General features: G+C 68.4%; 331 protein-coding genes, 4 tRNA genes, 1 rRNA gene and 3 pseudogenes. 151 read left to right on the top strand and 188 right to left on the bottom strand.

All coding sequences use genetic code 11. The features are described 5' to 3' along the window. From LOZ83_RS32940 to LOZ83_RS32920, 5 genes are all read right to left on the bottom strand, one after another. On the bottom strand, positions 1-202 hold a 202-nt coding region (locus tag LOZ83_RS32940), incomplete at its 3' end, for an alcohol dehydrogenase catalytic domain-containing protein (RefSeq protein WP_236795659.1). Beyond that, a complete protein-coding gene (locus tag LOZ83_RS32935; RefSeq protein WP_236795658.1) occupies positions 199-627 on the bottom strand; it encodes a RidA family protein in 429 nt (142 codons plus the stop codon). The genes LOZ83_RS32940 and LOZ83_RS32935, both read right to left, overlap by 4 nt. Then, on the bottom strand, positions 627-1,031 hold the full coding sequence (locus tag LOZ83_RS32930; RefSeq protein ID WP_236795657.1) for a hypothetical protein: 405 nt from the start codon (positions 1,029-1,031) through the stop codon (positions 627-629). The genes LOZ83_RS32935 and LOZ83_RS32930 overlap by 1 nt, the downstream gene beginning before the upstream one ends. A 51-nt stretch (positions 1,032-1,082) precedes the next feature. Beyond that, positions 1,083-2,261 (bottom strand): FAD-dependent monooxygenase, encoded by a 1,179-nt coding sequence (locus LOZ83_RS32925; RefSeq protein WP_236795656.1) that lies wholly within the window; start codon positions 2,259-2,261, stop codon positions 1,083-1,085. A 27-nt stretch (positions 2,262-2,288) separates the two neighbouring features. Beyond that, entirely contained in the window at positions 2,289-3,188 is a 900-nt protein-coding gene (locus LOZ83_RS32920; protein WP_236795655.1) for an alpha/beta fold hydrolase, read from the bottom strand. Positions 3,189-3,406: 218 nt separating this feature from the next. Here LOZ83_RS32920 and LOZ83_RS32915 point away from each other — a divergent pair, with 218 nt between their 5' ends. Then, on the top strand, positions 3,407-4,063 hold the full coding sequence (locus LOZ83_RS32915) for a TetR/AcrR family transcriptional regulator (RefSeq protein ID WP_236795654.1): 657 nt from the start codon (positions 3,407-3,409) through the stop codon (positions 4,061-4,063). Between the two features lie 80 nt (positions 4,064-4,143). Here the strand turns inward: LOZ83_RS32915 and LOZ83_RS32910 are convergent, their stop codons facing one another. Further along, entirely contained in the window at positions 4,144-4,311 is a 168-nt protein-coding gene (locus LOZ83_RS32910; RefSeq protein ID WP_236795673.1) for a hypothetical protein, read from the bottom strand. 562 nt (positions 4,312-4,873) lie between these two features. Here LOZ83_RS32910 and LOZ83_RS32905 point away from each other — a divergent pair. Genes LOZ83_RS32905 through LOZ83_RS32890 form a run of 4 tightly spaced genes read left to right on the top strand, consistent with a single transcriptional unit; the run spans position 4,874 to position 9,561 of the window. Further along, positions 4,874-5,710 carry a mycofactocin-coupled SDR family oxidoreductase gene (locus tag LOZ83_RS32905; protein WP_236795653.1) on the top strand — a complete coding sequence of 279 codons (837 nt, stop codon included), beginning with the start codon at positions 4,874-4,876 and terminating at the stop codon, positions 5,708-5,710. A 55-nt stretch (positions 5,711-5,765) separates the two neighbouring features. Beyond that, entirely contained in the window at positions 5,766-6,935 is a 1,170-nt protein-coding gene (locus LOZ83_RS32900; protein ID WP_236795652.1) for a substrate-binding domain-containing protein, read from the top strand. Positions 6,936-6,937: 2 nt separating this feature from the next. Continuing rightward, the gene (locus LOZ83_RS32895; RefSeq protein ID WP_236795672.1) at positions 6,938-8,485 is read left to right on the top strand and encodes a sugar ABC transporter ATP-binding protein; all 1,548 of its coding nucleotides are present in this window, start codon (positions 6,938-6,940) and stop codon (positions 8,483-8,485) included. Further along, complete coding sequence (locus LOZ83_RS32890; RefSeq protein WP_236795651.1) at positions 8,482-9,561, top strand: ABC transporter permease; 1,080 nt, start codon at positions 8,482-8,484, stop codon at positions 9,559-9,561. The genes LOZ83_RS32895 and LOZ83_RS32890 overlap by 4 nt, the downstream gene beginning before the upstream one ends. A 626-nt stretch (positions 9,562-10,187) precedes the next feature. Here LOZ83_RS32890 and LOZ83_RS32885 read toward each other — a convergent pair. The 11 genes from LOZ83_RS32885 to LOZ83_RS32835 all read right to left on the bottom strand — a co-directional run bounded on the left by LOZ83_RS32885 (position 10,188) and on the right by LOZ83_RS32835 (position 19,593). Next, complete coding sequence (locus LOZ83_RS32885) at positions 10,188-10,877, bottom strand: GntR family transcriptional regulator (RefSeq protein WP_236795650.1); 690 nt, start codon at positions 10,875-10,877, stop codon at positions 10,188-10,190. Further along, the gene (locus LOZ83_RS32880; protein ID WP_236795649.1) at positions 10,870-11,622 is read right to left on the bottom strand and encodes an aspartate/glutamate racemase family protein; all 753 of its coding nucleotides are present in this window, start codon (positions 11,620-11,622) and stop codon (positions 10,870-10,872) included. Before LOZ83_RS32880 ends, LOZ83_RS32885 begins: the two co-directional genes overlap by 8 nt. Before the next feature lie 11 nt (positions 11,623-11,633). Continuing rightward, a complete protein-coding gene (locus LOZ83_RS32875; protein WP_236795648.1) occupies positions 11,634-12,566 on the bottom strand; it encodes an ABC transporter substrate-binding protein in 933 nt (310 codons plus the stop codon). Between the two features lie 15 nt (positions 12,567-12,581). Beyond that, positions 12,582-13,739 carry an ABC transporter ATP-binding protein gene (locus LOZ83_RS32870; protein ID WP_236795647.1) on the bottom strand — a complete coding sequence of 386 codons (1,158 nt, stop codon included), beginning with the start codon at positions 13,737-13,739 and terminating at the stop codon, positions 12,582-12,584. A 5-nt stretch (positions 13,740-13,744) separates the two neighbouring features. Continuing rightward, positions 13,745-14,659 (bottom strand): carbohydrate ABC transporter permease, encoded by a 915-nt coding sequence (locus tag LOZ83_RS32865; RefSeq protein WP_236795646.1) that lies wholly within the window; start codon positions 14,657-14,659, stop codon positions 13,745-13,747. Further along, positions 14,649-15,566: a carbohydrate ABC transporter permease gene (locus LOZ83_RS32860; protein ID WP_236795645.1), complete on the bottom strand. Its 918-nt coding sequence runs from the start codon at positions 15,564-15,566 to the stop codon at positions 14,649-14,651. Before LOZ83_RS32860 ends, LOZ83_RS32865 begins: the two co-directional genes overlap by 11 nt. A 1-nt stretch (position 15,567) precedes the next feature. Further along, positions 15,568-16,830: an ABC transporter substrate-binding protein gene (locus LOZ83_RS32855; protein ID WP_236795644.1), complete on the bottom strand. Its 1,263-nt coding sequence runs from the start codon at positions 16,828-16,830 to the stop codon at positions 15,568-15,570. Between the two features lie 14 nt (positions 16,831-16,844). Then, positions 16,845-17,819 (bottom strand): polysaccharide deacetylase family protein, encoded by a 975-nt coding sequence (locus tag LOZ83_RS32850; protein ID WP_236795643.1) that lies wholly within the window; start codon positions 17,817-17,819, stop codon positions 16,845-16,847. A gap of 609 nt (positions 17,820-18,428) precedes the next feature. Then, positions 18,429-18,647, bottom strand: a complete 219-nt coding sequence (locus tag LOZ83_RS32845; RefSeq protein ID WP_236795642.1) for a hypothetical protein — start codon at positions 18,645-18,647, stop codon at positions 18,429-18,431. 86 nt (positions 18,648-18,733) lie between these two features. Then, positions 18,734-19,051: a hypothetical protein gene (locus tag LOZ83_RS32840; protein WP_236795641.1), complete on the bottom strand. Its 318-nt coding sequence runs from the start codon at positions 19,049-19,051 to the stop codon at positions 18,734-18,736. 14 nt (positions 19,052-19,065) lie between these two features. Further along, positions 19,066-19,593: a DUF6069 family protein gene (locus LOZ83_RS32835; RefSeq protein ID WP_236795640.1), complete on the bottom strand. Its 528-nt coding sequence runs from the start codon at positions 19,591-19,593 to the stop codon at positions 19,066-19,068. Positions 19,594-19,670: 77 nt separating this feature from the next. Between LOZ83_RS32835 and LOZ83_RS32830 the strand changes: the two genes are divergently transcribed. The 3 genes from LOZ83_RS32830 to LOZ83_RS32820 all read left to right on the top strand — a co-directional run bounded on the left by LOZ83_RS32830 (position 19,671) and on the right by LOZ83_RS32820 (position 21,798). Then, positions 19,671-20,372 (top strand): TetR/AcrR family transcriptional regulator, encoded by a 702-nt coding sequence (locus LOZ83_RS32830; protein WP_255826153.1) that lies wholly within the window; start codon positions 19,671-19,673, stop codon positions 20,370-20,372. A gap of 295 nt (positions 20,373-20,667) precedes the next feature. Further along, the gene (locus tag LOZ83_RS32825) at positions 20,668-21,189 is read left to right on the top strand and encodes a hypothetical protein (RefSeq protein ID WP_236795638.1); all 522 of its coding nucleotides are present in this window, start codon (positions 20,668-20,670) and stop codon (positions 21,187-21,189) included. Between the two features lie 216 nt (positions 21,190-21,405). After that, a complete protein-coding gene (locus LOZ83_RS32820) occupies positions 21,406-21,798 on the top strand; it encodes an integrase (protein WP_236795637.1) in 393 nt (130 codons plus the stop codon). Positions 21,799-21,961: 163 nt separating this feature from the next. On the opposite strand, the gene LOZ83_RS32815 is transcribed toward LOZ83_RS32820, so the two are convergent. The 4 genes from LOZ83_RS32815 to LOZ83_RS32800 form a co-directional block, all read right to left on the bottom strand. Beyond that, positions 21,962-22,036 (bottom strand) — tRNA-Val (locus tag LOZ83_RS32815). Position 22,037: 1 nt separating this feature from the next. Further along, positions 22,038-22,108: transfer RNA gene (locus tag LOZ83_RS32810), tRNA-Cys, on the bottom strand. Between the two features lie 28 nt (positions 22,109-22,136). Continuing rightward, positions 22,137-22,209 (bottom strand) — tRNA-Gly (locus LOZ83_RS32805). A gap of 109 nt (positions 22,210-22,318) precedes the next feature. Beyond that, positions 22,319-22,744, bottom strand: a complete 426-nt coding sequence (locus tag LOZ83_RS32800) for an SsgA family sporulation/cell division regulator (protein ID WP_027945617.1) — start codon at positions 22,742-22,744, stop codon at positions 22,319-22,321. Between the two features lie 393 nt (positions 22,745-23,137). On the opposite strand from LOZ83_RS32800, the gene LOZ83_RS32795 reads away from it, so the two are divergent. Beyond that, positions 23,138-23,209 (top strand) — tRNA-Val (locus tag LOZ83_RS32795). Between the two features lie 117 nt (positions 23,210-23,326). On the opposite strand, the gene LOZ83_RS32790 is transcribed toward LOZ83_RS32795, so the two are convergent. Then, a complete protein-coding gene (locus tag LOZ83_RS32790) occupies positions 23,327-23,572 on the bottom strand; it encodes a hypothetical protein (RefSeq protein WP_236795636.1) in 246 nt (81 codons plus the stop codon). Between the two features lie 181 nt (positions 23,573-23,753). Continuing rightward, complete coding sequence (locus LOZ83_RS32785) at positions 23,754-24,647, bottom strand: LysR family transcriptional regulator (RefSeq protein ID WP_236795635.1); 894 nt, start codon at positions 24,645-24,647, stop codon at positions 23,754-23,756. A gap of 237 nt (positions 24,648-24,884) precedes the next feature. Here LOZ83_RS32785 and LOZ83_RS32780 point away from each other — a divergent pair, with 237 nt between their 5' ends. Genes LOZ83_RS32780 through LOZ83_RS32765 form a run of 4 tightly spaced genes read left to right on the top strand, consistent with a single transcriptional unit; the run spans position 24,885 to position 27,915 of the window. Beyond that, positions 24,885-25,505, top strand: coding sequence for an NADPH-dependent F420 reductase (locus LOZ83_RS32780; protein ID WP_236795634.1), 621 nt, complete (start codon positions 24,885-24,887; stop codon positions 25,503-25,505). A gap of 51 nt (positions 25,506-25,556) precedes the next feature. Further along, positions 25,557-26,492 carry an SDR family oxidoreductase gene (locus LOZ83_RS32775; protein WP_236795633.1) on the top strand — a complete coding sequence of 312 codons (936 nt, stop codon included), beginning with the start codon at positions 25,557-25,559 and terminating at the stop codon, positions 26,490-26,492. 44 nt (positions 26,493-26,536) lie between these two features. After that, entirely contained in the window at positions 26,537-27,271 is a 735-nt protein-coding gene (locus LOZ83_RS32770) for an SDR family NAD(P)-dependent oxidoreductase (RefSeq protein WP_236795632.1), read from the top strand. 20 nt (positions 27,272-27,291) lie between these two features. Continuing rightward, complete coding sequence (locus LOZ83_RS32765; protein ID WP_236795631.1) at positions 27,292-27,915, top strand: NADPH-dependent F420 reductase; 624 nt, start codon at positions 27,292-27,294, stop codon at positions 27,913-27,915. A 588-nt stretch (positions 27,916-28,503) separates the two neighbouring features. On the opposite strand, the gene LOZ83_RS32760 is transcribed toward LOZ83_RS32765, so the two are convergent. The 3 genes and pseudogenes from LOZ83_RS32760 to LOZ83_RS32750 all read right to left on the bottom strand — a co-directional run bounded on the left by LOZ83_RS32760 (position 28,504) and on the right by LOZ83_RS32750 (position 31,256). Further along, entirely contained in the window at positions 28,504-29,805 is a 1,302-nt protein-coding gene (locus LOZ83_RS32760) for an amidohydrolase family protein (RefSeq protein ID WP_236795630.1), read from the bottom strand. Positions 29,806-29,814: 9 nt separating this feature from the next. Beyond that, positions 29,815-30,642, bottom strand: a pseudogene (locus LOZ83_RS32755) (2Fe-2S iron-sulfur cluster-binding protein). After that, the gene (locus tag LOZ83_RS32750; protein WP_236795629.1) at positions 30,639-31,256 is read right to left on the bottom strand and encodes a helix-turn-helix domain-containing protein; all 618 of its coding nucleotides are present in this window, start codon (positions 31,254-31,256) and stop codon (positions 30,639-30,641) included. Before LOZ83_RS32750 ends, LOZ83_RS32755 begins: the two are co-directional and overlap by 4 nt. Positions 31,257-31,396: 140 nt before the next feature. On the opposite strand from LOZ83_RS32750, the gene LOZ83_RS32745 reads away from it, so the two are divergent. The 7 genes from LOZ83_RS32745 (at position 31,397) to LOZ83_RS32715 (ending at position 38,248) form a co-directional block, all read left to right on the top strand. Further along, the gene (locus tag LOZ83_RS32745; protein WP_236795628.1) at positions 31,397-32,677 is read left to right on the top strand and encodes an amidohydrolase family protein; all 1,281 of its coding nucleotides are present in this window, start codon (positions 31,397-31,399) and stop codon (positions 32,675-32,677) included. Positions 32,678-32,688: 11 nt separating this feature from the next. After that, positions 32,689-33,444, top strand: coding sequence for an ABC transporter ATP-binding protein (locus LOZ83_RS32740; protein WP_236795627.1), 756 nt, complete (start codon positions 32,689-32,691; stop codon positions 33,442-33,444). Then, entirely contained in the window at positions 33,444-34,313 is an 870-nt protein-coding gene (locus LOZ83_RS32735; RefSeq protein WP_236795626.1) for an ABC transporter permease, read from the top strand. Before LOZ83_RS32740 ends, LOZ83_RS32735 begins: the two co-directional genes overlap by 1 nt. 25 nt (positions 34,314-34,338) lie before the next feature. Then, positions 34,339-35,526, top strand: a complete 1,188-nt coding sequence (locus tag LOZ83_RS32730; protein WP_236795625.1) for an ABC transporter substrate-binding protein — start codon at positions 34,339-34,341, stop codon at positions 35,524-35,526. Between the two features lie 156 nt (positions 35,527-35,682). Beyond that, complete coding sequence (locus LOZ83_RS32725; RefSeq protein WP_236795624.1) at positions 35,683-37,017, top strand: FAD-binding oxidoreductase; 1,335 nt, start codon at positions 35,683-35,685, stop codon at positions 37,015-37,017. Positions 37,018-37,027: 10 nt separating this feature from the next. Next, a complete protein-coding gene (locus tag LOZ83_RS32720) occupies positions 37,028-37,825 on the top strand; it encodes a creatininase family protein (RefSeq protein ID WP_236795623.1) in 798 nt (265 codons plus the stop codon). A 261-nt stretch (positions 37,826-38,086) separates the two neighbouring features. Then, positions 38,087-38,248 (top strand): hypothetical protein, encoded by a 162-nt coding sequence (locus LOZ83_RS32715; protein ID WP_236795622.1) that lies wholly within the window; start codon positions 38,087-38,089, stop codon positions 38,246-38,248. An 881-nt stretch (positions 38,249-39,129) separates the two neighbouring features. On the opposite strand, the gene LOZ83_RS32710 is transcribed toward LOZ83_RS32715, so the two are convergent. After that, on the bottom strand, positions 39,130-39,813 hold the full coding sequence (locus tag LOZ83_RS32710; protein WP_236795621.1) for an alpha/beta fold hydrolase: 684 nt from the start codon (positions 39,811-39,813) through the stop codon (positions 39,130-39,132). Between the two features lie 41 nt (positions 39,814-39,854). Here LOZ83_RS32710 and LOZ83_RS32705 point away from each other — a divergent pair, with 41 nt between their 5' ends. From LOZ83_RS32705 to LOZ83_RS32685, 5 genes are all read left to right on the top strand, one after another. Continuing rightward, on the top strand, positions 39,855-40,115 hold the full coding sequence (locus LOZ83_RS32705; protein ID WP_236795620.1) for a hypothetical protein: 261 nt from the start codon (positions 39,855-39,857) through the stop codon (positions 40,113-40,115). Positions 40,116-40,936: 821 nt separating this feature from the next. Beyond that, positions 40,937-41,221 carry a zinc-binding dehydrogenase gene (locus LOZ83_RS32700; RefSeq protein ID WP_308190356.1) on the top strand — a complete coding sequence of 95 codons (285 nt, stop codon included), beginning with the start codon at positions 40,937-40,939 and terminating at the stop codon, positions 41,219-41,221. 272 nt (positions 41,222-41,493) lie between these two features. Further along, positions 41,494-42,237, top strand: coding sequence for a GntR family transcriptional regulator (locus tag LOZ83_RS32695; protein ID WP_236795618.1), 744 nt, complete (start codon positions 41,494-41,496; stop codon positions 42,235-42,237). A gap of 78 nt (positions 42,238-42,315) precedes the next feature. Further along, positions 42,316-43,299 carry an ADP-ribosylglycohydrolase family protein gene (locus tag LOZ83_RS32690; RefSeq protein WP_236795617.1) on the top strand — a complete coding sequence of 328 codons (984 nt, stop codon included), beginning with the start codon at positions 42,316-42,318 and terminating at the stop codon, positions 43,297-43,299. 68 nt (positions 43,300-43,367) lie between these two features. Continuing rightward, a complete protein-coding gene (locus LOZ83_RS32685) occupies positions 43,368-44,276 on the top strand; it encodes a carbohydrate kinase family protein (protein WP_236795616.1) in 909 nt (302 codons plus the stop codon). Here the strand turns inward: LOZ83_RS32685 and LOZ83_RS32680 are convergent. The 9 genes and pseudogenes from LOZ83_RS32680 to LOZ83_RS32635 all read right to left on the bottom strand — a co-directional run bounded on the left by LOZ83_RS32680 (position 44,220) and on the right by LOZ83_RS32635 (position 55,194). Continuing rightward, positions 44,220-45,191, bottom strand: coding sequence for a LacI family DNA-binding transcriptional regulator (locus tag LOZ83_RS32680; protein WP_308190354.1), 972 nt, complete (start codon positions 45,189-45,191; stop codon positions 44,220-44,222). The genes LOZ83_RS32685 and LOZ83_RS32680 overlap by 57 nt on opposite strands. Before the next feature lie 535 nt (positions 45,192-45,726). After that, on the bottom strand, positions 45,727-46,137 hold the full coding sequence (locus LOZ83_RS32670) for a VOC family protein (protein WP_236795614.1): 411 nt from the start codon (positions 46,135-46,137) through the stop codon (positions 45,727-45,729). Positions 46,138-46,155: 18 nt separating this feature from the next. Then, positions 46,156-47,467, bottom strand: a pseudogene (locus tag LOZ83_RS32665) (ISL3 family transposase). Between the two features lie 147 nt (positions 47,468-47,614). Then, positions 47,615-48,655: a phosphotriesterase gene (locus tag LOZ83_RS32660; protein ID WP_236795613.1), complete on the bottom strand. Its 1,041-nt coding sequence runs from the start codon at positions 48,653-48,655 to the stop codon at positions 47,615-47,617. Positions 48,656-48,691: 36 nt separating this feature from the next. Continuing rightward, positions 48,692-49,567 carry a ribokinase gene (locus LOZ83_RS32655; protein ID WP_236795612.1) on the bottom strand — a complete coding sequence of 292 codons (876 nt, stop codon included), beginning with the start codon at positions 49,565-49,567 and terminating at the stop codon, positions 48,692-48,694. Next, positions 49,564-50,517, bottom strand: coding sequence for an ABC transporter permease (locus LOZ83_RS32650; RefSeq protein WP_236795611.1), 954 nt, complete (start codon positions 50,515-50,517; stop codon positions 49,564-49,566). The genes LOZ83_RS32655 and LOZ83_RS32650 overlap by 4 nt, the downstream gene beginning before the upstream one ends. Continuing rightward, a complete protein-coding gene (locus LOZ83_RS32645; protein WP_236795610.1) occupies positions 50,514-53,303 on the bottom strand; it encodes an ATP-binding cassette domain-containing protein in 2,790 nt (929 codons plus the stop codon). The genes LOZ83_RS32650 and LOZ83_RS32645 overlap by 4 nt, the downstream gene beginning before the upstream one ends. A gap of 58 nt (positions 53,304-53,361) precedes the next feature. Then, complete coding sequence (locus tag LOZ83_RS32640; protein WP_236795609.1) at positions 53,362-54,390, bottom strand: BMP family protein; 1,029 nt, start codon at positions 54,388-54,390, stop codon at positions 53,362-53,364. A gap of 57 nt (positions 54,391-54,447) precedes the next feature. Next, complete coding sequence (locus LOZ83_RS32635) at positions 54,448-55,194, bottom strand: glutamine amidotransferase (RefSeq protein ID WP_236795608.1); 747 nt, start codon at positions 55,192-55,194, stop codon at positions 54,448-54,450. A 358-nt stretch (positions 55,195-55,552) separates the two neighbouring features. Here LOZ83_RS32635 and LOZ83_RS32630 point away from each other — a divergent pair, with 358 nt between their 5' ends. Next, positions 55,553-55,996, top strand: coding sequence for a nucleoside deaminase (locus LOZ83_RS32630; RefSeq protein ID WP_236795607.1), 444 nt, complete (start codon positions 55,553-55,555; stop codon positions 55,994-55,996). Between the two features lie 51 nt (positions 55,997-56,047). Continuing rightward, the gene (locus LOZ83_RS32625; RefSeq protein WP_236795606.1) at positions 56,048-56,776 is read left to right on the top strand and encodes a polysaccharide pyruvyl transferase family protein; all 729 of its coding nucleotides are present in this window, start codon (positions 56,048-56,050) and stop codon (positions 56,774-56,776) included. Here the strand turns inward: LOZ83_RS32625 and LOZ83_RS32620 are convergent. Continuing rightward, positions 56,758-57,099 (bottom strand): hypothetical protein, encoded by a 342-nt coding sequence (locus tag LOZ83_RS32620; protein ID WP_236795605.1) that lies wholly within the window; start codon positions 57,097-57,099, stop codon positions 56,758-56,760. The two genes, LOZ83_RS32625 and LOZ83_RS32620, sit on opposite strands and share 19 nt — an antisense overlap. A gap of 491 nt (positions 57,100-57,590) precedes the next feature. Here LOZ83_RS32620 and LOZ83_RS40920 point away from each other — a divergent pair. Further along, positions 57,591-57,890: pseudogene (locus tag LOZ83_RS40920) on the top strand (aldehyde dehydrogenase family protein); the annotation flags it as partial. A gap of 19 nt (positions 57,891-57,909) precedes the next feature. Beyond that, positions 57,910-58,092 (top strand): aldehyde dehydrogenase family protein, encoded by a 183-nt coding sequence (locus LOZ83_RS40310; RefSeq protein WP_308190358.1) that lies wholly within the window; start codon positions 57,910-57,912, stop codon positions 58,090-58,092. A gap of 51 nt (positions 58,093-58,143) precedes the next feature. Here the strand turns inward: LOZ83_RS40310 and LOZ83_RS32610 are convergent, their stop codons facing one another. Next, a complete protein-coding gene (locus tag LOZ83_RS32610) occupies positions 58,144-59,043 on the bottom strand; it encodes a LysR family transcriptional regulator (RefSeq protein ID WP_236795604.1) in 900 nt (299 codons plus the stop codon). Between the two features lie 161 nt (positions 59,044-59,204). Between LOZ83_RS32610 and LOZ83_RS32605 the strand changes: the two genes are divergently transcribed. From LOZ83_RS32605 to LOZ83_RS32590, 4 genes are all read left to right on the top strand, one after another. Next, on the top strand, positions 59,205-60,083 hold the full coding sequence (locus tag LOZ83_RS32605) for an NAD-dependent epimerase/dehydratase family protein (protein ID WP_236795603.1): 879 nt from the start codon (positions 59,205-59,207) through the stop codon (positions 60,081-60,083). An 81-nt stretch (positions 60,084-60,164) separates the two neighbouring features. Then, the gene (locus LOZ83_RS32600; RefSeq protein WP_236795602.1) at positions 60,165-61,205 is read left to right on the top strand and encodes a DMT family transporter; all 1,041 of its coding nucleotides are present in this window, start codon (positions 60,165-60,167) and stop codon (positions 61,203-61,205) included. Between the two features lie 76 nt (positions 61,206-61,281). Further along, a complete protein-coding gene (locus LOZ83_RS32595; protein ID WP_236795601.1) occupies positions 61,282-62,652 on the top strand; it encodes an amidohydrolase family protein in 1,371 nt (456 codons plus the stop codon). A 285-nt stretch (positions 62,653-62,937) separates the two neighbouring features. Beyond that, positions 62,938-64,209 (top strand): sodium:proton antiporter, encoded by a 1,272-nt coding sequence (locus LOZ83_RS32590; RefSeq protein WP_236795600.1) that lies wholly within the window; start codon positions 62,938-62,940, stop codon positions 64,207-64,209. A gap of 134 nt (positions 64,210-64,343) precedes the next feature. Here the strand turns inward: LOZ83_RS32590 and LOZ83_RS32585 are convergent, their stop codons facing one another. Genes LOZ83_RS32585 through LOZ83_RS32575 form a run of 3 tightly spaced genes read right to left on the bottom strand, consistent with a single transcriptional unit; the run spans position 64,344 to position 67,396 of the window. Continuing rightward, the gene (locus tag LOZ83_RS32585; protein WP_236795599.1) at positions 64,344-65,837 is read right to left on the bottom strand and encodes an NAD-dependent succinate-semialdehyde dehydrogenase; all 1,494 of its coding nucleotides are present in this window, start codon (positions 65,835-65,837) and stop codon (positions 64,344-64,346) included. Next, positions 65,834-66,538, bottom strand: a complete 705-nt coding sequence (locus LOZ83_RS32580; RefSeq protein ID WP_236795598.1) for a type 1 glutamine amidotransferase domain-containing protein — start codon at positions 66,536-66,538, stop codon at positions 65,834-65,836. Before LOZ83_RS32580 ends, LOZ83_RS32585 begins: the two co-directional genes overlap by 4 nt. A gap of 33 nt (positions 66,539-66,571) precedes the next feature. Next, a complete protein-coding gene (locus LOZ83_RS32575; RefSeq protein WP_236795597.1) occupies positions 66,572-67,396 on the bottom strand; it encodes an SDR family oxidoreductase in 825 nt (274 codons plus the stop codon). Between the two features lie 147 nt (positions 67,397-67,543). Here LOZ83_RS32575 and LOZ83_RS32570 point away from each other — a divergent pair, with 147 nt between their 5' ends. Beyond that, entirely contained in the window at positions 67,544-68,416 is an 873-nt protein-coding gene (locus tag LOZ83_RS32570; RefSeq protein WP_236795596.1) for a helix-turn-helix transcriptional regulator, read from the top strand. Between the two features lie 130 nt (positions 68,417-68,546). Next, positions 68,547-69,527 (top strand): AraC family transcriptional regulator, encoded by a 981-nt coding sequence (locus tag LOZ83_RS32565; RefSeq protein ID WP_236795595.1) that lies wholly within the window; start codon positions 68,547-68,549, stop codon positions 69,525-69,527. A gap of 9 nt (positions 69,528-69,536) precedes the next feature. On the opposite strand, the gene purB is transcribed toward LOZ83_RS32565, so the two are convergent. From purB to LOZ83_RS40155, 19 genes are all read right to left on the bottom strand, one after another. Further along, positions 69,537-70,922 (bottom strand): adenylosuccinate lyase, encoded by a 1,386-nt coding sequence (purB, locus tag LOZ83_RS32560; RefSeq protein ID WP_236795594.1) that lies wholly within the window; start codon positions 70,920-70,922, stop codon positions 69,537-69,539. Further along, entirely contained in the window at positions 70,919-71,809 is an 891-nt protein-coding gene (locus tag LOZ83_RS32555; protein WP_236795593.1) for a GntR family transcriptional regulator, read from the bottom strand. Before LOZ83_RS32555 ends, purB begins: the two co-directional genes overlap by 4 nt. Before the next feature lies 1 nt (position 71,810). Beyond that, the gene (locus tag LOZ83_RS32550) at positions 71,811-72,101 is read right to left on the bottom strand and encodes a putative quinol monooxygenase (RefSeq protein ID WP_236795592.1); all 291 of its coding nucleotides are present in this window, start codon (positions 72,099-72,101) and stop codon (positions 71,811-71,813) included. A gap of 7 nt (positions 72,102-72,108) precedes the next feature. Continuing rightward, a complete protein-coding gene (locus LOZ83_RS32545; RefSeq protein ID WP_236795591.1) occupies positions 72,109-72,435 on the bottom strand; it encodes a metal-sulfur cluster assembly factor in 327 nt (108 codons plus the stop codon). Positions 72,436-72,439: 4 nt separating this feature from the next. Beyond that, positions 72,440-72,805: an uL22 family ribosomal protein gene (locus LOZ83_RS32540; protein WP_236795590.1), complete on the bottom strand. Its 366-nt coding sequence runs from the start codon at positions 72,803-72,805 to the stop codon at positions 72,440-72,442. After that, positions 72,802-74,037, bottom strand: a complete 1,236-nt coding sequence (locus tag LOZ83_RS32535) for an NAD(P)/FAD-dependent oxidoreductase (protein WP_236795589.1) — start codon at positions 74,035-74,037, stop codon at positions 72,802-72,804. Before LOZ83_RS32535 ends, LOZ83_RS32540 begins: the two co-directional genes overlap by 4 nt. Next, positions 74,037-74,363: a Rieske (2Fe-2S) protein gene (locus tag LOZ83_RS32530; RefSeq protein ID WP_236795588.1), complete on the bottom strand. Its 327-nt coding sequence runs from the start codon at positions 74,361-74,363 to the stop codon at positions 74,037-74,039. The genes LOZ83_RS32535 and LOZ83_RS32530 overlap by 1 nt, the downstream gene beginning before the upstream one ends. A gap of 14 nt (positions 74,364-74,377) precedes the next feature. Further along, a complete protein-coding gene (locus LOZ83_RS32525) occupies positions 74,378-75,439 on the bottom strand; it encodes a toluene hydroxylase (protein WP_236795587.1) in 1,062 nt (353 codons plus the stop codon). An 11-nt stretch (positions 75,440-75,450) separates the two neighbouring features. Then, a complete protein-coding gene (locus LOZ83_RS32520; RefSeq protein WP_236795586.1) occupies positions 75,451-75,756 on the bottom strand; it encodes an MmoB/DmpM family protein in 306 nt (101 codons plus the stop codon). A 15-nt stretch (positions 75,757-75,771) separates the two neighbouring features. Continuing rightward, entirely contained in the window at positions 75,772-76,050 is a 279-nt protein-coding gene (locus LOZ83_RS32515; RefSeq protein ID WP_236795585.1) for a toluene-4-monooxygenase system B family protein, read from the bottom strand. A gap of 1 nt (position 76,051) precedes the next feature. Next, the gene (locus LOZ83_RS32510; RefSeq protein WP_236795584.1) at positions 76,052-77,575 is read right to left on the bottom strand and encodes a toluene monooxygenase; all 1,524 of its coding nucleotides are present in this window, start codon (positions 77,573-77,575) and stop codon (positions 76,052-76,054) included. Between the two features lie 15 nt (positions 77,576-77,590). Continuing rightward, positions 77,591-78,064 (bottom strand): nuclear transport factor 2 family protein, encoded by a 474-nt coding sequence (locus tag LOZ83_RS32505; RefSeq protein ID WP_236795583.1) that lies wholly within the window; start codon positions 78,062-78,064, stop codon positions 77,591-77,593. A gap of 11 nt (positions 78,065-78,075) precedes the next feature. Then, the gene (locus LOZ83_RS32500) at positions 78,076-78,510 is read right to left on the bottom strand and encodes an ester cyclase (RefSeq protein ID WP_236795582.1); all 435 of its coding nucleotides are present in this window, start codon (positions 78,508-78,510) and stop codon (positions 78,076-78,078) included. Positions 78,511-78,537: 27 nt separating this feature from the next. After that, positions 78,538-79,584 (bottom strand): type 1 glutamine amidotransferase domain-containing protein, encoded by a 1,047-nt coding sequence (locus LOZ83_RS32495; RefSeq protein ID WP_236795581.1) that lies wholly within the window; start codon positions 79,582-79,584, stop codon positions 78,538-78,540. A 463-nt stretch (positions 79,585-80,047) separates the two neighbouring features. Then, positions 80,048-80,587, bottom strand: a complete 540-nt coding sequence (locus LOZ83_RS32490; RefSeq protein ID WP_236795580.1) for a MarR family winged helix-turn-helix transcriptional regulator — start codon at positions 80,585-80,587, stop codon at positions 80,048-80,050. A gap of 40 nt (positions 80,588-80,627) precedes the next feature. Beyond that, a complete protein-coding gene (locus LOZ83_RS40605) occupies positions 80,628-81,098 on the bottom strand; it encodes a hypothetical protein (RefSeq protein WP_308190353.1) in 471 nt (156 codons plus the stop codon). A 27-nt stretch (positions 81,099-81,125) separates the two neighbouring features. Continuing rightward, the gene (locus LOZ83_RS40600; protein WP_308190352.1) at positions 81,126-81,782 is read right to left on the bottom strand and encodes an MFS transporter; all 657 of its coding nucleotides are present in this window, start codon (positions 81,780-81,782) and stop codon (positions 81,126-81,128) included. Beyond that, on the bottom strand, positions 81,782-82,567 hold the full coding sequence (locus LOZ83_RS40160; RefSeq protein ID WP_308190357.1) for an FAD-dependent monooxygenase: 786 nt from the start codon (positions 82,565-82,567) through the stop codon (positions 81,782-81,784). Before LOZ83_RS40160 ends, LOZ83_RS40600 begins: the two co-directional genes overlap by 1 nt. Continuing rightward, positions 82,554-83,318 (bottom strand): FAD-dependent monooxygenase, encoded by a 765-nt coding sequence (locus LOZ83_RS40155; RefSeq protein WP_255826125.1) that lies wholly within the window; start codon positions 83,316-83,318, stop codon positions 82,554-82,556. Before LOZ83_RS40155 ends, LOZ83_RS40160 begins: the two co-directional genes overlap by 14 nt. 280 nt (positions 83,319-83,598) lie before the next feature. Here LOZ83_RS40155 and LOZ83_RS32475 point away from each other — a divergent pair, with 280 nt between their 5' ends. From LOZ83_RS32475 to LOZ83_RS32455, 5 genes are all read left to right on the top strand, one after another. Then, the gene (locus LOZ83_RS32475) at positions 83,599-84,294 is read left to right on the top strand and encodes an RNA polymerase sigma factor (RefSeq protein WP_236795579.1); all 696 of its coding nucleotides are present in this window, start codon (positions 83,599-83,601) and stop codon (positions 84,292-84,294) included. Positions 84,295-84,500: 206 nt separating this feature from the next. Continuing rightward, positions 84,501-85,061 (top strand): hypothetical protein, encoded by a 561-nt coding sequence (locus LOZ83_RS32470; protein ID WP_236795578.1) that lies wholly within the window; start codon positions 84,501-84,503, stop codon positions 85,059-85,061. Positions 85,062-85,301: 240 nt separating this feature from the next. Continuing rightward, positions 85,302-85,868, top strand: coding sequence for a TetR/AcrR family transcriptional regulator (locus tag LOZ83_RS32465; RefSeq protein WP_236795577.1), 567 nt, complete (start codon positions 85,302-85,304; stop codon positions 85,866-85,868). Positions 85,869-85,978: 110 nt separating this feature from the next. Beyond that, positions 85,979-86,992 (top strand): MsnO8 family LLM class oxidoreductase, encoded by a 1,014-nt coding sequence (locus tag LOZ83_RS32460; RefSeq protein ID WP_236795576.1) that lies wholly within the window; start codon positions 85,979-85,981, stop codon positions 86,990-86,992. A gap of 13 nt (positions 86,993-87,005) precedes the next feature. Further along, positions 87,006-88,262, top strand: coding sequence for an enoyl-CoA hydratase/isomerase family protein (locus LOZ83_RS32455; protein WP_236795575.1), 1,257 nt, complete (start codon positions 87,006-87,008; stop codon positions 88,260-88,262). Positions 88,263-88,301: 39 nt separating this feature from the next. Here the strand turns inward: LOZ83_RS32455 and LOZ83_RS32450 are convergent, their stop codons facing one another. Then, a complete protein-coding gene (locus LOZ83_RS32450; RefSeq protein WP_236795574.1) occupies positions 88,302-89,531 on the bottom strand; it encodes an FAD-dependent monooxygenase in 1,230 nt (409 codons plus the stop codon). A gap of 690 nt (positions 89,532-90,221) precedes the next feature. Between LOZ83_RS32450 and LOZ83_RS32445 the strand changes: the two genes are divergently transcribed. Both LOZ83_RS32445 and ectB read left to right on the top strand, forming a co-directional pair. Next, a complete protein-coding gene (locus LOZ83_RS32445; RefSeq protein ID WP_236795573.1) occupies positions 90,222-94,286 on the top strand; it encodes a Pls/PosA family non-ribosomal peptide synthetase in 4,065 nt (1,354 codons plus the stop codon). Beyond that, positions 94,267-95,529, top strand: a complete 1,263-nt coding sequence (ectB, locus tag LOZ83_RS32440; RefSeq protein ID WP_236795572.1) for a diaminobutyrate--2-oxoglutarate transaminase — start codon at positions 94,267-94,269, stop codon at positions 95,527-95,529. Before LOZ83_RS32445 ends, ectB begins: the two co-directional genes overlap by 20 nt. A 28-nt stretch (positions 95,530-95,557) precedes the next feature. On the opposite strand, the gene LOZ83_RS32435 is transcribed toward ectB, so the two are convergent. Further along, positions 95,558-96,718, bottom strand: a complete 1,161-nt coding sequence (locus LOZ83_RS32435) for a CaiB/BaiF CoA-transferase family protein (protein ID WP_236795571.1) — start codon at positions 96,716-96,718, stop codon at positions 95,558-95,560. A 135-nt stretch (positions 96,719-96,853) separates the two neighbouring features. On the opposite strand from LOZ83_RS32435, the gene LOZ83_RS32430 reads away from it, so the two are divergent. Beyond that, positions 96,854-98,536: a CdaR family transcriptional regulator gene (locus LOZ83_RS32430; protein WP_236795570.1), complete on the top strand. Its 1,683-nt coding sequence runs from the start codon at positions 96,854-96,856 to the stop codon at positions 98,534-98,536. Positions 98,537-98,725: 189 nt separating this feature from the next. Continuing rightward, positions 98,726-100,195 carry an amidohydrolase gene (locus tag LOZ83_RS32425; protein ID WP_236795569.1) on the top strand — a complete coding sequence of 490 codons (1,470 nt, stop codon included), beginning with the start codon at positions 98,726-98,728 and terminating at the stop codon, positions 100,193-100,195. Here LOZ83_RS32425 and LOZ83_RS32420 read toward each other — a convergent pair. The 7 genes from LOZ83_RS32420 to LOZ83_RS32390 are packed head-to-tail and all read right to left on the bottom strand — an operon-like array spanning position 100,176 to position 109,525. Next, the gene (locus tag LOZ83_RS32420; protein WP_236795568.1) at positions 100,176-101,663 is read right to left on the bottom strand and encodes a carboxylesterase/lipase family protein; all 1,488 of its coding nucleotides are present in this window, start codon (positions 101,661-101,663) and stop codon (positions 100,176-100,178) included. The genes LOZ83_RS32425 and LOZ83_RS32420 overlap by 20 nt on opposite strands. Then, the gene (locus LOZ83_RS32415) at positions 101,660-102,451 is read right to left on the bottom strand and encodes an ABC transporter ATP-binding protein (RefSeq protein WP_236795567.1); all 792 of its coding nucleotides are present in this window, start codon (positions 102,449-102,451) and stop codon (positions 101,660-101,662) included. The genes LOZ83_RS32420 and LOZ83_RS32415 overlap by 4 nt, the downstream gene beginning before the upstream one ends. Beyond that, the gene (locus LOZ83_RS32410) at positions 102,448-104,187 is read right to left on the bottom strand and encodes a dipeptide/oligopeptide/nickel ABC transporter permease/ATP-binding protein (protein ID WP_236795566.1); all 1,740 of its coding nucleotides are present in this window, start codon (positions 104,185-104,187) and stop codon (positions 102,448-102,450) included. Before LOZ83_RS32410 ends, LOZ83_RS32415 begins: the two co-directional genes overlap by 4 nt. A 3-nt stretch (positions 104,188-104,190) precedes the next feature. Beyond that, the gene (locus LOZ83_RS32405; RefSeq protein WP_236795565.1) at positions 104,191-105,228 is read right to left on the bottom strand and encodes an ABC transporter permease; all 1,038 of its coding nucleotides are present in this window, start codon (positions 105,226-105,228) and stop codon (positions 104,191-104,193) included. A gap of 3 nt (positions 105,229-105,231) precedes the next feature. Further along, positions 105,232-106,809, bottom strand: a complete 1,578-nt coding sequence (locus LOZ83_RS32400) for an ABC transporter substrate-binding protein (RefSeq protein ID WP_236795564.1) — start codon at positions 106,807-106,809, stop codon at positions 105,232-105,234. Further along, entirely contained in the window at positions 106,806-108,407 is a 1,602-nt protein-coding gene (locus LOZ83_RS32395) for a hydantoinase/oxoprolinase family protein (RefSeq protein WP_236795563.1), read from the bottom strand. The genes LOZ83_RS32400 and LOZ83_RS32395 overlap by 4 nt, the downstream gene beginning before the upstream one ends. Further along, positions 108,404-109,525, bottom strand: a complete 1,122-nt coding sequence (locus LOZ83_RS32390; protein WP_236795562.1) for a DUF917 domain-containing protein — start codon at positions 109,523-109,525, stop codon at positions 108,404-108,406. The genes LOZ83_RS32395 and LOZ83_RS32390 overlap by 4 nt, the downstream gene beginning before the upstream one ends. A gap of 67 nt (positions 109,526-109,592) precedes the next feature. Here LOZ83_RS32390 and LOZ83_RS32385 point away from each other — a divergent pair, with 67 nt between their 5' ends. Beyond that, positions 109,593-111,074 (top strand): CdaR family transcriptional regulator, encoded by a 1,482-nt coding sequence (locus LOZ83_RS32385; RefSeq protein WP_236795561.1) that lies wholly within the window; start codon positions 109,593-109,595, stop codon positions 111,072-111,074. On the opposite strand, the gene LOZ83_RS32380 is transcribed toward LOZ83_RS32385, so the two are convergent. Then, positions 111,064-112,485: a helix-turn-helix domain-containing protein gene (locus LOZ83_RS32380; RefSeq protein WP_236795560.1), complete on the bottom strand. Its 1,422-nt coding sequence runs from the start codon at positions 112,483-112,485 to the stop codon at positions 111,064-111,066. The two genes, LOZ83_RS32385 and LOZ83_RS32380, sit on opposite strands and share 11 nt — an antisense overlap. Positions 112,486-112,717: 232 nt before the next feature. Between LOZ83_RS32380 and LOZ83_RS32375 the strand changes: the two genes are divergently transcribed. Genes LOZ83_RS32375 through solA form a run of 4 tightly spaced genes read left to right on the top strand, consistent with a single transcriptional unit; the run spans position 112,718 to position 116,522 of the window. Next, positions 112,718-113,647 (top strand): ABC transporter substrate-binding protein, encoded by a 930-nt coding sequence (locus LOZ83_RS32375; protein WP_236795559.1) that lies wholly within the window; start codon positions 112,718-112,720, stop codon positions 113,645-113,647. After that, positions 113,634-114,596 carry an amino acid ABC transporter permease gene (locus LOZ83_RS32370; protein WP_236795558.1) on the top strand — a complete coding sequence of 321 codons (963 nt, stop codon included), beginning with the start codon at positions 113,634-113,636 and terminating at the stop codon, positions 114,594-114,596. Before LOZ83_RS32375 ends, LOZ83_RS32370 begins: the two co-directional genes overlap by 14 nt. An 11-nt stretch (positions 114,597-114,607) precedes the next feature. Further along, positions 114,608-115,363 (top strand): amino acid ABC transporter ATP-binding protein, encoded by a 756-nt coding sequence (locus LOZ83_RS32365; protein WP_236795671.1) that lies wholly within the window; start codon positions 114,608-114,610, stop codon positions 115,361-115,363. 31 nt (positions 115,364-115,394) lie between these two features. Continuing rightward, positions 115,395-116,522 (top strand): N-methyl-L-tryptophan oxidase, encoded by a 1,128-nt coding sequence (gene solA / locus LOZ83_RS32360; protein WP_236795557.1) that lies wholly within the window; start codon positions 115,395-115,397, stop codon positions 116,520-116,522. 6 nt (positions 116,523-116,528) lie between these two features. Here the strand turns inward: solA and LOZ83_RS32355 are convergent, their stop codons facing one another. Continuing rightward, positions 116,529-116,837, bottom strand: coding sequence for a hypothetical protein (locus LOZ83_RS32355; protein WP_236795556.1), 309 nt, complete (start codon positions 116,835-116,837; stop codon positions 116,529-116,531). Between the two features lie 58 nt (positions 116,838-116,895). Between LOZ83_RS32355 and glnT the strand changes: the two genes are divergently transcribed. Genes glnT through LOZ83_RS32330 form a run of 5 tightly spaced genes read left to right on the top strand, consistent with a single transcriptional unit; the run spans position 116,896 to position 121,770 of the window. Beyond that, positions 116,896-118,215, top strand: a complete 1,320-nt coding sequence (gene glnT, locus LOZ83_RS32350; protein ID WP_236795555.1) for a type III glutamate--ammonia ligase — start codon at positions 116,896-116,898, stop codon at positions 118,213-118,215. Between the two features lie 15 nt (positions 118,216-118,230). After that, positions 118,231-119,088 carry a glutamine amidotransferase gene (locus LOZ83_RS32345; RefSeq protein ID WP_236795554.1) on the top strand — a complete coding sequence of 286 codons (858 nt, stop codon included), beginning with the start codon at positions 118,231-118,233 and terminating at the stop codon, positions 119,086-119,088. Next, positions 119,076-119,768, top strand: coding sequence for a glutamate synthase (locus tag LOZ83_RS32340; protein ID WP_236795553.1), 693 nt, complete (start codon positions 119,076-119,078; stop codon positions 119,766-119,768). The genes LOZ83_RS32345 and LOZ83_RS32340 overlap by 13 nt, the downstream gene beginning before the upstream one ends. An 8-nt stretch (positions 119,769-119,776) precedes the next feature. Further along, positions 119,777-121,090 (top strand): FMN-binding glutamate synthase family protein, encoded by a 1,314-nt coding sequence (locus LOZ83_RS32335; RefSeq protein ID WP_236795552.1) that lies wholly within the window; start codon positions 119,777-119,779, stop codon positions 121,088-121,090. Between the two features lie 14 nt (positions 121,091-121,104). After that, positions 121,105-121,770: an XRE family transcriptional regulator gene (locus LOZ83_RS32330; protein ID WP_236795551.1), complete on the top strand. Its 666-nt coding sequence runs from the start codon at positions 121,105-121,107 to the stop codon at positions 121,768-121,770. A 264-nt stretch (positions 121,771-122,034) separates the two neighbouring features. Here the strand turns inward: LOZ83_RS32330 and LOZ83_RS32325 are convergent, their stop codons facing one another. Both LOZ83_RS32325 and LOZ83_RS32320 read right to left on the bottom strand, forming a co-directional pair. Then, positions 122,035-123,216 carry an allantoate amidohydrolase gene (locus LOZ83_RS32325; protein ID WP_236795550.1) on the bottom strand — a complete coding sequence of 394 codons (1,182 nt, stop codon included), beginning with the start codon at positions 123,214-123,216 and terminating at the stop codon, positions 122,035-122,037. Beyond that, positions 123,216-124,388: an FAD-binding oxidoreductase gene (locus LOZ83_RS32320; protein WP_236795549.1), complete on the bottom strand. Its 1,173-nt coding sequence runs from the start codon at positions 124,386-124,388 to the stop codon at positions 123,216-123,218. Before LOZ83_RS32320 ends, LOZ83_RS32325 begins: the two co-directional genes overlap by 1 nt. A gap of 95 nt (positions 124,389-124,483) precedes the next feature. Between LOZ83_RS32320 and LOZ83_RS32315 the strand changes: the two genes are divergently transcribed. Beyond that, complete coding sequence (locus LOZ83_RS32315; RefSeq protein ID WP_236795548.1) at positions 124,484-125,674, top strand: CdaR family transcriptional regulator; 1,191 nt, start codon at positions 124,484-124,486, stop codon at positions 125,672-125,674. Between the two features lie 280 nt (positions 125,675-125,954). On the opposite strand, the gene LOZ83_RS32310 is transcribed toward LOZ83_RS32315, so the two are convergent. Further along, positions 125,955-126,884, bottom strand: a complete 930-nt coding sequence (locus LOZ83_RS32310) for an NADP-dependent oxidoreductase (protein WP_236795547.1) — start codon at positions 126,882-126,884, stop codon at positions 125,955-125,957. A gap of 77 nt (positions 126,885-126,961) precedes the next feature. On the opposite strand from LOZ83_RS32310, the gene LOZ83_RS32305 reads away from it, so the two are divergent. The 4 genes from LOZ83_RS32305 to LOZ83_RS32290 all read left to right on the top strand — a co-directional run bounded on the left by LOZ83_RS32305 (position 126,962) and on the right by LOZ83_RS32290 (position 131,333). Next, complete coding sequence (locus LOZ83_RS32305; protein WP_236795546.1) at positions 126,962-127,348, top strand: helix-turn-helix domain-containing protein; 387 nt, start codon at positions 126,962-126,964, stop codon at positions 127,346-127,348. Positions 127,349-127,441: 93 nt separating this feature from the next. Continuing rightward, positions 127,442-129,301, top strand: coding sequence for a prolyl oligopeptidase family serine peptidase (locus tag LOZ83_RS32300; protein WP_236795545.1), 1,860 nt, complete (start codon positions 127,442-127,444; stop codon positions 129,299-129,301). A 50-nt stretch (positions 129,302-129,351) separates the two neighbouring features. Continuing rightward, entirely contained in the window at positions 129,352-130,221 is an 870-nt protein-coding gene (locus LOZ83_RS32295) for an alpha/beta fold hydrolase (protein ID WP_236795544.1), read from the top strand. Then, positions 130,218-131,333 carry a M20 family metallopeptidase gene (locus tag LOZ83_RS32290; protein WP_236795543.1) on the top strand — a complete coding sequence of 372 codons (1,116 nt, stop codon included), beginning with the start codon at positions 130,218-130,220 and terminating at the stop codon, positions 131,331-131,333. The genes LOZ83_RS32295 and LOZ83_RS32290 overlap by 4 nt, the downstream gene beginning before the upstream one ends. Here the strand turns inward: LOZ83_RS32290 and LOZ83_RS32285 are convergent. After that, the gene (locus tag LOZ83_RS32285) at positions 131,318-132,037 is read right to left on the bottom strand and encodes a TetR/AcrR family transcriptional regulator (protein WP_236795542.1); all 720 of its coding nucleotides are present in this window, start codon (positions 132,035-132,037) and stop codon (positions 131,318-131,320) included. The genes LOZ83_RS32290 and LOZ83_RS32285 overlap by 16 nt on opposite strands. A 223-nt stretch (positions 132,038-132,260) precedes the next feature. Between LOZ83_RS32285 and LOZ83_RS32280 the strand changes: the two genes are divergently transcribed. The 6 genes from LOZ83_RS32280 to LOZ83_RS32255 are packed head-to-tail and all read left to right on the top strand — an operon-like array spanning position 132,261 to position 138,903. Continuing rightward, positions 132,261-133,916 carry a peptide ABC transporter substrate-binding protein gene (locus tag LOZ83_RS32280; RefSeq protein ID WP_236795541.1) on the top strand — a complete coding sequence of 552 codons (1,656 nt, stop codon included), beginning with the start codon at positions 132,261-132,263 and terminating at the stop codon, positions 133,914-133,916. Positions 133,917-133,961: 45 nt separating this feature from the next. Beyond that, positions 133,962-134,930: an ABC transporter permease gene (locus LOZ83_RS32275; RefSeq protein WP_236795540.1), complete on the top strand. Its 969-nt coding sequence runs from the start codon at positions 133,962-133,964 to the stop codon at positions 134,928-134,930. Then, a complete protein-coding gene (locus tag LOZ83_RS32270) occupies positions 134,927-135,802 on the top strand; it encodes an ABC transporter permease (RefSeq protein WP_236795539.1) in 876 nt (291 codons plus the stop codon). Before LOZ83_RS32275 ends, LOZ83_RS32270 begins: the two co-directional genes overlap by 4 nt. Then, positions 135,799-136,812 carry an ABC transporter ATP-binding protein gene (locus LOZ83_RS32265; protein ID WP_236795538.1) on the top strand — a complete coding sequence of 338 codons (1,014 nt, stop codon included), beginning with the start codon at positions 135,799-135,801 and terminating at the stop codon, positions 136,810-136,812. Before LOZ83_RS32270 ends, LOZ83_RS32265 begins: the two co-directional genes overlap by 4 nt. Further along, entirely contained in the window at positions 136,809-137,792 is a 984-nt protein-coding gene (locus tag LOZ83_RS32260) for an ABC transporter ATP-binding protein (RefSeq protein ID WP_236795537.1), read from the top strand. The genes LOZ83_RS32265 and LOZ83_RS32260 overlap by 4 nt, the downstream gene beginning before the upstream one ends. Before the next feature lie 16 nt (positions 137,793-137,808). Beyond that, on the top strand, positions 137,809-138,903 hold the full coding sequence (locus tag LOZ83_RS32255) for a tartrate dehydrogenase (RefSeq protein ID WP_236795536.1): 1,095 nt from the start codon (positions 137,809-137,811) through the stop codon (positions 138,901-138,903). Between the two features lie 290 nt (positions 138,904-139,193). Here the strand turns inward: LOZ83_RS32255 and LOZ83_RS32250 are convergent, their stop codons facing one another. Then, positions 139,194-140,603 (bottom strand): FAD-binding oxidoreductase, encoded by a 1,410-nt coding sequence (locus LOZ83_RS32250; protein ID WP_236795535.1) that lies wholly within the window; start codon positions 140,601-140,603, stop codon positions 139,194-139,196. Positions 140,604-140,680: 77 nt separating this feature from the next. Continuing rightward, complete coding sequence (locus LOZ83_RS32245; protein WP_236795534.1) at positions 140,681-141,157, bottom strand: Lrp/AsnC family transcriptional regulator; 477 nt, start codon at positions 141,155-141,157, stop codon at positions 140,681-140,683. A 140-nt stretch (positions 141,158-141,297) separates the two neighbouring features. Between LOZ83_RS32245 and LOZ83_RS32240 the strand changes: the two genes are divergently transcribed. Further along, complete coding sequence (locus LOZ83_RS32240; RefSeq protein WP_236795533.1) at positions 141,298-142,725, top strand: gamma-aminobutyraldehyde dehydrogenase; 1,428 nt, start codon at positions 141,298-141,300, stop codon at positions 142,723-142,725. Positions 142,726-142,772: 47 nt separating this feature from the next. Here the strand turns inward: LOZ83_RS32240 and LOZ83_RS32235 are convergent, their stop codons facing one another. The 5 genes from LOZ83_RS32235 to LOZ83_RS32215 all read right to left on the bottom strand — a co-directional run bounded on the left by LOZ83_RS32235 (position 142,773) and on the right by LOZ83_RS32215 (position 149,496). After that, the gene (locus tag LOZ83_RS32235) at positions 142,773-144,113 is read right to left on the bottom strand and encodes an aspartate aminotransferase family protein (RefSeq protein ID WP_236795532.1); all 1,341 of its coding nucleotides are present in this window, start codon (positions 144,111-144,113) and stop codon (positions 142,773-142,775) included. A gap of 483 nt (positions 144,114-144,596) precedes the next feature. Next, a complete protein-coding gene (locus LOZ83_RS32230) occupies positions 144,597-145,487 on the bottom strand; it encodes an alpha/beta fold hydrolase (protein WP_236795531.1) in 891 nt (296 codons plus the stop codon). Further along, positions 145,487-146,620 carry a zinc-binding dehydrogenase gene (locus tag LOZ83_RS32225; protein WP_236795530.1) on the bottom strand — a complete coding sequence of 378 codons (1,134 nt, stop codon included), beginning with the start codon at positions 146,618-146,620 and terminating at the stop codon, positions 145,487-145,489. Before LOZ83_RS32225 ends, LOZ83_RS32230 begins: the two co-directional genes overlap by 1 nt. Further along, on the bottom strand, positions 146,610-148,445 hold the full coding sequence (locus tag LOZ83_RS32220) for an NAD(P)/FAD-dependent oxidoreductase (protein WP_236795529.1): 1,836 nt from the start codon (positions 148,443-148,445) through the stop codon (positions 146,610-146,612). The genes LOZ83_RS32225 and LOZ83_RS32220 overlap by 11 nt, the downstream gene beginning before the upstream one ends. A gap of 13 nt (positions 148,446-148,458) precedes the next feature. Then, positions 148,459-149,496 carry an aldehyde reductase gene (locus LOZ83_RS32215; protein ID WP_236795528.1) on the bottom strand — a complete coding sequence of 346 codons (1,038 nt, stop codon included), beginning with the start codon at positions 149,494-149,496 and terminating at the stop codon, positions 148,459-148,461. A gap of 102 nt (positions 149,497-149,598) precedes the next feature. Here LOZ83_RS32215 and LOZ83_RS32210 point away from each other — a divergent pair, with 102 nt between their 5' ends. Beyond that, complete coding sequence (locus tag LOZ83_RS32210; protein ID WP_236795527.1) at positions 149,599-150,462, top strand: helix-turn-helix domain-containing protein; 864 nt, start codon at positions 149,599-149,601, stop codon at positions 150,460-150,462. A gap of 27 nt (positions 150,463-150,489) precedes the next feature. Here LOZ83_RS32210 and LOZ83_RS32205 read toward each other — a convergent pair whose 3' ends face one another. Genes LOZ83_RS32205 through LOZ83_RS32185 form a run of 5 tightly spaced genes read right to left on the bottom strand, consistent with a single transcriptional unit; the run spans position 150,490 to position 155,610 of the window. Continuing rightward, positions 150,490-150,894, bottom strand: a complete 405-nt coding sequence (locus LOZ83_RS32205) for a Zn-ribbon domain-containing OB-fold protein (protein ID WP_236795526.1) — start codon at positions 150,892-150,894, stop codon at positions 150,490-150,492. Positions 150,895-150,917: 23 nt separating this feature from the next. Then, positions 150,918-152,093 (bottom strand): thiolase family protein, encoded by a 1,176-nt coding sequence (locus LOZ83_RS32200; protein WP_236795525.1) that lies wholly within the window; start codon positions 152,091-152,093, stop codon positions 150,918-150,920. Then, on the bottom strand, positions 152,090-154,210 hold the full coding sequence (locus LOZ83_RS32195) for an acetate--CoA ligase family protein (protein ID WP_236795524.1): 2,121 nt from the start codon (positions 154,208-154,210) through the stop codon (positions 152,090-152,092). The genes LOZ83_RS32200 and LOZ83_RS32195 overlap by 4 nt, the downstream gene beginning before the upstream one ends. Positions 154,211-154,260: 50 nt before the next feature. Beyond that, the gene (locus LOZ83_RS32190; protein WP_236795523.1) at positions 154,261-155,067 is read right to left on the bottom strand and encodes an enoyl-CoA hydratase-related protein; all 807 of its coding nucleotides are present in this window, start codon (positions 155,065-155,067) and stop codon (positions 154,261-154,263) included. Between the two features lie 42 nt (positions 155,068-155,109). Next, entirely contained in the window at positions 155,110-155,610 is a 501-nt protein-coding gene (locus tag LOZ83_RS32185) for a VOC family protein (RefSeq protein ID WP_236795522.1), read from the bottom strand. Positions 155,611-156,267: 657 nt separating this feature from the next. Between LOZ83_RS32185 and LOZ83_RS32180 the strand changes: the two genes are divergently transcribed. Further along, the gene (locus LOZ83_RS32180) at positions 156,268-157,011 is read left to right on the top strand and encodes an IclR family transcriptional regulator (protein WP_236795521.1); all 744 of its coding nucleotides are present in this window, start codon (positions 156,268-156,270) and stop codon (positions 157,009-157,011) included. A 51-nt stretch (positions 157,012-157,062) separates the two neighbouring features. On the opposite strand, the gene LOZ83_RS32175 is transcribed toward LOZ83_RS32180, so the two are convergent. From LOZ83_RS32175 to LOZ83_RS32110, 14 genes are all read right to left on the bottom strand, one after another. Beyond that, positions 157,063-157,977, bottom strand: a complete 915-nt coding sequence (locus tag LOZ83_RS32175) for an NAD(P)-dependent oxidoreductase (protein WP_236795520.1) — start codon at positions 157,975-157,977, stop codon at positions 157,063-157,065. Continuing rightward, positions 157,970-158,551, bottom strand: a complete 582-nt coding sequence (locus tag LOZ83_RS32170) for a VOC family protein (RefSeq protein WP_236795519.1) — start codon at positions 158,549-158,551, stop codon at positions 157,970-157,972. Before LOZ83_RS32170 ends, LOZ83_RS32175 begins: the two co-directional genes overlap by 8 nt. 6 nt (positions 158,552-158,557) lie before the next feature. Continuing rightward, a complete protein-coding gene (locus tag LOZ83_RS32165) occupies positions 158,558-160,039 on the bottom strand; it encodes an aldehyde dehydrogenase (RefSeq protein ID WP_236795518.1) in 1,482 nt (493 codons plus the stop codon). Beyond that, complete coding sequence (locus LOZ83_RS32160; protein WP_236795517.1) at positions 160,036-161,550, bottom strand: NAD(P)/FAD-dependent oxidoreductase; 1,515 nt, start codon at positions 161,548-161,550, stop codon at positions 160,036-160,038. Before LOZ83_RS32160 ends, LOZ83_RS32165 begins: the two co-directional genes overlap by 4 nt. After that, positions 161,511-162,698 carry an NAD(P)/FAD-dependent oxidoreductase gene (locus tag LOZ83_RS32155; protein WP_236795516.1) on the bottom strand — a complete coding sequence of 396 codons (1,188 nt, stop codon included), beginning with the start codon at positions 162,696-162,698 and terminating at the stop codon, positions 161,511-161,513. The genes LOZ83_RS32160 and LOZ83_RS32155 overlap by 40 nt, the downstream gene beginning before the upstream one ends. A 35-nt stretch (positions 162,699-162,733) precedes the next feature. Then, positions 162,734-163,864 carry a hypothetical protein gene (locus LOZ83_RS32150; RefSeq protein WP_236795515.1) on the bottom strand — a complete coding sequence of 377 codons (1,131 nt, stop codon included), beginning with the start codon at positions 163,862-163,864 and terminating at the stop codon, positions 162,734-162,736. Positions 163,865-163,987: 123 nt separating this feature from the next. Continuing rightward, positions 163,988-164,425, bottom strand: coding sequence for a hypothetical protein (locus LOZ83_RS32145; RefSeq protein ID WP_236795514.1), 438 nt, complete (start codon positions 164,423-164,425; stop codon positions 163,988-163,990). Then, on the bottom strand, positions 164,415-164,972 hold the full coding sequence (locus tag LOZ83_RS32140) for a MaoC family dehydratase N-terminal domain-containing protein (RefSeq protein ID WP_236795513.1): 558 nt from the start codon (positions 164,970-164,972) through the stop codon (positions 164,415-164,417). The genes LOZ83_RS32145 and LOZ83_RS32140 overlap by 11 nt, the downstream gene beginning before the upstream one ends. Positions 164,973-165,067: 95 nt before the next feature. Then, entirely contained in the window at positions 165,068-166,201 is a 1,134-nt protein-coding gene (locus tag LOZ83_RS32135; RefSeq protein ID WP_236795512.1) for a serine hydrolase domain-containing protein, read from the bottom strand. After that, positions 166,198-167,229, bottom strand: coding sequence for an ABC transporter ATP-binding protein (locus LOZ83_RS32130; protein ID WP_236795511.1), 1,032 nt, complete (start codon positions 167,227-167,229; stop codon positions 166,198-166,200). The genes LOZ83_RS32135 and LOZ83_RS32130 overlap by 4 nt, the downstream gene beginning before the upstream one ends. Then, positions 167,226-168,350 (bottom strand): ABC transporter ATP-binding protein, encoded by a 1,125-nt coding sequence (locus LOZ83_RS32125; protein ID WP_236795670.1) that lies wholly within the window; start codon positions 168,348-168,350, stop codon positions 167,226-167,228. The genes LOZ83_RS32130 and LOZ83_RS32125 overlap by 4 nt, the downstream gene beginning before the upstream one ends. 45 nt (positions 168,351-168,395) lie before the next feature. Further along, positions 168,396-169,964, bottom strand: a complete 1,569-nt coding sequence (locus tag LOZ83_RS32120; RefSeq protein ID WP_236795510.1) for an ABC transporter substrate-binding protein — start codon at positions 169,962-169,964, stop codon at positions 168,396-168,398. 37 nt (positions 169,965-170,001) lie between these two features. After that, complete coding sequence (locus LOZ83_RS32115; RefSeq protein WP_236795509.1) at positions 170,002-170,784, bottom strand: ABC transporter permease; 783 nt, start codon at positions 170,782-170,784, stop codon at positions 170,002-170,004. A gap of 134 nt (positions 170,785-170,918) precedes the next feature. Beyond that, positions 170,919-171,860: an ABC transporter permease gene (locus LOZ83_RS32110; RefSeq protein WP_236795508.1), complete on the bottom strand. Its 942-nt coding sequence runs from the start codon at positions 171,858-171,860 to the stop codon at positions 170,919-170,921. 252 nt (positions 171,861-172,112) lie between these two features. Between LOZ83_RS32110 and LOZ83_RS32105 the strand changes: the two genes are divergently transcribed. Next, positions 172,113-172,817, top strand: coding sequence for an HpcH/HpaI aldolase/citrate lyase family protein (locus LOZ83_RS32105; RefSeq protein WP_236795507.1), 705 nt, complete (start codon positions 172,113-172,115; stop codon positions 172,815-172,817). Here LOZ83_RS32105 and LOZ83_RS32100 read toward each other — a convergent pair. From LOZ83_RS32100 to LOZ83_RS32065, 8 genes are all read right to left on the bottom strand, one after another. After that, the gene (locus LOZ83_RS32100; protein ID WP_236795506.1) at positions 172,814-174,178 is read right to left on the bottom strand and encodes an acetyl/propionyl/methylcrotonyl-CoA carboxylase subunit alpha; all 1,365 of its coding nucleotides are present in this window, start codon (positions 174,176-174,178) and stop codon (positions 172,814-172,816) included. The two genes, LOZ83_RS32105 and LOZ83_RS32100, sit on opposite strands and share 4 nt — an antisense overlap. Beyond that, positions 174,168-174,671: a biotin/lipoyl-containing protein gene (locus LOZ83_RS32095; protein ID WP_236795505.1), complete on the bottom strand. Its 504-nt coding sequence runs from the start codon at positions 174,669-174,671 to the stop codon at positions 174,168-174,170. The genes LOZ83_RS32100 and LOZ83_RS32095 overlap by 11 nt, the downstream gene beginning before the upstream one ends. Positions 174,672-174,686: 15 nt before the next feature. Then, positions 174,687-176,186, bottom strand: coding sequence for a hypothetical protein (locus LOZ83_RS32090; RefSeq protein WP_236795504.1), 1,500 nt, complete (start codon positions 176,184-176,186; stop codon positions 174,687-174,689). Positions 176,187-176,318: 132 nt separating this feature from the next. After that, entirely contained in the window at positions 176,319-178,013 is a 1,695-nt protein-coding gene (locus LOZ83_RS32085; protein ID WP_236795503.1) for a thiamine pyrophosphate-requiring protein, read from the bottom strand. Next, positions 178,010-178,924, bottom strand: coding sequence for an SDR family oxidoreductase (locus tag LOZ83_RS32080; RefSeq protein WP_236795502.1), 915 nt, complete (start codon positions 178,922-178,924; stop codon positions 178,010-178,012). Before LOZ83_RS32080 ends, LOZ83_RS32085 begins: the two co-directional genes overlap by 4 nt. A 25-nt stretch (positions 178,925-178,949) precedes the next feature. After that, a complete protein-coding gene (locus tag LOZ83_RS32075) occupies positions 178,950-179,402 on the bottom strand; it encodes a MaoC family dehydratase (protein WP_236795501.1) in 453 nt (150 codons plus the stop codon). A 23-nt stretch (positions 179,403-179,425) separates the two neighbouring features. Then, the gene (locus LOZ83_RS40595) at positions 179,426-180,796 is read right to left on the bottom strand and encodes a 3-oxoacid CoA-transferase (RefSeq protein WP_236795500.1); all 1,371 of its coding nucleotides are present in this window, start codon (positions 180,794-180,796) and stop codon (positions 179,426-179,428) included. Between the two features lie 14 nt (positions 180,797-180,810). Continuing rightward, a complete protein-coding gene (locus LOZ83_RS32065; RefSeq protein WP_236795669.1) occupies positions 180,811-181,680 on the bottom strand; it encodes an amidohydrolase family protein in 870 nt (289 codons plus the stop codon). Between the two features lie 128 nt (positions 181,681-181,808). Between LOZ83_RS32065 and LOZ83_RS32060 the strand changes: the two genes are divergently transcribed. From LOZ83_RS32060 to LOZ83_RS32040, 5 genes are all read left to right on the top strand, one after another. Next, the gene (locus LOZ83_RS32060) at positions 181,809-182,435 is read left to right on the top strand and encodes a TetR/AcrR family transcriptional regulator (RefSeq protein ID WP_236795499.1); all 627 of its coding nucleotides are present in this window, start codon (positions 181,809-181,811) and stop codon (positions 182,433-182,435) included. A 78-nt stretch (positions 182,436-182,513) separates the two neighbouring features. Next, positions 182,514-183,302, top strand: coding sequence for an SDR family NAD(P)-dependent oxidoreductase (locus tag LOZ83_RS32055; RefSeq protein ID WP_236795498.1), 789 nt, complete (start codon positions 182,514-182,516; stop codon positions 183,300-183,302). Positions 183,303-183,377: 75 nt separating this feature from the next. Continuing rightward, positions 183,378-183,698 carry an EthD family reductase gene (locus LOZ83_RS32050; RefSeq protein WP_236795497.1) on the top strand — a complete coding sequence of 107 codons (321 nt, stop codon included), beginning with the start codon at positions 183,378-183,380 and terminating at the stop codon, positions 183,696-183,698. Positions 183,699-183,932: 234 nt separating this feature from the next. Further along, positions 183,933-184,553 carry a TetR/AcrR family transcriptional regulator gene (locus LOZ83_RS32045; protein WP_236795496.1) on the top strand — a complete coding sequence of 207 codons (621 nt, stop codon included), beginning with the start codon at positions 183,933-183,935 and terminating at the stop codon, positions 184,551-184,553. Positions 184,554-184,591: 38 nt separating this feature from the next. After that, on the top strand, positions 184,592-185,944 hold the full coding sequence (locus tag LOZ83_RS32040) for an MFS transporter (protein ID WP_236795495.1): 1,353 nt from the start codon (positions 184,592-184,594) through the stop codon (positions 185,942-185,944). Here the strand turns inward: LOZ83_RS32040 and LOZ83_RS32035 are convergent. Next, a complete protein-coding gene (locus tag LOZ83_RS32035) occupies positions 185,935-186,498 on the bottom strand; it encodes an XRE family transcriptional regulator (protein ID WP_236795494.1) in 564 nt (187 codons plus the stop codon). The genes LOZ83_RS32040 and LOZ83_RS32035 overlap by 10 nt on opposite strands. 245 nt (positions 186,499-186,743) lie before the next feature. Between LOZ83_RS32035 and LOZ83_RS32030 the strand changes: the two genes are divergently transcribed. From LOZ83_RS32030 to LOZ83_RS32000, 7 genes are all read left to right on the top strand, one after another. Continuing rightward, positions 186,744-188,015 carry an FAD-binding oxidoreductase gene (locus tag LOZ83_RS32030; protein ID WP_236795493.1) on the top strand — a complete coding sequence of 424 codons (1,272 nt, stop codon included), beginning with the start codon at positions 186,744-186,746 and terminating at the stop codon, positions 188,013-188,015. Further along, positions 188,012-189,004: a dipeptidase gene (locus LOZ83_RS32025; RefSeq protein ID WP_236795492.1), complete on the top strand. Its 993-nt coding sequence runs from the start codon at positions 188,012-188,014 to the stop codon at positions 189,002-189,004. The genes LOZ83_RS32030 and LOZ83_RS32025 overlap by 4 nt, the downstream gene beginning before the upstream one ends. Before the next feature lie 49 nt (positions 189,005-189,053). After that, positions 189,054-190,466 (top strand): serine hydrolase, encoded by a 1,413-nt coding sequence (locus LOZ83_RS32020; RefSeq protein WP_236795491.1) that lies wholly within the window; start codon positions 189,054-189,056, stop codon positions 190,464-190,466. Between the two features lie 80 nt (positions 190,467-190,546). Beyond that, positions 190,547-191,950 carry an MFS transporter gene (locus tag LOZ83_RS32015; protein WP_236795490.1) on the top strand — a complete coding sequence of 468 codons (1,404 nt, stop codon included), beginning with the start codon at positions 190,547-190,549 and terminating at the stop codon, positions 191,948-191,950. Positions 191,951-192,014: 64 nt separating this feature from the next. Continuing rightward, the gene (locus LOZ83_RS32010) at positions 192,015-193,460 is read left to right on the top strand and encodes an amidohydrolase family protein (RefSeq protein WP_236795489.1); all 1,446 of its coding nucleotides are present in this window, start codon (positions 192,015-192,017) and stop codon (positions 193,458-193,460) included. A gap of 24 nt (positions 193,461-193,484) precedes the next feature. Continuing rightward, the gene (locus LOZ83_RS32005; protein ID WP_236795488.1) at positions 193,485-194,735 is read left to right on the top strand and encodes an FAD-binding oxidoreductase; all 1,251 of its coding nucleotides are present in this window, start codon (positions 193,485-193,487) and stop codon (positions 194,733-194,735) included. Between the two features lie 31 nt (positions 194,736-194,766). Beyond that, the gene (locus tag LOZ83_RS32000; RefSeq protein ID WP_236795487.1) at positions 194,767-195,132 is read left to right on the top strand and encodes a RidA family protein; all 366 of its coding nucleotides are present in this window, start codon (positions 194,767-194,769) and stop codon (positions 195,130-195,132) included. A 19-nt stretch (positions 195,133-195,151) separates the two neighbouring features. Here the strand turns inward: LOZ83_RS32000 and LOZ83_RS31995 are convergent, their stop codons facing one another. The 9 genes from LOZ83_RS31995 to LOZ83_RS31955 all read right to left on the bottom strand — a co-directional run bounded on the left by LOZ83_RS31995 (position 195,152) and on the right by LOZ83_RS31955 (position 205,984). Then, positions 195,152-196,267 (bottom strand): zinc-binding dehydrogenase, encoded by a 1,116-nt coding sequence (locus tag LOZ83_RS31995; protein WP_236795486.1) that lies wholly within the window; start codon positions 196,265-196,267, stop codon positions 195,152-195,154. Further along, positions 196,264-197,544 carry an amidohydrolase family protein gene (locus LOZ83_RS31990; RefSeq protein ID WP_236795485.1) on the bottom strand — a complete coding sequence of 427 codons (1,281 nt, stop codon included), beginning with the start codon at positions 197,542-197,544 and terminating at the stop codon, positions 196,264-196,266. The genes LOZ83_RS31995 and LOZ83_RS31990 overlap by 4 nt, the downstream gene beginning before the upstream one ends. A 24-nt stretch (positions 197,545-197,568) precedes the next feature. Next, complete coding sequence (locus LOZ83_RS31985) at positions 197,569-198,426, bottom strand: NAD(P)-dependent oxidoreductase (RefSeq protein ID WP_236795484.1); 858 nt, start codon at positions 198,424-198,426, stop codon at positions 197,569-197,571. Between the two features lie 2 nt (positions 198,427-198,428). Beyond that, on the bottom strand, positions 198,429-199,634 hold the full coding sequence (locus LOZ83_RS31980) for an amidohydrolase family protein (protein WP_236795483.1): 1,206 nt from the start codon (positions 199,632-199,634) through the stop codon (positions 198,429-198,431). 52 nt (positions 199,635-199,686) lie between these two features. Continuing rightward, the gene (locus tag LOZ83_RS31975; protein ID WP_236795482.1) at positions 199,687-200,436 is read right to left on the bottom strand and encodes an SDR family NAD(P)-dependent oxidoreductase; all 750 of its coding nucleotides are present in this window, start codon (positions 200,434-200,436) and stop codon (positions 199,687-199,689) included. 207 nt (positions 200,437-200,643) lie between these two features. Further along, a complete protein-coding gene (locus LOZ83_RS31970; RefSeq protein ID WP_236795668.1) occupies positions 200,644-202,230 on the bottom strand; it encodes a FadR/GntR family transcriptional regulator in 1,587 nt (528 codons plus the stop codon). 77 nt (positions 202,231-202,307) lie between these two features. Next, positions 202,308-203,357 carry a phosphotransferase family protein gene (locus LOZ83_RS31965; protein ID WP_236795481.1) on the bottom strand — a complete coding sequence of 350 codons (1,050 nt, stop codon included), beginning with the start codon at positions 203,355-203,357 and terminating at the stop codon, positions 202,308-202,310. Beyond that, positions 203,354-204,655: an acyl-CoA dehydrogenase family protein gene (locus LOZ83_RS31960; RefSeq protein ID WP_236795480.1), complete on the bottom strand. Its 1,302-nt coding sequence runs from the start codon at positions 204,653-204,655 to the stop codon at positions 203,354-203,356. Before LOZ83_RS31960 ends, LOZ83_RS31965 begins: the two co-directional genes overlap by 4 nt. Positions 204,656-204,697: 42 nt before the next feature. Continuing rightward, positions 204,698-205,984 (bottom strand): CaiB/BaiF CoA-transferase family protein, encoded by a 1,287-nt coding sequence (locus LOZ83_RS31955; protein ID WP_236795479.1) that lies wholly within the window; start codon positions 205,982-205,984, stop codon positions 204,698-204,700. A gap of 201 nt (positions 205,985-206,185) precedes the next feature. Between LOZ83_RS31955 and LOZ83_RS31950 the strand changes: the two genes are divergently transcribed. The 7 genes from LOZ83_RS31950 to LOZ83_RS31920 are packed head-to-tail and all read left to right on the top strand — an operon-like array spanning position 206,186 to position 212,150. Further along, positions 206,186-207,040: an SDR family NAD(P)-dependent oxidoreductase gene (locus LOZ83_RS31950; protein ID WP_236795478.1), complete on the top strand. Its 855-nt coding sequence runs from the start codon at positions 206,186-206,188 to the stop codon at positions 207,038-207,040. 41 nt (positions 207,041-207,081) lie between these two features. Continuing rightward, a complete protein-coding gene (locus tag LOZ83_RS31945) occupies positions 207,082-207,528 on the top strand; it encodes a Zn-ribbon domain-containing OB-fold protein (protein WP_236795477.1) in 447 nt (148 codons plus the stop codon). Then, on the top strand, positions 207,525-208,682 hold the full coding sequence (locus LOZ83_RS31940; protein ID WP_236795476.1) for a hypothetical protein: 1,158 nt from the start codon (positions 207,525-207,527) through the stop codon (positions 208,680-208,682). The genes LOZ83_RS31945 and LOZ83_RS31940 overlap by 4 nt, the downstream gene beginning before the upstream one ends. Positions 208,683-208,730: 48 nt before the next feature. After that, the gene (locus tag LOZ83_RS31935; protein WP_255826082.1) at positions 208,731-209,942 is read left to right on the top strand and encodes an ABC transporter substrate-binding protein; all 1,212 of its coding nucleotides are present in this window, start codon (positions 208,731-208,733) and stop codon (positions 209,940-209,942) included. Between the two features lie 33 nt (positions 209,943-209,975). Further along, positions 209,976-210,755: an SDR family NAD(P)-dependent oxidoreductase gene (locus LOZ83_RS31930; protein ID WP_236795474.1), complete on the top strand. Its 780-nt coding sequence runs from the start codon at positions 209,976-209,978 to the stop codon at positions 210,753-210,755. Between the two features lie 18 nt (positions 210,756-210,773). After that, positions 210,774-211,364: a cysteine hydrolase family protein gene (locus LOZ83_RS31925; RefSeq protein WP_236795473.1), complete on the top strand. Its 591-nt coding sequence runs from the start codon at positions 210,774-210,776 to the stop codon at positions 211,362-211,364. 18 nt (positions 211,365-211,382) lie between these two features. Continuing rightward, entirely contained in the window at positions 211,383-212,150 is a 768-nt protein-coding gene (locus tag LOZ83_RS31920; protein WP_236795472.1) for an SDR family NAD(P)-dependent oxidoreductase, read from the top strand. A 121-nt stretch (positions 212,151-212,271) separates the two neighbouring features. Here the strand turns inward: LOZ83_RS31920 and LOZ83_RS31915 are convergent, their stop codons facing one another. From LOZ83_RS31915 to LOZ83_RS31905, 3 genes are read right to left on the bottom strand one after another with little or no spacing between them, the layout of a single operon-like run. Beyond that, complete coding sequence (locus LOZ83_RS31915) at positions 212,272-212,466, bottom strand: MaoC/PaaZ C-terminal domain-containing protein (protein WP_236795471.1); 195 nt, start codon at positions 212,464-212,466, stop codon at positions 212,272-212,274. A 13-nt stretch (positions 212,467-212,479) separates the two neighbouring features. Beyond that, on the bottom strand, positions 212,480-213,376 hold the full coding sequence (locus tag LOZ83_RS31910; protein ID WP_255826216.1) for an SDR family oxidoreductase: 897 nt from the start codon (positions 213,374-213,376) through the stop codon (positions 212,480-212,482). A gap of 25 nt (positions 213,377-213,401) precedes the next feature. Continuing rightward, a complete protein-coding gene (locus LOZ83_RS31905; protein WP_236795469.1) occupies positions 213,402-214,646 on the bottom strand; it encodes an amidohydrolase family protein in 1,245 nt (414 codons plus the stop codon). A 178-nt stretch (positions 214,647-214,824) separates the two neighbouring features. Between LOZ83_RS31905 and LOZ83_RS31900 the strand changes: the two genes are divergently transcribed. The 5 genes from LOZ83_RS31900 to LOZ83_RS31880 are packed head-to-tail and all read left to right on the top strand — an operon-like array spanning position 214,825 to position 220,107. Then, entirely contained in the window at positions 214,825-216,057 is a 1,233-nt protein-coding gene (locus tag LOZ83_RS31900; RefSeq protein ID WP_236795468.1) for an amidohydrolase family protein, read from the top strand. 11 nt (positions 216,058-216,068) lie between these two features. Then, positions 216,069-216,557 carry a nuclear transport factor 2 family protein gene (locus LOZ83_RS31895; protein WP_236795467.1) on the top strand — a complete coding sequence of 163 codons (489 nt, stop codon included), beginning with the start codon at positions 216,069-216,071 and terminating at the stop codon, positions 216,555-216,557. A 21-nt stretch (positions 216,558-216,578) separates the two neighbouring features. Beyond that, positions 216,579-218,576, top strand: a complete 1,998-nt coding sequence (locus tag LOZ83_RS31890; protein ID WP_236795466.1) for an ABC transporter permease — start codon at positions 216,579-216,581, stop codon at positions 218,574-218,576. Beyond that, on the top strand, positions 218,573-219,379 hold the full coding sequence (locus LOZ83_RS31885) for an ABC transporter ATP-binding protein (protein WP_236795465.1): 807 nt from the start codon (positions 218,573-218,575) through the stop codon (positions 219,377-219,379). Before LOZ83_RS31890 ends, LOZ83_RS31885 begins: the two co-directional genes overlap by 4 nt. Then, a complete protein-coding gene (locus LOZ83_RS31880) occupies positions 219,376-220,107 on the top strand; it encodes an ABC transporter ATP-binding protein (protein ID WP_236795464.1) in 732 nt (243 codons plus the stop codon). Before LOZ83_RS31885 ends, LOZ83_RS31880 begins: the two co-directional genes overlap by 4 nt. A 3-nt stretch (positions 220,108-220,110) precedes the next feature. Here the strand turns inward: LOZ83_RS31880 and LOZ83_RS31875 are convergent, their stop codons facing one another. The 3 genes from LOZ83_RS31875 to LOZ83_RS31865 all read right to left on the bottom strand — a co-directional run bounded on the left by LOZ83_RS31875 (position 220,111) and on the right by LOZ83_RS31865 (position 223,313). Further along, complete coding sequence (locus tag LOZ83_RS31875) at positions 220,111-221,394, bottom strand: cytochrome P450 (RefSeq protein ID WP_236795463.1); 1,284 nt, start codon at positions 221,392-221,394, stop codon at positions 220,111-220,113. 2 nt (positions 221,395-221,396) lie between these two features. Beyond that, positions 221,397-222,344, bottom strand: coding sequence for an LLM class F420-dependent oxidoreductase (locus LOZ83_RS31870; RefSeq protein WP_236795462.1), 948 nt, complete (start codon positions 222,342-222,344; stop codon positions 221,397-221,399). Positions 222,345-222,440: 96 nt separating this feature from the next. After that, entirely contained in the window at positions 222,441-223,313 is an 873-nt protein-coding gene (locus LOZ83_RS31865) for an IclR family transcriptional regulator (RefSeq protein WP_236795461.1), read from the bottom strand. A gap of 460 nt (positions 223,314-223,773) precedes the next feature. On the opposite strand from LOZ83_RS31865, the gene LOZ83_RS31860 reads away from it, so the two are divergent. The 4 genes from LOZ83_RS31860 to LOZ83_RS31845 are packed head-to-tail and all read left to right on the top strand — an operon-like array spanning position 223,774 to position 228,880. After that, positions 223,774-224,961, top strand: a complete 1,188-nt coding sequence (locus tag LOZ83_RS31860) for an ABC transporter substrate-binding protein (protein ID WP_255826073.1) — start codon at positions 223,774-223,776, stop codon at positions 224,959-224,961. A 45-nt stretch (positions 224,962-225,006) separates the two neighbouring features. Next, a complete protein-coding gene (locus LOZ83_RS31855; RefSeq protein ID WP_236795459.1) occupies positions 225,007-227,718 on the top strand; it encodes a branched-chain amino acid ABC transporter permease/ATP-binding protein in 2,712 nt (903 codons plus the stop codon). After that, complete coding sequence (locus tag LOZ83_RS31850) at positions 227,715-228,458, top strand: ABC transporter ATP-binding protein (protein ID WP_236795458.1); 744 nt, start codon at positions 227,715-227,717, stop codon at positions 228,456-228,458. Before LOZ83_RS31855 ends, LOZ83_RS31850 begins: the two co-directional genes overlap by 4 nt. Further along, positions 228,455-228,880, top strand: coding sequence for a nuclear transport factor 2 family protein (locus tag LOZ83_RS31845; RefSeq protein WP_236795457.1), 426 nt, complete (start codon positions 228,455-228,457; stop codon positions 228,878-228,880). Before LOZ83_RS31850 ends, LOZ83_RS31845 begins: the two co-directional genes overlap by 4 nt. A gap of 40 nt (positions 228,881-228,920) precedes the next feature. On the opposite strand, the gene LOZ83_RS31840 is transcribed toward LOZ83_RS31845, so the two are convergent. From LOZ83_RS31840 to LOZ83_RS31800, 9 genes are all read right to left on the bottom strand, one after another. Further along, a complete protein-coding gene (locus LOZ83_RS31840) occupies positions 228,921-231,272 on the bottom strand; it encodes a fibrinogen-like YCDxxxxGGGW domain-containing protein (RefSeq protein WP_236795456.1) in 2,352 nt (783 codons plus the stop codon). A 41-nt stretch (positions 231,273-231,313) separates the two neighbouring features. Beyond that, positions 231,314-231,919: a LuxR C-terminal-related transcriptional regulator gene (locus LOZ83_RS31835; protein ID WP_236795455.1), complete on the bottom strand. Its 606-nt coding sequence runs from the start codon at positions 231,917-231,919 to the stop codon at positions 231,314-231,316. Positions 231,920-232,099: 180 nt separating this feature from the next. After that, entirely contained in the window at positions 232,100-233,680 is a 1,581-nt protein-coding gene (locus LOZ83_RS31830) for a LuxR C-terminal-related transcriptional regulator (RefSeq protein WP_236795454.1), read from the bottom strand. 106 nt (positions 233,681-233,786) lie between these two features. Beyond that, entirely contained in the window at positions 233,787-235,238 is a 1,452-nt protein-coding gene (locus tag LOZ83_RS31825) for a lipopolysaccharide biosynthesis protein (RefSeq protein WP_236795453.1), read from the bottom strand. Continuing rightward, the gene (locus LOZ83_RS31820; RefSeq protein WP_236795452.1) at positions 235,235-236,461 is read right to left on the bottom strand and encodes a hypothetical protein; all 1,227 of its coding nucleotides are present in this window, start codon (positions 236,459-236,461) and stop codon (positions 235,235-235,237) included. Before LOZ83_RS31820 ends, LOZ83_RS31825 begins: the two co-directional genes overlap by 4 nt. Positions 236,462-236,479: 18 nt before the next feature. After that, positions 236,480-237,412, bottom strand: a complete 933-nt coding sequence (locus LOZ83_RS31815) for a glycosyltransferase family 2 protein (RefSeq protein ID WP_236795451.1) — start codon at positions 237,410-237,412, stop codon at positions 236,480-236,482. 44 nt (positions 237,413-237,456) lie between these two features. After that, positions 237,457-238,053, bottom strand: a complete 597-nt coding sequence (locus tag LOZ83_RS31810) for a hypothetical protein (RefSeq protein ID WP_236795450.1) — start codon at positions 238,051-238,053, stop codon at positions 237,457-237,459. A 33-nt stretch (positions 238,054-238,086) separates the two neighbouring features. Beyond that, entirely contained in the window at positions 238,087-238,947 is an 861-nt protein-coding gene (locus LOZ83_RS31805; protein ID WP_236795449.1) for a family 16 glycosylhydrolase, read from the bottom strand. Positions 238,948-239,212: 265 nt separating this feature from the next. Next, positions 239,213-239,743 carry an RNA polymerase sigma factor gene (locus LOZ83_RS31800; protein ID WP_236795448.1) on the bottom strand — a complete coding sequence of 177 codons (531 nt, stop codon included), beginning with the start codon at positions 239,741-239,743 and terminating at the stop codon, positions 239,213-239,215. An 807-nt stretch (positions 239,744-240,550) separates the two neighbouring features. Between LOZ83_RS31800 and LOZ83_RS31795 the strand changes: the two genes are divergently transcribed. Further along, positions 240,551-243,163: a LuxR C-terminal-related transcriptional regulator gene (locus LOZ83_RS31795; protein ID WP_236795447.1), complete on the top strand. Its 2,613-nt coding sequence runs from the start codon at positions 240,551-240,553 to the stop codon at positions 243,161-243,163. 171 nt (positions 243,164-243,334) lie between these two features. Here LOZ83_RS31795 and LOZ83_RS31790 read toward each other — a convergent pair whose 3' ends face one another. Genes LOZ83_RS31790 through LOZ83_RS31755 form a run of 8 tightly spaced genes read right to left on the bottom strand, consistent with a single transcriptional unit; the run spans position 243,335 to position 255,161 of the window. Further along, positions 243,335-244,714 carry a diaminobutyrate--2-oxoglutarate transaminase family protein gene (locus LOZ83_RS31790; RefSeq protein ID WP_236795446.1) on the bottom strand — a complete coding sequence of 460 codons (1,380 nt, stop codon included), beginning with the start codon at positions 244,712-244,714 and terminating at the stop codon, positions 243,335-243,337. Then, on the bottom strand, positions 244,711-248,742 hold the full coding sequence (locus tag LOZ83_RS31785) for a Pls/PosA family non-ribosomal peptide synthetase (protein ID WP_236795445.1): 4,032 nt from the start codon (positions 248,740-248,742) through the stop codon (positions 244,711-244,713). The genes LOZ83_RS31790 and LOZ83_RS31785 overlap by 4 nt, the downstream gene beginning before the upstream one ends. After that, positions 248,739-249,983, bottom strand: a complete 1,245-nt coding sequence (locus LOZ83_RS31780; RefSeq protein ID WP_236795444.1) for an aspartate kinase — start codon at positions 249,981-249,983, stop codon at positions 248,739-248,741. Before LOZ83_RS31780 ends, LOZ83_RS31785 begins: the two co-directional genes overlap by 4 nt. Then, positions 249,980-250,510 (bottom strand): glycosyltransferase, encoded by a 531-nt coding sequence (locus tag LOZ83_RS31775; RefSeq protein ID WP_236795443.1) that lies wholly within the window; start codon positions 250,508-250,510, stop codon positions 249,980-249,982. Before LOZ83_RS31775 ends, LOZ83_RS31780 begins: the two co-directional genes overlap by 4 nt. After that, a complete protein-coding gene (pssD, locus tag LOZ83_RS31770; RefSeq protein ID WP_236795442.1) occupies positions 250,510-252,435 on the bottom strand; it encodes a PssD/Cps14F family polysaccharide biosynthesis glycosyltransferase in 1,926 nt (641 codons plus the stop codon). The genes LOZ83_RS31775 and pssD overlap by 1 nt, the downstream gene beginning before the upstream one ends. Continuing rightward, positions 252,432-252,905 (bottom strand): adenylyltransferase/cytidyltransferase family protein, encoded by a 474-nt coding sequence (locus tag LOZ83_RS31765; RefSeq protein WP_236795441.1) that lies wholly within the window; start codon positions 252,903-252,905, stop codon positions 252,432-252,434. Before LOZ83_RS31765 ends, pssD begins: the two co-directional genes overlap by 4 nt. Before the next feature lie 13 nt (positions 252,906-252,918). After that, positions 252,919-253,641, bottom strand: coding sequence for a CDP-alcohol phosphatidyltransferase family protein (locus LOZ83_RS31760; protein ID WP_236795440.1), 723 nt, complete (start codon positions 253,639-253,641; stop codon positions 252,919-252,921). Between the two features lie 2 nt (positions 253,642-253,643). Continuing rightward, entirely contained in the window at positions 253,644-255,161 is a 1,518-nt protein-coding gene (locus LOZ83_RS31755; RefSeq protein WP_236795439.1) for a sugar transferase, read from the bottom strand. Positions 255,162-255,426: 265 nt separating this feature from the next. Here LOZ83_RS31755 and LOZ83_RS31750 point away from each other — a divergent pair, with 265 nt between their 5' ends. The 6 genes from LOZ83_RS31750 (at position 255,427) to LOZ83_RS31725 (ending at position 264,258) form a co-directional block, all read left to right on the top strand. Continuing rightward, entirely contained in the window at positions 255,427-255,777 is a 351-nt protein-coding gene (locus LOZ83_RS31750; RefSeq protein WP_236795438.1) for a hypothetical protein, read from the top strand. Beyond that, the gene (locus LOZ83_RS31745; RefSeq protein ID WP_236795437.1) at positions 255,764-258,070 is read left to right on the top strand and encodes a fibrinogen-like YCDxxxxGGGW domain-containing protein; all 2,307 of its coding nucleotides are present in this window, start codon (positions 255,764-255,766) and stop codon (positions 258,068-258,070) included. The genes LOZ83_RS31750 and LOZ83_RS31745 overlap by 14 nt, the downstream gene beginning before the upstream one ends. Before the next feature lie 96 nt (positions 258,071-258,166). Then, complete coding sequence (locus LOZ83_RS31740; RefSeq protein ID WP_236795436.1) at positions 258,167-258,883, top strand: glycosyltransferase; 717 nt, start codon at positions 258,167-258,169, stop codon at positions 258,881-258,883. Further along, on the top strand, positions 258,880-260,304 hold the full coding sequence (locus LOZ83_RS31735) for a glycosyltransferase family 4 protein (protein ID WP_236795435.1): 1,425 nt from the start codon (positions 258,880-258,882) through the stop codon (positions 260,302-260,304). The genes LOZ83_RS31740 and LOZ83_RS31735 overlap by 4 nt, the downstream gene beginning before the upstream one ends. Continuing rightward, positions 260,304-262,781: a glycosyltransferase gene (locus LOZ83_RS31730; RefSeq protein ID WP_236795434.1), complete on the top strand. Its 2,478-nt coding sequence runs from the start codon at positions 260,304-260,306 to the stop codon at positions 262,779-262,781. Before LOZ83_RS31735 ends, LOZ83_RS31730 begins: the two co-directional genes overlap by 1 nt. Before the next feature lies 1 nt (position 262,782). Beyond that, complete coding sequence (locus LOZ83_RS31725) at positions 262,783-264,258, top strand: glycosyltransferase family 39 protein (RefSeq protein WP_236795433.1); 1,476 nt, start codon at positions 262,783-262,785, stop codon at positions 264,256-264,258. Positions 264,259-264,317: 59 nt separating this feature from the next. On the opposite strand, the gene LOZ83_RS31720 is transcribed toward LOZ83_RS31725, so the two are convergent. From LOZ83_RS31720 to LOZ83_RS31710, 3 genes are read right to left on the bottom strand one after another with little or no spacing between them, the layout of a single operon-like run. After that, complete coding sequence (locus LOZ83_RS31720) at positions 264,318-264,908, bottom strand: hypothetical protein (protein WP_236795432.1); 591 nt, start codon at positions 264,906-264,908, stop codon at positions 264,318-264,320. Positions 264,909-264,941: 33 nt separating this feature from the next. Further along, positions 264,942-267,266: a fibrinogen-like YCDxxxxGGGW domain-containing protein gene (locus LOZ83_RS31715; RefSeq protein ID WP_236795431.1), complete on the bottom strand. Its 2,325-nt coding sequence runs from the start codon at positions 267,264-267,266 to the stop codon at positions 264,942-264,944. A gap of 2 nt (positions 267,267-267,268) precedes the next feature. Next, on the bottom strand, positions 267,269-267,505 hold the full coding sequence (locus tag LOZ83_RS31710; RefSeq protein WP_236795430.1) for a hypothetical protein: 237 nt from the start codon (positions 267,503-267,505) through the stop codon (positions 267,269-267,271). 224 nt (positions 267,506-267,729) lie between these two features. Here LOZ83_RS31710 and LOZ83_RS31705 point away from each other — a divergent pair, with 224 nt between their 5' ends. The 6 genes from LOZ83_RS31705 to LOZ83_RS31680 all read left to right on the top strand — a co-directional run bounded on the left by LOZ83_RS31705 (position 267,730) and on the right by LOZ83_RS31680 (position 273,755). Continuing rightward, positions 267,730-269,376 carry an FAD-binding protein gene (locus tag LOZ83_RS31705; protein WP_236795429.1) on the top strand — a complete coding sequence of 549 codons (1,647 nt, stop codon included), beginning with the start codon at positions 267,730-267,732 and terminating at the stop codon, positions 269,374-269,376. Positions 269,377-269,495: 119 nt separating this feature from the next. Next, entirely contained in the window at positions 269,496-270,275 is a 780-nt protein-coding gene (locus tag LOZ83_RS31700) for a sigma 54 modulation/S30EA ribosomal C-terminal domain-containing protein (protein ID WP_236795428.1), read from the top strand. 46 nt (positions 270,276-270,321) lie between these two features. Further along, complete coding sequence (locus LOZ83_RS31695; RefSeq protein WP_236795427.1) at positions 270,322-271,167, top strand: SMP-30/gluconolactonase/LRE family protein; 846 nt, start codon at positions 270,322-270,324, stop codon at positions 271,165-271,167. 38 nt (positions 271,168-271,205) lie between these two features. Then, on the top strand, positions 271,206-272,423 hold the full coding sequence (locus LOZ83_RS31690) for a PLP-dependent aminotransferase family protein (protein ID WP_236795426.1): 1,218 nt from the start codon (positions 271,206-271,208) through the stop codon (positions 272,421-272,423). Positions 272,424-272,541: 118 nt separating this feature from the next. Then, a complete protein-coding gene (locus LOZ83_RS31685) occupies positions 272,542-273,252 on the top strand; it encodes an SDR family oxidoreductase (protein WP_308190349.1) in 711 nt (236 codons plus the stop codon). Then, complete coding sequence (locus LOZ83_RS31680; protein ID WP_236795424.1) at positions 273,249-273,755, top strand: helix-turn-helix domain-containing protein; 507 nt, start codon at positions 273,249-273,251, stop codon at positions 273,753-273,755. Before LOZ83_RS31685 ends, LOZ83_RS31680 begins: the two co-directional genes overlap by 4 nt. Positions 273,756-273,780: 25 nt before the next feature. On the opposite strand, the gene LOZ83_RS31675 is transcribed toward LOZ83_RS31680, so the two are convergent. Beyond that, positions 273,781-274,095 (bottom strand): hypothetical protein, encoded by a 315-nt coding sequence (locus tag LOZ83_RS31675; protein ID WP_236795423.1) that lies wholly within the window; start codon positions 274,093-274,095, stop codon positions 273,781-273,783. Between the two features lie 364 nt (positions 274,096-274,459). Between LOZ83_RS31675 and LOZ83_RS31670 the strand changes: the two genes are divergently transcribed. Beyond that, entirely contained in the window at positions 274,460-274,840 is a 381-nt protein-coding gene (locus LOZ83_RS31670; protein WP_236795422.1) for a DUF1508 domain-containing protein, read from the top strand. Positions 274,841-274,950: 110 nt separating this feature from the next. On the opposite strand, the gene LOZ83_RS31665 is transcribed toward LOZ83_RS31670, so the two are convergent. Next, entirely contained in the window at positions 274,951-276,195 is a 1,245-nt protein-coding gene (locus LOZ83_RS31665) for a lytic transglycosylase domain-containing protein (protein WP_236795421.1), read from the bottom strand. Between the two features lie 102 nt (positions 276,196-276,297). Next, on the bottom strand, positions 276,298-277,323 hold the full coding sequence (locus tag LOZ83_RS31660) for an NAD-dependent epimerase/dehydratase family protein (RefSeq protein ID WP_236795420.1): 1,026 nt from the start codon (positions 277,321-277,323) through the stop codon (positions 276,298-276,300). 104 nt (positions 277,324-277,427) lie between these two features. On the opposite strand from LOZ83_RS31660, the gene LOZ83_RS31655 reads away from it, so the two are divergent. Continuing rightward, positions 277,428-278,015: a TetR/AcrR family transcriptional regulator gene (locus tag LOZ83_RS31655; RefSeq protein WP_236795419.1), complete on the top strand. Its 588-nt coding sequence runs from the start codon at positions 277,428-277,430 to the stop codon at positions 278,013-278,015. Positions 278,016-278,038: 23 nt separating this feature from the next. Here LOZ83_RS31655 and LOZ83_RS31650 read toward each other — a convergent pair whose 3' ends face one another. Together LOZ83_RS31650 and LOZ83_RS31645 are read right to left on the bottom strand one after the other, a co-directional pair. Next, on the bottom strand, positions 278,039-278,665 hold the full coding sequence (locus LOZ83_RS31650; protein ID WP_236795418.1) for a dihydrofolate reductase family protein: 627 nt from the start codon (positions 278,663-278,665) through the stop codon (positions 278,039-278,041). Positions 278,666-278,701: 36 nt separating this feature from the next. Further along, the gene (locus LOZ83_RS31645) at positions 278,702-279,520 is read right to left on the bottom strand and encodes a fumarylacetoacetate hydrolase family protein (protein ID WP_236795417.1); all 819 of its coding nucleotides are present in this window, start codon (positions 279,518-279,520) and stop codon (positions 278,702-278,704) included. 126 nt (positions 279,521-279,646) lie between these two features. Here LOZ83_RS31645 and LOZ83_RS31640 point away from each other — a divergent pair, with 126 nt between their 5' ends. Genes LOZ83_RS31640 through LOZ83_RS31600 form a run of 9 tightly spaced genes read left to right on the top strand, consistent with a single transcriptional unit; the run spans position 279,647 to position 288,083 of the window. Next, positions 279,647-280,117 (top strand): MarR family winged helix-turn-helix transcriptional regulator, encoded by a 471-nt coding sequence (locus LOZ83_RS31640; RefSeq protein WP_236795416.1) that lies wholly within the window; start codon positions 279,647-279,649, stop codon positions 280,115-280,117. 39 nt (positions 280,118-280,156) lie between these two features. Continuing rightward, positions 280,157-281,557, top strand: a complete 1,401-nt coding sequence (locus tag LOZ83_RS31635) for an MFS transporter (protein ID WP_236795415.1) — start codon at positions 280,157-280,159, stop codon at positions 281,555-281,557. After that, positions 281,550-282,674, top strand: coding sequence for a Xaa-Pro peptidase family protein (locus tag LOZ83_RS31630; protein ID WP_236795414.1), 1,125 nt, complete (start codon positions 281,550-281,552; stop codon positions 282,672-282,674). Before LOZ83_RS31635 ends, LOZ83_RS31630 begins: the two co-directional genes overlap by 8 nt. Continuing rightward, entirely contained in the window at positions 282,674-283,582 is a 909-nt protein-coding gene (locus LOZ83_RS31625) for an aminopeptidase P family N-terminal domain-containing protein (RefSeq protein ID WP_236795413.1), read from the top strand. The genes LOZ83_RS31630 and LOZ83_RS31625 overlap by 1 nt, the downstream gene beginning before the upstream one ends. Then, positions 283,579-284,658, top strand: a complete 1,080-nt coding sequence (locus LOZ83_RS31620) for an ornithine cyclodeaminase family protein (protein ID WP_236795412.1) — start codon at positions 283,579-283,581, stop codon at positions 284,656-284,658. Before LOZ83_RS31625 ends, LOZ83_RS31620 begins: the two co-directional genes overlap by 4 nt. After that, positions 284,655-285,149, top strand: coding sequence for a 3-isopropylmalate dehydratase (locus LOZ83_RS31615; protein ID WP_236795411.1), 495 nt, complete (start codon positions 284,655-284,657; stop codon positions 285,147-285,149). Before LOZ83_RS31620 ends, LOZ83_RS31615 begins: the two co-directional genes overlap by 4 nt. Beyond that, positions 285,146-286,405 (top strand): aconitase/3-isopropylmalate dehydratase large subunit family protein, encoded by a 1,260-nt coding sequence (locus tag LOZ83_RS31610; protein ID WP_236795410.1) that lies wholly within the window; start codon positions 285,146-285,148, stop codon positions 286,403-286,405. Before LOZ83_RS31615 ends, LOZ83_RS31610 begins: the two co-directional genes overlap by 4 nt. Then, positions 286,402-287,589 carry an aconitase family protein gene (locus LOZ83_RS31605; RefSeq protein ID WP_236795409.1) on the top strand — a complete coding sequence of 396 codons (1,188 nt, stop codon included), beginning with the start codon at positions 286,402-286,404 and terminating at the stop codon, positions 287,587-287,589. The genes LOZ83_RS31610 and LOZ83_RS31605 overlap by 4 nt, the downstream gene beginning before the upstream one ends. Further along, the gene (locus LOZ83_RS31600; protein WP_236795408.1) at positions 287,586-288,083 is read left to right on the top strand and encodes a 3-isopropylmalate dehydratase; all 498 of its coding nucleotides are present in this window, start codon (positions 287,586-287,588) and stop codon (positions 288,081-288,083) included. The genes LOZ83_RS31605 and LOZ83_RS31600 overlap by 4 nt, the downstream gene beginning before the upstream one ends. Positions 288,084-288,110: 27 nt before the next feature. On the opposite strand, the gene sigJ is transcribed toward LOZ83_RS31600, so the two are convergent. Next, the gene (gene sigJ / locus LOZ83_RS31595; protein WP_236795407.1) at positions 288,111-289,025 is read right to left on the bottom strand and encodes an RNA polymerase sigma factor SigJ; all 915 of its coding nucleotides are present in this window, start codon (positions 289,023-289,025) and stop codon (positions 288,111-288,113) included. 95 nt (positions 289,026-289,120) lie between these two features. Here sigJ and LOZ83_RS31590 point away from each other — a divergent pair, with 95 nt between their 5' ends. Continuing rightward, positions 289,121-289,477, top strand: a complete 357-nt coding sequence (locus LOZ83_RS31590; protein ID WP_236795406.1) for a DoxX family protein — start codon at positions 289,121-289,123, stop codon at positions 289,475-289,477. Between the two features lie 18 nt (positions 289,478-289,495). After that, positions 289,496-289,939 carry a nuclear transport factor 2 family protein gene (locus LOZ83_RS31585; protein WP_236795405.1) on the top strand — a complete coding sequence of 148 codons (444 nt, stop codon included), beginning with the start codon at positions 289,496-289,498 and terminating at the stop codon, positions 289,937-289,939. Here the strand turns inward: LOZ83_RS31585 and LOZ83_RS31580 are convergent. The 4 genes from LOZ83_RS31580 to LOZ83_RS31565 form a co-directional block, all read right to left on the bottom strand. Further along, positions 289,933-290,463, bottom strand: a complete 531-nt coding sequence (locus LOZ83_RS31580; protein WP_236795404.1) for a GNAT family N-acetyltransferase — start codon at positions 290,461-290,463, stop codon at positions 289,933-289,935. The genes LOZ83_RS31585 and LOZ83_RS31580 overlap by 7 nt on opposite strands. Before the next feature lie 9 nt (positions 290,464-290,472). Next, positions 290,473-292,938, bottom strand: a complete 2,466-nt coding sequence (locus tag LOZ83_RS31575) for a LamG-like jellyroll fold domain-containing protein (RefSeq protein WP_236795403.1) — start codon at positions 292,936-292,938, stop codon at positions 290,473-290,475. 96 nt (positions 292,939-293,034) lie between these two features. Continuing rightward, the gene (locus LOZ83_RS31570) at positions 293,035-293,415 is read right to left on the bottom strand and encodes a hypothetical protein (RefSeq protein ID WP_236795402.1); all 381 of its coding nucleotides are present in this window, start codon (positions 293,413-293,415) and stop codon (positions 293,035-293,037) included. A 76-nt stretch (positions 293,416-293,491) separates the two neighbouring features. Next, on the bottom strand, positions 293,492-294,367 hold the full coding sequence (locus tag LOZ83_RS31565; RefSeq protein ID WP_236795667.1) for a LysR family transcriptional regulator ArgP: 876 nt from the start codon (positions 294,365-294,367) through the stop codon (positions 293,492-293,494). Positions 294,368-294,427: 60 nt separating this feature from the next. On the opposite strand from LOZ83_RS31565, the gene LOZ83_RS31560 reads away from it, so the two are divergent. After that, the gene (locus tag LOZ83_RS31560) at positions 294,428-295,036 is read left to right on the top strand and encodes a LysE/ArgO family amino acid transporter (RefSeq protein WP_236795401.1); all 609 of its coding nucleotides are present in this window, start codon (positions 294,428-294,430) and stop codon (positions 295,034-295,036) included. A 4-nt stretch (positions 295,037-295,040) separates the two neighbouring features. Here the strand turns inward: LOZ83_RS31560 and LOZ83_RS31555 are convergent, their stop codons facing one another. Beyond that, positions 295,041-295,685: a TetR/AcrR family transcriptional regulator gene (locus tag LOZ83_RS31555; RefSeq protein WP_236795400.1), complete on the bottom strand. Its 645-nt coding sequence runs from the start codon at positions 295,683-295,685 to the stop codon at positions 295,041-295,043. Positions 295,686-295,776: 91 nt separating this feature from the next. On the opposite strand from LOZ83_RS31555, the gene LOZ83_RS31550 reads away from it, so the two are divergent. The 3 genes from LOZ83_RS31550 (at position 295,777) to LOZ83_RS31540 (ending at position 299,529) form a co-directional block, all read left to right on the top strand. Next, complete coding sequence (locus LOZ83_RS31550; RefSeq protein ID WP_236795399.1) at positions 295,777-296,262, top strand: (2Fe-2S)-binding protein; 486 nt, start codon at positions 295,777-295,779, stop codon at positions 296,260-296,262. Between the two features lie 100 nt (positions 296,263-296,362). Further along, a complete protein-coding gene (locus tag LOZ83_RS31545) occupies positions 296,363-297,352 on the top strand; it encodes a xanthine dehydrogenase family protein subunit M (RefSeq protein WP_236795666.1) in 990 nt (329 codons plus the stop codon). After that, complete coding sequence (locus LOZ83_RS31540; RefSeq protein WP_236795398.1) at positions 297,349-299,529, top strand: xanthine dehydrogenase family protein molybdopterin-binding subunit; 2,181 nt, start codon at positions 297,349-297,351, stop codon at positions 299,527-299,529. The genes LOZ83_RS31545 and LOZ83_RS31540 overlap by 4 nt, the downstream gene beginning before the upstream one ends. Here the strand turns inward: LOZ83_RS31540 and LOZ83_RS31535 are convergent. Further along, positions 299,507-300,655 carry an MFS transporter gene (locus tag LOZ83_RS31535; RefSeq protein WP_236795397.1) on the bottom strand — a complete coding sequence of 383 codons (1,149 nt, stop codon included), beginning with the start codon at positions 300,653-300,655 and terminating at the stop codon, positions 299,507-299,509. The two genes, LOZ83_RS31540 and LOZ83_RS31535, sit on opposite strands and share 23 nt — an antisense overlap. Before the next feature lie 55 nt (positions 300,656-300,710). On the opposite strand from LOZ83_RS31535, the gene LOZ83_RS31530 reads away from it, so the two are divergent. The 9 genes from LOZ83_RS31530 to LOZ83_RS31490 all read left to right on the top strand — a co-directional run bounded on the left by LOZ83_RS31530 (position 300,711) and on the right by LOZ83_RS31490 (position 308,998). Beyond that, positions 300,711-301,232: a transcriptional regulator gene (locus LOZ83_RS31530; protein WP_236795396.1), complete on the top strand. Its 522-nt coding sequence runs from the start codon at positions 300,711-300,713 to the stop codon at positions 301,230-301,232. Between the two features lie 16 nt (positions 301,233-301,248). Further along, complete coding sequence (locus tag LOZ83_RS31525; RefSeq protein ID WP_236795395.1) at positions 301,249-302,211, top strand: pirin family protein; 963 nt, start codon at positions 301,249-301,251, stop codon at positions 302,209-302,211. Then, a complete protein-coding gene (locus tag LOZ83_RS31520; protein WP_236795394.1) occupies positions 302,208-302,531 on the top strand; it encodes a GNAT family N-acetyltransferase in 324 nt (107 codons plus the stop codon). Before LOZ83_RS31525 ends, LOZ83_RS31520 begins: the two co-directional genes overlap by 4 nt. Positions 302,532-302,595: 64 nt before the next feature. Then, positions 302,596-303,231 carry a M15 family metallopeptidase gene (locus tag LOZ83_RS31515; protein ID WP_236795393.1) on the top strand — a complete coding sequence of 212 codons (636 nt, stop codon included), beginning with the start codon at positions 302,596-302,598 and terminating at the stop codon, positions 303,229-303,231. A 200-nt stretch (positions 303,232-303,431) separates the two neighbouring features. Continuing rightward, positions 303,432-304,004 (top strand): hypothetical protein, encoded by a 573-nt coding sequence (locus LOZ83_RS31510; protein ID WP_236795392.1) that lies wholly within the window; start codon positions 303,432-303,434, stop codon positions 304,002-304,004. Positions 304,005-304,217: 213 nt separating this feature from the next. Beyond that, positions 304,218-305,054, top strand: a complete 837-nt coding sequence (locus LOZ83_RS31505; protein WP_236795391.1) for an acyl-CoA thioesterase II — start codon at positions 304,218-304,220, stop codon at positions 305,052-305,054. Then, entirely contained in the window at positions 305,051-306,151 is a 1,101-nt protein-coding gene (locus LOZ83_RS31500; RefSeq protein ID WP_236795390.1) for a CaiB/BaiF CoA-transferase family protein, read from the top strand. Before LOZ83_RS31505 ends, LOZ83_RS31500 begins: the two co-directional genes overlap by 4 nt. A gap of 76 nt (positions 306,152-306,227) precedes the next feature. Beyond that, a complete protein-coding gene (locus LOZ83_RS31495) occupies positions 306,228-307,193 on the top strand; it encodes a pirin family protein (protein ID WP_236795389.1) in 966 nt (321 codons plus the stop codon). A gap of 65 nt (positions 307,194-307,258) precedes the next feature. Beyond that, a complete protein-coding gene (locus LOZ83_RS31490; protein WP_236795388.1) occupies positions 307,259-308,998 on the top strand; it encodes a pyruvate dehydrogenase in 1,740 nt (579 codons plus the stop codon). Here the strand turns inward: LOZ83_RS31490 and LOZ83_RS31485 are convergent. Then, positions 308,975-309,541 carry a TetR/AcrR family transcriptional regulator gene (locus LOZ83_RS31485; RefSeq protein WP_236795387.1) on the bottom strand — a complete coding sequence of 189 codons (567 nt, stop codon included), beginning with the start codon at positions 309,539-309,541 and terminating at the stop codon, positions 308,975-308,977. The genes LOZ83_RS31490 and LOZ83_RS31485 overlap by 24 nt on opposite strands. Before the next feature lie 112 nt (positions 309,542-309,653). Between LOZ83_RS31485 and LOZ83_RS31480 the strand changes: the two genes are divergently transcribed. The 4 genes from LOZ83_RS31480 (at position 309,654) to LOZ83_RS31465 (ending at position 312,665) form a co-directional block, all read left to right on the top strand. Further along, a complete protein-coding gene (locus LOZ83_RS31480) occupies positions 309,654-310,625 on the top strand; it encodes an ATP-binding cassette domain-containing protein (protein ID WP_236795665.1) in 972 nt (323 codons plus the stop codon). After that, entirely contained in the window at positions 310,622-311,464 is an 843-nt protein-coding gene (locus tag LOZ83_RS31475) for an ABC transporter permease (protein ID WP_374202741.1), read from the top strand. The genes LOZ83_RS31480 and LOZ83_RS31475 overlap by 4 nt, the downstream gene beginning before the upstream one ends. A 119-nt stretch (positions 311,465-311,583) precedes the next feature. Beyond that, the gene (locus tag LOZ83_RS31470; RefSeq protein ID WP_236795386.1) at positions 311,584-312,252 is read left to right on the top strand and encodes a DUF433 domain-containing protein; all 669 of its coding nucleotides are present in this window, start codon (positions 311,584-311,586) and stop codon (positions 312,250-312,252) included. Positions 312,253-312,296: 44 nt separating this feature from the next. After that, entirely contained in the window at positions 312,297-312,665 is a 369-nt protein-coding gene (locus tag LOZ83_RS31465) for a hypothetical protein (protein WP_255826186.1), read from the top strand. Positions 312,666-312,694: 29 nt separating this feature from the next. Here LOZ83_RS31465 and LOZ83_RS31460 read toward each other — a convergent pair whose 3' ends face one another. From LOZ83_RS31460 to LOZ83_RS31445, 4 genes are all read right to left on the bottom strand, one after another. Then, positions 312,695-313,438: a ferredoxin reductase gene (locus tag LOZ83_RS31460; RefSeq protein ID WP_236795384.1), complete on the bottom strand. Its 744-nt coding sequence runs from the start codon at positions 313,436-313,438 to the stop codon at positions 312,695-312,697. Then, complete coding sequence (locus tag LOZ83_RS31455) at positions 313,408-314,004, bottom strand: sulfite oxidase-like oxidoreductase (RefSeq protein WP_236795383.1); 597 nt, start codon at positions 314,002-314,004, stop codon at positions 313,408-313,410. The genes LOZ83_RS31460 and LOZ83_RS31455 overlap by 31 nt, the downstream gene beginning before the upstream one ends. Before the next feature lie 10 nt (positions 314,005-314,014). Next, positions 314,015-315,454, bottom strand: a complete 1,440-nt coding sequence (locus tag LOZ83_RS31450; protein WP_236795382.1) for an aldehyde dehydrogenase (NADP(+)) — start codon at positions 315,452-315,454, stop codon at positions 314,015-314,017. Positions 315,455-315,774: 320 nt separating this feature from the next. Then, complete coding sequence (locus LOZ83_RS31445; protein ID WP_236795381.1) at positions 315,775-317,082, bottom strand: hypothetical protein; 1,308 nt, start codon at positions 317,080-317,082, stop codon at positions 315,775-315,777. Positions 317,083-317,171: 89 nt separating this feature from the next. Between LOZ83_RS31445 and LOZ83_RS31440 the strand changes: the two genes are divergently transcribed. The 6 genes from LOZ83_RS31440 to LOZ83_RS31415 all read left to right on the top strand — a co-directional run bounded on the left by LOZ83_RS31440 (position 317,172) and on the right by LOZ83_RS31415 (position 323,992). Then, positions 317,172-317,957 (top strand): IclR family transcriptional regulator, encoded by a 786-nt coding sequence (locus tag LOZ83_RS31440; protein ID WP_236795380.1) that lies wholly within the window; start codon positions 317,172-317,174, stop codon positions 317,955-317,957. An 11-nt stretch (positions 317,958-317,968) separates the two neighbouring features. Beyond that, the gene (locus tag LOZ83_RS31435; RefSeq protein ID WP_236795379.1) at positions 317,969-318,751 is read left to right on the top strand and encodes an NAD(P)-dependent oxidoreductase; all 783 of its coding nucleotides are present in this window, start codon (positions 317,969-317,971) and stop codon (positions 318,749-318,751) included. Positions 318,752-318,985: 234 nt separating this feature from the next. Continuing rightward, on the top strand, positions 318,986-319,465 hold the full coding sequence (locus LOZ83_RS31430) for a formate dehydrogenase subunit gamma (RefSeq protein WP_236795378.1): 480 nt from the start codon (positions 318,986-318,988) through the stop codon (positions 319,463-319,465). Next, positions 319,462-320,955 (top strand): NADH-quinone oxidoreductase subunit NuoF, encoded by a 1,494-nt coding sequence (locus LOZ83_RS31425; RefSeq protein ID WP_236795377.1) that lies wholly within the window; start codon positions 319,462-319,464, stop codon positions 320,953-320,955. Before LOZ83_RS31430 ends, LOZ83_RS31425 begins: the two co-directional genes overlap by 4 nt. Then, the gene (gene fdhF / locus LOZ83_RS31420; protein ID WP_236795376.1) at positions 320,952-323,762 is read left to right on the top strand and encodes a formate dehydrogenase subunit alpha; all 2,811 of its coding nucleotides are present in this window, start codon (positions 320,952-320,954) and stop codon (positions 323,760-323,762) included. The genes LOZ83_RS31425 and fdhF overlap by 4 nt, the downstream gene beginning before the upstream one ends. Continuing rightward, entirely contained in the window at positions 323,762-323,992 is a 231-nt protein-coding gene (locus LOZ83_RS31415; RefSeq protein WP_236795375.1) for a formate dehydrogenase subunit delta, read from the top strand. The genes fdhF and LOZ83_RS31415 overlap by 1 nt, the downstream gene beginning before the upstream one ends. A 40-nt stretch (positions 323,993-324,032) precedes the next feature. Here LOZ83_RS31415 and LOZ83_RS31410 read toward each other — a convergent pair whose 3' ends face one another. The 6 genes from LOZ83_RS31410 to cmk form a co-directional block, all read right to left on the bottom strand. Next, a complete protein-coding gene (locus tag LOZ83_RS31410) occupies positions 324,033-325,298 on the bottom strand; it encodes a M1 family metallopeptidase (RefSeq protein WP_236795374.1) in 1,266 nt (421 codons plus the stop codon). After that, positions 325,295-329,188 (bottom strand): Pls/PosA family non-ribosomal peptide synthetase, encoded by a 3,894-nt coding sequence (locus tag LOZ83_RS31405; RefSeq protein WP_236795663.1) that lies wholly within the window; start codon positions 329,186-329,188, stop codon positions 325,295-325,297. Before LOZ83_RS31405 ends, LOZ83_RS31410 begins: the two co-directional genes overlap by 4 nt. 92 nt (positions 329,189-329,280) lie before the next feature. Beyond that, positions 329,281-329,667: a hypothetical protein gene (locus LOZ83_RS31400; protein WP_236795373.1), complete on the bottom strand. Its 387-nt coding sequence runs from the start codon at positions 329,665-329,667 to the stop codon at positions 329,281-329,283. Between the two features lie 17 nt (positions 329,668-329,684). Then, positions 329,685-331,112 (bottom strand): ribosome biogenesis GTPase Der, encoded by a 1,428-nt coding sequence (gene der / locus LOZ83_RS31395; protein WP_236795372.1) that lies wholly within the window; start codon positions 331,110-331,112, stop codon positions 329,685-329,687. Further along, positions 331,109-331,768: a 1-acyl-sn-glycerol-3-phosphate acyltransferase gene (locus LOZ83_RS31390; protein ID WP_236795371.1), complete on the bottom strand. Its 660-nt coding sequence runs from the start codon at positions 331,766-331,768 to the stop codon at positions 331,109-331,111. The genes der and LOZ83_RS31390 overlap by 4 nt, the downstream gene beginning before the upstream one ends. Then, on the bottom strand, positions 331,765-332,466 hold the full coding sequence (gene cmk / locus LOZ83_RS31385) for a (d)CMP kinase (RefSeq protein ID WP_236795662.1): 702 nt from the start codon (positions 332,464-332,466) through the stop codon (positions 331,765-331,767). The genes LOZ83_RS31390 and cmk overlap by 4 nt, the downstream gene beginning before the upstream one ends. 124 nt (positions 332,467-332,590) lie before the next feature. On the opposite strand from cmk, the gene LOZ83_RS31380 reads away from it, so the two are divergent. Then, positions 332,591-333,073: a cation:proton antiporter regulatory subunit gene (locus tag LOZ83_RS31380; protein WP_236795370.1), complete on the top strand. Its 483-nt coding sequence runs from the start codon at positions 332,591-332,593 to the stop codon at positions 333,071-333,073. Then, positions 333,074-334,264 carry a cation:proton antiporter gene (locus LOZ83_RS31375; RefSeq protein WP_236795369.1) on the top strand — a complete coding sequence of 397 codons (1,191 nt, stop codon included), beginning with the start codon at positions 333,074-333,076 and terminating at the stop codon, positions 334,262-334,264. Positions 334,265-334,280: 16 nt separating this feature from the next. Here the strand turns inward: LOZ83_RS31375 and recQ are convergent, their stop codons facing one another. From recQ to LOZ83_RS31330, 9 genes are all read right to left on the bottom strand, one after another. Further along, positions 334,281-336,083 (bottom strand): DNA helicase RecQ, encoded by a 1,803-nt coding sequence (gene recQ, locus LOZ83_RS31370; protein WP_236795368.1) that lies wholly within the window; start codon positions 336,081-336,083, stop codon positions 334,281-334,283. Positions 336,084-336,108: 25 nt separating this feature from the next. Beyond that, positions 336,109-336,852 carry a pseudouridine synthase gene (locus LOZ83_RS31365; RefSeq protein ID WP_236795367.1) on the bottom strand — a complete coding sequence of 248 codons (744 nt, stop codon included), beginning with the start codon at positions 336,850-336,852 and terminating at the stop codon, positions 336,109-336,111. Then, positions 336,842-337,618, bottom strand: coding sequence for an SMC-Scp complex subunit ScpB (gene scpB, locus LOZ83_RS31360; RefSeq protein WP_374202740.1), 777 nt, complete (start codon positions 337,616-337,618; stop codon positions 336,842-336,844). Before scpB ends, LOZ83_RS31365 begins: the two co-directional genes overlap by 11 nt. Continuing rightward, positions 337,615-338,475 carry a ScpA family protein gene (locus LOZ83_RS31355; protein WP_236795366.1) on the bottom strand — a complete coding sequence of 287 codons (861 nt, stop codon included), beginning with the start codon at positions 338,473-338,475 and terminating at the stop codon, positions 337,615-337,617. The genes scpB and LOZ83_RS31355 overlap by 4 nt, the downstream gene beginning before the upstream one ends. Then, positions 338,472-338,858, bottom strand: a complete 387-nt coding sequence (locus LOZ83_RS31350; protein WP_236795365.1) for a cobyrinic acid a,c-diamide synthase — start codon at positions 338,856-338,858, stop codon at positions 338,472-338,474. Before LOZ83_RS31350 ends, LOZ83_RS31355 begins: the two co-directional genes overlap by 4 nt. After that, a complete protein-coding gene (locus LOZ83_RS31345; RefSeq protein WP_236795364.1) occupies positions 338,855-339,817 on the bottom strand; it encodes a ParA family protein in 963 nt (320 codons plus the stop codon). Before LOZ83_RS31345 ends, LOZ83_RS31350 begins: the two co-directional genes overlap by 4 nt. A gap of 88 nt (positions 339,818-339,905) precedes the next feature. Beyond that, a complete protein-coding gene (gene xerD / locus LOZ83_RS31340) occupies positions 339,906-340,808 on the bottom strand; it encodes a site-specific tyrosine recombinase XerD (RefSeq protein WP_236795660.1) in 903 nt (300 codons plus the stop codon). Between the two features lie 252 nt (positions 340,809-341,060). Further along, on the bottom strand, positions 341,061-341,693 hold the full coding sequence (locus tag LOZ83_RS31335) for an NUDIX hydrolase (protein ID WP_304512171.1): 633 nt from the start codon (positions 341,691-341,693) through the stop codon (positions 341,061-341,063). Further along, positions 341,690-343,387: a CTP synthase gene (locus LOZ83_RS31330; RefSeq protein WP_236795362.1), complete on the bottom strand. Its 1,698-nt coding sequence runs from the start codon at positions 343,385-343,387 to the stop codon at positions 341,690-341,692. The genes LOZ83_RS31335 and LOZ83_RS31330 overlap by 4 nt, the downstream gene beginning before the upstream one ends. A gap of 97 nt (positions 343,388-343,484) precedes the next feature. Here LOZ83_RS31330 and aroA point away from each other — a divergent pair, with 97 nt between their 5' ends. Next, positions 343,485-344,765: a 3-phosphoshikimate 1-carboxyvinyltransferase gene (aroA, locus tag LOZ83_RS31325; RefSeq protein ID WP_236795361.1), complete on the top strand. Its 1,281-nt coding sequence runs from the start codon at positions 343,485-343,487 to the stop codon at positions 344,763-344,765. A gap of 23 nt (positions 344,766-344,788) precedes the next feature. Continuing rightward, a complete protein-coding gene (locus LOZ83_RS31320; protein ID WP_236795360.1) occupies positions 344,789-345,631 on the top strand; it encodes a TIGR03621 family F420-dependent LLM class oxidoreductase in 843 nt (280 codons plus the stop codon). A 123-nt stretch (positions 345,632-345,754) separates the two neighbouring features. Here the strand turns inward: LOZ83_RS31320 and LOZ83_RS31315 are convergent, their stop codons facing one another. The 10 genes from LOZ83_RS31315 to LOZ83_RS40305 form a co-directional block, all read right to left on the bottom strand. Continuing rightward, positions 345,755-348,835 carry a UvrD-helicase domain-containing protein gene (locus tag LOZ83_RS31315; protein ID WP_236795359.1) on the bottom strand — a complete coding sequence of 1,027 codons (3,081 nt, stop codon included), beginning with the start codon at positions 348,833-348,835 and terminating at the stop codon, positions 345,755-345,757. Positions 348,836-348,850: 15 nt separating this feature from the next. After that, entirely contained in the window at positions 348,851-349,171 is a 321-nt protein-coding gene (locus tag LOZ83_RS31310) for a hypothetical protein (protein WP_236795358.1), read from the bottom strand. A 72-nt stretch (positions 349,172-349,243) separates the two neighbouring features. Beyond that, positions 349,244-350,191: a copper transporter gene (locus LOZ83_RS31305; protein WP_236795357.1), complete on the bottom strand. Its 948-nt coding sequence runs from the start codon at positions 350,189-350,191 to the stop codon at positions 349,244-349,246. Further along, a complete protein-coding gene (gene steA, locus LOZ83_RS31300; RefSeq protein ID WP_236795356.1) occupies positions 350,188-351,372 on the bottom strand; it encodes a putative cytokinetic ring protein SteA in 1,185 nt (394 codons plus the stop codon). The genes LOZ83_RS31305 and steA overlap by 4 nt, the downstream gene beginning before the upstream one ends. A gap of 98 nt (positions 351,373-351,470) precedes the next feature. Beyond that, positions 351,471-353,246: a DNA repair protein RecN gene (recN, locus tag LOZ83_RS31295; protein WP_236795355.1), complete on the bottom strand. Its 1,776-nt coding sequence runs from the start codon at positions 353,244-353,246 to the stop codon at positions 351,471-351,473. A 61-nt stretch (positions 353,247-353,307) separates the two neighbouring features. Next, positions 353,308-354,204 carry an NAD kinase gene (locus LOZ83_RS31290; RefSeq protein ID WP_236795354.1) on the bottom strand — a complete coding sequence of 299 codons (897 nt, stop codon included), beginning with the start codon at positions 354,202-354,204 and terminating at the stop codon, positions 353,308-353,310. Beyond that, positions 354,201-355,004 (bottom strand): TlyA family RNA methyltransferase, encoded by an 804-nt coding sequence (locus tag LOZ83_RS31285; RefSeq protein ID WP_236795353.1) that lies wholly within the window; start codon positions 355,002-355,004, stop codon positions 354,201-354,203. Before LOZ83_RS31285 ends, LOZ83_RS31290 begins: the two co-directional genes overlap by 4 nt. A 3-nt stretch (positions 355,005-355,007) precedes the next feature. Beyond that, positions 355,008-355,196 (bottom strand): hypothetical protein, encoded by a 189-nt coding sequence (locus LOZ83_RS31280; protein ID WP_236795352.1) that lies wholly within the window; start codon positions 355,194-355,196, stop codon positions 355,008-355,010. Positions 355,197-355,209: 13 nt separating this feature from the next. Then, positions 355,210-356,220 (bottom strand): HAD-IIA family hydrolase, encoded by a 1,011-nt coding sequence (locus LOZ83_RS31275; RefSeq protein ID WP_236795351.1) that lies wholly within the window; start codon positions 356,218-356,220, stop codon positions 355,210-355,212. Then, a complete protein-coding gene (locus LOZ83_RS40305) occupies positions 356,210-357,169 on the bottom strand; it encodes a hypothetical protein (RefSeq protein ID WP_304512170.1) in 960 nt (319 codons plus the stop codon). The genes LOZ83_RS31275 and LOZ83_RS40305 overlap by 11 nt, the downstream gene beginning before the upstream one ends. On the opposite strand from LOZ83_RS40305, the gene LOZ83_RS40300 reads away from it, so the two are divergent. Then, a complete protein-coding gene (locus LOZ83_RS40300) occupies positions 357,104-358,594 on the top strand; it encodes a hypothetical protein (RefSeq protein ID WP_304512169.1) in 1,491 nt (496 codons plus the stop codon). The two genes, LOZ83_RS40305 and LOZ83_RS40300, sit on opposite strands and share 66 nt — an antisense overlap. Before the next feature lie 41 nt (positions 358,595-358,635). On the opposite strand, the gene rrf is transcribed toward LOZ83_RS40300, so the two are convergent. Then, positions 358,636-358,752, bottom strand: a 5S ribosomal RNA gene (gene rrf / locus LOZ83_RS31265). Positions 358,753-358,761 lie beyond the last annotated feature (9 nt).

Genomic DNA, 358,761 nt, shown 5'->3' with positions numbered 1-358,761 from the left:
CGGCGTTCTCGTGCCCCAAGGTGTAGGGCAGCCGCGGGTTCATCGCCGCGGCCCACTGCCCCTCGATGATGTGCAGGTCGGTGCGGCAGACACCGGCACCGCCGACGCGCACGATCACATCCAGCGGCCCGGACAGGCGAGGCTCCGGCACCTCCTCGACGACCGGCGGTTTCCCGTAGTCGTGCAGGCGCAAGGCCTTCATGCATCCTCCTTTGTGGACCGGGTCGCGGCGGGCAGGTATGCGGTGGTGTCGATCTCGACCAGGAGCTCCGGGCGGACCAGCCGCTGGACGATCAGCAGGGTGTTCGGCGGGCACAGCTCGTCATAAGCTCGCGCGAAATACTTCTCCCGCGCACGGTAAAAACCAGGAATGTCGTCGGCCGAGACCAGATAGGTGACGAATCGCGTGACGTCCTGCGGGGAAGCACCTTGCGACTCCAGCACTGTTCGCACGTTCTCGAAGGCACGTATCGTCTGCGACTCCACATCCGCGCCGGCGACGGAATTGTCGGCGAGGAACCCGCACTGGCCGGCGACGAAGATCAGATCACCGGCGCGCGATACGTGGGAGTAGGCCCCCAGCGGGGGTGACACGCCCGCGGGATTCTCATAATGCGGTGTGGCCATCAACTCTGCCTTTCCAGGAGGGATGCGCTGTGGGCTGGCGCGAGGGTGCCGCCGGCGAGGACGCAATCCATCGCGCGGCGCAGCGTGGCGGCGTCACCGTCGGCATGCCTGGCGCGCCAGGCCACGTGGCCGTCGGGACGTACCAGGGCCGCGCCGGTCCGGCCCATCGACACCGGCCCGAGCAGGTGCGGCAGTCGTTTGACCTGCAAGGGCACCGTCGCTGTTTCGACCACAGCCCGTCCCGCTTCCTCCCACAAGTCCGCGTCAGGTCCGCACACCAGCACGAACGCGGTGTCGAACCAGTCGATGGTCGTGTGTTCCTGCGCCACGTCCAGCCAGAAATACGGGAAGCGGGCACCGGGACGGTCCGTCGGCCAATAGCGCTCGGAGTCGTGCGGCGGCACCGGGGACCCGTCATCGACGATCGCACCCTCGGTGTAGATGTAACCGAGCGTCTAGCCTTCGGTGTGCAGCTGTTTGTCCTGTTCGGCCAGCAATTTCCGCCACGCCTCCGGGTGCTCCTCGCGCTGCCGGAATGCCACGTCCATCTTGTCGATGCGCTGCTGGTTGCGGACGGCGAAGTCGGTGTTGGACCGGGCCACCGGCCGCCGCTCGGACTCGTAGGTGTCGAGCAGTTCCTCGGTGCCGTGTCCGGAAAGGACCATCGCGAGCTTCCACGCGAGGTTGTGCACGTCCTGCACCCCGGAATTGAGCCCGTTGCCGCCGGCCGTGGGGAAACGGTGTGCCGCGTCCCCGGCGAGGAACACCCGTCCCTGCCGGAAGTGCCGCGCCACCTGAGCGCTCATCGTCCAGTTCAGTACGTTGATCCGCTCGACCTCGAGGTCGGGCATTTCCCACTGTTCCCGGACGAGCTGGACCAGATGTTCCTCGGAGAACGGAACCTCCCCGTCGGCGAGCTTCTGGACCGCCAGCCACCGGTTCCCGTCCGGGCCGGTGGCCAGGACGTTGACGTCGGGCCGTTCCAGATCGGTGGGCCGCACCAGGAATCCGATGGCGCTGCGGACATGGGGCAGATGACTGAGATCGGCTCGGTAGTAGTGGTTCGCCATCAGCGAGAGCACCTCCGGGCCTTCCATCTCGACCCCGAGCGTCGTCCGCACCTGGCTGTTCGCGCCGTCGCACCCGATGAGGTACTGGGCCCGCACCTCGAACTCCTCGCCGGTGTCACGACTACGCAGTCGCGCGGTCACGCCCGCGGCGTCCTGGGCGAACGTGAGCAGCTCGGTCGAACGGCGCACCTGAGCACCTGGACGGGTCGACAACGCGTGGTCGAGCGCCTCTTCCACCGCGTCCTGGGGCACGATCGACCGTGGTGCCGGAGTGTTGGTACTCGGTGCCGGCTGCGTGTAGGCGACCAGGGGGCCGTTCAGACTCTCGCACCAGCACGCGACGTCGGAAGTCGCGGGGAGCCCGGCCCGGCGCACCCGGTCCTCGATGCCCCATACCCGGAACTGTTCCATCGTCCGGTCGTGACAACCGCGCGCTTTCGGATGATTGGTCGTGGCCGGCCGCCGCTCGGCGAGCAGGCTCGGTATCCCCAGCCGATCGAGGAGCAGGGCCAGGCTCATTCCGGCGGGACCACCGCCCACGACAAGAACCGGAACATCGATCATCGGTGCACCTTCCTCACTGTCCGCCGCTCAGCGGGCGTCGAACTTCTGGTCGGCATCGGCGAAGAAGGGCAGCAATTCGCCTGCGAGCCGATCGGGTACCTCCATCGCGACGAAATGGCCGGATTCGGGAATCATCACGGATCGTACGTCGCGCGCGACCTGCTTCATGGTCTTGACCGTGAGGTCACCGTGCCCACGATTTCCCAGCGTCCCCACGGCGAGAATCGGCGTCTCGAGTGGACGCTCGGCGAGTGCGCGCATCTCGTCCGCTTCGCGGAGCATCGACGCGTAGAGCCCAGTGGTGCCACGGAAGCCGTCGGGGCGAGAATAGGTGCGAATGAATTCGTCGATATCCGGCTCGCCGATCGCGCCCTTGATTTCGGTGAAGCCCTCGTACGCGTACTGGGTGAGGAACTCGCGCTCGTGCCCGGGCAGCACCATGTCGGCGATTCCCGGAGCGGCGAAGAAACCGAAATGCCACGCCCCGCCCTTGGTGACGTCCATGAACTTCTCGAGGCCGAATCCGGTTATGCCCGTTTCTATCGGCGCGTAGCTGCGTACGTATTCGCGTCCCTTGGCGGCGAGCCGGTCTGTCACCGGCCCGCTGAGGTCCTGGCCTGTCAGATGCACGGGACCGAGGCCCAGCGCGTCGATGAGGCAGCGAAGATCCTCGGCAGAGGTGGCGCTGTCGTAGTGCCCCTCGTCGTTCGACGACTCGCCGAAGCCGCGCAGATCCACGGCGAACACCCGGTGGCGCGCGGCCAACAACGGGATGAGCTTGTGAAAGGCCCACCAGGTCTCGGGAAAGCCATGCACGAGCAGGACGGGTGAGCCGGACTCGCCCGCGCGCACGTAATGCAGGCGGGCACCGTTCAGCGTCGAGTACTCGTGCGTGACTTCGGGGATCGTCGCGGGCCGGGCGGCCATACCGACGGCTCCTGAGCTCATGCACACTCCCTTGGATTCATGGCAGGCACGACAGCACGTGGATCCGCAGCATGCGCTCGCGCAACCCCGTCGACCAGCGAAGTATTTTGTAGTGATCGTTAAATATCGATCACTACAAAATCATGCGCACATCGCGGCTGTCAAGGGTTTACTATCGATTGATACAGATGGTTCTACATGACAGGGGGTCTCAACCGATGGCGACGGGACGACCGCGCGGGTTCGACACGGATGTCGCTCTGGAACGTGCGCTACACGTGTTCTGGCGCAAGGGCTACGAGGGGGCGTCGCTCGCCGACCTCACCAAGGAGATGGGCATCAACGCCCCCAGCATGTACGCCGCATTCGGTGACAAACAGACCCTGTTCTACAAGGTCCTGGAGCGGTACGCCAGCGAACCCGGGGTCGAAGCGAGCCGGTACCTCGACCTCCCGACCGCGCGCGCGGCCGTCGAGAACCTCCTGCGCAGCACCGTCGAACGCGCGACGGATCCGGCCACCCCACCCGGCTGCCTGCTGGTCCACGGAGCACTGGTGACCGGCCGGACCGGCCAGGCCGTGCGGGACGAGCTCGCGGCGCGCCGGAATGGCGACTACGTGTCGGTGCGACAGCGGCTGGAAAGAGCGGTCGAGGAGGGTGATCTGCCCGCCGGCACCGATCCGGCGGTACTGGCGCGGTACGTCATCACCGTCAGCGACGGCATCGCGGTGGCGGCCGTCGACGGCGCGACCCCCGACGAGCTGAATCAGGTGGTCGACGTGGCGCTGCAGGGCTGGCCCACGAAAGGCCGATCAGGTGTTACCCGCAACTCCCGGAAGGGAAAGACGACCCAGCGAACAGCGAAGCGGGCCTAGGACCTGCTCGTGGCGCCGCGCCGCCTAGGAGTGGAATCTCGCTGTCTCGGAAAGCATCGCGCGGGTGAGCTTGATCCGGTTCACGGCGGCGGTGTCGCCGGCGTAGCCGAAGGAGATCCCGAAGAGCACCTTCCCGTCGCGGATACCCAGCGACTCGCGGATCGCATCGCCGAAAAACCCAGCAGCCCCTGAGGGCAACTGGCGACGCCGTAGGCGGTCATCGCCAGCAGCAGCGTCTGTCCGTACATGCCGATATCCGCGGCCATCCGCTGGTCCGCATTGGACGGTGCGAAGACCAGCGCGCTCGTCGGCGTAGGCGGCCACCAACGCATCGCTCAGCCGGTCGCGCGCCACCGACCACTTCGACCTGCCAGGGCGACTCGGCGTAGTCGGGCAGGAGTTTCGCCATAGGACGCTTCCCCACTCTACGTATACGCCCACGTTTACACAGGAGCGTAGCAGCTCGAGGGTCCCGGGTGTACACCAGCGCCCGCCGTTCTGGTCGTTGAGCGCCATGGCTCGTCCTTCGGCGAAAGTGCGAAGGATTACCCGGCCCGAGTTAACGCCACGGAAACAAGGACAGATATCGATCAATCGCGAGGTCTTGACAGGGCGTGAGTCCGGATGCTTCTGTAGTGCTCACCGTTTAACGATCACTACAGAATCCAGTCGGCGTCGACGACACGCCCGACTGATTCCGTAACCCGCGGGCGTCACTTTCCTTTCCCAAGCACGCGATGTGAATTTCCGCGGCCGATGACGGCAACCGTTGACGCGGTCCGGTGGAATGACGACGAATCGGGAGTAACCATGGCAGAACTGAAGGGCAAGGTCGCCTTCATTACGGGTGCGGCACGCGGTCAAGGGCGATCGCATGCCGTGACCTTGGCCAAAGCCGGAGCGGACATCGTCGCCGTCGACATCAACAAGGACATCGACGAGACCGTACCTTACCAGCTTGGCCGGCAAGGCGATCTCGCCGAGACCGAGCGGTTGGTGCGTGAGACCGGGCAACGGATTCTCGGCCGCACCGCGGACGTGCGCTCGCCGGCCGAACTGGACAAGGTCGTCGCCGAGGCCCTCTCCGAGTTCGGCCATATCGACGTCGTCTGCGCCAATGCCGGAATCCTGACGACGATGCGCAAGACCTGGGAACTGTCGGAAGCCGAATGGCAGGACGTCATCGACGTCAATCTCACGGGTGTCTTCAATACCGTGAAGGCGGTCGTTCCCTCGATGGTCAGCGCGAAGCGCGGCGGTTCCATCGTGCTGACGAGTTCACTCGGCGGTTTGAAGGGCTACGCCAACATGGCGGGCTATGTAGCGGCCAAACACGGCGTCAACGGACTGATGCGCACCCTGGCGAACGAACTGGGACCGGAGAACATCCGGGTCAATTCCGTGTGTCCCGGCCTGGTCAACACCGACATGCTCATGAACCAGGCCATCTACGACGTCTTCCGGCCGGACATCGCGAACCCCACCAGGAACAACGCCACCGAGGCATTCCGCGCAATGCAAGTTTTGCCCGTCGACCATGTCGAACCCCGGGACGTCAGCGAAATCGTGGCCTGGCTGGGTTCGGACGCGAGCCGGTTCGTCACCGGCGTCGCCGTGCCGGTCGACGGCGGGCAACTCGGCCGTTGAACTGACCACGGAATTGTGCCTGCCTATTGTTTGAAACCGAACGGAAGAAGAAACCATGGTCCGTTTCACCAGACACTCCCTCGGGTTCGCATCGTGGGTGGCGGCGGCCGGAATGGTCGCGGCCGTGCTGACGTCGTGCAGCATGCGGGCCCCCGCAACGAGTTCGGCGGCCAACGCGGCCGCGATCAACAACGCCTCGCCCGCAGTGGCCAAACTCTACGCCGGGGACTACGGCCCGCCGCCGGCCACCGGGCCGAAGGCACAGCGGGGCAAGAACGTCTGGTTCGTCTCCTGTGGCCAGGCTTTCGACGCGTGTTCGGGCGCCGCGACGGCATTTCAGGAGGCCGGCAGGATACTCGGCTGGAATGTCACGGTCGTGGACAGCAAGGCGAGTCCGCAGACCGCCAACGGACTGATCAACCAGGCCGTGGCCGCGGGTGCCGACGGAATCGCCGTCATCGCATTCGACTGCCCGACGATCCGCTCGGGACTACTCGCCGCCAAAGCCGCGAACATTCCGACGGTCAACTTCGGTGGCCTCGACTGCGACTATCCGGGATTCGGCGGCGGATCGGGACTGTTCACCAAGACCGAGAACGACCTCGGGGGCGCGTCCTGGGAAAACTACGCGGCGGCCTACCAGCGGGCCCGGGTCACCACACTCCTCGGCTACGCTCCGCCCAATCCGACGATCCTGAACCTCGCCGAGAAAAGTAGCGCGAACCACGACATCAACACGAAAGCGTTCCTCGCCGCACTCAACGAGCAGTGCCCGAAGTGCACCGTCATTCCGGTCGAGTGGACGTTCGCGCAGGTTCCGGCGACCGCGACCCAGATCTGGAAGGCCGCGATCCAATCCCATCCCGAGGCAAGCGTGCTGTCGAACGATACCGACTCCGTCGCGCCACTGGGACTCAATACGGCCATTCAACAATCGGGTCGCCGGGACCTCGTCGTCATCGGAGCGGAGGGTTTCCCGGCGAATCTCAGCATGATCCGCAGCGGGGTCCAGACGGCCGCACTCGCCATCCAGCCCGGCTACACGTGGCAGATGTACGGTCTCGCCGACACCCTCAACCGCCTGTTCGCGAACGCGACCGACTTCCCCGACGAAGGCGGTGGGTGGGTGCTGGTCGACAAGACCCACAACCTGCCGGACGAAGGCGCGCCACTGGCCGTCCCGGACTTCGCGGGCAAGTTCAAGACGCTGTGGGCGGGTCAGTAGCGATGAGCGTGAGTGCAGAGGCCGGCGCCGGCCGCGGTCCCGCCGCGCTTTCCATCGAACATCTGACGAAAACGTTCACCGGAACGCATGCGCTTTCCGATGTCAGTGTCGACGTCGCCCCCGGAACGGTCCATGCGCTGCTGGGTGGTAACGGCTCCGGCAAATCCACGCTGATCAAGGTGCTGGCCGGCGTGCACCGCGCCGATCCGGGGGGAATCATCCGGGTCGCTCAACGTTCTGTCCCCGCCGACCAGATAACGCCGGCATTCGCCCGCGACGCCGGGTTACGTTTTGTGCATCAGGACCCGGGTGTTTTCCCGGAAATGACCGTCGCCGAGAACATCGGCCTGGTCAACGGGTTCGGTGGAACACCGGGAACGATCAGCTGGACGACCTTGCGGCGCCGGACCGCGTTGTTACTGGAAAGGTTCGGCATCGCCGCGACACCTGATCAGGAGCTCGGCTCTCTGCGGCCCGCGGATCAGACCATGGTGGCGATTGCCCGCGCGCTGGAGGACGCCGAGGACCTGAACATCCTCGTACTGGATGAGCCGACCGCGACGCTGCCGAAGGGTGAGGTCGACGTTCTCCTCGAGTCGATCAAGGCGTGCAGCAGGTCGGGCCAGACGATCGTGTTCGTCAGTCACCGGATCGACGAGGTGCTGTCCATTTCGGACGACATCACCGTGCTGCGGGACGGGCACAAGGTCGTCACCCGGGCGAACGAGGGCCTCGTCGAGTCCGATGTGGTCCGGTACATCGTCGGACGCCCGGTGTCCGAAGTACTTCCTCATCCTCCCGAACGCGATCACCAACAGGTCTTCCTGAGCGTCCGCGGCCTGCGAGGAGGTCCGCTCGCCGACGTCACGTTCACCGCGAGTCGCGGTGAGGTGGTCGGCATCGCTGGCTTGCTGGGCTCCGGGCGGACCGAGTTGTTGCGCATGCTGGCCGGCGCAATGCCCGCCGACGGCGGTGAGGTCCGGCTCGACGGCGAGACGATCCGGCCGAGGAGCGTCGGTGACGGGATCAAACACGGTATCGCCTACGTTCCCGAAGACCGCGCCCTCGATGCCGCCCTCAGTGACCTCTCGGTCGAAGACAATCTGTCCATTGCGGACTTGAATCGGTACCGCGCAGGATTGCTCTATCGCCATCGGCGCGAGCACGAGGAAGCCCGCGCGGATATCCGGAAGTTCGGCATCAAGACCCGCGATATCTTCACCCCGCTTTCGCAGCTCTCCGGCGGAAACCAGCAGAAAGTCATTCTCGCCAGGTGGCTTCGCCTCGATCCACGTCTGCTACTGCTCGACGAGCCGACCCAGGGCGTCGACGTGGGCGCCCGGGCCGATGTCTACGCGCTCATCGACGACGCAGTCGAGAAAGGACTCACCGTGGTCCTCGTCAGCTCCGATTTCACCGAACTGTCGCGAGTGACCGACCGCGTGCTCGTCCTCAGCGATGGGCGGATCGGAGCGGAACTGGCCGGCGCTGACGCGACCGAAGAAATGATCACCGAGCTCGTCTATTCATCGTCGAGGAGCACACAATGACTCAAACGCGTGACCCGTCTGGCACCGTGCGAAACGACGGGCTCCCCCAAGATTCCGCATCGCCTGAGGAGCACGACGCCGCGAAGGCCGAGCCCCGGCGCCGACGTCCGGCCGCGCTCGTGTACGGCGAACGGTTCGGCCTGGTCGGGCTGCTGGTGGTGGTCGCGGCCGTGTTCAGCCTCCTGCGGCCCGCTACCTTCTTCACATTGTCCAATCTGCAGACGATCGTGACAACGCAGTCGGTCAGCATCGTGGCCGCGCTCGCGCTCATGCTCCCGCTCATCGCCGGCCGTTTCGACGTTTCGATCGGCTCGAATATCAGCATCTGCTCCGTGGCCGGCGCCGCAGCGATGTCGGAATACTCAAGCTCTCTCGTCGTCGCCGTGCTCGTAGCTTTGGCGGTCGGCGCGCTGGTCGGCACCTTCAACGGCGTCGTCGTGAGCTATTTCGGTGTCAGCTCCCTGATCGGAACACTGGGAACGTCGACGGTATTGGTAGGCGTCATTCAGGCGTACACCCACGGCACCCCGATCAGCAACAACCTGCCGTCCAGCCTGACGAATCTCGGGAACATGCTTGTCGCCGGTGTACCGGCCATGTTCGTGCTCGCGCTGATCATCTCGGTACTTGCCTGGTACCTGCTCACCCAGACACCATACGGAAAACGGCTGACCGCGGTCGGTTCCAATTTGCGCGCCGCGGAACTGACCGGCATCCCCACCCGGCGCACGGTCGCCCTCAGCTTCGTCGGCGCCGGCGTCCTGTCCGGCGCCGCGGGAGTCATGCAGATCGGTGTGCAGGGATCCGCCGACCCGCAAATCGGTGGAATCAACTTCATCCTGCCGGCCGTCGCCGCGGTATTCCTGGGATCCACTACGTGGCGCCCCGGGCGCTTCAACGTAGCCGGCACCATACTCGCCCTGTTGTTCGTGGCCACCGCCGTCAGCGGCCTCGCCCTGGTCGGCGCCGCCCCCTGGATCACCGACGTATTCCAAGGAGGAGCCATCATCGTCGCCATCGCACTCAGCGCCCAGTTCCGCAAGCGGCGCACCGGCGTCATCGAAATGGGAGCCTAGAAGTTCGGCAGGACTCTCGTGATCGCCCGCCAGCAGATGACCCCCGAACGCACTGGCACCGGCCGACACCCCCTGAAATTTGAATCTGCGTCCCCTTGCACCCCAGAATGCCGCGATCAGCGCCGACCGTGGTGGAGACTGCTCGATAGGCGACATCCATATGCACAAAAGATCACCGCGCGGCACCCGTCCAGTGCACGTCCTTTTGCAGCAGCTTGCAGTCGAGTTTTCCTGCTAGTCAACAAGTGTATTGACGTCAACCACCAACGCGCCGCCGGCGAATGCGCCCGCGGTCGATACGACCGTTGATCGTCGAAGCCTTGCTCAAGCTGCAATGCTTTCAAGACAACGACGCCACAGATCCACGCCCATCTTCGAAAGTCCTTCCGCCGCACCCCGCCACGGACAGTTACGCGGAACGCTCACTGCCCTCTGTATTTGGCGATCACCGTCATCGAGAACTCAGCCGTGATCAAGCGGCGCCCGGACGGGGTGTTCGCGATGACCGCCAAGCCCTACGTCGTGCTGCCCGCGCCAGTCCGCGCCCGCCTCCGGCGACCGAGTGCTGCAGGTCTGCGACCCGGCCACGGCCTTCGACCACAACGAGATCCTGGAATTGCTCCGGGTCAAGGCCGCTCGACGACGGCGTCGAAACTGGACAGTGACGGTTCCCGGCCCCGTTCGATGTGGGTGTACGCGACCGCTCGCGCGACCTCCTCGTTGCCGGACGCGATCGCGTCGAACAGTTCGTGGTGCTCCGCGCACGCCTGCTGCGCGTCGCGCTGCGAGGTCAGGTAGAACAGCCAGCTCATCCGGTGCGAAACGGTCTGCATCAACGACATCATCAGGCCATTGCCGGTCAGATCCACCACCCGCGTGTGGAACAGCGTGCTCGACTCGGCGATGCGCAGGTCGTCACCGGTCGGCACCACCTCATCCGAACTGTGCAGCACCTGGGCGAGCTTGGCCATCGACGCACCCCGGGCCACCTTCCTCGTGGCGTAGCGAGCGGCTTCCACCTCCAGCGCGAGCCGCGCGTCGAACAGGTTGTGCACGTCATCGACGGTCCAGGTCGACACCACCGCGCTCCGGTGCGGGAACATCTCGACGAAACCATCCGTGGTCAGCTGTGGCAGCACCTCCCGCACGGGGACGCGGGACACCTTGAGCGCGGCCGCGAGCCGCTGCTCGTTGAGCCGCATTCCCTGGGGGTACTCGCCGGTGATGATCCAGCGACGCATCGTGCGGTAGATGTTCGCCGACAGCGAGCCGCCGTTCGGTTCGCTGTCCTCGGTGTTCTCGGCAGGGCTAGCCATCGGCAACTCCCGCGATCTTGCCGACCGCCCGGCGCGGCCAGCCGGCCCAGGTCTTGGTTCCGCTCGGCGCCCGGAACGGACCTTGCTTACTGGTAGTTTTACCAAGCCCCACAAGACCTTCCGCGACGGCCACCGCACACGTCACACCGTCGAGCACGGGCACCCCGAGCACCTCCTCCAGCCGCCGGTCGAGGCCAGCGAAACCGGCACAGCCGAGCACGATCGAGTCGGCGCCCGAGTCCAGCAGGGTCCGGCCCGCCTCGACGAGTGCGTCGATGGCCAGCCCGCTGTCCTGGTGGATCGCGACGACCGGGATCCGAGTCGCGACCACCCCGGCGCATCGCGACCACAAACCCGCCGAGCGCAGGCTTTCCTCGATGCCGGCTACCGCTGACACCGCGGTGGTGGCCACCCCGAACCGGTAGGAGAGCAGGCTCGCGAACTGCGCGGACGCCTCGGTGATATCGACCACCGGCACGTCGAGAACCTGTCGCATGCCTTCCCGGCCGTGCTCGCCGTAACCGGCCATCACCACGGCGTCGAACGTTCCGTCGTGGGCCAGCACTGCGTCGAGCACCGCCGCCGCGGTCACGAAACTCTCGTAGAAACCCTCCGCCGACTCAGGACCCCAGCTCGGCTGAATCGCGACGACCTCGGTTCCCGGCCGGGCGGCCGCCTGGGCGTTCGCCCGGATCACGCCGGTTATCTCGGCCGAGGTGTTGCAGTTGACGACGAGCACCCGCATCCCCACCCCCCTCATCGACCGGCGCTGGCCGGCTGTTCCGACGCCAGGAACGCGGTGGGCGCGCAGTCGATGAGATCGTCATAGTGGATGGGCGCGGTGGTCAGCGCAGCGGTCGCGATGCCGCGCTGCCACCGGTCGTAGGCCGCCCGGTCGATCAGCGGTGTCGTCCACATGCCGAGCGCGCGGAACTCGTTGGTCAGCGACACGGCCAGCTCCGTCCCGATGGCGGGGAAGGTCTCGCCGAGGAAACCCGCGTACTCCGCCGCGTCATGCTCCACAACCCACTGCATACCGCGGTTCAGCGCGCGGACGAACCTGGTCTGGATCTCAACCCGCTCCGGCGTGCTCTCGCCTTCGCTGTAGTACACGCTCCACGGCACATCACCGCCGTCGCGGACGAACGGCGAGACCACACGCAGCCCGGTGCGGGCGGCCAGCGCGGCGGCCGAACCGTAGTCCACCACCAGGTAGTCGCCCATGCCACCGGCGAAGAGCGAGCCGAGCATGAGCCCGTCGAGATCCTGCACGAAGCGAACGGCCGAGACGTCGACCCCGCGCTCGGCGAGCAGCATCTTCATGAAGACGCCGACGCTGGCGCCATTGCTGCCCTTCATCAGCATGATCGAACCGGGCAGCCGGTCCCACGAGAACTCGGCCACGGGCTCACGGCCGAGCAGCGCGAGCGGCGCACGAGCGGCGACCTGGGCGAACGGCGTGTAGCGCGTGGCCCGGCCGAGATACATCGAGGGCACCCAGATCCCGCCGAGCGCGGCCTGCGAAGTGCCCGCGGCCAGTTCGTCCAGCACCAAATCCCACGGCTTGGGCACGACCGCCGAGACGTCGAGGCCCTCCTCCGCGAAGAACCCGCGGTCCCGGGCGAGGTATTCGGGAAGATAGTTCAGGCTGTGTCCGGTCGCGGCGATCCGGTAGGGCAGCAAGGACATGCGGTTTTCTCCAGTTCAGACAAGTGCCGGGTCGAGGCGCCGGGTGGTCTCCCGGTCGAACCACACGACGTCGGCGGCGGCGAAGGACAGCGAGCAGGACTCGCCGACGGTCACCGGTTGATCGGCGGGAACTTTGGCGTAGTGGGGGGTTTCGGGCGCCAGCGTGCGCGGCCGGTCCTCGGCGGTGTCGAGGTGGAAACCCACGAGCGTTTCGCTGCCCAGCCGCTCGACCGCCACGACGGTGGCCGACAGCGGCCCGGACGCGTCGTCGTGGAAACGCAGTTTCTCCGGTCGGATGCCGAGCAAGAGGTCATCACCGTCGGGCAGCGCGAGGCCAGGCACGTGGGTGGCGAGATCGGCGCGGCGCACCCCGGACGCCTCGTCCCCGATGGGCAGCAGGTTCATCGGCGGCGCCCCCACGAAACGGGCCACGAACGTGTTCGCCGGGGACCGGTAGATCTCGTCCGGGGTGCCGATCTGCTGGATCGCGCCGTGGTCCATGACGATGATCCGGGTGGCCATCGTCATCGCCTCCACCTGGTCATGGGTGACGTAGACGAACGTCCTGCCCACCTCCCGGTGCAGGCCCGTGATCTGGGCCCGCATCTGGGTCCGCAGTTTTGCGTCCAAATTGGATAGTGGCTCGTCGAGCAGGTAGATCGCCGGGTCACGCACGAGCGCCCTGGCGAGTGCGACGCGCTGGCGCTGCCCGCCGGAGAGCTGTACGGGCCTGCGATCGAGCAGCTGGTCCAGCTCCAGCGCGGTGGCGATCCGGGCGGTCCGCTCGCTGATTTCCGGACTGCGCATCAGGGTCCGGCGCGCGATCGAGTTCACCACCGGAACGTGATACCAGCGCTTGAAAGCGGCCATGACGAGCGGGAACGCGATGTTCGCGCGGACGGTCATGTGCGGGTAGAGGGCATAGGACTGGAACACGAACGCGAGGCGCCGTTCGGCCACCTCCCACTCGTTGACCACCTCGCCGTCGAACCTCATGGTGCCCGAGGTGATGTCGGTGAGCCCGGCGATCATCCGCAGCAGAGTGGATTTCCCGCAGCCCGACGGCCCGAGCAGCACGACGAACTCGCCGTCCTCGATCTGTGCGTCGAACGAGGTGATGACCTGGGTGTCCCGGAACGACTTGGAGACGTTCTCGAAGGTGATCGATGGCATCTCGGCTAGCCTTTCACCGCGCCGACCGTGAGGCCGGCGACGATTTTGCGTTGGACCAACAGGAAAAAGACGATCGCGGGGATCGTGAAGACCAGTGCCGAACCCATGATCGCCGACATCGGGGTCTCGTTCTGGCCGATGAACGACGCCAGCCCGACGCTCGCCGGCCAGTGTCCCTGATCGGAGAGGAACGTGTTCGCGTACAGGTATTCGTTCCAGCCTGCGAAGAAGGACAGCACCGCGGCGGCGGCGATACTGGGCGCGATGATCGGCAGAATGATCATGGTCAGCGCGCTGATCCGGGGGCAGCCGTCCAGCTGCGCGGACTCCTCGATCTCGTGCGGTATCCGGTCCATCGCCGTCTTGAGGATGAACGTGGCCACCGGCAAGGAGAAACCGGCGTCGGCCAGTACCAGGCCCCACAGGTTGTTGAGCAGGCCGAGCGAGATGAACAGCGCGTAGAGCGGCACCAGGATCAGTGCCTCCGGCAGCACCTGCGTGATGAACAGCAGGAACCCGATCGGTCCCTTGCCGCGGAACCGGAACCGGCTCAGCGCGTACCCGGCCAGCGAGCCGAGTACCAGGCTCAACACCGTCGTGCCCATCGCGATGAACGCCGAGTTGCCCAGCCACCGCCACAGCGGCACTCGGCCCAGCTGGTGGAACAGCGAGCCCAGATCCTCGAAATGCGGCCACCAGGACTGGGTACCGGCATACAGCTCGGCGTTGGTGGCAAGCGCGGTGTTGAGCATCCAGTACACCGGGAAACCCGCGAGGCCCATCATGACCAGCACCACGACGTAACGCGATGCCAGCTTCAGCCGGGACCGGCCGCGCCGTGACCCGCGGGCAGCCGCTGGTGCTCCGGTCGACGGCGCCGCGACGTCTTCGGACACGATCACCTCGGTGCTAGACGCCATGCGTCGACCTCCGTTCGACCACGAAGTACACGACGGTCACGGCCAGTGAGATCACCAGTCCGACGACGCCGTAGGTGGCGGCGCCACCCAGGTCGTAGTTCTCGAACGCCTGGAGCTCGAGGCTGACCACCAGGGTGCTGGTCCGGTTGAGCGGGCCACCGCCGGTGAGCAGGTAGATGATCTCGAACAGCCGCATGGACCAGACGACCAGCAGCAACGCGACCAGCCGGATCGCCGGGAGGATGTGCGGCAGTGTCACCGCGCGAAACCGGCTCAACGCGTCCGCACCGTCCACATGGGACGCTTCGCGCACCTCCGGTGGCACGGACTGCAACGCGGCCAGGACGACGAGCATGACGAACGGCGTGTACTGCCAGACGGTCGCCGCGATCACCGAGGGCAGCGCCAGCTCCTGGTTACTGAGCCAGTCGTGCGTGCCGAGTCCCAGCGCACCGGTGATCCGGTTGAGCACCCCGGTCTGGGAGTTGAAGATCCACGACCAGGCCAGTGCCGTCGCCACCCCCGGTACGGCCCAGCCGAACGCGAGGACGCCACGGACCAGCGCCCGGCCGCGGAAGGGCCGGTCGACCGCGAGGGCGGCCAGCGTGCCGAGCACCAGGCAGCCCGCCACCACCCCGAGTACATAAAGGACGGTGGTGAGCAGCGAGGTCCACAACAGATCGCTGCCGAAGATCCTGGCGTAGTTGTCCGTCCCGACGAAGTGGCCCCCGTTCGGGCGGCTCAGCTTCGTGTTGGTGAAGCTGAGCCACACCTCGCGGGCCGCGGGGTAGAACACGACCACCGTCATGTAGACCAACGGCACCGCGACGAACAGGTAGGGCGCCGAGAACCGCGCGATCCGTCGTCGGCGTGTGGACGCCGCGCCGGTGGCTAGCGCGTGCGACATGTCAGCGCGCCACCTGCTCGGCCAGGCTCTGTGCGGAGGTCAACGCGGTCGCCGGGTCCGCGTTCTTCAGCAGCACCTGCTCCACGGCCTGCATGACCGGGCGCATGATCGCCGCGGTCTTCACCTCGAAACCCGGGACGAGCAGGCTTCCCTCCTTCGGCGCGACCGTGGCGAACGTGGTGCCCCACGGGCTCTGCGCGGTGAAGTCCGCGGTGAGCGGGACGTCGGTGGCCAGCGTGTCCGGCCCCGACGCGGCCCGCAGGCCGGCCTGACCCGCCGAGCTGATCAGCCACTTCACGAAGGCCTTCGCCGCGTCCTGGTTCGCCGAGTTCGCGTTGACGCCAACCAGGATCTGCTGGGCCGCGGCCGGATTCGGGAACGGCAACGGCGCGGCACCGACGTCGGCCGAGGCCACCGACCCGCCCAGCGCCATGTTCAGCGTGCCGCCACTGTTGTCGAGGATGAAGCCGACGTTGCCTTCCTTGAACCGCGTCCGCATAGTGGGCATGTCGTCGCCGATCGGGATGATCTTCGCGTCGTAGACCTTCTTGTACGCGGTGAGGGCGGCCACGTTGGGCGCGGAGGCGATGGTGAGCTTGCCGTTCGCCGCGAAACTTCCGCCGTAGCCGTAGTTCCAGTTCTGGTAGTCCATGTACCAGCCACTGAAGTCCGACATCAGGTGGCGGGTGGCGAAACCGATCGCGCCGGTACTGGCCGTGACCTGCCTGGCCGCGGCGATCAGCGCGTCCACTGTGGTCGGCGGGGCGCCGACGCCGGCGCGCTCGAGCAGTTTCTTGTTGTATACCAACGCATAACCGGCACGCTGCCACGCAACGCCGTACCGGGTGTTGCCGACCATGCCGGCGTTGTTGGTGACGTTCAGTCCCGGCGTGCCGGACAGTTCACCCAGGTCGACCAGCGCATCCGATGCCGCAGCCGTGACGAAGAGGCCGTCCTGCATCAGGATCACGTCCGGGCCCTTACCGGCACCGAGCTCCGTGGTGATCTTGTTGGCGAAGTCCGCGGAGGGAATGGCCTCCTGTGCCAAAGTCACCTTCGGGTTGACCGTCTGATAGGCGACCACCGCGTTCCAGAGATTCTTGCCCCGCAACGCATCGAGCCACTGCGAGTTGCCGATCGTCAACGTGACCGGCCCGTCCGAGGCGGTCGACCCGCCGGAGGAGCCGCACGCGGCGAGCGGGCCCGCCAGTGCCGCAACGCCTGTTGTCGCGAGCGCGCTGCGGAGAAATGTTCTGCGCTTCATCGGTCGGCAGCCTTTCAGTCGGGGAGGGTCGGTGCCGGTGGGGAAACGGGGGGCCAGTTCCAGGCGTCGGGCGGGGCGAAGAGACCGGCGAAGTGGCGGGCGATGTCGTTGCGCTTGGCGATCCACACATCGGGGAAACCGCTGACGTAGTCGAGGAACCGGTAGAGCGCGGCGATCCGTCCCGGCCGCATGATCCGCGCGTGCAGCCCGACCGACATCAGCCGCGCCGTGTCGTCGGTCTCGGTGCGCAGCACGTCGAACGAGCCCTTGAGATAGTCGAAGAAGTCGGCGGGGCCGATGTAGCCCGGGCCGGAATGCCCGCCCCAGAACCGCGCGTCGTTGGTATCGACGGCGTACGGGACCACCAGCATCGGGCGACCCAAAACCGGTGTGTAGTAAGGAATATCGTCGTTGGTCGTGGCCGAGTCGTAGAGCAGGCCCTCCTCGGCCATCAGCCGGCGGGTGCGCACGGTGATCGGCGGCCGGGGGAACGCGCCGAGAATCTGCTGACCGGTCAGCCCCCACACCTGATCGACGCAGGCCCGCAGGTCCGCGCGCTCCTCGTCCTCGGTCCAGTCCGGATGCGAGATCGACCGGGTGCCGTGCGCGACGAAATCGCAGTCCTCCTCGGCGAGCTGGGCCAGCAGCGGCGGGTTGAGCGGAAGGGCCGTGGACGAGACGAACATGCTGAACGGCGCGTTGTACTGGCGGAATGCCCTGAGCAGGCGCCAAATCCCGGCGCGTGTCCCGTACTCGTATTCGCCTTCCTGCATCAGGTCGCGCTCGGACGGCGGGAGGGCGCTCCGCACCCAGGTCCGGGAATCCCGCTCGGTGTCGCCGTGCAGCGGGTTGCGTTCGGTGCCCTCCTCGTAGTTGATCGCGAGGTTGATCGCGACGCGCGCACCACCCGGCCAGCGGAAGGAGGGCGGCCGGCCGCCGTAGCCCGCGAACTCACGCGGCCGGAGGTCGGCAGCGGACGTGTCGCGCATCAGTTCTCCTCCATCTCGGTATACTTAACCTGGCTAAAATCGCCTTCTGAGGACCCCGATCGGCGCAATCCAGCAAAACTTGTAAGACAATCTTGAGCGGCGCGCATTTCTTTGACAGATCTGGACTGTTGCGCGCAGGTGAAACACGAGGCTCGAAATCAGGCGGAAGATGCCAAACGCGAGTCGAACGGGTTACGTCTCTATGTCACCGCACGCTGGTACGGCCGACAGGGCGGCGGTGACGGTCTCACACCCGCACTCGATCAACGAGCGCCTCACGCCGCACTGCCCGACCACCACGGGTCCACGCCGCGCGTCGGACCGGGGCGGATCCGGTCACTCGGAGTCCAGAGCGGTCAGCTCGGCGTCCACGGCCTCCGGCAGGATCCTGCGCAGCTGGAGCTGGGCCTGCCGCGGGCAACGGCCGGTGTGCGGGTCACCAGCAGCGCCCCGACCACGACCGGCATCAAGGACATGACCCGCGTCTTCGATCGAGTCCCCATGCCGTCGAGTGTGTGGAGGCGCCGCCCCCAGGTCACTGTGGCTACCCCTGCGAAGGGCAACTGCGGCCAGCCCTACCGCGGCTCGGCCAACTGAAGCCAAGCACCTTCAGGCTTCTTGGCGCTCGACAGATGGGTCTTCGACTACGTCCACGAGGTCGAAATAGTCGTTCTGGAACGTGGCGAGCCCGCTCCGGTATTTCTCGTTGCTCGCGAAGCTGGACCACATGCCAAAATTGATCATGCGCTCGCGGTCGTGGCTGCGATGAAAGTTTATGGTGCGCAGGCCTGGAGTCGCCAACGACGCGTCGGCCCGGCCATCGATCACCGTGAACAGGCCGAAGTGCGCCGGCGGTGTTTAGTTCGGTCGCCAGTCAAGGGTGCGTACCTGAATTCCCTGCGCCGCGATGGTACTCAGCACTCGCGGCGCAGGACGGGCGGCGACCTCGGTGCCGCGTCGAAGCGGCTGTAGACGGTGAGGCGATTGTGATCGCGGCTGGCGAGCACGATTGCGCCGTGGAAGCCTGCATCCTTGCTCCAGCCGCGTACGTGGTCGACAACGCTCGGTAGGACGCGGAACTGCTCAGGAGTCCGACGCGGGTCGGTGCTCGGCGGCTGTGGCGCGGCGAGTGTGGGTTCGATTCCTGCGGGCTCGCCCAGCTCGAGTCGTTCGATCATCGCGACGACCTTCGAGTCGGCGGTGGTGCCCAGCGTCAGTGTTGGGGTGGTCATCATCTTTCCTCCCGCTATCGATGAATGGGGTGATCAAAGGTTTGTGAGGCCGCTTCAGTCGGGTATTCCTCGGCCGCCACGTGCTGGCGCAGGAGACGAGAAGCGATCAGGTAGCCGGGCACGGCGTGCGCCACCACCACTACGTGCATCACCATCAGCACCACGACTCCGGCCGCACTCGTTCCGGGGATGAAGTGCAGCGCGAGCAGTAGCAGATCGGGCACCAGCGAGAGTGCGGTGACAATGGGAACCAAAGCTGTCAACACTGCTCGCGGTCGCGCGGCTCGCTGCTGCACGATGCGCCACCCCAGCCATCCGCCCACGACGCCGACCGCGGTGAACCCGCCGTAGACCGGCAGTGTGAGCGGCGCGAAGCCGGAACTCGCGCCCGGGTATCCGGCGATCAAGGCCACAACCGTGTTGGCGGCTACCGCCAACACGATGACGACACCCAAAACGGCGGCGACGATCGTGATCGTGCTGCCACGAGTGCCGTATCCGCGCGGCAGGTCGTTGCTCAGATGCTTCGTAGACGACGACATGACGTCACTCCTCTGACGATAGGGATATTTCGAGACCTACTGGTCTCGTATTTAACGGTACCACACGGTCCCGTAAGATGGGCTCCGTGAGACCTGACATCCCAGACGCCCCTGCGCCGGCCGGCCGGCCGCGCGATCCGGCTCTCGAGCAAGCCATCCTGGACGCCACCGTGGACATCATCGTGCGACGTGGACTGTCGGGTGCGACTGTGGAGGAGGTCGCGCGGCAGGCGGGAACGGGGAAGGCGGCGGTGTACCGGCGCTGGCCGAGCAAGACGGCGCTGGTCGTCGCGGCCGTCCGTGCCCTCCAAGCCGACGTCAGTGTTCCCGACACCGGGTCCCTGCGTGAGGACCTCCTCGCGTGTGCGCGGCACTACACGGCGGGGAACGAGCGGGCCGCGATGCTGCTGGCGAACCTGCTCAGCGAAGCATCACGGGACACCGAACTGCGCGAGGCCGCATCCGAGGCGATCGGCCAGCCACCGGCGGTGGCACTGCGCTCGGTGGTTGAGCGCTGGATCGAGCGCGGCGAGGTCGACCCGTCGGCGCCCGTCGATGTCCTCGTCGGCATCATTCCGTCTTTCGCGTTCCGACAGGTCGTCACTCGCGGTCGAACGCTGGATCAGACAACCGCGGTAGTGCTCGTTGACCACGTGCTTCTGCCCGCACTGCGCTACTCGCCCGGCCGACTGCCTGATTCGGCGGATGGCGGCGGCGCGGCAAGGCGAGCTCGCCGCCGGGAAACCAGCATGCCGCCAAGACCGCCAGCCGGTAGCTGATCAGCGCCCCAGCCGCCCGAGTGAGTACCGGGCCGCACCATGAACGATCTCCAGTGCGATCAGTCGGCACGAGTCGGCAACCGCATGAACAAGGAAAACCGGGATATTTTGTCGGGATGTTGCTGCGAATTCGCCCCGTCTGAGGTGATCTCCTCACGGTCTGGCTGCCCTTGTGGCTCTGCCCGGCACCTGGGCTTCGGCCCCTACCCGCCAGCAGCGACCGCTACGAAAACCAGCTCCTACCCATCGGATCCCCAGCGGCACCCCCGAAGAAGCCACCTCGACAACCCAGCCTGTGCGTGCCGAAAAGTACATCCGTGCCGGTCAACAGGCGTCGACGCGTCACCGATCGCCGTGCGGCATGATCCGCTTCGCCTATCTCGCCGTCGCCCACGCCTTCGCCGCACTGCGACTGTTGCCCATGACCGACCGTGAAAAAGATGTCGAAATCCTCACCCTGCGCCACCAACTCACCGTGCTGCAACGACAACTCGGCGGCCGGCGCCCACGACTACGGCCCGAGGACAGGGCGTTCCTCGCGGCACTGCTCGTGCCGCTGTCCCGCGCAACACTGCGCCGGTTCCGACTCCTGGTCAGCCCCGACACGGTCCTGCGCTGGCACCGCAACCTGGTCACACGCCGCCACGCCCGCCCGAGCATGAACCGCGGGTCCGGGCGTCCGCGTACCGTCGCCTCGATCCGCCGCCTCGTCCTACGCCGGACGGCCGAAAACCCGTCCTGGGGCTACCGACGCATCCGCAGCGAAGTCGCCCTTCTTCTCGGCATCAAGATCGCCCCCTCAACACCGAAGGCATAGACCCTGCCCCACACCGGACGACGAGCACGTGGGCGAACTTCCTGCGCTCCCAGACCGACGCGATCCTGGCGATGGACTTCATCGAGCCCATCACCCTGACCAGGGCGCGGCCATACATCCTCGCCGCGATCCACCACAACGACAACCGGGTGCGCATCCTCGGCACTACCGCACACCCAACCCACGCCTGGGCAACAGGCCACCCGCAACCCGCACATGGACCTCGAGGACTCCCAAAGCGTCGCACAGGTCAGGTTCCTCATCCGCGACCGCGACGCGAAGTACTCCGCATTGATCGACGACATCCTGCGCGGTGCGGGGATCAGCACGGTTCTCACCCGGTGTCCGGATCCCGCACATGAACGCGATCACCGAACGCTGGGTGAAGACGCTGCACGCCGAACTGCTGGATCGCGCACTGACCTGGAACGAACACACCTCCGGCAGGCGCTTCGCGAGTACCAGCGGCGCTACAACCCACACCGGACCCATCGATCGCTCGCCGCGGCCGCACCGCTGCGAACCCTGCCCCTCGAGTCTGACCGGATCGACCGCCTCGCCGTACACCGTCTTGGCGGAATCATCCACAAGTATCGACACGCAGCTTGACCTGCCTGGACGTAGTTTTCGGCACGCACAACCTGGGACCGGGGCTGAGTACTAAGCGAAACCGCACAGTGTTCACCACCCCGTGCTCCCAATCTGCTCCCCAGACACGACAATGGCCTGCCAGCGAAGATCGCCGACAGGCCATGTGACCAGGGAAAACAGATGGTGCGCGATACTGGGATCGAACCAGTGACCTCTACCGTGTCAAGGTAGCGCTCTCCCGCTGAGCTAATCGCGCGAGGTGGAGACGGGATTCGAACCCGTGTACACGGCTTTGCAGGCCGTTGCCTCGCCTCTCGGCCACTCCACCGCGACAGGCCCGAGAAGGCCTCTCTCCGAGCGGACGACGGGATTCGAACCCGCGACCCTCACCTTGGCAAGGTGATGCGCTACCAGCTGCGCTACGTCCGCGTTACTCGCGACGCCAACACCCACCATGCTGTCGTCGTGATGGGAAAACCATACTGGACCCGGAATCCGCCGATCACAGGGGGGTGCCCGATCCGGTCGCAGCGAGTCATCAACCGAGATCGTTGGGGATGAGGTGGGTCAGCGCGTCGTCCACGTCGACCCACAGGTGCTCGTTGCCCGGCAGGACGACGTCGTAGGTGCGGTCGAGGAAGTCGGCCAGCTCCTGGGCCGAGGCCTCGAACATGGCGTGCCCGGACGGCGAGTTCAGCTCGATCAGCACCGACTCGGGGTCCTCGACGGACGGCCGGATCCGCACGTCCCCGTCGCCGGCCTCGGCCAGCAGGCCGTCGGCGAGCAGGTCGCGGGCGTAGACCCATTCCACCCAGCCCGCGCGGCCGGTGCGGAACGCGGCGACTACGGCGTACGGGTCACGAGTGTCGTAGCGCAGCTCGACCTTGACCGGGACCGCCGGGGTACGCGGCGCCAGCAGGTCGAACACCGCCGTCGAGCGGAGCGTCACGTGATCGTTGCGCATGGCCTTACCTTTCGTCTCCCTCCACGGCCCACCCGGCCGGGTTCACGGGTGGGACGTCTCAACATCCCGATCCGCTCACTGTTTGACGCACGATCACCCAGTTGAGTTCATCGGGTCCGCCGAGTTCGTTCCTCACCTTTCGCCCGGGCAGCGGCCTCGGTGGCCGGCCTCGTGATCGTCCACCTCGTACATACTGCTCGGTTTAGTCGTCGAGCGACAGCACGGTGTCCCCGATGTCGCAGGTGACATGGCTCGCCCCGGCCGGAAAACGATGGTCGCTACCACCCGGTTGTTCGCAGTGTGCCTGCTCGTACGCGGACGGTGCGCGACCAAGACCACCCGTTTGCCACAGCACGAACGGCATCCGCTAGAGTTCTCACTCGTACCGCACGGGGGCGATTAGCTCAGCGGGAGAGCGCTTCGTTCACACCGAAGAGGTCACTGGTTCGATCCCAGTATCGCCCACTCCCTGTTTTTCCACGTCAGATGGCCTGCCGATGATCTTCATCGGCAGGCCATCGGTGGTTTCGGGGAGCAGTTTGGGAGCACGGTCTGCTGACCACCTGCCCCCATCCGAAGGGATCATGCCGCTTCTGGCTCCACGGCGGGGCTTTCGGTCCAGGTCCAGCCGCCATCCTGCTCCCACCGCTGCTGCAGGGCCTGCAGCGTGTCCTCGATCATCTGGTCGGTGACGTGCGAATAGAGGTCGTCGACGTCCTTGCGCTTGCGTCCGAGCCGCAGCAGCCGCATGATCCCGAGTACCCGGTCCTCGACCAGCCACGTCTCGTGCGTGTGACGTAGGTCATGGAAGTGCAGCTCTGATGTCATAATCTCATCAGCGATGTCGTGCGGATGCCGTATACGACATGAGGATGAGATTTGTTCCCCGCCCATGTTGATGTTCGGCCGTTTGTGTGGTGTCGGCGAGGCGTGACGCGTGCGCCCGTGCTGACGGTGGATTGTGGCTGCCTGGATATACCTCGACGGGCTCATCCGACAGGCCGCGTGGTCACTCCACGACAGCCGCACCCACATCGTAGTTTCCGCATTCTGCCGTGATCTCGGCCGTCGCTTGCGCCGCGGTGAAGAAGTCGTCGGCCAGCGGCGAGGTGCGTGATGCCGCCACCGCGAGGCATACCTGGTCGGGCGGGAGTTCCGGGATGGGTACGTAGCTGATGTCCGGACGCGAGTAGAACACGGTCGCCGAACGCCCCACGAACGAGATGCCCCGGCCGGCCGCGACGTGCTCGAGCGTCTCCTCGACCCCGCGCACCCGGAGTCCGGAGTCGGGGTGCGGGCGCCTCGTGGGCTGCGTGCTCGGGTCGGCATGCCAGACCAGCGGCTCACCGGCCAGGTCGGCCTCGGTGACCTCCTCCTTGCCGGCCAACCGGTGACCGGCGGGCAGCACCACCATGAGCGGCTCGGTGTACAGCGGAGTCACGCGCAGGCCGGTCTCGTCGATAGGCAGCCGCACATAGCCGACGTCGACGCGGCCGTCGAGCAGCATCGGGGCCTGGTCGTCCCATTCCATCCGCTGCACATCCACGACCACGTCCGGATGCCGGGCCTCGAACGCCCGCGTCGCCGGGATGACCGGGATGCCGGCCCGGAATCCGACCACCAGCCGCCGGCTGCCACGGGCGGCCACGGACACCCGGCGGCGGACCGCGTGCGCGGAGGCCAGCAGCGGACCGGCGTCGGCCAGCAGTTGTCGGCCCGCGTCGGTCAGCGCCACGCCGTGGCGATCCCTGGTGAACAGCGAGGCGCCGAGATCCTGCTCCAGCGCGCGGATCTGGCGGCTGAGCGCCGGCTGCGCGATGTGCAGCTCATCGGCGGCGCGGCCGAAGTGCAACCGGTCGGCCACGGCGACGAAATAGCGCAGTTTGCGCAGGTCCAGATCCACGGCACCTCCCGGTCCGGTGATGCCTCCAGGGTATCACCACGGCTGAAAGAGGTCTTGGACAGCCATTCGGGCCAATGGCAGCCTGAATAGGTAACTGACGGGGCCAAAGCGAATTCGGTATAAGAATTCGGCATCGGATTTGATAGCGAGGCCCAGGCCCGGAATGAGCACATCAGGAATTGAGCGCCGTCCATCGCGTTATTCGACGGCGTCCAGCTCCAGAAAGCAGGCACACCAATGAGCAGCATCAGCATTATCGGCCTGGGGAACATGGCCGGCGCCCTGGCCGGCCGGGCGCTCGCCGGCGGCAACGCAGTCGAGATCATCGGCCGCGACCGGGTCAAGGCCAAGGAATTGGCCGCCGCGCTCGGGGGTGCCACTGTCGGGACATTCGGCACCGCCCCGGCCGGCCACATCGTGATCCTCGCCGTGCCGTACGCCAGCGTCTTGCCGGTCGTCGCCCACTACGGGGACGCGCTGGCCGGCAAGGTCATCATCGACATCTGCAACCCCATCGCCCCCGATCTCAAGGGCTTTGCCACCCCCGACGGCAGTTCCGCCGCGCACGAGGTCGCCAAGGCTGTCCCGGCGAGCGCGCACGTCGTTAAGGCGTTCAACACCGTCTTCGGCCACATCCTGGCCCCGGGCCGCCAGCTGGACGTCCTCTTCGCCGGCGATGACACGCGGGCCAAGACGAGCGTGTCGGCGTTCATCGAGAGCCTCGGGCTGCGCCCGCTGGATGCCGGCGGCCTGGAGGTGGCGCGCTGGCTGGAAGCAGCGGGCCTGCTGATGATCAGCCTGGCCAACCACGGCGTGGGGAACTTCAACTTCACCCTCGGCGTCAGCATTCTCAGCTGAGCGCACCGCACCACCACTTCTCGCGTCACATCATTCACAAGGAGCAGTAGCGTGCGCGTTTTCGTCACTGGCGGGACCGGCCATGCCGGTTCGTACATCATCCCCGAGCTCATCGCCGCCGGGCACGAGGTCACCGGCCTGGCCCGGTCGGACACGGCCGCGGCGGCGGTGTCCGCGCTCGGCGCGAAGGTGCGTCGCGGCGACCTCGAGGATCTCGACGGGCTCAAGGAGGCGGCCGCGGATTCCGACGGCGTCATCCACGTCGCGCACAGGCAAGACCTGCTTGCATCCGGGGGGATCGACGCCGTGGCCGCCGCGGAGCTCCCGATCATGCTCGCGTATGGCGAGGCACTCGCGGGAACCGGAAAGCCGCTGGTCGCGGCGGGGAGCATCGGCTCGCCCGGGAACCTGGGCCGGTCGGCCATCGAGGAGGACCCCGCCCTTCCCAGCGGCGATGAAGACAAGGGCACCCTGCGGGTTCGGAACGTCGTGGAAACCGCCGTGGTCGGCCTCGCCGAGCGGGGAGTGCGGTCTTCGGTCGTGCGGATTGCCAACATCGCGCACAGCACGACCGATCGTGCCGGCTTCCTCGTGCAGCTGATCGCGCTCGCGAAGGAGAAGGGTTTCGTCGGCTACCCCGGAGACGGCGCGAACCTGTGGAACGCCGTGCACATCCGCGATGCCGCCTCCTTGTTCCGCCTGGCGCTGGAGAAGGGGCCGGCTGGCAAATGCTGGCATGCGATTGGGGACGGCGGCATCCCGTTCCGCGAGATCGCCGAGGCCATTGGCAGCCGTCTGGGCCTGCCCGCCATGAGCGTTCCCGCGGACGTACTGATGGTGCCGGGATACTTCGGGTTCCTCGCGAACATAGTCACCCAGAACTACCCGGCATCGAACCTCATCACCCGCCGGACCCTCGGCTGGGAACCCGCTCAGCCCAGCCTGCTCGCCGATTTGGACAACGGCCATTACTTCTCCGCCAGCTGACGGCACGGACTGTTTCGGACACCCATCAATTCAACGGAGTGATCGTGGGAAAGCTCGATGGCAAGGTAGCGGTGATCACCGGTGGATCCACCGGCATGGCACTGGCCGGCGCCAGACTGTTCGTCGAGGAAGGAGCGCACGTCTTCATCCAGGCCCGGCGACAGGAAGCGCTGGATGACGCCGTCAAGCTGATCGGCCGCAACGTGACCGCCGTGCAGGGTGACGCGGCCGACCTGGACGATCTGGACCGCTTGTACGACACGGTCAAGCGGGAAAAGGGCTCGATCGACGTGCTGTGGGCCAGCGCCGGGATGGGCGAACCCGCCGTCCTCGGCGAGATCACCGAGGAACAGTTCCACCGCGCCTTCTGGCTCAACGCGCGCGGCACCCTGTTCACCGTGCAGAAGGCACTGCCGCTGATCAACGACAACGGCTCGATCTTCATGACCGGATCCAACGCCTCCCTCGGCGCCTTCCCCGGCTGGAGCCTCTACGCGGGAAGCAAAGCCGTCCAGCAGGCCTGGGCCCGCGTCTGGCTCAACGAACTGCGCGACCGCAAGATCCGGGTCAACGTCCTGACCCCCGGCCAGGTCGCCACCGCCAAACAGGAAGAACTGTTGGACGAGGCAACCAAAGCCGCATTCGAGTCCCTCATCCCCCGCGGACAGATGGGCCGCCCCGAAGAAATCGCCACCGTCGCCCTGTTCCTCGCCTCCGACGACTCCAGCTACGTCAACGGCCTGGAACTGGTCACCGACGGCGGCACCACCGCCATCTGAACAGGAAGAGAGCACACCTCATGAGCAGCATCACCCTCATCGGTACGGGGAACATGGCCCGCACCCTCGGCACGCTCGCGGTGGCGGGCGGCAACACCGTCGAGGTCATGGGACGAGATCAGGCCAAGGCCGATGGCTTGGCCAAGGCTCTGGGCGGCGGCGCGACGGCGGGAAAGTGGGGCGCCGTCCCGGCCGGGGACATCGTCATCACGGCCCTGTTGTACGACGGTGTCGTTCCGGTCGTCGCCGAGTACGGAGACACCCTCACGGGCAAGGTCATCGTCGACATCAGCAACCCCTTCAACGCCACGTTCGACGGACTGGCCCACAGCGAGGAGACCTCGATCGCGCAGGAAGTCGCCAAGGTGGCCCCGGCCAGCGCCAGCGTGGTGAAGGCCTTCAACACCATCTTCCGTCAGGTCCTGGAGAAGGGCCGGCCCAACGTCTTCATCGCCGGCGACAATGCGCAGGCCAAGGCGAGCGTGGCGGCATTCATCGAGAGCCTCGGGCTACGCCCGCTGGACGTCGGCAGCCTGAAAATGGCCCACTGGCTGGAAGGAATGGGCCTGGTCACGATGGGCCTCGCCGGCAACGGGGTCGGCCACTGGGACTTCGCCCTCGGCGTCAACGAATTCACCGGCTGAGCCCCCCGGGCCGAGCGGTCGGCGAACAGGGCGCCGCACACCCTGACAATGGTTGATGGAACACCGACTCACTGATGTCAGATATCAATGTCGGCGAAAGATCCCGCCCGAGGAGACTCGCGATGAAGCTCGGTGTCGACTTGAGGGACACCCTGTGGGTCGGCGATCGCCTGGTCACGCCGTGATCACTCGGCCAGGTCAGCGTCCAGGTCGGCGTCGGTGTGCTTGCGTTTCGCAGTCACCTGGTGAGTCACTCCTCGTGGTCGCCGTGCGCGGGAACGGGTCGGCCGGCATCGCGTCTCGGTCCTCGATGAACGCGGTCAGTTACCCGCCTGTCTGCGGGCGGCGGCCATGAGCGTGAGCCGGCGATGTCGTTCGGCCAGCCTTGCGGATGCGTTCCGACGTTTCGGCACAGATACGGGGGAGCTTCGCCAACGACGAAGTCCTCCCCTTCTTGCACGACGGGCGCGAGGCTGCGCGCCGGGCACCAGGAACTCCGCTTGATCGTCGTCCGGGTCCGTTCCGTCTTGCGAGCCGTACGGCGGACAGCCCTCCGCAGCCTTCTCCGGGTCAATCGTGGCCGGACGGTCAGACCGTAGGCGGGGTGCGGGTGAGTCGTTCACGCAGGCGGGCCACGAGTTCCGCCTCGTCGGCCGTGACCAGCCGGTAATCCCGGACAACGACGCGACCTCCGACGACCACGTGTTTCGGCCGCCGCCCTGGCGAAGCCCACAGGAGTCCCGCGACGGGATCGTGCACGCCGGCATCCCCGGCGCCGGAAACGTCCCACACGCACAGGTCACCTGCCGAACCGGCGCCCAGATGCCCGAGATCGGACCGTCCCAGCCCCGAGGCGGAGCCGGCCGTGGCCATCCCGAGCACGACGCGCGCGGGAAGCTGCGGCCCCGCGAGACCCGAGATCTGCAGGGCGAGGCGCGCATCAGCGAGCAGATGCCCGGCATCGTTGCTTCCCCCGCCGCTCGTGCCCAGGCCGACCACGACGCCCGCCTCGAGCAGCGCGGCGACCGGCGCCACACCCCACCCCATCGGAACGTCGCACCCCGGAGCGTGCGTCGCGGTCACACCCGCCCGTGCGAGGAGGCCGATCTCTTCGGGCGTGACGTCACACAGGTGTGCCACCGTGACGTCCGGTCCCAGCCAGCCCCATTCGTCGAGGAGCTGGAGCGGCCTGCGCCCGTAGCGCTCGACGGCGATCGCGGTGTCGACTTGTTCGTTGGCCTGAGTCCGGCGGCGCAAGCCATAGCGGGCCGCGACCACACCGAGGGTCACGAACGTCTCCCGCGAATCGGAGTGGACCCCGGCCGGGCCGACAGCGAGCTGCAGCATCCCATCAGGCGAGAGCCCACCGCTGCCGGCGGCCCCGGGGACGAGCGCGGTCACGATGGCCTCGGCGGACTCGCCCGCCCACTCCGGATCGTCCCGGGCCGAGCCACGCACGAAGACCAGCCGCGCACCGAGCGACCGAACGGCCTCGGCCGTCGCGCCGGCGAGGGCCACCGTGTCCGCGATCGGGACGCCGTGCGGCCAGTTCAGATGGTGGTCCGCGATGGTCGTGACGCCGCACAGGAGACTTTCGGCGGCACCCACCGAGGCGGCTACGGCGTAGGCGTCCGGGTCGTGGCCCACTCGCCCGTAGGCGGCCGCCATCGCGGGCAGCCACTCGGCCATCGGTACTCCGCGCGTTCCGGGCAGCGTGCGGAACGCGCACTGCAGGAGGTGATGGTGGGCATTGACGAGCCCCGGCGTCACCACGCATCCCGAGGCATCGAGCACCGTCCCGTGCGGGGAACCGTCGTCGAGCATGAGGTCGCCACTGTCCTCCGTGGACGCATCGACGAGGATGCGCTCCGAGCCCCGAATCGTCAGCATGGGTCCCTTTCACAGTTCGAGGACGAGCCTGCCGCCGCGCGAGCGCGAGACGCAGATCATCATGGATGGTGTGCTGCTCGTCGTCGCTCAGGATCGAGTCGCGGTGGTCGGCGGCGCCCTCGAGGATCGTGGTCTCGCACGTGCCACACGTGCCCTCACGGCAGGAGGAGACCACGAGAATCCCGGCGTCCTCGGCAACGTCCAAAATGGACCGCCCCGGCGGCACCGAAAGCGTCCGGCCCGAAAGCGCGAGCTCCACCTCGAACTCGGCATCGGCCGTCGCCGTGACCACCTTCGGCGCGAACCGCTCGACCCGCAAGGAACCCCGCGGCCACGCCCACATCGCGACCGCTTCCATGAGCCCCGCGGGACCGCAGCAGTACACGGCGGTTCCCACCGAGGGAACACCCAGGAGCCGGCCAGGGTCGAGCCGGGAGCCCTCGCCACTGACCCGCAGCTCGACGTTCCCGTGATGCCGATACCGCCCGCGATGAAGAGCGCGGGCACCTCCGGCCGCAACTCGAAATGATGGATCGGCCCGCGGGCACGCAGAAGAGCCCCGGTGTCAAGGACATTGTGGACGTAGGCCGATCCCCCGCGGCCCGCCTCGTCGTACCGCACGGCAACCTGCCAGACACCTTCGCCCAACGCCCCGCACAGCGAGTACTGGCGCTCATCGCCGGTCGGCAGGACGAGGTCGATGTGTGCTCCGGGCCGCCACGCGGGCAGGTCACCGCCGTGGGCGGCCGCGAGGTCCAGGACGACGACGCCGTCCGCGGCCAGGGTCTTCGACCGAACGACGACGTCGTGCGCGGCGTGGCGGGACGGGTCGGTCATGGACGCTCCGGGGTTTTCTGGTCCGGCCTCTGTTTCACCACGACGAGGTGGTAGCGCGATCCGTCGGGCGAGCACCAGCGGTGCGCCGTGCCGCCCTGGTAGTAGACGGAGTCTCCCGCGCCGAGCCGGACCGTCCCGTCGCTCTCGAGGTCCAGCAGCAGCGCGCCGCTCACGACGTAGACGAACTCGTCCTCGGAGTGGCGAAAGTAGTCCCCGAGGTCGGTGTTGGTCCCGGCCCATTCGATCGGATCGAACGCCCGCCGGCCCCGCGTGAGCAGCCTGACCTCGCCGTTGGGGAACTCGTTGCGTGCGCCCTCGCCCGCACGCAGAACGTCAGGTCGCTCGTCCTCGGCATCCCGTGAACCCGGGTCACCGGCGGCGATGAGCTCGACCTGGGTCGTGCCGAGGGCCGCCGCGATGCGGTCGAGCGAAACCATGCTCGGGCGAGCGTGTCCTCGCTCCACCTGACTCAGGAACGGGTGCGAAAGTCCCGTGCGGCCGGCCAGCTGGACGAGCGTGAGGCCCCGGGACCGGCGCATCTGGCGGATGCGGTTGCCGACCCGCTCGGCCTGCTCGTCGACGACCCGTGACGGCGCGGGGTCGGCCTCCTTCACAGGCACCTCCCCGCCGGGCAGCAAGGGCAACACAAAGAACACGCGGCGTTACACGTGGGAAATCTCGGCTCCGTACCGTCCACGATGTTGATGGAATCAACATTATCGCTGTTCCGCAACACCCCGACACCGGAGCAACCATGGCGAACTCACTACCCCGCCCGGTCGCCGCGGTCCGCAACGCGAAGCTGCCCGACGGGCGCGTCGTGGACCTCTCGATCGCCTCGGGCGTGGTCAGCGAGGTCACCGCCGCGGGCGCGGTCAGCACCCCCGAGCCGGCGCTCGATCTGAGTGGCCGGCTGCTGCTTCCCGCGCCGGCCGAGCCCCATGCCCATCTCGACAAGGCCCGGAGTTTCGACGCCGTCAACCCGCCGCTCGGTGACCTCGGCTCCGCGATCGACGCGTGGCACGCCCACGCACCGACGATGGGCATCGAGTCGATCGTCGAGCGCGCCCGCGCGCAGGCCCTCGCAATGCTCGCCGCGGGCATCACCGCGATCCGTTCGCACGTCGACGTTCTCGGCGACGGCCGGGTGAGCGCCGGGGACGCGACGCGCGGAGCCCGCGCCCTCGCTCAGGTCCGCGAGGAACTCGCGGGCCTCATGGACATCCAGTTGGTGGCCCTCGCGGGGCCGCACTGCCCCGACCACCTGGTGGAAGCGGTCCTGGACGCCGGCGCCGACCTGGTCGGCGGCGCTCCGCATCTCGCACCCGATCCCGCGGCGGACCTCGCGCGACTGCTCGCGCTCGCGGAGCGGCGCGGGATCGGCGTCGACCTCCACACCGACGAGAACCTCTTCGGCCCCGTCACCCTCGACGCCTACGCCCGCATGGTGCGCGACTGGCCGAGCGACCGCCCGCGCACCGCGGGGCACTGCGTGCGGCTCGGCACGCTCGACGCCGCGCGCCGGGACGCGATCATCGCGGACGTCAAAACCGCGGACCTCGGCATCGTCACCCTGCCCATCACGAACCTCTATCTCCAGGGCCGCGACCACCCCGTCGCGACGCCGCGCGGTCTCGCGCCGTTGCGCGAGCTGCTCGACGCGGGCGTCCGCCTCGGTGCCGGGGCGGACAACGTCCGGGATCCGTTCAACCCCGTGGGCCGCGGCGACGCGCTCGAAACCGCCGCGCTTCTCGTTACGGCGGGCCATCTCTCGCCGGAGGAGGCCTACGGACTCGTGAGCGCCGGGGCGCGATCCGTCATGGGGCTACCGCCCGCGGCGACCGAGGCCGGCGCCCAAGCCGACTTCCTCGCCGTCCGGGCCGAGAACCTCGTCGAGGCGATCGCCACCGCGCCCGCCGACCGCGTCGTCATCCACCGCGGCCGCGTCGTCGCGATCACCGAGACACGCCGCGAGCTCCCGGCGATGTCCGTTGTCCGGCCGCACGATCCGCCCGCACTCGTCCCTGCTTCCTGAAGGGAGTTGCCATGTCCATCACGACCGCCGTTCGCTCGACCCTGCTGGACTTCCGCGACGTCGAACTCGTCTTCCCCGACGGCACGGTGGCTCTGAGCGGCGTCGACCTCACCGTGGACCGCGGCGAGTTCGTCTCGATCGTGGGACCGAGCGGATGCGGCAAATCCACGCTTCTGCGCATCGCGTCGGGCCTCGAATCGGCTTCGGGCGGAACGGCCGGCGTGAGCGCGAACCGCATCGGCTACGTCTTCCAGGACGCCACGCTGCTGCCCTGGCGGTCGGTCCAGGGCAATGTCGAGCTCCTCGCGGAACTCCACCGAAAGTCCAAAGTGGACCGTTCGGCGAAGGCGGCCGCCGCGATCGACCTCGTCGGCCTCACCGGCTTCGAAAAGCATCTCCCGAAACAACTCTCGGGCGGCATGAAGATGCGTGTCTCACTCGCGCGCTCGCTCACGCTCGACCCCGAGCTGTTCCTGTTCGACGAGCCGTTCGGGGCGCTGGACGAGATCACCCGCGAACGCCTCAACGACGAGCTCCTGCGACTGTTCGTCGAACAGCGCTTCGCGGGGCTGTTCATCACGCACTCGGTCTCCGAGGCCGTCTACCTCTCGACCAGGGTCGTCGTCATGTCCGGCCGGCCGGGCACCGTCGTCCAGCGTTTCGACGTGCCGTTCCCGATGCCCCGGGACCCGGACATCCGCTTCACGCCCGAGTTCGCCGAGCTTGTCGGCGACGTTTCGCACGCGCTCAGGGAGGGGCACCGCTGATGCCCACGCTCCAGGAGACCGCGACCCGCCGTGCCACCGCCGCGCGCGCCGCCCACAAGCCCCGGCGTGTGCGGAAACGGGCGTCGTGGTGGCAGCCCGTCGTCGTGTTCGGCATCTTCGTCGGGCTGTGGTACGCGGTAGCCGCCTATTACGACCAGAAGGTCCAACTGCCCTATCTCGTGCCCTATCCACATCTCGTGCTGATGTCGATCATCCACGACACGCGCCCCGACGGCGAACCGACCGGTTTCAACGCGGAGCTGTGGGCATCGCTCGGCCGCACGACGCTGGTTTCGCTCGTCGGTCTCGCCGTGGCGATCGTCCTCGGCGTCCTGTGGGCCACCGTCATGGCACAGGCGAAGGGCCTCGAGAAAGCGCTTTATCCCTACGCTGTCGTACTCCAGTGCGTGCCGATCCTCGCGCTCGTGCCGCTCATCGGGGCGCTCTTCGGCTACGCCTTCCTCTCCCGCGTGATCGTCACCGTCATGATCGCGTTGTTTCCGATGGTTTCGAACACGCTCTTCGGCCTGCACTCCGCGGACCGCGCGCAACGCGAGCTCTTCGAACTCCAAGGCGCCGGCCGGCTGACCCGGCTCCTCAAACTGCATCTGCCCGCCGCGCTCCCCTCGATCTTCGTCGGACTCCGCACGTCGGCGGGCCTGTCCGTGATCGGCGCGATCGTGGGCGACCAGTTCTTCCAGCGGGGCAATCCCGGCCTCGGCGTCCTCATCCAGGTCACGGCGTCCCGCCTGATGGGGCCCGAGCTGTACGCGACGATCATCATCGCCTCGCTCTACGGCATCGCCGTCTTCCTCGTCTTCGGGCTCATCGGCCGGCTCGCGGTCGGCCGATGGTTCGACTTCACCTGACCACACCCCCCGGAAACGGAGCACCATGCGCACTCGACCCCGCACCGCCGTCGCCGTCGCGGCCGCCGCCACTCTCGCCGTCGCCCTCACGGCCTGTGGCGGACCCACCGACGCCGGCGGACAGGCCCCGACGGCACCCACGGCGACCGGACCCGCCATCGACCTCTCCGGTGTGTGCCCCTCGACCGTCGTGGTCCAGACCGACTGGAATCCCGAGGCCGATCACGGGCACATCTACCAGATGCTCGGCCCCGGCCCCTCGATCGATGCCAGCCAGAAGTCCGTCACCGGCGACCTCTACGCGAACGGCAAGCCGACCGGCGTCAAGCTCGAAATCCGCGCGGGCGGGCCCGCGATCGGCTACTCGACCGTCTCGGCGCAGATGGCCCAGGACAAAACGATCACCCTCGGCTATGTCTCCACCGACGAGGCGATCGAATTCTCCGGAAACATGCCGACCACGGCCGTGTTCGCGGAAAACGACAAGTCGCCGATGATGATCATGTGGGACCCGAAGACCTACCCGGACGTCGCCACGATCAAGGACCTCGGCGTCCGGTTGCAGGCGAACGGCGGTGTGGTCCGGTACTTCAACGGCGCCGCCTACATGGCCTATCTGACCGACGCGGGCTACCTGCCCAGCGGCGTCCTCGACGGGAGCTACGACGGCAGCCCGGCGAAATTCGTGACGGCCAAGGGAAAGGACGCGCAGCAGGGCTTCGCGACCGCTGAGCCGTACGTGTACCAGAACGAGGTCACCGCGTGGGGCAAGCCGGTCAAGTTCCAGCTCGTCGCGGACACCGGCTGGTCGCCGTACCCCGAGACGATGTCCGTCCGCACCGGCGATCTGACCACGCTCTCGCCGTGCCTCAAGAAGCTCGTGCCCGTCATGCAGCAGGCCGACGTCGACTTCATCAAGAACCCGACTGCGACCAACGACCTCATCGACAAGCTCGTGACGGCCTACAACAACGGCTGGACGTATGACGCCGCGGTGGGCAAGACCGCCGTCGCGCAGATGAAGGACCTGAAAATCGCCACCGACGCGGGCCACGGCCATGTCGGCGCGATGGACGACCAGCGCGTCTCCGACCTCATCAAGATCGCGGCGCCGATCTTCGGCAAGTCGGGCGGTCACGTCAAGAGCGGTCTGGTCGCCGGCGACCTCGTCACGAACCAGTTCCTCGACCCGACTATCAGCCTTGGATGGTGAGCGGAGATGGAATCAAGCCGAGCACTTCCCGGCCGCACCTCAGGGGAACGTGACGCAAGCCAGCCACAAGTACGTGATCAAGCAGCACCGTCCGTCGACAACGTGACCAACCCAGTAAATTCCGGAGAGGCGGTCGGGCTTCGGCTGGTGAGCGCCATGACGCCCCCCAGGTCCATCGAGGCTTTGCGTGCCGAACTCGTCGAACTGCTCGGCGAGCGCGGCGCGAGCACCGACCTCAAGGCCCGCGAGCGCGCCTCGGTCGACGAGGCCACGATGAGCCCCATCCTGTCCGATCAGCTGCCGCTCGGGCTCGCCGACCTGGTGGCCTACCCGGCGGACGCGGAGCAGATCGCGATGGTGGTGGCTGCCGCGACCCGCCGCCGCGTCCCCATCACGGCACGCGGCAAGGGCACGGGCAACTACGGGCAGGGCATCCCGTTGCGCGGCGGCCTGATCCTGGACACGACGCGCGCCCGCGCTGTCGTCGAGGTGGGCGACGGCGTCATCACCGCCGAAGCCGGGGCGCCCATGGTGCTTCTCGAACAGGCGGCCGTCGCGAGCGGCCAGCAGCTCTGGATGTATCCGTCGACAGCACAGTCCACCGTGGGAGGCTTCCTCTCCGGGGGTTCGGGCGGCACGGGGTCGATCGCGCACGGCTCGAACTGGGAAGGCTTCGTCGTCGCGCTCGATGTCGCACTTCCCGGCACCGAGCCGGCCCTTGTCCATGTCGAGGGCGACGACGCGCGGACCTTCGTGCACACCTACGGCACCGCGGGGGTGATCGCCCGCGCCACGGTCCGGCTCGAACCGGCCCAGGACTGGCGCGCCGTCTACGCGAGCTTCCCTGCCTTCGAAGGGGCTCTCGCCGCGGTGCGGACACTCCGCACGCTCGAGCCGCCGCCACGGCTCGTGAGCGCGGACCGGGCCGCCGTGGCGGAACGGCTCCCCGCGGACCCCGCGATCCTCGCCGGGCACGCCAGCCTGCGCGCGATCATCGATGCGGTGGCACTCGACGAGGCGTCATCGCTCGTCGCCGCCGCCGGCGGCTCGATCGAAGACGTGCGCGAAGGGACTCAACGGATATTGAAGGTCTCGATGCTCTCCTACAACCACCCCATCTGGTGGCTCAAGAAGAACAGCCCCGGCAAGGACTACTTCCACGTCGAGGTCGGCGGCGAGGCGCTGATCGACCGCATCCACGAGGTCGAGGCCGTGTATCCCGGCGGCATGCTGCACATCGAGGCCGCGCACCGGTTCCCCATCGGGATGCTCGTCGCGGAATACACGGGCGCGGCGGATGTCTACGCGGGGTACGCGAAACTCATCGAACTCGGCGTGCGGGTCCACAGCCCGCATCAGTTCTACGTCGACCACGAAGTCGAAGAACTCCTCGCGCTCAAGGAACGCACCGACCCGGAGGGGCTGCTCAACCCCGGCCACCTGGGCGTGCCCGAGCTCGACGTGACGCTGCCCGCGCAGTCCAAGATCTGACAGGGGCCGGATGAACCGCACCATCGCCGAACTCGCGGGCCCGTCTCTCGCGCACCGGATCGGCAGGCAGTCGATCGTCGTCCTCCCCACGGGTGCGCTCGAGCACCACGGGCCGCACCTGCCGCTCGGCACCGATGCCCTGCTCGCCGAAGCAGTGGCGAGCGCCGCCATCGAACGTGCCGCCGCCGGGGGCATCGACGTCTGGCAGCTCCCCACGCTCACCTACACGAAATCGGACGAGCACAGCTGGGCGCCCGGCACGGTCTGGCTCGACGCCGAGACCCTGTTCCGGACGGTCGTCCACATCGGACGGTCGGTCGAGCTCATGGGGGCCGGCACACTCGTGTTCGTCAACGGGCATGGCGGCAACGTCGCGCTGCTCCAGGTGGCGCTGCGGGAAATCCGCAGACGATCCGGGCTGAAGACCTTCCTCATGCCCTCGCTCGTCCGCGCGGACCCGCCCGCGGGCGAAGGGCTCGACGAGAACGGGCTCGGCATCCACGGCGGAGCCGCGGAAACTTCGCTCGTACTGCACCTCCGGCCCGAACTCGTCGACCTCTCGCGTGCCGAGCGCTGGGTGCCCGAGCACCTCGCGAGCTTCCAGCACATCGGATTCAACGGGCGCCCCGTGAGCTTCGGATGGCTCTCGGACGACTTCGGCACACCCGGCGTCATCGGAGATCCCACCCAGGCGACGCCGGCCTACGGTGAAGTGCTCTGGGAAGCCTCAGTGCGCCAAGCAGTCGAGTCCCTTCGCGAGATCGCCCGCTTCGAGCACAGCCCGACCGCCGGTTCGGGTGGGTCGTGATCCCCGGCCGACGAACACCGAGCCGACGTCCGCGTGCTCGCGGGCCCGCACGGAACGCCGGAGTACCTCACCGGCGAGGGTACGATGACGTACTCGCGACCGGCGAGGCTTTCCTCGAGGTCGTTGAGCACGGTGTGGACGGGCCCAGCACAGCGTCACGGTTCGTGATCCGGCACGAATGCGCTTTCCCATTGAGCCCTCGGGTGGATGAAGTTGCGGAAGTTTCGGACCGGATCCATGAAGTTCTTAGCGTCCAACTGGATGAGGCACGATCCGGGGCAGACGACGGGCGGGGTCGCCCGGTGCACCGAAGACCGGCGCATCGGCGTCTCCCGTGATCTCGCCCAAAACCGGCCGCCCGCCGACGTAGCCGACGGTCAACTGCTCGGTGAGTACCTCGACGAGCCATGGGATCCGTGGTGAGCCGTCGTACTCCGGCGGGTCGGTCCATGCGGCACTACGCGGCAATTCGGCCAGCTCCCTTCCACGCCGCTCGGTCGGGCCATCGATGTCACGAACCAGCCTGGCAACGCGCTCGATCGTCCTGTGGTCCAAGGGAAACGCTCGACGATCTTCTCGCCAGGAACAAATGGCGGTGACTTCCCTGTCGGAGTTCGCCACGAAAACCGAGGCCCAGGCCGCTGTCGAGCACCATCCGCCTGGAACACCTGCACCACTGCCCAGTTCGTCGCCGACCAACTCACAGCCGGGCGAGGACTGATCACCCTCCGCCGCCGTATCGCAACGCTGTCTGTCCAGAGCATTGACCGGCGCGTTCCGGCACCGCCGCCTCACACACAACGCCGCCCGCTACACCGCGATCGCACGTCCGGCCCGCGTCGAACGCGTCTGCTGGACAGCCAGCAGGCCACCGCGTTCCTTCGCCACTGCACCGCCACCGCCGACCGCTGACGCCGCTGCACGACTCATCCTCGGCACCGGCATGCGCAAAGGCGAAGCGCTCGCCCCGCACTGGTCCGATGCCCACCTCGACGACCGCGTCCTGTTCGCCCGCTGCACCCTGTCCGACATCAACAACATCAGCTCACCGACGCGGCCAGCCCCGCATCCACGTCCACGACCTCCGAGAGCTACGGACACCTCCCGCGCCACGTCGCGCACGACGCCGTCGACACCGCCCTCACCAACGGCGAACACCAGCTCGACAGCCGCACCAATCACCAAGACGGCATCGACGACGAGCGCACAGACCTACGGCTTGAGAACAATCCGCCGGATGGAGGCATTAGCAACCCGGGGCCGCAACGACAACACCGCATCCTCGCCCCTGGCGGCAAGCCCGTCTACGCGGGCGGCCACCACACGACCCAACCTCGCAGGTCAACCAGCGAGCACTTAACGCGTCGACAACGGCCAAAGACCGGAGCAAGCGCTCGCCACTGGGCCAGCTCGTCGAGGAACGTGCGGGCCTGCTCGCGCCGCGTGCGGATCACCCCGGGGGTGAACGCCTCGCGGCGCAGGTCGTCGCGAACGTCGTCCGGGACTCCGCGAAGGTGGTCGCGGAAGAAGAACCCGAGCAGGCGCAACCCGACCAGTATCGCTCCCGCGCCGACCGCGAGGCGTTCCGCACGCCGGAACGACCGTCCGAACAGGACATCCGCCGCCTCGTCGGCCGGGTCGACCAGGACCAGACCGGCGACCCGCTCCGGGTCCACGGCGACCGCGAGGCGTGCGATCGGGCCACCGGCGCTGTGTCCGGCCAGGATGAACGGGCCGGGTGCGACGTGGTCGAGGACACTGCCCAGCTCATCGGTCATCCGGCGCAGGGTGCGGCCGCTGGGGTCGGGCGCGCTGCGGCTCAGGCCGGAGCGGTCGTAGACGATCGTCCGGGCGTCGCCGGCCACCAAGGACTGCACCGCGGCCCACGACGACCGGCTCGCGGCGGCACCGGCTTCGAACACCACCGCCGGGCCGTCCGTGGGGCCCGGCACCATCGCGTGCAGCCGTCGTCCGTCCCGCGTCGGCACCCATTCCGTGGTGCCGCCTCCTGGCTCGATTGGAGTTGAGGATGAAATACGATTTCGCTGCCGACGTGGACGATCGCCGCGATGAGCGGCCGGAGCATCCCGATGCGGCGAGCAGTATCCCGATGAGGTCGACGGTGATGGTTCCGGCGAAGGTGACCACCACGGTGCGCCGAGCGCGTCGCGCGACGGTGATGGTGCGGGCGAGGTGGTTGAGATCAGAGCTGATCAGGATGATGTCCGCGCTTTCGCGGGCGATGCCGGCGGCGCGCTCGGTACCGGACCAAGTGGGCTCGAACTCCTGACGCCCTCATTGCCAGCGATGTGGTGCAGACCTATCTAGCCGCGGAAACGAGAAACCGCAGGAAAAACGCGGCCGTTCAGCGCAGTTGGCTGCCGTTCGATGCTGTCCAACGCATACCCGTGCTCCAGGTTTGCCCCGGGACAGACAGCGCACCGGCAGTGTCTCGTTAGGACCGTCCGCAGCCTCGACCACGCCGAGCCCGAGCCGTGTTCCGGAACGGCGGGTCAACGTGGCGATCCAGCGTACTCGCCCTGCGGGCTCGGCCACTCCCACCGGACAACTCCAGCAGGCCGGAATCGACGCCACCGCGATCACCGAAGTCGCCCGCGGCATCACCGACACCTGACCGCCAGTTGTTCAGCGCGTGGGCCGGCGGAACCAGCGGCGTGGTTTGCGGGAGCGCTCGAGATGGCCACCGGCGTGCAACCAGGATTCGAAGCGGTCCATGTCGGCGCGAAGCGCTGTGACCGAGCAGGGCCAGGCTGCCGGCCTCGGACATCTCGCCGCTCTACCAGCCACGCACCACCCAGACCGGCCAGCCCCCGGCCGGTGATGAGCGCACCGTAGGTCCCGCTCGCCGGTATCAAGGGCGCCATCTGAGCCTCGTCGAGCGCGTCGTCGAGGGTCACCAGGACCCGGCGTTCCGCCAGCAGGCTCCGGTAAAGCCCCACTCGCTCGTCCGGCACCGCGCGGTGGCGGGTACGCCCAGCGCACGCGCGGTCACCGCGGGCCATCTACTGCCCGGGCGGGCGAACACCTGTTGCAACGAGCCGGGATCAGCCTCGGCCACCTGACCAGTTACCGCCTGAGCACCGCACTGCTGTGGTCCGGACAACGCCTGCGCGCACCGGCGAGGCACGAGCAGCCGGCAGCCCCGGGCCCAGGGACGCGACAGGCAATGCGATCCGGCTGCGCCGCCGAGTCGCACAAGTGCGGCACCTCATCGCCGAAAACGACTCCGCCGTACTCCAGGAAGGCGCCGCGCTGGGGACCCACGGCGGGTACACCCCATACCTCGCCGCGACCTACCCGTTGGACAAGATCGCGGAAGCCCATCAGCAGTCCGAACACAGCCGCACCCAGGGAAAGATCGTCGTCACCGTGTGACGATCAGGTCAGAACTGCCCTCACCCGTCGAATCCCCGAAGTGGGTCCGGTCAATGGATGTCCAAGTTGCCCGGACCTACTGTGGGGACCGGAGATCCAGAACCTGCCCATTTCCCGACCGGCCTCGCCCTATTACGGAAGACGGTCGTCCCACTGCCGCGCTGTACGTGACCTACGGTCCGAGCTTCTTACCCACCGCCCATCTACCTCCGCAGGCACTTGACTCAAAGAACATAAGATTATAATCTTTCCTCGTGGCTACCGTAGATCGAATGTCGGCGCTTCAAGGAAGGTCCACCGACTCCTTGCAGGACATGGTCCGTTGGCACCTTCTGGACGGAATCGAATCCGGCGAGTACGCCGTCAACAAGAAGCTGCCAACCGAGAGAGAACTGGCGACCAGCCTCGGCGTGAGTCTCGCCCCGGTGCGTGGCGCTCTGGACCAGCTCGCCCAGTCGGGAATTGTCGAGCGCAAGCAAGGACGCGGGACGCTGGTCCGGCCGCGAAGCGAGCAGCGTCCGCTCGCGGCGTGGGGTGGCATCACCAACGGTCTGCGTGAGCACGGGGTGCTGTTCGAAACGGACGTGCTGATCCAAACGCACGCCGTCCCACCCGCGGACGTGGCGCGTGAGCTTCAATCATCCCCAGGCGACGCCGCGTTCCATCTGCTCCGCCGGTTCATCGTCGACGGCCGGCCCGTGGCTAGCCTCGACTCGTGGACACGGGGGATTCCCGTCGACGCATTCGCCGATCCGGAGCAGTTCGCCCACGGCGAGTCGTTGTACGAAGAACTTCGGAAGCTACGTATCAATCCGGTGCCTTCGACGGTGTCGGTCCAGGTCGCCTTCTGCTCGGAACGTGACACGGCGATCATGGAGGTTTCCTTTGGCGCGGCGATGCTTCAGGTCACATCGCTGGCCACGGACGGCGATCGTGGCCCGGTCGAATGGTCGCAAGCCCAGTACGCGCCGGACTTGTTCTCCTTGAACATGTCGCGGGACGTTCCCCACCCTTGAGCCGAAACAACGCCCCGGAAAGGCCGCCCTATGACGAGTTCAGGCACACAAACCCTTCGCGACCGGATCCATGGCGGAATGTATGGAGTGGTCGTTGGAGACGCCCTCGGATCACTCACCGAAACGCTCAGCCAGAAGGAGATTTTCGAACTGTACGGTTGGCTGGACGATTTCGTCGATTTCCGGTTCAAGCCTTATGGGCAGACTCGGCGGACTGGCGCGTGGACCGACGATTCGTCACTGATCGTCTATATGTCTCGCGCGATTATCGCGAACCGTGGGGCGACCGTGGCCGGATTCGTGCAAGCGTTCCTGGACTGGTCGGACGACCCCAGCGTCGTCCAGTATTCCGGGCCGACGACCCGGCGGGCGTTGAGCCGGCTGAGGGCGGGCGAGGATCCGGGAACCGTCGGGCGGGGAAGCGTCGAATCGTTCACCGGTACCAGCAACGGTGGAGCGATGAAGGCGGCGCCCGCCGGGTGGCTGAACCCGGGTGATGTCGATGCCGCTGCCCGCACCGCCGCGATGATCTGTCTCCCCAGTCACAATACGAACGTCGCTATTGCCGGCGCGGCTGCGATCGCCGCGGGTTGTGCGGTCGCGTCCGCCGGCTGCACCGTCGACGAGATCGTCGCCGCCGCGATCGAAGGCGCGACAATCGGCGAAGGACTCGGTCTCGAGCAGGGTCGCGAAGTCGCCGGACCTTCAGTCGCACGCCGCATTGCGTCCGCGACGGAGGTTGCCACGAACGCGTCCACGTTCAAGGACGCGGTTCGGGACATCGGCGAGGTCGTGGGATCCGGCCTGGCAACCGCTGAGTCGGTTCCGGCAGCGATCGCGCTGGTCGTTGCGGCGCGCGGCGACGTGAACCTCACCGCGGTCGGCGCGGCGAACGTAGGCGACGACACCGACACGGTCGGCACCATGGCCGCCGCTATCAGCGGAACCTTCAGCGGGCGGGCCGCCGCGAACGAGGAATGGTACCGCCTCGTGTCCACCGTCAACGACATCGACCTCGCGACCCTCTCCGCAGAGTTCGCCGCGGTGGTCGAGGGCCGGTAAACCCGGTCAACCTGAGGAAATGGAAGGAAAAGTGCGTGCCGTCTTCTCTCAGGACCACCGCACTCGTCGTGCTGGACCGGTCGAGTACGGACATCTACCTCGAGGTGAACCACCTGCCCGCCGGCGGGGACAAAGCCTTGCTCCCCCACACTTCCATCCACCCCGGCGGTGTGAACGGCAACTTCGCCGCCAACCTGGCCTCCTTCGGAACTTCGGTCACCGCCGTTGGGTCGGCGACTTCGGACCCGCTCGCCCAGCACGACCTCGACGACCTCTCGAGCCGAGGCGTCGAACTGCGTTTGGACGGGACTACAGCCGGTCCGGGGAACACTTGTTACGTTCTGGTGCCCTCGGATGGCGATCGCGCGATCCTGATCGACGTGGCACCCGACCGTGCCCGCATCATCGCCGGCCTGCGCAACGCGCTGGATTCGCTCGGTTCACCATCGTTCGATCTCGGGTATGTGGGTGTGTGGGGAGAACACCTGCTCGACAACATGTCGTCGATTCGCGAGCGCGTCTCAACGCTCGCCACAACATTGGAGATCTCGACGCTCCGCAACGGGATCGAGGATGTCCCGTTCGATTGGTTCGACATCGTGTTCTGTGCCGACGAGACCTTCGATCCATTTGCGGAGGCGCTCGAGTCCGCTGCTATTGTGCACAACTTCGAACTTGTCGTGACCCGGGGCGCGGCCGGTAGTCAACTCCGCGCTCGCAGCGGCTGGACCACAGCCCCGGCGGCCGCGTCACCCTTGCCGGTGGTGGACACCACCGGCGCAGGCGACTGCTTTGCCGCAGCCTATTGTGGCGCGATCCTCCGAGGGGAGGCCGGGCTGGGGGCCTTGACGACAGCGAACCTCGCCGCCCGGCAAACGGTCGCCCATCTGGGTGCGCGACCAAGCCTCCTCAGTCAGCAACTACGGCAGATGGACGCTGGTCGTGCTCGATCGCACGATCAACTCGACGTCCAGTAACTGGTGGGTGAAAGACGTCCCCTTCTGCCCCAGCACCCGGTCGAGCAGTGCAGTTGCTGCTCTCCGGCCGAGGTCAACGGGCGACTGCCGAATGGTCGTCAGTGGTGGACTGACGCGCCGCGCGAAATCGACATCGTCGAATCCGACGATGGATACGTCAGCCGGCACAACCTTGCCTGAGCGTTGCAGCTCTGCGGTGAGCCCGAATGCCATCAGATCGTTCGCGGCAAAAACGCCGGTCACCTCAGGCAGCGAAGTAATCAACTCAGCACCGAAAGCAATGCCCGCGGCCTCGGTGTAATCGCCTGTCCGGACGACGGCATCCGGGTAGACGTCCGTGAATCCGGAGGCCCTCAACTCGCTCGAGCGCAGCCCGGTTGGACCGGTGATCACGGCAACACGGCGATGGCCGAGTTCCCTGAAGTGAAGTGCCGCAAGCCTCCCGCCCTCCCAGTGATCACTGGTCACGACGGGACAGTCGATGCCCACGATCTCCTCGTCGACGGCGACGACGGGGAACTGAGCGGCGACCGTGGCGAGCATGTCGTCCCACGGCGCCATACCCGCGTTATAGACGAGGCCGTCAATGGTTCCGTTGCGGAGCATGTTGAAGTATCGCTTTTCCCGCCGAGGATCCGAGCGCGACGTGAAGAGGGAAACTCCGTATTCCCGGCCGTGAGCCAGGTCCTCCACGCCGGTCGCGATAGCCCCGAAGAACGGATTGGAAACGTCTGGGACGACAAGGCCGATCATGAACGACCGGCCTGACTGAAGTGTCCGCGCGGCGAAGTAGGGCACATACCCGAGCTCGGGAACCAGCGCACGGATACGTGCCGCAGTCTCCTCCGCGACCGGCCGCTTACCCGAAAGGGCATGAGACACCGTCGTGATGCTCACGCCTGCTCGTTTGGCCACGTCACGAATGGAAACCGGCTTGGCGGAAGCAGGGCGTTCCGAGGGGGGATCTACGTCGTCGACGGGAACTCCTTCGCATTCGTGCTACAGGCTGGTCGCCACTTTATCACGCAAAACGTTTTGCGGCTCATCCCAATCGAGGGTGTAGGTGGGGTCTGAAGCCGCCGGTCTAGCACGTCGTCGTGGGCCGCGCGCCAGCCCCGCAGCCGGGCCGCCGGCACCCCCGGGGAGGCTGAGCAGCTGGTGGTGGATCCGACGTACGTCGGCCGCGATCCGCTCGATCGGAGGGCCGGCTGGTCACCCCACCCTTCGCGGCCCTCGCGGCGAGTCGCCTCCGTCCGGGGGGGCGTGTGGCGGCTGGCCACCGACTGGGCCGACTACGCCGAGCAGATGGTGCGGGTGCTCGATGCCGAGCCGGGCCTTCGAGGGTGGCGTGGTCGATCGCTGGGCCGAGCGGCCGGTGACGAGGTTCGAGCGCAAGGGGACTGCCGCCGGCCGCGGCATCGCCGACCGGGCGCAGCGCGGATCGGGTAGGTCAGCCGCCCCCGGCGATGTTGACCAGCCACGAGGTCCCGAACCGGTCGACGCACATCCCGAACTCGTCGCCCCACGGCTGGGTGGCCAGCTCGACCGTCACGGTCCCTCCGTCCGACAGCGCCTGCCAGTAGCCGCGCAGTTCCTCGGTGTCGTCCCCGCCGAGGCTGACCGCGAGGTTGTTCCCAGGCCGCACCGTCTCGCCCGGCAGCATGTCGGCGGCCATCAGCGTGAGGCCAGACGCTGTTTCCAGCTGGCCGTGCATGACCTGGTTGCCCATGCCGTGGTCGTCGGTGCCGAAGTCGCCGAAGTGGTTGATCGTGAGATCGCCGCCGAACACGTCCTGGTAGAACGCCAGGGCGGCCGAGGCATCACCCGCGAAGCTGAGGTAGGGGTTCAGTCGAGTGGTCATGGACCGACGATAGAGGGCTCATCCCACTCGAGGGTGTAGTTGCGGCCTGAACCCGCCGGACTCGAGGAGTGATCTGGCGATGTAGTTCGTCAGGTTGCGGAACCCGAGGGCGGAGCCGCGGAGGTGCTCGAGCCGGCCGCTGATCGCCTCGGTCGGGCCGTTGGAGGTGCTGGGCCGGTCGAAGTAGGCCAGTACGTCGGCTCCTCGCTTCTTCAATGTGCGGCCCAGGGTGATGATCTCGGTGAGGGCCTTCGGCACGCCAGCGCTGACAGACCCGATGAGCTTGACCATCAACTCTCGTCCCTTCGCCCGGTCGGGCTCGCGGTAGGCGGCGATCATCCGCTGATAGATGCCCCAGGTGGCTTCGACCTCGACATGGTGGTCGTCGGCGAACAGCGCGGAGAGGCGGTCCTTCTGCTCGTCGGTGAGCAGGTCGGCGCCGGTGTGCAGCGTCCGACGCGACTTGTAGAGCGGGTCGTCCTTGCGTCCCCGGTGGCCGTGGATGGCCTGCTGAACCCGACGCCGGCACTGGTCCAGCGCGTCGCCGGCCAAGCGCACCACATGGAATGGATCCATCACCGCGACCGCCTCGGGAAGTTCCTCAGCCGCTGCGGTCTTGAAGCCGGTGAAGCCATCCATCGCGACCACCTCGACCGCGTCGCGCCAGGCCTCGGGGCGGTCGGCGAGCCAGGTCTTGAGCGCCTGCTTGGACCGTCCCTCGACCATGTCCAACAGGCGTGCGGGTCCGGTGCCGTCGCGGATCCCGGTGAGGTCGATGATCACCGTGACGTACTTGTCCCCGCGTCGGGTGTGCCTCCACACGTGTTCATCCACGCCGATCGTGGTGACGCCGTCGAAGCGGTGCTCGTCATCGATCAGGACTCGCTTGCCCTCGGCCAGGACGGCGTCGTTGGCAGTGTCCCAGGCCACGCCGAGCCCTTCGGCAATCCGGGCCACGGTCAGGTGCTGGACCACGAGACCCTCCAGAGCCCACCGCAGGCCACGACGCGACAGCTTGGCCCGAGGCTCGGCCGCCGTGCTGGTGTCTTGGCGCCATACGTGCCCGCCAGCCGGTGCACCGGTAGCGCGGCACGACCACCTCCAACGTGGTCGGCCGCCAGCCCAACGGCTCGTGCGCCAGCCGTCTGATCACGGTGTCCCGCGGCACGCCTTCGCAGCCGCAGCGACGGCACCACTGGTCCGGCTCGACCACCCGACACGCCAGCACAGCACGCTCGGGTTCGAGGCGCTGCCCAACGGCTTCGAGGCCGAGCTCGTCGAGTCGGCAGAACGTGGTCAGGTCAGGGCAAGCGAAGGTAGCGTCAGGCACGTCGAGGTCTTCCAGATCGGCAGTGTCAGAACTCCCATCCCCGGAAGACCTCGACCCCTATCCGGTCACCGACGCGCCCCTGAGCCAACGAACAGCCGCTACACCCTCATCTGGGAAGAGCCCGTTTTGCAAGCAGACGAGCGAGGTTCACAGCCACGCCCCGGCGAATACCGCGGCCGGATTGTCGGTGAGGATCCCGCGACAGGTATCAGCGGAAATACCTCGTTCGAGAAGTCGCGGAATGAACGCCTTGAGGACGTAGCCGTAGCCGTTGCCCCCATTGCGCGTCCACATGGTCTTCAGGCTGACGTCCTGAGAGAGCAGCAACTGTCCTGCGTAGCCGTCATCGATGAGCCCTGTCACGGCATCCACTGTGTCCTGCACCGACGGGGACTGGCCCTCCCCCGGGTAGTTGGCGTCCATGCCGATCATGTCGAACTCGAGCCATGCGCCCCTGCTCGCCAGGTCGCGCTGGTACACAAGGTCTTTGCCGGAGGGATCCATGTGACAGAGCACGACGGATCGGGGTGAAACGCCCATCCCGAGCACGACGTCCAGGACCTCATGACCGCGTCGCTGCCATCCGGGAAGATGGATCAGCAGCGGAACTCTAACTTCTCGTTGCGCGATAGCCGCCGCGGTCAGGGTCGTGCGTTGTGCGGTCGTGAATTCGGTACCCACCGCGATTTCGCCGATGATGCCGGGACGGACGGTGGAACCGTCCGGCAAAGTCACGCCGTCGTGGTGCTCCGCGACAAGACTCGCCGCCAGCGGCTCCGGGTCGTTGTCGCCCGTCGGTGTTGCTTGGGCGTTGCCGAGTGACCAGCCGCTGCCCATGATGATGTTGAGGCCGGTGCGCTGTGCGAGTCGCACGAGTGCCGCGGGGTTGCGGCTGGGTCCATTGGTGTTGTCGACGAGTGTGCGGCCGCCCGCCGCCGCATAGATCTCCATCTCGGCGGCTATGTCGTCCTCATTGGACAGATCGAGGTTGTCCATGCACGCGTAGGGGTCTTCACGCACGAGCCACGCGGTGGCGGCGCTCACCTTCGCCGAGGTCAGCTCGGGCGAGAAGGAACGTGCGCCCACATAGCCCCCGGCGGCCGGTGGGCGCATGGCGTGCTCGTGCATCAGCGTGATGCCGAGTTCGCCGACGTCGACCGGCCCCAGGACGGTATTGACCGCGTTCAAACTCCGTAACCTTTCTTGGGATTGTTTCAGTGGTCTTCAGGAACGACGAGTATTGGCCCCGTGATGCTCCACGGATTTTGCCCCCGCGATGACGGCTTCACCAGCCGCCTCTTCGAGCGAGGTACCACGGGAAAGTGCGGCAACCAGAGCGCCGACGAACGCATCGCCGGCCCCTGTCGTGTCGAGCGGTGTCACCGTCGGTGCCGGTTGGCGCGCGACCACGCCTTTTCGTGCCGCCACTGCCCCGGCGCTGCCGAGTGTCACAACGACCGACTTCGCCAGCGCACCTATCGATCTTGACAGGTGGATTTCGAGGTTGGCGAGGTCGATGCCCACAGCCGCGGCTTCGAGTTCGTTGAGAATGAGCGGATCGCTTTGCTGAAGTATCGACGGTGGCACATCGATGACCGGCGCGAGGTTCAGGACGAAACGGCAGTGTTTCTGTTCTGCCAGTTCGGCAGCCCGGACTACGGTGAGCGGGTCCAGTTCGCCCTGTGTCAGAAGCAGCCCCGCGGGCTCGATCAAGTCTTCCAGGAGGTCGAGGTCGTCCGGGCGGAGCGCGGTATTGGCGCCCGGAGAGACGACGATCTGGTTCTGGCCGCGGTTGTCGACGCTGATAAAGGCCCGTCCTGTCGGCAATGCCTCGCTGGTCAGAATGCCGTCGACAGTGATCCCCTCCTCGCGGAGCCTTGCGATTGCCTCGTTCCCCGCCGCGTCCGCACCTACGCGAGCGATCATCGTGACGTTCCCGCCGGCTCGCGCGGCCGCGACGGCTTGGTTGGCGCCCTTGCCGCCGAGGTTCTGCAGAACCTGTGAGGCGAGGACCGTCTCGCCCGCCCGGGGCAGCTGATTTACGGTGCTGCTGACGTCGATGTTGATGCTGCCGACAACGGTTATGGCTGTTTCCGTCATAGTGCTCCGCTCTCCGCCTGTCGAAGGCCCTTCTGGGTTCGTGCCCTCATCGCGGAGCGCACCCGGATCGCCGCGATGACCAGAGCGACAATGGTGATGACATACGGTGTCAGCAGTGCCAACGAGGAATTCACACCCGCGAGGGCCAGGCGGTCGGCCAGCGCATCGGTGGCTCCGAAGACGAGGCAGGCGATCAGGGTCGGCACGGGTCGTCCCATCGCGAAGATGATCGCCGCGACGGCGATCCAGCCGCGGCCGGACGTCATGCCCGCGGTGAACGAACCGACCGACGCCATCGCCAGCTGGGCCCCCGCGAGCCCGCAGAGGGCACCCGAGCCGAGGATGGCGACGAACTTGACCCGGAAGACGCGGATACCGGCCGCGACCGCTGCCGGCTGGTCCTCGCCGACCGCCCGCAGGTGCACTCCATAACGGGTGCGATACAGGATGAACCAATAGACGGGCACGACGAGCAGCGCCACCCAGACCAGCACGGTCTGGCCGGTCAGGAGTGGTCCGACGACAGGGATGTCGCCGAACGCGCCGAGGCCGATCGTCGGCAGGATCGACTTCACATTGCCGGGCGTCACACCCGCGTTGCCATACAGCACGGTGAGCAGGAGGACCGTGATGCCGACGGCGAGCAGATTGATTCCAATGCCGACGACGATGTGGTCCGCTTTGAACACCAGCGACGCCACCGCGTAGATCAGTGCCAGGACAAGGGCCCCACCGAGTGCCGCGAGCACGCCCACGAATGGGTTGGTGACGGCGCCGACGGCGATCCCGGCGAACGCCCCGACCAGCATCATGCCTTCCAGGCCGATGTTGAGGATGTTGCCGACCTGCGTGAAGCCGCCTCCTATCGCGGCGAGCAGGATGGGGGCGGTCTTGGTGAGGATCACCCCGAGGGTGCCGGCGGTCAGTACCTGGGCGAGGATGTCGTTCATTCTGCCCCTGCCTTACTGAACTGGGCCGGTTCGGGAACGGCAGCCACAACGGTCTTCTTCCGCTTTCGACGATTGATGACGAAGGTGGCCGTAATGGCGATCACGATGAGTCCCTGCAGGACGCTGATCATGGGATACGGCACGCCCACGGCCTGGATTCCGGTGCCTCCCGCCATCATGGTGGCGTAGAAGAGCGCGGCGACCAGTGAGGCCCACGGGTTCAGTCGTGCCAGCAGCGCCACGGTGATCGCGAGGAATCCGAAGCCCGGCGAGAACTGCTGCAGGAACCGGCCGCCGTCCGCGCCGATCACGAACAAGGCTCCGGCAAAACCGGCTACGGCACCGCTCAGGGACATCACCTGGACGGTCATGCCCTTGGCCGAGGTTCCGATGTACTCGGCGAAGCGGTTGAGCTCACCCAGCTCTTTGACCCGTAGGCCCCATTTCGTCCGGTAGAGGATGAATCCCAATGCGATCGCGATCGCCACCGCGATGACAAGGTCGGGGCCAAGCCCATATGCCGGGTTGAACATCGGCAGCACCGCGGACTGGTCAATCGTGGGCGAGCCGGCCACGGCGGAGCGGACATCCCGGAAGGGGCCGGTGACCAGGAAGTTCGTGATCAGCAGCGCCACCTGTGACATCAGCAGCGTCAGCACGACCATGTCCACGCGCAGGTAGGCGGTCAGGGCGCCCGGGATGAGTCCCCACAATCCACCGGCGATGGCTCCGAACAGAAGCACGACCGGGATGTGGATCGCCGGGGGCAGCCCGTGGAACGTGAACCCGGCGTAGGCGCCGAAGAACGCGCCCATGTAGAGCTGTCCCTCACCACCGATGTTGAAGAACCCCGCCCGGAAGGAGATGATCGTGCCCGCTGCCATGATCGTCAGCGGGATGAACATGGCGATGATGCTGCCGATGCCGAACGGCGTCCGCCATGCGGAGGCGAACAGTTCCACGTAGGCGGTGACCGGGTTCGCGCCGATCACCAGGATGATCACCGCGCCGATCACGAGTGCGACGAGAACCGCGACCACAGGCTGCACCGCGCTACCGAATGTCTTGGATGCGAAGTCCGCAAAGGTCGCCCGCCATCCTCGCCCGTCCGGCTCCGCGATCTCCGCATTGCGCCGCGGAATCCGCACCGATGTGGTGTTCAGCTCCTCGACGCGATGGATGTCGCCGGAGTCGCCGGCCGAGCGCGTGCCGCTGGCCTCGAGTGCGGCGGCGACACGCTCGTGCTCAGCCTCTGCTTCGGCAAGGGCCTCTACGGTCGGCGTCACACCGGACATCGCGAGTCCGACCGCGATCTCGGTCATGTTCGCCTGCGTGAACTCGGCGACGATCTTGCCCCGATAGATCACGAGGAGCCGGTCGGAAAGGCTCATCACTTCGTTCAGGTCCGCGGAGAAGAGGAGGACGCCCGCGCCTTGATCGCGGATGTCCACGAGCGAGTTGTGGACGAACTCCATCGCGCCCACATCGACACCTCGGGTGGGCTGGGACACCATCAGCAGGTTCGGGTCGGTTTCGAACTCGCGCGCGATGATGACCTTCTGCATGTTTCCGCCGGACAGCGAGGAGATGACCGTCTCGGATGTGGCGCCGCGTACGTCGAACTTCGCGATGAGATCTTGGGCGTAACGACGGATGGCCGCGAGGGAGAGCCAGCCCCGTTTGGCGATCGGCGGGACCAGATGGCCTGCGGCGATATTCTCCGCGATGCTGAGTGAGGGCGCGGCGCCTACTTCATACCGGTCCTCCGGAATGTAGGCGAGTCCGCGTTCACGCCGATCAGCGACAGACGCTCTGGTCACGACCTCTCCGGCAAGAGTCACCGTGCCGCGCGGCGGCAGATACATGCCCGCGATCGCGGCCGCAAGCTCGGACTGACCATTTCCTTCGACGCCCGCGATGCCGACGATTTCACCGCGACGCACCGAGAGGCTCAAATCGTTGACGGCGATTGCTCCGCGCTGATCGACAGCGGAGAGTCCCTCCACCCGGAGCACTTCCTCCGCGGGATGGGAGGGCGTGTGCTTGATCCGGAGGAGCACATCGCGCCCGACCATCATGGCGGCGATGCCGGTCTGGGTCAGCCCCTCCGCCGGACGGCTGTCGACGACCTTGCCGTCGCGGACGACGGTGATCTCGTCGGCGATCGCCAGGACCTCGCCGAGCTTGTGCGAGATGAAGACGACTGAACAGCCCTGCGTGGCCAGTCTCCGGACCACGACGAAGAGTTCGTCGGTTTCCGATGGCGTGAGCACCGCTGTCGGCTCATCCAGAATCAGCAGGCGCGTATCGTGCGAAAGCGCTTTGACGATCTCGACTCTTTGCCGTTCGCCCACCGACAGGTCCTGGACCTTGTCACGCGGATCGACGTGGAGACCCAGATCGGTGGAGAGCGCTTCGACGCGCTTCTCCATCTCGCGGCGATTGAGCGCGCCGAACCGGGTAATCGTCTCGTTGCCAAGGAAGATGTTGGACGCGACGGTCAGGGATGGCACCAGTTTGAAATGCTGGTGGACCATGCCGATTCCCAGGGAGTCGGCCTTCTTCGGGTCGGCGACAACCACAGGGGCACCATCGAGCAGGATTTCGCCGGAGTCGGGCTGAAGGTTTCCGGAGATCATATTCATCAACGTGGACTTGCCGGCGCCGTTCTCACCGACGATCGCGTGGACGGTCCCCTGCTTGATTGTCAGGGAGATGTCGTCGTTGGCGACTTTGGATCCGAACATCTTCGTGATATTCCGGAGCTCGAGGATGGGGCGATCCATTACTTCTTCCTTAGAACTGGCCGGGACGGTGGCGCGGGCCCGCACCACCGTGCACCGATCAACCCAGAGCGGTCGGGACCTGGATTTTGCCGCTGACGACCTGCTGCTTGTAGTCGTCGATCTTGGCGATCACCGAGTCCGGAACGATTTTTCCGTTGTTGTCGAACGTGAGGCCGACGCCGTCATTGGCGAGCCCGAACTCGGTGGTCTTCCCGAAGGCGAGCGTGCCCTTTTCGTTTGCCTGAGCTGCCTGCTCGATCGACTGGCCGACCTGCTTCAGCACCGACGCGAGCACGTGGCCCGGCTGCAGCGCGTTCTGGTTGCTGTCGACCCCGATCGCGTACTTGTTCGCGTCCTTGGCCGCCTGGAGCACTCCGACCCCGGCGCCGCTGGCGACGTTGTAGACGACGTCGGCGTTCTGGCCGTACATCCCCTTGGCCTGGTCGTAGGCCTTGGCGGAGTCGGTCCAGGATCCGACAAAACTGGTGAGAACCTTGACACTCGGATCGACCGCGTTCGCGCCGGCCTTGAAACCGACCACGAAGTCCTCGATCACGGGGATGTCCATGGCTCCGACCAGACCGATCGTCTTGCTTCCGGACGACAACGGGAAGTCCGTCTTGTCGCTCGTGGCAAGGGCGGCGAGAACGCCCGCGAGGTAGGCGCCCTCATTCTGCTTGTACGTAATGGAGGCGACGTTCGGAGCGTTGACCTCGCCGTCGTAGAAGATGTAGTGCTGGTTGGGGAACTTCCGCGCCTCCGTGGTGAGGGGGTCAACCGCGACCGAGCTGCCGATCACGACGAGTCCCCACTGGCCGGTCGACACCGAATCCAGGTTCGCCTTCCACTGCGCGAGGTTGTTCGTGTCCGCTTGCAGGGTGGTTGTCTTGTAGCCACTGGACTCCAGCGCCTTGATACCGCTCTGCGCGCTGTCGAAGAAGCTCTGATCCCCGAGAGCGCCGGGGACGACGTTCGCGATCGTCTTGTTCGGAGCGCTGGTGCCACTGCTCGTACCGCCGCCGCAGGCGCTCATGCCAAGGGCAAGGACGGCTGCCGCCGCGATGAGGCTAACTCGTTTGATCTTCATGACTTTCCTTTGCTGGTTGGCATCGTGCGGTGTTGCGGTTCTGGCGTTGCCACTCCGTCAGCTCGTCAGCTCGCCGGAGAGCCATCGGATCGTGCGATCGAAAAGCGGCTCGTAGCCAGCCCACTCGAGGAAGTCCGGCGTCGCCCAATGCGGCGCGAGATCGGATGTGAACGCGGCGGTTCGTCCTTGGCCGGAGGTGCCGACCACGAGAAGGGGATACTCGCCCGCCACGGCCAAAGTCTCAGCGGACTCACGAGCCTCCACCTCATTGAGTCCCAGAAGCGGCGGCCATTTCTCGTCCAGAGCCGAGACGATCGGGTGCGCGGCAGCGACCGTCGGTACGAGCCCGGCCGGGACCTCGACACGATCGTCGCGAGTGCGCACAGTGACCGGGAGAGCACTGGCCAGCGAGGTCTCGCCCCAGCGAGCACGGCCGTCGATACCGGCGAAGGTCATGTACCCGCCGACCATCAGCAGGCCACCACCACCGTCCACGAATTCCGAAAGGATCGAGATCCGGTCCGGCTCGGGAATGGACCGAACGAATGTCGCGCGCGACAACAGGAAGCTGTTCGCCCCGACGTCCGAGATGACGACGACATCAGCAATTCCGTTGAGAGCCTCGACAGACCTCGGAAAGTCCGACTCGATGCGGTGCGCCGGCATGTGGCTGACGTCGTGGCCCGACCGCCGCAAAGCTGCGAGAAACTCCTGCCCACCCTCTTCGTATTCCGAGGTCGTGAAGGAGTCAAAGCCCTTCTGGTGCACCGAGTGAATGAACCACGATTCACCGATGAGGAGCACTCGAGCCACTGGTCTTCCTTTCTCAGGTGTTGTGTGGGAAGACCGTAAGAGAACAAAACGTTTTGCATAAGGGTGACAGCGAACTTGTGACTGACACCCAGGTAAACGAGACCGATCGTTCGCTCTAACCCAAGGAGGTGAGGTGAAACAGATTCAGGTCACGTTGGGTCAGACCCGCTTGTACTGAAACATGGCAGTAATCGCGCTGACACGAAGCGGACACTGCCAGGAAGGTAGGTTCAGCGAAAGATCATAATCTTCTTGTTCCCAACCTTTCACGCACGCCGGCAGATAAGGAAGCTCAGATGCGGCAACGGGTTCGGCTCGTTTTCCGCACCTCCGTGGCGGAGGTGCCCGCTTGACTCCCTTCACCAGCGATCTCGACCTGCTCGAGCAGACCGTCGCCGTCGCGAAAGCCGCATTCGACCGCGGCGATGGCGCGTTCGGCGCTGCCGTCGTGCTCGATGGGAACGTCGTGAGCCTCGAGGCCGTTGCCATCGACAGCACGCTCGACCCGACGGCGCACGGGGAGGTCTGCGCAATCAGGGCGGCATGCCGGAATCTCGGAACCACCGACCTCACCGGAGGGGTTCTCTACACGTCGTGCGAGCCCTGCGTCATGTGCGCCTCCGCCGCCGTCTGGGCCGGTATACGGTCCGTCATATATGCGGCCCCAATCGAAGCGGTCACCCGCTACCCGGTCAGAGACCTCTTTCCGAGCGGAACCATCGATTGGTCACTTCTCCCGCTGAAGCGCACCTTCATGCCCCTCGATGACGCCATCGAGCTTCTCTCGCGTTGAATCGGCGTCCAGGCCAGGCCGGCCCTGAGGCCCAACTCCCCCGAGCCACGCTTGGCGGCCGGGATCGAGTTGCTCGCGCACCTCGACGTCGTCCACGTGCTCGGCGGTGGATACCTCGCCGGGCTGTGGCCGGCCGCGCCGGGCGCCGCACCGATCCTGCGCGCATTGGCGAGCCGGTTCGGCGTCGTCGACGTCCGCGACGAGAAATCCGCGGACCTCCTGTTCGGCGACGGCAGTCCCACCCAGGTCACCATGACCTGCGACGACGTCTTCCTCGGCATCGACGAGGTACCAATCGACCCGCGGCCAGCGCCGAAGTACGTGGTGTGCCTGCAATCCGACGCCAGCGAGTGCGGCAACCAGGAACTCGCGGCGCTCGCACTCTCCTGTCTGCGTTCCTGGGGAGCGCGCGGCGAGGAAATCGGGATCGTCGAAGGCATTCCCGGACTCGACCGCGTGATCTTCGCACTGTTCGAGCACGAGATACCCGGTGCGCGCTTCTACCCGTTCAGCGGGGTCTGGGCGGACGGCCTGCCCATCGCCACCGACCAGACCTGGATCTCCACGCGGTTTCATCCGCATCTCGTCGCCGCCGCCCACGGCGCCGGCGGACTCGCGATCAGCGTCCACGCCGACTACTACCACAGCAAACACGAATCATTGCTGAAACTCGGCTCCCCCTGGACATTCGCCGGCACGACGCCGTCCCTGGACGACCAAACCCGATCCGTGGCAACGCTTCTCCGCGGAACCTGGCGCACTCAGCCGACCGGCCGGTGACCGGCCAGTTCGGTGAACGCGGCGTCGTGCCCCAGCGAATAGGCCTGCCGCACGAACCCATCACCACGCCGGCGCGGTTGCGGGCCTCCAACTCGATCTGCGGGCGACTGGCAGCGACATACGTCGACACCGTACGCCCGGTACGGGCGCTTGCGCGCCTGAGCCAGATCCGCCCACAGCACCGCGGACCCCAGCGCCTGAAGACGCACCCCGTGCCGCTCAGTCAGCACCCGGACCGGAGCCCTTCCACCCCGGGCATCCCGCCGGATCAGCCCGAACGACTCCACTCCGGACACCGTCCCGGCTCCCACGCGGACAGCCACTCACCAGACTGTCCACACAGGACGCTCGACTCGATCATCGAATCGCGACCCACGAGCAGGAATCCGCGCAGCCGGCAACCGGGCCGCCCGGACCGGCATGGGTACAGACCAGTGCGTCTCCGACGTCCAAGGTGCTCGTCACTCTGCCGTCCCCAATCTTGCGAATGTAGCGATCACTATACCCGGAACGACAACACTAGGCCCCCACGGCACGATTTTCCCGAGGTAGTCGAGGTATTCCAGACCGGGTCGCATCCTCTTCTCGAGGAGGACGTCCGCCAGGTTTGGAATACTTTCGTCGACGGACAGGCGCGCGTCGGGGCCGCCGATGCCGGTACGGACCCAGGCGGGTGCTATGACGACGAAGTCCTGTCTAGTGCCGGACGGCCAATGGCGAAGCTGCAAATGAAGATGTTCAGTGCTCGTTTTGCTGCCGCGGCAGACCTCACGCAGGGCGGTCGTGTTGTTGGTGATGCTGCCTTGCCGAGAACATCACTCCGTTCCGTCTTCCAGGACTGCAAGAGGCCTGTCAAATTCTCGACATCCTGGTCCAGGACAAGCTCTACGACGACTTCGCGGCTACGTTCATCGACGCCACGAAGGCCTACCAGCCGGGCGATCCCGCCGACTTGGCAAGCGGGACGGGCGCGCTCGCCTCGGAAGCCCACGCGGACACCGTCGAACACGCGATCCAGCGCAGCGCGGAAGACGGCACTGTGCTTGCCAGGGGCGACAGGCTGACCATCGGTGACTCGCGCGCGTTCCTCACACCCACGGTGGTCGCGGACGTGCTCGCGGACCACTTCCTAGATCTTCGGTCCGGTTGCGGTTCTTTCGCGCTTCCGCACCGAGGAGGAGGCCGTCTCCATGGCCAACGCGACGCAGTGCGTACTGGCCGCGTCCGTCTGGACCTCAGATCTCGCGGGCTCACCACGCCGTTCGGCGGCTTCCGGCAGTCCGGTTTCGGCCGGACCTTTCCCGCCACGCCATTGACAACTATGTGGCTCTGAAGACCACGTGGATTCAGCACGGCTGAGGGCGGAGTCAGAACACCCGGTCGCGTCGGATGTGGTGCGGGATCAGGTCGAGGAAGGCGTGCAGCGCCCGTGTGGGCGGCCGGCTCGCCGACGCGACCACGCTGAGCGTCCAGGAGAGCTGGACGTCGCGCAGCGCTACGACCTTCACCGTGTCGCCGACCGGTTCGGCGAACTCCGGGGGCAGGAGAGCGACACCGAGGCCATGAGCAACGTAGTCCGCGATTGTGGTGATGTCGGAGACCTCGATCAGGACACGGCGGGAAAGTTCCGCGCTCGCGAAGGCTTCGTCCGCGACCTGCCGGTGCCCGAAACCCGCCGGCATGTCGACGAAGACCTCCTCCGCGATGTCCCGCAGCCCCACGGCCGTCCGGTCGGCCAGCGGGTGATCGGCCGGAACCAGCAACGCGATCTCGAACTTCTTGATGGGCCGTATCCTCAGGTGCTCATCCCGGATTTCGGTTCCCACAAAGGCCACGTCCACGTGGCTCTCCTTGATCCTCTCGATCAGGCCGGCGGTCCCCCGTTGGGACGTCTCCGTGCGTAGCCGCACCTCGGGGTGACACCGATGGAAGTCGCCCGCCAGCGCGGGAATGTCGATCGCGGTCAGTCCATTGAGGATGCCCACGGTGAGACGGCCGCGCAGTCCCGTGGACAACGGCTCCACCGCGGCACGGGCCCGATCGAGCGCCTCAATGGCGGTGCGCGCCTCGGCCAGGAATACCGAACCGGCTTCGGTAAGCCTCACCGACCGGGTGGAACGAACGAGCAGCTCCACTCTCAGATCGTTCTCCAGCGCCTTGATACCTGCCGAGAGCGTCGACTGTGTGACGTGCAGCCGCTGGGCCGCCCGCGTGAAGTTCAGCTCCTCGGCGACAGTGACGAAGTACTCCAGTCTCCGCTGGTCCACCGCATCCCCTAGTGATCGAAAGCTTCGATTGCACATTCGGAAACATTCGTTGGACACGATAGCTGCGCCGGGTGAATGTTTGGTCGTGCGGGCCAGCGCCGGGATCTCCCTCCGGCAGACGGGCCCGGTTCACCGACCCAGCTCACGGAAGAGGAAGACCTATGCACGTACTGCTCACAGGTGGCACCGGCTACGTCGGAGGCTCGGTGCTCGACCGGCTCGTCTCCACGGGGCATCAGGTCACCGCCGTGGTCCGCTCCGCGGAGAAGGCCGACGTGGTCCTGGCCAAGGGTGCCAAGCCGGCGATCGCCGACCTGTCGGACGGTGCGGCCCTGCAGGAGCTCGCGGCCGCGACCGACGGCGTGATCCACGTCGCGTCGCCCGGCGACGAGACGAGCGCGACCGTCGACGAGACCGCGGTCACCAGCTTCCTCCGCGCGCTGCGGAACACGGACCGGCCGTTCGTGCACACCACCGGCGTCTGGGTGCACGGCAGCAGCTCGGCGATCACCGAGTCGACCGCCACGAACTCCCCTGACCTGACAGCCTGGCGGGTGCCGATCGCGAAGGTCGTGCGCGAGACGACGGGTGTCCGTACGTCGGTGGTCGCGCCGGCTCTGGTCTACGGCCACGGCGGCGGCCTGGTGAACGTCGTCGCAGCCGGTCCGCGGACCGGAGGCGGCGCCCCCGCCCTCACCATGGTCGGCCCTGGCGACCAGCACTGGACCACCGTGCACGTGGACGACCTGGCCGAGCTGTACGTGCTCGCGCTGGAGAAGGCCCCGGCCGGCTCGTACTTCCTCGGTGCCAGCGGTGTGAACCCGACCGTGCGGGAGATCAGCGAGGCGGTGAGCCGTTCCATCGGCCTGTCCGGGAGGGTCGAGCCCGAGCCCGTCGCCCAGACGCTCGACCGGCTCGGCCTGCTCGGCGAGGCACTCCTGCTCGACCAGCAGGCGTCCGGTGAAACCGCGCGGCGCGTGCTCGGCTGGTCTCCGCGGCGGCCGTCGATCCTCGACGACATCGCAAGCACGAAGTTCTGAGCAAAGAGGCGTTCCCGACACACCCCCGGTGGCTGGGACAGGCTCTCTGCCCCAGCCACCTCCTCTTTTGGAGGAACCACCATGAGCACTCCCACCGGACCGCCGAGGTCAGGCCGGCGTCATGCCGAACCCGATCCGCAACCGTCCGGGCAGTCCCGTCCTTCCACCTCACGTGGCGCTTTCCTGGCCGTGGTGGCGGCCATCGCCGCCGGCATTGTGGTGCCCGTACAAGCCAGGGTGAACGGGGAGCTCAGCCATCGCCTCGACGATGGCATCGCCGCGGCGGCGATCAGCTTCTCCGGCGGTCTGCTGCTGGTGACCATCATCGCGGTCTTCTCGCCCAAGCTGCGCCGCGCGCTGCGCACGCTCGGCAGTGCCGCCCGCGACGGCCGGCTCCCCCGCCGGTATCTGCTGGCCGGCGTGCTCGGCGGCACGTTCGCGCTGGCACAGTCGACCGCCGCGCTGGTCACCGGCATCGCCGTGTTCACCGTGGCCGCCATCGCGGGCCAGACCCTCGGTGGGCTGATCGTCGACGCACGGGGCATCGGGGGCGTCCGGAGGCAACGTCCGGGTGCGGCTCGGCTCGCGGGAGCGGCCGTCATCCTGGTGGCCGCTGTCGTGTCCGCCCTGCCCCGCTTCGCCGGCACCCCCGCGCCGGCCACCATCATCTTGCCGGCCCTCGCCGCCATCGCCGCGGGTTTCCTGCTCGGCGTGCAGCAGTCCCTGAACGGGGCGTCGACCGCGGCATCGGGCTCGCCGCTGGCCGCGACCTGGCTCAACTTCTGCGTCGGAGCGGTCTTCCTCATCGCCGCCTGGGGAGTGAAGACCCTCGTCCGCGGAACGCCGGGACACTTGCTGCCCACCAGCTGGTGGGTCTACCTCGGCGGCCTGTGCGGCGTGGTCTTCATCGGCGCCTCGGCGCTCCTGGTACGCCGAATCGGTGTCCTGCTGCTGAGCATGGCCTCGATCGCGGGGCAGCTGGCCAGTTCGATCGCGCTGGACTTCCTGTTTCCCACCGGCGGCCGGTCCCCCTCGACCCTCACCATCGTCGGCGCGTTGCTCACGTTCGCCGCCGTCTGGATCGCCGCCCGGCGCCCGCGTGGCACCAGCGGGCGAGGGTGATCCTGCCCAGCCGTTCCCTTCCCACCTCACCGAACAAAGCAACACAGTGCCGCTCACGGCGTGAAAGGAACCACAGATGTCCCGCAACCATCAGCAGAAAAAAGAGCGCATCCTGGTCAGGGGCGCGTACTTGATGACCCAGGACATCGAGCTCGGCAACTTCGTGGGTGACGTCCTCATCGCCGGCGGCAGGATCGTGGCGGTCGGCCAGGACCTGACCGACGACCGGGCCCGGATCGTCGACGGCACGGGGAACGCCGTACTGCCCGGCTTCATCGACACCCACCGGCACAACTGGCAGGGAGCGCTGCGCAACCTGGGTCCCGCCTGGACGTACCAGGAGTACCGCAGCCGGGTTCAGATCGGCCTCGGCCAGTACTTCGACCCGCAGGACGTGCACATCGGGAACTTGGCGGCGGACCTGATGTCGCTGGACTCCGGCGTGACGACGGTTCGCGACGAGTCCCACATCAGTAACAGCCCGGAGCACTCGGACGCGGCGATCGCGGCTCACTGGGAATCGGGCATCCGAGCCGTCTTCGACCATGGCTGGCCGTCGACAGAGGCCGAACAATGGCAGTTCGGTAGCGCACGTACGCACCCCGATGACATCCGTCGCATCCGGAACGAGGTGTTGGCCGACGACTCGGCGCGCGTCACGCTGAACGCGATGCTGCGGGGACCGGAGCTGTCCACCCCTGAGGTGTCCGAGCAGGACATCCGCCTTGCCCGGGAGCTGGGCCTGCGGATCAGCATGCACGTCGGGCTCGGTGATTGGGGCGCTGAACAGCAGGCCATCCGGCAACTGGACAAGACCGGGCTCCTGGCCTCGGACATGACGTTCATCCACTGCTGCACGTCGACCGACGAGGAACTGAAGATGCTGGCCGCACACGGAGCCACCGCTTCCGTGGCCGGCGCCCTGGAGGTCTTCATGCCGGGACTGGGTCAGCCCGCGACCAACCGGCTGCTCGCCGCCGGTGTCCGGCCGAGCCTCAGCGTCGACACCGAGACCATCGTGAGCGGTGACATGTTCGGCGTCATGCGGACAACGCTCGCCTACCAGCAACTGATCCTCGCCGGTGCCGCCGGGTCCATGGACCGCGTCCCCGACCTGCCGACCTTCGACGCCGCCGACCTGATCTCCTTCGCAACCATCGAGGGCGCGCGAGCCGCGGGGATCGACGACCGCACCGGCAGCCTGACCCCGGGCAAGGAGGCCGACCTGATCATGATCCGTCTCGACCACCACAACCTCCTGCCCGCCACCGACGTGGCGGCCACGATCGTCGCGGGCGGTCACGCCGGGAACGTCGACCTGGTCGTGGTGGCCGGCGACGTGCTCAAGGAGAACGGCGTGCTGAACGGAGGTGACACCGTCTTCGAGGAAGCCGCGGCCTCCCGGGACCGGATGTTCCACGCCGCTGGGCTGCCGCTTCCCGCTTGAACCCGCCAGGTGGGCCGGCCACGCGTGCGACGCGAGAGCCGGCCCGCCGACCGATGATGCCTGCGACGGTGCCCGCCTGGACCAGCAGTACTACCCATGTAAACCGATCGATAATGGCGTTCTGGACCACCAAGATCAACGCACATTCACTGCCCGCGTACTGCCGTCCGCACATACTCCCGCGTTGCCTGCCAGATCCGACGACCGCACGGCGCGACACGGCCGGATGAGCGGGAAACAATGACCATGTGAGATCCCTCGCACGAGTTCGCCGGAGGACGCCACATGATCGTCGCGCTCATCACCATCGCAGTGATCCTCGTCCTGTACGGCGTGGTCTCCAAACCGCTCGGCGCGCGAGGCATCACGTCGGCCATGGTCTTCACCGCGGCCGGGCTCGCCGCCGGGACGGCCGCGCTCGACCTCGTGAACATCCACCTCGAAAGCATCGCCGCCCAGCGGTTCTGCGAACTCACCCTGGTGTTCCTGCTGTTCAGCGACGCGACCCGCATCGACCTCGCGGGCCTGCGCCGGCATCTGGGCTGGCCCAGCCGGCTCCTGCTCATCGGACTGCCGCTGACCATCCTCGCCGGCCTCGGTGCCGGCCTGCTCATCCTTCCCGGCATCACGCTCGCCGGCGCCTTCGTGCTCGCCACAATGGTCTGCCCGACCGACGCCGCACTCGGGCAGCGTGTCGTCACCGACGAAGCGGTGCCCTCACGGGTCCGCCAGGCACTCGACGTCGAAAGCGGACTCAACGACGGCCTCGCCGTGCCCTTCTTCCTGGTCGCCGTCGACATCTCGCTGGCCCAGCTGTCGACCGGCGTCACCGCGGCCGTCGTACGCACCATGGCCGAACAAATCGGCTGGGGCCTCGCCGCCGGCATCGCCTCCGGCACACTGACCGGCCTGTTGTTCCGCGCGGCGGACCGTCGCGAATGGCTGGGCGGACAATGGCGGCAAATCCTGCCCATGCTCGCCGCACTGCTCGCCTACCTGACCGCCCTGCAACTCGACGGCAGCGGCTTCATCGCGGCGTTCACCGCGGGAATGACCTTCGGCTATTTCTCCCGGCGCCACGACCTGACGGTAACCAGACTCAACGAAGACGTCGGAGGACTCCTCGCCGGCGCGACCTGGGTCGGTTTCGGAGCACTCGCCGTCGGCATGCTGCTACCCCACGTAACCTGGCAGATCTTCCTCTACGCGGTACTCAGCCTGACCCTGCTCCGCATGATCCCCGTCGCGATCGCCCTCCTCGGGACCCGGACACAACTTCCCACCATCGCCTTCATCGGATGGTTCGGTCCACGCGGCCTGGCCTCGATCGTCTTCGCACTGATCGCCGTCGACGAAGGCATCCCCAACGGGCAGACGCTGTTCACCACCGTGATGCTGACCATCCTCCTCAGCGTCTTCCTCCACGGCCTGTCCTCGGTACCGCTCGTGGCCACCTACAGCCGCTGGTACAGCCAGCACACGACGAAACAACCCACCGCCTCCGAAGCGAAACCGACAACCATGTCCCGCCTGCGGCATCACCCGACACCGGACTAGATCAATCCGGCGCCTGCGCGGGGCAGCGCCAGCAGGCCGGGCCGGTCAACGCCGGCCTCCGAGCCTTGGCGCCGGGCACCATCGCCGCCGCAGCCGCCTGCTCCGGCGACCGGGGGCCGCTCCCCGTCGCGCCTCTATTGCCGCTGCGCGGAACCCGTGTGGATGGCGATGTATTTCTGTTCCAGATATTCGTCGATTCCGGTGTTGCCGCCTTCGCGGCCGATGCCGGACTGTTTCATGCCGCCGAACGGCGCACTGGGGTCCGACACGTAGCCGCGGTTGAGGCCCACCATGCCTGTTTCGAGTTGCTCGCTCATCCGGAGCGCCTGGCTCAGATCCCGCGTGTAGAGGTAGCCGACGAGGCCGAACTCGGTGTCGTTGGCGTCGTGCAGTGCCTCGGCTTCGGTGGTGAAGGTCCGGATGGCCGCGACCGGGCCGAAGATCTCCTCCCGGGTGATGCGGGTTCCGGCGGGGACGCCGGTGAGCACGGTCGGCGGGTAGAAATACCCCGCCCCGGCAGGGAGGAGTCCGCCGGCACGAACCTGTGCTCCCGCACCGACCGTTTCGTCGACCAGGCCTGCCACCCGTCGCCGCTGGCGCTCGTCGATCAGTGGCCCGAGATCGGTGGCCGGGTCCGTGCCGGGCCCGACGGTGATCGTGCGCATCCGGGCGACGAGCTTTTCGCTGAACTCCTCGGCGACAGCGGCATGGACGTGGAACCGGTTGGCGGCGATGCACGCCTCGCCGACATTGCGGAGCTTCGCCGTCATCGCACCCTCGACCGCGGCGTCGATGTCGGCGTCGCGGCAGACGATGAACGGGGCGTTCCCGCCCAGTTCCATCGAGGTCCGCAGCACGGTGCCGGCCGCCTGGGACAGCAGGAGCCGCCCGACGGGGGTGGACCCGGTGAACGACAGCTTGCGCAGCCTGCCGTCCTCGAGCAGGCGCTCGGTGATCGCCGCGGCCTGCGTGGTGGGGACGACATTGAGCACGCCGTCGGGGAGCCCGGCCTCGGTGAGGACCGCGGCCAGCGCGGCCGTCGTCAGCGGTGTCTGCGGCGCGGGTTTGACGATCATGGTGCAGCCCGCCGCCACGGCAGGCCCGATCTTGCGAGCGGGCATGGCCAGTGGCGCGTTCCACGGCGTGATCAGCAGGCAGGGCCCGACCGGTTGCCGCGTGACCAGCACCCGGGCGGTGCCGTCCTCGCTGACCTTCCAGCTCCCGTCGATCCGGACGGCCTCCTCGCCGAACCAGCGCAGGTAGTTCGCGCCGTAGTCGACCTCGGCCCGGGACTCGGTCAGCGACTTGCCCATTTCCAGGGTGATCAGCAGCGCGAACTCGTCCTTGCGCTCGATCAGCAGATCGTAGGCACGGCGCAGGATTTCGCCCCGGCGACGTGGCGGCACCGCCGCCCAATCCGCCTGTGCGGCAGCGGCGGCGTCGAGCGCGGCCAGCGCGTCGTCGGGAGTCCCGTCGGACACCTCGCACAGTGCCTGGCCGGTGGCCGGGTTCTCCACCGCGAATCGTCCGTCGCCGGTTGCCGCGCACCATCGCCCGTCGACGAGCAGCCCCTTTTCCACGCGGCTGACGACATCGGTTTCGGCCAGGGATGCGACCACGGGATTCATGCCTGCCCGGAAGCGAGCGCGGTGACCATGGCCTCGGCCATCGGCGCGCTCGAGGCCGGGTTCTGGCCGGTGAACAGGTTCCCGTCCCGCACGTTGTGCGGCTGGTACGCCGGTCCCCCGAAGTGCTTGGCGCCCTGCTCGCGCAGCCGGCTGGCCAGCAGCCACGGAGCGCCCTCCGCGGTGCCGAACAGCTGCTCCTCCTCGTCGGTGAAGGCCGTCAATTCGCGGCCGGTGAACAGCCAGTTGCCTGCCTGGTCCACAGCGGACAGAAGCGCGGCCGGGCCGTGGCAGACGGCTCCGATGAGCTTCCCCGCCGCGTCGGCTTCGGCCAGCAGGCGGCCGAGGGCGCGGTCCTGGTAGAGGTCGACCACGGGGCCGTGGCCACCGGGCAGGACCACCGCGACGTAGTCGTCGACGTCGATCTCGTCGAGCTTGAGCAGCGGCCCGAACTCCCGCAGGGCCTGCTCGGCGTGTGCCACGTATCGAGCGCAGTCCGGTCCGGCGACCTCGGGGTCGGCGCTGTGCGTGTCGAGCGGCTGCAGTACACCGCCAGGCGAGGCGAAGTCCACTGTGTACCCGGCCCGCACGAACTTCTCGTGCGGCGCGGCGAGTTCCTCGGCCCAGTACCCGGTCGGGTACTCGGAGCCGTCGTTGCGCTCCCAGACACTGGCGGCGGACATGACGATCAGGATCTTGCTCACGTGCGGTTCCTTCCTGTGGTGTGCCGGGGAATTTCAGGCGCCGGCGTGGTCGGTGGCGGCGGCGGTCTGTGTGGTGGCGTCGAGGTTGGCGCGTAGTGCGTCGACCTTGGCAGTGGCGTAGGCGTGAGCGTCCGAGCCGAGGAGCAGGCGCAGTGGGCCTTCGCCGGTGACGACGTGGCGGATGATGGCGTCGGCGCCTTTGACCGGGTCACCGAGCTGGCTGCCCTGCAGTTTCAGGTGGTTCTCGGTCATCTCACGCAACGCCGGGTAAGCGTCGGTGGCGGCGGCCGGCAGGGCGAGAGAGTCGGTACTGAGGAAGTCGGTGCGGAAGTAGCCGGGCTCGACGATGGTGACCTTCACACCGAGGTCGGCGACCTCACCCGCCAGCGCCTCGCTCAGCCCCTCCACCGCGAACTTGCCCGCACAGTAAAGCCCCCAACCGGGCACGGCGGTCAGCCCGAGGACCGAGGACACGTTCACGACATGGCCGCTCTTCTGTTCGCGCAGGACCGGCAGGGTGGCACGCACCACGTTCCACACCCCCACGACCTGGACGTCAAGCATGTCCCGGACGTCACCCGCGCTGGTCTCCTCCACCGCGCCCAGGAACCCGTAACCGGCGTTGTTGACCACCACATCGAGACCCCCGAACCGCTCGGTGGTCTCGCGCACTGCCTGACGCACCTCGTCCTCATCGCGCAGGTCCACGGTCAGCGGCAGCAGCCGGGACGTGTCGACACCGTCACCGAGGGCCGACAGCAGACGCTCCGTCGACCGGGTCGTCGCGGCGACCTGATCACCGCGGCGGAGCAGCTGTGCGACCAGTTCCAGCCCAAGGCCGCGAGAGGTACCGGTCACGAACCAAGTCGCAGGTCGATCGATCGGGAAAGTCATGGTCTCAGCGTGGCCGACCCGAAACCCTTGTGGGGGCTCATCTCGCGCCCTGCGCGACCTAGGACGCACAGGTCCACCCAGGACCGGAAAAGGGCGGGGATAATCGATGGCGTGCCGAATACCAATCGCGAACTCGCCGATTTCCTGCGGCGGGCCCGCGGCCAGATCGACCCCACACGAGCAGGCCTGCCACCCGACGGACGCGTACGCCGCGTCCCCGGCCTGCGCCGCGAAGAAGTCGCACGACTGGCCGGAGTGTCCACCGACTACTACGCCCGCCTCGAACAAGGCCGCCGCATCACCCCCTCAGCCGCCGTCGTCGCCGCGATCGGCCGGGCACTCGGACTCGACGCCGCAGGACGCGCCCACCTCGAAGACCTCATCGGGCTGACCTCGGCCGGGCCTGCCCGCCGCGATGTGCAGCGCGTGCGCCCCGGGCTCTACCAGCTCCTCGACGCCCTCGACGGCGAGCCCGCACTCGTGCTCGGGCGCCGCACCGACATCCTCGCCGCCAACCGGATGGCCAGAGCCCTGTTCACCGACTTCGACCGCCTCCCACCTGCGCAGCGCAACTACGCCCGCTGGATGTTCCTCGACGAAGCGGCCCGCACCCTGTTCGTGGACTGGCCCGACCAAGCCCGCGCCGCGGTCGAAAGCCTCCGCTTCGAGGTCGGCCGCGACCCGGACGACGTCGCCACGGCCGCCCTCGTCACCGAACTACGCGAACACAGCCGTGAGTTCGACCAGTGGTGGGAACAACACCGCGTACACCAACGCACCCACGGCTCCAAACGACTACGCCACCCACTCATCGGCGACCTCACCGTCGACTACGAAACCCTCACCCCACCCGGCGACCCCGACACGACGCTGTACATCTACACCACCGAACCCGACTCACCCTCACGGCGAGCACTCGACCTCCTCGCCAGCTGGACAGCCACCAGCCCGGCTGAACAGCAGGCCGACCACCCCCGCCAGTAGTCCGGTGGTTTGGGCATAAAACCGCGCCGATCCCGCAATCGCGCACCACTTCCGCGCGTTGACAGCGCCCTGGTGGCCCACGACACTGACATTTGGCCGGACAAATGTGCTGACTCAATGAGGAGTGGCGGTGTCTTCGCTTGAACTTGCTCCCGAGGAGCGTCTCGCCGCGGGCGACCTGATCGCCGAGATGCTGGCGAAGACCCCGGATGTGGGGCCCAACGAGTCAGGATGGCCGGGGCTGACGGCGTACCGGTTCGTGCAGCCGCAACAGGCTCAGTGGGCGGAGGTCCAGTCCCTCGCGCTGTGCTGTGTGATCCAGGGCCGCAAGCGGTTCGTGGTCGAGGGCGAGGAGTATTTCTGCGACCCCTTCAACTACCTGCTCTTCACCCGGGGCATGCGGTTCGAGGCCGAGATCCTCGAGGCGAGCATCGAGCGTCCCTATCTCTCGTTCGTCCTCCAGATAGACCCGGCCGTCGTGCGGTCGGTCTCGTCGGACATGGCGGACCGGCACACCACGACCTTCACCCGCCCGCCCATCCACATCGCGCCGCCGCCGGCCCATCTGTCCGGCGTCAACCAGAACCTCGTCGGCGCGGTGCTGCGCTTCCTGCGCTCACTCGCGGCGGGCGCGGACCAGCGGGTGCTCGCGCCGCTGTACCTGCGCGAGATCACCTACCGGCTCATGCAGGCCGAGCAGGTGTCGCGACTGCTCCATGCCGCCGCGACCGACCGCGAGAGCAATCCGGTCTCCGACGTCATCCGCTATGCCCGGGAGCACCTGGCCCAGCCGCTCACGGTCGCGGACCTCGCCCACCACGCGCGGATGAGCCCGTCGGCGCTGACCACCGTGTTCGCGGACGCGACCGGGATGGGGCCGTACCAGTTCGTGAAACGCATGCGGCTCGACCGGGCGAGCGCCCTGCTCATCGAGGAGGACCTGAACGTCAGCGAAGTGGCCCGCGAAGTCGGTTACACGAGCCTTTCGCACTTCATCAACGAGTTCAAACGCTATTTCGGGACGACGCCGCGCGGCTATGCCGAGGCCCAGCGCCAGGTCGTGGCGATGCGCGTCGACGAGGCCACGCGGCCGATCGCCGTGCGCGGCTGATCCGCCGCGTCAGCCCGCCGCCTCCTGGGCCTGGCGGGCCTTGGACCGGGCGAGCACCTGGTCGACCAGCGCCGGGCAGGAGCCCAGATAGGACTCCGGCACGAGCAGCGCGCCGAGCTGCTCGGTGTCGGTCAGTGACCGCACGGCGGGGTCGTCGAGCAACGTGTCGCGCAGCGTCCGCCCGGATTCCCAGGCGGTCATCGACGCCCGGTAGACGACTTCGTGTGCCTCGGTCTTGCCGAGGCTGCCCGCCAGGTGCATCATCGCGGCCTCGGACAGCATGAGGTCACCGAGCAGGTGCAGGTTCCGCCGGATCGCCCCGGGATGCACGGTGAGCCCGGCCAGCAGGCTCGTCACCCGCTCCAGCAGGCCCGAGGTGAGGACGAACGTCTGCGGGAGGGCCGACCACTCCACGCCCCACATGGTCATGTCGCGTTCGTGCTCCTGCAGCATCGCCGCCAGCATGTCGGCGGGCGCCTGCCGGGACAGGATCGCGTTGGAGACGACGAACTCGGCGAACATCGGGTTGCGCTTGTGGGGCATCGTGCTGCTGCCCACTTTGCCGTCCGTGAACGGTTCGGCCAGCTCGGCGACCTCGGTGCGCTGCAGGACGCGGATCTCGTTGGCGATCTTCCCGCAGGTGGCCGAGATCATCGCGAGCACGCAGGTCAGCTCGGTCAGCGTGTCGCGCGCGGTGTGCCAGGCGATGTCGGGCGCGCCGAGCCCGAGCCGGTTCATCATCAGGCGCACCAGCTCGGGGCCGCGTGGACCGAACGAGGCCAGTGAGCCGACCGCCCCGCCGAGCTGCCCGACGAGGACCCGGGGGCGCAGTTCCCGGATCCGTTCGAGATGCCGTTCGGTCTCGGCGAGCAGCACGGCGAACTTGAAGCCCAGTGTGATGGGCAGTGCGTGCTGGGCGTGGGTGCGCCCGACCATCGGCAGGTCGCGGTGCCGTTCGGCGAGACCGGCGAGCACGTCGGCAAGGCCGCGGAGCTCGCGCTCGGCCAGTGCCAGCCCGCTGCGGGCCTGCAGCACCAGGCCGGTGTCGGTGATGTCCTGTGTGGTCGCGCCGTAGTGGACCCACGCCCCGGCCTCCCCACATCGCCGCGCGAGCATCCGGACGACCGGAACCAGCGGGTGTGCGGTGCTCTCGATCTCCACGGCGACGGCGTCGAGATCGACGTCTTCGGCGCGCGCATTGGCGGCGATGACACGGGCCGCGCCGGCGGGTACCAGGCCGCATTCCGCCTGGGCCTCGGCGAGGGCGACCTCGGCGTCCAGCCACGACTGGATCATCGCGCGGTCGCTGAAGATCTCCTTCATCGACGCCGACGCGAAGAGTGTGCCGAGCACCCGCGAGTCGGTCAGATGGGCGGGTGCGCTTTCCTGCGTCACGTCGTTTCTCTCCGTTCGGGTGATCCGGCGACCGGGGTCCGGTACAGACGCACGCGGTAGCTGTAGTGCTCGGGCAGGTAGTGGTTGACGGCGAGTTCGACGGCACGTCCGGTGGCGTCGAAGTAGGTGCGGTCGATGCGGAGCATGGGCGTCGCCGGGGGAACGCCGAAATGGCCCGCGATCTCGGCGGGCAGCGGCGCCACGGTGATGACCTGTTCCGCCTCGGTGACGGGCTGTTCGGCGACGCGGTCGAGCAGCCCGACGACGGTGGCCCGGCGGATGACTCCGGGCTCGGTCAGTTCGGGCGTGCCGGACATCAGCTCCCCGAGGTCGGCCGGGAGGAAGACACGCGTCGAGCAGAACGCCGTGCCTTCGTGGATGCGCCGGAACGCGGCGGTCGTGACCTGGTCCGTGTCGAGGCCGAGGCGGCGCGCGGCGGCCGCGTCGACGGCCTCGTGCAGGGGCACGAGAAGCTCGAACTCGGTGTCGATGGCGAAACCCATGAGTTCCTCGATCGAGCCGAACTGCCGTAGATACCGGCCCGCGCGCGCACTGGCGAACGTGCCCCGGCCGGGGACCCGGTAGACCAGGCCCTCGCTCACGAGATCCTGGTACGCGCGGCGGACCGTCTGCCTGCTCAGCCCGCGTTCCCGGCTCAGCTCCTCTTCGGTCGGGAGCTTGACGCCGCCCGCGAACCGGTCGGCGAGGATGGCCTCCCGCAGCTCGTCCGCGAGCGACCGGTAGGCGACCGGCGACCTCGGGTGCCCCGCTGGGGTCCGGCTGGACGGCACGGCTACCGCTCCCCGCCGGAGCTGGCTGTCTTCGACATGCTGACGAGCATGTCGCACGGGATCGAGCTGCGTCGACGCGGCTGCCGGAGTCACCATGTCAGTACTCCAGCGGCTCGTAGAACGCGACCTGGCGGTCCGCGAGCAGGGGATGGATGCGGGCGCGGGCGACGGCCTCGTAGTGGGGCGACGACAGGTGCGCGTCGAGTTCCTCCTGTGCCTGGTAGATCTCGTGGAGCACGAACTCACCGGGCTCGTCCCGGTTGCGGTAGACCGTGAAGCCGGCGCACCCGGGTTCCGCACGCACGATGGGCGCGTACTCCCGCAGCCGCTGGGCGACTTCCTCTTCGGTTCCCGGCCGCGCGAGGTAGCGGCCGACGACGGCGATCATCGGCGGCTCACATCGAGAACCCGATGGCGCGCAGCTGGTCGCGGCCGTCGTCGCTGATCCGGGCCGGGGTCCAGGCCGGCGAGAAGACCCACTCGACGCGCACCGCGGCGACGATGCCGCCTGCCACGAGCGCCGTGTGGATCTGGTCCTCCATGATCCCGGTCAGCGGGCAGGCGGGCGAGGTGAGGGTCATCCGCAACGTCGCGCTCCCCTGCTCGTCCACCTCGATCCCATAAAGGAATCCGAGGTCGACGACGTTCACGCCGAGGTCGGGGTCGAGCACGTCACGAAGTGCCTCGCGGACGCGCTCCTCGACGGTGGTGGTGACGGTCATGGCTTCAGTCCTTCCTCACATCGGGCGGGACAGCACTCAGCTCGACGCGGATGGCCGTCGTGGCCGTGGTGATCCAGTCGGCGTTCCCGTGCGCGAGCCTGCGGACCCGGGTGACGGGATCGCCCGCCCCGACCTCGGACGCTGTGATCGTCAGCGACTCGCCGCCCAGTCCGAGCACGCGCCCGGCTTCGGCGAGGGCGTACCGGAGCACCCGCGCCACCGGCGGGCAGGTGGTGCCCGCCGAGAACTGCAGTGCGAACAGGGCGTCCGCCGCGGTTATGTCCCGCACCCTGGCGAGTGCGCGCGTGGCCTCCGCCTGGCTGATCCGCGCCGTCCGGGTGCCGGCGGAGACGGTCGGCGTGGTGATCATCGGTGACTCCTGTCGACGGCGAGGCGCTTGAGGTTCACCGACTCGTCGGCCAGCTGCTCCGGCGTCACGAGCGCCGCCGACCGAATCAGCCTCTTGCCGGCGAGGATGTCGGCGCCGCGGTCGAGGGCGAACACACCGCGCACCCGTCCCCCGGACAGCGAGAAGACCGAGAAGCGGCGGTCGGCGGGCGAACCGCGCACGACGGTCCGGTCGCAGTCGTCGCCGCGTCCGATCGCCTGCAGGCTGTGCTCGTACTGGTCGGACCAGAACCAGTGCGGATCTTCGTAGAGTTCTTGTGCGCCAAGCATGTTGCGGGCGGCGACCGCGGCCTGCCTGATGGCGTTGTCGTGGTGCTCGACCCGGATTCGCCTGCCGTAGCGGGGATGCTCGTGTGAGGCGACGTCGCCGGCGGCGTACACCTCGGGAGCGGATGTGCGGCAGTACCCGTCGACCACGATCCCGCCGTTGACGTCGTCGAGGGCGACCTCCCCGCGGGCCACGAGACCGGTGGACGGCACGAGGCCGATGGCGACGACCAGCGTCGCGCCTTCGAGCCGGCCGCGGTCGGTGGTCACGAGGACACCGTCATCGCCGGCGTGGACCGACTGCACGGTCTCTCCCATGCGCAGCTTCACACCGTGGTCGCGATGGATGCCCGCAACGATCCGGCCCACCTCGTCGCCGACCACGCGCTGCAGGGGGTGATCGGCCATCTCCAGCATCGTGACGTCGACGCCCAGCTTGCGCGCCGAAGCGGCGACCTCGCAGCCGATGAACCCGCCGCCCAGCACGATCACCGGCTCACCGGTGGCCAGCCGCTTCGCCAGCGCGCCGGCGTCGGCCAGGTCCCGCAGATAGCGGACCCGGTCGTGGTCCACGCCGGGAAGACGCCGTGCGGTGCCCCCGGTGGCGATCAGCGCGCTGTCGTAGCCGATCCGCTCGCCACCGGTCAGCACCAGCGCGTGCGCCGCGGTGTCGACCGCGGCCACCCTGGTGCCCAGCCGCAGGTCCACCCCGAGGTCGGTGTACCAGTCCCGTGGATGCAGCTGGAGTTCGCCCGCGCCGGTCGCCCCCGTCAGGAAATCCTTCGACAGGGGCGGCCGCTCGTACGGCGGCACGTCCTCCGCGCTGACGATCGTCACAGAGCCGTCGAAGCCGGCGGCCCGCAGCGCCCCGGCGGCCGAGGCCGCCGCCGGACCGCCACCGACGATCACACATCTGGACATCGTCATCACGTCACCGCGACCCAGATCGTGCCGCCCTCGACCTTGGCCCGGTACGAGACGAGCGCACAGTCGGCGGGGTTGATCCCGCCGCCCGAGCGTGCGTCGAACTCCCACAGGTGCCGGGAGCAGGTGAGCGTGCCGTCCTCGAACTCCCCCTCGTCCAGTGCCCATTCCTGGTGGGGACAACGGTTGAGGTACGCGCGGACTTCGCCGTCGACGTTCAGCAGAAGGACGCTGGTGCCGCCGACGACGACGGGCGTCATGTCGCCTTCCCACAGTTCGGCCTCGGCGAGCGCGGGCCGCCAGGCCGTGGTGGCGGGGGCATCGTTCACGGGAGCCACCGCTTTCACCCGGCCGACACAGCGGTGCCGAGACCGAGGTCGCCGAGGAAGGAGACCCGCGCCTCCCTGGCCTCCGCGGCCACACTCGCCGCCTCGCGTCCGTGCTCGGGCAGGGTCTCCAGCAGCGTGCTCAGACCGTCGGCCGCGGCGTCGGCACGCGGGGACCACTTGCGCACCCACTTTCCCAGGACCTCGGCGTTCTCCGGCCGCTGCGCCAGCGCGTACCGGGCCAGCGCCCCGGACCAGCGGGCCCGGCGTTCGGCGTCCTTACGCAGGTACGCGGTCAGCAACCAGGTCAGCTCGTCGCCGTTGTCACGGGCCAGCTCGCCGAACTGGCGCAGCAGCACGTCGTCCAGGGTCGGCAACAGCACGAGATTGAGCGCCGTGAACGCCTCGCCCCAGTCGTACGCGATCAGCGCCAGTTCGATCGCCTTGCGGGCGGGCTGCCAGGCCGCCGACTCCTCCCACACGCGCCGCTCTCCGGTCGCGAACCCCTGATCGGGATCGGTGAGCTGCAGTTCCCGCGTGCGGTAGGAAATCTGGGTGACCCGGCGCAGGAGGTCCGCGGCCGAAAGGGCCGCCGCATTGGTGATGTACGACGACGGCGCGATGTAGCCCAGGTAGGCCTCGACCTGCTGGGAACCGTGCAGCAGATACCTCACCGGGGTGTAGGCCTGCGACAAGGTGCGCCGCCACCGCGGCGACAGCGCGGCGTCCGCACCGGCGGCGGCGTACTGCTCGAGCAGGCCGTTGACCCGGGTCTCCTGCTCGTCCTGCAGCATCACGTAGCTGCGGTAGGTGTGGGAGTCGGGATCGCGGAACCCGTGCCAGTCCTCGGCTTGCAGCGGCGACCGGTCCCGGTAGGTGCTGATCCACAGGTTGCCGGGCGAGGACGGGTTGCCCTCCAGCGGCGACTTGCGGCCCTCGCGCAGCGTCCAGTTGGTGCCGTGCGTGACGATTTCGTATTCGCTGGGCCGTTTCCTGATGTCGCCGAAGGCGCTCCAGGTCCGCAACCGGGGCTTCCGCGGGGCGGACGGCGCCGCGTCGTTCGCATGCGTGTCGGTCATGTCGTTCTCCTTCAGCCGACCGGTTCCTGTGCCGCGGGACGGGCGCCCAGCGACCATTCGACGGAGTCGCTCGTGGTGTGGATGCGGCCGGAGAACGACGACATGATCGCCTCCAGCGAGCGGATTTCGAAGGTCTCCCCGAGATGGCGTTTGAGGGACCCGGCGGTCACCCGCAGGTGCCCGGAGGCGTGGATGCGGACGTACGAGCCGCGGTCGATGACCGCGATCTCGCGGCCCGGGTTGTCATCCTCGATGGCCGCGGCGATCAGGTCCACTTCGTCGCACATCCGCAGGATCGGTCCGACAGGGTTGTCCATGGCAAGGTCTCCAGCTCAGTCCTGGTATTCGACCCGCACGTGGTCGAGCGGGGCGATGCCCGCTTCGGCGACGGTCAGGTGCATGGGCACGATCCGGTCGTTGTGATAGACGACCTTCGGCTTGTCCTGCTTGCGAACCCGCCGTCCTTCGCTGTGCGAGGCGACGGTCTCCGCGAGCTCCGCGATGGTGTTGCCGGACATGATCGGCAGCAGCAGTTCGGTGTAGTCGTCCGCGAAGATGGCGTTGAGGGGCACCAGTTGCCGGGCCTCGGCCGTTTCTGTCGTGTCGGTCATCTCAGCGCGCCCCCACCAGCAGCCCGGAGCCGGTCGCCCGGGGGTCGGCGAACGACTTGGCCCACGCGTAGCCGTGCGCGTCGTCGCCCATGACCTCCGGGGTCAGGCCCATCCAGCCGAGCACGCCGGGCAGGTCCATCGGCTGGATCTCACCCGCCAGGAACCGGTCGACCACGGTGGCGTGGTTGACCGCGTCACGGTCCTCCCACCAGATCTGCCGGCAGCCCTTGGTGCAGAAGTAGTAGGTCGTCCCGTTGTGCTTGAGCGGGTAGTTGCGGGTCTTCCACTTGCCGTCACGGCCGTAGACCGGGTTGATGTTGGGCAGGTGGCACATGCTGCACAACCACGGCAGCGTCTCGGGCAAGGTGGCCTCGATGTTGCCCGCGTTGATGTTCTCCGCGATGACGGTCCACTTGTCGAGGTAGAACTTGTCCCAGTCGGGGTACTTCTCGCGCAGCCACTCGCGCGACTCGGCGTCCACGCCCCCGGCGGGCTTCCACCAGATCGTCGGCCGGTAGTTCCAGAAACCCAGGTGCAGCGAGTGGTGCCAGGTGTCGAGCCCCTGCATGAACTCGTCCCAGTACCACGGCCTGCGCAGCCCGTAGTCCTGCAGCGTCCGGACGAACTGGTCGATGATCCACTCCTCCATGAACTCCCGGTAGGACTGCCGCCGGTGCTCGACCGGGGTGTAGTAGTCCATGACCGGCCCGGTCAGCGCGGCGAAGGCGCGGGCGGAGAACCAGAAGTACTTGTCGATCGTCCACTGTGCACGGACCGGGTCGTGCTCGACGAGCAGTTCCAGGGTCGGCCCGCCCTGCTGGGCGTGCCGGGCTTCGTCGGTCTGGATCGAGCTGATCATGTTGGCGAAGTTGATGTCGCCCGCCTCCAGCGCGTCCGAGGAGAGCGCGACGAACTGCAGATTGGTGAAGCCGGTCTCGAAGGTCATCGGCAGCTGGATCGCCAGGTCGACGACGTCGGGCCCGATGACCATGCCGTCGAACAGGGTGCGCAGTGAGATCGAGGCCCAGTCGTTGGTGTGGAAGGCTTTCTGCGACCAGTCGTACTGCGGGTCCTTCGCGACGAACTCGTGCCCGAAGAACAGGGTGATCTGCGCGTGCCGCATCTCGTCGAGCGCGCCGAACACGGCCATGTTGCGCCAGGCCGGGCTCAGCCCGAAGCGCGCCATCTTCAGCTCGCCCAGCAGGCCGGCGTACTCCACCAGTGACACCCCGCCGAAGTGCATCTTCGTCGCGGATTTCCAGCCCTCGTCAAGGGTTTCGAAGGTCCTCGACCGCTGCAGCGCGGCCTTCACGGCGTAGGCGGAGCTCTCCTTCTCGCGCTGGGTGGCGACGTAGTCGGGGTAGGAGACCTTGTAGCTCTCTTCCCATTTCGACCAGGCCTCGCGCGGGATCTTCCCGGTGCCCGACTGCCAGTCGGGGTACACGGCGTCGTCGTCGACGTAGCCGAACGTCCAGTCGACGTCGCGGACGATGCCCTGCCATTCTTCGCGCTTCAGCAGCGTCACTGTGGTGTCCTTTCCCTAGTCGACTTCGAGGTGGCCGAGCTGGCGCGAAACACCGGCACAGTCCCAGTACGCGGTGATGGAATCGAGCAGGCCGGCGTCGTCGGTGTGCATGACGAACAGGTGTGGTTCGGAGAAGCGCTGCCCCTGATTGGCGATCGTGCCCCACGGCGCGGCCTGGGTGCCCGCCAGCACGACCTGGGCGGCGATGTTGCCCGCGTCGTCGGCCGTGATCCGCTGGACCGTGTTGGTCAGGTCGGGGAACGCCGCGATGAAGCCCGACCACAGCGCCTTGCCGATCGTCGCGACCTTCCCGGCGCCGCGCATGACCCGCTGCCGCCCCCACATCTCGAACGGGATGTACTCGAACACGGCGGTGTCGGAGCACAGCCCGACCATCGTCTCGACGTCCCGGTCGCGGTAGGCGTCGAAGAACGCGGCCGCCGCGGTGACCGCATGGCGGGAGCCGATTTCGTTGCTGGTCAAGGTCATCGTGTCCTCCATCAGACGATCGCGACCTGGTCGAGCCGCTTCACGGCGAGGCGGCGATAGAGCTGGTTCTGGCACCAGTAGCCAGTGATGGCGCCGATGCGCCCGGCCTGCCCTTCGAGCAGCCAGACCTGGTCGACGTCGCAGTGCTTCTCCTGGTTGATCACGCCGAGGTATTCGGCGCTCTGGGTACCCTCCATCGAGACCTCGGTGACGGTGACCCCGTCGTCGGTGGTGAACGACTTCACCACGGTGAAGCGGATGTCCGGGAAGGCGGCGATGGTCTGCTCGAAGAATTTCCTGGCGTCCGGTTTGGACCCGAGGATCCCGGCGGGCGTGATGGTGACCTTGGCGTCCTCGCCGACGAGTGCGAACGCCGAGTCGACGTCGCGGTCGTTGATATGCGACCAGAATGCTTCGCCGGCCGGACCGGTCTCGGATGCTGTCACGGGTGGCTTTCCTTCCTGTGCCGGGTTTCAGAGCAGATTCAGCGACTTCAGGACGGCGTCGGCCACGGCCTCGGACGAGTTCGGGTTCTGGCCCGTGATGAGGTTGCGGTCCACCACGACGTGCGAGGTCCACGGTGCGCGCGCGTCGTCGAAGACCGCGCCCGCGTTGCGCAACGCCGACTCGATCTGCCACTGCACCTGACCGGTGGGGCGTTCGGCGCCGTCCGCGACGGGGCGCGCCGAAGGCTCGGTCTGGTACTCCTCCTCGTTCGTGATCGCCGTGACACGGTACCCGTCGAAGAGCCAGGTACCGTCCACTTTGGCCCCTGCCGACAACAGCATCGCCGGGCCGTGGCAGAGCGAGGCGATGGGCGCCGACGCCTCGTGCAGGATCGCGAGCAGCCGCCGCACATCGGGGTTGTCGGCCAGATCGACCATCGGGCCGTGCCCGCCCGGTGCGAAAACCGCGTCGTACGAGGCCATCTGCTCGTCGGACATCTCGCCGAGGTTCAGCGGATGCCGGAATCCCGGGATTTCGGCGAGTGTCCGGGCAACACGGGCGGACTCCGCTTCGCTTTCCGCGATCACCTCGCCGATGCGCTGCCCGATCTCGGCCCTCGTCAGCGGGCAGGCCGGCCCGGTCAGCGTGTCGGCGAACTGCCGGTCCCGCTCCCACGAATCCTTGGCCGCCTTGCTGATCAGCTCGCGAGCCTCGACCGGGGAGAGCCCTTTGCCGCGCAGTGCCTGGAAGATCCGGCGCGCGCCGATCAGGCCGAGCTCGGTGATGTGGCGCAGGGTGAGCCGGATGTCGTCGATGTCGTGGGCGAAGGTGCGGGTGATCGTGCCCAGGAAATCCTCGTCCTCGTCCGGGTAGTGGAAAATCGGTTCCAGCCCGTAGGGATCGATGTTCGGCGGGTTGCCGTCCGGCGTGACGACGTCGAAGTCCAGCCCGGCCTCGACGAAGCGCTCATAGGGCGTCAGTGCCTCCTCGGCGAAGGTCCCGGTCTCGTACGTGGTGCCGTCGTCGAGCGGGAGCACTCGCGCACTCGACACCAGGAACATCAGTCGTGGCATCGCCACTCCTCCAAAGTCCGGCGGATTCGGGTGGACCAATTCACGAATTCGACAGTAGAAGTGGCCGGTCCGGGGTACTAGCCCGGTTTCACCGGAAAAGTTGCCCATTCGCCGTCGCGACACGGGCAGCGGATAGTCGTTGGCAGTCAACGGATATCGATCCCGGCGGCACCTACCGTCCTCGGTATGGAAGACGCAGTGAACGACGAAGCGGCGGTCTCCGCCGAGCGCATGCGTGAAGTACCGGGCCATTTCGCGTCCGGGGTCGTCGTGATCACGGCCGTCAACGCAGCCGGCCCGGCCGGCTTCACGTGCCAGTCGTTCGCGTCGCAAACATGTGCGCCGAACAGTTCTGAACTGCACTCAACGACTCTGAACGAACCCGCGCCGACCTGCGGAAGTTGCGTTTCCGCAGGTCGGCGCAGTATCGCGTCCTTGGTTAACACCGAAGAGGGACGTGATCTCAGGCGTCACCGCGTGCGGCGGCTGGGGCTCCGGTGTCTTCGGCGGACAGCAGGACCTTGCGGAGCTCGTCGTTGAGGCGGCGTTGCGCGGCCGGGCCGAGTGCCGACAGTAGTGCGTATTCGGCGTCGGTCTTGAACGCGAACACCTCCAGGGCGCGCTTCTCCCCCGCCGGGGTCAGGGTGACCAGGACGGAGCGGCGGTCGCCGGGGTCGAAATCGCGGGTGACCCAACCGTTGCGTTCCAGCCGGGTGACCCGGTTGGTGACCGCGCCGGAGCTGAGTTGCAGTTCGGTCATCAACTGGCCGGCCGAAAGCCGGTGTTCCGGCTCCGTCCTTTTCAGACATGCCAGCATTTCCAGCTCCCACAGCTCGATGCCGTGCGGCGCGAGTTCGCGCTTGATCTCGGTTTCCAGCCGGTGGGCCAGCCGGCGCACCCGGTACGCGAGGGCCTTGGCCTGCATCACTTCGGGGTCGTGCCGGTCGGCGACGACTTCGGTCAGTCTGTCCACATAGTCCTGTCGTCCACTGCTGCGCGCCATGGCCCGATCCTAACCGAGAGAACATCGAGCATCTTGACGTTCACGCATCGACCCGCCGCCGCTCCAGGCGGCCGGACAGGACAGCGAGGCCGAGCCCGGCCGCGGCGAGGACGGCTCCGGCCAGACTTGGCGCGGTGTAACCGAACCCGGCGCCGATCAGCGCACCGCCGAGTGCGGCGCCGCCGGCGTTGGCGAGGTTGAGACCGGACTGCACGGACGCGGCGACCATCGCGGGCGCCTCCCGGGCGGCGCGCATGGTGCGTAACTGCACGGGTGGGATGACCAGTCCCGAGGCGATTCCGATCGCGCACAGCGCGATCAGCGCGCCGGCTTCGTCGCGCACCACCAAAGCGAAAACGGCGAGCGTCACGGCGAGGAAGCCCAGCGCCCCGTAGATCGCCGGCAGCAGCGCGCGATCGGCCCACCGTCCACCGAGGAGATTGCCCACGGCCATGCCCAGCCCGAACAAGGCCAGCGCCACGGTCAGGCCGGCGGTGCCGATCCCCGCCAAAGTGGACAGTGTCGGGGTGATGTAGCTCTAAGTGGCGAACACCCCGGCGAACCCCAGCGTGCCGACCGCGAGCGCCAGCCGGACCTGGGGGCGGGCGAACGCGCGCAGTTCCGCGCGAAGCCCGATCGGGGTGTGCCCGTGGTCGGCCGGGACCAGCGCCGCTATCCCCAGCACCGCGAGAATCCCGACCGCCGCGATCACCACGAAGGTCAGCCGCCACGACACGGCGTTGCCCAGCGCCGTGACCGCCGGGACACCGGCGATGTTCGCGACGGTCAACCCGGTGAACACGATCGAGATCGCCTGCGCGCTCCGCCGCTCGTCGACGAGCCTGGCCGCGACCACCGAAGCGATCCCGAAGAACGCGCCGTGCGGCAAGGCGGTGAGGATCCGCGCGAGCATCAGCATGCCGTAGTCCGGGGCGAAGGCCGCCGCGAGGTTGCCGGCCGTGAACACCACCATCATGGCGAGCAGCAGCCGTTTGCGGGTGAACCGGCCGGAGACCGCGGTGATCAGCGGTGCGCCGATCACCACGCCGATCGCGTAACCGGTGATCAGGTATCCGGCCTGGGAAATGGTGATGTGCAAGGAATCGGCGACCGCCGGCAGCACGCCCATCATCGCGAACTCGGTCGCGCCGATGCCGAACGCGCCGATGGCCAGTGCGAACAGAGCGACCGGCATCACGACCCCCGGACGAGCTCGGCCGCGGGCTGGGTCCACGCCCGCACGGCGTCGTCGAAAGCCGAGCCGGTCTCGGTCGCGTAGGCGACGTGACCGTCCGGGCGGATCAACGCGGCGCGAACTCCGTGCCACGCGGCGCCACGGCTGGGATGCCGCTTCTCGACCGGGCGTGCCGCCGCCACCTGGACTCGCGGGCCCGCCAAGCTTGCCGACGCGGACGTGGGCGCGTCGCCGCCGGTGAACTCCACGAGCAGGAACTTGTCCTGTCGCAGTGTGCGCAGCAATGACCCCGTGGTGAGCTCGAGTTCCGGCGCTCGCGAACCCACCAGCGGGTGCATGCCATCCGGACTCTCATAGCCAACCCCCACACCCGACACCCAGCCCGACAGCTCCGCCGCCACCTCGCCGCCGCGGGCGATGAAGTCGCTGAACATCCCGCGTAGTGCGGCACCCGCCGGGCCGAAGGTGTTGAACAGCGCGTCCTGCGCGAGAGTGTTGGCGACCAGTTGCTCCGCAACCGGCCGGCGCTCGGTGTCATAACCGAACTCTCCGGCGACCACCGGCGCGGGCGCCCAGCCGGCCACCTCGGCGGCCAGTTTCCAGGCCAGGTTGGTCGCGTCCTGCAGACCGACGTTGAGTCCCTGTCCGCCGGCCGGAAGGTGGATGTGCGCGGCATCGCCGGCGAGGAAGATCCGGCCCTCCCGGTACCGCTCGGCGTGCCGGCTGCTGTTGCTGGTCCGCGACAGCCACGCGGGACTGTGCACACCGAAATCACGTCCGCAGATCCGGGTGAGCGCGCCCCGCAGATCCTCGACCGCAAAGGGGCTGCCGCTGCCTGCGCCGCACCTCCCCGGGCGTCAGGCCGGTGTCGCTCGCCTCGGCTCCGAAGACCCGGATCCCGTTCTCCCCCAACGGCATCACACCCGTATAGCCCGCGTCGCTCCAGAAGTACCGCAGGCCATCCACCGGTTCGGCCGCGGGCACGTCGGCGACGAAACTGACCATGGTGGGATCACTGCCGGGGAACGGGATTCCGGCAGCGGTGCGGACAAGGCTGCGCGCTCCGTCCGCGCCGACCAGGTACCGGGCGGTGTGGAGCCCGGCGCCCGCCCGGACCGTGACTTCATCCTCGGTCTGCCCGATTTCCGTGATCTCGACGCCGTAGTGCACGGGAACGCCGCGCTCACGCAGGTACTCCGCGAGCACCTCGCGGGTCTTCCACTGCGGGACCATCAGCCCGAACGGGAACGGGGTGTCCAGTTCTCCGTAGGCGAGTTTGGCCTCCAGCGCCGCGAAATGCGCGGACGGGACCCGCATCCCTTGTGCCACAAGGATATCACTGAGCCGCCGACCGTCACCGGTTTCGAGGAGGGTCAGTACCTCGAGGCTGCGAGGGTGCAGGTGGATGCCCTTGGAATACCGGTCGAACTCCCGGTTGCGCTCGAACACCTCGACCCCGGTCCCGGCCGCGTCCAGCAGCCCGGCCGTGAGCAAACCGACCGGGCCACCGCCGACCACGATGACGTCCGCAGTCATCCCGTGCTCCTTCCACCACCGGCAGTTACCTTAACGTGAAGATAATGAACGTGGTGAAAGATTGGCAAGGGTGACGATCACCACGCGGACGCCGCCGAGCCGAGAACACGGGCGGCAGCCATTTTGTCCACAGTGGACATGACGAGGTCGTCATTGTGGGAAATTGACAGGGTCCATGGCTTTCATGGCCGGAACCTTCGGTCACGCCGGGGTTACGCAACGGTGCTGGTGTGGCTCATGATGTCGCGGTCAAAGGCGGCCTGGTTTCGAGGTAGTGAGGGTGCTGGTGTCGGTCCACCGTGACGGTGACGGGCAGGTCGTGTCGGACGGTGTCGTGGCGCGAAGGTTGTCCGCGGTGCCGGACATGCCGGATTCAGCGGCGGTGTTGCGTGCGGCACGGGCCGGTGACGAGGACGCGTTTCGCGTGCTGTATCGCCATGTTCAGCCCGGCCTGCTGCGTTATCTGCGGGTGCTGGTCGGTGAGGACGCCGAGGATGTCGCGTCCGAGGCGTGGCTGCAGATCGCCCGCGACCTGGGCGGGTTCCGCGGTGAGCTGGACGGGTTTCGTGGCTGGGCTGCCACGATCGCCCGGCACCGGGCGCTGGATCTGGTGCGGCAGCGACGAAGACGTCCGGTCACCACCGGCGATGACGAACACTTGGCGGCGGTACCGGCGGGCAAGGACACCGCGGGGTCGGCGATGGAGGCGATCGGCACCGACGCGGCGCTGGCGCTGATCGCGAAACTTCCCCGCGACCAGGCCGAAGCGGTACTGCTGCGGGTGGTCATGGGACTGGACGCCGCACGGGCGGCCAAGGTGCTGGGTAAGCGCCCGGGCGCGGTGCGCACCGCTGCCTATCGCGGGCTGCGCACACTCGCCGAGTATCTCGAACACCCCGAGGATCCGGCGGAAAGCCGCAGCTCAGGTCGTGGTGTGACGCAACTGAGGACATCGGCGCTGAAGCAGGTGAGATGAGCACGTACCAATTTCGACGCTTGCCCCGGCGGGCCGCTGAGCAACTGCTCGGCGGTCGACGTGTCGCGGGTGACCGTGGGCTTGCGGACCTGCTCAACGCGGCGGCTGCCCCGGCCCGTGGCGGTGAGCTGGCGGGCGAAAACGCCGCGGTCATGGCGTTTCGGACCGCTCGTCTCTCCCCCGCCCCCCAGCTACGGAGACGCGCAATGATCAAGATCGCGCTGGCGAAAATACTCACGACCAAGATCGCCGCGGTGGCCGCCGCGGCCACGGTCGTGACCGCCGGAGGTGTCGCCGCGGTGGCCGCGACCGGCAACCTGCCCACACCCGGGGGCGGACATTCCAGCGTCAGTGGGAATTCCAGTGCCGCGCCAACCACATCCGCTGCCGCGGCCTCGACCACATCGGACGAGAACGCGGCGGGCCACCCGACCGGCAGCGCGAACGCCGACGATCACAGCGCGTCCCCCACGCCGTCGTTGACGGGCCTGTGCCAGGCCTACACGGCGGGTGCCGGTTCGGAACACGGAAAAGCCTTGGAGAGCCCGGCTTTCACCTTCCTGATCACCACGGCCGGCGGTAAGGACAAGGTCGACGGCTACTGCGCCGCGCTGCTGGCCGAGCGCCACGAACCGCCGGGCCAGACCCGCGCCGCGACGCCGTCGATGCCCTCCGAAGCCAACAACCACAGCACTGGCGCGCGAAAGACCGACGTCCCCGGCACCCAGCACGCGGCCGAACCACCCGTCACTCACCCCAGCCACTAGTCCCCTCAAGACCAGCGGCGGTTTCGTCCCCCAGGAAACCGCCGCTCGAAAAGCGGGTGGCGGTCACCCATGCAGCAGGAGGCCGCCACCCGCGTTTTTTGTGCTGTCGAACAGAAATACCCGGGTGTCGGCGACTGACCTCCGAAAAAGTGAAGGTGCCGCAGGTAGCAAGAACGCGACCGTCCTCCGGCGCACCGTCTGATACGGTGGACCTCACCGTTTAGGTGTCGGAGGTTACCCGTGCCCACGTCCCAGCGGGCCGACGCCCGCCGCAACTACGAGCGGATTCTCGCCGTTGCGAAGGCCGAGGTTGCCAGCCAGGGCGGTGACGCGTCGCTGGAGAAGATCGCCCGGGTGGCGGGGGTGGGCTCGGCGACCGTCCGCAGGCACTTCCCCACGCGTTACGCGCTTCTCGAAGCCGTGTCGAGCGCACGAGTGGACGATCTGTGCGCGTACTCGCGCACACTTCAGGACTCGCCGAACGCACCACGGGAAGTCGTGCTCGCGTGGCTCCGCGAACTCGTCGATTACTGCGTATCGACCAGAGGACTCGTGGCGGCGCTCTCTTACGGTGAGCCGGACGGTTCGCTGACCGACAACTCCTGTTTCAGCTCACTGCAGACCGCCGTGACGCCACTCTTGCACCGAGCCCAAGAGGCCGGCGAGATCGCGTCGGACATCACACCCGGCGACCTGCTCATGATCATCTTGGGACTCGTGCTGGCCACGGCCGGCCATTCGGATCGGATGTCGAAAGTGCACCGGCTCCTGCGGATCTCCATCGAGGGGATCAGCCCGGCGACCTGAGGTTCCGGTCGCCGGGCCAGCCGCGGATTGCAAAACGGCGGGGCCCGCCATATGCTTAAGTGGTGGGGCCCGCCGTTTAGGTCCTCCGGTCGATGGCACGAGAGGCACGCATGAGGTATTCACTGCTCGAACTGGCGCCGATCGCGCCGCAAGACGATCGGACCATGGCGCTGGAGCGCGCACTCGCCGCGGCGGTGGACGCGGAGCGCACCGGCTACCACCGGGTTTGGTTCGGCGAGCACCCCAGCGCCCTCAGCTACGCCTCGCACGACCCGGCGATCATGATCTCGGCCGCCATCGCGCGGACGTCCCGTATCCGGCTCGGGTCCGGGGCGGTTCTCCTCAATCACTACAGTCCGTTCAGCGTCGCCGAGCGCTTCCTGATGCTCGGGGCCATGGCTCCGGGCCGGATCGATCTGGGCCTCGGCCGCTCGACCAGTGGCCCGGTGGTCGACCTCGCACTGCGCCAGGACCGCCGGTCGGCACCGTCGAACGACTTCGACGAGCAGGTGCGGGAAATCGTCGGCTATTTCCACCATGCGTTCGACCCGGCGCATCCGTTCGCCTCGATCGACCTGACGCGGGGAATCACCAACGTGCCCGGGATGTGGCTGATGGGCTCATCCGGTGGCAGCGCCGGACTGGCAGGTCAATTCGGTATCGGCTACACGTTCGGCGCGCACATCAACCCGGCGATCATGAGGCCCGCGCTCCAGCGCTACCGCGAGAGCTTCCGGCCGACACCGTTCGGAACAGGAGAACCTCAGATCGTTCTCGGACTGAACATCGTCGCGGCGGATGACGAGGAGACAGCGCACGAGCTGACCTGGCCCGCGCGGGCCCTGCGTTCCCTCGGTAAGGACCGGCCGATCCCCACGGTGGCCCAGGCCCGAACCGAGCTCAGCGCTTCGGCGAAACGGCAGTCGAGCACGATCGAGAACGGTGTCATTCCAGCGCAGATCTCGGGGACGCCGAAGTCCCTGACACAGCAACTGGAACCACTGGTCCGGGAAACCGGCGTCGCCGAGATCGTGCTGCACGACATGGTGACGGACCCGGAGCTTCGGCAGCGTTCCCGGGAACTCATCGCCGAAACCCTCGCAGGCATCTCCGCCAACTCATAAGAAAGGAATACCCATGGTCGACCGTTCCGGTTCGGTTCGCTGGGAACGCGCGGAAGGCGGACTCGTCGTCGTCACCTTCGATTCCGAAGGTGCCCGCTCCAACCTGGTGACGTCCGCACACGTGCAGGGCGTCCACGCCGTACTGCGGTATCTCCGCGACAACATCGACGATGTGTCCGGCGTTCTTCTGACCTCGAGCAAGAACTCGTTCTTCGCCGGCCCGGACTACCTGCCCACGGACGCCCCAAACGATTCCGGGCCCGCATGGGATCTCGCGGCCGAGTTCCGCCAGCAACTGCGTGACCTGGAGACGATCGGACGCCCCGTCGCGGCCGCGCTGGTCGGCTCGGCGCTCGGCGGCGGCTTCGAGATCTCCCTGGCCGCGCACTACCGGGTGGGACTCGATGACCCGGCGGTGCGCTGGCAGCTCGCGGAACGAACCATGGGCATCCTTCCCGGCGGCGGTGGCACGGTGCGATCCGCGCGACTGGTCGGCATGGCGACCGCGATCCGGGAAACCGTCGGCGAAGGAGCGGCCTACACCCCACGGTGGGCACTCCACCGCGGACTGGTCGACGAGCTCGCATCGACCCGCGAGGACGTCGAAGCGCAGGCCAAGAAATGGCTTCGCCGCGTCGGCCCGGCCGGTGGTGGACAGCCTTGGGAACGCGAGGGTTATCAGGTTCCCGGTGGCGTCCCCGGCGACAAGGACTTCGACGCCGAGCTGGCCCACGTGCGTGCGGAACTCGATGCCATCACCGGCGACATCACCATTGCGGCGCGGCAGGAAATCCTCGGTGTCGTGCTGGACGCACTCTCCGAGCCGGTCGACACGGCATTCGAGAAGGAGACCGCGGCGTTCGCCCGGCTCGCGCCATCGGCTACGACCGCTCCGCTCATCTTCGGGGCGTTCAAACGTATGCGCGATCGCGTCGAACGCGGGCAGAACTCGCTCGACCTTCACACGGCACGGTCGTGGCGCACGTTCACCCTTCGCACAAGGCATCCGCTGCTGCCCACCTTCGCCCCGGACGCCCCCGAGCGCATCGTCGAGGTCCCGATCGAGGACGGCGCGAGCGAGGAGACCATCGCTTCCCGGACGGCGGCGGCCTACGAGTTCGGCGTGCCGGTGCTCGTACGCGCGCAGAGCCTGCCCGTGTTGCATTCGGCGCTCGAAGGGCAGATCGACGCGTCCGACTACGTCGATCAACTCGAAGCCACTCTCGCTCACGTTCTGTTCGGCGTACCGCTCACACTTGGGCAGCAGTAAGGAATCCACTGCGGGGAGGCTCGGCACGTCAGGTGACGCCTACGGTTTGGCCGAGGAGGGTATCGGCGTTCCGGCCGGGGCCCCGAAGTCCGGCACGTCCGCGTAGCCGGGCAGTTCGATGCCATTGAGCGCGCACCCGACCAGTTCGGTGAACCATTCGCCGGCGAAATCGGGGCTCGGCTCGGCGTCCGGCCCGGGGACGTCGCGGCTGCGGGCGTTCAACCGGCCGATCTCCTGGTTGGCCTCGACGAACGAACGCATCCGCGCCTCGTAGGCGGCGAACCCGGCCTGCGGGTCCCACCCGGCGGCGGCCAGCTCGCCGGCCAGCAGATAGGCACCGACCAGGGCCAGCCCGGTGCCCTGCCCGGACAGCGGCGACGAGCTGAACGCCGCATCCCCCAGCAGCCCCACCCGGCCACTCGACCAGCGGTCCATCACCACCTGAGCGACCTGGTCGAGATAGAAGTCCGGGGTGTCGTCCAGATGCGCGAGGATGCGCGGAGTCAACCAGCCCAGGCCGGCCATCCGCTCGCGCAGCAGGCGCTTCTGGGCCTCGACGTCGCGGTAGTCGACGTCGAAGTCGGCCGCACGGAAGGAGAACATGGCCATCCCCCGGGTGGCGTCCTGGATCGGCCGCAGGAGGGCGGAGCGCCCGGACCCGGACTCCTGATATTCGATCAGCCAGCGGTCCAGCCCGAACTCGTTGGGCACACTGTAGAAAGCCAGCACGTGCCCGAGATGGCGGACGAACCGCTCACGTGGCCCGAAGACCATCGCGCGCAGCGCCGAGTGCAGCCCATCCGCCCCGACCACCAGGTCGAAGCGCCGCCGGCCACCGCCCGCGAAGACCACGTCGACCCCATCCGCGTCCTGAGTGAGCTCGGCGATCCGGTCACCGAAAACGTACTCGACACCGTCGCGGGTCTCGTCGTGGAGCACCTGGGACAGGTCCCCGCGCAGGATCTCGATCTCCGAGATGTACCCGTCACCGCCGTCGTCATCCGCGCGGTAGGTCTCCAGCACGTTGCCGTCCACATCCACGGTGTGCGCGCCGATGGTCTCGGTGCAGGCCGCCCGCACCGCCGCGTCCAGCCCCATCCGCCGGATGACCTCCCTGGCCACCCCGCGCGCATCCACCGCCTGCCCACCGGGACGCAGCTCCGGGGCCCGCTCCACCACGGTCACCTCGGCCCCCCGCCGACGCAACCAGTGCGCCAACGCGGGCCCCGCGATGCTCGCCCCCGCCACCAACACCCTGGTACCGCTCACCGTGCCTCGTACCCCGCCGGATCACTGTCCGGATCGATTGCTTCCGCCCCACCGCTGTCGGTGTGTCCAGGGGTACAGACGCCGGATCCACCCAGAACTCATCGGTGCGGTCAAGATCGTGTCCACCCCGGCTCCGCACCCATCAGTCCACATCGGACAATCTGGGTGATGCGGTGAACGCATTCATACCGCAAACGGCCGATGGCGGTCACTGAACCGAATAGCGTGCGCATGCCGAACTTGATTAGAGATATGGCTGGTCGTCGCGCTGAAATTCCTTCGCCGTATCGACGCCGCCGGCGGAAAACATCGCGTCTTCGCGTGCACCGGCAGGCGTACTCAGCCGAATCGACCTAGGCTGAGTCGGGCATGTAGGTCTGTCCGACGAGGGCGCGGCCCTGCGCATTCTCCGCGCCCGTCCTGTCTTTGCCGGCGGGGCGACAGTCGGTCGGCGATGGCCATCGTGGGGTAACTGCGAACGTGACGAGCGACGCCGTTCGATATTTTCACAATATTCGGGTATCAGGGGCAAAAAAGATCGCGTAGTGACGTTGATGCGGATCCCCTTTTGTCAGCGAGGGAATCATGACAACGGATCTTGAGGAGAGAACCAGCGGAGCACACGGCGATGTACCGCGTGCTCGATTGTGGTCGCTGCCGGCCGGGACGGCGGCAACCGCGGACAGCGAAATGACGATCAGGTGGCACCCGGGTGAGCGCTTGGAGAACCTGTTCGAGGACCGGTGCCGCGAGCTGTTGCGGGCGGGGCAGGGCCATGCGCTGGCGGTGGACGGCGAGGACGTCACGATCACCTACGCCGGGTTGGATGAGCGAGCGAATCGGCTGGCGCATTCGCTCGTGCGGCGCGGTGTCGGCCCGGGCGATCGGATCGGGCTCCTGTTCGACCGGCCGGAACACGCCTACGTCGGGGTGCTCGGGGTGCTCAAGGCGGGCGCGGCCTACGTACCGTTGGACCTGGCCTTCCCGCCGGACCGGCTGGCGTACATCGCCTCGGACTCCGGCATGCGCCTGGTGCTGTGCAGCGGCGACGCCGGCAGCGCCATCGAGGCCATGCGCGAATGCACCGTGCCGGTGTCCCTGGACGAACTCGACTCCGAACCGGCCGCCGAATCCACGCCACGGCCGGCGATCACCGGCACCGGGCAGGACGACATCTGCTACGTGATCTACACGTCCGGCTCGACCGGGCGCCCCAAGGGCGTGCCCGTGCGGCACAGCGCGATCTGCAACTTCGTCCGGGTCGCCGCCGACACCTACGGGCTCACCGGGACGGACCGGATGTACCAGGGCATGACGGTGGCCTTCGATTTCTCCGTGGAGGAGATCTGGCTGTCGTGGATGGTCGGCGCCACCCTCGTGCCCAAACCGGCCGGCGTGAATCTCGTCGGGGACGACCTGCGCACGTTCCTCGAAGACCAGCGGGTCAGCGCACTGTGCTGTGTCCCGACGGTGCTGACGACCCTCGGCCAGAACGTCGCGGGCCTGCGATTTCTCCTGGTGTCCGGGGAAACGTGTCCCCCGGATCTCGTCGAGCGCTGGTACCGGCCGGGCCGCCGGTTTCTCAACGTCTACGGCCCGACCGAGGCAACGGTCACCGCGAGCTGGACCACGCTCCATCCACAGCGGCCGGTCACCATCGGGGTGCCGCTGCCCACCTATTCCATGGTGGTCCTCGATCCCGAATCGGACCGCGTGCTCCCGGCGGGCGAGCTCGGCGAACTCGGCATCTCGGGGATCGGGCTGGCCGAGGGCTACCTCAACCGCCCCGAGCTGACCGAACGCACGTTCATCACCGACTTCGTCGGGATGCCCGCCAACCCGTCGGACCGGATCTACCGGACCGGTGATCTGGCGCGGATGACCTCGGCCGGCGACTTCGAACACCACGGCCGGATCGACACGCAGGTCAAGGTGCGCGGTTACCGGATCGAGCTGACCGAGATCGAGTCGGTGATGCGCGAAGTACCCGGGATCGCGCAAACCGTGGTGAGCAGTTACCGCCCCCAACCGGAGCTGGTCGAGCTGGTCGCTTACTTCAGCCTGCGGCCGGAAGCCGATCGGGATGTCGACTACGCCGACCTGATCGACCTCCGCCTCCGGCAACGCCTGCCGGACTACATGGTGCCCGCGTACCTCCAGCAGGTGGCCGAGGTACCGATGTTGCCCAGCGGCAAAGCCGACCGCAAGCACCTGCCGGCGCCCGAAAGCACTCGCCGGCTGGCCACGCGCGGCGAGCACGTGCCACCGAGCGGCCCGGCCGAAACGGTGTTGGCGGAGTCGCTGGCCGACCTGCTGGACGTCGATCGGGTATCGGTGACCAGCGACTTCTTCACCGACCTCGGCTTGGATTCCCTGCTGCTGGCACGATTCGTCAGCGCGGTGCGGCAACGCGCGGACCTGCCGGCGATGTCCATGCGCGAGCTGTACCGGCACCGCTGCGTCCGGGACATGGTCGCGGCATTGCGGCAGGCGACGCCGGCTTCGAGCACGAGCGCCGAAGCAGCCAGACATGCGGCGCTTCCGCCGGCTAAGGGCAGGCCCAGATACGCACTGTGCGGTGCGTTGCAACTGATGGCGTTCCTGGCTTACTTGACGCTGACCGCGCTGCTGGTGAACTACGGCTTCGGCTGGGCCATCAGCGCCGGCAGTCCGGTGCTGGTGTACGCGCGGCTCACGGCGTTCGGCGCGGGGACCCTGCTGGCGTCCGGGCTGCTGCCGATCGCGGTGAAGTGGCTGCTGATCGGCCGCTGGCGTCCCGCCCGCATCCGCATCTGGAGCGTGGGCTACGTCCGGTTCTGGATCGTCAAGACCCTGGTGATCGGCAACCCGTTCGCGCGATTGTGTGTCGGCAGCCCGCTGTACAACTGGTATCTGCGGGCGCTGGGCGCGAGGGTCGGCCCGCGGGCCCTGATCCTGACCCAGCACATTCCGGTGTGCACCGACCTGGTGTCCATCGGCGCCGACGCGGTCATCCGCAAGGACACCTACCTCAACGGGTACCGGGCCGACGACGGTGTGCTCGAGATCGGCACGGTGGAAGTGGGTGAGAACGCCTTCGTCGGCGAACAGTCCGTTCTCGACGTCGACACCGCGCTGGGCGACGGCGCGCAATTGGGGCACGCCTCGGCACTGCACCCGGGCCAACTGGTGCCCGGCGGCCGGTGCTGGCACGGCTGCCCGGCCCGGGCGGCGGAAGGGGGCTGCGAGTACCACGCAACCGCGTCCCGCCGTTGCGGCTGGGTGCGGCGAACCTGGTATTCGATCGGACGCCTGCTGCTCGCGAGCGTTGTGGTGGGGCCGCTGGAGGTGGCTGTCGTCGCGCTGCTGTTCGCCCGCGCGACCCCGCTGGTGCACTGGGTGAGCGGAGCCCAGCAGCCGGCCGAATGGGCGTTCTACCGGGACGCGATGCTGATCGCGGGCGGGCTGGTGGTCGGCGCGATCCTGGTCGGCGGTCTCGCCGCGGGCGCCGCGGGGCGGCTGCTCGGCTGGGTCGTCCGGCCGGATCGCGCCTACCCCCTGTACGGCCTCCACTACTCCTTGCACCGGACCCTGAACCGGGTGACCAACATCAGGTTGCTCACCCTGCTGTTCGGCGACAGCTCCGCGATCGTGCACTACCTCCGCGCACTGGGGTACCGGCTGGCGCCAGTGGTCCAGACCGGCTCCAACTTCGGCACGGAGATCCGGCACGAGATGCCGACGCTGTCCGCGGTCGGCACCGCGACGATGGTCTCCGACGGCCTGTCCTTGCTCAACGCGGAATTCACCAGCGACGCGTTCCGGGTGCGGATGACCAGCATCGGCAAGAAGAACTTCGTCGGCAACAACATCGCCTACCCGGCGGGCGGCCGTACCGGCGACGACTGTCTCCTGGGGACCAAGGTGATGGTCCCGGTCACCGGCGAGGTACGCACGGGCGTGGGCCTGCTCGGCTCGCCCAGTTTCGAGATTCCCCGCTCGGTGCGCCGGGACCACAGCTTCGACCACCTGGCCACGGGCCCGGAACGAGCGCGCCGGCTGGGCGCGAAGAACCGGCACAACGCCACCACCGCCGGGTTGTTCCTGCTCGTGCGGTGGGTCTATCTCACGGGCCTGGTGATCGTGGCCCTGCTGCCCTTCGGCCGCACGGAAACCACGGGGGTGGTGGCCGGGACGGTCGGTACCGTACTGCTGGACCTGGCCTTCACCGTGGGCTACTTCGCGCTCATCGAGCGCGCCGCGCTCGGTTTCCGCCGGCTGTCGCCGAAATTCTGCTCGATCTACCAGATCCCGTTCTGGCGCCACGAGCGTTTCTGGAAGGTACCGTCCATCGTCTTTCTCCGGATCTTCGACGGCACACCGGTCAAGTCCCTGGCCTGGCGCCTGTTCGGCGTCCGCTGCGGCCGGCGCGTATTCGATGACGGGTGCGGGGTCGTGGAACGGAGCCTGACCAGTATCGGTGACCACTGCACGCTGAACATGGCGAGCGCGCTACAGGGGCACTCGCTGGAAGATGGGGTTTTCAAGTCGGACTACGTGGACATCCGGGCCGGTGCGACCGTCGGAGTCGCCGCCTTCGTCCACTATGGAGTCGTCTTGGGGGAAGGCGCGGGGCTTTCCGCCAACTCCTTCCTCATGAAAGCACAGCGACCGCTGCCGCGGTCCCGGTGGAGCGGCAATCCGGCCGCGGAAATCACCGGTCCAAAGAATCAACTGACACAAGGTGAAATGGCACATGAATACCGCCACAACTGACATCTTCGAGACCCTGGAATCCGATGTGTGCACCTACTGCCGCGCCTGGCCGACAGTGTTCGACCAGGCCGAGGGCAGCTGGCTCTTCGACGAGGACGGCCGCGCCTACCTCGATTTCTTCGCCGGCGCCGGTGCGCTCAACTACGGGCACAACGACCCCGCGCTGAAGGAAGCTCTGCTGGACTACCTCGGCACCGCTCGTGTCATCCACTCGCTCGACATGCGCACGACGGCCAAACGGGAATTCCTCATGGCATTCGACGAGTTCGTGCTGAGACCGAGGCAACTGTCCTATCACGTGCAGTTTCCCGGGCCGACCGGCACCAATGCCGTGGAAGCCGCGCTCAAGCTCGCCCGCAAGGTCAACGGGCGTGCTCAGGTATTGAGCTTCACCAACGGTTTCCATGGGATGACGCTCGGCTCATTGTCGGTCACCGGCAACCAGTTCCACCGGAACGCGGCGGGGATCCCGCTGACCAACGCCACTCCGCTGCCCTACGACGACCCCAGCACGTCCGCGGCCACGGACTTCAGCTGGCTGAGGCGCCTGCTCGACGATCCGGGCAGCGGGATGGATCGGCCGGCGGCGATCATCGTGGAAACCGTCCAGGGCGAGGGCGGGATCAACGTCGCGCGGCCGGAGTGGCTCCGCGGCCTTGCTGACCTGTGCCAGCAGCACGACGTGCTGCTGATCGTGGACGATGTGCAGATGGGCTGCGGCCGGACCGGCCCGTTCTTCAGTTTCGAACTCGCCGGCATCGTGCCCGACATCGTGTGCCTGTCCAAATCGTTGAGCGGCTTCGGCCTGCCAATGGCCATGAACCTGATCCGGCCGGACATCGACATCTGGTCACCCGGTGAACACAACGGCACCTTCCGGGGCCACAATCCGGCGTTCGTCACCGCGACCGCCGCGCTCCGGCGCTACTGGGCCGACGACAGCCTCAGCAAGGCGACCGAGGCCAAGGGCAGCCAGATCGCGACCGCGTTGGCCGAACTCGCGCAAACCGTGCCGGGTGCGCCGACGGTGCCCCGAGGCCGCGGAATGGCCCGCGGCCTGGCGTTCAGCAGCGGTGACCTCGCCCAGCGCGTGGCCACGGCCGCCTTCGAGCACGGCCTGCTGGTGGAAACCGCCGGCTCGCGGGGCCAGGTCGTCAAGATCATGCCTCCGCTGACCATCACGGACGACGAACTGGAGAAGGGCCTGAGCCTGCTCGGCGACGCGGTCCGCGCTGCCGCGTGACGCATACCCGGACCGGCGGCCTGGGCGGTCAGTCTTGGGGCCAGCCACCGAGGGGCGGTGCGGGAGCGTCGTCGCCGAGTGGGGTGCGGCTGAAGTCCAGTGGCAGTCGCACGTTCCGGTAATGGCCGGACGTCGGATGCTCCAGCGTCTCCACGGTGCGCCGCTCCCGGAGGTAGTCATCGTCCACAAGGGAGTCCAGGGTCCGCACGGGGGCGCAGGCGATCTTGGCGCCCTGGCACGACGACACGACCTCCGCGACGGTCCGGGCGGCGACGAACCCCGCGATGACCGCCTGGACCTCGTCCGATCGGTCGCTGCGCTGCCCCACGGTGGCGAACCGCGGATCGTCGAGCAGATCCTCCCGCCCGGCGAGCACGACAAAGCGGCGCCAGTCCCCGTCGGTGTACGGCATGACGCACACCCAGCCGTCACTGGCCGGATGCGGGCGTCTGCCCGGCGCCAGCGATCGCGCCCACCCGACGTCGCCGCGCGGCGGGTCGAAGGCGTGGCCACCGAGGTGCTCGACGAGGTTGAACGCGGCCATGTTGTCGACCATCGGCACGTCCACCCACTGCCCGGCGCCGTCGCGTAGGCGGCTGTACAAGGCCGAGACCGTCGCGAGCGCCATCAGCAGGCCGCACGTCTTGTCGGCGGTGATGGACGGCGAGTACGCCGGTTCGCCCGAGCGCAGGCGATAGCTGTCGGCCATGCCGGACAGCGCTTGGACCGTGTCGTCGTAACCGGAGACGTCGCGCCGGTCGGAATGCGAGCTGTACGCCTGGCCCGTGCAGAGGACGACGTCCGGCCGCACCGCGGCGAGCGAGTCGTAGTCGAGGCCAAGACGTGCCCGGGCGCTCGGCAGGATGTTGGTCACCACCGCGTCGGCCCCGGCCACCAGGTCCGTGAGACGGCGCCGACCGTCGTCGGCCGCCAGGTCGAGCACGACGGAGGTTTTGTTGCGCAGCAACCGAAGCGAGAGCGCCGAGAGGCCGTCGGCCGCCTTCGGCCCGATCCGGCGCCCAACGTCCCCGGCCGGTGGCTCGACCTTGATCACCTCGGCGCCGAGGTCGGCGAGCAGCGACGTCGCGTACGGCCCCATCACCACCGAGGTGCAGTCGATCACGACGATGCCCGCCAGCGGACCGCCGCGCTGGGTCACGCGAGCGCTCTCAGGACCACGAGTGTCCACTTCTGACTGTCCTCCTCCGGGCCGGGGCGCGGTCGCATCGTCTCCGGTCCGACACCGGTTTCGCCCTGGTGAGGTCCACGCACTCGACGGCGTCGAGTTGTGCTCAGCCACAAACGCGCCCTATAACCTGGGGCGATGGACGTAGGCGAGGTCGTTGCGCGGTCGGTGACACTACTCGCCGCGACGTCCTCGGGGGCCGCCGGGACGCTGCGCGATCTGCTGGAGAATCTGGGACCGCACGCGCTCCGGCTCGTCACCGGCACGGAGCCACAGCTGCAAAGGCCTGCCGGCGAACCCGTGGTCTACGGCCCGGACGAACCGATCCACGACGTCGCCGGCGCTGTCGTCCTGCTGACCGGTGGCCGGTCCGATCCCGCCGAGATCGCCGGCCGGATCCGGCAGTCCGCCGCCGCGCGGGCGAGCGCCGTCGTGGTGAAGGCGTGGGGCAAGGACCTCGGCCTGGCCGCCGCGGCTGCCCGTGAGTCGGGCATCGCACTGCTGTGCACGCCCGACGAAATGGCCTGGCGGCACCTCGACGCGTTCGTGACCGCGGCCAGTGCCGCGCGAGTCGCCATCGCCGAGGACGCCGGCAGCACCGGTGATCTCTTCGGCCTCGCCAACGCGATCGCGGCCTCGCTGGGCGGGCCGGTCACGATCGAGGAGATCGACGGCCGGATCCTGGCCTACTCCAACCTGCCGGATCAGGAGATCGACGAGATCCGGCGGCTGGCGATCCTCGGCCGCCGGACCCCGGAACGCCCCAGCAACGCCGCCGAGTACCAGGCCGTGATCACGTCCCAGGGTCCGGTGCTGTTCGAAAGCGCCCATCCCGAGTACGCCGACCGGCTGGCCGTCGCCGTACGGGCGGGCCACCAGGTGCTCGGCGTGATCTTCGTGCTCGTCGACCGGCCGAAGCTCGTCGACGACGCGGATCGCGCCCTGGTCGACGCCGCCCGCAGCGTCGCGCTGCATCTGTTGCGGGCAAAGGATTCCATCAGTCCCGAGCGGGAGCGGCGCAGCGAGGCGCTGCGTGGCCTGCTGGCCTCCTCGCTCGACCCGGCGAGTGCCGCGGCCGCCCTGTCCGTGCCCGCGGGTGTCTCGTTCGTCCTGGCGATGGTGCGCCCCGCCGGTGCCTCGCGACTGCGGGCCACCGACGCCGCCCGCGTCGCCGACCTGATCACGTTGCACGGCGAGTACTGGCATCCGGAATCGGCGACGGTCCTGGAGGCAGGCGACGTCGTGCTGCTGCTTCCGGTGCTCGACCCGCCGGCCGATCAGCGTGGCGAGGGGCGCCTGGCCGCCCGGCTGCGCAGGCTGGGCACCGACCTGGTGACCGCGGCCCGGAGATCGGCCAAGGTTGACCTGGTCATCGGTTTCGGCGCCGTCGTCGACGATCTCGCGACCGTGCCGGATTCCCGGCGGCTCACCGCACGGGTCGTGGACACGCTGCTGGATCCACGGGCTGACGTGCCGTCCGACGGTGTCGCCACGCTGCACGACGTACGCAGCCAGGTCGTCCTTGCCTGCTTGCGGTCAGGAGCGCCGATCGACGACGACGTACTGCGGCTGCCGGCCGTGCGCGCCGTCCTCGAGCACGACGCGGGCCAGGGCACCGACTACGCCCGGACGTTGCTGGCGTACCTGGGCTCCGCGGGCAGCATCACCGCGACCGCCGAAGCCCTCAACATCCACGACAACACCGCGCGCTATCGCGTCCGCAGGCTGACGGAGATGTTCGGGGTCGCGCTGGACGCGGGCGACGAGACGCTCGTGACGTGGCTCCAGCTACGCAACGCCCTGCGCGGACCGCGGGGCTGAAACCCTTGTGGGGATCGACAAGTCGCGGGCCCGGGCTCGTGACCTGACGACAATGGCGGCGACCCCGGCGGCTTTCTACCGTTCAGGCATGCTCGCACAGCCGGAGTTCGCCTGGCCGGGAACGGTGCCGGACTACGCCCGCCGGGCGGGTACACCCGCCCGCGTCGACGTGAACGGAGGAATCGCCCGATGAGTTCGATCCTGCTCAGCAACGTCCGCCTCGGGCTCGGTGGGCCGCGCTCCGACGTGCTCGTGACCGGGGACCGGGTCGCGGCGATCGGCGCCGCCGGCAGCAACACGCCCGAGGGCGGCACCGACGTGATCAGGTTCGACGACGCCACGCTCGTCCCCGGCTTCGTCGACAGTCATGTGCACGTCGAGCAGTGGGTGCGCAACCTGCGCAGCATCGACCTCGGCGCGGCGAAGAGCCCGCGGGAAGCCGCAATGCTGGTGCGGGACGGCAAGCGCGGGGCGCACCTCACGTGGGGTCAGGGCATTGTCCCGGCGCTGTGGGAACAGGCGCCGCACAAGCACTTCCTCGACGAGCTGGTCGGAGACGTGCCGGTGGCCGTCAGCAGCATCGATCTGCACACGACGTGGCTCAGCAGTGCGGCACTGGACCTGGTCGGCATGCGCGATCACCCCACGGGTGTGTTGCGGGAGACCGAGTCCATCGAGACCAAGGCGCGGCTCGCCGCGATGATGCCTGTCGAGGAGCTCGACGCCTGGATCGAGGAATCCGTCGCCACGCTCCCCTCCCTCGGGGTCACCGGGCTGACCGACCTCGCCTACGCCGACAACGTCGAGGCGTGGCAACGCCGGTCCCGAGGCGGTGCCGTGCCGATCCGGGTGCGGGCCGGCATCTGGACGGCGTGGCTGGACGCGGCCATCGCGGCGGGCCACCGCAGCGGCCGGATCGTCCCCGGGACCCACGGGCGGGTCCAGGTCGGTCCGTACAAGATCGTCAGCGACGGGTCCCTCAACACCCGGACCGCGTGGTGTGTCGATCCGTATCCGCACCCCGCCGAAGCCGGTGACGCGTGCGGCCTCTCGCTGGTCCCGCCCGGCCAGCTGGTCGAGCTGATGGGCAAGGCGTGGGCGGCGGGGCTGGAGCCCGCGGTGCACGCCATTGGCGACCGGGCGAACCACGAGGTGCTCGACGCGTTCGCGCGGGTCGGGTGTGCCGGCCGGATCGAGCACGCGCAGCTGGTGAGTGAGCGGGACATGCCGCGGTTCGCGGAACTCGGCGTGATCGCGTCGGTCCAGCCGCAGCACGCCGTGACCGACCGGGACGTGGCCGACCGGCACTGGTCCGGCCGGACCGACCGGGCCTACGCGTACCGGTCGCTGCATGCCGCCGCTGCCCGGCTGGAGCTGGGTTCCGACGCGCCGGTCAGCCCGCTGGACCCGAGGGTGGCCATCGCCGACGCGGTCTTCCGCACCGGCGACGACCGGCCCGCGTGGCATCCCGAACAGATCATTCCGCTGGAGGTGGCCTTCGCGGCGGCCGGCGCCGGCCGCCGCACGGTCGCCGTCGGCGAACCCGCCGACCTCGTGGTGATCGGCGGAGACCCGCGCGAGTACGACCGCGACGCACTGCGGACCATGCCGGTCCTCACCACGATCGTCAGCGGCACCCTCACCCATCGCGCGGTGTGAGAGCCGCCGCCGTGGCGAGACGATCAGGCGCCGCCGGGTCGTCGGCGCGCACGGGCGGGTCGTCCCAGAGGACCGTCTCGTGCCGCTCCAGTGTGTAAGCCGGCCAGGGACCGTCCGGCAGGACCGGCGTGCCCGTGCGCGCGAAGGACGCCCACGCGGCTCCCATGTGGACGGACAAGGACCGGCCCGACGGGACGCCACGGAACGCGCCGACAGCGTCGAGGTTGCCGAAGACCAGGGTCGTCTCCGTGCCGTGCCCGGCGCCGACATCCGGCCGGTCCGGATTGCTCCACCGGACCTCGTAAAGGAAAACCGGCGCCGCACCGGCCCGGATCCGGCTCTCCGCGAGCGCGATCGCCGGCATCCGGAACCACGCGTCGGTGATCGCGCGCTCGCCGGCGAGCCGTGCGGCGGGCGTTCCCGATCCGGCTCCACCCAGGTAATGGCGCGCCAATGCCTCGCTGCCGAGAGCCGTTGCGAGTTCCTCGAGGGTCGAGGGGATCCCGTAGTCGCGGCCGAGCACCCGCATCTCGTCGGCGTCGGTGCCCAGCAGCAGCGGAATGCCGGCCGACGCACCGGCGGCGATCGCCTCCGGCACCGGCACCGGCAGCGATGCCTCGTCCAGGACCGGCTGCCACACCTCGCCCGGTGGCAACGCCAGCACGGCAAGCCGGTCGGCGGGCAGCTCCAGGAGCGCGCCGGCACCACCGGCCTGCGCCACGATCGCGTCGGTCACGGCACGCGCACGCTCACGGGAGATGCCACCGGGGATGGTCGGTGCCCGGAACACCCCGCTCTGGCACACCCCACGGTGGAAGAGCCCCGCCGCCGACGGCATGGCCAGCAACGCGTGGACCTTCTGCCCGCCACCGGATTCGCCGAACACGGTGACGTTGCCCGGATCACCGCCGAACGCGGCGATGTTGTCCCGCACCCACTCCAGGGCGAGCACGATGTCGTGCAGCCCGACATTGGCGTCCCCGCCCAACAGCTCGCGGGTGTCGAGGTAACCGAGCGGGCCCAGCCGGTGCGACGGCGCCACGATCACAACGTCCTCGCGCGCGCTCAGCACCCGGCCGTTTTCCCGTTCCCTGGTGGGCTGTCCGAAGTAGAAGCCGCCGCCGTGCAGCCACACCAGCACCGGCCTGAGCGCGTCGTCCGGTGCGGGGGTCCAGAGGTTCAGGTAGAGACCGTCCTCGGTCCACGACGTCACGTAGGGATCGCCGAAGACGGAAGCGGCGTATGCCTCGTTCTCCGCCGTCATCCCACCCCACGGTTGCGGCGCCATCTTCGGCCACGTGCCGGCTCGCAGCGGCTCGCGCCACGGCTCGGGCGGCACCGCGCGCCGGAACCGGCGCTCGCCGCCCACCGGGCCCGCGAAGGGAATCGCCCGGAACTCGACGACGTCCGCGCCGGCCAGGCCGAGGACCGGCCCTGTTTTCGTGGCCACGAGCCCGGGTGTCCTCATGCGACACTCCCCCAATCCGGCCGCTCCCCCAGCACGGGTACGGCATCGAGCAAGGCCTTCGTATAGGGATCCTGTGGATCCGAGAGCGTCCGTTCGGTGTCCCCGGTTTCGACGACGCGCCCGTGGCGCAGCACGGTGACGGTGTGGCAGACGTACCGGACCACCGCCAGGTTGTGCGAGATCAGCAGCATCGTCAGGTTCAGCTCGCTTTGCAGCTCGCGCAACAGGTTGAGGACGACGCCCTGCACCGAGACGTCCAGCGCCGAGGTGATCTCGTCCGCGATGATCACGTCCGGTTCCGCCGCGAGCGCACGGGCGATGGTGATCCGCTGCCGCTGACCGCCCGAGAATCCGGCGGGCGGTTCGCGGTAGCGGTCCGGTTCGATGTCCACCAGTTCGAGCAGCTCCCGCACGCGCTGACGCCGTTCGACGCGGCTTCGACGCCGTCCACTCGCCCGCATCGCCTCGGCGATCGAGGTTCCGATCGACATCCTCGGGTCGAGAGCCGAGTGCGGGTCCTGGAAGATGAGCTGGATCCGGCGCCGTGCCCGTCGTCCCGCGGTGCCACGGGTGACTTCCGTGCCGTCGAGCCGGATGGCGCCGCTCGTGGCACGCACCAGGCCGACCGTCGCCGCCGCCAGCGTCGATTTCCCCGACCCGGATTCGCCGACGAGGCCGTGCACGGTGCCGGGGCGCACGACCAGGCTCACGTCGTCGACGGCTTGATGGGCCGACCCACCGCGCCCGTACCGCACGCTCAGGCCGTCGTACTCCAAGGTGTGGCTCATGCGTGGATCTCCTCGGCGTCTTCCGATCCGTCGAAGTCGGCGATCACCGGTAGCGGGCGGGTGCGATCGGTCGTCATGTGCGGAACGCACGCGATGAGCGCCCGGGTGTAGGGGTGCCGCGCGCGGTCGAGCTGACGCGCGTCCAGTTCCTCGACGATCAGGCCGTCCTTCATCACCAGCACGCGATCGCAGAAGCCGCTCACGAGCGCGATGTCGTGGGAGATGAACAGGATCGCGCTGCCGGTCCGCTCGCGCGCCTGGTGCAGCACCCGCAGCACGTTCTGCTGGACCGTGACGTCCAGCGCCGTCGTCGGCTCGTCCGCGATCAGCAGGGCGGGCGTGCCCATCAGCCCCATGCCGATCATCACCCGCTGCCGCATCCCGCCGGACAGCTGGTGCGGATACTGTCGCGCACGTCTTGCGGGCAAAGGAATCCCGACCAGCGACAGCGCCCATTGGGCTCGCCGCCTGGCGTCGCGTCGGCCGAGGTCGCCGTGCACCTCGCTGACCTCGGTGAGTTGACGCCCGATCGTCAGCACCGGGTTCAGCGAGGTGAGGGGGTCCTGGAACACGACGCTCAGACCGAGGCCCAGCTTCCGGCGTGCCGCCGCGTCCGGCTCGCCGGACATGTCGATGTCCTGGAATCGCAGGGTGGTCGCCCGCACGTGCGCCGCGGGGCCGAGGAGTCCGGCGATCGCCATCGCCGTCACCGACTTGCCCGAACCCGACGCGCCGACGATGCCGACGGTCTCACCGGGCCGGATCGTGAAGGACACGCCGGCCACGCGTTCCACCAGCCCGCCGCTGCCGTCGGGGAAGCTCACTCGCAGGTCCTCGACCTCGACGACGGGTTCGTCCGCCGAGGCCGGAATCCTGGCGGCACGCAGCCGCGGCGCGGCCTTGCCGGCGATTCTCGGCGTGCGCCCGGCAGCCTCACTTGCCAGTGCTCCCAACGTGTTCAGGATCAGCGCGGTCACCAGGACGGCGACCCCCGGTCCGAGCGCGGCGACCGGGTTGACGTAGATCTTGCCGACGCCCTCGGCGAGCAGCCGGCCCCAGTCGTAGTCGGGTGCCTGCACGCCGAGCCCGAGGAAGGACAGGCCGGTGAAGGACAGCAGGGTCACCGACGCGACGGCGGCCGCGTTGACCACCAGCACCGGCCGGATGTTCGGCAGGACGTGCCGCCCGAGTATCCCCAGTGGACCCACGCCGACAATCCTTGCGGCGCGGACGAAATCGCGTCCCGCGACCGACGAGGACATGGTGTACGTCAGCCGCGCGACCGTGGGGATGCCGGCGAACCCGACGGCGAGCAGCGCGCCTTTGGCGCTGGCACCCCAGATCACCGTGAAGAACAGGGTGAGCAGCAGCCACGGGAACGACATCAGGATCTCCAGCAGCGCTGTCAATCCACGACGCAACACCCGCGGCACCACCGTGGCGACCATGCCGAGCACGACGCCGCCGCACACGGCGATCGCCGTCGAGCCGAGCGTCAGGAGCAGGGACAGGCGGGTCGCGACGAGGACCCGGGCGAGGAGATCGCGGCCCAGCTGGTCGGTGCCGAGCGGATGGCTCCCGGACGGCCGCTGCAGCCGCTCCGCCACATTCGCGGCCGAGGCCGCGTCGGCCCACAAGTGCGGTGCGAACACCATCATGAACACCAGCAGCAAAACGCCCGCCAGTCCGCTGACGGCGCGGGGCGATCGCAAGGCGTGCCAAGGCTTGTACCGCATCGGTCAGCCCTCCAGGAGCGACGAGTGCGGGTCCAGGGCGGTGAGGATCAGGTCGATGACCAGGTTCAGCCCGAGCACCAGGCTCGCGTACAACAGGACGACGCCCTGGATCATCGGATAGTCCTTCGCGGTGATGGACGTGACGATCGTGGTGCCGAGACCGGGGATGGCGAAGACCGTTTCGATGATGACGGTTCCGGCGACCAGTCCGGTGAGCACCAGGCCGCCCGCTGTCAGCGCCCCGGTGATGATGTTCGGCAGTGCGTGCCGGAGGTAGCGCAGGTGAGCCGGTAGCCGTTTGCCGCGGGCGGTGGTCATGAACGGCGTCTCCAGCACCGACAGCATCTCCACGTGCACGATCCGCGCGAGATAGGACATCGGCCCGATGGCCAGCGCCACCACGGGGAGCACGAGTTGCGCGAACGTGCCCCACCCGGCGACGGGCAAGGCGTGCAGCGTGATGCCGAACAACGCGATGAGTCCGACGCCAAGCAGCATGTCGGGCATCGCGATGAACGCCCCGAGCAGCCACTGCACGGTGTTGCCGAGCCAGCGGCGCCGGCGCCGGTACACCGCGACGGCCGTCAGCATCCCGATGGGGACGCAGAGCAGGGCCGCCACGGCGAACGCGACGCCGGCCAGCGTGAGCGTCACCGGCAGCCGGTCGCCCAGCGTCGTGCCGACCGACCGCTGCGTCTGCAGCGAGAGGCCGAGGTGACCGTGGAAGAGCCCGGTCACGTAGTCCGCGAACTGTTGCAGCTCGGGCTTGTCCAGGCCCAGTTCGGCCCGCGCGTGCGCGACCAGCGTCGGTGTCGCGCTCGGGCCCAGCGCGGCCCGGACCGGATCGCCGGGGACAATGTGGACGATCAGAAAGGTCGCGACGACCACCAGGGCCAGCGACACCAGTACGCGGATGACGCGGCGGCGCAGGAAGGTCAGCCGGGGTGACAGGCCCGGGAGGTGACGACCCCGTCGGCGCGTGGCGTCGCCCTCCGGCGGCGAAGCGGACGGTTCGATGCTCGCGGTCGACGGGATCGTCATGGCTCAGCCCAGCATCCGGATCTCGGTCGGTGAGTAGAACAGGGTGTCGGTCAACTTGGCGCCCTTGAAGTACGTCGCCAGCTCGCTGTCGGTGATCGGGTAGACGTCGGTGCGATTCACCAGCGCCGCCTCCGCCTGCTGCCACAACCCGCACGTGGTGTCCGGCGACGCGCTCTGCGCCTGCTTGATCAGCGCGTCGTATTCGGGGTTGTCGACGAACATGAAGTTGTTGCCGCTCTTGTCCGGGGTGGCGCCGTTGAAGAACGTCGCGGCGACGGCGGGGCTGCCCGGGTCGATCTGGACGAACCCCAGATCCCAGTCGAACGTCTGGTACAGCTGCGCGGACCAGGCGCTGGCGTCGTTGGCGGACAGCGTGGTCGTCACGCCCAGCTTGTTCCACGACTGCTGGACCAGCTCCGCGGCGGGTGCGTGCGACGGTGTCGCCGCGTCGTAGATGAACTTCACCGTGAGCGGCTTGCCGTTCTTGGCGCGCTTGCCGTCGGCGCCGAGCGTCCAGCCCGCCTGGTCGAGCAATTGGCCTGCCTCGGCCAGGTTCTGGTCGGGCAGTGTCCACTTCGGACCGCCCGCGACACACAGGAGCGGGTTCTTCACGACGAGGGAGACCGACGGCTCGGCCGCCCCGTTGGCGACGACGGATGCCACGTCCTGCCGCTTGAGCGCCAGCATGAGTGCCTTGCGCACCAAGGGATCGGCGGTGACGCGGTCGGTGCGCTCGTTGAACAGGACCTCACCGATCGGGTTCCGCTCGGTGACGGTGGCCAGGTTCGCCGCGCTGAGCCGCTGCTGGTCGTCGCCCTTGACGGTGGCCGCGTTGATGTCCCCGGACAGCAACAGGTTCGCGGCCGTCGACTCGTTGGGGATCACCTTGACGGTCACGGTGTCGGGCAGTCCCACGGTGTCACTGGTGACGTCGCCGGGACCCCACTTGTAGTCCTTGCGCTTGGTGTAGGTGTACGCCGAGCCGGACTGCGCCGAGGTCAAGGCGTAGAGCCCGGTGCCGCTGGTCTGCGTCTTGAGCGTGTCCGGGTGGTCCAGGCCGGCCTGGCAGACCATCGCGATGGTCCCCGTGTTGGCGAGCAGGAACGGATCGTTCTCGTTGCTGGTGATCGTCAGCGTGTCGCCCGTCGCCGACGCGTGCAGCCGCTCGTCGACCTGGCTGCCGTAGTAGAAGGTCGCATGCGATTTCTGGGCGTTGTAGTTGATGTTGTTCGCGGCCGTCTCCGCGGTGAAGGGAGTTCCGTCCGAGCACGTGATGCCGCTGTGCAGCTGGTAGGTGATCTGGGTGCCGGTCGCTGTCCAGCTGGTGGCCAGCCAAGGCTTGAAGTCACCGTTCTTGGTGACGTGGACGAGATCCTCGTAGGCGTAGGACACCATTGCCCGCGCCTCGAGGGAGATCCCGCTGAGCGGGCTCAGGGTGCCGGGGTCACCCTGGAGTGCCGCCGTGTAGTTACCGCCCGAGACGTAGGAATCGTCGCCGCCGGCCGGCGTCGACGACCCGCATGCCGCGAGTGTCGATGCCGCCGTGAGCGCGGCGAAGAGGGGAAGCACTCTCGACTTCATACGCGTTCCTTGATCGGTGGGAGATGTCCGGCAGGGGTCTGGCCGATCCGGGCCAGTGGGCCGGCCGCCTTGACCGAGACCCGGACCGTGGGTGGGGTGGAGTACGACACTGGGGTCTCCAGCACGTCGACAACTTCCGTCCGCGCCGGGTCGGCGCCCGCTTGGATGGCACGTTCGATGGCCGCGCGGCTCGCTTCCGCGATCGCGTCCGTCCGCTCGCCGGCCGCACACAGCTCGTCGGCGCGGCCGCCCGCCAGCGCGATGGCGGCGCCGACCGCGTTCGCGACGTCACCGCGGTCCGGGCGGACGACCTCGCTGGCCCCCAGCACCCGGTCCGGCACGAGAAAGCCGCCACCGCCGACGACGACCAGCGGCAGGCCCGTCCGGCCGAGCGACATCCGTTCCACCGCCGACTCGATGCGGTCGTGTGCCACGGCGAGCGCGGCGCGCAGGCCGGACCGCGTCGCCGGCGACAGCGCGGGGAGGGAACGCCCGTCGACGACCACTCGCGCGAGCGACGCGGCGTCGGTCAGGGTCGGCGTGGCGCCGCCGAACAGGAGCGCCTGCTCGGCGATCCGGTAGCCGACGGAATCGTTGCGCGGCAAGCCGGTTCCGGCGTCGACGATCGTGCCGCCGCCGACGCCGAGGCTCAGGATGTCGGGCATCCGGAAGTTCGTGCGCACGCCGCCCACCTCGCGCGGCATCGTCGACTCGCGGGGAAACCGTTCCGTGACGACGCCGAGGTCGCTGGTCGTCCCGCCGACGTCGATGACGATGGCGTTGTCCGCGCCCGACAGGTACGCCGCGCCCCGGATCGAGTTCGCGGGCCCCGATCCGATCGTCAGCACGGGATACTGCGCGGCGTACTCGACGGCCATCAGGGTGCCGTCGTTCTGGGCGAAATACGTGGCCGCGTCCAGCCCCTGTTCGGCGACGGCGGTCATCAGGGCGGCCGTGACATCGCGCGCGACGCCATACAGCGCGGCATTGAGAACGGTGGCGTTCTCCCGTTCCATCAGGCCGAGGGTGCCGATCTCGCTGCTGACGGCGATCGGCACGGCGACGCCGTGATCGCGGATCAGCTGGGCGACCTCCAGCTCCTGCTCCGGATAGGACGGGCTGAAGATGCCCGTCACCGCGACCGCGTCGAAGGCGCCCGCCGGCCCGTCCAGGAAACGCCGGATGCCGTCGGTGTCCAGCGGCGCGATGGGATAGCCGTCCACGAGGTGGCCGCCGCCGACGAGGGCGCTGCCGGCGAGCACCGTGTCCCGCAGGTCCGCCGGCCAGCCGGACAGCGGTTGCTCCGCCGTCGCGGCCGGCGCGCCGAGCCGGACGACGGCGACGCGACCCAGGTTGCGCCGCCGCACGATGGCGTTGGTGGCGTGCGTGGTGCCGAGCATGATCCGGCCGACCAGCCCGCGCCGCTCCCCCAGTTCGCCGAGGATCTTGCCCAGGCTCGCCCGGATGCCGCCGGTGACGTCGGGGGTGGTCGGGCTCTTCGTCCAGGCGAGCACCTCACCCGCGCCGGACATCGCGACGGCGTCGGTGTTGGTGCCGCCGACGTCGATCCCGACGGCGACCTCACTCGTGGCGCTCACTGGCCGGCTCCTTCGAGATCGCCGGCGAGGGGGACGTAGTCGAGGTCGTAACCGAAGGCCCTCGGCCCGGCCAGTTCGAGACCTCTTGGCGTGCGCCACAAGGGATCGCAGGGCCAGGCGAGAACGCTCACGCGCTGTCCGAAGCGCAGCAGTTCGGTCGAGATCGCCTCGCCGGTCTCGGAGTCGACGACGGTGATGAGGTCCGGGACGATCGCGACGACGAGGCCGTCTTCGAGGACGACGAGGTTCTCGTTCTGGATCTCCACGCGGACGAGCCGGCCCCGGTCGCCGCCGACGCCTTCGATCGTCACCGATCCGCGCGTGAAGCCGCCGGTGGTGTTCCGCTCGACGTCGGTGATCTTGCCGCCGATGACCAGGCGCGCACCGAGTTCCGCGGCCAGCGCGGCAACGGGCTCAGTCGCGGCGAGCAGCGTCCGGCCGACCTCGATGGCGCGGCTCACGGAGCCCTCGATGACGGCGCCGGGCGCGTTCGCCGCGGTGATGACGTAGCCGCCGGCCATCGAAATACCGCCGCTGGCAACGGTGAGCGCCCTCGCGTGGCGCTCCAGCCACGCCCGGTTGATGGTGCGCAGCACCGACACGTTGCCGACGACGTCCGCCATGACCGTGAACTCGCTGTGCAGCCCGGCGACGTTCATCGAGATCATCGTCGCCTCGGGGAACGCGCGGCCCATCCCGTCGGCGTCCAGCACGTCCAGGCCGAGTTCCGCCGCCCACCCGACCGGCGCCACCCCGTTGTTGCCGCCGATCTCGGCCGCCATCACGGCGGTCGCCGGCCGACCGATGGCGCGCTCGATCTCGCGGGCGAGGATCCGCGGCTGGTCCTTCGAGGACGGCATCTCGATGCCCACCGACGGGGCGCCGATCACCGTCAGCACGATGGCGATGTCGTCCGCACCCAGTTCGTCGACCGAGATCAGCCGGACGGGCCCGTAGCGGTCGATCGCAGTCTCCACGGCCAGCCGCGCGCCATGGACGGCACCACCACCGCCGGTGCCGAACACGGCGGCGCCCGCGGCGAGGGCCGGGACGTCGGCGCGGGTGATCTCGCGGCGGGCCGGGCTCTGGTCGGGAACGGGGGGATCCGGTTCAGGCATGAAGCGAGGCTAAGAGGATCCCGTGACCTACGCTATGTGTGGTCAACTCAGAGATCTGGAGTCAACTGTGTTGCCAACACAAGGCTTCCTCGCGGACCTGCTCCGGCAGGGCGAACGGTTGGGGCTGCGGCACGTGGTCGGCCCTGCCGAGGTCGCCGATGTCTCGGGCGTGGCGATCCTGCCGATCGGCGAACTCGCCGCGGCCTCGGCGGGCCAGCTCGTGATCATCAGCGGCACCGGGTCACCAGCGGCCTATCAGGTCGACATCGCGATCCGGCGGGCCATCTCCGCCGGTTGTGCCGCCTTGGTGTTCGTCGGCGAGTTCCCGCTCGCCGCGACGTCCCGGTCGCTGGCGGTGCGTGGTGGCCTGCCGATCCTGATGAGCACGGCGACGCCGTCCGAACTGGCCGTGTTCACCGACCGCGCCCTGCGCGGCGGCGCCGAGGAGGCGATCGCCCGGGCCGAGCAGGCGATCGTCCGCGCCAGGGACTGTGCGATCGAGGTCCCGGCCCGCCCGGCGCGCGCCGTGCTGGACGAGGCGAGCGCGGCCCTCGGGGTGCCACTGCGGCTCGTCGAGGACACCACCGTCGCGTGGCACGAGCCCGACGCGGTCTGCATCGGGGAGGTGGCCGTGGGCCGGCTCGTCGCGGAGCGCGGTGACCCGTCGGTGGCCATCGCGCTCCCGACGCTGGCGGCCGTCCTGTCGCGGAGCATGCAGCACGAGATGCACACCCGCTTCGGCCCGGTCCGCTCGCGTGCCGACCTGGTCGTGGAACTGGTGCTCGCGGAGTCGTCGCGGGTGGAATCCCTGGGCGCGGAAGCCGCGCGCGCCGGTCTGCCGGTGGCGCTGTCACACACGGTCGCCTGGGTCAGCCCGACGCACCGGAACCTGACGGACCGACGGCTGCCCGCGACCGCACTGTCCGCGATCGAGCTGTACGGGCTGCAACTGGTGGACCAGCGCGACGAGGTGTGGCACGTCGCGATGATCCACGACAACCTGCTGATGGCGGCGTCGGAAGAAGCCGGCGCAGCCGACCACCAGCGCCGGGTGCGGGAGGTCATGGAGGCGGTGCGCGGGCACGCCAGGTCGCGGTTCGGCGACGAGTGGGCGTTCACCGTCGGGATGGGCACCCCCCGCCAGGGCGTGCTGGGTTTTCGCCAGTCGGCCGCCGAAGCGCGGATCGCGACCGAGGCGGCCATCGCGGCAGGACGCATCGGCGGCATCGAGGTCACCGACGTCACCGGCCTTCGCCGCGTGCTGCTGGACTTCTACGCGTCCACGCTCAGCCGCTCGCTGCTCGACGACATCCTGGCGCCACTCGACCGGACGGGCGGCGACCGCGCGGCCATGGCCATCGAGACGCTGCTGGCGTACCTGCGCAACCGCAACTCCCTGACGCGCGCGGCCGCGGAACTCAACCTCCACCCCAACGCGGTGAACTACCGGGTGCGGCGGGCCGAGCAGATCCTCGGCCTCGATCTGTCCGATCCGGACGTCCGGTTCGCCGTCGAACTGGCGTGCCGGGTGCGGCTGATCACCTCGTAGCGTCCGGCGCCCCGATCAACCGCGACACGCGGGCGCCCAGCCGCCGCGTGACGTCCTCGAGTTCCCGTGCTCTCGGCTTGATGTAGTCGCTCGAACTGACCAGGCAGGCCGCGGCGGCGACCGAGTTGCTCGAATCGCGCACTGGCGCGGAAATCGAGATGATCCCGAGTTCGTCGATCGACTTCATCGACAGCACGCCGTCACGCCCGGCGCGCGCGAACCGCCGCATGAACACCTCGACCTGTGCGGGCGGATGTCTGGTGGGCAGGACGCGTCTGAGCTCACCGGCCTCGAAGTCCGACACGAGGGTCGGACCGCCGTCCGAGCCGATGATGGGGGCGAGCCGCCCGAGCCACGGCGTCATGCCCAGCCCCTCGCCGACACTCTGGAGCTCTTCGACGAGAGTGAGGCTGCGCATGCCGTTCATCACGGTGATGAACGCGCACACGCCGGTTTCGTTCGCGGCCTCGGCCACGAGCGGCTGTCCCTTTTCGAGGATCATCGGTACCGTCGCGGCCCGATGCCAGCCGTGCACCGCCCAGCTCACCTCGAACTCCAGGCCATCCGGGCTCTGCCGGACGACTCCCGCCCGGCCACACGAGTCGAGCAGGCGGCGAGTCCGGTCCGGCCGCAGCCCGGTCGCGCTCGCGATCCCGGCCAGTGAGTCGCGCCCGGCCGACAGATGCCACATGATCCGCAGCGCCGCGTCGAGACCCGGCGGACTGCCCTCCGGCCCGGCCGTCTGTCCACTTGCGACATTCGGCCGATCCGGTTCGTCAGCCACGTTCCGTTCGAGCAGGCGCCGCGCCTCGTCGAGCAGGCGGCGCGCCTGCGGCACCCCCTTGGCGGCGCGGCTGACCGGCAGCCGCGCCGCCAGCACCGCGACGCATTGGCCGGTCGAGCTCACGACCGGAACCGCGATCTCCACACACATGCCGACGGTCGACTCCACGTGCCGCGCCTCCGGTCCACCGTCGTCCGGCCGGGCCGCGCGCACGATCGCGCGACGAGCATCGTCGACCAGCTCGCCCACCTTGGCCTGCGCCCGCAGTGTCCACACCGACTCCACCGAGGCGACCACCCGCATGCCGTGCGCCGACGGCGCGGCAAGGCAAGCGGTCTCCCCCGTCAGTGCCGCGACGAGGGTCAGCGCATACCGGACCGACCGGGCGAACGGCGCGGCCGCACGGCCGGAAAGCTGGATGGCACGGCGGCCGAGGCGATAGGTCCCGTACGCCTTCCCGCGTTCCAGCAGTTCGAGTTCTTCGAGCTCACCGCAGAGCCGGGAGGTGCTGCTCAGCGCCGTGCCCAACCGCTCCGCGATCTCCCCGACCGGCATCGCCACGGTGGGATCGGGGCGATTGCCGACCACCTGCACCGCGTTCAGCCCCGACACCACGTGTGTCGTCATCACCGGGTCCTCGACCATCCGTGCGGCTTGCGTTCCGTGCACCGTAGCAGAACCGTCAATCCTGGCCGCCCGAGTTTGCGCGTGGTGCGCGGTGCCGCGTCACGGCACTAGCGCGTTGTTATAGTGACCGAACTTATTTCGAACCCGCCGGATATTCGTGTTCCACGAGAGCGGAAACGGCGTATTGGTCCTCCCCCATTGTTCTCCACTGTCCGCAAGGAGTCCGACCAAAGTGTTCACCAAACGCCGTACCGGAAGACTGACGACAGCCGCGGCGATAGCGGCCGGTATCGCCACGATCGCGAGTTTCCTTGCCGGTTGCACCACGCATGCCACCGAGACGACCAATTCCGTGGGCACGGATTTCATCCAGGGGAAATACGACAGCAACATCGCGCAACTGGTTCCGCCGGACATCGCCGGAAAGAAGCAGATCGACGTGGCGAGCGGCCCCGGATATCCGCCGTTCCTCCTGCTCGCCGGCGACGGAAAGACCCTGGCCGGCGCCGAACCGGAGCTTCTCCGGGCCATCACGGACGTGCTGGGCCTGAAGCCGAACTTCGTCGACGTCAAGTTCGACGCGATGATTCCCGGCCTGCAGACCAAACGGTACGACGTGGTCGCCGCGGCATTGAGCATCACGCCCGCCCGGATGAAACAGGTCGACTTCGTCAGCGAATACTCCGGGGGCACCTCGCTGATCGTGAGTTCGGGCAACCCTCTGGGCCTGTCCCTGGACTCGATGTGCGGACACAAGATCGCCGTCATGAAGGGCAGCATCTACGCCGAGAACTACCTGCCGGTGTTCGACCAGAACTGCCAGAAGGCGGGAAAACCGGCCATCGACATCTCGGTGTTCCCGGCGCAGGCCGACGCCACGCTCGCGGTCAGCAGCGGCCGCGCGGACGCCAGCATGTCGGACTACGGCCCGCTGTCCTACATCGCCGATCAGTCGGGCGGCCGGCTCGAAGTGCTCAACGCGAACTACCAGCCGACCACGTGGGGCTACGCGCTTCCGCAGGGCTCCGCGCTGGCGCCCGCCATCGCGGGCGCGATGAACAAGCTGATCTCCGACGGCACCTACGGCAAGATCCTGGCCAAGTGGAAAGTGAGCCAGGGCGCGATCGCGAAGTCCGAGGTCTACACCGATGACAAACACTGAAACCCACGCGAGCACCGAACGGTCCGCCCATTCCGGCGACGCCACGCTCAAGGTCGCGACCGCCCGCCATTACGGCCAATGGATCGTGACCACCGTCCTCATTGTCATCGCGGCGGTCATCGTCAATTCACTACTCACGAACCCTCGCTACCAATGGGACGTCGTATTCCGTTATTTCCGCGACGTGCAGGTGGTGAACGGTCTTGTCACGACGATCGTCCTGACGGTCATCGCGATGGCCGTCGGTATCGTCATCGGCGTTCTCGTCGCGGTCTGCCGGGGTTCCAAGAACCGATCCGTCGTCGCCGCGGCACTGGCCTACGCCGGATTCTTCCGTGGCACGCCACTGCTGGTGCAGTTGATCTTCTGGTTCAACCTGGCCGCGCTCTACCCGGTGCTGTCGATCGGCATTCCGTTCGGCCCGACCCTGGTGTCGGGTGCGGCCAACACGCTGCTGACGCCGTACGTCGCGGCGATCCTCGGCCTCGGGTTGAACGAGGGCGCCTACATGTCCGAGATCGTCCGGGCCGGACTCCAGTCGGTGGACCCCGGCCAAACCCAGGCGGCGCAGGCACTCGGCATGCGCAAGAGCCAGGTCTTCCGGCGCATCGTGCTCCCGCAGGCGATGCGAGTGATCATCCCGCCGACGGGCAACCAGGCGATCTCGATGCTGAAAACGACGTCGCTGGTCAGCGTCATCGCCATCCCGGAAATCCTGTTCCGGGTGCAGGAGATCTACTCGCGGACCTACGAGGTGATCCCGCTGCTCATCACCGTCAGCCTCTGGTACCTCGTCGTGACCGCCGTATTGAGCACGGGCCAGTTCTACCTCGAACGGCATTTCAAACGCGGCGATTCCCGTATCCAGGGACGGTCGCTGCTGGCAACGCTTCGGGCCGGAGTCATTCCGCGCAGGGCAAAGGTCACGACCGAAGGAGGCCGCGAGTGACCGCCACGCCGATGGTCGAGGCCAACCGCGTGCACAAGTACTACGGCAGCAACCTGGTCGTCAGGGGAATCGACCTGACCGTGGCCGAGGGCGAGGTGCTGTGCCTCGTCGGCCCGTCGGGGTCCGGCAAGAGCACGTTCCTGCGCTGCATCAACCATCTGGAGAAGGTCGACGCGGGCACCATCTCGGTCGCGGGCGAACTCGTCGGCTACCGCGAGCACAACGGGCGGCTGCGGGAACTGCGCGACTCGGAGATCGCCAAGCGGCGCAGCGAGATCGGCATGGTTTTCCAGCACTTCAACCTCTTCCCGCACATGACGGTGCTGGAGAACCTGATCGAGGCGCCGGTCCGGGTCCGGCGGGAGAAGCCCACGGAAGCCATCGAACGCGGGCAGGCCCTGCTCACCCGCGTCGGCCTCGCCGACAAGGCCGACGCGTACCCGCGTTCGCTGTCCGGCGGGCAACAGCAGCGGGTCGCGATCGCACGTGCGCTGAACATGCGCCCGAAACTGATGCTGTTCGACGAGCCCACCTCCGCGCTCGACCCGGAACTGGTCGGCGAGGTGCTCGACGTGATGCGAGGCCTTGCCGCCGACGGGATGAGCATGATCGTGGTCACCCACGAGATCGGGTTCGCCCGCGAGGTCGCCAACACCGTGGCGTTCATGGACGACGGGGTGATCGTCGAGAGCGGGCCGCCCGCCCAGGTGCTCGGCGACCCACGACACGAGCGGACCCGCTCGTTCCTGGCGAAGGTCCTTTCGTGACAACACCTCGAATCGGGAAGAAGGAAGCAGAGTGAACGACCCGCTGGAGACCTTCGACGTGGCCGTCGTCGGCCTCGGTGCCCTCGGCAGCGCCACCGCGTACCACCTGGCCAAGCGGGGTGTGCGCACCGTCGCGTTCGAACAGTTCGATCTCGGGCACGTGCGGGGCGCCTCACACGACACGTCGCGCATCATCCGGACGTCCTATGGAGCGACCAGATATGTACGGCTCGCCAAGGCCGCGTACCGGGACTGGGCGGAGTTCGAGGAGGTCTCCGGCGAACGGCTGGTCACCGTGACCGGCGGGGTGATCTTCGTGCCGGCCGACGGGCCCTATTCGGCCGCCAGCTTCGCCGACAGCCTGGCCGAGGTCGGCATCCCGTACGAACTCCTCGACCCCTCCGAGGTCGGGGCGCGGTGGCCGCAGTTCGACATCCCCGAGACGGTCGAGACCGTCTACACGCCCGACACCGGGATCGTGAACGCGTCTAGAACGGTGGCGGCGCTCCAGATGCAGGCGAGGGCCCACGGCGCCGAACTCCGGGCGCGCACACCCGTTGTGGCGCTGAAACCGGACGGGTCAGGGACCGTGCTCCAGACGGCGGCCGGCGAGGTGCGGGCGTCGAAGGTCATCCTGGCGACGGATGCCTGGACGAACAAACTCCTCGCCCCGCTGGGTGCCGAGATCCCGCTCGAAACCATGCAGGAGCAGGTCACCTACTTCAAGCCCGCCGACGCCGCCACGTTCGACCCCGACCGGTTCCCGGTGTGGATCTGGGAGGACACCCACTGCTTCTACGGCTTCCCGACCTACGGCGAGCCCACCATCAAGGCCGCCCGCGATGTGTCGAACAACCTGATGGCGCCCGAGGACCGGACCTTCGAGCCGTCCACCGAACTGATCGACCAGCTGTCGGCGTTCATGGGCGCCAGAATCCCCGGCAGCGGGCACGTGCTGCGCACCGTCACGTGCCAGTACGCGATCACACCCAACCGGGAGTTCGTCCTGAGCCCGCTCGATCAGTACCCGGACATCGTCGTCGCCCTCGGCGCGGGGCACGCCTTCAAGTTCACCCCCGCCGTCGGCCGCATCCTCGCCGAACTGGTGGTGGACGGCGAAACCAGCGACGACATCTCGGCGTTCACCATCCCCGGCTAGTACCGGCTAGTGCACACGGCGATGTGGAAGGGGTCCGCGGACAACCAAAGCCCCACCGATGCGCACCATCAAATGGCCCTGCGGGACGGCAGTGGCCAGGTCGACGCCAGCCCCAAGGGCGATCCTCCCGGCGTCGCCGGGCAGCCGGTCGCCGTCGGGCACCATCGGCAGATGCGTGGCGAGCAGTTCGCCGCCGGCGCTTACCTCAACGAACCCGACGGTGCGCGGGTCGACACCGGCGCGCCGCGCGGAATCCTCGCCGGCGTTCACACAGCCGTAACCCATGAATTCTCTTGGTGGGATACACAGTTTCATGCAAGGATAAGAGCCGAGCTGGTCAACGCAGCGGTGGCGTGTCCGAACTGGAGTCCCCATGACGCTCGACGTGTCCCCACAGCCCGCCGAAACCCCACTCGATGACGATCTCGCCGGCCGCGCGCGGGCGGACGGGGTCCGGTTCCTGCTCGCCCTGTTCGTCGACCTCGCCGGCAAACCGTGCGCCAAGCTGGTGCCGGTCGAGGCGGCCGGGGCGTTGCAGCACGAGGGCGTGGGTTTCGCCGGGTTCGCGGTCGGCGCGATCGGGCAGCAGCCGTCGGATCCGGATCTGATCGCCATCCCGGACCTGGCCAGTTACACGGTGCTGCCGCAGGTGCGGGAGGGCCTCGCGCTGGTGCACTGCGACCCGCATGTCGACGGCCGGCCCTGGCGGTTCGCCCCGCGCGTGATCCTCAAGTCGCTGCTGGCACGCGCCGGGGAACTGAAACTGTTCGCGGGCGCCGAAGTCGAGTACTTCCTCGTCAAGCGGACCGCCGAGGGTGAGCTGATCCCGGCCGACGGGCGGGACGACCACGCGCGCCCGTGCTACGACGCCCGGGGCCTCACCCGGATGTACGACCACCTCACCGGCGTCTCGTCCGCGATGAACGAACTCGGCTGGGGCAACTACGCCAACGACCACGAGGACGCGAACGGCCAGTTCGAGCAGAACTTCGCCTACGCCGACGCGTTGACCACCGCGGACCGCGTGATCACCGCCCGCTATCTGATCTCGACGCTGGCGGAGCGCCGGGGCATGACGGCCACGTTCATGCCCAAGCCGTTCGCGGACCAGACCGGTTCCGGCATGCATCTGCACCTGTCGTTGTGGCGCGACGATGCCCCGCTGTTCCCCGGGGACGGCGAGCACGGGCTTTCCGGCCTGGCGCACCGTTTCCTGGCCGGGATTCTCGACCACGCGCCCGGGATGCAGGCGGTGCTCGCGCCCACGGTGAACTCCTACAAGCGCACCGGGGCGACCTCGACGCGGTCCGGTGCGACCTGGTCGCCGCGCCGCGCGACCTACGGCGGCAACGATCGCACGCACTACGTCCGCATCCCCGACGGCAACCGGATCGAGCTGCGTGGCGGCGACGGCTCGGCGAACCCGTACCTCGCCCTCGCCGTCGCACTCTCCGCCGGCCTGGACGGGATCGAACGCGGTCTAGACCACGATGCGCCCGAACGTCCCGAACTGCCGCCGACGCTGCTGCACGCGATCGAAGCGTTCCAGGCGGATCCGGTGATCGGCGGCGCGCTGGACGCGGCGGGACCGGGCGTGGGCGAGTACTTCGCCGCGCTCAAGCGCGAGGAGTTCTTCGACTGGCACAGCACGGTCGGCTCCTGGGAACACGACCGCTACCTGACCGCGTTCTAGAAGGGAGGGACGTCCGTGTGCGGGATTGTCGGGCTCCATCTACGGGACCCCGAGCTGTACCCCCGGCTGGGGAGTCTGCTCGAATCGATGCTGTGCCAGATGGCCGGCCGCGGGCCTGACTCGGCCGGCGTCGCGGTGTACGGGGACCACCGCAGGTGTCCTGAGGGCTATGCGGCGGTTTCCGCGCTCACCGAGGGCTCCGTGGAGATTCCCGGCGCGCTGGTGACCGAAGCCGGGGACACCACGGTGATCGCCGCACCGATGGGCGTCGACGACCTCGTGGCCGCGGTCCGCGCCACCGGCGCTCGCGTGGTCGGCTTCGGCACGGACCTGACCGTCTACAAGGGAACAGGGCATCCCCGCGAGCTGGCGGCCACCTACGATCTGGCGAACGCCCAGGGGTGGCAAGGACTCGCGCACACCAGGATGGCCACCGAATCGGCGGTGACCCCCGAAGGCTGTCACCCGTTCTCGGTAGGGCCGGACCAATGTCTTGTCCACAATGGATCCTTCGCCAACCACGCGACGATCCGCCGCGAACTGCGCGCCGAGGGCGTGGAGTTCGACTCGGAGAACGACTCGGAGGTCGGCGCCCGGTTCGTCGCCCAGCGTCTCGCGCAGGGCGAGGACCTGGCGAAGGCGTTGCGGGCGCTGTGCGAGCGGTTCGACGGGTTCTACACGCTGCTGGTGACCACCGGCGAAGGGTTCGCCGTCGTCTGTGACGCGATCGCGTGCAAGCCCGCGATCATCGCCGAGACGCCCCGTTGGGTCGCGATGGCCTCGGAGTTCCGTGCCCTCGCGGACCTGCCGGGCATCGAGTCGGCCGACATCTACGAGCCCGAACCGGAAAGGGTTTACGCATGGCAACGGTGACCCCTGTTTCGTCCAAAGTGGACCTTTCGACATCCTCGGTGCGGGCACTCAACGCCGAGTTGCACGAGCCCGCCGCGGAGGCGTACGAGGTCCTGCACCCGCAGGGCGCGCACGCCATCGCCGCCGGGGTGCACCACCCCGTCACGGTCGACATCCGCGGCCACGCCGGGTACTACTGCGCGGGCATGAACGACGGCGGCACGATCACGGTGCACGGCAGCGCCGGCACCGGTGTCGCGGAGAACATGATGTCGGGCACGGTCCGGGTCCACGGCGACGCGTCGCAGTCGGCGGGCGCGACCGGGCACGGCGGGCTGCTCGTCGTCTCCGGTTCCGCGTCGATGCGGTGCGGGATCTCGATGAAGGGCATCGACATCGTGGTCGGCGGGGACATCGGGCCGATGAGCGCGTTCATGGCGCAGGCCGGCCGGCTCGTCGTCTGCGGCGACGCCGGGGACGCGCTCGGCGACTCGATCTACGAGGCGCGGATCTACGTCCGCGGCAAGGTGAACTCGCTCGGCGCGGATTGTGTCGAAAAACCGATGCGCGCGGAACATCTCAGCGAACTCGCCGGACTGCTCGGCGCCGCGGGCCTCGACCACGACCCCGCGGACTTCCGGCGGTACGGCTCGGCGCGCAAGCTCTACCACTTCGCCGCGCACAACTCCGACTCCTACTGAGGTGCTTGATGACCAATCCCGCTCTGCGTGAGTCGGCGACGTTCGACCGCGCGACGATCGCCGGAATCCAGCGTGCCGCCGAGACCGGCGTGTACGACATCCGCGGCTGGGGCGCCAAACGCCCGCTGCCGCATTTCGACGACCTGCTGTTCCTCGGTGCCTCGATGTCCCGCTACCCGTTGGAGGGCTACCGGGAACGCTGCGACACCGACGTCGTGCTCGGCGACCGGCACGCGAAGTTCCCGCTGCACCTGGACATCCCGATCACGATCGCCGGGATGAGCTTCGGCGCGCTTTCGGCGCAGGCAAAGGAAGCCCTGGGCCGTGGCGCGTCCGAAGTGGGCACTTCCACGACGACCGGCGACGGCGGTATGACGCCCGAGGAACGGGGTCAGTCCAAACATCTGGTGTACCAGTACCTTCCTTCGCGCTACGGCATGAACCCCACCGACCTGCGCAAAGCCGACGCGATCGAGGTCGTACTCGGGCAGGGCGCGAAACCGGGCGGCGGCGGAATGCTGCTGGGACAGAAGATCTCCGAACGGGTGGCCGGGATGCGCACCCTGCCCGCCGGGATCGACCAGCGATCGGCGTGCCGGCACCCGGACTGGACCGGGCCGGACGATCTCACCATCAAGATCGTCGAGCTGCGCGAGATCACCGACTGGGAGAAACCGGTCTACGTCAAGGTGGGCGCGACCCGGACGTACTACGACGTGAAGCTGGCGGTCGCCGCGGGCGCGGATGTCGTGGTGGTGGACGGGATGCAGGGCGGTACCGCCGCGACGCAGGACGTGTTCATCGAGCACGTCGGCATTCCCACGCTCGCCGCCATCCCGCAGGCGGTGCAGGCACTGCAGGAACTGGGGGTGCACCGGAAGGTCCAGCTGATCGTCTCCGGCGGCATCCGCACCGGCGCCGACGTGGCCAAGGCGATGGCGCTGGGCGCGGATGCCGTCGCGATCGGTACCGCGGCGCTCATCGCGCTGGGCGACAACCACCCGCGCTACGCCGATGAGTACGAGAAGATCGGCTCCGCGGCAGGCTTCTACGACGACTTCCAGGACGGCCGCGACCCCGCCGGCATCACCACCCAGGATCCGGAACTCGCCGCGCGGCTGGACCCGGTCGAGGGCGGCCGCCGGATCGCGAACTACCTGCGCGTGCTCACCCTGGAGGCCCAGACGCTCGCCCGCGCATGCGGCAAGGCCCACCTGCGCAACCTCGAACCCGAGGACCTCGTCGCGCTCACCATCGAGGCCGCCGCGATGGCTCGGGTGCCGCTCGCCGGAACCGACTGGATCCCCGGAAACGGCCGGTGAGAGAGTGACCAATCATGACGGCGCCGCGACCCAGCACTGACCCGACCCCAGAACACGGCCCCGCGGCGCGGGAAGTCGAACGTCCCGCACCGCGCCAGGGCCGGCTGGAGCGGGCCATCGCCGGTCAGGTCCGCGGCCTGCGGCAGGCGCACGGCCTCACCCTCGCGGACCTGAGCGAGCGGTCCGGGATCTCGGTCCCGATGCTGTCCAAGATCGAGAACGCGTCGATCTCCTGCAGCCTCACCACGCTCGACCGGCTGGCCGACACGTTCGACATCCCCGTCACGTCACTGTTCCGCGGCGCGGACGCCCAGCGCGAAGCGGTGTACACGGAGGCGGGATCGGGCGCGCGGATCGTTCAGCGCGGCACCCGGGTCGGGCACGACTACACGTTGCTCGGCGCGTTGCGGGGCGCGCACAAACGGATGGAAGCGCACCTCGTCACGCTCACGGAAGCGAGCGAGGAGTTCCCGCTCTTCCAGCATCCGGGCACCGAACTGCTGTACATGCTCGAAGGGGAGATGGTCTACGCCCACGGCGACGCGAGCTACACCATGCGCCCCGGGGACGCGCTGCAACTCGACGGCGAAGGAGTCCACGGCCCGCGCGAGCTGATCGTCTTGCCGATCCGGTTCCTGTCGGTGGTCGCCTACGGCGAGGTGGGTGGCGGGGCTTCGTGATCGGCGGAGCTCGCCACTCGGTGAGCGGGGTGTCGAACGAGAATGTCCACTGTGGACGAAGTTCGCCGCGCATGGCCGCGGTGACGCGGCAGGCGGCCCGGCTGCGCCCGCGTACCGGATCAGGTCACGATCGCGGAGCACCTATTCGCGGTCGCCGACGGCGAGATACTCGACGCCGGGTCCACAAGCGGGTCGCGCCGGCACCGTTGCGCCACGCGACCGGGCGCAGTCGGCGAACCGCCGCACCACGATCGTCATGCGGTATCACCGCGCCGCGAGCGACCGCAGCACGGTGGCCAGCGCCGCGACCCCGGCTTCACAGTCGTCCGGCTCGGCGTGTTCGGCGGGCGAATGTGACACGCCGGTCGGATTGCGGACGAACAACATCGCCGACGAGACACCGTTGGCGGCCAGCACACCGGCATCGTGACCGGCGCCGGTGCCGATGATCGGGGCGCCACCGAGGAGGCCCGAGAGTTCCCCGGCGAGCACCGGGTCGAACTCCGTGCTGGGGGTGAACGACTCCACGACGGCGCCGGTCCCGATGGCTTCCTCCAGCAGCGGCACCAGCCGGCGAACGGCATCCTCGTCCGGTCCACGGCCGTCGACCCAGCCGGTCGCCTCCGACGGGATCGCGTTGACACCATTGGGAAGTACCCGCATCTTGCCGACGGTCGCCACACACCCCAATTCGCGCGCGACCTCGCGCGCCTGCAGGATCAGCGCGGCCAGCTTCAGCGCGGGATCGTTCCGGTCCTCGAACCTGGTCGTGCCCGCGTGGTTGGCTTCCCCCGGGAAGTCGAACCGCCACCTGCCGTGCGGCCAGATGGACGACGCGACCGCGACCGGCGCGGCGGTGTCGGCCAGGTAGCGTCCCTGCTCCACATGCAACTCGACGAACGTCCCGATCCGGGCGAGCGTTTCGGGATCAGGGCCGATCGCACCCGGGTCGCGGCCGGCCCGGCTCAGCGCCTCAGCCATGCTCACACCGTCGGCGTCGGTGAGCGCGAGCGCACGCTCGCGTGACAGGGCTCCGGTCAGGACCCGCGATCCCCCGCAGGCGACGCCGAACCGCGCGCCCTCCTCGTCGACGAAGTTCGCGACGCCAATAGGGCGGGCCGGGGTGAAGCCTTCACGCCGCAGTTCCTCGACAGCGAGCAGGGCCGAGACCACGCCCAATGGGCCGTCGAAGTTGCCGCCGTCCGGCACGGAGTCGAGGTGCGAACCGGTGACGACACCCGGCCCGCGCGCGTCCGGGTCGCCCCACCAGGCCCACTGGTTGCCGACGCGGTCCTCGGTGACGGTGAGCCCCCGCGCTTCGGCCTGGCCGCGGAACCACTCGCGCAGGTCGGAATCCTCGCGGGTCCAGGCGAACCGCCGGTACCCGCCGGTCGCCGGCGACCGGCCGATGCCGGCGATCTCCTCCAGCAGTTTCTGGGCCGTCATCAGCGCATCTCCCCCGCACCGGCGTACGGGTGGAGGCTGGTGAGCGGTTTACCCTCGGCGAACCGCTCGAAACGGAAGTCGGCGGCGGGGATGTCCGGGTCGGTGCTGTCGCCGTCGACGATCAGGTCGGCCATCAGGGTGCCCACCGCCGGGCTGATCTTGAAGCCGTGCCCGGCGAAACCGGCGGCGAGGAAGAGGCCGTCGAAGCCCACGGGCGCGATCACCGGGTTCCAGTCCGGCGTGTTGTCGTAACAGCCGGCATAGGTGTGCGAGACGGACGGGTTCGGGAACTTCTCGAAGCGGTGCAGCACCTTCGCCGCCGCGCGTTCCAGACCCGCCTCGCTGACCTGGTTGGAATAGTTGTCCGGATCGGCGTACTTCGGCTTGCTGTGGTCACTGTTGCCGACCAGCAGCTCGCCTCCGGAACCCTCGGTGCGCACGTACTGCAGGCTGACCAGGTCCGATAACACAGGCACGTCCCGGACCGGCTCACCGGCGTCCACGACCACCAGTTCCGCGCGCAGCGACTTCAGCGGGAGATCGATGTCCACTATGGACATCAGCCTGTCGGCCCACAAACCCGTCGCCACCACGACCACATCGGCGTCGATGCTCGACCCGTCCGCGAGTTCGACACCGGTCACGGTGTCGCCCGAGGTGCGGATGCGGGCGACCGGGGCGTTCTGCCGGATCCGCGCGCCACCGTCTCGCGCCACGGCGCCGAAATGCAGCGCCAATTGCGAGGCGTCGGCATACCCGCCGCGTGCCTCGTAGGAGAACGCGGCGAAGTCGTCGAGGCGCATGTGCGGCCAGAGTCTGGCCACCGCCTCGTGATCGATCAGCTCGGCCTCGATGCCAAGGTTCTGGTGGCTCTCGGTGTTGGCCCGCAACGGCTCCACGTTCTCCGGGCCGACGCCGACGAGGTAGCCGACCTGCCGGAACCCCATCACGTCACCGAGTTCCTCGAACAGAGGCAGGCTGCGCCACGCCATCGCCGCGATCGACGGGACACCGTAGTGGCAGCGCACGATGCCGCTCGACTTGCCGGTTCCCCCACTGGCCAGCACATCCCGCTCGAGCACGAGCACGTCGCTGATCCCGCGGAGGGTGAGCGCACGGGCGATCGAGAGCCCGATCAACCCACCACCGACGACCACAACACGCTTACCCATCACTGCAGGCTAGCCAGCGCGAGCCCTGTCATGCTTCCTACACTGATCGGAAATATAGCTAGAGTATTCCTACAGTTGACGAAGCGGGAGAACCGATGCCCGGGCTGCAGGCCATCGCGGAGACCCTGGCGGCGCAGGTGCGGCGCTCGGTCGCGATCGACAATCTCGACGGCAGGCTGCTCGCCCACACAGCGCACGAGGAGCCGGTCGACCAGTTCCGCATCGACTCGGTCATGCTCCGCCGGCCGAAGGCCAAGCGGACCGTCACCGGCTATGCCCAGCAGTTCGGCATCGCCGACGCGACCGGACCGGTCCGGATCCCGGCGAACGACGAGCTCGGCTCGCTCGCCCGGGTCTGCGTGCCGATCCGCTGCCACCAGACGCTGCTCGGCTATCTCTGGCTCTTCGACCAACCGGCACCGCTGACCGATGCCCAGCTCGAACACGCCGCCAGGGCCGCCACGACCGCGGGCGAGATCCTCTTTCGCGAGCAACTGCTGGACGACCTGCGCCGTGGCACCGAACGTGAACTGCTCCGCGACATCGTCAATCCCGCCGACGAGGTACGCCGCCACGCCGCGTCCAGGCTCGTCGCCGAACACGACATCGAGCCGGCGGCCCGGGTCCTGGCAATGGTGGTGGCGATCGACGAGGCGGCTGACGCCGTCGGGATCGAGCTCGCTCTGCAGCACGCGGGCCGGCGCCTGAGCCCCACGCGGTCACTCGGCATGGCCACGAGCGCGACCGGCGGGCTGCTGCTCATTGCTGACCCGGCGCTGCCGAGCCGAGAGAGCCTGCGGGCCGAAGCCGAGCGGATCCACGCGGAGCTCGCGACGGGGTCTCTCGACAGCTCGGTCCGCATCGGCGTGGGGACGGCTCGCGACAGCCTGCTCGAAAGCATCGACAGCTACCGCAGCGCCCAGGAGGCCGCGCGGGTTGCCCGCCTGCTCCCGTCGCCCGGGCCGGTGACCTTCGCCGACGAGCTCGGTGTCTACGGATTGCTGGCCCGGCTGCCGCTGGACTCGCTGGAACCGGATCCACTGCCGCCGGGCCTGCGACAACTCATCGAACGCGACCGGTCAGGCGCACTCGTCCCGACACTGGAGGCGTACCTGGACTCAGGCTGCGACCCGGCCCAGACCGCGAGCCGCCTCCTGATCCACCGGACGACCCTCTACTACCGGCTTTCCCGCATCACGGACCTGACCGGCCTGAACCTGCGCGACGGCAACGACAGGCTGACACTCCACCTCGGACTCAAACTCCGCCACCTGATGAACCGGTAGCTAGCCGCCATCGACGGCTGGTGCGAAGCCGGCCTCAGCGACCTGAGCGCGATCTTCTACCCGTCCGGAACCACCGGTCCGGCCAAGGGAATGCCACTGTTCCCCAGCAACGCCCAGATCCTCCAGGCGCCGCCCGCGATCACGCGTCGTCGTCCCGCTCACCGCATAGTCGTCCGCCGGTCCGCCGAGGCCAACGCCCAGAGTGCCCACTGCAGAATGTCGGCACCGCTCGCACGGGGCGGCGCGGCCGGCAGACCTACGCTGATTTTCACGACGGGCGTCAGACGGTGAGGACGAGCTTGCCCTGGAGGTGACCGCCGTCGAGTAGCCGGTGTGCGTCGGCGACGCGCTCGAACGGGAACGTCTCCTGGACGTGCACCCGAAGTTTGCCTTGTTCGACGAGTTCGACGAGGCCTCGCAGGGCAACCGGATCCGGGTCGACCGCGATGCCGCTGAAACGCAGGCCGGCCGCCTCGAACTTCGCGGCCAGAGCCGAATCCTCCTCCGCGACCGCCGTCACCAGGTGTCCCCCAGGGCGAAGCACCCCCAGCGACCGCTCGACGCTGTCACCGCCGAGCGTGTCGAGCACGACGTCGACGTCACGGACCACCTCAGCGAAATCGACCCTCGTGTAGTCGATCACCTCGTCGGTGCCCAACCCCTCGACGAAGTCCCGTTTACTCCCGCTGGCCGTCGCGATCACCTGCGCGCCAAGCGCTTTCGCGATCTGGATCGCGACGTGCCCGACCCCACCACCACCGCCATGGACCAGCACCCGGTCACCCGCGCTCACACCGGCGATGTCGGCCAGCCCCTGCCACGCCGTCAGTCCGACAACCGGCAACGCCGCCGCCTCGAGGTGTGAGAGCGACGCCGGCTTACGCGCCAGATGCAAGGCCGGAGCAGACACGACCTCGGCATACCCGTTGGCCGTCCGGGGGAACAACGGCATCCCGAACACCTCGTCACCCGGCCGCCACCGCCAGCTCTGCGGCGCCTCGTCCACCACACCGCTGATATCCCAGCCGAGAATGAACGGCGGCTTACCGAGCAACGGGAACTCACCGGCACGCAGCCGCGCCTCCAACGGGTTCAGCCCGATCGCCTTCACACGCACGAGGACCTCGGTCGGCAGCGGCCGGGGCACGGGCGCGTCCACGACGGTGAGCACCTCGGGACCGCCGTACCGGTACTGGGTGATGACTCGCATGACTCTCCTGGTTCTCGGGTGGGGCAACAGAACCCAGGCTAGATTTCCGATAGGAACCAACAGGTACCTTTGGCGCCATGAGCCATTACGGCCCCAGCGATCTCTTCCTCGCCGACTGCCCAGCGCGCCTGGCGGTCGAGTTGATCGCCGACAAATGGACCGTGGTCGTCCTCGCCGGGCTCAGCAAAGGCCCCGTGCGCCACGGCGAGCTGATCGAACTGATCGGCGGCATCTCCCGCAAAATGCTCACCCAAACACTCCGGCGACTCGAAGCACACGGACTCGTCACCCGCCACGCCTACGCCGAGGTGCCACCCCGCGTCGAATACGAACTCACCCCACTCGGCGCCACCCTCACCGACCCGATCCACACCCTGACCGAATGGGCCAGGGCGAACGGCGACGCCGTCCTCGACGCCCTCGACGCGTCGCCGGCAACCGCTGAGGCCAACGACCCGAGATAATCAGCAACGCTGACAACAAACCTGTCTACATGTCTTGCGTCCGTCTCGGGCGGTGGCGTTTACTGGGTGCTCCCACGACTGAAGGAGCGCGAGTTGGCTGCCATCGGGACGTCCGCGGACCGGTTCCCCTCGGGGATGCTGCTCACCGTCCGGCCGGCCGCCGGCGCGCGCGGCTTGTGCCTCGTGGCCGAGGACCTCGATGCCGGGGCGGCGGGGCGGGTCTGGGACCCGGGCGCGGGGACGTTCGGGCCGCGGCTGCCCTTCGGGGTCGGGTTCGGGTCGCTGCTCACCCCGGACGGCGCGTGGGTGATCGACCTCGACGACAATGGCGGGTCCGAGGTGGGCGCACTGGTGGCCCGGTCGATGGATGGGTCGCGGACCCGGGTGCTCACCCCCGGCCGGGACGCGATCGTCATGCGCGGACTGGAGACCACCCGCGACGGCAGCCATGTGCTCGCAACGGTTGTCGACGACGACGGCCACCACGTCCTGTGGATCCCGTTCGACGCCCCCGAGCAGGTGCGGACGCTGCACAGCTCGCCGGAGGAGGTCTGGTTCGCGCACGTCTCCGCCGACGCCACTCTCGTGTGTGCCGACACCACCGACCACAAACCCGGCGTGCGCCGTCCCGCGGTGACCGTCTTCGACGTCGCCACGGGTGCGGTCGTCGCCGTGGCGAACGATCTTCCCGACGGTCCGATCCGTGCGGTGCGCTTCTCCGCGGTCGCCGGCGACCAGCGCGTCCTGCTCTCGACCGAACGCACGGGATTCGCCCGGCCCGCGATCTGGGACCCGGTCTCCGGCGAACGACGCGACTACGACCTCCCCGAGTTCACCGGCGAGACGCTCGTGCTCGACTGGCACGCGGCCACCGGGACGATCCTGCTCGTCGACGCCAGCGAAGGCATCCAGCGACTGCTCGTATTGGACGAGCACTCGGGGGCGGTCCGTGTCCTCCGCGACGAGCCGGGAAGCTACGCCGAGCCGGACGTGGCCGATGTCTTCGCCTATTACTCCCAGTCCTTCCTAGGGCCGGACGGGCGCGCGGTGATCGTGACCTCCAACTGGACCACTCCCCTGCACCTCCGGCGCGAGACCGAGGTGGTGCTCCCGCCGATCGACGTGCCGCCCGGGCAGGACCTGGAGTCGGTCCTGGTCGAGAGTGCCGACGGCACCCGCGTCCAGCTCTGGTGGGCGGCACCACCCGGCCCCGTCCGCGGCACCATCCTCGACGTCCACGGTGGCCCGAACCTGGTCTCGCTCAACCAATATCGGCCCGCCCTGCAGGCCTGGCTGGACCACGGCTTCGCCGTCGCGACGCTGAACTACCGCGGCTCGGTCATGTTCGGGCGCGCGATCCGGGAGGGTTTCTGGGGCGGCGCGGGCGATCGCGAGATCGAGGACATCGACGCCGCCATCCGCTGGCTCCGCGGGCGTGGTCTGGCCGAGCCGGCGACGACGTACATCACCGGCCCGTCGTACGGCGGGCACCTCAGCCTGTTGTCGATCGGCCGGTTGCCCAGTCACTTCGCCGGTGCCTTCGCGGTCGTGGCCATGGCGGACTGGCAGGCCGCCTGGGCCGAGATGAACCCGGCGCTGCGCAAGACCTGGACCAGCTTCCTGTCCATGGACACGACGGGTGAGGTCGACCCGCGACGGATCGACGAGGCCCTCATCCGGTTCTCGGCGATCAACCACGTGGCCGCGGTGACCGCGTCAGCCTGGCTCTTCCAAGGGAGTCGCGACACCCGGACCCCGCCGACGCAGGCCCGCACCTATGCCGACGCCCTCCGCGCCGCGGGCGGCGACGTCATCGTCGAGTGGTTCGACGCCGGGCACGAACCCACCGGGATCGACAGCGTGCGCGAGGAGTTCGAACGCGAGCTCGAACTGGCCACGGCGCACGCCGATGGACGCCGGTGGGCAACGCTCGCGGACCAGCGCGATACGTGACACCTCCATAGTCAATGCAATAGACTACAGAAATGACGAGGGGGAACTCCATGCTTGACGGACTGGAGGCGCGGCGCGTCGAGCGCGACGGCGTCGGACTCGCGGTGTGGTCGGGCGGAAGCGGGCCGACCGTGCTGCTGCTGCACGGCTATCCGGAGAACTCCGCCATGTGGCGCGACGTCGTGCCGGCGTTGCTGACGGATCACCGGGTGATCCTGATGGACCTGCGCGGCTACGGCCGGTCGGACGCACCGGCCGATGCCACCTACAGCAAGCGGGAGATGGCGGCCGACGCGGCGGCGGTGCTGCGTGCGCTCGACGCCGGGCCCGCGCACGTCGTGGGACACGACCGAGGTGCGCGCGTCGTGCACCGCCTCTGCCTGGATCAACCCGATCTGGTCGCGAGTGCCGCGGTCCTCGACATCGTGCCGACGCTGCACATGTACGAGTCGGTCGACCGGTTGATGGCGGAGACGTACTTCCACTGGTTCTTCCTGACCCGCGGCAACGGACTGCCCGAGTCACTGCTCCGGGCCGACCCGAAAACGTGGATCCGCAGCCGGTTCACCGGCAGGCACGGCCCGGAGTTCACGTTCCCCCCTGAGGTCGTCGAGGAGTACGCCGAGGCGTTCGCGCGTCCCGGAGTGATCGAGGCGACCTGTGCGGACTACCGCGCCGCCGCCACTATCGACCTCGAGCACGATCGCGCCGACCGGGACGCGGGCAGACGGATCCGCGGCCGACTGCTTGTGGGATGGGGAAAGCGCGGGTATGTCGGCCGCGCGTTCGACGTACCCGAGGTCTGGCGGGAGTATGCCGCCGACGTCCAGCCCGCGGCGATCGACGCCGACCACTATGTGGCCGAGGAGAACCCGGAGCAGACCGTGGCCGCACTCCGGACCTTCTGGGCCGCGTCATGACGCGGGCCGAACGCGCGCTCCGCCGCCTCGGGCAACTGGTCTCGACCGAGACGCCGTCGGGCGATGCCCCGCGCCTCGACCAGGCGTACACGCTGATCGATGCCTGGGGGACCGAAGCCCTCGGCCGCCGGCCCGAGCGGGTGGTCGTCGATGGCGTACCGCACCTGTTGTGGCGGGCCGCCGGTGCGGAGCGGGTGCTGCTTCTGTGCCACGCGGACACCGTGTTCCCGGCCGGGACGATCGACCGCCGCCCCTTCCGCGTCGAAGGAGGGCGCGCCTACGGTCCCGGCGTCTTCGACATGAAGGCCGGCATAGTCGTCGCCTTCGAAGCGATCGAGGCGGCCGGATCCGCCGCGGACCAGGTCACCCTCCTCGTCACCGGTGACGAGGAGACGGGCTCGGCGACCTCGCGCTCACTGATCGAGCGCGTCGCCGCAGGTGTGGAGACGGTCCTCGTGCTCGAGCCGAGCATGGACGGCGCGTTGAAGGTCGGCCGCAAGGGCGGCAGCTTCTATCGGGTCCACTTCCACGGTCTTGCCGCGCACGCGGGCCTGGAGCCCGAAAGCGGACGCAATGCGCTCGTGGAGATGGCACATTGGGCCACCGAAATCGTCGACGTCGCCGATCCGTCCCAGGGGACGACGGTGACTCCGACGCTGGCCGAGGCCGGTACCGCGATGAACGTCGTGCCCGACTCGGGTGTGCTCTGCGTCGACGTCCGTGCCCTCACGATGGCCGAATTGGATCGGGTCGACCTGGCTCTGCGCGACCTGGCCAAGCGGCGCGCGGACGTGTCCGGCGGGGTGACGGTGACCATCTCGGGTGGCCTCAATCGGCCGCCCCTGGAGGCGGCGGGGTCGTTGCGGCTGGTCGAACTCTGCCGCGCCGAGGCACGTCGAGCCGGCCTTCCCGAGCCGGGTACGGCGACCGTGGGTGGCGCGTCGGACGGCAACTTCACGGCGGCCCTGGGCATCCCCACTTTGGACGGCCTCGGGCCCACCGGTGGTGGCGCGCACGCGGAGCACGAATGGGTCGAAGTGAGCGCGATCGGCGAACAGGCTCGCGTGGTCGCCGGGATGCTGCGAACCCTCTGTGCTCAGTCGTCCGACTGATCGGACTGCTTCGCCTCCGCACGCGCCGCGATGGCATCGAGCAGCATCTCGACCGCATGGGTGAACAGTCGCGGATCGCCCAGGGGAAGCAGCTTGTCCGCCAGCCGGGCGATGTTGGGGTATTCCTCGGCGGGAAGCCGCCGGTACTCGACGGTCCACGCGAGTTCGTCCATCATGCGGGTCTGCTCCGGCAGCACCTGCAGAGATGCCTCCAATGCGGACGCGGCGCGCACGAAGTTCCCGAAGACCCGGGTGGTCACAACGGCCTCGTCGTCGTCGAGGCCGGCACGCCGCAGCGCGTCCAGGGCGAACTCGACGTTGTGGAACTCGGTCGGCCGCCGCGTGGTACGCGCCGCCATCTGCATCGCCAATCCGGCATAGCGCAGGTAGTGCTCGTGGATCAGCCGCGCGATCAGCCGCAGATCCTCGCGCCAGTCCCCGGTCGAGACGAGGTCGCCGCCGTAGGACTTGGCCCGCAGGCCGTCGATCAGCTCCAGGACCAGGTCGTCCTTGTCGCGGAAGTGCCGGTAGATCGAGGTGGAGTGCGCGTTGAGTTCCTTGCCGAGCGCGCCGAAGGTCAATCCCTCGAGGCCGTCCCGCTCGGCGATCTTCTCGGCCGCGGCGATGATCACGGCGCGGCTGAGACTGTCCCTGGGGCGGCGCTTCTTGGCTGCGGCGGATTTCGGGCTACCTGCGGATGCCATTCGTGTTTCCTCCTCGAGACGATCACAGACTACGCCATAGATTAAGTCAGCAACATTGACTATTGGTATTGCTATGACGTTGATTGGGTCCTAGCATCCCGATATCGCTTCGAGGCGGAACACCCCGTGGCCGCCCACGCACCCCCAGGAGATCCGTATGCTGCGTCGCCCACGCGCCTCGGTCCGTCCAGCGTCCATCGCCGGCGCGATCAGGAGGCGCGCCGTGTTCCCCGCGGTCGCGACCCTGCTCGTGGCCTCGGCGTGCTCCAGCAACTCCAGTGCGCTGTCCGGGCAGAACGACGCTCCCGTCGCCGCTCGCGACGGCGGCTCGATCGTGATCGGCGCGGAGCAGGAGCCCGACTGCGCCGACTGGCTCGGCACCTGCGCGGGGTCCATCTGGGGCAGCTACACCATGCAGGTCGGGACCATCCCCGCCGCGTTCGACACCCGCAAGGTGGACGGCAAGTGGGTGCCGCAGGCGAGTGATCTGCTCACCGGTGACCCGGCGGTGCAGACGGTCGACGGCAAGCAGACCATCACCTACCGGATCAATCCGAAGGCGGTGTGGTCGGACGGCACGCCGATCTCGTCCGCGGACTTCGCCTACACCGCGCTCCAGGTGCGCGACGGCAAGGACATCTTCGAGAAGTCCGGCTACAGCGACATCGCGAACGTCGCCACACCCGACCCGAAGACGGCCGTCGTGACGATGCAGACGCCGTACGCGTCGTGGCGCGATCTGTTCAGCGGCGACTACGGGGTGCTCCCGGCCCACATCCTCGACGGGAAGGACCGCGATGCCCTGATGAAGGACGGCTACACGTGGAGTGGCGGCCCCTGGATCATCCAGAACTGGCAGCGGGGAACGTCGGTCACGCTCGTGCCGAACGACAAGTACTGGGGGCCGAAGCCGCACCTGGACAAGGTCACCTTCCAGTTCATCACCGACACCGCGGCCGCCTTCCAGGCGCTCAAGAGCGGCCAGGTCGACGCCCTCTATCCGAGCCCCCAGCTCGACGCCCTCAGCCAGATCAAGGCGGGTGTCGCGAACACCAAGTCGCAAGTGGACCCGGTGACCGGGAACCTCGAAGCGATCTGGCTGAACAACACGAAGTTCCCCTTCGATTCCCAGACCGTGCGGCAGGCGCTCGCGTACTCGATCGACCGGGACGCGATCGTCAAGCGGCTCTTCGGGACGATCGGCGTCGACAAGGCGGCACAGTCGTTCTTCACGCCGATCGTCGGCGGCTTCGGTGAATCGGCCTTCGGCAAGTACACGCTCGACCTCGGCAAGGTGACCGCGCTGATGACCGGCGACGGCTGGGCGAAGGACTCGGCCGGCTTCTGGGCCAAGGGCGGCAAGCGTGCCTCGTTCGCCGTCGAGACGCTCGCGGGCAACAAGCGTCGTGACCTGACTCTCCAGATCCTCCAGTCGCAGTTCACCCAGGCCGGCTTCGAGATGACGATCCACGACACGACCTCGGCGACGCTGTTCGGCACGACCGCGCCGAACGGCGACTTCCAGGCCGGGCTCTACACGCTGATCGACACCTTCCCCGAGCCGCTGAACCTCGCTTCCACCTTCGCTTCGGCCGCGATCCCGTCGCAGGCGAACGGCTACTCGGGGACCAACTTCGGCCGCGTGAACATCCCCGGGCTCGACGCGGTACTGGACCAGATCGACGCCGACGTCGACCCCGCGCCGCGGATCGCCGCCTCCAAGCAGGCGGACCAGATGCTGGCCGACGCCGTCCCGGCGATCCCGCTCGACGACGTCCCCAATGTGCTGCTCTGGAGCGCCCGGCTCGGCGGCCCGATCAGCATCAACCCGTCCGAGGGCCCGTTCTGGAACCTGAGCGAATGGGGACTCGCGCAGTAGTCCGGCGGCGGCACCACAGATCGAGCCAATCCGAGGAGATGAGTCGTGCTCACGTACGCCGTGCGCCGCGTGCTGCTGTCGGTACCGATCGTCCTGATCGCATCCTTCGTGCTGTTCGTGGCGACCCGGGCGACCTTCGATCCGCTCGGCAAACTGCGCCAGTCGCGCGACCCGTCGGTCCTGCACCGCGAGACGATCCGGCTCGGCCTGGACAAGTCCGTGCCGGAGCAGTACTTCCTCTGGCTCAAGGGTTTCGTCACCGGTGACTGGGGTGTGAGCACCCGCACCGGTGGCGACGTCCGGAAGATGATCCTGCAGGCCTTGTGGCCGACCCTGCAGCTGATCTTCTGGGGAATCGTGTTCGCGGTCATCATCGCGGGTTTCATCGCCATCTACTCGGCGGTGAAGCAGTACTCGCTCGCCGACCACACCCTGACCGCATTGTCGTACGTCGGCATCGCGCTGCCGGCCTTCTGGTTCGGGCTGGTCCTGATCCAGCTCCTCGCGGTCCTGCCGCGGCAACAGTTCGGGCTGACCGATCCACTCCTGTACTTCGTGGGCTTGCACTCGCCGGGCCAGTCGGGGTTCAACCTGGACTACCTGCGGCATCTCGTGCTGCCGGTGCTGACCCTGACCATCACGCTGGTGGCGATGTGGAGCAGGTTCGGACGTGCCTCGATGCTCGACGCGCTCGGGAGTGAGTACGTGCGCACGGCCCGCGCCAAGGGCGTGCCGCGACGCCGGATCCTGCTCCGCCACGCGGCACGCAACTCGCTCGCGCCCTTCGTCACCGTGGTCGCCCTCGACGCGGCACTGCTCTTCGGCGGCCTCGTCGTGACCGAACAGATCTACTCCATCCCGGGCATGGGCCGGCTCTTCCTCGACTCGCTCCTCACCGGTGACGTGTTCGTGCTGCTGCCGTGGCTGCTCGTCGTCGCGGCCGCGGTGGTCGTGTGCAACCTGATCGCGGACATCGGTTACGCGATCCTGGACCCGAGGGTGCGGCTGCGATGAGTACGGGTACGGCCTCGGCCGGACAGATCTCCGGAACCCGCGCGATGCTGCGGCGATTCCGCCACCACCGGCTCGCACTGGCCGGGACCGTGGTGCTGGTACTGCTCGTCGTCGCCTGCTTCGGCGCCACCTGGATCGCGCCGGCGAAGCAGGGCGTGCAGGACCTGGCACTCGGTCCGACGGCACCGTCGTGGGCACACCTGCTGGGCACCGACGAACTCGGCCGCGACTACCTGAGCGAGCTGCTCTACGCGGGCCGGATGTCGCTCGCCATCGGCTTCTTCGTCGCGGTCGTCGCCACCGTCGTCGGCACCGCGGTCGGTGCCGTCGCCGGGTACGTGGGCGGCGTGGTGGGAGAGGTGATCATGCGCCTGACCGACCTCTTCCTCATCGTGCCGGCGATCGCGATCCTGGCCCTGGCGCTCAACGGACTCGGCTCCTCGCCGGTCACGATCGTGCTGGTGCTCTCGGGGATCAGCTGGACCTACATCGCCCGCGTCGTCCGGTCACAGGTGCTCAGCCTGCGCGAGAAGGAGTTCATCGACGCGGCCAAGGTGACCGGCACGTCGACGGCGCGCATCCTGGTCCGGCACATGCTGCCCAATCTGGCCGGCATCATCACGGTGAACATCTCGCTGGCGGCGGCCTCCGCGATCATCGTCGAGTCGACCCTGAGCTTCCTCGGGTTCGGCGTCCAGCCGCCGCGGACCAGCTGGGGCAACATGCTCAGCCAGGCATCGGGCCTGGTCGGTACGCCGCAGGTCTACCTCCTGTACTTCCCGGGCCTGTTCATCCTCGTCACCGTGCTGTGCGTCAACTTCATCGGTGACGGCCTTCGCGACGCCCTCGACCCACAAGGACGGCAACTGTGACGCACGACGACGGCCCGGCCGAGCCACTCCTCGTGGTCGACGACCTGCGGGTCGTGTTCGACACCGATCGCGGCCCGGCCGTCACGGTCGACGGATTGAGCTTCGAGGTCCGCCAGGGCGAGACGCTGGGCATCGTCGGGGAATCCGGCTCGGGCAAGAGCATGACCTCGCTGGCCATCCTCGGACTCCTCCCGCCGACCGCGCGGGTCAGTGGCTCGATCCGGTTCCGTGGCCGCGAGCTCCTTCCCTTGTCCGACCGCGAGATGCGGGAGCTGCGTGGCAACGAGATCTCGCTCGTCTTCCAGGACGCCCTCGCCGCGCTCAACCCGGTCATGACCGTCGGCGACCAGCTCGCCGAGGCGGTCAGCGTGCACCACCCCAAGACCTCCCGTGATGAGCTGCACCGCCGCTCGATCGAGTTGCTCGAACTCGTCGGCATCCCGTCGGCGGAGACCCGGATCCGGCAGTACCCCCACGAGTTCTCGGGTGGCATGCGGCAGCGCGTCGACATCGCGATGGCGGTCGCCAACGACCCGGCGCTGCTCATCGCCGACGAGCCGACCACGGCACTGGACGTGACCGTGCAGGCACAGATCCTCGACGTGCTGCGCACCGTCCAGGACCGCACCGGGACGACGGTCATGCTGGTCACCCACGACCTCGGTGTCGTGGCCGGGACCGCCGACCGTGTGCTCGTCATGTACGCCGGCAACAAGGTCGAGGAGGGCCCGGTCGAGCAGACCTTCTACGAGACCGCCCACCCCTATACGCGTGGCCTGCTGGCCTCGCTGCCGCGCATGGACCGGCGCGACCGCGGCGAACGGCTCTTCCAGATCGCCGGCCAGCCTCCCGCCGCGACCGCGTTGCCGAGCGGCTGCCGCTTCGCCCCACGCTGCCCGTCCTTCGCCGCCGACCCCTGTGCCCAATCCGTCCCGTCCCCGCAGACCGTGGGAACCGACCACGTGGCGGCGTGCCACCGCGTCGCCAATCTGCGGGAGGAAAGCGCATGACCGCGACCGGCACCAGGAGCGACGCACTCGTCATCGATCGTCTGGTCACCGAATATCCGATCCGGGGCGGACTCTTCTCCCGCCGCATTGGGACGGTCCAGGCGGTCTCGGGCGTGTCGTTGCGCATTCCGGCAGGTCAGACGTTCGGGCTCGTCGGCGAGACCGGCTGCGGCAAGTCCACGCTCGGTCGCACTGTCGTGCGTCTCGTCGACGCACAGAGTGGATCGGTACGCCTCGGTGACGCCGAAATCTCGTCGCTGGGCAAGAGCGCCTTCCGGTCGGTACGCCGCCGCATCCAGCTGGTCTTCCAGGATCCCTATGCGTCGCTCAATCCGCGGCTGTCCGTGGGGGCGATCCTGGCCGAACCGCTCATCGTCCACGGGTTGCACACCGGCCGGCGACAGGAGCGAGTGCGGGAACTGCTCGAACTGGTCGGCCTCGACCCCGCGCACGCCTCCCGGTTCCCCCTCGAGTTCTCCGGCGGTCAGCGCCAGCGCATCGGCATCGCGCGCGCCCTGGCGGTCGAGCCCGAGGTGCTCGTCCTCGACGAACCGGTCAGCGCGCTCGACGTCAGCGTGCAGGCAGGGATCCTCAACCTGCTCGACGATCTCCAGCGCGAATTCGGCCTGACCTACCTGTTCATCGCGCACGACCTGTCCGTCGTGCGGCACCTCAGTCACGAGGTCGGCGTCATGTATCTCGGCACCATCGTCGAGCAGGGGCCGGTCGACGAGGTGTACGAGAACCCGCTGCATCCGTACACGCGGGCGCTCCTGTCGGCGGTGCCGATCGCCGACCCGCGCATCGAGCGCGGCCGGGAGCGCATCGTGCTCCGCGGCGACGTCCCGAGTCCGGCGAATCCGCCGTCGGGATGCCGCTTCCGCACGCGGTGCTGGAAGGCGACGGACCTGTGTGCCGCCGAGACGCCCCAGCCGCGCCTCCTGGACAACCGCCTGGTGGCGTGCCACCACACCGACTGAAGGGAACAGACACGACATGGCGACCAGCCACCGCATCGCGGTCATCGCCGGCGACGGCATCGGGCAGGAGGTCGTGCCCGAGGGACTGCGTGTCCTCGACGAGGTGAGCCGCGCGTACGACTTCGCGCTGGAGTTCGAGGAGTTCGACTTCGCCAATGCCGGCTACTACTCGCGCACCGGCACGATGCTGCCCGGCGACTGGTTCGACCGGCTCAAGGGTTTCGACGCGATCTTCTTCGGCGCCGTCGGGTGGCCCGACGTGGTCCCGGACCACGTGTCGCTCTGGGGCTCGCTGCTCCAGTTCCGGCGCCGCTTCGACCAGTACGTGAATCTCCGGCCGTGCCGGCTGATGCCAGGTGTGCCCAGTCCCCTGGTGGGGCGCGAGCCCGGTGACGTCGACTTCCTCGTCGTCCGTGAGAACACCGAAGGCGAGTATTCGAGCATCGGCGGCCGGATCTTCGAGGGCACCGACCGCGAGACGGTCGTCCAGGAGACGGTGATGACCCGGACGGGTATCGACCGGGTGCTCGAATACGCTTTCGAGATCGCGCGGAGCCGAGACGCCAAGCACCTCACCTCGGCGACGAAGAGCAACGGCATCTCGATCACGATGCCGTACTGGGACGAGCGATTCGCCGCGGTCGGTGAGCGTTACCCCGACATCGGCCGGGACCAGTTCCACATCGACATCCTGACCGCGAACTTCGTGCTCAAGCCGGACCACTTCGACGTCGTCGTCGCCAGCAACCTGTTCGGCGACATCCTCTCGGACCTCGGGCCCGCGTGCACCGGGACGATCGGCATCGCGCCGAGCGCCAACATCAATCCGCCGCGAGAGTTCCCCAGCCTCTTCGAGCCGGTGCACGGGTCGGCTCCCGACATCGCGGGCAAGGGCATCGCCAACCCGGTCGGGCAGATCTGGTCGGCCGCCCTGATGCTGGACCACCTCGGCCACCCCGAAGCGTCCGCGGCGATCGTCGATGCCATCGAGCGCGTGCTCGGCGCCGGTCCCGAGACCGCGCCACTCACGCCGGACATGGGCGGAAAGGCCACCACGGCCGAACTCGGTGCCGCGATCACGGCAGCGGTTTCCGCCGCTCGTCCCCAGTAGCCGTTCCTGACCTGCGCGCCCACGGACGCGGGCCCCCGCCGTCCGCGGCGATCGTTGGCTCGATCGTTTCGAGCGGACGGCCCAGGCTGCCGGGCCCGCGGACGGCCGGGGCGTTCGTCCCGACGGCACGGGAGGCCTCGGACATGCCGAGCGATTCGCGCGTCGGAAGCGCCAGCGGCACCTCCGACGCGGGCCATGACCCCGCGGCCACAGTCGCGAGAGGAGGCCGCACATCGTGCATGCCCCCACAACGCGGGGAAACTCGTCCGTGGGCGCGGGTTCCCTTCCGGCTAGCTGCCGAAGCCGAGGCCGAGCGCGTCCATGCCGCGCAGCCAGAGGTTCCGGTTCCCGTCGCTGTCCGCGCGGGCCAGCGACCACCGGGTCAGCTCGACGCCGAGCCAGCGGATCGGTTCGGGCGGGAACGGCAGCGGCTTGGTGCGCACCATTTTCAGCTCGGTCCGTTCGGTGCGCGCGCCCTCCAGGCGGTCGAGCATCACCTGTGCGGCGAAGCGGGTGGCGGCGACGCCGAGACCGGTGAATCCGAGTGCGTAGGCGACCCGGCCGCGGGCGGCGGTGCCGTAGAACGCGGAGAAGCGGCTGCAGGTGTCGATCACGCCGCCCCAAGTATGGGTGAAGCGGATTCCTTCCAGCTGCGGGAAAGTGCGGAAGAAGTTCGCCGCGAGGGTACCGAACGTGGCGGGCCGCTGGTCCAGTTCGGCGGAGAGTTTCGCGCCGTAGTGGTAGATCGCGTCGTAGCCGCCCCAGAGGATCCGGTTGTCCGCGGTCAGCCGGTAGTAGTGGAACAGGTTGCCCGCGTCGGACAGCCCGCAGCGGCTCCCCCAGCCGATCGACGCCAACTGTTCCGGAGTCAGCGGTTCGGTGACCATCACGTAGTCGTAGACCGGGATCACATAGGGACGCACACGCCGCACCAGGGAAGGAAACGCGTTGGTCGCCAATGCCACCCGGCGGGCCGCGATGCGACCGTAACCGGTCTTCACCACGATGTCCGGGCCCTGCGGGATCAAGTCCGTGGCCGTGGTGCGTTCGAAGACACGAACCCCCACGCGCAGGCACGCCTCGCGCAATCCCCACGCCAGCTTGGCCGGGTTCACCAGCGCCGTGCCGTGTTCGTCGCGCAGGCCGGCCAGGTAGGTCCTCGAATTCACCTCGGCCCGCAGCTGATCGGCATCGAGGAACTCCCGCTCCGCACCGAACCGGGTGGCCAGTCGCGCGGCCTCCCGCAGTTCGCGTACCTGGTGCTCGCGGGTGGCGACGTTGATCGAGCCGGTGCGCTCCCAATCGCAGTCGATCCCGTACCGCCGCAGGGTTTCCTCGATCTCGTCGAGGTTGCGCCGGCCGAGCCGTTCCAGCTGGTCGTATTCGCCGGGCCAGCGGGCGATCCCGTTGGCGAGGCCGTGGGTCAGGCTCGCTTCGCAGAATCCGCCGTTGCGCCCCGAAGCGGCCCAGCCGACCTCTTGCGCCTCGATCAGCACGACGTCGAGCGCGGGATCGCGTTCCTTGGCCAGCAACGCCGTCCACAGCCCGCAGTAGCCGCCGCCGATCACCAGCAGATCACAGTGCTGCCCGCCGGCGAGGGCGGGCAGAGGCGCCGGTTTCGCCGGGTCGTCGAGCCAGAAGGAGCCAGGCCGCGCGTCGACCAGTGAGCGCACCGGATCGGTGGCGATAGCGAGGGTCACACCACCAATATAGTCGAAGATCTAGCCGCGTCTACGGTTTCCGTAGGTCTGATTTCGGGTTGGCCACTGTTTCAGTGTCAGGACGCGGGGGTACGCCAGCGGTAGGTCTGCTTGCGCAGCTGCAGGTACACGAACGTCTCCGTGCTCACCACGCCCGGGACCGTCCTGATCCGGCCGGACAGCAGCTCCGCCAGCTCCTCGTCGTCGGAACAGACCAGCTCACAGAGGATGTCGTAGGAACCGGCGCAGACGACCAGGTAGACCGCCTCCGGCATGGCTTCGAGCGCGTCGAGCACCGGGTCGAGCGGGCCGGAGACCCTGATCCCGACCATCACCTGGCGGTGCGCCCCCACCCGCAACGGGTCGGTGACCGCGACGACCTGCATCACGCCGGCCTCGACCATCCGGTGTACCCGTTGCCGCACACCGGCTTCGGACAGCCCGACCACCTTCGCGATCGCCCCGTACGAGCGTCGCCCGTCCTCCTGCAACTGCTCGATGATCTGCTGCGAGATCTCGTCCAGCTGCATGTCGGCCCCTCGCTTCTTGCCCATCCGCGCATCATCCCAGCAGCTCACCCGACACTTCGACCAACCCTGACACTACTCGATCAATAGATGTCTCTTGTATTTTTGACTGAAACAGTGATTCGATGTAGCTATTCCCCCGGTTTCAGCAATCAGAGAGGATCTCGATGCCCAGGTTCGGCAACTTCGTGGACGGCAAACAGGTCCCAGCCGCGGACGGGCGTGAGCTCGATGTCGTCGACCCGGTCACGGGCCGCGGCTACGCGGTATCGGCGCTCTCGGGCAGTGCGGACGTCGACGCGGCAGTGAACGCCGCGTCGCGCGCGTTCGAGTCGTGGCGGTGGACCACGCCCGCCGAGCGCCAGCTGGCCCTGCTGAAGATCGCCGACGCGATCGACGCGCGGGCAGGTGAGTTCCTGGACACCGAGGTGGCCGACACCGGGAAGCCCCGCGCCCTCACCGCGACGGAGGAGATCCCGTTGTGCGCGGACCAGTTCCGGTTCTTCGCCGGGGCCGCGCGGATCCTCGAAGGCAAGTCCGCCGGCGAATACCTGGCCGGCCACACCTCGTTCGTCCGCCGCGAGCCGGTCGGGGTGTGCGCTCAGGTGACGCCGTGGAACTACCCGCTGATGATGGCGGTGTGGAAGGTGGCGCCCGCGCTCGCGGCGGGCAACACGGTGGTGCTCAAGCCGTCGGACACCACGCCCGCCAGCACGGCACTCCTGGCCGAGGTGGCCGGCGAGTTCCTGCCGCCGGGCGTGTTCAACGTGCTGTGCGGTGACCGGGAAACGGGTCGCGCGCTGGTGGCACACGACCGGCCGGACATGGTGTCGATCACCGGTTCGGTGCGCGCCGGGATGGAGGTGGCCGGCAGTGCCGCCGCCGGGCTCAAGCGCACGCACCTCGAACTCGGCGGCAAGGCACCGGTCGTGGTGTTCGCCGACGCCGACCTTTCCGCCGCGGCGGAAGGCATCGCGAACGCGGCGTTCTTCAACGCCGGCCAGGACTGCACCGCGGCGAGCCGGGTCCTGGTGGCGGAGGAGATCCACGACGAGTTCGTCGCCGCGCTGACCGAGCAGGCCCGCGCCACCCGCACCGGGCTGCCCGACGATCCCGGCGTCGCCTACGGCCCGCTCAACAACGCCGCCCAGCTCGACCGCGTCGCCGGCATGATCGAGCGCCTCCCCGGGCACACGACTGTCCACACGGGAGGGAGTCGCGTCGGGCAGGACGGCTACTTCTACGCCCCCACCGTGGTTTCCGGGCTGCGACAGGCCGACGAGGCCAGCCAGCACGAGATCTTCGGCCCCGTCATCACCGTGCAGTCCTTCACCGGCGAGGACGATGCCGTCCGCTACTCGAACGACGTCCAGTACGGACTCGCCTCGTCGGTGTGGACCCGCGACCACGCCCGCGCGATGCGGATGTCCGCCAAGCTCGACTTCGGTTGCGTCTGGATCAACACCCACATCCCGTTCGTCGCCGAAATGCCGCACGGCGGCTTCAAGCAGTCGGGCCACGGCAAGGATCTCTCGCTCTACGGCTTCGAGGACTACACCCGCGTCAAGCACGTCATGACTTTCACCGGACACTGAAACCAGCGACGAGGGTGGCCCGGGAACGGTTCCGGGCCACCCTTTCGTCACAACAGCTTCGCAGCCCCCTCCAGCGCGCCCCGCAGGATCTGCTCCATCTCGTCGAACTCGGCCTGGCCGCAGATCAGGGGCGGGGCCAGCTGCACCACCGGCTCGGCCCGGTCGTCGGCGCGGCAGTACAGTCCGCCGTCGAACAGGGCCGAGGAGACGTGCCCCTTGAGGACCCGTTCGGACTCCTCGGCGGTGAAGGTTTCCTTGGTGGCCTTGTCCTTGACCAGCTCGATGCCGTAGAAGAAGCCGCCACCGCGGACGTCGCCCACGATCGGCAGGTCGCGCAGCTTGTCCAAAGTGGACCGGAGGTTCTCCTGGTTCGCCAGTACGTGCTCGTAAAGGCCCTCGCGCTCGATGAGGTCGAGGTTGGCGAGCGCGACCGCGCAGGAGACGGGATGCCCGCCGTAGGTGGAGCCGTGGCTGAACATCGCGCCGTCGCGGCGGAACGGTTCCATCAGGCGCTCGTCGATCAGCACCGCGCCCAGCGGGGCGTACCCGGAGGTCAGCCCCTTGGCGGTGGTGATCATGTCCGGCCGGTAGCCGTAGCGCTGCGCGCCGAAAGCGTGCCCGAGCCGGCCGAACGCGCAGATCACTTCGTCGGACACGAGCAGGACGTCGTGCCGGTCGCAGATCTCGCGCACCCGCTCGAAGTACCCGGGCGGCGGCGGGAAGCAGCCGCCGGTGTTCTGCATCGGCTCCAGGAACACCGCCGCGACCGTGTCCGCGCCCTCGAACTCGATCGCCTCCTCGATCCGGCCGGCGGCCCAGCGGCCGAACGCCTCGTAGTCGTCGGCGTGCTCGGGGGCGCGGTAGAAGTTGGTGTTGGGCACCCGGATCGTGCTGGGCACCAGTGGTTCGAAGTCGGCCTTGATACCGGCCAGCCCGGTGATCGAGAGCGCGCCCTGGGACGTGCCGTGGTAGGCCAGCGCACGGCTGATCACCTTGTGCTTACCGGGTTTCCCGATGCGCTTGAAGTACTGCTTGGCCAGCTTCCACGCGGTCTCGACCGACTCGCCGCCGCTGACGGTGAAGAACACGCGGTTCAGCTCCCCCGGCGCTTCGGCGGCCAGGCGGTCAGCCAGCTCGATGGCGCGCGGATGGGCGTGCGACCACAGGGGGAAATACGCGAGTTCGCGCGACTGCCGGGCGGCGGCCTCGGCGAGCTCCTCCCGGCCGTGGCCGACCTGCCCGGCGAACAGACCCGCCAGCCCGTCGAGGTAACGGCGGCCGTTCGCGTCCCAGACATAGGCACCCTCGCCCCGCACGATGACGGGCACTTGCGCGTCGTCCGCGGCCGAATGACGGGTGAAGTGCAACCACAGGTGATCCAAGTTCATACTACTTTTATCGCACAGATACGGAGATCAAATCAAGGATCGAGTCGTGTACGGCACAATGGAATACTGATCTAGCAGACCTGCGCCGAGTTCGCGTTGGCCCCGGCGACCGTGTGGAAGGCCGGCGCGGCCCCGATCGACCTCGACGCGCGGCTGGTGCGGGCGGTTCGCGAGCGGCGCGGACCCTCCGCTGTCCCCCTCGCCGCCAGCACTCCGATCGTGGGGCTCGAACCATCGTGCACCGCTGTGCTCCGCCACGACGTGGTCGAACTGCTTCGCGACGGCGTACGCGCCGACGCCGCGGCCACCCGTGCCCTCGCCGAACTTTCTCGCGGAGACCACCGGCTGGATCCCGGCCTCCGCTGTCCGGCGTACGCGCCGTCGCCCAAGCACGTTGCCACCAGCATGCCGTGTGGAATCGCCTATGCCGCGAACGTCCGCTCGGCCGGCGATGGCCACACTCGAGCCGCAGCCGCCGCTATCTCACTGTCCTGCTCGACGGACTTCGCTGAGCGCCGAGTTCGCGTTGGCCGCCATCGCGGCGGTGATCTCCGCCCACAACTGGGGCGGTAGCTCGTGTCCCATGCCCGGGAACGTGAGCAGCCGGGCATCCGGCACGGCGGCGGCCGTGGCTTTGCCCCCGCTGAGAGTGATCAGCGGATCGTCCTCGCCGTGCACGACGAGGAACGGGATCCGCACACTGCCGAGGCCCTGCGTGCGGTCCGGTGAAGTGAGCACAGCCGCCAGCTGGCGGCTGAATCCCTCCGGACAGTAGGAGCGGTCGTACGCCGCGGCGGCCCGTTCGCGCAGCACGTCGTCGCTTACCGGGTAGCCCGGGGAGCCGATCGCGCGGCTGATCGCGACGGAGCGGGCGATCGCTTCCTCCCGGTCGGAACCGGGCGGAAGCAGCAGCGCGGCAGCGGCCTCGGCGGTCGGGGCGCCGACACCCGGGTCGCCGGTGGTGGACATGATGGAGCACGCGGACGCGACGAGCCGCGGGTAGCGGATCGCCAGCGCCTGCGTGATCATGCCGCCCATCGACATGCCGGCCACATGAGCTCGCTCGATCCCCAGCCGGGCCAGCAGCCCGGCCGCGTCGTCGGCCAGGTCGTCGATGGCATAGGCGACGGAGGAGACGTCACCGCTGAACACGGCGCTCAGGTCCGGCCGGCCTTCGAGCTTGGCCGACCGGCCGCTGTCGCGGTTGTCGAGGCGGATCACGAAGAAGCCGTGCCGGCGCAGGAGATCCACGAAACCGGGGTCCCAGACGGTGAGCTGGAGGCCGAGGCCCGGCACGAGCAGGAACGGCGGATCGGCGGGATCGCCGTCGGTCACGTATTCGATGTCGAGCCCGTTGACGCGCGCTTGGGGCATCAGGCTTCCTCCTTCTGGGGCGTGATGACGTGCTTCTCGCCAGTCGCCCGCCTCATGTAGGCACTGATCGCGTCCGCGGTGAGCGCGCCGGCCAGAGACAACTCGCCGGAGTAGCTGCTGGCGAACGTCGTCGTCAGCTCCGCCGCCACGCGGCCGCGCATCTTCGTCAGGTCTTCGGCGCCGACACTGGCCAGGAACGGCAGGAGCAACCAGCCGCCGATACTCCAGGCGAAACCGAAGTTCCTGGTGAGCACCATCGGGCTCGGGTCGAGACCGCCGTAGACGTACACCTGTTTGTGGACGCTCGATCCGTACGCCGAGAACGCGCCGGCCGTGGTGGCCACCACCTCCATGGCGGTGAGCACCTGGCTCGCCAGCTCCCCGCCGCCGGTAGCGTCGAAGGCCAGCGTCGCCGAGGTCGCCGTGATCGCGGCGACGAGGTCGTCCAGGAACGTGTCCGCCGACGAGTCACAGACGAACTCGGCCCCGATCGAGCGCAGCAGTTCGGCCTGTTCGGGCCGGCGGACGATCGAGACGAGCGGCACGTCGTCCTCGAGACAGAGCTTCACCAGCATCTGCCCGAGGTTGGAGGCGGCCGCGGTGTGGACGAGCCCGGCGTGGCCTTCCCGCCGCAGGGTGACCACCATGCCGAGGGCGGTGAGCGGGTTGACGAAGGCCGAAGCTCCTTGCCGCGCCGTCACCCCGTCGGGGAGCACCAGGCAGCCCGACACGTCGGCGACCCGGTACTGCGCGTAGGTGGCGCCCGCGAGCGCCACGGTCCGGCCCAGCAACGATTCCGCCCCCGCTCCGGTGGCGACCACGGTCCCGGCGCCCTCGCTGCCCATCGGCAGAGACACGCCGACACGGGCGGCGAGCCGCTGTCGCGTCGCTTCGGCCAGCGTCGTGGTGACGACGGGCCGGTCGGCGGTGCCGGTGAACGTCGCTCCGGTGATGTCCGTACCGGCCAGCAGCATGAGGTCCGACGGGTTGAGCGGCGCCGCCTCTATCCGCACGAGGACCTGGTTCTCGCCCAATGCGGGAACTGGCACCTCGGCCAGCGAGAGTTCGAGCGTGCCGGCCGCCGTGACGAGGCTGCGCAGTTCGAGCGCCTTCTCAGGAACATCAGGCCGCATCGGTGCTGTTCCCCTCCGGCTCGGAGCGGAACTCGAGCCCCTCGAACGTCCCCGAGTCCCGCCATTCCTCGATGTAGCGGAAATACCCCGCCGCGCCGGCCGGGTAGCGAGACTGGTTGCGCCGCTCCCGCAAACCGGTCGGGTGGCCTTCGTTGTTGTAGTAGCCGGGCGTGCAGTCCGGGTCGTAGATCACCGACGTGGCCGGATCGAGCAGGAGGCCGACCCACGCGGCCTGCGCGGCTGCCGTCGTCTCGACCCGCACCGCACCGGTGGCGCGCGCGTGGGCGATCACCGCGGCGGCGGTCGTGCCGGCCTCGACCAGGTTGTGGGTGACGTTGGAGATCAGGTTGGCGGCCTGGCCGGTCTGGATGACGAAAAGGTTCGGGAAGCCGTGCACGTGGATGCCGTGCAGGGTCACCATGCCCTCGGACCACGCCTCGGACAGGGCGACGCCGTCGCGGCCGACCGGGTCGAACCCCGACCGGCGCTCGTAGGGCGTGCCGAATTCGAAGCCCGAGGCCAGGATCAGGCAATCGAGCGGGTAGTGCTGCCCGCCCACCCAGGCCCCGGTGGCGTCGATCCGTTCCACGCCGCGGCCGTCGGTGTCGACCAGCTCTACGTTCGGGCGGTTGAACGCGTCGAGGTACTCGTCGTGAAAGCACGGCCGCTTGCACAGCTGCCGGTACCACGGTTTGAGCGCCTCGGCCGTGCCCGGGTCCCCGACCACGGCGTCGACCCGGGCGCGGATCTCGTCCATCTTGTCGTCGTCGGCGGCCTCGTACGCTTTGCGGAACACCTCCGGCGTCAGCTCGCCGGTGCCGGCGGCGAGCTGGTCGCGGATCCGGATGGCGATGTCGGTCCACCCGTCCATGACCAGATCCCGCTCGGCGAACCCGCCGCCCTGCAGCGTGGCGAAGTTCAGCAGCCACTCGCGCTGCCAGCCCGGGGCCAGCTCGCCGAACCAGGCGGGGTCGATCGGGCGGTTGCCCCGGACGTCGACCGAGGACGGCGTGCGCTGGAACACCCGGAGCGAGCCGGCGTCGCGGGCCAGCCGCGGGACGCACTGCACGGCGGTCGCCCCGGTGCCGATGATCCCCACTCGCTTGTCGGCCAGCCCGGTCATGGGCGCGCCGGCCGGGTTTCCGCCGGTGTAGTCGTAGTCCCACCGGCTGGTGTGGAAGATCTGGCCCGCGAAGGTCTCGATGCCCGGGATGCCCGGCAGCTTGGGCCGGTTCAGCGGGCCGGTGCCCAGGGTGACGAAGCGGGCCCGGAGCTCGTCGCCGCGGTCGGTGCGGACCAGCCACCGGCCGCGCTCCTCGTCCCAGCTCAGCTCGCGCACCACGGTCGAGCACAGGGCGCCGTCGTTCAGGCCGAACTTGTCGGCGATGCGGCGGGCGTGGGCGAGGATCTCCGGCCCCTCGACGTACTTGGCTGAGGGGATGTGCCCGGTTTCCTCCAGCAGCGGCAGGTACACCATGGCCGCGGTGTCACACATCGCGCCGGGATAGCGGTTCCAGTACCACACGCCGCCCAGGCCACCGCCGGACTCGACGATGCGGATGTCGGTGACCCCGGCCTGGACCAGGCGGGCGCCGGTGACCAGGCCGGCGAACCCGCCGCCGATGATCACGACCTCGACGTCGTCCACCACCGGTTCCCGGTCGACCGGGGGCGTGTGGGGGTCGGCGGTGAAGTGGCCGAAGCGGCCCACCGGTTCGAGGTACTGGTCGTTGCCGTCGGAGCGCACTCGCTTGTCCCGCTCGGCCCGGTATCTGGCCCGCAGATCGGGCCGGTGGACCTGATCGGCTGGCATTTCGTTTGTCACAAGGGCATCCATCTCACTTGGTCTTCACGAGGCCCTTGGCGACAAGGCTTTGCGCCGCGGCGACGATGGCCTCTTCGGGCCCGCGCGGCTGCCAGCCCAGCACCTTGCGGGCCTTGTCGTTGGACGTCTTGCGCGCGTAGCCGAGATCGGCCGCGATGCCTCGCATCTGCGCGGAGACCTTGGCGCCGGTCCGCACGACGAGGTCGGGGATGCTCCGGGTCGGGACGTTGGGGGCGGCCGCGCCGAGGCTCGACCTGATGAGGGCGCCGATCTCCTTCATCGGGACCGCCGGGCCGTTGGAGATCAGGAAGCGCTGTCCGGCGGCCTCCTGCGTCGTCATGGCCAGGATGTGCGCCGCCGCGACGTCACGCACGTCGACGATCGGGAAGAACAGGTTCGGGAAGCCGGGCATGTCGCCCTCGAGGATGCGCTGGATGATGTGGTTGGAGCCGGAGACGTCCTTGCCCATGATCGGCCCCATGACGGCGACCGGGAGCATCGTGACGAGCTCCGTCGAGCCGCCCTCGTCCCGGGCGAAGTCCCAGGCGGCGCGCTCGGCGAGGGTCTTGCTCACGCCATAGGCGTCGACGCCGGGGCCGTCGATGACGGTCCAGTCGGCCTCGGTGAAGACGTGGTCGTCGTGCGGGTGGCCCCACCCGACCGCGTGGAACGCGGAGGTCAGGACCACTCGGGTGACGCCGGCGTCGCGGGCGGCCCGCAGCACGCGCAGGGTGCCCTCGCGGGCCGGCACGATGAGCTCGTCGGGGTCGTCGACGTGTCCGGGTTGGACGGGAGAGGCGACGTGCAGGACGAAGTCCACGTCGGCGACCGCGTCGGCCCATCCGGCGTCGTCGGTGAGGTCGGCGGCGACGAAGCTCAACGCGTCGCCGTTGACCATGCCCGCCTCGGTGAGTACGGACCGCACGGCGGCCTCCCGGTGCAGCGACCGGACGGTGGCGCGGACGAGGTAACCCTGTTCGAGCAGTTGGAGAATGCAGTGGCCGGCGATGAATCCGGAGCCGCCGGTCACGAGGACGCGTTGCTGTGTCATGACAACCATGTTGCGCACGCGTGCGGGCCACAGCCAGAGTCCCCGTCTTCCTGGGGACGGCAGGACCAGGCACGATGCGGGCGCGCGATCTAGCGTGGAGGGGTGAGCGACGACAAGAATCTGCTGGGCCACTTCTTGCGTGCCCGTCGCGCGCTGGTCGCGCCGGAGCGCGTGGGGATCCCCGTCCAGGGCGTGCGGCGGGTGCCCGGCCTGCGCCGGGAAGAGGTCGCGATGCTCGCCGGCATCAGCGCCGACTACTACCTCCGCCTCGAACAGGGACGCGACCGCAAGCCCTCCACCCAGGTGCTCGAGTCGATCGCCCAGGCCCTGCAGCTGGATGAGGAGACGACCGCGTACCTGCTCGGCCTGGCCACCGACCGGCCACACCGCCGGCGCCGGGCGCCGCGCGAAACCGTGCCGTCCGGCATCGCCAAGCTCGTCGCGACCCTGCCGATCCCGGCGTTCGTCGAGGGCCGCTACCTCGACATCCTCGCCGCCAATCCGCTCGCCGCCGCGATCTCACCCCGGCTCGTCGTGGGCGCCAACCGGCTGCGGGACGTCTTCCTCGACCCGGGTGAGCAAGCCCTGATCCCGGACTGGGAACTGGCCACCAAGGGCTTGATCGCCGGCTTCCGCCAGTCCGTCGGCTCCGACATCGATGACCCGCGCTTCATCGAGCTCGTCGGGGAACTCTCGCTGGCCAGCCCGCGTTTCCGCCGCCTGTGGGCGCGCCACGACGTCGGTCCCATGCAGGCCGGGCTGATGCGCTTCGACCACCCGCAGGTGGGAATGCTGGTCGTGAACCGCGAAAAGCTCCTCGTCACCGGGACCGAGGGGATGATGCTCGTGATGTACCACGCGGATGCCGGCAGCGAGGACGCGGAGAAACTCGCCCTGCTGGCCTCCGCGGCCCTCCCCCCGGCGGCGGATGCCGACACCCGAGCCGTCCGGACACCCAAGGCGTGATCCAGGTAGGGGGATGCCCGCCCCGCGTCAGCCGGCGGTGGGCCGCTCCGTTGGCGAGCGCACGAAGATGGGGACCGGCTCACCCGATCCGATCCGGTCGAATTCGACTGCGACTCTCATCCCGTGGGACAATTCGTCCGAACCGAGTCCGGAGACGCGGCCGATAATCCACGGTCCCTCGTCAAGTTCCACGATGGCGACCACGGCCGTGAAATCCTTGGACAGAGCGGTGGCCGTCCACGTTTCGATGGTGCCCGTGCCCACCGCCTCGGTCACCGACAGCTCACCTGAACAACAGACGGTGCACGTATATTTTTCGAAATTGCACACGTGTCCACAGGCGTCACAACGCTTCACCAGCAGGATATCGCGAGCCGCGGCATCAAAGAATGGTGCCGACTGGATATCTCGGGTCAGCCCCTCGAAAGCCATTCGTTCGACCTCCTCACAATCGGTCACAAGGTTGCATGGGGACTCACGACCAGGGTGCTGTGATATTCCATCCAGCCGCCGTTGCCACTCACGATGATCGCGGAATTGTCGCCGACCTGACGTTCCCCGCCCTGGCCGCGCGCTTGGATGACGGCTTCGGAGATCGGTGTCATCCCCCACATGTAGTAGCCCGACAACTGGCCGCCGCCGGTGTTCACGGGGATGGTGCCGCCCGGGCCGATATTGCCATCCGCGACGAAAGCGCCGCCCTGCCCCTTCTCGCAGAACCCATAGTCTTCCAGGGTCAAGAGGGTCGTGATCGTGAAGCAGTCGTAGATCTCCGCGGCGGTGATGTCGCCGATGCCAATGCCGGCCATGTCGAGGGCCGCTCGGCCGGATGCTTTGGCGCCGGAGACGAGACCGAATTCGCTCGTCTTGTCTCCCACCCAACCCGGGTGCGATTGGCCCCATCCGTGGATGTAGACGGGCGGCTGGCGAGAATCCCGCGCGACCTCCTCCGACGTCACGATGATGGCGATCGCGCCGTTGTTCACCAAGCAGCAGTCCAGGACGCGCAACGGGTCGGCGATCATTCTGGACGCGTGGTGGTCGGCTATCGTCATCGGGTCCGTCTTGATGGCCCGCGGGTTGCGACTCGCCCATTCCCTTGTCTGAACCGCGACCGACGCCAATTGCTCGGAAGTCGTCCCGAAGTGGTTCATGTGCCGGCGTGCCGCGAGAGCATAGACGGATGGCGCGCCACGCAGTCCGGCCACGAAAGGGAGTGCCCGGAATCCGGTGCCCGCGCCGATGGACCGCGAGTAGCGCTCCCCTGAGCGCTCCTCCCGGACCAGTGGGGTGTCCGCGAACACGCACGCCACGGCGTTGGCCGCTCCCGATTTGATGGCGAGAGCGGCATATTGGACCATCGCACAGGCGGATGTCCCGAACTGCTGCATGGAGGAAAGGAGGCGAAGATCGTGCCGGCCGAGCGCGTCCGAGAGCCTGATCGTCAGGTCATTACTCACCCCTGGATTGACCAGGAGTCCGTCGATTTCCGAGACGGCGATACCCGAATCGGCACAGGCCAGGCGCACGGCTTCGAGGCCGAACTCCGTCGTGGACTTGTCGTAGATCCGGCCCATCTCGGTGATGCCCAGACCAGCGATTGCCCCGACGGGTGTATTGCTCCTGCTCACTTGCGCCACTCCACGACGCAATCCAATACCTCGACCCGCTCGCCGTCCACCAGAAGTGGGTTGACTTCGAGCGCTTCGAGGTCGGGGCCCAGGCCCAGTGCCACTTCGGTCAACCTGACGATCTGTTCGGTCAAGGCATCCATGTCGACAGGTTTCGTGCCTCGCGCCCCGCGCAGGAGCGACTCCCCTCGAAGGCTGCCCAGCAGCCGTTCGACTTTTTGACGTGTGACGGGCAGGGAGGCGAGGGCCGTATCGTCGAAGGCTTCGACCCAAATTCCGCCGAGGCCGACCGCGAGTAGCGGCCCCCATTGAGCATCCCTGACGACTCCCACCAGCAATTCGATCCTGTTCTTACGCATCGGTGAAACGAGGACCCCGTCCACCCGCGCGCCACTGACCAGGCTCGCCGCTCGCATGATGCTCCTGAACGCGGCACGCACATCCTCCGCACCGCGAACGTCCAACGCGACCGCGCCGACGTCACTCTTGTGCAGGATCTGGGGTGACACCGCCTTCAACACCACCGAATCGCCCATCCGGGCGGCTGCCGCGACCGCGGCGTCTTCGTCCCACACCAATTCAGCCGGAATGACGCTGACCCCCGCGGACGCGAGAACTACGCGTGACTCTTCCTCGGACCATTGTCCGCCGCGCCGAATCCCGGCGGGCAGGTCGATCGGCGCGACTACGGCGTCCTGGCCCTTCACGTCCACCGACGTCGAACTCCACGGGGCGAGATGCCCGAAGCTCCTCATCGCCTGATCAATTCCGGACATGGTCATCGAAAGACCATTGCGGGAAATCGCCTCGCGCGCATACGTGGTCAACGGCTGCTGCGCGAAGCTCACGTTCACCACGGGCACGGAAGATGCCCGCGTGCCCGCCGCGATCGCCGCCAATCGTGGTTCTTGTTCACGCGCTCTGGGAGAGTCCGACGACGGCACGTCGTGCAAGACCAGGACCGCACCGACGTTGTCGTCGTTGCCGACGGCTTCGATGGCCGTGGTGAACAGGCCCGGATCGGCGTGCGCCGCACCGGTCACATCGAGCGGGTTCTGGGTCGTTCCGTAGGAGGGCATCACAGCGGTGATGGCCGCTGCCGTCTCGGCGGAGAACTCCGGGATGAAGAGAGACTCGTCGTGTGCGCGGTCCGCGACGATGTCGCACGCGCCCCCGGAAAACGACACCACTCCGATTCCCGGTCGCTTCAGCCGACCGATGTTCGCCGCGACGCCGGCCGTGATCAGCATGTCCTCGACCGAGTCGACCTGGATCACGTTCAATTCCCGCAATACCGCACTTGTCGCCTTGCTGTCACCGACCAGCGCGCCCGTGTGCGCCTGGGCCGTGCGGGCGGCGAGCTCACTGCGACCGACTTTCAGAACCACAACCGGTTTGTCCGCCTCGGCCGCGCGCCGCGCCGCGCGCGCGAATCCCTGTGGGTCCCGAATCGACTCCAGGAACATCGCGATGCTCTTCGTGTTCGGATCATCCACCAGGTAGTCGAGGACGTGGCTGGCATTGATCACCGTCTCGTTGCCGAGTGTGAACATGTACGAGAGGTCCACGCCGGCGGCCTTGGCAAAAGCCGCCATGGCGCTGCAACTGCCGCCGCTCTGCGAAACGAGTGCGACCGTGCCACCCGAAATCGGCTCCGACGCCATCGCGCACACGGGAGCTCGATCGGCGAAGTTCACGAACCCCAGCATGTTCGGGCCCAGCAGGCTGATATCCAACCTCGAACACGCTTCGAAAAGCTCCTGCTCGGCGATACGACCTTCTTCGCCCGCCTCGCCGTACCCTGATGTCAGGAGCACCACGTTCCTGATGCCGGCAGCGGCGGCATCCTCCAGCGCGGCAACGCAGCTCTGCTGGGGCAGGATCATCATCGCGACATCGACCGGCGCCCCGATGTCGGAACAGGTCTTGAACGACTCCTTGCCATGGACGACCGCGCCTCTGCGGTTGACGAGGAAAGTCTTGTCCGCCAACCCGAACGACACGAGGTTGCGAAAGGCTCCCTTGGAGAACGCCGATTTGTCTGAAGCGCCGACGATCGCGACCGATCGCGGCGAGAACATTTCACGAAGCCTCTCGGGAGAAACGTCCGCTGGCATCAAGATCTTCCTTCTCGGTCAAAGGGTCGAGGGTCCATGGATTCGAGCAGCTACTCGCCGCTCCAGTTCGGCTTCCTTCCTTCGGCGAACGCGGCCGGCCCTTCTTTGTAGTCGCGGCTTCGCGTGAGGGCCAGTGCCTCGTCCTCGGTTCTGCACCAGGCCGCCTGCTCAGCGGCGATGTCGCCGTCCGCCATGCCCCTGGCGATCCGCTTGGTCGCCTGGACCGCCAGAGGCGCGTTCGCCGAAATTTCGTGCGCCATTTCGAGTGCGGCTGGCACGACCTGGTCGGCGGACACCACGCGGTTGATCAGCCCGGCGTCCATCGCTTCTGCGGCTGTGATGTCGCGTCCCGTCAAGAGGTACTCCATCGCTCGCTTCACCGGCATCTGTTGCACGGCCCGGAATGCGCCGCCGCCTCGCGCGAGCACCCCGCGCTTCACCTCAGGAAAGCCGAAAGTCGCGGTGTCCGACGCGACGACCAGGTCGCACGCCAGGACGATCTCGAACCCGCCGCCGAGAGCGTATCCGTTGACCGCGGCGATCACCGGCTTCGAGATCGCGTGTTTCGTGAAGCAGGCGAATCCCCAGGACGCATACGGTTGGCCGGCCGGGGTCAGCGCCTGCCCACGAGAAAGGGCTTTGAGATCGGCTCCCGCGCAGAAGGCATCCGGGCCGGCCCCGGTAATGACGACTGCCCGAACGTCCCGGTCACCGTCTGCGGATTGAAGGGCATCACCGATCGCTCGGGCTGTCTCCGCATTGATCGAATTCCGCGCGGCCGGCCGGTCGATCGTCATCAGGAGGACGTGCCGCGACCGCTCGGTAACCAGGCCACCCGCATGGTCATGATGGTTCATCCGCGATTCCACCTCTCAGCCTGGCCGCACTCGGTCCGATCTTCAGCTCGCCACGAGGCGTGCCTTCTTCTTGTTCCAGGACTCCAGCTCCCCGTGAGCCGCGGCCGCGGCACTTTCGAGGTATCCCGGCTCCTCGGTGCGGATGGTGAGTTCCAGCCGCAAACCGTTCGGGTCGAAGAAGTAGATCGACTTGATGAAGCCATGGTCGACGAGCTCGGTCGTCTCGACGCCGGCCTTTCGGAGGCGATCCTGCAAGACGACGAGTTGATCCAGGTCGTCGACTTCGAGCGCCAGGTGTTGCACCCACCTCGGGGTGTTCTCCGAAGGCAGCGGCGCTTCGTTCGTTCCCAGGTCGAAGAAGGCGACATAAGAGCCATCGCCCATCTGGAAGAAGATGTGCGCGTAAGGCTTCTCTTCGCCCGTGCTCGGAACGATGTCCGACTGCATGCAGTTCACGAGGGCGAGCCCGAGAATCCCTTCATAGAATTTCCGGGTCTCTTCCGCGTCCCGGCATGGATAAGCAAAGTGGTAGAGCTTCCGCACTTTCGCTGATCGTTCCATCCTCCGTCATTTCCTTTCCCCATCGCCCGGTACCGCCGCCTGCCGGCGACGGTCAATGCGTGTGTGCCCGGGTCCGGCTCCCGTCGGCGCCTCGGACCCAGGCCGGCCAGCCTGCCCGGTCAGCCCTTGACCTCGCGACACTCAAGCGTGCTGGAGAATGTTCGATTATCGGACGCGATGTCCGCAATATTACCATGCGCATCTCAGACGCTGTCAACGCAATCGTGGGCTCGCGAGGCGTCGACGCTGCCCCGGGATCGACGTCCCTACGCCGATCTGGCGGGCGTCGCGTCCTGTCACAGAGCCCCGCACAGGCGAACAACCTCGGCGCGGGCAACGCTTTCTGGAGCCACTGCGTCCTCGACGCCGTGACGGCTTGGATCCGGTGTTCGTCAGACCTGCCCCAGGCCCCCACCAACCTGTGTGGCGCCCCCGCGCACTACCATTCCGGAGGTACTCTTGCACAGTGCGGCCATGGCTGATCGTAAGGACTGAATTCGCTCGAGTTGGCCGGGGCACTGGTACAGATCGTCCATGAGAGCGGCGCGTGTGAGCACGCACCTGCTTGTCATACACAACTGTTAGGAAGGTCACCGGCATGCAGCAACCCCATGGTTCGAAGCGGGGGAACGAGCCGTCATGACAGCGGTTGCGAAAACAGCGCAAAATGCCATCCTCATCCTGAAACAGCTCGCCGAGTCCGGGCCGGCAACCGCGGCGAGGTTGTCAGAATTGCTCGAACTGAATCGAACCGTCATCCATCGGCTCTTGGTGACCCTGGAAAAGCACGGACTCGTGCAATGCACGGGCAGTACCTACCGGCTGGGGTTCGGCCTTCTCCCGTTGGCCGACTCCGTCGAGATCAACGTGCGATCGGCCGCACAGCCCGAACTTCAGCGCCTGGCCGACGAACTCCACGAGAGCACAGTGCTCATGCTCGCGGACGGGATAGACGGGGTACACGTCGATCAGAACTTCTCGATGCAGGAAATCGGTCCCCAGGTGAGGTTTCCCGCCGGTTATCGCAGTCCGCTCACCGCCGCTGGACACGGCCGCGCCATCCTGGCCTTTTCCGACGACTGGGTGGTGTCGAAGAGCCTCGGGCAACTTCCGAAGACCGAGCGTGCCCGCATCAGCTCCCTGCTCGACGAGGCCAGGGAGCAAGGCTATGCCGAATCGACGGACGAACTGCGCGCCGGATTCTCCGGTCTCGCTGTTCCGATACGTGACCCCAACGGACTGGCCATCGCCAGTATCGGAATCGTCAGCCCCTCGGCCCGGTATCCGGATTCGTCAACAACCATCCGCGAAGTCAAGGAATCCGCGCGCCGGATCGAGCGCCGTCTCTTCGACGACGAGACCTTCGGGGTTGACCGCCCCTAGGTCAGACGACTGCTTCTCGGTAGACGGCGGTGAGCCCGTGGTGGTGGGTGATCACACTGGGGCATCACCGCCGTTCTGGGAGGCCCACGACTTGTAGGCATACGTATGATCGACATCGCCGCCGTATTCGGCGATGGCCGATGCCATCCGGTCGTAGACGAGGCCGGCAATAGGCGCCTCGACGCTCGCCGACTCGGCGAGGTCCCGTGCGATCTTCACGTCCTTTGTGAACAGTCCCAGCGAGAAGGTCTTCCGGAAGGAACCGTCGATGATCTTGGGCACTGAACGCGACGCTGCGTCATTCTGCCCGGTCGAGACGCTGAGAATGTCGAGCATCGTCTCGAGCTCCAACCCGAGCTTCTGACCGAGGATCAGTCCCTCACACGTCGCGGCGAAACAGGCCGCAGAGACCGCGTTGTTGATGGACTTCATGGCGTGGCCCCGTCCGAGCGCGCCAAGGACAACGATCTTGCTGCTCATGACGGCTAGAAGGACCTGCGCGCGGCGAACGGCGTCCTGGTCGTCGCCGCCAAGCATGAACACCAAGTCGCCTTCGATGGCTCCGCGGTGCCCGCCAGAGACGCCGCAGTCCACCAAGGCGACTCCATGCTTCTGCTCGATCTCCCCCAGCTCTTTGGTCAGCCACGGCGGTGACGAGGTCGTGTCAATGTGCAGGGTGCCCGGGCTGAGGGCCGCCAATAGACCCTCGCCCTCACTCGGTGCCAGCACGTCACGGACGACGTCTCCCGTGGGGAGCATGGTCCAAATGACCGAGGCGCGGGCCAGGTCGGCGAGTTCCGGCGGCTCAGTCCCTCTTTCCGCCGCGAACGCCTTGGTACGCTCCAGGTTCGCGTCGAAGCCGAGCACCTCGTAACCCGACTTCGCCAAATGCGAAGCCATGTTCCAGCCCATGTTGCCGAGACCGATGAACCCGATCACCCGGTCACCCGGCGTTTGATCACTCACGCGAAATTCCTTCCGTTCCGCCTGGGGAAGAGCCCTGCTTCTTGGTCCACGCGACATAGCCACTCTCCACCCGGCCGGACGCGCCGAACCGCCGCACAGATTCGCGTAGTGAGTCGATCAATTGATCAGGGTCGCCGTCCAGATCGATGTATTCGATAAACGGCTGGCGAGCTTCGAGTCCGGTCTGCCAGTAGACTTCACAGCGATTTCCCTCGGGATCGAAAAAATAGATGCCGAGCGCGTTCCCGTGCGAGACGACCATGTCGAGTTCGACGCCGGCGTGCTGGAACCGCCTGAAGAAGCGAACGAGGTCCTCGAACGTGTCACAACGCCAGGAAAGCTGCTGGATCAGTCGCGCGCCGGCGTCGACATCCCGGCCACGGGCGAGCAACAACTCATGATGCTCGACCTTCGGGCGCGCCGAGAGGAAATAGTTCCCCAGTTCGTCGTCGCGGTCGGTGACAGTCAGCCCGAGCACCTCCGTGTAGAAGGCAAGTTGCCGCTCCACATCGTGGCATCTGATGCCGACATGCCCCAGCTCGCTGACCCGGGGCGGCGCGCCACTCGTTTCCATGATGTCTCAGACCTCACCGAGCGAAATCATCACTGATTTCAGTTCGGTGTACTCCTGAACGCCTTGCAGCCCCGACTCACGACCCCATCCTGATTCCTTGTAGCCACCGAACGGGAGCGCCGGATCCAGCCCGCCACCGTTTATTCTCACGGTCCCGGCCTTCAAGCGACGGGCGATTCGATGCGCCTTGCCGAGGTCTCGAGTCCACACCGACGCACCCAGGCCATAGTTCGTCGCATTCGCCTCGGCCACGATGTCATCGAGGTCGTCACCGGTCACCGACATCGCACACAGGACGGGGCCGAAGATTTCCTCTCGCGCGACCCGCATTTCGGTGCGCGTTCCGGACAGCACCGTTGGCTCGATGAAGTAACCGTCACGCTCCAGGACCTTGCCACCCACCCGGATGTCGGCGCCTTCGGAAAGGCCGATATCGACGTAGCCGGCGACGCGGTCCAACTGGACCTGTGAGATGAGCGGACCCATCTGCGTCTCTTCGGAGAACGCCTGACCAACCCGAAGTTGTGCCGCGTACTCCGCGACGCCTTCCACAACGCGGTCGAACACCGCGCTCTCGGCGAAGAGGCGCGACCCCGCGTTGCACGCTTGGCCGGTGTTCGCGAATATTCCCTGTGCCACGAGGGGTGTCGCCCGATCGAGATCGGCGTCGCTCAGGACGATGACCGGCGATTTTCCGCCCAGCTCGAGCGAGACGCGCTTGAAGCTGTCGGCTGCCTGCCGGACGATGTGCCGGCCGACCTCCGTCGATCCCGTGAACGCCACCTTGTCGATGCCGGGGTGTCTGACCATCGCGTCGCCCAGCTCCGGCCCGGTACCCGTCAGCACGTTCAAAGCGCCCGCGGGCAGGCCGGCCTCGAGTGAGAGTTCAGCGAGCCGCAATGCCGTGAGCGGCGTCTCCTCCGCCGGCTTCAGCACGACCGAGCAACCGGCAGCCAGAGCCGGAGCGACCTTGGCCGAGGCGATCATCAGCGGCGCGTTCCACGGGACTATGGCAGCCACGACGCCAACCGGCTCGTGGACGGTGTAGGCGTGCCACTCTCCGGGTCTGGAGACGCCGATCGTTTCGCCGTTCAGCTTGGTGGCCCAACCGGCACAGTAATGGAATGAGCTTGCCGCATTCAGGACGTCGAAGAATCGCGAATCACGAAGGGGCTTGCCGGTGTCCAGCGATTCCAGGGCCGCGAGCTCATCAGCATGCTCGACCATGAGATCACCGAGGCGCCAGATCACCTTTTGGCGGTCGGCGGGGGTAAGCCGGGACCACTCTCCGCCATCGACCGCTTGACGCGCCGCCCGAACTGCCGAGTCCAACTCGCTGCTGCCGGCGGCGGGAACCTTCGACAGATGCAGTCCGGTCGAAGGATCGTGGGTTTCCAAGGTCTTGCCCTCGGGCCCGTCAACCCATCGGCCACCTAGGTACAGACGATGTTCGCGCCCGGCAAACGTCCGGGCCTCTTCGAGCATCATGACGTCGCTCCTCGGTCGAGGCGGCTGGACAGTCGCCACAGAAGTTTGGACAGTGCCCAGTAGTGCCACGTCGTCAGCGGCCACTGCGTCACCACCCGCCCAGAACGCGATCTGAAATAGTTGTTCGTGGTGTCGAAGACTTTTCCGGAGAGCTTCTTCTGGAGCCATACGTTGTACCGCTCGTAATACGAGCGGCGCGTCTCCACCGCCGCGGCGTGATGCCGGAGCACCAGTTTGATGCTGCGTGCGGCGAACTTCGCCTGCTGTTCGAGGAGGTAGACCACGACGGCACCATTGGTGTTCGGTCCGTACATCGTGAAGAAGTTCGGGAAGCCCGGCACCGTGATCCCCAGGAACGCCATCGGCTCGTCCCCCCATTCTTCTTGCAGGGAACGCCCTCCACGGCCGAACACCGGCAACTGTGACAGGATCTGCGCGGGGCGGAAGCCGGTCGCCAGCACCAGTACGTCAATATCCCGCTTGGTGCCGTTCGCATCGTAGACGCCGGATTCGTCCACGCTCGCGACAGCCGACGGCACGAGCTCGACATTGTCGCGGGTGAGCGCCTTGTAGAAGTTGCTGTCCATCACGGGCCGCTTGCCCCAGTACGGGTAGGTAGGGGTGACCAGCTTCTGCAAGTCCGGTCTGCCGGGGAAAGCTTCCTCGATATAATTCATGCATCGGGCAACGGCCGCCTCGTTGGCGGGCGAATTCGGCACGTAGATGTCGCCGCCCTTCGCGTCCCGTGCCACTTTCAAGAACGCCTTCCACCGCCGCAGCCGATAAGGCCACGGCTTGCTCAATTTCGCCCGTTGATCGTCACCGAACACCTCGATCGTCTTCGGCAGTATCCAGCCGGGCTCTCGCTGGAACACATACAGCTTGCCCGCGACGGCGGCGACCCTGGAGACCACCTGCGCGCCGGTCGATCCGGTTCCGACCACGGCGACCTTCTTGCCGTCGAGCCGGCATTCGGTGTCCCAGCGTGAGGTGTGGAAAACGTCGCCCTGGAAATCGTTCAGGCCTGGCCAGTCCGGGTATCGGGGGACGTTCAGAAGTCCGACCGCGCTGACCACGAAGTCGAATTCCTCCTCACCCGCGGAGGTCTTCACCAGCCACACCGAATGCTCGTCACTCCAGCGGATCGCGTCCACCTTCGTCCCGAACCTGAAGTGGCTTCTGATGTGCCAGGAATCAATGGTCTCTTCCAGGTACCCCTGTACCTCGGGCTGCGCGGCGTGACTTCGAGACCATTCGTGTCGCTGGAACGAAAAGGAGTAGACATGAGACTGGGTGTCCACCTCGGCGCCCGGATATCGACTGTCCCACCACACTCCGCCCGGACCGTCCGATTTCTCGAAGACGACGAAGTCGGTCAGACCGTGGCGCTTGAACGTGACCGCGGCGGCGATGCCGGCGAACCCCGCCCCCACGATGGCGATGCGCGCTTTGGTTCCGTTGTCGTTCCTTCTCATCGCACAGCCGCAAGCATGCTGGACTGCAGCAGCCACTTATGCCTTTTCGCCGGGTCGGAGGCCAAGGACTGCAATGCCAGGGCGTTCGCACGTCGCACGTCGTCGTCCTTTTCCGTCATCTCGCGTGTATTGCGATCCGTGATCGCGCGAACGGTGTCGAGCGCGACCTGGCGCCGATGGGCGGCGACCTGGGTCAGTGCTTCGTCATCGCCGTCGCTGATGGCCGCAACGACAGCCGGCGCGATCTGCATCGCGTCATGGATGCCGCTGTTCATGCCCAGGCCACCAACGGGGCTGTTGATGTGCCCGGCGTCGCCCGCGAGCAGTACCCGCCCCACCCGGAATCGAGCCGCGACGCGTTGATGGACCGAGTAGTACTGGACGCTGGAGACGGGCACTTCAGCGGGTCCTTCGTCGCCGATCAGCGTCTTCAATCGCTGCTGGATCGCCGCCCTGTCGGCCAACATGTCATCGGAGACGTCGTCCGACACGCTGAACATGACGCGCCAGACGTCCGGGATCCTCAGGAGCATGACCGGCTCGACCGGGTCCCAGATGTAGTTGACCAGGGCGAGGTCGGGGAACCGCTTTTCAAAGGGGTAGCTCGAACTCAGGATCAGAAACCGGACGGGGTAGGTGTGTCCCTCCAGTTCGAGCCCGAGTGATCGCCGCACCGCGCTCTTGGCCCCGTCCGCGCCGATCACGTACTGGGCCACCCTGGTCACTTCAGTGCCGTCAGCCGCGACCGATGCCACCTGGACTCCGTCGGAGATCTCGGCGACGGACGACACGCGCTCACTCCACTGAATCGTGAAGAGGGGGTGGTCGCTGAGATTACGCAGGAGGATCTGCGAGTACTTGTACTGCTCGAATTGCAGGCGGAACGGATATTTCGTGTCACTGCCGAGTTCCCTGAGGTCGAATTCGGCAATCAGTCCGCGCGAACGGTCGCGGACCTGGTACTTGTCCGCGATCAGGCCCCGTTCGAGCATTTCACCGACGATCCCGAATTCTTCGAGCATCTCGAGCGTGGGCGGGTGAAATGTCGAGGCACGCCAGTCGGTGCTCAACGCGGCGCCGGCTTCGATCATGGTGACGGAGACTCCGCGCGCGACCAGGGCCGTCGCAAGGGTCAACCCGACCGGTCCGGCACCGACCACGATCACGTCATTCGCGCGCTGCACAACGACCTCGCTCTCCTACCTGGGGGACGGGCGCCTCAGTCATGGTCACGCGTCCAATCGACGATCGTGTCGACGGCGGTCTTCACGTGATCGGGCTGGCCGATGAAGTAGTGATTCGCTCCCGCCAGCGCGACGATCGCCCGGTCACTGTGGTGGACCGCGTCGTAGAGCTGGCGCGCATGACTCGGGAAGGCCGCTTGATCGGCTGTGCCATAGACGACGAGGACCGGCGCCTTGACATGCGGAAGATGCGTCGGACCGTGGCCCTGGCTGTCCGCAAGGCTCCACTGGCTGAGCCACGATCGCGCGCTGGCGTACCGGCCGAGACTCGACGGCGCGAAATTCGCGGTCCACGCGTCGCCCCACAGCGTTCCCGTCTCACGATCGGAGGGGTCCAGAGTCAGGTCCAGGAATCGCGGGTCCGCACAGGTTCCATGGACCACGAAGGCGAAATCTTGGACCGGATTTTCCGACGCCTCCAGCGATTCGAGCCTATCGGTGATCTGTGCCCGGATACGGGCGCTCCGCGCGACTTGGGCGGCCCGGTACTCCGCGACGAACTGTGCCGAGTAAGGCGGGCCGTTCGAGGAGTCGAACATGTCGAGCGAAGCGTCTCGCTTGAACGGATCCGCTTCGTCGGTGATGGCCGGGTCGAGCCACTCGGTGTAAACCTGCGCCCGGCCCGGGTGCGCCATCAGCAGGACGAGTTCGTCTGCCGGCGGGAGATCGGCGGCGGTCAAATCCGGCCCACCGCCACCGGGAGCCCCCGTGATCGTGGGGTTCTCCGCTTGACTCTGATAGAGCGACGCCAGTCCCCCACCACCTGAGTTCCCGATCAGCACCACCTTCTCGAAGCCTCTGCGCTTGAGCTCCCGAATCGCCGCCGCGACATCGAGAACGCAGTTTTCGAAGAGCAGACTGGTGTCGTTGCCGAGGTAGCGGGTAGTGAGTCCGACGGCGGCGTAGCCACGCTCCGCGAATGGCTCCAGGGCGTAGTGTCCCAGGAAATTGGATGTCGGGTGCACAATGAGGAATACGGTCGTGCTCTTGCCTTGGCCGGGATGGACCGCCCGTGCCCAGATCTTCCCACTCAGGCGGGCGACCCCGGAGTAGATCTGAATTTCACGACCGTAGTCGACGGGTATGGCGAGAATTTCGTCCCTCATATAGCGGCGCACTCCCGGTAGTCAGGTCACCTTTCGGCGTTCGATAATCGAACGCACTGTTCGACTATATTTACGGTACCTCGAACCGCTGGTGAAGGCAACAGAGGTCGGGGCACCGCGGCTCTAGGCAGGCAGCGTTGCCACGATCGCGCCGCGTGCGGTCACGACGTCGGCCGCGGTCGACTCCATCGTGAACTCCACGAAATGCTCGGCATCGCGCCGCCACTTGCGCGCCACCTGGCCCGTCACCCGCGCGGTCGTGCCGGCCAGTGCGAAGCTCGTCATTCGCAACGGACCGATCTTCTTGATGACACCGGCCAACCCGATGAATTCACGGACGGCACGCTCCCACATTCCCTGGACGAAAACGTTGTTCGCATACACATCGGGCGCGCCGTGCGCACGCGCGACCTCGGGATTGTGGTGCATCGGAGCGAAGTCCAGATTGGCGCCCGCGTGGACCACCAGCCGGTGGATCGTCAGCGGAAAGTCCAGCGAAGGAATCTGCTGGCCCACTTCGATCTCGGCCCAGTGGCGCTGTTGTGACCAGTCAGCCGGCATCCTTCGAGTCCTTCCCGTGCCGTGCGCGCGCGACATATGAATAGGACGTGGACGTCTGCGTGGCCACCACTGCGTCGTGCTGATTCAGCACTGTGACTTCAACGGTGTAGAAGGCACCACGCCCGACGCTCGTCTCCTTCGGAAGGACGCTGAGAAGCCGGCGTCCCTCCAGGCGCAGGCGGTCGCCGACCACGAACGGCCGGTGGAACTCACACTCGACGTCGGTCGCGAACCCGGCGTTCGTATCGGGTCCAGGACGTTTCAACCGGGCCGACCGCAGCGGCGGGTAGTCGTTGCGGCCGTCGCTGACGTAGACAGGCGGGTCCCCGGGGAGCCAGCTGATCGCTTGGGTGGTCCACGTCGCCAAGCCGCTGTACGGAGCGATCACACCCGGATAGCCATGAGCCCTGGCGACGGCATCGTCGTAGTGCAATGGACAGTCGAACTCGAGGGGCTCGAGATAGCGCCGGATCGCCGAGAGTTCGATCTCATCGGCTCCGACAACTTCCGCGCCCTCGTCCAAATCGGTGCCGATCGCGTCGATCAACGGCTGCCACGCCGCCTGCCAGTCGTCGCGATCGGCCCACGTGTAGTCAGCCATCCCGTCCCTTCTCCCAACAAATCCGCCACGCGGACGGGCGATCAGCGGTCCAAGGTCGCCGCCTCGGCGATCGCCCTGATGAGTTGATCGTTTTCCGGGGCTTCGCCGCCCGTGGCCGCAAATCTCTGACGCGTATAGGCGTAGGCCAATGACAGATCCGGATCGGCAAACGCCTCGCACCCGCCGGCCCCACTGTGTCCGAAGGCGCGATCGGAGAGAGAGTCGTACTTGTTACCGGTGGCCTCGAATCCCACGGCGAATCGATCCACCCTGCCGGTGACCACATCGACTCCCGGCGTCTGAAGGCGCGCGAAAGCAGTGGTGATCTCATCGGCGATTACAGGATCGGCCCCGTCCGTGCCGGTGCCGGCCACCGCGTACATTCTTGCCAGCCCCCGGGCGCTCGCCACGCCGCCGACCGACGCTGGTCCGGCCTCTTGGAGTGATCGGTCGTTGCCGAGTTCCACCAGATCGGTCGGTACGGGGTGATGCTGGTTGAAGGCGATTCGACGGAGCTTTGCGTCGACGCCGCCCGGAACGGTGGTCGGCGCATCGACGCGTGGCGGTGGAAGTACGGGGAGAACGCGATCAGCCGGTGGCTCCCCGAGATACACGTCGAGGCCGTGCTTCTGCCGCCACGAACGGTCGAAGATCTGCTGTACGGAGTCTCCCGTGACCGAGCGCACGAGCCCGTTGGTCAGCGCACCAGCGGTGAACGCGTGATATCCGTAGGCCCGTCCCGGTTCCCAATACGGTTCCTGTGCGGCGAGCAGGTGAGTGATCGACGTATCATCGGCAAGTTCGCACATGCTGAAGCCGGCCGCAGTGCCGATCAAACCGGCTCGGTGTGACACCAGTTCACGTACGGAGACCTTCTCTTTGCCCGCCGCGGCGAATTCCGGCCAGAATTCGCACACCGGCGCGTCGAGATCGACGTGACCGCCCTGGAACAGGTCGGCCAGAACAAGATAGGCGGCGCCTTTGGTCGCCGAATAGATGGGGAGCATGAAGTCGGCCGCGTCGTCGCCACCGTTCCACAGGTCGACGACCCGCTCGCCTCGAACGTAAGCCACCAGTTGGACGACCGAGTCTCCTTGACCGGCGCAGGCCGACCTGAAAGCGGTGCGTACCGCTTCGTAACCAGGAGCTACCGTCCCGTGGATCACCTCACTCATGCCCCGCGATCATCTCGCCAGGGCGCGGCTCCGTGCTGTGGGAAGTGGCACGCGACGAGATGCCCGTCGGCGATGTGCCGGAGTTCTGGTTTCTCGTTGGCGCATCGATCCTGCGCAAAAGGGCATCTCGTGCGGAAGTGGCATCCCGACGGCGGATCAACCGGTGAGGGTAGTTCTCCGGTCAGCCGCCTCTTCGCCGGCGATTCCGTGTCGTCGACCGTGGGGATCGATCCGAGAAGGCCTTGCGAATACGGATGGGCCGGTGCTTCGTACAGTGCTTCGGAAGTGGTCAGTTCGACGATGCGGCCCAGGTACATGACGGCGATCCGATCGCTGATGTTCTTCACGACGGACAAGTCGTGCGAGATGAACAGCAGCGTGAGCCCGAGCGCGGCCTTGAGATCTTCCAAGAGGTTCAGTACTTGGGCCTGGACCGACATGTCGAGCGCGGAGACGGGCTCATCGCAGATGATCACCGACGGCGACAGCGCGAGTGCCCGGGCAATGGAGACGCGCTGACACTGTCCACCCGACAACTGCTGGGGTCGCCGTTCACCGAATACGTCCGACGGCATCCCGACCAGGTCGAGCAACTCGTCGACGCGGCCGGCACGCTCTTCGGGCGTTTTCCAGTTCCAAATGGAAAGCGGCTCCGCGACGATATCCCTGACCTTGCGCCTCGGATTCATCGACGACACCGGATCCTGAAAGATCATCTGAAGCCGCGGCCGGATCTGCCGCAATTCGCGCCGCGACATGCCGACCAGATCATTTCCGTCAAAGGCTATCGAGCCGGAGGCGATCTTGGTCATCCGCACGAGTGCCCGGGCGAGCGTCGACTTGCCGCATCCGGACTCACCGACGACGCCCAAGGTCTCCCCGCGCCGCAAGTCGAAGCTGACGTCCTTGACAGCTCGTACCGTCTTTCCACGCCCTACGTCGTAGCGCACGTCAAGATCGTGGACCGACAGGACCGCCAGCTCGTCCGCGGCCGAGCGTTGATCGTCGGTGATCTCTGTGACAGTCATCGCAACTCCAACCCGGCGGCGGTGGTCCCACGCTCGACATTGATCTTCAGCGCTTCATGACCTCCAGGTGTGCCAACGGGATAGAAGCATCGGACGCCGTGTCCCGACTCCCCGTTCTCCGTCAAGGTCAGCCGGGGCCGCTCGACGAGGCATCGCTCCTGCGCTCGGCGACAGCGTGGCGCGAAACCACATCCGGCAGATTCGCCGAGGATGGCAGGCGGCCGGCCGGGGAGGGTTTCCAGTCGTGTGTGCGGCGGATTCGCCAGCCTCGGGCTGGCGCGAAGCAGTGCCTCGGTGTAGGGGCTGCTGGGCTGGGCGAGAACTTCTTTCGTCGGGCCGCGTTCCACGACCTGCCCGCCGTACATGACCATCAGTTCATCGGTGTAGTTGGCCGCCAATCCCAGGTCGTGCGTGATCAGCACCATGCCCATCTTGCGGCCCAGTTGCTCTTCGCGCAGAAGGTCCATGATCTGTGCTTGGATCGAGACATCCAACGCGGTCGTGGGCTCGTCCGCGATCAGTACGGCCGGGTCGCAGGAAAGCGCCAAGGCGATCATGACGCGCTGTCGCATCCCACCGGAGAGCTGGTGCGGATATTGCCTGCTCCTCAGCTCCGGACTCGGAATACCGACCTCTGTCAGCAGCCGGTGCGTCTTCGCGATCGCCTCCGACCGGCTCAGCGGCGTGTGCTCGCGAATCTGCTCGACGATCTGGTCGCCAACACGCATCACCGGGTTCAACGCCGTCAACGCGTCCTGAAAGACCATCGCGACCTCGCTACCCCAATGCTTACGCATTTTTCGGGTACCAAGCCCGGAAATGTCATTGCCGCACAGAAGCACCTGCCCACCGGTCGCGACCCCGCGCGCCGGCAGCAGGCGCATCACCGACTTCGCGAGCACGCTCTTGCCCGAGCCTGACTCGCCGACGATCCCCATCGTCTTACCCACACCGAGAGCGAAGGAAATGTCGTCCACCGCGTGGTTCGATCCTGCCGGTGTATGGAACCACACGTCCATGTTGTCGACGACCAGGGCGTCCTGCCCCTTCTCCGCCACTTGCGGCGCGTCCGGGTGCACGGTCTCCCCCTCTCTGCCGGTCGGCCGAGACATCATCTTCATGGCATCCACGAACTTTCTGATCAGGACGGCGGGAAACGGTTGACGCTACTTGTCGAGCCAGACTCCGGACATATCGATGTCGCCACCGCCATACGTCTGGAAACCCTGGACATACTTCTGAGCCACGTTCTGCAGCAGGACACGCGAAATCAAGACGAATGGCATGTCCTTCCACAACTCTTCCTCGAGAGTGTGGTACGCGGCCTTGCGCTTCGTGAGGTCGTCAGTGGTCTGCCCGGTCTCCAATGCCTGGTCCACCTTCGGGTTGCAGTACCCGATCGTATTGCGGCCGGCTCCGCAGCGCAGCTGCTGATAGAGGTTGTCGGCCGGGTCGACTCCGTAGTAGATCGTGTAGAGCATGCTGAAGGTTCCAGCACTGATCAAAGCTTCGATGTGCGGCAGATCCACGAGATCAAGAACAACCTTCACATTGTTCAACCGCTGGATTTGCTGAGCGATCGCCTGGGCATACGGCTGCGTCGAGCCCGACGCCGGCAACTCGATCGTCACCGGGCCGCCGTGCTCGGCCACATAGGAGTCGATGAGTTGCTGTGCTTGGCCCAGATTGTTCAGCGGCTCTTTCAGATCCGGGTTGTAGAAAGGGCTGTCCTTCGGGAAGAGGGTGTCAGCCATCTGATCATGCCCCTCCGCGACCTGCTCATTGATCTCATCCAGGTTGATCGAGAGCGCGATCGCCTGCCGGACCCGGACGTCGTTGGTGGGAGCCTTCTTCAGATTGAAGTAGAACACCTGGCCGCCGAGGAAGCTGGGGTTCAAGCGCTGGTAGCCGGCCTGCTTCAACTCGTCGGTCACCTTGGGCAGGCCGGGCGAATAGCCGACGATGTCGGCCTGGCCGGAACGGAAAGTATTGTAGCCCTGGGTGGGCTGGGGAATGATGTTGATGATCAACTTGTCCAGGTAGGGACGGGGCGCATTCCAATACGTGGTGTTACGAACGTAGGTGTATCGCGTGTTCGGCTGGTAGTCGGACAGTTTGAAGGGCCCGGCCGCGATCGGGATCGGCCGCTTTCCGGCGTTCCACTGATCAATGGTCTGCGGTGCGGCGATCATCCCGGATTGAGCCATCAGGGCACGCGGGAAGTAGGCGTTGGGCTTCGGCAGGTGCACTTCGACTGTCGTAGCGTCGAGCACGTTGGTCGTGGCGCCGCGCAGATCGACGGTCCGGGTCGCGGTGGGCTTGGAGTAGCGATCGAAATTCAGTTTCAATGCCTGGGCGTCGAACTTTTCGCCATCCGAGAACGCCAGGCCGGAGCGCAACTTGACGCTCCACGTGCTGTTGTCGGTGCTGGTGACCGATTCGGCCAGCCGAGGGATGATCTTCCCGCTGGGGTCGACGTACACGAGTGCGTCATAGAGGGGCGTGGCGACGCGGGCGAAGTTGTCGGCCGTGAGCGGCGCGGTCGACGGGTCCAGATTGTTCGGGTCGGTCCCGAAGATCTCGGTCAATGTCCCGCCGGACTTGGGCGTTCCCGAACCGCCACCCCGGCTGTCACTCGAAGATCCACCGGAACAGGAACTCACCACCAAAGAAAGCGCGGCGACGAGGACACCCAGCCGCAGAGAGGCACGCTTCATTGCAATACTCCATTCCACGTTCAGAGCACCGTGCAAGAATGTCCGGCACCTGGTACTAGATCTTCGATTCCGAGATATCGAAGTGACCGCGTATCCATTCGCCGATGTTGTTCAGCATGTAGACCGTGATGAAGAGCACCAACGCCGGTATCACGACCAGCTGAGGATTGTCGTACAGTTCGAACTGCCCGTCGGCGATCATGACACCCCAACTGGGTGTCGGCGGCCTGATCCCGACGCCCAGAAAGCTGAGAGCGGCTTCCGCGACGATCAACGTCGCCATGACGATGACCGAATATCCCAGCACCGGGGGAAGAACGTTGGGCGCCAGTTCGCGGTAGAGGACCCGGCCCGGCCGGGCACCGAGGACCTGAGCGGTCTCGACGAACTCACGGCTCGCGAAGCGAATGGTGTTCGCCCGGCTCACCCGCGCGACCAAGGGGATCGCGATCAGCGTGAGTCCGATGATCAGGGTCTTTTCGCCCGGCCCGATCGCCGCGGCGAGAGCCAGCAGCATGATGAGCCCGGGAAACGCCAGCAAGGTGTCGGTCAGGAATCCCATGACGACGTCGAAGGGTCCGCGGAAATACCCGGCCACCAGCCCCAAGATTCCGCCGACGACGCAGCCGAGGACGGTGGACACGGTGGCGACGAGCAGGGACGCCCTGGCTCCATAGACAAGTCTCGCGAGCACGCTGCGTCCGTACGTGTCAGTCCCGAGCCAAAAGTCGGCCGAATGTCCGTGAAATGGCATCAGGCGAGCCGCGCCCACCCGCACGCCCGGGTCGGCCAATGGCAGCAGATTGGCGAAGATCGCCAGGAGCAGCACCAGTCCCACCCAGACCAAGGCGATGACCAAGGACCACTTGACGCGCGGCCGCGCGGTCCGCGCCGCGCCGGCCCGGCTTCCCGACACGGCCGGACTGGGCGCTGACCCGACAGCGCCGCCCAAGCCGTTCCTCATGGCCGCCATCAGTGCTCGACTCGCGGGTCGAGGAAGCGATAGGCCATGTCGATGACGAAATTGATGACGAGATAGGCACTTGCGATGACCACGACAATTCCCTGGAGGACGATCAGATCTTTACCCTGGATGGAACTCACCAGCGCCGATCCGACGCCAGGAATCGCGAATATGACCTCCACGACGACGGTTCCGCCGATCAGGTAGGCCAGCCGCAGGCCGCCGATGGTGAGCAGCGAGTACGACGATGCCCGGAGCGCGTGTTTGAACAGGATCCGCGGTGTACTTATCCCTTTCGCACGCGCCAGGGCGATGTAGTCCGATTGGAGTGTCGTGATCACGTCGGCTCGAAGCACCCGGAGGAACACGGCGGCGGCAGGCAGCGCCAGCACTGCCACCGGTAGTACCGCGAAACGGAGGTTCTGCACCGGATCTTCACTGAAGGGCACCCATCCGGTCACCGGGAACAGGTTCAGCTTCACCGCGAAGATGAGGACCAGGAACAGCGCCATCGCAATTTCGGGAATGGCGATGAGTCCGGAGGTCAGGCTTTGCACGATACGGTCGAAGATGCCGCCGGCACGGTAGGCGCTCGCGAGGGCCAGCGGCACCGCGATCAGCAGCGCGACGAAAATGGCCAGTATCGCGAGTTCCAGCGTGACGGGCAACCGCTCGCCCAGCAACTTGGACACGGGCTGCCCGTTGTTGATCGACTCACCGAGATTGCCTTCGAAGACACCGCGTAACCACATCCAATAGCGAACCGGCAGCGCGTGATTGAGGCCGTACTTGGTGTTGAAGTCCGCTATCGCTTCTGGCGACGCGTCGGAACCGAGGACGGCCAGGGCCGCGCTGCCGGGGACGAGGCTCAGCAACATGCTCCCGCAGAAGGTGACCAGGAAGAGCACGACGCCGTATCGCAAAAGGCGCTCGGCCGCAAAGGACAACACGTAGTTTGCACCTCCAGGCAAGCGGGCGCTAGGCCTTGTTCGATTACCGCACATGGTGTTCCATCTACGGGAGTGACTCAGACCATAGCCCGGCACCGCGACGAACGTCAACGAAATCCTTCGTGGTCTGGAGCCCGGACCATCGCTATCGACAGCTCAGGCGCCACCGGGCGCACGACACGAGTCGAGAAAGGCCGAAGCATGCACCCGAAGTGGCTCGAGGATCGGCCCAGGATTGGGACCATGCAATTGATGTCCAGCCCTGACGTGACCGAGGTCCTCGCGCAGTCCGGACTGGACTTCGTCGTCCTCGACATGCAACATGGCTTACTGGATCCGGCCACAACGGCGCACTGTATTCGCGTCCTGCTGGACAGTCCTGTCGCCGCGTTCGTACGCGTTCCCGATCAGACACCGAGCCTGCTCGGCAGGCTGCTGGATTGGGGTGCCGACGGAATCGTCGTTCCCATGGTGGACGACGCCGCGCAGACACGTGCCGCCGTTGCCGCCTGCCGGTACGCACCCGGAGGCACCCGCAGCTGGGGGCCTGTTCGCGCCACTATTCGGCGGGCCGTGCGGGAACCCGCGGCAGCAGACGCTCACTCACTCTGCATCCCGATGATCGAGACAGTCAGTGCTTACGAGAACATCACCGAGATCGTGGCCGTTGATGGCGTCGACATCGTCATGATCGGGCCGAGTGACCTTGCGCTCGGTATGGGCCTCCACCCGACGCTCGGCAGCAGTGATGACCGGCACCGGCAAGCGATTCAGTCAATCATCGACACCGCGGCGGACAACCGGGTTCACACGTGGGTACAGACACCGTCGCCGCAGGAGGCGGCACGAATGATCGACGCCGGGGCGTCGATGGTGAGTGTGCGAACCGACATTTCACTGCTGGCCACCAACGTTGGCGACCTCCTTTCAACGATTCGGGCGGGCCTCCCCACCTAGAAACCCGCGGCGTAGGCGGGAAGGAGTTCCTCGTCGACAAGTTGCGTTGTCATTCTCGCCTCGTCGAACTCGGCGCTCGACACGGCATACCGTTGAAACGAGACGTTGGACGAGACACCCTCGATCACGAAATGGTCCAGTGCATGCTGCATCCTGCGTAATGCCTCCGCGCGGGTCGAGCCATACACGATCAGCTTCGCCAGCAGCGAATCGTAATGGATCGGCACGTCGTACCCGGAGAAACAGTGGGTATCCACGCGGACAAAGGGCCCCTGCGGCGGGTCGAAGCGTGTGATCCGCCCCGCGTTCGGCCGGAACCCGGCTTCGGCGGCCTCGGCATTGACACGACACTCGATGGCGTGGCCGCGCAGCGTCACATCATCTTGGCTGAACCACAGCTTCTCGCCCGCTGCGATCCGCAACTGCGCCTCGACCAGATCGATGCCGCTCACAACCTCGGTCACCCCGTGCTCAACCTGGATCCGCGTGTTCATCTCCAGGAAAGACGACACGCCCCCCTCAGGATCGACGAGGAACTCGACTGTTCCCGCACCTCGGTAGCCGATCGCGCCGGCAAGCGCCACTGCCGCGTCACGGACTTCCGCGCGTAACGCCTCGGGCAGGCCGGGGGCCGGCGCTTCCTCCACCAGCTTCTGGTGGCGTCGCTGCAAAGAACAGTCCCGCTCCCCTACGTGCACGACGGTACCGAAATGATCTCCCAGTACTTGAACTTCGACGTGGCGGGCGTTCGGGAGGTAACGTTCCAGATAGAGTGTGGAATCGCCGAACGCCGCCATGGCCTCGGCAGAAGCTGCCTCGAAGGCTGTTGGTAGCGCGGCGGGATCCGCCACGATCTTCATGCCACGCCCTCCCCCGCCGGCCGCGGCTTTCATCATCACGGGATAACCGACGTCGGCCGCCAATTCGGCGGCATGCGTGGCATCGACGACGCGTTCGGAGCCCGCCAACATCGGAACTCCTGCTTGCCTCGCGCTGCGGCGTGCTTCCAGCTTGTTGCCCATCAGGCGCATCTGAGCAGCCGTAGGGCCGACGAAAAGTATTCCGGCATCGGCACAGGCTTCTGCCAGAGCCGGAGACTCGGAAAGGAACCCGTAGCCCGGGTGGAGAGCGTCCACCTTCATTCCGGTGGCCGCGGTGACCAACGCGGCCACACTCAGGTAGCTGTCGGACGAACGCGCTGGGCCGATGCACACCGTCTCGTCCGCGATACGGGCCGGCAGACTGCCCAGGTCCGCCTCCGACACCGCGAGGACCGTGGAAATGCCCAGGCCTTGGCAGGCCCGGATGACCCGCAGGGCGATTTCGCCGCGGTTCGCCACCAATAGCCGTTCAATCGTCATGGCGACGTACGCGGAAGAGCGGCTGGCCATATTGGACGAGCTGATTGTCCTCGGCCAGGATCGCGGTCACGGTGCCCTCGACGCCCGCCGAAACGGCGTTGAACATTTTCATGACTTCGAGCAGGGCGACTGTGGTGTCCTCCTGCACGACGCTGCCCACAGAAACGTAAGGCGGCGACCCAGGTTCAGGCTGCGCGTAGAACATGCCCACCATCGGCGACCGAATCTCGACGGTGCCTTCTTCCGCGTTGTCCGGTGGCGCACTCGGCGCGGCCTCACTGGATACCTGCGGTGATGCGGACGCTGGCACCGCGGCGACCGGGTCTGCTTTGGGGCGCGGCACATAGCCGGCCGGATCGCCCTTGCCGAGCACGACCTTCATCCCTCGCAAGTCGAGTTCGAGGAAGTCGAAGGTCGAGCGTTCAAGGCTTTCGATCACCTGCACAAGGTTGCTCAGTTCATCCTCACCAAGCGAACTCAGGTCCTCTGCCATTCCGTCGCCGCCTTTCTATCGATGCGTACGTCCCACGAAAAGGGATTCGCCTCCGCGCTCTATGGCCAGATAGCGAATCGATTTTCGTTTGCCGAGTTCATCCAGCAGCCTGATGAGGGGAACGTCGCCCGACGTGTACCGCCTCGGCGGGCCGGCCGCACGCATCGCCTCGACCTCCCCGCTACCGGACATGAGTGCTCGCAGCACGACTTCCTCGTCACGCATGTCCGCGTCCCCATACCGGGCTTTCGCCTCGCGGAGCGTGAGCTCGTCATCATTTTCCGGCCCCGGCTCGCTCGCGAGTTCCTTCGCGCGGGGCAGGGCCAGGATGTGGTCTTTGACGTCCTGGTCCATCCACGGGTAGCCGGAGTCGGTGCCGAAGGCACCTTGGGCGAAGCGGATCAGCTCATCGATGACCAGCTTGTACCGCTCGCCAGTCGCGACGTTTGTGGCCGCCTGTGTGACGATGTGCTGGGAGAACGGTGTGATCATGATCGGGTACCCGAGTTCGGCACGGATCCGGACACTTTCCTCTTTGACCTCCTCGATCCGATCCGCCATGCCGATGGAGTCGAGTTGGTAGCGCAGATTGGCGATGACACCACCGGGGATCTGGTGGGTGAACTGCGCTTCGTCGTAACGAACGGGCTCACCGAACGGAAGTCCCTCTTGCCTGGTGAACGAGGCGAGCCGGCGCGATACGGATGAGACCAATTCCTCGTCCACGACCGGATTGAAGCCCAATGCCCGCGCGTTGCGAGCGGTGTCCAGCACGGAGGGTTGGGCCGACCCGTCGGAGGCCGGCGGCACTCCGGTGTGCAGGTAGCGGATGCCCAGTTTCATCGCCTCGGCGTAGACCGACGGCGCGAGACCCGTGGTGCAGTGTGAATGCAGCTCGACGGGGATGTCTCCGGCCAGATTCAGCAGGAGCGGAGCGAGTTCCCTGATCCGGTCAACCGTCAGCAGACCGCCCTGATCTTTCAGGTAGAGCGCATCGGGAGCGAAGGCAACGGCTTGGCGCGCCTTCTCCGCGAACACATCATCAGTGTGCCGTGGCGAAATCGTGTACGACAGAGCCAGGGCTATCTGGAAGCCATGCGCGCGCATGAAAGGGATGTCCTCGGGCAGTGACCGCTCCAGCTGGTCAACTGTGTTGCAGACGATCTGCACTCGGTAGGGGGAGACAAGGTCCGCGAGCATCTCGATGGCGAGCCGTTGCACGACTCGGGGAGCACTCGTACCCAAGCCACCGATACCGATCGCGCCCATGGAGGTCTTCAGGGTGTCCGGCATCCGCTCGCCGAGCATGCGCAGGGTCTTCCAAGGATCTTCTTTCAGATCACGAACAATCTTTTTGAAGAAGATTCCGTTGGATATCACCTCGACCGCGAAGAAGCCCGCACGATCCATATCGGCCGCGATCGGCTCCATCATGCCGTAACGCATTCCCATGGCCCACAGGCTCTGCGATCCATCGCGGAAGGTGGTGTCTATGAAGCGGATGTCATCAGCCATGAGGTTCATCCTTTACACAGACGTTCGATTATCGCACGACCTGTTCAGATAAGCACCAAAACCGTATCACCACGTTCAGGGCGTCGCAAGGACCCGGCCCGGCTCACGAAATTCCCCGCACAACGGTGGTTGTCATGCGCACAAGACGTTCACCAAGGCGTGGCGCCGTTCGACGGAAACGACCCGGACCGCCTCCCTGAGCGCGTCGGCCAGCTGGGACCGTTCGGACACCCGCACGCCCCAGCCGCCTGAGGCACGTGCGTACGCTTCGAAGTCGGGCAATGGCGCCAGCTCGGCGAACGGATTCCCGGAGTCTTCGGTTGCGCTCAGCCCGGCGGGATAGACGGAGAGCGTCGCGGACCGCACCCCCTCCCAGCGCCCATTGGAGCAAACGATCGTCAGCACCGGCAGGTCATAACGCCGCATCACCTGATGGCAGGCTGCCGGGTTGGCGAAGAGATACGCGCCGTCCCCCACGGCGGCGATCACCACGTCGTCGGGGCGTGCCATCTGCAGGCCGAGAGCGGCCGGCAGACCCCACCCCAGTCCGCCCACAGGCGGCGTGCCGAAGTACCCGCCGACCTCGCTCGGCAGCAGATCTGGCCGTGCCCAGTACTCGTTGACCAGGACCGACCCGGCCGGCCGGACCTCGCGCAGTGCGAGATTGAGGAAGGTCTTGTCGATGGGGCCGTCGGTGGCTTGGCTAGCGAGTCCGGGGAGCAGGGTGCGGCGCTGCTCGGCGACCGCGGACAGCCGGTCGCGCCGCGCCGGATCGATCTGCGGGGCGCGTGCTGCCAGCGCGTCGCGCAGGGCCGTCAGCAAGGGCAGATTGGCGGCGGTGATGGAAAAATCGCTGCGGTGGGAGCGCATCGGTATCGCTCCGAAGAGAGGGGCGGGACCGGTCTGGACCACGACGGTGTGGTCAGCCGGACACGTCTTGCCTGGTACCCAGGGAACGTCGACGTCGGTGACGCAGAGAACGTCTGCGTGCTTCAGTGCGGTGTCCACCGCGTATCCCAGGTGGAGGGGAAGATCCGCCGCGGCATTGACGTAGCGCGGGTGATCTTCGATGACACCGATGGCGTACCGGTCGCTGATCTCGTTCAGCACCGCCACCGTCGCGGGGTCGGCTCCGGTCCAGGACGTGACGATCACCGGGAACACGGCACCAGCCAATAGGTCGGCGAGCCGCTCGATCGCTTCGGGGTCGGGATGGGTGGGCGAAGGACTCGACGTCGTGGTGGGTCCCGAGGTGCTCACGATCGGCTGTGCCAGCACTTCGCGCGGGAGAGTGAGATAGACCGGCCCCTGGGGTTCGGCGGTCGCGAGTTCCCACGCGCGGTCAAGGACGGCATGCAGCTGCTCGCTTCCGCGCAGTTCGTAGTCCCATTTCACCGCCTCGCGCAGCATGCCTGCTTGGTCGTACATTTCCTGCGCCCAATGGATCACCGAATCGCGGGCGCCCGTGGGGCCGGCTTCGAAGACCGGGCTGCGGCCCGCCACCAGCAAGATCGGTATCCGGGCGTGGCCGGCATTGAGTGCTCCACAGACGGCGTTGGCCGTGCCCACATTGGTGTGGAGCATGACGACCTGGGGCCCGCCATCGCCGAGGTACGCACCGTGGGCCATCCCGACCGCGAGGTTTTCGTGTGCGCAGACCACGACCTCGGGGATGGTCGCGCCTTCCTCCCGCAACCGCAAATAGCCCTCGACGATGGGTGCGAAATCGGTGCCCGCGTTGACGAACATCCGTCGCACCCCCCGTGCGGCAAGCGCCTGCAAGTAGGCCTCGGCTGTTGTCCGGGTCGTGGCGCTTACCTCCGTCATCGAGCCGCGCCCCCACCTGGGACCGGAACCTGGTATGCCTCCGAGACGAGCTTGTGCATAACCGGGCCGAGTTCGGCTGGGTCCCAACGCGCGCCCTTGTCCGCGGTCGGACCATGACGCCAGCCCTCCGCGACTCCCACGGAGCCACCGCCGACTTCGAAGACCTGGCCGGTGACATCGGCGGACTCCGCACTGGCGAGCCAAGCGACCAACGGAGCGACGTTGTCAGGACTGCGTGGATCCCAGCCGTCTGTGGTCGAGGTAGTGGCGTTGCTCTGCAAAGTGGCGGTCATGCGGGTGTCGGCGACCGGCGAGATGGCATTGGCTGTCACGCCGTAGCGGGCGAGCTCGCGTGCCGCGCCGATGGTCATGCAGGCGATACCGGCTTTGGCGGCCGAATAGTTCGCCTGTCCGGCGCTGCCGTAAAGGCCCGCCGGCGAGCACGTGTTGATGATTCGCGCGTCGTTCCGCAGGCCCTCCTTCTGCCGTTTGCGCCAGTAGATGGAAGCCCACCTGGTCATCGAAAACGTTCCCTTGAGATGGACTCGAATGACCGCGTCGAAGTCGTCCTCGTCCATGTTGAACATCATCTTGTCGCGGATGATCCCCGCGTTGTTCACGATCACGTCGATGCCGCCGAACGTCCTGATCGCTGTGTCGATGACGCGTTGCGACCCGTTCCAATCGCCGACGTCCGCTCGGCAGGCGACGGCGACACCGCCCAGCTCGGTGATCTCGTCGACCACTGCGTCGGCCACCGACGCCGATCCGCCGGAGCCGTCAAGCGCGACACCGAGATCGGCGACCACGACCCGCGCTCCCTGCCGGGCGAGTTCAAGGGCTTCGGCCCGGCCGATGCCACTGCCGGCCCCGGTCACGATCGTCGTCTGCCCGTCCAAGAGTCCTGTCACTTCTTGTCCTTTCCGCCGCCGGCCATCAAAAGGTGTGCCGGCCGATCAATTCGGCGACGCAGGCCGGTTTCGCGCCGCCTTCGATCTCCACGGTGATCTGATTGATCACCTGCACGGTGTTCTCACCGATCGGCTTCACTTCCAGGTTTTTCACGTGCGCCCGGATTCGCGATCCGACGGGCACCGGGGCCGGGAAGCGGACTCGATTCAGCCCATAGTTCACCGACATTTTCACGCCTTCGTAGCGTGGCCCGACGCCCCGGGCGAGCCGCAGTACCAGAGCCAGGGTCAGAAAGCCATGGGCGATGGTGCCGCCGTACGGGCCATCCCCGGCTCGTACGGGATCCACATGGATCCATTGGTGGTCGTCGGTCGCGTCAGCGAACTGGTTCACACGCTCCTGGTTGACCTCGAACCAGTCGCCGGCGCCGAATTCCTCACCCTGCTTCGCCAAGAGTGCTACTTGGCCTTCTCTCATCGCATTCCCTTCACAGTCGATGGCTAAGTCCGCGGGGTGTGAGCCTCCATATCGGTCAGGGCCCACACCTCCTCGGCCGTGAAACCCGGTGCCACTGATTCGATGGTGAGCGCACCGTCGCGGCGCCGGAACACCGCCAGATCCGTGACCACGACGTCGACACACGCTTTGCCGGTCAGTGGGTAAGTGCAGCGCTGTACCAGTTTCGGACGGCCCTGGCTGTCGCAGTGCTCCATCAGGACCATCACGCTGCCGCCGGCTTGCGTCGAGGCCACCAGATCCATCGCGCCACCGATGCCCCCGCCGGTCATCTCCGGCGTTGCCCAATTGGCCACGCTTCCCTCGGCGTCGGCCTGATAGGCGCCCATGACGACGACATCGACCCGCCCGCTGCGAACCATTTCGAAGGCGGTCACACTGTCGAAATACGAGATTCCCGGTCGTGGCGTGACCGAGACCCCGGTCGCGTTGAACACGTCGGGATACGTTTCCTCGTCATCGACGATGTCGCCGTAGCCGAGGATGCCATTCTCGCCGTGCAGCACGATGTCCCGGTCCTTGATGAACGAGGACACGTAACTCGGGATTCCCAGGCCCAGGTTCACGTAACTCGGTTCGGGCAGCAGCCGGGCCGCCTGCTCGGCGATCTGCACCCGGGTCCAGCCCGGCTTGCCATGATATTCGCGCGCCACATCGGCCGGACGCCGCTTCAGGCCGTATTTGGGCAGCGTGTTCGGCACCGTGGTCCGCACCACTCGTGCCACGAAGATTCCCGGCAGGTCGATGCGCTCCGGCGGCAACTCGCCGTCTTCGACGATCTCGTCAACCTCGACGATCGCCACCCGTGCCGCCTTGGCGAAACTCGGCCCGAAGTGCTGGTTCGCCGCCCGGAATTCGATGTTCCCCGATCGATCCGCGCGATGTGCCGCGATGAACGCGTAGTCCACCCTGAGCGCCGTTTCGAGCACATAAGGCCGGCCGTCGAAATACCGGATGTCCTTGCCATCGGCGATCGGCGTGTTCAGCCCCGTCGGGGTGTAGATCGCGCCCAGGCCGGCGCCGGCGGCACGCAAGCGCTCCACCAACGTCCCCTGCGCCACGAGTTCGTAGGTCATGACTCCGTCGGCGAGCAGCTCGTCGGTCGCGCTGAGCCGGCCCGCTCGCGAGGTAAAGGACATGATCAGGTGGCGAACCCGGCGTTCGTCGATCAGGGGCCCGGCACCCGGCGGGATGGTGTTGCCCACCAGGCACAGGTCGCGACTGCCCCGTTTGTGCAGTGCCTCCAGCAGGCTCATCGGCGATCCCGCGCTCTGCCCGAACCCGGACACCGCGATCGACGCGCCGTCGGCCAAGTCGGAGATCGCCGCTTCCGGCGACTCGTACACCTTGTCCACGTCGGAGTCCCCTTTCACTTCTCGGAGAGCCCGAGCAGGCGCGCGGCGTTGTCTTTGAGGATCAGCGGGCGCACCTCGGGCTTGATGTCGATCTTCTCGAAATCCGCGAGCCACCGATCCGGTGTGATCACCGGAAAGTCCGAACCGAAAAGCACCTTGTCCTTGATCAGCGTGTTGGCGTAATGGATCAGGTTGGCCGGAAAGTATTTGGGTGACCAGCCGGACAGATCGATGTAGACGTTGGGTTTGTGCACCGCCACCGACAATGCCTCGTCCTGCCAAGGAAAAGAGGGGTGTGCCAGCACGATCGGCAGATCGGGGAAATCCACGGCGACGTCATCGAGGAACATCGGGTTCGAGTATTTGAGCCGGACGCCGCCACCGCCGGGCACACCCGCCCCCACGCCGGTTTGCCCGCTGTGGAACAGAGCCGGCACGCCGGCCTGCTCGAGCACCTCGTACAAGGGGTAGTACGCACGATCATTGGGATAGAAGGCCTGACTGTTCGGATGGAACTTGAACCCCTTGACGTGGTAGTGCTCGACCAAACGCCGGGCCTCGGTGACCGCGACCCGACCCGCGCGGGGGTCGACGCTGGCGAACGGAATCACGATGTCCGAGTTCTCGCCGGCCTGCTCGGCGATCTCGTCATTGGTGACCGCCGGCAGCCGGCCGGTCTCGGTCCTCGCGTCGACAGTGAAGGCGACACAAGCGATCCTGCGTTCGCGGTAGTACCGGGCCATTTCCGGCACCGTGGCCGGACGGGCGTCCGTCCCGAAGTATCGCGCCATTGCCGAGGTCTCGGACGTCGGCCCGCTCGGGGTACCCACCGATGCCCAGACATGGGTGTGCACGTCGATCGCGATGATGTCGTCGAGGTCGATCACGGGGACGTCCTTCCGTTCGATCGGGCCGGCACGCCGTCGGGTCGGCCAGCACAGTATTACAGACGAAACGTGACCGTAATAGAGTTTCGGCTGGTCGACTTTTGATCGTGCTCTACACTTGTCCGGTGTCCGCGCTTCACGAGTCGTCGCAGCGTCCTCGACGCGGCCGGCCCCGCGATCCCAGCGTCGACGCGCGTGTCACGCAGGCTGTGGTCGAGCTCTATGCGCGTGTCGGATGGGCCGGCCTCACTTTTGACGACGTGGCCAATCACGCGAAGGTCGGCAAAGCGGCCCTCTACCTTCGCTGGTCGAGCAAGGAAGATTTACTCCTGGACTGCATGGCGGATCTCAACGCTCAGCGCTCCTCCCCCAGCCACGGCGAACTGCGCGCCGACCTGACCTCCATCGTGCATGCGCTCTTCGACTTCTTCACCAGCACGGGCGGGCTTGCCTATCTGCGGCTCTACGTCGAATGTCGTTATGTGCCGGGACTGGAAGAGCGTTGGCGCAAGCAGCAGGCGACGCCGATGTTCCTGGAGACCCGGGCACTCGTTCACGAGGCGGCCGCCCGGGGCGAACTTCCTGAGGACACGTCCCCGACCATCCTCCTCGACGCGCTGATCGGCGCGATCATCAACCATGTGCTCTCCACACCGCCGGAACTGTTCAAGCAGATGCAGGACAGCAGTGCGGGTTACATCGACGCGCTGATCGACTTCGCGCTCGCTGGTGCGGGCGCCGCGGCCGGGTGAAGCCTTCCAGGCCGGTCTCAGCCGGGTGGGCGTAGCGCTCCCTCCCGCGCCGGTCGGAGCGCTCATACCGTCGACCTCATGACCAGTCATCCGCACAGCGCGGCCAGTGGCCCCCTCGCCGGCACAGTCGCCCTCATCACCGGAGCCAGTAGCGGAATCGGCGAGGGCACCGCGCTCGCGCTGGCCGCGCTCGGCGCACGGGTGACCGTCGTGGCCCGGCGGGCCGACCGTCTCGACGCACTCGTCGAAAAGATCGAAAGCACCGGTGGCCACGCGCTGGCCGTGGGCGCCGACATCACGGACGAAGGGCAGGCCCACGCCGTTGTCGCCCGCGCCGTCGAGACGTACGGCCGCCTCGACACCGTGGTCGCCAATGCGGGCGTCATGATCCTCGGGCCGATCACGGGTGCCGACACGACCGACTGGCGCCGGATGATCGAACTCAACACACTCGGGCTCATGTACACCGCCCACGCGGCCGCCCCGCACCTGCTGGAGGCGGCGGCCGGCGGCCCCCGCGAAGTCACCGACCTCGTCCTGGTCAGCAGCACCGCGGGCCGGGTGGTCCGAGGTGGCGGCGGTGTCTACAACGCCAGCAAGTACGCGGTGACCGCCTTCGGGGAAGCCTTCCGCAGGGAAGTCACACAACGCCACCTGCGCGTTTCGCTCGTCGAGCCCGGTGCGGTGGCGACCGAGCTGCCGCTGCAGAACCGCCCCGAGGTCCAGGAGCGGATGTACGAGCGTTACTCCACAATGGAGCGTCTGCGACCCGCGGATGTGGCGGACACCATCGCCTTCATCGTCACCAGGCCGCGCCACGTCGCCGTGAACGAGGTCCTGATCCGGCCGACGGACCAGCAGGACTGACCGGCGCGTTCGTTCGGCCAACGTGGGTGCACTGCACCCATGCTCCGGGAGCCGGCCCGCATTACTGTCGTCAACGTGGACAATGAGAACAAGGAAACCGTCTTCGTCATCTACAGGTCGAATGGAAAAGAATTCCGGTTCGATCATGACTACTTCGTCGCCGAGCATCTCCCCTTGGTACGAAAAGCCTGGGAACAGTACGGTCTGGTGTCCAGCACCGCCGTCTACCCGAAGGGTGAGGGAGACATTGTGGTGGTAGCGGTGAACGAATTCCGCGACGAACAGGCCGCCATCGCGGCATTCGGTTCGCCGGAGAGCGAGGCTGTGATGAGTGACATTGTTCGCTACACCGACCTCATCCCGGTCCGGTTTCGCGGTGTCTCCTTCAGCTATTGACGTCGTCATATCCGGCGTGGCGAGCAAGATCCCGCCCGTGCCGGAAATGCCCGCGTCCCCGGACGCACATCCACTGTGTCGGCGACACACCGGAGGACGCCACGCGCCGCCCAATTCCGGCGGTGTGGCCTCATGGCGCCGCGTCGCAGGTGTTGGAACTGCGGAGCGGCCATAAAGCCGACTGATTCATTCGGCGAGCTTGCCGCCAATTTTTAGATCGAGTAGTCTTTAAATATGGACTCAACCAATGACGCCGCGCGACGCGGGCGGGGACGGCCCCGCAAGTTCGAGCGGGAACCAGCTCTGGAGATCGCCGTGCGCGTGTTCTGGCAGCGGGGTTATGAGGCGACCGGCGTCGCGGAATTGCGTGCGGCGATGGGCGCCATGCCGTCGGCGAGCTTCTACCAATTGTTCGGCAGCAAGGCTGAATTGTTCGCCGAAGCGATCGCGCACTATCGCGCGACGTACGGGCGCGTCCTCGACCCGCTGACCGATGCGTCGCTGGATCCGAGGGAAGCCGTCAGGCAGACCCTGAGCCGGTCCATCGCGATGCAGACCGATAAGGAGCACCCGCTGGGCTGCATGATGGTGCTGGCCGCCCCGACCTCGGAAACGGACGACCCGGTCTACCAAATGGTGGCGGAGCGCCGCAATGTCACCCGCTCCCGCGTCCTGGAAAGGGTCCGGCAGGCGATCGCCGAAGGTGTGCTGCCGCCGGGGACGGACGCGGAGGCCATAGCCGGCCTCATCTACGGGTACCTCATGGGCATCTCCACTCAGGCACGCGATGGCGTGTCCGCCGAAAAGATGCAGCGTTCCGCCGACGCGCTTCTGGCCCCTTGGGGGCAGCAGTGACTTCGACTTTGACAGCACGTACCTCGGCCCGTACGTGGGTGGGCGTAGTCACGCTGCTGGCCGGCACATTGTTGCCGCCATTGGATTTCTTCATCGTCAATCTCGCCATCCCTTCGATTCAGGACGACCTCGGCGGCGGCGACAGTCTGGGCCAGCAGATCGTGGCCAGTTACGCCGCCACCTACGCCGTGGCACTCACACTCGGTGGCCGTCTCGGCGATCTGTACGGGCGACGGCGAGCTTTTCTCGTCGGCCTCATCGGGTTCGCGCTTGCCTCGCTGCTGTGCGGTTCGGCCGGCGAGCCGTGGCTGCTTGTCGCCGGGCGCATCCTGCAAGGTCTCACCGCCGCATTGATGGCGCCGCAGTCCCTGGCGCTCATCCGCGCCAGCCTCGATGGCCGGGAGCAGACGATCGCCCTGGGCTTCCACGGTGCGACCGTCGGACTCGCCGCCGTCATCGGCCAGTCCCTGGGCGGACTCCTCGTCACCGCCAATGTCTGGGGCCTGGGCTGGCGGGCGATCTTCCTCATCAACCTGCCCGTCGCCGCCCTTGCCTTGCTGGGCAGCCTGTTCCTGCGCGACCCGCACACCCGGGGCGCGGAGAAACTCGACTGGGTCGGCGCCGTCCTGCTCTTCACCGGTCTGGCCGGGATCGTCATCCCGCTGGTCGAGGGGCGCGCCCTGGACTGGCCCACGTGGTGCTTCGTTCTGCTCGTCGTCGCCGCCGGCCTGCTGTACCGGTTCTGGCGCTACGAGTCCACCCTCGGCGGACATCGCGTCATGCCCCTGATACCACCCAAAGCACTCACCGCGCCTGGCGTGCGGATCGCACTGGTGTCGGTCGCCCTGTTCTACTCGATCGCCGCGTTCTTCCTGATCTTCTCCGAACACGAGCAGGCCGCCGGCCGCACCCCGCTCCAGGCGAGCCTGGACATCCTGCCGCTGGGCATCGGTTTCCTGATCGGACCGCTGACCGTGCCGCACCTGATGCGGGTCATGCCGCGCCGGATCGCCGCCCTGGGCCTGTGCCTGGAAACCATCGACTTCCTCGCGTTCGCCGTGCTCGTCGCCACGCTCGGCCGGACACCGTGGGCCGCCGCACCGCTGGCGCTCATCGGCTTCGGTCAGGGGCTCGCCCTGCCTTCGCTGATCCGCATCACGGTCACCCACATCCCGCGCGCGTTCGCCGGCCTGGCCAGCGGTCTGGTCAACGCGACCCTGCAGATCAGCGCCGCCCTCTCGGTCGCGATCATCGGGGGCATCTACTACTCGGCCGCCGGCGCGTACGGGTCGACGGCTGCGATCACCGCGGTGTCGATCCTCATCGCCGTGCTGCTGTTCGCCTCTTCGCTGCTGTCGCTCCGGGCTGAACGCGTCCCGTCCTACCAGTAGGGCGAATTCATGAATGCGATCATCTCCGCGCGCTGTTCACCATCGTTGCGGAGCGCATGCGGTTTGCTGGCGTCGTATTCCACGAATTGCCGCGCTTCGATGACATACTCTCGGTCGCTGTAGAGCAAAACAAGCTCACCGGAGATCACCCATCCGAAATCGCGGCCCTTGTGTGCCAGAACGTCGCGGAACGACGCGCCCGGCTCGAGCGTGACAAGCACGGCCTGCGCACCGGAGTAGTCGCTTTGCAGGAGCCGATACGTGACGCCCTCGCCGCGATCGATCAGCTGCAAGCGCTCGGGTTCGACAATGGTCGGACCAGCACCGGTCTCGTCCTCGACGAGCAGTTCGCTGGCGCTGATCTTGTAGAAATCCGCCAACCGGGAGAATCGCGAAAGCGAAATGTCCGCCTGCCCGCGTTCGAGCATGCTCAGAAAGGACATGGACAGGTCGACTTCGCCGGCTACCTGCTCGATGGTCAGTTTACGAAGGTGGCGGAGCCGGCGAAGTCGTTCCCCGAGGCGTCGTTGCCGTTCCTCGTTGGGAGGGGTCACGGCGGGTTCCTCTTCGGTCCTCCGCACCATGAGACTTGAACACTCCGACTCGACGATTGGGGAGTCAGAAGAAGACGCGTGCTTGCGTCTGCTCTGACCCACGGCCTTGGTCATCGTAGCAGCGAGCCTGTTCCGCGACGGCCGGCGCAGCTGAGCACCTGAACCCGCGGAGGGGGCTTGACAGCCGAGACATTTTCAACAGAATGAAGAAATCTCAACGAGAACTATGGAGTGTCAGGGACGCCATGCCAGTCAGTGAGCGAGTAGTCATCGTGGGTGGCGGCGCCATCGGGCTCGCGGCCGGGTATTTCCTGCGGCGCGAGGGCGCCGACGTCGTCATCCTGGAACGTGGCCAGGTCGGCGACGCGGCCTCGCGCGGCAACGCCGGCTGGATCACGCCAGCGCTGTCCGCCCCGATTCCGGCTCCGGGCGTCCGGAGCTACAGCCTGCGGAACATCGTCAGACCGAGCTCGCCGTTGTTCATCCCGCCCCGGTTCGATCCGGCGCTGACGCTGTGGTTGTGGCGCTTCTGGAGGTACTGCAACCGCCGCGATCACCAAGCGGGGCTGGCGGCGATGGCGGAGCTCAACCTGAGGACGATGCCGCTCTTCGACGAACTACTCAAGGACGAGGTCAAGTTCTCGATGTGGAAGAGCGGCCTGTTGTTCGCCTTCCTGACCGAGAGCGGCGCGGAGCACGAGCTCGCGGCACTGCGGGAGCTGACCAAGTTCGGCTATGACGTGCCCGAAGTCCCCCTCGACTCGTCCGCTATACGGCAACTCGAGCCGGCTCTCTCGCCACGGGTGTCGGCCGGTTTCCTGCTCGCGGCCGAACGACACGTGGACCCGCAGACGCTCACCCGGGGGCTCGCGGACCGGTTGCGCGACAACAACGCGGTCATCCACGAACATCGTGAAGTCACCGGTTTCGAGACCAGGGGCAACCGGGTCGTGGCCGCGCTCTCGCACGGAGAACGCATCGAGACCGACCAAGTCCTGCTGGCCGCGGGAGCATGGACGAACCCGCTGGCCCGCAAGCTCGGCCTGAACGTGCCGGTACAGGGGGCCAAGGGATACAGCTTCACCTTGCGCCCGGAGACCCCGCCGAAGCACGCCTTGTACTTCGGCGAGTCGAAGATCGGAGTCAGCTCCTATCAGGACAGCACCCGCGTCGCCGGGACGATGGAACTGAGCGGTCTCAACGAACGGATCCACCGGCGCAAGGTCAGCTCGATCGCCAAGCAGGCCCAGGCCTACCTGGGTGATTGGGCCTCCGGGCCGATGGAGGACGTCTGGAGCGGGATGCGTCCCCTCACCTACGACGGCCTTCCGGTCATCGGCAAATCGGCCCACTACGACAACGTCTATGTCTCCACCGGGCACGCCATGCTCGGGATAACCCTCGCTCCGGCGACGGGGGAAGCGCTCGCCGAGTTCATGATCACGGGCAGGTCCCCCGGTGTCCTGCGGCCGTTCTCACCCCAGCGATTCCCGAAGAGCCGGAGGCAAAGCGGATGATCACCGAGAACACTCCCGGCTTCGATGCGGCGCTGGTCTGGGACCAGCACGGTTGCCTTCCCCTGCACCGGAATTCCACGATCGACGACCTGCACGAGTACGTCCGGGCCGGGTTCGATTTCGTCTCCGTGAACGTCGGAATGGACGGTCCGTGGCAGGACACGCTCGAGACATTGATGAACTTCCGCGGGCAGATTCTCGACAACCCCTCCTGGACAACGCTCGCCGGAACCGCCCAGGAAGTGTCGAAGGCCAAGGAAGCGGGAAAACTGGCCGTGGCCTTCGATCTGGAAGGCACCGAGGGGCTGGACGGCAAGGTCGGCCTGGTCGAGACCTACTACCAGCTCGGTGTCCGCACCATGCTGATCGCCTACAACGTGCCGAACCGGGCCGGCGGTGGCTGTCACGGCGATCCGGAGGACGGCCTGACCGCCTTCGGCCGCGATGTGGTGCGTGAAATGAACCGCGTCGGGATGGTCGTCGACGCCACCCACTGCGCTCGCCGGACCACCTTCGATCTGTTCGAGCACTCGACGTCGCCGGTGATCTTCTCCCACTCGGTCCCGTCGGGCGTCCACCGGCATCCTCGCAACATCGACGACGACCAGCTGCGGGAATGCGCCCGGACCGGCGGTGTCATCGGCATCAACGGCGTCGGGATCTTCCTCGGGGACAACGTCACGGCGACCGAGGATCTCTTCCGGGCGGTCGACTACGCGGTGGGCGTCGCGGGAATCGACCACGTCGGGATCGGCCTGGACTACGTGTTCGACCAGGCCGAGGCCAACGGTTTCATCAAAGACGACCCGGACTCCTTCCCGGCCGACGGCAACTACCTGCCGAGCGACGGGGCACCGATCGGGTTCGTTCATCCACGCCAGCTGCGTGAGCTTTCGGAGGTCCTGACCCGGCACGGGTACAGCGATTCCGACGTGCGCGCGATCCTCGGGGAGAACTTCCGCCGCGTCGCCGCGGCCGTATGGCGCTAACCGGACGTGCTTTCCCTTCCCACTCACTGCCCGTCATAAGGAAAATCCCATGGCTGATCTGGATTCATTGCGCAAGGACATCGCCGAACTCCTCGACGCCCAATCCGCGGCGACCGGTGTCGCCGGGGCGGTGATCGGCGTCGCGGTGGGCGGCGACCAGTTCTCGCTCGCGCACGGCAGTGCGAACCTCAATACGGGCCAGGAATTCACCACCGACACCGGATGGCTGCTCGGCTCGGTCACCAAGGTGCTCACGACAACCGCCCTGCTGCGGCTGGTGGACAACGGCACCGTGGATCTGGACGCACCGGCCCGCCGGTACATTCCCGAGTTCATTCTCGCCGACTCCGATGCCGCCGACGCGATCACCGTGCGGATGCTGGTCAACCACACCAACGGCATCGACTCCGACGACCTGATGCCCTCCGGCGTACGAGGCCGCGACGCCACCAAGTCCTACGTCGCCCAGCTGCGTGACTTCGGCTGCCTGTTCGAGCCGGGCACGGGCATTCATTACTCCAACCCCGGCTTCGTCCTCGCCGCACGGATCATCGAGGAGCAAACCGGGCTTCCCTACGAGACGGCAATCCAGACCGAGCTCTTCGACCCGTGCGGCATGAACGACGCCACCGCGGTGCAAACCCAGGCGTTCTTGCGCCGCACCGCCATCGGCGCGCTCCCGGCCGACGAACCAGGCGCACTGCGGGCCACGTCGATGTTCAGCCTGCCCGAATCCGCCGCCGGGGCCGGCGCGACACCGATCGTGACGGTCGACGACATGATCGCTTTCGGCCGCATGCACCTGGCCGGTGGCCTCGCCCCTACTGGCGAGCGGGTGCTGTCGCAGGAGCTCGCGGCGGCGATGCTAACCCCGACCTTCGACCTCGGGCTCCCCTCGGCGCCGCCTATCGGCCTCGGCTGGTGGCTGGATCCCATCGCCGGGACGACGGCTGCCTGGCACGGCGGCGGTTCCCCGGGAGGCACGTCGAGCTTCTGCATCGTCCCCGAACACGACGCCGTCATCGTCAGTTTCGTCAGCGGCTCCAACGCATTGCTCAATGACACGCTGCACACCACCGTCGTCGAGCACCTCACCGGGCAGCAGGCCGCCGCGTCATTCAGCGGAGCCCCTGCACAGATCGACCCCGCAATGGGCGGCGAGTACGCCGCCTTCCACATCAACAAGAACATCAGTGTCCGCGACGGCAAGCTGCTCGTGCACACGACTGCCCCGTTCTACGACGAGGAACTGGAACGCATCCTGGGCGCCTACGGAGCGCCCAGCTCGTCCAGCGCCACCTATGTGCCGGCGGCCCCCGGCCTCTTCGTGCCCGAAGAGGCCGACCCGCGAACCGCGGCCGGCTTCTACGGCCGGATCACCCAACTCGCCGACCTCCCTCCGGTGCCCGGACGACCGCACGGCATCCACACCGGGCTCCGCTTCCTCCCCAAGATCAGCTGATCGACACCCGCAAGTTCCGTTCCGCAGCCGTATCTGGTCCCCACCCCCCACCAGTTCGCTCTCTCCTCAGGAGGCTGTCAATGTCGACGTCCCCACTCACCGTCGGAACGCAAGTCAGAACCGGATCTCTCGCCACGGTCATCCTCGGCGGCCTGGTACTCGTCCTGAACCTGCTCGAATCGATGCTCGTTCCGGCGCTGCCGCTGATCCAGCAAGGCGTGGGCGCGTCCACCGCTTCGATCACCTGGGTCTTCACCGGGCTGCTGCTGTCCGGCGCGGTCTGCACTCCGCTGATCGGACGACTGGCCGATATCCACAACAAGAAAACGGTCTTCCTCGTCGTGTGGGGGGTGGTCCTGGCCGGAGTGCTCCTCAGCGCCATCGCCAATTCGATCGTCGTGCTCGCGATCGGTCAGGTCCTCCAAGGTGCCGGGCTCGGTTTCGCCCCGCTGGCGATCGGCATCCTGCGAGACACCCAGTCCGCCGAGAAAGCGCGGACCGGCAATGGGCTGATCATCGGCATGTCCGGGCTGGGCTCGGTCGCCGGCGTGCTGGTGTCCGGCCCGCTGTTGACCGTCCTGTCGTACCACTGGCTCTACTGGCTCCCGCTGGCCGCGCTGGTACTCCTCGGCCTCGTGGCCGCGGCGGTGCTTCCCTCCACTCCGGCCGGCGGCGACGGCAAGGTCGACTGGGCGGGCGCGGTTCTGCTCAGCGCCGGGTTGTTCGCGGTGCTCATCAGTCTCACCGAGGCTCCCTCGTGGGGATGGTCGTCGGCGAAGTTCCTCGTGCTCGCCGCTGTGGGGGTGGCGCTGCTGGTCGCGTTCACAGTGGTCGAACGGAGGCTCGAGCGACCACTGGTCGACCTTCGGGTCGGCGGGAAAGCCGTGATCGTCACCTGCGTGGTCGCGTTCACCGCCGGCTGGGCGACGTACGCGGTCTTCCTTTCTCTCCCGACGATCGTGGCCGCGCCACCGCTCGCCGGTTACGGGCTCGGCGGGACGCCGACCACGGCGGGCTTGCTCCTGCTCCCCCTGGGACTGATCGGCGCCGCCTCGGCGACCCTGACCGGACGGCTGGAACGGCTACTCGGCGCCAAGACGGTGATGGTGCTGTCCTGCGTGCCGATCGTGGCCTCCTCGGCAGTCCTGTTCCTCGCTCGTCACGACGGCACCATGCTGGCGCTTTCCTCGGGACTGGCCGGACTGGGCATCGGCATCGGGCTCACCCAGGCGATGAACATCGTGTCGTCGTCGGTGCCCGCGGAGCGGGTGGCCAGTGCGAGCGGCTTCATCCTGGTCGTGCGCTCCGTGGGCGGGACATTGGGCGCGCAGGTGTCGGGCAGCATCCTCGCGAGCGACCTCATCACGGGGACGCCCTTGCCCACCTGGTCCGCCTTCGGCACGATCTTCGTCATATCGATCGTGGTCGGCGTCGGGGCACTCGCCGCGAGCCTCGCACTTCCCCGGCGCATCGCCAGCGTATGACGCTATTGACCATTCGACTTGCTGCGTCCGGGAAACCGGAGGCAGCCCACCAGGAAGGAAGACAATGTCACTGCTGTTGACCGGCGCGACCGTCATCGACGGTGTTTCCGACAAGGGCGTCGAAGGTCAAGCGATCCTGACCGAGAACGGCCGCATTGTGGCCATCGGCCGGCCCGGCGACCTGCCGATTCCGGCGGACGCCGAAACCATCGACTACAGCGGGAAGTTCATCATTCCCGGGCTACTGAACGCCAATGTGCATCTCCTGGTCAGCGCCCTCTTCGAGACGCTCGTAAAGTATGAAGGGCGCTACGAAGAGCTGATCACCGAGTCCGCACAGGTCGCTCTGAAGAGCGGCATGACCACCGTCTTCGACACCTGGGGGCCACGACGTGCGCTCATGGCGGTCCGCGACCGGATCGATCAGGGCCTCGTCCCGGGCAGTCGTATTCGCTGCGCGGGCAACATCATCGGATTCGAGGGCCCGTTCTCCGATGATTTCGACAAGCGGATCCCGGGAGTGGGAAGCACCAATTTCGTCGACCGGGTGAATGCGACCTGGGTGGAGAACACCGGCCGGCATCTGATGTGGTTGACACCCGAGGAGGTCGGCAAAGAGGTTCGCACGTACATCGAGCGCGGAATCGACTTCGTCAAGTACGCCTCGAACGAACATGGCGGGACCTCAGCCGGCGCCTTCATCGAATTCTCGGAGCGCACGCAGCGCGCCATCGTCGAGGAAGCCCATCGTGCCGGGGTGACCGCACAGGCCCACACGGGATCGGTCGAGGGCTTGCGAATAGCGATCGAGGCGGGCTGTGACCTCGTCCAGCATTGCAACATGACGGGACCGACCGAGATCCCCCGCGAGACCCTCGAACTCTTCGCGCGGGGCAACTGCGGCGCCGTCGTCTTTCCGTTGACCGACAACGGCCTGAAGGTCCTGAAGGAGTCCATTTCGGACTTCGAGTGGACGATGTGGAAGGCCTCGGACGCCAACGCCCGCAACCTCATCAACTCCGGGGCGACCATTCTGCTCGCCAATGACGGAGGCATCTTGGCTCCGGAAGTCATGAACGAGCCGATGCTCAAGGGTAGTTGGATGGGATTGCCCGAGGACGAAGGCCTGGGCCGAATGGCGACAGGTCACTTCGTCTGGCTCCGGGCCATGGAAGAGAAGGGCATGTCACCGATGGCCCTGCTGCACGCGGCGACCCGCAACATCGCGAAGGCGTACAAAGTCGACGACGATCTCGGCACACTCGAAGCAGGCAAGATCGCCGACATGGTGGTGCTCGACAAGGATCCGTTGCAGAGCGCCAAGAACTACCAGAGCATCCACGCCGTCATCAAGGATGGCGCCCTGGTGGATCTCGACGCGCTCCCGGAGCAGCCGCTCTTGACCGCGGACCTACCTGCTCCGCTCGAAGAAGAGGCCCGCCACAAGAAGTTCCTCCATCACGGTGAGCGCCTGCCGGGTTGTCCCTCTTGCCTGAGCGGAACGCACTAACACACCCAATTCAGGAGTCGATGTATGACTGGACAGTCTTCACCCCGGCGTGTTGTGGTCGTGGGCGCCGGAATGGTCGGGCTCTCGTGTGCGTGGTTCCTGCAGGAGCACGGCGCGGACGTCACCGTTCTCGAACGGTCGGCGGTGGGGGCCGGCGCGTCGTGGGGCAACGCCGGCTACCTCACGCCCGCCATGGTGGGGCCGCTCCCGGAGCCGGCGCTGTTGCGAGAAGGCGTCCAGAGCCTGCTCACCCGGGGATCGCCGGTCGCACTGAGCGGGCGGCTGTCCGCCACGACGCTGGCGTTCCTGGCCGGCTTCGCCCGGAACTCGACCGCGCCGCGCTGGCGGCGGGGAATGGCCGCGCTGGGCCGGTTGGCGGTGGACAGCCTCGGCGCTTTCGACGAGCTGGCCAAGGGCGGCGTGCCGGCGGAGGTCCACGAGCGGAACATCCGGATCGGGTTCACCGCCGGTCAGGACACCGCGGGTCTCGAGCACGAGTTCGCCGCCGCCCGCGCCACCGGGCAAGAGGTGTCCCATTGGACCTCCGCCGGGCACGAGCCGCCGTTCTCCGACCGGATCACCCAGATCCTGCATCTGGAGGGCCAGCGGTTCGTGGCGCCGGGCCCGTTCCTCGACGCGCTCGCCGGCTCGGTGCGCGAACGGGGCGGTGAGATCGTCGAGGGCGCCGCTGTGCGGTCGGTCGGGTTCGGGCCCGGTGACCTTCAGGTGGACACCTGGACCCGGCCACCGCACCGGGCCGACGCCGTCGTCCTGGCGACGGGTGCGTGGCTACCGGAATTGGCGCGGCGCCTCGGCGTCCGGGTGCCGGTCCAGGCCGGGCGGGGTTATTCGTGCAGTATCCGGCTGGCCGAACCGCTCACGGGCCCGGTCTATCTGCCCGGCGCCCGGGTCGCGCTCACCCCGTACGGCGAGCGGGTCCGCGTCGCGGGCACGATGGAGATCGCCGACCGGGACGCGCCGTTCGACCGCCATCGTCTCGAGGCGATCCTGCGCTCGATCCACCCGCTGATCGACGGCGCCGACTGGGACGACGTGCGCGAGCCGTGGGTGGGGCCCCGGCCGCTGACGCCCGACGGGCTGCCGTTGATCGGCGCGACGAACGTTGCGGGCGTGCACGTCGCGGGTGGCCACGGCATGTGGGGCGTCACGCTGGGACCCGTCACCGGGAAGCTCCTGGCCGGCCAGATCATGAGCGGGACAGCCGCGCCCGAGCTGACCCCGTTCGATCCGCTGCGTCGCGGGTGGACTCGATGAGCCCCTTCCTCCAACCAATCGGGAGATTTTGATGAGCCAGGACGCAGTCACCCCACCGCCCGCGCCGTCGTTCCGGCGGCAGGGAAATCTGCTGCTGTTGTCCGGCCAGGTCGGCGTCGACGAGAGCTGGCGGCCCGTCACCGGGACGTTCCACGACGAGGCCCGCGCGGCCTTCGCCAATGTCCGGCGGGTGCTGGCCGAGGCCGGCGCGCAGCCGCACCAGATCCTCAAGGTCACCGCCTACCTGGCCGACCTCGGGGACTTCTCCGCCTACAACGTGGTCTGGACCGAGGAGTTCCCCGAGCTGCGCCCCGCCCGCACGACGATCGGTGCGCAGCTGGTCCCGCCCTTCCGCGTCGAACTCGACGTCGTCGCATGGCTCGACGACAGCCGCTGAACCTTCGGCAACGACCGGGTCAGCGGGGATAGCTGATCGCCGGCTTGATCTCGGCCCACGCCTTCATCGACGACATCGCCTCGTTGATGTCCTCGAGCGGCCGGGTCGACGTGATGAGCGCGTCCCAGTCGAACCGGTCGCGGTGCCGCCGCATCAAGGACAGGGCCCGGCCGTAGTGCGCGATGGCGGCGCTCCGGACGCCGATGATCGTCGGCTGTTTGGCGATCATCGTCATCGGGCGGAACGGCACCGTGGCCCCGTGGGTGGGTCCCACGACCAGGAAGCGCCCGCCCACCCGCAGCAGGCCCAGTCCTTCGTTGAACGCCTCCGGTACCCCGGCCGCCTCGATGACGACGTCACCACCCCGGCCACCGGTCGCTTCGAGGACCAGCGCCTGCCGTTCGGCGGGATCCGGGACGGCGCCGATGTCGATCGTGACGTCCGCCCCCCATTCCCGGGCGAGGTCGAGACGCTGGCTCGGGCCACCGATGACGATCACCCGGAACGCCCCGGACAACGACGCCAGGACGGTCGCGAACAGCCCGAGCGGCCCGGCCCCCTGAATCACGACCGTCTGCCGGAAGTCGATCCCGCCGAGCCGGTCGAACGCGTGCACGATGGTGCGCAACGCGCAGGCGGCCGCCGCGGCCGCCGCGTCACCGACCTCGTCCGGCACCTTGACCCGGCCCGCGTTCGGGAACACGTAGCAGTATTCGGCAAAACCTCCGGTGAGATAAGGAAAGGCACTGCACGGCGTCGCCATGTAAAGGGTGGGACGCCCGCACAGCATCGGCTGTCCCTCGATCACACATTGATCGCACTGCCCGCAGAAGCCGTGCGCCCAGATGATGCGATCGCCCACCGCGAGGTCCTCGCCGACGCTGTCCCGCGAGACTCCCTCCCCCAGCCGGACGACCCGGCCGGTCATCTCGTGGCCAAGGATGATCGGCCCGGCCACCGCCCCGCCGAAGCCGCCCTCCCACCTGTGGACGTCCGTCGCGCAGATGGTGGAGGCCAGCGTCTCGACCAGCACTGCCCCTGGTTCCACCTGGGGAATCGGCACATCGATGATGTCCAGGGGCTTGCCGGCCTCGACGAGGACCGCGGCGCGTGCGGTAGTGGGAAGCGCCGTCATCCCACACCGACCAGCGGACGGTGCACGTCACCACGCGGGTACAGGTTCTCGGTGGGCGGGGTCAGAATGTCGGACGGCATCAGGCCGATCCGCTCCCCCTCCGCTTCGAGGGCCGCGCGATCCATGCCGAACAGCTTGATGATGTTGTCGCCCATCATCTTCCGTGCCTCGTCCTCGGTCACGCCCGCGGCACCGAGCGTCGCCCGCAGGTATGCCCGCGTGCCGGGCGCGTTGATCGAACCTTCGTGGTGCGGGTAGTCGGCCCCCAGCATCATGCGGTCGACGCCGATCTGGTGCCGGGCCTGGGCCTCGGCGGTCGAGAACAGCGACGAGCCGAGGGAGACCTGCCGCGCGAAGTATTCCGACGCCAGCCGCGGGACGACCTGGCGGATGTCGCGGCGGAGGAAGGCCCCGCTGAGCGAGTAGTCCAGCCGCTCGATGGTGGCCGCGGCCCAATACGAGCCCATCTCGGTGAATACGAGCTGGAGATTGGGGTGCTTTTCCAGCGTGCCGCTCATGATGAACTGGTCGAGCACCTGCCGGGCGATGAAGAACCACTGCTGATTGGACAACGCGGCGCCGAACCGCGGGTCGGTTCCGGGCGCCAGCCGGGGACGGCGCTTCGTGATGCCGCTGGTGCCGGTGTGCACCTCCAGCGGCATTCCCAGTTCTTCGAGGAGCTTCCAGATCGGGGTGTTGCGCTCGTGATAGACGGGGTAGTCGTCGTCCATGAACGGCAGCAACACACCGCGCAGGCCCGATTCCTTCGCCGCCCGGATTTCCGCCAGTGCTGTTTCGACGTCGTCGAAGTCCACGAGCGCGAGCCCGGCGAAGCGATGTGGCGCCTCCGAGCAGTAGTCGACGAGCCAGCGGTTGTACGCCCGGCGCGCCTCCCGCTCCTGATCCTCCGTCGGCGTGACGTTGATGGCCGACATCGAACTGTGCGCCGGGGACAGCAATTGGAACGCCAGCCCGAAGTCCGGGAACAGCACCTCACCGGCGATACCCTCGCGGTCGAGCTCGACCAGCCGGCGGTCCATTTCGAAGACCCCGTCCACCCGGCCCGTTTTCACCAGCTGGTCCGTGAAGGAGTCGACTTCCTCCGGGTCCAGCCGTGCCTCGAGCGCGGGACGGTCGAAATTCTTCGAGCCGTATTGCTTGTAGACCGTCAGGAAATCGTCGAAGTCCTGATGAAGGCGAGCGGGAAGGTACTCACGCCATTTCGGCATGCGCGCGACCGCGTGCCCATCCGATGAGACATAAGTGATGCTCTTCATTTCTTCCCCTTTCCTGGGAGAGATTCACTTGCGGCGCATGAGGTCCAGTGCTGCCCTCAGCAGCGGCGCCGGGGTGTTGCCGGCTTCCGCGAGGGTCACGGCGTGGCCCAGATCCTTGGACCCGGTCCCGGCGGAGCCATTTCCGTACACGATCTTGCCGAGGCCGTCCCGGCGCCGCTCCCACGGCGTTCCGAACCCTTCGGCGTCGGTACCGGCCAGCGCACGACTCCCACCCGTTCCGCCTTCGACGATCGCGGCGCGGACGTCTTCCTCTTTCAAACCGGCCGCCTCCGCCAAAGCGAGTGCTTCGAGGGCGACCAAGCTGTTCACGATCGACATGGCGTTGTTCGTGATCTTGGTCAGCTGACCGGCACCGATGTCCCCGACGTGCCGGATGCTCCGGCAGTAGCTTTCGAAGACCGGCCGGATGTATTCGAGATCTTCCGGCCTGCCGCCGACGAATGTCGTGAGGACGGCGTTCTGAGCCGCCGCGCTCCCCCCGGTGACCGGTGCGTCCAGCGTGGCGATTCCCGACTCCGCAAGAATGGACTGGACCTCTTGCACGGTCGCTGGGAGGACGGTGCTCTGGACGGCGACGATCGAGGGCGCCGGATGGGCGCCGGCCAGTTCGCGCGCGACCGAAAGCAGTTGCGCGTCGGTCGAAACCACCAGGAGCACCGCGTCCGCCGCCTCGGCGGCGGCCTTGGCCGAAGGCGCGCTGTGGACGCCGCGCCTTCGGAACTCCGCCACCACCTCTGGCCGGGTGTCGTAGACGATCACGTCCTGGCCGGCGCGGAGCATCGTGCCGGCGATCGCCCCGCCCATGTCGCCCACACCCACGACCGCGACGCGGCGCGGCACCTCCCGGCTGGTGTCACTCATGGTCAAACACTGGCGCCACTGAGCACGCCCTGCTTTTCCAGTGCCCTGCTGTACAGGCGCGCCGGGTTCTTCCACAGGACCTGTTCCTTGACCTGGTCGGGATGGCCGCCCAATGCCTGGTCGATGACGTCGGCGATGTCGCTGTAGTACAGCCCCGTCGGGTGCGGGAAGTCGGTCTCCCACAACAGGTTCCCGATACCGATCTTCTCGATGTGGAAGTCCTCCAGGTGCTCGAACCAGAAGTTCACGAACACCTGCCGGCGGAACAGGTCGCTCGGCAGCAGGTCGCCGAACTCCGGCAGCACCCGGCGAATGTTGTCCCGCACGAACCGGCTGTCGAGCGCGTCCAGCACGAACGGCACCCAGCCGATGCCGCTCTCCGAAATGACGAAGCGGAGCTTCGGGAAACGGGCCAGGATGCCCGAGCTGATCAGGTCGACCGTCTGGCGCGCGTTGTCGAGGTAGCTCGCGGTACCGAGGCGCATCGACACACGCAGATGGTGCTCGTTGACGGCCGGGCCCGCCTGGCCCCCGGACAGGGTGCCGTTCGCGACGTGGAAGCTCACGGACAGATCCGCCTCTTCACACGCCCGCCACATCGGGTCCCAATGGCGGGAGATCAGGTGGGGCTGGTCATGCTGCTGCGGCGCCCCGGTCATCACCACGCCGCCGAACCCGGAGTCGGCCAGGCGCTCGATCTCGGCGACCGCGGCGGGCACGTCCCAATACGGGAGCGCCATCATCGGGATGAACCGGCCCGGAGCCGAGCCCACCCACTCCTCGATCTGGTAATCGTTGTACGCCCGCACGTGGGCCAGTGAGATTTCGGGATTCGGGTGGTCGAGAAACGGCTCGAGGGCGAAACCGGCCGAATTGGGGTACAGCACCGAAAGCTTGATGCCCCAGTCGTCCATGATCGCGACCCGCTCCCGGGGAAGGTGCGCCGACGGGTGCGCTTCGGCGAGCGTGGGCGGCGCCCATCGTTCGTCGACGACCTGTTCCCGTTCGCCGTCCCCGGAAACCTTGTACGAGACGTTCTCCCAGGCACGCTTGAACGGTCGCTCGCCGATGCACCACATTTCGTGCTGGGTCTTGTCGCTCCAGCGCACCTGCATGGTCTGGTCACGCCATTTCGCCGGCAGCCGTTTCGTCCAGACGTCGGCGGCCTCGATCACGTGGGTGTCGGTGTCGATGATCGGAATGCTCATGTTTCCGTGCTCCTCGATGCGTTTGGGTCCTGGGAATTCCTGGCTTCGTCCGTCACATCTCCAGCCCGCCGTTCACCCGGATCGTTTGCCCGGTGATGAAACCGGCCTGATCCGAGGACAGGAACATGCAGGCGTTCGCCACTTCCTCCGGATCACCGAGACGAGGAATGGCCAGCTGCGCGAACCGGTCGGCCGGCGAGGCCGACAGCGCATTCTTTCGTTGCACGTCCATGGGCCCCGGCACGACCAGATTGGCCGTGATCCCGTCGGCGCCGAACTCGACGGCGATCTCCTTGATCAACGCATCCAGCGCGGCCTTCGACACCGAGATGTGGCCGTGCTTCTTGAGCGCGGCGCGGCCGGGCCGGACACCGCCCAGACCGATGATCCGGCCGAACCGCCGCTCGGCCATCGAGGGCAGGACCGCCTGCGCGAGATAGAACGCCGCGGAGCAATTGGTCTCGATCACGGCGTGCCAGGTTTCGTGGGAGACATCCAGGAGCTTCGCGTGCGGGCGCAGCCCGACGGCATGCACGAGGAAATCCACGTGGCCGAACCGTTCTTCCGCGGTCGCGGCGAGTTTCCGGCAATGTTCAGGATCCGCGACATCGCCCACGACACTGATGGCGTCCACACCGAACTTCGTCGCCTCGAGTGCCACCGCGCGGCCTTCTTCGACGTTGCCGCGGACCGCCACGACGACGTGCGCACCGCGCTCGGCGTACTGGAGTGCGATCGCACGTCCGATGTTGCGCCCGGCGCCGGTGACCAAGGCGACTCTTCCGGCAAACTCCTCGATCACGCTGGTGATCTCCCCGTGCGGTAGCTGATCGCTGATGATGAACCGGGGCGGCGGAGCCGGACTTGGTGACGGCGCCGTCACCTACGCACTCGAAAAAAGTAGGTGACTAGGTACGTTACTTAGTTCCGCAGGCCATGTCAACGGAGTCAGGGCACACTGAGCAGCGCGTGGCAATCCTGTCGCCACGCGAACCGTTTTTCGAACTCTTTAACCCAGCAGATCGATGATGAGGCGCGCACCCAGCTCTGACTCTTCGAGGAACGGCTGGCTGACGTCGCGGTAGCGATTCCACACGTCGGACGCCGCGTCGGCGTCGCGCTCGCGCATTGCGCGGATCAGCTCCGCGATGCGTGCCTGGGCCTTGCGGTTCGTCTTGGACACCCACGGCAGGGCGGTGGCGTCCGCCGCGACGCCGGGGCCGACGGCGACGCCGACCCAGTGCATGATTTCCGCGATGATCGTGAGGGCCGGGTTCTTGCTGGCCGAGAAAAGCGTGAGCTCGATGCCACGAAACGTGTCCACGAAGCGGGGAGTGTCATCGACGCTCGCGGCAAGCTCTTGTGCGAGATCGTGAAGCTGCGCAAGCGTTCGTTTCCCGGCGCGGACGGCGACCAGTCGCACGATCCCCGGTTGCACCAGGCGCATTCCACGGTGAAAGTCCTTCAGTGTGGTCTGGCGGGACTCGAGGACGATACCGACGAGCTGCGCGGCGATCTGCGTCGAGGGCTCCCGGATCCGGGCGCCGCTGCGATCGCCCGCTCGCAGGTCGACGAGAAACTCCATCTCCAGGATGCGCAATGCCTCCCGCAAAGTGGGGCGGGAGATCTGGAATTCGGCCGCGAGGTCCGCGAGCGGCGGAAGCCGGTCGCCGTCGCGCAGCTTTCCTTCGGCGATCCGCGACCTGATCTCCGTGGACACCACGATGGAGCGCCGGGGATGCGTCCCGGTCGTGGTGTCCGCGGCCCGGGCCCGCCACAACGGCGTCATGTCGATCGGCTGCCGGCTGGTGGTGCGGCTCACGAGCATGCGGCTCGTGGTGAGCAGATAGTCGCGCCAGGCCCGCCCGGCGAGCGGCGCGTCCTTTCTCCGCAGCGCGTCCAGGAATGCTTCGTGGCCGGCGACGACGCGCCGCGCGATGCGTTCACGTTCGCCGGAATCCACCCGGCCGATCGCCGCGTACACCTGGCCCGCATAGAGGTCCTGGAAGACGCCCGCGATGACACCGAGCGTGCGGTTGCCGGACATTTCGATCATCGCCTGATCGAACGCCGCCACCGCGGTCACGAACGACAGGGCATCGCCTTCGGCACGCTGCGCGGCCTCGTGCAGGCCGACGAGGCGGTTCAGGTCGTCGGCCGCGTAGTGGAGCGGGACCAGTTCGGCGACCGGTGGTTCGACGACCGAGCGGGCTTCCCCGATGTGGTTCAGCGTGACGTTGCGAAGCTGCAGGAGCAGCCCGACGTACCGCGCGACCGCGTCCAGCCCGGGCCGGCGAACGACCGCGCCGCCCCCGCGGCCGCGCCGGACCTCCAGCAGGGACTGGGATTCCAGGATCCGCAGCGCTTCGCGCAGGGTGTCCCGCGACACGTGGTACTGGCTGGTGAGGTCCGCCTCGGGCGGGAGCTGTTCGCCGACCTCGAGTTCACCACGCAGGATCTGGCGCCGAAGATCATCGGCGAGCAGATGTGAGACCTTGTGGGTGTTGCGACGCGACAGTCCGCTCTGCACGGGGGCAGGACGCCCGGGGTCGCGCGCGAGATCGCCTCGATCTCGTACCTGGCTCCGGAAATCCATTTCGCGCACACCATGAGGTTAACCCCTGGCGCTTCAGCCGTCGCGCCTGACACGTTCCGCCGATTGCCGAGTCGCCCTCAATGCCGGTAGTCGCTCGACTCGGCGAGCTCGGCCGCGCTCCGCATGGCCTCGGTGATCACCGGACCGAACGAGAGCAGCCGCGGGTCGTCCCCGGCGCGCTGATAGCCCTGTTCGAGGATGATCGCCATCTTCCATTTGGCCAGCACGCGGTAGTAATCGATGTCGTCGACCTGCCGCCCGGAAATCTCCACATACCGTTCGAGCAGCTGCGTGCGAGAAGGCATGCCGGTGAGGTCGACATAACCACCGACACTGCCGTCGCCACCGCTCGTGTCCTCGGGCCACGTCTGGACCACCCACGCGAGATCGAGCTTCGGATCGCCGATGGTGCCCATTTCCCAGTCGACGATCGCCGCCAGCCTGGCCGGCGCGCCGTGCGCGAACATGACATTCGCGAACTGGTAGTCCCCGTGCATGAGCCCGGGGATGTAATCGATCGGTTTGTGCGCCCGCAGCCAGGCCGACGCTTCGTCGAAACCCGGCAGTTCCCGGCGCTTGATCCGTTCCAGAAAGGCGGTCCAGCGGTCGACCTGACGGGTGTGAAAGCCGTCCGGCCGGCCCAGGTCGGCCAGGCCGTTCGCCCGCCAGTCGAACCGCGACATCCAGGCGGCGCCCTCGATCAGCTCGTAGGAAAGGTTCTTCCGGGCCACGACATCCGCGTCGAACGGGGCCGGCCAGGTCCTGCGGGTCTGCGCGGGCGACCAGCCGTCGACGAGCCCCATGAGATAGAAGGGCCGGCCCAGCACCGCCGGGTCCGGACAGAGCGCGATCGCCTTGGTATGCGGCACGTCGCTGCCGTCGAGCGCCTCGATGATGCGCCATTCCCGCACGATCCCGGCATCGCGATCGGCCGGCGCATTGGGTGGCGGAATCCGCATCGCGCCGCACCACTCGCCCCGGCGCAGCTCATAGATCTCGTTCTGGCTGCCGCCCGAGATGCGCCCGCATTCCAGCGGCGCACCGGCACCGAGTTGTCGCGTGTCGAGCCACGTTTCCAGCGTGCCGAGGTCGAGTAATGTCGGCTCGGTCGCGTCAGTGGTAGTCACAGGTTCCCGACCTCCAGCTCGACGAATTCGGCGTATTTCTCGCGGGCCGCCTCGATCTTGGCCGGGATCCACTGGCTCGGCCACATGCCCTCGACCGGCTGGTACTCACGCAGCACCTGGGTGGCGACGGTGACCTTGTGCACCTCGGTCGGCCCATCGGCCAGCCCCATCATCGCGGCACCGTGGATCATGCCGAAGAGCGGCATCTCGTTGGTGGTGCCCAGCGCGCCGTGCACCTGCATCGCCCGCCAGGCGATGTCGTGCAGCACCGTCGGCATGACCGCCTTGACCGCGGCGATGTCCTTGCGCACCCGCTGGTAGTCGTTGTATTTGTCGATCTCCCACGCCGTGTTCAGCACGAACAGCCGGAACTGCTTGAGCTGCGCGTACGAATCGGCGATGAAACCCTGCACGAACTGCTTGTCCCCCAGCCGGCTGCCCTTCGTGGTGCGGCTCAATGCCCGCTCGCACATCATGTCGATGGCCATCTGTGCCCGCCCGATGGTGCGCATCGCGTGATGGATACGGCCGCCGCCGAGCCGGGTCTGCGCCACCGCGAACGCCTGCCCCTCGCCACCGAGCAGCGCATCGGCGCCGATACGGACGTCGTCGTAGTGAATCAGCGCGTGATAGCCCTCGTTGATCGGCTCACCCCACAACCCGACGTTGCGTTCGATCTTCAGACCGGGCGTGTCGGTCGGCACCAGGAACATCGACATCCCGCGGTGCGCGGCGACGTCCGGGTTCGTGACCGCCATGACGATCACGAACGCGGCTGTCTTCGCGTTGGAGGAGAAGAACTTCCAGCCGTTGATCACCCACTCGTCGCCGTCCTTGACCGCCCGTGTCTTGAACTGGGTCGGATCGGCGCCGCCGTGTGGCTCGGTCATCGAGAAGCACGAGAACACCTCGCCGTCGAGCAGCGGCCGCAGATAGCGGTCCTTTTGCCCCGGCGTGCCGTAGTGCGCGATGATCTCGGCGTTACCGGTGTCCGGCGCCTGCGTCCCGAACACCACCGAAGCCCACCGCGAACGGCCCAGGATCTCGTTCAGCAGCGCCAGTTTCAACTGCCCGAAGCCCTGCCCGCCGAGTTCCGGGCCCAGGTGGGTGGCCCACAAGCCCTGTGCCCGCACCTGGTCCTTGAGCGGGTCGACGATCTTGCGCTGCTGAGGCGTCAGCGGGTCGTACTCCCCGTGCGGCCACAGATAGTCGAGCGGCTCGATTTCCTCTCGCACGAACTCGTCCGCCCAGGCGAGCTTCTGCTGATACTCGGGGTCGGTCTCGAAATCCCAGGCCACGGGCTTCCCCTTCTCGCGGTCACTGCACCGCGCCGTTGATCTTCAGCTCGATGATTTCGTCCAGTTACCAATCCGACCGAAAGTAGGCGGACACGGTCCGCAGCCGACCTGCTCGTCGACACCCGTTTCCGCCGTGGCTGCCGTCGGATTGGTAACGAACGGCAGAGTCTTGCCGAGCTCGCCCAGAATCTCGTCGGTGTGCTCCCCGGACTCCGGGGCGCGGGTCATGACCGGCCGCTGCGCGTCGAACTGAGCGGGGCTGGGCACGAGCCGGTGGGTCCTACCGTTGTAGTCGACGTCGGCGACGTAACCGTTGGCGATGACCTGCGGGTCGTCGAGCAGTTCGGTCGCGGTCTGCACCACGGCCCAGACCCCGCTCAGGCCGTTGAGTTTCTCGCGCCAGTAGGACAACGGGTGTGCGGCGAACTCGGTGTCCAGTTCGGACATACAGGCCCGCAGGTTCGCCACGCGCGCCTGGTCGGCCGAGAAACGCTCGTCGGCCGCCAGGTCGGGACGGCCGATCCGTTCGCAGAACTCGGCCCAGTATCGATCGGCCTGCAGCATGGCCAGCCAGATCCAGCGGTCGTCCGACGTGCGGAAGCAGTTCGCCAGCGGGTTGCGCAGCTCCTCGCGGGTCGAGGGCCGCAGCCCGCCCGGGATCAGGGCCGCCGCGCAGACATCGGGGCTCATCACCCAGGCCGCGGTGGCCAGCAGCGAGATATCGATGACGGACGGCTGGCCGTGGCGTTCCCGCCCGAACAGCGCGGCGGCCACGGCGCCGGCCATCCCGAGACCACTGATGCCGTCTCCGAACGAGGGGCGGGGCGGGATCGGTGAGCCCGCCGCGGCCGGGGTCAGGTGGTGGACGACGGACCCACGCGCCCAGAACACCGCCGAGTCGAAGCCGCCACGCTCCCGTTCGGGACCACGGTTGCCGGCACCGTGAGCGCGGGCGTAGATGATGTCCGGGTTCACCGCCCGGACGTCTTCGACGTCGAGCGCGAGCTTGTCCCGCACGCTGGGCAGGAAGCTGGTGATGAAGACATCCGACTCCGCGATGAGCCGGTCCAGCACGGCGCGGCCCTCGGGCTGGGAGATGTCCAGGCCGATACTGCGCTTGCCGTGGTTGGCCTGTTCGAACATGAAGTTGATGTCGTACGACCCGGCCATGGCGCCGCCCGTCGTGAGGCCTCGGAGTGGGTCGCCATGCAGCGGGTGCTCGATCTTGACCACCTCGGCGCCCCACTCGGCGAGCAGGGCGGCCGCCGAAGGCGCGAACCACCACTGAGCGACCTCGACGATCTTCACGCCACGCAGGACATCATGCACGTCGCCGACACCTCCACGACTGTCCCGTTACGGCGCAGCCAACAGGTACACACGCTACTGACATTCGCCGACCTGGTCAACTACTTTATCCACCCCTCACATTGACTCGAAGAAAGAGTTGACTAGGTCGCAGGTAGTCGTTATAAACGGAGACGGCACCGTCACGACATCCAGCTGCATCTCAACGAAGAGAGGGAGCGAATGGACCTGCGCGGCAAAGTAGCGCTGATCACGGGCGCCAGCAGAGGGGTCGGTGCGGCGACCGCGGTCGCCCTCGCGGACGCGGGGTGCGCCGTCGCGTGTGCCGCCCGGTCGACCCAGGCGAACCCGCAGCGAACGGCGGGCACGCTGGAGGAGACCGTCGGCCGGATCCGCGAACGGGGCGGTGACGCGATCGCCGTTCCCACCAACCTCGCCGTGGAGGACGAGGTCGTGGCGATGGTGCGCGCGACGGCCGAGCACTTCGGCCGGATCGACGTCCTGGTCAACAATGCCGCCGTCACCTTTGTCGGGGATCTCGGCATCCCGCTGCACCGCCACGATCTCACGATGGCGATCAACGCGCGGGCGCCCTTCGTCGCCATTCGCGAAGTCGTGCCGCACATGGAAAAGAGCGGGGGCGCGATTGTGAACGTGTCCTCGGCGGCCGCGCTTTACCCCTATCCCGACAACATGTCGTACGGCATGTCCAAGGTGGCGCTCGAACGTTTGAGCGTCGACGCGGCTCGCCAGCTCTACCGGAAGAACATCGCCGTCAACTGCTTCCGGATCGATCTTCCGGTCGCCTCCGAGGGTTTCGTCGCGAACACCAACGTCGACGACCTCTCGACGTGGGAGCCCTGCGAGGTCCCGGCCGAAGGTATCCGCTGGATGCTCGAACAGCCCATGCCCTACAGCGGGCGGCGGGAAAGCATGTACGCCTTACGCGAGCGCGAAGGAATCATGCGCACGCGCGCGAAGCGCCCGTCCGAACTGACGCCACCGCAAGAGCTGATCAACGAGTTGGCCCCGGACCGCGCGAGCACCTACAAGGAGCCTTACGCGCCGACGTCCTGAACATCGGATCGTGGACTGTTGAGCCAAAGGAGCACAACGTCGTGACAGGCTTGCCACTTCCTGACACCTCCGATCCGCGGCCGGTTCCACTACCGGACGAGGTTTCGCGATTCTACTGGGAAGGAGCGACGGCGGAGCGCCTGCTCGTGCAACGGTGCCGCTCCTGCCGGCAGTTCCAGTACCCTCCCGACGTCTGCTGTGTTCATTGCCAGGGCGACGATTTCGACCTCACCGCGGTCAGCGGACGCGGCCACCTTTATTCGTTCACGCTGGTGGACCGTCCGCTGCACGAAGGCTTCATCGATGCGGTGCCGTATGTGGTCGCGCTGGTCGAACTCGTCGAGCAGCCCGGATTGCTGCTGCTGACGAATATCGTGGAAACGCAACCGAATTCGGAGCTCCGGTGCGGCATGCCGGTGGAGGTTGTCTTCGAAAAGCGGGGCGACATCAGGGTGCCGCAATTTCGCCGGACGGAGGCGGACTCGTGACATCGCTGACCCGTGACGTCGCGATCGTGGGCGTCGGCTTCTCCCCCTTCGCCCGGGCCGGCGAACCGAACCCTAGAGCGCTGACGCTCACCGCTGTTCGTGACGCACTGGCCGACGCCGGACTGCGGGGCAAGGACATCGAGGGCATCTTCGAATACAAGTTCGGTCCCGAATCGCCCGGCGCGCAGGACGTCGCGCGGATGATCGGCAGCCCCGATCTCGCGGCGTTCGCGGACATCATGCCGACCAATCCGTCCGGCCTGGGTGGCGCGCTCGCGGCGGTCATGGCGGTGGCCTCGGGCACCTGCGAGACGGCGCTGACCTTCCGGTGCCTGACCCGTGCGTCCGGGAGCACCGGCGGCGTCGCCGGCGGGCCTCGCGAGGTCGGCGGCCGAGGGCAATACCTCACGCCGTACGGCGCGCTCGGCGGCATCCTGGTCGAAATGGCGCTGAAGAAACAGCGGTGGATGGCGGAATACGGACGCCCGGAATCGGACTTCGGGCACATCGCCGTCAACGCCCGCCGCTGGGCGGCCCTCAACCCGCGCGCCTGCCTGCGGGAACCGATCACCATGGACGACTATCTCGGCTCGCGCGCGATAGCCGCGCCGTTGCGGCTGCTGGACTGCGACTATCCGGTCAACGGCGCCGTCGCCACGATCGTGACGACGGCCGAACGCGCCCGTGACCTCCGCCAGCAGCCCGTCCTCATCGACGCGATGACCTACGGGACCGGCCCCGCACCGGACTGGACGTTCCATCCCGACTATCTCTACGGTGGCACGCTCGGCTGCGCGAACCGGCTGTGGCAGCGCGCCTCGGTCACCCTGGACGATGTCGACCTCGCCCAGTTGTACGACGGATTCACGTCGGTGACCATCTCCTGGATCGAAGCCCTCGGTGCCTGCGGCCGCGGCGAGTTCGCCGACTGGGTGGGCGATGGGTCCCGCCTCGGCCCAGGGGGTGACTTCCCCATGAACACGGGCGGCGGGCAGCTGGCCGAAGGCCGCCTGCACGGCATCAGCCTGCTGAACGAAGCCGTCCAACAGCTACGCGGCACCTGTGCGGAACGCCAGGTACCGGACGCACAAGTGGCCCTCGTGGCGAGTGGTCTCTACCAGCAGTGCGCGACGATGCTGCTCACCGCGGCCTAGCGGGGCGCGCTTCCCCATTCAGGACACGCAACCACAGGAGGTTCTGCCATGCGTCACCTGATTCGTGCTTGCGTCGCGTCAGCGGCGGCCATCGCACTCGCGGCAACGGCCGCTTGTGGTGCCAGTGCGGGAACCGGGGCGACCGAAAACAGCGCTACGATCAAGGTGGGCGTGGTCGCCGACATCACCGGCCCGGGCTCGGCCGCGTTCAAGTCGGCCGATACCGGCGTCCGGGCGTATTTCAACCGGATCAACGCGGCCGGTGGGGTGAACGGCAAGAAACTTGAAGTGGTGGTGGCCGACACCACGTCGACACCGTCGGGCGCGCTCGCGGCCACGCAACAGCTGTGGCAGAACGACCACGTTTTCGCCATCTTCCCGAGCTCGGCCGTGTTCGATGGTGTCGTCTCGTACACCAAGAAGAACAACATCCCGGTGATCGCCGCGCTCGTGGTGGGCACGGTCTGGTCCGATCGGCAGTACACCAACGTCTTTCTCGCCAACGGAGTGTCCAATCCGGACTATGTGAACCTCGCCGAGGGCGTGTACATGAAGTCGCAGGGCGCCACCAACTGCGGAGCGATCAGCTTCAACTCGACGAACGGCACCAGTGCGGCGACCAACTTCGCCGCATCCTGCCGCGACGCGGGTCTGAACGTCGGCTACCTGAACACGCAGCTTCCCCCGGGTTCCACCGATGTCGGCCCCGTGGCGCTGGCCATGAAGAACGCGCACGTCGACGCCGCCGAGCTGGTCATCAGTCCGGAAAGCGCTTTCGCCCTGATCGCGGCGTTGCGCCAGCAGGGCGTGAACATGAAGTCGGTGATGCTGACCACCGGCTACGGCGGTGACCTGCTGGCCTCGCCGGCATCGGTGCAGGCGGCGCAGGGACTCGACTTCCGCACCACCGGCGCGCCGGCCGAAGCCGATTCGGCCGCCGTGAAGCAGCGTACTGCCGATATGGCCACCGTCGGGGTGACCGGGCCGCCCAGGTTCGCCGAAGGGAACGGGTACCTGATGGCCTCGGCACTGGTCGCCGGGCTCAAGGCCGCCGGCCCGAATCCCACCCAGGATTCCTTCATGAAGGCGATGAGTGGCATCAAGGACTTCGACGCGGATGGCTTGCTCGCGCCGATGAAGGTCAATTTCCGCGACTACACCCCGGCGACGTCGTGCGTCTGGGTGTCGCGCCTGGCCGGCAACGCGTTCCATCCAATGCCGGGTACGCCGACCTGCGCGGCGACGAAGAAGGCGAAGTGAAATTCCCGGTGTCCACAAAGGAGGTAATGAGAAATGCCGAGCGGTAGCAAGGGAACCGGCGACAAGGTCGTGATCGTCACGGGTGCTGCGTCGGGAATCGGCGCGGCGACGGTCCGCCGGCTCGCCGACCATGGTTACTCCGTGGTCGCCGCCGATCTCGCACCCGAAGTGAAGGAAATGGCGACGGCCGACGGCCGGATTTCGGCGGTGGTCGCCGATCTCACCGACGAATCGGCCAACCAGGAGATGGTGGCCAAGGCCAACGAGCAGCATGGCCGGATCGACGCGATCGTGCTGAATGCCGGAGTCACCACGTACGGCAGTATCGAGGGCACGCCCATCGCGGAATTCGACCGGGTGATGGCGGTGAACGTGCGCGCCACGGTACTCGGCATGCAAGCCGCGTTGCCTTCACTTCGCCGCTCGGGCGGCGTCATCTCGGTGACCTGCTCGATCCAGGGCCTGCACGGAGATCCGACGCTGTGGATCTATTCCGCGTCGAAGGGCGCGGTGGTCAACCTCGTCCGATCGGTCGCGCTGGAACTCGGCCCGGCGGGCATCCGGGTCAACGGCGTGTGCCCTGGCCCCATCGCGCAAACCGGCATGACGGCCGGTACCGAGGCGCACCACCCGGAAATCTTCGCGAGGGTCGCCAGCCACATCCCATTGCAACGGTGGGGAACGGCCGATGAAGTCGCCGCCGCGCATCTGTTCCTGCTGTCGTCCGCTTCGTCGTTCATGACCGGCTCCATGCTGACACTCGACGGCGGGCTCACCGCGGGCACGGGTGTGTACAAACCAGGCGACGTGTAGGAGAACGGAGTTTTCACCATGGTAGAAGCTAACCTGGCCATCGACAGCGCGCGTTCGATCGTCTTGGCCATGGATTTCCAGCCGATGGTTCTCAGGGGCGTGGGCAATGCCGACGAGCTGGTCGCCACCGTGGCGGGCGCGGTCGCCTCCGCCCGGAAGGCGGGCCTGCGCATCGGCTATGTGCGCGTCGCGTTCGACGACGCCGACTATGGCCAGATTTCCCAGCGCAACAAGGCGTTCGCCGCCTTGGCCGCCAACGTCGGGTACATGCATGCGAACTCACCGGACACCGCGATCCACCCCGACCTCGCCCCGCAGGACGACGACATCGTCGTCCGGAAGACTCGCTTCGGCGCATTGTCCACAACGGACCTTGTGCGTCAGCTCGAGGACGCACAAATCGACACGATCATTCTCGCGGGTGTCTCGACCAGCGGCGTGGTGCTGTCGACGGTACGCGACGCCGCGGACCGCGACCTGCGCGTCGTCGTGCTGAGCGATGGGTGTGCGGACCCGGACGACGAGGCGCATCGGGTACTGGTGACAAAGGTCTTCCCGGTGCAAGCGGACGTCATCACGGTGGCGGAACTGCAGGACGCGATCGGCTGAACGCGGAGGTAACCACCAGTGTCGACCGAAACGGAAGCCGGCCGGAAGGTAGCGGTGGTCACGGGTGCCGCGTCCGGGATCGGCGCGGCAACGGCCCGGCTGCTGGCGAAGAATGGCTACGCGGTCGTTGCCACCGACATCTCGCCGGCGGTCCACGAGCTGGAGCGGATGACGACGCTGGTGCTCGACCTCACCGATGAATCCGCCAACGCCCGGCTGGTAGCGGAGGCGGAGCAGACCTACGGTCGTCTCGACGCGGTGGTCCTCAACGCCGGCACGGCGGCTTTCAGCGGGATCGAGGAAACCTCCATCGCGGAGTACGACCGGATAATGGCGATCAATGTGCGTGCGCTCGTCCTCGGCATGCAGGCGGCGGTCCCCTTGCTCCGGCGGACACGCGGGGCGATTTCGGTGACCTGCTCGATCGACGGGCTTCTGGGCAAACCGAAACTCTGGGCGTACGCGGCGTCCAAGGCCGCCGCGGTGAACCTCGTGCGGTCGGTGGCCCTGGAACTGGCATCGGATGGCGTCCGGGTGAACGGTGTGTGCCCGGGACCGATCGCACAGACGGGAATGACGGCACATATCGAGCGGGACGCCCCTGACCGCTTCGCGGCGATGGGCGGTCAGGTCCCGCTCCAGCGGTGGGGCACCGCGGACGAAGTCGCGGCGGCCCACCTCTTCGCGGTTTCACCGAGGTCCGCATTTATGACCGGCGCGATGATCACGGTCGACGGTGGCGTCACGGCTGGAACCGGGGTTTGTTCGCCGAACGACGCACAGTAGGGGCCGGGCCGCGCCCTCGGCCGCAACCGTGACCTTGAGGCGGGCGCGGACTCCGACCGGGCGCGCGTTCGGCATGGTCGAGCGACCCGGTAGCGCGAATACGGTGCGAGCAACGAAACCGTCAGATATTCGTGCGCGACCGGCGCACACCGAACGGCCCGGTCGCCGCCCGGACCGGGTCGATGTGAATCGACTGACGGTCCTGGGTGATGTCGGCGAAGGCGTCGACGCGTGCTTGGTCGACGAGGATCCAGCGGCTCGATCCAGTTCCGGCCGCGTCCAGCAAGGCGCAGGCGGACGGGCAAACCGATGTCACGGAGCCTCCGGCATCACTTGTCTCCGGCCGCGACATGGCCCCAGATGTCGGCGTTCGGTGCGGCATCACCGACCAGCTTCGGCAGGAGGGTGTCGATCTCGTCCACGGTCCAGACCGAGTCCCGCGCCGCTTCCGGGCCCAGCCGCCAGCCTTCCAGGACGCCGATCCGGCCACCGCCCACGAGGAACACCCGGCCGGTGATCGCGCTGCTGCGGGTACTCGCGAGCCACGCCACGACGGGTGCTACGTGCTCTGGCCGGAGGTCCAGCTCTGATCCACCGCCCACGCCCTGGGTGAGCCGGGTTTGCGCGACGGGCGATATCGCGTTCGCGGTCACCCCGTAGGACGCCAGCTCCATGGCGGCGATGACCGTGAACGCCGCGATACCCGCTTTGGCCGCACCATAGTTCGACTGCCCGAAGTTGCCGAAAAGGCCCGACGCCGAACTCGTGTTGATCAGGCGGGCGTCCACGGGTTTACCGGTTTCCTTGGCCCGCGCCCGCCAATGCCGCACGGCGAAATGCGCCGGGGAAACGGTGCCGCGCAAATGCACCCGGATCACCGAGTCCCACTCCCCCTCGGTCATCGACGCGATGGTCCGATCCCGGACTATGCCCGCGTTGTTGACCAGGACGTCGAGCCGCCCGAACGCCTCCACCGCCTGGTCCACCAACGCCTTGGCGTTGTCCCAATCGGACACGTCGGTGGTGTTGGCGACCGCGGTCCCGCCGGCCGCAATGATCTCCGCCGCGACCTGCTCGGCCGGGCCGCCGTCCTCACCCGAGCCGTCCTTGGCACCGCCGAGATCGTTGACGACGACGCGTGCGCCCTGCCGCCCGAGTTCCAGCGCGTGTGCACGTCCGATACCGCGTCCGGCGCCGGTGACGATCGCGACGCGACCCTCGCACATCCCGGTCACTGATCAGCTCCTGTCCTCATCGGAAGGTGGGACACCACGAGTCTTCCGGCACCCGCGGCAACGATGTCGGCGCGGTGTTGATCTCCGCGATGGTCGGGCCGATCCGGTCCGCCACCTCGTGCAGCAGCTCGCCGTCCAAGCCGTAGAGGTCGATAGCGGTGTCGCCCAGCATGGCGCGCACTTCGTTTTCCGGGAGCCCGGTCATGACGAGCTGGTGCGACTCGAGCGAATAAGGGAAGGTTCCCTCGGCGTGCGGGTAATCCTGACCCCACATGATGCGGTCGAAGCCGATGGCTTCGCGCATCTCGATTTCACGGCGCTCCAGCAGACTCGCGCCGAGCCAGCAGTTCCGCCTGAAGTACTCCGACGGTGTCATCGTCAGTTCCGCCAGCGACTCCCTGACAAAGCCCGTCATTCCACCGGCCTCGCGGCTGGCGAAGATCTGGTCCAGCATCGCCAAATGCGCCGGCACCCAGCCGATACTCGTTTCGGTGAGCACGAACTTCAGGTCCGGGTGGCGCTCGAAGACCCCGGAAAAGATCAGCTGGGTGAGGGATCGCGCGTTGAAAAAGGTCATCTCCGCGACCCCCATCGCGGCGATACCCGGGATTTCCGCGCGAAGATCCGGGTCACAGGCCGGCGGAATACCGTGGCGATGGATCGGTACTCCCAGTTCTTCGCACACCGCCCAGAGTGGCTCGTACTCGGGCCGGTAGAGCGGGATGGTCGTGTTTTCCGCACCATCGGCCGGAATGATGATGCCGCCGCGCAGCCCGTCCTCGTTCGTCCGGCGAATTTCCGCGACCGTGTCGTCGATGTCGTAGAGCATCACCTGCGCCACCCCCGCGCGGCGGCCCGGTGACGCGGCACAGAAATCGACGAGCCAGCGATTGTGCGCCCGCAACCCCGCCCAGCGGCGCTCGTATTCTTCCCGCGTCTTCGGCGGCGCACCGGTCAGGACCGTGGTGGGCAGGAACGGCGGCGCGGTGTTGGGGAAAACCACCTCGGCGGCGATTCCGTCCGCATCCATGTCCTTGACGCGTCGCTCGGTGTCCCAGTTTCGCGGGCTGTGCCAGGACGTCACGGCAATTTTGAGCCGCTCCTCGGTTTCGACCGGGTCGAGGAACTCCCAGGGGTTGTGGTAGTTCTTCGCCCATTCCTCGAACTCGTCATGCCACTTCTGTTCGAGGTAGGGCTTGTAGGCCCGCAGATCGGCCCCGGCGTGACTGTCGGAGGAAACTACGACGCATCGTTGAGTCATTGCCCGTCTCCGTTCCTGGAGCGAAGGTCACCACTCAGGTTATCCCCCGCCGGCGCGGCGAGGCAAGCATCAAAATAGTTGACTAGGTCGACTGCCGCCGGGTACCGTCGGAAGTCTCTGACACCGGATGTGGCCTGCTCCGTGGGAGGGAATCGTTGTGGATACAGCTGACTTGGTCATGGTTAGTGTCGACGATCATGTCATTGAGCCGGCGGCCTTGTTCGACGGGCGGCTTCCGGCGAAATATCAGGACAAGGCCCCTCGTTTGCTACGGCGCGAGAACGGCACGATGGCGTGGCGCTACGAGGGTGTCGACCTGCCGAGCCTGGCGATCAACGCGGTCGCCGGGCGTCCGCCGGACGAGTACGGCTTCGAGCCCGCGTGCATCGAAGAAATCCGGCCCGGCTGTTACGACATTCATGCCCGGGTCAAGGACATGAACGCGAACGGGTTGCTCGGTTCGATGTGTTTCCCGTCGTTCCCGCGTTTCTGCGGGCAGTTGTTCCTGGAACAGGGGAATGATCGCGAGCAGGCGGCGGCGATGGTGCGCGCCTACAACGACTGGCACGTCGAGGACTGGGCCGGGGCGTACCCGGGACGGTTCATCCCGCTGGCACTGCCGATGTTGTGGGACCCGGAAGCCTCCGCCGCGGAGGTTCACCGGATGGCGCGCAAGGGCTGCCACGCGGTGACGTTCACGTCCAACCCGCACGCGCTGGGGTTGCCGAGTCTCTACACCGACCACTGGGACCCGTTCTTCCAGGCGTGTGCCGAAGAAAACACCGTCGTGTGCATGCATCTCGGGTCGTCGTCGCAGGTCCCGAAGACCTCACCCGACGCGCCGATCGAATGCATCTACTCGTTGTCGCCGATCAACCTGATCGAGGCCGCGGCCGACGTCGTGTGGAGCCCGTTGTTCCGCAAGTTCCCCACCCTGAAAGTGGCGCTGTCGGAAGGCGGGGCCGGCTGGGTTCCCTATTTCACCGAGCGGATCGACTACATCTACCGGCACACCAAGCACTGGTCCGGCATGGATCTCGGCGCGGGACGCACCCCCTCACAGGTGTTCAACGAACACGTGCTGCTGTGCTTCATCGACGACGCCGTCGGGGTGGAGAACCGGAACCGTCTCAATCTCGACAACCTCATGTGGGAATGCGACTACCCACATTCGGACACCACCTGGCCGCAATCGCCGGAAGCCGCCATGGACTATCTCACCGGCCTGCCGGACCACGACATCAACCGGATCACGCATCTCAACGCCATGCGGCACTTCTCCTATGACCCCTTCACCCACATCACGCCGGAAGCCGCGACCGTCGGAGCACTGCGCGCCCAGGCCAAGAACTGGGACACCAGCATCCGCGCGACCCGCCACCTGCGCCCCGCTGCGGCGTCATCGGTATAGGGGGCGTCCGGATGGGCGAGGTGGAAACCCAGGTGCGGCGGTTGATCGACGAGTCGGACATCCGGGCGCTCATGTACCGCTATGCGCGTGGCATCACGACCAAGGACAGGCAACTCGTGCTGGACTGCTTCACCGACGATCTCGAACTCGACTACGGGTTCCGCCAGATCCACGGTAAGGACGAATTCCGGGAGTTTCAAAGCGGGTCCTCGGCGGCGCCGACGTCGGCCGTGCTCCAACTGGAGCGGTCCCTGGCGAGCACCCAGGCGATCTCCAATATCGAAATCGAGATCACCGGCGACGAGGCAGCGGTCCGGATCACCGGGTTGAGTATTCACGTGGGCCCGCGGGGAGACGAGACCGTCGCACAGGTCCGGAGCCTGCACTACACGGACAAGTGTGTCCGCCTCGCCGAAGGCTGGCGCATCGCGCGGCGCCAATACACTCCACAGTGGACATTCGTGGTACCGGGAATTCTCCCCGCGCAATCCGGGAAATGACCGCATCTTCGAGGAGCCGACGTGCTGGGCTACATCTTCGCGGGTATCGCGCTGGGATCGATCTACGCCATCGCCGCCTCCGGCATCGTGATCACCTACATCTCATCGGGAGTCCTGAACTTCGCGTTCGGGTCGATGGCGTACTTCCTGGCCCGCCTCTTCTACTTCCTCAATACCGAAAGCGGCTGGTCGACGGTGCCCGCGGTGATCGTGACCGTCCTCGGGGCCGCGCCCGCGCTCGGGGCCGCGCTCTACCTCGCCCTGTTCCGGCACCTGCGGCTGGCATCGCCGCTGATCCGGATCGTGTCGACCATCGGCGTCTCGGTCGCCCTGCCACAGGTCGCGCTCCTGCTCTTCGGCAACGAGACGATCAACTCCGCGCCGGGGCTGTCGCCTCAGCCGGTGCCCGGCTATCACATTCTCGGCGCGACGGCGAGCCTCGACCAGATCATCGCGTTCGGCTGCGTCGTGCTCGTCGTCGTGGCCAGCACGATCGTGCTGCGCCTGACAGACGTCGGACTGCGGGTCCGGGCAATGGTCGACACGGAGGCGCTCACGTCGCTGTCCGGCATCAACCCGGCCGTCATCTCGATCGGGGTCTGGATGGTGACCACCGCGCTCGCCGGCCTGGCCGGCATCCTCGCCGCTCCCTCGAACGGGCTGACCCCGGAAGGCATGACGGCCCTGATGGCCGCGGCATTCGCGGCGGTCGTCGCCGCGCGCCTGCGTAACCTGCCCGCCGCGGTCGGGATCGCGATGGGCATGGGCATCCTGACCGACTTCATCCAGCAGTACCTGCCCCCCAACAGCTCACTGACCGGCGCGATTCTCGTCAGCATCCCGATCCTCGTGATGGGCGCGTTCCTCGTCGTGTACATCGGGTTTTCCGGCCAGACCAACGAGGCGGCGTCGACCGGAGGCGCACTCGACCGCGCGATCCGCCCGCTGGGCAGCGACGAAAGCTCGACCGCGTCGGCCGACAAGACGGTCGTGAACAGCCGGTCCTCCGGGTGGTCGCCGTCCATGCTCGGCCCGGTGGTCGTGATCGCGCTCATCGCGTTGATGCCGCTGCTGTTGCAGGCCTACTGGCTCACCTTGCTGACGTCCGGATTGGCCATCGCCCTGGTGTTCCTGTCCTACACGATGGTGATCGGCGAAGGCGGCATGATCTGGTTGTGCCAGGCCGCTTTCGCCGGGATCGGTGCCGTCACGACGGCGCAGCTGGCCACGAACGCCGAGCTGAACCCGATCGTGGCCGCGTTCGCCGGCGCGCTCATCGCCACGCCGATCGGCCTGATCATCGGGCTGCTGACCATCCGGCTCGGCAACCTGTTCGTCGCGCTCGTCACGCTGACCTTCGGTTTGCTGGCCGACAGTCTGATCTTCACCCGGGACCAGTTCTTCCAGCAGGGCATCGGCGTGCCGGCCTACCGTCCCGATTTCCTCACCGGCGACCTGCCGTTCTCCTACTTCGTGCTGGCGATCTTCGTCGTACTGGCGTTGATCGTGGTCAATGTCCGCCGCAGCACCACCGGGCTCGCGCTCGCGGCCGTGCGCTACAGCGAGCCGGGCGCGCGGACGCTCGGCCTCAGCGTGCTGGGCCCGAAACTGCTCATCTCCGGGGTCAGCACCTTCATCGCCGCGCTCGGCGGCGGGTTTCTCGCGCTGGCGGCCGAAGTCGCGGTGCCGACCGCCTATTCGACCTTCACCGGGATCGTCTGGATGGCGGTTCTCGTCACGATCGGTGTCCGGTCGATCGCCGCCGCCATCCTGGCCGGTATCGCGTACACGTTGCTGCCCGGCGTGTTCCACACCTACCTGCCGCTGAGCCTCGGCACGGTCCCGACCCTGCTGTTCGGGCTCGGCGCGATCCTCCTCGCCGTGCACCCGGAGGGCGCGGTCGCGCGGAACGGCCGGCGCCTGCAGGGATTGTTCGGGAAGATCGGCAATCGGCGCACTCCTGCCGCCGACCCGGCCACCACGCCCACCGAATTGCCGGAAGCGAGCACTACGCGATGAGCGCATCGACAGACGTCCAGCCCCGTCTGGAATGCCACGACGTGACGGTCCGGTTCGGCGGCGTGGTCGCGCTCGACTCGGTGTCACTGGCCGTGCCGCCGGCGACCATCGTCGGTCTGGTCGGACCGAACGGCGCGGGGAAAAGCACGCTGTTCTCGGTGCTTTCCGGCCTGCGCCGGCCCGACGCCGGACGCGTCGAGTTCGAGGGCAAGGACATCACCTCGTACTCGGCGCAGGGCCGCGCCCGGCTCGGTCTGGCGCGCACCTTCCAGCACCCCGAGATGTTCCCCGGGCTCACCGTCCGCGAGCACGTGATGCTCGCCCACCGGATCAGCACGAAACGATCGCGCGTCTGGACGGATCTGGTCACCGGCCGTGGTTTCCGCCGCACCGACCCCGAGGAGGTGGAGCGCGTGGACGGCCTGCTCGCGGCGCTGAGCCTCTCCCCCATCGGCGATCGCCCCGTTGCCGGGCTTTCGCTGGGAATGACCCGGCTCGTCGAACTCGCGCGGGCGCTGGCGACGAACCCGGCCGTGCTGCTGCTCGATGAGCCGTCCTCCGGCCTGGACGCGCTGGAAACCGAACAGGTCACGAGAGTCTTCGAGCTGGCGGTCGAACGCCGTGGGGTGTCGCTGCTGCTCGTCGAGCACGACGTCTCCATTGTGCTCAACCTGTGCTCCCGGATCCATGTGCTGGATTTCGGCGTCAAGATCGCCGCCGGGACCCCGGACGAGGTCCGGTCCGACGCGGCCGTGCGCGCCGCCTACCTCGGCGACGATCAGGCAGTCGGAAAGGGAGCATGATGTCTGGCGAACCGTTGCTGTCCATCCGCGATCTGTGCGTCCGGTACGGGCCCGCGCTCGCCCTCGACGGCATCTCCCTCGATGTCGCCGAAGGAGATGCGGTCGCCGTGCTCGGCCCGAACGGCGCGGGCAAGAGCACGCTCGCGCGCGCCGCGAGCCGGCTCGTCCCGGCCACGAACGGCACGATCCACTTCGACGGCGAGGACATCACGCGCCTGCCGGCGCACCAGGTTCGCCGCAAAGGGCTGATCTACCTTCCCGAAGGCCGCGGGATCTTCCCCGGGCTGACCGTGACCGAAAACCTGCGCATCGCGTCGAGCATGCTGCCGCGCAACCGGCGCAAGGCGGCGATCGAGCAGGGATTGGAGATCTTCCCCAGTCTCGCCGCGCGCCGCGGTATGAAGGCCGGCATGCTCTCGGGCGGCGAGCAGCAGATGCTCTCGTTGTCGCGAGGCCTGGTCCTGTCACCGCGCCTGATCATCGCGGACGAGATGTCGCTCGGGCTCGCGCCGAAGCTCGTCGACCTGGTCTTCGAATCGCTGCGGCGGTTCAAGACCGCGGGCGTGACGATCGTCCTCATCGAGCAGTTCATTCACCGCGCGCTCGGTTTCGCCGACGAGGCGATCATCCTGTCCCGGGGCCGCTCGAGCTGGCAGGGCCCGACGAAGAACGCGGAAGACGAGATCCTGACCCACTATCTCGGTGAGGAAACCGCGCCCGCTCGGTGAAACTCAGCGTGCGCCGACGAGTTCGCGGGCAACCGGAAGGGACTCGAGCCCCCGCACATAGGAGGGCCGCCACCGCACCTCGTCGACGGCGAGCCGCAGGTCGTCGAGGCGGGTGCAGATCGCCGACAGCATCGATGCCGCTTCGGCCTTGGCCAGCACGGCGCCGAGGCAGTAGTGGATGCCCGCGGTGAACGTGATGTGCGGATTGGGGGTCCGGGTGATGTCGAAGCGTTCCGGGTCGTCGAACACCCGCGGGTCCCGGTTCGCGGCGATCAGCAACGGCATGACCTGCTGCCCCGTCTCGATGCGCTTGCCACCGATCTCGATCGGCGTGCGGGCGACGCGTGACTGGCCCCGGGACGGCGTCTCGTGGCGCAGGATCTCCTCGATCGCACCCGGCATCAGCGACGGCTCGGCCTTGAGCAGAGCCCACTGATCGGGGTTGCGCAACAACGCGAGCATGCCGTTCGCGACGAGGTTGGCCGTGGTCTCGTGGCCTGCTCCGATCAAGATGATCACGGTGCCGATCAGCTCGTCCATGCTGAGCCGGTCGCCTTCCTCCTCGATCTGCGTCAGGCTGGTGATGAGGTCCGCACGGGGCGCGCGACGGCGTTCCGCGATGGCCGCACGGAAGTACTCGACCTGCCGGACCAGTTGCCGCTGGGTCAGCAGCCTCAGGTCCTCCGGCGTGGACCGCTCGTGCTCGGCCCCGCGCACGGTCATGATTCTGGAATCGCCCATGTGGCCGGTGATCGCGTCGACGTCCTCGAGCGGCACGCCCAGCAACTCGCAGATCACCTGTTGTGGCAGCGGATAGGCGAGCTCGCGCAGCAGGTCGAACTCGCTCTTCGCTTCGACCTTGCCGACGAGCTGGTCGACGATCGCGTCGATACGTGGTCGCCACGACTCTATGGCGCGGGCGGAGAACGAACGGCTCACCAGTTTGCGCAGGCGGGTGTGATGGGGTGGATCGCGGTTGATCACCGCGGCAAGGAAGATGTCGACGGCCGCGACCGTGTCCGCCGCGTCGATGTCGCGGCGGCCGAGGTGCCGGAACTGAGCCTCGGCGCTGGGCTCCCGCAGCACGCCGGAATGCTTGAGCAGCTCCACCGCCTCCGGGTATCCGGTGATCACCCAGCTGTCGTACCGCTCGCACCAGTGCACCGGCTCGATCTCGCGCAGCTCGCGGTACATCGGAAAGGGGTCCTGATAGCGGGACGGGTCGGCGAAGTAGCCGGCGAGGTCGTCTGACAGCGCCCGCAGCCGTGCGGATCCTCCGGCGTTCATCGTCAGCCTCCTACGAGCTGGGTGGCAGGGATCGTGCCGGTCACCGGCGCCACCTCGTCGAGCAGTGGGAGCAGGATGTCGGCGCCGGCGGTGGGCAGGTCGATGAGCACCCGGGTGACGCCCAGCCGCCAGTAGTCGCTGACGATCTCGCGCAACCGGTCGATCGGCTCGGGACGCTGCATCACCATGATGTGCAGCGTGGACGGGTCACGGCCGGCCTCGCTCACGACCTCGCGCAACCGCTTCAGGTCCATTTCCAGGGTCTCGTGCGGCGTCGGCGACATGGGGATCCAGCCGTCGCCCCAGTCGGCCACTCGCCGGAACGTGGCCGGCGTGGCGCGGCCACCGACCAGGACGGGCGGATGCGGGTGCTGGAGCGGCTTCGGCCAGGACCAGCTGGGCGACAACGACACGTGCTCGCCGCTGAAGCTGGCGACCTCGTCGACCCACAGCCGTTTCATGACCTGGATCTTTTCGGTCACCACAGCGTATTTGTCCGCGACCGGGTACCCGTGGTCCTCGAACTCCTCGGCGTTCCAGCCGAACCCGACGCCCATCACGAACCGCCCGCCGGACTGCACGTCCAGGGTCGCGATCGCCTTCGCCAGTGCGATCGGGTCGTGCTCGCCGGGCAGGCCGATGCAGTTGCCGACGACCAGGTTCGTGCGCGCGGCCACCCAGGTGAGCGCCACCAGTGGATCCCACAAGCGCAGATAGCGCCCAGGGATGTCGCCACCACCGGGATACGGCGTGGCCCGCGACACCGGGATGTGCGTGTGCTCCGGCAGAAAGAGCGAATCCAGGCCACGGGCCTCGATCGCCACCGCGAGTTCGCACAGGTCCATGGACTGGTCGGTCGCGCCGATGTGGATCCCCACGCCCGGGGTTCGCACCGCGGGACGCGCGGGTGTGCTGGAACGCTCCGACATCGACACCGGTTCGGTCGCCATATCGCGCCCATCAGCTTAATGTATTGATCTTTCTAACCATATGATCGTGACGCAGGACGCACGGACCGTCAAGAATTGGCACTATGCGAAGGAAGGTCAGCGCCAGTCGATCGAGGACGCCGCGTTCTTGACGCACCGCGCGAGTTCGGTGATCCGCGTCCCCGACAGCCGCGGCAGATTGACGAGGCCGAGCACGAACATCGGCGCACCGGAGCCGTCGAAGATCGGCGCGTCGATGGACTGCACCGAATAGTGCTCGTCCGGCTCGGGTTCCGTGAGGATCGAGTCGCTGCCCCGCAGCCGGCCGGCCGCGAGCTGCTCCACGATCCGTGAGCGCTCGGCGGGTACCGCGGCATTGGTCAACTGGAAGACCAGCGTCCGCAACAGATCAACGGGGAAGTGGTCCAGGGCCACGGCGTAGCCCGCTTCTCGCACGGCGGTGAGCCGCTCGTAATAGGCGGCGCGTTCCGCGGCGTCGAGAGACGCTTGGTCCAGCCATCGTTCGACGTGCCGCTCACGCATCCACGCGAGCATCGCCGCGCCCCCTGGGGGCCGGCAGGCGAAGCGTTCGCCGACGCGCATGATGGGACTGATCGCCCGGGAGTGCCAGGCCTGGTCGATGATGCGGAAGTGGCCGTCTTCCTTGCTGTAGAGCCAGACGCTGAGATCGAGTTCCTCGCCGAGACGGATCATCGCCTCGCGGGCGAGCGCACGCTGGGGATCCTGTTTCGCCGCGGCGGCACCGGCCGAGATGAGCGCGGGTCCCAGATGGAACGTCTTGCGGGTGGGGTGCCGGACGAGGAAACCCGCGTCGATGAGCGCTTCGAGCATCGGATAGCAGGTGGCCATGCTGACACCGAGCCGCCGGGCCAGCTCCGAGAGCAGGACCCCGTGACCCGAATCGTCGACCGACAGGAAATTGATCAGACCGACGATCCGCTCGGTCTGCGGTGACCTGCGCGCAACCACACCTGCCCCATCCTTCGCATAAAGCAAGCTTTTCCGACGATACTCCACAACATCGCGGCGGCAAAGGAACCGTTGCGTTGATCTTGGACGAGGTGTCCCGGGCACCCGGCCGGCGACGGCGGGCGCGCCCGCTCATCGAAGACACGGGGCACCCTTTTCCCCGACGGCACCGACCTGGTCGTCGGCGGATCGTTATTTCGCGGGCGACCTGAGCGAGTTACAGTATCCCCGATGGGACGTCGCACAGCGGCCCTTACTTGATCATGACAGGACACGCCTGCCCACGGGAATTCGGCGGCCATTTCGATCTTTGAGCTTCGCGCATCGCAAAGATTGACATACAAGTGGCGAAGTACCTACCGTTTGGGCACGCTAAAGCGCACACCGTGCCGGTGTCTTGCGTTTCACTTTGCGGCGACAGTGTGGTCGCATGCGATCGGAGTGAAGAGTGCGAATTCGGATGGCGTCGACGGCGGCGGTTCTCGCCGCCACACTTACCTTGGCCGCATGCGGTAGCAGCGGCAACAGCGATAGCAACAGCGCGGCACAAGCCAACTCCGCGAACGGTTCGGCAATCACCATCGGGATCATCGCCCGGTTGACCGGTGTCGGCTCCGACTCCTACGCGGGCACCAAGCCCGCGGCGACCGCGTGGGAGAAGTGGGTCAATGCCAACGGTGGCCTCAACGGGCACCAGGTCAAGGTCGTGATCGAAGACTCCGGTGGAGATGCCGGAAAGGGTCTCTCCCAGACCCGGGACCTCGTCGAGAACCAGGGCGCCGTCGCGATCATGCCGGTCGACTCCAGCACGGACACCGCGCTCGGCTCCTACACCACGGGCAAGGGTGTGCCGGTCATCTCGCCGTTCAACAGCTACCCCTTGTGGTACAAGACGATCGGCTGGTTCCCGCTGGGTATCCAGTCGGTTCCGGACGGGAACAACGCCGCGCTGCACGTCATCAAGGACTCCGGCGCCACCTCGGTGGCGGCCGCGGTCTGCGCGGAGTCCGCGGCGTGTGGCTCGGTCGACGGAACCATGCGCGACAACGCACCGTCGATCGGCCTGCGCTACGACGGAGCGGTGAAACTGGACGCGGCGGCGCCGAACTACACCGCACAATGCCTGTCGTTGAAGAGCAAGGGCACCGACGTCGTTTTCTACGGCGCTTCCGGTCAGGTCAGCGTGAAATTCGCGAGCAACTGCGCACAACAGGGCTTCACGCCGAAAGCGTTCTTCCCTTACCACGCTTTCAACCCGGCGGCCACCAAGATCCCGAATCTCGACGCGCTCGCGACCGAGCCCACCGTGCCCTGGTATGCCGATGTGCCGGCCACCAAGACGTTCCGCGACGCGATGTCCAAGTACGGTGACATGTCGAAGAACGACGAGACGTCGATGTTCGTGTGGTCGACGCTGGAGGCGATCCGGGTCGCCGCCGGCAAGGCCGGCGGTGACGGACTGACCCGCGACAGCCTCAAGGCCGGGCTCTACCAGTTCAAGAACGAGAATCTGGGCGGCCTGATCGCACCGGTCACCTTCGTCAAGGATCAACTGCCCGCACCGGTGAAATGCTACTTCGCCGCGGGGTACAAGGACGGGAAATACTTCCTTCCCGAGGGAGCCGACCCCAAGTGCCTCCCCAGTTGATTTCCCTCTGATCGTGCCCTTACCGGACTATTTAGGGACGAACTCATGAACGCCTTGTTGCCGTTCATCGTCAGCGGTATCGCCGCGGGGTCGATCTACGGTCTCGCGGGAAGTGGCCTGGTCCTGTCCTATCGCACGTCGGGCATCTTCAATTTCGGGTACGGCGCGCTCGCGACGACAGCCGTGTACCTGTTCTATTGGATGCACGTCGACATGGGGTGGGACTGGAAGCTGGCGTTCGCGCTCAGCGTGTTCGTGGCCGGGCCGATAATGGGTCTGCTCATGGAGTTGCTGGCGCGCCGCCTCGCCCCGCAGCGAACCGCGATGAAGGTCGTCGGCACGATCGGGATGATCCTGATCGTGCAGGGGCTCGGAACGGTCAAGTACGGCCCGGACGCGAAACCGATCCCGCAGTACCTGCCCAAGGGCGAGGAGACCTTCCAGCTCTTCGGGGTCAATGTCACGTACGGGAACCTGATCGTCGTCATCATCGCCTGCGTCTGCGTCCTCGCGTTGTACCTGCTGTTGCGGTTCACGCGGTCCGGACTGCGGATGCGCGCGGTGGTCGACGACGCGGACCTGCTCGCCTCGAAGGGCGCCGATCCGGCCGGGGTGCGCCGGCTCGCGTGGATCATCAGTTCGACGTTCGCCGCGCTGTCCGGCGTCCTCGTCGCACCCATGATCGGGCTGGATCCCATCGCCCTGACGTTCCTGGTGGTGCAGGCGTTCGGGGCGGCCGCGATCGGCGCGTTCCGGTCGATGCCACTGACGTTCGCCGGCGGCATCGTCATCGGGATCGTCGCGGACATCTCCACGAAGTACGTGCTCGACGTCAGCTGGTTGTGGGGACTGCCGGCAAGCCTGCCGTTCATCGTGTTGTTCATCGTGCTGCTGGTGCTACCCCGCCGGAAACTGGTCCGAGCGTCGCTGATCGAGGCCCGCCGGGCACTGGAATGGCGAGCACCGGTCCCCATCCGCATCGTGACCGGCGTTATCGTGCTGGCCCTGCTCCTGATCGTGCCGTTCGTCGTCGGCTCGAAACTGCCCTTCTTCGCGCAGGGTCTGACCCAGGCCATCCTGCTGCTGTCCCTCGGTCTGCTGGTGCGCGTCTCGGGCCAGGTGTCGTTGTGCCACACCGTGTTCGCCGCGGTGGGCGCCGTCGCGTTCGCCCAGCTGGCCGGGCAGTACAACATGAACTGGTTCCTGGCGCTGATCCTCTCGGCGCTGATAGCCGTGCCGGTCGGCGCCATCGTCGCGATACCCGCGATCCGGCTGTCCGGGCTGTTCCTCGCATTGGCGACGTTCGGCTTCGCCATCATGGTCGAGCGGTTGTTGTATCCGCTGGACTTCATGTTCACCACCTACGGCACGGGCCGGGTCGTGCCGAGACCGTCGTTCGCCCAGGACGACAAGACGTTCTACTACGTCGTCCTCGCCGGTGTGATCGTCACGGCCGCGATCATGATCCTGCTGTACCGCGGCCGGCTGGGGCGCATGCTGCGCGGAATGGGCGACTCACCGGTCGCCGTCGCTTCCACGGGCTTGAGCACCAACGTCACGCGGGTGCTGGTGTTCTGCATCTCGGCGTTCTTCGCGGGGATCGCGGGCATCCTCTACGGGGGCTCGATCAACATCATCACCGGTAACGAGGCCTATTACTCGTCGTTCAACTCCCTGGTGCTGATCGCGGTGCTGACCATCGCGCCGTTCTCCGCGATCCCCTGGTACGCGTTGTTCGCGGGTGTCACGATCGTGATTCCCGGCTATATCACCGCGGAAGAGACGCCGTACTGGTTGAACGTCGTCTTCGGCTTCTTCGCCGTGCTGGTCGCCTCCCACGGCGGACCCCGCAGCATGCCGCTCGGGATCCAGCGGCGGTTCGATCGGCTCGGGGAGGCTTGGCGGCGGCGGAAACCGGTCAAGGCCCCGCAACCGGCTCCACAGAGCTGGTCGGTCGCCACGACCGGCAACGGCAAGCGTGGCCTGGAGGTGCGCGATCTGACCGTACGTTTCGGCGGCCTGGTCGCCGTGCGCGAGCTGACGCTGAAGGCGCCTACCGGGGCGATCACCGGGCTGATCGGGCCGAACGGGGCGGGTAAGACCACCACGTTCAACGCGGTGTCCGGCATGGTCCGGCCGGCGTCCGGCGTCGTGGCATTGGACACGGCGGACGTGTCCCGGCTCCGCGTGGCCGCGCGGGCCCGGCGAGGTCTGGGCCGCACATTCCAGGTACCGCAACTGTGCGAGTCGCTCACCGTGGCCGAAAACGTCGCACTGGGACGGGAAACGGGACTGGCCGGCCGGCGGGTGCACACCCAGCTGTGGACCCCCCGGACCGACCGGAGGATCACGACGGCGGCGACGATGTCGGCCCTGGAACTGTGCGGTGTGGCGGACCTGGCCCGCCGCCAGGCCGGCGGCCTGTCGACCGGGCAACGCCGGCTGGTGGAATTGGCGCGGTGCCTGGCCGGCCCGTTCCGGCTGCTGTTGCTCGACGAGCCGTCCGCGGGACTGGATCGTGCGGAGACCGAGGAGTTCGGTGCGGTGCTGCGCGATGTGGTGCGCGAGCGCGGGGTCGGGATCCTGCTCGTCGAGCACGACATGTCACTGGTCATGTCGGTCTGCTCCTACCTCTATGTCCTCGATTTCGGCGCGCTGATCTACCAGGGCACGCCGGCGGAGGTCGCGACCAGCGACGAAGTACGCAACGCCTATCTGGGTTCGGAGGCACTGGTGGCCGGGGAGCAGGCGAGATGAGCGTGCAGACGAAACCGCAGACCGAACCACCCGCACTGGCGTTGACCGACGTGCGTTCGGGCTACGAACAGGCGACCGTGCTGCGTGGCGTGTCGCTGCGGGTGCCACCGTCCTCAGTGGTCGCGCTACTCGGGGCGAACGGCGCCGGCAAGACCACCCTGCTGAAGACGATCGCCGGGTTCATCGAGGCGAGCGACGGCAAGATCGCGATGGAGGGTGTACCGCTCACCGGGCTCAAGCCGCATGTCCGGCGACGCCGTGGACTGTGCTACATCCCGGAGGGTCGCGGCATCTTCCGGTCGCTGTCGGTCCGCGAGAACCTCGCACTGCAAGCGCCGAGCGGCAACGAACGCCGGGCGGTCGAACTGGCCGTCGAGGCGTTCCCGGCGCTCGCGTCCCGGATGTCCCAACTGGCCGGGACGCTCAGCGGCGGCGAACAGCAGATGCTCGCGATGGCGCAAGCCTATGTCGTGCAGCCGCGGGTGCTGCTGGTCGACGAAGCCTCCCTGGGGCTGGCACCCAAGATCGTGGATGCCATCTTCGAGTTCCTCGTGTCGGTCAACCAGCGGGGAACGGCGGTCCTGCTCGTCGACCAGTTCGTCAGCCGTGCGCTGCAGCTGGCTTCCTACGCGTACGTGCTGCGCCAGGGCGAGATCGTGCACGCCGGCCCAGCCGCCGAGATCGACGAAAGCGACATCGTCGAGCAATACCTGGGCGATGGCACGGGGCAACAGGGATGACCGAGCTCGACAGGCAGCAGATCCGTGACGCGTGCATGGCCTACTGGGCAGGTTTCGACCGCGGCGACCCGGAGGTGTACCTGCGGGCGTTCACCCCGGACGCGACCATGTCGCTCTTCGACGGGAAGACGATCCTCGACGTGGCGAAGTTCGTGGCCGAGGGCGGGCTCGGCAAGACCGGTTTCGAACACAAATCGCACACGCCGGGGAGCCAGGTGATCACCGTGGACGGCGACACGGCGTGCGCCGACACGCTCGTGACGGCGGTGCTGGTCACGGCCGACGGCCCCGTCATGGTCCGTGGGCTCCGCTACCTCGACGATCTCGTGCGCGTCGAGGACGGCTGGCGCATCAGCCACCGTCGCCATTCGGTGCTGTGGCAGTACAACGCCGAGCGCGTCGCCACCCGGACGACGTACTGACAGCGGGGGCGGCGCATCGGCACGCGCCGCCCCCGGCCGGTCAATGCGCCGTGGCCACCGAGGTGGACGCGGAGCGGTTGCCGGTCATGTCGATCGCACGCACCCAATACCGGCCGGAGCCCTCGGGCTGGTGGTCGGTCCAGGTTTTGCCGTCGATGGTCGCGATCACCCGGTCGTCGCGCAGGACTTCGTAGTAGATGTGGCCCGTGCTGTCGGTGGCACCGCCCCAGTTCAGGACGACACCATCATCGGCGCGCTTCGCCGTGAGCCAGCCCGGCTTGGTCGGCGGTGTGGTGTCCCGGCCGCAGGTCTTGCCGAAGCCACCGAGCCACTGGTAACCACTCCCCTGCCACGAACCCCGGTTGAAGTCCCCGCCGAACCACAGGCACCCGTTGGGGTCACCGCGCAACGCCCAGGCACCCATGTGGTTCCGGCCGCTCAGCCCGGCGATGTAGAACTGCGGCAGGTACTCCCCGGTCTGTGCGTCCCAGGCGCCGACGAAGTTGATCTTGTTGACGTTCGCCGCGTCCGGCGCCGGGGCAGGCGCCCCGAACGCGTCGCCCGGGCCTTCGGGACTGAACCGGGTCGTGCCGTTGTACACGTACTTGAGGCAGTGACAGCCGGCGTAAACGACCCCGTTGATCTCGGTGATCGCCTGGAAATCGCCGCCGTGCTTGGCGATGTTGCTGTTCAGCAACGTCAGGTCGGTCCGGTCGTACTGGGCGAGGATGTGCTGTGAACCGCCGACCCACAGCTTGTCGCCGGTCTCCAGGACCGCCTGCTGGTACGGGTAGGTCGGGTCGTTCGACACGAAGGGCTTGAGCCCGGTGACCAATGGCGCGTTCTTCGCGGTGGACACGGCCGCCTGGTCGGTCACCGCGGTGCCGTTGACGGCCGTGAACCGGCCGGCGTAGTAGACCCGGTCGCCGTGGTCACTGGCGTCCATGTCGTAGACGGGTCCGTTGAAGTGCGGTTTCCACGCCGGATCCGGGGCGCCGGTCTTCAGGTTGACCCGGCCGGCGCCGCTGAGCACGAGCGGCGTGGTGACCGAACCACCGGAGAGCCGGTTGAACTGTCCCGCGATGTAGAGCCAGTCACCCTGCCGGTCCATGGCCCGCACATTGGAGACACCCGTGCCGTAGCTGACATGTGCGGTCCAGCCCGGATCGACCGCGCCGGTGCCGGGGTCGAGTTCGGCCAGTGACTGGGTGTTCGGCTGCCCGTTGACGCTGGTGAACTGGCCGCCGACGAGCAGCTTCCCGTCCGGGCTCTTCGACAGTGAGTACACCATCCCGTTGAGCTTCGGCCGGAAGTCCGGGCGCCATTCCCCGCTGTTGAGATCGAACGCGGCCAGATAGGACTGTTCGACCTTCTCCCCCGGAGCCGGATTCTGTCCTTTTTGGACGTACTGGAACTTGCCGCCGACATAGGCGGTGTTCCCGATGAAGGCGAAGTCCTCCACCTCCATGTTGCGTTCGTCATTGGGGTTGTTCGCCGCGATGGGCCCCGCCAGCCCGGTGACACCCCACGGCAGCGGCGTGGACTTGGCCTGCATCAACGGCCGGACGCTGGACGCCGCTGCGCCGGAGTCGGCGATTGGCGGGAACGCCGCGCTCGTGAGCTTGGGCCGGATGAACACCTGACTGAACGGGATCGCGTGCTGCTCGGTGCTGTACTGCCACCAGTAGTTCGCCGGGGCCTGCGAGCCGCCGGTCACGGCCTGGCCGTAGGAGAAGCCCATCTGGCGGTTGTGGCTGGGCCAGGGCCAGGTGAAGATCCGGTAGCCGCCGTTGTCGCCGTTGGCGGTCCAGTCATGGCTGTACCCGCCCGGATACGTCTTCCCGTCGGTATGGGTGACGCTGGCCAGGCGGAGCCCACCGTCGAACGCCCAGCTCCATTCCGGACCACTCGCCACGTGCAGCCGGATCTCCTGCCAGCCGGTGCCGGCGGGGTTCGCGGCGCGGCGCAGGCGGATCCCGTCCGGCAGCGCGTCCGTGCGCCCGCCGTCGAGCAGCCCGTCGATCGTCTCACCGGGCAGTGTGGCGGGCTTGAACGCGGCCGGACCGGTGGGATTCTCGCGCACCTGCTTGGCCGTGCCCTGGCCGTTGTGATACCAGTTCCAGCCTTCCCGGCCACGCCCGACGAGCACCCAGCCGCCGCCGTCCGTGGTCTGGTCGCAGTAGAACTGTTGCGGTGCCACGAGTTTCGGTGTCTGCAGCCAGTAGACACCGTCCTTACCGGACGGATTGTTCTGCTTGACCTCCCAGCAGGACGCCGCCGCCCTGCCCGACGTCGAACCGTCCCGGACCGGGGTGGCCGCCTGCGCCGGTGGTGCCAGGACAAGTCCCAGGCTCGTCAGGGCAACCGCCAGGAGTGCCGCTGTGCGTCTCATCGGAACACATCTCCTCATTGCTCGTCGTCTCGGATGTCGTTTCACCGGCCGGGCCCGTGCGGGAGGAGCCCGTACTCGTAGGCCTTCGCGACTGCGTGTGCCCGGTCGCGGACCCGCAGTTTCATGAACAACCGCTGGGCGCGTTTCTTGACGGTGTTGGGCGAGATGCGCAGGAGTTCCGCGATCGCCTCGGTCCGGAATCCTTCGGACACCAGCGAAAGCACCTCCAGCTCCGCGGCCGTGACCAGCGTCCGCGCGGTGCGGCCCGGCGCTTCCACACCGGCGGGGACCGCCTGCCCGCGGGACAGGTGAATCGCCCTCCGCAGGTTCTCCGGGGAAATCGCGTCCCGTTCGCCGAGGACGACGGTCGAGAAGGGGGAAACGAAATCACGCAGGGAGGCGAGCACGCGCCCGTCCGGATCCATGCCGTGCCGCACGATCAGGACATCCACCGCCGTGCGTGAGACCAGGAGGTGACACGACTTCGGGTCCTGCTCCTGCCCCAGCCAGTGCAGCCAGCGGTCCCCCCGCACCACGGCCTCCGCGCCGCGGGCGAGCAGATCGGGCGGACCGAAATGGGCGACCCGCAGGATCGTCGGCGCGTCAACCGCCGGCTCCTCACATGCCGGCACGGCGATCGTACTCATGAATACCGGAACTCCTCAGCTGCGAACGGCATCGTGCATTTCAGCCACAGCCGGATTTCCCCGGCTGGAAAGGGAAAGGCCGCCGGGCCTGAAGGATGCTCGCGGCGCCTATCGAGGTCAGGCTATCCCGGGCCCGTCCGGAAATGGCTTCGCAGCAATGATTTACAGCCTGTTCGAGTGTCAGAGCAGACCGAGTTCGTAGGCGCGCAGCACCGCTTCCTGCCGGGTCGACACGCCGAGTTTCCGGTACAGGCTCTGCACTTGGGTCCGCACGGTGCTGGCGGACACGACGAGTTCACGCGCGATGTCCGCGACGGTTCCGTCGCCGTCGAGCTTGCCGAGCACGGCCTGCTCGCGATTGGTCAGCTCGACGAGTTCGACGCGTTCGGGGAACACCGGGCGCACGCCGGCCAGCCTTTCCGCCGCCATGTCGGTCAGCGGGACGTCGGTCAGGCGGAAGATCTCGTCGCGATGTTCCTCGCTCAGCAGGGCGAGCGACAGCACCTCGTCCGAAGAACGCTCGCGCATCGCTTCCCGTGCGCGCGCAACGGCTTCCACCCGCAGACCGAGGCGCGCGGCGGCGACTGCCCCGATGAGCAGCAACTGCAGCCGGTCGCGCGGCGCGGCCGAGTCGCCGTCGGCGGCCAGCGTCCGTGCGGCCGCGTATTTTCCGCTCAACAGCCGCAACCGGGCCGCCGGCACCGCGAGCCAGCGCACCCGCTGTCCCGTTTCGCCGAGATACCGGAGCGCACGGTTCGCCCGGCCGGTCGCGATTAGCAGGTCCAGCCGGGCCCGTCGCAGCACCCAGCGCGCGGTTCCCTGCGCGGTGAGCAGGCGCGCGTGGTCGAACCGGACCGTGTCCAGGTGCGCGAGCGACGCGGCGGGATCACCCCACAACAGCCCGTGCGCGGAGGCGAGCGGGTTGATGAACGGCCAGATCTCGACCGGCGCGGTACCGTCGCCCGTGATCTCCAGGATCTCCTCGAGCGTCATGGAGTCGTAGCGGTCGAGCGCTTCCCAGCCCTCCGCGACGGCCCCGGCCATCCCGACCAGATGGGAGATCCAGCCCGCCGGCAACGGGATCGACCGCAGTTCGCCGAGCCACTCGCGAGCGGTCGCGCCGTTTCCGGTGTGCGCGGAGATCATGGCCAGGTTGGCCGCCGCCGCGGCTCGCAGCGTCGCCGCGGCGGGCACCTGCAGCAGGCTCGCCTGCTGATGTGCCTGGCGATACTCGCCGGCGGCCCGCTCGAAATCGCCGGTCAGCGAGTGCGTGATCCCCTGCTGCAACGGCAGCCAGCCGCCGCGCGGACCCGATCGCAGCCGGGCCAGGCGTGCCTCCAGCCGCTCGCCGAACGCCACCGATTCGGCGAACTGCCCGCGGTAGCGCAGGGACACCAGGGCCGCGGAACCGCTGACGACGAGCGTGGTCGCCGAATCCTCCCGCGCCACGTCCATTGTGGACGCGACCCGGGTGGCCGAGTCCAGGTACTGCTCGACGAACGGCCGGAGCTCGACATCGTCCGAGGAGAACGCGGCGTAGTACGCCACGGCCACGAACATCATCAGCCGTGGCCGGGCGAGCAGCTCGCGCTCCGGTACCGATCGGAGCACGACCAGGACCTCCTTGACGGCGGGAGTGTCCAGTACCGGCCAGAACTGATCGCACCACGCTTCGAGCGCCGTCCAGTCGCGGTCCTCACCGATCCGCCGGACCTCCTCGCGCAGACCAGCGCCCGAGCCTGGCGTCCCGGCCTGAACCACCGCGGTCTCCCTCCGTCACGACTGCAATGCACTCTGCAATTCGAGGGTTGGACCGGCTCCCGCCCAGGGACATGACGACACTCCGCGACTTTCTCCCCCGTCCGGGTTATCTCCCCCGGCGGGAACGTTTCCAGCGGGGATACACCATCAGCAACAACAACGCGGCGTCCACCAGCACCGTTGCGCAAAAGGCGGAAATCGATACACCCGAACGGCCCAACACCACGACCGCGGTGGGCAGGACGCTCACGACCGCGATGAGCATGGCGGGCAGCACCCGGCCGAGAGGAACCGCGATCCGCAGCCCGTATCGCACCTCGGCGAGCGCGAGACCGGCGTCCAGTAAGACCGACCCGGCCCACGCCATCGCCGCGCCGGTGATGCCCAGGCCCGGGGTCAGCACCGCGTTCAGGGCGAGGTTGAGCGCGAGCGCCGCCGCCTTGTTCCCCAGCTGCCAGCCGGTCCGGCCGCTCATCAGCAGCACCGTCTGGTTGTTGCCGGCGGCCATCACGGCGAGCATCGCGACCGACAGGATGGACAGCGCGACCGCGCCCTGGGTGAACTCGCGGCCGAAGATGCCGAGCACGATCGGCGAGGACACGGCGAGACCGAGATACAGCGGCCACGACAGCAACACTGTCCACTGTGTACTGACGCCGCACAGCTCGGCCGTGCCGGCGCGGTCGCCGGTCGCGAGCAGCCGGCTGATCCTCGGGGCGATCGCGACCCGCAGCGCGCCTTCGGCCATCGTGCCGGTGGTGACGAACCGGCTCGCCGTGGCGTAGATCCCGGCCTGCGCCGGCGAGGTGAGCGCGGCGACGATCAGGACGTCGGCCCAGGTCAGCGTGACCTCGAGGGCGGCGGAGGCGCCGCGCGGCAGGCTGTAACCCCAGAACTCGCGGACCAGTTCCCGCGCGCGCGTACCGCCGGTGCGCGGCAGGCGCCGGAGTTTCCGGATCAGCAGCGGTATCGCGAGGAGCAGGCCGGCGACGATGGGCAGGTTCCACATCGTGACCGCGCCGGCGAGACCGAGCCCGGCTGCCGCCGCGAACCACACCAGCGGCACCCGCAGCCCGGGCAGCACGATGTTCTGCACCACCGTGTACGAGCCGATCCCGCGCAGGCCCCGCAGTGCCGCCGCGAGCGCGAACACCGGTCCGGCCGCCACGAGGAACACCGCACCGATCCGCAGCAGATGCGGGTTGACGGCCGGGCCGAGGTGCGGGGCGGCGACGAAGAGCACCGCGCCCAGGCTCATTCCCGCCAGCACGACGGGCCCGATCGCGATCAGGATGGTCCTGCGGATGTCGGCCTCGCGAGAGCGGGCGAGCAGCCGCGACATGGACCAGACCAATCCGGTGTCGGCACCGAGCTTGCCGATCGTGGCGGCGACGGTGAGGATCGCGACGACGACGAAGAACGAGCCGGCGGCCGCCGCGCCGAGACCACGCCCGACGATGACGTTCAGCACCAGCCCGGAAATCGCGGCGGTGCCGGCACCTGCCAGCGCGACGAGCCCGTCGCGCGCGACCGCCGTCGCCGGAGCCGTGATCGTCACCGCGGCCGCACCCGGGCCAGCACGATGGCCGCGACCGTCAGCACCACCTGCAACTGCGGGCCGTCGTAGCCGTAGTACCAGATCGAGACCGCGCCGACGACGAGACAGGTGTGCAGCCACAGGTCGCTCAGGTGCCGCCAGCGCCGGCTCACCCACGCGACCCAGACGAACCAGCTCGCGAAGAACACCAGCCCAGGAAAGCCGTAGCAGAACAACACGTTCCAGATCTGGCCTTGGGTGCCGACCGAGATGTCCAGCACGGCCGACGGACGCGGCGCACCGTGCCCGAACACCGGCGAGGTCACCGCGCCCCGGAACGCTTCCTGGTACAGGGCGGACCTGTTCTCGTTGGTCTCGCTGTAGGTCACACGTTCGGTGAGGCGAGCGGCGGTACCGGAGGCGAGCACGAACGCCACGGCGACCCCGGCGACCGCGACGAGACGGGCGAGGGTGCGCCAGCGTGCCCGCATCGCCAGGCGGAGAGCCGCGTAGCCGAGCCCCACTCCCAGGCCGATGAACATGCCGCGGTTGAGCGTCGCGACGGCGGGCGGGACCGCCGCCGCGAGCAGGACGAGCGCGATCGCGCGGGCCCGGCCCCGGTGGGTGGCGGCGTAGGCCAGCACGCACGGGACGAGCAGCGCCACCGAACAGCCCCAGCCGTTGGTGTAGGTGAAGGGAGCGCTCGGGCGCCGGAACGGGGCCGGCGCGCCCCAAGGCTGGTGCACCTCCGCGAAGGCGGGCCGGACAAGCGCGTCCACATAGGAGTTCGACGTCAGCGTCGACGGCATCAGGGCGGACAACGGGGTGTTCAGCTTGCCGTCGGGGAAAAGGAGGCCGAGCCAGCCGCCGCAGACGGCCACCGCGAAGAACGCACACAGCGCGGCGAGCACGTGGTCCATTTCGGACCTGGGCAGGTTGTAGACATAAAGGAAGATCACCGCCGCGGCGAGATAGCCGCTGAGCCGGAACACGAAGCCGACGAGCCGCAACCCACTGTCGAGTTCGATGGCCGACAACACCACCCAGGCCACGAACAGCAGCCACAGCGCGAAACCCGCCGGCATCCGGACGTCGCCCCGGACCGCCAGCAGCACGCACATCGGGACCGCGCACAGGGCGAACGCCAGGTAGCCGAATCCAGTGGCCCAGAACAGCGGATAGCCGGCGAGCGGGAGGCATACCGGCCAGAGCGGGAGCACCGGCGCCCGTAGGTCGATGTCCATTGTGGACTGCATACGCGGTCAGATTCCCCTGCCGAACCGGTGTCCGAGCGCCAGCACGCGCTCCGGCGTGGCCAGCCCGGTCAGCAGCAACAGCGACGCCCAGGCCTGACGGCCACCGGGGTTGTGCCGCAACGCCTTGGCCAGCCAGGCCAGCGCGTCCTGGCGCTTTCCCAGTGCCGCCGCGGAAAACGCTATCTGCCCTTCGATCCGCCCCTTGCCCAAGGGATCCCGGTCGAACTCCGGGACGGCGTCGAGCAGCCAGGTGAGCGCGTCGTGGATCTTCTGCCATTTGGTGCTGAAGTACGACTCCGCGTGCCAGTGCACGCGGACGAGTGGCGCCGGCACGGCATGCACCGGGCCGACCCGCGCAGCGCGCAGCAACCATTCGTAGTCCTCGGCGTAGCTCGCCGGGATCTCCTCGTCGACCAGGCCGATGCCGTCCTCGAGCACGGTGCGCCGGGTGAGGAAGGTCGACGGGTGGATCTCGGGATGGCGGTGCCGGATGAAGTCGGCGAAATCGAGCGGCGCGCCGGGGGCCGGGCGCGGGATGTCGCGATCACCGTAGCTGATCAGGACACCGGAGGACACGACACTCGCCGTGGCATTCTCGGTGAGCAGCCTGACCTGGGCCGAGATCTTGTGCGGAAACCACTCGTCGTCATCGTCGCAGTTGCCCAGGAGCTCACCGCTCGCCGCGAGATAGCCGGTGTTCCGCGCACCCGCGAGCCCCGGCGTCCGGGTGTTCCGCACGGCCCGCACCCAGCGGTTCGGCGTGCGCACCGGCCATTCGATGTGCTGGATCCGGGTCTGGTCGAACACCACGAGACACTCGACGCTGCCCTGATAGTCCTGACGCAGCACCGAATCCACGGCCCGCTGCAGTAGGTGCGGACGATCGCGGGTCGGGATGATGACGCTGACCGAGGGCCGGTCCGTGGTGACGCTCGACATTCGATTCCAATCATCGGCGGGGTGGGGTGGGAACCGGGAAGGGATCACGCCGTGCCGCGGAAGACGGCGGTGGGACCGTCCGGAATGGACTGGTCGATGACCTGCACGTCCAGGTCGCTCAGCGCATCCGCGGTGAGCAGGAAGTGCTGCGACCACTCGACACTCTGGTGCGGTGGCACCGTGATCATGCCCGAGGCCGGACCGGTGGGCGTGGTCTCGCCGAGATCACTGGTCAGGGTCAGCGCGTACGGGCCGCCCCGCAGCTCGGTGTCCCCGGTGTTGGTCAGCCGTAGGTCGACCGACACCTCGCGGGTGAAGCCGACCTGATCGTGCGGTTCGAGCGGCAGCTCGCCCCGGATCGCGGTGACGGACATCGTCAGGCCGTTCGGCCAGGCGAACTCCTCCCCCACGTTCAGCTGGGGCACGACGTCACCCGCACCGGGCCCGTCCGGATCGACCGGCGGCACGTCAGGCGCCGGCGGGGTGTCGTCCGGCGGTTGCGGCGGCAGGACCGAGATGCCGAGCACCGGCGTGGTGATCTCGACGATCGGTGCCGCGCCGGCACTGCCCGCGCCGGCCGCGATCGCCCCGGACACGAGCACCGTGCCGATCAGCAATCGGGATGTCCAGCGTTGAACCATTGATCTGTTCCTTTCTTCCCGTCGTCCGCGCCGTTACTGGTAGACGCGCACGAAGTCGATGTCGTAGCCGGCGGGAAACGCGGTGGCCGGGCCGGGATCGCCGGGCCACTTCCCGCCGACGGCCAGGTTGATCCGCAGCTGGTAGGGCTGGTTCAGGATCTTCCCGAGCCAGGGCACGGCCTTCGCGGACCTTTCGTAGGTCAGCGTTCCGTCGATGTACCACCGGATCTCGTCCGGTTCCCAGACGAACGCGTACGTGTGCATCCCGTCGGACGGGATTCCGCGTGGGGTCACGGCCGCGGTCGTCTGTTTCGGATACGTCGGCACGTAATCGAAGTGGACCGTCTGGTGCACCTTGTTCCACTCGCCCTCGTCCGGCCCGCTGCCGATCCCCTCGAACACGTCCAGTTCCCCCGGGCCGCCTCCCGCCGCGCGGAGCCAGAACGCCGGCCACAAACCCTTGGACACACCCGGCGCGGTGGGCAGCCGGGCGCGCATCACGAACGCACCGTGGGTGAAGTTCGCCAGTCCCTTCGTGGTCAGGTACGCGGAGGTGTACTCCCGGCCACCGGGAAACCTGCTGTCGTCCTGTCCACATCGGACTGGCACCGGCTCCTTCCTGGCCACGAGATGCAGCTGCCCGCCACTCACGTTCAGGTTCTGCGGGCGGTCCATCAGGCAGGCCAGTTCGTCATTCCCGTCGCCGAGCGTCGAACGATCCACGACTGTCCACTTTGCTCTGTCCAATGCGCTCTCCGAGAACTCGTCGGACCAGACCAGCCTTCGCCCGCCGAATTCCTCGTCCGAGCCGGGCAGCACCAACGCGACGACGATGCCCGCGACGCCCACCACCACGACCATGACGAGGAGCGACAACCTGAAGAGCCGGGGCATGCTTCTCCTGTCCTGTGGTGGCGGTGAGGAACGCGAGCCGGGCCCGTCGGGGCTTCGGGGCCCGGCTCGCGCTCCCCCCACCGGGAGAGTGCGCACTCGGGAAATGCGCCCTCATGAACACCGCTTCGCGCGGCGGGTTCGGAAGTGATCGCGGCCCGGGAGATACCCGCCGGTCACGGAAATCATTGGGCCGCCGGGGATCCGGAGTCAAGCCGGCCGACCATGATCAACTGATGGTGGCTGATTTCCCGTTCGCTGTAATAGCTCAGTTCCGCCCGCTAGCGACGAGATCCGGCGTGACGGCGAGCAGCCTCCGGTACTCCTGCTGGAACCGCTCACGCGCCCGGAACGCCACCACCGCCGCGGTGCCGGTGGCCACGCTCAACTGGTTCCCCACTTCCTCGTTGCTCCAGCCCGCCACGTACTTCAGCCACAGTGCCGTGCGGTACCGCTGGGAGAGCGTCAAGAACGCGCGCTCCACACAGTCCAGCCTGTCCTCGCGCTCCAGCACCGCGCCGATCCCTTCCAGCACGCTCTCGCCGTCCGGGAGGTCGGGAACCAGCTGAACCCGCCCGTCGCGCCGGTGGTTCTGGTAGTACGTGTTGTGCGTCATGCGCTGGATCTGGGTCCGCACATCCTTGCCGGCGGACCACTCCCGCGCTCGCACCTTCTCCAGGATGCGCACGAAAACCTCGGACACGAGGTCCTCGGCCGCTTCCGGATCCCGCGCCAGCCCGGCCGCCAGCCCGCGCACCTGCGGGTAGTACTGCCGGTAGAAGTCGGCAAACGCCACCATTCTCCCACTCTCAACCTCGACCCGGAGCTCGCTTCGCGCGAGCGTCGTAGTTCTTCGCTTCACCAGGGATTTCGCCTCGTCGTCTTCGGCAGCAGAGCACGCGGCGGGGGCCGATACGGCCGCACGCCATTTTCGGGGCGAGCGACACGCGCTTCCGCGAGTTCCGTTCATCGGGAATGGCGGCGACACAGACCGGCCACCCGTGCTCGGTAAGTACCGAATGACGCGCAGCATAACGACGAACGCCCATTCCGCGTGGCGTGATCGACCGGCCCTCGATCGGAGCAGGCGATGCCACTATTGAGTGAGACCAACGCGGCTCGACCCCTGAGAAAGGTCACCCATTACGTGTCACCAAACGGGCATATATCACCCAAACAGGAAGCAGCTCAAACTGTGAGTAGCATCCGGACGTGAAGATGCTTCAGGCCCACGAGGTGGGGGATCCTGGCCCGGCAGCACGAGAAAGCGCTTTCAATTAATGACGACACACGCGCCGAATCGCGCGAGATTTCACCTTCGACCAGCGGTTCGTCACGCTCCGCGTCATGCGCGAAAAATGGTGCCCGCGGCGACACACCGAATAATGGCGGACCATCGCGCGGACCAGTACCGGCCTGCGGACCATTCGGTGGGCCATTGTGCGGCGCGGACCATCCGCCGGACCAAGACGATGATGAAACCGCATGTTCCGCACGGCTCGACGGCGCGGTGGATCGATACGGTGACCCCTCGCCGAGGCGGCCGGTGCAGCCATCGGCCCGCGATCGCGGACGACCGTCGCTTTCCCCTCAGCTAAGGGCAAACATGTTCACTGGCCAGACCAAGAGCAGACCACACGCCGACGACCAAGCCTGGTTGCGGCTGTTGCGATTCGATGTCGGCCCGCGAACGAACACCGTACGGCGACTGACCCTGCTACGCAGGCTCGACTCGTCGCGCCCGCTCGTGGTGATCAACGCCCCGCCGGGGTTCGGCAAGACGACGTTGCTGCGGCAATGGGCGCACCGGCTCCGCGACGCGGGCCGGATCGTGTTGTGGGCGCGGGGATCCGCCGACGAGACCGCGGTCCGGTCGTTCCTCGAAGCGTTGCGGCGGAAGGGAGTGCCGGCGTGGTCCGCACTGGAGGCCGAGATCCCGGCCGCGCGCGAGGGGCATTCCGTGCACGCGCGGCCGGACCTGATCACCCTGGCGATCGACGACGCCGAGCAGCTCTCGTCCGAAGTGGTCGGTGAGCTCGTCGAAGCCGTGCGAACGTACCCGGAACTGCACGTCGCCCTCTCGACCTGGCGGGCGGACGCGCTGGTCGAACCGATCGCCCGGTGGCCCGCGGCCGCGCATTACATCGGCGCCACCGAGCTGCGCATCTCCCCGGCCGAGATCCCCGCCTACACAACGGCTTGGGGGCACGAGGTCAACCGGGAGACCGCGCTCGCGCTCGGCAAGACCGCCAACGGCTGGCTGGGCCTGCTGCGCAAATGCCTCGACGCGGAAGGCAGCCAGGCGGCGGTCGCCTGCTATCTGCGCACGGCCATCCTGCCGCAGGCCCGCCGGCACCTGGGCGAAACCGTGCTCACCGCGCTGGCCCTGCCGGACGTGCTGACCTGGCGGAGCTGCCGGCTGATCCTGGCTGCGCTGCGCTCACCCGGCGACCCGGGCCGGGCGTTGCGGGTGCTGGAGGACGCCGGGCTCGCGACCAAGGCGAAGCCGGGGTCGGAGTTCCACTGGACTGTGTTCGAACCGGCCCGCGCGCTGCTGTCCGACCACGGCAAGGAACGGTATCCGGAGCTGCGGCGAACCGTGTATCAGGAGCTGGCCCGCGACGCCGTCACCGGTGGAGACCCCGACGAGCTGCCGCAGGCCATGCGCTACGCGCGCCTCGGCGAGGACTGGGCCACGCTGAACCGGGTGTGGCTGCGCCGCGGCACGAGCCTCGCCGACGAGCTGCCCGCCGAGGTCGAGTACTGCTATTCCGCTGTTCCGGAGAACGTCAAGGCACGCTACCCCGCGCTGTCGCTCGCCGAAGTCGTCGCGCGCCGCTGGGACGCCGCCCCGGCCGGCCCGAAGCACGCGGGTTTCCTGCGGGCCTACGCCCAGGCCGGGCAGGCCGAGCTCGGCCGCAACCACGACCGGATGTCCCCTGCCGAGGTCATGTCGCTGCAAGCGGCCGCGGCGATCGGGCGGCGCCTCGACGGGGAGTTCACCGAAAGCCTCGACATGTTGCGAGGTCTGCTGCGCCGGATCTCGGACCAGGCCGACGCCATCGGCACGCCGCACCCGCACCACCTCGTCTCTCTCCGGCTCCAGTGCTCGCTGTCCGCGGACATGGCCGGCCGGATCGACGAGGCGCTCGCACTCGCCCGGCAGGCCTACGATCTCGTCGAGACCAACCAGGGCCACCGGCTCAAGGTCGACGCGGCCACCCGGCTCGCGCTGCTCAACGCCTATCTCGGCAACGCGCAGGACAGCGACATCTGGCTCACGGCCGTCCGGAACATCCAGGCGAGCTCGGGGCAGCCCGCCCAGCTGGCCTCCGGTGCCGCCAAGATCACGGCGGCGCTGCGCGCGACGGACCGGCTGGAGCTCGACCTGACCGCGGAGATCATGCGCGAGGCCCGCCCGCTGTGGGAGTCGACCGAACTGTGGCCGATGGTCGTGTTCACCCGCATCCGGCTGGCGATGTTGCGTAAGCGGCCGGAAACCGGTTTGGAACTGCTGAACCGGGCCGAACACGAGCATCCCGAGCTGCTCGGCCACCCGGGCCTGCCCCGGCAGCTGATGGCGCAGTGCCGGATCGATCTCCTGCTCGCGCTGGGCCAGTTGAACCGGGCGATGGCGTGTCTGGAGGACAACGACCTCGATCTCACCGACACGCGGCTGCGGATCCTGCGGGCCCGGCTCTACTACCTCGCGGACGAGCCCGAGACAGCGCACGAGGTGGCGGCGACGGCACGCTGGGATCCGGGCCTGACCGTGCGGGACCACGCGGAACTGTTGCTGGTGCAGGCGGCGAGCGCGCTGGCCACGGGTGCCGATGACAAGGCGGCGCAGGACTTCCTCACCGCCGCGCGGCTGATCAACCGGAACAGGCTGGAACGGCTGCTGGCGACGCTGCCGGGCGACGTGCTCACGCACCTGTCGGAGGAAACGGGGAATCCGGTGCGCGAGGAGACGATCCGCGCGGTCACCCGCGGCGGCGACGTCTACCGGGTCACCGGGAATCTCGTGGTGCTGAGCAACCGCGAGCGCGAGGTGCTCGCCGCGATCGCCCGCCACGCCACGCTCGCCGAAACGGCCAGGCAGCTGTCGGTGTCGGTGAACACGATCAAGAAACAGACGGTCACGATCTACGCGAAGCTGGGGGTGCACAACCGCGCGGAAGCGCTTTCCCGCGCCCGGGAAACCGGCCTGCTCACCTGACCGGGCGAGTCCGACACCCACGACAGCGAGATCTACATCCACGACCGAGAGTTCGACACTCAAGGTTTCCGGCACGGACGGTACCGGCCAATTACGTAGAACTCGCCGTCTGGAACGTAGGACTCGCCGTCTTGGGCGTCGAACTCGCCGTCTTGAAGGTACGACTCGCGGTCAAGTGCCGGGGAGGGCTTGGTCGATGGCCAGGCGCAGCAGGGTGAGGGCCGCGTCGACCTCGGCGGCGGTGACGTTGAGCGGTGGCAGGAGGCGGACCACGCGATCGTCGCGACCACCGAGCTCGACGATCAGCCCGGCGCGCAACGCGTTGTGCTGCACGTCCTGCGCCAGCTCGCCGACCGTCCGGCCGTCGTCCGGTTCGGCGAGCTCGACACCCCACATCAGGCCGACCCCCCGCACCTCCGAGATCCCGCGGCGCGAAGCCAGATCCGCCAAGCCGGCCGAGATCTGCGCGCCGCGAGCGCGTACGTTGCCCAGCACGTCGTCGCGCCGGATGATCTCCACGGCGCGGGCACCCGTGGCGAACGCGAGCTGGTTGCCGCGGAAGGTGCCCGTGTGCGCACCGGGCCGCCAGCGGTCCAGCTCCGGCGCGTACAGCACGATCGCGACCGGCAGCCCTATCCCGGAAAGCGCTTTCGACGCCACGATCACATCGGGCTCGATGTCGTACTGCTCGAACGCGTACCACGTGCCGGTGCGGCCGCATCCGGTCTGCACCTCGTCGACGATCAACGGGACGTTCAGCTCGCGGGTGAGTTCGCGCACGCGCCGCACGAACTCCCGGCGCGCGGGCACCACTCCCCCTTCGCCCTGCACCATCTCCATGATCACGGCCGCGGGCAGCGGAATCCCGCCGTTGGGGTCCCGCAGCGTGCGTTCGAGGAACGTGACGCAGTTCGTCTCGCACGAGTCCGGCCGCAGGCCTAGCGGGCACGAACCACACGAGGAGAACGGGAAGAAGCTGACGCCGGGCATCCCGTCCGCGATCGGCCGTTTCTGCGCCACGTTCCCGGTGAGCGCCATCGCGGCGTGGCTGCTGCCGTGGAACCCGCCCTGGAACGAGACGATCCCGCCGCGCCCGGTCGCGGTCTTGCACAGTTTGATCGCGGCGTCGACCGCGTTGGCCCCCGCCGGCCCGCAGAACTGGATCTTCATCCGGTCCCGCATCCGGTCCGGCAGCATCGACAGCTGCGCGGTGGTGAACGCGTCCTTCGCCGGGCTCGCCAGATCGAGCCCGTGGGTGAACAGCCCCAGCTGCCTCGCCGCCGCGGCCACCAGCTCGGGATGGTTGTGCCCGAGCGAGAGAACCCCCGCGCCGGAAAGGAAATCGAGAAACACGTTGCCGTCGAGATCGCGGAGATAGCTGCCGAACGCCTCGGCGACGGCGATCGGGAAATGCCTCGGGTAGACCCGGGCGTTGGACTCGCGCCGTTGCTGCCGGGTCAGCAGCTCCGCCGACCGCGGACCCGGCAACGAGGTCAGCACTCGCGGCCAGGGGCCGAGCGCGGCGTGGGCGGGGGTGGTCGTCTCGGTCATGGCGTCCTCTTCTGTGCGGGGGTCGGATGGTCGGACGGGCGGCGCTGCCGGGGAGGTTCGCCGGACGGGATTTCCGCGGCCGGGTTGCCCGCCCACCGGGTGAACGGCGCGACCTGCTCGCCTTTCATCAGGAACGCGTCGGCCTCGAGCGCCGAGCCGTCGCCCATCGTCACTCCATAATGGACAAAGGACTTGACGCCGAGCACGGCGCCGGACCCGATGGTCGTGTAGTCGGACTTGAAACTGCCGTCCTCGAGCGAGTGGCACTGGATGGTACAGCCGAAGTTCAGTACGGCGTCGTCGCCGATGGTGACCGGGGTGCGTTCGGGCATGTCGCAGCCGTCGTCGAACACGCGCCGTCCGATCCGGACGCCCAGCAGCCGCCAGAACAGCACCTTGAACGGCGTCCCGTTCAGCCGCGCCGGGCTGCTGAGCTTCCACAACCGTTCGTGCCACCAGAAGTACGGGTCGTAGATCGAGACGAACTGCGGCGTCAGGCGTTTCCGGCCGAGCGCCAGCCGTTCGATCGCGATCGGGTACAGCAGGGTGAACAGCGTCAGCGTGACCGCGGAGCAGAACAGGCCCCACATGCCGGGCAGGCCGAGCAGCGCGTACTCCGCGAGCAGCACGCTGACACCGACCTGCAGGGTGCGCACCAGCAGGAACAACAGCAGGCTGACCGTGTTGTACCGGTTCTTGCGCCGCAAGCGCCGGCGCCGTTCGGCCCTGCGCGCGAGGTAGCCGAACTCGGCGTCCCGGGCGACCGAGCGGGGGATCTCGAAACAGGGCGAGCCGAGCAAGCCGACGTTTTCCCGGACCGGCCCGTCGATCGGCACCATGACCTTCGTGCCCAGCAACACGTTGTCCCCGACCCTGGCGCCAGCGGGGTAGGCGATGTCGTTGCCGAGGAAGTTCCACGCGCCGATCTCGACGGGCGACATCCGGAACGAGGTCGCGGAGTAGTCCATGTTCACCACCGAAAGGCTGTCGGAGACCATCGTCCCTCTGCCCACTGTGGACAGTAGTGGCGCGTCCTGCCGGAGTTCCGTGCCGAAGTTGGAGCCGGTCTGCACGACACCGGGCATCCGGTAGCCGATCTTGCGCAGGTAACCGACCACTGTGGACGCGTCGCCGAACAGTCGCATGAAGAACGGGGAGTTCGTCATCGCCGTGATGATCATCGTGATGAGATGATGGAATCCGTACAGCGGATAGATCTTCCCCGGCACGACGAACCGGTGCAGGATTCGCGGGACGATCACCATGGCCATCAGCTGAGCCAGGGCTCCAGCGAGGAAGACTCCCATCGACAGCACTGCCGCGAGCAGCTGGAACGAGCCCGATCCACGCACGATTTCGAGTGCCCGCACGAAGATCGTGGTATCCGCGAACGCCGCGAGTAACGCGACCACCACCGCGAGAGCCAGCAGCGGCGCGCCCACGAGCACGAGCGAGAAAAGCGTGCGGCGAGCACGTCCGGTGGGCAACGGCTCGACCCGCCGGTAGTTCACCTCGGCCGGCCGGGCGGGAGTGCCGTGCCAGCTCGCACCGTCCGGAATGGACTGACCGGCGGTCAGCGACGAGGAGTGCCCGAGCTGGGCGCCCGCACCGATGACGGTTTCGATGTCCAGCACGGTCATCTCGCCGACGAAGGCTTTTTCGCCGATCGAAACGGTACCGAGCCGGAGCTTGCCCGGCTCAGCGCGGTATCCCGGAAAGGTCACGTCCCGGCGGACCAGCGCACCGTCTCCAATGGACACGAGATCCGTCACGATCGGCATGATCCGCGACAGCACGGTCGCGCCGCGACCGATCCGCGCGCCCAGCAGCCGCAGGTACCACACGTACACGGGAGTACCGGCGAGCAGCACGACCGGGTTCATCGTGATCGCCGTCTTGACCAGCCAGAACCGGTAATATCGCAGGCCCCACAACGGGAACTCTCCTGGCTTCCACCGGCCGACGAGCATCCATTTCAGCAGGATCGGCACCATCACGATGGTCACCACGGCCGCGGAGCCGGCCGCGGCGGCCCGTGCGAGCAGCGCATTTGTCGTACCCGCCGCGGAGATCCACAGATAGACGTGGAACGTCGCGAACGCGCCGAGCCAGGAATACCCGAGAAAGGTCAGAAGTTGCAGCACGCCGCAGCACACGTACCTGCCACCGCGCGTGCGAGCAATGGTGCCCGCGGGCGCCAGCGACGGTTCCGCTGGGCGCAGCACGGCGGCGAGTTGCCGGATCGTGGGTCTGCCATAGATCTCACGCATGGAGGGCGCGACGACGGCACCGTCCTTGCGCAGGGCGGCCGCGAAACGGGCCAGCAGCAAGGAGTTCGCGCCGAGGTCAGCGAAGAAGTGCGCCTCCGCCGACACCCGCGCCAAGCCCAGCGTGCGAGCCAGCGCCCGCGCGAGCGTCTCTTCCACGTCGTTTTCGGGCGCGGCATAGGCATCGTCCGCAGGGGCACGGCGATGGCTCGGCACGGGCAGTGCGCGACGGTCCACTTTGTCCTGTGGCGTCAACGGGATCCGCGGCAGCCGTTCCAGGTAGGCCGGCACCATATAGGCGGGCAGCCGGTCGCGCAGGACGGCCAGCAGGTCGTCCGCACGGACGGCCGGAACCCCCGAGCGGGCGGTGTAATAGCCGACCAGCTCGACGTTGCCCGGCGTCGGCTCCCAGGTGTCGACGACGGCGGCGCCGACTCCCGGCAGTTCCATCAGCACCGACTCGATCTCGGTCAGCTCGATCCGGTAGCCGCGGATCTTGACCTGCAGATCGACCCGGCCGTGGTATTCGATCTCGCCTTCGGCGCCGATCCGGCCGAGGTCACCGGTCCGGTAGATCCGCCCGGACGGGTTCGCGGGCAGGTCCAGGAAATCCGGTACGAAGGCCTTTGCGGTCAGGTCTTCGCGACCGAGATACCCGGCGGCCAGGCCGGGACCCGCGAGCCCGATCTCGCCGATGGTGCCCGGCGGCAGGGCTCGTCCTGGATCGTCCGGATCGAGGATGACGGCGGAGTAGGTGGGCAACGGAACGCCGATGGTGACGGGTTTTCCGGGCGCCAGCGTGGTCCAGGTCGCGGTGACGGTGGCCTCGGTCGGGCCGTAGACGTTGAGGAACCGGCGTCCGGGGCGGTGCCAGCGGGCCACCAGATCCTGCGGGCACGCCTCGCCCGAGACCAGCAGGAAGTCCAGCGCGGGCAGGTCCTCCTCGACGGTCGCCAGCAGGGTCGGCACACAGCACAGCCCGGTGATCCGTCGTTCGGTGAGGAAACGGTGCAGCTCGTGCCCCAGCAGGTTCGCGCCCGGCGGTTTGGGCACCACCGTCGCGCCGGACAGCCACGGCACCCAGATCTCCTCCACGGAGAAGTCGAAGGCCAGTGTCATGCCCTGGTACACGCGGGCGCCGGGCTCGATCCCGTAGGTTTCGGCGGCCACCCGGACGAAGTTGCAGATCGACGCGTGTTCGATGGCGACGCCCTTGGGGCGGCCGGTCGACCCCGAGGTGTAGATGATGTACGCGAGATCGGTCTCCCGGCGTTCGTGACCGGTGAGACGGCTGTCGTCCTGCTCCTCGATACGCGCGCTTTCGTTGTCCAGCCGCAGAATCCGCACGGGCAGGTGGTCCAGACCGGTGACCGAGGAAAGCGATAGCACCGTGCGCGCGTCCGCGTCGCCGAGGATGTAGGCCAGCCGGTCCGGCGGGAACGCGGGATCCAGCGGCACGTAGACGGCGTTGATCTTGAGCACAGCGAGCATCGCGGTATAGGACTCGACCGGCCGGTCGAACACCAGGCCGATCCGGTCACCGGCCTGTAACCCTTGTGCCAGCAGGAAACGGGCGAGCCGGTTCGCGCGCCGGTCGAGTTGGTCGAAGGTCAGCGCTTCGCCGTCGGCCTCGACCGCCGGGTGATCGGGGAGGCGGTCGGCCTGCTCCTCCCAGACGTCCGCGAGCCGCTCACCGGGCCGGGTCCGCAGGGTACTTGCAGTAGTCAGGGCGAGTGCGCCGCGTTCGCCGACGGCGGTCACCGGTTCCCCCTCACCGCGGCGGCCACCGGTGCGGACGGCACGCGCGGGGCGAGGCCCTGCGTCACCGCGCGGGCGAGCACGAGTTCCTCATGCAGCAAGCGCGCCACGTCGGCGACGACCTTCGTCTCCACGTGCACCGTCACCCGCCACGGCCGTGTCGTGACGAGCTCGATCTTGACCCCCGCGGCGCCCAGGGTGGTGAGGATCCGGCTGAGCATCCGCGAAGTGTCGGTGACGGCGGCACCAACGACGGACACGCTGCCCATCTCGTTGCGAACGGTCACCTTCTCGCCGAGCACAGAAACGACCGCGCCCGGCGTGACGTCCTGGGCGGTGGTGAAGCGGATCTCGTTGCCCACCGGCGCCATGCCCACGACCGTCAGGCCGTGCTGCGCGAGGGTCGCCGCGGGGTTTCCCGCCTCGCTCAGGGCATAGAGCGGCTCACGGTCGCGGTGCGCGACGGCGATCACCGCGTCGCCGGCACCGCCGTGCTTTTCCGGGCTGCGCCGGACCCAGGTCCCGTCCTCGTCGGTGAAACTCGACCGGACATGGATGTCGACCCCTTGGGACAGCGCCAGTTCCACCGATCGCGACTGCAGCACGCGCGCTCCCGCGTCGGCCATTTCGAGCATCTGCTCGTGCCGGAGCGTGCCGATCCGGCGGCTGCCGCGCACGACGTGAGGATCGGCGGTGAACACCGCGGGTACATCGGTGAAGATCTCGCATTCCGGCGCCCCGAGCGCGGCGGCGAGTGCCACCGCCGAGAGGTCCGAACCACCACGGCCGAGGGTGGTCGTGTCACCGTTCGCGGCCGTGCCCTGGAAACCCGCGACCAGGACGACCTTCCCCGCCGCGAGTTCGGTGATGATCCTTTGTGGACGGATGGCGCCCAGGCGCGCGTCGCCGTACCGCCGGTCGGTGTGCATCCCGGCCTGGCTCCCGGTCAGCGACACGGCGGGCACGCCGAGCTCCGTCACCGCCATGGCCACCAGCGCACAGGAAACCGGCTCGCCCACCGACAGCAAGGTGTCCAGCTCACGCGGCTGGGAAATGCTCGACACACCGCGTGCCAGGGAAAGCAGCTCGTCGGTCCATTTCCCCATGGCCGAGAGGACCACGACCATCCGGCGGCCGCCGCGGTACGCGTCGGCGATCCGCTTCGCGACCGCGCGCAGTTGCCCCTGGTCGGCCAGCGAAGCCCCGCCGAACTTCCACACGGTTGGTGTCTGGTTGCTACTCATCGTTCCCCTCTTCTGATGACGCGCCGGCGCGGCCGCAGCCGAGCGATGTTCTCCCCCACGGTTCTGGCCGTTTCGGCCGTCGAAGACACGCGCAGCTCGCACGCGAACGCGGCCGGGTCGGCCACCGCGCGCGAAAGGTGCCCGGACAGCTCGTCCTCGGTCCTGGCCGGCGCGACGAGCCCCTGATGGTGCAGGTAGTCGACGAAAGCCAGCTGGTGGCCGTCGACGTGCTCGCCCATCGCCGGATCGCGGGCGACGACGATCGGCAGCCGTGAACTGCTCCAGGCATCCAGCATCAGCCCGGGGCCGCCGTGCACCACGACGGCCGCGGCGTCCGCCATGTACTCGCGCAGCCGGCTCGGCGGGAGCATGGCATGGCCGGTGGCAACCGCGGGCGCCCGCGAATGTCCATATTGGACGACAACGGTGATGTCCCGATGCCGCGCCGCCCAGTCGTCCAGCCAGCCGACGAGCCGGTCGAACGGATGATGGTCGGTGCCGACCGACGCGAAGACGAGCGGTGCCATCAGAACACCGTGCCCACGACCACGCTGCCCGGATACAACCGCTCCTGCTCGGGCCACTGCACCATGAACAGGTCCGTGAACGGCCGGCACAACCGCCCGGTCAGCGTTTTCGAGCTGATGCGGTCATACACCTCCAGATAAGCGGTCCTCGCCCCGAAAAGCCGCGCCAGCACCATGAACGGCCACGCGACCCCGGCTCCCGTGCTGACCACCACGTCGGGCTTCTGCTCGCGCAGCACTCGCACCGCGAGCAGGAAATTGCGGATCAGGTTGGGGATGTTCCTGGTCGTCGGGTGGTATGCCCAGGACGCCGAACGACCCTGCAGCAGCTCGCGGGCCTGCGGGCAGTCGAACGTGACCCAGTGCGTGTCATACCGCGACCACCAGTCGTGGAGCATGTGGAGCTGGGCCAGATGCCCGCCGCTGGAGCAGACCATCAGCAACCGTGAGGGGCTCCCGATTCTGCTTTCCACGGTGGACAGTTCACGGGCCATCCAGCGTGAGCCGGCCGAGGGAACACCGAACACAGTTGTCACCTTCTCTTTGAGCGGACGGGAAGCACGCACCGCGACGACACCCATGACCTCGGCCCCGGTGGCCCGCAGATCGGCCAGTTGCTCACGCAGGTCACCGGAAGTCGTCCGGCCGAGCCAGACACAGACGACGACCCCGGACGCCGCGCCGGTCAGTGACATCGCCGCACCACGGCGGCCGAGGTGGACCGCGTCGGCGACGACCAGGTCTGCACCGGCGTCTTCGACGGTGCCCTGGATCTCGTGCGGATCCTCGGCCACGCCGAAGCCGAGGACACGCACCCCTTCCGGACCGGTGACGTCGGCTTCGATGGCGGCCACGGTCTCGGCGACCACCGGGGACGGGCAGGCGAGCACCGCCGGGGCGTAGTACCGCGACAGCGCCGCGGCGGTACGGGCGCTGACCTCACTGAATCCCGTATTTCCCCGGCCGATGACCACGACCGGGCCCACCGGTCGCGGCCGGAACCGTGCGGCGACGACTCCGGCGAGCCGGTCGAAACCGGCCGTGTCCGCCGCGGCCCCGCCGCCGACCTCGACGAGCACGGGTGCGCCGGTCACGGCGCGGACTTGGTCCACTGTGTACAGACGGTGATCGAATCGGTTGCGTACCAACGCCCCTAGGAGACCGGCGAGCAGACCGGCGAAGGCCCCGGCGAGTACCAGCAACACGAACGACGGTCCGGCCGGTGCGGCCGGCACCCCGGCGGGTCCGATCAGGTTCCCGGCCACGACCGGGGTCGCGAGCACCTGGCTGCGCTGCCGGCGCAGATCGGTCAGGGTGCCCGAAAGCACCTCCGCCTCGGCCGCGGCGGCGACCGCGTCGGCGCGGGACACCTTCGGGTCCACGGTGGTGCCGGTCACCACGCGCTGCCGGTCGGCGAGCTGACCGATCTGCGCGTCGAGCTGCGCCAGCGCCGTGTCGACCTGCCGTCGCGCGATCCCGGTCCGGATGTCGAGGTACGCCCCGGCCACGGCGTTCGCCGCCGCGGCCGCGCCGCGTGCGGACGAATCCGTCACGGTGACCGACAGCGCCTGCGAGTTGGCCGGCACGGTGGTGGTCAGCCGCCGCGCCAGTTCGGCCCCCACCGAGGGGTGACCGAGCCGGGCGGCCGCCTCGGTCACCACCTCCGTCGACCGGGCGACCTCGGCCTCGGTGGCGCCGTTCACGGTGCGCGGGGTTCCGGTCGACAGTGGATTGTCCGTAATGGACGACAAGGTGACGACCGCGGTCGCGGAATACGTTGGCGTCCGGTAGGTACTGGCCGCCGCGGCCACGCCGGCACCGAGCAGCACGGCGAGCGCGATCGTGAACCAGCGCAGCCGGAGCACCGTGCCGACCTCGCGGGCCGTCACGCTGGCCACGGGGGTTTCGGGGTTCTCGAGCATCATTCCGACGGGCTCACCGTGGTTTTGGTGCCGTTGCTCAGGGCATTCTTCGACAAGGTCCGGCTCTCCAGCACGCCCCGCAGCATCGTGCTCGAGGTATGTGCCGTGTAGGGCAGGAAAACGACCTCGACCCCGACCTTGCCCATATCGGCCACGAGCCGGTCACCCTTGGTGGTACCCCGCCAGTCGTCGCCCTTGAACAGCAGGTCGAACTTGACCTCGCGCCAGGTCGCCACCTTGCTGGTGACGTTCTCGGGCCAGACCTCGTCGACGAAGACCATGTTCCGCACGATCTCGATCCGTTCCCCGAGTGGGATCACCGGGACGCGGCCCTTGGCCTGCATCGCCATCTCGTCGGAGAGCACCCCTGCCACCAGGTGGTCGCAATGGGACGCGGCGCGGCGGAGCAGGTTGAGATGGCCGATGTGGAACATGTCGAATACGCCTGGGGCGTAACCGATCCGTCGGGGCATGAGTTGTCTCCGGTCAGTTGTTCTTATGGTGTCGGGCGAGGGCCAGCCGGAACCGCGCCAGCAGGCGCGCGGCGAACAGGAGGTTGAGCACACAGAGTCCGCTGTAGACAGTGACGAACGGTCCGCGCGTGCCGAGCAAGGCGAAACTCGCCGCCAGCGCGCCGAAATCCACCGGCAGCAGCGCGAACGAACGGAGCATCGAGGGCGGGGACGGCGACAGCGGCCGGTCGAGCAGCTTCTCGCCGAGCATCGAGCCGAACGCCACCGCGACCGATACCGTGGTGTACAGCAACGGAACCACGAGCACGAACGCGGGCGGGCGCGGATCGAGCCGCCACATTCCGATGAGGACCGCCGAATGCAGGGCACAGGTCCGGATCGCGTCGACGACGTGGTCGAGCCACTCGCCTTCGGGCGAGCCACCGCCGCGCAGCCGCGCGAGTTGCCCGTCCGCCGAGTCGCACACGTATCCCGCGAGCAACAGGGTGGCCACGGCGAACCCGACGGCGCAGTGCCACGGTGCGCTCGCGAGCACGGCGATCGCGCCGGAGGACAGCGCGGCGCCGGCGGCGGTCAGCTGGTTCGGGGTGCGGCCACGGCAGTACGCGGCGGCGGCCAGCCGGCCGCCCAGCCGGCGATTGACCAGCAGCAGGTACGCCGGCACCTGTGCCTTCGGTTTCTGGGCGCGGTCCAGGAGCGCGACCGCGTCCTGGTAACGGGTGATCTTCTCGGGCACGGTCAGTACGCCCCCGTACGCCGCAGGACCGCACCGGCCGTCTGCCACAGGATCCGGAAGTCGAGACCGAGCGACCAGCTCTCGACATACCGCAGGTCCAGCTGGACGGATTCCTGCCACGACAGGTCACTACGGCCGCTGACCTGCCAGAGCCCGGTGATCCCCGGTTTGACGACGAACCGGTGTGCCGCGTCCCCGGCGTAGGTCGCGACCTCTTCCGGCAGCGGGGGCCGCGGCCCGACGAGCGACATCTTCCCGGTCAGCACGTTGAACAGCTGCGGCAACTCGTCGAGCGAAAGCCGGCGCAGCACCCCGCCGACGCGGGTGACGCGTGGGTCGCGCCGGAGTTTGAAGAGCGGACCGCTCCCGTCGTTCTTCGCGGCGAAGGACGCCTTCAGCTCGTCCGCGTTGGGCACCATCGAGCGAAACTTGGCCATCGAGAACAGTTCCCCGTGCCGCCCCACCCTCGTCTGCCGGTAGAAGACCGGCCCACCGTCGGTACGGACCGCGGCCGCCACCGCGAGCATGAGCGGCGCGGCGAGTAGGAGGAGAGCAGCCGCGCCCGCCCGGTCGAGCACCGACTTGACCTTCTGCGCGGTCCGCCCCGTGGACGGCAACCCCAGGCGCAGCAAGGGAAGCGCGTCGACCGGGGCGACGCGCAAGGCGGGCCCGCAGGTGTGGGTCAGCCCTGGGTCGACGAGCAGTTCGGTCCCGATGGCGCGCAAATCACGCCATACCGCTTCGAGCGTCTCCGGCCGCCAGTCCGTGTCCCGGCTGACCGCGACCGCGTGGTAGTGCCCCTTCGCCGCTACCAAGGCAGCCGACTCGACCGTGCCGAGTACCGGAACTCCGTCCACAGAGGACCCGGGCGGGTGCGTCCCGGAAGGCAGGCAGGCGCCCGCCACCACCCAGCCGGCGTACCCGTGCCGCCGGGTGCGCTCCACCAGCTTCCGCATGGATTCGACGCTGCCGACCGCGAGCACGGGACGCAGGCAGCGGCCCCGGATTCGCTTGCGGTGCAAGGACCTTTGGAGTGGGCGCCGCGCGAGCAGGCTCACCAGGAGATCGAGGGGCACGAACACGAAGACCCACGGCCGGACCTCCAGGGCCGAGGCGGCGAGACCGCCGAGCCCGAGGAGCACCGCCGTCATCCCGGACGCGTGAACCAGGCGGCCGAACCCGGTGCCGCCCCGCCGGAGCGTGCTCGTTTCCCAGGCGCCACAAAGAACGAGGCTGGCGACCGCGACCACCGCCGCGACGATGCCCACCACGGGATAGCCCGGCTCCGCTCGCACCGTCAGGTGGACGACCCCGGCCGAGAGAGCGGCGGACGCGATGTCCGTGCTCGCCACCATCGCCCGGTACTTGGTCTCCCAGCGCGAAGGCGGCACCCGTGGCCGGTCCGGCGTCGCCAGGCCCGGGCCGAACTGCCCGGGGAACAGCATGGCTCCCAGGTGCCGCCGAACCTGGTCGAGCGGGGACTCGGCGACCGCCGCCCGCTGACCGAGCTCCTGGCTCATCGGTGCTCCTTATCCACTGTGGACGAACAACGCCACGGGACGTTACGCCCGCACCGAATCCGGAACGAAACGGAAAACGCGTTTACAGCTCGGACGTGTGGAAGAAAAAGCCCCTACCGGAAAAGGGAAAACGCCGCACGATCAGGCTGACATCGGCCTTGCGGCTTGACTCCGGTTCTACCACGGCCCGATGCTCTGCACGAGCCGGGCAAGATCATCGATCTTCCAGCGTTATTTTTCCGTTCCCCGGCGGAAAGAACTCCCAATGATCACCGAAACCGAGAACAGGCTGTACGCGTTGCAAGTAACCCGGAGGTTCCGATGCTCGTCCCGTGACGTGTTCGAACGTCTCGCGAACGATCTGGCGGCGCACTGGGGAAAGGCCGGCAAGAGCGGGTCCACGGCCTCGGACGTGGCACGGCAGACGGTCACGTTCTACCAGCGGCTGGCCGCCCCCGGCCGGCAGCAGGCGGTCGGCCGGATGCTGGACGCCGTGGACACGACCTTGCGCGGACTGGCACACCGCGAAGGAATCTACGAATGGGGCACCTCCAGAGTCACGATCGGCTCCTTCGAAATGCACCCGGATCGCGAGGAAAACGATGACACGGCATAGGCCGCTGACGGCCGCTCTCGTGGTACTGGCGGCGGCGCTCGTGGTCGCACCCGGCACGGCTTCCGCCGCACCGGCCCGCACCGGCGCGACGACCGACCGGGCCGCCGCCTCCTGCTGGGAGATCAAGCAGGAGTATCCGTCCAGCCCGAGCGGGATCTATTGGTTGCAGACACCGAAACTCGTGGCTCCGCAACAGTTCTACTGCGACCAGAGCACGGACGGCGGCGGCTGGGTGCTCGTCGGCCGCGGCCGCGACGACTGGCAGTGGACCCACAACGGCCAGGGCACCCCGCAAGCGCTGCGTGAGGTTGTCGACGGACCGGGCGCGTTCACTCCCGCGGCGCTGCCGGCGGAGACGATCAACGGCCTGCTCGACGGCGGCCGCCCCGACGCGCTCCCCGACGGCGTCCGTGTCCGCCGCGCCGCGAACACGGACGGCAACAACCGGCAGGAGCTGCGACTGCGGCTCGACGGCGCCGCCGACTGGAGCTGGGCGTTCGGCGGCGGGATCAAGATGACCGGGATGTCCGCCAACGGGACCGATTACCCGGCCGGGCACACCCGTGACTACTGGGGTACCCCGAACGACGACGGCTATACCCGTTTGGCCACCTACGAAACACCGCGGCACAACTGGCGGATGGGCTTCGGCTACGGGCTGAACGTGCACGGCGGTAGCGCCGCGAACAGTTACCTGTGGGAAGCCGGCACCGAGGGTCAGGCCCTCGGGTTCGCGCAGGTTTTCGTCCGGCCGAAGGTGACGAGCCCGTCCTACCCCGCCATCCCGCGCGAGGGCACCAAGGCCACGACCGTGCGCCCGCTGATGAAGACCACCACGGAACCCATGCCTTGGGGTGTAACAGGTCTCCTCGGTGTCGACGCCACCAAGGACAAGAGCGAGCTGAACATGGAGGTCGAGGACATCGCCTTCATCGGTAACACCGCGTATGTCGGCGGCAAGTTCTTGAATGTCCAAAAGGGACCGAGCGGGCCAAAGCAGCCGCAGTCCTATCTGGCGGCCTTCGACGTCAAGACCGGCGAGTGGCGTTCCGGCTTCCGGCCGACGCTGGACGGCACCGTCTGGTCCCTGGCCGCGAGCCCGGACGGGAAACTGCTGGTGGGCGGGCAGTTCAAGCACGTCAACGGCAAGGCGGGCACCCAGTCGCTGGCCGAGCTCGACCCGGGCTCGGGCGCCGTCGTCGCCGACTGGAACACCCAGGCGAGCTATGGGACCAACGTGTCCAACGTGCGCACGATGGACGTCCAGGACGGCTGGCTCTACGTCGGTGGCAGCTTCAACCAGATCAGCGGCGGCAAGTCCGGTCCGGTCACGGTGGGGAACGCGGCGCGGATCCGGCTCGCCGACGACACCCCGGACGGGCAGTGGAAACCGCATTTCGACGGCCCGGTCTACGAACTCGATGCCAGTGCCCGCGGCGACCGGGTCTATTATGCGGGCCGGTTCAACAACGCCGACTTCACCGCGTCGCCGATGCAGGCGACCGTGTCCACGGCCGCGGGCGCCCCGCTGGCGCCCGGGATGAAGCGCTGGGTGCCGTCCACCGAACAGCCGCAATACCAGCAGACCGTCATGGAGAACGGCGATCACGTCTGGCTCGGCGGTTCCGAGCACATCCTCGGCATGTACAACCGGTCCGACTTCAGCTATGTCACCAGTGACGTCACCCGGCCCGGCGGCGACTTCCAGGCGCTGGCCGAAATCGACGGGGTCGTCTACGGCGGCTGCCACTGTGACAAGTGGGACTACAGCGGCACCACCGGCCCCTGGGGCGACTATCCGATCCTGAACCGGACGGATGTCGACAACGTCAACCTCATCGCCGCCTACGACGCGAAGACCGGCGAGTTCCTGCCGCAGTTCTTCCTCGCGGGCCTGCGCGGGCGGAACACGATGGGCCCGTGGGCGCTGCGCAAGGATCCGAACGGCTGCCTGTGGTTCGGCGGCGATTTCGTCCGCGGTACCCACCAGGGCAACGGTTACCAGTGGCTCGGCGGTTTCGGCAAGGTCTGCGGCCGGGACACCACGGCCCCGGTGCGGCCGCACGACCTCCAGGTCGAACGGGCGAACGGCACGGTGACCGCGACCTGGACAGCGGGTTCGGACGCGTCCGGCCCGGTGCGGTACGAGGTGCTGCGCGACGACCGCGTGATCGCCACGACCAGCGCGCTGAGCTGGACCAGTACCGACAGCCGGCCCGCCGTGTACTGGGTCCGCGCGATCGACGACACCGGTAACCGCTCCGACTCGACCGCGGGCTGGTCGGTCGGCTAGTCCCCGCCACGCAACGCGAGCCGGGCCCGGTCGGCGGGTCCGGCTCGCGCCTTTGCCCATCCCACACCGAACACGCCTTCAACCCCGAGGAGCACGATGTCTCCGGCATTCGAACTCGAGATCGTCGTCCCGGCCTTCAACGAGGCCGCGCGGCTGTCCGGGACCCTGCACCACCTGGTGTCCTTTTTGGAACGGCAACCCTGGTCGTCCCGGCTCATCGTGGTGGACAACGGCAGCGCCGACGAGACGGCCACGATCGCGCGGGCCGTCGAGTCCCCGTCCGTGCTGATCACCGTCATCGGCTGTGCCCGGCCGGGCAAGGGCGCGGCCGTCCGCCGCGGCATGCTCGCCGGGACGGCACCCTACGTCGGCTTCGTCGACGCCGACTTGTCCACCCCGATCAGCACGCTCACCGAAACGCTGCGGCATCTCGACGCCGGGGCCGCCGCCGTGATCGCCTCCCGGCACGCGCCCGGCGCCCGGTTCGCCCAGCCGCAGCCGTTCGGCCGCCGGCTCGGTGGTTCTGCCTTCCGGGCACTGACCCGCCCGCTGGTGGCCGGCGTGCACGACACCCAGTGCGGGTTCAAGTTCTTCCGGCGCGCGCAGCTGCAAAAGGCGTTGCACCGCTGTCACCTGGACGGGTTCGCATTCGATGTCGAGCTACTACGGCACATCCGTGCCGGAGGCGGGCAGATCGTCGAGATTCCCGTTACGTGGCAGGATGATCGCCGGTCGACGTTCCAGCCGCTGCGCGATGGCACGGCGACCTTCGCCGCGCTGTTCACCCTGTACCGCCGGGCGGTCGCGCTGTGACGGCAAACCTGGACGCGCTGCGCGGAAAGCGCTTACTGGTCCTGAACTGGCGGGACATCCGGCACAGCCAGGCCGGCGGCGCCGAGTCCTACATGCACGAGATCGCCAGGCGCTGGACCGCGGCCGGTGTGCGCGTCACGTGGTTCACCGCACGCGAACCCGGCGCGCCCGCCCGCGAAATCATCGACGGAATCGAGACACACCGCGCGGGCGGTCCGCTCTGCGTGTACGCACACACGGCCGTCCGGCTGCTGGCGACGGGTGCGCGGTTCGACGCCGTGCTCGACTGCCAGAACGGGATCCCGTTCTTCGCCCCGCTGTTCCTGCCCCGGCGCTCCCCTGTCGTCCAGGTGATCCACCACGTGCATCACGACCAGTTCACGACCCGGTTCTCCCCAGCCGTCGCGGCGTTCGGCCGGTTCCTCGAAGGCACGGTCGCGCAAAAGGCCTACGCCAGGCAGACCCTCAGCGCGGTTTCCCCGTCGACCCGGCAGGAAATCCGGAGCCGGCTGAAGATCCGGACACCGATCTTCGTGGTACCCAACGGTGCCAAGCCACCGGCGGTCACCGGCGGGAGGCGCGGCGCGGACCCGAGGCTCGTGGTCGTGAGCAGGCTGGTGCCGCACAAGCGGATCGATCTGCTGCTGAACCAGCTCGCCTCTGTCGTGACCGAGATTCCCCGGCTGCGCGTGGACATCGTCGGCGACGGTCCCGAACTGCTGCGCCTGCAACGGCAGGCCGTGGTGCTCGGGTTGTCCGGCACGGTCGTCTTCCACGGATACCAGCCCGACCACGTGCGGGACGAGCTGCTCGCCCGCGCCTGGCTCACCGCGTCCGTCTCGGCCGCCGAGGGCTGGGGCTGTGCGGTCATCGAAGCCGCGGGGCTCGGCGTCCCGTGCCTGGGGCTACGAGTGCCCGGGATCCGGGATTCCGTACTGGAGGGGAAGACTGGCTGGCTGGTGGAGTCCGAAAGGGACTTCGGCGCTGCGCTCGTCACGGCCGTCCAGCAGTTGTCGGACAAGAGCGAGTCCGACCGGATTGCCGGGCACTGCCGCGAGTGGGCCGCGTGCTTCACCTGGGAGCGCAGTGCGGAGCTGCTGGCCGGGGTGGTGCGAACCGAGATCGCCACGGTGCGGCGACGGCAGCAGCGCCGACGGGCCCGTTCGGATATCGCGGCCGTCGTTTCCTTCCCCAGCACCGAAAATCCCGTGCGACAGGAAAGCTTGCGCTGTACCGATCAGATAACCCACCACAATGGACAGACGTCACTGCTGCTCGTCGGCTGTGACGAGATGGGCGCGCAGGGCGTGCTCGCCCGCCTCGGCATCCGAGACGCGCGGATCCGGCTGGCGACCCGGCACGATCTGCTGGCCGGCCCGGCCGTGCGAACCCTTGCCGCACCAGCAAAGGTCCAGACTTGATGGGAACGGTGGACATCGGCCGGAACCACGTCCTCGTCACGATGTCGTCCGCAGTCGTGGGTGTGCTGAGCTACCTGTGCGGCCTGCTGCTGGCGCACTGGCTGCCGCCCGGCGAGTACAGCGATTTCAGTGCTGCGCAGGCATTGCTGACCGTGGTCGGGATCGTCGCGAGCTCCCTGGTCCCACTGCCGCTGGCACGGACGGTGGGCAGCAACGCCGCCGGGTCACGGGAGCGGCGTGACGGCGTGGCGTTCGCGCTCGTCGTCGCACTGGTCACCGGTGCGGTCGCCGGGTTCGCGACAGCCTTGCTGACACTGAACTTCGCACCCCCGGTCACCGCACTGACGGCGGGGCTCGCCGGGTTCGCGCTGGTGCTGGTCACCCCGGTGTGGGGCTGGCTGCAGGGCGAGCTGCGGTTCCGCCGCTTTGCCGCCCTGTCGGTGACGGAAACGTTGCTGCGCCTGGTGTTCAGCGTGGCCGTCGCCGGTCTGTTGTGGGGGGCCGCGGGCGGGGTGGCCGGGTACGTCGCCGGTGCGGTCGCGGTGCTGGGTATCGGGTTCTGGTGGATGCGGCGTGACGTGGCCTGGCGTCCCGGGGCGGCGCGGGATACCGCGCGCTGGGCGGAAACCACCGGCATCGCGCTCGTGCAGCTCGTGACCTGCGCGCTGACCACCGCGGACATCCTGCTGGTCGCGACGATGACCGGAGATCCTGTGGCCGCGGCGGGCTACCAGGCCGTCGCGACGCTGGCGAAGGCGCCGGTCTACGTCGCGACAGGCGCCGTCCTGCTGAGCTTCCCGCTCGTGCGGGCGAGCCGGGACGAGACCGTCGTCGACACCCTGCTGCGTTCGTATCTCCGCCTCGCGGGCGCGGCCGCCGCCCTGCTGGTCACCGTGCCGGCACCGCTGGCACTGGTGGTGCTGCCGCCGCGCTACCGGGATTCACTGTCGCTGCTGCCCTGGCTGACGCTGGCCGGATTGGGGTACGGGGCCATCATGGTCGCCGCGATCCTGTTGCTCGCCCGCCAGGCGTATCGCCGGCTGCTCGCCGGGCTCGCGGTGGCGTGCGTCCTGGTGCTCACCGGTCTCGCGTTGGGCGCCCGGCACGGAACGTCCGGGCTCGCGGTGGGGGCGGCGGCCGCCGCGGTGCTCGCGGCCGTGGTCCTGCTGTGGGTCTCCGGGCCGGTCCTGCCGCGCTTCGCGTACCGGATCATGACGAGGATCGCGCTGGTCTGGGGCGCGTTCGCGGGCGTGCTGTACCTGCTTCGTCCAGTCCCGGCTGTCTGGGCGGTCGTCGTCGCGGTCGTGGGTCTTTCCGTGCTGCGTCCCAAGACGCCCGCGCACCCGGTCACGACGAGCGATCGGCTGGAGATTCTGCACCTCGGGTTCGAGGACCCGCTGGCGCCCGGCGCGGGCGGCGGCTCGCGTCGCACGCACGAGATCAACCGGCGGCTTGCCGCCAACGGGCATCGCATCACGGTGCTGACCACCCGCTTTCCCGGCTGCCGCGACCAGGTCCGGGACGGGGTCTCGTATGTCCACATCGGACTCGGCAGGGGCCGCACGCGGCTGGGCCGGGTGCTCGGCTACCTGTGCCGGCTGCCGGCCGAGACCCGCGGGCGGCCCGCCCATCTGGTCGTCGAGGATTTCTTCGCGCCGATCTCGAGCTTCGCCGCTCCACTGTGGACGGGACGGCCGACGATCGGGATGGTGCAGTGGCTCAACGCGCGTGAGAAGGCGCGCCAGTACCACGTGCCGGTCCAGTTCCTGGAACGGTTCGGGACCCGCAGGCATCGGCACCTCATCGCGGTGTCGGAAGACCTCGCGGTGCGGCTGAAGAAGCTCAACCCGAGAGCGACCGTCGAGGTCATCGGGAACGGTGTCGAACCGGCTGTCCACACCGGCGAATCGGCTCGCGGGCCGGACGTCGTGTTCGTCGGACGGCTGGAAAAAGCCCAGAAGGGCCTGGATTTGCTGCTGCAAGCCTGGGCCAAGGCGGTGGTCGAGCAGCCGGGAAACCTCGTCCTCGCCGGCGCCGGACCGGACGAGTCGTACCTGCGAGCATCGGCGGAACGGCTCGGCATCGCCGACCGGGTCCGGTTCGCCGGCTGGGTCGACGGCCTGCGCAAGCAAGAACTCCTGGCCCGGGCGCGGCTGGTCGTCGTTCCGTCCCGCTTCGAGACCTTCGGGATCGTTGCCGTGGAAGCACTCGCGTCCGGCACCCCGGTCGTGGCCTTCGACATTCCCTGTCTCCGCGAGGTCGTGCCCGCGGAATGCGGCCGGCTGGTCGCGGCCTTCGACATCGACGAGTACGCGGCCGCGGTCGTTTCGATGTACCACGACACCGCATGCCAGGCCAGGACACGCACCGCCGGACCACGGTTCGCCGCCCGCTACGACTGGGATGCCTTGGCAGCGCGGCAAGAACAGGTGTACCGCGAACTCGTTCCCCCACCGCTCACCGCAAGGAAACCCTGACTTGTCCTCTTTACACAAGCCGATCCTGACCTATCCGCTGGCTGTCGTGGTCGTGCTCACCGCCTTCGCATGCCGTGCTTTGGCGCTGCCACACGGTTTCGAGCTGTGGGTCGACGAAATGGTCTACACCGAACTCGGCGACACCATCAGCCAGGGCCACCTCCCCGCGCTCGAAGGAATCCCGTTCTTCCTGCATCCGCCCGGCGGGTTCATCCTCGAAGGCGCCGTCATCAAGGCCTTCGGCATCCACGGCGACCTGATGGCACAGGCGCTGCAGCTCCGCTGGCTCAACGTCGTGCTCGGCGCGCTGACTGCCGGCACCGGGTTCCTGCTGGTGCGCGCGGTCGCGGGGCTCGGCCTTTCGCTCTGCTGCGCCGCCCTGCTCGCCTTCGACCCGTTCGTGCTGCGCACCAACGGCCGGGTCTTCCTGGAGACCCCGGCGGTGCTGGCTTCGCTGGCCGGCCTGCTCGTGCTCGTGACCGCGTTGGCACGCAAGGAAAGACTGAGCACACGACGAGCCGTGTTCGCGGGGATGCTGATCGGATACGGCGTGTTCAGCAAGGACGCCCTGGTCATGTTCGCGGCCGTGCCCGTCGTGGCCGCGATGTTCTGGCGGCACACGATGCACCGCCGCGACGGGCTCACGGTGCTGGTATCAGCCACGGCGCCCTACCTGGCCTACCTCGCCGTCGTCGGCGCGGACGGGCTGTTCAACCTGTGGAGCGCGGACAAGATCAGCGGTACGAGGCGGCTGATCGGGCTGGACCAGACGACCGGGTTCAACGCTCCGGGCGCGCCGGACCTATGGAGCAGGCTGGTCGATCAGGTCGCCCATTTCGGCACCAGCTACCTGCTCCTGCTGGTGTGCCCGGTCGCCGGGCTCGTCGCCGCGCTGAGCGCCGACCGTGCTCGGCGGCTGATCGGCCTTTCCGCGCTGTCAATGGGTTTGTTCGGGGTCTTCGCGATCTTGTTCGGCACCCTGGAGGAGCAGTACGGCTACGGAGTCGTGGTCGCCGGAATCGCCGCACTCGGTGCGGCCGGGGCGGAACTGCGGCGCCCGGCCGCGCTGGCGGCCATCGCCCTCGTGGTGGTGACGGTCGTGCTGGGCAACCGGGTCATCGCCGAACCCGACGACGGGCTGGTGCGGGTGCGCGACTGGGTCACCGCCAACCTGCCCGCAACGGCGCGGGTCGGCGTCACGAACAACACGGCGCAATGGGCCTTCCGGGACGACCCGCGCTTCGGCGTGTGGCCGTCGGCCGGCACCATGCTCACCCACGACGCGAACTACATCCTCACCCAGAGTCTGCCGACCAGTCAGGGCTACGGCTACGCGAAGTACAGCATGATCGAATGGCTGGAACGCAACGCCCAGCCGCGGTTCACGTTCACCGGCCCGACCAACGGGCAGACGGTGCTCTGGTACGTCCCGCCCGCGAACCTGCGGCGCGGCGCGGATGCGGGTGCCGGCTCTTAGCCGAAACGGGAAAGCGGTGGGCCCGCAGCAGGCCCACCGCTTTCCCCCTCAGCCGAGGCTCACCCGACGGCTCGGACGACCAGTGCGTTCGGCGTGTCGGGATCGGTTACGGAGCTGTCGGTGATGGTGACATCAACGTCCGCGTTGCCATCCCCGCCCAGCTGGAACGTCTTCGACAGCTCGATACCCTGCCCGGCCTGGATTTCCATCGGACCGGTCGTCGCGTCGCCGACCGGCGCCGCGTCGCCCAGATCGCTGCTCACCGCGAACTGGTACGGGCCGGAACTGATCGTCTCCTCGGTGCTGTTGACGATCTTGACGGTGACCGTGATCGTGTGCGTGTACTTCGGGTCGGCGGGTTTGACGCCGATGGAGTGCACGTCGGTGACCGTCATCGTCAGCCCGTTGTCCCAGTCGTAGTCGTCACCGACCTTCAGCTGGGTCGCGCCGTTGTCGGGCAGCGGCCCGTCCGGATCGATCGCGGGCTGGTCCGGCGACGGCGGTTCGACCGGACCGTCATCCCGGGCAACCCCCTGCGCCGCAACGGGATCCGCGACCGCACCGGTCGCGGCCCAGGCCGCCGACCCGACCAGCACCACGCCGGCAAGCGTGACGCCTATCAGGATCTTGGTCGTTCTCTTGTCCGACACGATGTTCTCCTTGTCTATTGTGGACGTTCGTGATCAGCCGGCGACGGTCGCCGGGGTGGACGCCGAGCGGTTACCGGTCGCGTCGACAGCGCGGACCCAGTACTTGGCAGCGCCGGCCGGGGCGGTGAAATTGCTGCCGCCGACCGTCGCGATCACCCGGTCGTCACGCACGACCTCGTACACCGGGCTGCCGCTGTTGTCGGTGGCCTTGTTCCAGTGCAGGTGCACACCGTCGGCCTCCTGCCGGGCGGACAGGCCCAACGGCGCCGAGGGCGCGATCGTGTCGCGGCCGCACACCTTGCCGAACCCGCCGAGCCACTGGTACCCGGTGCCCACCCACGGACCGCGGATGAAGTCGCCGCCGAACCACAGGCAGCCGTTCTTGTCCCCGCGCAGCGCCCACGGGCCCATGTTGTTCCGGCCCCACAAGCCCGGAATGTAGAACTGCGGCAACTCCTGCCCGGTCTCCGCGTCCCACGCGCCGACGAAATCGATCTTGTTGACGTCGCTCGCGCTCGCCGGGGCCTTGCCGAGGATCGTCGGCCGCGCCCCGTCGCCGAAGCGGTACTGGAACTTCAGGCAGTGGCAGGCACCGTAAGCGACCCCGTTGATCACCGTCGACGCCTGGAAGTCACCACCATGCCTGGTGACGGTGGAGTTCCGGTAACCGAAGTCGCCGCGGTCGTAGAGGCCGAACAGGTGCTGGGTGCCGCCGAGCCACACCTTGTCCCCGGCTTCGGTGACGGTCTGCTGGTACAGGATCTTCTTCTCGTTGCCCACCATCGGTTTCACGCCGGCCAGCGGTGCGCCCGGCGCAGTGGAAACGGCCGCTTCCGGGGCCGTGGCCGTGCCATTGACGTGGCTGAACCGGCCGACGAAATAGACGCGGTCCCCGTGCTCGCTGGCGTCGAGCTCGTACACGGGCCCGTCGATATGCGGTTTCCACGCCGGGTCCGGCGTACCGTCCGCGAGGCTGACCCGTGCGCCGTTCTTCAGCGTGATCGGCGTCGTGGTCTTCCCGCCGGTGATGCGGTTGAAGTTGCCGCCGAGGTAGAGCCAGCCGTCCTGCTGGTCCATCGAGCGCACGTTCGAGATGTCCGTGCCGTTGGTGACATGGGTGGTCCAGCTGGTGTCGACCTCGCCGGTGTTCGCGTCGAGTTTGGCCAGCGATCGGGTGTCCGGCTTGCCGTTGACGTTCGTGAAATGACCGCCGACGAGCAGTTTCCCGTCCGGCCCGGCGGACAGCGAGTAGACCATTCCATCGAGCACGGGACGGAACGCAGGCCGCCATTCGCCGGTGTTCACATCGAACGCGGCGAGATAGGACTGCTCGACCTTCTCACCGGGCCCCGGATTGGGTCCTTTTTGGACGTACTGGAACTTGCCGCCGACATACACGGTGTCGCCGATGAACGCGAAGTCCTCGACCTCCATGTTCCGCTCGTCATACTTGCCGCCGACGAAACCGCCCTTGATCCCCGTGACACCCCACGGTGTCGGCTCGGTGACGTTCTTCATCAACGGCCGCACCGTGGACGCGGCACTGCCCGAGTCCGGCACGGCGGGGAAGGACGGGCTGGTGATCTTCGGCCGGATGAACACCTGCGCGAACGGGATCGCGTGCCCCTCGTTCTTCCACTGCCACAGGTAGCTGTTCGGGTTGTTGCGGCCCACCACGGTCTTGCCGTACGAGAACCCCATCTTCCGGTTGTGGCCCACCCAGTCGTTGGTGAAGATCCGCAGCCCGCCGTTGTTTCGCGGGGCATTCCAGTTCTGGGTGTTCTGGGCCGCGTAGGCTTTTCCGTTGACCGTGACCCGGTTGAGCCGGATACCGCCGTCGAACGCCCAGGTCCAGTCGGCCGCACTGGCCAGCCGGTAGCGGATCTCCTGCCAGCGGGTGCCCTGGATGTTCGCCGCCCGCCGCACCCGGACACCGTCCGGGAGCTGACCCGGGCGGCTGCCGTCGAGCAGGCCGTTGATGGTCTCGGCGGGCAGCGTGGCGGGCGCGAACGCGGCCGGCCCGGACGGGTTCTCCCGCAGGTTCTTCGCCGAGCCCTGGCCGTTGTGGTAAAAGTTCCAGCCCTCCCGTCCCCGCCCGACGAGTACCCAGCCGCCGCCGTCCGTGGTCATGTCGCAGTAGAACTGCTGCGGGGCAACGAGACGCGGCGTCTGCAACCAGTAGACACCGTCCTTACTGGACGGAGTGCGCTGCTTGATCTCCCAGCACGACGCTGCCGCCTTGTCCGAAGTGGACCCATCGCGCACGACCGCAGCCGCGGCAGCCGGGGCCGCCACCAACGTCACGCCTGCCAGGCCGGCCAGCAGCGCCGACAAGCCTTTCCCGAGAAGCCCAGCCATGCTCAGCGAAGCCCGACAGCAGGCAGGATCGGTTTCTGCACCACGTTCGGCACCAGGCCCTTCAAGGTGAGGTGCTGTGCCGGCTCGAGCACGGATTGAACCGTCTTCGGAGCGTCCGTCAGACCGGCGAGCGGTGCTGGCGCCGGTGCCGCGGAGGCGGTCGACGCGAACAGCGCCGCCGCCCCGCCCAGGGCGGCGGAAGCAACACCGACGACAATGGCGCGACGCAGTGAATTCATGAGTATTCCCTCTCATCGAATAGCTTCTTCCTGCGGCGAGATTACGTCCCGGACCGCGAATCGGAGAGTGCGGAACAATGCGTTCCGACAATCGTGTGGACGCACGGACCTGGCCGGGTAGCGCCTGATGTGATGACTGCGGCGGGCGCCTTTGACTTTCCCGCCGGACCGGCTCATATCATCGGCATCCGGGGCGAAACTCATTGACGGAAAAGGGGATTCCCATGCCCGAAAAAGCGACGCCGAACCGTCGGCGCGTCCTGGTGGCCGGTGCCGCGGCCCTCGCTGCGGCCGGTTCCACCCGGCCCGCCATGGCCGCGCCGGTCCTGCTGAACCGCGCCGCGCCGGCCATACGCGGGGTCCGCACGATCAGCCCTGGCGCAGCCGAATACTCCGGACTGATCCGGGGCATCAACCAGCGCTGGGTCGGGAACCACGTCGAGGCGATCTATCTCCCGGAGGACACGGGTCAAGTCGCGCAGGTGGTGAAGGCGCTGGTCGACGCGGGCAAGCGGTTCACCGTCCGCGCGGGCGGCCACTGCTACGAGAACCACGTGTACAACGACGCGGTGCGGGCGGTCGTCGACGTCGCCCCGCTCACCCAGGTCGACCACCTGCAAGGCGGCATCATCGTCGGCGCCGGCACCAGCCTGGGCGAGTTCTATCGGACGGCACAACAACGTTGGGGGATCACACTTCCCGGTGGGGTGTGCGGCACGGTCGCCGCCGGCGGCCACATCCAGGGCGGTGGATACGGCCTGCTGTCCCGGAAATACGGGCTCACCGTGGACCATCTGCACGGCGTCGAACTGGTGCTGGCGGACGGCTCGGTCCGCTTCGTCACGCGCGACTCGGGCGGCGACGACGGCAAGCTGTTCTGGGCGCACACCGGCGGTGGCGGCGGGAATTTCGGTGTGGTGACCCGGTATCTGCTGCGCACGCCGGGCGTCGACGAGTACGCCCCACCGGAACGAATGCTGCCGAAAGCGCCGGGGCAGGTGTTCCTGCACATCCTGACGATCAACTGGTCCCAGCTCGGCGCCACCGAAAACGCCGCGAAGGCGAAACTGGCCTCGATTCTCGCGGAGTACAGCAAATGGTGCGTGGCGCACAAGAACAAAACCGGTGACGGCACCGAAAACCTGTTCACGCAGCTGTCGCTCCGCCCGCGCCTGTCCGCTTCCGCCCTGGCGCTGCGGATCCAGACCCAGGTCGCGATCGACACGCCGGACGACACCGCCGCGGCCCGGCACGTCCTGAAGGAATTCCTCCGGCAGGTCGTGCCCGGTTACGAAAACCAAGCGGACACGGCAAAACCGATGTCCTGGCTCAGCGCCACGCAACAGCTGGGAGAGGGCGGCACGAGCCGCCGCAAGCACAAGTCGGCCTACCACCGCTGGCTGTCGGGCAGCCAGATCTGCGGCCTGGTCGACACGTTCTGGGCGGCCGGCACCGGAGCGGACGGCGCGCAGGCCGTGCTCAGCACGTACGGCGCGAACGTCAACCGGGTGTCACGGGACGCGACGGCCGAGCCGCATCGCGATTCGGCGTTGAAGCTGCAGTACCTGATGTACTGGTCCGATCCGGCCGACGACGATCGGCACCTGTCCTGGATACGGCACGCGTACGGCACGGTCTATCGCGACGAAGGCGGCCTTCCGGCGGCCGCGAACCGCGATGTGAGCGGGACGTCCACGGACGGCTGCTTCGTCAACTACCTCGACGACGACCTGCCCGGCGAGAGCAGCGACCCGAAGTACTGGGGGCTCATGTACTACGGCAAGGACACGCTTACGAAACTGCGCGCGGTCAAGGCGAAGGCCGACCCGCACAACGTGTTCAGGTCGAACCAGTCCATTCCGGCCGCTTGATGACCGTCTCATGATCGAAAAGGACCTTCTGCCCTAGCCCGCCGCGGACGAGCCCGACAAAACTGGCCCGTCGAATCGAGAGTTTCGCAACTCTGCAACTGCAGGTGAGGGCGGGTTACGTGGTGAATGGCGAGGTCGCGGTGCAGACCGCAGGCGAGGTGCTCGACGGTGCGCGCGATTACGTGCAGCGGTCCATCGGATCCTTCGCGCGCCGGCTGACCGGTGAGGTCGAGGCGGTGCGGATGCGACTCACCACGTTGCGGCAGACGTCCACCGCGCGGCCCGCGCTCGCACAGGTCAACCTGACCGTCGACGGGCGGCCCGTCCGGGCGCAAGTGGCCGCGGCGTTCTTCCGGGAGGCCGCCGTGCTACTCCGCGCCCGCCTGTCCGGCCACCTGACCAGGCTGGCCCACCCGGTCGTGCCGCGCTCGTGGCCGGATGCCGACCGTCGCCGCAGCGGCCCGCCCGCGGTGGAGATCAAGCCCGCGCAACGCCGGATCGTGCGCCGCAAGTGCTACCCGCTCGCCCGCTGCCGGCCCGACGAGGCCGCGCTGGTCATGGACGTCATGGACTACGACTTCCACCTCTTCGTCGACGCGGACACCGGCCAGGACAGCATGGTCCACCGGATCGGCCCGACCGGGTACCGGCTGGCCCGGCTGTCCGGGCTGCGACCCCCGGCCCCGCCCGCGTCGATGCCCTGGACCATCAACGTCCACGACATCCCGCGGCTCACCCCAGGCCAGGCCGCCGGACGGCTGGACACGACCGAGATGCCCTACCGGTTCTTCCGGGACACCGCCACCGGCCGAGGCAGCGTGCTCTATCGCCGCTACGACGGCCACTACGGCCTGCTCACCGCCACTCCCGGCGAAGGACATGGACCCGCCGTGAAATAGTTGTATGATTTGCCTGTTGCACGTCGCGACGGCAAAGGAGCCACCGTTGAGGTTCACCGCACTCGCCCAGGGCTTTGGGTTCGCCGAAGGCCCGGTCTGGGCACCCGACGGCACCCTGTGGATCAGCTCGATCTCCGAAGGCGCCGTCTTCCACCTCGACCCCGGCGGGACCGTGCTGGAGCGGATCGAGGTCGGCGGCGGCGCCAACGGCCTCACGGTGGACCACGACGGCACGATCTACGTGGCGCAGAACGGCGGTATCTGGGGCGGCAAACCCGGCACCGAAGCCGGGATCCAGATCATCCGCGGCGACCGGGTGGACCATCTGGTGCGCGGAATGGACGCGCCGAACGACCTCTGCTTCGGCCGCGACGGCCGCCTCTACTTCACGGACAGCCGTGCCCAGGGTAAGCCGGCCCAGCCGGAAGGCCAGCCTCCCGGGCGCCTCTACTCCGTGCGGCGCGACGGTTCCGACCTGCGGCTCCTGCACGAGGGCCTGCCGTTCATCAACGGACTCGCCTTCGCCCCCGACGGCGAGAAGCTGTACCTCGTCTCGACCGGCGCGCCGCATTACCTGGTACACGGCACCGTCTCCGCCGACGGGACGCTCGGGCCGCTCGAGAAGTTCGTCACCCTCGAAGCGGGCTGGCCCGACGGGATCGCGGTGGACGCGGCGGGCAACGTGTGGGTCGCGGCGACGGTCGATCACTCGGTGCAGGTCTACTCCCCCGATGGCGCGTTCGTGGAGCGCATTCAGCTTCCCGAGGGCTCCCAGCCCACCAACCTGTGCTTCGGCGGCCCCTCCCTCGGAACGCTGTACGTCACGGCTTCCAAAACGGGTGAAGTGCTCGTCTCGCAGACCGATACGCCCGGTTTGGCGCTGCACGGCTGATCACCCACGTAACAGATCCCGGACAGGAAGGAAGCCCGATGTCGGCCGGCCTGGTCAGTGAGTTGCTCTCCGAAAGCGCGCGAAATCCCCAACCGGGGTACTTCCCGAGTCCGACGGTTCCGGTGCGCTTTCAGTTCGAGCAGGGTGCCCCGTCGCCCGACGCGTTCCCGGTCGAAGCGCTGAACGAGGCGACGCTGGCCGCTCAGCGAAAGTACGGCCCGCTGCTCTGCGGTTACTCCGACGGCAATCGGACCGACATGAAGTACGGCACCCTGAGTCTGCGTGAAGCCGTGGCCGCGTGGCTGGAGAAGCGCGAAGGGCGGCCGTTCTCCACCGAGCAACTGATGCTGACCAACGGCTCGGCCCAGGCGATTTCGCTGGCCGCCAAGGCTTTCCTGGATCCTGGCGACGGGGTCGTCGCCGAGGCACTGACCTTTCCGTTCGCCACCGACTATTTCCGGGCGGACGGCGCCGAGATCGCCCGTGCCGCGATGGACGAACACGGTTTGCTCGTGAGCGAAGTCGAGGCGCGGCTGGACGAGTTCGCCGCACGTGGCGTCAAACCCAAGATCATCTACACCATTCCGACGTTCCAGGTGCCGACCGGACGCGTCCTTCCGCTGGACCGGCGCAAAGCCCTCCTCGAACTGGCCGCCGAGCGCGGGGTCCTGGTGATCGAGGACAACTGCTACTACTCGTTGCGCTACAGCGGTGAACCCGTTCCGTCACTGCTCAGCCTGGACACCCACGGCATCGTCCTGCAGTCGGACAGCTTCAGCAAAGTGATCGCGCCCGGTCTGCGCATGGGCTGGATCACGGGATCGCCACCGGCCATCGAGGCGCTCGGGGCGGTGCGGCAAGACCTCGGCGTCAGCCAGTGGAACGCTCGCGTCCTGGAGGAGTTCGTGAGCAGCGGCGCTTTCGAGACGCATCTCGAGAACGTGATCGCCCACAATCGGGAAAAGCGCGACGCCGCGTCCGCCGCCTTGCGCCGCTACTGCTCGCAGTGGCTGGATTTCACCGATCCCGAGGGCGGCATCTTCTTCTGGATCAGGCTCGCCGACAACATCGATTGCGACCAGTTGCAGCAGAACTGCCTGGAACGGGGCATCAGCGTCCGTCCCGGCGAGGTGTTCAGCTCGGATCCCGGCGCGGCGCGCTACCTCCGGCTCGGCTTCCTGCCGCCCTCCAGCGAGGACCTCGAACTCGGCATCAAGATCTTCGGTCAGGCGCTCGAACGCAGCCAGACCTCCTAGCGCCGGGAGCCGGACTCGACGGGCCGACTGGACGACGTCGCCTCATCTGGCTACTATTTTAATAGTCAGATGAACGGCGCCGGGCCAAGCTCGGCTACACGGAGGAGCAGTACCCCAAGTGACATCGCTTGATGGAGCAGTAGTCCTGGTGACCGGTTCGAACGGCGGGCTCGGGAGCGAGTTCGTCTCGCGCGCGCTCGCCCGGGGGGCGGCGAAGGTCTACGCCTCCGCTCGAACGCCGCGCACCTGGGACGATTCGCGCGTCGTCCCGCTGGAGCTCGACGTTGCCGACGGGGCGTCCGTCGCCCGCGCGGCGGCGGCATCCGGCGACGTGACCGTTGTCGTCAACAATGCCGGGGTTCTGGGACCGATGTCCCTCCTCGAGTCCGAGCTCAGTGAGGTGCGCGCCGCCTACGAAACCAACGTTTTCGGGCCCATCGCGGTCGCCAAGGCCTATGCGCCGACCCTGCGGGCGGCGGGCGGTGGCGCCCTGATCGACGTGCTGTCGGTGATGAGCTGGGTGCCCGGGCCCGGCGCCTACTACTCCTCGAAATCCGCCTTCTGGTCGGTGACCAATTCGCTCCGGCTCGAATTCGCCGAGCAGGGAACACAGGTCGTCGGGGCTTACCTGAGCTTCGTCGACACGCCGTTCACCGCGGCACTCGAGGTGCCGAAGGCGGACCCGGTCTCGATCGTCGACGCGATTTACGACGGGTTGGAGTCCGGCGCCACGGAGGTCTTCGCCGACCAGCCGAGCCGCGACGTCCGCGCACTGTTGTCCGGACCTGTCGAGAAGTACAGCGACGGACTGTTCCGGAACGCCGGGTGACGCAGCAGTTGAGCGACGACCATTTCTGCTCCATCCAGCGCGCCCTGGACCTGGTCGGGGAGAAATGGACGTTCCTCATCCTCCGCGAGGTCCTCATCGAGGGTGAGACGCGGTTCGCCGATTTCGGCAAGATCCTCCGCATCGGCCCGAATATCCTCGCCGACCGGCTGAATTCGCTGGTACAGGCCGGCATTCTGGAGCGACGCGAGTACCAGGAGCGGGGATCCCGGACGCGCGCGAGCTATCACGCCACCGCCATGGGGCTGAGTCTCCGGCTGGTGCTCGCCGCTCTCCAGCAATGGGGAGACGACCACGTTCCCCACCCGGCGGGCCCGACCCAGGAGCGCGTGACGGCCGATGACCGCCGGCCCGTCCGGGTCACGTTCGTCGATGACCTCGGGCGGCCGCGCGAGGACGGCGACGTCCAGTGGCTACGGACCGCCGCGTATCCGACAGCATTGCGGGAGGCCTCGGTCGGAGCCAGAAAACCGCCCGAGACCTGAGCCCCGTGGCTCCTGGCGCCGACGGTCAGTCGCGGGGCCGGCTGAGCTCTTCGCCCAGGTGCACCATGCGGTTCGCCAGGTTCCCGCTCCACCGGTCGACGGTCGCGGCGACACCGGTGGACAGCCGGGCGCCGCGCTCCGCCGCCGCCTCGGTGAACCGCGCCCCGGCCGTGGCCGCGCGCTCGGCCAGCAGGTCTCCGGCCTCGTCGACCCAGGCGGCGCCGCGCCCGGAGAACCGGGCCAGCTGCTCGCTGGTCTCGGTCCGGGCGCGTTCGGCCAGCCCGCCCGCCCGCACCCGAAGGTCGCGGATCAGCCGGCTCAGATCCGTGGGGATGGGCATGAACAGCTCCTTCAGCCAGTGCTACCCCGAGTAACTGTTACGTCGGGTAACAGCATACGGAGACATCGCGCTTCCGGGCAAACCCCCCACTGTCCACTGAAGACAGCAACCGATATTTATACCGCCGCCGTTCGGAGTAGCGGGAGGGCGTGAGGTCTGCTGTTCACCCGACAGCCGTCGCGCCTTCACCTCTGGCAGTAACTTTCACACTCGCCGCACGCGATTTCCCCATGGGGGGATGACGGTTATTCACCGGATACCGAGTGGCCGCGCGACCGGCGGCCTGTGGGGAAGCACAAATGAAGAGAGACCTCAGCAATCAGCGAGCGGTTCTTGACGGTTTCCTGATGCCGGGTGGGACGGCATGAGCAGGTTACCGAGATTTCAACTGATCAGCGGGCAGTCGGACGCCACCCGGTGGCGGCTGCTCGGCGCGAACAACGTTTCCCTCGGCGTGGGGGCGATCGATTATGCCGACGTCGCCGAGTGCCTCGCCGCCATCAAGTGGTTGTGCGGGAACATCGACCGGACCCGGGTGGAGTTCAAGCACCACAGCGGGATCCAGTGGCGCTGGGTGATCCACGACGACACCGGCGCGATCGCCACGGCGAGTCATCCGTACGGCCGGAGAATCGAAGCCAGAAGAGCATTCGACCGCTTCGTATCAGCTGTCGGAACCGCGACGGCATACAGCGAAAACGGCAAGATCTCGGACTGGCGGACCAAATACCGAATCGACTCGTGAACGATCTCGCCCGGCGCGGCGCGACGCGGAATCACGCCGCGCGCGCCCGCCGGGCATTAACCGGCATGCTACCGGACTAGGAGGAAAGATCCTGCCGGCGAACGACCCGGCTACGCCGAAGCGGGAGCTTCGGTGGTGGCCGGGTCGGTCGCGCCCGTCGTTTCGGCGGGCGGCGGCTCGGTGGTGGACGACGCGGGCGGCTCGGTCGTCGTGGACGGCTCCGTGCTGACCGGCGGCTCGCTCGTCGTCGAGTCCACTGTGGACGAACTGGTCGTGGTCGCGCTGGTCGACGAGGGCGAACTGGGCACGGTCGGTCCCGCGGGCCCGGAGCCGGGCGGGGTCGTGCCGCCCGGGTCGGTGACCCGCCCCGGCAGGGTGATCGCGCCGGGCGGCGGCAGCACCCCCGGTCCCGGCGGTGGCGGCAGCACGACGGCGGCCAGCTGGGCCGCGGCCGCGGCGATGTCGGGTACCGCGGTGACGACGAACAGCGGGCCGCTCCCGTCCGCGACGGGCACGGCGCCGCGCTCGTAGGCGTCCGCCCACAGCAGCACTGTCCGGACGTAGGAGTCCGAGGGGTTGTAACGGAAAACGGCCTGCGCCCGTTGCTGTGGATCGCGCAGGTCGCCGCCGCCCGCGCACAGGTACCGCCCGGCGGCCAGCGCCTCGTCGTAGATGTTGTGCGGGCTGGCCACGCCGTCGCCGTTGCCGTCCGACGCCCACTTGCGCCACGTCGACGGGATGAACTGCATCGGACCGACCGCGCGGTCCCAGACCGGGTCGCCGTCGAGGGCACCGCCGTCGGTGTCCGCGATCGCCGCGAACGCGCCGGCCCCGTTCAGCACCGGGCCGAGGATCGGGGTCACCGTGCCGCCATGCTGGTCGAGCCGCCCGCCGCGGGCGTGGCTGGACTCGATCCGCCCGATGCTCGCGAGCAGGGACCAGCTGAGATGGCAACCGGGGTTCGACCGGGCGAGCAGCTTCTCCGCGTTCTGGTACGCGGCCAGCGCGGTCGCCGGAATGCCCAGCATGCCGGTGACCGGCGCGCCCATCGGGGTGATCGGGATGTCCGCCGGGAGGTTCAGCTGCTGCATGAGCATCAGCGGGTTGCCGGCCGCGGCCAGCACGTCCGGGCTCAACGAGGTGTCCGGCTGGGCCTGCCCGTCCACCCCGACCGATCCACTGTCCACTATGGACTGAGGTGGCAGCTCGCGGTAGGACGCCGGCATCGGCGGGCCGCCGGCGCCGACGAACGGGACCAGCGCGAGCGAAGCTGCGGCGAGCCCATAGGCCTTGGCGCGGCGGGCGGCGGCGATTCGTTGGCGCCGGATGAAGGCGCGGCGCTCCCAGCGTGACATGGAAGCCAACCTCTCCCGCGCCCGGGAACGTCGTCAACCAGCCTGGCGGGACCCTGTCCGGTGATTCACCTACGTGCCATCGGGCCTTCCCCGGGCGGCCATTCAGACCACGCCCCACTCGATGAGGCTGCGCCCGCAGCCGACCACGGTTTCGGCGGCCGGGCGCGGCTGCCAGTCCAGCATCTTGCGCGCCTTGCCCGTGCTGTGCCGGTTGCGGCGGCCCAATCCCGGCATGACCGCGCGCAGCGAGTGATCCCGCAACGCCGCCAGCCGGACCACGAAATCGGGCAGCTGCCTCGCCGGCACCTTCGCGGCGGCGTCGCCGAGCCCGGCCCTCAGCGCCGCCGCGATGTCGCGCATCCAGATGAACTCGCCGGTGCCGAGAAAGCGCTCTCCGGCGGCCTCGGGCGCGGTCATGGCGCGGATGTGGAGGTCGGCGATGTCGCGCACGTCGACGACTTCGAGCCCGATCCGCGGCACGCCGGGCATCTTTCCGCGCAGCATCCGGCGGATGATGTCCACCGAGCCGAGGTTGGCGCTGCTCAGGATCGGGCCGAACACGGCACCCGGCAGCACGGTCGTCAACGTGGCCGGGCCTTGCTGGGCGGCCATGAAATCCCACGCCGCCCGCTCGGCGATCGTCTTCGAGCGCCGGTACGCGGGCAGCGAAGGATCGTCGGCCGTCCACAACGTTTCGTCGGTGATTCCGTCCGACGCATAGGAAACCGGGCTCGCCGCGTTGGCCGCGGAGGTCAGGACCACACGTTCGACGCCGGCCGCGGTCGCCGCGCGGAGCACGCGGAGAGCGCCGTCGCGCGCCGGGATGATCAGCTCGTCCGGGTCGGCCGGGTTCTCCATCCCGAGCGGTGACGCGGGATGCACCACGTACGCGCATCCCGCGACGGCGGCGTCCCACCCGGCGTCGGCGGTGAGGTCCGCGACGGCGAAGCCGAGCCGGTCCCCCGGGTCCACGACCGTCGAGACCGCGTCGCGGACCGCCTGCTCGCGGGCGGTGGACCGGACGGTCGCCCGCACCCGGTAGCCGCGCCGGAGGAGCCCGGCGATGATCCATCCGGCGAGGTACCCGGTGCCCCCGGTGACGAGGACTCGCTGGTCGGCGTGTTCCATGAGGTGCAGGCCCCCTGATAAAGTGGATTGACGGAGAACTCTCCGCAAGTTCCGAAACTAGCGGAGAGCTGTCCGTGAGTCAACCGACGGAACCCGATGAGGCGATGAGTACCGACGACAAGTCTCGCGAGACGTACGTGACCCAGCGCGCCGCGGCGGCGCGCAACCGCACCACGATCCTCGAGGTGGCGCACGACCTTTTCGCCGAGTCGCAGACGGTCTCGATGAACGAGATCGCGAAGCGCGCGGGGGTCGGCGCGGGCACGCTGTACCGCCACTTCCCCACCCGCGAGGCCCTCATCCTCGCCGTCTACCGGCACGATGTGCAGAGGCTCGTGGATTCCGTCGACGAGGTGCTCGCGACGCAGCGGCCCCTCGACGCGTTCGTCACCTGGTTCGAGCGGGCCGCGGACTACATCCGGCTCAAGCACGGCCTCGGCGACGCGCTGCACAACGCCGCCATCCAGGACGCGATCAACGAGACGTACGCCCCTGTCGTCGGGGCGGTGACCCGGTTGCTGGACGCGTGCGTCGCGGACGGCAGCGTGCGAGCGGGCCTCGACCCCGGCGATGTGCTGCTGCTGATGGGTTTCCTATGGCGGGTCAGCCCGGACACGAGCGGTATCGCACAGGGCCGGCGACTCATCGAGATCGTCTTCGACGGGATCCGGACAGTCCGAAAAGGACAGTAACCTGCGGGCGGCCACCGAACCCCTTACCAGTTCCCGGTTTCCGGGCCCAGCGCGCCATACCTCACAGTGCCCTCCCGGACGTAGGAGGTGATCACCACGCCGTTGTCGACCGCGGTGACGGCGCCGGTGCGGAAGCCGGCGGGCCTGGCGCCCGCGCCGAACAGTCGCTTGCCGGTGCCCAGCACCACGGGGAAGACGAGCAGGTGGAACTCGTCGACGAGATCGTGCCGCAGCAGCGTCTGGATCAGGTCGCCGCTGCCGTGCACCTGGATCTCGCCGCCTTCGGATCGCTTCAGCCCGGCGACCGCCTCGGCGACATCTCCTTGCAGCAGCGTCGAATTCTCCCACGACACCTTCTCGAGGGTCCGCGACGCGACGTACTTGGGCATGCTGTTGAGCTTCGCGCCGATGGGGTCGTCGGCAGCGGCGAGCGGCCACGCGCCGGCGAAGATGTCGTAGGTCCGGCGGCCGATCAGCAGCGCGCCCGCCCGGTTGGTCAGGCCGGTCATCAGATCGATGAGCCGCTCGTTCATGAACGGCGCCGACCAGCCGCCGTGCGGGAAGCCGCCGTCGTCGTCCTCGCCGGGCCCGCCCGGGGCCTGCATGACGCCGTCCAAGGACAGGAAAGTGGTGACCAGTAGTTTCCTCATACCGGCACGTCGAACGGGGGCACCCGGAATCGACACTCAGCCCACCGGATTTTCGAGCAGCCCCACCTGGTCGACCTCGATCGCGACCTCGTCGCCCGTGCGCAGCGTGATCTCATCGCCCGGGACGGCCGACGTGCCGGTCGCGAGGACGGCCCCGCGCGGGTACACCTCGCCACGGAACAGGTATGCCGCCAGCTCGTCGAGTTTGCGGTGCAGCCGGGCCGTGCTGGTCTCGCCCGACCACAACACGTCGCCGTCGCGCCGGATGCGCACCGAGATGCCCAGCGCGTACGGGTCCTTGATCTCGCTCGCGGGCACGATCCACGGGCCGGCCGCGCACGCGCCGCGGAAGATCTTGGCCTGCGGCAGGTACAGCGGGTTCTCGCCTTCGATGCTGCGTGAGCTGACGTCGTTGACGATCGTGTAGCCGACGATGGCGCCTTCCGCGTTGCACACGATGCCCAGTTCGGGCTCGGGCACGTCCCACGCCGAGTCCGCACGGACGCCGATCGGGGCCCCCGGCCCGGCGACCCGCCAGCCGATGCTCTTGAAGAACAGTTCGGGCCGTTCGGCCTGATAAACCCGGGCGTAGATGTCCGCGTCGGCGCTCTCGTGCATGCGCGCCTCGCGGGACACCTCGTACGTCACGCCCGCGGCCCACACCTCGGTGTCGTCGTCGACCGGTGCGAGCAGGGCCGGGGGCGGGGCCTCGGCCAGCGGCACGGCGGCGAGGCTTGCGGTGAACTCGGCGGCGGGCAGGGCAAGCAACGAGCCGAGGGTGGTGCCCGCCGGGAGCGCGCCGGCGCGGTTGCCGTCGAGCACGCACCAGCCGTCGCGGGTCTTCGCCAGGCGCATCGGCGTCCTTTCCCCTGCCAGGCAAGCACTTCCGGCGAGTCAAATGTCTCTCTTGCCCACGGCCACGGTACGGAGGTAACTTCGGGCTCGTCAATGTTTCGGGCACCGAAAGTTCTGGTGAGCGAAGTGAGTGAGCAGGAACGTCCCGCGGCGCCGGGCAGCCCGGCCGCCCAGCCACTGGGCGAGATGATGTTGTCCTTCGCGGGCCGGCTCACCCGTCTGCAGACGGAGATCCTCGCCGGGCTCGACGTGCCCCTCACGATCCGGCAGTACCGGATCCTGACCCGGGTCGATGCCGGGCACACGTCGCTGAGCGCGTTGTGCCGCCTCGCGCATCGCAACCCGCCCGCCATGTCCGAAAGCGTCAACAAGCTGGTCAAGCAGGGACTGCTGACCCGTGAGACGGAGGCGGCGGACCGGCGCACGATGGCGCTGGCCCTGACCGCGGCCGGGCGCGTGGCCCAGGAAACGGGCCGCCTGGCACTGGAGAAGTTCAGCGCGGAGCTCACCGCCGGGCTGAACGAGCAGATCAGAGCAGATCTCCTCACCGTCATGCAGCGGCTCTACACCGAAACGGAGAGCCGGCTCGACGAATGACGGCGAGGGGTGGTCGTGCACAGAGAGGTGTCACCACCCATGGCCAGTACCCCTGGGACGGACGCGCAGCTGCTGCATCGTCTGGACCACTCCCCCTTCACCCCGCGGCACACCCGGATCTACCTGACCGCGCTCGCGGGACACTTCTTCGACGGATTCACCATCAACCTCACCGGTTTCGTGCTGCCCGGGGTGATCGCGGCGTTCGCGCTCACCAGCGGCCAAGCCGGGGCGCTCAGCTCCGCGCTGTTCGCGGGCATGCTCGTCGGCGCCGCGGTGGCCGGGATCATCTCCGACCACTTTGGACGGCGCTACCCGCTCGCGGTGGCGATCCTGATCTTCGGCGGGTTCTCGTTGCTCGCCGCGGTCGCCTGGAGCTACCCGGTGCTCGTCACGGCCCGGACCGTCCAGGGCATCGGGCTGGGCGCCGAGATCGCGATAGTTCTGCCGTATATCACCGAATTCGTGCCCACCCGCAGACGCGGCCCGCTCGTCACGCTCGCGACCGCGGCCTGGCTCATCGGACTGCCGGTGGCTTCGGCCGTGGCGATCGGGATCGTGCCGGCGCTGGGCTGGCGGTCGATGTTCTACGTCGGCTCGCTGCCCATCGTGATCGCGCTCCTGGTCGCGCTGACACTGCCGGAATCCGTGCGGTACCTGGCACGTCGCGGGCAGCACGAGAAGGCGGCCGAGATCGTCGAAGGCCTCACCCGGTATCCGGCCGAATCCGCACCGGTGGTGCCGGTGGCGCACGGTGGCCGTCCGGGCTCGGTGCGGGATCTGTTGCGCGGCAAGTACTTGCGCTACACCGTGTCGATCTGGGTGATGGAGGTCTGCGCCGGTGCGTTCCTTTATGGACTGTCCACTTGGTTGCCGACCGTGCTGAAGTCGCGTGGTATCGGGCTGTTGTCGAGCTTCGCGTACACCGGCATCATCACCGCGGCCGGGGTGGCCGGGGCGGTGTTCGCGGGTCAGCTCGTCAACCGGGTCGGCCGCCGCTGGGCGCTGGCACCGGCGTTCCTGCTCAGCGGGCTGCTGTGCCTGCTGTGGGGCGCGGTCTCGGGCACCTCGGCCGTGGTGGTGACGGGCGCGCTCGCGACGTTCTTCGGCAGCGGGATCGCGGGCAGCACCCTGTTCGTCTACGCCAGTGAGCTGTACCCGACGGCGAACCGCGCCACCGGGCTCGGCTGGGCCGCGGCCTGGCAGAAGGTGGGCGGGCTGCTGATGCCGGTCACCATCGGGCTCGTGCTGTCCTGGCACGTTTCCTCGTACGTCTTCTTCGTGTTCTTCGCCGTCATCTCCGGAATCGCGGCGCTGGCCGGGGTGATCGCGACGCTCGAGACGCGTGGCAAGAGCGTCGAGCAGATCGCCGCCGAAATGTCCACACAGGACTCTGTGCCTTTGGTAGCCGCCACTGTGGAATCGAGGATGAATGACTGACCTGGAAGAGCGGGACCTGCGGTACCGCAAGGTCCGCGACGGCATGGCCGAGGGCGGGCTGGACCTGCTGCTCGCGTTCGGACCGGGCTGGCGCCGCGAGAACGTGCGCTACCTGTCCGACGCGCGGGTGACGGGCAGCGCGGCTTTCGTGGCCCTGCCCGCGACCGGCGAGCCGAGCGCGTACTCGACGCGGTCTCAGGATGCGGCGGCCATCACCGAACGCGGCTGGGTCACCGACGCGCACTTCCTGGACATGACCGCGCCCGACCTGGACCGGTTGCGGGACAGCGGGGCGAAGCGGATCGGCATGGCGCATCTCGAACTGCTGCCGTCGATGCTGCTGAACCTGATCCGCGAAGCCTTGCCCGGTGCGGAGATCGTGTCCGCCACGGCGCTGCTGGACGCCGCGCGGATGGTGAAGAGCGAGTGGGAACTGGCGCGGATGCGGCGCAGCGCCCAGGTGTGTGCCGCGGGCTGGCAGGCGTTCGTCGACGTCCTTGAACCCGGCCTGCCCGAGTACCGGATCGTCGCCGCCGTCGAGGCCGAGATCAAACGCCTTGGCGCGGAAGACAATTTCATGCTCATCGCGTCCGGAAAGGACGAAGTGCGCGGCATGACCCCGCCCTCGGCGCGGCTGCTCGAAGACGGCGACATGGTCCGCACCGAGCTGACCCCGCAGATGGACGGCTACTGGCTGCAGATCTGCCGGTCCGCGGTGGTGGGCAAGGCCAGCGACGCGCAGAAACGCTCGTTCGACCTGTTCAACGAGGCCGTCGAAGCCGGGATGTCGGTGGTGAAACCGGGGATCACCGCGCACGAGGTGGCCGTGGCGCAGAACGACGTCTTCCGCAGCGAGGGCTACGGCGAGTACTGCACGAGCCAGTACACCCGGGTCCGCGGGCACGGGCACGGGCTGCATCTCGACGAGACGCCGATCATCGAGGGCAACCACACGGTGCTGCCGGAGAACGCCGTGTTCATCATTCACCCCAACACGTTCACGCCTATCGCGGGCTATCACGTGCTCGGCGACCCGGTGCGGGTGACCGCCACCGGGTGCGAGGTCCTTGTCGAAACCGAGCGCAAGCTCTTCCAGACCAGCGAGGTGAACGCCTGATGAAGCGAGGTCTCGTCGTCCTCGACCCCGCGGAGATCCCGGAAAACGAATGGCACCAACGGATCGACCGGGTACGCGAGCGGCTGACCGCGGACGGGATCGAGGTCGCGCTCGTCTACGGCGACGTGTACCGGTCCGACGACATCGCGTACCTGACGAACCTGTGCATCTATTGGAACGAGGGCCTGCTCGCGATCCCGGCCGATGGTGCTCCCGCGCTGCTGACGAAGCTGTCGCCGCGGGTGCACACCTGGATGCGCCGCACGTCCACGCTCACGGATCTGCGCAGTGGCAAGGCTTTCGGCGCGTTGGTGTCGGCCCTGCTCGCGGATCGGGAGCCCGGCACGCTCGGTCTCGTCGACGCGGGCCTGTGGCCCACGGCGCTGATCGACGAAGTCACCCACGCGGCCCCGGGCTGGGTGGTGCGGCCGCTCGACGGTCTCGTCCGGCAGCTGCGCCTGCGGCCGTCCGAGCCCGAGAAGACCCTGCTGCGGCAGGCGGGTGCGGTGCTGGCCGAGGCCGCCTTCACCGGCAACGTTTCTGACGTCGAGCAAATCGTCCGCGACGCCGGGTTCACCGATGTCTTGGTGCGGCCCACGGCGACGTCGGTCGAGATCACCGGGCAGTACCGCAACAACTGGCTGCGCGTGGCCCGCGACGAGTCGCTGGCCGCCGATCTCGAAAAAGCCGTGGACGCGGTCGGCGACGGTGTGAAAACCGGTTCGATTCCCGGCGCCCGCGTGGTGCATCACGTCGATCTGTCCACCGGCGGCGAGTATGTCGGCCAGCCCACCGACCGCGTCCTGAGTGCCGGTGAGGTCGTTGTGGTCGCGATCGAACGGGACGGCGCCGTCGCCGCCGACACCGTGCTCGTCACGGATTCCGGAAAGGAGGTCCTCACCTCATGAGGATTCTGTCCAATGCGGACATCGAGAAGGTGCTCACGCCCGATGAGACCATCGACGCGCTGGAGACCGCGTATCGCGAGCTGTCCTCGGGCCTGGGCGCGAACCGGCCCCGCAACCACACGTACTTCCCCGTCGAGGACCCGCGGCATCCCGGTTTCCGGTTCCGCTTCAAGTCCCAGGAGGGCGGGAATGTCTCAAGTGGAGTGTGGGCGCTGCGCATCACGTCGGACATCGCCGGGGTCGAGACGCTGGCCAGCGGGGTCAAGCGGCGCCGCCTGATCCCGGCCGCACCCGGCGGCCGGTACGTCGGGCTGGTCACCTTGTACAGCATGGAAACCCTGGAACCGCTAGCCATCCTGCACGACAGCTTCATCCAGAAGATGCGGGTGGGCGCGACGTCCGCGATCGGCATCCGCGAACTGTCCAATGAGGATGTTCGGGTGGCGGGAATGTTCGGTTCCGGCTGGCAGGCCGAGGCTCATCTGGAGTGTTTGCTGATGGTGCGTCCGAAGATCGAGGAGGTCCGGGTCTACAGCCCTACGCCCGAGCACCGCATCAGCTTCGCCAAGACCTGGAGCGAGCGCACCGGCCGGCGGATCGTCGCCGCGGAAAGCCCGCGGGAAGCGGTCGAAGGCTGCGGGATCGTCACCTGCGCGACCGCCGCGATGGACCCGTGTTTCGATGGCGCCTGGCTCGAACCCGGCACGCACGTCACCGCGATCACCTCGCCCGACGGCACGGCGACGCGGCGCGAGCTGGACGACGCGACGTTCGACCGCGCGGACCGGATCGTCGTGCTCTCCCGCGAACAGGTCCACCACGACAAGCAGTTCGACATCCTCGGACCCGTCGAGCGCGGCCGGATGAAGTGGGAGGACATCAAAGAACTGGGCGACATCCTGCTCGACGACTCCCCCGCCCGCGCCGCCCGCGACGACGTGACGATCTTCGCGAACAACACCGGCATGGGCATCCAGTTCGCCGCGGTGTGCGCCCGCGCGCTGAAACTGGCCGAGGAGCGGGAGCTCGGGCATGTCGTACCGACCGACTGGTTCCTGGAGGAGACGAGCCCGTGACGGAGACGAGGACCGGTGGCGCGCCGATCGTGTTCGGCGACGACGTGAACACCGACGTGATCATCCCCGGCCGCTACCTGGTCAGCATCGACCCGGCGGAACTGGGCACGCACGCGTTCGAACCGCTCGGACCCCAGGTGCAGGAACACCTGCGGCGCAGCGATGTCGTGGTGGCCGGGCGCAACTTCGGCTGTGGCAGCGCCCGCGAACAGGCGGCGAGCTGCCTGACCGGCGCGGGTATCAAGGCGGTCGTGGCCGTCTCGTTCTCCCGGGTGTTCTTCCGCAACGCCATCAACACCGGGTTGATCGCGGTGGAATGCCCGGACGCGGTGGCCGCGATCGGCGAGGACAGCACGGTCTGGGTCGATCCCGACGCCGGGGTCGTCGAGGTGGACGGAAAGCGCTTTCACTTCGCGCCGTACCCGCGGGGCATCAAGGACATCCTGGCCGCCGGCGGGCTCATCCCCTATCTGATGCGGAGGAACGCATGACCGCGAAGACGTTCGCGCAGAAGGCACTCGAACGCGCCTCCGGCGAGACCGACCTGCAGCCCGGGCAGATCGTCGACGCCTTTCCCGACCTGTACATGAGCCACACCGCGAGCTGGCGCTGCATCCGCACGCTGGAGAAGATGGGCGTCGAGGAACTGTACGATGTGGACCGCATCGCGATGGTGATGGACCACATCTCCCCCGCACAAACGGCGAAAACCGCCGCGGACCACCAGCTGTGCCGCGAGTTCGCCGCGAAGATGGGCGTAAAGCACTTCTTCGACGTCAACGCCGGGATCGCGCATATCGTGCTGATGGAGAACGGGCTCGTCAAACCGGGCCAGCTGATCATCGGCACCGATTCGCATTCCACGATCTACGGCGCGCTGGGCGCGTTCGGCACCGGCGTCGGGTTCAGTGAGATCACCGCCGCGTGGGTCACCGGCAAGCTGTGGATGAAGGTGCCGCAGAGCATCCGGGTCCAGGTCGAGGGCGGGCTTCCGGCCGGCACCTACCCGAAGGACGTGATGCTGCGGCTGATCGGCGACCTCGGCGCGGACGGCGCGACGTACTGCTCGGTCGAGTTCGGCGGTTCGTTCACGGAAGCGATGTCGGTCTCGGAGCGGATGACGTTCTGCAATCTCGCGATGGAAATGGGTGCGAAGAACGCGTTCGTCGCACCCGATCAGACCACTGTGGACTATCTCGACGCGGCCGGCGCACGAGACTACGAGGTGATGCTGCCCGACCCGGACGCCGAATACCAGCGAACGGTCACTGTGGACGGTTCGTCGTTGACGCCGCAGGTCGCGGTGCCGCACACGGTGGACAACGTGGTCGGCGTGGACGAGGTCGCCGGCACGAAGGTGAACCAGGTGTTCATCGGTTCGTGCGCCAACGCGAAGTACGACGATCTCGCGATCGCGGCGAAAGTCCTTGCGGGACACCGTGTTGCCGACGGGGTGCGGCTGATCGTCACGCCCGCTTCGGCGTCGGTGATGGCCAAGGCCGCCGCCGACGGGATCGTGAGCACGCTGATCGAGGCCGGCGCGATGCTCACCAACCCGGGCTGCGGCGCGTGCGCGGGCAACGGCGGAGCGATGGCGGACGGCGAGGCCACCTTCTCCACGGCGAACCGGAACTTCCAGGGGCGGATGGGAAGTTACGACTCGAAGATCTACCTGGGCAGCCCGGCCACCGCGGCCGCGACCGCGATCCGGGGCAGTATCGCGCACCCGGCGGAGGTCGACGGATGAACACGGTCGAGAAGATCCTGGCCGCCAAGAGCGGGAAGTCCACTGTGGAACCCGGCGAGATCGTGATCGCCGATGTGGACCGGCTGATCATGCACGACCTGTCCGGCTATCTCACCGCGGGTGTGTTCGACAAGCAGCCGGGCGCGACGGTGAAGTACCCGGACCGCGTCGTGATGGTGTTCGACCACCACTTCTCGCCGCCGACCGAGCAGCAGGCGAAAGTCCTGCAGTTCAACCGGGACTGGGCGCACAAGCACGGAATTCACCTGTTCGACTGCGGCAGCGGGAACATCCACCACGTGCTGGTGCGGCGCGGGCTGGTCGAGCCCGGCATGATCGTGGTCGGCTCGGACAGCCACACCCCCGTGCACGGCACGGCCGGCGCGCTCGCGGTGGCGCTCGGCAACGACTCGCACGCGGGAACCGTGCTGCCGTACGGAAAAGCGTGGTTCAAGGTGCCGGAGACGGTGCGCATCGAGCTGGCCGGGACACCACGGCCGGGCACGTCGCCGCGTGACATCGCGCTGTGGCTGGTCGGGCAGATCGGCGAGGGCGAGCTGAACTACGCGTCGATCGAGTTCACCGGGCCGTACGTGAAGCAGCTGGGGTTCTGGGACCGGTGGCTGTTTCCCTTGCTGTGCGTGGATCTCGGGGCCAAGTGCACGTTCGCGGAAGCCGCCGAGACCGGCGATCCGGCGCGGGTGCTGCGGTTCGAGGTCGGCGACGTCGTGCCGCAGGTCGCGTGCCCGCCGACCGTGGGCAACCTGAAAGCGGTGGGCGAAGTGGCCGGGAAACCGTTCGGCTGGGCCGAACTGGGCGGGCACGGCGGCGGGCGGCTGGAGGACATCCGGGTCGCGGCCGCGGTGCTGCGCGGGCGAAAGGTGCATCCTTCGGTGCGGTTCAACATCGTGCCGTCGAGCCGGGAGGTGTTCGCCGAGGCCGCGCAGGAGGGTCTTGTCCTGGCGCTGCACGAGGCGGGCGCGACGTGGTTCCCGCCGAGCACCGGCTCGAACCAGGCGATCAACATGGGCGCGATGGCGCCGGGTGAGGCGATGATCTCGACACATTCACGGAACTTCCCAGGCCGCAACGGAAGTCCGGAGGCGGAGATGTACCTGGCGTCGGCGGCGACGGTCGCGGCCTCGGCGGTCGCGGGCGTGCTCACCGCGGAGGTGGGAGCATGAGGTTCACGGGTCGCTGCTGGAAGTTCGGGGACAACATCCCGACCGACCGGCTGGTGAAATCGCAGTACGTGTTCGAGCCGATGTCGGAGATCGTCAAGCATGTGCTGGAGGATCTGAACCCCGCGTTCCCGGCCGAGGTGCGCCCGGGCGACATCGTGGTGGCCGGGCGGCACTTCGGCCAGTCCTCGGGCCGGGCGATCGCGACGAAAGCGTTGCAGGCCACCGGAATCGGCTGCGTCGTGGCGGACACGTTCGCGCGCACGTTCTACCGGAACTGTTTCGAGATCGGCCTGCCCGCGCTCGCCCTCGACGGAGTCACGGACGCGGTGAGCGACGGCGATGTACTCACCGTGGACATCGCCACCGGCGATTTCCGCAACGAGAACACGGGCGCGACCCGTACGGGTGCGGCCGCCGACCCGTTCCTGCTGCAGATGCTGGACGCCGGCGGCCTGATCAAACTGGCGGCGGCGCGCAGCGACCTGTTCGCGTGAAACGTCTCCGGGCCCGATCTCCAGGGATTACGCCGTCCACGGGCGGAGCTTCTCGGGGTTCCGCACCGCCCAGATGTGCCTGATGCGGTCCCCCGCGACGTCGAACGCCAGCACCGCCACGGTGGCGTCGGCCTGCCGCACCACCAGACCCGGCTGACCGTTGACGGTCTGCTCCACGATCGCCAGCTCGACCATCAGCTCGTCCGCCTTGTGGGCGAGATCGGCGAAGTAGTGCGCGACCTGTTCGGGGCCTTCGAGCGGGTGCGGGGCCGCGCTGACCAGGCCGCCACCGTCGCCGATCGCCGTGGCGTCCGGGTCGAGCAGGCCGATGAGGGCACCGATGTCCTGGGCCCGCCACGCCTCCTTGAAGCCCCGGACGATCGCGGCCTGCTGTGCCACCGGGGTCGCGGGCGCCTGCGACGAGGCCAGCCGGCGGCGGGCGGAGGACGCCAGCTGCCGGCAGGCCGCGGGGGTGCGGCCGACGATCTCGGCCACTTCACCGAACGAGTAGCGGAACACGTCGTGCAGGATGAACGCGACGCGCTCGGCCGGGGTCATCGATTCGAGCACCACCAGGAACGCCATGTTGACCGACTCGTCGAGGGTCACCCGGTCGGCGGGGTCGGCGGCGTCGGTCCCGCCGACGGCTTCGGGCAGCGGCTCCGGGATCCATTCGCCCACATAGCGTTCCCGCCGCGCCCGCGCCGAGCGGAGCAGGTCGAGGCAGATCCGGCTGGCGACCTTCGTCAGCCACGCGCCGGGGGTTTCGATGGCTTCCCGCTGCTCCCCGGGCATGGCGTACCAGCGGGCGTACGTCTCCTGCACGACGTCCTCGGCCTCCACCAGCGACCCGAGCAGCCGGTACGCGAGGTTGATCAGCTGCCGCCGCTCGCTCATCACCACGGTCAAGCTCGGGTCCGGCTGGTGCTGCGCTGCGCCCATGGCATTCTCCTCGGTTCGCCGTCACCACTTCGACGAAACAGCGCGCCGGAATGTGACGACCTCACACTACGAGCCGCCGCCTCGTCGTACCGGGTATGAACCTCACGTTGTGGATCATCGCGGGCCTGCTGGCCGCGGCCTTCCTGGCCAGCGGTGTCATGAAACTGATCCAGCCCAAGGAAAAAGTCGCCACTCCCGACTTCAGCGGCGGCGCCATCAAGGTCATCGGCGGCCTCGAGGTGCTGGCCGCGATCGGGCTGATCCTGCCCGCCGCGGTCGGCATCGCGCCGGTCGTGGTGCCGCTGGCCGCCGCCGGCCTGGTGCTGCTGATGATCGGCGCGGTCATCGTGCACCTGCGCCGGCACGAGCTACGCACGATCGCGGTGCCCGTGGCGCTGCTCGCGCTGTCCGCAGTCGTCGTCTGGGGCCGCTTCGGCCCGCAGTCCTTCTGACCACACAAGGAGAAACCGATGAGTGACCTTCAGGCCGTCGCCGACCGTGTCGAGATCGAGGCACTGCGTGGCGAGTTCACCGACGCCGCGCTGATGCGTGACTACGACCGGTTCGCGGCGCTGTTCAGCCCGGACGGGGTGTGGGCCATCCCCGACGCCGGTGTCAAGCTGATCTCCCAGGCGGAGATCCGGGCCGGGATCGAGCGGCTGCAGGCGAACTGGGAGTACTTCATGCAAACCGTGCACCCCGGCACAATTCGGCTCGACGGCGGCACCGCGAGCGGCCGGGCCTACATCACGGAGTTCGGGCGCCTGCGCGATGGCAGCTCACACCTGAACTACTCGATCTACCACGACCGTTACCAGCGCACCCCGGACGGCTGGCGGTTCACCGAGCGGACGTTCGAGGTCCGCTACCTCGACAACACTCCGCTGGCCGGTTCGCCGTACTCCCCTCAGTAGTGTTCCGCGTTGGGCGGCTCGATGAGCGGTTCACCGTCTGGCACGATCGTCTTCTGCACCCACGCGACGTCGTGCCAGGCGCCGTTCTTCCAGCCCACTTTCCGGTACACGCCAACGGGTTCGAAGCCGAGCGCGCGGTGCAGCGCGGCGCTCGCCTCGTTCGGCAGGGTCATCCCGGCCATGGCCCGCCGATAGCCGCGCGCGGCGAGCCGGGTGAGCAACTCCCCGTACAGCGATCGCCCGGCGCTCGCGCGGCGCCGGTCCATCGCCAGGTAGATGCTCGTCTCGCAGCTCCACCGGTAGGCCGCGCGCTCGGCGAACGGGTGACCGTAGGCGTAACCGATCACCTCGCCCGCGTCTTCGAGCACCAGCCAGGCGTGTCGCCCGGCGGCCGCGATCCGTGCCGACATCTCGGCCGGGGGCGGCGGTTCCAGCTCGAAGCTGATCACCGTGCCCGTCACGTACGGCGCGTAGATCGCCGCACAGCTCTCGCCGTCCCGGTCTGTCGCGTCACGAATCAGCATGCCGCCATGCTACGCACCATCTCCGTACACAGTGGACACCTCCGCGTCGGACAACGCCCTGTCGTACACGCGCACCTCGTCGATCGCACCGTTGACATAGTCGACCGGGTTGCCGCCGTACTGCCCGCGGCCGATCACGGTGTGCCCGGTCGCCGCGTCGCCGAGGCAGGCGCTCGTGGTGGCGGCCAGGCGTCCGTCGACGTACAACTTCAGCGTGCCGGCCACCGCGTCGCGCACCCCGGCCAGGTGGTACCAGCGGTTCGCCTCCGGCGCCGCCGGGGCCAGCGCCCGGACCCCGGCGAAGCTGAACGCCAGCTTGTGATCCGCGCCCGAGTACTGCAGGTAGAACGCGCTGTGGTCGCCGCCGTCCTGGCTCACCACCGTCTGGAACCCGTCGCCGAGCGCGGTGAACTTCACCCACGCCGCGACGCTGTAGCTGCCTTCGGTGTCGAGCAGGGCCGCGCCGGTGTCGGCGTACTGCCCGGAACCGTTGAGCGCCAAGGCGGAACCCTGGTGGCCCTCGGTCCAGGACGCACCGCCGACCAGCGTCGCGTCGTGATCGCCGACGGTGTCCTCGGTGTTCTGGTCGAACGGATAGGCGGCTATACCGTCGATCCCGGGCGTGCCCGGCGAGACAGGCGGCCCGGCGACCGGCTCGCCGGTCACGCCGTTGATCACCGCGAGGTTCGCGGCACGCGCCGCCGCGAAGTCCATCTTCTTGACCTGCCGGTCGTAGGTCAGGAAGCCGTTGACCTCCTTCTCCACGTCCGTGGTCTGCGTGTAGACGCCCGCGGACACGCCGCACCGTTGCGCCACCAGCAGGAGCCGTTGCTGCAGCTCACCGTAGCGGCGGGTGAGTGTCGCACTGTCCGGCTCCATCTCGTACGCGAAGCTGCCCGACGGGTCGAACTGGTGACCGTCCACTTTGTACCCGAGCCCGCCGTACTCACCGTCGGCCGCGGCGCGCGGCCCGGTCTGCGCCGGACTGCCGGGACCGGTATACGTGTGGTCGTCGTAGATATCGCCGCGGCCACTGTCCGGTTCGGACCGGCAGCAGTTGACTCCGGACTCCGCGTCCACCAGCCGGGTCGGGTCCCACGCCTTGATCTGGTCGGCGATCCGGCCGACGTCGTAGTCGCCCCAGCCTTCGTTGAACGGCACCCACGTGACGATCGACGGGAAGCTGCGATGCTGGTCGATCATCCGGTGCAGCTCGGACTCGAAGTTCACGCGCGCGGCCGGGGATGGCTCGATGTCGTCCTTCATCGCGGGCATGTCCTGCCACACCAGCAAACCGAGCTTGTCCGCGTAGTAGTACCAGCGGTCGGGCTCGACCTTGATGTGCTTGCGGACCATGTTGAAGCCGAGGGCCTTTTCCTGCTGCAGATCAAACTTCAACGCCGCGTCGGTCGGCGCGGTGTAGATGCCGTCGGGCCAGAAACCCTGGTCCAATGGGCCGAGCTGCATCACGAACTTGCCGTTGAGCAGCATCCGCTGCTTGCCGTCGGCCGTCCTGCCGACGCTGATCGAGCGCAGGCCGAAGTACGAGCCCACCTCGTCACCGCCGGACAGCCGCACGCGCAGGTCGTAGAGGAACGGGTCGCCGGGCGACCACAGGTGCGGGTCGCGGAGGTTCAGCCGGATCGCCTGGTTGGCGTCCCCACTCGCCCGCGCGACCGGCTTGCCGTGGTCGTACGCGACGACCTCGGCCCGTTGCCGCACCGGCCCGCCGACCACGGCCTGCACCGAAACGGAACCGCTCGCGACGTCCGGCGTCACGTCCAGGCGGTCGATATGCGCCGGTGCCACGGGTTCCAGCCACACGGTCTGCCAGATCCCGGAGGTCGGGGTGTAGAAGATGCCGTCGCCCGGCGAACGCTGTTTGCCCAGCGGCTGGCCGCCCTGGTCGTTCGGATCGCTGACGCCGACGACGATCTCCTGGTCGCGCGCGGTGGTGAGCGCGTCGGTGACGTCGACGGCGAACGCGTCGTAGCCGCCGGTGTGGTGGGCGACCGTCTTGCCGTTGACCAGCACCGTCGCGTCGTAGTCGACGGCCTGGAAGTGCAGCAGCAGCCGTTGGCCGCGCCCGATTTGCCAGTCGCGCGGGACGGCCAACGTGCGGCGGTACCACATCTGTGTCTCGTGGCGCATGATCCCGGACAGCGCGGATTCGACCGGGTACGGCACGAGGATGCGCTCGGCGAGCCCCTTGCCGACCGGCGGCGCCTCGCCGGGGTTCGCGGCGGCGAACTCCCAGACTCCGTTGAGGCTCTGCCAGCGGCCGCGCGTCAACTGGGGGCGCGGGTACTCGGGCAGCGCGTTGTCCGGTGACACCTGGCTGGTCCAGGGCGTGCTCAGGGGCGGGGTGAGCCGCTGCCACTGCGGCGCGGGCGCGGCGGTGGCGGTGGGCACGGCGACCCCGAGCAGCGCCACGGCAAACGCGGCGGCCGTAACCGCCCAGCGGGGACGGAACATTGGTCGAGACCTCCTCGAACAGCAACGGTGACGACGAGAAGCCTGAGGTTTTCTTACCGCGCCCGCGCATTGGTGTAAACCGCCGAAAGTACGCGCTCATTTGAGATGTCCACAAAGGACATCAAGGGCGTGACGTGCGCAGTCCCGGCGAAGCACGGCCTCGCGTGCATGGACGACCGTCTCGGCCATCAGGAAATGCACCATGTCCGCCCCTCTAGCCGGATTCCCGCGGATGGTGCCGAGCCGGTACCGGTTGACGAGCGCGTTGACCTCGGCGCTGAGCTCGGCCGCCTCGTCCGGTGTCAGCGACAGCCGGCCGTCCATGAAAGTCGCCTTGTCAGCCCAGCGATCCAGCCACTGCGGCAGCTCGCCGATGAACCGGGATTCCGCTTCGTGGCGCTGCTCGAGGCGCGCGCGGAGGTAGGTCGCGAGCGGCCCAGCGAGCTCGGGATCGTCGGCGAAGTCCTTGCTGCGCATGCGCAGGTGTTCCTGCGCCGCGTGCCACCAGCTCGTGGTCTTCGAGCTTTCGAGCAGCCGGATCCGCCGGGCCCGCTCAGCCCAACGACTCCCGCGCCGCCGCGGCCACGGCTTCCGCGGTCGCGGACAGGGCGGGCGAGTGCAACTTCCACTGCTGCCAGTACAACGGCACGTCGATCGCCCGGGTGGGGTCGAGCAGGACGAGCGCGCCCGACTCCAGCCGTGGCGCGGCTTGCGTGCTCGGCACGAGACCCCAGCCCAGCCCGGCCGTCACCGCGCCGACGAAGGCCTCCGACGCGGGCACGTAATGCCGCAGCGAACCGGCACCCCGCCGCCGCAGCGAACGGGCGAACTTGTTCTGCAGCTCGTCGTGCCGGTCGAAAGTCACCACCGGGATCTCCCCCACCATGCTCCGGAACGGCCGGGAAAGCCACCGCGCCACGTACTCCGGGCTCGCCACCGGCAGGTACCGCATCCGGCCGAGCGCGCTGACCGAGCAACCCTGCACCGCGTCCGGCGACGACGTGACCGCCGCCATCACCAGCCCCTCCCGCAGCAGTCTCGTGGTGCGCTCCTCGTCCTCCCGGTGCAACTCGAAGTAAATCCCCGGCGGCACCCGGGTCAGCGCCGACAGGAACCAGGTCGCCAGCGAATCGGCGTTCACCGCGATCGGCAGCGTCGCGGGCTCCCCGGCCATCCCCAGCTCCGCCCGCGCGTCCCGTTCCAGCTGCGTCAGCTGCCGCGCGAGCCGCACCACGATCTCGCCGGATTCGGTCAGCCGCACCGGTTTCGTGCGCAACAGCAGCACCCGCCCGGCGCCCTGCTCCAGCGCCTTCACCCGCTGGCTCACCGCGGACGGCGTCACGTGCAACGCCGCCGCGGCCGCGTCGAACGTGCCCTCGTCGACGACGGCGAGCAGCGTGCGCACCTGGTCGAGCGGAAAGAAAGACATCACGAGCGCTAATGATACGTAAGAATCCTTAGTTGGACTGTTGACAGGACGATCCTTAGCGTGGACGGCGTGCTCACCGTCGCCGCCGGGTTCGGCACCGGCCTCTCCCTCATCGTCGCCATCGGCGCGCAGAACGCTTTCGTGCTGCGCCAAGGCATCCGCCGCGAAGCGGTGCCGCTGGTGGTCGCGATCTGCGCCGCGTCCGACGCCGTGCTGATCGCGCTCGGCGTCGCGGGCGTCGGCGCCGTCGTCCGCGCGCAGCCGACGGCAGTCAAGGTGGTCGGGTTCGTCGGCGGCGCCTTCCTGATCGGCTACGGCATCCTCGCCGCGCGCCGCCTGTTCCGGCCCGCCGCGATGATCGTCGAGGGCGCCACCGCCGGCTCCCGGCGCCGCGCCGCGCTCACCTGCCTGACGATGACCTGGCTCAACCCGCACGTCTACCTCGACACCGTGCTGTTGCTCGGTTCCGTCGCGGCCACGCACGGCACGCTGCGCTGGGAGTTCGCGCTCGGTGCCGTACTGGCGAGTCTGTGCTGGTTCGCCGCGCTCGGCTTCGGCGCGCGCCTGCTCACCGGGTTCTTCGCGCGCCCGGCGTCGTGGCGGGTGCTCGACGGGCTGGTCGCCGCGACCATGGTCACGATCGGCGCGATGCTGCTCACCGGCGCCTGACCCGTCAGCGCAGCGTCGGCAGCCCGGCGGCGAAGGCGGCCAGCGCTCGCTTCATCGTCGGCACGAACGGGATGCACGCCGCGGCCAGCACCGGGTCCGAGGCGTACAGCTCGGCCAGCACCGGCGGCGGGTTCGCCGCCGGGTAGAGCATCCCCGCCAGGCCGCTGGCCACCGCCGCCAGATCCCTGGCCTCGGCCTCGGTCAGTTTCGGGTCCACCCGCGCGATCGCCGTGCCCAGATCCGCGACCACGCCGAGCACCCCGAGCTTGAAGCTGCGTGCGGCCTCGATCGTGACGTTGTGTTCGAGATGCGTCGCGCTCTGGCTCATCAGATCGCAGAACAGCGGCCGCTCGGCCAGCGTCTCGGCGAGCACGTCGATCACGTCGTCACCCGCGTCGAGCCGCGTGGTGACCGCGTGGGCCCAGTCCCGCCATTCCAGCGTCGTCAGCTCGAGAAAGATCTCTTCCCGGGTGGCGAAATACCGGGCGAGGTTGGATTTGACCAGCCCCACCGCGGTCGCGACGCCGCCGAGGCTCACCGTGCGTACCCCCGATTCGAGCGCGAGCTTGCGCGCGGCGTCGAGGATCGCCTCGCGCCGCTGCTGCTTGTGCTCCGGCCGCCGGGCCCGGAGAAACGCCTTGTGGGACATCCCGATCATTCTACGACGCGAGTTTAGAGAACAGCATCCACTTGTTAGGTGAACGCCGTCCTGCTATCTTCGCGGACACAGGAGGGAACACATGGCCGAGATAACGCTGCGGATCAACGGGTCCGCCGAGACACTGGACGTCCAGCCGCAGGTCAGCCTGCTCGACGCGCTGCGCGAGCACCTTGGCCTGACCGGCACCAAGAAGGGCTGCGACCAGGGCGCCTGCGGCGCGTGCACGGTGCTGGCCGACGGCGAGCGCATCAACTCGTGCCTCGCGCTGGCGATGCAGTACGAGGGGCGCGAGATCACCACCATCGAAGGGCTCGACCACCCGCTGCAGGAGGCGTTCGTCCGCGCCGACGGGCTGCAGTGCGGGTACTGCACCTCGGGCCAGATCTGTTCGGCCGTCGGGATGCTCGCCGAGCACAAGGAAGGCGCGCCGAGCGCGGCGACCGAGGACCTGGAGGCGGCCGAAGAGGAGCTGTCCGACGAAGAGATCCGCGAGCGGATGAGCGGGAACCTCTGCCGCTGCGGTGCCTACAACGGGATCGTCTCGGCGATCAAGGAGGTCGCGTGATCGACAATGGCGAAGCCCCGATCATGCGGGCCGACCGGGTGTGGCGGTGCTCGTGCGGGACACCCGCACCCGGGCCACGCAAGACACAGGAGGTCGCGTGATGAGGTCGTTCTCCTATGTCTCCGCGCCGGACGTCGAGTCGGCGCTGACCGCGATCGCGAGCGAGGGCGCGAAGTTCCTGGGCGGGGGCACGAACCTCGTCGACCTCATGCGCGAGCGGATCGAGCAGCCCGAGACCATTGTGGACATTTCGCGGCTGCCGCTGACCGAGATCGAGGAGCTGCCGGACGGCGGCGTGCGGATCGGCGCCCTCGTGCGCAACAGCCATCTCGCGGCGCACCGGGTGATCCGGGTCCGGTATCCGGTGCTGGCACAGGCGATCCTGCACGGCGCGTCGGCGCAGCTGCGGAACATGGCCACCGTCGGCGGGAACCTGTTGCAGCGCACCCGCTGCCTCTACTTCTACGACGAGGCGGCGCCGTGCAACAAGCGCGTGCCCGGCAGCGGCTGTGGTGCGCTCGGCGGTTTCGCCCGCAACACGGCGATTCTCGGCACGAGCGAGCACTGCGTCGCCACCCATCCATCCGACATGGCGGTCGCCTTGACGCTGCTCGACGCGACGATCGAGGTCGAGAGCAGCCGTGGCACCCGCCGGATCCCGATCGCCGATTTCCATTGCCTGCCCGGCGAAACCCCGGATGTCGAGACCGTGCTCGCCGCCGACGAGCTGATCACCGCCGTCGAGCTGCCGCCGGTGCCGGTCGCCCGGAACTCCCGCTACCGCAAGGTCCGCGACCGCGCGTCGTACGCGTTCGCGCTCGTTTCGGTCGCGGCCGCGCTCGAGGTCGAGGACGGCGTCGTCCGCACGGTCCGGCTCGCGCTGGGCGGAGTGGGCACGAAACCTTGGCGGGCAAGGGAAGCCGAGCGCGTGCTGACCGGAACACCGGCCACCGCGGACTCCTTCCGGCAGGCGGCCGACGCCGAGCTGGCGGCCGCCGTCACGCTGCCTGACAACGCTTTCAAGACCGGCCTCGCGCAGCGCACGATCGTCGCGACGCTGCGGCAGCTCACCGAAGGGAGCCCGGCATGACCGTCGTCGGAGCGCCGATCGACCGGGTCGACGGCAAGGCCAAGACCACTGGTGCGGCACGTTTCGCCGCCGAGTACGCCCTTCCGGGCCTCGCCCACGCGGCCCTCGTGTACGCGAACATCGCCCGCGGGCGCATCACGGCGCTCGACACCACGGCCGCGCGCGCCGTGCCGGGCGTGCTCGCCGTGCTCACGCACCAGAACTCCCCCACCGTGAAGCCCGCGCCGAAGGTCAGCATGTTGAACCTGAGCACGCTGGTGTCCGGCACGCAGGTCAACTACCTGCAGACCGATGAGGTGCACTTCGACGGCCAGCCGATCGCCGTCGTGGTCGCGGAAACCTCCGCGTCGGCGAAGGAGGCGGCGTCGCTGATCCGCACCGAGTACGCTGCGATGGAGTCCACAGTGGACTTCGCGGCCGCGGAGCCGGACGCGAAGGTGCAGCCGAACAACCCGCTGATGCGCGGCGAGGAGAAGAAGGGCGACGCGGAGAAAGCGCTTTCCGAGGCCGACGTCACGGTAGATCTGCGGTTCACCACGCCACCACACGCGCACAACGCCCTGGAACCGCACAGCACCACCGCGGTGTGGGAGGGCGACCACCTCACCGTGTACGACGCGACCCAGAGCATCGACTGGGTTCGTTCCCATCTGGCCGTGCGGTTCGCCGTCCCCACCGGCAATGTGCGGGTGCTGGCACCGTTCGTCGGCGGCGGCTTCGGCGGCAAGGGCTCGGTCTGGGCGGGCACCCTGCTCGCCGCGCTCGCCGCCCGCGCGACCGGCCGGCCGGTGCGCCTGATGCTGACCCGTGAAGGTGTCTACCGCACGGTGGGCGGCCGGACGGCGTCGACGCAGCGAGTCGCGCTCGGCGCGGACCGCGATGGCAAGCTGCGTGCCCTGATCCACGCGAGCGTGGCCCGCACCGGCCGGGTCGGCGGCATGCCCGAGCAGATCACGTCCCAGTCGCGGCATCTCTACGACGCCGAGCACATCCTGGTGCGGCAGAGTCTCGTCGAGCTGGACCTGCTGCCGAACACGTTCATGCGCGCACCCGGCGAGTCGATCGGCACGTTCGCGGTCGAGGCCGCGATCGACGAGCTGGCCGCCGAATTGGGCATGGACCCGATCGCGCTGCGGATGCGCAACGAACCGGCCGTGAACCCCATGGACGGCAAGAAGTTCGCGCACCGGATGCTGCGCGAGGCGTACACGCTGGGTGCCGAGAAGTTCGGCTGGCACGAGCGCACCCCGGAACCGGGCTCGATGCGTGACGGGCGCTGGCTGGTCGGCATGGGTGTCGCGTCGGCGTATCACCCCGCCAACCGGTTCGCCGCGAACGTCACGGTACGGCTGTCGGCGGACGGGACCGTGCTGGTGCGCTGCGGGTTCCAGGAGATGGGCATGGGCGGGGCGACCGCGCAGGCGCAGATCGCGGCCGACGCGCTCGGCGTGCCGTTCGAGGCGGTACGGGTCGAGTACGGCGATTCCGAGCTGCCGATGTCACCGGGCGCGGGCGGGTCCATGCAGACCGCGAGCATCGCCAACAGCCTGCTGGAAGCCTGTGAGAAGGTCAAACATTCGGTACAGGCGCTCGCGAAGCGAACAGGCGGCGAAGGGTACGAAGACATTCTCCGCCGCGCGAACGTGCCTCACATCGAGGCCGCGGTCGGGTCCGACACCCGGTTCGGCCGCATCGCCGGGCAGGCGCGGTTCATGACGAACTTCCTGCTCGAACAGCGGCGCTGGGTGAAGGCCGCGGCCGGGGTGCAGTTCTGCGAGGTCCGGGTGGACCGCGACACGGGCGAGATCCGCGTTTCACGCTGGCTCGGCGTGTTCGACATCGGCACCGTGATCAACCACAAGATGGCGAGCAGCCAGCTGCGCGGCGGGATCGTGATGGGCCTCGGGATGGCATTGTCCGAGGAGACGCTCATCGACCCGCGCACCGGGCGGATCATGAACCCCAGCCTGGCCGAGTACCACGTGCCCGTGCACGCGGACATCCCGCCGATCGACGTATCCTTTTTGGACGATCCCGATCCCACGATGCCGCTGGGCCTGCTCGGCGCGGGCGAACTCGGCATCACCGGCGTCGCCGCGGCGGTCGCGAACGCGATCCACCACGCGACGGGCAACCGGGTCCGCGAGCTGCCGATCACTCTGGACAAGGTGCTCTGACCACGACCGGGATGACCGCCAGCGCGAGCAGGCCCATCACCGCGAACACCGGGCGCAGCCCCAGGAACTGCGCCAGGACACCGCCCGCGAGGGCGCCGAGCGGTTTCGTGCCGAAGGCGACCAGCCGGTGCGAGCTGTTGACCCGGCCGAGCAGATGGGCCGGCGTCAGGCTCTGTCGCAATGAGACGGTCAGCACGTTCGCGACGATCAGCCCGGCACCACCGAGGAAGAACCCCGCTCCGGCGACGTAGGGATTCGTTGTCAGGGCGGGGATTCCGACCGCGATCGCGCCGAAGGCCAGCGACACCGGCAAGGCGCGCGGGCCGGCCCGTCCCGCGAGGAACGAACCGGCGAGGCTGCCGGCCGCGAAGGTGCTCAGCAGCCAGCCGTAGCCCTGCTCGCTCAGGCGCATCGGGCCGACCGCGTACAGCACCAGGATCGCCTGGCTCGCGCTGCTGGCGAAGTTGAACACGCCGACCACGACCGTGAACGAGCGCAGCACCCGGTCCCGGGCGAGGAAACGCACGCCCTCGGCGATGTCCGCGCGGATCGTCGCGGGCGGCACCTTCACCCGGAACGAGCCGCGCACGAGCGCCAGCGCGGCGACGGCAAAGATCCACAGCGCGCCGGGGGTCACGAGCGCGATCGTCACGCCCGCCGCGACCAGGAACCCGGCGAGCGGCGGGCCGGCCAGCTCGTTCGCGGTCAGCTCGGCCGCGTACAGCCGGCCGTTGGCCTTCGGCAGCCGCTCGCGCGGCACCAGTTGCGGCACGATCGACTGCGCCGCCGTGTCGTGCACCGTCTCGGCCGTCCCGACGGCGAACGCGACGACATAGAGGAACGCGATCGACCCGGCGCCGGCCGTCACCGCGACGACGAGCACGCCGAGCAGCGCCGCCCGGGCGAGGTTCGCGGCGAGCATCAGTTTGCGGCGGTCGTACCGGTCGGCGAGGACGCCCGCCGGGAGCGCGAACAGCAGCCACGGCACCGTGAACGCGAACGCCAGGCCGGCGATCAGCGACGGCGAGCGGGTGAGACCCAGCGCCGCCAGCGGCAGGGCGACCTTCAGCACCCCGTCGGCGAGATTCGAGCTCGCCGACGACGTCCAGAGCCGCCAGTAGTCCACCAGATTGAGAGTTTCACATCGATGGAGAAAAGTCCATCGACTAACATATCAGCTCATGACAGATCAGCTGCCGCGCCGCGAAGCGACCGAGCGTGAGGCCAAGGCGCTGACGCACCCGCTGCGGCTGCGCATCCTGCGGTTGTGCTGGCAGCACGAACTGACCAACAAGCAGCTCGCCGACCGGCTCGACCGTGATCCGGGCACGGTGCTCTACCACGTGCGGCAGCTCGCGGACGCGGGCCTGCTCGAGCCCGCACCGGTCCGCACCGGCGACAGCGGCGCGCTCGAAAAGCCTTACCGGGCAAGGGCCCGCTCGTGGTGGCTGGACGATCCGCCCGGCACCGGCGCGGAGGCGGCGTTCGCCCCGGTCGACGCGTTCGGCGAGGAGCTGCGGGCCGCCGGCCCGGCGTCGGTGAAGACCTTCGCGCGGTTCGCGCTGCACCTGTCCGCCGAGGACGCGGCCGAGCTGGGCCGGCGCATCCAGGCCGTGCTGGACGACTACCTCGCCACCGACGACGAGCGCCGGGACCAGCCCGCACACGGCGGACTCGTCGTGCTGCACGAACTCGCGGAGTGACAGGCACAATGGCGCGGTGAGCAATCTCGAACAGGCGCCGCCCGAGCTGGTCTGCCAGGACGAGCCCGGCACCGGGGTCACCGTGCTGTCGGCCCGGGACGTCCCGCTCGGCGGCCCGCGCGCGATCCGGGTCCGCCGCACCCTCCCGCAGCGGGCGCGGTCACTCGTCGGCGCGTGGTGCTTCGCCGATCACTACGGGCCGTCGAGCACCGCGATGGATGTCGCGCCGCATCCGCACACCGGGCTGCAGACGGCGAGCTGGCTGTTCAGCGGCGAGGTCGAGCACCGCGACAGTCTCGGCACGCACGCCATGATCCGGCCCGGCGAGCTGAACCTGATGACCAGCGGGCACGGGATCGCGCATTCGGAGGTCTCGACCCCGGAAACCGCTGTGCTGCACGGGGTTCAGCTGTGGATCGCGCTGCCGGACGAACACCGGCACACCGCCCGCGACTTCCACCACTACGCCCCGCCGCGGCGGGAGCTGCCCGGCGCGTCCGCGCGGGTCTTCCTCGGCAGCCTGGCCGGCGACACCTCGCCGGTGCCGGCGTTCACTCCCCTGCTGGGCGCCGAACTCGTGCTGGAGCCGGGGTCGCAGCTGGTGCTCGCCATCGATCCGGCGTTCGAACACGGGGTGCTGCAAGACATCGGCTCACTCGCGGTCGCGGGCACCCCGCTGAACATGGGCGACATGGCGTACGTCGCGCCCGGCGCGAGCCGGCTCGAACTGGCGAACACCGGGGCCGAGCCGGCGCGGCTGCTCGTGCTGGGCGGCACCCCGTTCACCGAAGAGATCGTGATGTGGTGGAACTTTGTGGGCCGCGACCACGACGAGATCGTCGCGTTCCGCGAAGCCTGGCAGGCCGAGGCCGGCCAGTTCGGCCGGGTCGAGGGCTATCCCGGCGCCCGGCTGCCCGCACCGGCGCTGCCCAACATCCGCCTCACCCCACGCCGCAACCCCACGGAAGGCCACCGATGACCGAGGTCCGCCGCAACGACGAGAAGAACCGGTACGAGATCAGCGTGGACGGCAAGCTCGCCGGATTCGCCCTGTATGCCGGCCACGGCGAGCAGCGGGTCATGTACCACACCGAGATCGCCGGCGAGTTCGGCGGCCGCGGGCTGAGCACGGTGCTCGTCACCGAGGCCCTCGCCGATGTCCGGGCGAACGGCCAGCGTGTCGTAGCGGTCTGCCCGCTGGTTTCGGCGTTCCTGCGCAAGCATCCCGACCAAGCGGACATCGCGGACCAGGTCACGCCGGAGATTTCGCGGTGGCTCGAGAAGACGCTCGACGCGTGAGGACGAATTCGCCCCTTCGGTCCGAAGTGGACATCGTGGTCGCGGAATCGGGCAAGATGTGGTCATGATCGTCCTCCTGTCGGACCCGCTGATCGCCGCCATCACCTCCCGCGACAACGGCGAGCCGCTCGCCGACCTGCGCGCGGTGCCCGAACTCCGGCTCGCCGGCGGTCCGCCCGGATGCCTTGCGCGGCAAGGACTCCGCGACCGGCTGGTGACCGCGCAGGCCGCGCTGCCCGCCGGCGTGCGGCTGCTGATCATGGAGTGCTACCGGACGCCCGAGCTGCAGGACGAGTACTTTTCCGGCTATCGCGAGAAACTTCGCGCCTGGCACCCCGGCTGGACGGACGAGCGGCTGCACGTCGAGGCGAGCAAGTTCGTCTCGCCGCCGGAGGTCGCGCCGCACTGCACCGGCGGCGCCGTGGATCTCACGCTCGCGGCCGAGGACGGCGAGCAGCTCGACATGGGCACCGAGGTGGACGCGAATCCCGAGGACAGTGAGGAAGCCTGCTTCACCGCGGCGACCAACATCTCCGCGCGGGCGCGGCGCAACCGTGACCTGCTCGCGGCCGCGCTGAGGAGCGCCGGGCTGGTCAACTACCCGACGGAATGGTGGCACTGGTCCTACGGCGAGCGTTACTGGGCCCACACCACCGGACAGTCCGCGACGATCTACGGCCCCGTGGCGCCGCCGGCCTGAGACCAGGCCGTCGAGCAGGGCATTTCTCCCTGGTCCATACCGCCGCGCGAGCCCGTCATCGGAGGCGAAACCGAAGATTGACCGTAGCGGCGGAACTCCGAAGTGGATTCTTTGTAGGGTGCGGGGGTGCGATCTCCCCAGCGCCACCCCGGTCCCCGCGGACGTGCCTCGTGAAGTCACTGGCGCCGACCTTGGAGGCGATGAGCGAGGAGAGAGCGGCGCGGCTGCGTGGCCTGGTCGTCCGGCAGCTGATCGACTCGACCCGGGCCGCGAACGAGCACTTCACGCTGCTGCACCTGTTCCTGCTGCCACCCGGCGCGGAGCAGTCGCGGTTCCGGCTGTACGAGGTGATCGAGCCGGTGGACGTCAACGCGCCGATCCGGCAAGTCGTCGAGGACGTGCGCGAGGAGCTGGCCACGACCGGTGACCCGCGGCTGATCGCCGAGGCGGACGACCACTGGCAGCGGGTGGATCCTGGGCTCCGCGGCTTCTACGTCGGCACCGGTGCCCGGTTCATCGCGCCGAACAGCGACAGCACCGGCACCACGATCATGCGGATGGCGGACCGGACGGCCGTCGTGGTCAGCCTCGACGCCGCGCACCGGCCGACGCTGCTGCAGACCTCCAAACCGGTCGTGGTGGACGAGGAGGTGTACCCGGCGGTCCGGCAGATCCCGGCGACCGGTGAACCACCGTTCGTGCTGATCGACATGTTCGCCCAGCTGCTGCACGACCCGGACGACCCGGCGGGCCCGTTCCGCCCGTTCGGCTGAGAAACGCGCGCGCGACGCGATGACCAGCGAGAATGGTCGGGCGCGCCGGGACCGATCGCCCGGGGGGCTTCGGCGCCGGCCCCGGCGCGCCCGAAACCGGCGCTAGTCGGGCGGCTCCGTGCCGGGCCGGGCGGGGAAGGTCGATATCGTGGCGGTGTGCACGATCGGCCCTGTGTTCGCATCGGCCGGTCCGGCGGCGACTGAAGGAAGCTGATGTCATCTGAAACGGGTCTGGCGCCCCTGCTCGACCTTCTCGACCTGGAGCCGATCGAACGGGACATCTTCCGCAGCCGGTTCACCGGCGGCGAAGGCGGGCGCCTGTTCGGCGGCGAGGTGTGCGCGCAGGCACTGGTGGCCGCCGAGCGCACCGTCCCGCCCGAGACCGCGCCGCATTCGCTGCACGCCTACTTCCTGCGTCCCGGCGACACCGGCGCCCGCGTCGTGTTCCGCGTCGACCGGCTGCACGACGGCCGCAACTTCCGGCGCCGCCGGGTCACCGCGATCCAGCACGGCGAACCGATCCTGTGCCTGGAGTGCTCCTTCACCACCGACCGGTCCGGCGCGAGCCAGCAGGTGAGCGCCCCCGGCGCACGGGAGCCCGAGGACTGCGTGCCGTTCACCTCCCGGCACCCCACGAACTGGGGGCTGGAGCCGCACGACGTGTTCGACATCCGCCCGGCGACCGGCGAGTCCGCCGACGCCCTGCGGTTCATCGAGGACCTGTGGTTCCGGCCCAAGGCGGGCAAGCTCGACGACCGGGTGAGCGCCACAGCCGTGCTGACCTACTTCAGCGACCTGACCTTCGTCTCCGCGATCCTGCGCCGCGTGCCGCGCGGCGACCTGACCGGCGTGACCGGGCTGACCTCGCTCGACCACGTGCTGTGGTTCCACAACGAGGTGCGCTTCGACGATTGGCTCTACTACGCGAAAACCAGCCCGGCCGCCGGGCAGCGGCGCGGGCTCGCCGAAGGCAGGATCTTCCACCGCGACGGCACGCTCATCGCGTCCGCCGCGCAGGAGGGCCTGATCCACGTACGCAAGGAGGCATGAGGGTGACGGGACCACTGGCGGGCCTGCGGGTCGTCGAACTGGCCGGGATCGGGCCGGGGCCGCACGCGGCGATGGTGCTGGCGGACCTGGGCGCGGAGGTGGTGCGCGTCGAGCGGCCACAGCCGATGTTCGACCCGACCGGCACGAACCCCGACGCGCTGCTGCGCAACCGGCGTTCCGTCGCCGCGGACCTCAAGTCCGAGGAGGGCCGTGCCTTCGTGCTGGAGCTGATCCGCAAGGCCGACGTGCTGCTGGAGGGCTACCGGCCCGGGGTCACCGAGCGGCTCGGGCTCGGCCCGGAGCAGTGCCTCGAGCTCAACCCCGGCCTGATCTACGGGCGGATGACCGGCTGGGGCCAGGACGGCCCGTTCGCCCCGCGCGCGGGGCACGACATCAACTACATCTCGCTCACCGGCGCGCTGCACGCGATCGGGCGCGCGGGTGAGCGCCCGGTGCCGCCGCTGAACCTCGTCGGTGACTTCGGCGGCGGGTCGATGTTCCTCGTCGCGGGTGTGCTCGCCGCGTTGTGGGAGCGGAACTTGTCCGGGCAGGGGCAGGTCGTGGACGCCGCGATGGTCGACGGGGCGAACGTGCTGACCCAGATGATCTGGGCGTTCCGCGGCGCCGGCGGCTGGAGCGACGAGCGCGGCGTGAACATGCTCGACGGCGGCACGCCCTACTATGACACCTACACCTGCGCGGACGGCCGGTACATCGCGGTCGGCTGCCTGGAGCCGCAGTTCTACGCGGCGTTCCTACACGGCCTCGGCCTCGACGGCGAGGACCTGCCCGGGCAGCACGACCGCGACGGCTGGCCCCAGCTGCGCGCTCGGTTCACCGCCGTCATCGTCGGCAAGACCCGGGACGAGTGGGCGAAGATCTTCGAGGGCACCGACGCGTGCGTCACGCCGATCCTGACCTTCGAGGAGGCCGCCGCGCACCCGCATATCGCCGCCCGCGACACGATCATCACCGTCGACGGTGTCCCCCAGGCCGCGCCCGCGCCGCGGTTCTCCCGCACCCCGACCGCGAAGCCGACCCCGCCCCGGACTCCGGGCGCGGACACCGAAACCGCCCTCGACGAATGGTGCGGGTGACCGGCCGGGAATTGAACCGGCCCACCAAACGTTTTCCGTGCAAGATATTGCACCGCGAACTACTTGGAGGTCCACGATGCCCGCCGTCACCACCGACACCCTGACCCTGCCCCGCGTCGGCACCCCGGACCCGGCCACCCAACGGCCGGTCCGCACGGTCACCACCGCCCCCACCGGCTACGAGGGCGAAGGCTTCCCCGTACGCCGCGCCTTCGCCGGGGTCTCATCCGCCGAGCTCGACCCGTTCGTGCACATGGACCAGATGGGTGAGGTCGACTACGCGCCGGGCGAGCCGAAGGGCACGCCGTGGCACCCGCACCGCGGCTTCGAGACCGTGACCTACATGATCGACGGCGTCTTCGAGCACTCCGACTCCCAGGGCGGTGGCGGGGTCATCACCGACGGGGACACCCAGTGGATGACCGCGGGCAGCGGCATCCTGCACATCGAGAAGCCGCCCGAGGCGCTGGTCGTGTCCGGCGGGCTGTTCCACGGTGTGCAGCTGTGGGTGAACCTGCCGCGCGCGAGCAAGCTCGTCCCGCCGCGCTACCAGGACATCCGCGGCAGCCAGTCGACCCTGCTGTCCTCCCCCGACGGCGGCGCGCTGCTGCGCGTCATCGCCGGTGACCTCGACGGCCATCGCGGCCCGGGCTCGACCTACACGCCGATCACGATGATCCACGCGACCGTGAGCCCCGGTGCCCGGCTGGACGTGCCGTGGCGGGAGGATTTCAACGCGCTCGGTTACGTGCTGGCCGGCGCGGGCACCGCCGGCACCGACGCCCGGCCGGTCCACAAAGGACAGCTCGCGGTGTTCGGCGACGGTGGCGCGCTGACGTTCACCGCCGCGCAACGGCCCGCCGCCGAGGCCGAGCCCAACCTCGAACTGCTGTTGCTGGGCGGGCTGCCGATCCGCGAACCCGTCGTGCAGTACGGGCCGTTCGTGATGAACACCCGCGCCGAGGTGGCGCAGGCGTTCGAGGACTACCAGGCCGGCCGCTTCGGGGTCATCCCGGCGCAGCACCTCCCGCACACGGAATAGCGCCCGCCACCGCGCCCCAGCAGAATCGGGGTCGACCCGGTCAGCCGAGGAAGCGGAGGCGCCCGATGCCGAGACCCACCGTCGCCGACCAGTTCGTGCAGGTGCTCGTGCAGGCGGGCGTGACCCGCATCTACGGGGTGGTCGGCGACAGCCTCAACCCCGTCGTCGACGCGATCCGCCGCACGGACGGCATCGACTGGGTGCACGTGCGCAACGAGGAGGCCGGTGCCTTCGCGGCCGCGGCGGAGGCGCAGCTGACCGGGCGGCTCGCGGTGTGCGCGGGCAGCTGCGGGCCCGGCAACACGCATCTGGTGCAGGGCCTCTACGACGCGAACCGCACCGGCGTGCCGGTGCTGGCGCTCGCCTCGCAGATCCCGGCGGCGCAGATCGGCACCTCGTTCTTCCAGGAGACCCACCCGGAGCGGCTGTTCGTCGACTGCAGCGGCTACTGCGAGCAGATCAGCCGGCCCGGCCAGATGCCCCGGGTGCTGCGGATCGCGATCCAGCACGCGCTGACCCGCGGCGAGGTCTCGGTGCTGGTGCTGCCGGGCGACGTCGCGCACCTGGAGTCGGAGGTGCCGACGGGCGCCGGCTCGTTCGTCACCGAGCGGCCGGCGATCATCCCTCCACCGTCCCAAGTGGACAGTCTGGCGGACGCGCTGAACAGGGCCGAAAAGGTCACGCTGTTCTGCGGCGCGGGCGTCAAGGACGCGCACCAGGAGGTCATGGAGCTGGCGGCGCGGCTGCACTCGCCGATCGGGCATACCTTGCGTGGCAAGGAATGGATCCAGTTCGACAACCCCTATGACGTCGGGATGAGCGGCCTGCTCGGCTACGGCGCGTGCTACCGCGCGATGCACGACGCCGACCTGGTGTTGTTGCTGGGCACCGATTTCCCGTACGACGCGTTCCTGCCGCAGGCGCGCACGATCCAGATCGACCGCGACGCGACCCACCTCGGCCGCCGCACCCCGCTGGACCTCGCGGTGCACGGCGACCTGGGCGAGACCCTGCGCGCGGTACTGCCGAAAGTGGAGCAGGCACACGACCGCACCTTTCTGGACGACATGCTGCGTGAGCACGCCCGCACGCTGGAGAACGTGGTCGACGCGTACACCCGCGACGTCGGGACGACCGTGCCGATCCACCCCGAGTACGTCGCCGACGTGCTCGACGAGCTGGCCGCGGACGACGCCGTATTCACCGTCGACACCGGCATGTGCAACGTGTGGGCCGCGCGGTACCTCACCCCGAACGGCCGCCGCCGGGTGATCGGCTCGTTCCTGCACGGCAGCATGGCGAACGCGCTGCCGCACGCGATCGGCGCGCAGTTCGCCGAGCCGGGGCGCCAGGTGATCTCGATGTCCGGCGACGGCGGGCTCGGCATGCTGATGGGCGAGCTGCTCACCGTCCGGCTGCACCGGCTGCCGGTGAAGATCGTGGTGTTCAACAACTCCTCGCTCGGCATGGTGAAGCTGGAGATGCTCGTCGACGGCCTGCCCGACTTCGAGACCGACCACGAGGCGGTGGACTACGCGGCGATCGCGCGCGGCGCGGGCCTGCACAGCATTCGCGTCACCGACCCAGCGAAGGTGCGGGACGCGCTCGCCGAGGCGCTCGCCCATCCGGGCCCGGCGCTCGTCGACGTGGTGACCGACCCGAACGCGCTGTCGATCCCGCCGCACATCACCGGCGGTCAGCTCAAGGGGTTCATGCTCGCGGCGAGCAAGGTGGTGCTGACCGGTGGGGTCGGGAAGATGATCGACCTGGCGCGGTCGAACCTACGCAACATCCCGCGTCCCTGACGCGGCGCGGACGAGCCATTCGACCTGGCAGGTGGCCTGCTCGACCGGCCCGGACGGCTGGACGAGGTGACTCAGCGTCAGCCGCACGACGACCTCGACCAGCTCGGGCAGCCGCGGCACGCCGGGATAGAGCTCGCGCGCCTCGTGCAGCACCACCCGCACGGCGCGGTCCAGCACCGGCCCGGGCTCGGTGGTCAGCAGTGGCAGCAGATCCTGCCGGCCGCCGTGCCCGGCGGACACGATCGCCTTGATCAACGGGTCGCCCGCCGCCGTGCGCAGCACGTAGTCCACCGCGTCCGTGCTGCCGCCGGCGATGTCCGCGCCGTGCGCGCGCAGCCGCTCGATCACGCCGTCGAGGAACCGGTCGGCGTGCCTGGTGACGATCGCGCGGGCGAGCGTGTCGCGCGCGCCGATCTCCTTGTACACCATCTGCCTGCTGACCCCGACGCGCCGCGCGAGCTGGGCCATCGTCACGTGGTCCCAGCCTTCGGCGCAGATCAGCTCGACGCCGGCGTCGAGGATCCGCTCACGCAGGCTCGTCATCCGGGCAGCGTACCGGCAGGTTTTCCGGCGCGAGCGGGGGCAGCGCGGGAATGAGGATGCGCGATCCGGACAAATCGACCTATCCTGCGGTTTCACCGGCAGCAAGGGAGGGCTGATGGAGCTCGCGATCGAAACCTCGGCGTTGGTCAAGGTCTTCGGCACGACGAGGGCGGTGGACGGGATCGATCTCGCCGTACCGGCCGGCACCGTGTACGGGGTGCTGGGGCCGAACGGCGCGGGAAAGACGACCGCGGTCCGGGTACTGGCGACGCTGGCCCGGCCGGACGGCGGCGAGGCACGGGTGTTCGGCCACGACGTCGTGCGCGAGGCGGACGCGGTGCGCGCCCGGGTCAGCCTGACCGGGCAGTACGCGTCGATCGACGAGGACCTGACCGGGATGGAGAACCTGGTCCTGCTGGCGCGGCTGCTCGGGCACCGCAAGGCCGGCGCGCGGGAGCGGGCGGCCCGGCTGCTCGACGCGTTCGGGCTGTCGGACGCGGCGGGACGGCAGGTGAAGCAGTACTCGGGCGGGATGCGGCGGCGGATCGACATCGCGGCGAGCATCATCCGCACCCCGGACGTGGTGTTCCTCGACGAGCCGACGACCGGGCTGGACCCGCGCAGCCGCAACCAGGTGTGGGAGATCGTGCGGATCATCGTCGCGCAGGGGACGACGGTGCTGCTCACGACGCAGTACCTGGACGAGGCCGATCACCTGGCGTCGCGGATCGCGGTGATCGACCACGGCAAGGTGATCGCCGAAGGGACACCCGGCGAGCTGAAGTCGTCGGTGGGCTCGGGTTCGGTGCACCTGCGGCTGCGGGACACGGCGCAACGGCCTGCCGCGGAACGGATTCTGGCCCGGACGCTGGGCGCGGCGGTGCAGTCCGGCGCGGACCCGCTCACGGTGACCGCGCGGATCTCCGGCAGCGACCTCGTCGCGGCGGAGCAGGCTTCGCGCGCGCTCGCGGAACTGGCGCACGCGGGCGTCACGGTCGACGACTTCTCGCTCGGCCAGCCCAGTCTCGACGAGGTCTTCCTCGCACTGACCGACCATCCCGCGACCGAGGAGGTACCGGCGTGAGCACCGCGACCGAACAGTCCACTGTGTACAGACCGGCCGAGGCGAGCCTGAACGCCGTGCTCGCCGCCGGTGAACAGCCGCCGCGGCCCGGCGCGCTCTCGGCGTCGCTCACGTTCGGCTGGCGGGCGATGCTGAAGATCAAGCACGTGCCCGAGCAACTGTTCGACGTGACCGCGTTCCCGATCATCATGACGCTGATGTTCACCTACCTGTTCGGCGGCGCGCTGGCCGGTTCGGTGACCGAGTACCTGCAGTTCCTGCTGCCGGGCGTGCTGGTGACGAGCGTCGTGATGATCACGATGTACACGGGTGTCGGCGTCAACATCGACATCGAAAAGGGCGTGTTCGACCGGATCCGCACGCTGCCGGTGTGGCGGCCGGCCGCGCTGGTGGGCATGATCCTCGGCGACATGTTCCGGTACACGATCGCCTCGGCGGTGATCCTGGTGCTGGGGCTGATCCTGGGTTTCCGGCCGGGCGGCGGTGTGGCCGGGGTGCTGGCGGGGATCGCGCTGCTGGTGGTGTTCTCGTTCGCGTTCTCGTGGGTGTGGACGATGTTCGGGCTGCTGCTGCGCACCGAGAAGTCGGTGATGGGCGTGAGCATGCTGGTGCTGTTCCCGCTGACGTTCCTGTCCAACGTGTTCGTCGACCCCGCCACGATGCCCGGCTGGCTGCAGGCCTTCGTCGAGGTCAACCCGATCACGCACCTGGTCGGCGGCGTGCGTTCGCTGATGGCGGGCACCTGGGACGCCGGCGAGATCATGTGGACGCTGATCGCGTCCGCGGCCCTGCTGGCGGTCTTCGGCACCCTGACCATGCGCCTCTACAACCGCAAGTAAGACGTCTGGCCAAGTGAGTCGACACGCAGCGGGAATCGCGCGTCCGCCGTACCAACCTGGCCTAGCATGTTGAGGCTGGAGATACTGAGACCACTACGGCTGAGGGGAGGAACCTTCACATGGAAGCAGACCTGCGGTTTTCGCGGGCCGTCATGACCATGTCCGATGCCGGACGTCACCTCGGTATCCCTCAGCAGACGTTCCATCGCTGGGCACGGGGCTACGAGCGCGGCGGACCGCTCCTGCATGTGCTCGGAACAGATAGCATTCGCCAGGCGTCTGTGCCATTCATCGCCCTCGCTGAAGCGTGGGTACTCGAAGGGCTTCGCCGCGCCGGCGTCCGGCCTCATCTGATTCGTCCCGCGCTCAACAAGCTTCAGCAAGAATTCGGCCGCGAGTACGTCCTGGTGTCACCTGCGCTGGCCACAGACGGGATTTCCGTCCTCTGGGACTTCTCGCGAACCAAGGCTGGTGCAGGCCTGATAGAAGGCCGGACCGGCCAGACAGTCATCCGCGAAATAGTCCAGGACTATCTGACCTACGTCGGGTTCGGCGACGATGAATACCCGAACCTCCTGAAACTGAAACCATTCGAACCGAGCAAGGTCCTGATTGATCCTTACAGGTCGTCAGGGCAGCCAGTATTCGACGGAACCGGGGTCAAGGTCGCGAACGTGGCTGCGATGCTGAAGGCTGGTGAGGATCCTGGCGTCGTCGCCGAGGAACACGGAATCGGAATCGACGCGGTCAGGGCCGCCGCTCGCGTCCTCCTGGGCCGCGCCGCCTGAATTCTATCTCGACGAAAACGCGGTAACCCGTTACAGTACGCTGGCTGCTCGTTGAGCTCGGCTACCGATGTCACACACCTCCCGAGGTATTCGGGACACGCGTGGACGCACAGGGCGCCGACGACACGGTGTGGCTCGGCAAAGTCGCCGGAAGCGGCTGGGTCGTTCTCAATCGAGACGCGAAGATCATGGAGCGCCCCCAGGAACTCGCGGCGTACCGAGCCGCAAAGGTCCACATGTTCTACCTTCCCGGCGAGGCAACCCGCGACCACCTCAAGTTCCTCGTAGAAACTCATCTACGCGACATAATCAGCTATGCGACCAGTCGCGCTCCGGAAGTTTGGAGGATCACCAATCACGGTGTGCACCGATTTGTGGACCAACCGCTGAAGTCCCGAAAAAAGAGACGGTGACCTTTCGCCAAGAAAATAAGCCAGGCGCGTCAGCCGGTCGGACCGAAGCGCTCCGTCTTCACGCGGCGCGGGTCGTGCCCCAAGGCCAGCAGCATGTCCGACACCGCCTCCACGAAACCCGTGGGGCCGCAGACGAAGCACGCCGGCTCGAAGGACGCGGGCCAGCCGCCGGTGTTGACGTCCGCGACGCCGATCCGGCCCGGCGCGCGGGCGGCGCCGTCCGGCGCGGAGCGGGTGTACACATAGGACACTTCGACGCCGGACAGTGCCGCGCCGCGCAACTCGTCCGCGTAGTACAGCTCCGCCGGCGAGCGCACCGAGTACAGCAGCCGGAACGGCGTCTTCGCACCGGCCGCGCGCCGGGCACGGATCATCGCCATCAACGGCACGATCCCCGACCCGCCGGCGACGAGCAGCACCGGCGCCGGATCGCTCGGCCGCCACACGAACCAGCCGCCGATCGGGCCGCGCACCTCGACCGGGTCGCCGACCGCGAAAACATCCGTCAGGTAGGGCGAAACCTCGCCGTCCTCGACGCGCTGCACGGTCAGTTCGATGCGCTCACCGTCACCCGAGGACCCGAGCGAGTAGCTGCGCTGCGCCGTGTACCCGTCCTCCGCGGTGAGCCGGACATCGGTGTGCTGCCCGGCGAGGTTCCCGGGCCAGCCGGGCACGTCGAGCACGAGCGTGCGCGCGCTCGGCGTCTCCACCCGGACCTCGGCGAGCCGCGCCACCTGCCAGCTCAGTCGCCTTGATACCGCTGCTCGCGCCATGGGTCCCCGTAGTTGTGGTAGCCGCCCGCCTCCCAGAAGCCGGGCTCGTCGGTCAGCGTCAGCTCCAGGTTGTGCACCCATTTGGCCGACTTCCAGAGGTACAGGTGCGGCACGAGCAGCCGCGCCGGGCCGCCGTGCTCCGCCGCGAGCCGGTCGCCGTCGAACTCGTACGCGATCCACGCGCGCCCGTCGAGCAGGTCCGCCAGCGGCAGGTTCGTGGTGTACCCGTCGTAGGAATGCGCGACCACGTAGTCGGCCGCGGTGTCCACGTCCGCGAGCAACGTGTCGAGCGAGACGCCACGCCAGTTCGTGCCGAGCTTGGACCACTTGGTGACGCAGTGGAGGTCGACCGTCGGGGTCTCGCTGGGCAGCGCCCGGAACTCCGGCCACGACCACTCGTGCACCGTGCCGTTCTCGGTGGTGACCGTGAACTCCCAGGTCTCGGTGGCCACCCGCGGCGTGGGGCCGACCGAGAGCACCGGGAAGTCCTTGGTCAGGTACTGCCCGGGCGGCAGCACGACACCCTCGCGGCGACGCCCCCGAAAACCGGGCGAAACGATTCCCATGAGGACAGTCTTACAGGCGGGTGCCGTTCACACGGCGTGGCAGTTCCCACGGGTTGGATTCCCGCAGCGCCGGCGGCAGCAGTGCGTCCGGGAAACCCTGCCACGCCACTGGCCGCAGGAACCGCTCGATCGCGGCCGTGCCGACGGAGGTGGTCGTGGGCGCGGTCGTCGCCGGGTACGGGCCGCCGTGCTGCTGCGCCCAGCTCACCGTGACGCCGGTGGGCCAGTCGTTCCACAGCAGGCGGCCGGCGAGCCGGGTCAGCGCGGGCAGCAGCTTCCGCACGTCATCGGCCTCGGCGTCCTCGCCGTGCACGGTCGCGGTCAGCCCGGGCTCCAGCTCGCCGAGCACCTCGAGCAACTCGGCGTGAGAGCCGTAGGTGACCACGATCGACGCCGGGCCGAAGCATTCGGCGCGCAGGACCTCGTCCGCCTTCAGGAAGTCCGCCGCCCGCACGGAAAGCAGCGTCGGCGTGAACGGGTCACCGGACGCGAGCACGGTCACCGCGGGCTGTTCGCGCAGCCGGGCCACGCCGGCCTGGAAGCCGTCGGCGATGCGTTCGTTGAGCATCGCCTGTGGGCCGACCGCCCGCGCCGCTTCGGTCAGCGTCGCGTCGAGGCCGTGCCCTTCGGGCAGGAACAGCAGGCCGGGCTTGGTGCAGAACTGCCCGGCGCCGAGCGTGAACGAGCCGACGTAGCCCTTCGCGACCTGCTCGCCGCGCGCCCGCACGGCGCCCGGCGTGACGACGACGGGGTTGACGCTGCCCAGCTCGCCGTAGAACGGGATCGGCGTCGGGCGGGAGACGGCGATGTCGAACAGCGCGCGCCCGCCGGGGACCGAGCCGGTGAACGACGCCGCCGAGATCCGCGGATCCTTGAGCGCGGTGACGCCCGGCTCGATGCCGTAGATCACGTCGAAGATGCCCTCCGGGGCGCCCGCGCTGAGGAGGGCCGCCCGCAGGATTTCGCTGGTACGCGCGGAAAGCCGGGGGTGGCCGGGGTGTGCCTTGAGCACGACCGGGCAGCCGGCCGCGAGCGCGGACGCGGTGTCGCCGCCGGCGACGCTGAACGCGAACGGGAAGTTGCTCGCGGCGAACACCAGCACCGGCCCGATCGGCACGAGGGCGCGGCGGACGTCCGGGCGGGGGCCCATCGGCCAGTCGGGGTCGGCGTGGTCGACCGTGGCGCGCAGGAAGTCGCCGTCGTCGAGGACGCCGGCGAACAGGCGCAGCTGGAACGTCGTGCGCAGCAGCTCGCCCTTAAGCCGTGGCGCGGCCGGCAGGTGTGTCTCCTCGGCGGCGAGCGTGATCAGCTCGTCGGCCGCGTCGTCGAGCGCGTCCGCGGCCGCCACCAGCCACCCGGCCCGCTGCCCGGGAGTCGTCTCCGCCAGCGCCGGCGCGGCCTTCGCGGCAGCGGCGAGGATCCGGTCCAGCTCGGTCGTCTCGGTGTCCATGCTTCCCTTCCTTCAGCCCGCGGACTCCGCGGCGCGTCGTTCAGGCCGCGGCTTCCGCGGCGCCTCCGTCAGCCCGCAGCTTCCGCGGCCCCTCGTTCCGACCGCGGCTTCCGCGGCGCCTCCGTCAGCCCGCAGCTTCCGCGGCCCCTCGTTCCGACCGCGGCATCCACGGCCCCTCGTACAAGCCGCGGCATCCGCGGCCCCTCCTTCAGACCGCGGCATCCACGGCCCCTCCGTCAGCCCGCAGCTTCCGCGGCCCCTCCGTCAGCCCGCAGCTTCCGCGGCCCCTCGTACAAGCCGCGGCATCCGCGGCCCCTCCTTCAGACCGCGGCTTCCGCGGCACCTCGCAGCTCTCCCCACCGCGCCGGGCCGGCGAGCCCGAGGTGGTACAGGTGCACCTGGTCGGCACCGGCTTCGCGCAGCCGGCCGACGTAGGCGTTCAGATCGGGCGCGGCGCCCAGCGCGGTCACGTACACGCCGATCTCCACCGACGAAGGTAGTCGAGCGCGCGCCGCCGTGACGAGGTCTTGTCCCGGTTGCCAGCACGGCAGTACGACGGTGCCGACCTCGCCGGCCGCACTCGCGGTGAGTCCCGGCAGCGCGCCGGTCGCCCACGGGTCGATGTCGCCGTGCAGGGCGACCGGAAGATCGATCCGGTCGAGCACCGCACGCCGCAGGAGGTCCGTCGCGGAATGTCGCGCCGTCAGGAGGTTTTCGTCCAGCCCGGCAGAGTCGCCCAACTCGGCAGATTCGCGCAGGTCGACAGACTCGCCCAGGTCGACAGACTCGCCCAGCGCGGCAGACTCGCCCAGCGCGGCAGACTCGCCCAGCGCGGCAGACTCGCCCAGCGCGGCAGAGTCGTCCAGTTCGGCAGATTCGCGCGGGCCAGCAATACGCGGGCCAGCAATACGCGGGTCAGCAATACGCGAATCAGCAATTAGCGGGTCAGCAATTAGCGGGTCAGCAATTAGCGGGTCAGCAATTAGCGGGTCAGCAATTAGCCGGAGAACCTCTTCCTGGAAAGAGTCTTCCACGCCACATGCTTCGCAGCAGCACACCGACAGCAGCCTGGCAACCGCGGGCGACCACACCGCGTCCGTCTTCTCGTGCTGGCACTGGTGGACCGCGCCGAGCTGCCCGCACGCTTCGAGCACGACCGACGAGAAATCCAGGCCCGCCAACGATTCCTCGACGAGCGTCACCGCGTAGTCACGGACCTCCTGGTGCGACGGGCACAGCGCCCACGGGTACCGCTCGCCGAAACAGTTCCGCACGGTCAGCTCGGGAAACTCCGTGCCCAGCAAGGAGTTGTGCGTCAGCACGAGCCACGCCGCCGCCGGGATACCCGCCTCGTTCAGCACGGCGACGGCGTCGCCCGCACTGTCCGGCGAGTCCACCCAATCCGGTGTGCCCGGCCGCAGCCGCGACCACCGTCCGTCGCGGACCGCGCGGTAGAACGCGGCATGCCGGGCATGCACCGCGGTCCGGGTGCGCGACCACGGGGTCGCGGCCCGCGTGGAGTGGTAGGCGACCGCGACCGCCACCTCATCCACGGCGAGTTCCCTTGCGCGGGCGACGAAACCGGGCTCGGCGACATCCCACGGGTAGGCGTAGCCGACCAGCTTCACGATTTCACATCCATGAATGAAGTCCGTATATTGAATCGTGTCTGTGAACGCTAGTATCGCGGGAGTCGCGAGTCAACGGAGGGGGATCCATGGCGGAACCGGCAGCGGCGAGTGAGCCCGCGGGCGTGAAGTCCGCGCGGCGCACCGTGGAACTCCTCGAAACCTTTGCCGCGCAGGACGCCTGGCTGTCACTGTCCGACCTGCACGCGAAGACCGGTTTCCCCCGCTCGAGCCTGCACGGCCTGCTGCGCACGCTGTACGAGGCGGGCTGGCTCGAGGCCGATCCGGGGACCGCGCGCTACCGGCTCGGTGTCCGCGCGCTGATCTGCGGCACCGCCTACCTCGACCGCGACCCGGCGATCCCGTTCGCGACCGAGGCCCTCGAATCGGTCCGTGAGCGCACCGGTTTCACCGCGCATTACGCCCGCCGCAACGGGGCGGAGGTCGTGTACCTGGAGACACGCGAGTCCCGGCATTCCACGCATCTGGTGTCCCGCGTCGGGCGCACGCTTCCCGCACACGCGACCGCGCTGGGCAAGGCGCTGCTGTCGGAGCTGACGCAGGCCGAGATCGGCGCGCTGTTCCCGGATGGGCTGCCCGCACTGACCCCGCGCACGATCACGTCGCTGGACGGGTTGCTCGCCGAATGCGAAGCGACGCGGCGCCGTGGGTTCGCGGCGGAGGTCGAGGAGGGCACGCCGGGGGTGCGGTGCGTCGCCGCCGTGGTGCCGTACCGGATCCCCGGCACGGACGCGATGAGCTGCTCGATCCCGGTCGGCGAGGTCACCGACGCCGAGGCGAAGCATGTCGGCGAGTTGCTCGCCGAAACGGCCACCGAACTGGGCGGGCAGCTGCGCCGCGCCGGAATCCGTTGAGGGGGAACAAGATGCGCGTACTGATCACCGGCGCCGCCGGCGGGGTGGCGACCTTGCTGCGGCCCCGGCTCCGCCGGGAGGGACGGATCCTGCGACTGCTCGACATCACGGCTCTCGGGGCTTCGGACGACGAGGAGGTGATGACCGCTTCGGTGACCGATCCCGAGGCGATGGCGGTCGCGTGTCACGATGTGGACGCGGTGATCCATCTCGGCGGGCACAGCCGGGAGACTTCGTGGGCCGAGACCGTCGAGGTCAACATCACCGGCCCGCAGACGGTGCTGGAGGCCGCGCGGAAGGCCGGGGTGCCGCGGGTGATCCTCGCGTCGAGCAACCACGCGGTCGGGTTCCGCGAGGTTGCCGAGGCGCCGCTGGCGGCGGACTCGACGCCGCGGCCGGACACTTTCTACGGCGTCAGCAAGGCGGCGATCGAGGCGCTGGGCAGCCTGTACCACTCGCGGTTCGGCATGGACGTGATCTGCGTCCGGATCGGCTCGTGCTTCGAACGGCCGCCGGGCTACCGCGGGTTGACGACGTGGCTCTCCCCCGATGATGCCGGGCGCTTGTTCGACGCGTGCCTGACGTTCCCGTCGCCGGGGTACCGGATCATCTGGGGCGTTTCGGACAACACGCGTCGCATCTACTCGCTCGCCGAGGCCGAGGCGCTGGGCTACCGTTCGCTGGACGACGCGGAGAAGTTCGCCGGCGAGATCACCGACCCAGCACCCACCGGCCCTGTCGCCCGCTACGTCGGCGGCCCGTTCACCACTACGCCCCTGGGCCTCCCCAACTAACGGCGATTTCGGGCGGACGAGTCTGGCATTCCGTGCGCGCGAGGCCGCGCACGAGTCCGGCATTTCCGGTGGCCACCGCCTTTCGCCAGGTGGAAAAGCGCTGCGGAGGGTTGCTATGGCTGCGAGACTGGGGAGAGCCCGGTAAGGGCCGCGACTCCGCTAGCCCTTCACATCGGGCCCGCAGCCGGTTACGGTTGCTGCATACAGTATGGACCTCGGAGCGGAGGGGCGGCCATGACAGTGGACGGGCACGGCGCCGCGGAGCGGGTGCGGGCGATCGTCGCCGCGCATCGGGACGAACGCGGGGCGCTGCTGCCGATCCTGCACGCCATCCAGGCCGAGTTCGGCTGCGTCGACCAGGAGATCGTCCCGCTGCTGGCCGCCGAACTGAACCTCTCCCGCGCCGAGGTGCACGGCGTGGTCACGTTCTACTCCGACTTCCGCGCCGAGCCCGCCGGCCACGCCGACGTGCGCCTTTGTCGCGCGGAGGCCTGCCAGTCCGTCGGGGCTGAACGGCTCGTCGCACACGCGGAACAGGTGCTCGGCATCAAGCTCGGCCAGACCACGCCGGACGGTTCGGTGACCCTGAACCAGGTCTTCTGCCTCGGCAACTGCGCGCTCGGCCCGGCCGCGCAGGTCAACGGGCGGCTCTACGGGCGGCTCGATCCCGCCCGGCTCGACACGGTCCTCGCGACGGAAACGGCGGCTTCATGAAGGTCTACGTCCCCGGCGACTCGGCGGCCCGCTCCGTCGGCGCGGATCTCGTCGCCAAGGCGTTCGACGCCGAAGGCGCGACCGTGGTGCGCAACGGATCCCGCGGGATGCTGTGGCTGGAACCCTTCGTGGAGACCGAAACCGAACGCGGTCGCGTCGGTTACGGGCCGGTCACACCCGAGGCGGTCGCGGAAATCCTCGACCAGGGCGAGGATCACGAGCTGTGCCAAGGTCTCGTGGAGGAGCTGCCCTGGTTACGTGCCCAGACCCGGCTCTGCTTCGCGAGAGTCGGCGTCACCGACCCACTGTCCACAACGGACTACGTCGCGCACGGCGGACTCGCGGGCCTGCGCGCGGCGCTGAGCAAGGACCCTGCTGAAGTCGTCGCGGAGGTCACGGAATCCGGCCTGCGCGGCCGCGGTGGTGCGGGCTTTCCCGCCGGGATCAAGTGGAAGACCGTCGCCGACACGCCGGGCGAGCTGAAGTTCGTCTGTTGCAACGCCGACGAGGGTGACAGTGGCACGTTCGCGGACCGGATGCTGATGGAGGGCGACCCGTTCACTCTGATCGAGGGCATGACGATCGCCGCGCACGCGGTCGGCGCGACCGAGGGCTACATCTACATCCGCTCCGAGTATCCCGATGCCACGCGCGTGCTGCGCGAAGCAATCCGGTTGGCACGCAACGAGAACTGGCTCGGCACCGACATCCTCGGCTCCGGGCTCGACTTCGATCTGTTCGTGCGCGTCGGCGCGGGTGCGTACATCTGCGGCGAAGAGACCTCGATGCTGGAAAGCCTCGAAGGCAAGCGCGGCATGGTCCGCTCGAAGCCGCCGATACCGGCGATCACCGGCCTGTTCGGCAAACCGACCGTGGTCAACAATGTGCTCACCCTCGCGTCCATTCCCGCCATCCTCGCCGATGGCGCCGAGGCATACAAAAACCTTGGCGTGGAACGGTCGCGCGGCACGCAGGTCTTCCAGCTGGCCGGGAACGTCGCTCGCGGCGGGATCTTTGAAAGCGCTTTCGGGATCACGCTCGGCGAGCTGGTCAACGGGTTCGGCGGCGGCACCCGCACCGGGCGGCCGGTCCGCGCGGTGCAGGTCGGCGGACCGCTCGGCGCGTATATCCCGGTGTCGCAAATGGACCTTCCGATGGACTACGAGGCGTTCGCCGCGGCGGGCGCGATGCTCGGGCACGGTGGGATCGTGGTCTTCGACGACACCGTCGACATGGCGGCGATGGCGCGGTTCGCGATGGAGTTCTGCGCGGAGGAGTCGTGCGGCAAATGCACGCCCTGCCGCGTCGGCTCCGTGCGCGGGGTCGAGGTGATCGACCGGATCGTCGCCGGCCAGGACCCCGAAGGCAACCTCGCCCTGCTCAACGATCTCTGCGAGTTGATGACCGACGGCTCGTTGTGCGCGATGGGCGGCCTCACGCCCAATCCCGTGCGCAGCGCGCTTTTGCACTTCCCGGAGGACTTCTCATGAGCTTGCTCAAGGAACCCGACCTCGGCACGCCGGCGAAGGCCGGTCCGGCGACGGTGTCGCTGGAGGTCGACGGCCTGCCGGTGACCGTGCCCGAGGGCACCTCCATCCTGCGCGCGGCGGCACTGTCCGGAGTGGACATTCCGAAGCTGTGCGCCACCGACAGCCTGGAACCGTTCGGCTCCTGCCGGTTGTGCCTGGTCGAGATCGACGGCCGCCGCGGAACCCCGGCTTCCTGCACCACGCCCGTCACCGAGGGCATGCAGGTGCACACGCAGACGCCGCGCCTGGAGAAGCTGCGCCAGGGCGTGATGGAGCTGTACATCTCCGACCACCCGCTCGACTGCCTGACCTGCTCGGCGAACGGCGACTGCGAACTGCAGGACATGTCGGGCGCGGTCGGCCTGCGCCAGGTGCGCTACGGCTACGAAGGCGAAAACCATCTGCAGCAGGAAAAGGACACGTCCAACCCGTACTTCGACTTCGACCCGTCGAAATGCATCGCCTGCTCCCGCTGCGTCCGCGCCTGCGACGAGGTGCAGGGCACGTTCGCGCTGACGATCGAAGGCCGCGGTTTCGAGTCCAAAGTGGCCGCCGGCGCCGGCGAGCTGTTTATGGACTCCGAATGCGTGTCGTGCGGTGCGTGCGTGCAGGCCTGCCCCACCGCGACACTGGAAGAGAAGTCCGTTGTGGACCTCGGCATGCCGAGCCGGTCCGTGCTGACCACGTGCGCGTACTGCGGGGTCGGCTGCTCGTTCAAGGCGGAGCTGCGCGGCGACGAACTGGTGCGGATGGTGCCGTACAAGGACGGCGGCGCCAACGAAGGACACAGCTGCGTCAAGGGCAGATTCGCCTTCGGCTACGCGACACATCCGGACCGCAGGCTGAACCCGATGATCCGCGAGACCATCGACGACGAGTGGCGCGAGGTCGACTGGGACACCGCGATCGGTTACGTGGCAGAGAAAATGCGCGAAGTCCAGGCGCGGCACGGGATCGGCGCGATCGGCGGGATCACGTCCTCCCGCTGCACCAACGAAGAGGTCTACGTGGTGCAGAAAATGGTGCGCGCGGCGTTCGGCAACAACAACGTCGACACCTGCGCCCGGGTCTGCCACTCCCCCACCGGCTACGGGCTCAAGCAGACGTTCGGCACGTCCGCCGGCACCCAGGACTTCCGGTCGGTCGCGAAATCCGACGTGATCGTGGTGATCGGCGCCAACCCGACCGACGGGCACCCGGTGTTCGCGTCGCGGATGAAGCGGCGGCTGCGCGAGGGCGCGAAGCTAATCGTGATCGACCCGCGCCGGATCGACCTCGTGCGCACGCCGCATATCGAGGCGGCACACCATCTCCAGCTCGCGCCCGGCACGAACGTCGCGGTGGTCAACGCCTTCGCGCACGTGGCGGTCACCGAGGGGCTCGTCGACAGGTCCTTTGTGGACGAGCGTTGCGAGGAATTCGAGGAGTGGGCATCGTTCATCGCGCTGCCCGAGAACAGCCCGGAGGCAACCGAGGAGATCACCGGTGTCCCCGCCGCCGAACTTCGCGCGGCCGCACGGTTGTACGCGACCGGCGGCAACTCGGCGATCTACTATGGACTCGGCGTAACCGAGCACAGCCAGGGTTCGACGATGGTGATGGGCATGGCGAACCTCGCGATGGCCACCGGCAACATCGGCCGCGAGGGTGTCGGCGTGAACCCGTTGCGCGGGCAGAACAACGTGCAGGGTTCGTGCGACATGGGCTCGTTCCCGCACGAACTGTCCGGCTACCGGCACATCTCCGACGACGCGGTGCGCACGGTGTTCGAGGACCTGTGGGGCCGCGAGCTGCTGGCGGAGCCGGGGCTGCGCATTCCCAACATGTTCGACGCCGCGATCGACGGCTCGTTCCGCGCGCTTTTCGTGCAGGGCGAGGACATCGCGCAGTCCGATCCCAACACGCGGCACGTCACCGCCGCGCTGCGGGCGATGGACCTGGTCGTGGTGCAGGACCTGTTCCTCAACGAGACGGCCAAGTTCGCGCACGTCTTCCTGCCGGGCACGTCGTTCCTGGAGAAGGACGGCACGTTCACCAACGCCGAGCGGCGGATCAACCGGGTGCGGCCGGTGATGGCCCCGAAGACCGGCAAGCACGAATGGGAGATCGTCTGCGAGATCGCGCAGGCCATGGGATATCCCATGCGGTACACGCATCCGCGCGAGATCATGGCCGAGATCGCCGCGCTCACCCCGACTTTCGCGGGCGTGTCGTTCGAGAAACTGGACCGGCTCGGCAGCGTTCAGTGGCCGTGCAACGACAAGGCCCCGGAGGGCACGCCGATCATGCACGTGGACGGTTTCGTGCGGGGCAAGGGAAGGTTCGTGCCGACGCCGTTCGTCCCGACGCGCGAGCGCAGCACGCGGCGGTTCCCGCTGATCCTGACGACGGGGCGGATCCTGACGCAGTACAACGTGGGCGCGCAGACCCGGCGTACGGCGAACGTGGCCTGGCATCACGAGGACGTGCTGGAGATCCATCCGCACGACGCGGAGGTCCGCGGCATCGGCGACGGCGACGAGGTCACGCTGTCGAGCCGGGTCGGCGAAACCTCGTTGCACGCCAGGCTTTCCGATCGAATGCCCGTCGGAGTGGTCTATACCACATTCCACTTCCCGGTGACCGGCGCGAACGTGGTGACCACGGAGAACTCCGACTGGGCGACGAACTGCCCGGAGTACAAGGTGACCGCGGTGCAGGTCGGGCTGAAGACCTCCGGGACGGCGGTCGAGCACGCCGAGCGCGCGATCCCGGCGCTGGCGGACTGATGAGCACGGAGTCCCCGCAGATACGGCTGGCGAACGAGATCGCGGCGCAGTTCCACCACCGGCCACCGGACGAGGCGGCCGCCGCGATCGCCGCGCACATCCGCCAGTTCTGGGACCCGCGGATGCGCGCCGACCTGGAGCACCAGCTCGCGACCGCACCCGGCGCCTTCGACCCGCTGGCCCTCGCCGCCGCCCGCCTGCTGACCGCGGCGTCGAACTCGGCGTCCTGAACGTAGGACTCGGCGTCCTGAGTGTCGGACTCGCCGGGGGCTACGGGCGCGGCAACGCCGGGCGCTCCAGCCATGCCGCGAAAAGGTCGCGCAGCGACCGCCCCGCGTGGGCTTCCGCGTGCGCGATGAACTGCTCCGTGGTCACCGTCGCGTGCCGGTGCGCCTCCGCCCAGGACCGCAGCACCGCGAAGAACACCGGGTCGCCGACCTCGCCGCGCAGCGCGTGCAAGGTCAACGCTCCCCGCTTGTACACGCGCTCGTCGAACAGGTGCGCCTCACCGGGGTCGGCGATCGCGAGGTCCTCGGGCAGCGACTCCAGCCGCGCCCGCCACTGCGCGGCGAGCGCCGCGACCGGCGGCCCACCGCATTCCTCGGACCACAGCCATTCCGCATAGGTCGCAAAACCCTCGTTGAGCCAGATGTGCGGCCAGTCCGCGATCGTCAGGCTGTTGCCGAACCACTGGTGCGCCAGCTCGTGCGCGACGAGCCGCTGATACGTCCGGCGACCGTCCACATGGTTCCGTCCGAAGATCGCCATCCCTTGCGCCTCAATGGGATCTTCGAGCTCGTCGTCGGCCACCACCACGACGTACTCGCCGAACGGGTACGGCCCGAACAACCGCGAGAACAGCACCGCCATCTCCGGCTGCCGGCCGAAGTCGTACCTGGCCGCGGGCACCAGGGACCGCGGCACCGCCAGCCGTTGCGACTCCGGCATCGCCAGGTCTTCGTACCGTCCGATTTGGACACTCATCAGGTACGTCGAGGTCGGCTCGCGCCGCTCGTACACCCACGTCGTCGTGCTGCCGCCGACGCGCCGGGACACCAGATCCCCGGTCACCAGCACGGCATACGCCGACGACGTCGTCACGGTGACCCGGTAGGACGCCTTGTCCGCCGGGCGGTCGTTGCACGGGAACCAGGTCGGCGCGCCGATCGGCTGGCTCGCCACCAGCACGCCGTCGGTCAGTTCGTCCCAGCCGATGTCGCCCCAGTGCCCGTCCACCGGCTTCGGGTTGCCCGCGTACCGGACCTCGACCTTGAACCGGCCGACCACCGGCTTCGCCGGTTTCACCGTGAGCTTGTTCCCGCTGCGGCTGAACCTCGCCGCCCGGCCGTCGACGTGCACCCCGGCGACCTTGAACCCGGACAGGTCGAGCCCGAACTTCGACAGCGGGCGCGCCGCCGCGGCGGCGATCCTCGCGCGCGCCGAGAGCCGGTTGGGCACGATCTTGTAGTCGAGTTCGAGGTCGTACTGGGTTACCTGATAGCCGTCGTCGCCGTGCGAGTTCAGAGCAGACTTCAAACCTTGCTTCCCCAAGCCGAAATCGGGTTGCCGAGCCAGCGGGTGTCCGCCGGCACCGCGTCGCCACGCGTCACCAGCGAGCCGGGTCCGACCGTCGTGCGGGCGCCGATCGTGGCCCCGGGCAGCACGATACCGTGCGGGCCCAGCGTCGCGCCTTCGTCGAGAGTCACCTCACTCATCGTCATGATCCGGTCGTGGAACAGGTGAGTCTGGACGACACAGCCGCGGTTGATCGTCGCGCCGTCGCCGAGCCGCACCAGGTCGGCCTCCGGCAGCCAGTAGGTCTCGAGCCAGACGCCGCGCCCGATCCGCACGCCCATCGTCCGCAGCCACGCCGTGAGCAGTGGGGTGCCGCCGATCGAGCCGACCAGCCACGGCACGGCGAGCGCCTCGACGAACGTGTCGGCGAGCTCGTCGCGCCACACGAACGAACTCCACAGTGGATGGTCGACCGTCCGGAACTTCCCCACCAGCAACCACTTCATCAGCGTCGCGATCGCGGCGGCGGCGATCCCGGCGCCGGCCAGCAGCAGCGGTGACACCAGCGCCGCCACCCACAGCCCGGCCGCGGCCCACAGCGCGCCGATGGCGGCGGCGACCAGGACCGCGAGCGCGACCGCGCACATCACCGGCACGATCCGGCACAGCTCGACCGCGGCCCGCGCGAGCTTGAGCCGCAGCGGCGGCCGGTAGGTCCGGCTCGCGTCGGCGACCCCGACCGCGCGCCGCAGCGGCATCGGCGGCATGCCGAGGTACGACGAGCCCTTCTTCGCCTTGCGCGGGGTCGAGGACAGCACACCGACGAGACCACGCTTCGGCACCGCGCGGCCCGGCGCGGTCATCCCGGAGTTGCCGAGGAACGCCTGCTTGCCGATCCGCGCGGGCGCGACGTGCAGCCAGCCGTGGCCCAGTTCGTAGGTCGCGACCATGGTGTCGTCGGCGAGGAACGCGCCGTCGTCGACCTGGGTCATCTTCGGCAGCGCCAGCACCGTCGACGCCTCGACGTCACGACCGACCTTCGCGCCGAGCATCCGCAGCCACACCGGCGTGAACAAGCTGGCGTACAAGGGGAACAGCGCGGTGCGCGCCATGTCCATCAGCCGTTCGGTCGCCCACACCTGCCAGGCGGTCCGGCCGTGCACCGGGTGGTAGCCCTCGGCCATGCCGATGCCGAGCAGGCGCACGCCGACGAGCACCAGCAGCGCGTACGACCCGAAGTACGCGACGGTCGCGAGCGGTACGTAGGCCAGCATGCTCGCCAGGGACGGCGCGCCCAGCAGCACCAGCAGAATCGCCGGCACCGCCGCGACCAGGGGCAGCAGGCCCAGCAGCAACGAGGTCACGCCGTACGTCACCGCCCAGAAGCGCGAACGCGGCGGCCGGCTCGACGGCCAGCGCAGCGCGCCCTTGCCGGTGCGCGCCGCCGGCGATCCGGCCCAGCGCTGTCCGGCCGGCACCGCGCCACGCACGGTCGAACCGGCGGCGATCTCCGCGCCCTTGCCGATCCGGACACCCGGGAAGAGCGTGGTCCGCGCGCCGACGCGCGCGCCGGCGCCGATCCGGATCTTGCCGATGTGCACGAGGTCCCCGTCCACCCAGTGGCCGGACAGGTCGACCTCGGGCTCGACGGCCGCGGCCCGGCCGAGCTTGAGCAGCCCGGTCACCGGCGGCGGTGAGTGCAGGTCGACGTCCTTCGCCACCTTGGCGCCCAGCGCCTTCGCGTAGTGCGTCATCCAGGACGCGCTGGAAACGTTGCTGGCACCGCTGAACTCGGCGAGCTTCTCGGCCGCCCACAGTCGCAAGTGGACACTCCCGCCGCGCGGGTAGCTGCCCGGCCGCACGCCGCGCAGCAGCAACCGGGCGCCACCGGCGGCGATCGCGATCCGGCCGGCCGGGCTGAACAGCACCAGCCAGGCCACGCCCAGCGCCCACCACGGCACCGACGGCGCCCAGGTCGCGCCGGTCGCCGCGAGCACGGTGGTCAGCCCGGCGAGCATGGTGGTCCAGCGCAGGCCGATGACCAGCAGCAGCGGGATCATCAGCAGCGCCTGCACGAAACCGGCGCGGCGCGGCGTCGGTTGGATCTCGCGGTGCGCGGTCTCCGCCGCGCTGAGGCCGTCCAGCACCGCGGCGAGCGCGCCGAGGGTCGGCTGCTGGTAGATGTCGCTGACCGAGACCTGCGGGTGCCGGGTGCGGATCCGGGCGATCAACTGCGCCGCGGTGAGGCTGCCGCCGCCGTGGGTGAAGAAGTCGGCGTCCGCGTCGGACGGCGCCACGCCGAGGATCTCCGCCCAGCCTTCGGCGAGCCACTTCTCGGTCGGGGTCAGCTCGTCGGCGTCCACAGTGGACAGTGGCCAGGGCAGCGCGGCCCGGTCCACCTTGCCCGAGGTGCGCGTGGGCAGGTCGTCGACCACCGCGAGCAGCGGCACCAGAGCGGCCGGGAGGCGGTCCCGCAGCAGGGCCGCCGCGGTGTCGACGTCGAACTCGGCGTCCCGAACGTCGGACTCGGCGTCTTGAATGTCGGACTCGCGGGCGGGGACCACGTAGCCGACGAGGATCTGGTTGCCCGCCTTGGTGGTGCGGATCGCGGCGGCCGCGGCGGTCACGCCGGGCAGCGCCTGCAGCGCGGCGTCGACCTCGCCCAGCTCGATCCGGCGGCCGCCGAGCTTGACCTGCTCGTCGGCGCGGCCGACGAAGATCAGGCCTTCCTCTTCCGCCCGCACCAGGTCGCCGCTGCGGTACGCGCGCGGCCAGCCGAGCGACGGCAGCGGCGCGTACTTCTCGGCGTCCTTCACCTCATCGAGATAGCGCGCGAGCCCGGCGCCGCCGATCACGAGCTGCCCGGTCTCCCCCATCGCGACCGGCTCGCCGGCCTCGTCGATCACCGCGAGCTGCCAGCCGACCAGCGGCAGCCCGATCCGCACCGGCCCTTCGCCGGTCAGCGGCGCGGCGCAGGCGACGACCGTCGCCTCGGTCGGGCCGTAGGTGTTCCACACCTCGCGCCCCTCGACGGCGACCCGCTCGGCCAGCTCCGGCGGGCACGCCTCGCCGCCGAAGATCAGCAGCCGCACGTCTTCCAGCGCGTCCGCGGGCCACAACGAGGCCAGGGTCGGCACGGTCGAGACGATCGTGATGCGCTGCGCGACCAGCCACGGGCCGAGGTCCACGCCGGTGCGCACGAGCGACCGCGGCGCGGGCACCAGGCAGGCGCCGTGCCGCCAGGCCAGCCACATTTCCTCGCAGGAAGCGTCGAACGCGACCGACAGCCCGGCCAGCACCCGGTCGCCGGGCCCGATCGGCTCCTCGGTCAGGAACAGCCCGGCCTCGGCGTCCACGAACGCGGCGGCCGCGGAATGGCTGACCGCCACACCTTTCGGTTTACCGGTGGAACCCGAGGTGAAGATGATCCAGGCGTCGTCCCACAGGCTGGGGACACCGGGCCGCCCGATCGGGGCGGAATGGCGGGTCAGCGTGCCACCGTCGGTGAGCACCGCGCACACGCCGGCCTCGCCGAACACCAGCTCGGCGCGCTCGTCCGGGTCGTCGGCGTCGACCGGGACGTACGCGGCACCGGCGGCGAGGATCGCGAGGATCGCGACGTACAGCTCGGCGGTGCCGGACGAGATCCGGACCCCCACCCGGTCACCGACGCCGACGCCGAACTCGGCGAGCCGCCGCCGCACGACGTCGATCTCCTCGGCGAGCCGGCGGTAGCTGAGCACCTGCGTGCCGTCGTCGATCGCGGCGGCGCCGGGATGGCGCGCGACGGTGTCGGCGAGGATGTCGAGCAGCGTGCGCTCGGTGCCACCGAGGCCGGTCCAGAACAGCGCTTTCGGCCGGGTATCAACGACAACTGGCTCTACGGGCAGGGGCGTGTCCAGCGCAGGCAGCAAGGCCCGTCACTCACCTTTCGGTACAAGTCGGGCTTGCGCTCGTCTGGTGAGGCGCCCGGTGCAGCCATTCAGCTTACCCGAAGATGAACTCAGGGTTGCGGCGCGGTCTCGGCATGGTCTCCCGGGAAGAACTCGCGGACCGGGACGAGCAGGCCCGCCAGCGAAAGCACGAGGAAAACCACCTGGTGGATGTGGTCTTTCCCGGGCGGCAGCTGTCCTGCCAGGTGCGCTGCCCAGAACAGCGGATAGAACCACAACGCGAACCACGCCCAGCGCTCCCGGCGCCGGAACGGCACCAGCGCGAGCAGCGCGCCGAACAGGCCGACCCCGGCCGAGGCCAGCCCGTCCGCGCGATACAACAACGTGTCACCGGCAGGCGGAGCGATCGCCACGACGACGCCGAAGCCCGCGATCCCGAGACTCACGGCCACCAGGCAGATCCACCCGGCGCGCACCGCGTTGCTCTCTCGCCGCATCCGACGACACTAGCGAGTTACTTGCCTTTGCGCGGCTTCTTCTCCCGCACCCGCACGTTGATCCGCACCGGGCTGCCCTCGAACCCGAAGCGCTCCCGGAACTTCCGCTCGATGAACCGCCGGTAGCCGGACTCAAGGAACCCGCTGGTGAACAGCACCAGCGTCGGCGGCCGGATCGCCGCCTGGGTGGCGAACAACACCTTCGGCTGCTTACCGCCGCGCACGGGCGGCGGGGTCGCGGCGATCAGTTCCGAAAGCCAGCCGTTGAGCTGTCCCGTCGGCACCCGGCGGTCCCACGACTCGAGCGCCGTGCGCAGCGCGGGCGCGAGCTTGCGCACCGACCGGCCGGTGAGCGCGGAGATGTTCACCTTCTGCGCCCACGGCACCCGGACGAGCCCGCGGTCGAGCTCCTTGTCCAGCTGGTACCGGCGATCCTCGTCGACGAGGTCCCATTTGTTGAACGCCAGCACGCACGCGCGCCCCGCCTCGACCACCATCGTCAGCACCCGCAGGTCCTGTTCGGACAGTGGTTCGCTGGCGTCGAGCAGCACGATCACGACCTCGGACGCGTCGATCGCGGCCTTCGTGCGGATCGACGCGTAGTACTCGGTGCCGCTCGCAGTGTGCACGCGCTTGCGCAGGCCCGCGGTGTCGACGAACTTCCAGGTCTGCCCGTCCAGCTCGACGAGCGAGTCCACCGGGTCGACCGTGGTCCCGGCGACCGAGTCGACCACCGCGCGTTCCTCGCCGGTGAGCTTGTTGAGCAGGCTCGACTTGCCCACGTTCGGCTTCCCGACCAGCGCGACGCGCCGCGGCCCGGCCGCCCGCTCGCCGAGGTCGCGCGGCGCCTCGGGCAGTGCCGCGACGATCGCGTCGAGCAGGTCGCCGGAGCTGCGGCCGTGCAGGGCGCTGACACCCATCGGCTCGCCGAGGCCCAGTGACCACAGCGACGCGACGTCGGCCATCAGGCGGTTGTCGTCGACCTTGTTCGCGGCCAGGATCACCGGCCGCTTCGACCGGCGCAGCACCCGCGCGACCGCCTCGTCGGTGGTGGTCGCGCCCACCGACGCGTCCACCACCAGCAGCACCGCGTCCGCGGTGGTCATCGCCAGCTCGGCCTGCGCCGCGACCGCGCCCTGCAGGCCGCTGGCGCCGGGCTCCCAGCCGCCGGTGTCCACGACGGTGAACCGGCGGCCGTTCCACAGCGCGTCGTAGGCGATCCGGTCGCGGGTCACCCCGGGCACGTCCTGCACGACCGCCTCGCGGCGGCCGAGGATCCGGTTGACCAGCGTGGACTTGCCCACGTTCGGCCGGCCCACGACGGCGAGCACCGGCTGGTTCAGCGCGGCTTCCTCGCCGTCGTCCAGGCCGTCCACCTGCGCGTCGAGCGCGGCGAACTCCGCCTCGTCCGACCAGGAGCCGTCGGCCCCCTCCAGCTCTGTCATGACTTCGCTTTCTCTGTCTGTGCGCGCTGGGCGTCCAGCTCGCGCACGAGCGCGGCGAGTGTGCCGCGCAGTTCTTCGGTGGCCAGGTCCAGCCCGGTCCGGCCCTTGCCGACCTCGACCCGGAACGGCTCGCCGATCAGCAGGTCGACCCGCGGGCGGAAGCGCCGCTTGCGATCGGCCGGGCGTTTGGTGCCGCGGACCGCCACCGGCAGCACGACCGCGCCGGTGCCGCGCAGCAGCCAGGCCGCGCCGGCCTCGGCCTTGGTGACGTTCCCGTCGCCGCGGGTGCCCTCGGGGAACACGCCGACCAGGCCGCCGTCGGCCAGGATCTTCGCGGTGGTCAGCAATGGTGCCCGATCGGGTTCACCCCGGCGGACCGGCACCTGCCCGATCCGCCGGAGGAACCACCCCATGGCGCCGGTGAACATCTCCTCTTTCACCAGGAACACCGAACGCCGCGGCAGCATTCCGTAGATGAGCTGCGGTTCGACGAGCGAACTGTGGTTGGCGATGAGCAGCACGGGCCCGGTGCGCGGCACCCGCTCGCGCCCGTGCACCCGGATCCGGTAGGCGGGCCGGAACAGTACTTTGCCGATCGCCCGGCCGAGATCGTGCAGCGAACCGGACGCGCCTTCGGGCAGGCCGGCGGAGCTCACTGGGTGACCTCCGCGGCGCAGTGGAGCAGCCCGCGGCGGCTCGCCAGCTCGGTGAGCGCGACCAGCACCTGCTCGATCCCCAGGTCGGAGGTGTCCAGGTGCACCGCGTCCTCGGCGGCGCGCAGCGGCGACGCGGCGCGGCTGCTGTCCAGCCTGTCCCGACGGTCGACCGAAGCGAGTGCCTCGGCCGGCGTGCTCTCGCGGCCCGCCGCGGTGTCCTGGGCGCTGCGGCGCGCCGCCCGGACCTCGGGGGACGCGGTGAGGAACACCTTGAGCGGCGCGTCCGGCGCGACCACGGTGCCGATGTCCCGGCCGTCGACGACGATCCCGCCGACCTCGGCGAGGACCCCGTCGATGATCTTCCGCTGGCGCGCGACCAGCAGCTCGCGCACGGCGGGCACCGCGGAAACCGGCGAGACCGCGTCGTTGACCTCGGGTCCGCGGATCTCGGCGGAGACGTCCTCGCCGGCCAGCGTGACGCTGGGCCGCACGGGCGTGGTGCCGATGGTGAACACGGCGTCCCGCGCGATCGCCGTGACCGCGCCGGCGTCCGTCATGTCGATGCCCGCGCGCAGCCCGGCGAGCGTGACCACCCGGTACATCGCGCCGGTGTCGAGGAATCCGGCGCTCAGGCGCTCGGCGAGCTTGCGCGCGACCGTGGTCTTCCCGGTCCCGGACGGGCCGTCCAGCGCGACCACCCCACGTAGCGTCACCGATGCACTCCTTGCCCCGTAATCGTTCGTCCGCCGGGCCCATTCTGCCTGGCTGGCGGCCACGCGCCCGCACCGGGCCGAACCGGACATACCAGGTAACCTGGTGATCGTGAACGTGGAAGTGACTCCTCTGCCCGGCATCGGCGTGCGCAAGGACTTCGCGCTGCGCAACGGCAGGCGCGTCGGTGTGGTGACCCACCGCGACGGCAAGATCGAGCTGATCGTGTCCAAGACCGACGACCCGGACGCGTGCCAGGCCGAGATACCGCTGACCACCGACGAGGCCGGCGCGCTCGCGAACCTGCTCGGCGCGCCGCAGCTGGTCGCGCAGCTGACCGAGGAGCACCGAGAGGTGCCCGGGATCAACACGCGCCAGCTGCCGATCAAGGCGAACGCACCGTTCGACGGCCGTACCCTCGGCGACACCGCGATGCGCACGCGCACCGGGGTGTCCGTGGTCGCGGTCATGCGCGCGGGCCAGGTTCACCCGTCACCGACGCCGGATTTCACGTTCACCGCGGGCGATCTGCTCGTGGCCGTCGGCACCGCCGAAGGCCTCGAGAACGCCCTCAAGATCTTGAGAAACGGATAAATGGAACACACCGCGCTCTCCCTCGTCGAACTCGGTGCCGTCTTCTTCGCCCTCGGCGTGCTGGGCAAGCTCGCCGGCCGGATCGGGATGTCGCCGATCCCGCTGTACCTGGTGGGCGGGCTGGCCTTCGGGAAGGGAGGGTTGAGCCCGCTGCCGGATATCGACGGCTTCACGCACCTGGCCAGCGAAATCGGTGTCGTGCTGCTGTTGCTGATGCTGGGTCTCGAATATTCGGCACCGGAGCTGATGACCGGGCTCAAACGGTCGTGGCTGGCCGGGCTCCTGGACATCGTGCTCAACGCGGCGCCGGGTGCCGCCGTCGCGCTGCTGCTGGGCTGGGGCCCGATCGGCGCGATCGTGATGGCGGGGGTGACGTACATATCGTCGTCGGGGATCGTCGCGAAGGTGCTCGGCGACCTCGGCCGGCTCGGCAACCGGGAAACGCCGGTGGTGCTGTCGATCCTCGTGTTCGAGGATCTCGCCATGGCGCTGTACCTGCCGATCCTCACGGCGTTGCTGGCCGGGGTCAGCTTCCTCGGCGGGCTGAAGGCGGTCGGCATCTCGCTCGCGGTGATCACGATCGTGCTGGTGATCGCGCTCAAGTTCGGGCGCTACGTGTCGGCCATCGTGAACTCCGACGACCGCGAGGTGTTCCTGCTCAGGGTGCTGGGCGTGGCGCTGCTCGTGGCCGGTCTCGCGTCGGCGCTGCAGGTTTCCGCGGCGGTGGGCGCGTTCCTGCTCGGCATCGCCATCTCCGGGTCGACGGCCGAGAACGCGACGCGCCTGCTGGAACCGTTGCGGGACCTGTTCGCGGCGGTGTTCTTCGTGGTGTTCGGCCTGAACACCGTGCCGGCGTCGATCCCGCCGGTGCTCGGCTGGGCGGTGGCGCTCGCCGTGGTGACGACGCTGACGAAGGTGGCGACCGGCTGGTTCGCCGCGTGGCGGCAAGGGATCGGCCGGCTCGGGCGCGCCCGGGCCGGGGCGGCGCTGGTGGCACATGGGGAGTTCTCCATCGTCATCGCGGGCCTGGCGGTGACGGCCGGTGCCGTGTCCGACGACCTCGCCGCGCTCGCGACCGCGTACGTGCTGCTGATGGCGGTCCTCGGCCCGACGGCCGCCCGGATCGTCGAACCGATCGCGAAAGCCCTGCAGCGCAAGACCACCCGCGCCGAAACCGCCACCGCGAACTGACCCCGCGCTCCGGGCGTTACTCCGCGAGCACGTCCAGGATCTGCTGGCCGTACTTGGCCAGCTTGTTCTCGCCGACGCCGCTGATCGTGCCCAGGTCGGTCAGGGTCTTGGGCTGCTCGGTGGCGATCTGCCGCAGCGTCGCGTCGTGGAAGATGACGTAGGCCGGGACGCCCTGGTCCTTCGCCGTGGTGCCGCGCCAGGTGCGCAGCTTCTCGAACATCGGCGCGGCCTCGGCCGGCATCTCGACCGCGGTCTTCTTCGCGGTACGCGCCGGTTTGGGTTCGCGCTTCGGCTCGCGGCGCAGCCGGACCTCTCGCTTGCGGCCCAGGACATCGCTGCTCGCGTCGGTCAGCACCAGGGTGCCGTAATCCCCTTCCACCGCGAGCAAACCCTGCGCCAGCAGCTGCCGCACCACACCGCGCCACTCCCCGTCGGCCAGCTCGGTGCCGATCCCGAACACCGTCAGCTCATCGTGCCGGTGCTGCTGCACCTTGGGCGTCGACTTGCCCAGCAGGATGTCGATGATCTGCCCCGCGCCGAACTTCTGCCGCCGCTCGTTCTGCAACCGGTACACAGTGGACAGTAGTTTCTGCGCGGGGATCGTGCCGTCCCACGACTCCGGCGGCGCGAGGCAGGTGTCGCAGTTGCCGCACGGCTCCCCGGACTGCCCGAAGTAGTTCAGCAGCTGCACCCGCCGGCATTCGACGGTCTCGCACAGCGCCAGCATCGCGTCCAGATGGGTGGACAGGCGCCGCCGGTGCGCGCTGTCACCCTCGGACGTTTCGATCATCTTCCGTTGCTGCACAACGTCTTGCAGCCCGTAGGCGAGCCACGCCGTGGACGGCTGCCCGTCGCGGCCGGCGCGCCCGGTCTCCTGGTAGTAGCCCTCGACGGACTTCGGCAGGTCGAGATGCGCCACGAACCGCACGTCCGGCTTGTCGATCCCCATCCCGAACGCGATCGTCGCGACCACGACGAGCCCGTCCTCCCGCAGGAACCGCGCCTGGTTCGCGGCGCGGGTCCGCGAGTCGAGCCCCGCGTGGTACGGCACCGCCGGAATCCCGTTCTGGACAAGGAATTCCGCAGTCTTCTCCACCGACGCCCGCGACAGGCAGTAGACGATCCCCGCATCCCCGGCGTGCTCGCTGCGCAACAGCTCCAGCAGCTGCTTCTGCGGGCTGTTCTTCGGCACGATCCGGTACTGGATGTTCGGCCGGTCGAAGCTCGCCACGAAATGCTTGGCGTCGCCCAGATTCAGCCGGGTCGCGATCTCCGCATGCGTCGCCTTCGTCGCCGTCGCGGTCAGCGCGATGCGCGGGATGTCCGGCCACCGCTCGTGCAGCTCGGACAGCGCCAGGTAGTCCGGCCGGAAGTCGTGGCCCCACTGGGAAACACAGTGCGCCTCGTCGATCGCGAACAGCGCGACCTTGCCCCGGCCGAGCAGCTCGGTCGTCGACTCCAGGCGCAGCCGCTCGGGCGCGAGATACAACAGGTCCAGCTCGCCGTCCAGGAACGCGGACTCGACCTCGCGGCGCTGCTGGTAGTCCTGCGTGGAGTTCAGGAACCCGGCGCGCACGCCCAGCGCGCGCAACGCGTCCACCTGGTCCTGCATCAGCGCGATCAGCGGCGAGATCACCACCCCGACGCCTTCGCGCACGAGCGACGGGATCTGGTAGCACAACGACTTCCCGCCGCCGGTCGGCATCAGTACGAGCGCGTCGCCGCCGTCGACGACCTGGCTGATGATCGCCTCTTGCTCGCCACGGAACGAGTCGTAGCCGAAGACGCGGCGCAGCACGTCGAGCGCGGTGGAAGTCACCCGGCGATGGTAGCGGCGGCGGTTGTCACAGACCCACCGCCCGGTAGAGGCTGCCCACCTCGTCCCGGGTCAGCCGGCGCATCGTGCCCGGCTTGGGATTGCCCAGCTGCACGTCGGCGATCGCGGTCCGCACTAGCTTGCGCACGGGAAAGCCGACCTCCGCGAGCAGTCGCCGCACGATGTGCTTGCGCCCCTCGTGCAGCACCACCTCGACCAGCGTCTTCCCGGCCTGCATGTCCTTGACCCGGAACGCGTCGACCTTGACCGGGCCGTCGTCCAGCTCGACACCGGCGCGCAGTTCTTTACCCAGCCCGCGCGGCACCAGGCCGTCGACCTCGGCGAGGTAGGTCTTGGGCACGTGATACGACGGGTGCATCAGCCGGTGCGCGAGATCGCCGTCGTTGGTCAGCAGCAGCAGGCCTTCGGTTTCGGCGTCGAGCCGCCCGACGTGGAACAGCCGCTCGGCCCGGTGGCGCACGTAGTCGCCGACGCAGGGGCGGCCCTGCTCGTCGGTCATCGTGCTGTGCACGCCTTTGGGCTTGTTGAACGCGAGGTGCACCAGGTCCTCGCGGAGGATCACGCGGGTGCCGTCGACGTGGATCACCGCGTTGTCCGGGTCGACGCGATGGCCCTGCTCGCGCACGGTCCGCCCGTCGACGCTGACCCGGCCCTGCGCGATCAGCTCCTCGGCCGCGCGGCGCGAGGCGATACCCGCTTTGGCGAGCACCTTCTGCAGGCGCACACCTTCCGGTGCTTCTTCAGATGTCATCGATCGCGTCCACTTCCGGTAGCAGTGGGGCGATCGGGGGCAGGTCGTTCAACGACGGAAGCCCGAGCCGCTCCAGGAACAGTTCCGTGGTCACATAAAGCGTGCCACCGGTCTCCGGATCCGTGCCGGCCTCTTCGATGAGTCCGCGTGCCAGCAGGGTCCGGATGACCCCGTCCACGTTAACGCCGCGCACGGCCGCGACGCGGGACCGGGTGACGGGCTGGCGGTAGGCGATCACCGCCAGGGTTTCGAGCGCCGCGCGGGTCAGCTTCGAGCGCTGGCCGTCGAGGAGGAATTTCTCGACGAACGGGGCGTAGGTGTCGCGCGTGAAGAACCGCCAGCCGTCGCCGACCCGGCGCAGGTCGATGCCGCGGCGGTCTTGGGTGAACCGCTCGGACATCGTGCGCAGCGTCTGGGTCACCCGCGAGGCCGACTCGTCCACCGTCTCGGCCAGGGCCTCCTCGGTGACCGGCGAGTCGACGACGAGCAGCAGGGCTTCGAGCGCGGACTCCAGCGCGGCGTCCTCGGTGAGATCCGGCAGGGAGCGGTCGATGGCGAGGCCCTCGTCGCTCTCGCCAGCGTCTTCGGCGTCGGCGGCGTCTTCGGGCTCGGCTTCGGCGCTCTCGGCCGCGGCCTCCGGTTCGGTTTCCGGTTGGGCCGCAACGGTTTCCGGCTCGATTGCCGACGCTGTTGCCGACTCGGTTGCCGGTTCTGCCACGCCGATCTCGTCCAGGTCGACGACCGGTCGTTCCTCCTCGGGGTTCACCCGTACTCCTCTTCCTCGACGCGGGTCCGGTCCTGATCGGCCTCCTCGGCGGCTTCTTCCGCGGACCCGCCTGTCCAACGGACGGTGAGCGCGCCGAGCGCCTCGGCCTGCTCGAACTGCACCGAGGATTCCCGGTACAGCTCCAGCAAAGCCAGAAACCGCGCCACGACTTCGATCGTGTGCTCGCAGTCCGACACGAGGTCCGCGAACGTCGCCGTGCCGGCCTCGGCGAGCCGCAGCCGCAGCACCGCCGCGTGCTCGCGCACCGACACCCGGCCCATGTGCAGGTGGTCCAGCGAAACCGTCGGCGGCGGCTTCGGCTTGAACACCGCGAGCGCGACCTCCCGGAACTTCTCCGGGCTCACCCCCAGCATGACCTCCGGCAGCAGCCCGAGGTACCGCTCTTCCAGCGCCACCGACCGCGGGTACCGCCGCAGCGCCCCGGCTTCGAGCTCCGCGAACAGCGCGGCGACCTGCTTGTACGCCCGGTACTGCAGGACGCGCGCGAACAGCAGGTCGCGTGCCTCCAGCAGGGCCAGGTCGTCCTCGTCCTCGACCTCGGCCGACGGCAGCAGCCGCGCGGCCTTGAGGTCGAGCAGGGTCGCCGCGACGACCAGGAACTCGGTGGTCTCGTCCAGGTCCCATTCCGAGCCCAGCGCCCGGGTGTAGGCGATGAAATCGTCGGTGACCTGGTGCAGCGCCACCTCGGTGACGTCCATCTGATGCTGCGAGATCAGTTGCAGCAGCAGATCGAACGGGCCCTCGAAGTTCGCGAGGTGCACCTTGAACCTCGCGGACGAACTTTCCTCGGCTGTGGGCTCCGGCTGAGGAGCCTCAGCCGGTTCCCCTGTGGTCACGGCCCCGAGACTTCCTCGGTGTCGAGAGTGTGCTCACGCAGCCGCTGGACGAGGACCGAGTCCGGCCCGTGCTGCTCGAAGTCCGCGAGCAGCACCGCGACCGCCTCGCGCACCAGCCGGCCGCGGTCGATGACCAGGCCGTGCTGGGCGCGCAGCAGGAGCCGCGCCTGCTCCATCGCGACCAGTTCGTCGCCCGAGACGTACACCGTGATCTTGGAATCGTGTTTCTGCCGGCCGGAACCGCGCCGCGCACCCGTGCGCTCCAGCTGTCCCCGCTCGTCGGCCGGTTTCGGCACCTCGACGGGCGGGATGGGCTCGAGCGCGGGAGTGCTGGTCAGGCGGAAGAGTTCCGAAGCCCCGGGCAGGGAGGCTCGCCTGCTCACCGAGCGATCACCTCGCGCGCCAGCGAACGATAAGCCATCGCGCCGGAGGATTTGGGGGCCCAGCGGGTGATCGGCTCTCCGGCCACAGTGGTCTCGGGGAACCGCACGGTGCGGTTGATCACCGTGTCGAAGACGGTGTCACCGAAGGCCTCCACCACGCGCGCCATGACCTCTCTCGAGTGGAGGGTCCTGGGGTCGAACATGGTGGCAAGGATGCCGGTGATGTCCAGTTTGGGGTTCAAGCGCTCGCGTACCTTCTCGATCGTGTCGATCAACAAAGCCACGCCACGCAGGCTGAAGAACTCGCACTCCAGCGGGATGAGCACGCCGTCCGCGGCAGTGAGCGCGTTCACCGTGAGCAACCCGAGCGATGGCTGGCAGTCCACGAGAACATAGTCGTAGCCGTCCATCACCGGTTGCAGGACCCGGAGCAACGTGTGCTCGCGGCCGACCTCGGCCACCAGCTGCACCTCGGCCGCGGACAGGTCGATGTTGCTCGGCAGCAGGTCCATGCCCTCGACGCGGGTCTTGCGCAGCACGTCGTCGGCGGTCACGTTGCGTTCCATGATCGCGTTGTAGACCGTCTGGTCCAGCTCGTGCGGCTGGATGCCGAGACCCACCGACAGCGCACCCTGCGGGTCGAAGTCGACCAGCAGCACGCGGCGGCCGTACTCCGCCAGCGCGGCACCGAGATTGATCGTCGAGGTGGTCTTGCCGACGCCGCCCTTCTGGTTGCACATCGCGAGCACGGTCGCGGGACCGTGCCGTTCCAGCAGCGGCGGGTCCGGTATCTCCCGCCACGGTCTGCCGGTGGGCCCCACCTTGGCCCCGTTCACCTTGCCGGGCTGCACGGCCGTATCCACAGCCTCGGTGTCTCCCTCGGTCGCGATGGTCAGCTGAAGTTTCGCGGCGGCCGACATGGCCGCGGCCGATCTGGCCGGTGGCTCGAATGTCGACATGGCGCGAAAACTCCTCGTTCGACGGGTCTTCAGCAGCCTATTGCGCCCGGCGTATGTCGCCAAAGCGGCTCGCCGAGACGACTGATCGCTAACCCAGCGCCCGAGGATGGGCCGTAGCATATATCTCACGGAGAGTGTTCACTGTGACGAGGGTGTAGACCTGCGTCGTGGTCACCGAAGCGTGTCCGAGCAGCTCCTGAACCACCCGGACATCGGCGCCACCTTCAAGCAGATGGGTGGCAAAGGAGTGACGCAGCGTGTGCGGCGACACGCTGGCCGATATCCCGGCCCGTTCGGCACTGACCTTGAGCACCTGCCACGCACTCTGCCGGGACAACCGGGTGCCGCGCGCGTTGAGGAACAGCGCCGCGCTCCCCCGCCCCCGGGAGGCGAGGACGGGCCTCGCCCGCACGAGATACGCCTCGACCGCCTCGACCGCCGGCCTGCCGATCGGCACGAGCCGCTGCTTGCCGCCCTTGCCGTCCAGCAGCACGGTCCGGTCGGTCCGGTCGATGTCGTCGAGGTCGAGACCGACGGCTTCGGAGATCCGGGCGCCGGTGGAGTACAGCAGTTCCAGCAGCGCGCGGTCGCGCAGCGGGCGTTCGCCTTCGGTGGCGGGCACGTCCAGCAGCCGCAGCACGTCCTCGACGGGAAGCGCTTTCGGGAGTCGCTTCGCGGCGGCGGGCGGGCGGACCTCGCGCGCCGGGTCGTCGTCGGTGATGCCGTCGATGTGCGCGAACCGGTGCAGTCCGCGGACCGCGACCAGCGCACGGGCCGACGACGACGCGGCGAGCGGCGGGTGCTCGTCGTCGCCCTCGCGCAGGGCGGCGCCGAACGCCGTCACCTCGGCTTCGGTGACTTCGCGGAAGTCGTCGACACCGGCGTGGCCGAGGTGAGCGGCGTAGCGGCGCAGGTCGCGGGCGTAGCTGTCCAGGGTGTTGCGGGCGGTGCCTCGTTCGACCGCCAGATGATCGAGATAGGACGCGATCACCTGCGTCACCGGGATAACGCCCGTGTTCGCCACGGCGGACAGATTAGACCCGGACGCAACCCCTCCGGGAGCCCGCGGCGCGAGGCACCGGCGTCGGACTCGGCGTCGCGAACGTCGGACTCGGCGTCCCCGGCGTCGGACTCGGCGTCCCCGGCGTCGGACTCGGCGTCCCCGGCGTCGGACTCGCGGGCCTCTCCGCGAGTCCGACGTTCAGGACCGCGAGTCCGACGCTCGGGACTGCGAGTCGTACGTTCAGGGTGTGCGCTTCGCGAAGGTGTGCGGGCGGTCGCGCCACTCGGCGTCGGCGGGGCGGGTCTCCCCCGCGCCCGACAGCACCACGTGTGCGGCGAGCACCCCGGCGACGGTCGCGCCGTTGACCAGCTCGCCGGCCAGGGCCATCCGCACCGCCTCGGCGAGCGGGACCTTGCGCACGACCAGATCCGCCTCCTCGTCGTCGTGCCCCAGCTCCGCACGGTCCACTTCGGACACATCGCGGGCGAGGAACACGCGCACGACCTCGTCGGTGAACCCGGGCGACGCCGCGACGTCCACGAGCGTCTCCCACCGCTCCGCGACCAGTCCCGCCTCCTCCACCAGCTCCCGGCGCGCCGCGTCGACCGGACTCTCGCCGTCCGCGTCGAGCAGCCCCGCCGGCAGCTCCCAGATCCGCCGGCCCAGCGGATGCCGGTACTGGTGGATCAGCGTCACCTCGCCGTGGTCGTCGACCGCCGCGATCGCGACGGCGCCCAGGTGCTCGACCACCTCACGCTTCGCCACGGACCCGCCGGGCATCCGGACGTCGTCGACCCGCAGCCCGACCACGCGTCCGATGTGGACGTCCTTTGTGGACACCACCGCGAAGTCGTGCTCCCCCGGCGCCATCAGCGCACGCTCGTGGGCTCGGGCAGCTCCACCGGCAGCCGGTCCGCGATCCGGTAGTTCACCGCGGCCTTGACGAACGCGTCGAACAGCGGGTGCGGCCGGGTCGGGCGGCTCTTGAGCTCGGGATGCGCCTGGGTGCCGACGAAGAACGGGTGCACCTCCTCGGGCAGCTCGACGAACTCCACCAGCCGCTCGTCGGGCGAGATCCCGGAGAACACCAGGCCCGCATCGGCGAGCTGCTCGCGATAGAAGTTGTTGACCTCGTAGCGATGCCGGTGCCGCTCGGACACGTCGGTGGTGCCGTAGGCGTTCGCCACCTGCGAGCCCGGCTTGAGCTTCGCCGGGTACGCGCCGAGGCGCATCGTGCCGCCCATGTCGCGCTCGCCCGCGATGACGTCCTTCTGCGAAGCCATCGTGGAGATCACCGCGTGCTTCGTGCCCTCGTCGAACTCGGCCGAGTTGGCGTCGGCGATACCGGCGAGGTTGCGGGCCGCCTCGATCACCATGCACTGCAGGCCAAGGCACAGCCCCAGCACGGGAATCCCGCGCGTGCGGGCGTAGTTGATCGCGCCGATCTTGCCCTCGATGCCGCGCACCCCGAACCCGCCGGGCACCAGCACACCGTCCACATCGGACAGCGCCTGGGCGGCGCCGGCCGGGGTGGTCGCGCGGTCGGAGGCGACCCACACGATCTCGACCTTGGCGCGGTGCGCGAACCCGCCCGCGCGCAAGGCCTCCGTGACCGACAGGTACGCGTCCGGCAGGTCGATGTACTTGCCCACGAGCGCGATCCGCACGGTCTCCGACGGGTTGTGCACCCGGTCGAGCAGATCGCCCCACACAGTCCAGTCCACGTCGCGGAACGGCAGGCCGAGCCGCCGCACCACGTACGCGTCGAGCGCCTCGCCGTGCAGCACCTTCGGGATGTCGTAGATGGACGCCGCGTCCGGGCAGGCGATGACGGCCTCGGTGTCGACGTCGCACATCAGCCCGATCTTGCGCTTGAGATCCTCGGGCAGGTCCCGGTCCGCCCGGCACACCAGCGCATCGGGCTGGATGCCGATGTTGCGCAGCGCGGCCACGGAGTGCTGGGTGGGCTTGGTCTTCAGCTCGCCGGACGGCGCGAGGTAGGGCACCAGCGACACGTGCAGGAAGAAGCAGTTGTCGCGGCCGATCTCGTGCCGCACCTGGCGGCAGGCCTCGAGGAACGGGAGGGACTCGATGTCACCGACCGTGCCGCCGACCTCGGTGATGACCACGTCCGGGACCTGGCCCGTCGCGTCGCCCGACGCGACGGCCATGACGCGGCGCTTGATCTCGTCGGTGATGTGCGGGATGACCTGCACGGTGTCGCCGAGGTACTCGCCGCGCCGCTCCTTGGCGATCACCTCGGAGTAGACCTGGCCAGTGGTGACGTTGGCCGAACCGGTGAGGTCGCGGTCGAGGAACCGCTCGTAGTGCCCGATGTCGAGGTCCGTCTCGGCCCCGTCGTCGGTCACGAAGACCTCGCCGTGCTGGAAGGGGTTCATGGTGCCCGGATCCACGTTGAGATACGGATCCAGTTTCTGCATCGTGACCCGGAGGCCACGCGCGGTAAGGAGTTGACCCAGGCTCGAGGCCGTGAGTCCCTTACCCAGGGAGGAGGCGACGCCTCCGGTGACAAAGACGTACTTGGCTGTCCGCGGCTGAAGTCCCACGGGCCTCCACCTTATCGCACCTGGCCCCGGCCGTGCGGCGGCCACGCCGACATAGTTCGATGTCAGCAGCACCTCGACGGCAACAAGGAAGGCAGTCGTGTCGGGAAACACAGCGAGCCCCTGGTCCGCCCCCACCGCGTCCGGCGCGCTGGACGCGACCGTCCGGGTCCCCGGTTCGAAGTCGATCACGAACCGCGCCTACGTGCTCGCCGCGTTGTCGCAGGGCCCCACCCTGGTCCGCGCGCCGCTCGACTCGCGGGACGCGCGGCTGATGCTGGGCGCCCTGTCCGCGCTCGGCGGTTCGTGGGAGCCCAGCGGTGCGGACGTGCGCGTCCAGCCGCTGCGCCCGGAAGGATCCGACGAGGCGTCGGTGGTGCTCGGCAACGCCGGCACCGTTGCCCGCTTCACCCCCGCGCTCGCCGGGCTGGGCTCGCGGCCGGTGCTGTTCGACGGTGACGAGGCGATCCGCCGGCGCCCCATCGCGCCGCTGCTGCGCGCGCTGCGGGAGCTGGGCGTGGACATCGACGACGAGGGCCGCGGCGCGCCGCCGTTCACGGTGCGCGGGCACGGCGGGATCGCGGGCGGCAAGGTCGAGCTGGATTCGAGCGCGTCGAGCCAGTTCCTGTCGGCGCTGCTGCTCGCCGCGCCGTCGTTCGACTCGGGCGTCACCGTGCGACTGGTCGGGGACGCGCCGCCGAGCGAGCCGCATATCGCGATGACCCTGGACCTGCTGCGCCGGTTCGGCGCCGCGCCGGAGCGTTCCGGGCCGGAATTCCACGTCCCGGCAACGAGTTTGGCGTGCGCCGAGTACACCGTCGAGCCGGACCTCTCGACGGCCGCGCCGTTCGCGGTCGCCGCCGCGGTCACCGGCGGCACGGTCCGGATCGAGAGCTGGCCCGAGCACACCACGCAGCCCGGCGCCTGGTTGCGCGAGCTGCTCGCCGAACTCGGCCAGCGCGCCGAACTCGACGCTTCGGGGCTCACCATCACCGGGACGGGCGGGATTCCGGGCGCACGGCTGGACCTGCACGAGGTCGGCGAGCTGACCCCCGTCGTCGCGGCCCTGCTGTGCTTCGCGGACGGGCCGTCGGTCATCTCGGGCGTGTCGCACCTGCGCGGGCACGAGACCGACCGGCTCGCCGCGCTCGCGACGGAGCTGTCCCGACTGGGCGCACAGGTGCGCGAGACCGAGGACGGACTGGCGATCACCCCGGCGCCCTTGCACGGCGGGGTTTTCCACACCTACGACGACCACCGGCTGGTGATGGCCGGGGCGGTGCTGGGCCTGCGCGTGCCGGGCGTGGCGGTCGAAAACCCCGCCACCGTCGGGAAGACGTTCCCCGGTTTCACCGGCGCCTGGCAGGCCATGCTCGGCTGATCATCCACAACGAAGGAGCACGAATGCCCGACCGCCTTTTCCGGTTCGGTCTGGTCGCGGCGCCCCGCGGGGCGGGCCGTGAGTGGACGGCGACCGCGAAACGCGCCGAAGACCTGGGATTCTCGACACTGCTGGTGCCGGACGGCGTCGGCATCCCGCCGTCGTTCGCGGCGCTGGCCGCCGCGGCCGCGGTGACCGAACGCCTGCGGCTGGGCAACTTCGTGCTCAACACGCCGCTGCGCACGCCGGGCACGATCGCGTGGGAGGCGGCCGGCCTCGACCAGCTCTCCGACGGCCGGTTCGAGCTGGGCCTGGGCGCCGGGCGGGGCGACGCGGGGCCGGGCGCTGAGCTGGTCGGCGCGTCGTGGGGTTCGGCGGGCGAGCGGGTCCGGCAGGTCGGCGAGGCGATCGAGACGGTCGACCGGCTGTTCGCGCGCGGCGCGTTCACGCCGGTGCAGGAGCCACGGCCGCCAATCATGGTCGCGGGCGGCGGCGACAAGCTGCTCACCATCGCGGCCGAGCGCGCGGACATCGTCGCGGTGCACGCGGACGGCAGCGAACGCGATCTCGGCGAGAAGCTGCGGCTGGTGCGGGACGTAGCCGGGGATCGGTTCGACGCGCTGGAGCTGAGCCTCAACGTGTTCCACATCGGCGACGGTGCCGTTTCGGAGTGGGTGCGGAACTTCGGCATCGACCCGGCGCGCACGACCGGTAACCAGCACGTCTCGGTGCTGACCGGCGACACCGCGACCGCGATCGACACGCTCAAGCGCCGCCGGGACGAGTTCGGCATCTCCTACGTCACGATCAACGCGATCGCCCTCGAGCACGCGATCCCCGTCGTCGAAGCCCTCGCCGGCACCTAACCCGCCGGCGTGTTGGCCCGCCCCGCGCGCGTGTTGGCCCGCCACGTCGGTGAGTTGGCCTCGCGCGCGGTCAACTCACCGTCGCCGGCGGCCAACACGCCCGCATGAGGGGCGAACACGCCGCTAGAGCAGGCGGAGCTGGGTTTCGCGGGGACGGGCGCGCGGGACGGCGTCGCCGATCTGCTCGACCCCGTCGCCGAGGTCGGCGAGGAAGCGGGAACGCGCCACTTTCCGGCCCGAGCGCTCGGCGGCGTGGCTCAGGTACAGGTGCCGCTGCGCCCGGGTGATGCCGACGAACAGCAGGCGCCGCTCCTCGGCCAGCTCCTCCTCGGCCGGTTCGGCGCCCGGCCACCGCAGCGGCAGCAAGCCCTCCTCGCACCCGACGACGAACACGACCGGGAACTCCAGCCCCTTCGAGGCATGCAGCGTCAGCAGCGAAACCCGGTCCGCCCGCGGATCCCACGTGTCCACCTCGACGCCCAGCGACAGCTCGGTGCGGAACTGCTCCAGGTCGTCACACCGCAGCGCCAGCGGTTTCAGCAGCTCGGCCGCCGTGTGCACGACAGCCTCGTCGGCGCCGCGGGCGAGCACGGCGTCCGCGGCGCGGCGGACCCGTTCCGCCACCGTCGTTCCGGCGCCCGGATGGGCGAGCTCGGCGACGATCTCCTCGACCCCGGATCGCTCCAGAAGCCTGTCGTGCGAACGTTTCTGCACCGGTAACCCGGCCTGTGCGAACGCGTCGAGCAGCGCCCGCGCCTGCCGGTCCGTCCGGTACAGCACGGCGAAGTCCGAAAACCCGAGGCCCTGCGTGCCGTCGGACACCACCCGCCCGCTGTCGAGCGAGTGGAACGACGCGCCACCGAGCAGCTGGTCGATCGTGCGCGCGACGAACGCCGCCTCGGCCCGGTCGCCGGCCGCGTGGTGCAGGCCGACGCGCGCGTCGCCGTGCTCGCCGCACGGCCGCAGCTCGCGCCCGGGCACGAGCGTGCCGGGCGCGATGGCCCGCAGGGCGGTGCCCAGGACATGCGGATTCGACCGGTAGTTGCGGGTCAGCTGGACGGTCCTGGCCGGCGCGAAATCCTCCTGGAAACGCAGGAAGAACCCGACGTCCGCGCCGCGGAACCGGTAGATCGCCTGGTCCGGGTCGCCGATCGCGGTGAGGTTCCCGTCGCCCGGCGCGAGCAGCCGCAGCAGCCGGTACTGCTGTTCGTCGACGTCCTGGTACTCGTCGACGCTGATCCAGCGGTATCGCTCGCGGTAGGCGGCGGCCAGTTCGGGTTCGGCTTCGAGCAGCGCGACCGGTAACGCGACCAGATCGTCGAAGTCGACGAGATCCTGCTGCCGCAACGCTTTCGTGTACCGCTCGGCCAGGTCGTCCGGGGTGCCCGTGCGGCGGTTGCGCGAGATCTCGGCCAGCGCGCGCCGGTCGGCGTCCTCACTGACCTCCGCCAGGATCTCCAGTTGCCGTGCCTGGTCCGCGATCCCGAAGTCCGCGCTCAGCCCCGCGCGGTCGTGCTGCTCGCGCAGGATGCGGACGCCGAGCGAGTGGAACGTCGCGATGGTCAGCTTCGCCGCGTGCGCGGGCACCAGCGCCGCCAGCCGCTCCGCCATCTCCTCGGCCGCGCGGCGGGTGAACGTGATCGCGAGGCACTGCTCCGGCGCGACGTCGCGCTCCGACACGAGATGCGCGATGCGATGGGTCAGCGTCCGCGTCTTGCCGGTGCCCGGACCGGCGATGATCAGCAGCGGTCCGCCGCCGCTGCCGGCCGCCTCGCGCTGCTCGGGGTCGAGCCCGTCGAGCAGCGAACCCGTGCTCGGTTTCGGTTGCGGCACAACGGGTTCCACGACCGGAGCGGGCGCGGCGACGGGTTTGCGTGCCGGTTTCGCCGGTTCGGGTGCGGGCGCGAACAGGCCGTCGTCGAACAGCCCGATCGTCGTGGACCGCTTCAGCTCCGCGGGCTCGAACAGCCGGATCACGCCGTACTCGCCGTCGTATCCGGCGTCCCGGATCACGTCGCCGCGCCGCAGCCGCCGGACCGCCTCACCCAGCAGCGGCGAACGCGACTCGAGGTCGGCGACCGGCACGTCCTGCAGGATCACCAGCTCGGGCCCGAAGGCCGCGGTGAGCTTGTCGATCTCGCCGAGCACCTTCTTGCTCTTCGGCCCCACACTGAGGATTTCGCCCATGATTTCGGGCAGCTGCACGAGGCTCGTGAACTCCGGCGCGCCCGCCGGCCGGATCGCTTCGGCGCGGTCGGCCAGATCCTCGACGCGGCTGAGCACGCCCACCGTCACCGGTTTGCCGCATTCCGGGCACAACCCGCCGCGTTCCCGGGTCTCCCCCGGCTCCATCCGGACCCCGCATTTGCGGTGCCCGTCCACGTGGTACTTACCTTCCTCGGGGAAGAACTCGAGCGACCCGGCGTGCCCGCGGCCGGTTTCCAGCGCCCGTTTCACCGCGAAGTAGTCCAGGTCGGTGTCGAACACGGTCGCCTCGCGCCCCAGCATCGGCGGCGAGTGCGCGTCGGAATTGCTGACCAGGCGGTACTTGTCGAGCGCGCTGATCTTCCAGTTCATCTCGGGATCGCTCGACAACCCGGTTTCCAGCGCGAAGACGTGCTCGGCCAGGTCGGCGTAGCAGTCGTCGATCGCGTCGAACCCCGACTTCGACCCGAGCACGGCGAACCACGGCGTCCACACGTGCGCGGGCACCAGATACGACCCGGCGCCGCTTTCCAGCGTGATCTCCAGCAGATCCCGCGAGTCCAGCCCGAGAATCGGACGGCCGTCGGAACCGAGGTTGCCGATCTTGCCGAGCCGCTGGTTGAACCTTTCGGCCGCCTCGAAATCCGGCATGTAGATGAGGTGGTGCACCTTGCGGGTGTGCTCGGCGCGCTTGTAGATCGTGGAGATCTCGACCGACAGCATGAACCGCACCTCGGACGCGGCGCACGACGGCGGGAGGCGGCGCTGGATCTCGGCGTCGAGGTCCTCACGCAGCCGGAACAGGCCGGGCTCGGCGGGGACGAGGTTCTCGCGCAGATGCTCGAACCACGCCGGGTGCGTGAAATCCCCGGTGCCGACGAGGGTGATCCCCTTGCGGCGCGCCCACCACGTCAGATGCTCGAGATCGCAATCCTTGCTGCAGGCACGGGAGTACTTCGAGTGGATGTGCAGGTCGGCAACAAAACGCACCCGCGGCATCTTGCCAGACGCGCTTCAGCCCCCGGCAGCCACTGTGTAATCGCGGAACAGCTCGATCCCGCCGGCGCCGACACCGATCACCGTGATGTGGCGGGCGTCGGCCTGCCACTCGACGACCAGCACATCGGGATCCGTCGTGTCGTACCGCGTCTGCGACACGATCGCGGTGATCTCCGCGGGCCAGCCCGGGGACGCGAACGGGAACTCGATGACCGCGTTGAGGGCGAACAGCTCGGCGACCCCGTGCGGGTCGTGTGCCAGCAGCCGTTCCTGCAGCCGGTCGACGGCTCCGTGCGCGCGCTGGCGGCGCTCGTGCACGGTGAGGTAGGGGCTCACGCTCACGGACGTTAGCGACGGCCGTGCGGCGTGCCGTGGCTCAGTTGCGGTCTGCCGCGGTCCGGCGCGGTGCTAGCTGCCGGCCGCCGCGACCCCGGGTGCGGGCGCCTGCGCGTTCCCCCCGATGCCGTACCGGCCGACCCCGCCGTCGAGCTGCTCGCGGAGGGCCAGCACGGTCGCGACCCGGCCGGCCGCGGTGTTCACGTTGTCCACAGTGGACAGAACCGAGGTGGCCGAGGTGTCGGCGCGGACCACGCCGATCGCGCCGGTGCCCTCCGCCGACGCCGGGTCACCCGCGAGCACCGCGCCCGCGCCGGACCGGTCGAGCTGCGCGGCGAACCGGGCCAGCGTCGCGGCCTTGTCCCCCGCACCGTCACCGGTCGCCTGGCCGTTGGTGAGCACGACCGCGAGCTGTCCCGGCCCGATGTTCGGGCTGGCCTTGACGAACCCGCCGTCGGACAGGCCGCCGATCGCGGCCGCCAGTTCGTCCGTTGTGGACTGTGGCTTCGCGGTGTCCTTGTTGAGCATCAGCACCGAACCGACCAGCGCTCCGGCGAGCGTGCCCGGGTCACCCGCGGTCGGGAACGTCGACCCGGCGGGCTGCAGCCGGGTGACCACCTGGCGCAGCTGGTCGGCCTTCGCCGGGTCCACAAAGGACGAAGTCAGCTGCAGCTCACCGGTGACGGTCGCGCCGGACTGGCCGATCAGCTGCTTGAGGGCGTCCCGGTCGGCCGGTTTCGCGTCCTCGGTGGTGATCAGGATGACCGAGCGCTGGGCGAGCGCCCCGGCCACCACCTTCGGCCCCATCGCGCCGGCGAACGCGTCGGCGTCCGCCAGCCGCGCGTTGAGCTGGTTGCGCTGCGCCTGCAGATCGGTGACCTGGCCGGCGAGCTGGCTCTTCTCGTCCGACAGCCCGGACAGCAGCGAGCCGGACAGCGCCGTCGAGCCGAGCACCACCCCGACCGCCAGCGCGAGGAACACCGACGCGATGGAAACGATGTGGTACCGCAGCGAAATCACGAGACCAGTCCCTTACCCCAGCTGATGAACGAATTCCAGGTGTCGCGGATCCAGCCGAGGTACACGCTGCCGACGTCGGACATCAGCAGCGCGACGGCGACCACCACGAGCGCGGCGAGCACGAGCAGTACCACCGCGCCGAGCGAGACCCGGCTGCGATGCAGCGCGGCGACCGCCTTGCCGTCCACCAGTTTCGTGCCCAGCTTGAGCCGGGTGAGGAAGGTGGACGGGTTGGAGCCGGACCGGCCGTGGTCGAGGAACTCCGCCAGCGTCGCCTGGAACCCGACCGTCACCACGAGACTCGCCTGGTGCGCGTCGGCGATCAGCAGCGCGAGATCCTCGGCGTTGCCCGACGCCGGGAAGGTGACCGCGCCGATGCCGAGGTCCTGGATCCGGGTGACGCCCGGCGCGTGCCCGTCGGGCTGCGCGGGCACGACCACCTCGGCGCCGGACTTGAGCGTCTCGCCCTCGATGCCGCTCGGGTCGCCGACGATGATGTCCGGGGTGTAGCGCAGCGCGCGCAGGGTGTCCGCACCGGCGTCGACGCCGACGAGGACGGGCCGGTGCTCGGCGATGTACTTGCGCAGCGCCTTCAGGTCCGCCGCGTGCCCCTTGCCCGGCGCGACGACCAGCACATGCCGGTCCCGCAACGGAACCCGCACGTCGGGCACGCCGACACCGTCGAGGATCAGCGTGCGCTCGCGGCGCAGGAACTCGATCGTGTTGGCGGAGAACGCTTCCAGCTGGGTCGACATCCCGGCCTTGGCCTCGATCATCTGGTCGGCGATGCTCTCCCGGGTCTGCTCGTTGCCCGAGGCGATCCGCCGTTCGCCGACGTACACGACACCTTCGTGCAGCCGGATCTTCGTGCCGTCCTTGAGCCGCCGCAGCACCTCGCCGCCGGCGCCGTCGACCAGCGGGATGCCCGCGCCGACGACGACCTCGGGGCCCAGGTTGGGAAACCGGCCGGAGATCGACGGCGAGGCGTTGACCACCGCCGCGACCTCGGCCTCCACCAGCGCGTCGGCCGTGGCCCGGTCGAGGTCGAGCTGGTCGAGGACGACGATGTCGCCGGGGCCGATCCGGCGCAGCAGCTCCCGGGTACGCCGGTCCACCCGGGCCACGCCGGTGAGTCCGGGCAGGTTCTCGGTGTTCCGCGCGAGCAGTCCGGTCAGCTTCATGGCAACGATAGTGACAAACGGACGCGGAATGGCGCGGACAACACGCCGTAGCGGTAAGGGTTTCCGAGCGTGATCTTGGTGCTGTTTGCGCAGGTCTGCTAGTTCTTGCGCTTCTTCCTGCGGGTGCCGGACGCTTTGTCCGTCTCCGCGACGGCGAGCAGTTCCTCCGCGTGCGCGCGCCCGGTCTCGGTGCCGTCCATCCCGGCCAGCATCCGCGCCAACTCCTGTACCCGCTCGGACTGTTCGAGCGTCTTCACCCCGCTGCGGGTCACGCCCTCCGAGGTGCCCTTGTCCACCACCAGATGCCGGTCCGCGAACGCCGCGACCTGCGGCAGGTGGGTCACGACGAGCACCTGGTGACTGCGCGCGAGCCGGGCGAGCCGCCGCCCGATCTCGATCGCGGCGCGACCGCCGACCCCGGCGTCCACCTCGTCGAACACCAGCGTCTGCACGGTGTCCGCGCCGGCGAGCACGACCTCGATCGCCAGCATCACCCGTGACAGCTCACCGCCCGAAGCGGCCTTGTGCACGGGCAGCGGCGGCGCCCCGGAATGCGCCTTGAGCAGCAGCTCGACCTCGTCGATCCCGCTGTGGCCGGCGTGCATCAGCTCATCGCCGACCCGCAGCGCCTGCTGGTCACCCGCTTCAGCGATCCGGCGCCGCACCGTCACGTCGATCTGCGCCTGGCCCATCGCGAGCCCGGACAGCTCCTCGGTGACCGCGGCGGCCAGCTCGGCGGCGGCGACCTCGCGCGCCTTGGACAACTCCTGCGCGTGCCCGGCGAGCTGCGCCGCCAGCTCGTCCCGGCGCGCGGCCAGCTCGGCCAGCGCCTCTTCGGAGGTGTCCATTGTGGACAGCCGGGCGCGCGCGTCCTCGGCCCAGGCGAGCACCCCGTCGACGTCCGCGGCGTACTTGCGGGTCAGCTTCTTGAGATCGGCCTGGCGCGCCAGCACCTGCTCCAGCCGCTCCGGGTCGGCCTCCAGCCCCTCGAGGTACCCGCCCAGCTCGGCACCCACATCGGTGAGCAACATCGCCGCCTCGGCCAGCCGCGGTTCGAGATCGCGGAGCGCCGAGTCCTCCGCGGTGGCCAGCCGCCGCCGCGCCTCGCCGACCAGTCCGAGCGCGCCCGGCGAGTCCGGATCTCCGTCCGCCGCGCCGGAAACCGCCTCGTGCGCCGCGGTGGCCGCCGCGCGCAGCTCGTCGGCCGCGGCGAGCCGCTTGATCTGCTCGGCCAGCTCGGCGTCCTCCCCGGCCTGCGGGTCGACCGCCTCGATCTCGCCGAGCCCGTGGCGCAGCAGGTCGGCCTGCTGCGCCAGCTCGCGCGACCGGGTCTGTCGCTCGGTCAGCTCCGTGACGATCGCCTGCCACTGCTCGCGGACCTCGCGATAACGCGCGAGCGGCGCTGTGACGGCCTCACCGGCGGAGCGGTCGAGCACGTCGCGCTGCTCGCCCGGCCGCAGCAGGCGCAGCTGGTCGTTCTGCCCGTGCACGGCCAGAAGCCGGTCGGCCAGATCGGACAGCACGCTCACCGGCACCGACCGGCCGCCCAGATGCGCGCGGGACCGCCCATCCGCGTTCACCGACCGCATGGTGATCAGGCTGCCGTCCTCGTCGGGCTCGCCGCCCGCGTCGGTGACGATCCGGGCGACGTGTTCGGCGAGCACGCCTTCGAACCGGCCCTCGACGACGGCCCGTCCGGACCCGTTGCGCACCTTGGAGGCTTCGGCCCGGCCACCGGAGAGCAGGTGCAGCCCGGTGACGACCATGGTCTTGCCGGCACCCGTCTCGCCCGTGACCACGGTGAATCCCGGGTGCAGTTCGAGCAGGGCGTCCTCGATCACTCCGAGGCCCTGGATATGCATCTCGGCCAGCACGGGTCACACGGTAGCGGGTGGGGCCGACATTATGCGAATGTCTGTTCGATCAGCGCGTCGATCAGCGCGCGTGTCGTTCCCGCCAGCTCTTCACCGGCAACGAGAACTTGTGCACCAGCCGATCCGTGAAAGGTCCAGGCCACAGGCGTGCGAGCCGGACCGGGACCCGGCCGGCGACGACCCGCACCCGCGCGCCCCTCGGCAGTGCGATATGTCGCAGGCCATCGCACGTCAGCACGGCCGTCGAGCCGTCCGGGTCGATCCCGACGGTGATCACCGAACCGCGGGAGACGACCAGCGGCCGGGCGAACATGGCGTGCGCGTTGCTCGGCACGACCAGTAGTGCTTCGACCTCGGGCCAGATGATCGGGCCGCCCGCGGAGAAGGCGTACGCGGTCGAACCCGTCGGCGTCGCGCACAGCACGCCGTCGCACCCGAACGCGGACACCGGCCGGCCGTCGACCTCGATCAGCGCGTCCAGGACCCGTTCGCGGGAGCTGCGCTCCACGCTCGCCTCGTTCAGCGCCCAGGTCTCGGCGACCGGCTCGCCGTCGACCGTGACGGTGACATCGAGGGTCATCCGGTCCTCGACGGTGTAGGCGCGCTCGACGATCCGGTGCACGGTCTCCTCGAGGGCGTCCGAATCGGCCTCGGTGAGGAAGCCGACGCGGCCGTGGTTGACGCCGAGCACCGGCACCCCGGCCGGGCGCGCGATCTCGGCGGCGCGCAGCAGGGTCCCGTCGCCGCCGAGCACGAGCACGAGTTCGGCGCCCTTGGCCGGGGCGTCCTGCGGGGCGACCATCGTGCACGGCGAGTCGATGAGGTCACGCACTTCTTCTTCGGTGACCCGCAGCCCGATACCCGCCGCGTCGAACCTCTCGGCGACCTTGCGCGCCGCGTCGCGGGTGGCGTTGCGGTCGGGGTGCACGACGAGCAGCACCTCGCGCTTTTCGTTCACTGTGGGCCCTCTCCGACCGCCTTGCGCACCAACTGTCCGACATCGTCCACAGTGGACTCGTCCCGGCGGAGCCAGGCGAAGTACTCGACGTTGCCCGACGGCCCGGGCAGCGGGCTCGCCACCACACCGTGCGGGTATAGCCCCAGTTCCCGTGCCGCGGCAAGGACTTCGAGCACGGTCTCGGCGCGCAGCCCGGGATCCCGCACGACGCCGCCGCTGCCCAGCCGGTCCTTGCCGACCTCGAACTGCGGTTTGATCATCGGCACCAGATCGGCGTCCGGCAGCGCGCAGGCGGCCAGCGCGGGCAGCACGAGCCGCAGCGAGATGAACGACAGGTCGCCGACGACGACGTCCACCGGGCCGCCGATCTGCTCTGGGGTCAGGGTGCGCACGTTGGTCTTGTCCAGCACCAGCACGCGATCGTCGGTCTGCAGGCGCCAGTCGAGCAGCCCGCGCCCGACGTCGGCCGCGACGACCTGTGCGGCGCCCCGGCGGAGCAGCACGTCGGTGAAGCCGCCGGTGGACGCGCCCGCGTCCAGGCAGCGTTTCCCTTCCACGGTCAGGCTTTCGAACGCGTCCAGCGCACCGAGCAGCTTGTACGCGCCACGCGAGGCCCAGCCGGGGTCGTCGCCCGCGCGCACGACGATGGCGGCGTCGGTGTCCACCCCGGTCGCGGGTTTGCTCGCGACCATGCCGCGCACGGTCACTTTGCCCTCGGTGATGAGCGTGCTCGCGTGCTCGCGGGAGCGGGCGAGGCCCCGGCGGACGAGTTCGGCGTCGAGGCGGGCCCTACGGGGCATCGGTCAAACCTTGTCGATGCTCGACAACGCGAAGGTCAGCTGGGTGTGGACCGCGTCGAAACGCTCGACGTGCTCCGCGAGGGGCACCCGGTCGAGGTTTTCGAGGCCTGCCATGCCCTCGTCGATCCCGGCACGCGGGTCCGGCGGCGGCCCGGGGATCGGGTGGGGTTGCTGTTGTTGCACGGTTACCACGCTAACGGATGGATCAGGCAGTGGGTGTGAGCCCCAGCGCGGCGAGTGCCGCGGCGGCCACGTCGTCCTGCGGTTTCACGGCGGTGAGGCCGGACTGCCAGGCTTCGTGACACAGCGCGCGGAGGAGTTCGTAGGGGTCTTTCGAGCCCTTGGCCGACGCCCGGAGCGTGTGCTCGCCGACGTCGACCTGCCAGCCCTTCTGCGGCCCGGGGACGAGATCGTCGGCGGGCTGGTCGAGGGCTTCGAGGTCCGCCGCGAGGTAGGTCGGCCGTTCCGTCGTTTTCGCGGCCAGCAGGTCGGCGGGAGTGGAGACGCCGGTGAACACGAGCAGGGAGTCGACGCCGGCGGTCACCGCGCCCGCGATGTCTGTGTCCAGGCGATCCCCGATGGCCAGGGGTTTGCTCGCGTTCGCCGACTGGGTGGCCGTGTGGAACAGCGGCGCCTCGGGTTTGCCGGCGACGACGGGTTCGGCCCCGGTGGCCGCTTTGAGCGCGGCGACCATCGAGCCGTTGCCCGGTAGCAGGCCACGCTCGGTGGGCAGGGTGGCGTCGACGTTGCAGGCCACCCACAGCGCGCCGGCGCGGATGGCGAGACAGCCTTCGGCGAGGTGCTTCCAGCCGGTCTCGGCCCAGTGCCCCTGCACGACCGCGGCCGCGTTCTCGGCCGCACGCACGGGCTCCAGCCCGACGGCGGCGACCTCATTTTCGAGTGCCGGCGCGCCGATGATGACGACCTTGGCGCCCCGCGGCAGCCGCTCGGAGAGGACCTTGGCGGCTGCCTGGGCGCTGGTGCTGACCTCGGCCGCGTCGGCGTCGATGTCCATGCCCCGCAGGGATTCCGCGACGTCGCCGGGCGCCCTGGACGCGTTGTTGGTGACGAAACGGACGGCTGTCCCGGCGTCGCGCAACCCGCGGATCACCTCGGCGACGCCCGGGATCGGCTCGGGCCCGTGGTAGACGGTGCCGTCGAGGTCGAACAGCATCACGTCATACGTGGCGGCGAGCGTGTCCCCGTCAGTCGCCATCAGGGCGCCGCTCCGTTTTGGCTGTGGCGGCGGTGGTTTCGTCCCGCCCGGCGGCTTCGGTGCCTTCGGTGGCGGCGTCTCCAGGCTCCTCTACGTCCTTGTCGCCGAGTTCTTCATCCTCGTCGTCGAAATCGTCTTCGTCTTCGCCGGCGTCGCCCTCGTCAACGTCGTCCTCGTCGTCGGCGGCGTCTTCGTCGTCATCCTCGAAGTCGTCGTCCTGGTCGTCGGCGTCGTCCTCGTCGTCGAGTTCGCCATCGGCGCCGTCGAGTTCCTCGTCCTCGTCGTCGAAGTCGTCATCCTCGTCGGCGTCGTCTTCGTCATCCTCGAAGTCGTCGTCGTCCTGGTCGTCGGCTTCGTAGGCGTGGTCGCCGAGCGGCAGGTCGTCGTTGGAGAGGGCGGCCGCGCGCTCGGCGGCGTCGGTCTCCTCGTCGGCGTCGGCCTGGGCGGCGTTGAGGAACCACTCGATCGCCTCGTCGCGGCGGCCCGCAGCGGCCAGGTTGTCGGCGTAGGCGTAGAACAACCGCGCGCTCCACGGGTCGCGTTTCGCGGCGTTGAGGTCCGGCCCCTGCAGGGAGACGACCGCCGCGTCGAGCTGGCCCATGTCGCGCCGGGCGCCGGCCGCGACGATGCGCAACTCGACCTCCACGTCGCGCGGCAGGTTGGCGCCTGCCACCTCCTTGGCGAGGTCGAGCGCCCGCTCGGGACGGCCCAGGGCGCGCTCGGCATCGGCGATGACGGCGACGTGGGTGTCCAGCCGGGTCATCCGGCGGACGGCCCGCAGCTCAGATAGCGCCTCGGCCCAGTTGCCGGCGTGGTAGGACACCAAACCGAGCGCCTCACGCACGATCGGCACGCGAGAGGCCTTCGCCTTGGCGTAGCGCGCGTGCTGGAGGGCCGCCTCGGGGTCGGTGTCGATCAGACCGCCGGCGGCGACGAGGTGCTTGCCCACGGTCTCCGCGAGCCCCTTCGGCAGGGTGCGCAGCTCGCGGCGGGCTTCCTCGTCGAGGTCGGCGTAGTCGACGTCCTCGGGCAGTTCGGGGGCTTCGAGCAGCTCCTTGGCGAGCGCCTCGTCGTCGAGCGGTACGGCCGGCTTGGCACCGTAGGGGCGGCGGGGTCCACTCGGGCGATCGGGCTTGCGGTCGCCCCGGTCGAACCGCCGCTCGTTGTCACGCGGCTTGTCGCCACGGTCGAAACGCCGATCGTTGTCGCGTGCCCCACCCCGCTCGAACCGCCGGTTGTCATCCCGCTGCGGACGACGGTCGCCTCCCTTGTCGTCATCACGCGGACCACGACGCTCGAACCCACGGCTGTCATCCCGCTGCGGGCGGCGATCATCGCGATCGAACCGGCGGTTGTCATCACGCGATCCGCTGGAGCGCCGGTCATTGTCACGAGGCCCACTGAACCGCCGGTTGTCGCCCCCGCGATCGTTAAAACGCCGCTCACCACCGCGGCTATCGCCACCCCGGTCGCCGAACCGCCGCTCACCACCGCGACTATCACCACGATCGCCGAACCGGCGCTCACCACCACGACTATCACTTCGGTCGTTAAACCGGCGCTCTCCACCACGATTGTCACTGCGATCGTTAAACCGGCGTTCCCCACCGCGATTGTCGCTCCGGTCATTGATCCGGCGCTCACCACCACGGCTGTCCCCGCGGTCGTTGAACCGGCGCTCTCCACCGCGACTATCACTTCGGTCGTTAAACCGGCGCTCACCACCACGATTATCGCTGCGGTCGTTGAACCGGCGCTCCCCACCGCGACTATCGCCACGATCGCCGAATCGACGGTCACCGCCACGGTTGTCGGCGCGGTCGCTGAACCGCCGCTCGCCGCCGCGGTTATCGCCACCCCGGTCGCTGAACCGACGGTCACCGCCACGGTTGTCACCGCGGTTGTCGGAACGCCGGTTGTCGGCACGGAAGCCACCACGGTCATCGCGGTTCTTGTTCCACGACGGGCGATCACCGCGGTCGTTCTTCCACGCCGGCCGGTCCCCCGAGCGGTCGTTCCGGCCGGCCTGGTCACCGCGCCGGTCGTCAGACTTGCCGCCACCTGCACGGTCACCGCCGCGCGAGCCCGCGCGGCGGCCATCGTCGTTGCGCCAGCGGTCCTTCCCGCCGGCACTGTTGTCACGCGAGCGACCGCTGTTTCCGCGGTCGTACTGTCCCGAACCGCCGCCACTGCCGAACCCCCGCTTGTCACCACGCGGAGCGCCCGACCGGCGCTTGTCGGGACCCGAGTCACGGCGTCGCGGGCGATCGGACGCGGCGTCGTCCTCCGAGTCGCGCCGTCCGAACTCCGCCACCTGATCCTCCTACTTGTTCATGAAAAGTTTGATCTCGAACACAGACAAAGGGCCCGCTAGGAGCAGCCAACTGGCTATCCTAGCGGGCCCTTCGAAAAGAAGTTCGGCGGTGTCCTACTCTCCCACACCCTGGCGGGTGCAGTACCATCGGCGCTGGTGGGCTTAGCTTCCGGGTTCGGAATGGGACCGGGCGTTTCCCCACCGCCAAAACCACCGAAACACTCACG

Origin of the sequence: Amycolatopsis sp. GM8 (assembly GCF_021653975.1) — a bacterium.
In the GTDB taxonomy this organism is placed as follows: Bacteria; Actinomycetota; Actinomycetes; order Mycobacteriales; family Pseudonocardiaceae; genus Amycolatopsis_E.
Note: the sequence above shows the minus strand (reverse complement) of the source record. Positions and strands in the feature narration are given on the sequence as shown.

What these genes read in the sequence shown, in the direction of transcription:
- LOZ83_RS31495 (WP_236795389.1), top strand. Translation starts at nt 306,228, where the DNA reads ATGCCCGCCGTCACCACCGACACCCTGACCCTGCCCCGCGTCGGCACC.
- LOZ83_RS32020 (WP_236795491.1), top strand. Translation starts at nt 189,054, where the DNA reads ATGGCTGATCTGGATTCATTGCGCAAGGACATCGCCGAACTCCTCGAC.
- LOZ83_RS32690 (WP_236795617.1), top strand. Translation starts at nt 42,316, where the DNA reads ATGTATGGAGTGGTCGTTGGAGACGCCCTCGGATCACTCACCGAAACG.
- LOZ83_RS32850 (WP_236795643.1), bottom strand. Translation starts at nt 17,819, where the DNA reads ATGCGCGACACGTCCGCTGCCGACCTCCGGCCGCGTGAGTTCGCGGGC.
- LOZ83_RS31275 (WP_236795351.1), bottom strand. Translation starts at nt 356,220, where the DNA reads ATGGCGACTGACGGGGACACGCTCGCCGCCACGTATGACGTGATGCTG.
- LOZ83_RS32915 (WP_236795654.1), top strand. Translation starts at nt 3,407, where the DNA reads ATGGCGACGGGACGACCGCGCGGGTTCGACACGGATGTCGCTCTGGAA.
- LOZ83_RS31580 (WP_236795404.1), bottom strand. Translation starts at nt 290,463, where the DNA reads ATGCTGATTCGTGACGCGACAGACCGGGACGGCGAGAGCTGTGCGGCG.
- fdhF (WP_236795376.1), top strand. Translation starts at nt 320,952, where the DNA reads ATGAGCTTGCTCAAGGAACCCGACCTCGGCACGCCGGCGAAGGCCGGT.
- LOZ83_RS31870 (WP_236795462.1), bottom strand. Translation starts at nt 222,344, where the DNA reads ATGGCGACCGAACCGGTGTCGATGTCGGAGCGTTCCAGCACACCCGCG.
- LOZ83_RS31880 (WP_236795464.1), top strand. Translation starts at nt 219,376, where the DNA reads ATGATGTCTGGCGAACCGTTGCTGTCCATCCGCGATCTGTGCGTCCGG.
- LOZ83_RS32740 (WP_236795627.1), top strand. Translation starts at nt 32,689, where the DNA reads ATGTCCATCACGACCGCCGTTCGCTCGACCCTGCTGGACTTCCGCGAC.
- LOZ83_RS32590 (WP_236795600.1), top strand. Translation starts at nt 62,938, where the DNA reads ATGATCGTCGCGCTCATCACCATCGCAGTGATCCTCGTCCTGTACGGC.
- LOZ83_RS32640 (WP_236795609.1), bottom strand. Translation starts at nt 54,390, where the DNA reads ATGAAGATCAAACGAGTTAGCCTCATCGCGGCGGCAGCCGTCCTTGCC.
- LOZ83_RS32910 (WP_236795673.1), bottom strand. Translation starts at nt 4,311, where the DNA reads ATGTACGGACAGACGCTGCTGCTGGCGATGACCGCCTACGGCGTCGCC.
- LOZ83_RS32085 (WP_236795503.1), bottom strand. Translation starts at nt 178,013, where the DNA reads ATGACGGAGGTAAGCGCCACGACCCGGACAACAGCCGAGGCCTACTTG.
- LOZ83_RS31285 (WP_236795353.1), bottom strand. Translation starts at nt 355,004, where the DNA reads ATGCCCCGTAGGGCCCGCCTCGACGCCGAACTCGTCCGCCGGGGCCTC.
- LOZ83_RS32890 (WP_236795651.1), top strand. Translation starts at nt 8,482, where the DNA reads ATGACTCAAACGCGTGACCCGTCTGGCACCGTGCGAAACGACGGGCTC.
- LOZ83_RS31790 (WP_236795446.1), bottom strand. Translation starts at nt 244,714, where the DNA reads ATGACCGAGACGACCACCCCCGCCCACGCCGCGCTCGGCCCCTGGCCG.
- LOZ83_RS31605 (WP_236795409.1), top strand. Translation starts at nt 286,402, where the DNA reads ATGAACACGGTCGAGAAGATCCTGGCCGCCAAGAGCGGGAAGTCCACT.
- LOZ83_RS32330 (WP_236795551.1), top strand. Translation starts at nt 121,105, where the DNA reads ATGACGGCGCCGCGACCCAGCACTGACCCGACCCCAGAACACGGCCCC.
- LOZ83_RS31755 (WP_236795439.1), bottom strand. Translation starts at nt 255,161, where the DNA reads ATGAGCCAGGAGCTCGGTCAGCGGGCGGCGGTCGCCGAGTCCCCGCTC.
- LOZ83_RS32090 (WP_236795504.1), bottom strand. Translation starts at nt 176,186, where the DNA reads ATGGCTGATGACATCCGCTTCATAGACACCACCTTCCGCGATGGATCG.
- LOZ83_RS31850 (WP_236795458.1), top strand. Translation starts at nt 227,715, where the DNA reads ATGAGCGTGCAGACGAAACCGCAGACCGAACCACCCGCACTGGCGTTG.
- LOZ83_RS32410 (WP_236795566.1), bottom strand. Translation starts at nt 104,187, where the DNA reads ATGCGGTACAAGCCTTGGCACGCCTTGCGATCGCCCCGCGCCGTCAGC.
- LOZ83_RS32780 (WP_236795634.1), top strand. Translation starts at nt 24,885, where the DNA reads ATGAGCAGCATCAGCATTATCGGCCTGGGGAACATGGCCGGCGCCCTG.
- LOZ83_RS32235 (WP_236795532.1), bottom strand. Translation starts at nt 144,113, where the DNA reads ATGAACTTGGATCACCTGTGGTTGCACTTCACCCGTCATTCGGCCGCG.
- LOZ83_RS32290 (WP_236795543.1), top strand. Translation starts at nt 130,218, where the DNA reads ATGACGCGGGCCGAACGCGCGCTCCGCCGCCTCGGGCAACTGGTCTCG.
- LOZ83_RS32105 (WP_236795507.1), top strand. Translation starts at nt 172,113, where the DNA reads ATGTCCAGCCCTGACGTGACCGAGGTCCTCGCGCAGTCCGGACTGGAC.
- LOZ83_RS31555 (WP_236795400.1), bottom strand. Translation starts at nt 295,685, where the DNA reads ATGTCCCACAAGGCGTTTCTCCGGGCCCGGCGGCCGGAGCACAAGCAG.
- LOZ83_RS31425 (WP_236795377.1), top strand. Translation starts at nt 319,462, where the DNA reads ATGAAGGTCTACGTCCCCGGCGACTCGGCGGCCCGCTCCGTCGGCGCG.
- sigJ (WP_236795407.1), bottom strand. Translation starts at nt 289,025, where the DNA reads ATGGGCGCAGCGCAGCACCAGCCGGACCCGAGCTTGACCGTGGTGATG.
- LOZ83_RS32830 (WP_255826153.1), top strand. Translation starts at nt 19,671, where the DNA reads ATGGGCTCCGTGAGACCTGACATCCCAGACGCCCCTGCGCCGGCCGGC.
- LOZ83_RS32420 (WP_236795568.1), bottom strand. Translation starts at nt 101,663, where the DNA reads ATGAGGACACCCGGGCTCGTGGCCACGAAAACAGGGCCGGTCCTCGGC.
- LOZ83_RS32015 (WP_236795490.1), top strand. Translation starts at nt 190,547, where the DNA reads ATGTCGACGTCCCCACTCACCGTCGGAACGCAAGTCAGAACCGGATCT.
- LOZ83_RS32125 (WP_236795670.1), bottom strand. Translation starts at nt 168,350, where the DNA reads ATGAAGATGATGTCTCGGCCGACCGGCAGAGAGGGGGAGACCGTGCAC.
- LOZ83_RS32445 (WP_236795573.1), top strand. Translation starts at nt 90,222, where the DNA reads ATGACGATCAGGTGGCACCCGGGTGAGCGCTTGGAGAACCTGTTCGAG.
- LOZ83_RS32365 (WP_236795671.1), top strand. Translation starts at nt 114,608, where the DNA reads ATGGTCGAGGCCAACCGCGTGCACAAGTACTACGGCAGCAACCTGGTC.
- LOZ83_RS32405 (WP_236795565.1), bottom strand. Translation starts at nt 105,228, where the DNA reads ATGACGATCCCGTCGACCGCGAGCATCGAACCGTCCGCTTCGCCGCCG.
- LOZ83_RS31805 (WP_236795449.1), bottom strand. Translation starts at nt 238,947, where the DNA reads ATGCCCCGGCTCTTCAGGTTGTCGCTCCTCGTCATGGTCGTGGTGGTG.
- LOZ83_RS31750 (WP_236795438.1), top strand. Translation starts at nt 255,427, where the DNA reads ATGATCACCGAAACCGAGAACAGGCTGTACGCGTTGCAAGTAACCCGG.
- LOZ83_RS32725 (WP_236795624.1), top strand. Translation starts at nt 35,683, where the DNA reads ATGACGCCCCCCAGGTCCATCGAGGCTTTGCGTGCCGAACTCGTCGAA.
- LOZ83_RS32135 (WP_236795512.1), bottom strand. Translation starts at nt 166,201, where the DNA reads ATGAGTGAGGTGATCCACGGGACGGTAGCTCCTGGTTACGAAGCGGTA.
- LOZ83_RS32840 (WP_236795641.1), bottom strand. Translation starts at nt 19,051, where the DNA reads ATGACCACCCCAACACTGACGCTGGGCACCACCGCCGACTCGAAGGTC.
- LOZ83_RS32255 (WP_236795536.1), top strand. Translation starts at nt 137,809, where the DNA reads ATGGCGACCAGCCACCGCATCGCGGTCATCGCCGGCGACGGCATCGGG.
- LOZ83_RS31925 (WP_236795473.1), top strand. Translation starts at nt 210,774, where the DNA reads ATGGTAGAAGCTAACCTGGCCATCGACAGCGCGCGTTCGATCGTCTTG.
- LOZ83_RS32390 (WP_236795562.1), bottom strand. Translation starts at nt 109,525, where the DNA reads ATGCCTGAACCGGATCCCCCCGTTCCCGACCAGAGCCCGGCCCGCCGC.
- LOZ83_RS32055 (WP_236795498.1), top strand. Translation starts at nt 182,514, where the DNA reads ATGACCAGTCATCCGCACAGCGCGGCCAGTGGCCCCCTCGCCGGCACA.
- LOZ83_RS32645 (WP_236795610.1), bottom strand. Translation starts at nt 53,303, where the DNA reads ATGGATCGCCCCATCCTCGAGCTCCGGAATATCACGAAGATGTTCGGA.
- LOZ83_RS31540 (WP_236795398.1), top strand. Translation starts at nt 297,349, where the DNA reads ATGACCGTCGTCGGAGCGCCGATCGACCGGGTCGACGGCAAGGCCAAG.
- LOZ83_RS32655 (WP_236795612.1), bottom strand. Translation starts at nt 49,567, where the DNA reads ATGACGGAAACAGCCATAACCGTTGTCGGCAGCATCAACATCGACGTC.
- LOZ83_RS31910 (WP_255826216.1), bottom strand. Translation starts at nt 213,376, where the DNA reads ATGTGCGAGGGTCGCGTCGCGATCGTCACCGGCGCCGGACGCGGTATC.
- LOZ83_RS31840 (WP_236795456.1), bottom strand. Translation starts at nt 231,272, where the DNA reads ATGAGACGCACAGCGGCACTCCTGGCGGTTGCCCTGACGAGCCTGGGA.
- LOZ83_RS31820 (WP_236795452.1), bottom strand. Translation starts at nt 236,461, where the DNA reads ATGGACATCGACCTACGGGCGCCGGTGCTCCCGCTCTGGCCGGTATGC.
- LOZ83_RS31935 (WP_255826082.1), top strand. Translation starts at nt 208,731, where the DNA reads ATGCGTCACCTGATTCGTGCTTGCGTCGCGTCAGCGGCGGCCATCGCA.
- LOZ83_RS32260 (WP_236795537.1), top strand. Translation starts at nt 136,809, where the DNA reads ATGACCGCGACCGGCACCAGGAGCGACGCACTCGTCATCGATCGTCTG.
- LOZ83_RS31400 (WP_236795373.1), bottom strand. Translation starts at nt 329,667, where the DNA reads ATGCGGCGAGAGAGCAACGCGGTGCGCGCCGGGTGGATCTGCCTGGTG.
- LOZ83_RS32745 (WP_236795628.1), top strand. Translation starts at nt 31,397, where the DNA reads ATGGCGAACTCACTACCCCGCCCGGTCGCCGCGGTCCGCAACGCGAAG.
- LOZ83_RS31875 (WP_236795463.1), bottom strand. Translation starts at nt 221,394, where the DNA reads ATGAACGCCGGAGGATCCGCACGGCTGCGGGCGCTGTCAGACGACCTC.
- LOZ83_RS32470 (WP_236795578.1), top strand. Translation starts at nt 84,501, where the DNA reads ATGATCAAGATCGCGCTGGCGAAAATACTCACGACCAAGATCGCCGCG.
- LOZ83_RS32315 (WP_236795548.1), top strand. Translation starts at nt 124,484, where the DNA reads ATGCCCGGGCTGCAGGCCATCGCGGAGACCCTGGCGGCGCAGGTGCGG.
- LOZ83_RS32885 (WP_236795650.1), bottom strand. Translation starts at nt 10,877, where the DNA reads ATGGCTAGCCCTGCCGAGAACACCGAGGACAGCGAACCGAACGGCGGC.
- LOZ83_RS32190 (WP_236795523.1), bottom strand. Translation starts at nt 155,067, where the DNA reads ATGAACCATCATGACCATGCGGGTGGCCTGGTTACCGAGCGGTCGCGG.
- LOZ83_RS31665 (WP_236795421.1), bottom strand. Translation starts at nt 276,195, where the DNA reads ATGTCACGCTGGGAGCGCCGCGCCTTCATCCGGCGCCAACGAATCGCC.
- LOZ83_RS32495 (WP_236795581.1), bottom strand. Translation starts at nt 79,584, where the DNA reads ATGCCACGACTGATGTTCCTGGTGTCGAGTGCGCGAGTGCTCCCGCTC.
- LOZ83_RS31375 (WP_236795369.1), top strand. Translation starts at nt 333,074, where the DNA reads ATGGAACACACCGCGCTCTCCCTCGTCGAACTCGGTGCCGTCTTCTTC.
- glnT (WP_236795555.1), top strand. Translation starts at nt 116,896, where the DNA reads ATGACGCTCGACGTGTCCCCACAGCCCGCCGAAACCCCACTCGATGAC.
- LOZ83_RS31765 (WP_236795441.1), bottom strand. Translation starts at nt 252,905, where the DNA reads ATGCCCCGACGGATCGGTTACGCCCCAGGCGTATTCGACATGTTCCAC.
- LOZ83_RS31520 (WP_236795394.1), top strand. Translation starts at nt 302,208, where the DNA reads ATGACCGAGGTCCGCCGCAACGACGAGAAGAACCGGTACGAGATCAGC.
- LOZ83_RS31365 (WP_236795367.1), bottom strand. Translation starts at nt 336,852, where the DNA reads ATGACATCTGAAGAAGCACCGGAAGGTGTGCGCCTGCAGAAGGTGCTC.
- LOZ83_RS32195 (WP_236795524.1), bottom strand. Translation starts at nt 154,210, where the DNA reads ATGCCAGCGGACGTTTCTCCCGAGAGGCTTCGTGAAATGTTCTCGCCG.
- LOZ83_RS31550 (WP_236795399.1), top strand. Translation starts at nt 295,777, where the DNA reads ATGGCCGAGATAACGCTGCGGATCAACGGGTCCGCCGAGACACTGGAC.
- LOZ83_RS31645 (WP_236795417.1), bottom strand. Translation starts at nt 279,520, where the DNA reads ATGCGCCTGGCGAAGACCCGCGACGGCTGGTGCGTGCTCGACGGCAAC.
- LOZ83_RS32270 (WP_236795539.1), top strand. Translation starts at nt 134,927, where the DNA reads ATGAGTACGGGTACGGCCTCGGCCGGACAGATCTCCGGAACCCGCGCG.
- LOZ83_RS32245 (WP_236795534.1), bottom strand. Translation starts at nt 141,157, where the DNA reads ATGGGCAAGAAGCGAGGGGCCGACATGCAGCTGGACGAGATCTCGCAG.
- LOZ83_RS32180 (WP_236795521.1), top strand. Translation starts at nt 156,268, where the DNA reads ATGACAGCGGTTGCGAAAACAGCGCAAAATGCCATCCTCATCCTGAAA.
- LOZ83_RS32460 (WP_236795576.1), top strand. Translation starts at nt 85,979, where the DNA reads ATGAGGTATTCACTGCTCGAACTGGCGCCGATCGCGCCGCAAGACGAT.
- LOZ83_RS31985 (WP_236795484.1), bottom strand. Translation starts at nt 198,426, where the DNA reads ATGAGTGACACCAGCCGGGAGGTGCCGCGCCGCGTCGCGGTCGTGGGT.
- LOZ83_RS32075 (WP_236795501.1), bottom strand. Translation starts at nt 179,402, where the DNA reads ATGAGAGAAGGCCAAGTAGCACTCTTGGCGAAGCAGGGTGAGGAATTC.
- LOZ83_RS32455 (WP_236795575.1), top strand. Translation starts at nt 87,006, where the DNA reads ATGGTCGACCGTTCCGGTTCGGTTCGCTGGGAACGCGCGGAAGGCGGA.
- LOZ83_RS32340 (WP_236795553.1), top strand. Translation starts at nt 119,076, where the DNA reads ATGGCAACGGTGACCCCTGTTTCGTCCAAAGTGGACCTTTCGACATCC.
- LOZ83_RS31885 (WP_236795465.1), top strand. Translation starts at nt 218,573, where the DNA reads ATGAGCGCATCGACAGACGTCCAGCCCCGTCTGGAATGCCACGACGTG.
- LOZ83_RS32905 (WP_236795653.1), top strand. Translation starts at nt 4,874, where the DNA reads ATGGCAGAACTGAAGGGCAAGGTCGCCTTCATTACGGGTGCGGCACGC.
- LOZ83_RS31570 (WP_236795402.1), bottom strand. Translation starts at nt 293,415, where the DNA reads ATGCGCAGCAAGGACTTCGCCGACGATCCCGAGCTCGCTGGGCCGCTC.
- LOZ83_RS31500 (WP_236795390.1), top strand. Translation starts at nt 305,051, where the DNA reads ATGAGGGTGACGGGACCACTGGCGGGCCTGCGGGTCGTCGAACTGGCC.
- LOZ83_RS32720 (WP_236795623.1), top strand. Translation starts at nt 37,028, where the DNA reads ATGAACCGCACCATCGCCGAACTCGCGGGCCCGTCTCTCGCGCACCGG.
- LOZ83_RS31995 (WP_236795486.1), bottom strand. Translation starts at nt 196,267, where the DNA reads ATGACGGCGCTTCCCACTACCGCACGCGCCGCGGTCCTCGTCGAGGCC.
- LOZ83_RS31900 (WP_236795468.1), top strand. Translation starts at nt 214,825, where the DNA reads ATGGTTAGTGTCGACGATCATGTCATTGAGCCGGCGGCCTTGTTCGAC.
- LOZ83_RS32030 (WP_236795493.1), top strand. Translation starts at nt 186,744, where the DNA reads ATGCCAGTCAGTGAGCGAGTAGTCATCGTGGGTGGCGGCGCCATCGGG.
- LOZ83_RS32535 (WP_236795589.1), bottom strand. Translation starts at nt 74,037, where the DNA reads ATGACGATGTCCAGATGTGTGATCGTCGGTGGCGGTCCGGCGGCGGCC.
- LOZ83_RS32400 (WP_236795564.1), bottom strand. Translation starts at nt 106,809, where the DNA reads ATGAAGTCGAGAGTGCTTCCCCTCTTCGCCGCGCTCACGGCGGCATCG.
- LOZ83_RS32225 (WP_236795530.1), bottom strand. Translation starts at nt 146,620, where the DNA reads ATGCGGCCTGATGTTCCTGAGAAGGCGCTCGAACTGCGCAGCCTCGTC.
- LOZ83_RS32310 (WP_236795547.1), bottom strand. Translation starts at nt 126,884, where the DNA reads ATGCGAGTCATCACCCAGTACCGGTACGGCGGTCCCGAGGTGCTCACC.
- LOZ83_RS32730 (WP_236795625.1), top strand. Translation starts at nt 34,339, where the DNA reads ATGCGCACTCGACCCCGCACCGCCGTCGCCGTCGCGGCCGCCGCCACT.
- LOZ83_RS32705 (WP_236795620.1), top strand. Translation starts at nt 39,855, where the DNA reads ATGAAATACGATTTCGCTGCCGACGTGGACGATCGCCGCGATGAGCGG.
- LOZ83_RS32505 (WP_236795583.1), bottom strand. Translation starts at nt 78,064, where the DNA reads ATGACCTTGACCAGCAACGAAATCGGCTCCCGCCATGCGGTCACCGCG.
- LOZ83_RS40600 (WP_308190352.1), bottom strand. Translation starts at nt 81,782, where the DNA reads ATGCCGGTCGCTCTGTTCGCACTGGCCATCGGCGCGTTCGGCATCGGC.
- LOZ83_RS32900 (WP_236795652.1), top strand. Translation starts at nt 5,766, where the DNA reads ATGGTCCGTTTCACCAGACACTCCCTCGGGTTCGCATCGTGGGTGGCG.
- LOZ83_RS32895 (WP_236795672.1), top strand. Translation starts at nt 6,938, where the DNA reads ATGAGCGTGAGTGCAGAGGCCGGCGCCGGCCGCGGTCCCGCCGCGCTT.
- LOZ83_RS32595 (WP_236795601.1), top strand. Translation starts at nt 61,282, where the DNA reads ATGTCCCGCAACCATCAGCAGAAAAAAGAGCGCATCCTGGTCAGGGGC.
- LOZ83_RS31630 (WP_236795414.1), top strand. Translation starts at nt 281,550, where the DNA reads ATGACTGACCTGGAAGAGCGGGACCTGCGGTACCGCAAGGTCCGCGAC.
- LOZ83_RS32765 (WP_236795631.1), top strand. Translation starts at nt 27,292, where the DNA reads ATGAGCAGCATCACCCTCATCGGTACGGGGAACATGGCCCGCACCCTC.
- LOZ83_RS31800 (WP_236795448.1), bottom strand. Translation starts at nt 239,743, where the DNA reads ATGGTGGCGTTTGCCGACTTCTACCGGCAGTACTACCCGCAGGTGCGC.
- LOZ83_RS31730 (WP_236795434.1), top strand. Translation starts at nt 260,304, where the DNA reads ATGGGAACGGTGGACATCGGCCGGAACCACGTCCTCGTCACGATGTCG.
- LOZ83_RS31895 (WP_236795467.1), top strand. Translation starts at nt 216,069, where the DNA reads ATGGGCGAGGTGGAAACCCAGGTGCGGCGGTTGATCGACGAGTCGGAC.
- LOZ83_RS31780 (WP_236795444.1), bottom strand. Translation starts at nt 249,983, where the DNA reads ATGAGTAGCAACCAGACACCAACCGTGTGGAAGTTCGGCGGGGCTTCG.
- LOZ83_RS32600 (WP_236795602.1), top strand. Translation starts at nt 60,165, where the DNA reads ATGAGCACTCCCACCGGACCGCCGAGGTCAGGCCGGCGTCATGCCGAA.
- LOZ83_RS31610 (WP_236795410.1), top strand. Translation starts at nt 285,146, where the DNA reads ATGACCGCGAAGACGTTCGCGCAGAAGGCACTCGAACGCGCCTCCGGC.
- LOZ83_RS32335 (WP_236795552.1), top strand. Translation starts at nt 119,777, where the DNA reads ATGACCAATCCCGCTCTGCGTGAGTCGGCGACGTTCGACCGCGCGACG.
- LOZ83_RS31950 (WP_236795478.1), top strand. Translation starts at nt 206,186, where the DNA reads ATGGACCTGCGCGGCAAAGTAGCGCTGATCACGGGCGCCAGCAGAGGG.
- LOZ83_RS31675 (WP_236795423.1), bottom strand. Translation starts at nt 274,095, where the DNA reads ATGCCCATCCCCACGGATCTGAGCCGGCTGATCCGCGACCTTCGGGTG.
- der (WP_236795372.1), bottom strand. Translation starts at nt 331,112, where the DNA reads ATGACAGAGCTGGAGGGGGCCGACGGCTCCTGGTCGGACGAGGCGGAG.
- LOZ83_RS32415 (WP_236795567.1), bottom strand. Translation starts at nt 102,451, where the DNA reads ATGAGCCACACCTTGGAGTACGACGGCCTGAGCGTGCGGTACGGGCGC.
- LOZ83_RS40155 (WP_255826125.1), bottom strand. Translation starts at nt 83,318, where the DNA reads ATGACTGCGGACGTCATCGTGGTCGGCGGTGGCCCGGTCGGTTTGCTC.
- LOZ83_RS32285 (WP_236795542.1), bottom strand. Translation starts at nt 132,037, where the DNA reads ATGGCATCCGCAGGTAGCCCGAAATCCGCCGCAGCCAAGAAGCGCCGC.
- LOZ83_RS32855 (WP_236795644.1), bottom strand. Translation starts at nt 16,830, where the DNA reads ATGAAGCGCAGAACATTTCTCCGCAGCGCGCTCGCGACAACAGGCGTT.
- LOZ83_RS32820 (WP_236795637.1), top strand. Translation starts at nt 21,406, where the DNA reads ATGGACCTCGAGGACTCCCAAAGCGTCGCACAGGTCAGGTTCCTCATC.
- LOZ83_RS32545 (WP_236795591.1), bottom strand. Translation starts at nt 72,435, where the DNA reads ATGACCGTCACCACCACCGTCGAGGAGCGCGTCCGCGAGGCACTTCGT.
- LOZ83_RS32735 (WP_236795626.1), top strand. Translation starts at nt 33,444, where the DNA reads ATGCCCACGCTCCAGGAGACCGCGACCCGCCGTGCCACCGCCGCGCGC.
- LOZ83_RS31970 (WP_236795668.1), bottom strand. Translation starts at nt 202,230, where the DNA reads ATGGATTTCCGGAGCCAGGTACGAGATCGAGGCGATCTCGCGCGCGAC.
- LOZ83_RS32240 (WP_236795533.1), top strand. Translation starts at nt 141,298, where the DNA reads ATGCCCAGGTTCGGCAACTTCGTGGACGGCAAACAGGTCCCAGCCGCG.
- LOZ83_RS32150 (WP_236795515.1), bottom strand. Translation starts at nt 163,864, where the DNA reads ATGAGGGACGAAATTCTCGCCATACCCGTCGACTACGGTCGTGAAATT.
- LOZ83_RS31855 (WP_236795459.1), top strand. Translation starts at nt 225,007, where the DNA reads ATGAACGCCTTGTTGCCGTTCATCGTCAGCGGTATCGCCGCGGGGTCG.
- LOZ83_RS31485 (WP_236795387.1), bottom strand. Translation starts at nt 309,541, where the DNA reads ATGACGAGCCTGCGTGAGCGGATCCTCGACGCCGGCGTCGAGCTGATC.
- LOZ83_RS31775 (WP_236795443.1), bottom strand. Translation starts at nt 250,510, where the DNA reads ATGGCACCGCTCGTCTTCGCGTCGGTCGGCACCGACCATCATCCGTTC.
- LOZ83_RS31670 (WP_236795422.1), top strand. Translation starts at nt 274,460, where the DNA reads ATGAGCAGGTTACCGAGATTTCAACTGATCAGCGGGCAGTCGGACGCC.
- LOZ83_RS31740 (WP_236795436.1), top strand. Translation starts at nt 258,167, where the DNA reads ATGTCTCCGGCATTCGAACTCGAGATCGTCGTCCCGGCCTTCAACGAG.
- LOZ83_RS31635 (WP_236795415.1), top strand. Translation starts at nt 280,157, where the DNA reads ATGGCCAGTACCCCTGGGACGGACGCGCAGCTGCTGCATCGTCTGGAC.
- LOZ83_RS32650 (WP_236795611.1), bottom strand. Translation starts at nt 50,517, where the DNA reads ATGAACGACATCCTCGCCCAGGTACTGACCGCCGGCACCCTCGGGGTG.
- pssD (WP_236795442.1), bottom strand. Translation starts at nt 252,435, where the DNA reads ATGATGCTCGAGAACCCCGAAACCCCCGTGGCCAGCGTGACGGCCCGC.
- LOZ83_RS31815 (WP_236795451.1), bottom strand. Translation starts at nt 237,412, where the DNA reads ATGTCGAGCGTCACCACGGACCGGCCCTCGGTCAGCGTCATCATCCCG.
- LOZ83_RS31930 (WP_236795474.1), top strand. Translation starts at nt 209,976, where the DNA reads ATGCCGAGCGGTAGCAAGGGAACCGGCGACAAGGTCGTGATCGTCACG.
- LOZ83_RS32835 (WP_236795640.1), bottom strand. Translation starts at nt 19,593, where the DNA reads ATGTCGTCGTCTACGAAGCATCTGAGCAACGACCTGCCGCGCGGATAC.
- LOZ83_RS31430 (WP_236795378.1), top strand. Translation starts at nt 318,986, where the DNA reads ATGACAGTGGACGGGCACGGCGCCGCGGAGCGGGTGCGGGCGATCGTC.
- LOZ83_RS31575 (WP_236795403.1), bottom strand. Translation starts at nt 292,938, where the DNA reads ATGTTCCGTCCCCGCTGGGCGGTTACGGCCGCCGCGTTTGCCGTGGCG.
- LOZ83_RS32935 (WP_236795658.1), bottom strand. Translation starts at nt 627, where the DNA reads ATGGCCACACCGCATTATGAGAATCCCGCGGGCGTGTCACCCCCGCTG.
- LOZ83_RS31440 (WP_236795380.1), top strand. Translation starts at nt 317,172, where the DNA reads ATGGCGGAACCGGCAGCGGCGAGTGAGCCCGCGGGCGTGAAGTCCGCG.
- LOZ83_RS31320 (WP_236795360.1), top strand. Translation starts at nt 344,789, where the DNA reads ATGCCCGACCGCCTTTTCCGGTTCGGTCTGGTCGCGGCGCCCCGCGGG.
- LOZ83_RS31660 (WP_236795420.1), bottom strand. Translation starts at nt 277,323, where the DNA reads ATGGAACACGCCGACCAGCGAGTCCTCGTCACCGGGGGCACCGGGTAC.
- steA (WP_236795356.1), bottom strand. Translation starts at nt 351,372, where the DNA reads ATGAAGCTGACCGGACTGCTCGCGCGGAACACCGAGAACCTGCCCGGA.
- LOZ83_RS32430 (WP_236795570.1), top strand. Translation starts at nt 96,854, where the DNA reads ATGGACGTAGGCGAGGTCGTTGCGCGGTCGGTGACACTACTCGCCGCG.
- LOZ83_RS31745 (WP_236795437.1), top strand. Translation starts at nt 255,764, where the DNA reads ATGACACGGCATAGGCCGCTGACGGCCGCTCTCGTGGTACTGGCGGCG.
- LOZ83_RS32870 (WP_236795647.1), bottom strand. Translation starts at nt 13,739, where the DNA reads ATGCCATCGATCACCTTCGAGAACGTCTCCAAGTCGTTCCGGGACACC.
- LOZ83_RS32800 (WP_027945617.1), bottom strand. Translation starts at nt 22,744, where the DNA reads ATGCGCAACGATCACGTGACGCTCCGCTCGACGGCGGTGTTCGACCTG.
- LOZ83_RS31470 (WP_236795386.1), top strand. Translation starts at nt 311,584, where the DNA reads ATGGAAGCAGACCTGCGGTTTTCGCGGGCCGTCATGACCATGTCCGAT.
- LOZ83_RS31715 (WP_236795431.1), bottom strand. Translation starts at nt 267,266, where the DNA reads ATGGCTGGGCTTCTCGGGAAAGGCTTGTCGGCGCTGCTGGCCGGCCTG.
- LOZ83_RS31810 (WP_236795450.1), bottom strand. Translation starts at nt 238,053, where the DNA reads ATGGTTCAACGCTGGACATCCCGATTGCTGATCGGCACGGTGCTCGTG.
- LOZ83_RS31315 (WP_236795359.1), bottom strand. Translation starts at nt 348,835, where the DNA reads ATGCCGCGGGTGCGTTTTGTTGCCGACCTGCACATCCACTCGAAGTAC.
- LOZ83_RS32540 (WP_236795590.1), bottom strand. Translation starts at nt 72,805, where the DNA reads ATGATCACCACGCCGACCGTCTCCGCCGGCACCCGGACGGCGCGGATC.
- LOZ83_RS32605 (WP_236795603.1), top strand. Translation starts at nt 59,205, where the DNA reads ATGCACGTACTGCTCACAGGTGGCACCGGCTACGTCGGAGGCTCGGTG.
- LOZ83_RS31545 (WP_236795666.1), top strand. Translation starts at nt 296,363, where the DNA reads ATGAGGTCGTTCTCCTATGTCTCCGCGCCGGACGTCGAGTCGGCGCTG.
- LOZ83_RS32880 (WP_236795649.1), bottom strand. Translation starts at nt 11,622, where the DNA reads ATGCGGGTGCTCGTCGTCAACTGCAACACCTCGGCCGAGATAACCGGC.
- LOZ83_RS31415 (WP_236795375.1), top strand. Translation starts at nt 323,762, where the DNA reads ATGAGCACGGAGTCCCCGCAGATACGGCTGGCGAACGAGATCGCGGCG.
- LOZ83_RS32760 (WP_236795630.1), bottom strand. Translation starts at nt 29,805, where the DNA reads ATGCTGACGATTCGGGGCTCGGAGCGCATCCTCGTCGATGCGTCCACG.
- LOZ83_RS32295 (WP_236795544.1), top strand. Translation starts at nt 129,352, where the DNA reads ATGCTTGACGGACTGGAGGCGCGGCGCGTCGAGCGCGACGGCGTCGGA.
- LOZ83_RS32550 (WP_236795592.1), bottom strand. Translation starts at nt 72,101, where the DNA reads ATGATCGCCGTCGTCGGCCGCTACCTCGCGCGGCCGGGAACCGAAGAG.
- LOZ83_RS32045 (WP_236795496.1), top strand. Translation starts at nt 183,933, where the DNA reads ATGGACTCAACCAATGACGCCGCGCGACGCGGGCGGGGACGGCCCCGC.
- LOZ83_RS32230 (WP_236795531.1), bottom strand. Translation starts at nt 145,487, where the DNA reads ATGCCCCAAGCGCGCGTCAACGGGCTCGACATCGAATACGTGACCGAC.
- LOZ83_RS32000 (WP_236795487.1), top strand. Translation starts at nt 194,767, where the DNA reads ATGAGCCAGGACGCAGTCACCCCACCGCCCGCGCCGTCGTTCCGGCGG.
- LOZ83_RS31990 (WP_236795485.1), bottom strand. Translation starts at nt 197,544, where the DNA reads ATGAAGAGCATCACTTATGTCTCATCGGATGGGCACGCGGTCGCGCGC.
- LOZ83_RS31460 (WP_236795384.1), bottom strand. Translation starts at nt 313,438, where the DNA reads ATGGCGCGAGCAGCGGTATCAAGGCGACTGAGCTGGCAGGTGGCGCGG.
- LOZ83_RS32920 (WP_236795655.1), bottom strand. Translation starts at nt 3,188, where the DNA reads ATGGCCGCCCGGCCCGCGACGATCCCCGAAGTCACGCACGAGTACTCG.
- LOZ83_RS31705 (WP_236795429.1), top strand. Translation starts at nt 267,730, where the DNA reads ATGCCCGAAAAAGCGACGCCGAACCGTCGGCGCGTCCTGGTGGCCGGT.
- LOZ83_RS32370 (WP_236795558.1), top strand. Translation starts at nt 113,634, where the DNA reads ATGACAAACACTGAAACCCACGCGAGCACCGAACGGTCCGCCCATTCC.
- LOZ83_RS32145 (WP_236795514.1), bottom strand. Translation starts at nt 164,425, where the DNA reads ATGCCGGCTGACTGGTCACAACAGCGCCACTGGGCCGAGATCGAAGTG.
- LOZ83_RS32585 (WP_236795599.1), bottom strand. Translation starts at nt 65,837, where the DNA reads ATGAATCCCGTGGTCGCATCCCTGGCCGAAACCGATGTCGTCAGCCGC.
- LOZ83_RS32790 (WP_236795636.1), bottom strand. Translation starts at nt 23,572, where the DNA reads ATGACATCAGAGCTGCACTTCCATGACCTACGTCACACGCACGAGACG.
- LOZ83_RS32025 (WP_236795492.1), top strand. Translation starts at nt 188,012, where the DNA reads ATGATCACCGAGAACACTCCCGGCTTCGATGCGGCGCTGGTCTGGGAC.
- LOZ83_RS32525 (WP_236795587.1), bottom strand. Translation starts at nt 75,439, where the DNA reads ATGACCGACACGCATGCGAACGACGCGGCGCCGTCCGCCCCGCGGAAG.
- LOZ83_RS31845 (WP_236795457.1), top strand. Translation starts at nt 228,455, where the DNA reads ATGACCGAGCTCGACAGGCAGCAGATCCGTGACGCGTGCATGGCCTAC.
- LOZ83_RS32355 (WP_236795556.1), bottom strand. Translation starts at nt 116,837, where the DNA reads ATGAAACTGTGTATCCCACCAAGAGAATTCATGGGTTACGGCTGTGTG.
- LOZ83_RS31435 (WP_236795379.1), top strand. Translation starts at nt 317,969, where the DNA reads ATGCGCGTACTGATCACCGGCGCCGCCGGCGGGGTGGCGACCTTGCTG.
- LOZ83_RS32925 (WP_236795656.1), bottom strand. Translation starts at nt 2,261, where the DNA reads ATGATCGATGTTCCGGTTCTTGTCGTGGGCGGTGGTCCCGCCGGAATG.
- LOZ83_RS32520 (WP_236795586.1), bottom strand. Translation starts at nt 75,756, where the DNA reads ATGGACAACCCTGTCGGACCGATCCTGCGGATGTGCGACGAAGTGGAC.
- LOZ83_RS31455 (WP_236795383.1), bottom strand. Translation starts at nt 314,004, where the DNA reads ATGGGAATCGTTTCGCCCGGTTTTCGGGGGCGTCGCCGCGAGGGTGTC.
- LOZ83_RS31510 (WP_236795392.1), top strand. Translation starts at nt 303,432, where the DNA reads ATGAGCGAGGAGAGAGCGGCGCGGCTGCGTGGCCTGGTCGTCCGGCAG.
- LOZ83_RS32165 (WP_236795518.1), bottom strand. Translation starts at nt 160,039, where the DNA reads ATGATGCTCGAAGAGGCCCGGACGTTTGCCGGGCGCGAACATCGTCTG.
- LOZ83_RS31515 (WP_236795393.1), top strand. Translation starts at nt 302,596, where the DNA reads ATGATCGTCCTCCTGTCGGACCCGCTGATCGCCGCCATCACCTCCCGC.
- LOZ83_RS31585 (WP_236795405.1), top strand. Translation starts at nt 289,496, where the DNA reads ATGAGTGACCTTCAGGCCGTCGCCGACCGTGTCGAGATCGAGGCACTG.
- LOZ83_RS32425 (WP_236795569.1), top strand. Translation starts at nt 98,726, where the DNA reads ATGAGTTCGATCCTGCTCAGCAACGTCCGCCTCGGGCTCGGTGGGCCG.
- LOZ83_RS32130 (WP_236795511.1), bottom strand. Translation starts at nt 167,229, where the DNA reads ATGACTGTCACAGAGATCACCGACGATCAACGCTCGGCCGCGGACGAG.
- LOZ83_RS31620 (WP_236795412.1), top strand. Translation starts at nt 283,579, where the DNA reads ATGAGGATTCTGTCCAATGCGGACATCGAGAAGGTGCTCACGCCCGAT.
- LOZ83_RS32515 (WP_236795585.1), bottom strand. Translation starts at nt 76,050, where the DNA reads ATGACCGACACGACAGAAACGGCCGAGGCCCGGCAACTGGTGCCCCTC.
- LOZ83_RS31625 (WP_236795413.1), top strand. Translation starts at nt 282,674, where the DNA reads ATGAAGCGAGGTCTCGTCGTCCTCGACCCCGCGGAGATCCCGGAAAAC.
- LOZ83_RS31600 (WP_236795408.1), top strand. Translation starts at nt 287,586, where the DNA reads ATGAGGTTCACGGGTCGCTGCTGGAAGTTCGGGGACAACATCCCGACC.
- LOZ83_RS31980 (WP_236795483.1), bottom strand. Translation starts at nt 199,634, where the DNA reads ATGAGCATTCCGATCATCGACACCGACACCCACGTGATCGAGGCCGCC.
- LOZ83_RS31690 (WP_236795426.1), top strand. Translation starts at nt 271,206, where the DNA reads ATGTCGGCCGGCCTGGTCAGTGAGTTGCTCTCCGAAAGCGCGCGAAAT.
- LOZ83_RS32325 (WP_236795550.1), bottom strand. Translation starts at nt 123,216, where the DNA reads ATGACGGCCCAGAAACTGCTGGAGGAGATCGCCGGCATCGGCCGGTCG.
- LOZ83_RS32875 (WP_236795648.1), bottom strand. Translation starts at nt 12,566, where the DNA reads ATGTCCTTGCTGCCCTACCGGATCGCCGCGACCGGACACAGCCTGAAC.
- LOZ83_RS31450 (WP_236795382.1), bottom strand. Translation starts at nt 315,454, where the DNA reads ATGGACACCGAGACGACCGAGCTGGACCGGATCCTCGCCGCTGCCGCG.
- LOZ83_RS31795 (WP_236795447.1), top strand. Translation starts at nt 240,551, where the DNA reads ATGTTCACTGGCCAGACCAAGAGCAGACCACACGCCGACGACCAAGCC.
- LOZ83_RS32205 (WP_236795526.1), bottom strand. Translation starts at nt 150,894, where the DNA reads ATGGCTTTCGAGGGGCTGACCCGAGATATCCAGTCGGCACCATTCTTT.
- LOZ83_RS31490 (WP_236795388.1), top strand. Translation starts at nt 307,259, where the DNA reads ATGCCGAGACCCACCGTCGCCGACCAGTTCGTGCAGGTGCTCGTGCAG.
- LOZ83_RS32860 (WP_236795645.1), bottom strand. Translation starts at nt 15,566, where the DNA reads ATGTCGCACGCGCTAGCCACCGGCGCGGCGTCCACACGCCGACGACGG.
- LOZ83_RS32555 (WP_236795593.1), bottom strand. Translation starts at nt 71,809, where the DNA reads ATGGTGACTCCGGCAGCCGCGTCGACGCAGCTCGATCCCGTGCGACAT.
- LOZ83_RS31655 (WP_236795419.1), top strand. Translation starts at nt 277,428, where the DNA reads ATGAGTACCGACGACAAGTCTCGCGAGACGTACGTGACCCAGCGCGCC.
- LOZ83_RS32095 (WP_236795505.1), bottom strand. Translation starts at nt 174,671, where the DNA reads ATGGCAGAGGACCTGAGTTCGCTTGGTGAGGATGAACTGAGCAACCTT.
- LOZ83_RS31710 (WP_236795430.1), bottom strand. Translation starts at nt 267,505, where the DNA reads ATGAATTCACTGCGTCGCGCCATTGTCGTCGGTGTTGCTTCCGCCGCC.
- LOZ83_RS31565 (WP_236795667.1), bottom strand. Translation starts at nt 294,367, where the DNA reads ATGTCTTTCTTTCCGCTCGACCAGGTGCGCACGCTGCTCGCCGTCGTC.
- LOZ83_RS31590 (WP_236795406.1), top strand. Translation starts at nt 289,121, where the DNA reads ATGAACCTCACGTTGTGGATCATCGCGGGCCTGCTGGCCGCGGCCTTC.
- LOZ83_RS32170 (WP_236795519.1), bottom strand. Translation starts at nt 158,551, where the DNA reads ATGGAAACGAGTGGCGCGCCGCCCCGGGTCAGCGAGCTGGGGCATGTC.
- LOZ83_RS32865 (WP_236795646.1), bottom strand. Translation starts at nt 14,659, where the DNA reads ATGGCGTCTAGCACCGAGGTGATCGTGTCCGAAGACGTCGCGGCGCCG.
- LOZ83_RS32695 (WP_236795618.1), top strand. Translation starts at nt 41,494, where the DNA reads ATGTCGGCGCTTCAAGGAAGGTCCACCGACTCCTTGCAGGACATGGTC.
- LOZ83_RS32715 (WP_236795622.1), top strand. Translation starts at nt 38,087, where the DNA reads ATGAGGCACGATCCGGGGCAGACGACGGGCGGGGTCGCCCGGTGCACC.
- LOZ83_RS32305 (WP_236795546.1), top strand. Translation starts at nt 126,962, where the DNA reads ATGAGCCATTACGGCCCCAGCGATCTCTTCCTCGCCGACTGCCCAGCG.
- LOZ83_RS31505 (WP_236795391.1), top strand. Translation starts at nt 304,218, where the DNA reads ATGTCATCTGAAACGGGTCTGGCGCCCCTGCTCGACCTTCTCGACCTG.
- LOZ83_RS31530 (WP_236795396.1), top strand. Translation starts at nt 300,711, where the DNA reads ATGACAGATCAGCTGCCGCGCCGCGAAGCGACCGAGCGTGAGGCCAAG.
- LOZ83_RS31835 (WP_236795455.1), bottom strand. Translation starts at nt 231,919, where the DNA reads ATGAGTACGATCGCCGTGCCGGCATGTGAGGAGCCGGCGGTTGACGCG.
- LOZ83_RS32380 (WP_236795560.1), bottom strand. Translation starts at nt 112,485, where the DNA reads ATGACGACACACGTGGTGTCGGGGCTGAACGCGGTGCAGGTGGTCGGC.
- LOZ83_RS32320 (WP_236795549.1), bottom strand. Translation starts at nt 124,388, where the DNA reads ATGGGTAAGCGTGTTGTGGTCGTCGGTGGTGGGTTGATCGGGCTCTCG.
- LOZ83_RS32010 (WP_236795489.1), top strand. Translation starts at nt 192,015, where the DNA reads ATGTCACTGCTGTTGACCGGCGCGACCGTCATCGACGGTGTTTCCGAC.
- LOZ83_RS31905 (WP_236795469.1), bottom strand. Translation starts at nt 214,646, where the DNA reads ATGACTCAACGATGCGTCGTAGTTTCCTCCGACAGTCACGCCGGGGCC.
- LOZ83_RS31345 (WP_236795364.1), bottom strand. Translation starts at nt 339,817, where the DNA reads ATGTCGACATTCGAGCCACCGGCCAGATCGGCCGCGGCCATGTCGGCC.
- LOZ83_RS32490 (WP_236795580.1), bottom strand. Translation starts at nt 80,587, where the DNA reads ATGGCGCGCAGCAGTGGACGACAGGACTATGTGGACAGACTGACCGAA.
- LOZ83_RS31860 (WP_255826073.1), top strand. Translation starts at nt 223,774, where the DNA reads ATGGCGTCGACGGCGGCGGTTCTCGCCGCCACACTTACCTTGGCCGCA.
- LOZ83_RS32670 (WP_236795614.1), bottom strand. Translation starts at nt 46,137, where the DNA reads ATGACCACTCGACTGAACCCCTACCTCAGCTTCGCGGGTGATGCCTCG.
- LOZ83_RS32100 (WP_236795506.1), bottom strand. Translation starts at nt 174,178, where the DNA reads ATGACGATTGAACGGCTATTGGTGGCGAACCGCGGCGAAATCGCCCTG.
- LOZ83_RS32215 (WP_236795528.1), bottom strand. Translation starts at nt 149,496, where the DNA reads ATGACACAGCAACGCGTCCTCGTGACCGGCGGCTCCGGATTCATCGCC.
- ectB (WP_236795572.1), top strand. Translation starts at nt 94,267, where the DNA reads ATGAATACCGCCACAACTGACATCTTCGAGACCCTGGAATCCGATGTG.
- LOZ83_RS32005 (WP_236795488.1), top strand. Translation starts at nt 193,485, where the DNA reads ATGACTGGACAGTCTTCACCCCGGCGTGTTGTGGTCGTGGGCGCCGGA.
- LOZ83_RS31650 (WP_236795418.1), bottom strand. Translation starts at nt 278,665, where the DNA reads ATGAGGAAACTACTGGTCACCACTTTCCTGTCCTTGGACGGCGTCATG.